Source organism: Microbacterium wangchenii (assembly GCF_004564355.1).
In the GTDB taxonomy this organism is placed as follows: Bacteria; Actinomycetota; Actinomycetes; order Actinomycetales; family Microbacteriaceae; genus Microbacterium; species Microbacterium wangchenii.
This window is the reverse complement of record NZ_CP038266.1, coordinates 3,259,961-3,714,611: the sequence shown is the minus strand read 5'-3', so window position 1 is coordinate 3,714,611 and position 454,651 is coordinate 3,259,961. Positions and strand designations below refer to the sequence as shown.

The window sequence follows — 454,651 nt, the reverse complement described above, 5'->3', positions numbered from 1 at the left end:
CATCCCGGCCTGCGTCGGTGAGCGCCCAGCCGTCGGCGGTCTCCTCGATCCAGCCGCGCTCGGCGAGCCGGCGCACTCGCCCGCCGCGGCGCGCGAGTCGCTGCGCGAGCCACGGCGCGGTGCGGTGACCGTCCACGGCGTTCAGCAGCATCCAGTCCCGTCGGGAGAGGTCGTCGCCGGCCAGGACCTCGGCGAACGCGTCGTCGAGCAGGGAATCGACCGTGCGAAGCCAGAATCCGAGGGGGCGGTCCGGGGGAGAGTCGGGGGAGGTGTCAGGGGTGTCCATGGGGTGTCCTTCGATGGCGACCGTGCGGCCGCATAACGCATGTCATATGACAAGCAAGTGCATGTACTCTGACATGCGATTCCAATCCATGTCAAGTGGCATGTAAATTGGCAGGATGACCACCTCCGATCCCGCCCACGACATCGCCGCCGCCCTCGCGCGTCTGCGGGCAGAACGCGGGCCGTGGACTCCGGGCGACCCGAGCCGTCCTGGCCCGCATCCCCGTCATGACCCGCGGGGCGGGAAGCATGCGGGCGGACGCGGCGGTCCGCCGTGGGCCGGTGGCCCGCCCTGGGCCGGGGGCCACGGGCGGATGGGCGCGCCGGCGCGCATGCGGCTGCTCGATGCCGTGGCCGCCGCATCACATCCCCTCAGCGTCAGTGAGGCGGCCGAGGCGATCGGCGTCGATCAGCCCAGGGCCTCACGGCTCATCCAGCAGGCCGTCGAGCTCGGACTCGCGCGCCGCGAGCCGGATCCCGCCGACGCCCGCCGGGCACGCGTAGCGCTGACGGACGCGGGCGAGGCGCTCGTCCGCAGCGTGCGCGGATCGCAGCGCGACGCCGTCCGAGCCGCCCTGGAAGGGTTCACTCCGCAGGAGCGGTCAGAGCTCGCGCGGCTGCTCGCCAAGCTCGCCGACGCCTGGCCCGCCCGCTGAGCCCCCTCGCCGAGAGTGCATCACCCCGGCGAGAGTGCACGGAATGCGGTGCACTCTGGCCGACCTGATGCACTCTCGCGTCGCGGCCGCCCCGCCGACAGCGGTCAGGTCAGGACGTTCTGCCGGGCGCGCACGGGCAGGAGGAGCAGGAGGCCCGCGGCCAGGACGACCATGATGCCGAGGATCCCGAAGTAGGGCTCGCCGAAGATCGAGATGAACACCGCGAACAGGGTCGGCGCGAGGAAGGACACCGCCCGCCCGGTCGTCGCGTACAGCCCGAAGACCTCCCCCTCCCGGCCGGGCGGGATGATGCGGGCGAGGAACGTGCGCGAGGCCGACTGCGCCGGTCCGACGAACAGGCACAGGGCCAGGCCCGCCGTCCAGAACACGATCTGCCCGCCGTCGTGCAGCAGGAACACCAGCATCCCCGACACGAGCAGACCGATGAGGGCCGTCACGATGACGGGCTTCGGGCCGAGGCGGTCATCCAGCGCCCCCACGGCGATCGTGGAGATGCCGGCCACGACGTTCGCGGCGATGGCGAAGAGGATCACCTCGCCCGCGGAGAATCCGAAGACGGATGCGGCGAGCACGCCGCCGAACGTGAACACCCCGGCCAGCCCGTCCCGGAAGACGGCGCTCGCGAGGAGGAACCACACCGTGTGGCGCGACTCGCGCCACAGTCGCGCGAGGTCGCGGCCGAGCCGCGCGTACGACGCGAAGAATCCGACCCTCTCGCGCCGGACCCCCGGGCCGCGGTACTCCGGAACGGCGAACAGCACCGGCAGCGCGAAGATCCCGAACCATGCCGCCGAGACGAGCATCGCCAGCCGCACCGGCCAGCCGTCCTCGTCCGGGATGCCGAACAGACCCTGGATGAAGCCGAAGTACACGATCAGCAGCAGCACGATGCCGCCGAGGTAGCCCATGCCCCATCCGAAGCCGCTGACGCGGCCGATCGATCGGGGCGTGGACACCTGGGAGAGCATCGCGTTGTAGTTGACGCCGGCGAACTCGAAGAGGACGTTGCCGGCGGCGACGAGCAGCAGCCCGAGCCACAGGAACGACGGATCCGGTGCGACGAAGACCATGGCGGCGGTCAGCGCGACGACGGCATACGTGTTCACCGCCAGCCACAGCTTGCGCCGCCCGGAGGTGTCCGAGCGCTGACCCATGACGGGAGCCAGGACCGCCACGAGGCCTCCCGCGGCCGCGAGCGCCCACCCGAGCTGCGCCTCCACCTGGCCCGACGGGCCGAAGCTCTCCCCGGTGAGGTACACCGTGAACACGAAGGTCGTCACCACGGCGTTGAACGCCGCCGAGCCCCAGTCCCACAGGCCCCACGCCACGACGGCGCGGCGCGTGCTGCGCGGGCCCGCCCCGGCTGATTCGGCGACCGGAGAGGAGGACGTGTCTGCCACGGTGGTGCCCTTCGGTGAACATCCGGCTGCCGACTCGGGGGGCGGCGCGCGGCTCCCGTGCCGCACCCCCAGGCTAGTAGTCCGACGGGTCGGCGGGAGGACGCACTGCCGACGAAAACTTGAGCCGGGACATATCAAGTTCACTTGACAGTCGCGGCGCCCCGGGTTAGCGTTGAGTCATCGCGGCTCAATGTGCAGCCGCACGCAGATTTCTGACAACCACGAGCCGCCGCATCCACGCGGCTCATACGAAGGAGAGAGACCAATATGCCCCGTGCAGTGGGAATCGACCTCGGTACGACCAACTCGGTCGTGAGCGTCCTCGAAGGCGGCGAGCCGAAGGTCATCGCCAACGCGGAAGGGTTCCGTACGACCCCGTCCGTCGTGGCCTACACGAAGGACGGCGAGGTGCTGGTCGGCGAGACCGCCAAGCGCCAGGCCGTCACGAACGTCGACCGCACCGTCTCCAGCGTCAAGCGCCACATGGGCACGACCTGGACCTTCGAGGTCGACGGCAAGAAGTGGACGCCGCAGGAGATCTCCGCGCGCATCCTCCAGAAGCTCAAGCGGGATGCCGAGGAGTACCTCGGTGACGCCGTCACCGACGCCGTCATCACCGTCCCGGCGTACTTCAACGACGCCGAGCGTCAGGCCACCAAGGAGGCCGGCGAGATCGCGGGCCTGAACGTGCTCCGCATCATCAACGAGCCCACCGCCGCGGCCCTGGCCTACGGACTGGACAAGGGCAAGGAGGACGAGCTCATCCTCGTCTTCGACCTCGGTGGCGGAACGTTCGACGTCTCCCTGCTCGAGGTGGGCAAGGACGACGACTTCTCCACCATCCAGGTGCGCTCCACCGCCGGTGACAACCGCCTCGGCGGTGACGACTGGGACCAGCGCCTCGTCGAGTACCTCATCAAGCAGTTCAAGGACACCACGGGCGTGGACGTCTCCGGTGACAAGATCGCGCTGCAGCGCCTCAAGGAGGCCGCCGAGCAGGCGAAGAAGGAGCTGTCCAGCTCCACCTCGACCAGCGTCAACCTGCCGTACCTGTCGCTGACGGATTCGGGCCCGGTGTCGCTGAGCGAGACCATCACGCGCGCCAAGTTCGAGGACCTCACGAAGGACCTGCTGGACCGCACCAAGAAGCCGTTCGAGGATGTCATCCGCGAAGCCGGCGTCAAGGTCGCGGACATCGCGCACGTCGTGCTCGTGGGTGGCTCCACCCGCATGCCCGCCGTCGCCGAGCTCGTCAAGCGCGAGGCCGGCAAGGAGGCCAACAAGGGCGTGAACCCGGATGAGGTCGTCGCCGTGGGCGCGGCCCTCCAGGCCGGTGTGCTGAAGGGCGAGCGCAAGGACGTCCTCCTCATCGACGTCACCCCGCTGAGCCTCGGCATCGAGACCAAGGGCGGCATCATGACCAAGCTCATCGAGCGCAACACCGCCATCCCGACCAAGCGCAGCGAGACCTTCACCACGGCCGACGACAACCAGCCGTCGGTGGCGATCCAGGTCTTCCAGGGCGAGCGCGAGTTCACGCGCGACAACAAGCCGCTGGGCACGTTCGAGCTGACCGGCATCGCGCCCGCTCCGCGCGGCATCCCGCAGGTCGAGGTCACCTTCGACATCGACGCCAACGGCATCGTCCACGTCTCGGCGAAGGACAAGGGCACCGGCAAGGAGCAGTCGATGACCATCACGGGCGGCTCTTCGCTGCCCAAGGAGGACATCGAGCGGATGGTGCGCGAGGCCGAGGAGCACGCCGCCGAGGACAAGAAGCGCCGCGAGTCGGCCGAGACCCGCAACCAGGCGGAGACCCTCGCGTACTCGGTGGAGAAGCTCATCAAGGACAACGACGACAAGCTGCCCACCGAGGTCAAGACCTCGGTCCAGGGCGACGTCGACGCGCTGAAGTCTGCGCTCGCCGGCGAGGACGACGACGCGGTGAAGACCGCGTTCGACAAGCTCAGCCAGAGCCAGAGCCAGATCGGCGAGGCCATCTACCAGTCCTCTCAGGCCGCGGGCGGCAACCCCGACCCGGCCGCCAACGAGCCCGGGGCGGGCACTGTGCCCAACCCGGAGGAGGACGTCATCGACGCCGAAGTGGTCGATGACGAGGACGACAAGAAGTAAGCAGGGATCATGACGAACAAGGACGACGCAACGTTCCCCGAGCCGGACGACGCACGGGGCCAGGGCGCCGCTCCTGACGAGACGACGGGGTCGGATGCCGATGCATCCGGCCCCGCGCCGTCGGGCGAGGCGGGCGCGCAGGACGACCTCACGATCGACGACATCCTGGGGACCGAGCAGACCGCCGATGCCGCTGCGGAAGACCTGGGCTCCCCCTCGGAGCGTGCCGACGAGCACGAGTCGGCGCTCGTGATCGACCTCAAGCGCCTGCAGGCGGAGTACGCCAACTACCGGCGGCGCACCGAGGAGCAGCGCGAACGCGAGATCGAGCGCGCGCAGGGCGAGGCTGCCAAGGGCCTCCTGCCGGTGCTGGACGACCTCGACCGTGCCGCACAGCACGGCGACCTGCAGCCGGGGACGCCGTTCGCCGCGATCGGCGACAAGGTGCGCGCCGTGGCGGAGCGCCTGGGCGTGGTGGCGTATGGGAAGGCCGGCGAGCTGTTCGACCCGCAGCAGCACGAGGCCATCTTCCAGGCGCCGACTCCGGGCGCGACCGAGCCCACGATCCTCGAGGTCGTGGAGGTCGGGTATCGCCTGGGCTCGGTGGAGCTTCGACCGGCCAAGGTCGTCGTCGCCGTGGCGGCTGATCCTTCGACCAGCTCAGGGGACTAATCCGCATGGCCAGTCAGGACTGGTTCGACAAGGACTTCTACAAGGTGCTCGGCGTCGATAAGGACGTCAGCGAAGCCGACCTCAAGAAGACCTACCGCAAGCTCGCCCGCAAGTACCACCCCGACTCCAACCCCGGCGACGCCAAGGCCGAGGCGATGTTCAAGGAGGTCAGCGAGGCGTACGCCGTGCTGAGCGATCCCGAGCAGCGCGCGGAGTACGACCAGATCCGCGCCATGGGCTCCGGCGCCCGCTTCACGGCGGGCGGCTCGGACGCCGGCGGCTTCGAAGACGTCTTCAGCATGTTCGGACAGGGCCGCGGGGGACGTTCCCGCGGCACCGACGCCGGCTTCGACGACTTCTTCACGATGTTCGATCAGGGCGGCGCGAGCTTCGGCTCCGGCCGCTTCGGCCAGCCGAGCGGGGGCTTCCGGGGCTTCGGAGGTCCGCAGCGGGGCACGGACGTCACAGCCCGCACGACGATCGACTTCGTCACCGCGACCAAGGGCGAGACGATCTCGCTCCAGGGCGAGGACGGCAAGCCGTTCAAGGTGAAGATCCCCGCGGGGGTCTCCGACGGCCAGAAGATCCGCCTGCGCGGACGTGGCCGGCCGTCTCCGGATGGCGGCGAGCCGGGCGACATCGTCGTGCAGGTGTCGGTGCGGCCGCATCCGGTCTTCACGAGAGAGGGCCTGAACCTGCGGGTGACCGTACCGGTGACCTTCACGGAGGCGGCCCTCGGGGCGACCATCGAGGTGCCCACCCTGGGTGGCGACCCGGTGAAGCTCCGAGTGGCACCCGGGACGCCGTCGGGACGCGTGTTGCGCGTGAAGGGCCGCGGGGTGCAGACGGCCAAGGGCACGGGGGATCTCCTCGCCGAGGTGCAGGTCGTCGTGCCCTCGCACCTGGACGGCGCGGCCCGCGAGGCGCTGGAGAAGTTCTCGGAGCTCGAACCGAAAGAGAATCCGCGCGCCGACCTCATGTCGAAGGCGCGCAGCTGACATGACCGAGATCAGGAGATCCGCCGAATTCAGGACGCATCCCGCATGGCGCGTCCTGAATTCGGCGATTCTCCTGATTTCGTACGGGGGTGAGCACAATGGCTGAGCACGAGATCGACGAGGATGCGCCGATCTTCGCGATCGCCGTGGCCGCCGAGCTGTCCAACATGCACCCGCAGACGCTCCGGCAGTACGACCGCATCGGCCTGGTCGTCCCTGCCCGCACGCAGGGCGGCTCGCGCCGCTACTCCGTCCGGCACGTCGAGCAGCTGCGCGAGGTCGCGCGCCTGTCCGGCGAGGGCATGAGCCTGCCGGCCATCGCGCGGCTCCTCGCGCTCGAGGGGCAGGTGCACTCCCTGTCCCGGCGCGTGTCGGAGCTCGAACGACAGCTCATGAACGAACGCGAGTCGCGCCCCGGCGCGCGCGTGTTCGCCGCCGGTGCGACGGGCAGCGTCGTGCCGCTGCGTCACGGCGTACGCCTGCGGCGCGCGACCGATGTCGTGCTGTGGCGCCCGCGGCACCATCTCCCGCAACCCCCGCAGGACGACGAGGACTGACCGGGCCCGTCCCGGCGCGGAAGCGAAGCAATGTGGCGGGCGGTCAGTTGGCCAGCCCGCCGGCCGCGTAACCCTCGATGAATTTCCGCTGCATGAGCAGGAAGAGGATGACCACCGGCAGCGCCATGATGATGCCGGCCGCACTCACCAGTGACCAGTCGGTCGTGAAGCCCTGCTGGAAGGAATACAGCGAGAGGGCAACCGGCTGATAGGCGCGGTCCTGGATGAAGGTCACCGCGAGCATGAACTCGTTGTACGCCTGTAGGGCAGCGACCAGACCCGCGGTGAGCACGCCGGGCCACACCATCGGCAGCACCACCCGGAAGAACAGGCGGAACTCGCCGGCACCGTCCAAGCGTGCGGCCTCCTCGAACTCCCGGGGCACGCCGACCAGGAACGATCTGATCAGGAGAGTGGCGAAGGGGCTGTAGACCGCCCAGTAGATGATGACCAGACCGATGCGCTCGTTGTAGAGCTGGAGCTGGGACCACCATGAGACCAGGGGGACGAGGAACAGCTGGATCGGCAGCGATGACGACACCAGGAGCCAGACGATCCAGCCGCCCTTGCCGGGAAGGTCCAGACGCGTCATCGCGTACGCCGCCATCGACGCGATGATGGCCACGCCGACACCGGTCGCGATGGCGATCATGCCGCTGTTGAGCAGTGCTCCGCCCATCCGGGCCTGCTCCCAGGCGGTCGCGAAGTTGTCCCAGTTCCAGGCCTGCGGAAGCCCGAGCGGGTTCGATCCGATCTCCCGCGCGGACTTCAGCGAATTGAACGCGAAGACGAGCAGGGGTGCGAGCGCATACACGGTCAGGATCGCGAGGATGATCCAGGTGATGACCTGCGGGCGGCGCCGGGAACGGCGGGCGACGGGCGGAGTGGCTGTGCTCATCACACGTCCCATTTCAGTTTGCGGCGCAGCAGGAGGTATCCGAGGACCGTGGCCGCGCTGATGGCGGTGAGCAGCATCGCGATCGAAGACGCGTAACCGTGACGTTGGTTCTGGAACGCCTCCCGGTACATCACGGTGCTGAGGACGTCTGTGGAGCCGGCGGGGCCGCCCTGGGTGAGCACGTAGATGTAGTCGAAGACAAGGAACGACCACACGACCGTCATGAGACCGAGGAAGACGAACGTCGGCCGGATGGAGGGGAGGGTGATGTTCCAGAACTCCCGCGCCGGACCGGCTCCGTCCAGGCGAGCGGCCTCATACAGCGCGGGGTCCACGGCCTGCATGGAGGCGAGGAAGATCACAAGCAGGAAGCCCCACCACTGCCACGTGTTGATGAAGGCAACCGAGCCCAGCGCGAGGGAGGGGTTGCCGAGGAAGTTGACATCGGCGAGGAACGGGATGCCCAGGCCGGCCAAGGCGGCGCCGATGCCGGCCTCAGGGTCGAGGATCTGGCGCCAGATCGCGGCGGAAAGGACCGTCGCCAGGACGTAGGGGATGAAGAACAGGACGCGGAAGAGGATCTGGCCGCGGCGGATGCGGGACAGAAGGAACGCCCCGACCAGGCCCATCGCCATCGGCACGATCAGGAAGAAGATCGTCCAGAGGATGTTGTGGACGAACGCGTTGAGGACGGCTCCTGACGAGAGCATCTCGGCGTAATTGGCCAGGCCGACGAACGCCGGAGTGCTCAGGCCGTCCCAGTCCGTGAAGGAGAAGACGATCGATGCGGCCCCTGGCCCGGTGATGACCAGGAGATTCACGATCAGCAGCGGCGCGACGAACACCCAGGCGACGGTGCGCGTGCTCGAGAGCGGTCGCCGCCGACGCGGACGGGGTGCGCGCGCACCCCGCCGCGTCTGCGGTGAGCTCGTGACAGAGGCCAAGGATCAGCCCCGGCTGGCGGGGGTGAACGGTGCGAGCGTCTCGCCGGCGGCGAACTCCTCGTCGAACAGTGCCTGCAGGCCCGCCAGGTATTCGGCGGAGGTCATGTCGCCGGTCACGACCTTGTCGAACTCGGTGATGAGGTACGTGTTCGTCTGCGGCGGGAAGAAGGTCCACGAGGCGTATCCCACGTTCGGGGTCTCCGGAATGGCGCTGTACAGGCGAACGGTGCGCTCGTCCACGTCGCTCGGGAACTGGTCCGCCCCGATGGCCAGGGGCGGCGGGTTCTCCCCCGTCCGGGCGGTGTACGACAGGGTCCGGTCGACGTCGCCGATGAGGTAGTCGATGAAGGCGGCCGCCGCGTCCGGGTCTTCCGCGTCGGCGTTGACCGAAAGCGCGGTGCCGATGGCCAGCGGGAAGACGCCGGGCTCGACGGCGTCGCTGAGCGAGGGAAGCGGGGCCCACTCCCACGCGTCCGGATCCTCGAACACCTGCGACATGGAGTTGAACGACCACGTGCCGCTGAGGTACATCGCGGTCGTGCCGTTGGCGAGCCCGGTGACGTTGGCCGTGTCATCGGTGGTGAAGTAGGACTCCCGTCCGCCGGCGAGCCAACCGGCGTCCAGCCACGACTGGATGAGGTCGATCGCGGCCACGAACTCGGCGTCGGTGAAGGATGCTTCGCCGGTGAGCACGTCGTAGAGCTTGTCCGGACCCACCGCGGCGTTGAGCACGGCCGTGAGGAGCCACTCGCTCATGCCCTGGTATCCCGCGTTGCCGCCGCCCAGTGGCAGGAGTCCGGCGTCCGCGGCCTCCTGAGCGACCGTCTCGAACTCGGCGAGCGTCGTGGGCGCTGTCCACCCGTTCTCGGCGAAGACCTCGGCGTTGTAGTAGAGGACCATCGAGCCGTAGCCGGTGGGCACGGAGGAGATCTTCCCGTCGACCTTGCTCAGTTCGTACGCCCACGGCAGGAGCTTGTCCTCCCAGCCGAACTCGGCCGCGTACTCGTCCAACGGCAGGGTGCGGTCGGCGCGGGCGAAGTCGGATGCTGACGACGGGCCGTCGGTGTAGATCACGTCAGGGGCCTGGCCGGCGGAGACGGCGGTATCGGTGAGCTGACCGATCGTGGTCAGCTCCTTGACCTCCATCGAGACGGCGACATCGCTGTCCTCGTTGAAGCCGTCCACGAAGATCTCCTGGAAGGCCTCTTCGGTGGTGGGCGCGTAGAACGCACCCCAATAGCTGACGCCCTCGGACGTGCTGCTGCCGGTGCAGCCGGCCAGGGCTACCGCGGCGGCGGCGATGAGACCGGTCGCCGCGAGCCCGCGCTTGATTGTGCTCATGTTGCTCTTTCTGATGGTGGTTGAAGGGGATGCTGGGGAACTCAGCTGGATTCGCGGATGATCAGCCGGTGTGACAGGGCCACGGTTCGCGTCACGTTCTCCACTGCCCCGTCCAGGCGCTCCAGCAGCAGGCGCGCGCACGCGCGACCGATTTCACGCGCGGGGTTCTCCACGGTCGTCAGCGACGGAGTGATGAGCGACGCGGCTTCGATGTCGTCGTATCCCGTGACGGCCAGATCGTCGGGCACGCGCAACCCCTGCTCCCGGGCCACGTCGATGGCGCCGATGGCCATCAGGTCGTTGGCCGCGACGATCGCATCCGGTGCGGGGTCGCGGGCCAGCAGCTCGCGAGTGCCCTGCCGTCCGCCCTCGCGGGTGAAGTCGGTGAAGGCGACGGCGGCCGCAGCCGGATCGCCGCCCGCAGCCGCCAGTGCGCTGCGCACGCCCTCCAGTCGCTGCCGGGTGGGCGTGGCGCTCTCGTCGCCGCCGAGGAACGCGATGCGGCGGTAGCCGCGCGACAGGAGATGGGCGGTCACCTCCCGTGCGCCTTCGACGTCATCGGTGTGGACGAGGTCGCCCCCGGGAACCGGCGCTGCGCCCAGCGTGACGAACGGCACTCCCGCGTCGCGCAACTCCGCCAGCGTCTCGGTGGAGAAACCGAAGGGTGCCGCCACGATGCCGTCCACGCGCCTGGAGACCAGTCGGCGGATGGCGCTGTCCGAACGACGGGGTCCGGAGGAGTCGGTGATGGTCAGAAGCAGGTCGCGGGGCACGAGGATGTCCTGCATCCCGGCAGCGACGAGGGGATAGAACGGGTTCTCCAGCGTCGGGACGACCAGGGCGATGGTGCCGCTGCGTCCGCCGCGCAATTGCGCGGCGCCGGGGTGCGGGCGGTAGTCGAGACGGGCGATCGCATCCTCCACGCGAGCGCGCGTGGTCGCGGCGACGGGGCGCTTCCCTGTGACGACCTGGGACACTGTGGATGCGCTCACCCCGGCGGCCTCGGCGACGTCGCGAATGCCGACCATCGTGCTCCTCACATCGCAAAAGGTTTTGCACCAGCATGCGAGAATCGGACCGCAGACGCAAACGTGACCGTGTAAATTCCTGGTTACGTCGCAGGCAGAAGACGACATAAGACGCAAAACGTTCTGAGAATGTGAGTCACATGGACACGGACCGCGCCCGGGGCGCCCTCCTGGGGTTGGCCATCGGGGATGCCATGGGCGCCCCGACCGAGGGGATGACCCTGCCGGCGATCCGGGAGCGGTGGGGTCGGGTGACCGACTTCGTCGAGGAGGATGCCGCGGGCACCGACGACACCGAGTACGCGGTGCTGTGCGCTCGCGGGGTGCTCGCTGCCGGCGACGCCCTCACCTCGGACGTCGTCGCCCGGACATGGCAGGAGGCGCTGCGGCGCCAGCGCGGTGGGTTCCACGGAGCGGGGTTCAGCGAGATGATCGCGATCGCGAATCTGCAGGCCGGCCTTCGGCCACCGGCCAGCGGTCGTCGCAACGCCGAGATGTGGAGCGACGGCGCCGCGATGCGCGTCGCCCCGATCGGCGTCTACGCCGCCGGGGATGTGAACCTCGCCCGTCGTATGGCGGTGGCCGATGCCCGGGTGAGCCATTCGCGCGACGGCGTCTTCTGCGCCGAGGCTGTGGCGGCCGGCGTCGCCGTCGCGATGGTGTCGGAGACGTTCGAGCCGGTCCTGGATGCGATGCTCTCCGCCCTGCCTGCCGACTCGTGGTCGCTGCGTCTGGTCCGCCGCGCGCTGGACCTGGTCGAGGGCTGCGCGTCGCCGGCAGAAGCGGAGGAGACGCTGTTCGAGGCCATCCCGCTGCGCCACTACATGTGGGCCGATGTCGCTCCCGAGGCCCTCGCGCTGTGCGTGGGGCTGCTCCGCGCCGTCGATGGCCGCCTGGACGTCATCGAGTCGGGCGTGAACATCGGCCGCGACTCCGACACGATCGCCGCCATGGGCGGAGCCGTCGCAGGCGCCTTGCACGGTGCCGCGGCACTTCCGCCGGATCGGGTGGCACGGGTACGTGCGGTCACCGGCCGCTGCATCGAGGCGACTGCCGGCACCGATCTCATCGATCTCGCCGATGCACTCGTCGCCCGGGCCGAAGCCGACCGGGAGCGACGCGCATGACGACTTCGAACCGCCGCCACCGCGCGACCGCTCTCGTGCGCGGGCTCGCACTGGGTGACGCGCTGGGGGCGCCGGCCAGCGAGCACCGGACGGTACGAGACCCGTGGGTGCGGGGGATGCTCCGCGAGGGGGCGGCCCAATTGGACAGCAGCCGCGTCATCCGTCCGGTCCTTCCGTTCGTCCTCTCCGCGGTCGGCGCAGCGCCGCTGGTCGCCACCGACGACGCCGAAGGCTTCGCCATCGCCGCGCGCACGCTCCTGGACACGCACGAGTGGACGGCCGATTCGCTCTTCGAGACCTGGATCGGGCTCGTCTCGGGGGAGGACGCCTGGGCTGGACCGGCGCAGCGCTCCGCGCTGCTGAACGCGGCAGCTGGCCTCCGGCCGCCGCAGACCGGTGCGGACAACCCGGCGTTCTACGACGACACCGCCCTGCCCGGATCCCTGGCGGTCGGTATCGCCGTGGCTGAGCCTCGGGTGGCGGCAGAGGTCGCGCGCGATCTCGCCACGCTGACGCATGACGACGTCGGCGTGCACGCGGCAGCCGTCGTCGCCCGGCTGGTCTCCTCGCTCCTCGGGGAAACGGCGCTCGCCACGGCGCTCGAAGACGCCACCGACCTCGCCGCCGCTGACGACTGGCTCGTCGACGGCATCCGCGAAGCGTTCGCCCTTGTGGATGCGGCGCCCTCGCCGTTCGCTGCAGTGCCGGCGCTCGTGGCCCGGTTCGCCCCGCGCACCTACAGCCACGGCGGCACTGTCACCGAGACGCTGCCGCTGGCGCTGGCCATCCTGCGCGGCACCGACGGTGATCACGAGCGGGCGCTCCCCCTCGCGCTATCGATCACGCGTCACCAGGACAGCCTTCCTGCCCTCGTCGGTGCGTTGTGCGGCGCAGCCGGCAGTCCGATCGCCGATCATGGCCTAAGTCGTCTGACCGGGGTGTTGAACCCGGTGACCGCCGGGTGGTCTTTGTCGGAACTAGTCGCGGACCTCTCTGCACTCGCAGAGCGCGGCGTGTGACCGCCACCCCAGCCCGGCGGCGGGCGGGGGCGAGGTGGACTGCCGGTGATCGCCGCGCGCGCCGTCACGCGGGACGCCGTCGCGGCCACGTCATCGCGCGGGGAGCTTGACGCCGCCCCGGGCTGGTGCGTACGGCGGCGTCGACTCGATGGCGGACGCGGTGCTGAAATCGATTGCACTCAGGTCTGGAGATTAGCGCGGGCTTGCACATCTCGCCTGAGGGCCGCGAGGACAGCGGTCGCCCCGCTCCCGGAAGCACACCCACGCGGCCCGAGAAGTGACGATGATCGTCGCCGTTGCAGATGAAATCGATTTCGTCTAGTGTGGCCCCGACGAGCTCATGACGTCGGCTCCGGGCCGCCGCCCGCTCGGCACCAAGACCGACCACGGAGGTCGGATACAGCGAAGGACTCATCGACGAGTCGGCTCCTGAGGAGGAAGTCATGAAGCGGACGACATCGCGCAGCCGTCGTGGCGCGGTCATTGCGATCAGTGCTCTCGGCATCGGCGCACTGCTGGCGGGGTGCGGAGCCAGCGGCGGCGGGAGCGGCGAGGACGGTGTCGCTACGGTTCAGTTCTGGCACCGCACGTTCACGCCTGCCGAGAACGAGTGGTACGCCGACATCGTCAAGCAGTTCAACGAGTCCCAGGACGAGGTCAAGGTCGTCGCCACGGAGGTGCCGGCCGACGCGTGGGACCAGAAGATGAAGTCGGCTCAGGCCGCAGGCAAGGCGCCCGACGTCTACACCCACCCGGGTGCGATCCAGGACGCCGTCAACGCCGGGCAGCTCCACGAGCTCAACGGGATCGTCTCCGACGAGGCGCTCGGGGAGATCATCGACGCCGCGAAGCCGGTGTCCGCCGTCGGAGACACCTTCTACGCCTACCCGCTCCTGCTCGAGCCGCAGACCGTGCTCTTCTGGAACAAGGACATGCTCTCCGCCGCGGGCCTCGACCCCGAGACGGGACCGGCCACCTGGAGCGAGCTGCTCGACATGTGCGCGGCCATCCAGCCCACTCTGGGCGAGGGTCAGTACTGCATCTCCCCGGCCAGCGATGCGCCGACCTTCGCGTGGTCGACCGTCGGCCAGCAGTACAACTTCGCCGGTCACACCGCGCTGTCATCGGACTGGAGCGAGCCTGACATCGACGATGACGGATACCGCGAGCTGATGAACAGCTACAAGTCGTTGTGGGACGAGGGCTACATGCCCAAGCAGGCGCTGGCCGCCTACGTCGAAGGCCAGGACTTCGGCGAGGAGAAGGTGGCCTTCAAGGTCTCCGGCTCGTGGATGATGTCGGAGATCGGCTCGGACTTCCCCGACCTGCTCGGTGCGACCGGCATCGGCGCGTTCCCGAACGCCGACTCCGCAGCCGGCGACACCGCCACGACGCTCGGCAACTTCAAGTGGGTGGTCGACGCCAAGACGAAGAACGCCGAAGCCGCCGGCGCCTTCCTCGAGTGGGCCATCGGTGGCGACGCCGAGAACCTCGTCCCGTTCTTCGTCAACACGCAGTTCACGAAGGTGCCCGTGCGCGACGCCGTGCAGGAGGCTGTGGCCGCCGACCCGGCGGCGGCGGATGCACCCTGGTCGGGCATCATCGTGAACGACATCGCACCCACGGCCATCCCCGAGCCCACCTACCCGTGGGATGTCTCGCTGGCCGTCGGCACCGCGATGGAGTCGGCCATGAAGGGCGCTGCCTCGGTGGATGACGCGATCAAGACCGCGAGCGACGCGATCACTACGGTGATCCAGCGCGACGACCTGCCCAGCAAGGCGCCGAAGGACTGACCTCACCCGACCCGGGGGCCGATCGCTTCGGCCCCCGGGTCGCCGGTGTGAGCACGAGGAGGTGCGACGTGACCGCGACGCAGACGATGATGACCGAGACCGAGCCGATGATCCTGCCCGGTCGCCGACCCCGCGGCGGCGTCAGCCGCACGAGGTTCCGCGACGGCCGGAGCGCCTACCTGTTCATCCTGCCGGCGGTGGTGCTGCTGGGCATCTTCGTCGCGTGGCCGGCGGTCTATGCGACCTTCCTGTCGTTCCAGGACTGGAGCTTCTACAAAGACCCGGAGTTCGTCGGCTGGCGGAACTTCACCAACGTGCTGAGCGACCCGCTGTTCTGGGCCGCGATCGGCCGCGGGTTCGCGTTCGTGGCCATGACCGTGCCGCCGATGCTCATCCTGGCATTCTTCTTCGCCAGCCTCGTCGTGAGCGTCTCGCGCCGCTTCGCCGGACTGCTCAAGGTGAGCATCTACATCCCGACGATCATCTCGGCCGTCATCACCTCGATCATCTTCGCGCTGATCTACAACTACTCCGGGGGCTTGCTCAACGCCACGCTGTCGCTGTTCGGCATCGACCCGATCGCGTGGATCGGCGACCCGGCGTGGGCGCTGCTGGCCATCGCGATCCCGGCGATCTGGCTGGGGATGGGCCTGACCTCGCTCATCATGGTCGCGGCGATGGTGGACGTGCCGACGGAGTACTACGAGGCGGCGGCGATGGAGGGCGCCGACTGGTGGCAGAAGACGCGGTACATCACGATCCCCCAGATGAAGAACGTGCTGCTGTATCTCCTCATCACCGGATTCGTCGCGGCCATCCAGCAGTTCGAACTGCCCCTCGTGATGACCGGCGGCGGGCCGTTGGACTCCACCACGCTGCCGAACCTGTTCATCTTCAACCACTTCCGCAACGACATCAACGTCGGCTACTCCATCGCGGCGGCGCTACTGCTGTTCGTGGTGCTGGGGTCGGTCTCGGCGCTGGTCTTCCGATTCGTCAACTCCGAGAGGCTGGTCGACTGATGGCCGTCGCATCCCCCGCCGTCCTCCCGACGCGTCGCGTCACGCGCGACGCGCGGTGGTGGCTGTTCGCGGTCGGCAAGGCGATCATCGGAGTGGTCTTCGTCCTGGCCGCGCTGTTCCCGCTCGCGTGGATGGTGATCGCCGGCTTCAAGTCGCGCACCGAGGTCGTGCAGACGCCGTTCCAGTTCTTCCCCGAGGTGTGGCTGTGGGAGAACTACGCGCAGATCCTGGCCGATCCGACCTTCACCCGGACGATGCTGTGGACCTTCCTGGGAGCGGTGCTGTTCACCGTGCTCGCCCTGTCGGTCAATTCGCTCGCGGCGTACGCCTTCGCGCGCCTGGATTTCCGTTTCAAGCGCACGCTGTGGGTCATCGTCATCACGACGATGTTCATCCCCGGCATGACCATCCTGCTGACGAGCTTCATCGTCGTGACGAACCTGCAGATGCTCGACACGCTCGCCGTCCTGGTCATCCCGGGCGCGGCCAGCGCGGGGACCATCTTCTTCATCCGGCAGTTCTACCTCAGCATCCCCTCGAGCCTCGAGGAGGCGGCGATGCTCGATGGCTGCGGACGCTTCCGCATCTTCGTCAACGTCTTCCTGCCCCTGTCGAAGCCGCCGTTCGTGGTGATGGGGATCACGGCGTTCCTCGCCTACTGGAACTCCTACGTGTGGCCGATCCTCACGATCACCTCGCCCGACCAGTTCGTCGTGCAGCAGTACCTCGCCACGTTCCGCTCGGAGCGGGCGACCGAGCTGGGGCTGCTCATGGCCGGGTCCACCCTCGCGGCGGCACCGGTCATCATCATCTTCCTGATCTTCCAGCGCCAGATCATCGGCAACATCAAGATGGCCGGCCTCAAATAGCCGCGACGCCGAAAGCGACGCAGGCGAGACGACCCGAGGAGGACCGTGCTGCTCCTCGTCACCGGCGCCAGCGCGGCCGGGAAGTCCACCACGCTTGCTGCACTGGCCGATGCGGCCCGGGGCCTGCCGCTGGAGTGCGCGGAGTTCGACAGCGTGGGGGTGCCGCCCGACGCCGACACCGCGTGGCGGCACGCCGCAGTCGAGCAGTGGGTGCAGAGGGCGGTATCGCTTCAGACGAGCGGCGTGCACCTCGTGCTGTTCGGTCAGGTGCCGATGGGAGAGCTCTTGGCCGCACCCTCGGCGGATCGTCTCGACGCGATCGAGGTGTGTCTGCTGCACTGCTCGGCGGCCGTTCGCGCCGAGCGCCTTCGACGGCGCGGATATGCGGAAGCGGACATCGTGCACCACATCCGGTTCGGCGAGTGGTTCCTGCGGCACACCCTCGATCCCGCTGACGGCGCCGAGGTGATCCGCCTCGACAACGCCACCGGGATGCGGTGGGGCCGGTGGGCGGACTGGTCGAAGGGCGATCCTCGCTGGGCGGCCGAGGTCATCGGCACCGATGCCCTGCAGCCGCGGGAGGTCGCCACCCGGGTGGAGGCCTGGGTGCGCGAGGCGGTCACCCGTGCGCGCCCGTCGCCGCTTCGATGAGTTCGTGATGAGGCCGGGGCGGCCGGCCCGGGGCAGCGCGCCCGCGGACCGGCCGCCCGCATCACCGCCGGATCAGGGCGATGTCGTCGGCCTGCAGCCAGATGTCCCCGCTGTTCGTCCAGACCCCGGCGAAGACCTGCACGTCCTCATGGGCGCCGCTGTTGAAGTCCACGGTGAACTTCGTCCAGGGACCGACCGAAATGAAGTGGGCCTCGCCGATCACCTGGCCGTCCAGCGAGCGTGCGCCGAAAAACCCGGCATCGCTGTTGATCGAGGTGCGCACGAACCCACTGAGCCGGTAGTCGGTTCCCGGTTGCACGTCGACGTTCTGCCAGATGTTCCGCCAACCGGAGTCGAAGCGCACGAACGCGTTGCGATCACCGGAGAACGACTCCGGAGGAGCCGTGTCGATCCCGCAGTTCGGGGTGCACCCCCACGTGCCGTTCGTGCCGTCGCCCATCGTCGTGCCGCGCTCGAAGCTCGGGTCGGCCACGAGGTTGGGATTGACGATGACGCCGTCGCGGTCGATCTGCATGCGCATGAGGTAGGTGTTGTACGGACTCCACTGCGACATCGCGAAATACATGACGCCGTCGGCGCTCCACGGATGGAAGTACCCGCCGTACAGGCCCGGGTAGTCCGACGAACTGGCGACGACCTGCGGGTCGGTCCACGGGCCCTCCGGGTTCTTCGCCGTGCGCAGGACGATGTCCTCGCCCGACAGGGTCATCAGCAGGAACCGCTTGCTGAAGCTGTCGTAGTGCACGGAGAGCTCGCTGGCCGGTGCGGGGACCACGGGCGCCGCATCCGCCTCCGACTTCGACCAGCGCCGGCCGTCCCAGTAGCGGTAGGAGCCCTTGTCGAGCATCTTCCGGGGCGAGACCTTGGCCACGTGCACGGCGCCCTGGCGTCCGTTGGGGGTGCCGAAGACGTAGACGTCGCCGCCCTTCTTGACGTAAGCCTGCATCTGGAACGGATTCGTCCCGTCGGCGTCGTTCTCCCACTTCGTGGATGAGACCGTCCAGTTCTCCCCGTCGTCGTCGGAATAGGCGATCCCGGCGTAGTTGGTGTCCCAGTAGCCCGGCTCGCCCCACTGGCGCACCGACATGAACCCCATGTACTGACGATCGCCCACCGAGATCCCCGCCGTGGGAATCGTGGTCATCTCGTCGCCGCTGACCTTCTTGGACGGGATCAGCTCCTTGGCGATGCCCTGGGGCGACTGCGGGGCGCTCTCGAAGAGCATGCCGTCGGAGAGGTCGCGGTCACTGGAGCGCACCAGCACGTTGCTGCGCCAGTTGCCGTTGGGTCCCGACCCTCCGCCCGGCCCCACCCAGCCGTTGCCGAAGGTGTCGCCGAACGCCGTGAGGATGCGTCCGTCACCGTCGTCCCACATCACGCCCAGGTCGGTCGCCTTGATGTCCCACCGCCCCCACGTGTTGTTCGGGGCGTCGGGGCCGGTCAGCTTCTCCACCACCGTCACCGGGGTCTTCGCATCCGTGGCCAGCGCCGGACTGATGCCGCCGACGGCGAGCACCCCCGCCATGGCCAGGCCCGCGATGGCCGTTCCTGCCACCGCTGTTCTTCGAGGCCTCATCGCACTCTCCTTCTCTCCTCGCCTGGTCCGCTCCGTCAGCGGACGCGTCTGCGTCGTCGATGCCCGGATGCTGCCGCCTTCACCCGTCCAGATCCAGGTCGAGGGGTCGCAGGCCGAACCAATACGACGACATGCCCGCCGGGGCGCAGGGGCACACGTTGGACTGCACCCACACGCGGCGGTTGTCCTCGGACAGGAACTTCGAGGGGATCGATGTGCCGTAGCCGCCGAAGCGGTCCTGAGTCCACGGGTACGGCCCGAAGTCCTCGGAGAGGAACAGCTTCCACGGCCCCCACGGTGCGGGAGCTTCGTAGAACTCGAAGGTGAGCTCGGTCCACGAGGTGTAGACGTATCGCTCGAGCGCCGGCAGGAACGTCACCCCGCCCTGCGAGAGGACGCTGAGGTTCCGAGCCCCGACGGTCTGTCCCGGCTGCACCGCCGCGTCCGTCGGGTATCTCCGCCGCTCGTCGATCAGCACCGGCCGCTTGCGCGCGATGTCCGGGCTCCACGTCGGCTCGGAGGCGCCGGGCTCGCCGGCGTAGAACTCCCACGTGGCCGCGTCCTGCACCGACGCCAGCGGAACCCGCGCCAGGAAGAGCTCGGTGGGATCGGGCGCCGAGTCGTCGAAGGAGTCGCGCCAATTGCCGTCGAGGCCGTACGCGTACGCATACTCCGGGTCAGGTGCGTGCCGGCCCGCCTTCCCGTAGTCGGCGAACCAGATCGTCGTGAAGACGCCGTCACCGAACATCGGGGTGGCCGTATCCCACGTCCAGGTCTCGCCGTGGTCGTCACTGCGGGCGATCGTCGCTGCCGGGGCCTCGTTGAAGTCGAGCCGCAGATCCTGCACGGCGAGGTAGATCGCCTCGTCGGTGCACAGCATCCCGGTGGGCTTGCGGGTGAACTGCGCGCCCGACCACACCTGGCCGAGCGCGTCTCCGCCGGCGAGGAACTCGCCCTCCACTCCCGCCTCGTCCTCGGGTGAACCGGTGAGGCGATTGACCGCGATGTCGAAGAACTCGAAGCCGAACCCGCCGCCATCGCCGTTCGCGGCGTACAGCGCGTCGTCCTCCGCCCAGCAGCTGGGCCACAGGTCTCCGTCGGAGACGCCCACCACCGTCACGCCGTCCGCGACCTCGCCGCGCAGGGGGGCGTCGGGCGAGGGCCGCTCAGGCGTCGCCGAGCAGGCCGACAGTGCCAGGGCCACGACGAGGACTCCCGTCCCGGCGGCCCGCGGCGCCTTCACGGTCCTCAGTCCTGCGGCGCGCGGGGAGGGGTGGCGCCGATGTCGGGCACGGGGGCGGTCCCTAGGTGGACCTCCATGTCGTCGGCGGTCGGTGACTTCGGCCGGCGCGCGGTGGGCCGGTCGAGGTAGAACATCGCCGTCGATGCGATGTCGTCGCGCAGCGGCAGGTAGCGCCATCCGCTGCGCCACCCGAGCGCCTGGATGTCGACCTTCGGCACTCCGGAGGAGAAGAAGATCGGGTCCAGCAGGTGCCAGCGGTACATGCCGAAGCGCTGCTGGCTGACGTAGAGCCCGTCGGGGCGGATGACCTGCGGCATCCCCAGGTACGGGGTGGAGAACTCGGTGTATCCCTGACCGGGGATGTCGAAGTTCCACGCACCGCCGAAGTAGTCCTCGGTGCCGGTGCCGCAGATCGTCGGATAGTCGGTGTCGTCGTCGAGATAGAACTTGATCTCGCCTTCGCCCCACCAGCCGTTGGAGTTCACACCCCACGCGATATACGTGCCGACGTACTGCCCCTGCCCCTCGATGCCCTCCAGGATCGTGTGCGGGACGAGCTCGCCGAGCGGGTTGGAGCGCCGCCACTGCGCGTGGAAGTAGCCGTCTCCGGTGTAGTCCCCGCCGATTTCGTAGGTGATCTGGAAGTAGACGCGCACATCGACGACGGAGGTGTTCTCCAGCGTCAGGCGCGCCCCGTCTCGGAACGGCATGGGCCAGTACGAGTTGAACCCGCCGTGCGGATTCGCCGCGATCGGCTGCGAGTTCACCTGGGCGAACACGCCCCACCCGTTGCAGAAGAAGTCGCCGTACGGCACTTCGACGGCGGGCTCGTCGGCGCCGTCCCAGTACGCCCGCAGGACGAGGGTGCGCCAGTTGTCGGTGTGCGTGGTGATCCAGATGTGCGTGATCTTCCCGGCGCCCTCGATCGCGGCCAGATCGAACGTCTCACCGGCTTTGATGTCGACGCTCGGGGAGATCTTCCACCCGGGCCCGAGATCGCGCGCACTGGCGGCCCCCGTGCCTTCCGTGGCCCGGCCGCCTCCACCCACCGCGCCGTCGAAGTTCTCCGGGGAGATGGACCGGGTCTGCAGCGGCCACAGACCGGAGATGGACGAAAGATCAGGGGCGGGTACGCGCGGTGCATTCATCGGGCAGGACATCCTCGTCTCGGTACGCGGGGGCGTCGAAGAAGCGGCGAGCGCTTGGAATCGATTTCAACACGGTACTGTTGGCTCGCGGGGAAAGTCAACGCGGGCCGCGGCGCGGGATGGGGTGAGATGGCCACGATCTACGAGGTCGCGAAGCTCGCCGGCGTCTCACCGGCCACGGTGTCGCGCGTGTTCAACGGCATCGGGGTGTCGGACTCCAAGACCCTCGCCGTGCGCGAGGCCGCGCGCCAGCTGAACTTCACGCCCAACCGCACCGCGCGGACCCTCCGCCGCCAGGCCTCGGAAGTGATCGCGCTCGTCATCCCCGATATCGAGAACCCCTACTTCACCGAGATGGCGCGTGGAGTGGAGGACGTCGCCTCGCAGGCGGGGTACTCCGTCGTCCTGTGCAACACCGACTCCGAGATCGAGAAGGAAGCGACCTACCTCCAGATCGCGATCGCCGAGCACATGGCGGGCGTGATCCTGGCCGCGGCATCCGATCACTCCAACCTTGACGACCTCCTGGCCACCGGGCGGCCGGTCGTCGCGGTCGACCGCGGCACCGGCTACGACATCGACGGTGTCGTCATGGCCAATCGCACCGCCGGCCAGGCGGCGACCGAGAACCTCGTTCAGGCCGGGTACCGCCGGATCGCCTGCATCACCGGTCCGCAGCACATCGAGACGGCGTACGAGCGCGCGGAGGGGTGGCGTGGCGTCGTCGCGCGGCACTTCCCGGAGGCCTCTTCCGAGGAACTGCTGCGGTACTCCACGTTCCGCGTCGACGGCGGCCGTGAGGCGATGGAGGAGCTCCTCGCTCTCCCCGAGCCGCCCGACGCCGTCGTCGCGGCGAACAACCTCCTCGGCGTCGGCGCGATCCAGGTCCTCACCGAGCACGCGCTCACCCCACCCGAGATCGGCGTGGCCGTCGTGGGCTCGCTCCCGTTCACGACGCTGACGCCCAACGCCGTCACCGTGGTGCGGCTCCCCGCGCGCCACATGGGCGTCACGGCGGCCAAGATGCTGCTCGAGCGCATCAACGGCGATGATCAGCCCGCGCGCACGGTGGTGCTGCGCAACGAGGTGCGCCCGGCACGCGGCGCGAACACCGCCTGACGCGCGGTCACTCCGCCGCGCTCAGGGCCGTAGCCGCGTCGAAACTCCCGGCGTGTGCCCTCGGTTGATCGTGAAATCGATTTCGTCTAAAGTGAACGCGGTACGGCGGACGCGGCTCGTCCGCCGTCGATCCAGGAGGATCCGATGTCCGTCCGCTGCCCGCTCGGCGCCGATGACGCACCCCCCGTGCGCCGGCCGTCGAGCCGTCCGGGCGTGGCGCGCACGCCTGCGGATCCCGCGGCGGTGGCCGCGTGACGCGGCGGGCCCGTGCCATCCCGCACACGGCGGAGCGGGCGGCGTTCCCGCTGGGGGGACTGGGCACGGGGAACGTGTCGCTCGGCGCCCGCGGAGAACTCCGTGACTGGGAACTGGAGAACCTCCCCGACAAAGGGCGGTTCAACCCGTACTCCTTCTTCGCGATCCACGCCGCGCCGCTGAGCGGGCCCGCGGTGACCCGCGTCCTGGAAGCGCGCCTGACGGGCCGCCACGACGGCGACGCGGGCTACCCCTTCGACCGGCTCGCCGGCCTGCCGCGTCTGCAGTCGGCGACGATGCACGGGGAGTATCCGGTCGTCGACATCGACTTCGCCGACGACGTCCTCCCCGTCCAGGTGTCGCTTCGCGCCTTCACGCCCCTCGTCCCCCTCGACGCCGACGCCTCCGGCATCCCCGGTGCGGTGCTGCGCTACACCGTCACCAATCCCGGCGACCGCTCCGTCGCCGTGACGATCGTCGGCAGTGTGAGCCATACCGCCGGGCGCGGCGAGGGCCCCTTCGGCATGCGCGCCGCGCAGACGGTACGGTGGCGCGACGAAGGCGCCGTGCGGGGCCTGGACTTCGGCATCCGCCTCCCCGAGGACGACCCCGGCTACGGCACCCTCAGTCTCACCACGACGGATGCGGCGACCACCGTGAAGCCCCAGTGGGTGACCGGGTTCTGGCCCGACGGACCCCGCCTGTTCTGGAACGACCTCTCCGACGACGGCCGCCTCGACCCGGAACCGAAGCTCACCCTCGAGGACCGTCCGCGCGGTCTGTTCGCGGACTCGGTACCGGCCGACGCATCCGCGCCCATGACGGAGGAGGAGCTGTTCGAGCGGCTCCCCCGCCTGCGCACGGGATCGCTCGGCATCGTCCACGACATCGCCCCCGGCGAGAGCCGCGCATTCGAGTTCGTGCTGGCATGGAGCTTCCCGAACCGGCGACGTGCCTGGCGGGGCCACATCGTGTTCGACGATCCGCATGCCGACGAGATCGTGCGCAACCACTACGCGATGCTGTGGCCGGATGCGTGGGCGGCGGCGAGCCACCTGCACGGCGCGCTGCCCGAGCTGGAGGCCGCCACACTCGCCTTCGTCGACGCGCTCTACGGCGGCACACTGGATCCGGTCGTGGCGGATGCGGTCGGGGCGAACCTCGCCGCAGCCCGATCCACCACCGCTTTCGTCGTCGAGACGCCGAATCCGGAGCTGGGGGAGGGGCCGGTCTTCGCGGCGTGGGAGGGATCCTTCGACCACTCCGGATCCTGCGAGGGGACGTGCACCCACGTGTGGTCGTACGCCCAGACCATGGCGTGGCTGTTCCCGTCACTGGAGCGCAGCGCGCGACGCGTGGAGTACCTGCTGGAGACGGATGCCGCGGGGGCGCAGAAGTTCCGGTCCAATCGCGTGTTCGGCAGTCCGTCCTGGTTCATGGGGCCCGCCGTCGACGGCCAGCTCGGGACGTTCCTGCGCCTGTACCGGGAGTGGCGGTTCTGCGGCGATGACGACTTCCTCCGCGAACTGTGGCCGGCCGCCGTCCGCTCCCTCGAGCACGCAGTCGATGCCTGGGATCGGGATGGGGACGGACTGCTCGACGGTGAGCTGCACAACACCTACGACATCGAATTCCACGGCGTCGATCCGCTCGCGAACGGCTTCTTCGCCGCAGCGCTGAGAGCGGGAGCCCGCATGGCCGACCACCTCGGCGACTCCGCGCGCGCGGCGGGATGGCGTGACCGGGCCGAGCGCGCCTCCGGCGGCATGGATGACGTGCTGTGGAACGGGGAGTACTACCGGCAGGTGATCGACGACGTCGACGCGCACCGGTACCAGTACGGCGACGGGGTGCTCTCCGACCAGCTGCTGGGCCAGTTCCATGCGTGGATCAACGGGCTCGGCGACCTCCTCCCGCGCCACCGGCTGCGCAGCGCGCTGGGCGCCGTCGTCACGCACAACTTCCGCGACGACCTCAGCACGCACGAGAGCACGCAGCGCGTCTACGCCCTCAACGACGAAGGCGGACTCCTGCTGGCCTCGTGGCCGCGCGGCGGGCGGCCCGCCATCCCCTTCGTGTACTCCGACGAGGTGTGGACCGGCGTCGAGCACCAGGTGGCCGCATCCCTCGTCTACGCCGGCCTTCCGGATCAGGCGCTGCGGATCGAGCGCGCCGTGCGCGCCCGGTACGCCGGCGACGCGCGCAATCCGTGGAACGAGATCGAGTGCGGCAACCACTATGCGCGCTCGCTCGCGTCATGGGGACTGCTGCTGGCCTTCAGCGGCGTCCAGTGGGACGCGCCCACCCGCACGCTCGCCTTCGACCCCGTCGGCGACCGGCCCTTCCGCTCGTTGTTCACCACGGGCACGGGGTGGGGGCGCGTCGAGATCGACGGTGAGACGGTCGCGCTGCACGTGCACGGCGGGACGCTCGAGCTCGATCGCCTTCTGCTGGCCGGGCGCGAGCTGCCGATCTCCGCCACCCCCTCCGAGACCCCCGCTCGCCTCCGTCTCGGAGTCGGAGCGAGCCACACCGCCACCGCATCCCACGCCCGTCAGCTAGTCGAGGACAACGCATGAGCACTTACACCCTGCCCGCCCCCGTGACCCGCCCCCAGAGCGAGCCGAAGACCGCCTACCTCATCGCGAGCGGAGACCTCCGCGAGTCGGCCAACGTCGCCGGCTGGGCCACGCAGGCCGCCATGGAGGCGGCGGTGACGCGCGCGTTCGAGTCGCTCGGCTGGAGCGTCATCCGCGCCAACGACGTCGACCCCGCCACTGGGCACGGCTTCATCTCCAGCCAGCGAATGGGTCTCGAGGTCTTCACGCGCATTCCCGTGGACGCCCCGCTGATCGTCGCCGAAGCGGTGTGGCAGTACTCCCACCACGTCCTGCCCGGGCTCCGCACCCACGAGGGGCCCATCCTCACCGTCGCGAACTTCGCGGGGGACTGGCCGGGCCTCGTCGGCCTGCTCGGACTGAACGCGGGCCTGACGAAGATGGGCAAGGAGTACTCCAGCATCTGGTCGGTCGACTTCTCCGACGAGTGGTTCGCGGAGGGCATCCGCCAGTGGTGCGAGACCGGCCGCATCATCCACGACGCCTCCCACGTGCGTGCGCTCCCCACCCTCCCCGACACCGCCGAGGTGCAGCTCGGACGTGCCCTGGGCGACCGGCTGCTGGCCGAGAAGGCGCTCATCGGCGTCTTCGACGAGGGCTGCATGGGCATGTACAACGCGATCTTCGACGACGAGCTGCTCAACCCGATCGGGATCTACAAGGAGCGGCTCTCGCAGTCGGCGCTGTACGCCGAGATGCTGCGCGTGCCCGACGAGGAGGCCGACGCCGCGTACGAGTGGCTCGTCTCCCACGGCATGACCTTCCGCCTCGGCGAGGATGAGGCCACCGAGCTCACGCGCGGCCAGGTGCAGTGGCAGATGAAGATGTACATCGCCGCCCTGCGTATGGCCGACGACTTCGGCGTGGACGCCATCGGCATCCAGTATCAGCAGGGCCTGAAGGATCTCGTGCCGGCCTCCGACCTCGCCGAAGGGATGCTGAACTCCACCGAGCGCCCGCCCGTGCGCTCCCGCGACGGTGAGCGTGAGCTGTTCGCCGGCCGTCCGCTGCCGCACTTCAACGAGGCCGACGAAGGCGTCGCCGTGGACGCGCTGGTCACCGACCGCGTGTGGAGCGCCATGGGCCTCGTGTCCGACAACACCCTGCACGACGTGCGATGGGGCGAGGACTACGACGGCCGGTTCGTCTGGGTGTACGAGATCTCGGGGTCGGTCCCGGCCTCCCACCTGGGCGGATGGGACCACGCGGAGGGCTGGCGTCAGGACCCGGTGTTCTTCCCCGCCGGCGGCTCCACCGTCAACGGCGTGTCCCGCCCGGGCGAACTGGTCGTCTCTCGTGTGTTCATCGCCGACGGCATCCTCCAGGTCGACATCTTCCGTGGGACGGCGGTCGAACTGCCCGCCGAGGAGACCGAGCGGCGAAAGGCCGCGACGAACCCGGAGTGGCCGATCGCGCACGTCGTGCTGCACGACGTCTCGCGCGATCAGTTCATGGCGCGGCACAAGGCCAACCACGCGCAGGTCGTCTACGCCCCCGACGCCGAGACGGCCGACAAGGCGCTCATCGCCAAGGCGGCGATGTTCCACCGGATCGGCGTGAAGGTCAATCTGGTGGGCCGCGTCGCCGGGATCTGAGCGGGTCGGCGCCGCGCCCCGTGCGGCCGGTCCTAGAGTGCGGGCATGGCCGAGGGTGACAAGCGCGCGACCGCACACCGCAGGCACAGACACGGCCGCGGCGAGACGGCCCGTACGCGACGCTGGGAAGCGGCCACGTACTGGCCGCTCACGGTCATCGCGTTCCTGTTCCTGGTGGCCTACACCTTCCAGGTGATCGGGGATCTGCAGGGCGCATGGCGCGTGGCGACGCTGACGGTCATCCGGCTCGCGTGGGTGGTCTTCGCCGTCGACTATCTCGTACGGCTCATCCTGTCCTCCCCGCGGCCGCGATGGTTCCGCACCCACCTGTTCGATCTCGCCGTCGTCCTCATCCCCGCCCTCCGCCCCGTGCGGCTGCTGGGTGCCCTGACGCGCATCACGTCGTTCACACGGACGGCGGGGAGTTCCCTGCGGGCGAAGCTGCTGATCTACGGCACGGGGGCGGCGCTGCTGCTGATCTGGCAGACCGCGCTCGTCGTGCTCGAGGCCGAGCGCAGGGCCCCGGGCGCCAGCATCCGCTCGTTCGGGGACGCCCTGTGGTGGGCGTTCTGCACGGTCACGACGGTCGGATACGGCGACTACGTCCCCGTGACGGCGGCGGGCCGGACGTTCGCCGTGCTGCTCATGGTGGGCGGGGTGGTGCTGGTCGGGCTCATCGTCGCGAGCTTCTCCTCGTGGGTCGTCGAGCGGGCGACACGGGGTCACGCGGAGCAGCAGCCGGCCACGCGCGCCGACGTCGACCGGATCATCGCGGCCCTGAACGCGCGACCGGGCGACACTCCGCCGCATCCGCGCTGAGCCGTCGGTGGGGAGCCCGCCGGGCGGCCGCCGCCGGGGACCGCCGAGCGGCGCTCAGGCGGGGGGAAGGCGCAGGATGGTGCCGGACTCGTCGACGGCGAGATCGTCCACGACGCGGAGCGTGCGGGCGATCGCGTCGACGGCGCCGAGCACGGTGCCCACCCGCTCGCGGTCCGAGCACACCGCCGTCAGGGTCACGAAGGCCGATCCGGTGTCCCACGTGTAGCTGGCGAAGGGCGGTGTGCGTGGGTCGGCGGGCAGGTCCATCACGAGCTTCTCCCCGACGCCCAAGTGCGGGTTGGGGAAGTCCTCGGTGTCGTCGTACTCCATCGGCATCATCGCGCGGGCCGTGCGCAGCTGCGGGGTCGCCTCCTGCAGCTGCGCCATGGCGACGAGCAGTTCCGGGTCGTCCTTCCACACCCACACCAGCACGCGGCCGTCCGCGCGGCGGAGCAGGAGCGGAGCGGCCTGGCTCATCGCCCACGCGAGGAACCCGCTCCCCGGCCGCTCGACCGCGCCCACCGCGCGATTGGCCTGGCTCAGCAGCATCCGGATGGCCGCCTTCCGGTGCCGCCGGCCCCGGAACCCCAAGGATCCGGTCACGGGCACCCACACGGCGGGATCGGCGTCGGCCTGCAGTCGCGGCATGCCTCCCAGGCTATGTCGATTCCGCCGCCACGCGCTCGCCGTGGCGCTTCCCAGGCGCGGCGAGGTGCCTCCGGTACGATGACAGGGCGCATGCACCGCACCGTGCGACCCCTACCGCCGCACAGATAGGCAGCCACCCGCCGTGACCACCCCTGCGACGCCTGACAGTCCCGACGCCGCCCCTCGCCTCACCGTCCTGGTGGGCTGCGACACCTTCGCTCCCGACATCAACGGCGCCGCCCGTTTCGCCGAGCGCCTCTCGGCCGGACTCGTCGAGCGCGGCCATGACGTGCACGTCATGGCGCCCAACACCGCGTATCGCCGCTCGCATCCGCGCACGGAGGTCATCGAGGGGCAGCCGATGATGCTGCATCGCCTGCCCTCCGTCCGCTGGCCCCCGCATGACTGGCTGCGGTTCGTCTGGCCGTGGCGCTCCAAGCACTATGCGCGCAAGGTGCTGGATGCGGTCAAGCCCGACGTCGTGCACATCCAGTCGCACATCGTGATCGGCCGGGGACTGGCTCGGGAGGCGCGCAAGCGCGGCATCCCCATCGTCGCCACCAACCACGTTATGGCCGAGAACATCCTCGACTTCACCACGCTGCCCGACGCACTCAACCAGGTCGTCGTCAAGCTCGCGTGGGCCGACGCCAAGCGCACCTTCAACCTCACCCGGGCGGTGACGACCCCCACGCGCAAGGCCGCGGACTTCCTCGAGTCGACCATCGACATCCACGGCGTGATTCCCGTCAGCTGCGGCATCGACCGGCGCAACTACTCCCCGCACCTCGCACCGCGCGAGTCCAACCGCATCCTCTTCGTCGGACGACTGACCTCGGAGAAGGGCATCGACGTGCTGCTGCGGGCCGTGGAGCAGCTCGACCCTGCGCTGGATGTCACCCTCGACATCGTCGGCGGCGGAGACCAGCGCAAGAACCTGGAGACCCTCGCCGAGCAGCTGGGGATCTCCGGCCGCGTGACCTTCCACGGGCACGCCAGCGAAGAGGACCTGCGCTCGCTGTACTCGCGTGCGAGCGTCTTCGCGATCGCCTCGATCGCCGAGCTGCAGTCCATCGCGACGATGGAGGCGATGGCCTCGGGCCTGCCCGTGGTCGCCGCCGACGCCGTCGCGCTGCCGCACCTCGTGCACGACGGCGAGAACGGGTACCTGTTCGAGCCGGGCAACGCGGCAGAGATGTCCGCGCGCCTCACCGACGTGCTCACGGCCGATCCGGAGGAGTTCCTGCGCATGCAGCAGGCGTCGCTGGACGGCGTGGTGGTGCACGACATCGAGCGCACGCTCGACACGTTCGAGGCCCTGTACCGCGGCACGCCCCTGCCGGAGTAGCCCGTGCACGTCGTGATGTTCGGCGACCAGCACGTCGAGTCATCCGGCGGCGCGCAGGTGTCGATGCGCCTGCAGCGGCGCTTCCTCGAACGCGCCGGCCAAACCGTCACGATCGTCGCCCCGCGCATGCACGCCCGCGCCACGCCCGACGCGGCGTACGTCGACCTCCCCTCGATCCCCGTCACGCTCGACCGGGAGTACTCGATGAGCCTTCCCGGCGCCCGCACCGACCGGTTCGTGGATGCGGCGATGTCCCGCCGCCCGCCGGTGGACGTCGTCCACGTGCAGGCGGACTTCTGGGGCGCGCTCATCGGGCACCGCTTCGCCCGGCGTCACGGCCTGCCCGTCGTGCACACGATGCACAACCGGGTCGACGTGGGAATCGCCGCGGTCGCCCCCTTCCCCGGCCTGGTTCTGCGCGTGCTCAACGCGGGGGCGCGACGCGTCCTCGGCGTGAGCTCCCGCGCGGCGGGGTCCGGATCCGACGGGTGGTCGTATCTGCGTCTGCTGGCCGGCGGGGTCGACGCGGTGACGGCGCCCTCGGGCCACTTCGCGCGCCGCCTCGAGGCGCACGGGGTCCACCCCGCCGTCGACGTCGTCTGGAACGGGATCGACGACGACGTCCTGGACTCCGCCTCTGCAGCGCCGGCGGACGGGCGCGCTCCCGGCCCTCCGCGGCTGGTGTGGGTGGGCCGGATGAGCGCGGAGAAGCGTCTCCTGCCCTTCCTCGAGGGCCTCGCCGAATCCGGCGTCGCCGCCGACGTGGAGGTCATCGGGGGAGGCGGCCAGGCACGTGCCGCCCGCCGGCTCGTGCGTCGGCGCCGACCCGCGGCATCCGTCGTCTTCACCGGCCGCCTGCCCTACCCCGAGACCCTGCGCCGCATCGCCGCGGCCGACGCGGTCGTGCAGACCTCGATCGGCTTCGAGACGCAGGGCATGACGGTGTTCGAGGCCGCTGCGTTGGGGACCCCTGCTGTGGTCAGCGACCCCGACATCGCCGCTGAGCTCGGCTCGGGCGCCTGGACGGTGGCGGATGCCTCGACGACGGCCCTGGCCGCGACGCTCCGGCAGGCTGCCGACGACATTACAGCCGGCACGGCGCCCGTCCCCGAGTCGCGCATACGGGAGCTGTTCCGCCAGTCCTCCCGCACGGCGGCGATGGTGGACGTGTATCAGCGGGCGATCGCGGGGCGCAGCGTCAGCTCAGGCTGAGCACTGCGGGGTACAGCAGCCCCCACACGATCGTGGAGATCAGCATCGCGACGCCGATCCCTGTCCCGATGCCCGCGAGGGCCTGAGGGCGCCCGCGCCGGGTGAGTCCGATGATGCCGAGGACGATCGCGGTGACGGCCAGGAGCCCCTCGATGAGGTTGGACGCCACACCGATGATGCCGAGCATGCTGACATCGCCGCGGCCGATCGCGCCCACCTGCACGATCATCTGCAGGAACAGGGAGAGCAGGAGCACCGCGCCCACCACGGCCGACGCCAGCCCGAAGGGATTCCCGCGTACGGCGGAGGCGGCCGGGGCGTAGGCCGCGGGGGACGGATATCCGGCGGGGGTGCCGTAGGCCTGGGGGGCAGAAGGGGCGGGCGACTGCGGTGGAGTGGTCACGGTTCCTCGTCTCTGGGGATCCCGAGTCTACGGAGGACGTTCCCGCGATCCGCTCACATCTGCGCAGAGACGCGCACCCGGCGGGCTGCCGCGAAGACGTGCGGAGGCCGGATTGCCGAGTGGGCGGCCGCCGACAGGGGCATCGGCCGCTCGTGCAGGGGCGCCGAATGCTCGCGCACGAGCGCCGATCGCTCCGGCAGGGGGGCCACTCGATCCGGCAGGGACGCCGAGCGCTCCGGCACGCGGCAGGGGATGGAGGGAACGGCCCGGTATCCGTCGCGGGCCAGGCCGCCGACGGTGGCGACGATCGCGGCCGTGGCGAGGGCGGCGGTGGCAAGCAGAAGAAGGATCATGGCAGGAAACCTACGCTTGCGCTCAACCTGCCAACAGTGGCAGAGTAGCCACGACCCGAACGATTACTGCCAGCCCGAGGAGCCTCCATGAAGACCGTCGCAGTGATCGTGCAGGACGGATTCGCCCCGTTCGAATTCGGCGTCGCATGCGAGGCGTTCGGACTGGACCGGACGGCCGACGGGATTCCCAACTTCGACTTCCGCATCGTCACGCCCGATCCCGGCGCCGTGGCATCCAAGATGCCGTTCTCGATCAATATCGAGAACGACCTGTCCTTCGCCTATGAAGCCGACCTGGTCGTGGTGTCGCCGACGACGCCGGAGTACTGGGCACACGTGGACGAACGCGTGCTCGAGGTCATACGGCACGCGGTCGCGCGCGAAGCATGGGTCCTCAGTCTGTGCAGCGGGTCGTTTCTCCTGGCCGCCGCGGGTGTGCTCGACGGCCGCCGCGCCACCACCCACTGGATGTACGCGCAGCGGATGGCCGAGATGTACCCGAGCGCGGACGTCGACCCCGACGTGCTGTACGTCCAAGACGGGCGCATCATCACGAGCGCCGGCACGGCGGCGGGCTTGGATGCGTGCCTGCACCTGCTGCGACAGGAGCTGGGTGCGGAGATGACCAACACGATCGCGCGGCGCATGGTGGTCCCGCCGCAGCGCGACGGCGGCCAGGCGCAGTTCATCGACAAGCCTCTTCCGGTGGCGGCATCCATGTCGCTCGCGCCGGTCAGCGACTGGATGCTGCAGAACCTTCGGGCCGATCTCTCGGTCGACCAGCTCGCCGCCCGCGCGCACATGTCTCCGCGGACCTTCGCGCGCCGGTTCAAGGCCGACTTCGGTGCCACGCCCGCCGCATGGCTCTCTCGGCAGCGCATCCTGCACGCGCAGCGGCTGCTGGAGAAGACCGACCTGGGCCTCGACCGGATCGCATACGAGAGCGGCTTCGGCTCCGCGGCGGTCCTGCGGCAGAACTTCGCGCGCACCCTCGGCCTCACGCCGACCGCCTACCGGTCGCGCTTCCGCCACGTGACCGAGGACCAGGCCGCCTGAGCGGGCCGCGCCCTCCGCACCGCCGCGCCCGAACTCCTCAAGACCGGTGCCCACGGTCTCGTGGGGGCGGTTCTCGCCGCATCCACGCGCGGATTTGAGGAGTTCGGTCAGGCGGCGACGCGCGAGCGGAGGGTCGGGGTCCGCTCCCCGCACTTCCTCGTGCCAGCCCGGCTCAAGCCCGAACTCCTCAAGACCGGCGCCCCCGGCGGCGTGCTGGGTGGTTCTCGCCGCGTCCGGGCGCGGATTTGAGGAGTTCGGTCAGGCGGCAGGTGTGGGGCCCCGGCACCGCGTGCGGGCCCCGGCACCGCGTGGGGTGCCGGGGCCCGGGCGACTACTGCGCCGCGCGGTCGCGCAGCGCGTCGAGGTCGACGGGCGCGCCGGCCGCCTTCTCGCGCAGCGCGTCGGCGCCCTCCACCATCGACGTGTCGAACGCGAACGTGATGACGGCGGCGGCCAGGGCGTCGGAGTTGACGTCCAGCGCGATGCGGTTGACGTTGCCCTTCAACTGATGCCGGTAGGCCCTCTCGAGCTGCTTGTAGAGCGCGCGGTCAGCGCCCTCACCGGTGAGGTTGTCGCACGGCTGGTGGTAGCACGGGTCGTACGCGACGCCGGCGAGGCCGCCGTACCGCGCCGCCTCCTCCTCGGTCTTGATCTCCTCGGCGCCGGTGAACAGCCCGCCCGCGGGGATGCCGACCGCGATGAACGGGCCGTAGTCGGAGCGGCCGGAGAAATCGGTGTCCTGATAGGGGAGGTCCTTCGAGGTGTAGAACTGCTCGAAGACGTCCTCGATCTCGGCGGAGCCGGGCGGGATGAAGCCCGGTTCGGCGGTGCCGCCGGAGTTGTCACCGTCGTACACGCCGGTGAAGTAGTTCGGCGAGCCGATCATGTCGAAGTTCAGGTACAGCGCGATCTGACCGAGCTGCTCCTCGGCGAGATTCGCGACGTAGTACTCCGAACCGAGCAGGCCCTCCTCCTCGGCGCCCCACCACGCGAACCGCACGGTGTTGGTGGGCTTGACCCGCTTCATCTGGATCGCCGTCTCCAGCAGGCCCGCGCTGCCGGTGCCGTTGTCGTTGATGCCCGCGCCATCCTGCACGCTGTCCAAATGCGCGCCGGCCATCACGACGTTCGAGTCATCGCCCGTGCCCGTCTCGGCGAGCACGTTGTACGTCGTGCGCTCCTCGGCGAAGTAGTCCACCGTGACGGTCACGATCGCGCCGGGCGTGGACGCCAGATCCTCGCCCACGGGGGAGGACGCGAACACCGCGGGGATGGTGAGGCCGGTCGCGTCGCCGATCATGCCGACCAAGCCCGGACGGCCGTCGTTGGCGACGATGACGCCCGCCGCTCCGGCGTTCTCGGCGTTGAGCGCCTTGAGCGAGAAGTCACACGTTCCGCGTTGCACGAGGGCGATGCCCCCGGCGGGGAAGCCGGTGAAGTCCTCCGGTTCGCAACCGCTCGTGCTCGAGCCGTCGGCCGGGAAGGGGGTCACGAGGTCGACGGGGACGAGGGCGCCGGTGGCCGACCCCTCCGGGCTGCCGCTGTCGAACGTGTTGCGCAGGAAGTCGGTGCCCTCCGCCCACGTCGTCGCCGGATCCTGGCGGCTGAGGGCGCTGTTCTCCTCCGTATAGGTGAAGGGGAACTCCTGCACCTCGGGGGCGTAGCCTGCCCGCTCGAGCTGCTTCACGACATAGTCGACGGATGCCTCGTAGCCGGGGCGGCCGGCGGCGCGGTCGCCGTAGGAGTCGGCGATCCGCTGGAAATGCTTCAGGTGCCTGAGGACGTTGTTGACCTTGACGGCTTTGGTCAGGGTTTCGACGGTGTCGGCGTCGCGGGCCGCGAACGCCGGAGTGGCGATCCCGCCCCCACCCACCATCGCCGCCGCCGCGATCACGGCGGCCAGTCTGCGCTTCGTGAACGACATGCATGTTCCTTCCGTGGCTCGGCACCCCCGTTGGCGCCGACGCGCAGAACGCTAACCCCGCGCGCCGCGCGCCGGTAGGGGCCTTTGTGCCCGGGGGTGCATTGCCGCATCGCCCGATGTCCGATAAACTTGAGCCAGCGCGACTCAACTTTGCGCACCGAGTTTTCAGGAGAACACATGAACGCCACCCCGCAGCCCGGGCAGGAGGAGTCCCAGAGCGCCCTCGAGCAGTTCGGGATCAACCTCACCGACCGCGCCCGCCAGGGCAAGCTCGACCCCGTGATCGGTCGAGACAGCGAGATCCGGCGCGTGAGCCAGGTGCTCACCCGTCGCACGAAGAACAATCCCGTGCTCATCGGCGAGCCCGGCGTCGGCAAGACGGCCGTCGTCGAGGGGCTCGCGCAGCGGATCGTCGCCGGCGACGTCGCCGAGAGCCTCAAGGACAAGGAGCTTGTCGCGCTGGACATCTCGGCCCTCGTGGCCGGGGCGATGTACCGCGGCCAGTTCGAAGAACGCCTCAAGAGCGTGCTGAAGGAGATCACCGAATCCGACGGCCGCGTCATCACCTTCATCGACGAGCTGCACGTGCTGATGGGCGCGGGCGGCGGCGAGGGTTCGGTCGCCGCATCCAACATGCTCAAGCCGATGCTCGCGCGCGGCGAGCTGCGCATGATCGGCGCGACGACGCTCGACGAGTACCGCGAGTTCATCGAGAAGGATGCGGCGCTGGAACGCCGCTTCCAGCAGGTCTACGTGGGTGAGCCGAGCGTCGAAGACACCGTGGCGATCCTGCGCGGACTCAAGGAGCGCTACGAGGCGCACCACAAGGTCGCGATCGCCGACTCGGCGCTCGTGGCCGCAGCATCCCTCTCCAACCGGTACATCCCGTCGCGCCAGCTCCCGGACAAGGCGATCGACCTCATCGACGAGGCGGCCTCGCGTCTGCGCATGGAGATCGACTCCGCGCCGCTGGAGATCGACGAACTGCGCCGCCATGTCGACCGGCTCAAGCTCGAGGAGCTCGCGCTGAAGAAGGAGAAGGACGACGCATCCAAGGAGCGCCTCGCGGCGCTGCGCGAGACCCTCGCCGGCGAGCAGGCCCGTCTTAACGAGCTGCAGGCGCGATGGGAGCGCGAGCGCTCGTCGCTGAACCGCGTCGGTGACCTGAAGACCCGGCTGGATGCTGCGCGCGTCGAGGCCGAGCGGGCGCAGCGCGAGGGTGACCTCGAGCGCGCCTCGCGACTGCTGTACGCGGAGATCCCGGCGCTCGAGCGCGAGCTCATGACCGCCGAGCGCGAGGAGACCGAGGGTGAGCGGATGGTCGGCGACCAGGTCACCGAGGAGGACATCGCCGAGGTCATCGCGGCGTGGACCGGCATCCCCGTCGGCAAGCTCATGCAGGGCGAGACGGAGAAGCTCCTGCACCTCGAGTCCGAGCTCGGCAAGCGCCTGATCGGGCAGAAGGAGGCCGTCAAGGCCGTCTCGGACGCGATCCGCCGCTCGCGCGCGGGCATCAGCGACCCGCACCGTCCGGTCGGCTCGTTCATGTTCCTCGGCCCCACGGGTGTGGGCAAGACAGAGCTGGCCAAGGCCCTCGCGGAGTTCCTCTTCGACGACGAGCACGCCATGGTCCGGATCGACATGTCGGAGTACGGCGAGAAGCACTCGGTGTCGCGCCTGGTCGGCGCCCCTCCCGGGTACGTGGGTTACGAGCAGGGCGGTCAGCTGACCGAGGCCGTGCGCCGGCGCCCGTACAGCGTCGTCCTCCTCGACGAGATCGAGAAGGCCCACCCCGAGGTCTTCGACGTGCTCCTGCAGGTCATGGACGACGGCCGCCTGACCGACGGCCAAGGCCGCACGGTCGACTTCACGAACGTCATCCTGATCCTCACGTCCAACCTGGGCTCGCCGATCCTGATCGACCCGACGCTGTCGGCCGAGCAGAAGCGCGAGCAGGTGCAGGCGCTGGTGCGGCAGGCGTTCAAGCCGGAGTTCATCAACCGCCTCGACGACATCGTGATCTTCCACGTGCTCAGCGAGGACGACCTCGCCCAGATCGTCGAGCTCGCCGTCGACGCCCTGCAGCGGCGCCTGCGCGAGCGCCGGCTCACCCTCGCGGTGACCCCCGACGCGCGGGCCTGGCTGGCCGAACGCGGATACGACCCGGTGTTCGGCGCGCGTCCGCTGCGCCGCCTCATCCAGTCGGAGATCCAGGACCGCCTCGCCATGGCGATCCTCGCCGGGCGCGTGCGCGACGGTGACGTCGTGCGGGTGGATGTCGCCGCCGACGGGTCGAGCCTCGTGCTCACCTCCGACGGTGCGCCCACGCCGCCCGACATGTCCGACGACGGCGAGGTGATCGAAGCCGTCCTGGACGACTGACCCACTCGCGAGACACCACATTCCGGCTGAGGCACCGCGCATCGCGTGATGTTTCGGACGGGATGTGGTGTCTCGTCCGCACGGTAGCGTCGGGGGATGCGGCGGATGCGGGTGATTCGGGCCCTGTGGGGTTCCACGCATCCCGGTCCGACCCTCGTCGTCACGGCACTGTCGCTCGCGCTCGGCCTGGCTGCCGGGCTGGAGCCGTGGCGTCTCGTGCTGCTGGTGGTCGCCGTCTTCAGCGGGCAGGTCTCGGTCGGTCTGTCCAACGACGCGATCGATGCCGCACGCGATGAGGCGGTCGGGCGTCGCGACAAGCCCATCGCCGCCGGCGTCGTCTCCGCCGGCGGCGCGCTCGGGGTCGCGGTGGGCGCGGTCGTCGTCGCCCTCGTCCTGTCCGCACCGCTGGGGGCGGGGATGCTGGCCGCCCACGCGGTCGCGCTGGCCGCGGCGTGGGCGTACAACGCCGGACTCAAGGCCACGCCGTTCTCGATCGTCCCGTTCGTGCTGAGCTTCGGGCTCTTCCCGTCCTTCGCGACGCTGTCGCTGCCCGGCGGCGCTCCCGCGCCGGCGTGGGCGGGCATCGCGGGGGCGGCACTGGGCGCCGCCGTGCACCTGACCAACGTGCTCCCCGACCTGGACGATGACCGGGCCACCGGCATCCGCGGCCTGCCGCACCGCCTGGGTGCGCGCGTCAGCGCCGTCGTCGCGGCGGCGGGCGTCGTCGTCGGGGCGCTTTCCGTTCTCGTGGGCTCCTCCGCCGGGGAGCTGGGGGACGTGCCCGTCGTCGGCTGGATCTTCTTCGCCGCGGCCGCCGCGACGGCCGCCGCGACCGGCGTCCGGGTGCTCGTGCGTCCGCCCGACCGCACGGTGTTCCGTCTCGTGATGCTCGCCGCCCTCCTGCTGGCCGCTCAGCTCGTCGCCACCGGCGGCGCGCTCACGGCATAGCCTCCGTTCCGCCCACGCAGGGGGCCTCGACGGAGCTACGCGTCGCGGTCGAAGCCCATCGCATAGGCGTGGGCGAGCAGCGTCCCCGCCGGCGTCGCCAGCGCCGCGCGCATCGCTGTGCGTCGCCCGGCGTCCATGCGCGCGGACGCCGGGCGGCCGAGGAACGTGTTCATGGTGGCGATGACCCCCGACACGCGCGCGGACGCCCGCCGCCGCCGCTCCCACCGCGCCAGGTCGGCATCGGGCGCCTCGCCCGAGCGCACCCAGCGCGCGACGAGCGGAGCCAGGGTCACCGCATCCAGCAGTCCCAGGTTCATGCCCTGTCCGCCCATGGGGCTCACCTCGTGCGCGGCGTCGCCGATGGCCAGGAGCGCGCCGCGGCGCATGCGCGGGGCGACGGTGCGGCGGATGGCGAAACCGTCGGCGGCGGCGATCTCCTCCGCCGCCGCGTGCTCGCCCCGCGCGTGCAGCGCCGCCCGCAGGACGGCCGCGCGTGCCGTGGGATCGTCCAGACCGGATGGCGCGGGGGCGACGTACCGGCGCTGCCCGCCCGGCAGCGGGAACGACTCCAGCACACCCTCGCGGTCCAGGTGCACGACGGCGTACTCCGGCCCGCCCGTGCCGACATCGGCCATGACGTACCGGTCGGGGTAGGGCTGGACGCGCACCGCCTCGGGCCGGTACAGCAGCGAACGGGAGCGCGGCCCGGCGGCCAGCACGACCACCCGTGCGGAGAGCTCTCGCTCGACGCCGTCGGCGCGGAACACCACGGCCGGATGCGTCCCGCCCCGCAACGCCGTGACCTCGCCGACGATCGGGGCCGGAGCATCCGCTGCCAGTGCCCGGTGCGTCGCGGGCTGCGGCAGGGTCGCGACGAACGGGAAGCGCCGCGAGAGCCGGTCGAAACGCACGACGCCCAGCACGCGGCCGCCCGAGCGGGCCTGACCGCTCGTGACCCGCTGCGCCTGAGCGAGCAGGCGTTCGGTGGCGCCGGATTCCTCCAGTGCGGCGAGCACCGGCGCGTGCACGCCGATCGCGCGCGACCCTTCGGAGGGGTCCGTCCGTCGCTCCACGACGGCGACGTCGACGCCGCGCCGGGCGAGTTCGGCCGAGAGCAGCGTGCCCACAGGGCCGGCGCCGACCACGATGACGTCAGGCATGGCCGCGCGCCTCCGCGAGCACGCGGAAGGGAGCCGCCGGCGAGACGCGCCATCCGTCTCCGAGTTCTCGCTCCAGTTCTTCCGGGCGGTAGCTGCGGCGGATAGAGCGCAGCCCGTCGGTGCGCAGCAGCGTGCCGGGCGCGAGCGGCGTGATCCCGACGGCGTACAGGCCGTAGGCCACGGGGCTGCGGGCGATGTCGCTGTGCAGCACGACGCCGCGCGACAGCGCGCGCGAATCGTCCGTGAAGGTCGCGAACGACTCCGAGTCGAGGTGATGCAGCACATGATTGGACACCACGACGTCGTACCGCTCGCCGGCCTCCACGAGCGCGCGCGAGTCGGTGCACACGAACTGCACGCCCGACCCCTCACGTGTGATCGCCGCGGCGTGGGCGCGCGGATCGGGGTCGGCGCCGGTGACGGAGACCGCCAGTGCGTCGCGCCGCGCGAGGGCGACCAGCCGCTCGGCGAGGTCGCCGCCGCCCGATCCGAGATCCAGGACGCGCGCGGGCCGGCCCAGCCCGCTGAGATACGGCCGCAGGGTGCTCCGCCACACCGTCCCCCATCCGGAGACGAGGCGGTTCACCACGCCGAACCGCCGGTAGGTCGCCGCCAGCAGCTCCGGGTCGCACGCCGGATCGTCCATCAGCTCCGTCAGCGCGGCGTCGCGTTCACGCAGGTTCATCGCGCCGCGAAGGCGGGCTGCCGAGCTTCCGCGGGGTGCTGCGGGGCCGCCGCATCCCGCACCGTCATGCGGGCCGATTCCACCGTGAGGCCGGGGCCGAACGCCATCGCCCCGATGCGCTGGCCGTCGGGCCGGGTGTCGTCCTCGAGGATCGCCCGCAGGATGAACAGCAGCGTCGCGCTGGACATGTTGCCGTAGTCGCGCAGCACCTGACGCGAAGCCGCCAGAGCGTCGGGGGCGAGGCCGAGGCCGCTCTCGACGCGGTCGAGGATGCTGCGGCCGCCGGGGTGCACGGCCCATGCGTCCACCGCATCCGGCCCCCCGAAGACGTCGTCGACGATGCCGCGGACCTGGCGTCCGATGATGCGGGGGACCTCCGCGGTGAGGGTCATCTCGAATCCGGCGTCGCCGACGATCCACATCATGTCCCGCTCGCCCTCATCGCTCAGGCGCGTCGCGAATGCGCCCAGCTCGAGGCGCCGGCTTCGGCCGCGCGCCGGGTCGCCGGAGACGACGGCGGCTGCGGCGCCGTCGGCGAAGACGGAGGCGGCCACGATCTGCTCGGGGTCGTCGGAGCTGCGGATGTGCAGCGAGCACAGTTCGACGGCGGCGATGAGGACGACCGCATCCGGAGTGGCGGCGACGATGCGCGCGGCCATCCGCAGTGCCGGCATGGCGGCCGCGCACCCGATGAAGCCGAGGTGGTCGCGTTCGACGGACGGGTTCAGGCCGAGGTCGCGGACGAGCAGCGCGTCGGGACCGGGGGCGAACAGTCCGGTGCACGACACGGTGATGACGTGCGTCACCTCGGCCGGGTCGACGTCGGCGGAGGCGAGCGCCGCGAGCCCGGCGGCGGCCAGCAGCGGCGGCGCGGCGCGGCGGAATTCGTCGTTGCGGGCGCGCGTGGTGGGGGAGAGCAGGCGGCCCTCTGACTGCACGTGCAGCCCGGACGCCTCGCCGCCGAGCTCGGCCAGTACCGTGTGGCGCGTCTCGATGGCGGATGCGGCGAACGCGGCGGTGATGATCCGCCGGGCACGCCGGTCGATGTCGGGCTGTGCGGCCATGATCTCGCGCACCTCGTCCTGAGCGAGACGCGTCGGAGGCAGAGCGGTTCCGAAGCCGAGGATGCTGGCGGTCATGGTTCACTCTAGGCACCTCCAGCCGTGAGGGGGCCGGGGCTGGTGAGGCGGAGTATGCCGTGCTAACCAGCGGGTGCGCGGCCGGCGACCTCTGGACAGCGGGTCCGCGGAGGCGGACGATCGGAGCGGGCGGCCGTCCGCGCCGCGAAGGAGGCAGCATGTTCGATGCCACGTCCGCATACAGCGGCTTCTCGGTGGATGACATCGACGCGGCGCGCGCGTTCTACCGCGACACGCTCGGGCTCGAGGTCGTCGAGGACGAGATGGGATTCCTCGAGCTCCTCCTCGAATCCGGCGGCCACGTGCTGGTGTACGCCAAGCCGAACCACCAGCCGGCGACCTTCACGATCCTGAACTTCCCGGTCGCAGACATCGAGTCGGCCGTCGACGATCTCAACTCGCGGGGCGTCGTCACGAAGATCTACGACGACGCCGAGTTCCCCACCGACTCCCGCGGCATCATGCGCGAGGGCGGGCCGCTGATCGCGTGGTTCCGCGACCCGGCGGGCAACGTCCTGTCGGTGCTGCAGGCCGAGGAGCAGTAGGGCCCTCGGCTACGAGCGGCCGAGCGCGCCGTCCGGATGCCGCGGCCACGAGTCGGGGCGCTCGCTGCCGGCCCGGTACTCGTCCAGCGGCACCTCGTCCGCGCGCCACGCGTCCCGCACCGGCTGCACGATCCGCCAGCACTCCTCGGCGACATCCCCGCGGACAGCCAGCGTGGCGTCACCGTCGAGGATCCCCGACAGCACCTCGGCGTAGGCCTTCAGCGCTCCCGCGCCGAGCTCCGCGCGCAGCGACGCGCGCTCCAGCTCGAAGGGATCGTCGCCGCCGTTGAGGTTCAGCTCCAGCGCCACGCGGTCGGGCCCGAGCGAGAAGCGCAGCACCGACGGCTCGGTGCTGCCGGTCAGACCGTCCGGCAGATGCCGCACCGGGCGGAAGCGGACGATGACCTCGCGATCGGCGTCGTCCAGGGCCTTCCCTGAGCGCAGCGTGATGGGCACGCCGCGCCAGCGCTCCGTCCGCACCTCGCAGACCATCTCGGCGAGCGTCTCGGTCTGGTTGGCCGCATCCACCCCGGGCTCGTCCACGTATGCAGGGAGCTCGCGGTCGCCGATCGACCCCGCCGTATAGCGGGCGCGGCGTGAGGAGGCCGTCGGATCGTCGTTCCACACGTGCGTGGCGCGCAGCACCGCCGCCGTGGCATCCCGGAAGTCCCTCTCATCCAAGGTCGCGGGCGGTTCCATCGCGAGGATCGCGAGCACCTGCAGCAGGTGACTCTGGATCATGTCCACGAGAGCGCCGGCCCGGTCGTAGTAGCCTGCCCGGCCTTCGAGTCCGAGCGTCTCGTCGTAGCGGATGAGGACGGACTCGATGTGCTCGGCCGACCACACCGGCTCGATGAGGCGGTTGGCCAGTCGGATCCCGACGAGGTTGAGCGTCGTGGACCGCCCCAGGAAGTGGTCGATGCGGAACACCTGCGACTCAGGGACGATCCGCCGCAGCGTCTCGTTCAGCCGCCGCGCGCTCGCTTCGTCGCTGCCGAACGGCTTCTCCAGCGCCAGGATGAGCCCCTCCGGCACGTCCACGCCCGTGAGGGCCTCGCATGCGCGTTCGGCGACGGCCGGCGGGACGGCGAAGTACAGGGCCACGCGGCCCTCGTTACCGGCCAGCAGAGCGGTCAGGTCGTCGGGGGAGGTGATGTCGGCGCGGGTGTAGGTGGTGTCGGCAACGGCGTCGAAAGCGCCGGCGGAGTCGGTGGTGGCGAAGGAGGCGCGGACGATCTCGCGCCACGCCTCGTCGTCCAGCTCGTCGATGCCGGCACCGCGCAGGTGGATGCGGCGGCCCGGTTCGCGCGCGAGGAGCTGCCCGAGGGCCGGGAGCAGCAGGCGGGAGGTGAGATCGCCGGATGCTCCGAGGATGAGAAGGGTCGTGGTCTCCGCCGCCATGGGCACACCATAGCGAGGCGGAGGGGAGGCGCACCGACCCCTTGCGCCTCCCCTCCCGATGCGTTCGCGTCAGCCGCGCAGCGCCTCGGCGAGCTTCACGCGCGCACCCATCCGCAGCAGCGAGTTCTGGTAGATCCGGGCCCCGACCCAGATGGCCGCCACGCACGTGGCCGCGAGGATTACCAGAGACACGATCGGCTCCCACCACTCGGCGGTTCCGAGGTACTGCCGCAGCGGCATCCCGACCGGCGCCGAGAACGGCACGTACGACATGATGCCCAGCACCAGCGGGTTGTCGTTGAAGAAGATCACCAGGAAGTACGGCGCCATGATCAGCATCGTCAGCGGCGTCGTGGTGGCGCCGATGTCCTCCTGGCGCGACACCATCGCGCCGGCCGCGGCGAACAGTGCCGCCAGCAGGACGAATCCGAAGAAGAAGAACACCGCGAACCACAGCAGCGGCGCGCCCAGGCCGGCGAGCACCTCGGTCTGCCCCGTGATCGACAAGCCGACCACGGCGATCGCTGCGAGCGCGATGATCTGGGCCATCGCCAGGATCGTGTTGCCGATGACCTTGCCGGCCAGGAGCGAGCGCACGGGGATGGCGGAGATGAGGATCTCCACGACCCGCGTCTGCTTCTCCTCCACGACGCTCGTCGCGATCGTGGAACCGAAGATGGACGCCGCCATGAGGAAGACGATGCCGAAGCCGAGCGCGACGAAGTAGCGCAGGATGCCGTCCATGCCGCCGCTCGGGTCGAGCAGCTCGACCGTCGGTGATTGGCTGAGCATCGCCATGAGCCCACTGGGCACGCCGTCGTCGGCGACGATCTTGAAGTCGAACCCGGTGCCGGAGTCGTCGGGTAGGAGGGCCGCGTCGACGGTGCCGTCCGCGACGAGTTCGGTCGCGGCATCCGCGTCGTCCGCGACGGTGACGTCGAGCCCTTCCAGACCCTCGACATCGCGCTCCGTCTGGCTCGTGACGGCCACAGGGATGCCCTCGTCGGCGCTGTTGGCGGCGGCGAAACCGCCCCACAGCACGGAGGCGAGAGCGGCGATCAGCAGGATCGCGGAAGAGATGACGAAGGCCTTGCTGCGCAGCTTCGAGCCGATCTCACGCTCGGCCACGAGCCACGCGCTCTGCCATTCGCTGGGGGATGAGGGTGTGGTGCTCATCGGATGACCTCCTTGAAGATCTCGGCGAGGGTGGGGCGCTGCGGGGCGAAGCTGGCGACGTCGCCGCGCTCGACGGCGTGGCGGAGCACGCGCTGTGCGGCCCCGTCGTCGTCGGCTTCGAACAGGGCGTAGCCGCCGGCGAAGTCGAGCACCGTGATGCCGGGCTGCTCGCGCACCCAGCCCGCGTCTCCCGCCGACACCAGTTCGAAGCGGTGCCCCGAGTGCTCGGCACGCAGCGTGTCGCGGGAGCCGGCGGCACGGATGCGGCCACCGGCGATGATCACGAGGTCGTCGCACAGCCGCTCGACGACGTCGAGCTGGTGCGAAGAGAACAGCACGGCCGCACCGGCGGCGGCGCGCTCCTGCAGGACGGCGGCGACGACGTCGACGGCCAGTGGATCCAGGCCCGAGAACGGCTCGTCCAGGATGAGCACCTCCGGGTCGTGCACGAGCGCCGCGGCGATCTGGGCGCGCTGCTGGTTTCCCAGCGACAGCGTCTCGACGAGGTCGTTCAGCCGCTCGGAGAGCCCGAGCCGGTGCAGCAGTGCCTCGGCCTTTGCCGTCGCGTCGGACTTGCTGAAGCCGTGCAGACGCGCGAGGTAGGCGATGTGCTCGCCGACTTTCATCTTCGGGTACAGGCCCCGCTCCTCGGGCATGTACCCGAAGCGGCGGCGGTCGGCCGTTGTGACCTCACGCCCCTCCAGCAGGACCGTGCCGGCGTCTTTCGCGAGCACCCCGAGGGCGATCCGCATCGTGGTGGTCTTGCCGGCGCCGTTGCCGCCGACGAAGCCGGTCAGGCGCCCTGGGACGATCTCGAAGCTCACGTCATCGAGCACGCGGCGCCCGCCGTAGCTCTTGGTGATGCTCTCCAACTGGAGCACGTGTCCTCCTCCTCCGGCACCCGTCGGGCACCTCACCATTCACGGTACGGAGGGCCCCGCCCGGCCGCATCCGCCGCCGGGCGGGTTCTCGTCCTCCCCCGTGAGGGGGAGAGCGGGCACGGGATCAGGAGCGTCCGGGCATGTTCAGATCCTCCGGGTCCACGTCCACGTCGCCGACGTCGTCCGGCCCGCCGGTCCCGGGGACCGCCCGGACATCGTCGGGATCGATGTCGTCGTCGATGGTGTCGGGGAGGGGATCGTCCTGCTTGCGCTGCGTGTCGGTATCGCTGGCCGGACTGTAGGACATGTCCTTGCGGACGGCGTCGCTCTCGGGGAGGGCCTCCCCGGTCACCGCTCGCGCGTCGGTCGCATCCGGCTTGGTGCTCTCGTCATGGGTGTTCATGCGATCGAGGCTAGGCGCGCGCCGCGTCGCGTCGCGGGCCTTGACAACGGGGTGCGGCGCCGACGCTCACACCAGGCGCGACCGGTGCGCGATGACCACGGCCTGCACGCGGTCGCGTGCGCCGAGCTTCTGCAGCACGTTGGACACGTGCGTCTTGACCGTCGCCTCCCCGATGAACAGACGCTCGGCGATCTCGGCGTTGCTCAGTGCGTCGGCCATGAGGCGGAGCACTTCCGCTTCGCGTTCGGTGAGGGGTTCGGCCAGGGCCACCGGCGGTCGCGCGGCTTCCGGGGCGGCCTCAGCAGCGGCCTCGGCGGGCTGGGAGAACCGCGCGATCACGCGCCGGGTCACCTCCGGCGCGAGCAGCGCGTCGCCGCCGGCCACCACGCGCACGGCGGAGACCAGCTGCTCGGGGCCGGCGTTCTTGAGCAGGAAGCCGCTGGCTCCCGCATCCAGCGCGGCGAACAGGTACTCGTCGCGGTCGAAGGTCGTGACGATGAGCACCGCCGCCGCCACCGCCGGGTCGGCCACGATCGCGCGCGTGGCCTCGAGGCCGTCCATGTCCGGCATCTGCACGTCCATGCAGATCACGTCGGGGGAGAGCGCGGATGCGGCGGCCACCGCTTCGGCGCCGGTGGCGGCCTCGCCGACCACGACGATGTCGTCCTCGAGCGAGAGGATCGTGCGGAAGCCCGCCCGCATCATGGCGTGGTCATCGACCAGCAGTACCCGGATCTCAGACATCCGCCGCCACCCGTCCGGTCAGCGGCACGTTCACACGCACCAGATACCCGCCACGCGCGCGCGGACCCATCTCGATCGTGCCCCCCGATGCGGCCGCGCGCTCGCGCATACCGACCTGTCCGAGACCCGTTTGCGCAGGGCGGGCGCGACCGGTGTTGACGATCTCCAGTTCGACCGACCCGGCGCCGTAGCGCAGGCGCACGTCGGCCGTGGCATCCGGGCCGGCATGACGCCGCGCGTTCGTGAGGGCCTCCTGTGCGATGCGGTACAGATTCAGCTGCACGAGATCGGGCACCTCCGCCGGCTGGCCGACCACCGTGAGCGTGGCGGGCAGCCCCGCCGCGGTGGACTCCTCCACGAGCGCCGCCAGCCCCGTGAGCCCGCGGGTCGTGGGCCCGGTCTCGGGCTCGGGATCGGCCCCAGGCGTGCGGAGGGTGGCCAGCAGCTGACGCAGCTCTCCGAGCGACTCGCGAGCCGACGCCTCGACGGCCTCGAGGATGCGGCGCGCCTCCTCGGGGTCGCGGGCCATCACGGCGCGCGCGGCGCCGGCCTGCACCCCCATGAGCGAGACGTGGTGGGCCACGACATCGTGCAGCTCGCGCGCGATCCGCACACGATCGAGGGCGACCGCCTGCGCGGCGGTGACCTCGCGTTCCCGCTCGAGTTCGCGCGTGCGCTCCTCGAGTTCGCGGCGTTCGCGCATCTGGGCGTACGCGCGATCGCCGAAGTAGTACGCGCCGCCGAAGAAGAGGACGTTGATCAGCACCGTCAGCAGTGTGAACGCGACGAACGGCGACAGGCTCCCCGCCTCCGCGAGTGCCTCCTCGGTCGCCGGTGAGGTGACGTCCTGGAAGGTGACGACGGCGAGCCACACGAACATGCCGGCGATGATCGCGATGCGCACGATCGTCGCTCGCCGGCGGTCGACCGACCAGGCGCCCACAGTGAACAGGGCGAGGAACACCGCGATGTTCCCGGCGTACAGCTCGGGGATGCGCAGGGTCACGGCGGCGAAGTAGGCGACCGAGACGATCACAGCGACGGTGGCCGGCCAGCGCCGCCGGACGGCGAGGGGCACGGCCAGTGCGAAGGCGTAGGCGACGGCGAGGGCCATCTCCCCTTGCTCGTCGCCGTACAGGCCGGAGATCGACGACAGCACGGCGCTGAGGAGGGCGCCGAGGAACACGACGACGGCGAGGATCACGTCGGTGCGCTGCTGCGCGGGGGTCATCGGGGCCACCCCTCCACCGTAGGGGTGACGTCGGGGCGCGACATCCGTCTGAGGGGGGAGACGGATGCGCGGGAATAGACTCGCGGGAGAATTACTTGCACATGCATAGAACGCGGGGAATCCCGCAAGACCTCAACGGAAGGATCGTCGTGACCTCGTACACGATCGGCTACATCGTCGGCAGCATCTCCAGCACGTCCATCAATCGCCGCCTGGCGCAGGCACTGGAGTCCCTCGCCCCCGACAACGTGACCCTCGTGGAGATCCCGATCAAGGACCTCCCCTTCTATTCCACCGACTTCGACGCGGACTTCCCGCAGGTGGCCACCGACTTCAAGCAGGCCATTAAGGACGTGGACGGCGTGCTCATCGTCACGCCCGAGTACAGCCGCTCGATCCCCGGCGTACTCAAGAACGCGCTGGACTGGGCCGCCCGTCCCTACGGAGACGGCGCCTTCGACCACAAGCCCGTCGCCGTCATCGGCACGTCGGGCAGCCCGATCGGCACCGCCGCTGCCCAGCAGCACCTCAAGGCGATCCTCCTCCACCTCAACGCGCCCACCCTGGGCCAGCCGGAGGGCTTCATCCAGTCGCACCCGGGTCTGCTGACCGACGGTGGCGAGATCGCCGACGACACCACCGCCGGCTTCCTGCGCGGCTACCTCGAAGCCTTCACCGCGCTGGTGTCCCGTTACTCCGCGGGCGCGGAGCGCAGCGAGGCCCGCGCGGCCTGAGCCCCCGAGCCGCGAAGCCCGGAGGACCCGTGTCGGTCCTCCGGGCTTCGTGCTGCCACAGGTGCGGTTGACAGGAGGGCGGCGGCCCGAAGACGATCGGAGCGGACCGTCGGATGCGCCGGCGGCGCGATCGCACAGGAGCGAGCACAGCATGGCCGGGACCATCCACATCGATCTGTTCAGCACCCTCGACGGGGTCATGCAGGCGCCCGGCGCGCGCGACGAGGATCCGGAGGGCGGATTCGCCTACGGCGGCTGGCAGGCGCCCATCGACGACGACGCCGTCGGCGAGGACGTGATGGCGGGCATCGGCCGCATGGACGCGCTGCTCCTCGGGCGCCGCACGTACGACATCTTCGCGGCGTACTGGCCGATGTACGAGGGGCCGGGGTCGCAGATCGCCCGCAAGTTCAACGCGATCCCCAAGTACGTCGCATCCCGTGGCACGCCCGATCTGTCGTGGCAGGGATCGCAGCTGCTCGGCCGCGACATCCCGGCGGCGGTGGCGGAGCTGCGGGAGCGCCACGACGAGGTGCACGTGGTCGGCAGCGTCGACTTCGCCCGCACGCTCGTGGCCGAGGGACTTTTCGACGTGCTCAACCTGTGGGTGTACCCGGTCGTCCTGGGGCCGGGCAAGCGTCTGTTCCCCGAGAACGGGCCGGCGCGGGGCCTGCGCCTGCTCGAGCCGCCTGCGGCGGGACCGCAGGGCGCGCTTCTGCTCCGCTACGGGCCCGGGTCGGCCGAGGTGGCCACCGGGCAGTTCGACTGACGGGTCAGCCGAAGATCATTGGGCGGTCTTCGTCCGCCTCCGGGCCCGTGAGGTCGAGGTCCACGACGACGGGCACGTGGTCGCTGGGCACTTCGCCCTTGCGCTCGTTGCGGTGGATCTGGGCGCCGGTGACGGCCTGTGCGAACGCGTGCGATCCGAGGATGAAGTCGATGCGGAGGCCTTCGTTGCGGGGGAAGCGCAGCTGCTTGTAGTCCCAGTACGTGTAGCCGGTCGGGATGAGCGGCCGGACGACGTCGGCGACGCCGGCGGCCTCGAGCGCGGCGAAAGCCTCCCGCTCCGGGGGTGAGATGTGGGTCGAGAAGCCCTGCACCATCTGGGGCACGCCGTTGTCGGCGTCGGTGGGGGCGATGTTGAAGTCGCCCGTCAGCGCGAAGGCGAGGTCGGGAGTGCGCGAGAGCGTCTCCGAGGTGTACTCCTGCAGCGCGCTCAGCCACTCCAGCTTGTAGTAGTAGTGCGGATCGCCCAGCGCGCGGCCGTTCGGCACGTACAGGCTCCACACCTTGACCCCGCCGACGGTCGCCCCGATCGCGCGTGCCTCCTGCGGGGCATCCGGACCGTCGTGCCCCTTGGCGAACCCGGGCATGCCGGGGAATCCGATCTCGACGTCCTCCAGGGGTTCGCGGCTGGCGATCGCGACGCCGTTCCACTGGTTCAGCCCGTGCGCGGCGACGTGGTAGCCGGCCTCCTCGAACGCCTCGTACGGGAACTGGTCGGTCTTGCACTTGATCTCCTGCATCGCCAGCACGTCGATGTGCTCGCGCACGGCGAAGTCGACGATGCGGGGCAGGCGGGCGCGGATCGAGTTGACGTTCCAGGTGGCCAGGCGCATGCCTCCAGCCTAGGGTCGGCCGCCGACGCGCGAGCGCGGGCGCGGGTGGGGGCTGAATAGACTCGGGGGCATGACCGCCGCCTCCACGCCCGAGCTCGAAGCCGACCGCCAGGACCTGATCCGGCTCATCTCGGACGAGGCGGTCTTCCACGGCGATTTCACGCTCTCCAGCGGCAAGAAGGCGACGTACTACGTCGACATGCGCAAGCTCACGCTCGACCACCGCGCCGCGCCCGCGATCGGACGCATCATGCTCGACCTCATCCGCGACCTCGACGGCGTCGCCGCGGTGGGCGGGCTGACGCTCGGTGCCGACCCCATCGCCAACGCCGTCCTGCACGAGTCGGTGCGCGCCGGGCGGCCCCTGGACGCGTTCGTCGTGCGCAAGGAGCCCAAGGACCACGGCCGTGGGCGCCAGATCGAGGGCGCGGATGTCGCGGGCAAGCGGGTCGTCGTCGTCGAAGACACTTCAACGACGGGCCAGTCGGCGCTCAAGGCCGTCGAAGCGCTGCGGCGCGAAGGCGCCGACGTGGTCGCGGTGGCCGTGATCGTCGACCGGAAGACCGGCGCCCAGGCCGCCGTCGAGGCGGAGGGCCTGCAGTGGCTCGCCGCGATAGACCTCGACGACCTCGGCCTCCAGCCCCAGTAGCCGCCCGCCCTCGCCCCGGTCCGCCGAGAGTGCATCACCTCGGCGAATCCGTACCGGATCCGGTGCACTCTCGCCGGGTCGGTGCACTTTCGGCGAACGCGCGGCGCGGCGGGTCAGTCGCGGTCGCGGCGGCGGAAGCGGACGAACTGCAGGATCACGACCACGAGGGATCCCGACACCGTCACCAGCGCCACGAGCAGGAGGAGCGTGCGGTCATCCATCAGGGCCTTCGTCCTTCTGCGGCGTCCGCCACCAGTTTCGCGATGCGTGCGGCGCGCGTCTCCGGTCGGCGCGCCGTGTCGACGTTCGTGATGCCGAGCTTCCGGGTCGAGGGCGGGAACGCGTCCCACGCCGCGCGCGCGTCGGGTGCCGCATCCAGTGCCGCCGCAAGGTCGTCGGGCTCGCGCAGGGCCTCGGCGTTGTCCAGGACGCTCCACGAGCCGTTCGCCTGAGCGACCGCGATCGCACGGATACCGGCCTCGGCGAGCAGTCCGGCCTCCTCCAGCCGGGCGACCCGCGCCTTGTTGGTCGCCGCCCATCCGCTCGAGGGCCGCCGTGGCGCGAACCACAGCCCCCCGCGCATCTCGTCGAACGTGCGCACCGGGCCGTCGATCCACCCGAAGCACAGCGCGTGCAGGATCGCGTCCTCATAGGCGACGAGCTCCAGACCCGACCCGGGTCGGGGGCGGATCAGCCAGGCACCCTTGGAGGTCGCGTGGTTCTCCGCCAGCCACGCGCGCCACGCGTCGGCATCGCGCGCCTCGACCCGCTCGCCCTCCTCCAGCGCGCCCATCAGAGCCCCCGCGAGGGATCCGAATCCGGCAGCTCCGACTCGACCGGCTCCGACCGCACGAGGTCGGCGACGGAGTCGAGCACCTCGTCGGGGCGGAACGGGTAGCGCTCGATCACGGCCTGGTCGCTGATGCCGGTGAGCACGAGCACGGTGTGCAGGCCCGCCTCGATCCCCGCGACGACGTCGGTGTCCATCCGGTCGCCGATCATGCCCGTGTTCTCCGAGTGCGCGCCGATGCGGTTGAGCGCCGAGCGGAACATCATCGGGTTCGGCTTGCCCACCACGTACGGCTCCATGCCGGTGGCCTTGGTGATGAGCGCCGAGATGGCGCCGGTGGCCGGCAGCACGCCCTCCACCGACGGCCCGGTGGCATCGGGGTTGGTCGCGATGAAGCGGGAGCCGGTGCGGATGAAGCGGATCGCCTTCGTGATCGCCTCGAACGAGTAGTTGCGGGTCTCCCCGACCACGACGTAGTCGGGTGAGCTCTCGGTCATGATGAAGCCGGCTTCGTGCAGCGCGGTGGTCAGGCCCGCCTCGCCGACCACGAAGGCGGTGCCGCCGGGCATCTGGGATGCGAGGAAGTCCGCGGTCGCGAGCGCCGAGGTCCAGATGGCCTCCTCGGGCACCATGAGACCGGATGCGCGCAGGCGCGCGCTGAGGTCGCGCGGGGTGAAGATCGAATTGTTCGTGAGCACCAGGAACGGGGTGCCGTCATCGCGCCACTGCTCCAGCAGCTCGGCGGCACCGGGGATGGGCGTGCTCTCGTGGACCAGGACGCCGTCCATGTCGGTCAGCCAGCACTCGATGTCCGCACGCGTGCGCATGGCCCCACCCTATGCCCGGCATCGGCGGCGGGATGCTGTCTCAGGACGCGGGCGTCCACTCGGCGATGTTCGGCTTGAGCAGGCCGCGGAGGGCGAAATCGTAGGTCTCGCCCACCTCGATCCCGTCGCCCTCATCGGAGTAGTAGTCGCCGCAGGACGTCACGTACAGCGTGATCTGGTTCCCGCGACGCCCGTCCTCCTCGATGATGTCGGTGACCGTGCAATCCGAGACGCCGGGCAGCGGAACATACGCCTGGCCGAGGAAGACGGCGAACCCGACGAGGACCACCGCGGACAGCACCGACGTGATGATCCGGCCTCTGCGCGAAGGCCGCGGATCGGGGGGAGGTGTGCTCACCGGTCCTTCCTACCAGTCTTATGCCGGAATCGGCATAAGACATGTCGGAGGCACGCCTGCCGGGGGTAGCGTAGGGGGATGACGCGCGCGGTGTGGGACCTGCGGAACCTTCCCGACCTCTCCGGCCGCACCTACCTCGTCACCGGCACGACGGCCGGGCTCGGCTTCTTCTCCGCGGAGCACCTTCTGCGCGCGGGAGCCCACGTCATCGCCACCGGCCGCAACCCGAACAAGCTCGCCCTCGCCAGGGCGACGCTCCTCGGGCGGGTTCCGCACGCTTCGATGGAGACGCTGCTGATGGACACCAGCAAGCTCGGCTCGGTGCGGGCCGCAGCGGCCACCGTGCGGGCCCGCGGACGCCTGGACGGCCTCCTCCTGAACGCCGGGGTCGTGCATCCGCCGCGCACGCGCGAGACGGTGGACGGCAACGAGCTCGTCTTCGCCACCAACGTCCTCGGCCACTTCGCCCTCGCCGGTGAGCTGCTGCAGCCGCTGGCGAGCGCGCAGGGACGCATGGTGTGGGTGGGGAGCGTCGCCACCTCGCTGTGGCGGTACGACCCCCTCGATCCGCAGCTGGTGTCCGGCTACACGCCCTGGCGCGCGTACGTGCAGTCCAAGGTCGCCACCACGGCGCTGGGGCTCGAGGCCGACCGCCGCCTGCGCGAGGCCGGCGTGCCCGTCACGAGCGTCGTGGCGCACCCCGGCTACTCCACGAGCGGCCGCACCCCCGGCATCCGCGGCATCAACGAGCCTTCGCGCAGCACCCGGTTCGTCGACAACCTGCAGGCGCCGATCAGTCAGTCCAAGGACGACGGGGCGGCGTCGCTCGTCCGCGCGCTCGTGGACCCGCAGGTCGAGGGCGGAGAGCTGTGGGGGCCGCGCTTCATCGTGCGAGGGGAGCCGCGCAAGGCCGTCGCCGCGGCACTCACGCGCGATCCGGAGGTCGTCGCACGCCTGTGGCGCACGTGCGAGGACGCGATGGGGGTGCGGTGGCCGTTCGAGAAGGCCGCGCGTGCGGCTACGCCGTCAGCCAGACGGCGGATGCCGCGCCGGCCGGGAGCGTGACGGGGGTCCCGTCCACGCGTGCGGTGCCCGGCGGGCCCACTTCGAGCGTGTGACCGACGTCGACTCCGGCGTCCAGGAGCGCGCGCAGCAGCTGCGGATCGCGGTCGTTCACCCGCAGCACGCGCCCGGTGTGCCCTGGGGCCGCGTGGGCCAGCAGGACGAACGGCTCGCGGTGCACCGTGCCCGTCGCATCCGGGATCGCGTCGCCGTGCGGATCGAACCGCGGGTGCCCCAGCCGTGCGTCGATGCCGGCCAGGAGCCGGTCGCTGAGCGCGTGCTCGAGCACCTCCGCCTCGTCGTGCACCTCGTCCCAGCCGTAGCCGAACTCGTGCACGAGCCATGTCTCGATGAGGCGATGACGCCGGATGACGGCCGCGGCTCGGCGCTCGCCCGCGGGCGTGAGCGACACCGGGCCGTACGGCCGGTGGGTCACCAGCCCCTGCGCGGCGAGCTTCTGGACCATCTCGGTGACGCTCGACGGCGCCAGCCCCAGGACGCTCGCCAGTTGCGACGGCGTGATCCGCTGATCCTGCCACTCGGTGTGGTGGTAGATCGTCTTGAGATAGTCGTCGACGGCGGGAGAGGCCACGATCCAGGCTAACCGGCACCGCCCGTCCGCCGGTATCCGCCCCGTCCGGCGGGATAGCGTGGAGGTGTGACCGAGGACTCCGACGCCGGTGGCGCTGCCGAGGATGCCCTGCCGTACGGAGTGGGCCCGTGGCCGGGCGGACCCGGCGCGTGGCCGGAGGACGAGCGCTACGACCCCGAGCTCCTCGCGCACGGTGACCGGCGCAATGTCGTGGACGAGTACCGCTACTGGCGGATGGACGCCATCGTGGCCGACCTGGATGCGCGGCGGCATCCGTTCCACGTCGCGATCGAGAACTGGCAGCACGACCTGAACATCGGCTCGATCGTGCGCAGCGCCAACGCCTTCCTCGCCGCCGAGGTGCACATCATCGGCCGGCGCCGGTGGAACCGCCGCGGCGCGATGGTCACCGACCGCTACCAGCACGTGCGCCATCACGAGGACGTCGCGGCGTTCCGGGCATGGGCGGATGCCGCGGGGCTGCCGATCGTCGCGGTCGACAACGTCGAGGGGGCGGTGCCCGTGGACCGCGCCGACCTCCCGCGCGCGTGCGTGCTGCTGTTCGGCCAGGAGGGTCCTGGTCTGTCGCCGGAGGCGGTGGCCGCCGCATCCGGCGTGGTCGAGATCACCCAGTACGGGTCGACCCGGTCGCTCAACGCCTCGGCCGCCGCGGCCGTGGTGATGTACGAGTGGTGCCGGCGGTGGGCTCAGCTGCCGGGCTCGGTGAACGGGCGGATCGCGTAGGCGAAGACCGCATCCGCCGTCGCAGACACCTCCCACTCCGTCGCGGGCGCGTCGACGACCACCGCCGTCGCGGCCACCGGCGCGCCTCCCGCCGGCGTGCACGGCACCTCCACGGCCTCGCCGCCGGCCTGCACGCTCACGGGTGACCCGTCGGCGCTCTGGCACGCGATCACGGCCTCGGTCCGGCCGGTGACATCGCCCAGGTCGATGCCGGCTCCGTCGGGGCCGATCCGCCCCGAGCCCTGAGCGCTCCACCCGGCGCCGCCGGGGCGGTCTTCCGGGAGGGCGATCGCCGCCCACGCGGCGATCTCCTTCGCGTCGGCGGGCAGGCCGGTGGGGGATGCCGGGGCCGACACCGTGAGCGAGGGCGTGGGTGAGCCGGCATCCGGTGCGACCGGCGGCCCGGCGCACGCCGTCAGCACCGCCGCCGCGGGGAGAAGGGCCCAGATCGCCCGGGAGCGCCTCGTCATGCTCCGACGGTAGGCGCCGCGCCTGGGAGCGCCGTGAGCCCGCGCGGTGAACCCGGGCCGGGAACCCTGGTGAGGTGCGCGTCCGAGGGGCAAGGTAGGGGCATGACGGTGCGCGGGGTGGGGTGGCGGTATCCGGCGATCGCGCTCACGGTGCTCGTCCTGGTCGCCGTGCTCGTGCTGCACGCGGTGGATGCGGCGGGCGTGGGGCGGTGGGTCGCCACGGCGTACGTCGCGGTGTTCGTCGTGTGGACGCTGGTCGGGATGGTGCGCGATGTGCTCCGCGGCCACGTCGGCTTGGACGTGCTCGCAGTGGTCGCGATGGTCGCCACGCTCGCGGTGGGGGAGTACATCGCCTCGCTCATCATCGTGCTCATGCTCTCCGGCGGCGAGGCCCTCGAGGACTTCGCCGGGCGGCGGGCGCAGCGCGACCTCACCGCGCTGCTGGACCGTTCGCCGCGCGTCGCGCACGTCGTGGCGCACCCGCACGCGCCCGATGTCGACGAACTGCAGGACGTCGCAGTGGACGACGTCGTTCCCGGCGACGTGCTGCTCGTGCGCCCCGCCGAGGTCGTGCCGGTGGACGGCGTGCTCCTCAGCGACGTCGCCTCCTTCGACGAGTCCTCGCTCACGGGGGAGAGCATGCCCGTGACGCGAACGGCGGGCGGCGAGGTGCTCTCTGGTGCTGTCAACGGCACGCGCGCCGTGCGGATGCGGGCGATCCGGCGCAGCGCCGACAGCCAGTACCAGCAGATCGTGGCGCTCGTGCGGGAGGCGCAGGGCTCCCGCGCTCCCGTCGTGCGACTGGCGGATCGGTTCGCGGTGCCCTTCACCGCCGTCTCCCTCGTCCTCGCCGGCACGGCGTGGGCGCTGTCGGGGGATCCGACGCGATTCGCGGAGGTGCTCGTGCTGGCCACTCCGTGCCCGCTGCTGATCGCCGCGCCCGTCGCGTTCCTGGGCGGGCTGTCGCGGGCGGCGAAGGCCGGCGTCATCATGAAGGGCGGCGTCGTGCTGGAGTCGCTCGCGCGCGTGCGGTCGGCGTGCTTCGACAAGACCGGGACGCTCACGCAGGGGCGCCCCGATCTGGTGGAGGTGCGCCCGGCGGCGGGGTTCGACGCCGACGAGCTGCTGCGGCTGGCCGCATCCGCCGAGCAGTATTCGGCGCACGTGCTCGCCGACGGGATCCGCCGCGCCGCCCGCGCCCGGGGGCTGGAGATGCTCCCCGCCGAGGAGGCGAGCGAGGTCGCCACCAACGGCGTGACGGCACGGATCGCCGGGCGCACCGTCGTCGTCGGAAAACCCGCCTACATCGCCGCACTGGCGCCCGGGCTGTCGCCGGCGGCAGTGGAACCGGGCCAGGCGGCGGCGTACGTCGCCGTGGACGGCCGGTTCGCCGGCGCGCTCATCCTGGCCGACGCCGCGCGCCCCGAGGCGGCCGGGGTCATCGGGTGGCTGCGGGAGCACGGCGTGGCGCGCATCGTGATGCTCACCGGCGACGCACGCCCGACGGCGGAGGCGATCGCCGCCCAGGTCGGGATCGCCGACGTGCACGCCGAGCTGCTGCCGCCGGAGAAGGTGCACCTCGCGGCGCAGCTGCGGCCCCGCCCCACCCTCATGGTGGGCGACGGCGTCAACGATGCCCCGGTGCTGGCGGCCTCCGACATCGGCATCGCGATGGGCGCACAGGGAGCCACGGCAGCCGGTGACGCCGCCGATGCCGTCATCGTGGTGGACTCCCTCGCCCCGGTCGCCGACGCCGTCGCCATCGGCCGGCACACCCTGACCGTCGCCCTGACGGCGATCTGGATCGGGATCGGGCTGAGCGTGGGGCTCATGGTCGTCGCCATGACCGGCGTGATCCCCGCCGTGGCCGGCGCGCTCGTGCAGGAGCTGGTCGACCTCACCACGATCCTCTACGCGCTGCGCGCGCTGAGCGGGCCCGCCGCCCGACTCATGCCCGATCGGCCCGCCGCGGAACCCGTGCCCGCCGCGGTGCGCTGAGACCCCTCACGCCCCCGCGGTCATCCACGCGCGGCCGCGCACGCGCCATCCCAGCGTCACCAGGCGCGCGAGCATGTACGCGCCGGAGAACGCCGCCGCCAGCCACGCGATCCCGGCCGCCCCCGACACCCCCAGCGCGGCGACGACGGCGAGCGCCGGGATGAACACGACGAGGTTGAGCGCACCGGCCAGGGCCAGATACCGTGCATCCCCGGCGCCGATGAGCACCCCGTCGAGCACGAAGACGACCGCCGACAGCGGCTGTGCCACCGCGAGGACGAGCAGCGCGGGCTGGACGAGGGCGGCGACCTGGGGGTCGCCGGTGAAGACGAGCCCGATGACGCCGGACAGCGCCGCCACGATCGCGCCGACGACGACACCGAACCACACGCCCCACGCCGTCGTGCGGCGGAGCACCCGCTGCACCTCCCGCTCGTCCCCGGCCCCGAGCCCCTTGCCCACGAGCGCCTGGGCGGCGATGGCGAGGGCGTCCAGAGCGAACGCGCTCGCCGAGAAGATCGTGAACACCACCTGCCATCCGGCCAGTTCGGCCGCTCCCTGACCGGTGGCGACCGCGACGGTGGCCAGGAGGGCGGCGCGCAGGCTCACGGTGCGCAGGAACATCCACCCGCCCGAGCGGGCCGAGCCGCGCACGCCCTCGCGCTGCGGACGAACGGATGCCGCGTGCGTGCGCGCCAGGCGTCCCACCACCGCGACATAGGCGGCGACCATGCCCCACTGCGCGACGACGGTGCCGAAGGCGGACCCCGCGATGCCCCAGCCGAGGCCGTAGATGAACACGACGTTCAGCACCGCGTTGGCACCGAAGCCGATGCCGGCGATCCACAGCGGCGTGACGGTGTCCTGCATGCCGCGCAGGAGCCCGGTGGCGGCGAAAACGATCAGCATCGCGGGCAGTCCCCACACCGAGATGCCCAGGTACGTCTCGGCGTTGCGGGTCACCTCCGCCTCCGCGCCGAAGGCGCCGACCAGCAGCGGGGTGGCGAGGGAGCCGGCCAGCGCGAGCACCGCGCCCAGGGCGAGAGCCAGCCACATCCCGTCGATCCCCACCGACACCGCGCGCGTGGGGTCGCCCGCACCGAACCGGCGCGCCACGGCGGGCGTCGTGGAGTACGCGAGGAAGACCATCAGCCCGACGATCGTCTGCAGCACGGCCCCGGCGATGCCCAGGCCCGCCAGCGGTGCGACACCCAGGTGCCCGATGAGCGCGGAATCCACCAGCAGGAACAGCGGCTCGGCCACGAGCGCCCCGAACGCCGGCACCGCCAGACGCAGGATGTCGCGGTTCAGCGACGCGCCACGGGTGCTCACGCGTCGAGCCTAGGACGCAGGGACCCCCGCCGGCTCTCGTCCGCCGCTCAGGGCGCGCGGTTACCCTGGAACGATGACCGACACCCCTCGCTCCGGTATCGCGCTCGACGAACTCAGCGACGCGATCCGCCCGCAGGACGACCTCTTCCGCCACGTCAACGGGAAGTGGCTCGAGCGCACCGAGATCCCCGACGACAAGGCGCGCTGGGGGTCGTTCCACCTCATCGCCGAGCAGGCGGAGAAGCACGTGCGGACCATCGTCGAGGAGTCGCACGACGCCGAGCCCGGCACCGAGACCCGCAAGATCGGCGACCTCTTCACGAGCTTCATGGACACGGCCCGCATCGAGGAGCTGGGGGCGGCCCCCCTGGCCGAGCAGCTGGCGCGCGTGGACGCGGTCGACAGCATCCCGAGCCTCCTGCGAACGATCGGGGAATTCGAGCGCGACGGCGTGAGCGGGCTCATCGCGCTGTTCGTCGAACCCGACCCCGGCAACCCGCAGCGCTACCTGCCCGTGCTCTACCAGGGCGGGCTCTCGCTGCCGGATGAGAGCTACTACCGGCTGGAGAACTTCGAGGAGACCCGCGTCGCGTACCGCGCGCACATCCAGCGCATCCTGACGCTGGCCGGCGTCGCGGATGCCGCTGCCGACGCCGACGGCGCGGTCGCGCTGGAGACCGACCTCGCCACCCACCACTGGAGCCGTGAAGACAGTCGCGACGCGGTGAAGACCTACAACCTGCGCTCCTGGGATGAGACGGTCGCCGCCGCGGGCGTCGACCTGGCGCCGTGGCGAGAGGCGATCGCGCCCGGACACCCCAACGCCTTCGCCGAGGTCGTCGTCTACCAGCCGAGCTTCCTGGAATCCTTCGCCGTGCTGCTCACCGACGAGCGCCTGGAGGAGTGGAAGTCGTGGCTGCGGTTCAAGGTCGTGCACGCCGCCGCGGCGTTCCTCTCCGACCCGTTCGTGGATGAGAACTTCGCCTTCTACGGCACGCAGCTCACCGGCGTCCCGGTCAACCGCGAGCGCTGGAAGCGCGGTGTCGGCCTGGTCGAGGCCGCGCTCGGGGAGGCCGTCGGCAAGGTCTACGTCGAGCGTCACTTCCCGCCCGCGGCCAAGGAGGCGATGGACGAGCTCGTCGCCAACCTCGTGGCCGCCTACCGCGAGAGCATCTCCGACCTGGAGTGGATGAGCCCCGACACGCGCGAGCGGGCACTCGCCAAGCTCGACGCGTTCACGCCCAAGATCGGCTACCCGGTGAAGTGGAAGGACTACTCCGACCTCGAGATCGATGCGGCCGACCTGGTCGGCAACGTCCGCCGCGCACACGTGTGGGAGCACGACCGGCAGCTCGCGAAGGTGGGCCAGCCCATCGACCGGGACGAGTGGTACATGACGCCGCAGACGGTCAACGCCTACTACAACCCGCTGATGAACGAGATCGTCTTCCCGGCAGCGATCCTGCAGTACCCCTTCTTCGACGCCGACCGGGATGCGGCCGCCAACTACGGTGGCATCGGCGCGGTCATCGGGCACGAGATCGGCCACGGCTTCGACGACCAGGGCAGCCGCTTCGACGGCGACGGATCGCTGCGGGACTGGTGGACCGAGGCCGACCGTGCCGCGTTCGAGCAGCGCACCTCCAAGCTCGTCGAGCAGTACAACGCGCTCGTGCCCCAGGGGCTGTCGCCGGAGCACCACGTCAACGGCGCCCTCACGATCGGTGAGAACATCGGCGACCTGGGGGGCCTCGGGATCGCGATCAAGGCCTATCGCCTGCACACCGCCGAAGCGGGCGCCCCGGAGATCGACGGGTTGACCGGCATCCAGCGGCTCCTGCTGAGCTGGGCCCAGATCTGGCAGCAGAAGGGCCGTGAGGCCGAGACGATCCGGCTGCTCACGATCGACCCGCACTCGCCGAACGAGTTCCGCTGCAACCAGATCGTGCGTAACATCGACGCGTTCTATGACGCCTTCGGTGTGGAGTCCTCCGACGCCCTGTGGCTCGATGAGAGCGAGCGCGTCACGATCTGGTAGCGGCATCCGGTCACCCCCACCGACCGCCTGAGACCCGAGGAGCATCGTCGTGGCCCCCACCCCGGACTCGTCGCGCGACACCGCGCCCCTGCGTGCCTCGGGCCGCACGGGCGGGCGTCGCCCGCCGCGGCGGACGGGGGCGGGACGACGATCGTTCACGTCCGTGCTCGCCGCCCTGGACGAGCTCGCGGCCTCGGGTGCTCGGGTGGCCGTGCGGGTGGCGGATCTGGACCGCGGCACCACGGTGCTCGCCGGCGACGACAACGACACGCTGCCCGTCGGCGGACTCGGGATCGTCCCGCTGCTGGTCGAGGTGGCGGCGGCCTTCGAGGACGGCCGCCTCAATCCCCTCGAGATCGTGGACCGCGCCGCCCTGGAGCCGGTGTCGGTGTCGGGCGTGTGGCAGCACCTGAAGGCGCCCGCGCTGCCGCTGGCGGATCTCGCGGTGCTCGCCGCATCCACCGGTGACGCACTGGCGGCCAACGCGCTGCTGCACCGGGTCGGGCTCCCCGCGGTGCGCGCGCGCCTGGAAGGGCTGGGGCTGGAGCGAACCGCGCTGCTCGACCAGTTCCGCGACCGCCGCGGCCCCGACGACGCGCCGCAGGTGGCGCTGGGGTCGGCACGCGAGCTCGCGGCACTGTTCGCCGCCCTCGTGAACTCGCGGGCGGTCACCGCGCGGGTCAGTGCGCAGGTCGCGGAATGGCTGAGCCTCAACGCCGACCTCAGCCTGGTCGCCTCGGCGACGGGACTGGATCCCTTCGCGCACGACAACGACGACCACGGGTTGCTGTTCGTCAACAAGACCGGCCGTGGCGACGGCGTGCGTGCGGAGGCCGGCGTGCTCGCCGGACCGCGGGCCGGGGTCTCGTACGCGCTGATCGTGTGCTTCGACGACCTGTCCATCGCGCATCGGCTGCGCGCGCACGACGCCTTCCGCATCCTGGGCCTCGACCTCATGGAGTACGTGTTCTGACTCCGCGCGCGCCCGGCCGGCGCGGCTGGGGCCGACGTGCGCCCGGCAATCATTGACGTTTCCAATCATCAAGTTTTATGATGTTCTGACAGGAGGCCCGCCCGGGGCCACGAGTTCACAACGATGTGGAGAATCTCATGCGAGCAAAGATGGCTCTTGTCCCGCTGGTGGCCGTCCTGGCCCTCGCCGGCTGCGCCTCATCCGGTGATCCGGCGTCGGAGGGGGAGCCCGCCGTCGACGCCCCCGTGGGCGAGGACGCGCCGCTGTACGACCTGCTGCCCGACGAGATCAAGGAAGCCGGCGTCATCACGATGGCCGGCGACACGCATCCGCCCTACCGCACGATCGAAGAGGACGGCTCGTTCACCGGCATCGACCCCGACATGCAGGCCGCACTCGCCGAGCAGCTGGGCGTCGAGTTCGAGATCGTGACGTCGTCGGGATTGGACGCGATGCTCACCGGCATGCTGTCGGGGCGCTACGACGCCTTCAACGGCCCCGTCCGCGCGACCCCCGAACGCGAGGCCGACTTCGACGCCGTCGTGTGGATGACCACGCGCACGAGCTACGTCTTCCCGGCCGACCGTGCCGACGACTTCCCGGACAGCGAAGCGGTGTGCGGTCAGCGCGTCGCCGGTGTCGTCGGATCCGTCACGGAGACCCAGCTGCAGCGCCTCGATGAGTGGTGCATCGGCGAGGGCCTCGAGCCGACCGAGTTCATCGGGCTGGAGGACACCAACTCCACGATCCTCGCGCTGAATTCCGGCCGCGCCGACCTCGTCGGCACGACGCAGGCGTCCGCGATCGACCTCCTCGCCACGCAGCAGGACACCTACGACTACGTCATGCAGACCGACGAACAGGGTGCCGGAGTGGACCTCTTGGCGATGTTCATGCCGAAGGACTCGGGACTCGCCGAACCGATGCTGGCGGCGTTCGAGGCCATCTTCGACAACGGCCGGTACGCCGAGATCATGGCCGACTACGACATCGAGGACGCCCAGATCGACGCCCCCGTCCTCAACCCGAACACCACCGGCAAGTAGCCCGGGCCCGAGCGCGAGGAGTGCACCCGTGACCACCCCGATCATCACGCCACCGCGCGCGGGAGCCGCGGATGTCGCCGACGCCCGCCCCCGGTTCCGGCCGTGGCGGGTGGTGGTGGGTGTCCTCCTCGCGCTCGTGGTCGTCCAGCTCCTGGTCTTCCTCATCACCAACGAGCGGTTCGAATGGCCGGTCGTGGCGCAGTACCTGTTCGCACCGTCGGTGCTCCTGGGGCTGCTCATGTCGCTGCTGCTGACCGCACTGGGGATGGTGTTCGGATCGATTCTGGGCACGGCGCTCGCCGCCGGTCAGCTGTCGGACTTCGGACCCGTGCGGTGGGCGTGCATCGCGTTCGTGGGCGTGTTCCGCGGGGTGCCCCCGCTGGTGCAGCTGATCTTCTGGTACAACCTCGCCTACCTCGTTCCCAAGCTCGCCGTCGGCGTCCCGTTCGGCCCCGAGCTGTTCTCGTGGAACACGAACGACATCATCACTCCCCTGACGGCGGCCATCATCGGCCTGTCCCTGCACGAGGCCGCCTACATGGCGGAGATCATCCGCGCCGGCATCCTCTCGGTCGACCAGGGACAGCGGGATGCAGCCAAGGCCATGGGCTTCTCGCCGTGGCGCACCTTCAGCCGCGTCATCCTGCCGCAGGCCATGCGCGTCATCATCCCGCCCACCGGCTCGCAGGTGATCGCGCTGCTGAAGGGCACGTCGCTCGTCAGCGTCATCGCGATGGGCGACCTGCTGCATTCGGTGCAGGTCATCTACAACCGCACGTACGAGGTGGTGCCGATGCTGCTGGTCGCCGTCATCTGGTACCTCGTCGTGGTGACGCTGCTGACCCTCGTGCAGCGTCGCGTGGAAGCGCGGTTCAGCCGCGGGCTGTCGCGGTCCACCCGGGTCCGTCGCACGGTTCAACGTCTGGAGGCCGCAGCATGAGCGTCGAACGCACCACGATCCCCGTCCTCGAGGTCATGGGGCTGAGGAAATCGTTCGGCGGCGGCGGCGACCGCCCGGCCCTGGACGGCGTCGACCTGCGCGTGGAGGACTCCGAGGTCGTCGCCGTGCTGGGCCCGTCCGGCTCGGGCAAGTCGACCCTCGTGCGCTGCATCGACCAGCTGGAGTCGATCGACGGGGGCGCGATGTACCTCGACGGCGAGCTGCTCGGCTACGAGGTGCACGGCAGCCACATCCGGCCGCTCCGCGACGTCGACGTGCAGCGGCAGCGGCGGCGGATGGGCATGGTCTTCCAGCAGTTCAACCTGTTCCCGCACTGGACCGTCCTGCGCAACATCACCGAGGCTCCCATCACGGTCCACGGGGTGCCCCCCGCAGAGGCGAAGCAGCGCGCGATGGACCTGCTGGAGCGGGTCGGTCTCGCTGACAAGGCCAACGCGCACCCGCGCCAGCTCTCCGGCGGTCAGCAGCAGCGCGTCGCGATCGCGCGCGCCGTCGCAGCCAACCCGCGCGTGCTGCTGTTCGACGAACCCACCAGCTCGCTCGACCCCGAGCTCGTCGACGAGGTGCTGCAGGTCATCAAAGACCTCGCGGTGTCGGGGATGACGATGGTCGTCGTCACGCACGAGATGGCGTTCGCCCGCAGCGTCGCCGATCGCTGCGTGTTCATGGCCGAGGGGAAGGTGATCGAGGACCGGCCCGCTCAGGAGTTCTTCGAGTCCCCGCGCTCGACCCGGTTGCAGACCTTCCTCACGCGCACCGCGCAGACGGAGACGCCGCCGCGATGACCACCGTGCTCGCCACCGGCGATCTCGTTCTCGAGACGCCGGATGCCACCGCTCTGCTCGCCGCCGCCGTCCCGGTCCTGGCCGGCGGGGACGTCGTGATCGGTCACCTCGAGGTGCCGCACGTGCACAGCGCCCGCGTCCTCACGACCGACGTGCCCGCCCTCCCTGCACCACCCAGCGCGCTGGACGCCGTCGCCGCCGCGGGATTCGACGTGCTCACCCTCGCCGGCAACCACGTGTTCGACTTCGGGCCGGAAGGGATCGCCGAGACCCGCCGGCACTGCGCGGACCGCGGGATGCTGACCGCCGGAGCCGGCGACGACTTCGCCGAAGCCCTCGCCCCCGCGATCGTCGCCGACGGTGAGCGCAGGGTCGCCGTCCTCAGCGTCAACTGCGTCGGACCGCGGGAGACGTGGGCGACCTCGCTGAAGCCGGGTGCCGCCTACATCGAGGTGATCACCCACTACGAGACGCGCGGGGCCAACCCCGGCGGGCCGCCGCGCATCCACACCTTCGCCGATCAGCGCTCGCTGCAGCGCGTGGCAGACGCCGTCCGCGAGACCGCCGCCACGGGCGCCGTGGTCGTGGTCGCGCTGCACAAGGGACTCGTGCACGTGCCGGCCGAGATCGCCGACTACGAGCGCGAGATCTCCCACGCGATGGTGGATGCGGGCGCCCACGTCGTCCTCGGCCACCACGCCCACATCTTCAAGGGCGTGGAGATCTACCGCGACCGGCCGATCTTCCATGGCCTCGGCAATTTCGCCACCGTCACCCAGGCCCTCACCGCCAAACCTGGCGACGCCGCCGAACGGGCCGCGTGGGCACGCCAGCGCGTGCGCCTGTTCGGGTTCGTCCCCGACCCGGCGATGCCCGACTACCCGTTCCACCCCGAGAGTCGCAACACCGCCATCGCGCGCGCGGACGTCTCCGCCGACGGGACGGTGTCGGCCTCGCTGGTGCCGTGCTGGATCGACGACGACGCCCGACCCGTGCCCACCGGGGCATCCGGGCGAGGCGAGTCGGTCGGGGAGTACATCCGGGCCATCACGGCCGAGGCCGGGTTCGACACGAGTTTCACATGGCACGACGACCGGCTTCTGGTCGCGCAGGGAGGATCAGCACGATGAGTACCAAGAGGGGCCCCCTGGAAGGGAAGACGGTCCTGGATCTGACGACGGCGCTGGCCGGTCCGTACGCGACGCTCCTGCTGGCAGGGCTGGGCGCACGCGTCATCAAGATCGAGAACCCCACGCGCGGCGGCGACTCGTCGCGCAACAACTCGCCCTACGTCACCGAGGAGGGCCTGAGCCTGCGGCGCACGTCGGCGCAGGACATGTCGGTGTCGATGATGGTGCGGGGGCGCAACAAGGAGAGCATCACCCTCAATCTGAAGCATCCGCGCAGCCGGGAGGTGTTCCTCGACCTGGCCCGTGAGGCCGACATCGTCGTGGAGAACTACAGTGCCGGGGTGACCGAGCGACTCGGCATCCACTACGCCGCCGTGCGGGAGGTGAACCCCCGGCTCGTCTACACCTCCATCAGCGGCTTCGGCGCGCAGGGCGGCGACGGCAAGGCGATGGACACGATCATCCAGGCCCTCAGCGGCGTCATGATGACGGCGGGGGAGCCCGGCGATCCGCCGGTGCGGTTCGGGCTGCCCGTCGGTGACCTCGTCGCTCCGCTGTTCGCCGTGATCGGGACGCTGTCCGCGGTGCTGCACGCCGAGAAGACCGGGGAGGGCCAGCATGTGGACGTGTCCATGCTGGGAAGCCTCACCTCCCTCGTCGCGTGCGAGCCGTTCGACGCCCTCGAATCGGTCGGCATCCCGCTGCGCACCGGTGCCGTCGTCCCGCGCCTGGCCCCGTTCGGCACCTTCCGGGCGGTGGACGGCTGGTTCGCGATCTGCGCTCCCACCGACGCCTTCGCGGCGGGGCTGCTGCGGGCCATCGGCCGTCCCGACCTCGTCGACGACCCCGACTACGCCACGCGCGATGCCCGCGTGCGCAACGCCGGTGACCTGCACGGCCGCATCCAGGAGTGGTCGGCTCGCCGTCCGGTCAGCGAGGTGCTCGCAGCGCTCGAGGCCCACGCCGTGCCGGCGGCCCCCGTGCGCGACACCGCGGAGGCCGTCCGCGATGAGCTCGTCCTGTCCCGCAAGGAGGTCGTGCCGCTGATCCACCCGCAGTTCGGATTCGTGGAGGGCCTCTACGGCAGCGGGCTGCCCGTGACCTTCTCCCGCAGCGCCACCGACCTGTCCCGCCCGGCACCCGGGCTGGGGGAGCAGACCGAAGTGGTCCTGGGCGCGATGCTCGGGTACGACGACGCCACCATCGACCAGCTGCGGTCCGAAGGCGTGCTGTGACCCCCACGATCGGGATCGTCGGCAACGACGTCCCCCGCCAGATCGTGCGAGCCGCCGGCGCCGCCCCGCAGCGTCTCACCGGAAGCTGGGCCGGCGCCGTCGACCGTGTCGCGGCCGATCACCTCGGCGCCGTCGACCGGTCTGCCGCCGTGATCCTCACCGGTCTCATGGGCGCAGCGACCGACGCGCTGGACGCCCTCGTGGTGTGCAACGACTCGCAGGCGAACCTGAGGCTGTTCTACGTGCTGCGGATGCTGCGCGGCGAGGGCATCCCGCCCGTGCACCTGCTGGACCTGCCGCGGCAGGACACTCCCGCCACCCGCCGTTTCGCTCGGGTGCAGCTCGCGGCCCTCACGGCGTTCTGCGAACGGGTCTCCGGCCGCACCGCGGATGCCGCCGCGTGGCGTGACGCCGCGGCCGAGGAGCGCGCCGTGGGCGCCGCGGTCTCGCGCCTGCAGGCGCGGCGCCGCGCCCAGCCGCCCGAGGTCGGCGGGACCACGGCACTGACGGCCCTGCTGGCCGCCGCATCCGCGCCCCCCGCCGCCGCGGTGGAACTGCTGGATGCCGCCGCCGAGCCTCGCGCAGGCGGCCTCCGCGTGCACGTGACCGGCAGCAACCATCCCGACCCCTCGGTGTACGCCGCCCTCGAGGCATCCGGGGCGACGATCGTCTCCGACGACCACGACACCGGGGACCTCTCGTGGCTCGGAGCCGGTGTCGACGCCGCGGACGCCGACGCCGTCTACGCGGGCCTGATCGATGCGCACTTCGCGCGCACGAGCGGCTCGGCCGTCGCCACGATCGCCGAGCGTGCGGCCACGACGCGCGCGATCGCCGTCGCGGCGCAGGCCGACGTCGTGCTCGCCCTCATCCGGCGGGGAGATGAGGCGCCCCTGTGGGATCTCGCCGCGGCGGCCGATGCCCTCGCGGACACCGGGATTGCGCTGGAGCGCAGCGTGGGGATCACCGCTGAAGGACTCGACGCCGCGGTCGGCGGCGTGCTGGCAGGTCTGAGCGGCGGGGAGGAGCACCATGCCTGAGGGCAGACTCGACAGCGCGGTGGCCGCGACGGCGTACCAGCGCGAGTGGTTCCAGTCGCTGCGGCGATCCAGCGGAGCGGACGCGCCGATCGCGTTCGTGAACGCCGACGCGCCGCACGAGGTCTTCCGGGCGATGGGCATCCCCTACGTCGTCAACCAGTGGTGGGCCTCGGTCATCGCCGCCAAACGCCGCGGCCCCGACAGTCTCCGCCGGCTCACCGCGCTGGGGCTGCCCGACGACAGCCGCCAGTACGACGCGCTGGCGCTGGGAGCCCAGGATCTGCCGGCGGAGGACGCGCCGTGGGGCGGCCTGCCCACCCCCGCCTTCGCCGTCGCCGAGCGCGGCGGCGACGTCACCCACAAGATCTTCGAACTGTGGGGGCAGCGCCCGGGCACCGAGACGTTCCTGCTGTCGCGCACCGCGGCCGATCCCGCACCCGAGGGCTGGTGGGAGCGCGTCGCCGACGGGTGGGAGGAGGTCTTCGGACGTGAGCGGATCGACCTGCTCGCCGCCGAGATCCACGACCTGATCGCGTGGCTCGAGGAGCGCACCGGCCGGAGCTTCGACCATTCGCGCCTGGCCGAGATCATGGCGCTGGGCAACGAGCAGGCGCAGTGGAACCGCCGCACGCGCGACCTGCTCGCCGCAGCCCGGCCCGCGCCCGTCGCGGTGACCGACTCCATCCCGAGCGTCATGGTGCCGCAGTGGCACCGGGGCAGCGAATGGGCCGTGACCGCCGCCAAGCGGCTGCACGACGAGGTCGCCGCGCGGATGGAACGGGGCGACGCGGTCTGCCGTGAGGAGCGGCGCCGGCTGATGTGGATCGGGCGCGGCCTGTGGTCGGATCTGGAGATGTACCGCGCGTTCCAGGAGGAGTTCGGGGCGGTGTTCGTGTGGTCGATGTACCTCGCCATCGCCGCCGACGGGTACGCGCGCTACGGCCCCGACCCCGTCCGGGCCCTCGCGGCACGGTTCGTCGGGATCACCGACCTGCTGTACGTGCCGCCGATGTCCTCCAGCTGGTACGTGAAGGAGGCCTTGGCGCACGGCGTCGACGGTGTCGTGCACCTCGTCGCCGACGACACCCCCGGCGCATCCTTCATCAGCGCGGCGCTCGAGGAACGCGGCGTCCCGGTGCTGGAGATCCGTGCGAACAACGCGGACTCGCGCTCCACCCAGGACGCGCGGGTGGGGGAGCGCATCGCGGAGTTCCTGCGCACGCGCGTGCCCGCCCGCTGACCGTGGGCGGTCTCGACGCGCTGCGGCCGTTCGGCAACCGCCGCTTCTCGCTGTACTTCGCCGGGCAGGTCGTCTCCAACACCGGCACGTGGTTCCAGAACCTGGCGTTATCGCTCGTGATCCTCGATCTCACCGGCAGCGCCCAGGCACTCAGCGCGGTCACGATCGCGCAGTTCACGCCGCTGCTTCTGCTGGCGATCCCGGCAGGGCGCGTGGCCGACCGGTTCCGACCGCGCACGATCCTGCTCGTCACCTCCGCCGGATCGGTTCTGGTCGCCACGGGGCTCGCGGCGACGGTGGTCGCCGGCACGACCGATCTGCGGCTCGTCTACGGGCTGGTCTTCGTCCTCGGCTGCGTCAACACGTTCGAGCGCGTGGCCGCCCAGGCGATCATCTTCGAGATCGCCGGACCCGAGACCCTGACGCGCGCCGTCTCGCTCTCCACGATCGCCCTCTCCGCCGCGCGCTCGATCGGGCCGGGCCTCGCCGGGATCGCGTTCGCCGGCCTGGGGGCAGCGTGGTGCATGATCATCAACGCCGCCTCGTTCGCCGTCGTGCTCGTGGCCATCGCGTGCATCCGCCCGTCGCGTCTGCACGCGCGTCCGCGACTGGACCGGGCCCGCCGGCGCGCCCAGGGGACCCCGCTGCGCAACCGCGACTTCGTGACGATCCTCGTCGTCAACAGCGCCATCGCCCTGCTGGCGATGAACATGATGGTCGTCATCACCTCCAGCGTGACGCTGGGATTCGACGGCGACGCCACGATGGTGGGGGCCGCCCACGCGCTCAACGCCGTCGGGGCGATCGTGGGCGGCATGCTGGCGGCGACCCCCGTGTCGGTGTCGGTGCGTTCGCTCGCGTGGGCGTGCGCGGTGTTCGGTCTCGCCCTGCTCGCCAACGCCGCCGCGCCCACGCTCGGGGTCTTCCTCTTCCTCGCGCCCGTCCTGGGCATCGGGATCGGGTACTACCTGGGTGTCCTGCAGGCCGCCGCGCAGGTGAGCGTGCCGCCCGCTCAGCTCGGTCGCGCGATGTCGCTGGTGACGCTGGGCAGTTACGGCATGGCGCCCCTGGGGGCGTTCCTCATGGGGACGGTCATCGACGCCACGTCGTGGCAGGTCGCGATGGCCATCGGGGGTGTCGCCGCTCTCGCCTGCACGGCGTTCGTGCGCGTGCGCACGCGCCCGGCGTGATTGCCCGCGTACACGGCCTCACGGCCCACGGTCAGGGCAGCCCCCGTCACGACGTGCGTGGCCGGCCCCGCGTCGGGCGGGCCGGGCGCCGACGCTTCGCGACCGCCTCGGCCTCGGCATCCTTGTCACCGAAATAACCGCCCGCGAGCACCCCCGCGGCGCGGGTCAGCACGTCGGCGAGCGAGTCGCCGAGGGGCGTGCCCAATTCGGTGGAGAGGCGCTGCTCGCGCTCCTGCAGCTCGGCCGTGCACTCCTGGAGCTCCGTCCAGCCCTTCTCCGTCAGCCGGACCAGCCGCACGCGGCGATTGGTGGGATGGGCGACCTTCTCGATGTAGCCCGCCGCCAGAAGCTCCTCCGAGACGACGTGGGCGGCCTGAGAGCTGACGAACGTGCGGCGGGCGACCTGCGCGTTGGACAGTGGCACACCCTCGCCGAGCACCTGCAGGATCAGCAGCTGGGGCTGGGTGATCCCCCGCGCCAGCGCCGTGTTCTCCGCGGCGCGGTTGAGTGCGCGCGACAGGCGGTACGCGGTGTAGTTGAGGCGGTCGATCGCGGGAGTCCCGCGGGGATCTGGCACGACGTCGTCCACGACTTCACTGTAGTTCCGGCTCACGCCATCGGGGTCTGGCGCGCGCTCGCCGACGCACATCTCCCGATGGCGTGCGAGGATCAGTGGTGAACGAGAGGGACGACCGTCATGGTGGATGTCAGCGGTACCGAGGTGACCGGACCCCCTCCTGCCGACGCATCCGGCGTGGTGCCTGGACTGTACTGGGGGGTGCGCGACAGCTTCCTCCGCTATGTCCTGGGCAACCCCGACGGGCAGCTGTACGGCGACGACGGCGTGGAGACCGACGGGGACGGCATGTTCCGCTTCCCGCTGCGCACGCTCGAGCGCAGCGGTCCGTCCTGGCGGATCGGCTTCGGTGGCGAGGTGCGCTTCGCGGCTCACTTCGGCATGCTCGATGTCGCACTCCGTCACCCCGTCGTCGAGCTGGACGAATCCGGTGGCCTGCTCAGCGTCGACGGCCCGAACGGCGCGTCGCTGCCGATCGTGCGGCTCGAGTGGGCCGCCCCCGTCCTCATCGAAGGGCGCTGGGTCGTGTTCCCGCCGCTGTCCACGACGCTCACCGAGGAAGGGGTCGCCGTCTTCGGCGACGTCTACGCAGCCGGCACGGCCTTCGACGACATCCGTGTGGCGCTGCCCGCGGACGCTGTGCCCGAGGATCAGTGACATGGACGACGACACCGACTTCACGCTGCCGCACACGCGGACGCGGCGCCTTCCCCGTCCCCATTCCGGCGGCGGGCCGCAGCATCTGCTGATCACGCTGCTCGGGGACTACTGGTTCGCCCGCGACGAACTGCTGCCCTCCGCCGCCCTGGTGGATCTGCTCGCGGAATTCGGCGCGAACGAGAACGCATCGCGGCAGGCGATGCGCCGACTCACCCAGCGCGGACTGCTGGCACAGGGCAAACAGGGACGGGCGACCTACTACGGCATCCCGGGCGACATCGTCGCGAACCAGCGGCTGCGCCTGGCGCGGGCCGTGACGTTCGGCGCGGATTTCTCCGATTGGGACGGGCACTGGACGCTCGTGTCCTTCTCGATCCCCGAGGCTGAGCGCGATGTGCGGCGCCTGCTGCGCAACGGGCTGAAGAACATGGCCTTCGGAGATCTGCAGGACGGGGTGTGGATCAGCCCCCACGACCGCCGCGCCGACGCCGTCGCCCTGCTGGACGAGCTCGGCGTCGCGGCCGGGCATGTCATGCACGCCACATGGGGCATGCGCGAGGGTGATCGCGAGGCCGTTGCCGACGCGTTCGAACTGGATGGCCTCGCGGGGGAGTACCGCGCCTTCCTCGACGAGTACGCGCCACGGCGGAAGTGGGCAGAGGGCGACGTCGATCCCCGTGAGGCGCTGCTGCTGCGGACCAAGCTGACGAACGACTGGCTCGCGTTCCGCCTCTCCGACCCCGAGCTTCCCGCCGAGCTGCTTCCGCAGGACTGGCCGCGCCCCGCGGCGCGCGCGCTGTTCCTCGAGCTGTACGACCGCCTGGGGCCGAAGGCGGCAGCGCACGTGAGACACCTCATCGCCCGATACGACGCATCCTTGTCGCGAATCGTGACCCATCACGCCGTACCGACGGTCGACGCCCGCATGAGCGAGGAGATGGCGCGAATGCTGCAGGAAGGCGGCGGCGCCGCGTCCCCGTAGCGCCCGCCGGCTTCGCTGAACCCGGCGGATGTACGTTTCGTGTCACAATTCAATTGACGTTGAGAGTGACGCCCGGATACATTGACGTAAGCAATCATCCTTTCGACAATGGAGTCACTCATGAGGCGTTCTCTTTCGGCGATCGCACTCGTCGCCGCCGCGACCCTGGCACTGGCCGGATGCGCCGGCGGCGATGAGACACCCGCAGCCACCGGCGGCGGCGGCACCGGTGGTGACGAGCTCGAGGAACTCGTCTCGGCGGCCCAGGACGAGGGGTCGCTCGTCTTCTACCTGACGCCGCCTGAGGCGACCGCCCAGCAGCTCGCGGATGCCTTCTACGACGAGTACGGCATCGAGGCGGAGTTCGTGCGCATGACCGGCGGCGAGCTGGCCGCGCGCTACAGCGCGGAGGTGGAGGCCGGCGCTCCGGCCGCCGACCTCGTGATGCCCAGCTACGACGAGTTCATCGACAAGGGTCTCGACGAGGGCTGGCTCCTGGGCTTGGATGAGGCGGACATCCCCGGGTACGACGAGTTCCCCGAGGAGGGCAAGCTTGCCGACGGCGCGGTCGCCGTCGTGCAGTTCGCACCGAGCGGCCTGTCATGGAACACCGAGGCGCTCGGTGATCTGCCGGCGCCGGAGACCTTCGAGGATCTCGCCGACCCGCAGTACGAGGGCAAGCTCCTCCTGACCGACCCGTCGTCCTCGCAGGCCTACATCCAGTTCTGGACCATGGTTGCCGAGGCCTACGGAATGGAGACGGTGGAAGCGATCGCCGACAACGCCGTGCGCCTGTACAACTCCGTCGTGCCGATGACCGAGGCGCTCGGCGCCGGCGAGGGCGCGGTCACCGGGCCCAACGTCGGGCAGGTGGTCGCGGGGGCGGCCAAGAGCGGCGCGCCGGTGGAGTTCACCGTTCCGGACTTGACCAACGGGCCGGAGATCGTCCTCTCGCTCTCCGCCGATGCGCAGAGCCCGAACGCCGCCCGGCTGTTCGCGCACTTCGTGCTCTCCGAGGCCGGACAGGACATCCTCAACGCCGCCGCCGGCAACATCTCCGCGTACAACTTCGACGAGATGCCCGCCGAGTACGTGCGCATCGACCGCGACACCGCGCTCGAGAACGAACAGGCGATCCTGGACGCGTTCGGCCTCTGACCTCGCCCCCCCGCGAGACTGCACGCAGCCGTCGAGACCGCGACATAATGTCGCGGTCTCGACGGTGCGTTGCTGTTTCGCGGAACAGGGGACGGGACGGGGCGGGACGGGGGCGGGAGCGGGTCAGGCGCGGACGAAGTCCAGGGGGACGGAGCGGGTGCCCCACTCGGCCCAGATCGCCATCTCCGGCTCGCCGGTGAGGCGCCACGACGCGGTGCGCGCCAGGGCCTCCTCCAGCGTGATGCACATCATCATGCGCGCGAGCGGGGCACCGGGGCAGCTGTGGGTGCCCCGCCCGAACGCGATGTGCCGCTGGATGTTGTCGCGGTTCAGGATGAAGCGCTCGCCGTCGGGGAACACCTTCTCGTCGCGGTTGGCCGACGTGTACACGAGCGCGATCGGGTCGTCCTGGCGGATGAGCTGGCCGGACAGCACGACGTCCTCGCGCGCCGTGCGCGCCATGCCGCGGTAGGGCGAGTACAGCCGCAGCATCTCCTCGACGGCGGCGGGGATCAGCGACGGGTCGGCGCGCAGGGCGTCCTGCAGGGCGGGGTGGCGGCTCAGGTGCACGAACATGTTGCCCGTGAAGACGCTGGGCGCCACCATCCCGGTCACGATGAGCTGCCGCACGCATCCGAGGATCATCGCCGCCGGCAGCGGCTCGCCCTCGTGCCGTGCGGCCAGCAGCCCCGCGGTGAGGTCCTCCTCGGGGTCGAAGTCCCCCGCCACCCGCTCGTCGATGATCCCCTGCGCGATCTCGTAGAGCCGGCCGCTGAGCGACTTCACGGTGTCGTGATCGAGCACCTGGATGGCGTCGACGTACGTGCCGCTGACGTTCTTGATGAGCTCGGAGGTGGCCACGTCCAGGTTGAAGAACTTCGCGAACACGTATGCGGGGAAGCGGTGCGCGTACTGCTTGCACACGTCGACCCAGCGCTCGGACAGCAGCGGGTCCAGCAGCGACACCGCCGCCTCCCGCACGTGCGGCTCGAGCGCCCGCATGCGCGGCGGCGTGAAGAAGCGGTTGATCACCCGACGGTAGGCGGTGTGCTCGGGGGGATCCAGGTGCAGCGGCGGCCGCACGCCCGTGAAGGCGAACTTCGGGACGGCGTTCTGCTTGCGCGTGGTGAAGTGCTGGATGTCGGTGATGACCTGCAGCACCTCGTCGTAGCCGACCGCGGCCCAGAACCCGTCGTACTCCTGGCTGCGCACGAGCCCGCCATGCCGGCCGCGGAGCTCCTGGAACTCTTCGTGCGCACTCGTGAACGTCTCCTCGGGGCGCACAGGATCGAAGTCGTGCGCGTCGCGGCGCCGTTCGTCGTCGCGGATGCCGGGGACATCGGAGATCGTCATGCGCTCACCCCCGTCGAGCCCTCGGCCAGAACCCGCAGCCGCGCGGCCGGCACGAACAGCGTGATGTCGTCGCCGTCGCGGTGCGCCGGCTCACCGAGTGTCGTCACCCGCACCCGCTGGTCCGTTCCGCCCAGCCGCACGATCGTCTCGGTCGTGGCGCCGAGGAAGAGCACGCGTTCGACGATGCCCGCCCACACGTTGCCGTCGTCCCGCCGCTCGCCGACGATGCCGTACTCGGGGCGGAAGCACGCCACGACGCGGTCGCCGACGGTCAGGCCGTCGGAGGCGCGGATGCCGCGGGCCTCCCCTGCGGGCGTGTCGAGGGTCACCGTCTCGCCCTCCAGCGCCTGGACGGTGGCGGGGATCTCGTTGGTCGTACCGATGAAGTTCGCCACGTACCGGCTCGTGGGCGCCGAGTAGACCTCGGTGGGGGGCCCGAGCTGGCGCACCTTGCCGGCGCCCATCACGGCGACGCGGTGGGCGAGCTCCATGGCTTCGTGCTGATCGTGCGTGACGTAGACGGCGGCGAAGCCGAGGGTGCGCTGCATCTCCAGCAGTTCGCGCCGCAGCGTCTCGCGGACCTTCGCGTCGACGTTGGAGAGCGGCTCGTCGAAGAGGACGAGATCGCCGCCGTCCACGAGAGCGCGGGCGAGCGCGACGCGCTGCTGCTGACCGCCCGACATCTGACCGGGGAACTGCCGGCCCAGTTCGCCGACCCCGACGAGCTCGAGCACGCGGTTCACCTTCTCTGCGATCTCCGCCTTGGAGTACCGCTGCTTGCGGCTGCGCAGCGGATACGCGACGTTGTCGAACACGGTGAGGTGCGGCCACAGTGCGTAGGACTGGAAGATCATGCTGAGGTTGCGTTTCTCCGGCGGCAGCTCGATCCGCCGCTCGTGGGAGAACACCGTCGCCCCGTGGATGTCGATCTCGCCCTCGTCGGCGCGTTCGAGGCCGGCGATCGTGCGCAGCAGTGTGGTCTTGCCGCATCCGGAGGGCCCGAGGAGAACGACGAACTCGCCGGGCATGACATCCAGCGTCACGCCGTCGATTGCGTTCGCGACGGTGCCGTCGGCCCGGCGGAAGCGCTTGGCGACCTCACGCAAGCGCACGACGGGAGCGGTGCCCTCAGGCACGCCGGCGCCGGCCATGCGGGTCTTGAGCGTCTGCATCATGTCACTTGCCTCCGAGGCTCTGGTGGTTCCAGCGTGCGAGGCGTCGGGACACCACGAGCACGCCGATGACGATCACGGCGCTGAGCACCGTCAGGAAGGTGGACACGGCCGCCAGTTCGGCGTAGGAGCCGTTCTGGTAGATCTCCAGGATCCGGAAGCCGATGACGTTGTTGCGCGTGCCGGCGAGGATCGACGACGCGGTGAGGTCGCCGATCATGCGCACGAACAGCATCGACCACCCCAGGATCAGGGCGGGTGCCATCAGCGGCAGGAAGATGCGGCGGATGGTGCGCGCCTCGCCCGCTCCCGACACGCGCGAGGCTTCGGGCAGCTCCTTGCCCACCTGGGCGACGGCGGTGTCGGCGCTGACGGACGCCTGCGGGATGTACAGGGCCAGGTATGCGCCGATCATGATGATCGCCGTGCCGCCGAGTTGGAACGGCGGACCGGCGAACGCCAGCACGAAGCCGACCGCGATGATCAGGTGCGACAGCATCGCGGGGAACTTGATCGTGCCGTCGAGGAACCGGGCCACGCGGCTGCGCGAGCGGACGATCCACAGCGACGCCAGCGCGACCGCCGCGATGCCGATGATCGAGCCGATGACGCCGAAAGTGAGGCTGTTGGTCAGGGCCCGTCGCGTCGAGCGGTCTTGGAAGAGGGCGTCGAAGAACGCGTCGAGGCTGAGCGCGCCCCAGTCGATGTTGAGAGTCCAGAAGCCGTTGAGGGAGACCACCAGGAGCGCGAGCACCGGGGCGATGGTGGTGAAGAGGATGTACAGCACGACCCCCGCCCGCACCCACGGACGCGCCCTGCCGAGCCGGATGCGGGTCGCGCGCTGGCCCTTGCCGCCGATCGTGGCGAATCGCCCGCGCTTCAGCGTCGCCGTCTGCACCCACCAGAACACCGCCACGAACGCCACGAGGATGAGGCTCAGGCCGATGGCGGCACCGGTCTGGGCGGGGAAGGTGAAGTTCAGCAGGTGCACGATGCGCGTGGACAGGATCGGGATGTCGGCACCGCGGCCGATCACGCTCGGGATGGAGAACAGCCCGAAGCTGCTCATCAGGATCAGCATCGTGGCGCCCAGGAGACTGGGGAGCATCGCCGGGAGGGTCACCTTGCGCAGCGTGCGGATCATCGACGAACCGCTCACACGGCTCTGCTCCTCGAGGGAGGGATCCATGTTGCGCAGCCCCGTCGTACACATCATGAAGCTGTAGGGCACCGCGTAGATCGTGTACACGAGGATGAGGCCGTACCACGTGTAGATGTCGAACGGTCCCTGCTCGGCCTGGATGCCGAACAGTCCCAGGAACCACCGGATGATCCCGTTGAAGAAGCCGGCCTGGGGTGAGAGCAGGAGCACCCATCCGATGGAGCCCGCGATCGGCGGGAGCATGAACGGGATGAGCGGCATGGCCTCGGTGATGAGGCCCATGCCGGCATCCGTGCGCTCGTTGATCCAGGCGAGCACGGCGCCGATGACGAGGGCGAAGACGGTGCTCACCGCGACGACGATGAGCGTGTTGCGCACGAGCCCGAACACGTCCTCCTTCGCCAGCGCATCGAGCACCTCCTGGCCCTGTGTGAGGGCGCTGACGGCGACCGCGACGAGCGGGATGACGCCGAGGGCGCCCATCGCGGCCGCCACGACGATGCACACGACGGTGAACGGCGAGGGCCGGCGGCGCGCGCGGGCGACCTCGACGGCGCCGAAGGGCACCGTCGGCGGGCCGGCGGGAGGCGGGACGGTCGGGGGAGACAGCGTCGTCATCGGTGTCCGTCTTCGTCGAATCGGATATGTTACAGAAAAGCTAACGACCGGCAATCCCCAAGTCAAGGATGCGAGGTGGCTGCGGCGGTCGCCCGCTCGACCCGCACGGGCACGGACGTGAGCCCGACCTCCGGCATGCGGGCGTACTCGAACGGCCCGACGGCGCGAATGCTCGAGGTCGCCGCGAGCATCTCCTCGAGGGCGATCGCGATCATCATGCGCGCGAGCGGCATCCCGGCGCAGCGATGGCGTCCCCGCCCGAACCCGAGGTGCTGGTGGATGTTGGGTCGGTCCAGCCGGAATTCGTCAGGATCGGCGAACATCTCGGGGTCGCGGTTCGCGGCGGCGTAGACGAGGGTCACCGGGACGCCCGGCTCGATCGCGCGGTCGTGCAGCGTCACCGGCTGCGACACCGTGCGGGCGAAACCGCGGTAGGGCGTGTAGAGGCGGATGAACTCCTCCACGGCCGCGGGAAGGAGCGACGCGTCCGAGCGCAGTCGATCCTGCAGGCCGGGATCTTCCGACAGGTGCCGCACGATCGAGCCGAGGAGGATCGGAGGCGCCACCATGCCGACGACGAGGCTTTGGCGCAGCGCCCCGATGATGTGCTCCTCGGCGAGGGGCTCGCCGTCCACGCGCTCGGCCAGGAGCGAGCTGGCGGGATCCTCGTCCTCGGGCAGCGGGTCCGCGCGGCGCCGCCGCACGAGGTCGCGCGCGATGTCGTACATCTTCTCGCTCATCGCCGTGACCGTCGGCGCGTCCTGCCGCCGCCACGCGTTGACCCACGCGAACGACGTGCGCGCGAGATGCGGTGCGACCTCCGGCTCCAGGTTCAGCCACGTCGTGGTCACCCACGCGGGGAAGTGCACGCCGAAGTCGGTTGCGATGTCGCCCTCGCCGGCGTCCAGCAGGGGGCGCAGCGCCTCCCGAGCCCGCGAGCGCAGCTCCGGCTCCAGCCGCACGAGCCTGCTGCGCTGGAGCGTGCGGTCCAGCGCGCGTCGGTACGGGGTGTGGGCGGGGGCATCGAAGTTCAGGGGAGGCCGGCGCAGTCCCCGCGGGTCGCTGGGCACCACGGCCCGCACGGAGGAGATGAACGTGCGCGGGTCGGCCGCGGCATCCCGCACGTCTGCGTAACGGGTGAGCGCGTAGAACCCGCCGTACGCCGAGGAGTAGGCCACGGGGCACGCCTCTCGGAGGCTCGCGTACATCGTGTGCGTGCCGGCCGGGTCGTCGGTGGCCGTGGGGTCGAAGTCGTCGACGCGCATGCTGCCTCACCATCGAGAGAGTAAAGTCACAGAAACTGTTCCGATCGTTCCTCATCGTGTCATACACGGAGCGGCGTGTGCTCGCCGATGCGGCGCGCGCGTGACGTCGCGTGACGCCGCGATTCGGTCCGGCGGCCGGCCTCGTTACGCTCGCAGGGTGTCCACTCCTCCTTTCCGCGCCGACATCGTCGGCAGCTTCCTGCGCCCCGCTTCCCTCGCCGATGTCCGGCACCGTCACGCCGAAGGGACGGCGAGCGATGCGGAGCTGCGCTCCGCCGAGGATGCGGCGATCGAGACGCTCGTGCGACGGCAGGCCGAGAACGGGCTGCAGGTCGCCACGGATGGGGAGTTCCGCCGCTCGTGGTGGCACTTCGACTTCTTCGGCCTGCTCGACGGCGTCGACATCGTCGAGCTGGACCACGGCATCCAGTTCCAGGGCGTGCAGACCAAGCCGCGCGGCATCCAGATCTCCGGGCCGATCGGCTTCCCCGCCGACCACCCGTTCCTCGCGCACTTCCGCGCGCTGCAGGAGGATGCCGCCGCCACCGGCGCGACGCCGAAGTTCACCATCCCGGCACCGACGGTGCTGGATTTCCGCGTCGAACCGGGGCACATCGATCCCGCCGTCTACGACGGGCACGCCGCCATCACGGACGACCTCGTGCGCACGTATCGCGACGCCCTCGCGGCCTTCTACGACGCCGGGGCCCGCTACCTGCAGTTCGACGACACCGCGTGGGCCTACCTCTGTTCCGACGTCGAGCTGGCCAAGGCGCGCGAGCGCGGCATCGACACCGACGGCATCGCCGAGCGGTACGCGACCCTGCTGAACCGCATCCTCGACGGCAAGCCCGACGACCTGACCGTGACCACGCACGTGTGCCGCGGCAACTTCCGCTCCACGTGGATCTCCTCCGGCGGTTACGAGCCGGTCGCCGAGCAGCTCCTGGGCAACACCGCGTACGACGGGTATTTCCTCGAGTACGACAGCGACCGCGCGGGGGGCTTCGAGCCGCTCCGCTTCCTGCCCGAGGGCGACAAGACCGTCGTACTCGGCCTGGTCACGACCAAGACCGGCGCCCTGGAGGACGCGGACGACGTGCGCCGCCGCATCCACGAGGCCGCCCAGTACGCGCCGCTGGACCAGCTCGCGCTGAGCCCGCAGTGCGGCTTCGCATCCACCGAGGAGGGCAACACCCTCACCGAGGACGAGCAGTGGGCGAAGGTGCGGCTCGTCGTCGACGTGGCCGGCAGCGTCTGGGGCTGAGGCCCCCCGCGGCTCAGAGCTCGCCGGCGAGCGCCTTGCGGTCCAGCTCCTCCTGGCCTTCCACGTACGGGGTGCCGTGCGTGTGGAAGGTCGGGATCGTCTTCATGCCCCACGCCTGACCCTTCGCGCGCTCGGCCTGCGTCCACTCCACGACGGGCCAGTCGGGATCCAGGATCAGGCGCGCACCCGCGTTGGCCAGTTCGATGCGGTTGCCGCCGGGCTCCCACACGTACAGGAAGAACGTCTGGTTGATGGCGTGCTTGTACGGGCCGTACTCGATGTGCACGCCGTTCTCGAGGAAGATGTCGGCGGCCTTGAGGATGTCCTCGCGCGTGTCGGGGGCGAGGGCGAAGTGGTGGAAGCGTCCGCGCTGCTTGGTCCAGTCGTCGGAGTAGACCACGTCGTAGGACTTCTGGTTGAAGCGGAACCACCACGCGCCGAAGCGGCCGTCGTCCAGTCGCACGCGCTCGGATTCGCGCGCGCACATGACGTCGCGCCAGAACTCCCCGGCCGCGTTCACGTCGGCGGCGAGGTAGTTGATGTGGTCCATGCGCCGCACGTTCACGCCGCGACCCGGGAACGCCGAGGCCTGGTTCTTCAGCGCCGGGCGGTCCTCGTCGTCGGCGACGTACAGCTCGGTGTCGTAGTAGATGCCCATGAGGTGCCCATCCGGGTCCTCGAACTCGTACGAGCGCCCGACGCCCACTTCCGGGTCGCGCCAGCCGTGGCCGAGTCCGGACTTCTCGATCGCCGCGACACGGCGCTCCAGCGCCTCCAGACCCGACGCGCGGTACAGCGTGCGTCCCACCCCGTTGGTGTCGGAGGCGGTGAGCTTGAGCGTGTACAGCTGGTACTCGTCCCAGCAGCGCAAATAGGCGGAGTCGCCGATGCGGGCGACCTCGCGCATCGCGAGCAGGTCGCGGAAGAAGTGCAGGCTCTCCTCGAACTTCGGGGTGAACAGTTCGACTCCGCCGAGGTGGGCGATGTCGAAATTCTCGCTGGTGGCCATGAAGGTGTCCTCTCTGACAGACGTTTCAGGGGCGCGGCCGGGGAAAGACCGTGCCATCGAAGATCTTGCGGGCGGTGCGCGTGGAGACCGACGACGCGCGCCAGCGGCCCTCGTCATCCTGCGACACCGTGACGGTGGCGGGGAAGGTCCCCGTGGGGTGTTCGATATCGGTGACCTCGCCGGTGAGCTCGGCGAAGTCGGCACCCACGGCGCCGGGCAGGCGGATGCCGGCGGCCACCGACGCGGCCATCAGCACGCCGATCGAGGTGTGCACGCGGGCGGGGATGAAGGCGCGCGTCGCGACGGCGCCGCCGTGCGAGGGCGGGGAGAGCAGGATCATCTTCGGCACCGTCTGGGCCGTCACATCGCCCAGCCCCATGCGCCGGCCGGCTTCGACACGGAGGCCTTCGAGGGCGGCGTGGAGGTCGGCGCGCGCTTCCAGTTCTTCCGGCGTCTCATCGCCGGTGACGCCGAACTCCTCGGCCCGCAGCAGCACGACGGGCATCCCGTTGTCGATGAGGGTCGCCGGGTGACCGTCGATCTCCTCGCTCACGTGGCCCGTGGGCAGGAGCGCCTTGTCGCCCCCGATCACCTCGAGCGAGATGCCGCCCGCCGTGCCGGGGACGCCGTCGATCGCGACGTCGCCGTCGTAGTCGGGCTCGCCGTGGGGCGTCGCGAAGGAGGCTGTCGCGACATCGCCGGTGTTGAGGAGGCGGATGCGGACCGTCGTGTGGGGGCCGGAGGCGGCGACGAGCCCGCGCTCGAGGGCGAACGGGCCCACCGCGGCGAGCAGGTTGCCGCAGGTCTGGGCGTCGGCGACGACCGGCTCGTCCACCGCGACCTGCAGGAACAGGTAGTCGACGTCGATGTCCGGATGCGTCGACCGCGAGACGATCGCGACCTTGGAGGTGAGGGGGTGGGCGCCGCCCAGTCCGTCGATCTGGGTGGCGTCGGGGCTGCCCATGACGCGCAGCATCAGGTCGTCGCGCTCGGCGGGATCGGCCGGCACGTCCTCGGCCAGGAAGAACGCGCCCTTGGAGGTTCCGCCGCGCATGAGCATGCAGCGCACGCCGGCGCGGAACGCGTCAGCGGCCGCCATCGTCGTACTCCGCCTGACTGAGGTAGGTCACGCCCAGCTCCGCCAACAGGGGACGCAGTCCCTTGCGGTCCAGGCTCAGCTCCCGACCGCTGCCGTACGCCTCCCGGTCGGCCGACTCCTTGGCCACGCGTGCGTCGGCGGCGGCGAGGGCGGCCTCCGCGGAGGCGCGCGGCACCACGACGACCCCGTCGTCATCGGCGATCACGACGTCGCCGGCGTGGACGACGGCTCCCTCGACGACGATGGGGACGTTGACCGATCCGGGCGTGGCCTTGACCGTGCCCTGCGCGTGGACCGCGCGGGACCAGACCGGAAAGCCCATGTCGCGGAGGTCGGCGATGTCGCGCACGCCGCCGGTGGTGACCAGGCCCCGCACGCCCCGGGCCGTCAGCGCCGTCGCGAAGAGGTCGCCGAACGCGCCGTCGGTGGAAGGGGAGGTCGTGGCCACGACGAGGATGTCGCCTGCCCGGCACTGCTCGATGGCCGCGTGGATCATGAGGTTGTCGCCGGGAGCCTGAAGGACCGTCACGGCCGTGCCCGCCGTACGGGCGCCGTCCTGGATGGGGCGGATCCCCGGCCCCACGAGGCCGGTCCGGCCCATCGCCTCGTGCACCGTCGCGACGCCGTGCGCCGCGAGGGCATCCACGGTCGCCGCGTCGGCGCGGGCGATGTCGGTGACGATGACGGGCCGGTTCACGCAAGCGTCCCGGTGACCTGGGGGAAGTAGCGCATGTACGCCTCGCCCATCGTCTCGTGTGCGAGACCGAGGTTGGGGCCGGCGTTGCGCTTGAGCTGCACGCCGCGGCGCACCGCGAGGTCGGTGTAATAGGTCCACATGTGCTTCTGCGCCGGCAGGCACTCCATGGCCGCGCGCTTGAGGGCGAAGGCGTCGGTGATGTCCAGCAGCACGTCGGGACGGAAGTCGCACTGCTCGGGTTGGTGGGGCTCGAAGAAGAACACCGGCGGCGCCCCGATGATCTCGTCCTTCGTGGGGAAGGAGCCGTCCGAGTTGGCCACGCCGATGGCCTGCGCGAGCACGCGCGCCTCCAGCGCCATGCGGGCGGCGGCGGGGTGGTCGCCGTTGTACGGATCGGTGAGGGTGTGCGTGAGCACGACGGTGGGCTGCACGCGGCGGTAGACGTCGACGAGCCGCGCGACGGCCTCGGCGCTCTCCCGCAGGGGGTAGTCGCCCAGATCGAGGAATTCGATGTCGGCGCCCAGGGCGGATGCCGCGGCCTCGGCCTCTGCGCGGCGGATCTGCTTGATCTCCTCGAGCAACTTGCCCTGCAGCCACTGGCTGGCCGACTCGCCGCGCTCGCCGTAGCTCAGGCACACGACCGTGGCCCGCTCGCCCCGCTGCGTGGCGGCGGCGATCGCGCCGGCCGCACGCCAGACGAAGTCGCCCGCGTGGGCGCTGATCACCAGAAGCGCGTCCTCTGCCATGTCCACTCCCGTCGCGGATCGCCACCGGCGCACGCCGCGATGCATGCCCGGTCGATCCGGAGACAGCGAACCACACTCCCGTCCCCGGAGCAAGATTCTGTTGACAATCTTGGTTACCAAAACCACTATGGGCAGAGGGAACCGGTGCGCCGGACCCCATACGACGGACGACGAGGTCGAGGGAGCCGACATGGCGGACAACCTGCAGCAGCTGATGGACGAGCGAGGGAGCATCGTCCAGATGCTCCGTGACTCCAAACTCGGCACCTACATCTACCCGGTGGTGCCGGCGGAGTTCACGAACTGGCGCCGGGAGCAGAAGGCATGGCGGCACACCGCCGTGCTCTACGACCAGACCCACCACATGGTCAACTTCTTCATCTCCGGCCCCGACGCCCTGAAGCTGCTGAGCGACACCGGCATCAACAGCTTCGCGAACTTCCCCGTCGGCACCGCGAAGCAGTTCGTGCCCACCGCATCCAACGGCGGCGTCATCGGCGACGGCATCCTCTTCCACGAGACGCAGGGCGAGTACGTCTACGTCGGCCGCGCGCCGGCGGCGAACTGGCTGCAGTTCCACGCCGAGACCGGCGGCTACGACGTGCAGGTCCGCTACGACGACCGCTCGCCGTCCCGCCCGTACGGCAAGGCCGTGCACCGCGAGTACTACCGCTTCCAGATCCAGGGTCCGAACGCGTGGGCCATCATCGAGAAGCTCAACGGCGGAACCCTGGAGAAGGTCAAGTTCTTCCACATGGGTCACCTCACCATCGCGGGCGAGCAGGTCAGCACACTCCGTCACGGCATGGCCGGCGCCCCCGGTCTGGAGCTGTGGGGCCCGTACGAGCAGCACGAGAAGATCCGCGACGCGATCCTCTCGGCCGGTGCCGAGTTCGGGATCGAGCCGTGCGGTTCGCGCGCCTACTCCTCGAACACGCTGGAGTCGGGCTGGATCCCCTCGCCGCTTCCCGCCGTCTACAGCGGGGGTGACATCGAGCGCCGGTACCGCGAGTGGCTGCCCGGCAACAGCTACGAGGCGATCAACGCGCTGGCGGGATCGTTCGTGTCGGCCGACATCGATGACTACTACCTGAACCCCTGGGAGCTGGGCTACGGCTCGTTCGTGAAGTTCGATCACGACTTCATCGGCCGCGAGGCCCTCGAGAAGATCGACCCGTCGGCGCAGCGCCGCAAGGTCACCCTCGCCTGGAACGACGAAGACCTCACCAAGGTGCTCGCGAGCGTCCTGGACCGCGAGGGGCCGGGCTACCAGTTCTTCGACCTGCCCAACGCCAACTACGGCTCGTCCAACTACGACGCCGTCATCGACGCCGACGGCAACACGGTCGGCCTGTCGCTGTTCACCGGCGTCACGGCGAACGAGAAGCGCGGCCTGTCGCTGGCGACCGTGGATGCGGACGTTCCGGTGGGCGCTGAAGTGCGCGTGGTCTGGGGCGAGCCCGACGGCGGCTCCGGCAAGACCACGGTGGAGCCCCACGATCAGATCGCCATCCGCGCGATCGTGAGCCCCGTGCCGTACGCCGAGACGGCCCGCACCGAGTACCAGGGCGGCTGGCGCACCGCCAACGCCAAGTAGGACGACGCGCGCCGGCGGACGAGGACGAACTCCCGCCGGCGCGTGTCATCGGTGCTCGTCGCGCATGGCGTGACGGGCCCGGCGCAGGTAATCGGCGAACAGTTCGCGCTCGTCCTCATCCAGGCCGTTCAGCAGCGTCTGCTCCAGTTCGACGACGCGCGGTTCCAGCCGGTCGATCGCGCGCACGCCGGCGTCGGTGAGGAACAGCCGGATGCGGCGGCGATGCCCCGGGTCGGGTTCCCGGCGGATCAGTCCCTCCTCGATCAGCGGCTCGAGCGTTCCGGCCATGGTCTGCGCCCGCACGAAGGAGCGGCGCGCCAGATCCGAGCTCGTGGTCCCCGGACGCCGGCGCAGCACCGTGAGGGCGGTGAACTGCGCGGCGGTCATCCCCGCCTCCGCGCACGCCGCTTCCAGGCGAGGGCGGAGCGCGAGCTCGAGCTGCTTGATCACGTAGACGAATCCGCCTGCCTCGGTCATGCGGATCCTTTCCGTTCCTTCCCGACGCACGCGAGACTAGCGCAGGCGCTCAAGTTTCAGCTAGCCTGATACTGATGCGCAGATGCATCGGGCGAGGGAGCCAGGATGAGTGCGAACGCGGTGCGGGTGCCGATCGAAGAGTTGCCGACCCTGACGGGGGCGACGTTCGGGCCGAGCGAGTGGATGACGGTGCCGCAGGAGAGCGTCGACCAGTACGCCGCGGTGACGGGCGATCGCAACCCGATCCACCTGGACGCCGACTTCGCGGCGGCCACGCCGTTCGGCACGCGCATCGCCCACGGCCTGCTCACGCTCGGGCTGGTCGTGCCGATGATGGCCGAGGTCTTCGAGGTCACCGGCGCGAGCATGGGCGTCAACTACGGCATGAACAAGGTGCGCTTTCCCGCGCCGGTGCCTGTGGGCTCGCGCATCCGGGTGCGCGGCGAGGTGGCGACCGTCGCCGAGGTGGCGGGCGGATGGCAGATCGAGACGCCGGTCACCTTCGAGATCGAAGGCGGGACGAAACCGGCGTGCGTGGCCGAGCTGGTCCTGAGGTACTACGCATGAGCGGCGCGATCCGATTGGACGACCGGGTCGCGGTCGTGACCGGCGCCGGGCGCAGCCTCGGCCGCGCGTACGCACGGGCGCTCGCCGCCGCCGGCGCGGCCGTGGTCGTCAACGACCTCGACGCCGACGCCGCCGAGAGCACCGTGTCCGCGATCGCCGACGCGGGTGGACGGGCGATCGCCGTGCCGGGCGCGGTCGGGCCCGCCGCCACCGCCGATGCCCTCGTGGACGCGGCGGTGCAGTCGTTCGGACGCCTGGACGTCATGGTCGCCAACGCCGGCGTGCTGCGCGACCGCGTGCTGTGGAAGATGTCCGACGACGACTTCGACCTCGTGATCGACACGCATCTGCGCGGCTCGTTCACGTGCGGGCGCGCGGCGGCCGTGTGGATGCGGGAGCAGGGCGAGGGCGGACGGATCGTGCTCATCGGCTCGCCGGCCGGCCAGTTCGGCAGCTTCGGCCAGACCAACTACGCCGCGGCCAAGGCGGGGCTGGTAGCGATGGCGCGGACGTGGTCGCTCGAGCTGGCACGTGCGGGCATCGCCGTCAACGCGGTCATCCCCACCGCCCTCTCACCCATGACAGCCACGATGCCCGCCTACACCCAGGTGTACGACGACTTCCTGGCGACCGGCCGCATCCCCGCCGAGTACCGGCGCGAGCACGCGCTGGGAACGCCCGAGGACGTGGCATCCCTCATCGTCTGGCTGGCATCCGAGGCGTCGGCCTCGGTCACCGGGCAGGCGATCGGGATCGGCGGCGACCGGCTGACGCTGTACGCCCACCCCGCCGTGCTGCGGACAGCGGACCGCGACGGCGGGTGGAGCGCCGAGGAGATCGACGCGGCGTGGCGGGGAGAGCTCTCGAGCCTCGCCCAGAGCTCCGGGCCGCAGGCCAGCTGATGCGCGCACCGTACTCCGACCTGTGGCAGGGCGTGGCCCGCGCCGTTCCCGAGCGCATCGCCATGGTCACCGCCGCCGGGGAGGAGTGGACCTACGCGCGCGTGACGGCGGAGGCGGCAGCATTCGCCGCGACGCTGCGAAGGCATGGGGTGGGTCCGGGGGAGCGCGTGGCGATCCTGCTGTACAACCGTCCCGAGTTCCTGGTCGTGTTCTTCGCGTGCCTGGCGATCGGCGCGACACCGACGCCGATGAACTTCCGCTTCCGCGCCGGCGAACTGCGCGAACTGCTGGATGATTCCGATGCGGCCGCGCTCGTCTTTCCCGCGAGCGCCGCCGACACCGTCGCCGCCGCCCTGGCGGGGGCTGCCCGCCCGCCGCTGGCCGTGCACATCGCGGATGCCGATGACGCGGACGCGGTGCCGGGCATCCCGTGGCAGGAGGCCGTGGTCGCGCCGGGGGAGCTGCCACCCTCTGCGCCCGACGACGGGGAGCTGTGGATCTACACCGGCGGCACGACGGGGCGCCCGAAGGCCGTCCGCTGGAACGTCGGCGATATGTTCGCCGCGCAGCTGACCCCCACCTACGCCATGGCCGGTCTGCCGTTCCCGACCACGCTGGAAGAGGCGGTCGCGATCGCCGTCGACGCGGCCACCCCGCGCGTGGCGACCCTGCCGCTCGTGCCGCTCATGCACGGCACCGCGCTGACGACGTCGATGAACACCTTCTCACTCGGCGGCACGGTGCTGATCACGTCTTCGGCCGCATTCGACCCCGACGCGGCGCTCGATCTGGCCGCCACGCATGGTGCCAACCGGCTGATCGTCGCCGGCGACGCCATCGTGCTGCCCCTCGTCGCGGCGGCCCAGCGCCGTGGCATCCGTCTTCCCGCCCTCCAGGTCGTGCAGAGTTCGGGCATGCGCTTCAGCGCGGAGGCCAAACGGGGGCTCCACGCGATCGCCCCGGTCACGATCTTCGACATGCTCGCATCGACGGAGGGCGGATTGTTCGCGGTCACCACGACGACCGGTGCGCACGACCTGCCGGGCCGGCCCCGCCTCGTGCCGACCGCGACGGTGCGGGATGCGGAAGGACGGGACGTCCAGGACAGCCCGGGTGCGGTCGGGGTCCTCGCCCAGCGGGGCGCACTGCCGCTGGGATACCACGGCGACGAGGAGAAGACCCGGGCGGCCTTCCCGCTCATCGACGGGGTGCGCCACGTCATCCCCGGCGATTGGGTGCGGGTGCTCGACGACCGCCACATCGAACTGCTCGGCCGGGGCAGCGGGGTCATCAACACCGGTGGCGAGAAGGTGTATCCGCAGGAGGTGGAGGAAGCAATCATGGCGCACCCCGGGGTCGGGGACGCCGCCGTCGTCGGCGTGCCGGACGACAGGTTCGGCGAGATCGTCACCGCCGTCGTGGTCCGCCGCGACCCGCTGGTGACGGCGGAGGATCTCGTCGACCATGTGGGCGCGATGCTGGCCGGATACAAGAAGCCGCGGCACATCCTGTTCCTGGGCGCCCTCGATCGCACCCCCACGGGCAAGGTCGGCCTGGAGCGGCTCCGCGAGCAGGTCATCGCCGACCGCGCCCGCGCGGACGCCGACGCACCGGCACCCGGCGCGCTGCGCGGCTGAACCCGGTGCGCAGCTCAGGTGAGGTCGGTCAGCTGCTGCGCTCGGCGAGGATCCGCTGATACCACGCGAGAGTCGCGCGCGTGAGGTCGGAATGACGGCCGCCGGACTCCAGGGCGGCCAGGGCGTCGCGCACCTCCTGCTCGCGCCGCTCGATATGGCGGTGGGTGCCGCTCACCAGGTGATCGACTTTCGCCGCGCCGCCGGCTCCGAACTCCCGCGCCATCTGCTCGCGCAGCCACGCCTCGGCACCCGTGCCGCGTGCGGCCTCGAGGCTCTCGATCACGAGCGCAGCCAGCCCCTTCATGAACACGCTGCGCAGGAGCTTGCGCTCCGCCGCATCCCCCGCCGGGCCGGCGAGCAGCTCCACCGGAACCCCGAGCGGCGTGAGGGCGGCGGCGAACCGCGCGGCACCGTCGCCGCTGGCCAGCAGAGCCGTCCGCTCGGCGGCGCGGGGGACGGGAGCGAGAACGGCCACGTCGGCCACCGCGATGCGGTGAGTGGTGCCGAGGCCGGCGACGCGCTCCTTCACCTCGCGCGCCGCGGTGTTCAAATCGGCGTAGACCGCGCCCGGCTGCAGCAGCGGCAGGACCTGCTCGGCGGCGGCCAGTGCCGTGCGCGCCCACACCAGGCTCAGCACGACATCCGCGCCGTCGACGGCGTCGGCGGGGTCGTCGCACTGCTCGATATCGGCGGTCGCCTGCACGAACGGGTCGTAACCCCGCACCCGCGCACCGGCGGACTGCAGGCCCCGCGCGTACAGGGAGCCCGCCTCGCCGAGGCCGATGACCGCGATCCTCGTCATGGTGCCTCACCTTAGCCACGAGCGCGGATTCACGCCACTATCGTCGACAATCCGGCGGATCCGCGCTGCTCGGCGTGTTCGATAACGATCGCGCCTGACGGGCACCAAAATCGTTGACAATCCGAAAGCAAGTCCGTACGGTCCCATAAGGCCCTCTGGGCTACTGTCGCGAGCATTGACGCAACGACCCGAAAGGCGGCCGATGGCGGCGCAACTGACCCTGCACGACCTCAATCTGCGGTTCGGTGGAATCACCGTACTGGAGGACGTGTCCTTCGAGGTCGAGCCCGGGCAGATCCTCGGGCTGGTCGGACCCAACGGTGCGGGCAAGACCTCCCTCTTCAACTGCATCAGCGGTCACTACCGGCCCACCTCCGGCACCATCGCGATCGACGGCAACGCCGTCGAGGGCAACGCGCCGGCGACCCTCGCCGCGCATGGACTGGCCCGGACGTTCCAGCACCCCGCGCTGCAGTTGGAGGCCACCGTGCTGGAGAACGTCCTGCTCGGCGCGCACACGCGCCTGCCCGGCGGACCCCTCCAGTGGGGCATGCGCCTGCCGCGCACCGTAGGCGCCGAGCGCGCCCGCCGCGCTGAAGCGGTTGAGCTGCTGGAGCGCCACGGGCTGGGCTGGGCGACCAAGATGCGCGCGGACGAGCTCTCCCACGGTCTGCACAAGGGCGTCGAGCTGTGTCGCGCCCTGCTGTCGCGGCCCTCGCTGCTGCTGCTGGATGAGCCGGCCGCCGGCCTGCCGCACTCCGAGGTGGAGCACCTCATCACGACGGTGCGCCGCATCCGTGACGAGGACGACATCACCGTCATCGTCGTCGAGCACAACATGGGACTCATCTCCGCGCTGACCGACCGTGTCGTGGTGCTCGACCACGGGCGCAAGTTGATGGAGGGCACGGCCGCGCAGGCGCAGTCCGACCCGCGCGTGATCGAGGCGTACCTCGGAAAGGACGCGACCGATGACGCTGCTTGAGCTGGACGAGGTCACCGCTTTCTATGGACCCGTGCAGGTTCTCGAAGGCGTGTCGCTGAGCGTGCCCGAGGGGGGAGCCGTCGGCATCCTGGGGGCCAACGGGGCGGGCAAGACCACCACGCTGCGGGCCATCAGCGGCGCCGTGCGCGCAGGGGGTCGCATCGTCTTCGACGGCAAGGACATCCGCGGCAAGCGCCCCGAGCAGGTCGCCGGGATCGGCATCGCGCACGTGCCCGAAGGGCGCGGGACGCTGGGTGGTCTGACCGTCCGCGAGAACCTCCGCGTCGGCGCCTACCAGCGCAAGGACCGCAAGGGCGTGCAGTCCGACATGGACTACATGCTCGAGCTGTTCCCCAACCTCAAGGAGCGGTACACCTCGCACGCCTCCGCGCTCTCCGGTGGAGAGCAGCAGATGCTCGCCGTCGCGCGCGCGTTCATGGCCCGTCCGCGCCTGCTCCTGCTGGATGAGGCATCCCTCGGGCTGGCACCCAGCACGGCGCAGAACGTGTACGCCGCTATCGCGCGCCTCCGGGTCGAATCGGGGATCGCGATGCTCATCGTGGAGCAGAACGCCAACCTCGCCTTCACACTCGTGGACACCGCGACGGTGCTGGAGACCGGCCGCAGCGTGCTCACCGGCACCTCGGCCGAGCTTCGCGGCATGGACGAGATCCGACGCGCTTACCTGGGAGGCTGACCGTGGGGACCTTCATCCAGCTCGTCGTGGACGGGCTCTCGACCGGATCGATCTACGCGGCGCTCGCACTGGCGATCGTGCTCGTGAACCAGGCCACAGGCCTGATCAACTTCGCCCAGGGCGGCATGGCGGTGCTCGCGGCCTACATCGCGTGGTGGTTCACGGGCCTCGGGGTTCCGCTGATCCTCGCGATCCTCTTCTCCGTCCTGATCTCCTTCGTCCTGGGCGCCCTCATCGAGCGGTACGTCATGCGCCGCTTCGAAGGCGGTGACCCCGACACGGCGGTGGTCGCCACGATCGGACTGCTGACCCTCATCACTGGGATCTGCGGCTGGCTGTTCACCTACAACAACCAGCAGTTCGCATCGCTGTTCCCGCTGGACACGGTGCAGGTCTTCGGCGCGTCCATCAGCATCCGCTCGATCGGCACGACCGTCGTGATCATCGCGATCATGCTCCTCCTGCAGGGCCTGTTCCTCGGGACCAAGCTCGGGCTCGCCCTGCGCGCGGTCGCGATCAATCCGCAGTCCGCCTCGTACTCCGGGCTGCCGGTGGGTCGGCTGCTGATGACCGGTTGGGGACTGGCGGCGGCGCTGGGCGCCGTGGCGGGAGCGCTGGTGGCGCCGCAGCTGACCCTTACCCCCGGCATGATGGACACCGCGCTGGTCTACGCGCTGGCCGCGGTCATCCTGGGCGGGCTCACCAGCCCCATCGGCGTCGTCCTCGCCGCGTGGCTGATCGGCGTTCTGGAGAACCTCGCCGCCGTGTACGTGCCGTTCATCGGTTACGACCTGAAGGTCGCCGTTCCGTTCGCGCTCATCTTCCTCGTGCTGATCGTTCGACCTCAGGGCCTGTTCGGCCGGAAAGCGGTGGTGCGCGTCTGATGTCCGCAGCAGCAGAACTCTTCTCCCGTACCTGGGTGCGGTGGCTCCTGGTCGCGATCGCGGTCGTCGCGCTGGCCGTGCTGCCGCTGATCCTGCCCGAATTCGCCAACCAGACCCTCGCGCGCATCGGCGTCTTCGCGGTGGCCGTGCTCGGGCTGAACGTCGTCATGGGATACGCCGGTCAGGTCTCACTCGGTCAGATCTTCTTCGTCGGCATCGGCGCCTACGTCACCGCGTACGGCGTGCAGCAGGACTGGAACATCGTGCTGGTGTTCGTCCTCAGCATCCTCATCCCCGGGATCATGGGGCTTCTGATCGCGCTGGCGGCGGCGCGGCTTGGGGGCCTCGCGATCGCGATGGTCACGATCGCGCTGCCGATCATCGGAGTGCCGCTGGCCAAGCGCATGGCGGAGGTGACCGGCGGATCCCAGGGGCTCTCGTCCCGGTTCTCCGACTCGCCGTGGCCGGCGCTGTACAACGACCAGTGGCAGCTGTACCTGGTGATCATCATCGGCGGGATCGTCTTCCTCCTCACGCGCAATCTCGTCCACGGCAAGTACGGCCGGGCGTTCGCGATCGTCAAGTCGAACGAGGCGGTCGCCTCCTCGATGGGGATCTCGCCCTATCGCTACAAGGTGCTCGCCTTCACGGTCGCGGCTCTCATCGGCGGCGTCGCCGGCTTCCTGTACATGGTGGTCGTGCAGTACACGTCGCCGGAGACGATGAGCTTCGGCCACTCCATCACGCTCCTGGCCTCGATGGTCATCGGCGGCGCCGCCAGCATCGTGGGATCGCTCCTGGGCGGTGCCTACTACGTGCTCGTGCCGCAGCTGACCAACCTCATCGACCCGAACCTGACCGCACTGCTGCAGGGCGCACTGCTCCTGCTGGTGCTGTTCGTCCTCCCCGGCGGCCTCGTGTCGTTGCCGCGCGTGATCGCGCGTGCCCGGCGCGGGGGACGCCGTGACCCCGGCCCAGCCGGGACACCCCCGACCTCCCCGACGCGCTCCGCTTCGGAGCAGACCGTCGCAGAGGGCACCAACACAGAGAGGCAAGATCAGGCATGAACATGCGAAAGAGCACGAGGACGGCGGTGGGCATCGTCGCCCTGACCTCCGCTGTCGCACTCACCCTCGCCGGCTGCGCGCGCGGCGGCGGGGAGGGATCCGACGGCGGCGGCGCCGCCAGCCCGGGAATCACCGACGAGACGATCACGCTGGGCATCACGACCCCGCTCAGCGGCGGGACCGCCGGCCCCGGCACCTGCACCGTCGCCGGCATCACGGCGTACTTCGGCGCGGTCAACGAGGCGGGCGGGGTGGAGTTCGGCGACGGCAAGACCCGGACCGTCGAGATCGAGGCGCTGGACGACGGATACGACCCGCAGAAGGCCAAGTCCAACTACGACCAGCTCAAGGACAGCGTCTTCGCGATGACGGCGGGCCTGGGCACCCCCACAAACCGCGCCTATCGCGACGCGGCGATGGCGGATGAGGTCCCCCAGGTGCTGGTCATGACCGGCGACCCCATCTTCAGCGAAGAGGACGAGAGCCCGTGGCAGCTGGGCTTCGTGCCGATCTACCAGAACGAGGGCCAGGCGTTCGGCGAGCTGCTGGCGGCGTCGGGCGAAGACCACAAGGTCGCCATCCTCGCGCAGAACGACGACTACGGCGAGGGCTACGTCGAAGGCTTCATGGCCGGCATCGAGGGCGCCGACAACGTCGAGGTCGTCAAGGAGCTGACCTATGAGGCCACGGACACCTCCGTCGACGCCCAGCTGACGGAGCTCGCCTCCACCGACGCCGACGTCTTCTTCAACGCGATGTCGATCACGCCGCTGGCCATCTCCGCGCTGCAGAAGGCGCAGCAGCTCAGCTGGCTGCCCAGCTGGTTCCTGCCCTCCAACACCTCCAGCCCGGCGGCGATCGTCGAGCCCGGTGGCGGCGCGGCGTTCCCCGGCGTCTACACCGTCGCCTTCGCGCAGGCTGCGGCCAGCCCCACGTTCGCGGAGGAGGAGGGCGGCCAGGAGTTCCTGGACGACCTCAAGGAGTACGCCGACTACCAGGACGTCCCGGCGTTCCCGCACTGCGTGTGGAGCTACCAGGTGGGCGCCACGCTGCAGCAGGTCTTCGAGAGCATGACCGAGCCGACGCGGGAGAACTTCATGGAGGAACTCCGCTCCATCGAGGACTTCCAGGCGCCGTTCATGCTCGAGGGCACCGCGGTCAACACCACCGAGAGCGGCATGCCCGCCGTCTCCACGGTGGTCGTGCAGAAGTTCAACGGCAAGGGGTACGCCACGGTCGAGGACTTCGGCTGACGCATCCCTGCAAGCGATGACGGACGGCCCGGGCTGCGACAGCCCGGGCCGTTCGTCGTGCGGGGGTCATTCCAGAGTCTGCAGCACCTCAACGATGCCCTGCAGGTGCGCGCGGGTGGCTGCCTCGGCCGCATCCGCGTCGCGGGCGAGCACCGCGTCGATGATCGCGATGTGCTCCGGCGCCGACTGCATCGCGCGACCGGGCTGGAAGGCGAGGCGGAACTGGTGGCGGGCGGATTGGGCGCGCAGGCGTTCCAGCAGGAGCGTCGCCGTGGCATGGCCGCTGAGCTCGCGCACGAGGCGGTCCATGTCCTGATTCAGTCGCGAATACTCGAACAGGTCCCCGGCGGCCACGGCGGCCTGGATCTCGTCGCGCAGCGTCCGCAGCTGCGCCTCGCCGGCGTCGGTGAGGTTCTCCGCCGCCTTGCGCACGCACAGCGACTCCAAGCCGATGCGCACCTCCACGATCTCCACCGCCTCCTGCACGGAGATCGCCCGAACCCGCGCGCCGCGGTTGGGGAGGCGTTCGACGAGTCCTTCGCCGGCCAGGTTCAGCAGCGCCGTGCGCACCGACGCGCGCGTCGCGCCGAAGCGCTCGGACAGGTCGGCCTCCACGAGCCGCTGGTGGGGGACGAACTCGCCCCGCAGGATCGCCTCCCTGATCTGGACGGTCAGGTCGGGCGAATCGGCCGACGACGGATCGTCGGTGGGCAGCGTGGTCATGCGTGGTCCTTCCGCCAGGCGGCGCGAGGCTTCCCGCGTCAGGAATATTGTCGCCGACATCCGCACCAATCCGGCTAGCATTATTCGTGGACATGGAATGCCGCAGCGCTGCGGCACTGCGCTGGCATCCCGAGGTCCGCGCCGCACCGCTCGGTGCGGGCAGCGTCGAAGGCGAGGAGCGCAGAGATGACGATGACCGAGACGTCTGCCGGAGTGCGGACCGGACTCTACATCGGGGGAGCCGAGCGCTTCACCGACGACGTGCTGTCGGTGGCCGACCCCGCCAAGCCCGGCGCGGTGGTCGGGCAGGCCGCCGCGGCGTCGGCAGCGGATGTGGCGGATGCCGTCGCTGCCGCGAATTCGGCGTTCCCGGGCTGGGCGGCGCTGGGTGCCGCCGAACGGGCACGGATGATGGCCGAGGCCATCGCCGGCATCGCCGATGACCGCGACGAGGACGCCGCCATCCTGTCGCAGGAGAACGGCAAGGTCCGGATGGAGGCCTGGGTCGACGCGCTCGTGTTCGAGATCCGCTGGAACCTCGCGCTCATGCTCGCCGACGAGGTCGAGAAGGGGCACACCCTGCCGGTGGTGCCCGGAGCGATCCCCGTCTCGACGGAGGTCGCCTACCAGCCGCTCGGCGCGGTGACGGTGATCGTCCCCTTCAACTGGCCGATCGCGATCCTGGGAGCGGCGCTGCCGCACGCGCTGCTGGCGGGGAACACGGCGATCGTGAAGCCGCCGCCCTCGGCGCCCCTGGCCACCACCCGCGTGGTGCAGCGGGTGGCCGAGAAGCTGCCGCCCGGGGTCCTGAACGTCGTGACCGGCCGCGATGCGGACATGGCGGGCCTCATCCAGAACACCGACGTGGCGAAGGTGTGCTTCACCGGGTCGGTCAACGGCGGCAAGCGCATGATGGAGATGGCGTCCAAGACCCTCACCAGGGTGACGCTGGAGCTGGGCGGCAACGACGCTGCCGTCTTCCTCGAGGACGCGATCCTCGACGACACGCACCTCGACCGCCTCTTCGCGGCGATCTACGACACCACCGGCCAGATCTGCATGAATGCGAAGCGCGTCTTCGTGCACCGCTCGCGCATGGACGAGCTGGTCGCCGGACTGGAGGCGCGGCTGAACACGGTGGTCCTCGGCTACGGCCTGGATGAGGGCACGACGATGGGCCCGCTGCACCAGCCGGCTCAGAAGGCGTTCGTCGAGGAGATCATCCAGGAGGCCAAGGACGCCGGCGCCGACGTGCGCGAGTTCGGCGAGCTGCCCACGGGCGATCTCGCCGGCGGCAACTTCCTGCGCCCGGCGATCGTGGTCGACCCCGACCTGCAGCTGCGCGTGGTCACGCAGGAGCAGTTCGGTCCGGTCATCCCGATCATCCCGTTCGACGATGAGGACGAGGCGGTGCGGATGGCCAACGACACGTGGGGCGGCTTGTGCGGTTCGGTGTGGACCGCCGACCCCACCGCCGCGCAGCGCGTGGGATCGCAACTGGTGTGCGGGTACGTGTGGGTCAATGACCACGGCGCGACGCGCCTGGACCTGCGCGCCCCGTTCGGCGGCATGAAGCAGTCCGGAATGGGACGCGAGCAGGGGATCGAAGGCGTGCGGGCGTTCCAGGACACCCGCTCGATCGCCACGATCGACCCCGAGGCGCTCGCCGGCATGGCGCACTGAGCAGGACTGGGGCGGCCACCGACGGCCGCCCCGTCTCCCCTTGCGCCGGGGCCCGAACTCCTCAAAACCGTTGCCGGGAACCGGTTGCAGGGGCGCGTCCTCCGCCTTCCGGCCGCATACTGCCGGAGTTCGGGCTGCGAGGGGGACGGATTGCGCCGGGTCAGGAGTACCGCGTCATCGCGTCCCGCACTCCCGCGAAGGATGATTCGACGTCACCGAGCATGTTGGGGTGGGTGAACGCGTAACGATCGCCGTTGCGCACGGCGCGCAGGACGATCGCCCCGGCCTCCTCCGGCTCGATCCACATGTCGGTGTCGGTGATCTTCTGGGCGATGTCGAAATCGACGAGCCCGCCGGTCGAGCCCGCCGGTCGATTCCGCAGGCTGTCCTTGATGTTCGAGCGGACGGCGCCCGGGTGCAGCACCGTGACGCCGACGGTGTCGCCGGCGGCTTCCAACTCGGCGGCGATGGTCAGGCTCAGCCCCTCGACGGCCGCCTTGCTGGCGACGTAGGGCGCGTACCCGGGAGGCGTGAAGAAGCGCGACATCGACGCCGTGTTCACCATCCACGCGCCGTGCGGATTCGCGAGAAGCGCGGGTAGGAACGCCTGAACGCCGTGCACGACCCCCATCAGGTTCACGTCGAGCACCCAGCGCCAGTCCTCGAGGGTGAGGTCCTTCGCCGCAGCCTTCGGCCCGACTCCGGCGTTGTTCACCATGAGATCCACGCGCCCGAAGCGAGCGAGCACCTCGTCGGCGAGCCCGGAGACCTCCTCCGCTTCCGTCACATCCGTGTTGAACGCGGGGTAGCCTTCCGCGCGTGCGCGCTCCAGAGCGGCCGCGTCCCGGTCTGCGACGACCACCGTGGCTCCCGCCTCCCGGAATGCGCCGGCGATGCCCTTGCCGATGCCGCTGCCACCACCGGTGACGACCGCCACGCGGCCGTTCCAATCCTTGATGCCCTCCATCGGACCTTCCTTTCGTGCCTCCGAGAATTCTGTCGCCCTCGGGCGGGTACGGAGGTCTCAGTTTGCGCCGCGGCGGGCTGGTCGTCTCAAGGTGATAGCTCCCGGACCATTGCCGCCCTCTTAGCGTGGAGGCCGTCCGACGCACTCGCGCGTCCAGGCGTCCCACCGCGCAAAGGAGCATCCATGCACATCGGTCTGAACTTCGGCTTCGGAAAACTCGACCCGGAGGTGTCCGACCACGACGTCTACCGCAGCGAGACAGAGCTCGCGGTGCTCGCCGAGGGGCTCGGGTACGACAGTGTCTGGGCGGTGGAGCACCACTTCAGCGACTACGCGTTCTGCCCCGACAACCTTCTGTGGCTCGCGCACGTCGCGGCGCGGACCTCGTCCATCAAGCTCGGCACCGGCGCAGTCATCCTGCCGTGGAACACCCAGCCGATCCGTGTCGCCGAGAAGCTGCTCATGCTGGACCACCTCTCCGAGGGGCGCGTCCTGTTCGGGATGGGCCGCGGGCTCTCCCGCAAGGAGTTCGAGCCGTTCGGAATTCCGCTGGAGGAGACGCGAGGCCGCTTCGACGAGTCCTCCAAGATGATCATCGAGGCCATCGAGTCGGGATACATGCAGGGTGACGGGCCGTTCTTCCCCGTGCCCCGCACGCCCATCAAGCCCGGTCCCTTCGCGCCGTGGGGCGACCGCATCTTCACGGTTGCGGGCTCGCACGACTCGATGGTGTCCGGCGTGAACAACAAGTGCCGCTTGATGTCGTTCATCCTCCGCCCGGTCGACAAGATGATGCCCACCTTCCAGGCATACCTCGACTACTACCGCGAGGTCTGGGACGAGCAGGCGCCCCCCGTCTCGCTGAATGTCGCGATGTACTGCCACGAGGACGAACAGGTCGCTCTCGACGGCATGTACGAGTACGTCGGCAACTTCTTCGAGGCGAATGTGGCCCACTACGAGATGGACGGGGTGCACTTCGCCGACACGAAGGGGTACGAACGCTATGCCGACACGGCCGCGCTCATCCGTGAGAAGGGCGTGAGCAAGGCCGGCCGGGACTACGCCGACGCCGCTCTGTACGGAACGCCCCAGCAGATCCTCGACAAGCTGGTCTGGATCCAGGAGCAGATGGGTCAGTTCGACCTCGTGCTGCAGCCCTCGTTCGGCGGGATGTCGCATGACACAGCACGCAAGAGCGTGGAACTGTTCGCCCGCGAGGTCATGCCCAAGGCCCGCCAGCACTACGACGCGACCGCCGCCGCATCTGTCTGAGGCCGTCGGCCGGGCGTCTTCGAGCGCCCGGCCGACGGGGTCAGACCCGGGGGCGTCGGGCGATCAGCGGAAGTCGATGACGACACCGGACCGGAGTCGTCCGGACTGGACGCGCGCGTGGGCTTCCTCCGCCCGGTGCGGCGTGAAGATCTCGAGGGGCCGGGTCAGGTAGCGTGCGTCGGCGAGCTTCTGGAGCTGACGGCCGGCGTGCCACTCGCGCGGGACCATGACCGGCACGACCCGAGCGCCGCTGTCCCCCGAGCCCGCCCAGCCGCGCAGAGTGACCACGACACCGCCGGGGCGGACGGCCGGCAGGATCGCGTCGTCGATCACGGCGAGATCGACGGCGGCGTCGACCGGCCCACCTGCGTGGACGACGAGTCGCTCGGCGAGATCGTCACCTCGCGCCACGGTCGACGCCGCGCCTCGTTCGAGGACGATCGGACGGTCATCGTCGGAGCAGACCCCGATGACCCGCAGCCCTTCGGCGGCAGCGAGGGGAAGGATGATCGCCCCCAGCGCGCCCGCCGCACCCGTGACGACGACGGTCGACCCCGGTGGCAGATCGAGCACGCGCATCGCTTGGATCGCCGTATGGCCGTTCATCGGCAGCGTGGCGGCCTGGTCGAGCTCGATGTGATCGGGTACCGCGCCCAGGGTGTCGTCCGGTGCGACGAGCCGCTCGCGATAGGCGCCTCCGTAGGGACTCGAGGGGAGGGCCATCCCCATGACGCGGTCACCGGTCCGCCATAGGCTGTCGGGCCCGACCGCCTCGACGACTCCGGCGTAGGCCATGCCCGGTACGTGCGGAGGGGGTCCGGCGATGGGCATCACTCCCGCCCGGACGGCGATGTCGGACGGATGTACGGCGGCGGCTTCGACACGGACGCGCGCCTCGCCGGGCCCGGGCTCAGCCACCGGTACGCGGGTCACGTGGAGCACGTCGGGGCCGCCGGGCTGCGTGAAGGCGACGGTGAGGCCGGTCGTCAGGGAAGCGGTTTCTGGGTGCATCCGAGTGATGGTAGACGGGTCGGTGCCGGTCTCCCGTCACGCAGCCCCGGCGTCTCACGATGAGACGTCGGGGCGCGCACGAGCCTCAGTAGCTTGAACAGAAATCGGGGTGCGCGGGTGCCCCTGATCACGATCGCGAAGGAGCATCGGCGATGCACATCGGAGTGAACTTCGGTTTCGGCCGCTACGACAAAACCGTCCCGGAGTACCAGGTGGTGAAGGGCGAGACCGATCTCGCCATCCTGTCGGAGCCCCTCGGGTACGACAGCGTGTGGGCCGTCGAACACCACTTCACCGACTACTCCTTCATGCCCGACAACATCCAGTGGCTCTCCTACGTCGCGGCGAAGACCGAGCGCATCCGCCTCGGAACCGGCGCGGTCATCCTGCCGTGGAACGATCCCCTGCGCGTGGCGTCGAAGCTGCTGCTGCTGGACAACCTCTCCGGTGGCCGCGCGATCTTCGGAATGGGCCGAGGGGTTGCCCGTGTCGAATTCGAGGGCCTGCGCATCCCGGTCGGCGAATCGCGCGAGCGCATGGACGAAGCCGTGCCCATGATCATCGAAGCGCTCGAGACAGGTTTCATCGAGGGCAAGGGCCCCCACTACGAGCAGCCGCGGCGCCAGCTCAAGCCGGGGCCGATCCGGAGCTTCAAGGGCCGCATGTACACGGTGGCCGGCTCGGAGGACTCGATCATCGCCGCGGTGAAGAACCGCGTCAGCGTGATGTCCTTCATCCTGCGTCCGGTCGACAAGCTGGTGGAGACGTTCGAGCTGTACAACAACCTGTGGCGTGAGACGTGGGACGATGAACCTGCCCCGATCTGCATCAACGCCAACATGTACTGCCACGAAGACCCCGACGTCGCGAAGGACCGGATGTACGAGTACATCGTCAACTTCTGGCACCAGAACGTCGAGCACTACGAGTTCCTCGGCAACCACTTCGCGACGCAGAAGGGGTACGAGCGCTACGCCGAGAAGGCCGGGGCGCTGCGGGAGAAGGGCGTCGATCAGGCCGGCCGCGACTACGCCGATGCCGCACTGTATGGGACGCCGCAGCAGCTGATCGAGAAGCTGGACTGGATGCAGGACGTGATGGGGCAGTTCGAGCTCGTCGTGGCGCCCTCGTTCGGCGGTATGCCGCAGTCGATGGCCGAGGTCAGCCTGCGGACGTTCGCGGAGAAGGTCATGCCGACCGCGCGCCGCAACTACGACGCCCGCATCGCCGGCGGCTCCAAGGCCCGCTGAGCCCCGATCATGGTTGACAGCACGGGTGAGGTCGGCATGCCCAGCCGGCGACTGGTGGACAGCGGCGTGCCGATGACGACGCGCGACGGCGTCACACTGCGTTCGGTCGTGCACCGGATGGCGGACCGGGAGACGCAGCCGATCGTGCTGGTGCGGAACCCCTACGGCGAGCCGCTGACGCGGAACCTGCCCATCTGGTCCCTTCTGGATCGCGGATTCGCGATCGTGATCCAGGACTGCCGCGGAACGGGTGACTCGGACGGAGAGTTCGTCCCGTTCGAGGGCGAGGGGCCGGACACGGTCGACGCGATCGAGTGGTGCGGATCGCTGCCCTTCTCGAACGGCCGCGTCGTGATGTACGGGGCGTCCTACTCCGGCATGGTCCAGTTCGCGGGCGCTGTGGACCAGCCCCGCGCGCTGGCCGGGATGATTCCGGTCGTGACGCCGGACGACTACCAGACACGGTTGGCATACCGCTCCGGTGTGTTCCAGATGGGGCAGCTCACCGGCTGGTACACCATGAAGACGCTGCAGTCCTTGACCTACCGCGCCCAGCACGGTGAGGACGTGCGCGAGGTGATGGGCCGCTTCTTCCGGCATGCGGCCGATCCGTATGCCTCGGTCGGGTCCGGTGCGCTCATCGACGCGCCAGTGCTCAGCGAGGTTCTCCCCACGTGGCGCCGGTGGGCTGCTGCCGACACGACCGGGGAGTACTGGCCCTCGATCAGCTACCGCGACCGTCGGTCCGACGTCGAGGTGCCCGCGCTGCACGTCGGAGGATGGTTCGACCTCTTCCTCGGCGGGACGATCGCGAACTTCACGTGTCTGCGCGCGGAGGCGGCCACCGAGCGCGCCCGCGCCGGCCAGCGCCTCATCATCGGTCCGTGGCAGCACATCGACCAGAGCGGCACCGTCGGCGATATGAGCTTCGGCGCGCCGGCTTCGGCGGCCGGTTTCGGACTGGAGGCCGCGGTCGCAGACTTCGCGCGAGCGGCCGCCGACGGGAGCGAGGTGCCCGGGGCCCCGGTTCGCCTCTACGTCATGCAGGCTGGACGCTGGCGGGAGGAGCAGGAGTGGCCCCTTCCGGGAACGCGATGGACGCCATGGTTCCTCGGCGAGGGGGGATCGCTCTCCCCGCGGGCGCCGCAGGGGGACACCGGCGAGACCCGCTACATCCACGACCCGAACGACCCTGTTCCCATGCGGGGAGGGCAGTCCGGTGTCTTCGCGGGAGGCCTCGAGGGCGGCAACGAATGGACCGCCGGACCGCGTGACCAGCGACCGCTCGATGGACGCAGCGACATCGTCCGTTTCGCCGGCGACGAACTGGCCGAGGATCTCGAGGTCACCGGGCCGGTGACGGTGCGGCTGTTCGCGGCCACGGACGCCGAGGACACCGACTTCGTCGCTCGCCTCATCGACGTGCACCCCGACGGGCGCGCCATCGGTGTCGTGGACGGGATCGTCCGAGCCAAATTCCGCAACGGGCAGGATGAGGCGACGCCCGTTGGGCCGAACGAGGTCGTGGAGTACGAGATCGACCTGTGGGCGACGAGCTGGCTGTTCCGGGCGGGCCACCGCCTCCGCGTCGACATCGCCAGCTCGTCCTACCCGAACTGGGATGTCAACGCCGGCGTGCTCGGCAACAACGCGATCGTGCCGCCGGAGCAGCGCCGTACGGCCCGGCAGCGGATCCTGCACAACGGCGCTCATCCGTCCCACATCGTGTTGCCCGTGCAACCCGTTTCTCCCTAGCACCACCCGAAAATCACAGCAAGGAGGACTCAATGAAGAGAACACATGTCACCGGTGCCATCGCACTGCTCGCCGCCGCGGGCCTGGCTCTGAGCGGATGCGCCGGAACCCCGACCGGTGGTTCGGACGCCGGCCCAGCCGGCGACGGCGAAATCGTGGGCGGTCCGGGTGTCGACCTGGACACGAAGACGATCAAGGTGGGAGCGCTCGTCCCCGTCTCCGGCGTCTTCGCCGGCGCCATCACGAACATCGAAGGCATGGATGCCGCATTCCACCGCGCCACCCAGCCCGGAGGTGCCATGGAGGGCTGGACGCTCGAAGTGGTGAACCAGGACACGAAGTACGACGCCGCGACCGCGATCCCGCTCTACGAGGGATTCAAGGACGACGTGGCGATGGTCTCGCTCGTGCTCGGCTCGACGATCATCGACGCCATGCTGCCCTCCATCGAGACCGACAAGATGACCCTCATCCCGGGTGGAACGACTCCCAACCTCCAGTTCGCCGACCACCTGGTGCCGAGCCTGCCGATGACCAGCAGCCACGCTGCGAGCCTCATCCCCTACGCGGTCGAAACCTACGACGTGGAGGACGCGACGTTCTGCAGCATGACCGTCGAAGACACGCTGGGCAAGTACATCCAGGAGAACTTCGACTTCACCCTGGAGGAACTGGGTCTCACGAAGGGCATCGACACGACCTTCGCCCCGAACGCCGACCAGCTGACCGCGCAGATCACCTCGATGAAGAACGCCGACTGTGACGTCGTCATGACCGGCGGAACCGGCGGCTTCCTGCAGACGCTGGCGGTGCAGTCGGTGCAGCAGGACTTCACGCCGCTGGTGCTGGCCGGCAACAGCGCCTACAACATCACCCTGGCGACCGGACCCGGCGCCGACTGGCTGGCGGAGAACGCGATCATCTCGGTTCCCGGTGACGAGTGGCTGGGAGAGAACGCTCCGGGCCAGGCCATGCTCATCGAAGACCTCGAGGCGATCAACCCGGACTACACCCCGAGCGCCAACGCCCACTTGACGGGCTACGTCAACGGTCTGCTGACCGCCGACATCCTCGCCCAGGCGCTGGAGAACGGCGACCTCAGCCGTGAAGGCATCGCCACGGCGGCCACGGAGATCGGCACGTGGGAGGACGAGCTCGGCCTCACCGGCGGCGATGTCGTGATCGGGGCGACGGCCGCCGAGAACGTGCCCCCGCACAAGCTGTCGATGTTCCGCATCGACGGATCGGTTCCCACCGGCCTGAAGCTCGAGGCGTACAACTACGACTCGGATGTCGCGGTGAAGTACCTGGAATCCGTCGCTCCGTGAGTCTCAGCGGGCGGCGACGGCATTCGTCGCCGCCCGCTCCGTACCCGTCTCCGGCAGCTGCCGGATTCACAGAGAGGTGCCCCATGGCATCCGATGCCGCAGCAGGTGCGCGACAGCTGCCCCTGCTCGAACTGACCGAGGTGTCCGTCAGCTACTCCGGTGGCGCCGTGCGAGCGCTCCAGAACGTCGACCTGCGGGTGTACCGCGGTCAGATCGTCGTTCTGATCGGCGTGAACGGCGCCGGTAAGACGACGGCCCTGTCCACGATCTCCGGACTCCTGCCCTTCACCGGAGGCTCGCTCGACACCGGCGCGGTCCTGTTCGAAGGTCAGGACCTGAAGTCCAAGACGGCGTCCGCGCGCGTACAGCGGGGGATCTCGATGGTCATGGAGGGGCGACGTACCTTCCCGGACCTGACCGTCGAGGAGAACCTCAGCGCCGGCGGCTTCACCAGGACGTTGGCGGAGGCGAAAGAGAGCCGTGAGCGCGTCTACGGGATGTTCCCGATCCTGGCCGAACGGCGCAAGCAGCTCGCCGGCCTGATGTCCGGCGGTGAGCAGCAGATGCTCGCCATCGGGCGGGCGCTCATGCAGCGTCCCACGCTGCTCATGCTCGACGAACCGTCGCTGGGGCTCGCGCCGCTCATCGTGGAACAGATCAAGGACTACATCGTCGAGATCAACGCCCAGGGGACCAGCGTCCTCCTGATCGAGCAGAACGCCGCGATGGCGCTGTCGATCGCCGATTACGCCTACGTCCTCGATGGGAAATCCGTCGCGCGGCAGGGAACCGGCGCCGATCTGCTGGCGGATCCGGTGGTGCAGGAGCTGTATCTGGGTGTCGCCGGCGAAGGTCGGCGTTCCTTCCGTGTGGCCTACGAGGAGCGCAAGAGAGGTCGGATCCGATGAGTGGAGCATTGCTGAGCGCCCAGGATGTGACCGTCAGATTCGGTGGCGTCACGGCGGTCGACCAGGTCAGCTTCGACGTCGAGAGGGGGGAGCTGTTCGCGATCATCGGGCCCAACGGCGCAGGAAAGACGACTCTGTTCAACTGCCTCAGCGGGCTCGTGAGCTACTCGGGCGAGATCCGCTTCGACGGCACACCCCTGACGGGCCAGCGGGCGGATCAGATCGCGCAGCACGGTATCGCCCGGACCTTCCAGAACCTGGGCCTGTTCTCCAGCATGACGGTGCTCGAGAACGTGCTCGTCGGTCGAGCCAGCAAGATCGGCGCAGGAATCCCGGCCGGTCTGGCATGGTTCGGCAAGGCCCGCCGCGATGAGATCGACGCGCGCCAGCACGCCTACGAGGTGCTGGATGTCATGGGGATGGCCGACCTCGCCCACACGCCCATCAAGAGCCTGCCCTACGGCACGCGCAAACGGATCGAATTGGCGAAGGCGGCTGTCGTCGCACCGCAGCTGCTGCTGCTCGACGAACCGGTTGCCGGGCTGAACCACGCCGAGACGGACGAGTTGATCGGAGCGGTGCTCGAGCTGAAGGAAGCGATGGGCTTGACCATCGTGCTCATCGAGCACGACACCTTCCTGGTGATGGATGTGGCGGACCGGGTGCTCGCCCTCAATTTCGGTCAGGCGATCGGACTGGGCACCCCCGCGGAGACGCAGGCCAACCCGCGCGTCGTGGAGGCATATCTGGGCGCCGCCGCCGCCGGCGACGCGTCGGCCGTGAAAACGACGAAGGGAGGCGAAGGCTGATGGACACCTTCGTCCAGATCCTCATTTCGGGCATCGCGCTCGGGTTCCTCTATGCGCTGGTGTCGCTCAGCTTCGTCGTGCTGCTGAAGGCCACCGGGCACTTCAACCTGCTGCCGGGGTCGTTCGTGCTCCTCGGCGCCTACACGCTGTTCCAGTTCCATCAGAACTTCGGCATCAACTTCTGGCTCTCGCTGCTGATCGCGATCGTCCTGGTCACGGCGCTGGGGCTCGCCATCCACTATGTGATCTTCCAGCGGATCGACCGCACCGCCGACCAGCATGCCGCCGGCCTGGCGATCCTTCTCGTCACGATCGGCCTGCTGAGCCTCAGCCAGGCGACGGCGGTGTCGTCCTGGGGGGCGGAAGTGCTCCTCCTGGGCGACCCGTGGGGCCTGAACACCCTCCGGCTCGGCGCCATCAACGTGCCGATGCGCGACATCTGGGTGATCGTCCTGAGCATCGCCGTCCTCATCATCTTCTGGCTGGTCATCCAGCACACTCGCGTGGGAGTGGGGATGCGCGCCATTGCGAGCGACAGTCAGGCGGCATTCGTTCAGGGCATCAGCCCGCGGAAGGTGGCGCCGTACGCATGGCTCATGAGCGCCGGCGCCGCGGTCATCGCGGGAGTCCTCATGGCGACGGAGGCCGGCGGGGGGCTGCGCCCGACGCTGGATGTCGTCGCCTTCACCGCGCTGCCGGCTCTCATCCTGGGCGGCATCCGATCCCTCCCCGGTTGCGTCGCCGGTGGGCTCGTGCTCGGGGTGCTGCAGCAACTGGCCAACGGGTACGCCCCGGCGGCCTTCGGTCAGCACTTCGCGACCGTGCTGCCCTGGATCATCATGATCATCGTTCTTCTCGTCCGTCCCAGTGGCCTGTTCGCCACACGTGAGTTCCGGAGGGCTTGATATGGCCACCTTGGCAAGCACCGGCACCCTTCGGACGCAGGGTGTGTTCGACGATCGCATCCGGCGTGAAGTGCGGATATTCCAGTCACCCGTCACCAGGTACGGAGCGGTGCTCCTGACCCTGCTCGCCGTGGTCCTGCCCCTGAGTACCGCCGATTCCTTCCTGCTGTCACTCGGCATCACCGTCGGCTTCTTCTCCATCGCCGCGATCGGTCTGAACGTGCTGAACGGCTATGCGGGTCAGATCAACATGGGGCAGCCGTTCTTCCTCGCGATCGGCGCCTTCACGGCGGTGGGGTTCGGGTCGATCATGGACCTGCCCCTGCCTCTCTGGCTGCTCGCGGTCGTGGTGGTGGGAGCCGTGTCGGGAGCGCTGGTCGCGCCCCTGGCGCTGCGGCTGAAGGGCGTCTATCAGATCGTCCTGAGCCTCGGCCTGATCTTCATCGGCCAGTACATCTTCGTGAACTGGAGCGACCTCACCGGGGGCGTGGCCGGGCGCAGGGCCGCAGTGAACCTCTCGGTCGGGCCGCTGGATTTCGCAGCGCTGCAGGTCGGCGGTATGACCTACAACTACCAGCAGGGCCTGTTCATGCTCGTGTGGCTGTTCGTCGCGCTGTGCATGTTCCTCGTCCATCTGCTGATGAAGTCCCCCGGTGGCCGCCACATCGTGGCCCTGCGGGATGCGGACCTCCCCGCGCGCGTCGCGGGTATCAACCCGGTGCGCTCGATGGTCGGCGCGTACGCCATCTCCAGCGCGATGGGCGCCCTCGGCGGTGCGTTCTACGTCGCTCAGCTGCGCTTCGTCAGTCCGGAGCAGTTCAACCTCGCCATGGGGCTGAACTTCATCATCATCGTCACGGTGGGCGGACTGGCCACCGCGTGGGGGCCGGTCGTGGGGAGCCTGATCATCTGCTCGATCCCCGTCCTGGCCAGCCGATACGCCGAGTTCATCCCCTTCCTCAAGGCCAACTCGTCGACACCCGATGGGACGTGGGGCATTCCGGTGGGACAGTTCCCCGTCGTGCTGTACGGCGTGCTCCTGGTCCTCATCCTGATGTTCGAGCCGCGAGGACTCACACACCTCCTCAAGGTCTTCGGCCTGTGGCTCACGCGGCCGCTGCGGCGCCGTCGGACCGCATCCTCCGGAGAGGGAACCGCATGAGCCGGTTCGCCGGTCGCGTCGCCTTCATCACGGGTGCGGCGTCGGGCGCGGGTTTCGGCCAGGCGCTCGTGTTCGGCCGTGCCGGTGCGCGCATCGCCGTGGCGGATGTGCGGGAGACTGCCGTCGACGACGCCGTCACCCGATTGCGCGCAGAGGGGATCGAGGCCTGGGGGGCTCCCCTGGACGTCACCGACCGGGCGGCCTATGCCGCGACCGCGGACGCCGTGGAGTCGCACTTCGGCGACCCGGTCACGCTGCTCTTCAACACGGCGGGCGTGAACGGCTTCGGATCGGCCGAAACCCTCACGTTCGCCGACTACGACTGGCTCCTCGGGGTGAACCTCGGCGGGGTGGTGAACGGCATGGTCACCTTCGTCCCGCGGATGATCGAGGCCGGGCAGGGCGGGCACGTCGCGTCGGTGGCCTCTGTCGGAGGGTTCGAGGGCGGTCTCATGACCGCTCCGTACTCCGCGGCCAAAGCGGGGGTCATCAGCCTCATGGAGAGCTACGCGCAGGTGCTGCCCCGGCATGGCATCGGTGTGACCGTGTTGTGTCCGGCGAACATCCGGTCCAACATCGCGACGTCCCACGAGCTTCGCCCCGACGCCGGAGTGGACACGGGCATCCGCACCGACCAGCGAATCGTCTCGGCGCTGACGGAGGTGTACCGGCACGGCATGGATCCCGAAGCCCTGGCCTTGCACCTCAAGCGCGCGATGGAAGCCGGCGAGCTCTACGCCATCCCCTATCCCGAGGTGCGCGAGGACCTGGAGCGGAAGTTCGGCAGCGTGCTGGACGCGGTCCCCGTCGTCGACGACCTCACTCCCGGCGGTGCGGCAGCGCGGACCGAAGCGCTGCAGCAGTTCCGCCGAGCGGCCGCCGAGGGCGGGGGTTCGTCCTCGAAGTAGGATCATCACAGGCGCGCCCCGGCGCGCACCGTGTCGACAAAGGAGCTGACATGGCGTTCGCTGACGCACCTTCCCGACTGAGCGATGCCGCGCGATTCGACAGTGCCCTGCGGGCGCGCGTGCGGCAGGCGCGAAAGGAATTCCTCTCCGGAGCGACCCGGCCCGACCTGCGCGGGGTGAGCTCGGAGATCTACACCTCCTGGGTCCGCTCGCGCGAACTGGGTGTGGACGCCGCCAGCACCGCCGTCCCCCTCAATCCGCTCTCCGTGACGCGCGCGCGCCGCCTGGTCGACGCGGCGACGCCGGTGATGAAGAACCTCGCCGACCAGTGCCGGGACTCCGACGCATGGGGGATGCTGCTGGATCGCGAGTGCGTCCAGGTCTTCCCCCTCGTCGGCGACGCGCGGGTCGTGCGGGAGGGAGAGCAGCGCGGCGGCGGTCTCGGCGCGACGTTCCAGGAAGCCGTCGTGGGGACCAACGGTGCGGGGATCTCGGTGGAACGGCTGGAGAGTTTCCTCGTCGTCGGCGAGGAGCACTTCCGTGAGGCCGAGCACAACCTCGCCTCGGTGGGCGTTCCCCTGCGGGATCCGTACGGCCGGATGGCGGGTGTGCTGCTCATGTGCCAGCGGTTGTCGTCGGCCAACCACATGATCGTGCCGTACACGCAGACGCTCGCCGTCGCCATCGAAAAGCAGCTCGCCCTGGCCACCAGCGGGGACGAACGCGCCCTGTTCGAGGCGTTCGCCCGCCACTCCCGGCGACCGTCGCTGGCCGTGGTCGGCATCAGCGAAGACGTGTACATCGCGAACAACGCCGCTCAGCAGCTCCTCCGCGACGGCGCGGAGACCGACGCGTTGCGTGAGGCCGTCCTCGCCGTGGCGGACGCCGGCCGGTCGCGGCTGATGACGCTCACCTTCGAGGAGGAGCGGTACCGGGTGCACTGCCGGATCGTGCAGCTCTCGGCGGGCAGGAACGGCGTGGTGGCCTCGCTCAGCCGGGTCGCCGCGCCCCCGGTCCTGGCACCCGGGAGGCGGTTCGAGCCCCCGGCGCCGGCGGCCGATCCGGTCGCGCGGGCGAAGGAGCTGGGGTTCCCCGTCCTCGTCACCGGCGAGCCCGGATCGGGGAGGGCGCACCGCGTGCGCTCCGTCGCATCCGTGGTCGAGCTGGATGCCGCGGCCGCCGCGACCGGCGGCGCCGCCTGGATGGCTCAGTGCCGCGAGCTGCTCAGCCGCGGGGACGTGCTGATCCGGCACCTCGACGCCCTGCCGCCGACGCTGCGCCCCGGCGTCCTGGAACTCATCAGGGCTGGTGCGCACTGGGTGGCGGCGACGGTGGAATCGGTCTCCCCCGACTTCGAGGCGACCTTCCCGGTGACGGTCGCGGTCCTCCCGCTGCGGGAACGGACGGCGGATCTGCCCGCCCTCGTGGAGGCTCTCCTCGCCGATCTCGGCGCGGCGCGCACCCGCCGTACCCCGGAGGTCATGAGCATCCTGGCGCGGTATCCCTGGCCGGGGAATGTGGCGCAGCTGCGGCGCCTTCTGGCCGGCATCCTGGTGCGGCTCGAGGGCGACACCATCTCCATCGACGACCTGCCGCGCGAGATCGCCAGCAGTGGACGGCGGAACACGGGGGAGGGGCTGCTCGCCCGGACCGAACGGGAGCTGGTCTTCGACGCCCTCCGCGAGGCGAACTGGAACCGCGACGCCGCGGCGAAGACGCTCGGCATCTCGCGCGCGACGATGTACCGGCGAATCCGCCAGTTCGGGTTTCAGATCCCCAGCAGTCGCTGAGCGGCCCGGTCAGACGGCCCCGCCGTGCGCGGCGATGACCGCCTTGGCCCCTTCCTTGACGAACTCCACCTGCTCGCAGGCGATGCGCTGCGCGGCGGAGACGTCACGCTGCTCGAGTGCTGCGGTCAGGCGCGGGACGAAGGTGGGGCCGAGCTGGCGCTCCCAATCGCCCGCCTCGTACGTCTCCCGCCACACCGTCGTCACATTGAGGGCACGGAAGCTCGCGGTCAGCTTGCGGGAACCCGCGAGATCGACGATTGCGGCGTGATAGTCCAGATTGAGCTCGAGGAACTGTTCCAGTGTCTCGGCGGACGTGGGGACGGCAGCGAGCACCTGGTCGCTGAGCCGGCGGATGCGGTCGAGCTGCTCGTCCGACGCGCCGGTGAGGTACCGCTCGATGACTCCCGTCGCGATGGTGAGGCGATCACCGTAGAGCTTGTCCACGAGCATGGGGGTCATCGCGATGGGTACGTAATGACCGCCCTCGCGTTTCTCGACGAGGGATTCCGTGGCCAGCCGGAGGAGGGCATGGTCCACGAGCTTCGGCTCGAGGCGGAGGGAGGACGCGACCGCCGAGACGTCGATCGTCTCCCCCAGGGGTGTGCGCCGGTGCAGCACCCACTCCCGGGTCCCTTCGTACGCGGCGGTCTCCAGGGCGCTCTCGAGGTTGCCGAAGGTCCCGCGGTAGTAAGCGAGGGGCTCGCCGTCCTGTGCCTCGGCCGCGACGACCCGGCCGAGGAAGATGGTGTGCGTTCCTCCGACGGCCGTCTCATCCACCACGCACTCGATGGAGGCGAGCGCGCCGGCCAGCAGCGGGAGGCCGCGCGGGCTGATCGTGTGCCCGACGCCGGCGAACTTGTCATCGCCCTTCCGTGCGAAGGTGCGGGCGAGATCGCCCTGGGCGGCGGAGAGGATATTGATCGCGTATCGACCGGACCGCGCCACGGCGTCATGGGTCACACTCGAACGATTGAGGCAGATGAGCATCATCGGCGGGTCCGAGGAGAGGGACGACACCGCCGAGACGGTGGTGCCGAACAGGTCGTCACCATCAGCGGTCGTGATGACCGTCACGCCCGAGGCGAAGTGGCCGACGACGTTGCGGAAGACGTTCTCCTCCACGACGGGAAGCCCCAGATCGATCCCGTAGCGGACGTTTCCCGCATGCTCGTTCCCCATGGGATTCCTTCCTCCGTGAAGCACCTGTCACGACCGTAATCCGCTCGCCTCCGCCACCCGGGTCTCACGGTGAGACAGCCCGATGACCGGCGCCGCTGGCAGAATCGCGCCGAAGGGGAGGGGAGGAACCGATGGTGGAATTCGCGGAATCGCGGCCGCAGACCGGTGCGGACTACCTCGACAGCCTGCGCGACGAGCGCGTCGTCTGGCTGCGCGGCGATCGCGTGGCCGATGTCACCGCTCACCCGGCGTTCGCGCAGACCGCACGCACGGTGGCCGGTCTGTACGACGCGCTGCACGACGGGTCGACCCCGCTGCTGCCTACCGACACGGGACGCGGAGGGCAGACACACCCGTTCTTCCTCGCGGCGCGCTCGCCGGAGCACCTGGTCGCCTCTCGCAACGCCATCCGCGCCTGGGCGAGACGCACATACGGCTGGATGGGGCGCACCCCTGACTACAAGGCGGCATTCCTGGGGTCGCTGGGCGCGACCCAGGACTGGTACGGGGAATACGCCCCCAACGCGCAGAGGTGGTATCGCCACGCGCAGGAGCACGTCTCGTTCTTCGGGCACGCCATCGTCGATCCGCCCGTGGACCGGCACCTCCCCCCGGACGAGATCGGCGACATCGCGGTGCACGCGGTGCGGGAGACGGATGCCGGCGTCGTCGTGTCCGGCGCGAAGGTGGTCGCGACGGGGGCGGTGGGCGCGCAGTTCGCCCTCATCGCGCCGACGGGGGCAGCGTTACGAGACCCGGCATTCGCCATAGTGGCCGTGGTCCCGATCTCCGCACCCGGGGTCACGCTGCTGGCCCGCACGTCGTACGCGGAAGCCGCGTCGGCGACCGGGAGCCCGTTCGACTACCCGCTCACCAGTCGGTTCGACGAGAACGACGCGATCCTGGTGCTCGATCGGGTCCTCATCCCTTGGGAGGACCTGCTGGTCTACCGCGACCTCGATCGCGCCCGCTCGTTCACGGGGGTCGCCGGTTTCCCCTCCCGGCTGGCGCTGCACGGCGCGACGCGACTGGGGGTGAAGTTCGACTTCCTCGCCGGCCTCCTGCTGAAGGCGCTGGAAGCGACCGGCACGGGGGATTTCCGGGGGGTGCGCACGAGGGTCGGTGAGGTGCTCGCGTGGCGGAGCATGGTCAATGCCCTCACCGACGCGATGGTGCTCGACCCGCGTCGCGGGGAGGACGGAACCTGGTCGCCGCAGGCGGATGCCGTGGACGCCTATCGGTGGCTCAGTACCATCGCGTACCCGCGCGTGCGGGAGATCGTGCTGCAGGACCTGGGATCGGCTCTGATCTATCTGCCTTCCCACGCCAGCGACTTCGATGTCCCCGAGCTGGCGCCTTCGTTGAGACGGTACCTTCGCGGATCGGAGGGGGTGACCGCCGAAGCGCGCGTCAAGACGATGAAGATGCTCTGGGATGCCGTCGGAACGGAGTTCGCGGGCCGCCACGACCTCTACGAGCGGACGTTCCAGGGCAATCACGAAGGGCTGCGCCTCGTGGTGTACGGCGATCACGAGAGCTCGGGGCGAAGCGACCGACTGCGCGCGTTCGCCGAGGAGGCGCTGGGAGATTACGACCGCGGCGGCTGGCTGCCAGGCGGCGCCGGCCAGATGCCGTAACGACCGGGGCTGATCACCCCTGCAGGATCGATCGCATCTTTGATGCGGGTCACGAACCGCCGATAGGCGTGATCGTTCCACGACATGAACCCGGCGACGTCCTCCATGAAGTCCAGATGGGCGCGGTATTCGCTGTACCCCCTGGCGGCCAGCTCCGCCACCAGCTCGCGCGCCGTGGCATAGGCGGCGCGGGCCTGCTCCGGATCGCGCGGGTCGAAATTGATCGAGGACACGAGGGCGCAGGACCGCTCGTTCACGACGAGGATCCCGGCTTTGTAGTTCAATCCGGTGCGCTGCTCGATGATGTCGCGCACGAGATCGACGACCTCCATCACGCGCTCGCCCACCATCGGGACGATCGGAGCGATCCCGATGTGGCCGAAACCTTCGCCCTTGTGTTTGATGACATCCAGATTCGGCACGCCCGCGGTGATGCGATCGGAGATCGACGCGATCCGGGCGTACTCGTCGGGGGCGTAGATCCCCTGGACGGTCAGGGTGGCGCCAGGGATCCGTTGCCATGCCTCCCGGACCTGACGAACCTGCAGGTCCACCTCCTCCCGCGACCCCCACAGGGCACTGCGGAGATACCAGCGGCCCAACCCGGTCTCCTCGGCGATCCGCTGGACGTCGTCCTCGGGAAGAAACCCCTTCTCGGCGCGCGCGATGACGTCGGTCACCCCGGTCATTGTTGCCGCCATGAGCGTGTTGTAGAGACTCGGGACCCCGCGCAGCCGGTTGGCGAGGCGCAGTTCTCGGACCGTGTCGATCGCACGCGGAAGATCCCCGTCGGCGGCGACGGTGAGCAGCAGCGGCGTGTAGGCCTCCGGCGAGGGCATGAGCCACACCCCCATCCGGACCACGATGCCGAAGTTCGACTGGATGAAGAATGGATCGAGGGTGGGGCCGACGCCGCGCTTGTACGTGTGCCACGCGGGGTTGTCGGGCATCGCGCCCATTCCGGTCCGCAGGAGCGACGCATCTGGCAGGACCACCTCCATCCCGCACGGGGCCTGGAAGTCCGCGCCGTAGGGAAGGTAGGTCACCCCGTTGTCGAGGGAGTTGCCGACAACACTGCCCCAACCCAGGTCAGGCACCGACACCTGGAGCCGGGATCCGCGCGCGCGAAGCTCGTCGTACAGGTCGAACCACCGCACACCGGGCTCGACGACCGCATAGGCCAGCTCCTCATTGATCTCCAGAACCCGGTTCATCCGCCGCAGGCTGAGGGAGATGGAGCCGCCGACGCGAGGCGAAGACCCGCCGTAGCCGTTGTTGCGACCCTGGGAATGGGTGGCCAGAGGCACGCCCGTCTCGAGGGCCAGCCGCACGATGTCCTGCACCTGCTCGGTCGTCTCGGGGTGGACGGCGACGCCGGCGGTGTAGGTTTCGTCGCCCGGGATCCAGTACGGGTCGCGCAACGGCCACTCGCGGTCGGACATCAGATCGTCCTGCGCCGTCACCGCGTCGGCTCCGACGATCGCAATCAGTCGCCGGACGATATCCGGGGTGACTCCCGGCCCAGATCGCTCCGTCGGTGTTGTGGTCATCGGTGTCCTCCGGATCGGCCGTCAGGTGCGCGGCGGGCGCGCTCGATTGACAGGATCCGAGACCGCCCGGCGGATGCGGGCACCGTCTGCGCAGATGATCACCTCGCCTGCGCGACTGTGATAGCAACGAGGAAGGCGGACGACCGCCGACGGAGGCGGATATGGCGACGGAGCTGGACCTTGTGACGCGGAGCTTCCCGGAGTGGGCGACGCACTTCCCGGTGATCCGCCGCGGCGCCGGGTGGGTCGGTGACGGCCTGGCGGACGGATTCGAGGGCGTGGTGACCCGGCGGGTGGTCGACGACACATCCATCGCGATTCTGCGGGTGCGTGCGCACCCGCACGCCATCGTGCGTTCGGCCGACCAGGTGCGCGCGGGTGAGGGGAACGTCGTGCTGGCCGTCGTCCAGCTGTCGGGGAGCAGCCGATTGACCACGGAGAACGGCACTCGGACGCTCCGCCCCGGTGATCATCTGGTCTCGTCCTGGGGTGTGCCGTCCTCGTGGGAGTTCGACGCCGAGTTCGCTCTCTTCGTCGCACGGCTGCCGGGGGAGGATCTCCGGGCTGCGCTGGTGCGGCCGAACGTGCCCTTCGGCGAGCCCTTGGCGTCCCGGGAGGGCGTCGGTCCGGTTCTGCTGGCCTTCGTTCGCGCGCTCGCCCAGGACATGAACCTGCTCCGCGGGCCGACGGCGCCGCTCGTGGTGCGGTGCCTCGTCGGCATGTTCGAGGCGAGCCTGCTCGCCGCAGCGCCGCCGGTAGGCCCCGGCGGGTTGACCGACGTGTACAGCCGCGCCGTGCGCAGGATCGAAGACCGGATCGCGGACCCCCACCTGGGTGTCGACGCGCTGGCGGGCGCTCTGTCGGTGTCGCGGCGGCAGGTGCAGGCGGCTTTCACCGCGCACGGGACGAGCGTCACGCAGTCGGTTCGGACCCGACGCCTCGAGCGCGCTCGCGCGGCGCTCGCCCGGACATCGGCGTCGGAGCGGGGGGTTGCTCAGATCGCCGCCGATTGCGGCTTCCGCCACCCCGCACACTTCTCCCGACAGTTCCGGGCCGCCTTCGGCATGTCGCCCACCGAATGGCGGGCGCAGGCGCTCGGTCTCTGACGGCCAGGCGCGTCTCACAGTGAGACGCGCCCGGCGTGCCATTCCGGGTGAGGCTGGTCAGGGTCGCGCAGAGCAGCGCTGCCGGGAAGGAGCGCACGGTGCAGGACTTCGCAGGTCGGGTGGCGGTGATCACCGGCGGGGCGTCCGGGGTCGGGTTCGGCCAGGCGCAGGTGTTCGGTGATCTCGGCTGCAAAGTGGCGATCGTCGACGTGCGCCAGGAAGCATTGGAGACCGCGGCGGAAACGCTCCGGTCGCGCGGCATCACGGTGCACCCGGTACGGCTGGACATCCGTGACCGTGAGGCCTGGGAGCGCGCGGCGGACGACATCGAGGACGGATTGGGCGCTCCTGCGTCGCTCCTGTTCAACACGGCGGGGGTGAACGGCTTCGGTCCGCTGGAGAAGGCCACCTACGCCGACTTCGACTGGATCCTCGGCGTCAATTTCGGCGGGATGGTCAACGGCATCCAGACGCTGCTCCCTCGCATGCTCGCGCATGGCGCCGGAGGACACATCGTCTCGGTCGCATCCATGGCCGGCTTCCAGGGGAGCCCCAGCGCCGCAATCTACGCCGCCTCGAAGGCCGCCGTCATCAACCTCATGGAGAGCTACGCTCTGACCCTCCCGGCCCAGGGAATCGGGGTAAGCCTCCTGTGCCCGGCGAGCGTCCGTTCCGACATCGCACACACGCTGGATCGCCGGCCCGCGGAACTGGCCTCGGGGTCGAGCTTCATCGCCGACGAGCGCTTCGTGGAGTTGCAGCGCCGACTGTACGCGGGCGGGATGGATCCGGTGGAGCTCGCCCAGCACGTGCGCGATGCGATCGTGGCCGACCGGTTCTGGGTGCTGCCGTTCCCGGAGACCCGTGAGGGCCTGCGTGCGCACTTCGACAGCATCCTGGCCGCGTACGACGACTGCGTCACCGACCCGGATGCGGCCGCCGAGCGCGCCCGAGCCTTCGACGAGTACCGCGCCCAGTCCGCGCGCCTGCGCGAGTCCTGATCCACACCCCAAGGAGAACGCCCATGCCTGTCGTCCCCCTCACCGAAATCGTCGGCCGCTCGTTCGCAGAGCGCTACGGCGTCCCGGCGGTCAACATCTTCAACGACCTGACGCTCGAGGCGGTTCTCGCCGGAGCGGTGCAGGCGCAGTCGCCGGTCATCGTCCAGACCTCCGTCAAGACGGTGCGGAGCCTGGGCGCGAGCTTCATCAAGGCGATGTGGGACGACCTCACCCGCGACATCCCGGTGCCGGTCTCGCTGCACCTGGATCACTGCCCTGACCGTGATGTCATCACGACGTGCCTTCAGCACGGCTGGAACTCGGTGCTCTTCGACGCCTCCGAACTGCCCGTCGAGGAGAACCAGCGACAGACCATCGAGGTCGTCGCCGAAGCGCGCCGCTTCGGGGCCCACGTGGAGGGTGAGATCGAGTCCATCCAGGGCGTGGAGGACGATCACGGCTCCGACGAGGAGAGCCGGCGACAGAGCCTCGAGGTGCAGCTCGCGTTCCTCGAGGCGACGGGGGTCGACGTGTTCGCGCCGGCGATCGGCAACGCGCACGGCGCCTACAAGAGCACACCGGTGCTCGACGGTGAGCGCATCACGCAGATCGTCGAGAGCCACCCCGTCCCCATCGCGCTGCACGGGGGAAGCGGTCTGAGCGACGATCAGTTCCGCGACCTGATCGCGCGGGGGTGCGCCAAGGTCAACATCTCCACGGCGCTGAAGGAGCGATTCATGCGAGCAGAGCTGGACTTCCTCACGCGCGCGCAGGCCGCCGGCACGTGGGATCCGCCGTCGCTGTTCCGGCACACGCGCCAGGAGGTCGTCGATCTCGTGGTCGGTCTGTGCGACACCTTCGGCAGTGCGGGGAAGGCCTGACATGCCTGCGCTGATCTTCGACTGCGACGGCGTGCTCGCCGACACGGAGATGCACGGACATCTGCCGGCGTTCAACCAGACGTTCCGCGAATTCGGGGTCCCCATCGAGTGGTCGACGGCGGTCTATGGCGAGAAGGTCCGCATCGGGGGCGGTAAGGAGCGCATGCGGAGCGAGTTCACGCCCGAACTGGCTGCACGCTGGGCGGAGTTTCCGGCGGATGCGGCGGCGCAGGACGAGCTCATCGCCGCCATGCATCGTCGCAAGACCGACCTGTACACGGCGCTCATCGCTGAGGGGCGTATCGATCCGCGTCCCGGTGTGGAGCGTCTCGCCCGCGAGGCTCACGCGGAGGGGTGGGCGCTCGCGGTCGCGTCGACCTCAGCGGAGCCGTCGGTCCGGGCTGTGCTGGCACGTGCCGTCGGAGAAGACCTGGCGGCAGAGTTCCGCGTGTTCGCCGGCGACGTCGTTCCCCGCAAGAAGCCGGCGCCGGACATCTACCTGCATGCCCTCGCCGAACTGGGCATCGGAGCGTCGGACGCCGTCGTGATCGAGGACAGTGCCATCGGTCTGCGTGCCGCCGGTGGGGCGGGGATCGCGACGATCGTGACCAAGAGCGCCTACACCGGTGGCGAGGACTTCGCGGGGGCGTCCCTCGTCCTGGAAGACCTGGCCGCGACGACCCTGACAGACATCGAACACGTGCGGGCCCGCGGGATCGCACACACGACGGAGGAATCATGAGCGCCGCAGACGTCAATGTGACGCGGTTCGTGCTGGAGACGGTCGCCGCCGAGATCGTCGAGAAGGAGACCTACTTCGGCGATCTGGACGCCGTGGTGGGAGACGGGGACTTCGGCTTCTCCCTCGCGCGCGGGTTCGAGAAGGTTCTGGAGGACTTGCCGGACTACCCCACGCAGAGCGTCGCGGCGATGATCCAAGCAGCCGCCATGACCATCTCCAGCCGGGTCGGCGGCACCTCCGGTCCGATCTGGGGAACGGGATTCCTCCGCGCGGCGATGACCGCCAAGACGGCTGAGAGCCTGGATGGCGCGACGGTCGTGTCGATGCTCCGCGCCGCCGCCGAGGGCATCCAGGCCCGCGGGAAGGCGGAGCTGGGGGACAAGACCCTCCTGGACGCTCTGGTCCCCGCCACGGATGCACTCGAAGAGGCCGTCGCCGCCGGTGCCGACTCCTCCGCTGCCGTGCAGCGCTTCGCCCAGGAGATGAGGGCGGCCGCGGAGCGGACGACGCAGCTGCAGGCGCGGCGCGGCCGCGCGAGCTACTCGGGCGAGCGCAGCATCGGGTCGCCCGATGCCGGCGCAGTGGCCCTGGCCGTCCTCGCCGAGCGCGTCGCCGACAGGTGGCCCGAGCGTCAGGGCGGCGACGCGTCCCCACGAAAGGAATGACATGAAGAAGTTCGTCAACGACCCGAAAGACTTCGTCGCCGAGATGCTGCAGGGGCTGGCCCTGGCCAATCCCGACACGCTCGTCTACGTCCCCGAGTACAACCTGATCCACCGCAGCGATGCCCCCAGCGACGAGCGCGTGACGATCATCCAGGGGTCCGGCTCCGGCCATGAGCCCGCGCACGTGATGACCGTGGGCCCCGGCATGCTGACCGCCGCGTGCCCGGGAGACGTTTTCGCGGCCCCGCCCGTGGACTACGTCTACGAGACCATCAAGCGGCTCGCCTCGAGCAAGGGCGTCCTCCTCATCGTGAACAACTACACGGGGGACCGGATGGCGTTCGAGATGGCGCAGGAGATGGCGTCGGCCGAGGGGATCGACGTGCGCACCCTCTTCGTCGACGACGATGTCGCGGTGCAGGATTCGCTCTACACCGTGGGCCGCCGCGGGGTTGCCGGCAACTTCTTCGTCATGAAGGCCGTCGGAGCCGCCGCAGAAGCGGGCGCCGACCTGGACGAGCTCGTCCGCATCGGCGAGAAGGTGAATGCCGCCACGCGCACCATGGGGCTCGCGCTGACCGCATGCACTCCGCCGTCCAAGGGCGCGCCGCTGTTCGACCTCGAGCAGGACAAGGTGGAGTTCGGCGTGGGTATCCACGGGGAGCCGGGGCGCATGCGCGTCGAGCTCGCGTCCGCGAACCGGATGGTGACCGACCTCGTGGACGCGGTCGCGACCGACCTGCAGGTGTCCGGCGATGACCGGCTGGCGCTGATGATCAACGGGCTGGGCGGAACTCCGATCAGCGAGCTCTATCTCGCCTACGGCATCGCCCACCGCGCGATCACCGCCGGCGGGGCGCAGGTCACCCGATCGTATGTGGGCGAGTACTGCACATCGCTCGACATGGCCGGGTTGTCCGTGACCGCCGTCCGGGTGGACGAGGAGATCGAGAAGCTCCTGGCCGCCCCCGCGGAGATCGCCGTCCGCGTCTTCTGACCGACCTCGTCCGTCCCCCGGTTCGACTCGAGCCGGGGGACGAACGCGTCCTCCCGCCGATCGTCCTCAGGCCTGCGCCGTTGCGGCGAGCCGCCACAGGTCGCCAGGAAGCGTGCCGGCGGTCGCGACCGTGACCGCGCGCGCGGATGCGGCGGCCGGCTCCAGGTGCGCGACGCAGCCGTGGGCCGCCTCGATCCGCACCGCGACGCCGTGCGGGCTCAGGACCGCCATCATGGCGTCGACGATCTGCTGGCCGAGGCGTTCCTGCAGCTGCGGGCGCCGGGAGGCCGCGTCGACGAGGCGGGCGACGCGGCTCAGCCCGGCGATGTGACGGGAGGGTGCGTAGAACACGTCGACGGTGCCCTCGAAGGGCAGGAGGTGGTGCTCGCACACCGACCGGAACGGGATGCCGGTGACACCGACGAGTTCGCCGGGCTGTTCGTTCTCGGTGAGGGCGACGGGGGCACCGAGGGCCGACGCGGGGTCGCGCCCGATGCCGGAGAACAGCTCGAGGTAGAGGTCGGCCACGCGCTCGGGCGTGCGCATGAGGCCGAGCCGCTCGACGTCTTCGCCGACGGCCGAGAGCAGCTCGCGGACCGCGGCGACGGCGCGCTCGCGATCCACGGCGGGAGCGGCGTCCGCCGTCCGAGGTGCCGTGGTCATCCGGCCGTTCCTTCCAGGCGGTCCACGAGTGCGAGCCCGCGGCGCGCCCACGCGATCTCGCCGCGCGCGCGCTCCACGAGGCCTTCGTAGGCGAAGCGCTTGTAGGCGATCGTACGTTCGCGGTCCTCGTCGGCAGTGACGGCCAGGCGGCGCAGCAGCATGGGGTTGTCGACTGCGTCGATGCGGCGCAGCTCGCCCTCCCACTGCTCCAGTTCGCCGCTCCACTGCGCGATGTGGGCCTGCAGGAACGCGCGGGCCTGGTCGGGTGTGGCGGCTTCCAGATACGCGGCGCGCAGGTGGGCGGGGTCGCGGACGCGCTGATACTCGAGGGGCGAGGCCATCCAGTCCAGGAACGCCTGATGCCCGGCGGGGGTCACGTGGTACATGCGGCGCGTGCCGCGTTCCCCGCGGGTCTGCTCTTCGCCGCGGATGAGGCCCTCGGCCTCCATCTTCCGCAGTTCGGGGTAGATCTGGGAGTCGGGGGCGTGCCACACGTGACCCACCGACACGGCGAACTGCTTCTGCAGGTCGTAGCCGGATTGCGGGCCCACCCGCACGAGCGCGAGCAGTGCGTAACGCAGGCTCATCGGTCCTCCTCCTCAGACGTGCGGTCGATCGACGCGGGCCCGTGCCGAGGCGACGGGCGGATGCGGCGGCCAGGGAAAGCGAGGGGCCCGGGCGCACGCGCCCGGGCCCCTCGTGTCATGCGGGGTTCAGGCCTGGTAGCCCGTGCGCCATCCGCCCTGGTACGTCTGCCGCGCCACGGTGGAGTAGGGCACGGGGCTGACCACGACGCGGACCTCGGTCTGCTCGTGCGGCTCGACGGACGCCTTCGAGGAGCCGCCGTTCGGCTCGCCCCAGACGACCTTGAGCTCGGTGCCCTCGGGCACGTTGGGGTCCACGACGCCCAGCGACAGACCGCGGCGCTCGTTGGCGCTGTAGCCGGTGAACATCGAGAATCCGACGACGGTGCCGTCCGCGTCCACGACCGAGTCGTAGTTGGCCGAGCCGTAGTTGGCCAGCGGCAGGTCGAAGAACTTGTAGCTCGGGCCGTCGACGTTCAGCAGCGAGGTCCACACCTTGCCGAGGTCCTCGGCGTTCCACGCGAGGGTCACCTTCTTGCGCTGGTCGTCCTTGTTCATCTTCTCGAGCGCGTCGCGACCGATGAAGTCGTGGTCGAACTTCACGAAGGAGCCGTAGCCGAGCTCCCACGGCGTCATGTAGTAGTCCTCGATGTTGTCCGACACGAAGGAGCCGGCCAGGGTGCCGGTCGCCTCGTAGCTGTCGACGCCGAGCCACTCGCGGTACGCGCGCTCCGCCTCACCGGTGTAGATGGCCGGGAGCGGGGAGGGGATCCAGCCCGACTCCAGCGTGTTCGACGGGTAGGCGCGCGACCCGACCGGCACGAGACCGAACTCGGCGCCCGCCTCGACGATGGCGTCACGGATCTCGTCGTGCTCGGCGTACGGGCCCCAGATCTCCAGACCCGGTGCGCCGGCCATACCGTGACGGAGGGTGCGGACCTCCTTGCCGGCGATGCGCATCGTCGACATGTTGAAGAAGCCGATCTTCTCCAGCGGTCCGCCGTTGAGCTTCTCGATGACGGCCCACGCGTTCGGACCCTGGATCTGGAAGCGGTAGTACTGACGGCTCACCGCGTGCCCGTACGGGCGCGAGGGGGAGCGGCGGTCGACGGTGAGGTCGAGGTTCGAGTAGCCGCCGGTCTCGCCGTGGAACATCAGCCAGTTCGACGCGGGCGCCCGGCCGACGTACACGTACTCGTCCTCGGCCTCGCGGAACAGGATTCCGTCACCGATGACGTGGCCCGAGGCCGTGGTCGGCACGTACTGCTTGGCCTTGTTGACCGCGAAGTTCGCGACGGAGTTGATGGCGGTGTCGCTGATGAGCTTGATCGCGTCAGAGCCCTTGAGGAACACGTTGTCCATGTGGTGGGACTGGTCGTACAGCACGGCGGTGTTGCGCCACGCCTGCTGCTCCTTGATCCAGTTCTGGAAGTCCGCCGGGACGACGGGGTAGATGTAGGAGCCGATCTGCGAGTTGCGCAGCATCTCGACGGGGTTCTGCCCGTCGATCAGCTCTTGCAGGTTGTTGGCCATGGATGAACTCCTCTGTTCTCTCGGTGGACGCCTCGGTCGAGGCGCCCGGTGTCAGGCGAAGACGATGGTCTGGTTGCCGTGCCGGATGACCCGGTCCTCGGCGTGCCACTGGACGGCGCGGGACAACACGGCGCGCTCGACGTACGCGCCCCGGGCCTGCAGGTCCGTCGCGCTCATGGCGTGGGTGACGCGGGCGACGTCCTGCTCGATGATCGGACCCTCGTCGAGGTCCTTCGTCACGTAGTGCGATGTCGCGCCGATGAGCTTGACGCCGCGTTCCTTGGCCTTCTTGTAGGGGCCGGCGCCGATGAAGGCGGGCAGGAACGAGTGGTGGATGTTGATGACGGGCACCCCCACCTGGGTGAGGAAGTCGTCGGAGAGGATCTGCATGTACCGGGCCAGGACGACGAAGTCGACGTTTCCGGTCAGGAGCTTGACGATCTCCGCCTCGGCGGCCGACTTGTCCGGTCCCTGGGAGGGGATGTGGAAGAAGGGGATGCCGAACGACCGCACCGATTCTGCGGTGTTGGTGTGGTTGGAGATGACCATCGGGATGGTCACGTTCAGCTCGCCCCGGCGGTGCCGCCACAGCAGCTCGAGCAGGCAGTGGTCGCTCGTGGAGGCGAGGATCGCCATGCGCTTGGGCATCGACTGATCCGTGAGCTGCCACGTCATGCCCTGCGCGCCGAGGGTCTTGTCGAGGTCGGCCTCGATCTCGGGCATCGCGGCGGCCAGGTCGGGGCGGTGGAAGACCACGCGCTGGAAGAACGCTCCGCCCTCGGGGTTGTCGGAGTACTGGTCGAGCGTGACGATGTTCCCCTTGTTGCGGGTGATCAGCGACGTGACGGCCGCCACCAGCCCGGGCTGGTCGGGGCCGTGCACGATGAGGCACGCGTGATCGTGCAGGGAATGCGGGCGCAGAGGCATGGGTGCTGTCTCCTCAGGAGCGGGCGGCGGCGTAGTCCCGCGCCCACTTGGAGGTCGCGAGCAGTCCACCGAACGTGTAGAAGTGCAGTCTGACATTTCCGGAGGCCGGGTTCTGCGCGAGCAGCGCCGCGAGGTCGGTCACGAAGCGGTCAGGTCCCGCGGTGCCCATGAGGTTCGTCAGCGAGAAGCCGTACTTCTTCACGATCATCGCGTTGGCGCCCACGCCGAAGCGGCGGGCGAAGTTGATCAGCCGCTTCACGCCGGCAGGGCCGGGCGTGCCGATGCGGATCTCCGTGTCGATGCCGCGGTCGCGCACCGCCTGGATCCAGGCGGTCACCGGGTCGGTATCGAACGCGAACTGCGTCAGGATGACCGCATCCAGGCCCTGCTCCTTGAGCGCGGCGGACTTGTCCTCCAGATGGCGCCACAGCACGTCGGAGGGGATGTCGGGGTGTCCTTCGGGGTATCCCGCGATCGACACCTCCTTGACGCCGTACTGCTGCAGGACGCCGGAGCGGATGACGGAGAGCGAGTCGGGGTACGGGCCCTCGGGCTCGGCCGGGTCGCCGCCGACGGCGAAGACGTGATCGGTGGCGCCCACTTCCTGCAGGCGGCCTAGGAACTCCTCGAGCTGCCCCTGAGAGGACAGGCGCCGGGCGGAGATGTGCGGGACGGGGACGAAGCCCATGTCGGCGACGGCCTTGGCGGCCGAGACGCGCATGTCGAGGTCTTCGTTGCCGAGGAAGGTCACGTTGATCTTCGTGCCGGCCGGGATGGTGTCCCGTGCCTCTTCCAGGCCGGGGATGTCCTTGCCGGTCATCTCCAACGAGAATCCGTCGATGAGGCGCAGGGAGGCGGCGTTGTCCGCCGTGGGGGAAGCATGTGCCACTGTTCGAGGTCCTTTCCGCTCACAGGGGGAGCGCCGCAGTGCGTCTCCTTCCCTGAGGTTACCTATGGCGATAGGTAATGGCAAGAGGGATTTCAGACGACTCCGGCCGCCACGGGGCGAGCGGTAACTTCATGAGGTGGGTATCGACGAGGATGCGTCGGCACCGCGACACCCCGTGGGTGCTGTCGACCAGACGCTTCAGCTTCTGCTCCTCCTGCGGACGCACTCCGAACTGCGAGTGACCGACGTCGCCCGCGAGCTGGGCGTGTCGCCCTCCACCGCTCATCGCCATCTCTCCACGTTGGAGTACCGCGGATTCGTCACCCAGGACCGCATCACCCGCGCCTACCGTACGGGCCCTGCCCTCATCGAACTGGGCTTCGCCAGCACCCGCTCCATCGACCTGAGAAGCGTGAGCGAACCCCATCTGCGCGACCTCAGCATCGCGCTGGGTGAGACGGTGAACCTGATGGTGCTCCAGGAGTCCTCGGTGCGGTTCATCGCCGGCTTCGAAGCGGACCAGCGGACCCGCACCCACGTGCTGACGGGGACCCTGCTCCCGGCCTACGCCACATCCGGCGGCAAGGTGCTCCTGGCCGAACTCTCCAGGGAAGCACTGCGCGCCCTCTATCCCCGGGGGCTGCGACGCTTCACACCGCACACGAGGACGTTCACCCAGCTCCTCGATGAGCTGGCACTCGTGTCCATGCGCGGATATGCCGTCAACGACCAGGAGAGCGTCGAGGGGCTCCGGGCCATCGCCGTGCCGCTGCGCGATCGCGGGGGGACCACCATCGCAGCCGTGGCGATGTCGGCCCCCAGCGCTCGGCTGACGTCCCGCCGCACGCGCGAAGTGGTCGTGCACCTGCGGGGGTGCGCCGCGGGCATCCGCGCGCATCTCGCCCGGTGAGGGGCCAGGCGATTCCGCCATGCGGAATCCTTCGAGGCGCCGGCTTTACCGCAGCGCCCGCGGGTTGATTGGCTCGGGATCACTCGCGCCGCGACGAAGCGCGCCGAGTCGAAGGGACCAGATTCGATGAAGATCGATGCTTTCTGCCATCTCCTGCCGACCGCCTATGCGGAGCGACTGTTCGCGATCACCGACAGCGCCGTGGCACGCAACATCCAGAAGCGCGTGAGCGGCGTGCCCGCCCTCGTCGATCTGGACGAGCGCTTCCGCGTGATGGACGAGTTCGGACCGGACTACCGGCAGATCATCAACACCGCCGCGCCGCCGCTGGATGACCTGGGGCCCCGCGCGCGCACCGCCGAGCTGGCGCGCATCGCCAACGACGGGATGGCCGACCTCGTGGCCCGCCACCCGGACCGCTTCGAGGGGTTCTGTGCCGCCGTCGCTCTCGACGACGTCGACAACGCGATCGCCGAAGTGGATCGCGCGTTCGACGACCTGGGCGCGGTCGGGGTGCAGATCTACACGCACGTCAACGGCGGACCGATGGATCAGGAGCGGTTCTTCCCGTTCTACGAAGCCGTGGCACGCCGTGGCGACAAGATGATCCAGGTCCACCCCTGCCGCGACGCCAGCTGGGCGGACTACAAGACCGAGGAGCGGTCGAAGTTCGAGATCTGGTGGACGCTGGGGTGGGAGTACGACCTGTCGGCGTTCATGTCGCGGCTGGTCTTCTCCGGCGTCTTCGAGCGACTCCCCGACATCAAGATCCTCATCCACCACGGTGGCGCGATGATCCCGCACTTCGCCGGCAGGGTCGGTCCGGGCTGGGACCAGCTGGGGTCTCGGACCCCCGCCGATCAGGCGGAGGACATCACCGGCTATCCGCTCACCCAGCGGCCGATCGACTACTTCAAGAAGTTCTACGTCGACACGGCATACTTCGGCGCCGGCGACTCGATGCGCACGGCGATCAAGTTCTTCGGGGTGGACCACACCCTGTTCGGCTCCGACACCCCGTTCGACCCCGAGAAGGGCCCGGGCTACATCCGCGACACGATCGCGAACCTGAACGACATGGACATCCTTTCCGACGCCGACCGTGACCGCATCTACAGCGGCAACGTCACGGCGCTGCTCGGACTGGGACACGGCGCGGCGCCGAAGGCGCCCGTTGAATCGGAGGTTTCACTGTGAAGACATCCCTCACGCGCCGCCTCGGCGCCATCGCGGTCGCCGGAATCGTCGCGGCCTCGCTCGCGGCCTGCTCCGGCGGGGACGGCGGAGCAGACGCCGGGACCGGAGACGACGGAGGGGCCCCGGAGAAGGCATCCCTCACCGTCGCGATCAATCCGTCCACGCAGTTCGCCCCCCTGTACTACGGGCTGCAGGAGGGCATCTTCGAGGAGCACGGTCTGGAACTGGAGATCACCCCGCAGACCGACATCGCCGCCATCGTGTCGGGTCTCGCCAGCGGCACGTACGACGTCGGTTTCGCCACGGTGGTCCACGCCGTGACGGCCAATGCCAACGGGATCCCCATCCGCGCGATCACCTCCATCGAAGGACAGATCCAGGAAGACGACGAAGGCACGCTCACCATCGCGTCCGCGGAATCGGGTATCACCGACTTCGCCGGCCTGGAGGGCAAGCGCGTGGCCACCGTGGGTCTGTCCTCGCACAACACGCTCACGATGTGGGAGCTCGTCGACCGCGCGGGCGCGGACGCCGCGTCGATCGAACTGGTCCAGCTGCCCTTCGGCCAGATGGCCGCCGCGCTGGAGAGCGGGGACGTCGACGCCGCGATCATGCAGTGGCCCTTCGCTGCGGAGGCCCTGGCCGCCGGAGGCGTGGAGCTGGGCTACAACAACCGCGAACTGTTCGAGGGCACTGCCACGACGCTGTTCAACACGTCGCAGTCGTTCGTGGATCAGAACCCCAACACCGTCCGCGCCTTCGCCGACGCCATGGCCGAGTCCATCGAAGGGGCCAGTGCCGACCCGGAGACGGCGAAGGCCGCCCTCGTCGACGGCCTCGGGATCACCGAGGAGCAGGCCGCGGGAGCGCGATGGAACGTCGGCGGCGACCCGGCGCTCAACGTGGATGCGTTCGAGGTGGCCCGCGATCTGCTGGTGAAGTTCAGCACCGACGAATCCGCCAAGGCGGCCCTCGAGAAGCTCGACGTCTCCACGATCGTGTGGTCGGGCGCGCTGTAGGAACCGGCGAGCGGGCGAAGGGAGAAGATGGGATGCGCAGCGCCTCGCGATCCTGGCTGACGTGGACGCTGCCGATCGTCACCGTGGCGGTGCTCCTGCTGGCGTGGCAGGCCGTGACCGCCGGTGGTCTGGTGAGCCCCTCGCAGTTCCCGACGATGACCGACACCATGGCGGCGCTCGGGCGGGAAGTGGGCACCGGCCGGGTATGGCCGGCGATCGGCGCCACGCTTGCAGGGTGGGTCATCGGGATGGTGATCACGATCCTGCTGGGGCTGCTCATCGGTACGGCACTGGCTTTCAACGCCTTCGCGCAGCGCAGTGCGGCACCGGTCATCGAGATCTTCAAGGCGATCCCGGCGATCGCGATCCTTCCCCTCGTGATCCTGATCGCCGGCTCCACGCTCCCCATGAAGGTGTTCCTGGTGTGCTTCGCCGCGTTCTGGCCGTTCCTCATCCAGGTGATCTACGGCGTGCGCTCGATGGACCCGATCGTCCTGGACACCGCGCGGGCCCTGGGCGTGCGTGGTGCCCGCAGGTTCCTGATGGTGAGCGTGCCCAGCGCATCGCCGTATCTGGTGACCGGAATGCGCATCGCCTCCGCGCAGGCACTGATCCTGTGCGTCGTCGCGGAGATCGTCGGCGGGGCGGCGGGCATCGGTCGCAACATCCTGCTGGCGCAGAACACCGGAGTGGTGGCGTACCCGACCATGTACGCCTACATCCTGGTCGCGGGGATCCTCGGCATCGCCCTCACGGGGGCGTTCTTCCTCCTGGAGAAGCGGGTCATGCACTGGCACGAATCGCAGCGGAACATCCGCGAATCGAACAAGGTGGGCGCGGCATGAGCAGGATGACCACGAGCCTGGTGCCGACGGTACGGGTCCGCCGGGGGAGCAGCCCCCTGCGGCGAGTCGGCCAAGCGCTCACGCCGGTGTGGCTGCCACTGCTGCTCATCGCCGTGTGGTGGTTCGTGTCCGCCGAGTCGGTGTCGCCGTTCTTCCCGCCGCTCAGCGACATCCTCGTCGACACGTGGGATCAGTGGGTGGTGTTCGGAGCCTGGACCAATGCGGTCGTGAGCCTGCGCAACCTGTTCATCGGCTATCTGCTGGGGACGCTGATCGGTGTCGTCGGCGGTTCGCTGATGTGGCGACTGAAGTACCTGCGCATGGCGGCCAACCCGATCATCTACTTCCTGTACGTCCTCCCTGCCCCGGCGCTGCTTCCCGCGATGATCGCGATCTTCGGCATCGGCGACCTCCGTCAGATCGCCTTGATCGCGCTCGGATCCATCTGGCCGACGCTTCTGAACACCCTCGACGGCATGCGGGGTATCGACACGGTGAAGTTCGATACGGCCAGGGCGCTGCGGCTGGGGGGATGGCGCACGTACACCCGACTCGTCCTCCCCGGTGCGGCGCCGCAGATCGCGGCGGGGCTGCGAGCCAGTCTCACGGTGGGCATCGTCCTGATGGTGGTGAGCGAGATGGTCGCCGCCAACTCCGGGATCGGGGTCTTCATCCTGCAAGCACAGGCGGAGTTCGCGATCAAGAAGATGTGGACCGGCATCCTTGTCCTCGCCTTCATCGGGACCGCCCTCAACTACCTGTTCGTCTTCGTCGAGCGCCGCGCCCTCCGCTGGTACTACCGGTCACGCGCGCTCGGATCGTCGTAAGGAACCCACATGTCTGCATCCGCCGTTTCCACTCCCACCGCCACCGAGACCGTTCTCGCCGTCGATGGGGTCCGCAAGATCTACAACGAGGGCACCGCGCAGGCCAACATGGCCATCGACTCGGTCTCCTTCCATGTCGACAAGGGCGAGTTCGTCTGCATCGTCGGACCCAGCGGTGCCGGTAAGACGACGCTGCTGCGCTGCATCTCGGGGCTGGCTTCCCCCAGCGCGGGATCGGTCACGTTCGAAGGACGCCCGCTCACGCAGGTTCCGGAGCAGCTGGGCCTGGTGTTCCAGGACTACAGCCGTTCGCTGTACCCGTGGATGACGAACGGGGAGAACGTCGCGCTGCCCCTCTCGGCGCGCGGGCTGTCGCGGGCCGAGCGCGCCAGCCGCGTCACGGAGACCCTGCGCAGCGTGGGCCTGGGCCATGTGGAACGGAAGTACCCCTGGGAGCTGTCCGGTGGGATGCAGCAGCGCGTCGCGATCGCGCGCGCCCTCTCGTACCGGCCGGAGCTCCTCCTCATGGACGAACCGTTCGCCTCCGTGGACGCCCAGACGCGGTTCGATCTGGAGGATCTCATCCTCAAGGTGCGTGAGGACCTGGGCATCACCGTCGTCCTCGTCACGCACGACATCGACGAGGCGATCTACCTCAGCGACCGCATCATCGTCCTCTCCAAGAACCCGAGTGTCGTCCGCGAGGTGGTCGACGTCGGCCTGGGCACCGTGCGGAGCCAGGTGGAGACGCGGGCGAGCGAGCAGTTCCTGGCGCTGCGGCGGCACCTGTTGTCGCTGGTGATGCCCAAGGACGCGTCGTGAGAGCGCCGGCAGGCGAACAGCGGAAGGACGAGCGATGACCATGATCGATGAGAAGGCAGCGGGACCGGTGTTCGGTCACCTGATCGCCGGTGCGGAGCGGCAGGGGGACCGCACCTTCGAGGTGCACAATCCCAGCCGCACCTCGGAGGTGGTCGGGGTCGTCGCGGACGGGACCGCCGCGGATGCGCTGGCCGCGGTGGACAGCGCCGCCTCGACGGCCCAGGAGTGGGCGGCCACGCCGGTGGTGGAACGGGCGCAGAGGCTCCTGCGGATCGCCGACGCGATCGACGCGCACGCCGCCAGGCTCATCGACCTGGCCACCCGCGAGAACGGGAGTGTCGTCTCGACCATCCGCCGCGAGGTGGCCGCCGCTGCCGAGTCGTTCCGGCTGGTCGCGGCGTACCTGCCGACGGTCCTGGAACCGTCTGCGGTCGAGGGCGCAGCGCCCGGCGAGTTCGTGCGGGTCGAGCGGCGCCCCTACGGCGTCGTGGCCTGCATCGTGCCGTGGAACGCGCCCGTCCTCCTGACCGCGAACAAGCTGGCGCCCGCGATCGCCGCAGGCAACGCCGTGGTGCTCAAGCCCTCTCCGTTCGCGCCGCTCGCGGTGTCGCTCCTGGCCGGGCTGGCCGCCGCCGAGCTGCCGCCGGGTGTGGTCAACGTCGTCAACGGCGACGCCGAGGTCGTGCGCGCGCTCCTGGCGGATCGCCGCGTGCGGAAGGTCTCGTTCACCGGCGGCGGCGCCACTGCTCGCCACATCATGCGCCAGGCCTCCGAGTCGCTCCTCCCGGTGCATCTCGAGCTGGGCGGGAACGATCCCGCCGTCGTGCTGGAGGACGCCGACCTCGCCCATACGGCGGAGCGCATCGCGCTGTCGGCGTACCGGCGGGCCGGTCAGGTGTGCTTCGCCACGAAACGCGTGTACGTGCCGCGCAGCATCGCCGGGGAGTTCCGGGATCTGCTCGTCCAGGTCGTGGACCGCATGGTGGTCGGCGACGCCACGGACGAGCGGGCCGATATGGGGCCGGTGAACAACCCCGGCCAGTTCGAGCGCGTGCAGGCCCTCCTCGATCGCACGCGCGCGCAAGGTCGGGACGTCCGGGTGCTGGGATCCCCGCTCGATCCGGGCACATGGGCGGACGGGTACTTCCTCCTCCCCGCCCTCGTCCTCGACGCCCGGCACGACGACGAGGTGGTCCGCGAGGAGCAGTTCGGGCCGATCCTCCCCGTCATCGAATGCGACGACGAGGAGCAGGCCATCGCCCTGGCGAACGACACCGACTACGGGCTGTGCTCGTCGGTGTGGTCGCGCTCACCCGAGCGGGCGCTCGCTGTGGCGGACCGGCTCGAAGCCGGAGTGACGTTCGTCAACAGTGCGATGTTCTCCGCGACGGGCACGAGGGAGATCCCCATGGGTGGCTGGAAGCAGAGCGGCATCGGCTGGGAGGGATCACCCCACGGCATCGAGGAGTACCTGCAGTTCCACAGCGTCGACGTGCAGGCGCTGCCTGCCCGTGGTGCGGCGTGAGCGGTGCGGAGCGTTCGGCCGGGCAGCTGATCGTCGACGCGCTGCGCGAGGCGGGCGTCACGCATCTCTTCGCCAACTTCGGCAGCGACCACCCCGCGATCATCGAGGCTCTCGCGGCCGACCGTGAGTCGGGGATCGACTCCCCTGTGGTCATCCTGTGCCCGCACGAGTACACCGCGCTGAGTGCCGCCCACGGCTATGCGGCGGTGACGGGCAAGCCCCAGGCGGTTTTCGTGCACACCGATGTGGGGACCGCCAACCTCGGCGGCGCGGTCCACAACGCCGCGCGCTCGCGCGTGCCCGTGTTCGTCTTCGCGGGGCTCACGCCCTACACCCTCGAGGGCGAGCTGCCGGGGAGCCGGAATTCCTTCGTCAACCACCTCCAGGACGTCCCCGACCAGCACGGCATCGTGCGGCCCTACGTCAAGTGGAGCTACGACATCCGCACCGCCGTCAACGCCGCGCAGATCGTGCACCGCTCGCTGCAGATCGCCCGCAGCGCACCAGCCGGCCCGGTCTACGTGACCGCGGCACGGGAGGTGCTCGCCGAGCGCGTCTCGGAGCCGCGCCGGGAAGTGGCGGCGCAGTGGCGGCCCGTCGAACCGTCTCCGGCGCCGCCGGATGCGGTGGACGATCTGTTCGCGGCCCTTTCGGGGGCGGAGCGGCCCGTCATCATCACCACGTACCTGGGGCGCTCGCACGCCGCCGTGGGAGCCCTCGTCCGGGTGGCCGAGCGACTCGGGGTCGCCGTCGTCGAGCACAACGCCGAGGTCGTGAACTTCCCCCGCGACCATCCGCTGCATGCCGGTGACGACCCTCACCGCCTGATCGCCGACGCCGACGTCATCCTCGCGATCGACACGGACGTGCCATGGGTGGATGCCATCCGGGCGCCGGGCAAGGAGGCCTCGGTCTTCGTGGTGAACGAAGACCCCCTGCAAGAATCGCTTCCCCTCTGGTACGTGCGCGCCGGTCGCTTCATCCGCGCGGACGGTGCACTCGTCCTCGAGCAGCTCGAGGAGCGGTGCGCTCCCACGCGCGATGCCCGCGCCGCACACCGCGCCCAGGCGGCCGCCGAGGACGGTGTCGCCGTGCGACGAGCGTGGGCGGGCGAGGTGGAGGCGGACGTCCGAGCCGGTCGCCTCACGCCCGCCAGCGTGTCGGCCACGCTCTCCGGACTGCTCGACGACGACACGATCGTCGTCAACGAAGCGATCTCGGCTGCGCCCACCGTCTGGAAGCACCTTCCCCGCCGGCGGCCGGGGACCCTCTACGGCAATCGCGGCACGTCGCTGGGGTGGTCCGGCGGTGGAGCGCTGGGAGTCAAGCTCGCCGCACCGGAGCGCACGGTGGTGAGCATCGTCGGCGACGGGACCTTCTTCTTCAGCGTCCCCTCCTCCACCTACTGGATCGCCCACCGTTACGGGCTGCCCGTGCTCACCGTCGTCCTCGACAACGGCGGCTGGAACGCGACGAAACGCAACGTCGAGCGGATCCATCCCGACGGGGTCGCCGTCCGTTCCGATCGCTACTGGGTCAATCTCCAGCAGAGCGCGGATTTCGGCGGCATCGCCGCCGCCGCGGGGGAGGCATGGAGCGCGATCGTCTCCGACCTCGGCGCGCTGGAGGGCGCGCTCCGCGCCGGACTGGAGCAAGTGCGGGCAGGGACCTCGGCTGTCGTGACCGTACGGATGGACCCGATCTCCCGCCAACCCGACGAGCCCGTTCCCACCGAAGACCGCGCCCGGCGCATCCACTCGAACCCGGAAGGACACCGATGAGCATCCCCGACGAACCACGTCCCTACCTCCGCATCGCGACGGAGGAAGCCTGGGCGCCGCCAGAGATGTTCGACCTGTATCGCCGGCACCTGGCCGACGGGACCATCCGCGACATCGGCTTCCACAGCCTTGTGGGGTACTTCCTCGGCTCCTCGCACCCCCAGCCGCGAGCCGTCGTCGAGCGCCTGCAGGACGCGGCCGAGCGCCGGATCGCCGACATGGATGCGAGCGGGATCGACCACCAGGTGCTAGCGCTCACCGCGCCCGGCACGCAGGTTCTGGACGCCGAGGAGGGCATCGGAGTCGCACGGCTGGCGAACGACCGGCTCTCGGCGATCTGCCGGGCGAACCCGACTCGATTCTCCGCGCTGGCCGCGGTGTCGTACGAAGACGTCGACGCTGCCGTGACCGAGGTGCGCAGGGCCGTGACGGAGCTGGGCCTGAAGGGACTGATCCTGAACGATCACATCCGCGGCTCGCACATCGACGACCCGCGGTTCGCTCCCCTCCTCGCCGAGCTCGAGGCACTCGATGTGCCGCTGTACCTGCACCCGAACACGCCGCCGGACAGCATGATCCAGCCCTATCGCGAGGCGGGGCTGGATGGCGCGGTCTACGGCTTCGGCGCGAGCGCGGGCCTGCACCTGCTGAGGATCATCACGTCGGGCGTCCTCGACCGTCACCCGAATCTGCGACTGGTGGTGGGGCATCTCGGTGAGGGGCTGCCCTTCTGGCTCCACCGCATCGACCACATGCACGCGAAGCAGGTCGCGTCCGGGCGCTACGAGCAGATTCAGCCGCTGCGCCAGCGGCCGTCGGAGTACTTCTCCAGCAACATCTGGCTCACGACCTCGGGCATGCCCTGGGCTCCGGCGATCATGTTCACGCGAGATGTGGTGGGGGCCGACCGTGTCATGTACGCGATGGACTATCCCTACCAGTTCGACGCCGCGGAGGTCGCGGCGCAGGACGCCCTTCCGATCAGCGACGAGGAGAAGGCGGCCTTCTTCGAACTGATCGCGAGGCGCGTGTTCGCGCTGGATTTCTGAGTCCGCGCCCCCGCGCGGAAGGAGCCGATCCGGAGGGATCTTATTCAATTGTTTCGTGACGCCCGTCACGAAACCCTTGACAATGGCCAGGCGGGGCAACAGGATCACAGGTGTCGACACGCGGTCGTGCCGATCCCGGACAGGGGAACGGGGCTCGGGCCCGCGTCGACGCCTACCCGTCCATGAGCTCGCGCTCACTGTTGTGAAGAGGTCTGTCAATGAAGAAGGCTCTTGCTGCCGCCGCACTGAGTGCGGCCGCCGTTCTCGTCCTGAGCGGATGCACCGACTCCGCCGCGCCCGCAGGTTCCGCCGACCCGAGCGAGGGCTCTTCGGGAGAACTGACCCCGGTGCGCGTCGCAGCCCTGCCCATCGCGGAGACCGGCGCCCTGTGGGCGGCGATCGACGAGGGGATCTTCGAGGAGCACGGCCTCGACATCGAGGTCGTCCCCGCGCAGGGTGGCGCCAACGCGATCCCTGCCCTCCTCAGCGGTGACATCCAGTTCGCGATCGGTCAGCCGTTCGGTCCGATCCGCGCCGACCTGCAGGATCTCGGCGTCGTCGTCGTCGGCGACTACGCCAACAGCCTGGACGACGGCACCGACGTCAACGCCGTCGTCGCCTCCGCCGACGCCGGCATCACGCGCCCGGCCGACCTCGCCGGCAAGAAGGTCTCGGTCAACACCATCGGCGCCGCCGGTGACCTGACCATCCGGAAGGCCGTGGAGGACGACGGCGGCGACCCCTCGACGATCGAGTTCGTCGAGGTCGCCTTCCCCGACGTCCCCGCGCAGCTGGAGGCGGGCACGATGGATGCCGCGTGGGTCCCCGACCCGTTCCGCGGCATGATCCTCGGCGAGGGCGGGGTGTCGGTCGTCCAGCCCTACCAGGTGACGATCCCGGGCCTGACCGTGCTCACCAACATCACCACGCAGGACATGCTCGACAACGATGCCGAGCTCGTGGAGTCCTACTCCGCCGCCATGGAAGAGGCGCTGGCCTGGGCCAACGACAACGAGGAGGCGGTGCGGGAGGCCATCGCGACCAACCTCGAGATCCCGGCGGAGGCAGCGGCCGGCATCACGCTGCCCGTGTTCACGTGGGAGCTGACGCTCGAGGACATCCAGACGCTCGGCGAGATGGCCGTGACCTTCGGATACATCGACGCGGAGCCCGACTACGACCGGCTGATCCAGCAGCAGTAAGCAGCGAGGGCGGGATGCCGCGCCATCCCGCCCCGCCCCTCCTCTGTCTGTCCGTCTCCATCGAAGGGTCTCCATGGATCTGGTCGACTCCCCGACCGCCGACGGTCTGCCGGCCGCGGTGACGCACCCCGCGCCGCGCCGCGCACCCGAGCGCAAGCGACGACGCGGAATGCGCAAGCTCGTGCTCGGCGTCGCCGGCATCGTCGGCTTCCTGCTGACGTGGCAGCTGCTGCCCACGATCGGCATCGTCAACCCCGCCTACTTCCCCACCGCGAGCGACACGATCGCTCAGCTTTTCGTCCTCCTCCAGGACCTGGAGTTCTGGCGCAACGTCGGGCGCACCCTCACCGCGTGGGGGCTGGGCCTCTTGATCGCCACCGTGCTCGCGGTCGTCCTCGGCACCGTCATCGGCCTCGTGCCGTTCCTGCGCCGGGCCACGCACACGACCGTGGAGTTCCTGCGCCCCATCCCGTCGGTCGCGCTCATCCCGCTTGCGATCCTGGTGTTCGGCTATCAGCTCCAGTCGGCCCTGCTCATCATCGTGTTCGCCAGTTTCTGGCAGGTCTTCATCCAGGTGCTCTACGGCGTCGCCGATGTCGACACGGTCGCCCGCGACACCGCCCGCAGCTTCGGGCTCACGCGTGGCTCGCGCATCGTCAACCTCGTCTTCCCCACCGCCCTGCCGTACCTCATGACGGGCCTGCGCCTGGCGGCGACGGTCGCGCTGATCCTGGCCATCACGGCCGAGATGTTCATCTCCAACCCGGGGATCGGCCGGGCGCTCATGATGGCGCGCGAGGCCAACCAGTGGACGACGGTCTACGCGCTGGTGATCGTCACGGGACTCCTCGGGCTCGTCATCAATCTCATCTTCCGGGTCATCGAGCGGCGTTCGCTGTCGTGGCATCAGTCCGTCCGAGGGGAGGAGGTCCTGTGAGCGCCCTCTACACGAGCACCGTCGTCACCCCGCGGCGCCGGTCGCGCACGTGGGCCAGGCTCGGGCAGAACACCGCCTTCGCCCTCGGCCTTCCGCTCCTCCTGCTGGTGATCTGGGGACTGTGGTCGACCGTGTCGTCGGCACGGTTCTTCCCGGGTCCGCTCGTGATCCTGGACGCCTTCATCAGCACGTGGATCGGGCCCGCCTTCTTCGTCGACGTCCTGCCCAGCCTCGGCCGGCTCGCGATCGGCATCGTGCTGGCGGTGGCCATCGGGATCGCCGCCGGCACCGTGATCGGGCTCGTCCCGTGGCTGCGCGAACTCCTCGAGCCGGTCTTCGAGTTCTTCCGCGCGGTCCCTCCGCCCGTCCTCATCCCGATCGTCGCCGTGCTCGTGGGCGCCAACGACCTCATGAAAGTCGTGGTCATCGTGACCGGGGCGCTGTGGCCGGTGCTGCTGAACACGATCGAAGGCGTGCGGTCGACCGATTCGGTCATGACCGAGACGGCACGCTCGTTCGCCCTCACGAGGGGGGAGCGGCTGCGTTACCTCGTGCTGCCGGCCGCGAGCCCGCGCATCATGGCCGGCGTGCGGCAGTGCCTGTCGATCGCCCTGATCCTCATGGTGATCTCGGAGATGTTCTTCTCGTCATCCGGTCTGGGATTCCAGATCGTCTACTTCCAGCGCAACTACCTCATCGCCGAGATGTGGGGCGGCATCGTGCTGCTCGGGCTCATCGGCGTGCTGCTCGCGGTGATCTTCGGGTTGGCCGAGCGCCGGGTGCTGCGCTGGTACCACGGAATCAAGGAGGTCGAGCATGCCTGAGACGCTGCTCAAGGTCGAGCACCTGAACAAGGTCTACGAAGCGTCCACGGGCGATGTCGAGGCGATCGGCGACATCAGCTTCACGATGAACGCCGGCGAGCTCGTGTGCATCGTGGGGCCCTCCGGATGCGGCAAGACGACGCTGCTCAAGTGCGTCGCCGGGCTCCTGCGGCCCACCGCGGGACTGGTCGAGCTGGACGGCAAGAAGGTCACCGGTCCGCCGCCGAACATGGCGCTGGTGTTCCAGGAGTACGGCCGCAGCCTCTACCCGTGGCTGACCGTACGCGGCAACGTCGAGCTCCCGCTCAAGCACAAGAAGCTGAGCCGCGCCGAACGCGACGGCCTGATCGACGACGCGCTGCAGGCGGTCGGGCTGGACCACGCCGCCAAGAGCTACCCGTGGCAGCTGTCGGGGGGCATGCAGCAGCGCGTCGCGATCGCCCGCGCCGTGGCGTACCAGCCCGAGGTGCTCATCATGGACGAGCCGTTCGCCGCCGTCGATGCGCAGACCCGCGCCGACCTGGAGGATCTCGTGCGCGCCCTGCACCGCGACCGCGGAATGTCGATCCTGTTCGTCACGCACGACATCGACGAGTCGGTGTACCTGGGCGAGCGGGTCATCGTCCTGTCGAAATCGCCCACGTGGGTGCAGGAGGACCTCGCGATCGACCTCGCCCCCGAGCGCGACCAGATCACCACGCGTGCGCTGCCTCGCTTCACCGAGCTCCGCACGCACGTGTACGAGCAGATCCAGCGCGCCAAGCGCGGTGAGGCCATCCGCCCGGGGATGCCGGCGTGACCACCACGGCGGCCGCGACCGCATCCGCGGCCGCGGCTGCCGGAGGGGCCGTCATGGTCCGCAAGCCGCGGCAGCTGCTGCTGGCCTTCTTCGGCGAGTACGTGTGCGATCGGTATTTCCAGCCGCTGCGCACGAGCGTGCTGCTCACGGTTCTCGAGGGCGCCGGAGTGGCCGCGTCGGCGGTGCGGACCAACCTCGACCGGATGGTGCACAGCGGACTGCTGGAGCGGCGTCGGCTCGGCCGCGAGATCGCGTTCGAGCTGACGCCGCACGGCATCGAGGTGCTGCGGGAGGCCTCGCGCCGCGTCAACGGCCCCGCCCCGTTCGAGCCGAAGGGCGCCGGATGGACGCTCGTGACCTTCAGCGTCCCCGAGCACATGCGCACGCTCCGCCACCGCCTGCGCGCGGCTCTGACCTGGTCGGGCTTCGCCCTCGTGCGGGATGGACTCTGGATCGCCCCGGGCGAGGTGGATCTCGCCGCCGCGCTGGACGCGATCATCCCCGACCTCCCGCCGGGCTCGGTGAATGCGTTCGCCGCCAGCGAGCTGGCCGGGTTCCCGATGGACGAGGCCGTGCGCGCCGCGTGGGACGTCGAAGGGATCCGCCGGGCGCACGAGGAGTTCGCCGCCCGCTGGGAGAGCCACGGCGAGGCGGAGGAGCCGTATCCCCTCTCCGCGCGGGTGCTCCTGGTGGCCGACTGGCTCGCGCTGCTGCGCGCCGACCCGCGCCTCCCGCGTCAGTACATGGATTCCGACTGGCCCTCCGACCGGTCGTTCGAGCTCTTCCAGCGGCGTCACCGCGAGTTCGCCTTCCCCGCCGTGCGCGAGTTCGCGAACCTCGTCGGCTGACGCGCGCTTCCGCGACGCCTCGTCGCCGTTGACGCGCCGTGCATGGGACGATACGGTCGCGGAAAGAATCTCAATCAGGCTGAGATTCCGTCGCGATGGTGCGACCCGCGACGACGTCGTCGAAGGAGCGGTGATGACCATTCCCCCCAGGTCCAGACGTGCCGGTGCGACCCTCCTGGCTGCCGCGCTGGCGGTGCCCGCGGCGATCGCGGGCGCGACACCGCCGCCGCCGCCGAAGCACCCAGGGTGATCGCCGGCGTGCTGGCGGATTCCACCCCCTACCGATTCCTCGTCCCCGCCGACTGGAACGGAACCGTCTTCGTCGACCTCGACTTCGCCTCTCAAGCCAGACCCGGCGCCGACGTCGAGCATCTCCTCGACGACGGCGCGGCGTACGGCGGCACGACGCGCTCGGTGACGGGGTGGAACATCCCCGGGGCCATCGACAACCAGGTCGAGGCGCTCGACGCCTTCGCCGACGCGGTCGGCGAGCCCTCGCGCAGGATCGCGATGGGATCCTCCATGGGTGGCGCCGTCGCGGCGGGAGTCGCCCAGTGGCATCCGGACGAGATCGACGGGGTGGTGTCCCTGTGCGGGGGGCTGTCGGGGTCGGTGTCGCAGTGGAACCAGAAGCTCGACACCGTCTTCGTGCTGTCCGAGCTGCTCGATCCGGCCGGGACCCTCCCGGTCATCGGGATCCCCGCCGACGTCGCCGGGGCCGTGGCGGCGTGGCAGACCCGCCTCGCCGCCGCGCAGTCCACACCGGACGGGCGCGCGCGCATCGCCCTGGCCGCCGCGATCGGGCAGCTGCCGGCCTACTCGCAGTCGGCTCCGCGCCCCGCGCCCGGCGACCGCGACGGCGTCCAGGCCGGATGGTACGGCGCGCTCACGGGCGACGGTCTGCCGTACATCGGGCAGGCCATGAGCAGCCGCCGGACGCTCGAGACGCTCATCGGCGGGAACCCCTCGTGGAACACCGGCGTCGACTACGCCGTGCAGTTCCAGGCGCTCTCCCCGCAGGTCAAGCGCGTCGTCGAGCGGCTGTATCGCGAGGCGGGTCTGTCCCTCCGGGCCGACCTGTCCACGGTCGACGGCGCCGAGCGGATCGCGGCGGATCCGGCCGCGGTGCAGCGGTTCGAGCGCGGCACCGAGTTCGACGGCCGCATCTCCGTCCCCGTCGTCACGATGAGCAACATCGGCGACCAGATATCCACCGTCGCGCAGATGTCGGAGTACGAGGCGGAGGCCCGCCGCGCCGGCGACGCCGACCTGCTGCGGCAGACCTACGTCGACTCCGCCGGCCACTGCGCCTTCACGGCGGCGGAGCGGGTCGCCGCCGCCGAGCTGCTGCTGCACCGCCTCGACACCGGGAAGTGGGGCAACCGCGACAAGCCGGGCCGCATGAACGCGCACGCGTCCCGCCTGGGGCTGGGGGAGAGCCGGTTCCTCCCGTTCCAGCCCGAGCCGTTCAACCGGCCGTACACCCTGCAGGCGTCTCCCGGCTAGCCCGGCCCGGCCCCTGACGGCGGAGAGCCGCCGTCAGGGGCGCGGAGCGTCGGCTGCGCGCGGGGCGTACCGGGCGCGCAGATCGCCCTTGCGCACCTTGCCGGATGCGGTGCGGGGAAGCTCGTCGACGACGATCGTGTTCTTGGGGATCTTGTACCGGGCGATCTTGCCGTCCAGGTGCGCACGGACCGTCTCGGTGTCGACGGATGCGCCGTCCCGGACCGTCACCACCGCCCACGGCACCTCGCCCCACCGCTCGTCCGGAACCCCGATGACGGCGACGCCGGTGACATGCTCGATGTCGCTGACGAGGTTCTCCACCTCGGCGGGATAGATGTTCTCGCCGCCGGAGATGATCATGTCCTTGAGGCGATCGGCGATGAAGAGGTAGCCCTCGCCGTCGAGATACCCCAGGTCGCCGGAGCGGAACCAGCCGTCCGCCGTGAAGGCGTCCGCGCTGGCCTCGGGCAGCCCGTGGTAGCCGAGGAACACGTTCGGCCCCGAGATCTCGATCTCGCCCACGGTGCCCCTGGGCACCATCGCACCGTGTTCATCCGCGATCCGCACGTCGGTGAAGAAGTGCGGCACGCCCACACTTCCCTGCTTCGCACGCGTCATGTGCGGCGCCAGCGACGTGGCACCCGGTGAGGTCTCGGTCATGCCGTAGCCCTGCGAGAACGACAGGCCGCGTTCCTCGTACGCGTTGAGGATGCGGGTGGGAACGGCCGAACCGCCGCACGTGAGCTTCGCGAGGGTCGAGAGGTCGGTGGCCGCCCACTCCGGATGGTCGGCCATCAGCTGATAGGTGGTGGGGACGCCGCTGAGCATCGTGACGCCATGACGCTGGATCTGCGCGAGGGCCCGGCCCGGCTCGAACCCCTTCTCCAGAACGATCGTCGCGCCCTTGAGGATCACCGGCAGTGCCCCCATCCCCAGCGACGCCACGTGGAACAGCGGAGAGATCAGCAGGGCGACGTCGGCGGAGACCACGTCGTAGTCCACGATGCAGTTCATCGACACCCACGTGAGGTTGCCGTGACTGAGGATGGCGCCCTTGGGGCGTCCGGTGGTCCCCGAGGTGTAGATGATGGCGGCCGGATCGTCCAGCTCGACGTCGGCGTCGGCATGTCCGCCCGGCGCCGAACGCAGCGCGGGTGCCAGGCCGGCGGCATCCGCGGACCCCTCCCCGGTGACCAGCACGTGGGCGATGCGCCCGGCCGCCACCCCGGGCGCGACGCGCTCGGTGAACTCGGGGTCGTGGATCAGCGCCACGGCGCCCGAGTCGGTCAGCACATGCGTCACCTCGGGGGGCGCGAGCCGCGTGTTGACGGGCACGAACACGGCGCCCAGCTGCACGGTGCCGAAGAGCACCTGGAGGAACTCGGGGCTGTTCTCGCCGAGGTAGGCCACCCGGTCGCCCTTGCCGACGCCGCGCTGGCGCAGCACCGCCGACACGCGGTCGGCGGCGTCGGCCAGCTGGCTGTACGTCGTCTCGCGCCCGTCGAAGACGAGCGCCGTCTTCTCCGGCGACTTCAGTCGCCGCTTGGCCATCCAGGAGCCGAGGCCGTGGTTGTGCATGGAACTCTCCGTCGAGTTGCGCCCCGAGGGGCGGCGTGGATCAGGCGTAGAAGCGGTACAGGCCCCGCGCGACGATGGCGGGCTTGGAGCCGCCCTCGATCTCGATGGTCTGATCGACGGCGAACTGGTAGCCGCCGGCCACTTCGGTCACCTCGGCGATGACGGCGTTCATGCGCACGCGCGCTCCGACCTTCACGGGGGAGACGAAGCGCACCTTGTCCAGGCCGTAGTTGACCTTCGTGGTGACGCCCTCCAGGTCGAACAGCTCCGACCAGAACTTCACCGTGAGCGAGAGCGACAGGAATCCGTGCGCGATGGGAGCGCCGAAGGGCCCGGATGCGGCGCGGTCGGGGTCGACGTGGATCCACTGGTGGTCGTCGGTGGCGTCGGCGAAGAGGTTGACGCGGTCCTGCGTGACCTCGAGCCACTCCGACCAGCCGAGGTCGGTGCCTGCGAGGGCAGGGGCGTCGGCGTATGCGGCGATGGTGGTCATGGTGGTGCCTTTCGATCAGAGGAATGCGGACACGCCGGTGAGGGCGCGGCCGACGATGAGGGAGTTGATCTCGTGCGTGCCTTCGTAGGAGTAGACGGCTTCGGCGTCGGCGAAGAAGCGCGCCACGTCGTGCTCGAGGAGGATGCCGTTGCCGCCGACGACTTCGCGGGCCAGGGCGACGGTCTCCCGGGCCAGTCGCGCGGTCTGCATCTTGGCGAGCGCGGAGTTCTCGTCCACGTACTCGCCGGCGTCCTGGCGGGCGGAGAGCTGGACGACGATGCCCAGCGACGACGTCAGGTTCGCCAGCATCCGCGCGAGCTTCTCCTGCACGAGCTGGAACCCGCCGACGGGGCGGCCGAACTGCTCGCGCTCGCGCACGTAGCGGACGGCTGCGTCCAGCGCGCCCGCCTGCAGGCCCGCCGCGATCCACGCCACGTCCGACCGCATGACGCGCAGGATGCGGGCCACGTCGGGCCATCCGTTCACCTGCAGCAAGCGGGCCGACGCCGGCGCCCGGACGCCGTCGAGGGTGACGACGGCGTTCTGCATGGGCCGAAGGGACACCTTGCCCGTCATGGTGCGCAGGTGCACCCCGTCGGCGGTGCGCGGGACGAGGAAGGCCTTGATCCGTGCGTCCGCGGTGTCGCGGGCGAACACCGTGATCACGTCGGCCTTGTCCGCGCCGCCGATCCAGCGCTTCTGGCCGTCGAGAATCCAGTCGTCGCCGTCGGCGCGCGCCGTGGTGGCGAGCCCGCCGGCGATATCGGAGCCGTGCCCCGGCTCGGTCAGGGCGAAGACGCCGGCGAGGTCGAACGAGCGGATGCGGGGGTCGAGCTCGGCCGCCTGGTCGGCGGACCCGCCGTGCCGGATGGCGGCGCGGAACAGTCCCGACTGGGCGTTGTAGAGCGTCGCGACGGACACGTCGGTGCGGGCCAGGACGTAGTTGCGGAACCCCGAGAACATGCTCGATTCCGCCTCGGCGGCGTCCACGCCCCGCGGCTGCATGAGGTCGAGGGGGACGAGGGCCTCGAGGATCGCCGGCGGCATGGTCGCCGACTCCCACGCGTCGGTCAGGAGCGGCCGGACGGTGTCGTCGAGCACGCGCTGCAGGCCGCGCAGTGCGTCCTGCGCCGGCGCGCTCAGATGCGTCGGCGCGAACCCGAGCGGGTCGATGCCGAACGTCGCGTCGCTGACCAGCACGGGAACGTCAGCCCCCCAGTCCGAACAGCCGTGCGGCGTTGTCCTTGAGGATCCCCGGCATGACTTCGGGCTTGAGGCTGGTCTGCTCGACGTCGCGCAGCCACCGGTCGGGGGTGAGCAGCGGGAAGTCGGAGCCGAACAGCACGCGGCGCTTGAGGTAGGAGTTGGCCGCGCGCACGAGCTGCTCGGGGAAGTACTTCGGGCTCCAGCCCGACAGGTCGATCCACGTGTTGTGCTTGTGCGTGGCCACCGAGAGCGCCTCGTCCTGCCACGGCACGGAGGGGTGGGCCATGATGATCTGCAGGTCGCCGAACTCCGCGGCCACCGCATCCAGCAGGATGGGGTTCGACAGCGCCAGGCGGAAGCCCCTGCCTCCGGGCATGCCGGCGCCGATCCCCGTCTGGCCGGTGTGGAACAGGGCCACGACACCGGCGTCCTGCAGCGTCTCGTACAGCGGGAACCACTGCGGATCGCTCGGGTCGAACCCCTGCACGGTGGGGTGGAACTTGAAGCCCCGCACGCCGTGGTCCTCGATGAGGCGGCGGGCCTGCTCCACCGCCGCCGGTCCCTTGCGCGGGTCCACCGAGCCGAAGGGGATCAGCACGTCGTTGTTGCGCGCGGCGCCGTCGGCGATCTCGGCGCTGGACAGCGGCGCGTGGCCGAGGTTGCTCTCGGAATCGACCGTGAACACCACGGCCGCCATCTTCCGCTCGCGGTAGTAGGCGGCCACGCCATCGAGGTCGGGGGCGCCGCCGTCGGTGCTGAAGTACTTCGCGGCGGCTTCGGCGAGGTCGGGCGGCAGCGAGGCGTGCCCGTGCCCATCGACTTCGATGTGGACGTGGACGTCGATCGCGGTGATCGCGTCGAGGTCGATCGCGGATTCGTAGCGGGTCATCGTCGGCCCTGGGCGCGCGGGGTCAGGCGCCCGGCGCCGGACGCTGCAGGTCGTCGGGCAGCGGCGGGAACTTCTCGCCGACCGACTGCAGGGGTCCCACCGCGTCGGCGAAGCCGTCCTGCAGCGCCTGGTACGACCAGCCGCCGTCGTGGTAGGCCGTGGCCACCGGCTCGGGGTGCGACCACAGCTGGAGGCGGTCGCCGCCCACGCCGATGGCCTGGCCGGTGACGCCGGCGGCCTCATCGGACGCGAGGTAGGCGATGAGGCCGGCGACGTCGTCGCTCGTGCCGAAACCGAGGTCGTGGCGGAAGAACGCCGGCATCGGCTCGCCCTTCTCGTCCGCCTCGACGGCGGCGGCGAAGTACGGCACGGTGGCCGTCATGGCCGTGGCGGCGACGGGGATGACGGCGTTGACGGTGATGCCCGCCTTCTTCAGCTCGAGGCTCCACGTGCGCACCATGCCGACGATGCCGGCCTTGGCTGCGGCGTAGTTGGTCTGCCCGAAGTTGCCGCGCTGCCCGGTGGGGGAGCCGATCGTGATGATGCGCCCCGGGATCTCGTTGGCGCGCATGTAGGACGCCGCCTCGCGCACGGTCGTGAACGTCCCGCGCAGGTGCACGTTGATGACGGTGTCGAAGTCGTCGTCGCTCATCTTCCACAGCACGGTGTCGCGCAGGACCCCGGCGTTGGTGACGAGGATGTCCAGCCGGCCGTACGTGTCCACGGCGGTCTGCACGAGCTGCTTCGCCGTCTCGGTCGGCCCGACGGGCGCGACGACGGCGACGGCCTTGCCCCCGGCGGATTCGATCGATGCGACGGCGTCGGCCGCGGTGGCGGCGTCGACGTCGTTGATGACCACGGCGGCACCCTGGCGTGCCAGTTCCTGCGCGTATGCGAGCCCCAGTCCCCGGCCCGAACCGGTGACGATGGCGACCTTGCCTTCGAGCGACATGAATGACTCCTTCGTTCAGACTCATCCAACTGCACACCGTTGAAGATGTCAATCATTCGCGTTGTCCATCAAGTCGGCTAACATCGATGCCATGTCGAAGCCCGCGGACACGGCCGCTTCGAGGGCCGGTCTGGGCGACTCGGTGCTCACCGACGATCTGAGCTTCCTGCTCGCGCGGGCCAACGCGCTCTCGCTCGCCGCCGGCAACGCCGCTCTGGCCGAGCACGGCCTGCGGGCGCGCTCGTACTCCGTGCTCGCGCTGTCGGCCACCGACGCGCGGCCGTCGCAGCGTGAGCTGGCGGAGTTCCTCCGGCTCGACCCCAGCCAGGTCGTCGCGCTCGTGGACGATCTGCAGTCGCGCGGGCTCGTCGAGCGTCAGCCCGACCCCACCGACCGGCGCGCGAACGTCGTGGTGGCCACGGATGAGGGACGCGCGCTGTTCGCCGTGGCCGCCGAGGCCGCGCGGCGCTCGGAGGCCGGCGTGCACGCCGACCTCAGCGCAGACGAGCGGGACCAGCTCATCCTGCTGCTGCGCCGCCTGGCCTTCCCCGCCGACTGAACGCGCTCACGGGCGCGGCTCGAGGACGAAGCGGTCGCGACCGGCGAACACCCCCACGACGCACTGGGCGAGCATCGCGGCGAGCACCAGCGACAGTGAGGTGAACCATCCGCCGAACGCCGCGTGCAGGGCGCCGAAGGCGACCGGTCCGGCGGCGGCGACGAGGTAGCCCACCGACTGCGCCATGCCCGACAGGACGGTCGCGGTGTCGTGGTCGCGTGCGCGGTGGGCCACGAGGGTCAGCGCCATCCCGAGTGAGGCCCCGCCGAACAGGCCCAGCAGCACGCACCACACGAGGATGGCGCCCGGGGCGAGCATGAGCCCGGCGGTGCCCGTGACCCCCAGGACGGGGATCAGCGCAGGGACGAACCGCTCCGCCGCGCCCCGCAGCACGAGGGGGATGACGAGGGAGCCGGCGATGGAGCACAGCTGGTAGATCATGACGTCGAACCCGGCGACGACCGGACTGCGCCCCGTCGACACGGAGATCGTCGCGAGCCACGTCACGAGCATGTAGAAGGTGGACGACTGCAGCCCCATGTAGCCGGCCACGAGCCATGCCGTGCCGTCGGACCAGATGCCCGTCCGCCGCCGGCGCGCCGCTCCGCGCGGGGGGCGCGGCGGGTGCGTGCCGCGTGTGGCCCACGCCCAGGCCGCGATCGCGAAGGGCAGGAGCCCGCCGCCGGTGATCACGAGCGCGACGCGCCAGCCCGCGTCGTCGCCGACGGCTTGCGCGATCGGCACCGCGACGCCGGAGGCGACAGCGCCGACGGCTCCGAGCAGCGCGGTGTAGACCGCCATCATGAGGGCGGTGCGCCCGGGGAAGTCGCGTTTGACGGCGGCCGGCATGAGCACGTTGGTCAGGGCGAGGGCGGCACCGATGATCGCCGTCCCCAGCCACAGCGCGGCGGGCATGCCGGGAAGGGAGCGCACGATCGTGCCGACGGTCAGCAGCACGAGCGCCCACGTCACGACCCGCGACAGCCCGAATCGGCGGCTCAGGTCGTGAGCGAGCGGGGACACGACCGCCCACGCGATGAGCGGGATGGAGGTGATGAGCCCGAGGGTCGCGATCGACATGCCGGTGTCGTCGCCGATGCGGTCCAGGAGCGGACCCACCGCCGTCACGGTCGGCCGCATGTTCGCCGCGACCAGGCACACGGCGACGATGAGGGCGATGCCGGATGCGGCGGGAGGCAGCCGCGTCGCGTTCGTGTCCTCGCCCATCCTCAGGGACTCTAGTCCAGTGCCGGGAGTCCCCCGTCCCTGCTTGATTCCCACTCGGTGAGAATGAAGGCCGGAGCGCGCGGCGACGGATGCGACCCTGGACACGACAGGTGAGTCAAAGGAGTCCACATGACCTCAGCGCAGCCCGACGCGCCGGAGCGGGGAGCGTTCTCGTCGCCCGCGGAGCCGACCGCCGCAGCACCCGAATCGCTGCTGGCCTCGCCCGATATGCCGTCGCAGAACCAGATCACGCAGGAAATCGTCGATTACCACGCCGCCGCGCAGCGCCGTGTCGACGCCGGCGAGAAGCTCCCGATCAGCCTGCACGACTTCCCGCCGTACCGCTCCAGCCTTCTGCGCCACCCGACGAAGAACCTCAAGCTCGTCGACCCGGAGACGATCGAGCTGTGGTCGCCCGCCTACGGCCAGCGCGATGTCGCCGCGATCGAGGCCGACCTGACCCTGCAGCACACCGGCGAGCCGCAGGGCGAGCGCATCACGGTGCGCGGGCGCCTGCTGGACTCGTGGGGCCGCCCCGTGCGCAACCAGCTCATCGAGATCTGGCAGGCCAATGCGGCAGGCCGCTACATCCACCAGCGCGACCAGCATCCCGCGCCCCTGGACCCCAACTTCACCGGCGCCGGTCGCACGATCACCGACGACAACGGCGAGTACCTCTTCACGACGATCAAGCCGGGGCCGTACCCCTGGAAGAACCACGTCAACGCGTGGCGCCCCGCGCACATCCACTTCTCCATCTTCGGCTCGGGCTTCACTCAGCGCCTCGTCACCCAGATGTACTTCCCGGGCGACCCGCTGTTCCCCCTCGACCCGATCTACAACACGATCTGGCGTCAGGAGGACCGCGACCGCCTGATCGGGATCTACGATCACGACCTGTCGGTGCCCGAGTTCTCGATGGGGTACCGCTTCGACATCGTCGTGGACGGCCCCGACGCGACCTGGTTCGAGCCCGAGGGAGAGCACTGATGGCCATCCGCCGCCCCCAGGAGCCCAAGACGCACGAAGCCACCGGCGGCCAGACCGTCGGCCCGTTCTTCGCGTTCGGGCTCGACTACGCCAAGAAGCACGAAGTCGTCTTCCCGCACAGCCCCGGCGCGATCGTGCTCGGCGGCACCGTGTACGACGGCGCCGGTGCGCCGATCCCCGACGCGGTCGTGGAGATCTGGAGCGCCGACGCGAACGGTCAGGTCCCGCGCAATCAGGGCGCTCTCCGCCGTGACGACCACACCTTCACCGGCTTCGGACGTTCGGCGACCACGGATGTCGGGCATTACGAGTTCTGGACGTGCAACCCCGGACCGGTCGACGGCGGGGCGCCGTTCTTCTCGGTCGTCGTGTTCGCGCGGGGTCTCCCCGACAAGCTCGTGACGCGCATCTACCTGCCCGAGTACGAGGAACTGCGCGAGAAGGATGCCCTGCTGTCCTCTCTCGAGCCCGAGGAGCGCGCTACGCTCATCGCAACACGCACGTCCGACGGCCATCTGCACCACGACATCTGGCTGCAGGGCGAGAAGGAGACCGTCTTCCTTGCCTTCTGATGCATCCGCCGGCCCCGCACGCGCTGTGGACGCCGGACTGCTGTCTCCGGTGACCGTCGGTCACGACGAGGCGGTGACGGATGCGGCGGTCCTCGGCGCGCTCGTCGAGGTCGAGGCGGCGCTGACGCGGGCCTACGTCCGGCTGGGCATCGCCCCGGCGGAAGCGGCGGAGGCCGTGGCGTCGGCGGGGGAGCGCGTCGGCTCCGACGTGCCGCGGCTGGCCGCCGCATCCGTCGCGGGCGGGAACCCCGTCATCCCGCTGGTGGGGATGCTGCGGGAGCACGTGCCCGGCGAGCTGCGGGTGTGGGTGCACCGCGGTGCCACCAGCCAGGACATCCTCGACTCGGCCCTCATGCTCGTCGCGCGCCGTGCGGTCGGCGACATCCAGGTGTCGCTGCGCGCGGTGGATGCGGCGCTGGCGGCGTTCGCCGCCGCCCACCGCGGCGACGTGGCTGCGGCCCGGACGCTCACGCAGCATGCCGTGCCCACGACCCTCGGGCACCGCGCCGGCATGTGGCTGCGCGGTGTGCGCCGGGCCGCCGACCGGCTCGCCGAGGCGGGCGACCGCCTGCCCGCGCAGCTCGGGGGCGCCGCCGGCACCCTGGCCTCCTTCGTGGAGATCGCCGGAGCAGGCGACGCCACCGCGCTGCCCGCAGCATTCGCCGACGAACTCGGGCTCGCCGCCCCCGACGCGCCCTGGCACACCGTCCGCTGGCCCGTCACCGAGCTCGGCGACGCCCTCGTCCAGGCGATCGACGCCGTCGGCGTCCTCGCCGCCGACGTCGCCACCGCCAGCCGGACCGAGATCGGCGAACTGGCCGAGGGCACCGGCGGCGGATCCTCCGCGATGCCGCAGAAGCAGAACCCCGCCGCATCCGTGCTGGTGCGCTCGGCCGCCCTGCGCGCCCCGCAGCTGGGTGCGACGCTGCACCTGGCCGCAGCGTTCGCCGTCGACGAGCGCCCCGACGGCGCGTGGCACGCCGAGTGGCCGACGCTGCGCGAGCTGCTCCGCCTCGCACTGGGCGCCACGGCGACGGCGGCGGCCCTGGCCGCAGGACTGCGCGTGGACGCCGAGGCCCTTGCCTGCAACGTCGCCGCGACCGGCGGGCTCCTCGTCGCAGAGCGGCTCTCCCTCGTCCTGGGACCCGTTCTGGGCGCCGCCCGCGTGTCGGAGCTCGTGCGCGCCGCCGCACAGGGGGACGACCTCGCCGCGCTGCTGTCGGCAGAACCCGCCGTCCGCACTCTCGCGGAGGAGCGTGGCGCATCCTCTTCCGGCGCGTTCGTGACCGCGCTGCTCGATCCGGCCGGCTACACCGGTCTCGCCGAGAAGTTCGTCGACGACGTCGTCGCCCCGAAGCACCCCGCCGCAGGACAGGAGAACGCATGAGCACCCCGCCGATCTCGCTGAGCGCACCCATCGGGCCCGCTGACGCCCCGCTGCTGGTGCTCGGTCCGTCACTGGGGACATCCACCGTCCTGTGGGAGACCACGGCGCCCGCCCTCGCCCAACGGTACCGGCTGCTCACGTGGGACCTCCCCGGGCACGGAGAGGCGCCGCCGGCGACGGAGCCCTTCACCGTCGCCGACCTCGCCGATGCGGTGGCCGACGCCGTCCCCGGGCCCTTCCTGTACGCCGGCGTGTCCCTCGGCGGATGCGTCGGACTCGAGCTGCTCCTGCGGCACCCCGACCGCGTGCGCGCCGCCGCACTCCTGTGCACCGGCGCGGCGATCGGCACGAACGACGGGTGGCAGGAGCGGGCCGCGCAGGTCCGTGCGCAGAGCACGTCGACGCTCATCATCGGCTCGGCCCAGCGGTGGTTCGCGCCCGGGTCGATCGAGAAGAACCCCGACATCACCGGGCGCCTGCTGCGGGTGCTGCAGGAGACCGACGACGAGAGCTACGCGCTGTGCTGCGAGGCGCTCGCCGGATTCGACGTGCGCGACCGGCTCGGCCGGATCACCGCCCCCGTGCTGGCGGTGTGGGGCGCCCATGACGGCGTGACGCCGGAGGAATCCGCGCGCGAGATCGCCGAGGGCGTCCGCAACGGGCGCGCCGCCGGCATCGCGGATGCGGCGCACCTCGCGCCGGCGGACGACGCGGCGGCCACCGCATCCCTCCTGCGCGACTTCTTCGACGACGTCTCGGGGGCCCGCGCATGACGCGCCCGGCCGGCGAGGGGCTGAGCGACCAGGAGCGCTACGACCAGGGCATGGTCGTGCGGCGCGAGGTGCTCTCCGACGCGCACGTGGATCGCGCCGTCGCGGGCACCACCGAGCTCACCGCCGACTTCCAGGACTTCATCACCCGGGTCGCGTGGGGCGACATCTGGTCACGCCCTGGCCTGGACCGCCGCTCGCGCTCGGTCGCCGTGCTGACGGCCCTGATCGCCCTCGGGCACCACGAGGAGCTCGCGATGCACCTGCGTGCGGCCCTGCGCAACGGCCTGACGGTGGCGGAGATCCGAGAGGTCATCCTGCAGGCCGGCCTGTACTGCGGCGTGCCGGCGGCCAACACCGCCTTCCGCATCGCCGCCGAGGTCTTCGCGCAGGACTGACACACGTCGGGAGCGCGTCAGCGCACGCCCTTCATGAGGCGCAGCACGGGCCGCGCGGCCAGGAGCAGCGCGATGCCGAGCACGATCGCGATGGCACCCAGCACGGTGAAGTACGGCACCTCATTGCTCGGGTCGTAGAACTGGGCGAGCCATCCGGCGATCGAGGTCCCCAGGGCGACGGAGAGGAAGTACAGCGCCACCATCTGCGTGTGGAAGCGCTGCGGGCCGAGTTTCGTCGACGCCGACAGGCCGACGGGGGAGATGAACAGCTCCGCGAGCGTGAACACCAGGAGGATGGCGACGATCGCCAGCAGTGGCGTGGAGTTGGGGGCGCCGTTGGCCCACGGCAGGAACAGCAGGAACGCCGCCCCCATGATCATCGAGCCGAGCGCGAACTTCGTCGGCGTCGACGGCTGCTTCGGGCCGAGCTTGGTCCACACGGCGGCGAAGACGCCGGAGAGGATGATGACGAAGATCGGGTTGATGGAGTTCACCCACGACACCGGCATCACCCACCCCAGGATGTCGCGGTTCAGCCGCTCGTCGGAGTAGATCGTGACGACGGTGAACTGCTGCTGATACAGCGACCAGAACCCGACGTTCACGACGAACAGCGGGATGAACGCGAACACGCGGGAGCGCTCGGTCGCGCTGATGGCAGAGGAGGTCAGGATGACCGCGAAGTACGCCACCGCGGCCGCGACCGTGACGAGGATCACGATGACGGCGAGGTTCTCGGCGCGGATCACCCCGAGCAGCACGAGCACCACGAGCGCGAGGATGCCGGCCGCGGCGATTCCCACGACCAGCAGCCGGCGGTCGGCCGGCAGTGGATTCGGCACCGTGCGCGAGGAGGCGGGCAGCTGCGTGCGCCCGAAGGAGTACTGCAGCAGGCCCAGGCCCATGCCGACGGCGGCGGCGCCGAAGCCCCAGTGGAATCCGACGGTGGACTGCAGTGCTCCGGTGATGATCGGGCCGAAGAACGCGCCCAGGTTGATGCCGAGGTAGAACAGCGAGAACCCGGCGTCTCGGCGGGTGTCCTCGGCCCGGTACAGGGAACCGACCACCGAAGTGGCGTTGGCCTTCAGGCCGCCGGATCCGACCGCGACGAGGATGAGGCCGACGCCCAGCCCCCACAGCCCAGGCAGCAGAGCGAGGGAGATGTGGCCGGCCATGATCACGATCGCGCTGTAGAACAGCACGCGCTCCGAGCCGAGCAGGCGGTCGGCCACCCATGCGCCCAGGATCGTGGAGAGGTACACCGTCCCGCCGTAGGCGCCGACGATCCCCGCCGCGATCGATCGGTCGATCCCTAACCCGCCCTCGGCGACGGTGAAGTACATGTAGATGAGCAGGATGCCCTGCATGCCGTAGAAGCTGAATCGCTCCCACATCTCCACGCCGAACACATGGGCGAGGGCCCACGGCTGGCCGAAGAACCGCGTGTCGGCGTCGCCGGTGTCGCCTCTCGTGGCGGTGGCGCCGGTGTCGTCACCTCTGTGGGATGAATCCGACATGGCGTCAGGCTAATCCCGGGTCGCCGGATGCACACGGGTCCTGCGACCCGAGGGGGACCCCCGGGCGGGATACGCTGGACGCGGCCGATCCGCGCCGTCTCCTACCACCCCGGAATGCCGTGACCTCCGCTGCGCCCGCTCTGGCCCCGGGATGGCGCGTGTGGCTCGTGTGGGCGGTGGGCGTGGGCGCGTACATGCTGTCGGTGACCAACCGCAGCTCGCTCTCGGCGGTCGGCGTGGACGCGGCGGTGCGCTTCGACGCCGACGCATCCGCCCTGTCGATGTTCGCCGTCGTGCAGCTGGCCGTGTACGGCGGCCTGCAGATCCCCGTCGGACTGCTGCTGGACCGCTTCGGCGCCCGCCCGATCGTGACAGTGGGGATGGTGCTCATGGCGGTGGGGCAGGCCGTCATGGCGCTCGCCTCCGACGTCGGCATCGGCCTGCTCGCACGCGTGCTCATCGGGGCGGGGGATGCGGCGATCTTCCCGAGCGTCCTGCGCGTGATCGCCCTGTGGTTCCCCGCCCAGCGGGCGCCCGTGCTCGTGCAGCTGACCTCCACCATCGGTCAGTTCGGGCAGATCCTGTCGGTGATCCCGCTGGCGCTGCTGCTCCACGCGACCTCCTGGTCGATCGCGTTCGGCGCGCTGGCGGGCATGGGCGTGCTGTTCGCGGTGCTCGCCTTCGCCGTCATCCGCAGCCGCCCGCCCGGACGCACGTCGGACGTCGCCGTCGACACCGACACCGGCGCCATCCAGGTGGTCCGCTCCGCCGCCGACCTGCGGGAGGGGTTCCGGGAGTCGTGGGCGCATCCGGCCACCCGCCTGGCGTTCTGGTCGCACTTCGCCACGCCGTTCGCGGGGACCACGTTCGGCCTGCTGTGGGGGTTTCCGTTCCTCACCGCCGGCGAGGGGCTCTCACCCGCCGCCGCGTCCCTGGTGGTGACCTCGTTCATCGTGTTCCTGATCGCGCTCGGACCGGTCATCGGGGCGCTGTCGATGCGGCATCCGATGCGGCGATCCCGTCTGCTGGTGCTGCCGGCGGTCGCCTTCCAGGCCGCCGCGTGGCTCGCGGTGATCGCGTGGCCGGGCCCCGCGCCGCTGTGGCTGCTGTTCGTCCTCGCCTTCGCGCTGGGCACCGGCGGACCGACCTCGATGATCGCGTTCGACCATGCCCGCACCTACAACCCCAGCCATCGGCTCAGCACCGCCACCGGCATCGTCAACGGCGGAGGGTTCCTCGCGGGCCTCCTGGCGATCCTGTTCATCGGCATCGCGATGGATGCGCAGGGCGCCGGCACGCCCGAGACCTACACCCTCGACGCGTTCCGGATCGCGTTCCTCACGCAGGTGCCGCTGTGGCTCCTGGGTGCGGGCATGATCGTGTTCGAGCGCCGGCGCACGCGCGTCCACCTCGGGCTGGGTGCGCCGCGCCGCCCGCGACGCTGACGCGCGTCGCCCGGCCCCCCGGAATCAGGAGAATCGCCGGAATCAGGACGTATTCCTGCCCCGGCGTCCTGATCTGGGCGATTCTCCTGATCTGGGCGCGCGGGGCGGCGCGGATCACCCTGCGGGGGTGTCGCCCGCGGAGGCGGGATGCCCGACGAGGTCGCCGTGCCGCGTGCGCTGCAGGTATCGCGTGAGGGCGTCTCGGCTGCGCGTGAGGCACGAGATGCGTCCCTCGATGGCGGCGAGCTCGCCGGCCAGCTCCTCCGCGAGGCCGCGGGTGCACTCCGCGGGCGCGGGGGTGTCGTCCCAGCGCTCGATGTCGAGGACCAGTCGCGTCATGCGCGTGGTCAGCCCGGCCGCGATGAGCCCGCGGACCCGTTCGGCCTCGGCGACGGCGGTCTCGGCGTAGGCGCGGTATCCGTTCGCGGTGCGGTGAGAGGTGAGCAGACCCTGCTCCTCGTAGTAGCGCAGCATCCGCGGAGGGATCCCGGTGCGACGCGAGAGTTCGCCGATCCTCATGTGCGGCCCCCTTGACCTTGACACTGATGTCACACTTTAGCGTCGGAGCATGGCTGAATCCCGACCCGTTCCGGTCGCCGTGCGATCCTTTCCTGCCGCCGCGCTCCTGCTGCTGTCCCTGGGTGTCTTCCTGACCGTCACGGCCGAGGCTCTGCCGGCCGGAATGCTCCCGGAAATGGCCGCCGACCTGCGCGTCTCGCCGGAGCAGGTCGGCCTGCTCATCTCGGTGTGGGCCGTGACGGTCATCGTCACCAGCATCCCGCTCGCGCGCGTGATGGCCTTCGTCGACCGGCGCCTGGTCGTCGGCGGGTCGCTGGCGGTGTTCGCCCTGGCGAACGTGGCCACGGCGTGGGCACCCGATTACGGCATCGCCCTGGCCACGCGCGTGGCCGCCGCCGTCGCGCACGGCGTGTTCTGGGCCGTGGTCATGGTCTACGCCACGGCGCTGCTCTCGCCCTCGCACCTGGGGCGCGGGCTGGCGATCGTGACGGCCGGGGGCACGGCCGCCACCGTCGCGGGGCTTCCCGCCGGGACCGTGCTGGCTCAGCTGGTCGGGTGGCGGATCGCCTTCGCGGCCCTGGGCATCGCCGCGCTCGTGATGGCGGTGCTCGTGGTGACGCGGATGCCGCGGCTGCGCCCGCCACGCCCCGACAAAGAGGGGAGTGCGGGCGGGTTCTGGCGCGACCCGTCGCTGCCGGCGATCGCCGCCTTCGGGATCGCCGCCGTGCTCATCGCGCTCGGGCAGTTCGCGACGTTCACGTACGTGCGTCCGCTGCTGTCGTTCGCCGGCTTCGACGAGGGGTGGGCCGCGGCGCTGCTGTTCGTCTACGGCACGGCGGGACTGATCGGCGTCGTGGTGGCCGGGTGGCTGGCGGATCGCTTCCCGCGGGGCGCGTTGGCGGCGACGCTCGTGGTCTTCGCCGTCGCCCTGGCGACGCTGGCCGCGGCGATGTCCACGCCGGCGGCGGTGGTCGTGGCGCTCGTCCTGTGGGGCTCGGCGATCGGTGCGATCTTCCCGCTGCTGCAGGCCACGCTCATGCGCGCGGCCACCGACCGCACCCGCACGCTGGCCAGCGCCGGAATCGTGGTGCTGTTCAACGTGGGGATCGCCATCGGACCGTGGCTCGGCGGTGCGGTGGGCGGAGCATCCGCCCCCCAGGTCACGACCGCCCTCTCCGCCGCAGTCCTGGCCGCAGCAGCCGTCGCCGGAGGGGCCGGGGTGCTCCTCGCCGGCCGCCCGGCACCCGTGCGCGACCGCTCCTGACCCGGGGTCCGGTCGTGCCCGAAATCAGGAGAAATGCCGGAATCAGGAGGGATTGTGCCTCAGGCGTCCTGATCCGGGCGATTCGCCTGATCTCGGCGCGTGACGAGGGGCGCGGGCACGGCGGATGGCGGAGGGCGGGGTCAGCGGCGGGGCGGCTCGGGCAGCGAGGGGTGCCGCTCGATCGAGCTCGGCCGCGCCGGGATGAGCAAGGCCAGCACGAGAGCCACCACGGCGGCGCCGATGCCGAGGACGAACGCCGTCTGGAAGGCGTCGGCACTGGGCACCTGCATCCCCTCGTGCGTCGTCGACATGCTGGCCAGAACCACCCCGACCACCGCGGCGGCCGTGCTCGTCCCCAGTGAGCGCGACAGGGCGTTCAGGCCATTGGATGCTCCGGTCTCACTCGGCGGCACCGAGCGCATGATGAGCATCGGCATGCTGGCGTAGCCGAAGCCGATCCCGAAGCCGATGAGGATGTTCGCCACCAGCAGGTGCCACACCTCGGTCGCCCACGCGAGAGAGAACCCGTAGGCGAGCACGAGCGAGGCGGCCCCGGCGATCAGCAGGACGCGCGGGCCCACCAGGCGGGCGAGCCGGCCGGAGAGCGGGGAGAGGGCCATCATGATGAGCCCGGACGGCATGATCACCAGGCTCGCCGCGAGCAGCGACAACCCGAACCCGACGCCGGTGGCGGCGGGGAGCTCGAGCATCTGGGGGTAGGAGACCTGCGAGCTGAAGAGCGCGAATCCCATCGCCACCGACGCGAGGTTGGTCAGCAGCACCGGCCGGCGGGCGGCGACGCGGAGGTCGAGCAGCGGTTCGGGCACGCGGAGCTCGAACCATCCCCACGCCAGGAGCACGACGACCCCTCCGGCCGCCAGGCCCAGCGTGAGCGGTGAGGTCCAGCCCCACTCATTGCCCCGCGAGACCGCGAGCAGCACGCACAGCAGCCCGACGGCCAGGCCCGCCGCGCCGACGAAGTCGAACCGGCCGGCGGTGCGCAAGACGCTCTCCGGGACGATCCACACCACGAGCACGAGCACGAGAACCCCGAGGGCCGCGGAGATCCAGAACAGGAAATGCCAGTCGGCTTCGTCGGCGATCACGGCGCTGATCGGCAGCCCCAGCGATCCGCCGACGCCCAGGGTCGCGCTGATGAGGGCGATGGCGGAGTCGATCCGGTCTTCATGGAGCACGTCGCGCAGGATCGAGATTCCCAGCGGAACCACTCCGGTCACCGCACCCTGGAACGCCCGTCCCACGATCACCCCGACGATGTCGGTGGACAGCGCCGCGATCACCGAGCCGATCACCATCGCCGCCAGCAGCACCAGCACGATGCGGCGCTTGCCGTACATGTCGCCCAGCCGGCCGGCGATCGGGGTGATCACGGCGGCGGACAGCAGCGTCGCCGTCACCACCCACGCGGTGTCTTCCCGCGGGGCGTCGAGGAGATCGGGGAGCCTCGTCTGGATGGGCACGACGAGCGTGAACATGAACGACGAGCACAGACCGGCCACGGCGAGCACCGCGACGATGAGGGCCTGAGGGGGGAGCCGGGTCAGTCTGCGTCTGTCCCCGTCGCCCGTCACCGATCCAGGCTATCGGGGCGCGACGGGCGAGAAGGTCGCATACGGGCGGTCCAGCGCACTCGGTGCCAGACTGTGCGTGTGAGCGAGCCCTCCGGCATCGAGATCCGCGAACTGGTCGACGTCGCGCAGGTGTACGCCGCCGCCGCCGTGCTCGCCGAGGTGTGGCCGTCCGACCGCCAGGCGCTGCCCGCCCAGGCCCTGCGTGCACTGCAGCACTCGGGCAACTACGTCGTCGGGGTGTACGACGGCGAGCGCATGGTGGGGGCATCCGCCGGATGGTTCGGACCGCCCGCCGAACGCACGATGCACTCCCACGTCACCGGCGTGCTGCCGGAGTACCAGGGACGCGGAGTCGGGCGCGTGCTCAAGCAGCACCAGCGCGACTGGGCGTTCGAGCGCGGGGTGGGCCGCATCACGTGGACCTTCGATCCGCTGATCGCCCGCAACGCCCACTTCACTCTGCGCGTGCTCGGCGCCCGCGTCACCGACTACCTCGTCGATCAGTACGGGGCGATGCCGGATGCGGCCAACCGCGGTGTCCCCTCCGATCGGCTGCTGGTGTCGTGGGCGCTGGCCGAGCCGCCCGCGGCCACCCCCGACGGCGCCGTGGCGGCGGAGGTGCGGATCCCCGGCGACATCGACGCGATGCGGCGGGAGATGCCCGCGGCGGCCGCGGCGTGGCGCAACTCCGTGCGGCGCGGGTTGCAGAGGCACCTCGAGGCGGGGCTCCGCATCGGCGGCTTCGACGACGAACGCGGCTACCTCCTCGTCGACGCCGACTGACGCCGGGCGTCGAGGACTGACGCCCGGCGAGCGCTCGAGGTCGGCGGCTCGGGGGCATGCGGCATCCGCGCCGCTTGCCATCCGGGCGGTTCCCGGGGATGCTGGGACCGGCGGGGGCCGCGGGTGGGACCGCGGCACGAGCCTCGCCGCCTGGGGGAGAGTGCACATGACGGATGCGGCTGACCGCGTCGGCATCGTCGGTGGAGGGATCGTGGGCGTGGCGCTCGCGCGCGAACTGAGCGCGCGCGGCGACCAGGTCACCGTCTTCGAGAAGGAGACCCGGCTCGCGCGGCATCAGACGGGGCGGAACTCCGGCGTCGTGCATGCTGGCCTCTATTACGCGCCCGGGTCGCTGAAGGCGCAGCTGTGCGCGGCCGGACGGGTCTTCATCCGGGAGTTCTGCGAGGAGAAGGCGCTGCCCTACCGTGAGGTGGGCAAGCTCGTGGTCGCCGTGGACGACAGCGAGCGGGAAGCCCTGGCCGAGATCGAGCGTCGCTCGATCGCCAACGGCGTTCCGGGCCTCGCACGCATCGACGACCCGGCTCGGATGCGGGAGATCGAGCCCCACGTCGCCGGCGTCGCAGCGGTGCACTCACCGCACACCGCGATCGTGGACTACGCCGCGATCACCGAGGCGATGGCGGAGGATGTGCGCACCGCCGGCGGCAGCATCCGCCTGGGCCAGGAGGTGACCGCGATCCGCTCGGAGGCGGGGGCTGTCCGCCTGATCACGGCGGCGTCGGACGACGTGTTCGACCGCGTCGTGGTGTGCGCGGGACTGCACTCCGACGTCGTCGCGCGGTACGTCGGCGCAGACCCGGCGCCGAAGATCCTTCCCTTCCGCGGCGAGTACTGGGAGCTCGCGCCCGACCGCACCGATCTCGTGGCGGGGATGATCTATCCCGTCCCCGACCCGCGCTTCCCCTTCCTCGGCGTGCATTTCACGCGGGGCGTGTACGACACCGTCCACGTCGGGCCCAACGCGGTTCCGGCGCTGGCGCGGGAGGGCTATTCGTGGCTGAGCGTGTCGGCGCGGGACACGTGGGAGTCGCTGCGGTGGCCGGGCGCGTGGCCGCTGGCCAAGAAGCACTGGCGCATGGGGGTCGACGAGATCAGCGGATCGCTGCTCAAGCCGCTGTACTACCGGAAGGCCCGGCGCTTCATCCCCGAACTGCGCCTGGCCGACCTGACGCACAAGACCGCCGCGGGTGTGCGCGCGCAGGCGTGGGGGCGCGGAGGAGAGCTGCTGGACGACTTCCAGGTCGACCAGGTCGGCGCCGTCACGCTGCTGCGCAACGCCCCGTCGCCGGCGGCGACCAGTTCCATCGCGATCGCCCGCTACGTCATCCAGAACCACCTCGCCGCCACCGCCCCATCCTGAGCACGCGTCCGGAACCGTGCGGACGATGGCGCCTTCCGGATCGCCGGGTGCGGCCGGGCCTGCCTAGGCTCACGCCATGAGCGAGTATCGCGCGCACGTGGACTTCGATATCCGTTTCGCCAACGGCGGAGGGCTGACCGGCACCGGGTTCCGCCTGGACGTGCCCGCCGCCGATCTCGACGACGACGCCCTGGCCCGGCTCCTCGTGCGTCATCTCGGGCTCGCGCTGGTGGCCGAGGTGACGCTGCGGGATGTGCGGTTCGTCGAAGAGCAGCATCGCGGCAGCCGCGGCGTGGATGCGGCGCCCGCACGGTCGCGGCGGGTCATCGACCTGAGCCATCCCATCCGCGCCGGCCTCGTCACCTACCCGGGGCTGCCGGCCCCGCGGATCGAGCCCCACCTCACGCGGGAGGACTGCCGCGCCCGGTACGCACCCGGGACGGAGTTCGCGATGGATGTCATCACTTTGGTCGGCAACACGGGGACCTATCTCGACTCGCCCTATCACCGGTATGCGGGCGGGACGGATCTGGCCGGGCTCGACCTCGCGACCCTCGTGCGCCTGCGCGCCGAGGTGTTCCACCTCGAGGACGCGTGGGATGCTGCGGCTCGCGGCATCCGTGCGGAAACGCTCGCCGATCGCGACGTGCGCGGGGCCGCCGTGCTGCTGCACACCGGCTGGGACCGGTGGTTCGGCCGGGAGGAGTACGGGCACGGCGCGCCGTTCCTCACCGGCGAGGCCGCCCGGTTCCTCGTCCAGGAAGGCGCCGCGCTCGTCGGCATCGACTCGCTCAACATCGACGACATCGAATCCGGCGGGGAACGCCCGGCGCATTCGATGCTCCTGGCGGCCGGGGTTCATATCGTCGAGCACCTCACGCGGCTCGGCGAGGTGCCCGCTCGAGGCGCCCGCTTCACCGCGGCGCCGCCCGCGGTGGAGGGATTCGGCACGTTCCCGGTGCGGGCGTTCGCCGAGGTCGGGGCCTAGCCGGGCACCGCGGGTGGGATCGCGCAGAACTCAGGAGAAATCGCGCCCCGCAGGTCTGGAACGACCGCGCAGGGCCCGGATCTCCTGAGTTCTGCGCGGTCAGTCCTCTTCGGCGGCGGGGTCGCCCTGACCGGGCCCGGGTCGCACGGCCGCATCCTCGCGGATGTCCACGCGCGTCACACCCTCGCGGTGGGTCACGTCGATGCGGGGTGCGGCGTCCTCCTCGGTCGCGTTCGGCGCCGTCGTCAGCTGATCGGTGCGCTTGTCCTCGTCGCTCTGGGGGTCGCTCTGCGGGTCGCTCATGGATTCTCCTGCGGTCGTCGAAGTGGATCAGCCGGCGTTGCGCCAGTCGTCGCTCGTGAGGTCGGAGCCGGCCTGCGGCCCCATCTGCAGCATCCCACCGTCGACCACCCAGCTCGCGCCGGTGACGTAGGAGGCGGCGGGGGAGGCCAGGAATGCCACGACCGCGGCGATCTCCTCGGGCCGCCCCGGGCGACCGAGGGGGATGCCCGGGCGGTGCGTCTTCTGCGCGTCCTCGGAGTCCATGTCGTTCAGAGGCGTCGCGATCTCGCCGGGGGCGACGGCGTTGACCGTGATGCCCTGGGCGCCGAGCTCCTGCGCCAGGGTCTTCACGAGGCCGCCGAGGCCGTGCTTGGCCGCGACGTAGGCGGCGCTGCCCACGCGGGGCTGATGCTCGTGGACGCTCGTGATCGCGATGATGCGGCCGCCCGTTCCGGCCGCGGCCATCCGCCGCGCCGCGGCCTGGATGGCGACGAAGGCGCCGTCCAGGTTCAGGCCGAGGTCCTGTCGCCAGCCGTCGAGATCGAGGTCGAGGGCGCCGCCGCCCGAGCCGCCGCCGGCGTTGTTGACGAAGACGTCGACGCCGCCGAGCTCCTCGGCGAGGCCGTCGATGACACCGCCCGCGGAGGCGAGGTCGGTGGCGTCGAACCGGGCGATCACGGCGCGACCGCCGCGCGCGCGCACGGCCTCGGCGGTGCGCTCTGCGCCCTCTTCGTCGGAGTGCCACGTGATGCCGACGTCCATGCCCGCTTCGGCGAGGGCGACGGCGCACGCCGCGCCGATTCCCGAGTCCGAGGCGGTGACGATGGCACGGCGGGGGGAGAAGTCGGAGGTGTCCATGGCTCGACGCTACGAGCACGCTTTCCCCTCGCCGACACCCTTTACATCCGTCGCTCCCGGCGTTAGCGTTCCCGCCCCCTCCACGTCGGATGTGCACCACCTCGGCGAGAGTGCACGCAATCCGGTGCGGATTCGCCGGGGTGATGCACTCTCGGCGCGGCGGGGGAGCGCGAGTACCCTGACCGCATGAAGGAGGTCAGGGGCGCGATGCTCGCGCTCGCGGCGGCGGCGCTGCTCGTCGGATGCGGCGGCGCCGGTGCGCAGCCGGAGGGGCTCCCGCCCGGGGTCGAGGTGAGCCTCGTGCAGCAGCGCTCGGACGTGGCGGCGCGGCAGGCGCAGGTGCGCGTGCACAACGACGGCGACGCGCCGGTGACGCTCGGCGCCGTCGAGGTCGCCGATCCGCGGTTCGACGGCGTCGCCGCGCGCGTCGTGGACCGTGCCACGACGCTGGCACCGGGCCGCGGAGTGGACGTCCGCGTGCAGCTGCCGCCGATGGACTGCGCGGCGCCGGATGCTGCCACCACGACCATCGCGATGGAGGTGGAGGTCGGCGACACCGCGTACCGTGCGGAATCCGACATCGTCGACACGCTCGGGTTCCTCCCCGAGCTGTACGCGCGCGAGTGCCTCGCGGATGCGCTCGCCGAGGTCGCGACCGTGTCGATCTCCGGGTTCACGCCGGCCCCCGCCGGCCGCGCGGGCGCGCTGGTCCTGTCGATCGAGCCCACCGGTGCGGGCACCGCCCGGCTGGAAGCGGTCGACTCGACGACGCTGCTCATGTACGCCGCCGGTGCCCCGCCCGCTCCCCACCCGCTCGGCATCGAGATCGGCCCCACCGCATCCGCCCGCACCGTCGAGATCCCGCTGGTGCCGCAGCGCTGCGACCCCCACGTGGTGCAGGAGGACAAGCGCGGCACGATCTTCACCGTCGACGCGGTCGTCGGCGACGTGCGGGGTGAGGTCGACATCCCCGCACCGCCGGAGATGAAGGCGCGCATGCTGTCGTGGGTCGCGGAGTGGTGCGGCTTCGGCGGCGCATGACAACGCGCCAGCTCCGCGAGTGCCGTGCCGCACGGGAGCCCCACAGCAGCGCGGCGAGGGGGCCGGGCGCCGCTCGGTAGAATCGAGGGGCCGAGATTCCGCGGCATCCCACCTCTTGCGACCATTGGAGCCACCGTGGCCGAACAGTCCCGCCTCGACAAGGTCATCGCCCTCGCCCGCCACCGCGGGTTCGTCTTCCAGGCGGGCGAGATCTACGGCGGATCCCGCTCCGCGTGGGACTACGGGCCCCTGGGCACGGAGCTGAAGGAGAACATCCGCCGCCAGTGGTGGCAGACCTTCGTCCGCGGGCGCGGCGACATGGTGGGGCTGGACTCCTCGATCATCCTGCCCAAGCGCGTGTGGGAGGCATCCGGACACGTCGCGACCTTCACCGACCCGCTCGTGGAGTGCCTGCACTGCCACAAGCGCTTCCGCGCCGACAACCTGATCGACGACTTCGAGGCGCGCAAGGGCCGGCCGGCCGAGAACGGGCTCGCGGATGTCCCGTGCCCGAACTGCGGCACGAAGGGGCAGTACACCGAGCCGAAGGCGTTCTCGGGCCTGGTGAAGACGTACCTGGGCGTCGTCGACGACGAGAGCGGCCTGTACTACCTGCGTCCGGAGACGGCGCAGGGCATCTTCGTCAACTTCAGCAACGTGCTCACCGCGTCGCGGCGCAAGCCGCCGTTCGGCGTCGGTCAGGTCGGCAAGGCGTTCCGCAACGAGATCACCCCCGGCAACTTCATCTTCCGCACGCGCGAGTTCGAGCAGATGGAGATCGAGTACTTCACGCCGCCCGCCGAGGCGAACGAGTGGTTCGAGCACTGGGTGGAGGCGTGCTGGAACTGGTTCATCGACCTCGGCATCGACGCCGACAACATGCGCCGCTACGACGTCCCGGCCGAAGACCGCGCGCACTACTCCGACGGCACGATCGACGTCGAGTACCGCTTCGGCTTCCCCGGCAAGGAGTGGGGCGAGCTCATGGGTGTCGCCAACCGCACCGATTACGACCTGAAGAGCCACTCCGAGGCATCCGGTCAGAGCCTGACCTTCTTCGACCAGGCGTCGGGGGAGAAGTACACGCCGTTCGTGATCGAGCCCTCGTTCGGCCTGACTCGCGCCATGATGGCGTTCCTCGTCGACTCGTACGTCGAGGAGGAGGTTCCCAACGCCAAGGGCGGCGTCGATACGCGCACCGTCCTCAAGCTCGACCCGCGCCTGGCTCCCGTGAAGGTCGCGGTGCTGCCGCTCTCGCGCAACGAGCGGCTCTCCCCGCTCGCGCGCGAGGTCGCCGACGGGCTGCGCGGCATGTGGAACGTCGACTTCGACGACGCCGGAGCGATCGGGCGGCGCTACCGCCGTCAGGACGAGATCGGCACGCCCTACTGCGTCACGGTCGACTTCGACTCGCTCGACGACCGCGCCGTCACGGTGCGCGACCGCGACACGATGGCGCAGGAGCGCGTGCCCCTCGACGTCCTCCACGCCTACCTGACCGAGCGCCTCCGCGGCGCCTGACCGGCGCGGGCGCTACTGCTGCTTCGCGGCGGCCTTCATGGCGCGCTTGTGCTCACGCACCTTCGTGAGCGATTCGGGGCTGATGATGTCGGCGACGGAGCGGAACGAGCCCTCCTCGCCGTAGGGGGCGGATGCGTCGCGCCAGCCGGGTCCGTCGAAGCCGCACTGCTTGCCCAGCAGCGCGAGGAAGATCTTCGCCTTCTGCTCGCCGAAGCCCGGCAGCCGCTTCAGCCGCGCGAGCACCTCGGCGCCGGAGGGGGAGCCCTGCGTCCAGATCGCGGCGGCGTCACCTCCCCAGTCCTGCTCGACGGCCGCGCACAGCGCCTGCACGCGACCGGCCATCGACCCGGGGAAGCGGTGGACGGCGGGCGGCGTCTTGAACGCCTCGGCGAACGCGTCGGGGTCGTAGCCGGCGATGGTGGCGGCATCCATCGCCCCGATGCGATCGCGGATCTTCAGCGGCCCGGTGAAGGCTGTCTCCATCGCGATCTGCTGATCCAGCAGCATCCCGACCAGGAGGGCGAGCGGATTGTCGCTGAGCAGCTGGTCGGCGTCGGCGTCGGCGGTGATGTGCAGGCTCATGCTGCCATCCTTCCACCGGCGCCGGAGCCCCGCCGGCGGATGCGGCGCACCGCCCGGCCGGCGCGGCGCACAGCACGGGCCACCGTGTCGCGCGCCTGCCCGCGCGGCCACTCGCGCTTCAGGGCCAGCGTCCCGTCGTCGTTGCCGGTCAGCGTGCACCGGCGGCCGGCGAGCAGGGGCGAGCGTCCGACGGCGTCGACGGTGGCCTGATCGGCCCGCAGCGGCACCGTGACGCTCCAGCCGGCGTGCTGCACGCGCACGCGGAGCGGGCCGCCGCGCGAGGTGCTGCGACGGCTGAAGGTGTGCAGCGGATCGATGGTCAGCGTCGCGGCGTCCAGCCTCCTCGCCACCGGGCCGGGGACGCGGCGGGCGGGGCCGCGCCGGTCGCGCAGGAAGAGCTCGACCTGGTCGTCCCGCAGGTCACGCGTCGCATCGAACGTCTCCTCCGGCAGGACGTCGAGGCCCAGGTGCGCGGGGGGCCGCCACACGAGCGCCCTCGTGGCACCCGAGCCGGCATCCGCGGCACCGTGCTCGGCCGCGACCGGCCGCTCCTCGAACACGAGTGGCTGGTCCCCCACGCGCAGGGCGCCGACGCGGACGGTGAGGACGAGCTTGCCCCGGCGCATCCACCGGGCTGCGGTCAGGTCGGCGCTGCACGTGAGCGCGGCCTCGAACTCGGCCAGGCGGACGAGCTCGTCGCGATGATCGCCGAGCAGCAGCGCCGACCGCACGCGCAGCGGGAAGGCGAGGCCCTGCTGGACGCCGGGCCCGAATCTGCGGCGCGAGAGCGGGATGACGACGTCGAGGAACCGGGCGCGGTAGTCGTCGGGGTAGCGGACCATCCGCCGTCCGCCCAGCCGCTTGAGGATCTTGCCGCGGTACCAGTGCCGCAGGAGTGTGTCGCGCAGCGGGCCCGGGGTGGTGTGCTCCTCCACGATGTCGAGCACGGCCTCCAGGTGGGGGAAGTAGGTCTCCGGATCGATCCGGGACGAGCTGGCACTGCCGGGGTTCTTCAGCCACGCGTAGCAGCGTTCGCTGGAGAGGATGGAGATGGTCGTGGCGGCGAAGTACGCCTGCATCACGAACAGGTGGTCCTCGAGGCGCACCTTGCCGTCGGGGAAGCGGATGCCGTGCTCGCGCAGGAACGAGGTGCGGAAGAGCTTGTGCGGCGTGAGGAGTTCCAGGAGCGGGTCTTTGCCGAGCTGCGCGTGCGGGATGTCGCGCCGGAACATCTGCGGGATGCGCCGGCCGACCCCCACGACCTTGCCGATGACGACGTCGGAGGAGTGACGGTCGGCGTAATCGCACAGGTGCTCCAGCGCTCCCTCGAACAGGCGGTCGTCCTGGTCGGAGAAGAAGACGTACTGCCCGCGGGCGGCGTCGATGCCGGCGTTGCGTGGAGCGCCGGGCCACCCGGTGTGCGGGAGGGTGAGGACGCGCACGTTCGGCCGGCTCTCGGCCACGCGCGCGAGGCGGTCCCGGGTCTCCGGGCCCGAGCCGTCGTCGCACAGGAGCACCTCGAACCGACCGGCGTCGAGTGTCTGCCTGTCCAGCGACGCGATGAGGTCGTCGAAGCCGGCACCGGGCTCGAACACGGGAATGATGACGCTCACCCGTACTGTCGTCGGTTCCGTCACTCGTTCACTCCTCTCATCGGCGTCGGCCGGGAGGCCCGGATCCCGTGCACGACCATCCAACCCGCCGGCTGCGCGAGCGGGTAGGGACTGGATCGGATCAGGCGGCGCCGGTATCGGATGCGGCGGCGTCGGGCTCCTCGTCGGCCACCTCCATGCCGAAGAGCGTCGACAGGGCGGCGAAGTACTCCTCGCCGCGCCCCAGTTCGGCGAGCTCGTGCGCGCGCGCCGTGGGGGCGTGCAGCAGCACGCCGACGAGGTGGCGGAGCGCCTGCTCGGTGCGACCGTCGTCGTCTCCGCGCGCCCGGGCGCGCGCGATCTCACCCTCGAGCACTCCGAACGCGTGCGTGCGCAGCGCGACGATCCCGGGGGTGACGTTGCGGCGCTCGCCGACCACGGCGAAGCGTCGCGCGGCGTCGCGCACGACCTCGCGGGCGGCGTCGGTGGCCTGCAGCTCCTCCACCGGAGCGTGCAGCCGGATGGTCTCCAGATCGAGCAGGTCGACGCCGGGGACTCCGGCCACGTCGGGATCGACGTTGCGCGGCAGGCCGAGGTCGATCACGAGCCGGCGCGCGAGGGGGCCGGCAGGGGGCACCTCGGCTGCGGGGCCGACCGTTTCGGACCCGGTCCGGCCGGCTGCCAGGGTGTCGGCGCTGAGGACGGGATGCTCCGCAGAGGTGCACGTGATGACGAGGTCGGCGTGCGCGGCGACGGACGGATAACGCTCGGCGGCGAGGTTGTGCAGGCCGTACTTCGCCGCGAACTTCGCGCCCCGGCCCGACGGCGAGTACACCGAGATGTCCTGCGCGCCCTGGTCCCGCAGTGCCGCGACGGTGGCGGCGGCGTAGGCGCCGGTGCCCACCAGCAGCACGCGCAGCGCCGACCAGTCGGCGATCCGGCTGTCGGCAAGTTCGAGGGCGAGACGCACGAGCGAGCGTCCGGCGCGGCTGAGGGCCGTGGCGTTCTTCACGCCGCGCTGGGCTTCCGAGGCCCGCTGGAACAGCCGTTCGAGCTCGCCCGAGGTCGTGCCCAGACGACGCGATTCCTTCAGCGACCGGCGCACCTGTCCGGCGATCTCGCCTTCACCGATGACGACCGATTCCAGTCCGGATGCCACGGCGAACAGATGCTCGGCGACCTCGTCGCCGCCGAGGACCCGGTACGAGCCCTCCAGTTCGGCGGCGGAGACGCCGGTGGCCGATTCGATCGCGGCGAGCGTGGCCTCCACGCCGACGACGCGGGAGGCGGTGACCGGTTCATCCATGTCGACGTAGGCCTCGAAGCGGTTGCACGTGGCGACCACGACGGCGCCCTGCACGCATTCGGAGTGCGCCGCGATGAGGGGGGCGACGGGCGTGGAGGGGACGCTGAGGCGCTCGAGGAGCTCGAAGGACGCGGTCTTGTGACTCGCGGAGACGCACAGCAGCACGAGAGGAGATTCTACCCGCGTGCCGCAACCGGGCGGCCCGATGCCTCGACGCCGAGCGATCCGCGCGTGCGCGTGCGTGCGGATCTCCGTGCGGTGCACGGATGCCGCGGTCGCGCACGGGGAGGAGGGTGGGCCGTGTTCGAGCGACAAGGAAGGAACGGACATGACCGATACGCAGACATCCGTCGTCGATGAGGCCGATCGCGCGCTCAAGGCGAAGCATCGTGCGATGTGGGCGTCGGGGGACTATCCGGCGCTCGCGAGCGATCTGATCTGGTCGCTCGGCCCGCGCCTGGTCGATGCCGTCGGCGTCCAGGCCGGCGACCGCGTTCTCGATGTCGCCGCCGGCAGCGGCAATGCCGCGATCCCCGCGGCGCTGCGCGGAGCCACGGTGGTCGCCTCCGACCTCACACCGGAGTTGTTCGACGCCGGTCGCCGGCGTGCACGGGAGGCGGGGGCCGAACTGGAATGGCGCGAGGCGGACGCCGAGGCGCTCCCCTTCCCCGACGATGCGTTCGATGCGGTCGTCTCCAGCGTCGGCGTGATGTTCGCGCCGCACCACGAGCGCTCTGCAACCGAGATCCTGCGCGTCGCGCGCCCCGGCGGACGGATCGGCGTGCTCAGCTGGACGCCGCAGGGATTCGTGGGCCGCATGTTCGCCACGATGAAGCCGTTCAACGCGCCGCCCCCGCCGGGAGCGCAGCCGGCACCGCTGTGGGGCGACGACGCGCACGTGCGCGAGCTGTTCGGCGCATCCGTCACCGACTTCTCCGCCGTGCGCGAGACGGTCACGATCGACCGCTTCGATACGGGCGGCCGGTTCCGCGAGTACTTCGCCTCGCACTACGGGCCCACCATCGCGGTCTATCGGCGCATCGCCGACGACCCCGCGCAGGTGGCGGCGCTGGATGCGGCGCTGGACGCGCTGGCCGATGCGGCGATCGTCGACGGCCGGATGCAGTGGGAGTACCTCCTGGTGACCGCCACCGTGCGGTGACCAGGGCGGCATGCCGGGGGATGGCGGCAATCCGCTGCACGTGGCCGGGCGGGTCATTGCCCGTCCGGCCACGGTCTCCTACCGTGGCGGTCGCCGCCATGCGCTCGCCGCACCGAAGGAGCAACCGTGCCCGTCGTCCTGACCCACTTCGCCGGTCGAGCCGGTGACCACAGCGATCGCGCCATGGCTGCCTCCCCTGTCCTGACGGCGGTGCTGGCGGAGCGACTCGCGGTCGAGCCCATCGTGATCGGTGAGCGCCGGCCCGTGGAGCCGTCCCCGTGGGATGAGGCGCTGGTCGTCGCGGCGCCGGCCTTCGCGGAGCTGGCCGGGCACTTCGACCGCCTCTTCCGCGCCGGTGCATCGCCCGTCACCGCCCTCAGCCGGTGCGCCGTCGCCCTGGCGACGCTGCCGGTCGTCGTGAGGCACCGGCCGGATGCGGTGGTGGTGTGGTTCGACGCGCACGCCGATCTCAACACCCCTCAGACCACGACGACGGGCTTCCTCGGCGGCCTCGCGCTGTCCGGTCCGGTGGGGTTGTGGGACTCCGGATGGGGAGCGGGGCTCGCCCTGACGGACGTGATCCTCGTGGGAGCCCGCGACCTCGACCCCGCCGAACAGCGCCTCGTCGACGGTGGCTCCGTGACCCTCGTGCCCGTGGGCAGCGATATGGACGACGACCTCGGCCGCGCGATCGCGGGCCGGCCCGTGTACGTGCACATCGACTGCGACGTGCTCGAGCCGGGAACGGTGCCGACGGACTATCGCGTCCCCGGCGGGATGACGCTCGCGCAGCTGAGCGCGTGCGCGCGGGCGATCGCGCGGAGCGAAGTGGTCGGCGTACAGATCGCGGAGCTCGAGGCCGACGCCGCCGACCCCGGCTCTTCCAGGCCCGCCGGAGCGATCACCGACGCACTGGAGCCGGTGCTGCAGGCGCTGTCCTGACGCGCTCTTCCGCCCGCGCGGGGCCTGAGTAGAGTGGCGCCCGTGAGCGGGTCCGCCCTCACACCGCGCGAGCGCGCGGTGCTCGCCGCGGTGGAGCGGCGCCAGACCAACCCCGAGATCGCCGCGGAGTTGTTCATCTCCGTGCGCACCGTCGAAAGTCACATCGCGAGTCTGCGGCGCAAGCTCGCGGCCGAGAGCCGCGCGGCCCTCGTCGCAGCCGCCCGCGCACGGCACGAGGGATCGGTGCCGGTGCCGACCGACACGCTGCACGGCCGTGACGACGACCTCTCCGCCGTGCGCGCGCTCCTCGAACGCCACGGGTGGGTCACGATCGTGGGACCGGGAGGGGTCGGCAAGACCCGCCTCGGGCTCGAAACCGCCCACGGCGACGGCGAGCGCACGCCGCTCGTGGTGGAGCTCGAGCACGCGGCCCCCGACGACGTGGCGACCCGGATCGCCCGCGCGCTGGGCCTGGAGGCCACACCCGGCGACCTGCAGGGCGCCGTCTCGGTCGCGCTGGCCGCGCGCCCGCACCTGCTGCTCCTGGACAACGCCGACCGGGTCGGACCGGCCACCGTCGCGGTGGTCGGCGCCCTGCGCATGCGCGTCCCGTCCGTGCGCGTCCTGGTGACCTCCCGTACCCCGCTGGGCGCGCCGGGGGAGGCGGTGCACACCCTCCGCCCGCTCGGGGCGGAGGGTGCGGACTCGCCGGCGTGCGCCCTGCTGTCCGATCGCCTGCGCGCGGCCGGAGCGGACGCCGGCGACCCGGTGCTGGTGGCGAGGATCGCGCAGCGGCTGGACGGACTTCCGCTCGCCCTGGAGCTGGCCGCATCCGTGGCCCGGCACCTTCCCCTCGCCGAACTGGACGCGCGCCTGGCGCGTGACCTGGCGACGTTGGACCGTGCCAGTCCGGCCGGGCGCCACCGCAGCCTCGACACCGCCTTCGGGTGGACGTGGGATCTGCTGTCGACGCAGGAGCAGGATGTGCTGCGGCGCCTGGCCGCCCTTCCCCGCACGTTCGACATGGACCTCGCCGCCGCTGTGACGGGACCCGGCACGACGGGCGTCGTCCTGCGGCTGCTGGATCACTCCCTGATCGTGCCGACGCGCACGCACCCCGGCCGCTTCCGGCTGCTGGCCGTTATGCGCGAGTTCGTGCACGCCCGCACCGAGGCGTCGACCATCCGCGAGGTGCTGGAGCTGCACGCCGTCGCCGTCACCGAGACCGCCCGGGCGTTCATCCGGACCGCGCGCACCGACGCGAGCGCGTCGGCGTCGCACCGATCGGCGGTGCTGTGCCCGGAGGTCAACGCCGCCCTGCGCTGGATGATCGCGGCCGGTCACCCCGATGCGATGGCACTCGCGGCCGACCTCGCCGTCGGCGTCGAGCAGTACGGGGCCGACATCGACAGCATCGACGCGCTCACCGACGCCGCCCGGGATGAGGGAGTGCTCGCCTCGGCCACGCCGCAGCAGCTGCTCGCGGTGGGCATGGCGCTGGCGTTCGTCGACATCGATCTCGTCCGCTCCCTCGCCGATCGGGCGGCTGCCGGAGCCGCGGACGACGACGGCACACGCGCCGCGGAGCAGCTGGCGGCCTGGGCGGCCGCCTACCGGGGCGATGTCGAGACCGCGCTGATGCACTGCGCGGCCGCGGAGCGGCTCGTCGGCGAGCACGGCGGGGACTGGGACCGGGGAGCCATCCTCCAGGCGCGGGGGATCGCTCTGCGGGCAGGCGCCACGCCGGACCGGGCCGCGGCGCTGGCGGCGTTCACGGCGTCGATGCGCGCGTACGCGCGCGCGGGCGATCTCGTGCACGTCAACAATGTGCGGTACATGATGGCCTCCGTCGCCGCCGAGCACCCGGACGACCGTGAGCGGGCGATCGGGTGGGCCGCGCAGGCGCGCGCGGCGGCCGAGGCGATGCAGAACCCGCACGAGACCGCGCATGCGCAGCTGGTGCAGGCCGGCCTCGGGCTGGCGGGGGCCGGTGACCTCGGTGACCTCGTCGACGCGTTCCGCCGCCTCGGCGACCTCCGCTGCCTGCACCGTGCCCTCATGCTCAGAGCCGCCGCCGCCGCCCAGCCCCGTGAACGCATCGGGCACCTGAGCGAGGCCCTCGAGATCGCCACCAACGCGCGCGATCCGGCACGCCAGATCGCGGCGGCCGACGCGCTCGTGCGCGCGCTGGCCGCCGCATCCGACCGCATCGGAACGCTCGCCGCCCTGGATCGGCTCGGCGCGCTCGCCGGAGCGGAGCACGCCCGCGCCGCCTGTCCGGCCGAGCTGCTGGCCGACTTCGCGGGGCGCGGCGCCCCGGCCTGACGCCCAGCCGGCGCCCGGACGGCGGGTGCGAGGATGGGAGACGTGGCCTCACCCGATGCACCCCTCCTCCGCGCCCTCCGCGGCGACCGCCCCGACCGCACCCCGGTGTGGTTCATGCGCCAGGCCGGCCGCTCCCTGCCGGAGTACCGCGAGCTGCGCGTGGGCACGCGCATGCTGGACGCGTGCCTGACGCCGGACCTCGCGGCCGAGATCACGCTGCAGCCGGTGCGCCGCCACGGAGTGGACGCGGGCATCTTCTTCAGCGACATCGTCATCCCGCTGCGCCTCGCCGGCATCGACGTGGAGATCGAGCCCGGACGCGGCCCGGTCTTCGCCGACCCGGTGCGCACCGCATCCGACGTCGCGCGCGTCACGGCGATCGATCCGGCCGCCGTCGCCCTGGCTGCCGGCCCCGTGCGCGAGGCCGTCCGGATCGTCACCGACGAGCTCGGCGACACGCCCCTCATCGGATTCGCCGGCGCCCCCTTCACGCTCGCTGCGTACCTCGTGGAGGGTGCCCCGTCGAAGGAGCACCTGCGTGCGCGCGCCATGATGCACTCCGATCCCGCCTCCTGGCACCGCCTGGCCGGATGGCTCGCCGCCGTGTCGTCGGCGTTCCTGCAGGCCCAGGTGGCGGCCGGCGCCTCGGCCGTGCAGCTGTTCGACTCGTGGGCCGGCTCCCTCTCCACCGCCGATTACCGGGCCTTTGCCGCGCCGCACTCGCGCGCGGCGTTCGAGGGGGTGACGGTGCCCCGCATCCACTTCGGCGTGGGCACGGGACCGTTCCTGGCCGACATGCGCCTGGACGGGATCGCCGACGCGGTGGGCGTCGACTGGCGCCAGCCGTTGGATGAGGCGGCCGCGGTGCTCGGGGAGGACACGACGGTGCAGGGCAACATCGACCCCGCGCTGCTGTCCGCTCCCGAGGAGGTCCTGCTCGCGCATGTCTCGGACGTCCTGGCGCGCGGTCGACGTGCGCGCGCGCACATCCTCAACCTCGGCCACGGCGTGCCGCCCGACACCGATCCGGCAGTCCTGAGCCGGATCGTCGCCTTCGCCCACGAGGAGGCCGCATGAGCGAGGGCCCGCTGGACCGCCTCGCCGCGCAGGCCCGCCAGAAGCACGTCGTCGTGGTCGGCGGTGGTGTCGCGGGCCTCGTCGCCGCGTGGGAATGCGCGAAGGTCGGTGTGCGCGTGACGGTGCTCGAACAGGACCCGCGGGTGGGTGGCGTCGTGCGATCGGCCGAGATCGACGGCCTGGTCCTGGACGTGGGTGCCGAGAGCTACGCCACCCGCGGCGGCACTGTCCGCTCCCTGGTCGACGAACTCGGGCTGAGCGATGCGGTCACCACCCCCCGCCCCGCCGGCGCGTGGGTCGCCGGACTGCCTGGCGGGGCGGCGGCACCGCTGCCGCGCGGCGGCGTGCTGGGCATCCCCGACAACCCGTGGGCCCCGGAGGTGCGGCGCATCATCGGATGGCGCGGCGCATGGCGGGCCTACCTCGACCGGCTGCGCCCGCCGCTCACGATCGGGCATCAGCAGAGCCTGGGGGCGCTCGTGCGCAGCCGCATGGGCGCGCGCGTGCTCGACCGGCTCGTTGCTCCTGTCACCAGCGGGGTCTACTCCGCCCGGCCCGACGACATCGACGTCGACCTGGCGGCACCCGGGCTGAACGCCGCGCTGACCCGGACGGGGTCGCTCAGCGGCGCCGTCGCCGAGCTGCGCGGCGGCCGCACGGCGGCACCGGGGAGCGCGGTCGAGGGCCTGCGCGGGGGCATGTCGACGCTCGTGGACGCTCTGGCCGAGCGTGTGCGCGAACTGGGCGGGGAGATCCGCACGGGTGCACGCGTCACCGGCCTGCAGGCCACGGGGGAGGCGTGGGACGTGCACGTGGCCGACGGCGAGGCCGCGGGGGAGCAGCCGGATGCGGCAGCCGGGGGCGCCTCCCCGATGCGCGCCGACGCCGTCATCGTCGCGGTGCCCGAGCGCGCGGCGCGGGAACTGCTCTCCCCGGTGGCGCCGCTGCTGGATCGCGAGGCCGCGCCCGCGCCCGTCGTGGAGGTCGTCACCCTCGTCGTCGATTCCGCCGCCCTCGACGCCGCGCCCCGCGGATCCGGCGTGCTCACCGTGCCGGGCACGGGACCGGCCAAGGCGCTCACGCACTCCACCGCCAAGTGGGAGTGGGTCGCGGCCGCAGCCGGCGGGGATCGTCACGTGCTGCGGGTCTCGTTCGGCGCGCAGGGCGAGGAACCGGCCACCGCCGCCCTCGACGACGACGCCGCCGCATCCCTCGCCCTGGCGGAGGCGGCCAGGATGCTGGGCGTGGAACTGGGCGCGGCGAGCCTGCGCGGCGCGCAGCGCGAACGGTACGCGCAGGCGCAGCCTGCGGCCACGATCGGCCGCGCCGCCACGACGGCCGCGGCCCGCGGCGCCGTCCGGGCCGTCGCAGGCCTCGGGGCGACGGGCGCGTGGCTGTCCGGCACGGGCCTCGCCCAGGTCGTTCCCGACGCGCGCGCCGAAGCCGAGCGCGTCCGCTCGGCGCTGCTGTGGCGGGAGACGGCCTCGGGCGCGTGACCCTGCCCTCCCGGTCGGAGGATGTCAAGGGCGAATGCCGCGAGAGGAATACGGGGCTACTGTGGGAGCGCACCGCACCTCCCATCATCGATCGTGAGGAGAGCCCCATGAAGGGCAAAGTAGGACTCGTCATCGGCCTCGCAGCCGGATACGTGCTCGGCAGTCGCGCGGGCCGCGAACGCTACGAGCAGATCAAGGAACAGGCTCTGAAGGCCTGGCACACCGACCCGGTGCAGAAGCAGGTCGACAAGGCCAAGGCGTTCGGCACCTCGGCGGCCAAGGTCGTCCCCGGCGTCCTGTGGGACGGCGCGAAGCGCGTCACCACGGCAGCCGGCGGCTCGGGCAGCGTGTCGGAGAAGGCGCAGCGCGCCGCCGCGGCTGCGAAGTCGGCCGCCCGCGACGTCGCAGAAGCCGTGGAGGACTCGCTGGAAGACGCCGAAGAGGCCGCCGGCGGCTCCACGTCCGGTGACACGGACTCCGCCGGGACGAAGAACTCCGACGACGCGAAGACCTCGGGTCAGCCGCAGGCCGGCGAAACCAAGAACGCCACCAGCGCCGGGAGCTGACTGAGATGACCACGCCGCGCGGGTTCCGCGACCGCGCCGACGAGAGTCTGTTCACCCTGCTCGGGGACATCCCCGAGCTCGTGCGCAATCTCGTCGTCGCCGAGATCAATGCCGCCAAGAAGTGGCTGGGTGAAACGGCGAAGCAGGCCGGGATCGGGGCCGGCTGGTTCGTCGGCGCCCTGTTCGTGCTGTTCTGGTCGCTGCCGGTCTTCTTCGCCTTCGTGATCGCCGGCCTGTCGTCGTGGTGGCCGGTGTGGCTGTCGGCCCTCGTGGTGTTCGGCGTGATGCTGGTTCTCGTCGCGATCCTCGCGCTCCTGGGCATCATGCGATTCCGTCGACTCGGCTCCGGGGAGAATCCCGGCCAGGCCGTCGCAGAAGACATCCGGATCGTGAAAGAGGCACGCGAATGAGCGTTGATCGACCCGTTCCCGTCCCCCGCACCGCCGTCGCGCTGGGTATCTCCGATCCCGTCGAGAAGGCGCGCGCCGAGTTGAAGGCGACGCTGGCAGCCATCGAGGTCAAGGCGAACGTACCCAAGCGCGTGGGGCATGGCGTGGACCGCGGTGTCGCGCAAGCGCGGGAGTTCGCACGCGTCAACCCCACGGGCGCGGCAGCCGCCGTCGTCGGAGTCGCCGTGGCGGCCGGCCTGGCGGTCTGGGGATTGGTGCGGCTCTACACCAGGTGAGCGCGTTTGGTGGCTCGGGCGCCGCGGAGCAGACTGGAGGCATGTCCGAGGACTCTCCCGAATCCGTGTTCACCCTCTGGGCCGTGCTCCGTCGCGACCCGGAGAACCCTGTCGCCGAGCCCGACGACACCGAACTGAGCGACATCGTCGCCCTCATCGAGAGCGGCGGTGTCACGGTGCGCGGGTTCTACGACGTGAGCGGTCTCCGCGCCGACGCCGACCTGATGATCTGGCTGTACGGCCCCGACCCCGAGGCGCTGCAGCGCGATCTGCGCCGGCTGCGCCGCACCGAGCTGCTGCGGCCGCTCCTGCCGGTGTGGAACGCGATGGGCGTGCACCGCGACGCCGAGTTCAACCGCGCCCACGTGCCCGGTTTCCTCCGCGGCGTTCCGGCCAAGCAGTGGCTCACGGTGTACCCGTTCGTGCGCAGCTACGAGTGGTACCTCCTTCCCGAGGCCGAGCGCCGTGCGATGCTCGCCGACCACGGCCGTAAGGGGGCCGCCTTCACCGGCGTGACCGCCAACACCGTCGCATCCTTCGCCCTGGGCGATTACGAGTGGCTGCTGCCCATGGAAGCCGACGTGCTCACCGATCTGGTCGACATGATGCGCGAGCTGCGCTACACCGAGGCGCGCCGCCACGTCCGCGAGGAGGTTCCGTTCTTCACGGGACGGCTCATCGAGGTGCATGAGGTGCCCGAGGTGCTGCAGTGAGGCGCCGATGACCCTTCGTCTGGGCACACGGCGCAGCGCGCTGGCCCTTGCCCAATCCCAGCAGGTCGCCGACGCGCTCGCGGCCGCGTCGGGCCGGTCCGTCGAGCTCGTCCCCATCGTCAGCGAAGGCGATGTCTCGAGGGCGTCGCTGTCCCAGCTGGGTGGCCGCGGGGTGTTCGCCACGACGCTGCGCGAGGCACTGCTGGCGGGGCGCTGCGACCTGCTCGTGCACTCGCTGAAGGATCTGCCCACCGCGCAGCCTCCCGGTCTGGTGATCGCCGCCACCCCGCTGCGGGAGGACGCACGCGATGTCGTGATCACCCGCGACGGGACGCCGCTGGGCGATCTGGCCGACGGCGCGGTCGTGGGGACGGGCTCCCCGCGGCGCATCGCCCAGGTGCGGCGCCGGAACCCGCGCGTGAGCGTGCAGGACCTGCGCGGCAACGTCGACTCCCGCCTGGCCCGCGTGCGCGACGGGGAGCTGGATGCGGTCATCCTGGCCGCCGCAGGGCTTTCCCGGCTCGGCGGCGATCTGGGCGGGCTGCACGCCGAGCCGCTGGGGTTGGCCGACTGGCCCACGGCCCCCGGCCAGGGCGCGCTCGCCGTCGAGACGACGACCGATGCCGACCCCGATCTGCTCGCGGCAATCTCCCTCCTCGACGACACCGCGACGCGCACCGCCGTCACCGCCGAGCGCGCGGTTCTGGCCGGACTGGATGCGGGATGCTCCGCGCCGGTCGGAACGCATGCGGAGGTGACGGACGGGGATCTGCGCGTGCGCGCCATCGTGTACGCCCTCGACGGCGCGCACCGGGTGGGTCTGGACCGCACCGTGCGGCTGGAAGTCCCTCCCCCGCACGAGCGGGGGTATGGTGGGTACCCAGGTAGCGGCGATGGTGCGGATGCTGCCGACGGCGCGGACCCGATCGCGCGTGCTACGCGCACCGGGTTCGACATTGCACGTCGGCTGCTCGAACGCGGGGCGGCCGACCTGGTACCACGAGAGTCGACCCCATGAATCACAGCTCCCGGTCTACGCCGGCACCCGGCAAGCCCCTCGCGGGCTGGCGCGTGCTCGTGCCGCGCGGGGGCCCGTGGGGCGACGGCGTGGCGGCGACCCTCCGGCAGCAGGGCGCCGTGCCGGTGATCGCCCCGCTGATCAACTTCGCCCCGACCAACGATCAGGCGACCCTCGACCAGGCGCTCGCCGACCTCGCCGCCGGGGCCTTCGACTGGCTCACCGTCACCAGTGCCACGACGGTGGACGTGCTCTACGCCTACCGCGCGCAGATCCCCGCCAAGACGAAGATCGCCGCCGTGGGGGAGACCACCGCGGCAGCCCTCCAGGCCGTCGGTTACCGCGTGGACCTCGTCCCCGAGCGCGACAACTCCGCCGCCGGGCTGGCCGAGGAGATGATCGCGCGCGAGAGCGAGCCGCGCGATGTGCTCACCCTGCGCAGCGAGATCGCCAAGCCCGTCCTCACGCGGCTGCTGAGCGAGGCCGGGCATCGGGTGCGCAGCGTCGTCGCGTACCGGACGGTGGGGGTTCCGGTGGCCGAGAAGGTCGCGACCGACGTGGCATCCGGCCGGATCAACGCCATTCTCGTCACGAGCGGGTCGGTCGCCGAGCAGGTGCACGCGCAGTTCCCCGACATCCCGCCGGCGACCGTGATCGCCGCCATCGGCCCCCGCACCGCGAAGGACGCCCGGCGCACCGGCCTGAGCGTGGACGTCATCGCCGATCAGCAGACCGTGGACGCCCTCATCGACGCCGTCTCCCGCTTCCCCCTCCCGCACGCCTCCGACGAATTGCAGCCGTGAGCTTCCCGCAGCATCGCCCGCGTCGCCTCCGCCAGAGCCCGGCCGTCCGCCGTCTCGCGCGTGAGACGCACCTCGTCCCCTCGCAGCTGGTCCTTCCGCTGTTCGTGCGCGAGGGCATCACCGAGCCCGCACCGATCTCCTCGATGCCGGGCGTGCACCAGCACACGCTCGACTCCCTCCGGGCCGCCGCCGTGGATGCCGCCGACGCGGGTCTGGGGGGCGTCATGCTGTTCGGCGTCCCCGCCGTGCGCGACGCCGTCGGTTCCGGCGCCGACGATCCCCGTGGCATCCTCAACGTCGCCACCGAGGCGCTCGTGGCCGAGGTGGGCGACGCGCTGGTGGTGCAGACCGACCTGTGCCTGGACGAGTTCACCGACCACGGCCACTGCGGCGTCCTGGACGCCCGCGGCGCGGTCGACAACGACGCGACCCTCGAGCGCTACGCCGCGATGGCCCTCGCCCAGGCCCGTGCCGGCTCGGCGATGCTGGGGCTGTCGGGGATGATGGACGGCCAGGTCGCGCACGTGCGCGCGGCGCTGGATGCCGAGGGGTTCACCGACACGATGCTGCTGGCCTACTCGGCCAAGTACGCCGGGGCGTTCTACGGACCGTTCCGCGAAGCCGTCGATTCGCAGCTGACCGGCGACCGCCGCACCTACCAGCTCGACCCGGGCAACGGCCGCGAGGGCGTGCGCGAGGCGCTGCTGGATGTGGACGAGGGCGCCGACGTCGTCATGGTCAAGCCCGCCCTGCCGTACCTGGACGTGCTCGCCGACGTGTGTGCCGCCGTGGACGCGCCCGTGTGGGCGTACCAGGTGTCGGGCGAGTACGCGATGGTCGAGGCCGCCGCCGCGAACGGCTGGATCGACCGTCGCCGCGCGATCGAGGAGAGCCTCCTGTCGATCCGCCGCGCCGGCGCCGACGCCATCCTGACGTATTGGGCGGCCGAGGCCGCCCGCTGGCTCCGCGCCGATCTGTGAACGTCGGAGGATCGCGCCGACGTCGGAGGATGTCCCCCGCATCCTCCGACCTTCGCGACATTCGCCGACGTGGGTGGAAGGGAAACCGCACATGACCGACCGCAACGACGAGTGGTTCGACAGGGCGCGCAGCGTCATCCCCGGCGGGGTGAACTCGCCCGTGCGCGCGTACGGGTCCGTCGGCGGCACGCCCCGCTTCCTGGCGTCGGCGCGCGGCGCGACGGTGACGGATGAGGCCGGCCGCACGTACGTCGACCTCGTCGCGTCGTGGGGTCCCGCCCTGCTCGGCCACGCCCATCCCGAGGTCGTCGCCGCGGTGCAGGATGCCGCATCCCGCGGGCTCTCCTTCGGCGCCCCGACCTCGGCCGAGGTGGAGCTGGCGGATGTCATCGCGTCCCGCGTCTCCGCCGGCGCGCGCCACCCGGTCGAGAAGGTGCGGCTGGTCTCCACCGGCACCGAGGCGACCATGACCGCCATCCGCCTCGCCCGCGGAGTTACAGGACGCGACCTGCTGGTGAAGTTCGCCGGGCACTACCACGGCCACTCCGACGGGCTCCTGGCCGCCGCCGGCTCCGGCATCGCGACGCTCGCCCTGCCCGGATCGGCGGGCGTGCCCGCGCCCATCGCCGCGCAGACCCTCGTGCTGCCCTACAACGACCTCGACGCCGTGCGCGAGGCCTTCGCGCTGCACGGCGACCGCATCGCCGCGGTGATCGTCGAAGCGGCCGCGGCGAACATGGGCGTCGTGCCACCGCTGCCCGGCTACAACGCCGCGCTCGCCGACATCGCGCACGCCCACGGCGCGCTGTTCATCCTCGACGAGGTGCTCACCGGGTTCCGCGTGCATCCGGCCGGGTTCTGGGGATTGCAGCAGGACGCCGGCGAGGAGTACACGCCCGACCTGTTCACGTTCGGCAAGGTCGTCGGCGGCGGGATGCCGCTGGCCGCCCTGGGCGGACGAGCCGACGTCATGGACGCCCTCGCCCCGGCCGGACCGGTGTACCAGGCGGGCACGCTGTCGGGCAATCCGCTCTCCGTCGCGGCGGGCCTGGCGACGCTGCGCGGGGCGACGCCGGAGGTCTACGCGCGCGTGGATGCTGCGGCATCCGCCATCGCCGACGCGCTGTCGGCGGCGCTCACGGCCGAGGGCGTCGTGCACGCGGTGCCGCGGGCGGGGTCGCTGTTCGGCGTCGCGTTCCTCCCCGATGCCCCGCGCGATTACGCCACCGCGCTCACGCAGGAGTCGTGGCGCTATGCGCCGCTGTTCCACGCGATGCTCGACGCGGGCGTCTCGCTGCCGCCGAGCGTCTACGAGGCGTGGTTCCTCACCGCCGCGCACGACGACGACGCCGTGGGACGGGTGATCGAGGCCCTCCCCGCCGCCGCGCGGGCCGCCGCATCCGCCGTCGCACCGTGACCGATCCCGGGCCCGCCGCCGCGAGCGTGCACCATCCCGGCGAAAGTGCACCGGATCCTGTGCACTCTCGCCAGGATGATGCACTTTCGGCGGGGGAGGGCGGCCCGCGCGTCGTCGTGCTGGCCGGCGGGGTCGGCGGCGCGAAGTTCACGCTCGGCGTGCGCGCGGCCCTCGCCCGCCGCGGGGCGCCGGAGGCGACCGTCGTGGTCAACACGGGAGACGACGTGTGGCTCTCGGGCGTCCGGCTGCAGCCCGACGTCGACTCGATCACCTACGCCCTCGCGGGTGTCAACGACACCTCCCGCGGCTGGGGTCGGGCCGGCGACACCGAACGCGTTCACGCCGAACTCCAGGAGTGGGGGGCGGGCTGGCCGTGGTTCACGCTCGGCGACCTCGACCTCGGCACGCACCTGGCCCGCACCGGATGGCTGCGCGAGGGCCTCACCCCGACGCAGGTGCTCGAGCGGATGGCGCGCCGCTGGGATCTGGGCGCGCGACTGCTGCCCATGACCGATGCCGAGGCCGACACGATCGTCACGGTGCGCGACGCCGACGGCGCCGAGCGCGACCTGCACTTCCAGGAGTGGTGGACGCGTCATCGCGCCGCGCTCACGCCGGTGCGCTTCGGCAACCCCGGTATCGCCGCCGCCTCTCCGGCGCCCGGCGTGGTCGAGGCCATCGCCGCGGCCGACGTCGTGCTCGTGGCGCCGTCGAACCCGGTCGTCTCGATCGGGCCGATCCTCGCGGTGCCGGGGATGCGGGAGGCTCTGGCCGCCGCATCCGCCGTCGTCGGCGTCTCGCCCATCATCGGCGGCCGGGTCGTGCGCGGCATGGCCGACGTGTGCCTGACCGCGATCGGCGTGGAGACCTCCGCGGCGGCCGTCGCCGCGCACTACGCTGCGCGACGCGCGGGCGGCCTGCTCGACGCGTGGCTGATCGCCGAGGAGGACGCCGCCACGGCGCCGGCGGTGGATGCCGCGGGCATCCGTCCGGTGGTGACGCCGCTGTGGATGACCGACGTGGCCGCCTCGGCCGCGATCGTCGACACCGCACTCGCCGCCGCGTCCTGACGCCCCTCGTTCTGGCGTCCGCGCGCCGCCTATGCGACGGGTGCGGTGCTCAGCAGCGCGGCGGTGCGGGGCCCGAGGCCCAGGGACTCCGCCTCCGCCAGCTGTGCGGGCGTGTCCACGTCGCGGCGCAGCGTCGAGTCCTCCGGGACGTCGAGGTCGGTGCACCCGAGCAGACGGTGCCGCGCGGCGGAGTCTTCCCCGAACGCCGAGGTCCACACCGCGCCGGGGCGCGCGGTCACGAGCGTGGAGCCCGTGCCTTCCGCGTCGGGCACGAGCCCGCGCTCCACCGACCCGGCCGCCGCCAGCGCCGCATCGAGGTCGGCGGGACGCAGTGCGGGGAGGTCGCCCAGGAGTGCGGCCCGGGGTGCGCCCTGACCGGCGGCCGCAGCACCCAGGGCGATCGCCGCATCCAGGCCCGCCGCCTCGGTCTCCGGCACGGTCGTGATCCGCGGCAGGCCGGACGCGGCCCGGATCAGCTCCTGATCGTCGGTGACCACGACCACGCGCGCGACGCGGGTCGCGCCGGCGGCGGCGGCGATGGTGTCCAGGGCGATCGCCCGGGCCAGTGCCGCGCGGTCGACGGCGGCCTCGGCGAGGCGCGACTTCCCGACCGTCGCCGGCTTCACCGGCACGATCACCACCCATCCCTCCGAGCCGTGCTCCGGCTCGTTCGCCAGCGGGTCCAGGGGCGATTTCGGGGTCATGCGGTCGTCCGTCCTGCGTGTGTCGAGTCTGCGCCGCGCGGGCGCCGAAGGGGGAAAGGGGGTCAGCTGTAGCGCGCGCGCAGGCGCGGGAGGATCTCCGACCCGTACATGCGGAGGAACTCCGCCTGGTCCTCACCCGGGTCGTGGAAGACGAGGTGACGGAAGCCGAGGTCGATGTACCGGGCGATCCGGTCGACGTGCTCCTCGGGGTCGGTGGAGACGATGAAGCGGGATGCGGCGCGCTCGATGGGCAGCGCGTCGGCCAGGCGCTGCATCTCGATGGGGTCGTGCACGCCCATCTTCTCCTCGGACGAGAGCGCGAGCGGCGCCCAGAAGCGGCACTTGTTCAGCGCCGTGTCGGCGTCGGGGTGGTACGAGACCTTCACCTCGATCATCGTGTCGATCGCGTTCTCGGCGCGGCCGGCCTTGCGCAAGCCCTCGTGCAGGGCCGGCAGCAGTGTGTCGGTGTACAGCTCGGGCGCCTTGCCGCTCGTGGTGATGTACCCGTCGGCGATGCGGCCGGCCAGCCTCGTGGCGGCGGGTCCGGACGCACCGATGTAGATCGGCACCTTCTCGTCGGCGGCGGGACGGTCGTAGATCGTGGCATCCTTCACCGAGTAGTAGGTGCCCTCGAAGGTGACGCGTTCGCCGTCCCACAGCTTCTCGATGAGCGTGATCGCCTCCTTCAGGCGCTGGAACCGCTCCGGCGGCTCCGGCCAGTCGAGGCCCAGGGTCACCTCGTTGAGCGCTTCACCGGTCCCCACGCCCAGGATGACGCGGCCGGGGTACATGACGCCGAGCGTCGCGAACGCCTGCGCGATGACGCCGGGGTGGTAGCGGAAGGTCGGCGTGAGCACCGAGGTGCCCATGACGATCCGCGACGTGCGGGAACCGAGCGCCCCGAGCCACGGCAGCGCCGCCGGAGCGTGCCCGCCGTCGTGCATCCACGGCTGGAAGTGGTCGGAGAGGAAGACCGAGTCGAACCCCATCTCCTCCGCCAGCACCCCGAACTCCAGCAGTTCGGTCGGGCCGAACTGCTCGCTCGAGGCCTTGTAGCCGAATCGCAGCGGTACCGTCATGATTCCTCTCCCCTCGCCCCGCGGACGGGGGCGTGCTCCATCTGGAACTCCGACCCGTCTGCGGCGGCGAGGCGCTCGCGGAAGGCCTGCACGGTTCCCGGCCACAGCAGGGTGAGACGCCCCGAGCGGGCGTCGACGTACCAGTTGCGGCATCCGCCGGTGACCCACGGCGTGGATGCGGCGGCCTCGACGATCTCGCGGGTGTAGGCCTCCTCGGCCTCGCGCCGGGTGCGGAGGACGGAGCCGGGGCGGCGATCGCGCAGGGCGAGGGCGCGCACGGCGTACGCCGCCTGCTCCTCGACCATGAGCACCGAGGAGTTGTGGCCGAGGCTCGCGTTGGGGCCGTTCAGCACGAACATGTTCGGGAACCCCGACACCACCGTCGAGGCGAACGACGTCATACCGCTCGACCAGTGCTCGGCGAGCGTCCGGTCGCCTTCCCCGCGGACGAGATCGGCGTACGGCTGCTGCGACGCGGCGAATCCGGTGGCGAGGATCAGCACGTCCGCCTCCACGCGCGTCCCGTTCGTGGAGACGAGCGTCGAACCCTCCACCGCCGCCAGCGCGGACGGCTCCAGGGTGACCGCATCCGAGGCAACGGCGGGGTAGAAGTCGTCCGAGAGCAGCACGCGCTTGCACCCGAACGCGTAGTCGGGCGTGAGCGCTGCCCGCAGCGCCGGGTCGGCGACCTGGGACTCGAGGTGCGCCAGCGCGATCTCCCGCGCCGCGGCGGCGGCACCGGCGTCGCCCGAGCGCGAGGCGAAGCGCGCCTCGCCCTCTGCGTACAGCTCGGCGCGGAGGCGGGCCAGCTCGCCGGGGTGCTCGGCGAAGCGGCGCTGCTCGTCCGCCGTGTACGTGGATTCGCCGCGCGGGACGATCCACGCCGGGGTCCGCTGGAACAGCGTCACCGGACCGGCGACCCGCGCCAGCTGGGGAACGAGCTGCACGGCGCTGGCGCCGGTGCCCACCACCGCGACCCTGCGGCCGGCGACCTGCACGTCGTGGTCCCATCGTGCGGAGTGGAAGATCGGGCCAGGGAAGGTCTCCAGCCCCGCGATCGCGGGGACGTCGGGTTCGGTGAGGCGTCCGCACGCGAGTACGAGGGTGTCGGCGACGACCGGCTCGCCGCCCGTGCGGATGCGCCACACCGCCGCATCGGCGTCCCACTCGGCGCCGAGCATCGGGGTGCGCAGCCGCACGCGGTCGCCGAGCCCCTCGGTCTCGGCGACGCGGGAGAGGTAGCGGTGGATCTCCGCGCCCGGCGCGAATGTCGCCGACCAGTGCGGGTTGGGGTGGGCGGCGAAGCCGTACAGGTGCGAGGGCACGTCGCACGCGACGCCGGGGTAGGTGTTGTCGCGCCACGTGCCGCCGACGGATGCTCCGCGCTCGAGCACGACGAAGTCGTCCCGCCCTGCGCGGCGCAGCGCCATCGCCATCCCGAGCCCGGCGAATCCCGCGCCGATGATCGCCACCGATGTGCGGGTCATCGCGGAGCCTGCCGGAGCGTGCGGTAGTCGGTGGTGCGCTGGCGGAACGGGCGGAAGAGGCGCGCGGCGATGCGCTCCGCATCCGCGACCGGCAACTCGAGCCCCTGCTCGATGCCCGTGTCGGGCAGGACGCGGCCGTCCAGGAGCGTGCCGCCGAGGTCGTCGCCGCCGGCGCGCAGCAGCTCGGACGCGACGCCGCGGCCGACGCGCGTCCAGGGGATCTGGATGTGCGGGATGCTGCCGGAGAGCAGAAGCCGTGACACCGCGACCATCGCCCGGTGCTCGTCGGAGCGAGGGCGACCGGGAACCAGGGGCGTGCCGTATCCCGGCAGCGGGATGGGGACGAACTCGGTGAAGCCGCCCGTGGAGTCCTGGATGCCGCGGAGGGCGCGGAGGTGCGCGATGCGCTCGCGCGCCGTCTCGACGTGCCCGTAGAACAGCACCGACGTCGAGCGGAAACCGGCGCGATGGGCCGCGGTGATGCCCTCGGTCCAGCGATCGATCTCGAGGTCGCCCGGCGCGACGAGGGCGCGCACGCGTTCGCTGAGCACCTTCACGCCGGTGCCCGGCACGGTGTCGACGCCGGCGGCTCGCAGGGCGCCGAGCGCGCCTTCGAGCCCCAGACCCGCGCGCTCGGCGAGGTCCCACACGTCCTGCGGACGGTAGGCGTGCACGTGCAGGTCGCCGGCGGCGCCCTTGGCGGCACGCACGATCTCCAGGTAGGCCTGCGGATCTTCCTCGTCGGGCAACCGGCCCTGGATGCACAGTTCGGTCGCGCCGAGGCTCGCGGCGTCGGCGGCGATGGCCGCGGCATCGGCGAGCCCGAAGGTGCCCGCCCCGTCCCGCCCCGCCGCGCGGTAGCCCGTGGAGGTGAGGTTGCGGTTGATGACGAGGCTCACGGTCTCCCCGACGGTGTACCGGCGTACGTCGTCGGCGGTGGCGGTGAGGGCGCCGAGGTCGGAGCCGGTGGCGCGCAGCAGCGTCTCCCACTCGGCGTCGTCGAGGGCGAGCGGGTCGCCGGCCGCGCGCTCGACCAGCCGCCGCACTTCGCTCAGCTGCGCAGAATTCAGGAGATCCGGGGCATCCGGGGCCGTTGCGGCGCCTCCGCTCGGCGTGTCTCCTGAGTTTTGAACGGGGGGAAGCGGCGACGGGCGCACATCGACCGCAAGACCGTCGGCGTCGGCCAGGGCCGACACGGCCGGGTGCAGCGCAGGGTCGATCCACTCCGCGGCGTCTCGCACGAACTCCGGATGCGCCGTCAGCCGCTCGCGCAGCGCGTAGCCGGCGTGGGCGGTGAGCCGGGCGAGCTCGTCGATCTGCGGCCACGGGCGCTCGGGGTTCACGTGATCGGCGGTCAGCGGCGACACCCCGCCCCAGTCGTCGGCGCCGGCGCGGATGAGGAGATCGAACTCCGCCGGATCGGAGAGGTTCGGCGGAACCTGGATGCGCATGCGCGGCCCGAACACGAGCCGGGCCGCGGCCACGGCGGCGACGTATTCGCGCAGGTCGGCGTCGGCCACCCCCTGCATCGCGGTGTGCGGCTTCGCCCGGAAGTTCTGGACGATCACCTCCTGCACGTGGCCGTACCGCTCGTGGAGGTCTCGGAGGGCGATGAGCGACTCGGCACGGTCGCGCAGCGTCTCCCCGATGCCGACGAGGATGCCGGTGGTGAACGGGATCCGCAGCCGCCCGGCGTTCTCGATCACCGCGAGACGGAGCGCGGGGTCCTTGTCGGGCGAGCCGAAGTGCACTTGGCCGGGCTCGAGGAACAGCCGCGTCGACGTCGTCTCGAGCATCATGCCCATCGAGGGTGCGGTGGGGCGCAGCACCCGCAGTTCCTCGGCGCTCATGACGCCGGGGTTCAGATGCGCGAGCATCCCGGTCTCGGCGGTGATGAGTCGCGCGATGGCCCCGACGTACTCGAGCGTCGAGGCATAGCCGTGCTCGTCGAGCCATGCGCGGGCCTCGGGCCAGCGGTCCTCCGGCCGGTCGCCGAGGGTCAGCAGCGCCTCCTTGCACCCGAGCGCCTGCCCCTGGCGGACGACGGCGAGCACCTGCTCGGGCGACATGTACGCCGGCTTGTTCTTCTTGAGCAGTTGACCGGGGGTGTCGACGAAGACGCAGTAGTGGCAGCGGTCGCGGCAGAGGGTCGTCAACGGGACGAACACCTTGCGCGAGTACGTGAGCACCGCGGGCCGGCCGGCGTGGACCAGCCCCGCGTCGCGCACGGCGGCCGCAGCATCCAGCAGCGCCTCGAGGTCGTGATCGGTCGCCGCCAGCAGCACCTCGGTGTCGTCCGCATCCAGCGGTGCTCCCGCCGCCGCCCGCGCGAGCACATCGCGGACGGCGGTCTGAGGCAGGCCCCGGGGTGTCACCTGCGGCTCGACGCTGCCGGTGGTCATGCCTTCAGGCTATCCCGATCGGTCGGGGCGGGCTCCGTGGAAGCGGGGGGTTGACGCTCGCGTCCGCGTCGGATCGTTGCCGACCTGTGAGCATCCGCGCACATGGTGGTCCGGCGCCGCTGGCAGACTGTCTGCATGGTGACGCTGCTGCTGGACTCGACGCAGCTCGAGGTCGTGCTCTCGACCGTCGAGCGTGCGCTGTCGTTCCGCCGGCGCAACATCGTCGTGCCGCGTGAGCAGATGGTGAAGGCGCAGCTGACCGACGATGCGTGGACGTGGCTGCGCGGCGTGCCCAGCCCCGGCACCTACCTGCCGTCGGCGGTCGCGATGGGGTCGTGGAAGTCGGCCTTCGGGGTGGATTTCGCCCTCATCCGCCGTCGCCGCCCCGGCGTGGTGATCGACCTGTCCGGCCACGAGGAGTTCGAACGGCTCATCCTGACGACCCGGCACGGTGTGGCGCTGATGCGTGCGCTGCGGCTGGAGGTCGCCGACGAGCCCGAAGACGTCGCCGTGCTGGCCCAGCGCGTGAAGGGCAAGCCGAAGGTGCGTCCGCGCCGCCCGATCGTGGCCCCCGGCGTCAGTTGACGTCGCGCCGCCAGCTGGTGAACTGTCCCAGGACGACGAACACCAGCGCGTAGGCGAGCAGCACCAGGCCGCCGCCCCACCACGACAGCGGATCAGTCGCCGTGGGCATGCCGAGCGAGAACGCACTGGCTCCCACGAGGGCGTCGCCGGCGGCCCCCGGGAGCGCGTTGATCACCGGCTGGAGGCCTTCGACGAATCCGCCGGCCAGGCGCACGAGCGGTTCGATGAACTGCGTGAAGGCCAGCACGATCACGATGGCCACGACCTGGTTGCGCACGACCGACCCCACGCCGATGCCGACGAGGGTCCACAGCACGAAGGCCAGGAGCATCCGCCCGGCCAGCGCCCACGTGTCCGACGACGCCAGGCCGGTCTCCAGGCCGGACGCGGCGAGGATCACGGCGCCCGGGCCGACGGTGGCGACGAGCCCGAGCACGCCGAACACGAGCCCCATCACCACGCCGATGACGACCTTCGCGGCGAGCGCGACACCGCGACGGGGGACGGCGAGGAACGTGGGGGTGAGGGTCTTGTGCCGGAACTCGGTGGTCACCATGAGCGTGCCCACCAGCAGTGGGAAGACGTACCCGAACGAGGTGGCGGTGCTGTAGATCACCGAGGGCAGGGAGTCCGAGGGGACCAGCGGCGTCTCCGTGCCGCCCAGCGCGCCGGTGGCGAGGGAGGTGAGCAACAGGGCGAATCCCGCGGCGGTCAGGCCGACGTAGATCACCAGGACGAGCCCGAGGATCCACCAGATCGCGGTCGTGAACTGCTTCGTGAGCTCGGATCGGCTCGCCGTGACGAGGCTCATCGCTGTCCCCCCTCGGAGTGGTAGCGCTCACGATCGGCGACGTGGTCGTCGTCGCGGGCGGGGAGCACGATGTCGATGACGCCCGTGGCTGCCACGGCGAAGGATGCGGCGGCCGCGGGAGGTTCGTCGCCGCCGCCGTGGGGCGGCTCCGCGTCCGGTTCTGCTTCCGGCGCCGGTTCGGCCTCGGGCTGTGGCTCCGGCTCGATCTCGGCCTGCGCCTCGGGCCTCAACTCGGCGGCCTCGGCTGCCACAGGCGGCGGCACCGCTCCACCGGCGCTCACGTGCACGCGCTCGCCGCTGACGAGTTCGAGGAACACGTCCTCGAGGGTCGCGCCGCGGCGCTGCAGGCTCGACAGTGCGATCCCGGCCGCCTGCGCCACCGCGCCCACCTCGACGGGTTCGGCCGTGCGCACGGTCAGGCCGTTGCGCAGCACCTCGAACGAGTGCCCGGCTGCCGTCAGCGCCGCCTCCAGGGCGGCCCGGTCGGCGGCGTCGACCACGGTGGCCTGATCGGATGCCTCGGCGAGGTCTTCGATGCCGCCCTGGAAGACCAGGCGTCCCTTCGCGATGATCAGCAGCGCGTCCACGGTCTGCTGCACCTCGCCGAGCATGTGGGAGGAGACCAGGACCGTGCGTCCCTCCGCGGCGAGGGCGCGCAGCAGTCCGCGCATCCACCGGATGCCCTCGGGGTCCAGGCCGTTGGACGGCTCGTCCAGGACGAGCACGCCCGGGTCGCCGAGGAGCGCGTACGCGAGCCCCAGCCGCTGGCGCATGCCGAGGGAGAATCCGCCGACCTTGCGGCCCGCGGCATCCGAGAGGCCCACGAGGCCCAGCACCTCGTCGACGCGGGCGCGGGGGATGCCCGCCGCCCGGGCGTACACGAGGAGGTGATTGGCGGCCGTGCGACCGGGATGGAAGCTCGAGGCCTCCAGCACCGCGCCGACGGACTGCAGGGGGGTGGCGAGCTTGGCGTAGGGCACGCCGCCGATCGTCGCGGTGCCCTCGCTCGCACGCACGAGGCCCAGCAGGATGCGCAGGGTCGTGGTCTTCCCGGCGCCGTTGGGGCCGAGGAAGCCGGTGACGAGCCCCGGCTCGACGCGTGCGGACAGATCCGTGACGGCGGTGACGGGGCCGAAGCGCTTGGTGACGCCGGAGAACTCCAGCACCTGTCCTTCGGGCATGCCGAACCTCTCGTCGTTGTGCGATTCCCCCTATCTTCCCGGATATCGCGGGATTCCGCGGGAGCTCACGCCGCCCGGACGTGTCGGCCGGTAACGTGGCGGCGTGGGGAACATGACGGATGAGGGGGACGCTGACGTCCTCGTACGAGTCGGCGGCCGTCTCGGACGGCTGACGCTGAACCGCCCGAAAGCGCTCAACGCGCTCAGCCACGCCATGATCCAGCACCTCGCCACCGCGCTGGCCGGATGGCAGGACACCCCCGACGTCGACGCGGTCCTGCTGGACGGGGCCGGCGATCGCGGTTTCTGCGCGGGCGGGGATATCCGGCAGCTGTATGAGCAGATCGTCGCCGGGAACACGGCCGACACGTCCCGGTTCTTCCGGGACGAGTACCGCCTGAACTCCGCGATCGCCACCTCGGTCGTTCCCGTGGTCAGCATCGCCGACGGCATCACGATGGGCGGGGGCATCGGCCTCACCGGTCACGCGGCGCTGCGCGTGGTCACCGAGCGCTCCCGATTGGCGATGCCGGAGACCCGCATCGGGTTCACCCCCGACGTCGGCGGATCCTGGCTCCTCGCCCGCGCCCCCGGCCGTCTCGGGGAGTACCTCGCCCTCACCGGGGCGTCGATGGATGCGGCCGACGCGATCTACGCCGGCTTCGCCGACCACCTCGTGCCCACCACGCGCCTGGGGGCGCTGCGCGACGCGCTCGGGGCGGACGCGGACGGCACCGACCCCGCCGAGCTCGTCCTGCTCTTCGATGACACACCGCGCCCGTCCGGTCTCGCCCAGGCGCGCGAGTGGATCGACGACGCGTTCGCCGGCAGCACGGTGGCCGAGATCGTCGGCCGCCTCCGGGCCAGGTCTGAGCCCGAGGCCGCCGCGGCGGCCGATACGCTCGCCGCGCTGTCGCCCACCTCGCTCGCCGTGACCCTGCAGGCCGTCCGCCGCGCGCGGGAGCTGCCCGATCTCCGGGCGGCGCTGGCGCAGGAGTACGCCCTGGTGATGTGGTTCGTCACGACGCAGCCCGATCTGGTCGAGGGCATCCGCGCGCAGGTGGTCGACAAGGACCGCTCACCCCGCTGGCAGAGCGAGGCGTCGCCGGATTCGGTGGCGGAGGCGTTCGCCCACGCGCCCGCCCTGCCCCTGTGGGAGTCGTGAGCCGGCGCACGCAGTGGGCGCGCCCAGAGCGAACGGACAGCCGACCCACATCCGCTGCGGATTAGCCTGACAGACGTGTTCGACAGTCCCGTATCCGCGTCGGCGTACGAGGTGCTCGGCGTGGGAGCCGAGGCCGACGACGAGGCGCTCCGCCGCGCGTACCGTCTCCGCCTCCGGCAGAGCCACCCCGACGCGGGGGGCGACGCGGCCGTGTTCATCCAGGTGCAGCGGGCGTGGGAGCTGATCGGCACCCCCGAGGCCCGCGCGGCGTACGACCGCGGCCGGGGATCCTCGAGCGCGGAGTGGGCCGGGCCGCAGGCGCCCGCGTCCCCGCGGCCCGACACCCGCCCGCGGGCCCGCTCCTACGGCCAGCCCGGCGGCTGGCGCCGCGAGCGGTACCTGACGCTGATCCGCGAGTGGGTCGGACGCGGCGTGGACCTCGCTGACCCGTACGATCCGCAGCTCGTCCGCTCCGCCCCGCACGACCTGCGGCGCCTCCTCGCCGATGCGCTCGCCGAAGAGGCCACGGCCCGCGTCGTGGCCGACCTGGGGATGGGGTACACCGTGTGGCATGACGTCGCCGCATCCCGCGACGGCGTTCCCGACGACAAGATCGACCACGTCGTGCTCGGGCCCAGCGGCCTGTACGCCGTGCTCTCGGAGGACTTCGGAGGCCCCGTGGGCTTCCGCCGCGGCGAGATCGTCGGGCCCCACGTCGTCGGAGCCCCGGTCACCGACCTGGTCAGCAGGCTGCGCGTTATCGCACGGTCGGCCGGCGTGCGCTTCAGCGGCGCCATCGTCGTCCTGCCCGACGGCGACACCCTCGACGCGATCACCCAGCTCGGGAAGGTCCGCGGCACCCCGGTGGCCGTCGCCGCCCGCAGTGCGCTGTCCACGGTGCTGCGGCAGGGGGTCGCCGGCGCCCGCGAGATCGGCGGGACGGAGCTGTTCGACATCCGCACCCGGCTGCAGCAGCGCGTACGGCACGTCTGAATTCCGCCCGTGCGGGTTAGCGTGGGGGCGTGGATCCCCTTCTCGCGACGCTCCTGATCCTCGCCGCGGCGATCCTGGCCTTTTTGTCGGGACGCATCCCGCTGGAGGTCATCGCCATCGGCGTCGCGCTGGCACTGTGGGCCACCGGGGTGCTCACCCTCCCGGAGGTGCTCGCAGGCTTCGGGGACCCCACGGTGCTGTTCATCGCGAGCCTGTTCGTGGTGGCGGGGGCACTGGATGCCACGGGCGTGACGCGCTGGGCGGGGGGCTTCATCGTGGCGCGGGCCGGCAGCCGGCGGGGGCCGGTGACGATCTGGATCATCGGGGTCGCCGCCCTGCTGACCTCGCTGATCAGCATCAACGGGGCGGTGGCCGCGCTCGTGCCGGTGGCCGCCGTCGTCGCGCGGCGGTCGGGCATCCCGGTGTCGCAGCTGATGATCCCGCTGGCCTTCGCAGGATCGGCCGGATCGCTGCTCACCCTCACCGGCACACCCGTGAACGTCGTGGCCTCCGAACTCGCCGAGGAGGCGGTCGGGCGTCCGATCGGCTTCGTCGAGTTCGCCCTCGTGGGCGGGCCGCTCCTGATCGTCAGCGCACTGGTCATGCTCGTGTGGGCTCCCCGCGCCCTCCCCGCCCACGGCCCGGGACCGCACGTCCCGCTCACCGAGCGTGAGGAGGAGAACCTCGCGCTGGTCCCGGAGACCGTGCGCACGGGTGCCACCCGCGTGCCCCGCGCCGCCGGCGGCCTCGGACGCGGCGCACGGCGCACGCTGATCATCGCGGGTGTCATGGTCGTGCTGCTGGCCACGGGGCTCGTTCCGCCGGCGGTGGCCGGCCTGCTCGCCGCCGCGGCCATCTTGCTCACGCGCGTGCTGCCCGCCGATGAGGCCTACCACAGCATCTCGTGGACGACGATCATCCTCATCGCGGGCATGATCCCGTTGTCCAACGCCGTCCTGGACAGCGGCGCCGCCGACGCGCTCGCCGACCTCGTGCTGGGGCTGGTGGGGACCGCCTCGCCCCACCTGGCGCTGCTGGTGGTGTGCCTGGTCACGGTCGTCCTGGGACAGTTCATCTCCAACGTGGCGACCGTGCTGGTGGTCGCGCCGGTGGCCGTCTCCATCGCCGCGACGCTGGAGGTCAGCGCCCTGCCGTTCATCGTGGGCCTGGCGGTGGCCGGGGCCGCCGCGTTCCTGACCCCCGTCGCCACGCCCGCGAACCTCATGGTGCTGGAGCCGGGCGGCTACCGATTCGGCGACTACTGGCGGCTCGGGCTGCCCCTGGCTGTGGTGTTCGTGGCCTTCGCGGTGCTCTACGTGCCCCTCATCTGGCCCTTCTGAGGCCGCGTCAGCCGTTCAGGCCCAGCAGGTCCAGCGGATGGGTCAGCCGCCACCAGGCGGTCGGTCCCTCCAGATCCGAGGCCAGCTGCAGCTCGACCGTCGTGCTGTCCAGCGGCCCCGCCACCGACAGCGTGCCCACGGCGTCGCCCTCGCTCTCCCGGTCGCCGAGGTCGAACTCGGACGCGGCCGTGGCGGCGATGCCGTTCCACAGGATCACCGAGGCATCCGATGCGGTGACCACATCCGAGGATTCGCCCCAGCGGGTCATCACCCGGCCGGCGACCGTGCCGGCCGTCACCGACGGACGCAGTCGCAGCTCGTCCTCCACCTGCGTGAACAGCGCACGCGTCGCGTCGTCGCGCGCCGTGGTGTCGGGCTGCCCCAGCACGGCGGCGTACAGGCGCACTGTCGTCTCGCCCAGGACGACGTCCTTGGCCGAGAGGAGGTTGTAGGAATCCAGCGTGCCGGTCTTGATGCCGACCATCCCGGGGTCCAGGAGAAGCGGGTTGGAGTTGGTCACGCTTCCCGCCCCCGGCAGTTCGACGGACTGCTTCCGCACGATGTCGGAGATCACGGGGTGGCGCATCGCCCGGGCGGCCAGGGTCAGCAGCGCCTCCGGGCTGGCGGTGTTCCCCGCCTCGATGCCGGTGGGGTCGACGATCGTGATGCCGGGGATGCCCTGCGTGGCCAGCCACGAGCGGGCGGCCGCGCCGAACACCTCGTCCGAGGGCCAGAGATCGGCCGCGAGGCGGTCGGCGTAGTTGTTGGCCGAGCCGATGAGCATCCCCTCGAGCATCTGGTACTGCGTGAGGCTGCCGCCCACGGGCACATCCAGCGCCGACTCGCCGTTCGCGCGGTACTGCCAGTACCGCGCACGGTCGGCCGCGGAGAACCGGTACTCGGGGCCGCTCTCACCCACCGCCAGCGGCATCCGATCCAGCACCAGCAGCGCCGTGACGACCTTCGTGATGCTGGCGATGGATACCGCGTCCCCGCTGGAGGCCTGCGCCCCGTCGATACCGGCCACCGAGATCGCCGCGCTGCCCTGCCCGGGCCAGGCGGGGGCTGCGGCGGGGGCGGGGGCCGTCTGCACCGCGACGGCTTCGATGCGGGGCGGGATCGCGTGCAGCGGCCACAGCAGCGTGATCGCGGCGTACGCCATCGTGACCAGGACCAGGAATGCGGTGGGGACGAGAACGCCCGGGCGCCAGGGTGAGCGCCGGCGGACGCCGGCGAGCAGGTCCGGTGCGGAATCCGGTGCGCTCTCCGCCGGCCCGGTCACCGGGGCCGGCAGGGTGATGCGCTCCTCGTCCACCCAGCCCAGCGCCACCGGCCCGGAGGTCTCCGCCGCGACCGGCGGGTCGGCCGGCTGCTGCAGCACGAGCACGCCCGGATCCGCGTCCTCCTCCGGGGCCACGTCTGCGTCGGCGGCCGCGTCCGGGGCCGCGCCGTCGGCGTCCGGGGCGGCGCCGTCGGCGTCCCCGTCGCCACGCCGCAGCGCCCGCCGGGTCGGGGGAGGCGCGTCCGTGGTCACCCGGCTAATTTAGCCTCCCTCGGCGCTATACTCGGGCGCGACAACCACGGGAGTCCGGTGAGCCGGGCTGAGAGGAAGCGATCCACGCTTCGACCGTCGAACCTGATCTGGGTCATGCCAGCGCAGGGAGGAGCGAAATGAACATTTCCACGTCCACATCCGCGCCCACCGGAACCGCCACCGGGACGCACCGCTTCCGCTGGCGCGTCATCGACATCGTCGTGGCGAGCGTCCTCGGCGTCGCGTCGGGCCTCATCTTCCTGCTCTGGAACATCGGGTACCTCGGCCCCAAAGCGCTGCTCGAACCGCTCCTGCCCGGCGTGCAGGGCCTTCTCGACGGGCCCTGGCTGCTCGCCGGTGTGCTCGGGGCACTCATCATCCGCAAACCCGGCGCGGCGATCTACACCGAGACCCTCGCCGCGGTCGTGTCCGCGCTGATGGGCAACCAGTGGGGCGGCTTCCTCACGATCGAGGCGGGCCTGGTCCAGGGACTCGGCGCCGAACTGGTGTTCCTGCTGTTCTTCTACCGCCGCTGGAACCTCGGCGTCGCGGTGCTCGCCGGCGTCGGCGCAGCCCTCGCGGGCGGGATCAACAACCTCGTGTTGTGGTACGCCGGCGCCGACACCGCGTTCACCGTCGTCTACCTCGTCAGTACGGCCGTTTCCGGTGCCGTGCTCGCCGGCGGCCTCGCGTGGCTGCTGGCCCGGGGGCTGGCCGCCACCGGCGCGCTGGACCGCTTCGCCGCGGGCCGATCCGCCCGCGTGCGCGTCTGAGCCCGGTGGAGCGGCCGGCAGAGGTCGTCGCCCGCGGTTGGGGCTGGCGGCACGCCTCGCGTCGGGCGTGGGCGCTGCGCGAGGTCTCGCTGCGCATCGCGCCGGGGGAGCGTGTGCTGCTCCTCGGCATCTCCGGCTCGGGCAAGTCCACGCTGCTCGCGGGGCTGGCCGGCGTGCTCGGCGGCGAGGAGGAGGGCGAATCCCGTGGCGAGCTGCTGCTGGACGGCGTTCCGGCGGTGCGTCTGCGCGGACGCGCGGGACTGGTGCTGCAGGATCCGGATTCGCAGGTGATCCTCGCCCGCGTCGGCGACGACGTCGCGTTCGGATGCGAGAACCTCGGAGTCCCGCGCGACGAGATCTGGCCGCGCGTGACGGCGGCGCTGGATGCGGTGGGCCTGGACGTTCCGCTGCAGCGCCCGACCAAGGCGCTCTCCGGCGGGCAGAAGCAGCGGCTGGCGCTGGCCGGAGCCATCGCGATGCGGCCAGGCCTGCTCCTGCTGGACGAGCCGACCGCGAACCTCGACCCCGCCGGTGTGGCCGAAGTGCGCGCCGCCGTCGACCGGAGCCTCGCGGCCCACCCGGCGACGCTCGTCGTCGTGGAGCATCGCGTGGACGTGTGGCTGCCGATCGTGGACCGCGTGATCGTCCTCGGCGACGGCGGCGTGATCGCCGACGGATCGCCCGAGCGCGTGCTCGCCGACGAGGGCGAGTCGCTGGCCCAAGCGGGCGTGTGGGTCCCCGGCATCCCGCCGGCCCACCCCGCGCCGCCGAAGGCTGCGCCCGGGCCCGCCCTGCTGACCGCGCGCGATCTGAGTGTCGAACGGGTGCGCAGGCAACCGGTCGCGAGCGGGATCGATCTGGCGGTGGAGGCGGGAGCGGCGCTGGCCATCACCGGGCCCAACGGCGCCGGCAAGTCCACTCTCGGGCTCACCCTGGCAGGGCTCCTGCCGTCCGCGTCGGGCGAGCTGGCCGCATCCGCCGCCCTCGCCGACGGTGCCGGCGCGTCGCCCATCCGCTGGACGTCGCGGCAGCTCCTGACGCGGATCGGCACGGTGTTCCAAGACCCCGAGCACCAGCTGCTCACCCGCACCGTCCGGGACGAACTGGAGGTCGGACCCGCCGCGCTCGGCACCGTCGACGCACGCCGCATCGACGAGCTCCTCGAGCGGCTGCGCCTGTCCGCCCTCGCGGCGGCGAACCCGTACACGCTGTCGGGCGGCGAGAAGCGGCGGCTCACCGTCGCTGCGGCGCTCGCCACTCGCCCGAGCGTCCTCGTGCTGGATGAACCCACCTTCGGGCAGGACGCCCGCACATGGGCAGAGCTCGTCGCCCTCCTGGCCGAGGTGCGCGACGACGGCGTGGCACTGGTCACCGTCACCCACGACGAAGACGTCGTGACGGCACTGCATGCCCGTCGGTTCGCCCTGGCCGGAGCGCTGCGGTGACCCTCCTGGACGCCACCGCGCGCACGGGCGCGGTCGCGCGGCTCAATCCGCTGTCCAAGCTCGCCGCCAGCGCGCTCATCGCCCTGCCGTTGATCTTGACGCTGGATGCCGTGTCAGCGGGTGTCGCGCTGGCGCTGGAATGCCTGCTCCTGCCGTTCGCGGGGCTGCGATGGCGCGAATTCTGGCTGCGCACGTGGCCGGTGTGGGTGGCCGCGCCCCTCACGGCCGTCACGATCGCACTGTACGGCGAGTCGTCGGGCCGGGTCCACGTCGAATGGCTCCTGCTGCGCGTGAGCGACGGCTCCCTCGAACTCGCGCTCGCGACACTGCTGCGCGTGCTGGCGATCGCGCTGCCCTCCGTCGTGCTGTTCGTCACGGTCGACCCCACCGATCTGGCGGACGGGCTCGCGCAGATCCTGCGGCTGCCGGCCCGATTCGTGCTCGGCGCGCTCGCGGCCCTGCGCATGGTCGGGCTGTTCCTGGATGACTGGCGAGCCCTCGAGCTCGCGCGGCGGGCCCGCGGGGTCGCCGACCGCGGCCGCATCCGGCGGTTCGCGGGCATGGCCTTCGCACTCCTGGTCCTCTCCATCCGGCGCGGCTCGAAGCTCGCCACGGCGATGGAGGCGCGCGGCTTCGGGGCACCGGGCCGGCGCACGTGGGCGCGGGAATCGCATTTCGGCGCCGGCGACATCGCGCTCCTCGCCGTCGGAGCCGCGATCTCAGCCGTCGCGGTGCTCGCGGCTGTGCTCACCGGCGCGTGGAACTTCATCCTCGGCCCGTCCTGACCCGGCCAGGGCTCGGCCTCAGGTGGCGTTCCACAGCGCCTGGTAGTACGCGAGGCGCTCGCGATCCGGGCTGATGCCATACGCCTCCACCAGCGCGTCCTGCCATCCCGGACCGTAGTTCCACTCCGTGCTCATGGCGGCCACCGCGATGTCGGCCCACCGGTCGGCGACCCCCAGGGCGCCCAGGTCGACGTGCCCGCTCCACGCGCCGTCGTCGCCGACGAGGGTGTTGGGTGCGCACGCATCGCCGTGGCACACCACGAGCCGCTCGATCGGCGGAGGTTCGCGCAGCGCCGGCGGGAGGACGATCCCGCGGCCGGCCGCGTTCGCCACGCGGGCGGGCACGGTCCAGTCGAACGGGCACTCGTCGACGGGAAGAGCCTCGTGCAGGGCTCGAAGCCCGCGTCCGATCGCCCGCACCGCCGTCGCCGGCTCCGCCGTCCACCGCGGGTCGACGGCCGACAGGCCGGGAAGGCCCGAGGTGACGAGCCACTCGTGCTCGTCGTCGGCACCCACGGCGAGCACCCTCGGCACCGGCGTGTAGGCCGACGCCCACCCCATCCGTTCGGCCTCCACCGCCATCGATGTCTCGGCGTTGAGGGGGCCGTACTTGATGTACCGGACGCCCTCGACCCCCCTCGCGCGAAACGTCAATCCGCCGATCTCGTTCTCCCACACCGGTTCCAGCGCCGCGCCCTCGGCGAGGTCGCGCACGCGTGCGGGCACCGGCGTGGTGGTGGGCGGGGCGAAGGCCTGCTGCCATGTCTCCCGTGCGTCCGGGTTCATCGCTCCATCATGCCCGTGTCGCCGTACCCCTGGTCTCGACCGCAGCAAGGCCATAGTGTCCGCACATGGGCGTGGGGACCCGCGACAACCTCCGCGACGCCGCGGAAGCTTTTTCGAGCAATTGGCGCAATCGGAATCTGCGACGCGCGCAGTTGGGGTTCCTCGGCGCGTGGACAGCGGAATGGGCCTTCACCGTGGGCCTCGGCATCGTGGCGTACGTGGACGGGGGCGCGCTGGCCGTCGGACTCGTCGGCCTCCTGCGGATGCTGCCGTCAGCAGTGCTCGCGCCCCTCCTGTCGCCGTTCGCCGACCGCGGCAGGCGTGAGCGGGTGCTCGTGATCGTCTCGCTGCTGCGCGGCGCGGCGACGGGGGGCGCGGCGGCCGTGGTCGCCCTCTCCGGACCGGTGGTCGTCGTCTATGTCCTCGCCGTCATCTCGACCATGGCCGCCACGCTGTTCCGGCCCGCGCATTCGGCCCTGCTTCCCACCCTGAGTCGCACCGGCCATGAGCTGGCCAGCGCCAACGTGGTCCGCGGCCTGCTCGACTCCGTGGCGACGCTGATCGGACCCCTCCTCGCCGCCCTCCTCCTCGCCCTCGCAGACGTGTCGGCCGTCTTCGCCGTGGCCGCCGCGGCCTCGTTGTGGGCGGCGCTTCTGCTCTCCCGCGTGCGGTACGAGACCGCTCCGCGACCCGCCGCTCCCCGGCGGAACCTGCTCACCGAGGCGGCCGAGGGACTGCGTGCGGTGCTGCGCAACGGCGGTCTGCGTCTCATCCTGGGTCTCGCCGCGGCGCAGTCGCTCACGCGGGGAGCCCTGACGGTGTTCTCGGTCGTCGTGGCGATCGAGCTGCTCGGCATCGGAGAGTCCGGCGCCGGGACGCTCATGGCCGCGGTCGGAGTCGGCGCGGTCGCGGGGTCCCTCGCCGCATCCCTGCTGGTGGGCACCGCTCGGCTGGGTGGCTGGTTCGCGGTGGGTGTGGCTCTGTGGGGACTGCCGCTCGCCCTCATCGGCCTGTTCCCCGGGGAGGCCGCCGCGCTTGTGCTGCTCGCCCTCGTCGGCGTCGGCAACGCGCTGATCGACCTCGCCGGATTCACCCTGATCGGGCGCCTCACTCCCAACGATGTGATGGCCCGGGTCTTCGGAGTCCTGGAAAGCCTCGTCGCCGTGTCGATCGGGGTGGGCTCCATGCTCGCCTCCGCGCTGATCGCGTGGCTGGGTCTGCAAGGGGCGCTCCTGACGACCGGTGCCCTCTGCCCCGTGCTCGCCGTCCTCGCGTGGCGGCGGCTGCGTTCCCTCGACCGCTCGGTGGGCGACCTCGACGAGGACGTGGAGCTGCTCCAGCACGTGCCGATGCTCCGCCCGCTTCCGCTGCCCGCGATCGAGCAGATCGCCCGCGCGATGGAGCCGGTCGACCTGCCCGAGGGTGCGACGGTGTTCCGGCAGGGCGACACCGGCGACCGGTACTACGTGATCCGCGCGGGCTCCGTGGACGTCGTGGGAGACGGGCGGGTGGTGGCGACACTGCGTCGAGGGGACGGCTTCGGTGAGATCGCGCTTCTGCGCCGAACCCGACGCACGGCCACCGTCGTCGCCCGCGAGCCGGTGCGTCTGTCGTCCCTGACATCGGAACGCTTCGGCGGGATCGTGCTCGGTTACGGTCCCAGCGCGGCAGCGGCCACCGAGGACGTCGACGGACGATTGGCCCGGTTCGCCCCTGTCACACCGCCCGAGGCCCCCGTCGTCGAAGAGCCGTCACCACCCGAATCCGAGGAGCGTAACTCGTGACCACTGCACGCACGGCGTTGCTGATCGCCGACATCGGCGGATACACCGACTACATGGGCGCGCATCGGATGACCCTGGCGCACGCCGAGGTCAATACCGCGCGCATGCTCGAGAGCATGATCCGTGCGGCGCCCGACTTCGATCTCATCGAGATCGAGGGCGACGCCGCGTTCTTGGCTCGTCGCACGAGTCCCGCAGAACCGGACGGCACTCTCTCGAATCTGCTGGCGGTGGCGGTGGCGATGCATCGGGCCTTCCATGACGAACGCGCCTATGTCGTGGCCAACCTGTGCCCGTGCGGGGGATGCCGGCAGGCGCGCGACCTCACGCTGAAGTTCGTCGCCCACGTGGGCGATGTCGCCACGCAGAGCATCAGGGGCCGGACCAAGCTCGTCGGCATCGACGTCATCCTCGTCCACCGCTTGCTGAAGAACGATGTGACGATCCCCGAGTACGTGCTCCTCACGGACGAGCTCTTCCGCACGGATGAGACGGCGCTCGGGGAGACTCGGCAGGAGATCGCCGCCGAGCTGGAGGGCATCGGCAGCATCGGCGCGCATTTCGTCGACGTCGGCTCTCTGGATGCGGCGCCCCCGCCACCGCGTGCGCTCGGGCTGGGTGCGCGCCTTGCCAGCACTTTCTCGGCCGTGGGGAGGGGGCTGCCCTACATGACGGGCAGGAAGCGGCCACGGCGGGATCGCTGAGGGCGCACCCGAATTCAGGAGATACGCCGGAATCAGGCGCTTTCGGCGGCGAATCGGCCTGATTTGGGCATATCTCCTGACGTCGGATGCTGCGGGCGACTCAGAGCACGCGCTCGAAGCACAGCGACTCCGACATCGTGGCGACGTACGGCTCGTACACGGGGATCGGGGTGAAGCCGGCGGCGGCGTACAGCCGCACCGACTCCGGCTGCGGCGCGCCGGTCTGCAGGATGACCCGGCGTGCGCCGCCGGCCCGCGCCCGCTGCAGCACGGCATCGGTGAGGGCGCGTCCGATGCCGCGGCGGCGTCCCTCCGGCGGCACGATGAGCCGCTTGAGCTCCCACTCCTCGCGGAGACGCCGGAGCATCACGTGGCCGAGAGCCTCGCCGCCGTCGCCGCCGTCGCTGTCATCGAGGGCGAGGAGGGTCGCCACGACATCGCCGGGATGCACGGCCAGGGCCGCATCGCGGGCCGCCGTGATCTCGGCCGGCTCGCCGGCGACGAGGGGACCGTAGCGGCTCTGCAGCTCTGCGTCCAGAAGCGACCGCAGGCTCACCGCCCGGGGATCGTCCACGGGAACCTCTTCGATGCGCAGCGTCACCTTCCCATCCTGCCCCGGGCACGGCAGGGTGGGTGAGAGGCCCCGAGCCCGCCGCAGGGTCGATCCTCAGTCCCGGCTAGGGTGGGACCCGGTTCCTGATCGACGACGAAACGGAAGGCACGAATGGACATCGCGGGATCGAGCGCACTCGTCACCGGCGGCGCGAGCGGCCTGGGGCGTGCGACTGCACGACGGCTGGCCGCATCCGGAGCGATCGTCACGATCGTCGATCTGCCCTCCTCACCGGGCGAGGAGGTGGCCGCCGACCTGGGCGGGCGTTTCGCTCCGGCCGACGTCACCGATCCCGACCAGATGGCGGCGGCGGTCGCCGTCGCCGCCGAGACCGGACCGCTGCGCGTCGTGGTCAACTGCGCCGGGATCGCGCCGCCGGGAAAGGTGCTCGACCGCGACGGCGTGCCGACGCCCCTGGAGACGTTCGAGCGGATCGTGCGCGTCAACCTCGTCGGCACGTACAACGTCATCGCCCAGGCCTCCGCCGTCATGTCGCGCACCGAGCCGGTGCACGAGGGCGGTGACCGCGGCGTCATCGTCAACACCGCGAGCGTCGCCGCCTTCGACGGGCAGATCGGCCAGCCCGCGTACTCGGCGAGCAAGGGCGGCGTGCACGCCATGACCCTCCCGATCGCCCGGGAGCTCGCCCGCTATGGGATCCGCGTCGTCACGATCGCGCCCGGGATCATGGAGACGCCGATGCTGCGCAACCTGCCTCAGGCGGCGCAGGACTCCCTCGGGCAGCAGGTGCCGCACCCCGCGCGCCTGGGCGAAGCCGACGAGTATGCGCGCCTCGTGCTCGCGATCGTCGACAACGGCTACCTCAACGGCGAGACGATCCGCCTCGACGGCGCGATCCGCATGGCGCCGCGATGACCGCCCCCACCGAAGGAACGACGATGAGCGACAGCATCCTGGTCTCGATCGAGGGCGGGCTGGCCCGCGTGACGCTGAACCGTCCGGGGTCTCTCAACGCGATGGACTTCGAGATGGCCGAGCGGTGGCGCGACGCCGCCCGCGCGGCTACGGCCCCGGGTGTGGGCGCGGTGATCCTGGATGCCGCGGGCCCGGCCTTCTGCGCGGGCGGCGATGTCGTGGCGATGGCGACCTCCGGTGCCGCCGGCGCCGACCTGACCGCGACGGCGCACGTCATCCATGAGGGCATCCGCACGTTCGTCGAAGCTCCCGTGCCGGTCGTGGCCGCCGTGCAGGGTGCCGTCGCCGGTGGCGGTCTCGGCCTCATGCTCACCGCCGACTACATCGTCGCCTCGGAGTCGGCCCGCTTCGTCAGCAAGTACGCCAACATCGGGCTCACCCCCGACCTGGGTGTCTCGACGCTGCTGCCGGCGGCGATCGGGCAGCGCCGGGCGCTGCAGCTGCTGCTGCAGGACCGCTCGCTGTCGGCCGCCGAGGCGCTGGAGTGGGGCCTGGTCGCCGAGGTCGTGCCCGTCGCGTCCGTCGCCGCGCGGTCGGAGGAGGTCGCCCGCTTCTGGCTCGACAACGCCACGGCCGCCTTCGGGCAGGCGGCGCGGCTGGTCCGCACCGGCGCGCAGCGCACGTTCGCCGAGAACCTCGACGACGAGGCCCGCACGATCGGCGCCGCCTTCGACACCGCCGACGCGAAGGCGCGCGTGGCCGCGTTCGCCGCCGCATCCTCGAAGCCCCGCGCCTGAAGATCGCCCGGCCGTCGGCGCACGCACACCCCCACGTCACACGCGAAGGAGATCGCATGAGCGAGAACACCCTGGCCGGGAAGACCATCCTGATGTCGGGCGGCAGCCGGGGCATCGGGCTGGCGATCGCCCTGCGGGCGGCCCGGGACGGCGCGAACATCGCACTGCTGGCCAAGACGGATGCGCCGCATCCGCGCCTGGAGGGCACCGTGCACACCTCCGCCGCTGCGATCGAGGAGGCCGGCGGTAAGGCGCTGCCCATCGTCGGCGACGTGCGCAACGAGGACGACATCACCGAGGCGGTGCTGAAGACGCAGGGGGAGTTCGGCGGCATCGACATCGTCGTGAACAACGCCAGCGTCATCGACCTGTCCGGCTCGCTGGAGCTGGCGACGAAGAAGTACGACCTGATGCAGGACGTCAACGTGCGCGGCACGTTCCTGCTCTCCCGGGCGGCGATCCCGATGCTCTCCGACGCTGCCAACCCGCACATCCTGTCGCTGTCGCCGCCGCTGAACACCACCCCGAAGTGGCTGGGGGCCCACACCGGCTACAGCCTCGCGAAGTTCGGGATGACGATGGTCACCCTCGGGATGGCGGAGGAGTTCGCCGACCGCGGCATCGCCGCGAACACCCTGTGGCCGCGCACGACGATCGCGACCGCCGCGGTGCAGAACATCCTCGGCGGCGAGCGGATCATGGCGGCCAGCCGCACGCCGGAGATCTACGCGGACGCCGCGTACGAGGTGCTCACGACGCTTTCGCGCGAGCGCACCGGGCAGTCGCTCATCGTCGAGGACGTGCTGACCGAGGCCGGTGTCACCGACTTCGCCCGCTACGCCGCCGTGCCCGGCACCCCCGACAGCGCCCTGTTCCCCGACATCTTCCTCGACTGAGCCCCCGCCGCATCCGCCGCCCCCGCCGCATCCCGAGAGTGCATCACCTCGGCGAATCCGCACCCAATCCCGTGCACTCTCGCCGGGTCGATGCACTTTCGGGGGCGGGAGGGCGGGAGTACTGTGGCGCGCATGGCGGTGCAGTCGCTGTTCCCGATCCTGCTGACGGGCGACCTGCCGCGGCTCGTGGCGTTCTACGAGGCGGCGATGGATGCCGTCGTCGGCTACCGCTTCACGGATGACAACGGCGCCGACGCGTACGTGTCGCTCACGATCGGGGCCGCGACCCTCGCGATCGGCCGGGACGCCGCGGCCACCGACGCCACCGGCGATCGTGCGGCGCTGTGGTTCTACGTGGACGACGTCGACGCGGCCTTCGCGCGGATGGTCGATGCCGGCGCGGTCACCGTCCAGGAGCCGACGGACATGCCGTGGGGCGAGCGGGTGGCGCAAATGCGCGACCCCGACGGCACCCTGGTGAACCTCGGCGCCCTAGCATCCGCCTGACCTCCTCCGCGAGAGTGCATCACCTCGGCGAATCCGCACCGGATCCGGTGCACTCTCGCCGGGTCGATGCACTTTCGGCGGGGCCGGCGCACCACCGGATGCAGCGGCGCCAGGCTACGCGCGCAAGCCTGCGGCGAAGATCGCGGCCAGGCGCGCGGTGAGGTGTGGGGCGCGGGCCTGGAGGGCGGCAGGCTGCGGCCGCGTGATCATGCCGATCGCCAGCACGAGTTCGACGGGGTCCAGTTCGGCCCGGACGATCCCCCTCGCGCGGGCGGCTGCCAGCAGGGCGGCGACCTCGCCGAGCGCATCGTCCTGCGCCTGGCGGACGGCGGCGGTCAGCTCCGCCGGTGCGCGCAGGGCGAGGGCGTCGGCGAGCGCGCCGAGTTCGAGCCCGACCAGGCGCGTGAGGAAGTCGTCCCACGCCGCCGTCGCTGCGTCATCGACCACGGCCAGGCCGGCGCCGGCGGCGGCGCGGATGTCGGCCAGGATGTCCAGGGCCACCGCGTCGGCGAGTTCGGCGCGCGTGGCGAAGTTGCGGTACAGCGTGGCGATCCCCACGCCGCTGGCTTCCGCGATCGCCTCCAGCGCGACCGACCCGCCGTGCTCGGCGAACAGTCGCCGGGCCTCGTGCAGGATCGTCGCGCGTCGCTTCGCGGCATCCGAGCGCATCTCCACCTCCGCATCCATCGTGTCGGGGAACCCTCCGCGGCGCGACTCCCAGCGAAATCGGAGGATGAGCCTCCGTATAATCGGAGGCTAAACCTCCACTTATCCCGTCTGGATCCCATGGCCGCCCTCACCCCCCTCGACGCCGCTCCCGCAACGGTGCGCCGCACCCCGTCCAAGCCCGTTCTCCTGGTCGGTCTCACCGCCGGGCTCGGCGTCATCCTCGTGGCGCTGCTGATGCTGTTCATCATGCCGTCGCTCAAGAGCGGCGCCCACAACCTCCCGATCGGTCTCGCCGGTCCGTCGTCCGCCGTCACGCAGGTGGAGGAGGGCCTGGATGCGGGGGCCCCCGGCGCTTATACGACGCGGGCATTCGCATCGGAGGCCGCCCTGCGCGACGCGGTGCTCGATCGCGACGTGGTCGGTGGCATCCTCGTGGACGAGGGCGGGGTCCACGCGCTGGTGGTCGGCGCGGGGTCCACGGCGATCTCGGCGACCATCTCCGGCACGGCTCAGAGCCTGGCGGAGAAGGCCGGGACGAGCGCGGAGATCGAGGACGTCGTGCCCCTTCCCGAGTCCGATCCGACGGGGGTCGGCATCGGCGGCCTCGCTTTCCCCCTCGTGTTCGGGGGGATCGTGCCGGCGGTGGCCTTCCGCAAGGTGTTCTCGCGCAGCCTCGGCTGGGCCGTCGGCGGCATCCTCGCCTTCGCGGCCGTGGGCGGCATCGTGGTGGCCGCCGTCCTCATGTTCCTCTTCGGCAGCATCACGACGGCGTTCTGGCCGGTCGCCGCGGCCATGGCCCTCGGGATCGCCGGCCTCGCGCTCCCGCTGGCCGGCCTGCAGGAAGTGTTCGGAGGCAAGGGCTTCACGATCGGCGCGATGATCATGATGTTCGTCGGCAATCCCCTCGCCGGCATCGCGACCGGCGCCGCGTGGCTGCCGGCGGGGCTCGGCGCGATCGGACAGATCCTCCCGCCCGGAGCCGCCGGTACGCTCGTCCGCTCCGCCGCGTACTTCGGCGGCGCGGGCGGCCTGGCGGCGGGACTGACCCTCGCCGCCTGGGTCGCGGCCGGCGCCCTCCTGCTCGCCGTCGGCGCCCGTCGCACGCACCTCCTCTCGCCTTCCCGCTGAGCGCACCCCACCCACATCCGGAGAGTGCATCACCTCGGCGAATCCGCACCGGATCCGGTGCACTCTCGCCGAGACGATGCACTTTCGGCGGGCTGGGGCAAGAACAGCTTGCGTGCAGGCGGCCCCGGTAGCCTGGAATCCATGACCGATCAGCCCCCCGTGCGCACCACCAAGCCCCGCCAGGTGCGCCCCACCACAGAAGGCTGGTCGCAGAAGAAGGATGCCGAGGGCCGGCCGCTCCTGCAGTTCGCCAGCCCCAAGCGCGGCAAGCCGCCCGTGCACCTGGCCGACCTCACGCCGTCGGAGCGGGTGGCCAAGGTCCAGGAGCTCGGGCTCCCGGGCTTCCGCGCGAAGCAGCTCGAGAAGCACTACTTCACGCACTACACCTCCGACCCGGCGCACATGACCGACCTGCCCGCATCCGGTCGCGACGAACTCGTCGCCGGCATGCTGCCACCGCTGCTCACCGAGGTGCGGCGCCTGGAGACCGACAGCGGCGACACGATCAAGTTCCTGTGGAAGCTGCACGACGGCGCGCTCGTGGAGTCGGTGCTCATGCGCTACCCCGGCCGCATCACGCTGTGCGTGTCGAGCCAGGCCGGATGCGGCATGAACTGCCCGTTCTGCGCCACCGGGCAGGCGGGCCTCACGCGCAACATGTCGGCGGCCGAGATCATCGAGCAGATCGTGCGCGCCAACCGCCTGATCGCCGAGGGCGGGCTCGGTGGGAAGAGCCGTCGCCCCGCCGATGGACCGGGGCAGGCGCCCGAGCGCGTGTCGAACATCGTCTTCATGGGCATGGGGGAACCCCTGGCCAACTACGCCCGCGTCATGCAGGCCGTGCGCGTCATGGTGGACAAGGACCACGGCCTCGGGATGAGCGCGCGCGGCATCACGGTCTCCACCGTGGGTCTCGTGCCGGCCATCACGAAGCTCGCCAACGAGAACATCCCCGTCACGTTCGCGCTGTCGCTGCACGCGCCCGACGACGGACTGCGCGACGAACTGATCCCGGTCAACTCGCGCTGGAAGGTCGACGAGGCCCTCGACGCCGCTCGCGCGTACTTCGACAAGACCGGGCGGCGCGTGTCGATCGAATACGCGCTCATCAAGGACATGAACGATCACGGCTGGCGCGCCGACCTCCTCGCCGAGAAGCTCAACGCCCGCGGCCGCGGATGGGTGCACGTCAACCCCATCCCCCTCAACCCGACGCCCGGCTCGATCTGGACCGCATCCGACGTGCCGGTGCAGAACGAGTTCGTCCGCCGGCTCAACGCGGCCGGGATCCCCACGACGCTGCGCGACACGCGCGGCAAGGAGATCGACGGCGCATGCGGCCAGCTCGTGGCCACAGAAGAGGACCAGGTCGTCGCCGCCGCGACGCCCGTGGGCTGACCGGCGGGGCCGACATGACGGATGCGGTCATCCAGGTCTCGGATCTGAGGAAGACGTATCGCGGCGGCTTCGAGGCGCTGCGCGGAGTGACCTTCGACATCCGCCGCGGCGAGACGTTCGCCCTCCTCGGTCCCAACGGTGCCGGCAAGAGCACCGTCATCGAGATCCTCGAGGGTTATCGCGACCGCTCGTCCGGTGACGTGTCGGTGCTGGGTGTCGACCCCCAGCACGGCGGGCTGGCGTGGAAGGCGCGCCTGGGGATCGTGCTGCAGAACACCGGCGAGGCACCCACCGCGACCGTGCGGGAACTCCTCGCGCATTTCGCCGGCTTCTACCCGAACCCGCGGGGCGTCGACGCCGTCATCGAGGCGGTCGGCCTCACCGCGAAGGCCAAGACGAGCCTGCGCAAGCTCTCCGGCGGCCAGCGCCGCCGCGTGGACGTCGCGCTCGGGATCCTCGGTCAGCCCGAACTGCTCTTCCTCGACGAGCCCACCACGGGCTTCGACCCCGAGGCCCGGCGGCAGTTCTGGGGCCTCATCCGGTCCCTGCAGGACGAGGGCACCACGATCGTGCTGACGACCCACTACCTGGACGAGGCCGCGGTGCTCTCCGAGCGCGCGGCGATCCTGGTGGGTGGGCGGATCGCGTCGCTCGGCCCGATCGACGCGCTCGGCGGCGAGGAGGCGCGCGTGCCGATCGTGCGGTGGGCCGACGAGCACGGCCTGCACGAGGAGCGCACCCGACGCCCCGGCGAGCGCGTGGCTCAGCTGGTCGCCGAGGGTGGCGAGCCGGAGCGGCTGGAGGTCGTGCACCCCAGTCTCGAGGACATCTACCTGTCGTTCCTCGGCGAGGACGCCGCGGCGGCGTCGGAGGTGACGGCGTGACCGCCGTCGCCGCGCGCAGCGCGTCCTTCGGCATCGGCCGCACGCTGCGACTGGGTCTGTCGCGCATCGGCTTCGAGGTGCGCTCGTACTTCCGGCAGGGCGACACGCTCTTCTTCACGTTCCTGTTCCCGCTCGTGCTCCTGCTGATCTTCTCCGTCGTCGCATCCGACGGGTTCGGCCCGCCCGGCGAGGAGATCTCCTCCGCGGCCTACTACCTGCCGGGCATGGTCGCGGCGGGCGTGCTGCTGTCGGGTCTGCAGAACATGTCCATCGACATCGCGATGGAACGCAGCGACGGAACGCTCAAGCGGCTGGCGGGCACGCCGCTGAGCCCGGTGTCGTACTTCATCGGCAAGCTCGGGCAGGTCCTGATCACCGGCATCCTGCAGTCCGCGCTGCTGATCGCCGTGGCCGCGACCCTCTTCGACGTCGAGCTGCCCACCGACCCCGAGCGCTGGCTCACCTTCACGTGGGTGTTCCTGCTCGGTGTGACCACGTGCGCGATCCTCGGCATCGGCTTGAGCGCCGTGCCGCGGTCGGGCCGGAGCGCGGCGGCCGTCGTCATCCCGATCGTGCTGATCCTGCAGTTCATCTCCGGTGTGTACATCGCGTTCTCGTCGCTGCCGGACTGGCTGCAGAACGTCGCGAGCGTCTTCCCGCTGAAGTGGCTCGCGCAGGGGATGCGCTCGGTCTTCCTGCCGGAGTCGTTCGCGTCGGTGGAGCCGTCGGGCACGTGGCAGCACGGGCTCACCCTGATCGTGACGCTGCTGTGGCTCGTGGTGGGCCTCATCGCCGTGCGGCTGACGTTCCGCTGGATCCGCAAAGACGCCTGAATCCGCCGTCAGCGGACGCGGTGACAGGACCGATGCGGATGTCGGCGGGCCGTGGCAGGCTTGCCTGATCCACCCGCGCGCGTCCGATCGCGCCGCCCTGCCCGGGAGTCCTCGTGCTGGTCTCATTGCTCATCCGTTACCTCAAGCCGTCCCGCTGGCTGCTCGTGGGCGTGCTCGTGTTCCAGGCCGCGTCGGCGCTGGCGTCCCTGTACCTGCCGAGCCTGAACGCGCAGATCATCGACGAGGGGATCGCCCGGGGCGACACCGAGTTCATCTGGCGCACGGGCGTGTTCATGCTCGCGATCTCGCTCTCCCAGATCCTGGCGTCGATCGTGGCGACCTACTTCGCCGCGCGCGCCGCGATGCGCGCGGGCCGCGACATCCGCGACGACGTCTTCGAACGGGTGTCCGCCTTCTCCGAGCGCGAGGTGACCGCCTTCGGCGCCGGCTCGCTCATCACCCGCAACACCAACGACGTGCAGCAGGTGCAGATGCTCGCCATGATGGCGGCGACGTTCCTGGTGACCGCGCCGCTGCTGGCGGTCGGGGGCATCGTGCTCGCTCTGTCGCAGAGCCTCAGCCTGTCGTGGATCATCGCCGTCGCGGTGCCGGTGCTGCTGCTGATCGCCTTCCTCGTGATCAGTCGCATGGTGCCGCTGTTCCGCAGTTTCCAGCGGAAGCTGGATGCGGTCAACCGCGTGATGCGCGAGCAGCTCACCGGCATCCGCGTCATCCGCGCGTTCGTGCGCGAGCCGATCGAGGAGCGGCGCTTCCGCGAGGCCAACACCGACATCATGGTCGTCGGCCGCAAGGTCGGCTCCCTGTTCGTGCTGCTGTTCCCCGCGGTCATGCTGATCCTGAACTTGACGGTCATCGCCGTGCTGTGGTTCGGGGGGATGAAGGTCGACGCCGGCGAGGTGCAGATCGGCACGCTGTTCGCCTTCATGCAGTACGTCATGATCATCCTCTCGGGCGTCATGATGGCGAGTTTCATGACGATGATGATCCCGCGCGCGGCGGTCTCGGCCGAGCGCATCGGCGAGGTGCTCGACACGACCGCGTCCTTCAGCCGGCCTGCCGACGCCCAGCGGGACTTCCCCGCCCGTGGCCGGGTCGAATTCCGTGACGCCGCGCTCACGTACCCCGGGGCGGAGGAGCCGGTCATCGCCGGCGTCTCCTTCGCCGCCGAGCCGGGGGAGACGGTCGCGATCGTCGGGTCGACGGGTGCCGGCAAGACGACGCTGGTGTCGCTCATCCCGCGCCTGTTCGACGCCACCGGCGGCGCCGTCCTCGTCGGCGGCGTCGATGTGCGCCGCGCCGACCTCGACGCCCTGTGGCGCATGATCGGCCTCGTGCCCCAGCGTCCGTTCCTGTTCACCGGCACCGTCTCCTCGAACCTCCGGTTCGGGCGGGAGGAGGCCAGCGACGCCGAGCTGTGGGAGGCGCTGGAGATCGCACAGGCGAGCGACTTCGTCGCGCAGATGCCGGGCGGGCTCGACGCGCCCATCGCACAGGGCGGCACCAACGTCTCCGGGGGGCAGCGGCAGCGCCTCGCGATCGCCCGGGCGATCGTGCACCGGCCCGACATCCTCGTCTTCGACGACTCCTTCTCTGCGCTGGACCTGTCCACCGATGCGCGACTGCGCCAGGCGCTGTGGCGAGAACTGCCCCACGTCACGAAGATCGTCGTCGCTCAGCGCATCTCCACGATCACCGACGCCGACCGCATCGTCGTGCTCGACGACGGTCGCATGGTGGGCCTGGGCACCCACGACGAGCTGGTGGAGAACAACCCGACCTACCGGGAGATCGTCGAATCGCAGCTGGCCGCGGAGGTGACCGGATGACCGGCGAGAACGAACTGACCGACGAGGAGAAGCGCGACCTGGAGCAGGCCGAGCAGGCGCGCATCGGCGCCGACGACTGGAGCGGCGCGGTCGCGCCCGGCAAGCCCGCGCGCTTCGGCCCGTCGTTCCGCCGGCTCCTGGGGCTGCTGCGCCCGAACGCCGTCGCGTTCGTCATCGTCTCGATCCTGGGCGCCATCGGCGTCGTGCTCGCGGTCCTCGCGCCCAAGGTCCTGGCGGAGGCGACGAACATCCTCTTCGAGGGTGTCGTGTCGCGGATGGCACCGGCCGGAGCGACGCAGCAGCAGGTCGTGGACGGCCTGGCCGCGTCCGGGGAGCAGGACCTCGCCAACGTCGTGGCGAACCTGCAGAACTTCCGGCCGGGAGAGGGGGTCGACTTCACCAGGCTCGGGCAGGTCCTCGCCGCCGTCATGGCGCTCTACATCGCCGCCTCGCTGCTGTCGTGGGTGCAGGGCTATGTCATCAACGTCATCATGGTGCGCACGATGTGGCGCCTGCGCGAGCGGGTCGAGGACAAGATCCACAGCCTGCCGCTGAGCTACTTCGACCGCACGCAGCGCGGCGAGCTGATCTCGCGCGTCACGAACGACATCGACAACATCACCCAGATGATGCAGCAGTCGCTCTCCAGCGCGCTGACCTCGGTGCTCACCGTGCTGGGCGTGCTGATCATGATGCTGTCGATCTCGTGGCAGCTCACGCTCGTCGTGTTGATCAGCTTCCCGCTCATGGCCGTGCTGTTCGGGGTGATCGGGCCGCGCTCCCAGAAGGCGTTCGGCACGCAGTGGCGCAAGGTCGGACGGCTCAACGCCCGCGTGGAGGAGTCGTTCTCCGGTCACGCGCTGGTGAAGGTGTTCGGCCGCGAGCAGAGCTCGCGCGAGGCCTTCCGCGTCGAGAACGAGGAGCTGTACCAGGCGTCGTTCAAGGCGCAGTTCCTCTCCAACATCATGATGCCGGCGATGACGTTCATCGGAAACCTGACGTATGTGGGCATCGCGGTCTTCGGGGCGCTCATGGTCGCCAGCGGGCAGCTGAGGCTCGGCGATGTGCAGGCCTTCATCCAGTACTCCCAGCAGTTCACCCAGCCGTTGTCGCAGCTGGGCGGGATGGCCGCGGTCGTGCAGTCGGGCACCGCCTCGGCCGAGCGGGTGTTCCAGCTGCTGGACGAGCCCGATCAGGAGCCGGATGCGGCGGATGCGCCGGCACCGGTGGACGGCGACGGCACGATCGAGTTCGACTCCGTGTCGTTCTCGTACTCGCCCGACCGCCCGCTCATCTCCGACCTGTCCTTCCGTGTGGAGCCGGGGCAGACGGTCGCGATCGTCGGCCCCACCGGCGCCGGTAAGACGACGCTGGTGAACCTCATCATGCGGTTCTACGAGCTCGACGGCGGGCGCATCCTGCTCAACGGCCAGAACACCGCCGAGCTGACGCGCCACGACGTGCGCGCCAAGACCGGCATGGTGCTGCAGGACCCGTGGCTGTTCGCGGGCACGATCCGCGAGAACATCCGCTACGGGCGCGCCGACGCCACCGACGAGGAGATCCTCGAGGCGGCGCGGGCCACCTACGTCGACCGCTTCGTGCACTCGCTCCCCGACGGCTACGACACCGAACTCGACGAGGATGCGTCGAACATCTCGGCGGGGGAGAAGCAGCTCATCACGATCGCGCGGGCGTTCGTGGCCCGCCCGAGCGTCCTGATCCTCGACGAGGCGACGAGTTCCGTCGACACGCGTACGGAGCTGCTCCTGCAGAGCGCGATGGCGGCGCTGCGCCAGGGGCGGACGTCGTTCGTGATCGCGCACCGCCTGTCCACGATCCGGGACGCCGACCTCATCCTCGTGATGGAGGACGGGGCGATCGTCGAGCAGGGCACCCACGAGCAGCTCATCGCCGCCCGTGGGGCCTACTTCCGCCTGTACAACGCCCAGTTCCAGCACGCGGCCACCGATCCCGATGCGGATGCCGCCGACGAGGACGAGCGGCGGGAGACCGAGGGCGCCGGCGTGCTCTGAAATCCGGCGTGCCGGCCGCGGGTTTAGGGCGGGTCCGGGCGCGCGGGCCGCAGCCCGAACTCCGCAATTCTCGCTACGGGAATCGGTTGGAGCCGGCTTTCGCGGGCATGTCGGTGCCGGTTTTGAGGAGTTCGGTTTCAGGCGGACAGCTGATCGGCGGTGGACGTCCCGCGGGGCCCGCCGTGACGACGAGGCCGATCCCCGCCCGGCCTGACGGGCCCGCTCATCCACCGGTCGGTGGAGACGGGAAACCCACCGGACGGTCGTCGCGGCGGGATGCCCCCGGGCGAGAGCCTGGGGCCATGACAGATCCAGTGGTGCAGGTGGAGAACCTGCACAAGACCTACCGCGGCGGCTTCCACGCCCTCCGCGGCGTGAGTTTCGACATCCGGCAGGGCGAGACCTTCGCGCTGCTCGGGCCCAACGGGGCCGGCAAAAGCACGGCCATCGAGATTCTCGAGGGATACCGCGACCGCAGCCGCGGTCGCGTATCGGTGCTGGGCACCGACCCCCATCGCGCGACGCTGGAGTGGCGGGCCCGGCTGGGTATCGTGCTGCAGAACACCGGCGAGGCCCCCAGTGCGTCCGTGCGTGAGCTCCTCACGCACTTCGCCGGCTTCTACCCGCGTGCACGCGACGTCGACGAAGTGATCGGCGCGGTCGGTCTCGCCGACAAGGCGAAGACGCCCGTGCGTCGCCTGTCCGGAGGGCAGCGGCGGCGGGTCGACGTCGCCCTCGGCATCATCGGACGTCCGGAGCTGCTCTTCCTGGACGAGCCGACGACCGGGTTCGATCCGGAGGCGCGGCGGCAGTTCTGGGACCTCATCCGCGGTCTGCAGGGGGAGGGCACCACGATCCTCCTCACGACGCACTACCTCGACGAGGCCGCGGAGCTGTCCCAGCGCGCGGCCATCCTGGTCGGGGGCGAGCTGGCCTCGCTCGGACCGATCGACAGCCTCGGCGGCCCCCAGTCACGCGTTCCGGTCGTGCGCTGGCACGACGGCGGGCGGCTGCGCGAAGAGCGCACCGAGCAGCCCGCAGAACTGGTCGCGCGGCTGTTCGCCGCCGAGGCCGGCGAACCCGCCTCCCTCGAAGTCGTCCGGCCGAGCCTGGAAGACATCTACCTGTCCTTCCTCAAGCCCTCCGCATCCATCCAGACCGAAGGAGTGAGCGCATGACCGCCACGCTTCCCACCGCCGCCCCGGCCGTGAGCCGCCCCGCCACCCCGCGTGGTGGCCGGCGCCTGCTGCGACGGGGCCTGTCTCGCATCGGGTTCGAAGTGCGCTCGTACTTCCGTCAGGGCGACTCGGTGTTCTTCACCTTCCTGTTCCCGGTGCTGTTCCTGCTCATCTTCGCCGTGGCGTTCAGCTCCGACACCTTCGGCCCTCCGGGAGACGAGGTGTCGTCGGCGGCGTACTACCTGCCGGGCATGCTCGCCGCGGGACTGCTGTTGTCGGGCACCCAGAACCTCGCCATCGACATCGCGATGGAACGCAGCGACGGAACCCTCAAGCGCCTGGGCGGGACGCCACTGTCGCCCATCTCCTACTTCATCGGCAAGCTCGGCCAGGTGCTGGTGACCGGTGCGCTGCAGGCGGCGCTCCTGATCGCGGTCGCCGTGCTGGCCTTCGGGGTCGACCTGCCCACCGAGCCCGAGCGCTGGGCGACGTTCGCGTGGGTGTTCCTGCTCGGTGTGACCACGTGCGCGATCCTCGGCATCGGCCTGAGTGCGATCCCGCGCAGCGGGCGGAGCGCGACGGCCGTGGTCATCCCGATCGTGCTGGTGCTGCAGTTCATCTCCGGGGTGTTCATCCAGTTCTCGGTGCTCCCCGAATGGCTGCAGAACATCGCGAGCGTCTTCCCGCTGAAGTGGCTCGCCCAGGGTATGCGATCGGTGTTCCTCCCCGAGGCCTTCGCCACCGCGGAGGCGACGGGGTCGTGGGAGCACGGCCTCACGCTCCTGGTGACGCTCGCGTGGCTGGTCGGGGGGCTCATCGTCGTACGGGCGACATTCCGCTGGATCCGCAAGGATGGCTGAATGAACCAGGTCAGCGACCGGCGCGCGGTCCCCTCCCGGTGGTGGGCCGTCGCGCTGGTCGCCGTCGCGCTGGCGTGCTGCGTGGTCACCGCGATCGAGTTCGCGTCGGGAGCCGGGTCGGCGCTGGACGTCGCGCTCGTGGTGGCCGGGGTCATCGCGTACGTCCTCTTCTTCGCCCTCGTCACACGGCCGGCGGCGGAGGGATCAGCGCGGGCATGGGCGTCGGTCGTCGTCACGGTGACGGCGGCGGGCGCCCTCACGGCGGTGGAGGCCGGCAACGCGCTCTTCCAGTTCTGGATGTATCCGCTGATCTGGGTCCTCACCGCCACGATCCCCGCGGCCGTCATCACCTCCGCCGTCGCCGCGGTCGTCGTGTTCGCCGGCTTCGCCGTGAGCATGGGGTCCGACCCGGAATGGGCGGCGGACGCCGCACTGACGCAGGCGATCTCGTTCGGCGTCAGCGTCGTGCTGGGGCTGTGGATCACGAACATCTACCAGTACGCCGAAGAGCGCGAACGTCTGCTGGCGGAGCTGACGGCCGCCCAGGACGAGGTGGCGGCGCTGCACCGTCACGCGGGCGTCACCTCCGAACGCGAGCGTCTCTCGCGCGAACTTCACGACACGATCGCGCAGTCACTGGCGGGCACGGTGCTGCTCGCGCAGCGCGCTCGCCGCGAGGCGGCCGGCGGCGGGGCGGTCGACGACACGCTGGCGCTGCTGGAGGAGTCCGCGCGCAGCGCGCTCGCCGAGACGCGGGCCCTCGTGGCCGGCAACGCCCCGATCGAGTTGCGCGGCGGGGGCGTGATCGACGCGCTGCAGGCCCTGGCCGACCGGTTCGCGCGGGAGACGGGCACGCACGTCGATGTGGACGCGGCCGTCGCGATCCCGTTGGACCGCGAGAGCGAGGTCGCGCTGCTGAGGTGCGCGCAGGAGGCCCTCGCGAACGTGCGCGCCCACGCGGGTGCGCGCAGCGTGCGGTTGAGCCTGCGGGCTGGGGAGGGATGGGCCGAGCTCCGCGTGCGCGATGACGGGCGCGGTTTCGACCCTGACGCGCCGTCGGCGGGGTTCGGGCTCAGCGGCCTCCGTGCCAGGGTCGGCCTCCTCGGGGGCGACCTCGTGGTGGACGGCACCCCGGGTGCGACCACCCTCCTCGCCCGCGTCCCGGCGGGAGCATCCGCATGATCCGGGTCCTCATCGTCGACGACCACCCCATCGTGCGCACGGGGCTGGGGGGTCTCGTCGATGCCGCCCCCGACCTCCAGGTCGTGGGCACGGCGGCCACGGGGGAGGATGCGGTCGCGGCGGTCGAAGCGGCGCCACCCGATGTCGTGCTGATGGACCTGCGCATGCCGGGGATGGACGGCGACGAGGCCACCGGCCGCATCCTCGCCGTCGCTCCCGAGGTCCGTGTGGTCATCCTCACCACCTACGAGACCGACGACGCCATTCTGCGGGCCATCGGCGCCGGTGCCAGCGGCTACCTCCTCAAGGCCGCGCCGGAGGACGAACTGCTCGCGGGGATCCGTGCCGTCGCGGCGGGGGAGGTGGCCCTCGCCCCCAGCGTCGCGCGCGTGCTGGTTCGTCAGGCCTCGCATCCGCGGCCGCCCGCTCCTGTGCTGACCCCGCGGGAGCGGGAGGTCCTGAGCCTGGTGGCCGCCGGCTTGAGCAACCGCGCCATCGGTTCCCGGCTGCACGTCGGTGAGGCCACGGTCAAGACGCATCTTCTGCACGTGTTCGCGAAGCTGGAGGTGGATGACCGCACCCGAGCGGTCACGAGGGCGATGGAGCTCGGCCTGCTGGGTCGCTGAGCACGGGCCGGGCACGGGCGCGACGCGGATACCGTAGGGGGATGGTGAACTATCGGTACCTCGGAAACAGCGGTCTGAAGATCTCGGAGATCACGTACGGGAACTGGGTGACGCACGCGTCGCAGGTCGAGGATGACGCGGCTGTGAAGACCGTGCACGCCGCGCTGGATGCCGGCATCACGACGTTCGACACCGCCGACACGTACGCCAACACCGCCGCCGAGGTCATCCTCGGGAAGGCCCTGCAGGGGCAGCGACGCGAGTCGCTCGAGATCTTCACGAAGGTGTACTTCCCCACCGGCCCCAAGGGACCCAACGACACCGGGCTCAGCCGCAAGCACATCTTCGAGTCGATCCACGGATCGCTCACGCGCCTCGGCACCGACTACGTCGACCTCTACCAGGCCCACCGTTTCGACTACGAGACGCCGCTGGAGGAGACCTTCCAGGCCTTCGCCGACCTCGTCCGCCAGGGCAAGGCGCTCTACATCGGGGTCTCCGAGTGGACCGCCGAGCAGCTGCGCGCAGGTCACGCGCTCGCGGAGGACCTCGGCATCCAGCTCATCTCCAACCAGCCGCAGTACTCCATGCTGTGGCGCGTCATCGAGGGCAAGGTCGTCCCGGCCAGCGAAGAGCTCGGCATCTCGCAGATCGTCTGGTCGCCGATGGCGCAGGGCGTGCTCAGCGGCAAGTACCTGCCCGGCCAGCCGGTGCCCGAGGGCTCCCGCGCCACGGACGAGAAGAGCGGCGCGACCTTCATCAAGAGCTTCCTGCGCGACGAGGTGCTCACCGCCGTCCAGCGCCTGAAGCCCATCGCCCAGCAGGCGGGGCTCACGATGCCGCAGATGGCGATCGCGTGGGTGCTGCAGAACCCCAACGTCGCCGCGGCACTGGTCGGGGCATCCCGGCCCGAGCAGCTCGCCGACACCGTCAAGGCCTCGGGCGTCACGCTCGACGCCGACACGCTCGCCGCGATCGACGAGGCCCTCGGCGACACCGTCAACCGCGACGCGGACGACACCTACACCGTCTCGCCGAAGCGCCGGCTGACCTGACATGGCGGCCAGGAGCGCCGGCATCCTGCTCTACCGCCTGAGCGGCGAGGGCGTGGTGCGGGTGCTCCTGGCGCACATGGGCGGGCCGTACTGGGCGTCCAAGGACGCCGGAGCGTGGTCGATCCCCAAGGGCGAGTACGACATCGACGCCGAGGGCGCACTGGATGCGGCACGCCGCGAGTTCCGCGAGGAGCTCGGGGTCGATCCGCCCGACGCCGAGTACGCGGCGCTCGGCACCTTCGCGTATTCGTCGGGTAAGAAGATCGTGGTGTTCGTCGCCGACGGTGACGGATTCGACCCGGCCGCCGACGAGCTCGACTTCGGCGAGTTCGACCTGGAGTGGCCGCCCCGCTCGGGGAGGACGGCGCGCTTTCCCGAGGTCGACCGCATCGAATGGTGCACGCCCGACGAGGCACGCGAGCGCCTCGTGAAGGGTCAGCGCCCCGCGCTCGACGCCCTCCTCGCACACCTCGCGGAGATCTGACCCCGCCGCGCGACGGGCGGGGGCCTCACTCGGCGGGTGCCAGTTGCCGCCCGCGCATGAGGGCGAGGGCCAGGGCGGTGCCGGCGACGGCCGCCGTGACGAGCCACCACAGCCCGCGCGGGTCGACGTCGCTGCCGGCCACGACCGGGGTGATGGCGATCGGCGACAGGTTCACGACGGCGTCGGGAAAGCCCAGGAGCGGCCCGAACAGGCCGACGACGGTCGCGAGCGCGATGAGCGTCCAGCCCACGGCGATGCTCAGCCGCGGGGCGACGACGAAGACGACTGCGGCTGCCGCCCCGAAGACCGCCGCCGCGGCCACCTGACCGAGGCCGGCGGTCAGGGCCACCTCCGCCAAGGACCAATCCGGGTCCTCCAGCGACGCCAGGCCGAGGATCGCTCCTCCGATCGCGCTGCCGACGGTGGCCAGGATGGCCGCTCCCGCGATGACGAGATACCCCGCAAGCCAGCGCACGGGACCGACGGCGGCGGCACGCACCGGCTCCGCCGTGCCGCGCACTTCCTCCTGGCGGGCGCGGACGACGGTCTGCACACCGGCGCACGCGGCCAGGACGCCCGTCAGCGTGAAGAAGATCGTCACCGTGTCCTGCGCGAGCGTTCCGTTCGTCCCGAGCGCGGCGAGGAGGGCTTCCACCGACGGGATGGTGTCGCCGATCCGTGAAATGAGGTCGGACAGCCGGGTCGACAGCAGCCCGACGAGCAGCCCGGCGACCGCCCACCCCAGCATCGCGCCCCGCGACAGCCGCCAGCTCAGTCCCCACGGGCCCGCGAGAGCGCGCGTCGCCGTGGAACGAGCGAGGCGCTCGGGCAGCAGACTGCCGCCGAGATCGCGGCGGGCCTGCACGAGACCGGCTGCAGCCGCGCACACGGAGGCCAGCAGGGCGCTCAGGACGAGCGGGCGCGGATCGTCCGCATCGAACGGGCGCGTGTTCTCCGCCCAGCCGAACGGCGAGAACCACGCCAGTGGCGCACTCTCCATCTCCTGCAGGTCGGCGCGGGGGGTTCCGAGGGCGTTGCCGATCCCACACGCCAGATAGCTGAGGAGGATCGCCCAGACCGCGACCGCGTTCGCCGCGCGCGCGGTGCGCACGAGTTGGGCCGCCAGCAGTGCGAAGCCCAGGAAGACGATGCCGGTGACGCCGCTGGCCGCGCCGGCGAGGATGCTCCCGCCCCTGCCCAGGCCCAGCATGAGAAGGGCCGCCGAAACGAGGAGGGCGAGCACCGCATTGGCCAGTACGCCGTGCGTCAGGGTGGCGACCAGGGGGACGACGCGTCCGGCGGGAGTGGCCGCGACGAGCTCGGCTCGGTCGAGCTCCTCGTCGGCACGCGTGTGGCGCACCGCGAGGAAGCTGCTCATGAACGCGGCCAGGAGGGCGAGGAACGGCAGGATCAGGAACGCGATGAACGCGCCCTCCTCCGACCCGGACGGCAGTCCGCGGAAGAGGAGGATGACGGGATTGGCGATCGCCGCAGCCAGCAACGCGGTGCGATCCTGCTCCGTGCCGAACGTTTCGCGGACACCGGTGTAGGCGGCGGCCGCGAGCGCGACCGTGCCGAGGATCCACAGCGCCAGCTGAAGGACGTCGCGCCGCGCGCGGTGACGCAGGAGCAGGAGGAATCGCGTCACGACGGCGCCTGCTCGCCGGCCACGTCGTCGCCGTAATGGCGGAGGAAAAGCTCCTCGAGTGAGGCGGGTTCGATGCGCAACCCCGCGACGTCGGCGTCGACGAGGGCGGGAAGCACCGCGACCACGCGATCGCTGTCGACGGTGAACCGCATGCGCCCCTGGCTCACCTCCAGGTCGTGGGCGTCGGGCAGGGGTGGCAGTACTCGACGGTCCGGCGCGGCGAAGGAGACCTGCGTGCGGGTCAGGTGGCGCAGCTGGCTGAGCGAGCCGCTTTCGACCACCCGGCCCGCGCGGATGATGCTCACCCGGTCGCACAGCTGCTCGACCTCGGACAGGATGTGGCTGGACAGCAGCACCGAACTCCCCGCCTCCCGCACGCGCATCAGCTCCCGCTGGAACACCATCTCCATCAGCGGGTCGAGCCCGCTCGTGGGTTCATCGAGGATGTAGAGGTCGGCGGGAACGGCGAACGCGGCGATGAGGGCGACCTTCTGTCTGTTGCCCTTGGAGTACGCACGGCCCTTTTTGCGGGGATCGAACTGGAAAGCCTCCTGGAGGCGCGCCCGTTCGTCGCGGTAGGCGGCGGAGCGCCCGCCCCCGCGAAGCCGGCACAGGAGGTCGATGGCTTCGCCGCCGGAGAGGTTCGGCCACACGCTGACGTCGCCGGGGACGGAGGCGATCCGTCGATGCAGCCTGACCGCATCGCGCCACGGATGACCTCCGAGGACGGACGCCTCGCCGCCGCCGGCGCGTGCGAGGCCGAGGAGGATCCGGATCGTCGTCGACTTCCCCGCTCCGTTCGGGCCGAGGAACCCGTGGATCTCGCCGGGTGACACGTCGAGGTCGAGCCCATCGAGCGCCAGAACGCGTCCGTAGCGCTTCTGCAGCCCGCGCGTGCGGATGACAGCTTCCATGGGCGGGACGCTACGCCGGTGCGGGGTTGGTGGCATCCCCCCGGACCGGCATTTGCGGAATGCGATGCCGGCCCGGCACACTGGGGCCGGCGAAGGAGCACGATGTCCGATGACGCGCTGATCACCCACACCCGGATCGCCTCGCTGCAGGTGGTCCGCGGGCACCTGAACGCGGCGCACGTCGAGCGCGCCGCGATCGACGGGGTCGCCGGCGAGGGGCTGGCCGATCGCACGTGGCACGCGGCGCGCGGCGTGGCCGAGTCCGCGCGGCGGGAGGTGAACCGGGCCCTCCGCGAGCGGTTCGGTCCGCGCGATCCCCATCGCGGATGGCTGGGGTGGCTGTTGTTCTTCACGCTCCTGGCGGCGGCCTTCGCGCTCGTCACCGCCCTCGGCGTGCAACGCATTCCCACCGACACGGGCGTCTCCGGCTGGCTGGGCCTGGCGGTGGCCGCGATGGACCTTCTGCTTCTCGCCGTCGCACGCACGCGCACCCTGAGCCGTGCCTTCCCGCGCGCCCTGGCACCGACCCCCGTGCTCCTCGCGGTGACGACCGTCGCGCTGGCGAACGGGGACCTGCCCGGAGTGGAGGGCGCCCTGGCGGGTGCCGTCGTGTCCTTCGCGACGCTGGTGTGGGTGGTGGCCACGCGCCATCGGGATGCCGAGGCCCGTCACGAGATGGACATGGCCATTCCGATGGCGTATCTCAACGCGGCTCCGCTCCTGCGGGAAGGGGTAGCGAAGATCCAGAACGACGTGCTGGCCGAACTCGGGAGCGACCGCGCCGCCCAGGTGGTCCGGGTGCGGGACGCCGTGCTCGCCGAGTTGGCGACGGATCATCCGAAGCTGCGGGACGCCCCGACCGGGGTGCCCGCGGGCGCCCTCATCATCGGACACCTCACCGAGAACTGGTCGCCCGTCTACATCCCGGAGGGCAGCAACGGCTGACGGGATGCGGCACCGGGCGCCCGTGCTGCTGAAACTGATGTATACCTAAAAGCGTGAATTTCGGGCGATCTCGAGATCGGATCTCTTCGGTGTATACACTGGAGTTCAGATGATCGCCGAAGGAGCAGCCATGCGGGCCAGTGACCGCGCCTACGCGACGCTCCTTGACGAGATCCAGTCCGGTGCGCTGCCCCCCGGTGCGGTTCTCGCAGAGGTCGAGCAGGCGACGCGACTCGGCGTGAGCCGCACGCCGTTGCGAGAGGCCCTCGGGCGTCTCGCCGCCGACGGTCTCGTGGAGCAGGCCTCGCCGCGCGTCACCGTCGTCGCCGGCATCGACGCCGATGACATCCGGGCACTGTTCACCGTGCGCCGTGCCCTTGAGGAGATGGCTGCGCGGCTCGCCGCTTCGACTCCCGACCGATCCGCGTTCACCGCCCTCGCGGCGGAGTTCGCCGCCGCCGAACCCTCGGACCGGGCCGACGCCTACTACGCCCTCATCGCCCGCTTCGACGCGGCGATCGACGCGGCCGTCGTCAACGACTACCTGACCTCCGCCCTGCGCACGGTGCGCACGCACCTCGTGCGGGTGCGGCGGATGGCGCGGGACAACCCCGTACGCCTGCGCGAATCGGCGCGCGAGCATGAACTCATCGCGAGCGCCATCGCCGCCGGCGACGCCGACCTCGCCGCGCACGCGACCCACGTGCACCTGCACAACGCTCTGACCACCATCCTCGAGTCCCTCCCGGAGGAACAGCCATGACCATCACCCACCACGTTCGCGTGCACCGCAGCGACGAGGACCTTCCCCGCGAGGGGCAGCTGGCGTGGGCGATCGCGCGCGTGGCGACCGACGAGGTCGCCGTCGACGAAGACGTCGCCGACATGATCATCAACCGCGTCATCGACAACGCCGCCGTGGCCGCGGCATCCCTCAGCCGCCGCCCGGTCAGCGCCGCCCGTCAGCAGGCCCTGGACCACCCCGTCTCGATCGGCGGCGTCGGCGCCACCGTCTTCGGATGCGCACTCGAGCGGCGCACGAGCCCCGAGTGGGCGGCATGGGCCAACGGCGTCGCCGTGCGCGAGCTGGACTACCACGACACCTTCCTGGCCGCGGAGTACTCCCACCCCGGCGACAACATCCCGCCGATCCTCGCCGTCGCCCAGCACACCGGCCGTGACGGCGCCGCGCTGCTGCGGGGCCTGGCCACCGGCTACGAGATCCAGATCGACCTCGTCCGCGCGATCTCGCTGCACAAGCACAAGATCGACCACGTCGCCCACCTCGGCCCCTCGGCGGCGGCCGGCATCGGGACGCTGCTGGGCCTGGACATCGAGACGATCTACCAGGCCGTCGGCCAGGCGCTGCACACCACCACCGCGACGCGGCAGTCGCGCAAGGGCGAGATCTCCACGTGGAAGGCGCACGCGCCGGCGTTCGCCGGGAAGATGGCGGTCGAGGCCGTGGACCGCGCGATGCGCGGCGAGACCAGTCCCTCGCCCATCTACGAGGGTGAAGACGGCGTCATCGCGTGGCTGCTGGACGGCAAGGACGCGGCGTACGACGTGCCCCTCCCCGGTGAGGGCGAGTCCAAGCGCGGCATCCTCGACTCGTACACGAAGGAGCACTCCGCGGAGTACCAGGCGCAGGCGTGGATCGACCTCGCGCGCCGCCTCGGGGCGGAGCATCCCGAGCTCCGCGATCCCGCGAACGTGGCCTCGATCGTGCTGCACACCAGCCACCACACGCACTACGTGATCGGCTCCGGTGCCGGCGACCCGCAGAAGTACGACCCGACGGCCTCGCGCGAGACCCTCGACCACTCCATCCCGTACATCTTCACCGTCGCCCTGCAGGACGGGGCGTGGCACCACGTCCACTCGTACGCCCCCGAGCGCGCGGGGCGCCTGGACACCGTCGAGCTGTGGCACAAGGTCACCACCGCCGAGGACGCGGAGTGGACGCGCCGCTACCACTCGGAGGATCCGAACCAGAAGGCCTTCGGCGGCCGCGTCGTGATCACGCTGGCCGATGGGACGACGATCGAGGACGAGATCGCCGTCGCCGACGCCCACCCCCTCGGCGCCCGCCCGTTCGCGCGGGAGGACTACGTCCGCAAGTTCCGGCTGCTGGCCGAGCCGGTGCTGCTGCCGGAGGAGATCGAGCGCTTCCTCGACCTCGCCCAGCGCCTTCCCGAGCTCACCGCGGCCGAGGTGCTGCAGCTGAACATCACCGCCAAGCCCGGCGTGCTCGCGATGGCGCCCGCACCAAAGGGGCTGTTCTGATGCCCCGCCCCGTTCAGAATTCAGGAGAAACCGGCCGCCGGATGCCCCGGAGCGGCGTCGTCGCGGCGTGTCTCCTGAATTCTGAACCTGACGAAGGAGAACGCTGATGCTGTACGCGCAGACACCGGCGGCCGAGAAGCGCCGCCTCTTCCGCGAGCGGCTCGCCACGGGTGAGCTGCTGCGGTTCCCGGGGGCGTTCAACCCGCTCTCGGCCCGCCTCATCGAGCGGAAGGGCTTCGAGGGCGTCTACATCTCCGGCGCCGTGCTCTCCGCCGACCTCGGGCTGCCCGACATCGGCCTCACCACGCTCACCGAGGTCGCCGGCCGCGGGCAGCAGATCGCCCGCATGACGGAGCTCCCCGCCATCATCGACGCCGACACCGGGTTCGGCGAGCCGATGAACCTCGCGCGCACGATCCAGACGCTCGAGGACGCGGGCCTTGCCGGCACGCACATCGAGGACCAGGTGAACCCCAAGCGGTGCGGCCACCTCGACGGCAAGGCGGTGGTGGATGCCGACACCGCCGTCAAGCGGATCCGCGCCGCCGTCGACGCGCGGCGCGACCCGAACTTCCTCATCATGGCACGCACCGACATCCGCGCCGTGGACGGACTGGATGCGGCGATCGACCGCGCCAAGGCGCTCGTGGACGCCGGCGCGGACGCGATCTTCCCGGAGGCGATGCGGTCCCTGGAGGAGTTCGCCGCGGTGCGCGCGGCGGTGGACGTGCCGATCCTGGCCAACATGACCGAGTTCGGCAAGAGCGACCTGTTCTCGGTCGACCAGCTGCGTGATGTCGGCGTGAACATCGTCATCTGGCCGGTGTCGCTGCTGCGCATGGCGATGGGGGCGGCCGAACGCGCGCTGGACACGCTCGTCGACGAGGGCCATCTCACGTCGAAACTCGACGAGATGCAGCATCGCGCAGATCTCTACGACCTGATGGACTACGAGGGCTACAACCACTTCGACACGAGCGTGTTCAACTTCACCGTCGCCCGCTGACGCGGCATCCTCTAAGGAACGGCAATGACCGACACCGACATCAAGAAGGGCCTCGCCGGCGTCGTCGTGGACTACACGGCGGTCAGCAAGGTCAACCCGGAGACCAACAGCCTGCTCTACCGCGGCTACCCCGTGCACGAGCTCGCGGCGACGCAGCCCTTCGAGGCGGTGGCGTACCTGCTGTGGCACGGTGAGCTGCCCACCGACGAGCAGCTCGCGGAACTGCGCGCCACGGAGCGGCAGCATCGGGCGCTGCATCCCGACGTCAAGGCCGCGATCGACCTGCTGCCGACCAGCGCGCACCCGATGGACGAGGTGCGCACCGCCGTCAGCGTCATCGGGGCGCAGGGCACCGCCGGCATCGCCAACGTGATGGACGCGGTGGGCACTCCCGAGGAGAACCTGGATCGCAGCATCCGCCTGTTCGCCCAGCTGCCCGCGATCGTCGCCTATGGCCAGCGCCGGCGCCGGGGACTGGAGCTCGTCGAGCCCCGCGACGACCTCGACTACGCCGCGAACTTCCTGTGGCAGACCTTCGGCGAGGAGTCCGACACAGTGGTCGTCGATGCGTTCAACCGCTCGATGATCCTCTACGCCGAGCACTCCTTCAACGCCTCCACCTTCACCGCGCGCGTCATCACCTCGACCCTCAGCGACCTGTACTCCGCCGTCGTGGGCGCCATCGGTGCGCTGAAAGGTCCTCTGCACGGCGGGGCCAACGAGGCCGTGCTGCACATCTTCGAGGAGATCGGCACGGCTGAGAACGTCGTGCCGTGGCTGGATGCCGCGCTCGCCGAGAAGCGCAAGATCATGGGCTTCGGGCACCGCGTGTACAAGCGCGGCGACTCGCGGGTGCCCACGATGAAGGCGGCGCTGGAGACCCTCGTCGCCCACTACGACCGCCCCGACGTTGCCGAGCTGTACGACGCCCTGGAGCGGGAGTTCGTCGAGCGCAAGGGGATCTACCCGAACCTCGACTACCCGTCGGGCCCCGCGTACGACCTCATCGGTTTCGACATCCTCACCTTCACGCCGTTGTTCGTCGCGGCCCGCATCACCGGCTGGACCGCGCACATCATGGAGCAGCAGGCCGCCAACGCCCTCATCCGCCCGCTGTCGGAGTACAACGGGCCCGACGAGCGGCACATCCAGGGGTACGTCCCCGACACCGCGGTGATCGAGGTCGCCGAGCGCGCGGAGGAAGCGGCGGGCTGATGACCGAGAAAGTCGTGATCCTCGCCGGCGCCCGCACGCCCGTCGGCAGCTTCGCCGGGTCGCTGTCGAGCGTGCCGGCGCACGAGCTGGGCGCGACGGCGGTCACGGCGGCGCTCGCGCGGGCAGGCGTCTCCGGCGAGGATGTCGGCGAAGTCGTGATGGGATGCATCGCCCAGAACGGTCCCGACGCGTACAACGCGCGGCGCGTCGCGCTCGCCGCGGGCCTGCACCCGCGTATCCCCGCGTTCACGGTCAACCGCCTGTGCGGATCGGGCCTGCAGGCCATCTGGTCGGGCGCGCAGGAGCTCTTGTGGGGCGGCGTCGACGTCGTCGTCGCCGGCGGCGACGAGAGCATGTCGCGCACGCCGTTCCTCGACTTCCAGGCGCGGTCCAACGCGCGGCTGGGCGACCGGAAGCTCCTCGACGGTACGCTCGCCATCCTCACCGACCCCTTCAGCGGCCGGCACATGGGCACCACCGCCGAGACGGTGGCGACGCGCTACGGGGTGAGCCGGCAGGCGCAGGACGAGTTCGCAGTGGAGAGCCAGCGACGGGCGGCATCGGATGCGGCGCGTGCGGCGTTCGCGGAGGAGATCGTGCCGGTCACCACGGGCGGTCGCCGCCCCGTCGAGGTCTCCGTCGACGAGCATCCCCGCCCGGGCACGACGGTCGAGGTGCTCGCCGGGCTGCGTGCGGCATTCGAGGAGGGTGGCAGCGTCACGGCGGGCAACTCCTCCGGCATCAACGACGGTGCCGCCGCGACGGTGCTCCTGCGCGAGTCGGACGCCCGCGAGCGCGGCCTGAGCGGCCTCGCCACGATCGAGGCGGTCGTGACGGCAGGCATCGAGCCGGAGATCATGGGCTATGCGCCCGTGATCGCGCTGGATCGGCTGTGGCAGCAGACCGGTCTCTCGCCGAGCGATGTGGACGTCATCGAGCTCAACGAGGCCTTCGCATCGCAGGCCATCGCCGTCATCCGCGATGCGGGACTGGACCCGGCGAAGACGAACCCGTACGGCGGCGCAATCGCCCTCGGTCACCCGGTCGGCGCGACGGCCGCGATCCTCACCCTGCGCGCGGCGATGGATCTGCACCGCCGCGACCTCGAATACGCCGTCGTCACGATGTGCATCGGGGGAGGCCAGGCCCTCGCGGCTCTGCTCCGCCGGTGGGACGGCTGAGCCGCCACCGCGAGACCAGGGGTCGACATGCCGCCGCGTGCGCGCCACGGTATGTATACATAAACGCGGTGTGAGTGCCCGGGTGAACCGCGCAGGCGCCGGATTGGGTACATTGCGTTCCGCGCCGTAGACTCGAAGCATCGTGAGGAGATGACATGAGGATCGTCGTCCTGGTCAAGGAAGTCCCGGATACCTACGGGGACCGCAAGCTCTCTCTGGAGACGGGTCTGGCCGATCGAGCAGCGAGCGAGAGCGTGCTGGACGAGATCGGCGAGCGCGCACTGGAGGTGGCGCTGTCGTTCGCGGACAAGAACGCCGGCACCGAGGTGGTCGTCCTGTCGATGGCGCCCGAAAGCGCGCAGGCGACGGTCCGGAAGGGCCTGGCCATGGGTGCCGGATCCGCCGTGCAGGTCGTGGATGAGGGTCTGCGGGGCGCAGATATGGGCCTGACCGCCGAGGTTCTCGCGGCCGCGGTGAAGCGGACCGGGTTCGATCTCGTGGTCGCGGGGAACCAGTCCACCGACGGCACGGGCGGTGTCGTGCCGGCGATGCTCGCCGAACTGCTGCAGGTGCCGCATCTGACGGCGCTGAGCTCGGTGGAGATCGGCGAGGACGTCGTGCGCGGCGCGCGCGCCTCCGACGCGGGCACCATGACGGTGTCGGCACCGTTGCCGGCGGTGATCTCGATCACCGAAGCCCTTCCCGACGCGCGCTTCCCCAACTTCAAGGGCATCATGGCCGCCAAGAAGAAGCCCTTCGAGACGCTGTCGCTGGCCGACCTCGAGGTCGACCCGATGGACCCGGGTGCAGCGCGATCCATCATGATCGCCGTCTCGGAGAAGCCCCCGCGCGAGGCGGGCGTGAAGATCACCGACGAGGGCGACGCCGGCGAGAAGCTGGCCGACTTCCTGGCGTCGAACCGCCTGGTGTGAGAGGCATCGAGATGACTGATTTCGCAGCGGATTCCATCCTCGTCATGGTCGACGTCATGCCCTCGGGCGAGCTCGCCAAGAGTGCCGCAGGACTTCTGGGCGCGGCCTCGGGTGTCGGCACCCCCGTGGCCGTCGTCGTGACCACGCCCGAGCTGCTCTCCGCGGCCGCCGAGCAGGCCGCCTCCCTCGGCGCACACACGGTGCTCACGGCGACCGGCGACACGAGCGTCCTCTCGGCGCCGGCGGTCGACGCGCTCGTCGCGGCGGCCGGGCTCGTCCGTCCGGACGCGATCCTCGTGTCCAATTCCATCGAGGGGCGCGACATCGCCGGACGGTTCGCCGCACGCACACGCTCCGGGATCGCCGCCGACGCCGTCGGCGTCTCACGCGACGACGAGGGCATCGTGGCGCACCACTCCGTCTACGGCGGCGCGTACAACGTCGATTCCGCCGTCACCTTCGGCGCGCCGGTCATCACGGTGCGCCAGGGCGCGATCGACGCGCGAGCTGAGGCGCAGCCGCTGAACGCGGTGCCGCTCGAGGTGGCACCGGCCGGCGCCCCCTCCGCCACGGTCGAATCCTTCGACCAGGTGCAGGCGACCTCCACCCGGCCGGAGCTCCGCGGCGCCGCCAAGGTCGTCGCGGGCGGCCGCGGACTCGGCTCGAAGGAGAAGTTCGAGCTGGTCGATCAGCTGGCCGACGCCCTCGGAGCCGCCGTGGGCGCCTCGCGCGCGGCGGTGGATGCCGGCTACGTGCCGCACTCCTACCAGGTCGGGCAGACCGGCGTCTCGGTGTCGCCGCAGCTCTACATCGCCCTCGGCATCTCCGGCGCCATCCAGCACAAGGCGGGGATGCAGACGGCGAAGACGATCGTGGCGATCAACAAGGACGGGGATGCGCCGATCTTCGAGATCGCCGACTTCGGCGTCGTCGGCGACGTCTTCACCGTCGTGCCGCAGCTGATCGCGGCGCTCGAGGCGAAGAAGAAGTAGGCGCGCACATGGCGACGTACGCGAGATCGGTGCGCCGCGGCCTGCCGCGCGTGGCCGGGGGCGACCCGTGGCCGCCCGCCGACGTCGTGGCGGTCACGGCTGACGGACCCGACGCGCCCCCGACTTCCACAGCCGCGTCCGCGCCGGCCGCGGTCGAGGTGCCGGCGCCCGCCGTCGAGCGGGCCGCTCCCGCAGTGAACGACGCCGCCACGGCGCCGGCCCGGACGACCGCGTCACGGCCTCAGGTGCGCCGGGGGCTCCCGCGCGTGCCCGGCGGCGAGCCGTGGCCTCCGGCCGACGCCGCCGTCCCTGCAGCGCAGGCCACCGTCGCCTCCCCGCACGCTTCCGCCGAGCCGGCGCCGCAGTCCTCCGCCGCGGCGGAGAGCCCCGCCGCACACGCATCGGCGCGTCCGTCCGCTCCTCCCGTCGCCGCTGCAGCGGCCGGTGACGGCGTCGCACTGCGCCGAGGGCTGCCGCGCGTAGCCGGCGGCGAGCCCTGGCCGCCCGCCGGGTTCGCCCCGACCTCCGCCCCCGCCGCCGAGGCGGACCCGGATGCGGTGGCGGCGGTCGTCTCCGAGCAGCCCCCTGCCGCCTCGGCCGAGGCCGCCGTGCCGGTGCCCTCCGGGCCGCGCGCACCGCTGCCCTTCACACCGGCGGTGTGGCCGGGAGCCGCCGCATCCGCTCCTCGGGCCGCGGAGCGTGCGGAGCCCCGGCGCTACGGGCCTTTCACGCGCTTGCAGTGGGCCGGCGCCGTCGTCGTGCTCGGTGCCGGTCTGCTCATCGCCGCGGGAATGGCCGTCGCTCTCGTGCGGTGGCTGCTGTCGACGCAGTGGGGCGAGGGCTTCCTGGCGCAGTACCCGGGCGAATACCACCTTCCCGAGGGCGCCCCCGTCGGGTTCCCGGCGTGGCTGGGATGGCAGCACTTCTTCAACGCGTTCCTGATCATCCTCATCATCCGATCGGGACTGCAGGTGCGCCGGGAGAAGCGGCCGAGCGTGTTCTGGTCGCCGCGCGGCAACTCCAAGCGCAAGATCAGCCTCGCACTGTGGTTCCACCAGTCGCTGGACATCCTGTGGCTCGTGAACGGCGTGGTGTTCGTCATCCTGCTGTTCGTCTCCGGGCAGTGGATGCGCATCATCCCCACCTCGTGGGAGGTCTTCCCCAACGCCGTCTCGGCGGCGCTGCAGTACGTGTCGCTGGACTGGCCCACCGAGAACGGATGGGTCAACTACAACGCCCTGCAGCAGATCGCCTACTTCACGACGGTCTTCGTGGCCGCGCCCCTGGCGGCCCTGACCGGCGTGCGGATGAGCGGCATCTGGCCGAAGGACGCGACCACGCTGAACCGCCTGTATCCGCTCGAGTGGGCTCGGCGCATCCACTTCCCCGTCATGATCTACTTCGTGGTGTTCATCGTCGCGCACGTCGCGCTGGTGTTCGCCACGGGGGCGCTGCGCAACCTGAACCACATGTACGCGGCGCAGGGATCGGTGGACCCGAACGCGTACGCGGACAACTGGACCGGATTCTGGATCTTCATCGGCTCGGTGGTCGTCATGGCCGCCGCCTGGATCGCGGCGCGGCCGCTCGTGCTGGCGCCCATCGCGCGGCTGTTCGGCAAGGTCAGCGGCCGATGAGCCCGACCGCTCCCCCCGGCTGCGTGCCGGGGGGAGCGGGTGACACCCGCTGCGCGACGGTTCCCGAGCGTCCCCGCGCTCGCCGACGATGAACGGTCCTGAGGCTTGCGTGCGTCGGCGGAGAAACACTTCGGAGCCCTAGCGACTCGTAGGGCGTCCAGCTAAAGTGAGGGCGTCGCGCACCACCCCGCGCCGACGCCCGCAGGTTCTCCCACAAGGACGTGAATCCGATGACCACCACCGCCCTGCCCACCGAACCCATGGATCCCGAGGAGCGTGCCGCCATTGTCGCGGCGGTCCGGGATTTCGCGGAGGCCGAGCTCGCGCCGCACGCGCTGGAGTGGGACGAACGCAAGCACTTCCCCCGCGACGCCCTCCGCCGTGCCGGCGAGCTCGGGCTGGGCGGCATCTACGTCCGCGAGGACGTCGGCGGGAGTGCCCTGAGCCGCGCCGACACGGCCCTCATCTTCGAGGAGCTGGCCAAGGGCGATCCCGCCGTGGCCGCCTACATCTCGATCCACAACATGGTCGCGTGGATGATCGATGCCTACGGCACCGACGCGCAACGCCAGGAATGGCTGCCGCAGCTGACGGGCATGACGGGATTCGGCAGCTACTGCCTCACTGAGCCGGGCGCGGGGTCGGATGCGGCGGCCATCACCACGACCGCAGTCCGCGACGGCGACGGCTTCGTGATCACCGGCGTGAAGCAGTTCATCTCGGGAGCAGGCGAGGCGGCCGTCTACGTCGTGATGGCCCGCACGGGCGGACCGGGGGCACGCGGCATCAGCGCGTTCCTCGTGCGCGCCGACGCTCCGGGTCTCTCCTTCGGGGCGAACGAGAAGAAGATGGGGTGGAACGCCCAACCCACGCGGCAGGTCGTCTTCGACGGTGTGCGCGTCCGCGCAGAGGACCTCCTCGGCGGGGAGGGGCAGGGGTTCGCCATCGCGATGTCGGGGCTGGACGGCGGGCGGCTCAACATCGCCGCCTGCTCCCTCGGCGGCGCGCAGTGGGCGCTGGAGCGGGCGACGCGCTATGTTCACGAGCGCTCGGCCTTCGGTGAGCCGCTGGATGAGCGGCAGTCGGTCGTGTTCACCCTCGCCGACATGGCCACCGATCTGTACGCCGCGCGAACGATGGTGCTCGACGCCGCGGCATCCGTCGACGCCAAGGCTCCGGATGCATCTGTGCGGTGCGCGATGGCCAAGCGCTTCGCCACCGACACCGGGTTCCGCGTCGCCAACGCCGCGCTCCAGCTGCACGGCGGATACGGCTATCTGCACGACTACGGGATCGAGAAGGTGGTCCGCGACCTGCGGGTGCACCAGATCCTCGAGGGCACGAACGAGATCATGCGCGTGATCATCGGCCGGCACCTCGTCGCCACGTGACCGATCGCACGAAGGAGACCGCACGATGAGGATCGCATTCCTGGGCTTGGGACACATGGGGCTGCCGATGGCCCGCAACCTCGCATCCGCGGGACATGAGGTCGTGGTGTTCGACGTGGTCCCCGCCGCGCTGGACGCCGGCCGGGAGGCGGGGCTGCCGGCAGCGGCGTCGGGCGCCGAGGCCGCCGCATCCGCCGACGTGGTGATCACGATGTTCCCCGAGGGACGCCACGTGCTCGCCGCCTATCGCGGGTCGGAGGATTCCGCCGGACTCCTGCAGTCCGCCCGGCCGGGCACGCTGTTCGTGGACTGCTCCACGATCGCCGTCGACGACGCGCGTGCCGCGCACGCGCTCGCCGAGGCCGCCGGGCATCGCAGCCTCGACGCCCCGGTGTCGGGCGGGGTCGTCGGCGCCGAGAACGCGACTCTGGCGTTCATGGTCGGCGGCGACGAGGCCGACCTCGAGGAAGCCCGCCCGCTGCTGGAACGGATGGGGCGGCGCATCGTGCACTGCGGCGGACCTGGCCTCGGCCAGGCGGCGAAGGTGTGCAACAACATGATCCTGGGCGTGAGCCAGATCGTGGTGGCCGAGGCCTTCGTGCTCGGGGAGCGGCTGGGCCTGTCGCACGAGGCGCTCTTCGAGGTCGCCGCGAACGCGTCGGGGCAGTGCTGGGCGCTCACGACGAACTGTCCCGTGCCCGGCCCCGTGCCCACGAGCCCCGCGAACAACGACTACCGCCCCGGCTTCGCCGGCGCCCTCATGGCGAAAGACCTGGGGCTCGCCGCCCACGCCATCGCCCGCACCGGAGTGGACGCGCAGATGGGGCTGCTGGCCCAGGCGCTCTACGCGCAGTTCGCGGAGGGGCCCGGAGCAGGGCAGGATTTCTCCGGGATCATCCACACCATCCGGTCCGGTGAGGCCGCGTAAGGAGCGACATGACCAGCTATGACACCATCCTCGTCGAACAGCGTGGACGGGTCGGGTGGATCACGCTCAACCGCCCGGACGCGCTCAACGCCCTGAACACGCGCGCGATGCACGAAATCGTCGTGGCCGCCGAGGGATTCGACCGCGACCCCGGGGTCGGTGCGATCGTCGTCACCGGATCCGAGCGCGCGTTCGCCGCCGGCGCCGACATCAAGGAGATGGCCGACAAGAGCTCGGTCGACATGGTGCTGGATGACCACTTCGGGGCGTGGAACCGGTTCGCCGCCGTGCGCACCCCGGTCATCGCCGCCGTCTCCGGCTACGCGCTGGGCGGCGGGTGCGAACTCGCGCTCATGTGCGACATCATCCTCGCCGCCGACACCGCGGCGTTCGGGCAGCCCGAGATCGCGCTCGGGGTCATCCCCGGGATGGGAGGCACGCAGCGCCTGGTGCGCGCGCTCGGGTACTACAAGGCTGCCGACCTCGTGCTCACCGGGCGCCGGATCGGTGCGGACGAGGCCGAGCGCGCCGGGCTGGTCTCCCGCGTCGTGCCCGCGGGGGAGCTCCTCGCCGTCGCGGGAGAGGTCGCCGACGGGATCGCCGCGAAGTCGCTGCCGTCACTGTACGCAGCGAAGGCGGCGCTGGACGCGGCGCTGGAGACCCCCCTGAGCGCGGGCCTGCGGTACGAGAGCGCCGCCTTCACGTCGCTGTTCGCCACGGAGGATCAGAAGGAGGGCATGGCTGCCTTCCGGGAGAAGCGCTCGCCGGAGTTCACGGGGCGCTGATCAGGCGGGCCTACAGCGGGTCGGGCTGGGGGCGCGGGTCGTCGAAGTCGCCGGCCCCCTTGCGCATGCGGGCGAGAATCGCGACCAGCTCGTCGGTGTCTTCCGCACTGAGCCCCGGCTGCGCGAACACCTCCTCGTTCAGTCGCGCGGTGGCCTGCTCGGACAGCTCGCGTCCGCTGTCGGTCAGCACGATCAGGGTGACGCGACCGTCCTCGGGGTGTGGCTCGCGCCGGACGTACCCGCCGGCCTGGAGGCGGTCGACCGTGTTGGTGACACTGGTGGGATGCACCTGGAGGCGTGCGGATGCGGAGGCCATCGGCATCCGCCCGCTCCGGGACAGGCGCAGCAGGGTGAGGAGCTCGTAGCGCGCGAACGTGAGGCCGAAGGGACGCAGCGCCGCGTCCACGCGGGCGAGCACGAGCTGCTGTGCGCGCATGATCGAGGTCACCGCCGCCATGCCGGGGGCGGCGTCGGTCCATCCGTGGGCGACCCACTGCCGCTTGGCTTCAGCGATCGGGTCGATCCGGAGTCGTCGGGGACCGGGCACGGCGCACCGCCTTTCGCGGTCTACGGTACCGGTGCCGCTCGTCCGGCCCTCAGTGGAGGCCGCCGCCGGTTCCGATCTCCTCGAATCCGTGCCGGGATGCGCCGAAACCGGGCCGATGGGGCCTCCGCGGCGTCGGTTTTGAGGAGTTCGGGACGGGACAGGCCCGGGCGGAGGGGAGGCGGCCCCGCGCGGCGCGCGCGGCTGCTCTCCGTCTTGGCGTGCCCGCGCCCGAGGTCCGGGAGGCGGTTCCGGTTCCGAACTCCTCGAATCCGCGCCGCGATCCGCCGAAAAGGGGCCGATCGGGCGGACGGCGCGTCGGTCTTGAGGAGTTCGGGACGGGGCGGGGCGAGGAAGGAGAGGGAGCCGGAGCGAGGCGCCTCAGTCGGGGAGGCGGGATGCGGCGCCGTCGGCGAGACCGGCGGCGTAGGCCTCGTCCGCGCCGAGGCGGAACATGTCGCGCTCGGCGGGGCGGACGATCGCGCGCGCGCCGGGCAGGTCGAGCGCGCCGACGAGGTCGGCGCGGCCCCGCACCACGGCGACCGGAAGACGGGCCGCCTTGCCCTTGACGAGGTCGGCGGCGGAGGCGAGCTCGTCGGCCACGCACGGCATCGTGACCACGAGCGGGCGGCCCTCCGCGTCGGCGCCGCCCCGCAGGTCTTCGAACACCTGCACCCCGCCCGCCCCGATCGCGGCGTCGGTCTGGCCCTCCCGCCACGCCCGTCCCAGGGTGTCGGAGATGAGTACCCCCACGAGGGCGCCGGTCCGTTCCCGCAGGCCCGCCGCGAGCGCCCGCGCCGACGCATCCGGATCCTCGGGCAGGAGGAGGACGGTGCCCTGCGGGGTGTTGCTGGCGTCGACGCCGGCGGCGGCGGAGACCATGCCGAGCCGGTTCTCGACGATGCGCGTGACATGACCGGTGGGAGACGTACGGGATGCCACGACGCGCACGGTCTCGGCGGTGATGGCCGCTTCGCGGTCGTCGGCCACGACGAAGCGGTCCTCGGCCTTCGACACGATCTTGGAGGTGACCACGACGATGTCGCCGTCCTGCAGCTCCCCGCGGGCGGCCTCGGCGATCAGCTCGACGAGGTCGGTGCCCGGCGCGACCTCCCCGATGCCCTCGAGGGCCCACACCTGCAGCACGTCAGCGGACGAAGCGGACTTCGGTGAGGGTCTCGCCGAGGAACGGCTCGGTGTGGGATGCCCCGTCCAGAGCGAAGCCGTTGCGCGTGTAGAACCGGTGCGCGCGGGGGTTGTCTTCGGCCACCCACAGGTACAGCGGCTCGTCCTTGGTCACGACGGCGTCGAAGAGCATCTGGCCGATGCCGGTGCCGTGCCACGCGTCGAGCAGATAGATGAAGTAGAGCTCGCGGTTGCGGGGAGCATCGCGGTCGCGGGCCGGGCCCGAGCCGGCGAACCCGACGATGTCGCCCTTGACCAGCGCGGCGCGCATGGTGAACTCCGGGCCCTGGACGGCCCAGTGGGTCCACAGCTCGGCCATCCGCTTGGGGGAGACCCGCTCGAGGGCGGCCTTGCTGATCAGGTGGTCGTAGGTCTCGTGCCAGCACGTCGCGTGCACGCGCCCCAGGGCTTCGGCATCCACGTCCCGCACCGGACGGACGACGATGTCAGTCTGCAGTTCGGCTTCCATGGGGCAGACTCTACGCGCGGCCCCCCGGCGGCGGAAATCGAGCGTCGCGCCGTTGCGCGAACCGGCTCGGGCGGACGTGATCCGGCCCTCCGCCACCATCCCGGGTTCGCGCCACTTCCGTGCAACTGCGCCGATTAAGGATGGCGCGGATGCACGGATGTGTGGCGAACGTGCGGTTCGGCCGGACCCGGGCGCGGCGAGGCGGCGCCCGGCGGCAGACCGGCCGCTACTGTGAGACCGTGCGCGCGGTGGTCGGCTCGGTCGGACGGCTGCTCGTCGCGCACTGGCCGGCACTGCTGGCATGGTTCCTCGCGGGGATGCTGGGGCGTTACCTCGCCATCGAACTGGCGGGTTTCGTCGGGGCCTTCACCGCGATCGGCGGTCTGCTCCTGCTGCCGCTGGCGATCCTCTCGCGCCTGGTCGGTTTCGTGGCGATGTTCCTCGTACTGCGCGAGGGCATGGTCCGCCTCGGCGCGATCGCGCCTCTTCCCGCCGACGCACGCGCCCGCCGGCGCTCCTTCCGTGATGCGCTGCTGGCGGCGATCCTGCCGTTCTTCGCCGTCTACGCCGCGTGGGGGTTCCTTCGCGAAGACGTCGTGGCGTACCTGTCCCGCGCCCTGGAGGTGCAGACGGAACGGCGTTTCGCCGAGGGCGTGTCGGCCGTCGACACCGCCGGTACGGTCGACCGGCTCGGATTCGAGCCGTGGACCATCGCCGTCATCGTGCTCGCCCTCGCCGGCCGGTGGGCGTGGAAGAAGTGGGCCGCACGGGTGCCGCGCTGTTTCGCGGTGGGAGCGGTGTACCTCGAGGCCGTGTGGGTCTTCCTCACGGTGCTGCTCATCTCCGACGTGCTCGGACAGGTGAACGCGTGGGTGCAGGCTCGTCAGGCCATGGCGTGGCTGGCGGATCTGCGCACGTGGCTCGCCGAGATGGTGTCGCCGGTGGCCTGGACATGGGATGCGGTGGAGTGGCTGGTCGGCGAGATCGGCGGCGTCGTCCTGCTGCCCCTGGCCTGGCTGACGATCGCCGGGGTGATCTACGGGCAGGCGGTGGCGCCCGAGGGCGTCACGGTGCGTGCGCGCATCCTGGAGCGCGTGCGCGGGCGGTACAGCGCCCTGCCGCAGCTGCTCCGGCGCCGCCTGACCGACATCGGATCGGGCCTGGGGGAACGGTTCCGCCCGATCTGGCGCGCTCTCGTGCTGATGTGGCGGGGTGGGCCGATCCTCATCGGCGGATACGTCCTGCTCTACGCGCTCCTCGTCCTGGGCGGTCGGATGCTGGAGTGGGGCGTGACGCGGCTGATCGGGCCGCAGGACTTCTGGACGTTCTGGCTCGTGGCCGACTCCCTCCTGGCGCTGGCGGTGCTGGCGATCACCGATCCGCTCCGCACCGTGCTGGTCGCCAGCGCGTACGACGCCACCGTGGGGGCGCTGATCGGCGCACCGGTGGTGGCATCAGGGCACGTCGACGACGAGTCGGAGGAAGCGCGGCAGCTCGTGCACGATCGTGAGGTCGAGGCCGAGCGGGCCCGAGACGTCGTCGGGGACGAGGAACGGGACGACGACGGTGTAGGCGCCGGTGCGATCGGGCGCGCATGACGCCGGACGCTCGTCGTAGGGGATGCCGGAGAGCCCGCCCGCCGCATCCCACTGCCGGCCGGCCCCGCTCAGCTCCCTGAGCATGGGGGAGCCGCAGGTCGCCGGCCCTTCGCCCGTGCGCACGGGCACCTCGACGGTCACGACCTTCGTCCCGTCGGGGAGATCGCGCGTGTCACCGGCAGGAACGACGGATGCTGTCGCCGGGCCGTAGCTCGCGCCGCCGAAGTCGACCGGCGCGTCCTGATCGACGGTGACGGCGAAGACGCGGTCGCGGCCGAACATCGACCACCACTCGTTCCCGCCGATGACCACCGCCGTGGCGGGGACGAGCACGGCGACCGCCACGAGTGCGAAGGCGTTGCGGCGAAACCATCGGCTGCTCACGGTCGCGCCCACCCGGTCTCCGTCAGCTCCACGCTGTCGACGGGGTCGAGGTCGGCCAGATCGAGGGGCAGCTCGATGAGCGAGTCCAGCCGGGTCTCCCAATCCCCGGACAGGCGGAGGACCGCCTGCTCGTGCACGGCATCCGGCGGCAGTTCGAACGCGAGGCTCCCTTCGCGGGGGATGCCGACCAGCAGCGGCTGCTGGAAGAACGAGGGCGGCCGTTCACTGGCGCGGTAGGTGCGCTCGCCGATCGCGAGGCTGGCCCCACCCAGGGCCGTGCGGTCCTCCTCCCTCGCGGCGGCCGCGTCGAGGTCGACCACGAGCCATACGCCTTCGCCGGCCCACGCGCCGGCGCTCACATGTTCTGCCAGGCGCACATCCGTCACCGTGACCGTGATGGAGCGCCCCCGCGCTTCCTCGCCCAGGGCGGCGGGCACCACGAAGGGAGCCTCGTCGGCGTCCGCGGTGGGTGTCGCCAGCGTCACCAGCCACGCCCCGAAGAGCAAGGCGGCGCCCATCGGCCATGCCAGCCAGCGTCTCATCGCGGTTCCTCCGTGGACGCGCCTGCGCCGACGTCGGTGATGCTCACCGAGACACGCGCGGCCAGGACCGGATCGACCCACGCCTCGCCGGCGGTCACGAGCCGTCCGACGGACAGCCGGGTGTCGTGCAGCTCGACGGAGAGGGTGTCGCCCGCCTCGAAGGCGCCGGCATCCACGGTCCACGCCATCACGACCTCCGCGGGCACGCGCGGCTGCAGCCACGGAGAGTGCGTCGCGTCGTCGTAGCGTGCCACGGCGTCGGGGCGGGTGTCGCCGACGCCGGAGATGCGCACGGCCTGGGTCACGCTCGTATCCCCGGTGGTGGGGAGGGGGTGCGTCCAGCGGTTCTCGACCGTGGCGATCAGCGCGAGCACCCGCTCCCCGGCCCCGGCCTCCACGCCGACTTCGGGGAGGTCGTCGACGAGCACCGCGCGTTGCACCGAAAGGGCGAGCTGGTCGTTGATGTGCTCCTGGCCGGCGGACAGCTCCCGGACCGGCTCGGCCGCCACCGTCGACAGGCCGCCGAAAGCCGCGGTGCCGGCGAGGAAGAGCGCCGTGGCGAGACCGGCGAACCACGTGGTGGGGACGCGGTCGGTCGCTGCGCGTATCCAGCGCAGCCCCCGCCCGCGGGCAGGAGCGGACGGCTGATCGCCCCCACCGTTCGGCGCCCCCGCGTTCACGGCGCCAGCCTAGAGGACGCGGGGGATGCCGGCCCGTCCGGCGCGGTCGTGCCGTCGCCCTATCCTGAGCACATGCGAACGGCCCGCGCGACGGTCAAAGACGTCGCGGCACTTGCCCGCGTGTCGCCCAAGACCGTGTCGAACGTGCTCACGGGGGCCGTCCACGTCCGTCCCGACACCCGGGCGCGCGTCGAGCAGGCCATGACCGCCCTGGATTTCGTGCCCAACCTGAGCGCGCGAGGTCTGCGCAGCGGGCGCTCCGGGGTCATCGCGGTCGCGCTCCCCGACCTGGCGACGGCGTACTCGGCCGACCTCCTGCACTTCCTCGTCGAGGCGGCGCACGGGCGCGGCTTCGCGGTGCAGATCGAGGAGACCGCCGACCGTCCGCAGCGCGAGCGCGATCTGCTCACCCGCGCACGCGCGCACCTCGTGGACGGCCTCATCCTGAATCCGATCCGGCTCGAGGACAGTGTGATCGACCGCGCCGACGACCTGCCGCCGGTCGTCCTGATCGGCGAGGTGGAGCAGCACCGGACGGATCGCGTGCTCATCGACAGCCGCCGGGCGGCGAAGGATGCGGCGCTGCACCTGATCGCCCGCGGTGCCCGGCGCATCGCCGCGATCGGTGGCGACGACCGGCCCGAGCACGCCACGGCGACCAGTCGTCTGCGGCTGGCCGGGTTCCGCGACGCGCTGATCGAATCGGGGCTGGACCCGGACCCCGCCCGCGAGGTGAACCTTCTGCCGTGGAGCATGGCGACGGGTGCCGCGGCGGTCCGTGAACTGCGCACGCGCGGCGTGCAGATCGATGCGATCCTCGCGTTCACCGACTCCCTGGCCGTCGGCGCCATCCGCGAACTCGCCGAAGCCGGGCTGCGGGTGCCCGACGACGTGCTGGTGGCCGGTTTCGACGACATCGAAGTCGCGCGGTTCACGACTCCGTCCCTGACGACGGTGGGCTTCGATCGGCGCCTCTTCGCGCACGAGTCGCTGCGCCTCCTCGTCGAGCGGATCGACCGGCCCGGGCAGGCGCCGCAGGCGGTCACCATCCCGCACCACGTCGTGGAGAGGGAGAGCACCGCGACCCGCATCCCGCCGGCCGGCTGAGTGCCGGTGTTCCGCGAAAGCACTTGCCCCGCCGTTACATCGATGTAAGGATGCTGTCCATCCTCCCCTGGACGGGTCACGAAGGAGTGGCGATGACGGCACCTTCCGCCTTCAGCAGAAGGCAGTTCCTCGGACTGGCGACGGCGCTGGCGGGAACGGCAGCGCTGGCGGCATGCACCCCCGGTGCGGTCACGCCCGGCGCGCGCCCACTGGAGTTCTGGCATCTGCTCAGCGGTGCCGACGGCGTCACGATGTCGGGGCTGATCGACACCGCCAACGCGGGGCAGAGCTCCTACCTCGTGCGCCCGACGGTGCTGTCGTGGGGTGAGCCGTATTACACCAAGCTCGCGATGGCGGCCGCCGGCGGGCGGGCGCCGGACCTGTCGGTCATGCACGCGTCGCGCGTGGTGGGGTACGCCCCCGGTGGCCTCCTGGACCCGTGGGATGTGGGCCGGCTCGCCGAACTGGGGGTCGAGAAGAACACGTTCCCCGCGGCGATCTGGGAGAAGGGCTTCGTCGGCGACGACCTCTACAGCCTGGCGCTGGACGCGCACCCGTTCATCCTGATGTACAACACCGAGATCTGCGAGCGCGCCGGCGTCTTGGACGGCGACGGGCGCCTGCGTCCGGTGTCATCGCCGGAGGAGTTCCTCGAACTCGCCCGCGCTGTGGCGGTGGAATCGGAGGGCCACGGCCTGTCGTACGGGTACCTCGGCGACGGCGCCCAGATGTGGCGCCTCTTCTACACCTTCTACACCCAGCACGGGATGGAGATCGGGCTGCCCGAAGGGGGCAGCGCCGACATGGACGACGACGTGGCGGTCGCGTCCCTGACGTTCATGCAGCAGCTCCTGGACGGCGAGATCGCCGCGCGGGAGAACGACTACCAGTCCGCGATCGCCGAATTCGCGACCGGTCGGAGCGGACTGTTCCTCACCGGCGTGTGGGAGCTGCGCTCGATGCAGGAGCAGGATCTGCCGCTGGATGCCACGATCATCCCCAGCCTCTTCGGCACCCCGAGCGTCTATGCCGATTCGCACGCGTTCACCCTGCCCCACCAGAACGCCCCCGACCCGCAGACCCGCGACCTCGTCTACCGGTTCGTCGCCGACATCCTCAAAGGCTCGTTCGACTGGGCCGGGGCCGGGCACATCCCGGCGTACCTGCCCGTCACCGAGGCGCCCGACTACGCCGACCTGCTTCCGCAGGCCCACTACGCCGAGGCCGCCGAGTACGTGCGCTACGACCCGCCGGCGTGGTTCACCGGTTCGGGGTCGCGCTTCCAGGCCGAGTTCGGCTCGGCGGTGCAGAACGTGCTGCTCGGCGGGGACGACCCCTCCGCGGCGATCGCGCGGTTCCGCTCCCGGCTGGACTCGCAGCTGAGAACGCCCAATCCGGCCAACCCGGAAGGGGGCACGGCATGACCGCCACCGCATCCGCCCCCACGACCACGACCGTGGTGACCGGGCGCGCCGCCGCCGGCACCCGGCGCCATGCGGGGGAGCGACGGAAGGCGGCCGCGGCGTGGGGCTTCCTCGCGCCCTTTCTCCTCGCTTTCCTCCTGTTCCTGGTGTGGCCGCTTCTGCACGGGCTGTATCTGAGCTTCACCAACCAGTCCCTCACCGGCGCCGGGGGAGCGTTCGTGGGATTCGCGAACTACGCCGAGGCGCTCACCGATCCGGTCATGTGGCGCTCTTTGGGTAACACCGCGTGGTTCACGATCCTCTCCACCGTGCCGCTCGTGCTGGTCGCGCTGGTCATGGCGCTCCTCGTGCACCGCGGCCTTCCCGGTCAGTGGCTGTGGCGGCTGTCGTTCTTCCTGCCGTATCTGCTGGCCTCGACCGTGATCTCGCAGATCTGGGTGTGGATCTTCAACCCGCAGATCGGCGCCGCCAACCGGATTCTGGAGTCCTTCGGGCTCGAGCCGCTCGCCTGGCTGCAGAGTCCCGACACCAACATGTACGCGATCGTGATCGCCACGGTGTGGTGGACGGTGGGCTTCAACTTCCTGCTCTACCTCGCAGCGCTGCAGAACATCCCCGAGCAGCAGTACGAGGCGGCGTCCCTCGACGGCGCAGGGCCGTGGCGGCAGTTGTGGTCGATCACCCTTCCGCAGCTCGGTCAGGTGACGGTGCTCATCGTCATCCTGCAGATCCTGGCCTCGCTGAAGCTCTTCGACCAGGCGTACCAGATGCTCGGCGGCATCGCGAGCGACACGACCCGCTCGATCGTCCAGTACATCTACGAGGCGGGCTTCGTCGGCTACCGCTTCGGGTACTCCGCCGCCATCTCGTACGTCTTCTTCGCGATCATCGTCATCATCGGCGTCATACAGGCGTTCGCACTGCGTCGCCGGGGGGAGCAGTCATGAGCACCACCGCGCAGGCCCGCGCCCCTCTCGCCACCCCCGAGGGCGCGGCGGACACCCCCGATCGCGTCCGGAAGCCGGGCGCCCGTCGGTTCAGCCTTCTCAACGTCCTCGCCTTCATCGCCCTCGCCCTCATGGCGATCGGCTGGCTGCTGCCGTTCCTGTGGGCCGTGGCGACGTCGTTCATGACCGAGACGGATGCCGCGTCCGGGGGGAGCTGGATCGGAGCAACCGGTCCGACCATCGATGCGTATTCCACGATCCTGGCGCAGGGGAACGTCTACATCTGGGCGTTCAACAGCCTGTGGACCTCCGCCGCGGTCACGCTCATCACCATCGCCATCTCCGCTCTCGCGGCCTACGCGTTCTCGCGGCTGGAGTTCCCGGGCAAGAGCCTCCTCTACGGCGTCGTGATCGCCTCGATCGTCGTGCCGCCGCAGGTGCTCATCATTCCGCTGTTCTACGAGATGCTCGCCTTCAACCTCGTCGACACCCCCCTCGGGCTGATCCTGCCGCAGGTGGTCGCGCCGGCGATGGTGTTCATCCTGAAGAAGTTCTTCGATCAGGTGCCCATCGAGCTCGAGGACGCGGCGCGGGTGGACGGGGCGGGGCGCGTGCGCGTGTTCTGGTCGGTCGTGCTGCCGCTCTCGCGCGGCATCCTCGCGGCCGTGGCGATCTTCGTCTTCATCACGACCTGGAACAACTTCCTCTGGCCCTTCCTCATCATCAACGACACCAACCTGATGACGCTGCCGGTGGGCCTGCAGACCGTCATCAGCGCATACGGCGTGCAGTACGCGCAGATCATGGCGCAGGCCGTGCTCGCCTCCGTGCCGCTGATCGTGCTGTTCCTGATCTTCCAGAAGCAGATCGTGCGCGGTGTCGCCACGACCGGCTTCGGCGGCACCTGAGCCGTCTGCGCAGCATCCCCACCCCTCGTCGAACAGGAGAACCATGCCCCGCGCCCGCATCGTCATCGACCGCGACTTCACCGTGGGCGAGGTGCCCCGACGGCTCTTCGGCTCGTTCGTCGAGCACATGGGCCGCTGCGTCTACACCGGCATCTTCGAGCCGGGGCACCCCGAGGCCGACGCGCGCGGGTTCCGCCGCGACGTCCTCGCACTGGTGAAGGAGATGGGGCCCACGGTCGTGCGCTATCCCGGCGGCAACTTCGTCTCGGGGTATCTGTGGGAGGACGGCGTCGGGCCGGTGGCCGAGCGGCCGCGGCGGCTCGACGGGGCGTGGCACACCGTCGAGACGAACGCCTTCGGCCTGCACGAATTCGTCGAGTGGGCCCGCGAGGCGAACGTGGAGGTGATGGAGGCGGTGAACCTCGGAACGCGCGGTGTCGACGAGGCCCGCGCGCTCGTCGAGTACGCCAACCACCCCGGCGGGACGTACTGGTCGGACCTGCGCCGGCGCAACGGATCGCCCGAGCCCTTCGACATCCGGCTGTGGTGCCTGGGCAACGAGCTGGACGGTCCGTGGCAGATCGGGCACAAGACCGCTCACGAGTACGGCCGGCTGGCGCAGGAGACGGCGAAGGCGATGCGCTTCGTCGACCCCGACCTCGAGCTGGTCGCGGTGGGGTCGTCGAACCGGCAGATGCCGACCTTCGGCTCGTGGGAGCACACCGTCCTGACCCACGCGTACGAGGAGGTGGACTACATCTCCATGCACGCGTACTACCAGGAGCGCGACGAGGATGCCGCGTCCTTCCTCGCCGAAGCCGTCGACATGGATGCCTTCATCGAGGGCGTGGTGGCCACGATCGACGCCGTCAAGGCCGCCGGCAAGCACACCAAGCAGGTCGACATCTCCTTCGACGAGTGGAACGTCTGGTACCAGGAGGGGCTGCAGACCGACGACCAGCCGCACTTGGTCGCGCGGCAGTGGCGGGAGCATCCGCGGCTCATCGAAGACACGTACTCCGTCACCGACGCGGTCGTCGTCGGCACGTTCCTGCACAGCCTGCTGCGTCACGGCGACCGCGTGCGGATCGCCAATCAGGCCCAGCTCGTCAACGTCATCGCGCCGATCCGCTCGGAGGAGAACGGCCCGGCGTGGCGGCAGACGATCTTCTGGCCCTTCGCCCGAATTGCGCAGCTGGCGCGCGGCCGCATCCTGCGCCTGGCGGTGGAGTCGTCGCAGCTGGCGACGACGAAGTTCGGCGACGTGGATGCGGTGGATGCGGCGGCCACGTGGGACGAGGAGTCGGGCCGCGCCGCGCTGTTCCTGGCGAACCGCTCGCTGGACGAGGAGGCTTCCGTGACCCTGGAGGTGCGCGGGCTCGGGGTCACGGGCGTGCGGGACGCGGAGGTGCTGACGCTTCCGGAGGGCGGCGACCGGCACGCCGCCAACACGCAGGACGCCCCCGACACGGTAGGGCTGGTGCCGCTGCGCTCCGTCGGACTCGAGGACGGCACGCTGCGCGCGACGCTGCCCCCGCTGTCGTGGGCCGTGGTGCAGCTGGACGTCGCCCGCACCTGACCCCCGTCCCTCGGCCCGATCCCACGTCCGCGCCTGTTCGATGCGTCCGCGCCGTTAAGAAATGGCGCGGATGCACGGATGTGGCGCGAACGTGGGGCTGAGCCTGGGGCGGGACGGGGCCGGGCCGGGAGGCGGCAGGACTGTCGCCATCCCACAACGGAGTGTGCGTGGGTGGCCGGGGAAGCTACGATCGCGGATCGTGAATCTCCTCTGGCGCACCCTCCTGGTCATCGCCCGTGCTCGGCGCTCGGTGCGCCGCTCGGGGAAGCGGCTCCCGCCCAGCGCGGTCGGCCGCATCCGGCTGACCACGCTCCCCACCGACATCGACATCCTCAAGCACATGAACAACGGCCGCTACCTGTCGGTGTTCGACCTGGGGCGGTGGGATCTGCTCGTGCGGACGGGCCTGCTGGAGGAGATGAACACTCACGGGTGGTACCCCGTCGTCTCCAGCGAGACGGTCACGTTCCGAAAGTCGCTCAACCTGTGGCAGCGCTTCGAGCTGGAGACCCGCCTCATCGGCCACGACGACCGGGCGCTGTACCTCGAGCACCGGGCGGTCGTGCGCGGCGAGATCTACGCGCGGGCGATCATCCGCGCCCGCATGCTCAAGCGCTCGGGCGGCACCGTCGACCACGACGAGCTGTTCACCGCGCTCGGCTACCCCGAGGGGCTGCCCGACGTCGAGTCGTGGGTGCACGAGTGGGCAGCGGCATCCGCGCTGCCCTCGCAGCGCCGGCCCGCCCCCAGCGTGTGGGACTGATCAGCCGGCCGCGTACTGCCCCACCATCGAAGGGATCGTCCATCGCGTCGAACTGAGCTCGTGGCTCCACTGCGTGAGCGCGACCTCGTCGGAGATGCCGAACAGCTCGTTGGGTGTCGGCGCATCGTTCCAGGTCGGATCCACCACCTGCCACTTGCCGTCCATGAACGTCTTGTTCCAGGCGTGCCCGGTCGCGTTGGCGTTGCCCAGCACGTACACGGTGTCGATCCCGGCCTCGTCGGAGAGGGCCTTGTAGGCGAGGGCGTACCCGGCGCACACCCCCGACCCGCCGAGCAGGATCCCGTCGGCCCGCCACGCCGGCGCGTACTCCGGCGCGTACCAGCGGCTGCGGTCGGCCTGGACGGCGTCGAAGGCGACGTAGTCGTACTCGGCGTGGGCGGTGATCCAGTCGTTCAGGGCGAGCGCGATGTCGCGCTCGCCCATGCCGTCGCGGACGACCTCCGCGACGACCGCCTGCGCCTTGGCGCGGGTCTCCTCCTGCACGCGGCGCATCTCCTCGACGGGGAGCGGATAGTCCACCTCGAGCACGAGGCGCTCGTCGACCTGCCGGAAGCTGTAGGTGCGCACCATCGCGTACGGGGTCTGACTGATCACGGCCTCCACGAGCTCGCCGGGGGCGAAGGGGTTGGCCACCGCATCCATGTCGATGCGCTCGTTGCCCGCGATGAGGTTCGCCGCGACGTACTCGCCGATCTCCCCGAACTCGTCGGGCAGCGGGAAGTCCACGTCGGGCGCTTCCCGCGACACGGGCGCGTCGGACGCCGGCGTGGCCAGCTCCTGGTACGACGATTCGAAGATGCCGGTGGGGCGGGGGAGCGCTGCCTCCAGTCGTGCGCGCACCCCCTCGACGAACGCGTCCCACGTGCCGTCGACGTGATCCCAGCCGAGCGAGACCGCCGCGACGGTGCCCGGCACGCGCGCGTGGATGTAACCGATCGCGCCCTCGCGTTCGGCGCGGTCGAAGACGAGCGGCACGTCGCCCTGGGTGGCTCCCACAGTGAGGGTGCGCGCGGTCGTGGGAAAGCTGTCCAGCGTGCCGGTGTACACCGTCGTGGTGCCGGCGGGGCGTTCGATCGACACCTCGCCGGGCAGCATCGCGTTGAGCATGCGGCCGTCGAAGCGGTCGATGAACGAGCGGGCGCCATCCGCGCCGATCGCCATCAGGCCGTAGCCGATGGCTTCGCCGTTCTCGAGGGCGAGGTACGCCCCTCTCAGGGCGCAGTTCTGCACGCTGTCGCCGATACCGCTGAACCAGCAGTCCGCGGTCTCGACATCCCGCGTCGACCAGGCCGTCGCGGAGCCGTCCACCGTGCCCAGCGCCTCGTAATCGGTGTACCCGAGGTCGGGATTCGTCGTGGCCAGCAGCGGCACGTACTCCACGGCGCCCTCGACCGGTGCCCACGTGAGTTCGAGGAATCCGTCGGCGGCGGCGGTGTACTGCACCTGCGGGGTGGCCGGCACCTCGGTGGTCGGACGCACGTGCGCCATCGTCACGATCGGCTTGTCGAACTCCTTGCCGTCGGGGTCGAGGTACTGCACGACGTACAGCGTGTCCATCGGCGCCCACGACCGCCGCTGGTCCTCCTCGAAGAGCGGATCGGCGTCGGCGTTTCGGAACTTCGGCGGGGAGGGTGAGAGCGTGACGGAGTGGTCGATGGACGACGAGCCGAGGTAGTAATCGGCCAGCTGGCTGAAGTCGGAGTCGTAGTAGGCGGCCACCATCGCGGTGTTGCGCTCGTTGTTCTCGTACGCCGCGTCGTCGTAGGGCTCCGGGTCGACACGGAACCGGAAGGTGAGTTCCTCATCGTCGGCGATCGTGATCGCGGCGGTGTAACGGAACTCGTCGGACTCCGAGACGATGTCCGTCGGCAGCCTGCCGGCGGCGGCGGTGCTGGTCAGAAGCGGACCGGCGGATGCCACGCCGAGGGGGATCGCGGCCACGGCGAGCAGGGCGCCGACGGTGAGCATGGCGATGCCGGCCGCCCGCTTCTTCGGAGCGGATACGGCGGGGGCGGCGGTCACGCCGACCGCCGTGGCCGTGGCGGCGCCGGTGGCGTCGACCCCGTGGACGTACCACTGCTGCGACGAGGCATCCCACACCTGCACCTGCGTCCACTGGCCCTGGATGAACTGCCAGCCGTCGCGGTAGTGCGGGTTGGCCGGGTCGTAGTGGGCGTAGTGGGGGCTGGGTGCGGCCGCTGTCGGCCCCGCCGGTTCCGTCGGCGCAGGGGCCGGACGGCGCCGCAGGCGACGGGCGCCGAACACCACCAGCAGGACGCCCGCGACCAGCAGCAGAACGGCTGCGGCGATACCCACCCACCAGAGCACGGAAGCGAGCACGTGTTCCCCCTCGGAACGCGCCGTTCCGGACCCCCGCCGGACGCACGTGGTGCCAGGTTATCGAGCAGTTCACCTTTACGGACACTCTTGACGGCACGTCCGGCGGATCGATACGGAAGTCGGTCGGTCGTGAGGCGGCACGGAGAGTTGCCGTGGCGCGCGGCACGGCGCATCCGGGCGCCGGGGGCACCTGCCTAGGCTGTCGAGCATGAGCACGACTGCGCCCGCGCTGCCGCCCGACCTCGCGGACCGTGCCGTCGAACTCGCCGCCCGGTGGGTGTCCGAGTCCTCCGCCGAGCCGGCGGATCGGTCCGCGCAACGCCTGGCGGGCGTGCTCCGCGATCCGCAGGGGCTGCCGTTCACGATCGGCTTCGTCGACGGGGTCATGCGCCCCGAGAGCCTCTCGGCCGCTGCATCCCAGCTGCACCGCATCGCCCCGCTCGTGCCCGATTTCCTGCCGTGGTACCTGCGCGGCGCCGTCCACGTCGGCGGTGCCGTGGCGCCCGCGCTCCCCGCCCCCATCGTGCCGATCGCGCGCCGCGCACTGCGCGAGATGGTCGGGCACCTTGTGGTCGACGCCCGCCCCGCCAAGCTCGGCCCGGCACTCGCGAAGCTCCGGGAGAACGGCGCGCGGCTCAACCTCAACCTGCTGGGCGAGGCCGTGCTGGGAGAAGCAGAGGCCGAGCGTCGGCTCGACGGCATCCACGAGCTCATCCGCCGACCCGACGTCGACTACGTCTCGGTCAAAGTGTCGGCGATCGCGTCGCACCTGTCGCTGTGGGCCTTCGACGACATGGTCGAGCGCGTGGCCGAGCGCCTCATGCCGCTGTACCTCAGCGCCGCCGCCGACGGCACGTTCATCAACCTCGACATGGAGGAGTACCGCGACCTCGACCTCACGATCGCGGTGTTCACGCGCGTCCTGGAGGATCCGCGCCTCGCGGGGCTCGAGGCCGGGATCGTGCTGCAGGCGTACCTGCCGGACGCGCTGCCGGCCCTGCGGGAACTGACCGCGTGGGCGCGTCAGCGGGTGGCGGGAGGTGCTGCGCGCATCAAGATCCGCCTCGTAAAGGGCGCCAACCTCGCGATGGAACGCGTGGACGCGGTGCTCCACGGCTGGACGACGGCCACCTATGACAGCAAGCTCGACACCGACGCGAACTACCTGCGGTGCCTCTCCGAAGCCCTCCGGCCCGAATCGACCGCCGCGGTGCGGGTGGGGGTGGCCGGCCACAACCTCTTCGACATCGCCCACGCGTGGCTCCTCGCCACCGAGCGCGGGGTCACCGCCGACGTCGAGGTCGAGATGCTCCTGGGCATGGCCCAGGGGCAGGCCGCTGCCGTGGCCCGTGAGGTCGGGGCCGTGCTGCTGTACGTGCCGGTCGTGCGGCCCGACGAGTTCGACGTGGCGATCAGCTACCTCGTGCGCCGCCTGGAGGAGAACGCGGCGGGGGAGAACTTCCTCTCCACGGCGTTCGATCTCGCGGATGATCCCGAGCTCTTCGCCCGCGAGCGCGAGCGGTACCTGGCCTCCGTCCAGCGCGCCGCCGATCCGCGACTGCCCGTCGGCGCCCGGCGCAGCCAGGAGCGCGAGGGCGAGCCGGCGCCGGACGCGCCGCGCATCCTCCGCGACCCCCCGGCCGCGGAGGAGGGGCTCACCCAGGCGGTGCTCGGCATCGCGCGGTCGGCCACGCCGGACGACGACGATCCCGGCCGGGTCGTCTTCGGCGGGGAGGCGTTCGTGGAGACGGCGGTGTACTCCCCGCGGGAGGACGACGAGGCCGCCGTCGGCGCGCCCGGGTTCCGCAACGCCCCCGACTCGGATCCCGCACTCCCGGCCAACCGGGAGTGGGCCGCCGCGGTCCTCGCCCGTGTGCCCGCCTCGGTCGGCGGCGACGCCGTGCTGGCGGATGCGCGCGTGGCGGATGCCGCGATGCTGGATGCCGTCGTGGGCGGCGTGCGGGACGCATCCGCCGCCTGGGCGGCGCGCCCCGCGGCGGAGCGCGCGGAGATCCTCACGCGCGCGGCCCGCGTCCTGGCCGCACGGCGAGGGCTGCTCATCGAGGTCGCCGCCTCCGAGACCGGCAAGGTGTTCGCCGAGGCCGACACCGAGGTCAGCGAGGCGGTCGACTTCGCCGACTACTACGCCGCGACGGCGCGCGAGCTCGACCGCGTCCCCGGCGCCGTCTTCACGCCGGCACGGGTGACCGTCGTCGCCCCGCCGTGGAACTTCCCCCTCGCCATCCCCGCCGGCGGCGTGCTGGCCGCGCTCGCCGCCGGCAGCGGCGTGATCTTCAAGCCCGCACCGCAGGCCCGCCGCTGCGCCGCCGTGGTCGCCGAGGCCCTGTGGGACGCCGGCATCCCCCGTGAGGTGCTCGCGCTCGTCGACCTCGACGAGGAGACCCTCGGTCGATCGCTGATCGAGCATCCCGCCGTCGAGCGGGTCGTCCTCACCGGGTCGTGGGAGACCGCGCAGCTGTTCCGCTCCTGGCGCCCCGACCTGCCGCTGCTGGCCGAGACGAGCGGCAAGAACGCGATCGTCGTGATGCCCTCCGCCGACCTCGACCTGGCGGCATCCGATCTGGTCCGAAGCGCGTTCGGGCACGCCGGGCAGAAGTGCTCCGCCGCGTCGCTGGCGATCCTCGTCGGCCCCGTCGCGCGGTCGCGGCGCTTCGCTCAGCAGCTCGTCGACGCCACGACGTCGCTGCGGGTGGGCCCCGCCTCCGATCCGCTGAGCGAGGTCGGCCCCCTCATCGAGGCGCCGCAGGGCAAGCTCGCGTGGGCGCTGACGACGCTGGACGAGGGGGAGCGGTGGCTCGTCGAACCGCGGGAGCTGGACTTCGGCCCGGAGGAGGCCGGACGGTACTGGACCCCCGGCATCCGCACCGGCGTGTCGCCCGGGTCGCGCTTCCACCGCGAGGAGTTCTTCGGACCCGTCCTCGGCATCATGCACGCGTCCTCCCTCGCGCCGGCCGTCGAGCTGCAGAACGCCGTGGAGTACGGCCTCACCGCGGGGCTGTACACGCAGAACCCCGGCGATCTCGCGCTGTGGCTGGACCGCGTGCAGGCGGGGAACCTCTACGTCAACCGCGGCATCACCGGCGCGATCGTGCAGCGCCAGCCGTTCGGCGGGTGGAAGCGCTCGTCCGTGGGCCCCGGCGCCAAGGCCGGCGGCCCGAACTACCTCGTCGGGCTGGGGTCGTGGCGGGGCACCAGCGGCGGGCCCGCATCCTCGACCCTGCACCTGCGCGGGCTCGATTCGCGCATCACGGGCCTCATCGAGGCCGCGCAGTCGACGCTGCACTACGAGGCGTTCGAGTGGCTCCGCCGTGGCGCCCTCTCGGACGCGATCGCGTGGGATCGGGAGTTCGGCCGCGTGAAGGACGTCTCCCGTCTCGGCGTCGAGCGCAACCTGCTGCGCTACCGGCCGGTGGACGGCGTGGCGGTGCGGGCGACGGCGGATGCTCCGTGGCAGGCGGTGCTGCGCGTCGTGCTCGCGGGCGTGCGGGCGGGCGGGGGCTTCACGCTGAGCACCCCGGTGGGGCTCCCCGCCGAGGTGCGGCGCGCGCTGGGCGACCTCCGCGTGCCCGTCGCCGTCGAGACCGACGAGCAGTGGATGCAGCGGATGGTCGCGCCGAGCACCCCGGACGGCGACGAGGCCGCAGCATCCGCCCCTCGCCCTCCGCGCGCGCGGCTGGTGGGCGCGCGCGAGAGCGTCACGGCGCTGCACCGGGCGCTGGCCACGGCGGTCGAGGGCGATCCGGACCTCGCCGTCTACGCCGACGAGGTCACCACCGCCGGGCGTCTCGAGCTGCCGCCGTTCCTGCGCGAGCAGTCGATCTCGATCACGGCGCACCGCTACGGCACGCCCGACCCCTGGAGCGCCGCCGTCATCTGACCCGCCCCGCCCGCCGCCGGCCCCGCCCGCCGCCGGGTGAGACACCACATCCCGTCCGAAACACCCGGCGACGCGCGGTGTTTCGGACGGGATGTGGTGTTTCGAAGGTGGCGCGGGCCGCTCGCCCCCGGGCGTGGGCGCGTGGCACAATGGTCGCGGCGTGCCCGGATCGCCGGCTTCACAGAGCTCCGCCGGGCCCGGGGACAGCGTCCGCCGCACTCATCCGAGGAGCTGTATGTCCACGCACGAATCCGTCGCCCCCGCTACCGGCACCGAGCGCATCCAGCAGCACCGCCGCTACCTCATGTGCCGTCCCGAGCACTTCACGGTCAGCTACAGCATCAACCCGTGGATGGAACCCTCCCGCCCCACCGACACGGCCCGCGCTCTGCAGCAGTGGCAGACGCTGTACGACACCTACCTCGCGCTGGGTCACGACGTCGACCTCATCGACCCCATCGACGGCCTGCCCGACATGGTCTACACCGCCAACGGCGGGTTCCTCATCGACGGAGTCGCGTACGGCGCGAAGTTCCGCTTCGCCGAGCGGGTGCCCGAAGGTCCGGCGTTCATGGAGTGGTTCGCGGCGAACGGCTTCGACGTCGTCGAGCCGGCCGAAGTGAACGAGGGCGAGGGGGACTTCCTCCTCGTCGGCCAGACGATCCTCGCCGGCACCGGGTTCCGCTCCACCGGAGACAGCCACCGCGAGGTCGGCGAGGTGTTCGGCCGCGAGGTCGTCTCCCTGACCCTGACCGACCCCCGGTTCTACCACCTCGACACCGCGATCGCCGTCCTCGACCCGGTCGAGGGGCCCGGGGGAGCCGAGCGGGCCAACATCGCCTACCTGCCCAACGCGTTCGACGGGCGCAGCCAGGCGATCCTGCGCGAGCGCTACCCCGACGCGATCCAGGTGTCGGATGCCGACGGCGCGGTGTTCGGCCTGAACTCCGCCAGCGACGGCCGGAACGTCATCATCTCCCCGCGCGCGGCCGGCTTCGAGGCACAGCTGCGCGAGCGCGGCTACACCCCCGTCATGCTCGACCTCTCGGAGCTGCTGCTGGGCGGCGGCGGCATCAAGTGCTGCACGCTCGAACTGCGGGGAGCGGTCCGATGACCCTGCGGCTGGACACCGGGACGGTGCACATCATCGACGACGAGCGCGAGCACGTCGCATCCAACTACGCGCCCCTGCCGGTGGTCATCTCCCGCGGCGAGGGATCGTGGGTGACCGACGTCGAGGGCAAGCGGTACCTCGACCTGCTGTCGGCCTACTCCGCGCTGAACTTCGGTCACGGGCATCCGGCGATCCTCGCCGCCGCCCGCGAGCAGCTCGAGCGGCTCACCCTGACCAGCCGCGCGTACCACAACGACCGGCTGGGGCCCTTCGCCGCGGCGCTGGCCGAGCTGTGCGGCAAAGAGCTCGTGCTGCCCATGAACACCGGCGCCGAGGCCGTCGAGACCGGCATCAAGGTGGCCCGCGCGTGGGGGTATCGGGTCAAGGGGATCCCGGCGGATGCGGCCACCGTCGTCGTGGCCGACGGCAACTTCCACGGCCGCACCACCACGATCGTGGGGTTCAGCGACGACGCGGCCGCCCGCGACGACTTCGGACCCTTCGCCGCCGGGTTCGTCCGCGTGCCGTTCGGCGATGCCGCCGCGATCGAGGCGGCCATCGACGAGAACACCGCCGCGGTGCTGATCGAGCCCATCCAAGGCGAAGCGGGCATCATCGTGCCGCCGGAGGGCTACCTCCGCGCCGTCCGCGAGATCTGCACCGCGAAGAATGTCCTGTTCATCGCCGACGAGATCCAGTCCGGCCTCGGCCGCGTCGGCACGACCTTCGCGTGCGACCGTGAGGGCGTCGTGCCCGACGTCTACCTGCTGGGCAAGGCGCTGGGGGGCGGCATCCTGCCGCTGTCGGCCGTCGTCGCCGACCGTGACGTGCTCGGGGTCATCCGCCCCGGGGAGCACGGCTCCACCTTCGGCGGCAACCCGCTGGCGGCGGCCGTCGGGCTCCGCGTGGTCGAGATGCTCGCGTCGGGGGAGTTCCAGACCCGCGCGACAGCGCTCGGCGACCACCTCCAGGGGCGGCTGGCCGAACTCGTCGGCTCGGGCGTCACCGCCGTCCGGGCGGCCGGGCTGTGGGCCGGCATCGACATCGATCCGGCCGTCGGCACCGGGCGGGAGGTCGCCGAGCGGCTGCTGGCCCGCGGCGTCCTGGTCAAGGACACGCACGGGCAGACGATCCGCATCGCCCCGCCGCTGGTCATCCGCGCGACGGAGCTGGACTGGGCCGTCGAGCAGCTCAAGTACGTCCTCGACGCGTAGCCCACCCCCGCCCGAGATCAGGAGAATCGCCCGATTCAGGATGCTCCGGGCCCAATCCGTCCTGATTCCGGCGATTCGCCTGATCCGGGCAACGGGCGCGGGCGCATCCGGTCGATAATGACAGGGTGACGACGGCGCGCGAGAGTACGACAGCGGACGGGGCGCGTTCGCTCATCGACCGGGCGTTCGCCATCCTCGGCACGTTCCAGGGCGGACGCGTGCGGCAGTCGCTCTCCGACATCTCGCGGCGCACGGGGCTGCCCATCGCCACGTGCCACCGCATCGTGGGCCGGCTCACCGAATGGGGGGCGCTGGAGCGGGACGGCGACGGGCGGTACAACATCGGGCTGCGGCTGTGGGAGGTCGCGTCGCTGGCACCCCGCTCGGTGGGGCTGCTGCGCCTGGCCCGCCCCTACCTCCTGGACCTGTACGAGACGACGGGGTACGCATCCCACCTCGCGATCCGGGAGGGCCTGGAGCTCGTCTCGATCGAACGGGTGCAGAGCCCGCGCAGGCAGGTGCGTCGGCCGCTGGCCGGAGCCCGCTACCCGCTGCATGCCACCGCGATCGGCCTCGTCCTGCTCTCGCACGCGCCCGACGACGTGCGCGCGCAGGTCCTGGCCGGCCCGCTGCCGGCCTTCACGCCTCGCACGTACACCGATCCGGTGCTGCTGGATCGGCTCCTCGGCGACATCCGGCGGAGCGGCTACGCCGTCAGCGACCGGCAGATCGACGACGTCCACATCGGCGTCGCAGCGCCCATCCACGGCGTGGACGGATCGGTCGTGGCCGCCGTCTCGCTGGCCCTGACCGAACAGGACGTGGACGGCAAGAACATGATCCACCTCGTGCGCCTGACGGCGACCTCCATCGGCCGCGCGCTCGTCGCCGCCGGATACGGCCGGCCCGACAGCTGACGGCGGGTCAGCGCGTGAATGCGCTGAGGCCGGTGATGGCCCGCCCGACGATCAGCGCGTTCATCTCGTGCGTGCCCTCGAAGGTGTACAGCGCCTCGGCGTCGGCGAAGAAGCGGGCGACGTCGGTGTCGACGCGGATCCCCTCCGCGCCGCAGATCTCGCGGGCGAGGGCCACCGTCTCGCGAGCCCGGTCGGCGACCCAGCCCTTGGTGAGGGCGGCATGGACCTCCTCGGCTCGGCCGGCATCGCGCAGCTCGGTCATCCGCACCGCCATCGCGAGAGTGGCGGTGGCGTTCCCCAGCATCCGCGCCAGCTTCTCCTGCACGAGCTGGAATCCCGCGATCGGCCGGCCGAACTGGGTCCGCCGCATCGCGTAGCCCAGGGCCGCCTCGTACGCGCCGGCCTGCAGGCCCGCCGCATTCCAGGCGACGACGTAACGCAGCTGGGCGAGGATCGCCGCGATGTCGGCGAACGAGTCGATGCGGGCGAGCCGGTCGGTCTCGGGCACCCGCACGTCCTGGAGCCGGATGTCGCCGTTGCGCACCATCCGCAGCGCGAGCTTGCCGGTGATGTCGCTCACGGTCACCCCGGGCGCTTCCCGCGGGACGAGGAAGGCCTTGGCTCGTCCGTCGGCGGCGTCGCGGGCGACGACCACCATGACCTCCGACAGTGCGGCGTTGCCGATCCAGCGCTTGTGGCCGCTGATGCGCCAGCCCTCGCCGTCGCGTGTGGCGATCGTCTCCATGCCCCCGGCGACGTCCGAGCCGTGACCGGGTTCGGTGAGCGCGAAGCATCCGGTCAGCTCGAACGAGGGGATGCGGGGGTCCCACCGTGCGATCTGCTCCGCCGACCCGCCACTGCGCACGAGCGTGCGGAACATGCCGACCTGGCCCCCGTACAGGGTGCCGATGGACATGTCGAAGCGCGCCAGCTCGAAGTGGCGGAACCCGACGTACACCGCACGCGGCAGGCCGTCCTCGCCCAGCAGCGCGGGGTCGTCCTCCAGGCGGAGCGCGGCCAGTTCGGCGCGGAGGTGTGCCGGGCTGTGTGCGTCCTCCCACCACTGCGCCAGGTGCGGCCGGGCGCGGGCGTCGAGCAGTTCGCGCAGCTGCCGCAGCTTGTCGTGCTCTCCCGGGGTGAGCCGTTCGGCGAAGCCGAACAGGTCCACGGGCGCGGCTGCGTTCACGACGACAGGCCCAGCAGGCGGGCGGCGTTGTCCTTCAGGATCATCGCGCGCGCCTCCTCCGGAAACTCCAGGCCGTCGAAATCCCGCAGCCAGCGGTCGGGGGTGAGGGCGGGCAGATCCGTGCCGAAGAGCATCTTGTGCGTGAGGTAGGTGCGTGCGGCCCGCACGAGGGCGGGGGAGAAGTACTTGGGCGACCAGCCGGAGAGGTCGATCCAGGTGTTGAGCTTGTGCGTGGCGATGGAGATCGCCTCGTCCTGCCACGGGACGCTGGGGTGGGCCATGATGATCTGGAGATCGGGATGCCGCGCGGCGACGTCGTCCAGCAGCATGGGGTTCGACAGCGCGAGCCGGAATCCCCAGCCACCCGGGGTTCCGGCCCCCGCCCCGGTCTGTCCGGTGTGGACGAGGACCGGCACCTGCAGCTGTTCGATCGCCGACCACAGCGGGACGAACTCCTCCGCGGAGGGATCGAAACCCTGCACCGACGGGTGGAACTTGAAGCCGCTCACGCCGAGCTCGCCGACCTGCCGCTGCGCCTCCTCCACGGCCGCTTCGCCCTGCAGGGGGTCGACGCTGCCGAACGGGATGAGCACATCGCCGTTGCGGTGGGCCCCGGCGACGAGGTCGTCGATGCTGTTGGGCGCGTGGTCGAGGTTCGTGGTGGCGTCGATCGTGAACACCACGGCGGCCATCCCGCGTTCGCGGTAGTACTGCGCCGTCTGCTCGACGGTGCGGGGCGGCTCGCTGCTGCCGAAGTAGGCCGCCATCGCGGCCGACAGCTGCGGCGGCGACGCGGTGCGTCCGCTGCCGTCGACGTGCACGTGGGCGTGCATGTCGATGGCGCTGATCGTGCTCAGGTCGATGGTCATCGTGCCCCCTGTCTGGATGCGTCCCGCTCCCGGGACGCGTCTGCCTTGACCCGTGCGAGCTCCACCTTCCCGGTGGGGCTGCGCTCCAGTGATGCCCGGATGAAGAAGTGGCGCGGCTTCTTATATCCCGCCAGATGCTCGTCCAGATGCGACACCAGCGCGTCCAGATCGATCTCGGTGTCCTCCACCGGCACGATCATGGCGCTGACCACCTCGCCGAAGCGCTCGTGCGGCAGGCCGAAGACGACCGCGTCGGCGACACTCGGATGTGCCAGCAGCTGCTCCTCGACCTCGGCGGGGAACACCTTCTCGCCACCCGTGTTGACCACGGCGCTCAGGCGCCCGAGCAGCTCGATCGATCCGTCGCCGCGGGCGCGGGCCCAGTCGCCCGGCACCACGTACCGATGCTCCCCGATCGTCGGGAATGCGCGGGCGGTCTTCTCCGGGTCGCCGTGGTAACCGCGCGGGAGCACGCCGCGGAAGGCCAGGATCCCCAGTGCCCCCGGCTCGAGGGGGATCTCGGTGTTGTCCTCGCTCAGCAGCACCGTGCCCGGGGTGAGCATGAAGCGCGCGGGCAGGTCGTCGGCCGAACGCGTGGTGCCGAACGCGAACGGGCCGCCCTCGCTGGAGGCCAGCAGGTCGACGATCATGATGTCGCCTTGCGCGTGGAGCCGCCGCTTGACCGCATCGCTGAATCGCATCCCGGAGCTGAAGATCGAGTCCACGTGGGGCAGGCCCCGCCCCTCCGCCTCGACCGCCTCGACGAACGGCAGCGCGACCGCGTCTCCGGCGACCACGAGCCGCGTGACCCGGTGCTCGTGCACCAAGTGCAGCGCTGCCGCGAGGTCCAGGTGGGCCTCGTCGTGCAGCACGATCGTGCCGCCGAGGGCGAGCGTTCCCATCGACATCGACTGCGCGGTGCCGTGCAGCATGGGCGGCAGTGGCAGGGTCGCCACGCGCGGCGTGGTGGGGTCGATAGCAACGCGCACCGCGCCGGCCAGATCCGCCGGCGGTTCGATGCCGATGACGCCCCACGTCGAATGGCGACGGGCCTCCAGCAGGGTGTCCATCTCCCACACGACCGCCTTCGGCATGCCCGTGGTGCCACCCGTGTACAGGCGCAGGTGCGCGCCCCGCGGTGCCGCGGGCGGCAGCGTGCCGCCGCCGGCGACGATGTCGGCATAGGCGACGGCGCCGGCAAGGGCCGGTCCGCCGTCGTCGACCGAGATGAGTGCAACCGGCGGGTCGATGCCCGCCGCGGCGTCCTGCGCGAGGCCTCCGAGAGCGGTCGGCGCGATGAGCACCTTGGCATGGCTGTCCTCCAGGAGCGCCCGCACTTCGCCGGCCCGATAGCGGTAGTTGATCGCGACCGGGGCGGCGCCGATGGCCAGGCACGCCCAGAAGAAGGTCAGATACTCCGTCCGGTTGTACAGCAGCAGGGCCGCGGCATCGCCCACGCCGACGCCGTGCGCGCGCAGGTGGCGGGCCAGCGCCCCGGCCTCCGCCGCGAAGCGGGCGTACGTCATGGTGCCGCGCCGGGTGATGATCGCCGGCCGGTCCGGATCGGCGGCCGCGATGCCCTGCCACAGATCGCTGTAGTGGATGCCGCTCATGCCGGCTGCTCCCGGCGCGACGGCGGTCCCGACAGCTGGGCTCTCGCGGCGAACCGCTCGGACCAGGCGCGGTCGATGGCCTCGGCGCTCCATCCTCCCGGCGCGTCGTCCGTGGCGAGGACATCCGGGTGCGCGTACAGCGTGAGCCGGTCGCCGCCGATCCCGATCGCCTGCCCGGTCACGTGCGCGGCGCGGTCCGAGGCCAGCCAGACCACGAGCGGCGCGACGTCATCGACCGACCCCAGCGCCCGCTCGCGGCGCAGGTGCTCGGGGATCGGCAGACCGGCGACGTGGTCCTGGTAGGCCTGCGCGTACTCGGGGATGGTCGCGGTCATGGGGGAGAGGGCGGTGGGCACGATGGTGTTGACCGTCACGCCGGCGCGCGCCAGCTCCAGCGACCACGTGCGTGCCATGGCGACGATCCCCGCCTTGACCGCGGAGTAGTTGGTCTGCCCGAAGCTGCCGAACTGCCCCGCCGGAGAGCCGACCAGGATGATCCGGCCGCCCTCGCCGCGGTCCCGGAAGTGCTGCGCGGCCGCCCGGCCGCACGTGAACGAGCCGCGCAGGTGCGTGTCGACGACGGCGTCGAAGTCGTCGTCGGTCATCTTCCACAGCACGCGGTCCCGCAGCACGCCGGCATTGGCCACCAGCACGTCCAGGCGGCCGAACTCGGTCACCGCCCGCTCGACCAGCGCCTGCGCGGTCGAGGCGGGGCCCACCGGTCCCGCCTGGGCGACGGCCCTGCCGCCGGTCTCGGTGATCTCGGCCACCACGGTGTCGGCGGCGGCCGCATCCACGTCGTTGACCACGACTGCCGCGCCCGCCTCGGCCAGGGCGCGCGCGTAGGCGCGGCCGAGGCTCCGGCCGGCCCCTGTGACGATCGCGACGCGATCGTCCAGTCGCACCCCGCTCACCGGAAGTGCCTCAGCACGAGCTCGGCCACGACGGCGGGCTTGGCGCCACCACCGTCGACCTCGAACGCGAGCGCGAGCGTCACCTGCACCGCATCCTGCCTCTCCTCGACCTCGGCGATGCGTCCGCTCACCCGGATGCGCGAGCCGGAGGGCACAGGGGCGGGAAAGCGGATGCGGTCGAAACCGTAGACGATACCGGTGGTGGCGCCGCTGACGCGGTAGATCTCCCTGAGCGGACGGACCACCATGCTCAGGGTCAGCATGCCGTGCGCGATGCGCCCGCCGAACGGGCTCGCGGCCGCGGCGGCCTCGTCCACGTGGATCGGGTTGTCATCGCCGGTCAGATCGGCGTACACGTCGATGTCGTGCTGGGTGATGGTGTGCCACGCGGAGGGGCCCAGCTCCCGCCCCTTCTGCCCGCTCAGCTCTGAAAGCGCGATCGCCTCGGTCGTCATGTCGTCTCCCTTTCCGCCTCCCGGCGGGTCGTGATGATGGCCCGGCCGGTGATCTCCCCGCGAGCCAGCGCCGCATAAGCGGCGTCCGCGTCCTCCAGCCGGTACCGTCGGGTCACCAGCCGCTCGGTGTCGTAGGCGCCCTGCGCGGCGAGGGAGGCGACGATCGGCAGATCGTGCCGCGTCCGACCGCCGAAGGAACCGACGATCTGCTGTCCCCGGCGCACCAGGGGAGTGATCTCCACCTCGGCCGTCGTCCCGGCCGGAGCGATGCCGATGGCCACGAGGCGGCCGCCCTCTGCGAGCATCGCGAGGGCCTGCCCGAACGTCTCCGCGCGGCCGAGCGCCTCGAAGGCGACGTCCACGCCTCCTGTGGCCGCCCGCACTGCTGCGACCGGGTCTTCTGTACGGGCGTTCACCAGCACGGTGGCGCCCAGTTCGCGCGCCGCCTCCAGCTTGTCGGCGGCGATGTCCACCGCGACGATCGTGGTGGATCCCGCCGCGCGCGCCATGGGGATGAGGCTCGAGCCCACCCCGCCGACGCCGATGATCGCGACGGTGGTCCCCGTCTCCACCTCCGCGGCGCGGAACACCGCGCCGTAGGAGGTGAGGCCGGCGCATCCCAGCAGGCAGGAGGTCTCCGGATCGAGGGTGTCGGGGAGTGCCGCCAGCGCCGAGATGGGGACGACGCAGTATTCGGCCAGCCCGCCCATCGAGTACATGGCCAGGAACGAGCCGTCCGGCATGCGGAGGCGGCTGTGGCCATCGAACAGCGTCCCCTCCAGCCGGTTCTGCCGGAAGAACTCGATGCACAGGTCATCCCGGCCGCGCCGGCACTGCCGGCAGGACCGGCACGGCATGATGAACCCGGCCACGACCGTGTCGCCGATCGCGAAGCCGTGCGCATCCTCCGTCCCCTCGCCGATCGCGACGATCCGGCCGCTCACCTCGTGCCCGAGCACCGCCGGCCGGGGGAAGGCGACCTCACCCTTCATCACATGCAGGTCGGTGTGGCACACCCCGCACGCGATCACTTCGAGCAGGACCTCGTCCGGACCGGGAGTGGGGGTCGGGATCTCGCGCACCGTCAGATTCGGGGCGCCGCCGGCGAGGATGGCGGCCCGCATCGTCGCGGGTATGGGTGGCTGCACCGACGCTCCCTCTGTCGTGTCTGCTCAGCATCCTGTCGGGGAGGCACCCGCACGAGCACCCACCTTTCCATCGAGTGAAAACTGCCCTGCCGGGGTCGCACCGGTCCGTGGCATTCTGACCGGCGCCTGGACACAGACGTACCGAGGGGACATCGACATGGCATGGCAAGAAGCACTCCTGGACCCCACCGGCATGGCGGAGGGCGCCGCAGACGGCACCCTCGCCCCGCGACCGGTCAGCCTGAAGGGTCTTCGCATCGGGCTGCTGGACAACACCAAGCCGAACTCCACGATGCTGCTCGAGGAGATCGCCGCTCGGCTGCAGCGCGACCACGGGGCCGGCGAGGCGACGCTGTACACGAAGGACTACTTCGGCACCCCCGTCGCCGCCGAACTGCTCGAGCGGATCGCGTCCGAGAACGACCTCGTCGTGACAGCGGTCGGCGACTGCGGATCGTGCTCGGCGGCCACGGTGGCCGACGGGATCCTGTTCGAGCGCGCCGGCGTCCCCGCCGTCGCGATCACGTCCGATTCGTTCCTCATGTCGGGGCGGGCCATGGCGCAGGTGCAGGGGTTCCCCGCGTTCGACTTCACCGCGGTGGGCCACCCGATGGCGAGCCTGTCGGCACAGGAGGTGCGCGAGCGCGCGGAGACGGTGATGCCGGAGGTCCTGCGGATCCTCGGCGTGGAGGAAGGATGACGATGACGACGATCACACAGGCAGAGGCGACGGCCGACTCCGAGCGCGTGCAGGAGCTCGTCGAGTTCTACTACGACAACGAGTGGACCGACGGTCTCCCCGTCGTCCCGGTCACGCAGACGCTGCTCGACACCTTCCTGGCCACGGTGTCCCGCGACCCCGAAGAGGTGCTGTTCGAGATCGGGCACCTCAACCGCCGTCTGACCGTGCGGCTGGCCGCGATCAACGCGGCGATGGCGGGCTGTCGTCCCGAGTACTTCCCCGTCGTGGTGTCCGCGTGGCTGGCCATCGCCGCCGAGCCGCACCCCGCCCGCGGCATCTGGCAGTCCACGACCGGGACCGCACCGCTCCTGGTGGTGAACGGTCCCATCCGCGAGCGGATCGGACTCAACAGCCGCGGGAACGTCTTCGGCTCCGGGTTCCGGGCCAACGCCACCATCGGCCGGGCGATCCGGCTGGGCTGCATCAACGTGTTCGGCCTGCATCCGCACAAGCTCGACCAGGCCACGCAGGGCACGCCGGCGAAGTACTCATCCTGCCTGGCCGAGAACGAGGAGCAGAGCCCGTGGGAGCCGCTGCACGTCGAACACGGCTATGCCGCAGATGACGACGTCGTCACGGCGTTCGTCATCCGCTCGGTCATCCACATCGAGGCCCGGCACACGCAGGAGCCGGAACAGCTCGCGCGGGACTTCGTCGACACCATCGCGCGCACGGGGGCGCTCATCCACGAGTACACCAGCGCGCTGCTGGTCCTCACCCCTGAGCACGCCGACGTCTTCGCGCGCGCAGGGTGGAGCAAACAGGATCTGCGCGACTTCGTCTACGCCCACGCGATGCGGCGGCGAGAGGACCTGACCGCCGTCGGCAAGGACGCGCTCTCGCACAAGACGCGGTGGCGCCTGCCCGGCTCCCACCCCGACTCCATGCCCGACAGTGCCAGCGCGACCGAGACGCCGGACCGCGTCCCCGCGCTGAGCAACCCCACGTCGCTGCAGATCATGGTCGCCGGCGCCGACAACGCCGGAGTCTCGGCGGTCGTGGAGATCTTCACCCTCAACCCCCCGCGGGAGATCCCCCTCTCGCTCAGCAGAATCGGAGGCTCATCATGAGCGGATCGCAGGATGCCACGACGGTGGATGCCGCGCTGGCGCAGTTCACCGAGATGATGGCCGCCGACGGGTACGTCCTGAGCTGGCAGCCGGCCGAGGCCGACCGCATCGTCGTCCGCATCGACGCGACGGAAGGGGCCTGTGCGGATTGCCTGGTCCCGCAGCCGGTGATGGAGGCGATCATGGCGCAGGCGCTGGAGCCGACGCCGTACTCGCTCGACCACGTGGTCCTGCCGTCCGCGCACTGAGGAGCCTCCCGTGCGCTTGAGCGAGCAGGAGAAGCGGATGCGCGACGGTGAGGAGGGCGACGCCGTCGCAGCCGCGATGGACCTCCTCATCCGCTACGGCGACGCGCTCGGCGCCGAGCGGCTGGTCGAGACGCGCAACGTCGCCGGAACCATGACGCAGCCCTCCCCCGCCAAGGCGGCCCTCGTGGCCGAGGGCGGGTGGGAGCGTGCGTTCGCGGTGATCAACCTCGACTCCGATCGCACCCTCGACATCCCTCCGATGCGGGTGCCGACGTGTCAGCTCCAGCACGGGTTCGGCGCGGATGCGCAGGGGCTCACCCCGTACCCGGTGGAGAACATCCGGATGCAGGAGGATGCGGAGTCGTACTTCACTGATCGCGGCGTGACGGTCCTGGCCACCTGCACCCCCTACCAGGTGGGCAACGTGCCGGCGCGCGACGAGCACTGTGCGTGGATGGAGTCCTCGGCGGTGGTCTATGCGAACTCCGTCCTGGGCGCCCGGACCAATTGCGAAGGGGCCGCGTCCACGGGTGCGGCCTCCCTCACGGGCAAGATCCCCTACTGGGGCAACCATGTCCCCGAGAACCGCTACGCGACCCATCACGTCTCGGCCGACATCGATGTCGACGGCTTCCGCGAATGGGGCATGTTCGGCTATTTCGTCGGCGAGGCGGTTCAGGAAGCGCGGCCGGCGGTCACGGGACGACTGCATGCGCCCCGCGATTCCGATCTCAAGCACTTCGGCGCGGCCACCGCGACCTCCGGTGGCGTCGAGATCTACCACCTCCCCGGCGTCACGCCGGAAGCCCCCACGCTCGAGGCGGCGTTCGGGGGACGTCCGTCCCCGGAACCGATCCGCTACGGCGCACGCGAGCGCACAGCGGTGTACGAGACGCTGAACGCGCAGGGCACCAGCACCGACGTCGATTTCGTGCTGCTCGGGTGCCCGCACGCATCCCTGGAGCAGGTTGCCGAGATCGCCGGGATGCTGGAGGGCCGCCGCCTCAGCACCAGCGCGCAGCTATGGGTCATGCTTCCGCGCGCGCTGGCCGCGGAGTCGCTGCGCGCCGGATGGACGCGCAGCATCATGCGCGCAGGCGGCCACGTGCTGACCGACTCCTGCCCCGCCATGTCGCGGGCAGCTCCCCCGGGAACCCGTGTCATGGCGACGGATTCGGCCAAGCAGGCGCACTACCTCCCGGCGATCCTCGGCATCGAGGCGTGGTTCGGCACGACCGCCGAGTGCGTGGAGGCAGCGCTCACGGGCCGGTGGCGCGGAGAGCTGGCGTGATCGAGCTGACCGGGCGGGGGATCGTGGGCGGCGTGGTGCGTGCCGCCGCGCTCGTCACCGCGGAGCCCATCTCGGGCTTCGGGGGGATCGATGTCGCCACCGGCACCGTGATCGAACCGCGACACGAACTGTTCGGCGTCTGCTTCACCGGTCGCATCCTCGTCTTCCCCGGCGCGAAGGGGTCGTCGGGGTGGTCCAGCTTCTTCCAGAGCACGCGCCTGATGGGGACGGCACCGGCGGGGATGGTCTTCGACGTGGTGACGACCAAGGCCGTCCTGGGCGCCATCCTCACGCGCGTACCGACCGTGGTGGGGGCCCAGCCCGTCCCGCACCGCACGATTCGCACCGGCGACACCGTGGAGGTCGACGGCACTGCAGGGCGCATCCGCGTGTGGCCTGCGGCCGACGGTTCCATTGAGTGAAAAAGTGGTTGGCACCCCGCCTCGTCCTTCGCAGACTCGACCTGACGCTCGCAACGGCGTGAGCGGGTCCCGACACAGGAGTCAGACATGATCACAGCAGTCCGCCGAAAGGCCATCCGACGTCACTCTCTGCTTCTCGTCGCCTCCGTGGCCGCCGGCGCGCTCGCCCTCTCGGGCTGCGCGGGCGGCGGCGCGGCACCGGACGCCACCGACGCCGGCGCCGGCGAGGGAGAAGTGGTGGACCTGGGGAGCATGACCGTCGTCACCTTCCTGCCGCTGGAATCCTTCAGCTTCACCCCCGAGATGTTCGCGTACTCGGGCGGGTACTTCGAGAAGCACGGCCTGGACGTGCAGCTGCAGCCGGTGCAGGGCACCTCCGCGGCGATCCAGTCGCTGCTGGGCGGTGCGACCACCCTCACTCGCGCGAGCACCGTCGATGTCTTCCCGCCGATGGAGGATGGTCAGCCCATCCGCGCCGTCGGTACGATGGCGTACAAGTCGAACCTGCGCATGATCTCCGTCGAGGACGATCCCATCGAGTCCCCGGCCGACATGGAGGGCAAGACGATCGGGATGGGCTCGGTGGGAGGCACCAGCGAGAAGCTGCTGGATCTCACCCTGGACGACGCGGGCATCGCCGCGGACTCGGTGACCCGTCAAGCGGTGCCGGTGACGGCGGCGACCCTCGAGGTCGTGCGCCAGGGGCAGCTGGACGGCTACATCGTGAGCCTCGACACGTCGCTCGCGATCGGGCAGCAGAACGACGACGCCGTCGTCGACCACGCGGGCCTGGGCGACGCGCCCGACATCCAGACGTGGATCACCACCGAAGCCAACCTCCAGGACGAGAAGAAGGTCGCCCAGATCGAGGCGTTCCTCGCCGCGATCCAGGAAGCGGTGCAGGACGTCATCGACGACGCGCCGAACGATTTCGCCAATGTCCTGAAGACCCTCCGCGACAGCGGAGACTGGAGCTTCCCCGCCCTGGCGGACGACGAGGTCGCTGCCGACGCGCTGGAGATCTACACGACGCAGACCTGGGTGGACGCGGACGGCGGGGTCTCCCTGCTGGAGAACAACCACGAGGCGTGGACCACGACGTATGACACGTACGTGGCAGCGGGCCTGCTCGAGGGCGGGCAGGACCCCGCGGAGTGGATCATCGACGACCACGTCCCGGCCGAGTGACACGATCCGAGGAGATCACATGAGCAACCAGGCGACCGTCGCGGGTGCGGAGCAGGCCGGCGAGGAGCAGGTTCTCCCGCGGCTCCGCATCCGCGGCGTCGGGCGGGACTTCCACACCAAGGCCGGCGTCACCCACGCCGTGTCCGGCATCGATCTCGACATCGAGCGAGGCGAGTTCGTCGCACTCATCGGCCGATCCGGATGCGGCAAGACCACCCTTCTGCGCATGATCGGGGGACTGCTCTCGCCCACGTCGGGGACCATCGAGGTGGATGGGCGTCATCTCTGGCGCAACGGGCACGTCGAGAGCTCCGCCGTGACCCGGCTGGGCTTCGTCTTCCAGGAGAGCAACCTCTTCCCCTGGTTCACGGTCCTGGACAACATCGCGCTGCCGCTCAAGCTGCGCGGAGTGGACAAGGCCGCACGCCGGCAGCGGGCGACCGAGCTCGCCGCTCTCGTGGGGCTGAGCGGGTTCGAGAAGTCGTACCCCCGGGAACTGTCCGGCGGCATGCGTCAGCGGGCTGCCATCGCACGCGCGCTGAGCACGAAACCGGACCTGCTGCTGATGGACGAACCCTTCGGGGCCCTGGATGCGCTGACGCGCGAGCGCATGAACCTCGAACTGCAGCGCATCGTCCTGGAGACCGGATCGACGGTCGTGTTCGTCACGCACGACATCCCCGAAGCGGTGTTCCTCGCCGATCGGGTCGTGCACATGACGCCGCGTCCCGGCCGCATCCGGCAGATCCTCTCGGTCCCGGATGCCAAGCCGCGCGGCATCGAACTGCAGACCACCCCCGGGTTCAACGACATCGTCCGGAACCTGCGCCACGACCTCGATGAGGAGGACTGACCCATGGCCACAGTGCAGGCGGCCCCGCCGGAAGAACCCACGACGACCACGATCGTCACCGAGCAGCGCCGCCAGTCGGAGGGGCGCATCCTGAAGATCCTGCCGTGGATCGTCACGCCCTCGCTGGTCGTGCTGATCATCGTCGTGTGGCAGGTGCTGGTCACGGCGCTGCAGGTCAACCCGTTCGTCTTCCCGCCGCCTGCGGCCGTGGGCGAGGCGTTCGTGACGCTCGTGCTGGACGGCAGCACGTGGGGCGAGACCTGGATCACCCTGAGTGAGATCCTCCTCGGCTTCGCCATCGCCGTGCTGATGGGCGTCATCGTCGGCGTCGCGTTCGGCAAGCTGCCGTGGCTCGAAGTGAGCATCCGCCCGCTCATCGTCGTCGCACAGGTCGCGCCGAAGGTCGCCTTCATCCCGCTGTTCGTCATCTGGTTCGGCTTCGGCATCACCTCCAAGGTGCTGCTCGCGGCACTGCTGGCGTTCTTCCCGGTCATGCTCAACGTGCTCCTGGGGGTGCGCTCGGTCGAGCGCGGCCAGCGTGAGGTGATGCGGAGTCTGAACGCCTCGCGCGCGCAGATGTTCACCCAGCTGGAGATGCGGAGCCTGCAGCCGTACCTGTTCGCCGGCATGGAGGTCGGGATCGTCCTGGCCACCACTGGAGCGATCGTCGGGGAGTACCTCGGCGGCAGCGTGGGGCTCGGTGCGATGGTGGTGCGCGCGATGAACTCGCTGGATGCCGCGCGCACGTTCGCCCTCATCCTGCTGCTCTCCCTGATCGGGCTCGCGCTGTACCTCATCGTCAATGAGGCCAAGCGGTTCTTCATCCCGTGGCACGAGTCGGTGTACGGGCTGCGCGAGGGGATGTAGGCCGGCCCTCCCCGTAGGCTGGTGCCGCTCTCTCGCAGAGCGCGCACAGAAGGGGCGGCATGTCGGAGGAGCGGTCGCGCGACAGGATCCAGAGCATCGAGCGGGCCGTCGAGGTGCTCCGGGCCTTCAACCGCCAGGAGGGGTCGCTGAGCGTTGCGGAGATCTCGGCGCGGGTGGGGCTCGCCCGCCCGGTGGTCCGTCGCATCCTGTTGACCTTCGCCCACCTCGGCTACGTCGAGTCCACGAACGGGGCCTGGAGCCTGACGCCCCGGATCCTCGAGCTCGGCTCGGGGTACTTCACCGCCTCTTCGCTGCCGGAGATCTCCTACACCTACATGGCGGAGGTCGTCGAGCGCACCGGCGAGACGTGCAGCATCGGCGTGCTGGACGGCCTCGAGGTCATCCATGTCGCCCGCGTCGAGGACCGCCGCCCCCTGCCGGACTCGGTGCGGGTGGGCAACCGCCTGCCGGCCCACGCCACGGCGATCGGCAAGGTGCTGCTGGCGCAGCTGAGCGAGCCGGAGCTGACCGGGCTGCTCGCCTCCACGACCCTCGAGGCCTACACGCCGCACACCGTCTCGGACCCGGCCGCGTTGCGGGAGCGGTTGGCACGGGTGCGGGAACGCGGGTTCGACGTGTCGCTGGAGGAGTTGAACCCCGGCCAGGTCGCCGTCGCCGTGCCGATCGTCGCGGGCGGACAGGCCGTGGGCGCCATCGCGGCCTCCTCGACCACGGTGCGCGAGACGGAGCAGAGCCTCACCGAGACGGTCATGCCGGTGCTGCGCACCGCGGCCGACGAGATCGCGCGGGCCTACCGCAACGCCAACCCGCAGGTGTTCCGCGCCGACCGGTGAGCGTCACGCCACCGGCGCGGCCACATCATCCGGCAGGCGCGTCCCGAGGAACGCGCCGTCGGCCTCCAGGCGCTCCTGCAGCCGCGCCACATCCACGCCGGACCCGGTGCCGTCCCCGGCCAGCGCGAGGTCGGCGGCGGTGCCGGCCGCCTGCCCCATGACGAAGCACGGCCCGGTGACGCGTCCCGAGGACTGGCCGCGCTGAGTCATCGACGCGCACCGGCCGGCGACGAGGAGGTTCCCGACGACCTGCGGCACCAGCATCCGATAGGGCAGCTGGTTGTACCCGCGGGAATCCGCCGGAGGGAAGCGGAATTCGACGTCACCGGGCACGTGCGCCTCGACCGGCCACCCGTTGACCCCGATCGTGTCGTCGAAGTCGGCGCAGCCGAGCACGTCCTGCTCGGTGAGCTGGTATTCCCCCACGATGCGGCGCGTCTCGCGGATGCCGATCTGCGGGGCGATGTCGACCACGTACGCGTCCTCGAACCCGGGGGTGTTCTCCCGGATGAACGCGAAGGTGTCCTTGACCTGCCGGCGGCCCTGGATCTCGCCACGCGTGAGCTGACGGACATCCGTGCCGTCGATGGCCGAGCCGTCCTCGTTGCTGAGCTGGGTGAGGTTCGAGCGCCACTCGAGGGGATTGCGCTGCGGGCGGACGATCGGCTTCTTCCGGGGGAAGTGGTGGGTTCCGGCAGCCTCGGCCTCCTCCATCCGCCGCCGGATCGTCTTCCACGCCTCGCCGGCGCGCTGGGGGTCGACGCCGTTGATGCGGAACATCAAGGACGGGTAGAGCAGGTGCTCGGCCCGCTCATAGGGCGCACCCGCCCACGCGGCGATGTCGGCATCGCCGGACCCGTCGATGAAGAACCTCCCCCGTACGGCTGCCCGACCTGACTTCGATTCGATCACGACCGCGTCGATCGTGTCGTCGCCTGACATCACGACATCGACCGCGACGGCGTGGAAGAGCACTTCCGCCCCGCCGGCCAGGAGCAGTTCGTCGGCGGCGATCTTGTACGCCGAGATGTCGAAGGCGACGGCCTGGATGCGGTCGTCGACGGACAGGTGCGGTTCGTTCAGGCCGTCGAGGGCGTCCAGCCGGTCGTACAGTTCGTCGGCGAACCCGTGCACCACCAGGCGGTCCTGCCCGTACACGCGGGCGTGCAGGCCGCAGAAGGTGCTGAGCCCGCCCATCGTCCCGGCTCCGCCGAGGAAGCCGTATCGCTCGATGAGCAGCGTCGAACGCCCCGCGCGCGAGGCTGCGGTGGCCGCGAGGAGGCCGGCGGGTCCACCGCCGACGACGACGACGTCGTACTCCCCGATCACGGGGACGCGGGCGGCGGGCAGGGCGATGGTCGGATCGGTCATGCGTGCTCCGTGTGCTCGGGGATGGATGCGGCGAACTCCGCCGCAGGCTGGCAGGGGCCGTTCGGGCGGGCGCACAGCACCGCGCCGCAGCCGAGGGGCTGCACGAGCTGCTCGTACTGGTCGAGCATCCCGCCGCCGCTGTCGCGGTCGGGGAGGGGGACGTAGGACGGTCGCGCAGCCAGTTCGGCGGGGTCCACCAGCAGATCGATGCGGCCATCGGCCAGGTCGATGTCGATGACGTCGTCGTCCTGCACGAGTCCCAGCGGGGCGCCGGGGGTGGCCGCCTCGGGGGAGACCTCCCCGACGGTCATGCCCTGGTTCACGAGGCCGCTGAACTGTCCGTCGGTCACCAGCGCGACCGAGTGGGCGAGCCCGCGTGCGTGCAGGGCGAAGATGAACGCGCTCGTCAGTCCCATCCCCGGTGCGCCGCTGACGCCGATGCCGCGGATCACCGCGACGTCGCCCGGACGCAGTCGCCCGTCCGAGATGCCGGCGATGGCGTCCTCGCGGCTCGTGAAGATCCGTGCCGGGCCGGTGAACCGCCGCGGTCCCGGGTCGGGGACGGGGCGTTTGGCCACTGCTCCGCTCGGGGCGAGCGAACCGCGCAGTACCGCGATGGCCGGATCCGTGCCGAAGGGGTCCTCGATCGTGCGGATGATCTCGCCGTCGCCGGGGCGGGCCTCCTGGAGACACCGTTCCAGGGTCCTGCCCTCCACGGTGAGCGCCGAGCCGTCCAGCAGCGGCAGCAGCTCGCGCAGCAGAGTGGCGCCGCCCCCGGCGTCTTCGAACTGCTCCGTGAGCCAGGGGCCGTTCGGGCGCACCGACGCCAGGAGCGGAGTGCTGCGCCCCAGGGTGCGGAACTCCTCCCACACATCGATGTCCAAGCCGGTCTCCACGGCGATGGCCTGCAGGTGCTTGATGGTGTTGATGGATCCGCCCACGGCGAGCATCGCCCGCACGGCGTTGCGCACCGACGCGTCGGTGATGATCTCGCGGGGGCGCAGGTCGTGTTCGATCGCGTCGACGAGAACCTCGGCACTGCGTCGCACGGAGTGCCACATGCGCTCGCTGTTGGCGCGCACGGGAGCGGCCCCCGTCACGGCCATCCCCAGCGCCTCCGCGACGACGTGCATGGAGTTGGCGGTGGCCATCCCCGCGCATACGCCCGGACCCAGGATGGCGTCGTCCGCGAGCTCCTCCAGATCGTCCGTGGGCTCGCCGGTGACCGCCGCCATCGCCGCGAGGAGGAACACCTCCTCCACGTCCGCTTCGCGTCCCTCCGCCAGTCCGCTGTGCTGATACCCGCAGGGCACGACGACCGTGGGGATGTTCAGCCGTCCGGCCGCCATGAGGTGCGCGGGCGTGGTCTTGTCGCAGGATGAGAGGCAGATCATCGCGTCGAGCTTGGCGCCCTCCACCGCCGCCTCGATGTCGTCGACGATGAGGTCGCGGCTGGGCAGGATGTAGCGCCCCGCCCGCCCGGCACTCGTGACGAAGTCGCTCGGGGCGGTGGTCCGGATCTCGAACGGCAGGACCCCGAGTTCGCGCAGGTGACCTTTGAGCGCGTCGGCGATCTCATCCAGGTGGGCGTAGCAGGCGGCCAGTTCGGACGAGGTGTTCACGATCGCGACCTTGGGCTTGGTCAGGTCGGCCGCAGCGATCCCGAGCGAGCGCCACTGCGCGCGCCGCGCGATGCCGAGGGCGGAAGTGGGGGGCAGATTGCTGCGCAGGGTGGGCATCGTCGTCCTTGTCTCGCGTCGTGATCCCCGGAGGGCGTACGCATTGCGTTCAACATGTCGCAATGCGTACGCTGAGCATACGACGCCAGGGGAAGCGGGTAAAGGTGAGCGCAGCGCGGCGGGCGGCTCCGACGACGCACTCGCAGCCCGTGCTGGGAGCAGGGCTCCTCACCGTGCTCGGCCTGCTCATGACGGTCAATCCGATCGCGTCCAACATCTACCTGCCGGGCCTGGGGCAGATGGCGGCCGACCTGGGCGTGACGGTGGCCGGCGCCCAGTTCGCTCTCACCGGCTTCCTGCTCGGAGTGGCGGTAGGGCAGCTGGTCGTCGGTGCGATGACCGACAGCCTCGGTCGCCGTCGCGTGCTGCTGCTGGGCCTCGGGCTGCTCACCGCGGCCAGCGCGCTCGTCCTGCTCGCTCCCACCCTCGGGGTCCTCATCCTCGGTCGCGTGCTGCAGGGATTCGGCTCGTCCGCTGCGGTGGTCGTCACCCGTGCCGTGGTGTCGGACACCGCGCGCGGTGCCCAGGCCGCGCGTGCGTACAGCGTGCTCATGGGCATGCTGGCCGCCGGCCCGCTCTTCGGTCCGCTGCTCGGGACGCTCCTCCTCCCGCTCGGGGGGTGGCGCGCCACCTTCGCCGCGCTGCTGGTGATGAGCGTGCTGTACCTCGTGGTTGCGGCCCTCTCCGTCCCCGAGACCCTCGCCGTCGCCGACCGGACGCCGGTTCGGATCGGGCGGCTGATGAGCAACTACCACCGCCTCGCCGGTGACGGGGGCTACGTCGGCAACGCGCTGGCCATGGCCTTCGGATTCGCCGCGCTGGTCACCCACGTCAGTGCGTCCTCGTTCGTCGCGCAGGACGTCCTGCGCACCGACGAGTGGGGCTTCACCTTCCTCTACATGGCCTACGCGCTGGCGGTGATGGCAGGCAGCGCCGTGAACGCCCCGCTGTCGGGGCGCTTCGGTGCCCGCCGGATGCTCCTGATCAGCCAGGGCATCGCCATCGCCGCGACGGCGGCGATGGCGGTCTTCGCCCTCACCGGCACGTTCACCGTCGTCACCTTCCTCGTCACGGTCATCCCCGCGTGCGCGGCCGGGTCGGCGCTCCTGGCCAATGCGACGACGCTGACGCTGGCCCGCGCCGCCTTCGCCGCGGGCTCCGGCGCGGCGCTGATGGGCTTCACGCAGTTCACCCTGGGTTCGGTCATCTCGCCGCTGAGCGGTGTGCTCGGGCCCACCACCGCCGCCCCGATGGCGCTGACGATGCTGGCGGCGTTCGTGCTCAGCGCGGCGGCAGGGGTCTTCGGCCGCCGCGCGGAGCGGCGCGTCGTCCTCGCGGCGCATCCCCGAGATCAGGAGGATCGCCCGATTCAGGATGTTTCGGCATCCGTTCGTCCTGATCCGGGCGATCTTCCTGATTAGGGCGGCGGGTGCAATCCCCGTGCGCCGAAATGTGGCGGCAACACGGCCGCCACTAGGCTCGGGACATGGGTGACCTGTTCGACGGATACGGCTCCACGCTGGCGCCGCGCAAGACCTCGACCGGTGTCCCGGCGTACGACGAGATGTTCGGCGACCCGCCGCATCCCGGTGAGCATGCCGAATCGCGCATGGCCTACCGGGAGCTGTACCAGGCGCTGGCGCAGATGACCCAGGACGAGCTCCGCGGACGCACCGAGTCGCTCGCCAGCTCGTACCTCGCGCAGGGCGTGACGTTCGACTTCGCCGGCGAGGAGCGCCCGTTCCCCCTGGATGCGGTGCCCCGCATCATCGACTACGACGAGTGGTCGCGCGTGGAATCCGGGGTCAAGCAGCGCGTGCGCGCTCTTGAGGCGTTCCTGGACGACGCGTACGGCAGCCAGCACTGCGTGCGCGACGGTGTGCTCCCCGCCCAGCTGATCGCCTCCTCGCAGTACTTCTACCGTCAGGCCGCCGGGATCCACAGCGCCAACGGCGTCCGCATCCAGGTCGCCGGGATCGACCTCATCCGCGACGAGCACGGCGAGATGCGCGTGCTCGAGGACAACGTGCGCGTCCCCAGCGGCGTGAGCTACGTCATCTCCAACCGGCGCGTGATGGCGCAGACGCTGCCCGAGCTGTTCCTCTCGATGCGCGTACGCCCCGTGGGCGATTACCCGAACAAGCTCCTCGCGGCGCTGCGGGCCTCGGCCCCAGGCGGGATCGAAGACCCCAACGTCGTCGTGCTGACGCCGGGCGTGTACAACTCCGCGTACTTCGAGCACACGCTGCTGGCCCGCCTCATGGGCGTCGAGCTCGTCGAGGGGCGGGACCTCCTCTGCGTGGGCGGCAAGGTGTTCATGCGCACCACGCGCGGTCCGCAGCGCGTCGACGTGATCTACCGGCGCGTGGACGACGACTTCCTCGACCCGCTGCAGTTCCGCGCCGACTCGATGCTGGGGGCACCGGGCATCATGCTCGCCGCGCGCTTGGGGAACGTCACGATCGCCAACGCGGTGGGCAACGGTGTCGCCGACGACAAGCTGCTGTACACATACGTGCCCGACCTCATCCGCTACTACCTCGCCGAAGAGCCGATCCTGCGCAACGTCGACACATGGCGGCTGGAAGACCCGGGTGCGCTCGAGGAAGTGCTCGACCGTCTCGACGAACTCGTCGTCAAGCCCGTCGACGGATCCGGCGGCAAGGGCCTCGTCGTGGGGCCGGACGCGTCGCCGTCCGAGCTGGAGGCCCTCCGTCGACGGCTCCTTGCCGATCCCCGCGGCTGGATCGCCCAGCCCGTGGTCATGCTCTCCACGATCCCCACCCTCGTCGAAGACGGCATGCGGCCGCGCCACGCCGACCTCCGCCCCTTCGCCGTCAACGACGGGGACGACGTCTGGGTGCTCCCGGGCGGACTGACGCGTGTGGCGCTGCCCGAGGGGCAGCTCGTGGTCAACTCCAGCCAGGGCGGCGGCTCCAAGGACACGTGGATCGTCGGCGGCTCGGCGCCCGCCCACGTCGAGTACGGGCAGGGCAACGGCCTGGCCGGTCTCGTCGCCGATCAGGCCGCCACCATCACCGCGGCGATCCCGATCATCTACGACGGTCAGCCCGAGGTCACCCACTCCCCGCAGGATCCCACGGCCGGCGGCACGGAGCAGCAGCAACAGCAGCAGCAGGCCGAGCCCGCCGAGCACGAGCACGGCCCGCAGCAGGAGCAGCAGCAGCAGGCCCGTGACCTCACGCGGGGGGTGGACGGATGCTGAGCCGCATCGCCGAATCGCTGTTCTGGATCGGGCGCTACATCGAGCGCAGCGACGGGACCGCCCGCATCCTCGACGTGCACCTGCAGCTGCTGCTGGAGGATCCGTGGATCGATGAGGACACCGCGTGCCGGTCGCTTCTGAGCGTCATGGGGTCCTCCCCGCTCGAGGGCGTCGACAAGGTGCGCCGCGACGACGTGCTGCAGCGCCTCGCCGTGGACCGTATGAACCCCGCGAGCATCGCGTACTCCCTCACCGCCTCCCGCGAGAACGCGCGCCGCGCCCGGGAGATCGTCTCCAGCGAGCTGTGGGAGACCCTCAACACCACGAACTCGCGGATGCCGCGGCGACTGCAGACCGACAAGGTGCACGAGTTCTTCGCCTGGGTGCGTGAGCGCGCGGCTCTCGCGGTGGGGATCGTGGACTCCTCCACGAGTCGCGACGAGGCGTGGCAGTTCTTCACGCTGGGGCGCAGCATCGAACGCGCCGACATGACCGCGCGCCTGCTCGCCACCCGGTCGCTGACGGAGGTGTCGGGGCCGTCGTGGACGACGATCCTGCGCTCGTGCGGCGCGTACGAGGCCTACCTGCGCACCTACCGCGGCATGCCCAGCGCCCGCAACGCCGCCGAGTTCCTCCTGCTGGACCGCCTGTTCCCGCGATCGATCATCTACTCGATCCAACGCGCGGAGGAGTGCATGAGCGCGATCGACCCCCGGGCCGACCGGGTCGGCCATTCCAACACGGTCCTGCGCGCGCTCGGGCAGATCCGCAACGACCTGGAGTACCGGCCCATCAGCGACATCCTCGGCGAACTGCCGCTGCACATGCAGCGCGTGCAGAAGGTCACCCGCGAAGCATCCGAGGCCATCCGCTCGCGGTTCTTCCCGACGCAGGCCGAGCCGAGCTGGATCGGGGAGACCTCGTGAAACGCCTCCGCATCGAGCACTCGACCGGCTTCGCCTACCAGGGCGACGTCTCTGCGTCGTACAACGAAGCGCGGATGCTGCCGACCTCCACCGACAGCCAGTTCGTGCTGAGCTCGGGCCTGGAGGTGGAGCCCTCCACGACGGTGAACTCCTACCTCGACTACTTCGGCACCCGCGTGAGCGCCTTCGACGTGCTCTCACCGCATTCGGTTCTGACGATCACGGCACGCTCGCTCGTCGAGGTGCGCCCCCGTCCGCTGCAGCACGTCGACATCACGTGGGACGCGCTCGCCGCGGAGGCGGCCCGCTCGATCGGCACGGTGGAGCAGCTCGTGCAGACCGCCCGGACCCGGCCGCATCCGGAGGTCGCCGAGATCGCCCGCTCGATCGCCGCGCAGCACGATCACCCCGGGACGGCCGCGCATGCGATCGCCGAGGCGATCGGCGACGCCGTGGAGTACATGCACGGCGTCACGGGCGTGCACTCCACCGCGTCGGAGGCGTGGGAGGCGCGCAAGGGCGTGTGCCAGGACCTCGCGCACATCACCCTCGGGGCGCTGCGGGAGGTGGGCATCCCGGCCCGCTACGTCTCGGGCTACCTGCATCCGCGTCCCAGCGCCGAAGTGGGCGTCGCGGTGACGGGGGAGTCGCACGCGTGGGTGGAGTGGTTCGCCGGCGACTGGCAGGGGTTCGACCCCACCAACAACATCGAGATCGGCGACCGGCACGTGCTCGTCGGGCGCGGCCGCGACTACAACGACGTGCCGCCGCTGCGCGGCGTGTACGCCGGGCCGTTCAAGTCGCAGCTGCGCGTGAAGGTCACGATCACACGCGAGGCCTAGCCACCGCATCCGCGCGGGGACGCGCGACGGAGGCGTCGAGGTGAGCTCACCTGCTCAATGCGGCCGCAACCGCAGGCCGGCGGCGCCCCCATCGACTTCGATGATCGATCCGGTCGTCGATCCCGCAGACGGACCCACCAGGTAGGCAACCGCTGCGGCCACCTCCTCGGGTGATACCAGTCGCCCGTGCGGCTGGCGCGCCTCGAGAGCCGCACGTTCGGTCGCGGGATCGGCACTTGAATGCAGGAGGCGTTCAACCCACGGAGTATCTGCTGTGCCTGGACTTACGGCATTGACTCGGATCCCCTCGCGCAGGTGGTCTGCGGCCATCGCCCGGGTGAGGGCAAGCACGGCGCCCTTGGATGCGGAGTAGAGTGCCCGCTCACGCAATCCTGCCGTCGCGGCGATCGAGGCGATGTTGCAGACCGCGGCGGCGCCCGAGGCTCGCAGCCACGGCAGGGCGGCGGCGGTAGCGCGGGCGATGCCAGTCACGTTGATGGAGAGGACGCGAGCCCACTCGTCGTCATCGTTCGCGGCGACGTCGCCCACTGCACCCACCCCTGCGTTGTTCACGAGGATGTCGATCCCGGCGAGTCGATCCGCGGCGGCGGCCATTGCGGCCTCGGCGCTCTTTCGGTCGGAGACATCGGCCGCGAAGCTGGCGAATCGGGGGTCGGCGTAGGCGGGGGAGACATCCAGCACGGCGACGGCGGCTCCTGCGCGATCCAGCCGGTCGGCGATGGCCGCTCCGATTCCCGAGGCTCCCCCGGTGACGACGACGGCCAGGCCGGCCAGCTCCCCAGCGGTCATCGGTCGACCTCCGCGGCCCGCATGGTCTGCCGCTGGCGCCCGAGGGCTTCAATCTCGAGCTCCACCACGTCGCCCGCCGCCAGATAGGGGAAGCGGCCGGACAGGGCCACGCCCTCCGGGGTTCCGGTCAGGATCAGGTGCCCAGGGTCCAGGGTCATGTACTGCGACAGGTGCCAGATGAGGTGCTCGACGGAAAGACCATGTCGGTGGTCCTCGAGTCCTGACGACTCTCACCGTTCACAAAGCTCCGCAGCCGGAGGTCGCCGTGCGCGACCTCGTCCGGCGTGACCAACCATGGGCCCGTCGGGTTGAACCCGGGCGCGCACTTGCCCTTGGACCATTGGCCGCCAGAATGCTCGAGCTGAAACGATCGCTCGGACACATCGTTCACTGCGACGAAACCTGCGATGCAGGATCCCGCGTCCTCTACGGAGCGCAGGTACGCGGCGGGCCGGCCGATGACCACCCCCAGTTCGACCTCCCAGTCCGTCTTGACGCTGCCCGGCGGGATGGTGACGTCGTCATTCGGGCCGACGACGGTGTTGGGGGCCTTCAAGAACATGATGGGGGCCTCGGGCGGTGTCGATCCCGACTCGGCGGCGTGGGCGGCGTAGTTCATCCCGATGCAGACCACGGCGCCGGGGCGGGCTATCGGGGAGCCCAGCCGCAGACTCGCCGGGTCGTCGAGTTGGGGCAGGACCCCGGCGAGGAGCGCCGTCCGTGCACGCCCGCCCGGTTCATCCGAGAGGAAGGCCCCGTCGATATCTGCGGTGAGTGGGCGCAGGTCGAAGTACCGATCACCGTCGACGACGACGGGGATCTCCGTCCCCTGCGGTCCCACGCGCGCGAACCTCACGATGCTCCTTCCCCCGCGGCGTGTGGAATGCGAGCGATCGCCTCGATCTCGACCCGGAAGCCACCCGCCAGTGCAATGCCGAAAGTGCTCCGGGCGGGCCGGTGGTCACCGAAGAACAAGGCGTACTCCTCGTTGAAGACGCCGAAGTCCCGGATGTCCGTGAGGAGGCACATGGTGCGGATGACGTCGGTGAGTTCCGCACCCGATGCGCTCAGCACCTCGCGGAGGTTCGTGAGGCACTGCCGGACCTCCTCCCGAAAGTCGGCGGGTGTCAGCCCCGTCCCGGGATCGACCCCGACCTGCCCCGAGGTGAACACGCGGTCGCCGTCACGGACGGCCTGCGAGTAGTGCCCCCCGGGGGATGGGGCGGATGCGGTGTGGATGAGCTGCATGAGGTGATCTCCTATCGGTGGTCGGTCGCGGCTCACGAGCAGAAATCCGCGGCGATGCGGGCATACATGCGCGCGGCGTCTCGCACGCTTTGCACGCTCACGTACTCGTTGGGTCCGTGGGCGCCTGTGAGCACGCCCGGACCGAACGAGGGAAGCGTCGGGATCCCCAGACCGGAGTACCACGGCGCGTCGGTGCCGCCGGGGAACACTCCGAGCGGAGGTGCCGCACCGAGCACGTCCGCCGCGGCCGCCTGCGTCGCGGCGACCAGAGGATGTGCGGCGTCGAGTTCGCTCCACGGCACCCAGTCCAGGCCCGGCTCGAAGCTGTACTCGACATCGAGGTCCGGATCGGCCGCGCGACAGGCGGCGAGCCATCGCTCGATCGCCCGCGCCACATCGTCGCGCGTCTGGCCGGGCACGGTCCGCAGATCGCAGGCGAACTCCGCCTGTCCGGGTACCACCCCGAAGAACGTGCCGCCACTGATCATCACCCCGGGGTTCAGGGTGGGGCCGACATCGCCGAGCGGATGCGGGGTGAACGGCACGTCGAGCTCCCGTGCGATTCGAAGAAGAAGCTCGGCAGCCTTGAGCGACGCATTCACCGAGGGCATCCGGTCGGACAGGCTCGAATGCATCTGGGTTCCCTTGACGGAAACGCGGAACCCGCACACCCCCCGCGACACCAGATGTATGGCCTGCCAGTCGTGATCCCATCCGCTCGGTTCTCCGATGAGGATCGCGTCGACGTCGCGAAGCAAGGGAGCGACGAACTTCGCTCCCAGCTGAGCGCCGGCCTCCTCATCGGCGATGGCGCCGATGAGGAGGTCGCCGCGCAGCGGCACGCCGCACTCCTTGAGCGCACGGGCAGCGAAGATCATCGCCGCGAGCGCAGCCTTCATGTCGACGGCGCCGAGGCCGTAGATCCGCCCATCCCGAACGGTGGGAGTGAGGGGATCCGAGACCCACTGCTCGCGAGCCTCCCCGACCGGTTTGGTGTCGGTATGACCGTTCAGCATCAGGTTGCGACCACCGCCCGAGCCGCGCATTCGTACGATCAGGCTGGGGCGCTGCTCCGTCGGTCCGATCACCGTCTGCTCGCCGAGCCCGAACCGCTCCGTCACCTCCAGCAGGCGCGCGACGATCGCGCGCTCGTCGGCGTGAGGCGGGATCTGACTGTCGACCGAGATCAGATCGTCGACGAGCTGGAAGAGCTCGGCGTCAGACTGCAGGAGAAAGTCGTCGATGCGGGTGTGATGGGTCATCGCGCTACCGCCCCGACAGGCAGTTCCTTCAGGACCCCCGCCACCGCTTCGGCCAGACGCTCCACATCCCGTCGGTTGTTGGCCACGTGGAATGAGGCGCGCACTCGGCCGTCGCCGCCCCATACGAGCGCCCCGCGCTCGACGAGTCGCCGTGCGAACTGCTCAGCGTGCGGATGGAGGAAAGCCACGTTGCCCGCGCGGCGCGCTGGGTCGCGTGGGGTGATGATCTCCACGCCGAGCTGGTCGAGTGATTCGATCGCCGCGCCGCTGAGAGCGAGCGCGTGCGCCTCGACCCGATCGATTCCCAACTCGAGGATCGTGTCGACTCCGGCTCCGAGCCCGGCGATGTCGGCGAGGGCCGGCGCGCCCATCTGAAAACGCGTCGCGTCGCCATTCCACTTCAGATCGTCGAACCGCTCGTCGGAGAAGATGTTGCTGACCGATCGCCATCCGACCGCCCCGGGCTCGAAGCCGGGCAGCCTCTCCTGGTTCCACACCACGACTCCGACGCCGTAGGGGCCGAGGGCCCATTTGTAGGACGCGCTCACCGTGATGGCCGCGTATTCCAGGTCTGTGGACACCACGCCCATCGAGTGGGAAACGTCGACGAGAAGCGGCACGCCCACCCGGTCGGCGATCCGCCCCAACTCACCGAGATCGTGGCGCAGCCCCGAGACGTAGCCGACATGGCTCACCGCGATCGCAACGGTCCGATCGTCGCAGGCCGCCTCCATCTTCGAAGGAGGGATGTCCCAGTCCGCATCCCGCCGCACGACGCGAACGTCCAGCCCGAAGCGACGCAGCCGAAGGAACGCTGCGAAGACAGCGGGGTGCTCGTATTCGTTGATGACGATGTTGTCACCCGGTCGCCAGTTCCACCCGTTGGCGATGGCGCTCCACGCCGTCGAGGCATCGCCAAGGAGACCAACTTCGCCCGCACTGCGCCCGGTGAGCCTGGCGATGCTCGCGCGGGCGCGTGCCTCGGCGTCGAACATGACCTCCCTGCCTCTCTCCCCGAGGCTCTTGGCTCGGTACGAGCGGACGACGGCCTCCTCGACGCGCCGAAGTGCCGGGGAATGCGCCCCCCAGTACAGGTACGCCTCCGTGCCGAGGTCGACGAAATCGCTCGGGTCGAGGAGGGCGGAATCGCCCGTGGATGTCATGTGAACTCCGTTCGTGGTCATGAGGGTGGTCATCGGGCCACGTGCCCGCGGGGTTCGGATGATCGTTGCGTGAGCAGGAGATGCAGGTTCGCGGTGGTGACGAGTTCCAAGCCGTCGCTCGTCAGGGCGGTCGCCAGCCACCCGGGCACGTCGAAGAGCTCGGTCGTTCCGACGACCTCGAGTCCCGGCGAATAATCCGAGCCCCAGACCAGCCGCGATGCGCCGAACAACGACAGCGCGATTTCGAGCGCCGACGCTGCCCCGATGTGGGGAGGGTGAGGGTCGATGGCGTAAAGTCCCGACAGCTTCATGAGCACACCCGGATGATGCGCCAGGGCCTCGATGGCCTTTGCCCAGTCCTCGAGGCCGCCCCACTCGGGGTGCGCCGGTAGCCCGAGGTGGCTGAGGAGGACCGTCGCGTTCGGGACGCAGGCGAGCACGGAGGCGAGCGAACGAAGCGCGGAGGGGGTCGCGTTGACGCTGAGCAGGGCACGGCGCTCGTCCAGCGCCTGCAAGACCGCCGGCCTCAGGGCCGAGATGTCCTGCCCGGAGAGGTAGAGCGAGAAACCCGCGGCTCCGCGACGCCACGCGTCCTCGACGTCCATGGTCGTGGCTCGAGGGTGGAGGTAGACCAGCGGCACCACCCAGGCGCGGTCGCGGGCGAGGCGCAGGATGTAGGAGTTATTGCCGGAGAAGCGCGTTTCGCCCTCGTACCCCACCACCAGGGCGCGGTCGAGGCCGTGCAGGTCCCGCAGGCGCTCGTACTCCGCGAGTTCGGCCCCTACCCGTGCAGATCCGCGATAGCCGGTCTCGAAGAGGTGGATGTGCGCGTCGTGCCGCGGCCTCATCGATCACTCACCTCGGTAGCGGCTTCGATGATGCGCTCCGCGAGATCGATGCCGTGCAGGGCGTCGGAGAGGGTGACTTCGGTCGGTGCGCGATCGAACCGCACCGCGTCCACGAAGGCGCGTATCTCTTCCGCCAGCGCGCCGTGGGCGGCGTCAGGGGTCAGCGCGTCGTCAACTGACGCATCATCGTCTCCGAGGGTCTGGACACGCGGAGCGAGCTCGAGTGCCAGCAGGCCCTCCTCTCCGACGATCTCCAAGGCGTCGGGGAGAGCCCCGGACTTGAGAGACCATGAGACGTCGAAGGAGATGAGAACTCCGCCCTCCGTCTCCACCTCGGCGCGCACGGCAAGAGGCTGTGCCCGCCCGGCCAGGGGGATCTGCCGCGCCCTGACCGACCGGAAGGGCCCCGAGCCCAGCCACAGGGCGAGGTCGATGTCGTGGATCATCGTCATCAGCACCGGATGTGTGATGGGGAACAGCGCATCGTGATCCGCGGTTCGATGCCGCCGGAACGAGATGGCCCGGGGCCGCCCCACGGCACCGGACTTCAATCGGTGGCGCAGTTCGACATACGGGGCGGCGAAGCGCAGGACATGCGCAGGCATGACGAACCCGGGTGCCGCGGCAGCGGCGGCCTCCAGCTGCCGCCCCTCGGCAACGGTCAGAACGACGGGTTTTTCGACCAGCACGCTGGCTCCCGCGTGGAGCGCCGTCATTGCCGTTGGCAGGTGGAGCGCGTTCGCGTTCACGACCGAGACCGCGTGAGCGTCAGTGCGCGCCAGGAGCTCGTCGAGAGTGGTCGCCGCATGTGGAGCGCCGACGACGGCGGCGAGGGATGACGCGGCGTCGGCGTCGGCGGAGGCGACTCCGACCACCACGCAGTCGGGGTTGGCGGCGAACGCCTGGGCGTGCCGTTGCGCGAAGGGCCCCGTGCCCACGATCACCACCCGCACGGGGCCCTGGAGTGCGTGTCGTTGTCGCCGTGCGATGTCGAGGTCCAAGACCGCCTCCCTTCGTACCCGCTCGCTTTTCACTCCGCCGCCGGGTACTGCTGCACCACGACGAGGCGGGCCCCGTTCTCGCCGGCTTCGTAGACGTGCGCCTGGTCGGCAGGGAACATGAGCATGTCCCCCTGATGGAGCCGTGAGGTGGCCCCGACCGGCCCGACATCCACAGGACCGTTGACGCAGACGACACGCTCGATCACGCCCGCTGCATTGCCTTTGGAGTGGCGCAGGGCGTGCGGGGCGAGGGTCACGACGGCGAGCTCCACTTCCCCACTGCTGCGCCAGCCGGCCATGAGCTGGGCGACATACGTCGTGCTTTCGTGCGCGATCACGGGTGCGTCCGCGAGACGCTTGAGTTCACTGCCGTCGCCTTCGGTGTGCCCGACGAACAATGCGCCGAGCGACACGTGCAGTGTCTTGGCGAGCGCCCAGATCGTGTCGAGTGAGGGGTTCCCGTGCCCCCGCTCGAGCTCGGAGACGGTCGACTTCGACACGCCTGCCTCGCGAGCGAGGGCCGACACGCTCAGCCCGCGTCGTTCACGCCACTGACGGAGGTTCATCGCGAGGGGGGAGAGGGGCTGGTCACCCTCGATCGCGCCCGCAATCGATCGAGGACTCATCTCCCGGCCAGCCCGGCCATCGCGATTCCTCTGACGAGGTGCTTTTGAAGGATGATCACGAGGATCACCGTGGGGATCATCGAAATCAGTGTCGCGGCCATTTGCAGGTTCCATTGGGTTCCGCTCTGTGACGTGAAGGAGGCGAGGCCGATGGGAATGGTCCCCATGTCGGCATAGTCGCTGACGATGATCAGCGGCCAGAGGTAGCTGTTCCAGAAACTCATGAAGGTGAAGACGGCGAGCACCGCGATGGCGGGCTTGGCCAGTGGGATCAGGATGCCCACGAGCGTACGCAGGGGACCAGCACCGTCCACGCGGGCTGCCTCCTCCAGTTCGAAGGGGATTCCGCGGAAGAACTGGCGCATGAGGAAGGTTCCGAACGCGGTGAAAGCGAACGGGAAGATCAGCGACTCATACGTGTTCACCCAGCCGAACCATTGCATCAGGATGAACATCGGGACGACGATCACCTCCTGCGGGACCATGAGTGTGCCCAGGAAGACGACGAATGCGAGATCCCTCCCCTTCCAGCGCAGACGCCCGAAGGCGTAGCCCGCAAGCACCGAGACCGTGACCGCAACGGCCGTGCCCGCAATCGCCACAAGGAAGGAGTTGACGATGTACTGCCAAAAGGGTACCGACTGGAAGACGGCGGCGAAATTGCCCCACTGCGGCTCACTCGGCAGCAGGTCGCTGCCAAGCACCTCCCCCTGGGTCTTCAGCGACACGGTGATGGCGTAGAACAACGGGAAGGCGAACAGGATCGCCGCCACCCATACGGACGCGTTCAGTGCGATCCGTTTCGGGAGGTTCGGCCGGGCGAGCAACAGGCTGTCAGTGCTCATAGTGCACCCACCTTCTCTGAGCGCGGAACTGTACGGCCGTCAGGCCGATGATCACAGCGAACAAGAGCCAGCCGGCAGCCGCGGCCCCGCCGAGGTCGTGAAACTGGAAACCCTTGTTGTAGATGAACATCACGAGTGGAAGGGTGGCGTTGCCCGGTCCGCCGCCGGTCAGCAGCTGCGGTTGGGCGAACACCTGGAAAGATCCGATCGTGGTCATCACCAGGCAGAAGAAGATCGAAGGGGACAACAGCGGGAGCACTATCCGCCCGATCAGCCGTAGGCCGCTCGCCCCATCGAGACGCGCTGCCTCGATGGTGGTCTGGGGGAGCTGCTCGATCGCGGCGATGAGGATGAGCATGTTGTAGCCCACGCCTGCCCACACCGACACGACGACCACGAGCACCATCGCCCAGAAAGGGTCCGCCAGCAGATTCGGGATCTCCAGGCCGAACAGGTCGAGGGCGCCGGAGCGCACGATGCCTTCAGGCTGCAGCAGCATCCTCCAGACGAACACGTTCGCAACCATCGGGGTGACGACCGGGATGAAGAACAACACCCGGAAGGCGGTTCGCCCACGGATCCGCTCGGCCAACAGCAGCGCGAGCCCCAGTGCCAGCAGCAGATTGAGCGGCACGGTCAGGACCACGAAGACGACCGTGTTGCGGAACGCGACCAGAAAGTCGGGATCCTCGGTCAACAGGTCGACGTAGTTGCCGATCCCGATGAAAGCGCGGTCGCCGAACGCGGGCCAGTCGAACAGGCTCATCACGACCGCGAGCGCCACGGGAAAGATGGTGAAAACGGTGAGCCCGAGGAGCGCGGGTGACACGAAGGCCAGGGCGTACCGCCTCTCGGCACGCCCCAGCTTCGAGACCCGCTGATGCGAGTGCGGCACTACTACTCCCCGAACCGGTCCTGCATCTGCTCCAGCAGCGAAGTCATCGTTTTCTGGCCGTTGAAGACAGAGATGAGCTCCGGCTGCAGCGCACTGACCATCTGCTGCCAGTCAGGCGCCGTGCGCCAGTTCTGCGCGCCGGCGAAGGACGCTTCGAACGCCGCACGGATCTCCGTGCGCGCGGGCTCGGGAATGGACTCGTAGTAGATCTCCTGCGACGAAAGACGGGCAGGGAGGCTGCGACCGGACTCCGCGATGGAGTCCTGTGCCGCTTCGCCGACCAAGGAGCCCAGCACCTTCAGGGCCGCTTCGCGGTTCTCGCACGTGCTGGAGATGCCGTAGCCGCTTCCGAGAAGGATGGCGAGGGATCCCTCCGGTCCGGCGGGGACGGGAAGGAAGACGGTCTCGAATCCGGCGTCGTTGTTCAGAAAGTTCAGCGCGTTCCAGGTGCCCTCCACCACCATCGCCGCTCGCTGGCTGGTGAACTGGTCCGATCCCCAGACCGACTCGGCAGCCGAGGGCACCGGCGCTGCGGCGCCGGTGTCGACCAGCGACGCGTACCACTCCGCGCTCGCAAGGTAGTCGGGGTTCGTCAGATCGAGGGTGTAGTCCTCGGTCACGGGCTGGGTGCCCGCGCGCGCGATGGGAAGGGTCTGCCACTGCAGGTCACCTGTGTCGACGGCGAAGGGATAGATGTCTCCGCCCGTCATAGATGTCGCGAGCGCGTCGAAGTCATCGAAGGTCCAATCGAGTGCGGGAACGGTCTGGCCCGCCTGAGCAAGGGCATCCTCGTTGACGTAGACGAGCATCGCGGCGACGTCCCAGGGGATTCCGTACAACTCGCCGTCCACCCGCATGAGGTCGAACGAATTCGCCGTGAACTCGCTTTCGTCGATGCCGGCGACCGCGAGATCCTCCTTCGACAGCGGCGAGAACGCCTCGTGGTAGTCCGCCATGTTCTGCCCGTTCATCGTCAAGATGCACGAGAGCTGTTGCGACGACATTCCGGCGGTCAACTTCGTGAAATACCCGTCGTAGGGCGACATCGACAGGTCGACCTTGAGGTCGGGATTCTCTTCCTGGGCAATCCGCAGCTGATCCTCGCTGTTCTTGATGTCGCTCTCCTGCCCACCCCACATCTCCCACACGATCGGGGAATCCGGGTCACTGGCGGAGTTCGAGCATCCGGCGGCGACCACGGCCAAGGACGCGATGGTGGCGACAGCGCCGCCCATCCGGAGGTACCTCGAGCGCGTTCTCTTCATTTCTGCAACCCTCCATGCTTACGGTGCACGTTGTCGGGCACCTGTGCTTCGATCTGTTCGATCTACGAGACAGTTCGTTTGATATATAGAACGCGAGTAAGTGAAGCACGTTTCATATTCCGGGGTCAATGGCCACTTTATCAGCGTTCGCAGGGGCGCCCTTGACGTTCGATATGGCGAACGATACGTTTGCCCCACATAACAGCGGCGGCAGCGAAGGTGATCGATTTGCACGCACCCTCTCATCTCAGCCACGCAGCGGTGGGCGGTCCCCTTGCGCCCACCCGCATCTGGCGAAGCTCCTGGTCGGATTTCCACCTCTTCGGGGAGGAGGAGGCCGATGAATCTCTTCGTGCGGTCGAGGCCTACACCGAATCGGAAATGAGCCGGATAGCTGCGGCGGGGTTCACCGCCATTTGGGTTCACGTCCGCCTCGACCGTGTCGTCGGCACCGAGGCGTTCCCTGAGTTCGGCGGCGCCGCCGCCCGGCACCTCGATGCCATCGATCTGCTCATCCAGAGGGCGGCCCGATTCGACCTGGAGGTGTTCGGCTACGCGCAGCCGCCGCGGGGTGTGCTCGCCGACGACCCGTTCTGGGATGACAACGGCGATGTGATGGGCGCGCCCGCGATCTTCGGCGCCCCGCCCTACGACGATCGCCTCTTCCGATCCCTGTGCACGTCGACGCCGCGCGTGCAGCGATTCCTCCACGATGCGTCCCGCAACCTGTTCGAGAGAGTCCCCGATCTCGCCGGCCTGATCCTCATCACCGCGTCGGAGGCGCCGTCGCACTGCTACGCGCGCTATCACTTCCGGACGGACGCTGCCCAGGCCTCAGACGATCCGTGGGCATTCGGCCCGGGAAGGTCCCTTCCCTGCCCCCGCTGCGGGGTTCGGAGTCCGGCCGAAGTGATCGGTGAGATCGTGACCCTCGTCACCGCCGGAGCCCAGGAGGCCCGCGCCGACGCGCGCATCATCGTCTGGAACTGGTCGTGGTCGTTTCTCGAGCCTGACCCGAGCGCGGGGATCGTGGCTGCGCTCCCCGACGGCGTGGAGGTGATGGCAGATTTCGAGCGCGGCGGAACGCGGATGCTGCGCGGCGTGGTTCGCGAGGTCGATGAGTATTCTCTGAGCTACCCCGGCCCCTCGTCCCGCTTCTCCTCGACTGTCGAACTCGCTCGCGATCGGGGCCTGCCGACGTTGGCCAAATTGCAGCTGTCCACGACGCACGAGCTGGCGACGGTGCCCAGCCTCCCCGTGCTCGGGAACATCTACGCCAAGGCCGAGGCATTCGCGCGGTCCGGCAGCGTCGGGTTCATGGGCTGCTGGAACATGGGCAACGCCTTGTCGCTCAACGCGGTGGCCTTCAACTTCTTTCTCAATGAAGGCCCCTTCGACTCGGCCGACGCCGCGCTGAAGCGACTGGCGATGATCTACCTTCCCGGTGCTGATCCTGCGCGCGTCGTCGAGGCGTGGTCAACGCTCGGGGAGGCGCTCAACGAGTACCCGTTCTCGATGAGCTTCCTGTACTTCTCGCCGGCGAACTACGCGCTCGTTCTTCCCCTGCGTCCGACGCCCGTCTCGCCTGCTCCGGTCGGCGCGTCGTGGATCGATCAGCCCCGCGGGGATGATCTATCCGCCTCCCTTGCCGAACTCCCCCTCGAGGTCGTCATCCGTCAGCTCACGGCGCTGAGCGCGCAATGGCGGATCGGCGCGGAGCAGTTGGAGCGCGCGCTCGCGGATGTGGAGCCCGCCGCGACGACTCGTGCGGAGGAGGAGGTCGCCAGTGCCTGGGTGGCGTGGGCGAGCTTTTCGAGCACCAGGAACCACTATCGGCTCTTCGCCCTCAAGCGCCGTTGGCACGACGGCCCTCTTGATCGTGACGCCTACGCACGCATCGTGCGCGATGAACTACGTGCGCTCGAGGTGGCGCTGCCGTGGCTTGGCGGGAAGGAGATGGGCTGGCACGCCGAAGCGCAGTCGAGGATGTTCGATCGGCGTCGCGTGGAGGAGAAGATCGCAGACCTGCGCGGGCAGCTCGAGGCGATGCCGCCGCCGGGGCGTGACATCGAAAGCGCGCCGCCTCCGGTGAGCGAATGGTGACGCACATGCGTGCGGCACTGTCTCCTGTCCCCGTGCGAGTGCGGGTGCACGATGCCGAACCCTTCCCCCTCACGACCCAGACGACGATCTCCGGCGAGGCGGCCGCGGCGGGCACGCTCAGGTCGCTCCTCCAGGCGCGCACCGGGCGGCAGCCGGCGCTGGTGGCGAGCGGTGCGATCCGGCTGCATATCGAGGGCGGGGGTACGCCGGAGTCCTACCGGCTGGTCGTGGGCTCAGCGGGAATTTCTGTCATAGGCCATGATGCGGCCGGCCTCTTCTACGGTGTACAGACGCTCGGTCAGCTGGTCGAGTCCGCCCCGGGCGGCTGGCGGGTCCCGGCGGTGGAGATCGACGACTTCCCGCGTTTCGCGTATCGCGGGGTGATGCTCGATGTCGCCCGCCACTTCTTCGACGTGCAGACCGTGACAGCGGTCATCGACCGCGCGGCGAGCCTCAAACTCAATCACCTGCATCTGCACCTCACTGACGACCAGGGCTGGCGTCTCGCCGTCGAATCCTGGCCGAAGCTCACCGAACAGGGCTCCGCGAGCGCCGTCCGTGGTGACCGCGGTGGTTACTACTCCAAGGAGGACTACCGGCGCATCGTCGAGTACGCAGCTGAGCGTCACATGACGGTCGTTCCGGAGATCGACATGCCGGGACACACCCATGCGATCGGCCTGGCCTACCCGGAGCTGGTGCAGGACCCAGCCCTGTCGCCGGGGATGGCGGCGGAGATCGCACAGGGGCGGCAGCCGTCGCCGCGTAAAGGGGTGGGGTACCAGGGCACGGCGGTCGGCTTCTCCTCGCTCAGGATCCACGACCCGCGGACCTACGAGTTCCTCCACGCGGTCCTCGCCGAGGTGGCCGAGGGGACTCCGGGTCCGTTCCTCCACATCGGCGGGGACGAGGCGCTCAGCACCGACGCCGGGGACTTCGCCGCATTCATGCAGCGGGCCAGTGCCATCGCCTCGAGCCACGGGAAAGTCGTGGTGGCGTGGCACGAGGCCGGCGCCGTCCCCGGGCTCGTGGCCGGTGCGGTGGGCCAGTACTGGGGGTCGGTGAACCCCGCGGATGGTGCGGACCGAAAGGCACTGGCCTTCGTCGAGCGCGGCGGCCGTGTCATCCTCTCACCGTCGGACGCCATTTATCTCGACATGAAGTACGACGCTGATACCCCGATCGGCCTCGATTGGGCAAACGGCCCGACGAGCGTGCGCCGCTCATACGAGTGGGAGCCGTCGGACGTGATCCGCGGTCTCCCCGAGGAAGCGATCCTCGGAGTTGAGGCGCCGTTGTGGACGGAGACCGTGAGCTCATTGGCAGATATCGACCACATGATGTTTCCTCGTGTCGCGTCGGCAGCCGAAGCTGCGTGGTCGCCCGCGACGATCGAGAACGAGTGGCGCACATGGGGGTCGTTCCGTCAGCGCATAGCCGGTCTCGGCCCGCTCTGGAAATCAATGGGAATCGGATTCTTCCGGTCCCCCGAGGTCCCATGGGCGGACAGCGATCGCGCGTCAGCGCCTCCTGCGGGACTGTAGGCGCGGGTCTCCCTCGCGCCGCGAGCGGGGCGGGCGGTCCGCCGCGCGGCGACGCGCGAGGGAGGCGCCGAGGTTGCCGTGCACAACTGCGGAGATCGTCGGGGACACGCCGGGGATGGGCCATGTAGCGCGGCGTGTCACCGTGCGGATCCGCCGTTGTGCAGGGTGAAAGGGTGGGCGGGGTCGGCAGCGCCAGTGGCCGCACTGGGCTGGCGGTCCGGGCGTCAGCGGATGTAGCCGCCGCGGTCGACCAGGTGAGTCGGCAGCAGGAAATGCGACGGATGGGAGTCGTCGCCGTCGATGCGGGCGAACAGCATCTCGGCCGCCACGGTTCCGAGGTGCGCGGTGTCGTAGTCCACGATGCGGATGCGGCGGGGGAGCACCTGCGCGAGCTCGAAGTCGTCGAAGCCGGTGACCGCGACGTCGGCATCGCGGGGGAGGATCGCCTCCAGCGCCCCGATGGTCGACCGGTTGTTGGCGCAGAACACCGCGGTGGGCGGATGCTCCGCCTCGAGCAGGCGTTCCATGGCGTCCCGGGCTGTGGCCGGGGTGTGCAGGTCCGACACGAGCAACGCCGGGTCGGGCGTGCGGCCCGCCTCGGCGAAGGCGTCGAGGAACCCCTGCCGGCGCTCGGTCATCGTGAAGATGGAGGGGGAGTCGAACAGCAGCGCGATGCGTTCGTGCCCGTCGCGGAGCAGCTCGGCCGCGGCCGCGTGTGCGCCGCCGCGGTTGTCGATCAGCACGGCGTCGCCGTCCAGCCCGCCGCCGGGGCGGTCGAGGAACACCACTGGCGTGCCGGCGGCCACCTCTCCGCCGAGGTAGGACTGGTCATCGCCGGCAGGGACGAGGATGAGACCGCCCACGCGTCGCTGACACAGATCCAGCGCCAGCGTGCGCTCGGAGCGCGCATCCTCCTCGCTGGAGGCCATGATCACCTGCATCCCGCGGCCGATCGCCACCGTCGACACGGCGGCCGCGACGGTCAGATAGAAGGTGTTCGACAGGTCGGCGGCGAGGAACCCGATGGTGTCGCGGCTGCCCGAGCGCAGGCTGGCGGCGAGGGCGTTGCGGTGGAAGCCGAGCCGGGCGATCGACGCGTTCACCCGCTCGATGAGGGCCGCGTCGACGTTGGGCTGGCCGTTGATGACACGGGAGACGGTCTTCAGGCTGACGCCGGCGTCGGCGGCGACATCCACCATGGTGGGGCGGCCGCTCTTGCGCATCCGGTGCCTTCCTGCGTCGTGGTCGCGTCGATCCTACGGATGCTGCGCGCCGCTGCCGCGGATCACCGCTCCAGAGGAACCAGGGTGGCCTGCTCGTGCGACGCGATCGCCGCGGAGAAGATGCGGTGAGTGAGCGCGGCCTCCTCGGGCCGGACCGTCCCAAAACGCTCGCCCAGCTCGCCGGCGAACTCCGCGAGGAAGGCGGCCCACATCTGCAGGATCGAGTCGGAGAAACCGGTTTCGAAGTTCGCTCCCGTGACGGTGGGCCACACGGCCTGGCTGCCCGCGTCGATGCGTTGCCAGCTCTGCTCCCGGCCGACGCCCGGAACATCGACGACGGCGAACACCTCGACCGACTTCGGGTTCTTCGTGCTGAAGCGCACCCCGCCGTCCATGCCGATGGCCTCGAACTCCCACGTGTTCTTCTCACCCGGCGCGATGCGCTTCGTTTCGGTGGTCAGCACGAAGGGCGCACCGTCGTGGGTGGTCCAGCTGTGGATGACGGCGTTGTCCCACGTGTCGCATGGCACGGGCGTCCCGTCGGGGCCGGGGCGCTCGGTGACGATGTCCTGCAGGACGCCCACGAGCCGCTCGGGCACCCAGCCCAGGCGCAGCGGGACGTGCCACGTGTGCATCCCGAGGTCGTTCATGACGCCCGCCTCGCCGCAGAACTGCTTCTGCCGCTTCCAGTTCAGCGGCTTCGCGGTGTCGAGGTCGCTGGCGTGCAGGAACGTGCACTTCGCCTCGATGACGCGGCCCAGGGCTCCGCTGCGGACGTAGTCCACGGCCCACTGCGCGCCCGGGAAGAACGGCATCTCGCTGGAGACCCGCACGAACGAGGCAGGGGCTTCGTCGATCGCGCGGAGCACCGCATCCGCTGCCGCCCCGTCGATGCCGAACGGCTTCTCGGCCAGCAGCGCCTTGCCCGCGCGGATGGTGTCGACGTACAGCTGCTCGTGCAGATCGTGCCGCACCGCGATGTAGACGACGTCGACGTCGGGGTCGGCGAGGAGCTCGTGGTAGTCGGTGGTCTTCAGCCGCACGGTGTCGATCCGGTCGAACCATTCCATGGCGGCGGGGTTGATGTCGCACACCGCGACCAGCTGAGGATCGACGGGGTGGTCGATGAGCGCGGGCCAGCGACGCAGGGCGGCCGCGATCTCGCGCCCCATGAGGCCGGCGCCCACGATGCCGACGTTCACGCGCCGCGGCGCGGTCATCGCTCGCCACCGATCAGCGCGAGGGCGTCGTCGACGGTGGCGTCGTCGTGGACGACGGCCATGAGGGCCGCCGTGATGCCGGCGGGGTCCGGATGCTGGATGACGTTGCGCCCGTAGACGATGCCGCGTGCGCCCTGGGCGAGGACCGCCTGGGTGCGCTCGAGGAGCGTGCGGTCGTCGACGCGTCCGCCTCCGCGCACGAGCACGGGGGTGCCGGCGGCGGCCTGCACGACGAGGTGGTAGCCGTCGATGTCGTCGGTCGGATCGGCCTTGATGAGGTCGGCGCCCAGTTCGCGGGCCTGACGCACCAGCGTGACGATCTTGCGGGTGTCACCGTCGACCATGTAGCCGCCCTTGTCGGAGTTGGTCTGCATCACGAGGGGCTCGATCATGAGCGGCATCCCGTAGCGCTCGGCGTCGGTGCGCAGCGCCAGGATCGAGCGGATGCACTGCTCGCGGACCTCGGGGTGACCGGGCAGGTCGAGCAGGTTCACACAGACGGCGACCGCGTCTAGCCGCACCGCGACCTCGATCGCATCGGGCACGTGGACGCTGTGCAGCGGCGACTCGAGCGGACTGTTGTAGACGTTCGCGATGTCGGTGCGCAGCACGAGTCCGGGCTTCTGCTTCCCCGGCACGGACTGCAGCAGCGGGGCCTGGCCCAGGGTCAGCTGGATCGCGTCGGGGCCGGCGTCGACGAGCGTCGCGACCGTGGCGGGCATGTCTTCGATCCCGGCGAGGAATCCGTGCTCGTGGAACGCGCCGTGATCCACCGCGACATCCAGCGCGCGGCCCGATCGCGGGTTGAAGAGTCGGTTGAGGCGGTACTTCGTCATGGGAGTGCACTCTCCGATGGCTGGCGGCGGGGCCGCACCGATGCGGCGGCTCTCACAGTATGAGCAGGCCGAGACAACGTTGTCAATACGATGCGCTCGGGCCTGTTCCGGCTTCCGGCCGCGCCCGGACTCCTCAAATCCGCGAGCCGTACGGTTGCCGGCCCGCGTGATTCCGGGGTGGCGGCCGCACCCGCGTGCCCGTTCTTGCGGAGTTCGGGCGCGGCGGGCGCGGGCGGCCTGCGGGAGCGGCGGAGGGGCGGATGGCGTCAGCCTGCGGGGGCGGCGGGGTGGCCGAGCCGGGATCCGGTCGCCCACGTGCCCGAACTCCTCAAGATCGCACCTCGGACAGTCGCGGCTTCACGGGATTCCGGGGATCCGTCGGACCCCGCGCGCCATTCTTGAGGAGTTCGGGTGAACCGCCCGGCGCGCCCGCCCCCGGGCGGCACGGCTCAGGGCAGCGACGCGTGGCGGCGGGGCTGCTACCGTGGCGCTTCGACGGAGGGGAAGACATGGCGACGGAGCTGTTCGGGAGGCCCATCGAGCACGCGCGCGAACGCCGCGGCTCGCTCGCGCAGACGGCGGCGGTCGAGTCCTCGATCATGACGGACGGCCCGTCGGCGGGGATGCGGCGCATCCGGATGACCGCGGGCGACGTCGACCTGGAGCTCCTGCCCGACCGCGGCCTCGACCTCGGCCAGGTGCGCGTGGGCGGGGTGCCGCTGGCGTGGCTCTCGCCGACCGGATTCCCCCGCGCCGGCGTCCACGACGCCGACGGAAGCGGGTTCACGCGCGCGTTCGGCGGTGGGCTCCTCACCACATGCGGCCTGCAGAACGTGGGCCCCGCCGCCGAAGACGGCGGGGAGCAGCATCCCATGCACGGCCGGTACACGTCGCTGCCGGCGACGGTCGTGCGCGCCGAGGCCACCGACGACCAGGTCGTGGTCGAGGCCGTGGTGCGCGAGTCGGCCGTCTTCGGTGTCCACCTCGAGCTGCGCCGGCGCGTGACGCTCGTCCCGGGGGAGCGCATCATCCGGGTGGAGGACGTCCTGACCAACCGGGGCGCGGATGCTGTCGAGCCCATGGTCCTCTACCACCTCAACTTCGGCTGGCCGCTCGTGGACGAGGGCACGCGGCTGCGCACTCCGGCCACGGCGGTGCGCCCCCGGGATGAGCAGGCCGCCGTCGGCGCCGACACGTGGGACACCTTCCCCGCCCCGTCCCACCCCTATCCCGAGCAGGTGTTCGCGCACGAACTGCCGGCGGACGAACGGGTTGCCGTCGAGGTGGTGAACCCGCGGGGGCTCAGCGTCGCGGTGCGCTTCGACACGGCGCAGCTCCCCGGACTGTTCCAGTGGCGCGTGGCGCAGCAGGGGCTGTTCGTGCTCGGGGTGGAGCCGGCTCTCGTGCCGACGATCCTCGGGCGCGCCGCGGCCCGGGAGCAGGGCCTCCTGCGGCCACTCGCGCCCGGCGCCGCCCTGACGCTCGGTGTGGAGATCGAAGCGAGCGGTTCGCTGTCCTAGCGCGCGTCACGTGAGCGCGATCGCCGCCCCCCGCGGCCCGCGCTCGGAGAGCAGAGCGCGCGCGGCGAGGTAGGCCTCGCGCAGCCGCGGATCATCCACGCCGAGGGTCGGCACGTGCGTGAGGAACGCGCCCGGGTCGGCCTCATCCGCCACCGCGGCCGCCTCGAGCAGGGGCAACCGGATGTCGTGCGTGATGAGCCGCTGCCGCTCATCCTCGGCGCCACGGGCGAGGCACGCCTGCCACGCGGCCAGGACGAGGGCGCATCGTGCGAGGGAGCCGCCGGTGGCGAGCCGGTCTTCGATCACGGGCACGAGGAACTTCGGGATCCGGTCGGATCCGTCCACGACCTGGCGGGCGAGGGTGTCCTGGATGGCGCGGTTGGAGAACCGCGCGAGCAGCTGGGCACGGTAGGCGGCCAGGTCGATGCCGGGCACGGGATCGAGGGTGGGCTCGGCCTCCTCCCGCATGTACGCGCCGAGGAAGGCGGCGAAGTCGGGGTCGTCCACGACGTCGTGGACGTACGTGAAGCCGGCGAGCAGTCCCAGGTACGACATCGCCTGATGGGAGGCGTTCAGCAGGCGCAGCTTCATCTTCTCGTATGGGGCGACGTCGGCGACGAACTGCGCGCCGACCGTCTCGAGCGCGGGGCGCCCGGCCGGGAAGCGGTCTTCGATCACCCACTGCGCGAACTCCTCGGCGCACACCGGCCACGCATCGCGCAGCCCCGTGATCTCCTCGACGGCGTCGATGTCTGCAGACGTGGTGGCCGGTGTGATGCGGTCGACCATCGAGTTGGGGAACGCCACCTCGGTCGCGATCCAGTCGGCCAGGCCGGGGGCGGCCACGCGGGCGAACCCGACGAGGGCCTCCCGCGCGACCGCGCCGTTGCCCTGGATGTTGTCGCAGGAGAGCACGGTGAACGGCGGGATGCCGCGTTCCCGCCGCCGCGCGAGACCGGCGACGAGGAACCCCCACACGGTGGTCGGGACGGCGCCGGCGACCGCGTCGGATCGCGCGCCGGCGCGGTCGAGGTCGAATCTGCCGGTGACGTCGTCCACGCCGTAGCCGGCCTCGGTGACCGTCAGCGACACGATCCGCACCTCCGGCGAAGCCAGCTTCTCGATGACGGCTTCGGGACTGTCCGGGGCGTAGAGGTACTCGGCGACCGAGCCGATCACGCGCGCGTCGGTCGCACCGTCGGGGCTGCGGGTGACGAGGGTGTACAGGCGATCCTGCGCCGCGAGCACGTCGCGCATGCGGGCGTCGCCGGGCATCAGCCCCACACCGCACACGCCCCATCCGCGCTCGCCGCCGGCGCTGAGGGCACGATCGAGGTACATCGCGAGGTGTGCGCGGCTGAAGCCGCCTAGACCGAAGTGCACGACTCCGGATAGAGTCTCGTCCCGATCGTACGGTGGGATGACAACGTTGTCGTTTGCGTTGCTCAACGTCGAGCTGTTCAGGTCGGTCACGGCCAGAGTCTAACGAAAGGACACATACGCAATGGGAGACTTCGAAGGTCGTACCGTTCTGGTCACGGGGGCGGCGGGCGGCATCGGCGGCGCCACCGTGCGGCACCTCGTCGCGCGCGGAGCGGACGTCATCGCTGCGGGCCGCACCGAGGAATCGCTCGAGGCGATCGCACAGGAGACGGGCGCCCGCCCCCTCGCGTTCGACCTCGAGTCGGAGGATTCCGTCCGTGCCGCCATCGAGGGCCTGGACCTGTGGGGCGTGGTCAACTGCGCGGGTTTCGGGGGCGAGATCGCAACCCCGCAGGACACCGACATCGCCGTCTTCGACAAGGTCATCGCGGTGAACACGCGCGGGGCGCTGCTGGTGATCAAGTACGCCGCGCGCGAGATGATCCGGCTGGATCGCGGCGGCGCGATCGTGAACGTGTCCAGCCAGGCGGGCCTGGTCGCCCTCACCGGACACATCTCGTACGGCTCCTCCAAGGCGGCGCTGGACAACATCACCCGGGTCTCGGCACTCGAACTCGGGCGCTACGGCATCCGGGTCAACAGCGTGAACCCGACCGTCGTGATGACGCCGATGTCGGAGTGGTACTGGGGCCGCGAGGACGTGGGCGGACCCTTCCTGGAGCAGATGCCGCTCGGACGCTGGGCCACCGAGGACGACATCGCCGGCCCCATCGTGTTCCTGCTCAGCGACGAGGCGAGCATGATCAGCGCCGTGTCCCTGCCCATCGACGGCGGCTACACCGCCCGCTGACCCGCACGGCCGGCGCAAGCCGCCGCCACCGAGAGTGCATCACCTCGGCGAGAGTGCATCGGATCCGGTGCACTCTCGCCGGGTTGATGCACTTTCGGCGGCTGGGGCCGGTGTGAGCGCCGGCGACGCGAGGCGGAAGGAGCGGATCAGGGGCGGATGCGGAGGCGGAACGCGGAGCCGTCGGCGACGAACTCGAGCTGGTCGAGGCGGTCGACGACCACGTCGGCGTCGGCGAGCTCGTCTGCCTCATGCGTGCCGGTGATCGCCACCACGGCGCATCCCGCCGCCCGGGCCGCCGCGATGCCGGCGGGGGCGTCCTCGAACACGACGCAGTCGCCGGGCTCCACGCCCAGCCGGGCCGCGGCGAGGACGAACGGCTCGGGATCGGGCTTGCCCCGCGTGACGTCGTCGAAGGTCACCACGACGTCGGGGCGCGGCAGGCCGGCCGCCTGCAGGCGGTTGCCCGCGATCAGCCTCGTGCCGCTCGTGACGATCGCGCGGCGCGGTGCTGACGCGAAGAAGTCGGCCGAGCCGGGGATGGGCGCCACGTCCGAGACCTCTGCGGCCTCGATCTCGGAGATGCGCGCGAGCGCGACCTCCGCGCGGTCGGCGGGGAACATGCGGGCGATGAGCTGTGCCGCGGGCTGCCCGTGACCGGAGGCGAGCACATCCAGACCGATGCCGTATTCGCTGGCGAGCAGCATCCACGAGCGCAGCACCGCCGGGGTGGAGTCGATGAGAGTGCCGTCCAGGTCGAACAGCGCGGCGTCGAAGCGCCGCGACCACAGCGGGGACTCCGCCGGGATCTCGCGGTGGCGCCCGAGCGCGCGCAGCACGCGCGTCACCTGCTGCGAGGTGGACAGTGCGGCGTCGATGCGCACGTGCGGAACGGTCGGCGCCTCGGCGGGCGGATCCACCGCGTGCGCGTCGCGGTCGGCGTCGCGCTGCGCGCGCCGCGCCGCGAGCGTCTCGGGCGTGCCGGTCAGCCACACCACGACCGGCTCCTGCCCGCAGGCCTCCGCGAGCCGGTTCCATTCCTCGCCGCCGGCGAGCTCTGCGGTGAAGGGGGCGACCGCGACGGCCCCCACGCCGGCCCGGCGCTGGTCGGCGAGGGCCTCCCGCAGGACGCGGTAGCGGGCAGGGCGCACCGTTGCCCGCAGGGCTCCGTCGTTCCAGTGCGTGCCACCCCGCAGGGGAGTGACGAGGTCTTCGAGAAGGGGGTTGGTGAGCGTGTCGAGGTCGAGCAGCGGCAGGCGCAGGTGTGCGGCCAGCGCGCGGCCGAGGGTGGACTTGCCGGCACCGGGTGCACCGGTGACTGCCAGAAAGATCATCAGGCCCCACTTTCCGCCAAGACTTGACAACGTTGTCGGAAGAGGCCCACTATAGCGACCAGCGACCCGGGCTTCCCGGGGTTTCGAAATGACAACGATGTCGGAGTGAAATGGCGCACGACGAGGATGCGGAAGCGGGGGCGACAGCCCTCCCGCGCGGCGCGCACCCGCGTGCACGCATCACCGATGTCGCCGAGCGGGCTCGGGTCAGCATCAAGACGGTTTCCCGCGTCGTGAACGACGAGCCGGGCGTCCGCGAGGAGACCCGCACGCGCGTACGCGCCGCGATCGACGACCTCGGCTTCGTGCCCAACACGACCGCCCGCTCGCTCAAGACCGGGGGACAGGACGCCATCGGCGTCGTCATCGACGCGATCTCCGACCCGTTCTTCGCCGACCTCGTCAGCGTGCTGGAAGAGCTCGCCGCCGAGCACGGCATGAGCCTGCTGTTCGCCAGCACCGGGTTCGACGCCGACCGGGAGCGCGGAGACCTCCAGCGCCTCGCCGGACATCAGTTGCGCGGGCTCATCATCGCCCCCGTGGGCGTGAGTGCGGAGGAGCTGCAGGTGCTGCGGCGACGATTCCCCATCGTCAGCGTCGACCGTGTGCGCGAGGGCATCGACTCCGTCATCGTCGACGATTTCGGCGCCGCCCGCGACGCCGCGCGCCACCTCGTCGAGCAGGGCCACCGCCGCATCGGGTTCATCGGCGACGACCCGGCCTATCCCACCAACAGCGCCCGGCTGGCCGGCTTCCGTGCCGCCCTCGACGAGGCCGGCATCCCCGTCGACGAGTCGCTCATCGTCGGTCACCCGCGTACCCGTTCCGCGATGGCGGATGTTTCGGCGGCGCTGCTGGCCCGTCCGGATGCGCCCACCGCGGTCCTGTGCGCGACCTCCCGTGCCGCCATCGCCACGATGGACGCCATCCGCGCCGCCGGCACGCAAGGGCTCGCGCTCATCTCCTTCGGCGACTTCGAGCTCGCCGACCTGTTCACGCCCGCCATCACGGTCGTGGACCACGTCCCCCGTCCGATCGCGACGGCCGCCTTCCAGCGGCTGCTCGAACTGTTCGACGACCCCGCCTCGGAACCGCAGCGGATCGTCCTGCCCACCTCCCTCATCCAGCGCGGATCGGGCGAACTGCCCCCGCGTGCCATGGGGGCCTCGACCCTCCTCGGAGCCGAATCATGAAGCCTCTCCTCCTCCCGCCGAACCCCGTGCAGCACTTCTACCTCGGCGGCGACCGCATCGCGGCGCTGCGGGGCATCGTGCCCGAGACGGACCGTCAGCCCGAGGAGTGGCTCGGGGCGACCGTCGCGCGCTTCGGCGACGCCGAGACCGGGCTCGCCGTGACCGAGGGCGGCGCCTTCCTGCGCGACGTCGTCGCGGGCGACCGCCCCGCGTGGATCGGCTCGACCGAGGGCCGCGACGCCGCGGACGTGGGGATCCTCGTGAAGCTGCTCGACGCGCGCCAGCGCCTCCCCGTCCACGTGCACCCCGAGCGGAGCTTCGCCGCGGCCCACCTGGACTGCCCCTACGGCAAGACCGAGGCGTGGTACGTGCTGGACACCGAGCCCGGCTGCGCCGTGTACGTCGGGTGGAAGGAAGCCGTCGACCGCGACGAACTCGACCGCCGCCGCGACGCCCAGGACAGCGAATGGATGCTGGACCACCTCAACCGTGTCGAGGTGCGCGAAGGCATGGGAGTCCTCGTGCCCGCCGGCACCGCCCACGCCATCGACGGCGGCATCTTCGTGGCGGAGGTGCAGGAGCCCACCGACTTCTCCATCCTGCTGGAGTGGTCGGTGACGACCTCCACGCGGGAGGAGTCGCACCTGGATCTCGGGTTCGACGCGGTCATGCCCGCGGTGTCCACCGCAGCGCTCGCACCCGACGCGCTCGCCGCGCTCATCTGCACCGAGGGCGAGCGGCAGGGCCGCGGCATCCGCAGCGTGCTGCCTGCCGCCGCCGACCCGTACTTCCGCCTCGCGGTCGCGTCGGGGCCGGATGCGGTGGAGGCGGGCTTCGCGGTGATCCTCGTCACCGACGGCGCCGGAGCGGTCGTCTCCGACGAGGGCGCCGTCCCCGTCGAGTCGGGACAGGCGTTCGCGGTGCCGCACTCCTTCGGGGCCTGGCGCATCGACGGCGACGCGTCCCTTCTGGTGGCACGCCCGGGGGCGGGGTGGCCGGCGACGCTGGCCACCGGGGAGCTGCGGTGAACGAATACGTCGTCGGCGTCGACCTCGGGTCCACGAGCATCAAGCTGCTCGTGGCCACCCCGCACGGGCGCGAGGTGCTCGTGGTCAGCCGCCGGTCGCCGTGGATCAACCTCGATCACGGCCGGGCCGAGATGCCGGCCGAGCGTGCGCTGAGCGTCGTCCGCGAACTGGCGCACGAGGCCGACGCCGCCCTCTCCCGCGACGGCGCCTACCGCGTCGCGGCGCTGGGGGTCTCCGGCATGGCGGAGGCGGGAGTGCTGCTGGATGGCGCCGACCGCCCGGCCGCGCCGATCATGGCGTGGTTCGATCCGCGTGGCGGCGCGCAGATCCTGCAGACGCCGGCGGAGTTCCGTGCCGAATTCCCCGGCCGCACGGGCCTGCCGGTGGGGCCGCTCGCCACGATCTCCAAGCTCCTGTACCTGCGCGACCAGGGCATCGACCTGCGCGCGCGCACTTTCCTCAACGTCCCCGAGTACATCGTCCGCTCCCTCGGCGGCCCGCGCGTGGCCGAGTACTCCCTCGTCTCGCGCACGGGCATGATCGACCAGGACGGCAGCGTCCCGTGGGACGCCGCGCTGGACGTGCTCGGGGTGGGCCCGGGGGTTCTCGCCGAACGCGTGGGCGCGGGCATGCCGGTCGGCCTGCTCGCCGACGACGGGATGCCGCGGGCGTTCCAGGCCGCCGCGCTCACGATCGCCGGCCACGACCATCTCGTCTCGGCCGTCGCTGCCGGGGCGACCGCCAGCGACGAGCTGTACGACTCGATGGGCACGGCCGAGGCGCTCGTCCGCGTCATCGACGCCGCGCTGCCCTTCGACGCCCGCGAGCGCCTGGCCCACGCCGGCATCAACACCGTGCGGCACGTGCTGCCGGGCAAGTACGTGCTGCTGGCGGGGACGAAGTCGGGCCTGCTCATGCGACGCGTGCTGCAGCTCATCGGGGTCGCGGACGAACGCGGCCGCCTCGACCTGGATGCGCGCGTGATGCAGCTGCCCGTCCGCGGAGCGCTCGCCGACGGCGGCCTCGAGGTCACCGGCGCGCGCAACGACGACGGCGTGCTGAAGCTCGTCGCCAACAGCGACGGGCTCTCCCCCGAGGAGCTGTTCATCGCCGCGCTGCTGCACGGCAACGACATGTGCGCCGAGCTCATGGAGGTCATGGACCGCGAGGTCCCCGCCCCCACCTCGACCCTGCTCACCGGCGGCTGGTCGAAGATGCCTAGCGTCGTGCGCGCCCGCAGCCTCGTTCTCCCCGACGTCTCGCTCACGGCGCACGACGAGGGCACGGCCTACGGCGCCGCCCTGTTCGCCGCGTTCGCCGCCGATGGCGGATCGGGCGACTTCCCCGACTTCGCCGCCTCCTTCCTCGCCGCGCACTCCGCCTCCGCCACCGAACCGGCCGGGCGACTCGAATGAACGGAGCCACTGTGAACCACCTGCACATCCGCATCCGCATGGAAAGGAGCTGACATGCCCACCCCTGTACTCGAAGCCCGTGGACTGTCCCGCCAGTTCGGCCACGTCCGCGCGCTCAACGAAGCCGATTTCGAGGTGTACCCCGGTGAGGTGACGGCTCTCATCGGCGACAACGGCGCCGGCAAGTCCACTCTCGTCAAGGCGCTGTCGGGCAACCTCGCCGTCGACAGCGGCACGATCAAGTTCGACGGCGAACCCATCGAGCTCACCACGCCGTCGCAGGCCAGCGCCCTGGGCATCGAGACGGTGTACCAGGACCTCGCCCTCGCCCCGCATCTGGATCCCGTGCAGAACATGTATCTGGGTCGCGAGCTGCCACGGGCGGGTCTCGGCGGCGCGCTGGGGTTCATGAAGACGAAGGAGATGCGCGAGGAGTCGCGCGCGGCCTTCGCCGACCTCGGTGCCACCGTCCGCTCGCTCACCTCCCCCGTCGGCGAGATGTCGGGCGGTCAGCGTCAGGCGATCGCCATCGCGCGCGCCGTGCACTGGGCGAACCGCCTCGTGTTCCTCGACGAGCCCACTGCCGCCCTCGGCGTCCGCCAGACCCAGAACGTGCTCGATACGATCCGGCGCGTGCGCGACAAGGGGATCGCCGTCGTCCTGATCAGCCACTCGATGCCGCACGTCATGGAGGTCGCCGACCGCATCCAGGTGCTGCGACTGGGGACCCGCGCCGCGGTTCTCGACGCGAAGGACACGTCGATGGAGGAACTGGTCGGTCTGATGACCGGCGCCATCACGAAGGAGGGGAACCAATGAGCACGTCGAGCCCGCCCACCGAGACCATGGCGATCGGAACCGCCGAACCGAAGGAGGGCTTCCTCAAGCACCTCCTGAAGGCCCAGGCCTTCCAGATCCTCCTGGTGCTGCTGGTGATCGTCGCGATCTTCAGCGCACTCGCCCCCGACACGTTCGCGCAGTGGTCGAACTTCCGGCTCATCATCCAGAACGCCTCCATCCTCGCCGTCCTCGGCATCGGGATGACGTTCGTCATCATCACCGCCGGCATCGACCTGTCGATCGGCTCGGTGCTGGTCTTCTCCGGCGTCGTGTCGGCCATGGTCATGCGCGCCATGGGCGGTCAGGGCTGGGGCGTGGCGATCGTGGGCATCCTCGTCGCGATCGCCTCGGGCGTCGCGTGGGGGCTGTTCAACGGATTCCTCATCGCCAAGGGGAAGATCCCGCCGCTGATCGTCACGCTGGGCTCGCTGGGCATGGCCCTCGGTTTCGCGCAGATCCTCACCGGCGGCGTCGACATCCGGCAGGTGCCCACGGTCCTGACCACCACGATCGGCTACGGCAACGTGTTCGGCACCATCCCGACGATCTCGGTGATCGCGCTGGTCCTCATCATCATCGGCGCGATCGTGCTGCACTACACGCGCTTCGGCCTGCACACCTTCGCCGTGGGATCCAGCGAGGTCGCGGCGCGGCGCGTGGGCGTGAAGGTCGACCGCCAGCTGATCAGCATCTACACCATCTCCGGGGGCCTGGCCGGATTCGCCGGCATCCTCTCGCTGTCGCAGTTCAGCACGACGGCGATCGCCGGCCAGTCGCAGACGAACCTCAACGTCATCGCGGCGGTCGTGATCGGCGGGACGTCGCTGTTCGGCGGCATCGGCACCATCTTCGGCACGGTCGTGGGTCTGTTCATCCCCGCCGTGCTGCAGAACGGGTTCGTCATCACCGGCGTCCAGCCGTTCTGGCAGCAGGTCGCCGTCGGCGCGGTGCTCATCGCCGCCGTGTACGTCGACCAGGCCCGCCGCTCCGCCGCGATGCGGGGCAACACCCAAAGCCTCTGGCGCAGGTTCGTCAGCGGAAGTCGACGCGGGTGACCGCGGCGACTGCACCAACCCACCACACAAGAGAAACGGTTGATCACAATGAAGTGGAGTAAGAAAGGTCTCGGCATCGCCGTGCTCGGCGCATCCGCCGCGCTCGTGCTCGCCGGCTGCTCCTCCGACGGCGGCAACGCCGGCGGATCCGGCGGCGGCTCGGGCGACGACGGTTACAAGATCGCCTTCGTCCAGGGCGTCGCCGGCGACGAGTTCTACATCTCGATGGAGTGCGGCATCAAGGAGGCGGCCGAGGCTGCCGGGGCCACCGTCTCGGTGCAGGGCCCGGAGAAGTTCGACCCCACGCTGCAGAAGCCGCTCGTGGATTCCGTCGTGGCCTCCAAGCCCGACGCCCTCCTCGTGGCCCCGACCGACGTGACCGCGATGGCAGCGCCGATCCAGGCCGCCGCCGACGCCGGCATCAAGGTCGTCCTCGTCGACACGACGCTGGAAGACCCCTCGATGGCGGTCTCGCAGATCTCCAGCGACAACGAGGGCGGCGGCGCCGCGGCGTTCGACGCGATCAAGGAAGCCCACCCCGACGGAGGCAAGGTCCTGGTCGTCTCCATCGACCCGGGCATCTCGACCTCCGACGCGCGCGCGGCCGGGTTCGAGGCGGCTGCCGCGGAGGACGAGAACTTCGAGTTCCTCGGCATCCAGTACAGCCACAACGAGCCGGCCACCGCGGCCGAGATCGTCACGGCCGCGCTGCAGAAGGACCCCGACATCGTCGGCATCTTCGCCGCCAACCTGTTCGCCGCCGAGGGCACGGCCACCGGTGTGCAGCAGGCCGGCAAGACCGGTGACGTCACGATCGTCGGCTTCGACGCGGGTCCGGCCCAGGTCGAGCAGCTGCGGGGCGGCATCGTCCAGGCGCTCGTCGCCCAGGAGCCGGCCACCATCGGCAAGGACGGCGTCGAGCAGGCCATCGCGGCGCTCGAGGGCGAGACGGTCGAGGAGAAGATCCAGACCGGCTTCACCATCATCACGCAGGACAACATCGACGGCGAGGGCGCGGACGCCGCCTACCGTTCCTCCTGCTGATCCCCTCCGCGGTGGCCGGAGCCTCGTGCTCCGGCCACCGCGGTCATCCTCCCCGGACGGAGCATCATGAACTTCCCCGACCTGGCCGGCCGCACGGCCGTCATCACCGGCGGTGCGCGCGGCATCGGCTATTCGCTGGCCTCGGCGCTGGCCCGCCAGAGCGTGAACGTGGCCCTGCTCGACCTGCTGCCGGAGGTCGCCGACTCCGCCGCGCGTCTGGCCGACGAGCACGGCGTGCAGACCGCATCCGCCCTCGTCGACGTCACCGACCCGGTCTCTGTGGATGCGGCGTTCGCCGACGTCCGCGGGGAGCTCGGGGTCGCCGACATCCTCATCACCGCCGCCGGCATCACGATCTGGGGCGACTCGGCCGAGGTGGAGCCGGACACGTGGCGCAAGGTGATCGACGTGAACCTGAACGGCACGTTCTTCAGCACGCAGGCCTTCGCGCGCCCGCTGCTGGCCGAGGGCCGGGAAGGCTCGGCCATCCTCATCTCCTCGATGTCGGGTCGCGTCGTGAACGTGCCTCAGCATCAGGCGTCGTACAACGCCTCCAAGGCGGCCGTCGACCAGCTGACCAGCTCGCTCGCGGTCGAGTGGGCGCCCGCCCTGCGCGTGAACGCCATCGCGCCGGGCTACATCCTCTCGGACATGACACGCCAGTTCATCGACGCCAACCCCGACCTGGCCGCGCAGTGGATCTCCGCGATCCCCGCCGGACGCATGGGGGAGCCCGCCGACCTCGACGGCCTCGTGCTGCTGCTGGCCTCCTCGGCCTCGTCGTACCTGACCGGGCAGACGCTCGTGATCGACGGCGGCTACACGGCCATCTGACATGCCTGAGCCATCGCCGGCCGCGTTCGTCGCGGTCGACCTCGGTTCCGCCAGCGGCCGGGTCATGCTCGGAATCTTGGACGACGGCGCCCACCGCCTGTCGGTGCGGGAGGTCGCACGCTTCGCGAACCGCCCTGTGCCCCGCCCCGAGGGTCTCGCGTGGGACATCGACGCCCTGTGGGCCGATGTGCGGGACGGCCTGGCCCGGGCGTGCGCCGCGGCGGCGTCGGCGGGCGCCGCGGTACGCGGCATCGGCGTGGACTCGTGGGGCGTGGACTACGTGCGCCTCCGGCGCGACGGCCGGATGCGCCGCTTCGCGCGTCACCACCGCGACGTCGACGCGACCTTCGCCGCCGTCACGTCCGCGTCGCGGGATGCCGCGGCCGACTACGCCGTCACGGGCGTGCTGGACCAGACCATCAACACCGCCCATCAACTGCGGCAGGACGGGCGCGACGGCATCGGCGCGCCCGATGACACGATCGTGCTGATCGCCGACGCCTTCGTCCACCTGCTCACCGGCGCCGTCGCCGCCGAGCGTTCGCTCGCCTCCACGACGGCGCTCGTGGACCGCGCACGGGACGCCTGGTCGCCCTCCTTGGCGGCCGGTCTCCCCGCCCGGCTGCCCCCGCTCGTGACGGCAGGGCACCCGGCCGGGTCGACCACGGCCGACGTCACCGCGCGCCTGGGCCTGACCGAGCCGGTGCCGGTGTGGTTCGTGACCTCCCACGACACGGCCGCGGCGTTCTCCGCGGTCGTGGGGACGGCGGAGGGCGACGCGATCGAGGGCGTCGTCGCGTGCGGAAGCTGGGCGGTGGCCGGCGCCGCGATCGCCGAACCCGTGCTCACCGAAACCGCCCGCGCATGCGGTTTCACGCAGGAGACCGGCGCGGAGGGCGCGACGCTGCTGGTGAAGAATCTCAGCGGCATGTGGCTCCTTCAGCAGGTCACGCGCGAGTGGGCGACGCAGGACGGACTCGCCGAATGGCCGCTCGACCGCCTCGCGCAGCTCCTGGAGGATGCGGCGGCGTCGCGCTACGCCGGATGCTTCGACCCGGCCGATCCCGCGCTGGGCGCCCCCGGCGACCTCATCGACCGCCTCGCCGCCCGGTGCGCCGCCGACGTCGGCATCCCGCCGCAGACGCGCGGAGACCTCGCCCGCGCCATCCTCGCCAGCCTCGCGCGCGCCTATGCCCGCACCATGACCGAGATCCACCAGCTGACCGGCCGGCCCGTCGCGCGCATCCGCCTCGTCGGCGGCGGCTCGCGCGGAGACCTGCTGGCGGGCCTGACCGCAGCGGCCGCCGGCGTGCCGGTCACGGCGGGCCCGGCCGAGGCCTCGGTCCGCGGCATCCTCCTCCAGCTCGCCGTCGCCGCCGGGGCGCTCCCCGACCTCGCCGCCGCCCGCTCCCTCGACGTGGACGACGGCGAGCCGGCGCCGCGCGTCCATCCCGTCCCCGCGGCACCGCTTCCCGCTTCCCGCCCCGTCCCCGAAGGAGCCCCATGACCGACCCCGCCCGAGACGCCCTCGTGGATCTGTCGCGCCGACTGGGCGATCCGGCGTTCGACGCCGCGTTGCTGGGGGAGGGCAACACGTCGATGCGCGTGGCCGACGGGATGCTCGTGAAGGCCAGCGGAGCCGCCCTCGGCGCGGCACGGCACGACGACTTCGTCCCGCTGGCCTTCCGCGACGCGCTCGCCCTGATCGACGACGAGCACGCCGGTGACGACGAGGTCGACGCGCTGTTCTCCGCCATCGCCGCACGGGAGGGGCGACGACCCTCCGTCGAGGCGCTGCTGCACGCCGTCGTGTACGAGGCCACCGATGCGTGCGTCGTCGCGCACAGTCATCCGACGGCGGTGAACGCGCTGCTGTGCTCGGAGGCCGCCGAGCTGCTCGTGGAGGGTGCACTCTTCCCCGACCAGATCGTCGTCCTCGGGGCGACGCCCCTGCTCGTGCCGTACATCGATCCGGGGGTGCGGCTCGCCCGGGAGGTGCGCACGCGTCTCACGCGGCACATCCGCGCGCACGGCGAGGCGCCGAAGGCCATCTACTTGCGCAACCATGGGATGTTCGCACTCGGTGCGAGCGCCGAGCAGGTTCTGGGCATCACGGCGATGGCCCAGAAGTGCGCGCGGGTGCTCATCGGCGCGGCCGCGGCCGGCGGCGTGCGTTTCATGCCCGCCGACGAAGTGGTCCGCATCGACACCCGTCCGGATGAGAAGTACCGGCGGGCGCTGCTGGCCGGAGAGGAGACCCGATGACCACGCTGACCGACAAGGTGGCGATCCTCACCGGCGCGAGCTCGGGGATCGGCCTGGCCACGGCCCACGCCCTGGTCGCGGAGGGGGTGCGCGTCGTGGCGGTGGCCCGCTCCGAAGAGCGGCTCGCCGAGCTCGCGACGAGCCTCGGCGACCGCGTCACCCCGTTCGCGGCGGATGTCGCCGACCCCGCCAGTGCGGAGCGCATCGTGGCGCACGCCCTGGACCGGCACGGGCGGGTGGACATCGTCCTGCCCAATGCGGGGATCTACGTCGGCGGCGACCTCGTGGCCACCGACCCCGCCGACATCGCCGCTCTCGTGGCCACCAACGTCACGGGCGTCATGACGCTGGTGCGCGCTGCGCTTCCCTGCCTGCTCGCGCAGGGATCCGGCGACATCCTCGTCACGAGCTCCGTGTCGGGGCACCAGGACATCGAGTGGGAGCCGGTGTACTCCGCCAGCAAGCACGCGGTGCAGTCCTTCGTGCACACCGTCCGGCGCCAGACCGCCGAAACCGGCGTGCGCGTCGGAGCGATCGCGCCGGGCGTCGTGCTCAATCCGCTGTGGGGCTTCGCGCACGGCTCGCCGGAAGAGGCCGCCCGCATCGAGGAGCGCACCGGCATCCGCTCCGCCGACGTCGCCGACGCCATCGTGTTCATGCTCACCCGCCCCGCCCACGTCGTCGTACGCGACCTCGTCCTCCTGCCCACCGGGCAGCCGATCTGATGGCCTGGCCCACCGGCCGCATGGCTGCCCTCGTCTTCACCGCTCCCGGCGTCGCGCAGTGGCGTGAGGTCGCCATCCCCGGAGCCCGGGAGGGTCACGTGCTCGTCCGGGTCGAGCGCGTCGGCATCTGCGGCACCGACCTGGCACTGCTGGACGGATCGATGGGATACCTCGAATCCGGCCTCACGCGCTACCCCCTCCGCCCCGGCCACGAATGGTGCGGCACCGTCGCCGCCGTGGACGGCGACGTCGCGGGCATCGCCGTCGGCGACCGCGTCGTGGGCGAGCCGTTCCTCAGCTGCGGACGATGCGCGCTGTGCCGCGCCGGCCGCCGCGACCAGTGCCCGCACCGTGACGAGATCGGGGTCCGCGGAGACGCGCCGGGGGCCGCCGCGCAGTACGTCGCGGTGCCCGCCGAGAACGTCGCGGTCGTGCCGGCGGGGCTCGATCCCTCGGCGGCCGTGCTCGCCGAACCGCTCGTCACCGTGCTCCACGCCCTCTCGGCCGTGCGGCTGGAAGCCGGCGAATCGCTCGGTGTCATCGGCGCCGGCACCCTCGGGATGCTGGCCGCCCAGGTCGCGCGCGCCGCCGGCGCGGCCGTGACCGTGTACTCCCGCGGCGACCGAGCCGAGCGCGCGCAGGCGTGCGGCGCCGCGTTCGTCCGCAGCGCCGACGCCCCCGCCGACCGCCACGACGCCGTCATCGAGGCCTCCGGTGGCGAGGGCGCCGTCGGGCTCGCGGTGCGCCTGGCCCGTCCCGCCGGGCGCGTCGCGCTCGTCGGGGTCCCGGGGTCGCCCGAACCGCTGGATGCCATGCCGATCGTCGTCAAGGGGCTGCAGGTGACCGGCGTCCTGGGCGGCATCCCGTTCCTCCACCGGGCCGTGCGGCTGCTCGCCGACGGCGTCGTGAACCCCGATGCCGTCATCGACCGCGTCTTCCCGGCCGCGCGAGCCGTCGAGGCGCTGGACCTGCTCGCCGGCGGGAGCACGCGGCGCCCCAAGATCATGCTCGACTTCCTGCTCGATCCCGCGGACGTGGCATCCGTCGCGGTCGCCGGCGGCGATGAGGGAACAGGAGACGCGGCATGACCGTGCCCACCGTGCATGTGGACGAGCTCGTGGAGCGCGCGCGGCAGCTCGCCGCCGGTGGCCAGCGCGCTCTGCTCGGTATCGCGGGAGCCCCAGGGGCCGGCAAGAGCGTCCTCTCGGACGCGCTGCTGGCCGCCCTGGGGCCCGACGCGGTGCTCGTGGGGATGGATGCCTTCCACCTCGCCGATGCCGAACTGGCGCGCCTGGGCCGGGGGGATCGGAAGGGCGCCCCCGACACCTTCGACGTCGACGGGTACGTCGCAACGCTCGAGCGCATCCGGGCCCGCGACCGGGCTGTCTACGCGCCCGTGTTCGACCGTTCGCTGGAAGCGGCCGTCGCCGGATCCGTCCGCGTGGACCCGGAGGTGCCTCTCGTGCTGACGGAGGGGAACTACCTCCTGCTGGATTCCGGCGGGTGGGAGCGGGTGCGCCCGTGCCTGGACGAGGTCTGGTTCGTCCAGCCGGATGAGGTCTCGCGCCGGCAGTGGCTCATCGCGCGCCACGAGAGCTACGGCCGCGACCCGGCAGCGGCGCGCGCGTGGGCGCTGGGCACCGATCAGCGCAACGCCGAACTCGTCCAGACCACCGCGCACCGCGCCGACCGTGTCTTCGCGGTCGACTACCGAAGGGACGTCCGCGCATGACGCTGGCGAACATGTCCACCCTCCTCGCCGAGCACCGTGCCGTCGGCGCGTTCAACTTCGTGCAGCTCGAGCTCGCTCAGGCGATCGTCGCCGGTGCCGAGGAGGCCGGCACGGGTGTCGTGCTGCAGCTGTCGCAGAACGCCGTCCGCTTCCACGGTGCCCTCGGCCCCGCCGCATCCGCGGCGCTGGAACTCGCCCACGGCGCCCGGGTTCCCGTCGTCGTGCACCTGGACCATGCCACCGACGAAGACCTCGTGGATGCCGCCCTGGCCGCCGGCGTGCGCTCGGTGATGTTCGACGGCGCGCACCTCCCCGACGACGAGAACGTCGCACGCACGCGCGCCGTCGCCGACCGCGCGCACGCGGCCGGCGCGTGGGTGGAGGCGGAGCTCGGCGAAGTCGGCGGGAAGGGCGGTGCCCACACGCCCGGAGTCCGCACCGACGTCGAGGACGCCGCGGCCTTCGTCGCCGCCACCGGCGTCGACGCGCTCGCGGTCGCGGTGGGCAGTTCGCACGCTATGACCGAGCGCGCCGCGTCGCTGGACGAGGACCTCATCTCCCGCCTCGCCGCACGGGTGCCGGTGCCGCTCGTGCTGCACGGCTCCAGCGGCGTGCCCGACGCGGGCATCGACGGCGCGATCGGCGCCGGCATGCGCAAGATCAACATCGGCACCCACCTGAACGTCGTCTTCACCGGCGCGGTGCGCGAGGCGCTCGCCGCCGACCCGGCGGTGGTCGATCCGCGCACCTACGTGCGCCCCGCCCGCGACGCCGTCGCGCGGGAAGTCGCGCGGATGCTGCGGCTGATCGTGGGCGGCACGGGCGAGGGCCGCGCATGACCGCGCGCGCACGCGGCGGCGGTGTCGTGACGCTGACGCCCGCCGGCGCCATCGATGCGACCTACCTGGTCGACGGCTTCGCCCGGGGCGACCTCATCCGCGCCTCCGAGTACGCCCGCGAGGTCAGCGGCAAGGGCGTCAACCTCTCCGCCGCCCTCGACCTCGCCGGGGTCCCCACCGCGGCCGTCGTGGTCCTCGGGCACGACGACCTCGCGTTCGCCGGGCATTCCCCCCACGCCGGGATGCTGCGGATCGTCCCGGTGCCCGGTGCCACGCGCGTGAACACCGCGATCGTCGACGCCGCCGGCGCGACCACGAAGGTCAACGCCCCCACGCCGCCGCTGACGGCGGACGCGTGGGCGCAGGCGACCGACACGGCCCTCACGCAGGCCACCGCCTCCGGGGCCGAGTGGCTCGTGCTGTGCGGTTCGCTGCCGGTGCTGGCCGGCACGGGGCGACCCGTGGATGCGACGGAGCTGTTCACGCGCGCGCGGGAGCGCGGCATCCGCGTCGCGGTGGACACCAGCGGCACCGGCCTCGCCCGCGCCCTCGGCGCCACGCCCGACCTCGACCTCATCAAGCCGAACACCGCCGAGCTGGCGGAACTGACCGGCCGTGCGCTCGTCACGGTGGGCGACGTCGTCGCCGCCGCGCGCACGCTCATCGATCGGGGGCTCGGGCTGGCGTACGTCAGCATGGGCGCCGACGGCGCGCTCGCCGTCTCGGCCGACGAGGTCGTGCACGCCCACGCCCGTCCGCGGCGTCTGGGCAACACCGCCGGCGCCGGCGACGCGTCGCTGGCCGGGTTCCTCGTAGGGCTCGCGGACGGCGGCTCGGCGCCGCTGGAATCCGCCGTCGCCCATGCCGCCGCGTGGGGCGCGCACGCCGTGGCGCAGACCACCACGGTGCTCCCCGGGCTGGGCGGGCTGCCCGAGGCCGTCGTCACCGTCGCGCCCGACCCGGCCACCGCGCTGTCGGAGCCGGCGGGGGGCGCCTGACCGCTCCCGCGGGGTGGGCGCGGCGCCCTGGCGGCGCCGTGCGGGCCTGGCTGCGCCGCCGCGGGGTGCATTGACAGACCAGCGTGCAGGGGGCACCATGGAAGCGAGCAAGTCACCGGTGTCATGGCTGAATTCCCGGGGTTTTCTTGCAGCAGCGAACGGAAGAGGACACCGCATGAACGCACTGACCACCGCCGAGCGACGCGGCATGCAGGGCATCTCCACGGCGGCCGGGAACATGCTCATCGTCGCAGCCGACCAGCGCAACGGCATGAAGGCGGCGATCCTCGATGCACCGGACGGGTCCGCAGCGATCACGAAGGCCGAGCTGGCGGAGGTCAAGGCAGACCTCGTGCGGCACCTCGCCAACCACGCCCCCGCCATCCTGCTCGACCCCGAGGTCGCCCTGCCGGCCATCGTCGACGACGGTGTCCTCGCCCGGGACACGGCGCTCGTGGTCGGGCTCGACGCATCCGGGTTCGAGGAGGTCGACGGGCTCCGCTACACGAAGTACGTCGACGGGGTCACCCCCGCAACCGTCCGCGCACTCGGCGGCGACGTCGCCAAGATGCTCTGGTACACCCGGCCCGACCGGCAGGACACCGCCTCCCGCGTCGCGCACGAGATCCGCGAGCTGGTCGCGGCGTGCGAGGCGGAGGGCGTGCTGCTCATCGTGGAGCTGCTGACCTACCAGCTGCCGGGGGAGAGCGACGAGGAGTACGCGGCATCCTTCGCCTCGCTCGTCGCCGACGGGGCAGCCCTCGCCGTGGCGTGCGGCGCGAAGGTGCTCAAGCTGCAGTATCCCGGCAGCGCCGAGGCGTGCGCCGCGGTCACGGCCGCGGCGCAGGGGGTGCCGTGGGCGGTGCTGTCCGCGGGAGTGGACCACGAGAGTTTCATCAACCAGGTGCGCACGGCGATGTCGGCCGGGGCAGCGGGTGCCATGGCAGGCCGGTCGCTTTGGAAAGACAGCCTGTCGATCTCGGCCGATACCCGTGCGCACCTGCTCACCGAGCGGGCCCTCGTCCGCCTCCACGAGCTGGCCGCCGCCGTCGACGGCCGCTGAAATCCGACGATCCGGCCCGGTCGGATGGAAGGATGACGGCGTGACGACGATGCGAGACGTGGCCGCACGGGCCGGGGTCAGTGCGAAGACGGTCTCCCGGGTCTTCAACGACGATCCGCATGTGCTCCCGCACACGCGCGAGCGCGTGCAGCGCGTCATGCGCGAGCTCAACTACGTTCCGAACGTGCTCGCCACGACCTTCCGCGCCGGGCGCTCGTCGGTGATCGGGGTCGCGGTGCCCGACATCGTGGACCCGTTCTTCGCCGCGATCGCGCGGGCGGTGGACGATGTCGCACGGCATGCCGGGATGTCCACGCTCGTGACGAGCCTGGGCGACGACCCCGCCGATGAGCGCGCCACCATCGAGTCGCTCCTCGGGCGCAAGCTGTCCGGCCTCATCGTGGCGCCCGTCGGCGACGATCAGGCATACCTCGGGCGGTGGCAGGAGTCCACCCCGATCGTGTGTGTCGACCGCGCCCCCACCGGGATCCGGGCCGACACCTTCACCGCCGACGATGAGGCGGGGGCGTATGCGGCCACGACGCATCTGCTCGGGCACGGACACCGGCGCATCGCCTACCTCGGCGACGTGCTCGGGCGCTCCACCGAGCACGCGCGGCTGGAAGGCTGGCGCCGCGCCCTCCGCGAAGCCGGATCGCCGATCGACGACGCCCTGATCGCCGCCGACGTGGCCGATCCGGCGGCGGCGCAGCGCGAGGTCGCGCGCGTGCTCGGGCTGGATGATCCGGCCACGGCGATCTTCTCCTCGAATGCGCGGACGACGATGGCGCTGGTGCGCGGCATGCGCGACGATCACGTGCCGCTGGTCGGCTTCGGCGACTTCCCCCTGGCCGATCTCCTGCGCCCGGCGATCACCGTCATCGACCAGAACGCCGACCGGCTCGGGCGGTTGGCCGCCGAGCGCGTGCTGTCGCGGCTGTCCGCGCCCGCCGCCGATCCGGAGCGCGCCGTCGTGGACGTCACCCTCGTCGAGCGCGACTCCTGCCGCTAGCACCGGCCCCCGCCCGTCCCGCGCCGTCCCGCGCCGTCCCGCGCCGTCCCCTGTTCGCGCCACTTCGGTGCATCCGCGCCACATCTTTACGGCGCGGATGCACGGAACAGGCGCGGGAAGCGGGGCGCGGACGCGGGAGGCACCTCGGCGCAGGGGTGCGCCGTCGGCTCAGCGGGGGGTGTGCCGGCGCGGACGGAAGGCGGCGGCGACGGCGGCGCGCAGCGTCTCCAGCGGAGCATCCGTGCCGAACCACCCGTGGGCGCGGGCCTGGACGAGCACATTGCCCAGCGCGGTGGCCTCCACCGGCCCGGCGAGGACCGGCAGCCCGGAGCGGTCGGCGGTGGCCTGGCACAGCAGCTCGTTGAGGGCGCCGCCGCCGACGATGTGGATGCTGTCGACCTCGCGGTCGGCCAGGTACCCCGCCGTCCGCACGGCGTCGGCGAAGGCGGCCGCGATGCTCTCCACGATCACCCGGGCGAACGCGGCCCTGCCCTCGGGCACCGCGCCTCCGGCCGCGCGCAGCACGGCCGCGATCCGGCCCGGCATGTCGCCCGGGGCCGACAGCGACGGATCGTTCGCGTCGAAGACCACGGCGGGCGCATCCGTCCGCGCCGCCGCGGCGAGGAGATCCGGCAGGTTCACCGGCGCCCCGTCCTCCTGCTCCCACGCGCGGACCGTTTCGCTGATCAGCCACAGCCCCGTCACGTTGTGCAGGAACCGCACGCGTCCGTCCACGCCGAGCTCGTTCGTGAAGTTCGCCTCGCGGGCGGCGTCCGTCACGATGGGGGCGTCCAGCTCGAGGCCGACGAGTCCCCACGTGCCGCACGAGATGTACGCCGCGTTCGGCGACGACAGGGGCACCGCGACCACCGCCGAGGCGGTGTCGTGCGAGCCGACGGTCACGACCTCCAGGGGAGCGCCGATGCGGCGCGCCACAGCCGGGGTGAGAGCCCCGACGCGCGTGCCCGGGTCGACCAGCGGCGGAAGGATGTGCGCGGGGATGCCGAGGCGTTCGGCGAGCGGGAGGTCCCACTCGCCGGTGCGCACGTCGAGCAGGCCCGTCGTGGACGCGTTCGTGCGCTCGGCGATCCGCTCACCGGTGAGGAGGTGCGCGACGAGGTCGGGGATGAGCAGCGCCGTCTCCGCCTCGTCCAGGCGTGCCTCGGCGGCGAACTGGTACAGCGTGTTGAACGGCAGGTGCTGCAGGCCGTTGCGCTGGTAGAGGTCGGCGAAGGGCACCCGGGCGTGGACGGATGCGACGCCCTCGGCCGTGCGCTCATCCCGGTAGTGGAACGGCTCGGCCAGGAGCGCGCCGTCCCGCAGCAGGCCGTAGTCCACCGCCCACGAGTCGATCCCGATGCCGGCCACGCCGGGCTCGGCCGCCACGGCATCCGCCAGGCCCGTCACGACGTGACCGAACAGCGCATCGAAGTCCCAGTGCCAGCCGTCGCCGCGCTCGACGGGCCCGTTGGCGAACCGGGCGACCGGCTCGAGGGCGAGCAGCCCCGGCCCGACCCGCCCGATCATGACGCGGCCGCTCGTGGCCCCGAGGTCGACCGCGGCGACCGCGCCCGACGCGGCCGACCCGGGGGTGGTCATCGCAGGAACGCGGCCGCGACGCCGGAGTCCACCGGCACGTGCAGGCCTGTCGTGCGGGACAGCTCCGGCCCGGTGAGGACGTACACCGCGTCGGCGACGTTCTCGGGGACGACCTCGCGCTTGAGGATCGTGCGGTTGGCGTAGAACTGGCCGAGGTCCTCTTCCTTCACGCCGTACGTCGCGGCGCGGTTGGCGCCCCAGCCCGAGGCGAAGATGCCCGAGCCGCGGACGACGCCGTCGGGGTTGATGCCGTTCACACGCACGCCGTGCTCGCCGAGTTCGACCGCGAGCAGGCGCACCTGGTGGGCCTGGTCGGCCTTGGTGGCCGAGTATGCGATGTTGTTCGGCCCGGCGAAGACGGAGTTCTTCGAGGAGATGTAGACGATGTCCCCGCCCATGCGCTGCTCGATGAGCGCCTGAGCGGCCGCCTTCGACACGAAGAACGAGCCCTTGGCCATCACGTCGTGCTGCAGGTCCCAGTCCTTCTCGGTGGTCTCCAGCAGCGGCTTCGACAGCGAGAGCCCCGCGTTGTTCACGACGAGGTCGATGCCGCCGAACGCCAGCAGCGTCGCGTCGATCGCGGCCTGCACCGCGTCGGCGTCGGCGACGTTGGCCGCGATGCCGATCGCGACGTCCGTGTTCCCGAGCTCGGCCGCCGCCGCCTGCGCCTTCTCCAGGTCGAGATCGGCGACGACGACGCACGCGCCCTCGGCCGCCAGGCGCGTCGCGATCGCCTTGCCGATGCCGGATGCGGCGCCGGTGACGAAGGCGATGCGGCCCTGGTGCGACTTCGGCTTCGGCATCCGCTGGAGCTTGGCCTCCTCCAGCGCCCAGTACTCGATGCGGAACTTCTCCGCATCGGAGATCGGGGTGTAGGTGGACAGGGCTTCCGCGCCGCGCATCACGTGGATCGCGTTGACGTAGAACTCCCCGGCCACGCGCGCGGTCTGCTTGTTCGCGCCGTAGGAGAACATGCCCACGCCCGGGATCAGCACGATGAGCGGGTCGGCGCCGCGCATGGCCGGCGAGTCCGCATCCGCGTGCGCGTCGTAGTACGCCTGGTAGTCGGCGCGGTACTGCGCGTGCAGCTCCTTGAGCCGCGCGATGGCGTCCTCCACCGACGCGTCGGCGGGCAGGTCGAGCAGCATCGGCTTGACCTTGGTGCGCAGGAAGTGGTCGGGGCAGCTCGTGCCCAGCTCCGCGAGGTGAGGGGCCTTCTCCCGGGCGAGGAACTCCAGCACGTCGTCGGAGTCGGTGAAGTGCCCGACCATCGGCTTGTCGGTGGAGGCCAGGCCCCGGATGGTGGGGGCCAGCGCCGCCGCCTTCGCGCGCCGCTCGGCCTCCGGGAGCGCCTCGAAACCGGCGCGCACGCCGCCGAAGGGCTCGGCCGCGCCGTGCTCGTCGATGTAGGCCTGCGCCGTCTGGATGATCCACAGCGAGTTCGCCTCGGCCTCATCCGACGTGTCGCCCCACGCGGTGATGCCGTGCCCGCCGAGGATGCAGCCGACCGCCTCCGGGTTCTGCTCCTTGATCGCGGCGATGTCGAGCCCCAGCTGGAAGCCGGGCCGCCGCCACGGCACCCACACGACCTTCTCTCCGAAGATCTTGGCGGTCAGCTCTTCGCCGTCGGCGGCCGTCGCGATGGCGATGCCGGCATCGGGATGCAGGTGGTCCACGTGCGCCGCATCCACCAGGCCGTGCATCGCGGTGTCGATCGAGGGAGCCGCGCCGCCCTTGCCGTGCAGGCAGTAGTCGAACGCCGCGACCATCTCGTCCTCGCGCTCGATCCCGGGGTAGACGTCCACGAGCGCGCGCATGCGGTCCAGACGGAGGACGGCGAGCCCCTTCTCCGTGAGCGTGCCGAGGTCGCCGCCGGAGCCCTTCACCCACAGCAGCTCGACGGGCTCGCCGGTGACCGGGTCGGTGTCGGTGCCCTTGGCGGAGGTGTTCCCGCCGGCGTAGTTGGTGTTCTTAGGGTCGGCGCCCAGGCGATTGCTGCGGGCGATGAGGGATGCGGCGGTGGGGTTGGTCATATCGATGTTCCTTCGGGGAGGATGCGGGATTCAGAGATTGCCGGGCACCTCGGCGGAGAGCGGGACGCGCTCACCGTAGCGTTCGCGTTCGATCTCCTCGAGCGACTTGCCCTCGGTGGACGGAGCCCAGATGGTGCCGATCAGCAGGGCGGCGACCAGGAGACCGAGGATGATCACGCCCAGGCCCGGCAGGCCGAGCTGGGTGAGGAGCAACGGGAAGACCAGGCTCAGCACGCCGACCATGACACGCGCCAGCATGAACAGCATGCCCTGTGCGCTGGCACGGTATCGGGTGGCGAAGAGTTCGGCCGTCCACAGTCCGTAGAACGCCTGCGCTCCGACACCGGCCGAGATACCCCACGCCACGGCGAAGAACAGCAGCGAGAACAGTCCGGGCGGGGCGTAGATGAGTACGGCCCACGCGACCACCCCGAGAGCGGCGCCGCCGAAGTACAGCCAGCGGCGGCTGACCCGGTCGCCGTACCGCATGAACCCGGCCCACGTGGCCAGGGCGGTCAGCGACCACACCAGCACCTGCAGGAGGTTCTGCTGCGTGGCGTCCTCGAGGCCGGCGGCCGCGTAGACCCGCGGCTGGAAGATGCCCGCCTGTCCGGCGACGGTGTTCCACAGCCCGTAGACGCCGAGCAGGAACAGCAGCGCGCCGTAGTTGCGGCGGTCGCGCAGCAGGCCCGCGATGCCGGAGAAGAACGAGATCTTCTCGCCGCCCGCGCGCTCGTACTCGCGCTGCTCCTTCCAGCGGCGCGACTCCGGGAGGCCCCGGCGCACCCACCACGTGATCGCGGCGATGACGAACAGGTGCAGGAAGATGATGCGTGAGCCCCACAGGCCCAGCGGGCCGACGATCACGGCGAGCAGGAACCCGATCGCCGGGCCGATCGACCACGCCAGCTGCGCGGTGCCCACGTGGGCTGCGCGGTGCTCGTCCGGCGCCTCCTCCGCGATGTAGGTCCAGGATGCGGGCACTCCGGCACCCACGGCGATGCCCATCAGGATGACGCCGATCAAGAGCATCACGACGTTGCCGGAGAAGGCGACGACCAGTGCGCCGATCATGAAGACGATGAGGTCGTAGGTGTAGATGAACTTCCGGCCCAGGCGGTCGCACAGGGGACCGCCGATGGCGGCGCCGATCGCCGCACCGAAGGCGTTCGCCGAGAGGGCGGCGACGATACCGACGACGCCGTCGTCGAATCCGAACGCCTCCTGCCACAGCGACAGGCTCGTCGCCAGCGCGATGATCGCCCCGGCCTCGATGTAGTTGGACATGGCGACGGCGATGGTCGCCTTCCATGCGGTCAATGGACGTCGGTTGCCCATGTTCATGCTCCCCACCCCGCCTGGGCGCCGCCCACGCGTTCTTCGGCGATCTTCTGCTGGTATCCGGACGCTGCGTAGGCGGCCATCGGGTCGGCCGGGAGTCCGCGCGACTCCCGCCACTGCGCAAGGGCCGGGCGGACGTCGGTCGAGAAGGCGTCCATGAACACCGCGTGCGCTCCGAGCACGTCGTTGGCCTGCTGCGCGGCATCCAGGGCCTCGCGGTCGAGGATGAGCGCCCGGGCGGTCATCTCCTGCACGTTCAGGACGGAGCGGATCTGCCCCGGGATCTTGTCCTCGATGTTGTGGCACTGGTCGAGCATGAAGGCCACGTCGGGGTTGTTCAGTCCGCCGCCGCGCACGACCTCCACGAGGATGCGGAACAGCTGGAACGGGTCGGCGGCGCCCACGATGAGGTCGTCGTCGGCGTAGAAGCGCGAATTGAAGTCGAACGAGCCGAGCTTGCCCAGGCGCAGCAACTGCATGACGATGAACTCGATGTTGGTGCCGGGGGCGTGGTGGCCGGTGTCCAGGCACACCATCGCCTTGTCGCCGAGGGCGGCCACCTGGGCGTACGAGGTCCCCCAGTCGGGCACGTCGGTGTGGTAGAACGACGGCTCGAAGAACTTGTACTCCAGGACGAGCCGCTGGTCTTCACCCAGGCGCGCGTAGATCTGCTGGAGGGAGTCCTGCAGGCGGTCCTGACGCGCGCGCATGTCGTTCTGGCCGGGGTAGTTCGACCCCTCGGCCAGCCAGATCTTCAGGTCGCGGGAGCCGGTCTCGTGCATGATGTCGATGCACTCGAGGTGATGGTCGATGGCCTTGCGGCGGATGCGCTCATCGTGGTGGGTCAGGGCGCCGAACTTGTAGTCCTCGTCCTGGAAGGTGTTGGAGTTGACGGTGCCCAGCCGCACGCCGAGGTCTTCGGCGTAGGAGCGGAGGGCGCCGTAGTCCTCGACCTTGTCCCACGGGATGTGCAGCGCGACGCTCGGGGCCAGCGCGGTGAAGGCGTGGACCTGCGCGGCGTCGGCGATCTTCTCGCGGGGGTCGCGCGGTGTGCCCGGGGTGGGGAACACGCGGAACCGCGTGCCGGAGTTGCCGAAGGCCCACGAGGGCAGCTCGATGGCCTGCCCTTCCAGGGTCCCCAGGATCTCGGGGGAGAGAGTCGTCATGCGTCGTCGCTTTCGGTGTCGGTGTCGGTGTGGGGGGTCAGGCGGATGGCGCGGGTGAGCTGGTTTTCCAGGTGGAAGACCTCGGGGAGGGCGGTCGCGGCCTGGTCGGGGCGTCCGTCGAGGTCGATGAAGAACGGAGCCATGTCGGCCTCCCACCGCGCGGCGACCTCGGACGCGGCGAGGTAGGCCTGCGCGGCCGCGTCGTCATCGGTCTCGTAGTACCCGATGAGACGGCCGCCGTCGCCGAGGAACAGCGAGTAGTTTCGCCGGCCGGCGGCGGCGATCTCGGCGAGCATCTCCGGCCAGACGGCGGCGTGACGGGCCAGGTATTCGTCGAGTCTGTCGGGACGCACCTGGAGGGTGAAGCACACGCGGGAGGGGCCGGCGGGGTGGGGCATGGGTGGTGTCTCTTCGTTGAGGCCGGGCGCGCCGGATGCGGGCAGTGAATCGTTTCACAGCACAATAGAGCAGCGACCGGGCGACGTCAATCCGGCGGTGGCAGTGCGATACAGTCGAGCGAATTCGCAGAGGGGACGCGCGCGCATGGCTGTCACGATCCGCGAGGTAGCCGCGCGCGCGGGCGTCTCGGTCGGAACGGTCTCGAATGTCCTGAACGATCGCGCCAACGTGACGCCCGACGTCGTCGCGCGCGTCCGTGCCGCGATCGCGGAGCTCGGCTATGTCCGCAACGACGCCGCGCGACAGCTGCGGGCGGGGCGAAGCCGTGGCATCGGACTGGTCGTGCTCGACATCGGCAACCCGTTCTTCGCCGCCGTCGCGCGAGGCGCCGAGCAGCGCGCCGCCGAGGAAGGGCTCGTCGTGCTCCTGGGCAGCAGCGAGCAGGATCGTGCCCGTGAGGACGCGTACCTCGATCTCTTCCGGGAACAGCGGGTCAACGGCGTTCTCGTCTCGCCCGCCTCCGATGACCTCGCCGCCCTCGAGCGGCTCGCCGCATCCGGCATCCCGGTCGCCCTCGTCGATCGTGAGGCGGCCGGCTCGGGGTTCGCCTCGGTCGCCGTGGACGACGAGGAGGGCGGGTATCTCGCCACTACGCACCTGCTCGGGCTGGGCCGTCGCCGCATCGCGTTCGTCGGCGGACCGCTGACCACGCGGCAGGTGGCGGATCGTCTCGCCGGCGCGCGCCGGGCGGTCGGGAACGCCCCCGGCGCGACGCTCGAGGTGCACGAGACGGCCGGTACGACCGTGCTGCACGGACGGGCGGCAGGGGAGGAGCTGCGGGGCCGGCCGGAACGCCCGGATGCGGTCTTCGCGGCGAACGACCTCGTGGCGGTGGGGGTGCTGCAGGCGCTCACGCTCCTCGGCGGGGTGCGGGTGCCCGACGACATCGCCCTGGTCGGCTACGACGACATCGACTTCGCCACTGCGGCGGTCGTGCCGCTGAGCTCCGTCCGCCAGCCCGCCGAACTCATCGGCCGCACCGCGGTCGACCTGCTCCTCCGGCAGGGGAACGGCGCCCTTCCGGCGGCGGATGCGGCGATCCGCTTCCGCCCCGAGCTCGTCGTGCGCGCCTCCACGAGCGGCTAAGACCCCGCGTCCGTGGAGGTCAGGCAGGAGGCGGTGCCGCGGCCGCGCCGTCCGCGACCTCCGCCGGCCGGCCCGCGCGGGGCGTGGATGCGGCGGAGCCGAGTGACAGCGTCGACAGCAGGCCGAGCGCCAGGAAACCGGCGGCGGTGAAGGCGGCGGCGCGCGTGCCCTCGGAGAAGGCCGCCTTCGCGTCATCGGCGATGTCCTGCGTCTGCGGGGAGGCCTCGAGTCCGGCGATGGCGCCGCCGGCGCTGTCCACGACCGCCGACACCGTCTGCTCCCGCTGGTCGCCGGGCACGCCGCGGTCGGCGAGCTTCGTGTCCAGGATCCCGGCGGTGCTGCTGAACAGCACGGTGCCCAGCACCGCCACTCCGAGGGCTGCGCCGAGCTGACGCGACGTGGACTGCGTCCCCGAGGCCTGCCCGCTCTCGGCGACGGGGACGTCGGCCAGGACGACGCCGGTGAGCTGTGCGGTGGCCAGCCCCACGCCGAGACCGTAGACGAACAGGAAGGGCAGGAGCGCCAGCGGGGAGGAGTCCGGCCCGATCATGAACGCCACGCCGGCCACGCCCACGACCTCGGCGAGAAGGCCGACGCGCACGATCCACACCGGTGCGACCCGGTTGGCGAGGGCACCGGCGATCCCGCTCGCCACGAACGATCCGCCGGCCAGGGCGAGGAGGACGAGGCCGGTCTGCAGCGCATCCAGGCCGAGTACGAACTGGAGCCACAGGGGGAGCGCGAGGATGATGCCGAACTCGCCGAGCGAGACGACCATCGCGGCGATGTTGCCGTTGCGGAACGAGGCGATCGTGAAGAGGCGGAAGGCCAGCAGCGTCGACTTGCCCGCGCGCTCGCGCCGCAGGCCCCACAGGATGAACGCGACGAGCCCGACGAGGGCGACGAGGAACGCGACCGGCACGGGGGAGAGGTCCCACGGCCACTCCCACCCGCCGATCTGCGCCCGGGTCTCGGTCAGCCACCAGCCGTAGGTGCGCCCCTCGATGAGGCCGAAGACGAGCGAGGCCATCGTCACGACCGAGAGTACGGCGCCGACGACGTCGATGCGCTGCGTGCGCTCGCCGCGCGACTCCGCGACGGTCAGCCACACCCCGATCAGGATGATCAGTCCCAGGGGGATGTTGATGCCGAACGCCCAGCGCCACGAGAACGCCGTCGTCAGCCACCCGCCCAGCAGCGGCCCCAGCGCCGCCATGCCGCCGATCGTCGAGCCCCACACCGCGAAGGCGATGCCGCGCTCGCGGCCGCGGAAGGTCGCATTGATGAGCGAGAGCGTCGTGGGCAGGATCATCGCTCCGCCGACGCCCTGGATCAGCCGCGAGAGGATGAGCAGGCCGCCGTCGGGGGCGAGCGCGGCGGCCACGGAGGCGGCGGCGAAGATCACGACGCCGGTCAGCATGATCGCGCGTCTGCCCAGGCGATCGGCAAGGCTGCCGAACACGAGCAGAAGCGACGCGAAGACGAGCGTGTACGACTCCTGGACCCACTGCACCTCCGTGGAGGTGATCCCCAGTTCGTCGACGATGGAGGGGACCGCGACGTTGACGATCGTCGAGTCGACGATGATCAGCGACACGGCGATGCTGATGAAGACGAGCCCCACCCAGCGGCGAGATGACGGTGTCATCTCGCTAGCTTATCTAGCTAGTTCTTCCTGTCCAGGGATTCCTCGAGATCAGGACGGTCGGCGCGCGGGTTCTTCGCGCGTGCCGCGTTCGTCGCGTGCGGCAGCGGGATGGGGGTCGTTCCGGCGACCTCGTCGCTGAACTCCTCCGGCACCGGTGCGATGACCGTGATGGGGAGGGTCTCATCCAGCGTCAGGCGGAAGCGCTTGCTCTCGTGGCGCCGCACACGGCCGGAGGCGAGGGTCCAGGTGAGGCCGATGCCGCAGGCGACCAGCGCCATGATCGCCGCGACGAAGATGGCCACACGCGTGCCGAAGGCGTCGACCATCCACCCCACGATCGGGGCGCCCACGGGAGTCCCGCCCAGGAGGATCGCCATGTACAGCGCCAGCACGCGCCCGCGCAGCGCCGGGTCGGTCGTCGTCTGGACGTAGCCGTTGGCCGTGGTGAGGGTCGTGACCGCTGCGAAGCCGACGAACACGAGCGTCACGGCGTAGAGCACGTAGCTTGGTGCGAGGGACGACGCGATCATGGCCAGGCCGAACCCGCCGACGGCGAAGATCACCACGCGCATGCGCGCCCGGTCGCGGCGCGCCGCCAGGAGCGCGCCGGCCAGCGAGCCGATCGCGAGGATCGAGCTGAGCAGGCCGAACCCGTCGGCGCCATGGCCGAACTCGAGCGCCATCGTGGAGGCGAAGATCGGGAAGTTCATGCCGAAGGCGCCGAGGAGGAACACCATCGAGAAGATCACCAGCAGGTCGGGTCGCCCGCCCACGTAGCGGAAGCCGTCGGCCAGCCGGGATCGGCCCGATCCCACGGCGCGGGGGATGAACTCGTGCGGTCGCATGAGGGCGAGGGCCACCAGCATGGCGATGAACGTCGTGGCGTTGACGAGGAACACCCAGCCGCTGCCGATGAGCACGATCATGACGCCGGCCACGGCGGGGCCGATGAGGCGGGCGGTGTTGAACGACGCGGCGTTCAGCGCGACGGCGTTGGAGGCGTTCTCCCGCGTCACCAGGTCGGAGACGAACGCCTGCCGGGCCGGGTTGTCGAAGGCCGTGATGATGCCCAGCGCGAAGGCGAACACGTACATGAGCGGAAGGGTCATGACGCCGGTGAGCACGAGCACGCCCAGCGCGACGGCGAGCAGGAGCATGAGGCTCTGGGTCACCATGATGAGCTTGCGCCGGTCGAAGCGGTCGGCGACCCATCCCGTGACGCTCACCAGGAGCAGCGGCGGGGCGAACTGCAGCGCCATCGTGATGCCCATGGCGCCCGCGTCGTTGGCGGTGAGCTCGGTGAGGACGACCCAGTTCTGCGCCGTGGCCTGCATCCACGCGCCGATGTTCGACACGACCGCGCCGATGAACCACACGCGGTAGTTGAAGATCGCGAACGAGCGGAACATGGCGGTCATCGGTCGGCCAGCTTCCGCAGGATCGCCGAGGCGTCGGCCAGGGCGGTGCGCTCGGCGTCGGTGAGCTCGCCCAGTGCCGCCTCCAGCCACGCGTCGCGGCGTCGCACCGTCTCCTCGACGACGTCGCGGCCGGCCGGGGTGAGGTCCACGAGCACCTTGCGGCGATCATCGTCCATGGGGGTGCGCGTGATGAAGCCCGACTCCTGCAGGCAGTTGACGGTGCGGTTCATCGACGGCGCCGTGACGCGCTCGCGCTCGGCGAGCTCGCCGAGGGTGTGCGGACCGTACACCTTGAGGGCCGCGAGCACCGCGAACTGTCCGTCGCTCATGGAGTCGACGGCACGTTCGGCGCGAAGTCTGCGGGCCAACCGGAAGGTGGCCATGCGGACATCGGATGCGGCGGCGCTGAGGTCGGTGGGAGAAGTGTTCGACTCTGTCATGCCGTTGTTTAGCTTAGCTCATTAGCCTTGCTAAGAAAAGGCCGACGGGCCACCCTAGACTCGGCGCATGCCCGAGTTCGCCGATGCACACGGGGTCGCGATCGTCTACGACGTCGCCGAGGCCGCCCACCCCCGCGCCGTCGTCCAGCTGCTCCACGGCGTCGGCGAGCACGCCGGCCGGTACGGCGCCCTCGTCGCGGCGCTCACCGACGCCGGATACACCGTCTATGCCGATGACCACCGCGGGCACGGGCGCACGGGGATGCGCCAGCACGGCGGCGATGCGCGCAAGCTCGGCCGGCTGGGCCGGGGCGGCCACCGCGCGGCGGTGGAGGCGGTGTGGATGCTGACGCAGCGCATCCGCGCGCAGCATCCGGATCTGCCGCTCATCCTCCTCGGGCACTCGTGGGGGTCGCTCCTCGCGCAGATCCTGCTGAACGACCACCCCGACGCCTACGACGCCGTCGTGCTGAGCGGGTCGGGGCTGCGGATGCCGTGGTCGTTGAACGCGGGAGACCTGAACAAGCCGTGGCGCAGCGCCAAGGGGCACGGGATGCAGTGGCTGTCGTCGGACGACGCCGTCGGCGCCGCGTTCCTGGAGGACCCGCTGACCACCTCCGCGTCGATCGCCCGCCTGTTCGGCGTGGCCGAGGGTGTCCGGCTGTACGGGCTTCCGCGACGCGATCTGGGGCGCGACATCCCGGTGCTCCTGATGGTCGGACGTGACGACACCGTGGGCGGTCCGCGCAGCGTGCACCGCCTCGCCGACGCCTACCGCAGCCGCTCGAAGCTCACCGACGTGACGACGCTCGTCTACCCCGGCGCGCGCCACGAGATCTTCAACGAGGTGGCCCAGGCCGACGTGCGCGCCGACCTCCTCGCGTGGCTGGACCCCCGCTTCCCCGCGCGCGACTGACGCGCGGGGAAGCGCCCCCGGTCTATTTCCGGCTGAACGCCGCGTCGAAGGCCGCGCCGGAGGGCTCGTACGACGACATCCGCCGCACGAAGCCGAGCGCCTCCGGGGCCCCGACGAGCCGATCCATCCCGGCGTCCTCCCACTCGACCGACAGCGGCCCCTGGTAGCCGATCGCGTTCAGCATGCGGAAGGCGTCCTCCCACGGCACGTCGCCGTGACCGGTGGAGATGAAATCCCACCCGCGGCGGGGGTCGGCCCACGCCAGGTGCGACGACAGCCTCCCGTTGCGCCCGTTGGTCAGGCGCTTCTTCGTGTCCTTGCAGTGCACGTGGTAGATGCGGTCCTGGAAGTCCCACAGGAAGGCGACCGGGTCGATGTCCTGCCACACCATGTGCGACGGGTCCCAGTTCAGCCCGAAGGCCTCCCGGTGGCCGATGGCCTCCAGCGTCCGCACCGTCGTCCAGTAGTCGTAGGCGATCTCGGAGGGGTGCACCTCGTGCGCGAAGCGCACGCCCACCTCGTCGAAGACGTCGAGGATGGGGTTCCACCGGTCGGCGAAGTCCTGGTAGCCGGCGTCCACCAGCTCGGCCGAGGCCGGCGGGAACATCGCGACGTACTTCCAGATCGACGAGCCGGTGAAGCCGGTGACGGTCTTCACGCCGAGCTTGGCCGCGAGGCGGGCGGTGTTCTTGAGCTCCTCCGCCGCGCGCGTGCGGACGCCCTCGGGGTCGCCGTCGCCCCACACCACGTCGGGCAGGATGTCGCGGTGCCGCTGGTCGATGGGATCGTCGCAGACGGCCTGGCCCTTCAGGTGGTTGGAGATCGTCCACACCTTCAGGCCGTTGCGCTCGAGCACGTCGAGCTTGCCCTGCACGTAGGCGTCGTCGTCCCAGCGCCACGGGTCGAGGTGGTCGCCCCAGCAGGCGATCTCCAATCCGTCATAGCCCCACTCCCCGGCGAGGCGGGCGACCTCCTCGAAGGGCAGATCGGCCCACTGGCCGGTGAAAAGGGTGATCGGTCGCGCCATTGCGGGTGTCCTTTCGCTGCGGGAACGGGAGTGGATCAGCCGACGTCGAGCCACGCGCTGCCCTGCGCGGCGCTCTGCTCGACCGCGTCGAGCACGCGCTGCACGTGCAGGCCTTCGGCGAACGAGGGGTGCGGCTGCGAGCCGTCGGCGATCGCGGTGACGAAGTCGACGACCTGGTGGCTGAACCCGTGCTCGTAGCCGAGCATGTGCCCGGTGGGCCACCACGCCGACAGATAGGGGTGGTCGTGCTCGGTGACGAGGATGCGGCGGAACCCGAGCTCGGTCTCCGGCGCTGTGGCGTCGTAGAACTCCAGCTCGTTCATGCGCTCGAGATCGAAGGCGAGGGCACCGGCGGATCCGGAGATCTCGATGCGGAGTGCGTTCTTGCGTCCGGTGCGGAACCGGGATGCTTCGAACGACGCCAGCGCGCCCTTCTCCAGTCGCCCGGTGAACAGCGCCAGATCGTCGACGGTGACGGCGCCGCGCTCGGCGGAGGCGGTGCCCGACAGCCCGATGCCCTCGCCCAACAGTGGGCGCTCGGCGACGAGAGTCTCGAGCACGCCGGAGATGCGGGTGACGTGCTCCCCCGTGATGAACTCGGTGAGGTCGATCGCGTGCGCCCCGATGTCGCCCAGGGCGCCGGACCCTGCCCGCTCCTTCTGCAGGCGCCACGTGAGGGGGGCGTCGGCGTCGGAGAGCCAGTCCTGCAGGTACTCCGCCCGCACCTGACGGACCTCGCCGATGCGGCCGGCCGCGACGAGGTCGCGCGCGAAGGTCGCCGCCGGCACGCGGCGATACGTGAAGCCCACCATGGAGCGGACTCCCCGGGCGGCGGCGCGTTCGGCGGCGGCGGTCATCGCCTCCGCCTCCGCGACGGTGTTGGCGAGCGGCTTCTCGCACATCACGTGCGTGCCGGCCTCGAGGGCGGCGATGGCGATCTCGGCGTGCGAGTCGCCGGGGGTGACGATGTCGACGATGTCGATGTCGTCGCGGGCGATCACCTCGCGCCAGTCGGTGGCCGCCTCCGCCCAGCCCCACTTCTGCGCCGCGGCACGCGTGCTCTCCTCGCTGCGTCCGACCACGACCGCCATCTCGACGGTCGCCGGCAGATCGAAGAAGCGCGGCGCGACGCGCCATCCCTGCGAATGGGCGGCTCCCATGAAGCCGTGACCGATCATCGCGACGCGGAGAGGTGTGCTCACAGAGGTGTCCTGTCTGGGTGGCAGCGGAACTGACTGAGGTGGGGCGTCCGAGGTTACCGGACGCCCCACGGGGTCAGGATTCGAAGGCCAGGTCGATGAACTCCGACACGTTGTCCTTCGTCACGACCGGCGCATCCAGCACGACCCGGTTCGGCACGCTCGGGGTGATGAGGTCGCCCGCCGTCTTGCCCTGCGCGATCAGCCGCGCGAGGGCGATGCCGTCCGCCGCCTGCGTCGAGGGGTAGATGACCGTCGCCTTCAGCACGGTGTCGTCCGCCTCGATGGCTTCCATCGCGTTGCGGGACCCGGCGCCGCCGATCATGAAGAACTCGTCCCGGCCGGCCGAATCGATCGCCGCCAGCACGCCGATCCCCTGGTCGTCGTCGTGGTTCCAGACGGCGTCGATCTGCGGGTTGGCCGACAGCAGCTGGGATGCCGCGCTCTCGCCGCCCTGCACCGTGAAGTCGGCGGCGACGCGGGGGCCGACCTCCAGGCCGCAGTCCTCCAGCGCGTCCGCGAACCCCTGCGAGCGGTCCTGCGTCAACGGCAGCGAGTCGATGCCGGCGATCTCGGCGACGACGGCGTCGGTGTTCCCGTCGAGCTGTTCGCAGATGTAGGTGCCGGCGCTGACCCCCATGCCGTAGTTGTCCCCGAGCACCGTCGTCCGCGCGGCGAACGGGCTGGAGAACTCCCGGTCGACGTTGACGACCGGGATCCCCGCTTCCATGGCCTTGATGGCCACTTCGGTGAGCGCCGCTCCGTCGCTGGGCAGGAGCACGATCGCGTCCACGCCGTCGTTGATGAACGTCTCCACCGCGGCGATCTGCGCCGTGACGTCGTTGGTCCCCTCGGCCACCTGAAGATCCACGTCGGGGAAACTCTCCGCCGCCGCCAGCGCACCGGAGTTGATGGCGCCCAGCCATCCGTGGTCGGCGGCAGGTCCGGAGAAACCGATCGTGACGGTGTCGCCCTCTTCGGCGTTCTCCTCACTCGTGGTGCCCTGGTCGACGACATCGGCCTCCTCGGCACCCTGGGTGCAGCCGGCCAGGAGCGCGACGGCCGCGAGGGCGGCGCCGCCGAACAATAGTGCGCGCGAGCGCGCAGTGCGCAGTGAATGCATGACTTCCTCCTTGAATGCGATGCAGTCAGGACCGCGAGCCGATGCTGTGGTGCTTCCCCTGGTAGGCCGCGCTGACAGCGTCACGGTAGCAGAGGCGCCCGACGGCGAACAGCTTTTGCCGGGAACCCGTCATAAGTCAGCCGTCGCAGGTCGGCCGTGCCGCAACGCGACCTGGCGGGGATCTCTGCGGGTGGGGAGGATCGGCCACGCCCTGGACCCGGGATGCGGAGGCATCGTGTTCTCCTCTGTGCACGTGTATTGTCTGCGACGTGATCAAAGATGACCACCCATCGGCATTACTCGAGGTCCGGGGGGCGACGAAGTCGTTCGCCGGCGTCGCCGCGCTGAAAGGGGTCGACCTGGACGTCCGTGCCGGGGAGGTGCACTGCATCCTCGGCCAGAACGGCGCCGGCAAATCCACCCTCATCAAACTGCTCGCCGGCGTCTACCGGCCCGACGACGGCACGATCGTGTGGCAGGGCGAAGACGTCGAGATCCCCGACCCCGAAGCCGCCCTGCGCCTGGGCATCGCGACGATGTACCAGGAACTCGACATCGTCGACGGCCTGACGGTCGCCGAGAACGTCTTCCTCGGCCATGAGATCGGGCGCGCGGGGTTCACGCGCCGTGCCGACGCAGCCGCCCGCACGCGGGAGCTGCTGGCCCGGCTCGGTCACGCGAACATGTCGCCGCACACCGAGGCCGGCGAGCTCAGCGCCGCCGGCAAGCAGATCGTCAGCATGGCGCGCGCGCTGTCGCACGACATCCGGCTCATCGTGATGGACGAGCCCTCGGCGGTGCTCGACACCGAAGAGGTCAAGAACCTCTTCCACGTCGTGCGGGAGCTGACCTCCGCGGGCATCGCGGTGATCTACATCACGCACCGGCTGGAGGAGATCCGGCAGATCGGCGACCGCATCACAGTGCTCAAGGACGGCCGGTCCACCGCGTCCGGACTCCCCGTGGCCGATACGCCGACGAGCGAACTCATCCGCCTCATGACCGGACGCGCCGTGGAGAACGTCTTCCCCCCGCACGTCCCGGTACCGCCGGATGCGCCCACGGTGCTGCAGGTGAGCGAGTTGGGCCTGGCGGGCGTCTTCGAGGACGTGTCGTTCTCGGTGCGCGCGGGGGAGGTGGTGGGGCTCGCGGGCCTCGTCGGCTCCGGCCGCTCGGAGATCCTGGAGACCGTCTACGGGGCGAGGCGGGCCACCGCCGGCAGCGTGCAGGTCGCGGGCCGGACGCTGCGTCCGGGGTCGGTGACCGCCGCCGTGAAGGCGGGCGTCGGGCTGGCGCCGGAAGAGCGCAAGAGCCAGGGGCTGCTCCTGGACCAGCCGCTCTTCGTCAACGTGACCCTCTCCTCCCTCAGCCGCTACGCACGGGCCGGATTCCTGGACGAGCGCGCCGAGCGCCGGGTCGCGCGCGAGCAGATCGAGGCGCTCGAACTGCGCCCCGCCGACCCCGACCGCCCGGCGGCCACCCTCTCCGGCGGCAACCAGCAGAAGATCCTCCTCGCCCGCTGGCTCGTGCACGGCACACGCGTGCTGCTGCTGGACGAGCCGACGCGCGGCGTCGACGTCGGTGCGCGCGCCGAGATCTACGCGCTCATCCGGGCGCTCGCCGCGGCCGGCAACGCGATCGTCGTGGTCTCCAGTGAGATCGAAGAAGTGCTCGGACTCGCCGACACCGTGCTCGTCGTCGCCGAGGGGCGCGTGCTCCAGACCGTCCCGGCGTCCCGCATCGACGAGCACGGCGTGCTCGACCTCGTCATGAAAGGAGCTGCCGCGTGAGCGAGCAGACCGCATCCCGCCCGGCAGCGACATCGCCGCCGCCCTCCGGCCCGCCCGCCTCCCGCGAGCCGTTCCTGCGCCGCATCATGCGCGGCTCGCTGGGCCGCAACCTCGGACTCATCGTGGCCCTCGTCGTGCTCTTCGTGGTGGGGACCATCACCGCCGGCGACACCTTCACGAGCATCAACAACGTCCTCGTCATCCTCCGGCAGGCCTCGATCATCGGGGTCGTGAGCATCGGCATGACGTTCGTCATCATCTCCGGCGGCATCGACCTGTCGGTGGGGTCGGTCCTCGGGCTCGCCTCGATCGTGGCAACCCTCAGTGCCGTCCAGGGTCTCGTCGACAGCACGCACTGGATCGTCATGGTGCTCGTGGCACTGGCCGTCGGGGTGGCCGCGGGACTGATCAACGGCGTCGTGATCGCCTACGGGAAGGTCGTGGCGTTCATGGCGACCCTCGCGATGCTCGTCGCCGCCCGCGGTCTCGCGGAGATCCTCGCCGAGCGCCGCACCCTCATCGTCGACTCCCGGGCGTTCGTCTCCGCCCTCAACGCCGACTTCCTCGGCGTGGACATGCTCATCTGGATCTTCGTCCTCGTCGCCCTCGGCGGCTGGATCCTGCTCAACCGCACGACGTTCGGTCGTCGCACGGTCGCCATCGGCGGTAACCGTGAGGCCGCGCGCCTCGCGGGCATCGACGTCAAGCGGCACATCACGTGGCTCTACGCCCTGTCGGGGCTGACCGCCGGCATCGGCGCGATCATGATCCTCGGACGCACCACCTCGGGGACCTCCACGCACGGCACGCTGCTGGAACTGGACGCCATCGCCGCCGTCGTCGTCGGCGGCACGCTCCTCGCCGGCGGCCGGGGGACCATCACGGGCACCGTGCTGGGCGTCCTGATCTTTGCGACGCTGCAGAACGTGTTCGTGCAGAACAACCTCTCCTCCTCGGTGCAGAACGTGGCGAAGGGGCTCATCATCGTGGTCGCCGTGCTGCTGCAGCAGCGGTTCGCCCGCACGAACACCCGCGGGACGTGACCGCCGGCCGTGGTGCCGCACGCGCGCGCAGACTGCTGCGGCCGCTGTGATTCACTGACTTCGTGGCACTCATGAGCGAACAATCATCGGTGGGCTCAGGCGGTGTCCCCGAGCTGTTCCAGCTGCTGCGCGACGGCGTCCCCCGCACGCGCGCGCAGCTGGCCAAGGCGACGGGGCTGGCCCGCTCCACGGTGGCGGCGCGGGTGGACGAGCTCATGCGGCTGGGCCTCGTCTCCCCGGTGGCGGATGCCGCGTCCACGGGCGGACGCCCCTCCTCGCAGTTCGCCCTGAACCCGGGTGGGCGCGTCATGGGCGCCGTCGACCTCGGCGCCTCCCACGCGACCGTGGCGCTCATCGACCTCACCGGGGCCGTGCTGGTCAAGAGCACCGAGCCGTTGGATGTCGCATCCGGGCCGGAGCCGGTGCTGACGACCGTGGTGGCGGCCCTGACGTCGCTGCTGGAGCGCACCGGCCGCTCTGAGAGCGACCTCGCCGCTATCGGGATGGGGGTGCCCGGCCCCGTGCGGCACTCCACCGGGCAGCCGGTGAACCCCCCGATCATGCCGGGGTGGGACCGCTTCGACGTGCCGGGGTGGATGCGGCAGCACCTGTCGGCGCCGACTCTGGTCGACAACGACGTCAACCTCATGGCCCTCGGGGAGCGCGCCGTCGCGTGGAACGGCGCCGAGCACCTCATGTTCGTCAAGGTCGCCACCGGGGTCGGGGCGGGCGTGATCTCCGGCGGGCAGCTCCTGCGCGGCGCGCAGGGAGTGGCCGGCGACCTCGGGCACGTGCGCGTGGCGCGCGGAGCGGACGTGCCGTGCCACTGCGGCAGCCGGGGATGCCTGGAGGCGCTCGCGTCCGGACCGGCGATCGCCCGCGTGCTGCGCGCGCAGGGCATCCCCGCCGATTCCGGCGACGACGTGATCGACCTGGTCAAGCACAACAACCTCGAGGCGATCCAGGCCGTGCGCCAGGCCGGCCGCGACATCGGCGAGGTGCTGACGACGAGCGTGAGCCTGCTCAACCCGTCGGTGATCGCGATCGGCGGCTCGATGGCGCGGGTGGGCGAGCACCTCATCGCCGGCGTGCGCGAGGTGGTCTACACGCGGTCGATGCCGCTGGCCACAGAGCGCCTCGCGATCGTGCATTCCGCGGCCGCGGAGGACGCCGCGGTCATCGGGGCGGGGATCCTCGCCCTCCAGCACGCCCTCGCACCCGAGTCGCTGCACCGCATCGTCACCGCGTGAGGCGGCAGCCGGACGTAGGCTGAGGGCCATGCACGGCGAATACAAGGTGCCCGGCGGCAAGCTGGTCGTGGTCGACCTCGAAGACCACGACGGACGCATCGGCGGGTTCCACCTCGCCGGCGACTTCTTCCTCGAACCGGACTCGGCGCTCGACGACATCGACGCGGCCGTGAACGGACTGCCGGTGGAATCCGACGTGGCCACCATCGCGGCAGCCATCCGGGCGGCACTGCCCGAGGGCGCTCAGCTGCTGGGGTTCACGCCGGAAGCGGTCGGCACCGCGGTGCGCCGGGCGCTCATCACCGCCCCCGGGTGGAGCGACTTCTCGTGGGAGGTCGTGCACGACGAGCCGGTGTCGCCCCTCATGAACCTGGCCCTGGACGAAGTGCTCACCACGCGCGTGGGCGACGGCCGGCGCAATCCGACGCTGCGGCTGTGGGAGTGGAACGAGAACGCGGTCGTGATCGGGTCGTTCCAGTCTGTGCGCAACGAGGTCGACCCCGCCGGGGCCGCACGTCACGGATTCGACGTCGTCCGCCGCATCTCCGGCGGCGGCGCGATGCTCATGGCGGCCAACTCGATCGTGACGTACTCCCTGTACGTCCCCGCATCCCTCGTGGCGGGGATGACCTTCGCCGACTCGTACGCCTTCCTCGACGACTGGGTGCTGCAGGCGCTGCGCTCCCTCGGGATCGAGGCGACCTACCAGCCGCTGAACGACATCGCCTCCCCGCACGGCAAGATCGGCGGCGCGGCGCAGAAGCGCCTCGCCAACGGCGGCGTGCTGCACCACGCGACGCTCAGCTACGACATGGACGGCCAGATGCTCACGGACGTGCTGCGCATCGGGCGCGAGAAGCTCAGCGACAAGGGCACGCAGTCCGCGGCCAAGCGGGTGGATCCGCTGCGCAGCCAGACCGGCCTGCCGCGGGAGGCCATCATCGAGCGGTTCATCGAGACCTTCACGAAGCTGTACGGCGCCGTGCCGGGTCACATCACGGAAGAGGAATACGCCGAGGCCGAGGCTCTGGTGACCTCGAAGTTCGCCACCGACGCGTGGCTGCAGCGCGTCCCGTGAGCCCCCGCGGCGGCGCGGCCGAGGGGCCCGCCGGGTCTGTCCGCATCCACGCCGGCGACAACCTCGGGGTGGCGAGGTCGCTGCCGGACGCCGCCTTCACCCTCGTCTACCTGGATCCGCCGTTCAACACCGGCCGCTCGCGGGCCCGCGCGGTGGAGACCATGCTCCCCCTCGACCGTGTCGACGCCGGGCCCGGGGATGCCGCGGGACCGGGTGCGGCGGCGGGCGAGGACGGGCTCATGCCGATGGGTCCGCGGTTCGGGTTCCGGGGACGGGAGTACGACAAGCTGCGGGGCGACCTGCGCATCTACGACGACCGGTTCGACGACTACTGGGGGTTCCTGGAGCCGCGCCTGCGGGAGGCGTGGCGCCTGCTCGCACCCGACGGCACGCTGTACGTGCACCTGGACTACCGCGAGGCCCACTACGCCAAGGTGCTCCTGGACGCGCTGTTCGGTCGCGAGCGGTTCCTCAACGAGATCGTGTGGGCCTACGACTACGGCGCCAAGTCGCGGCGCCGCTGGCCCACGAAGCACGACACGATCCTGGTGTACGTGAAGGATCCCCAGCGGTACTGGTTCGACTCGGATGCGGTGGACCGCGAGCCGTACATGGCGCCCGGGCTCGTCACACCCGAGAAGGCCGCGCGCGGCAAACTGCCCACCGACGTGTGGTGGCACACGATCGTGCCGACGTCGGGCCGCGAGAAGACCGGGTATCCGACGCAGAAGCCCGAGGGCATCCTGCGGCGCATCGTGCAGGCCTCCAGCCGCCCGGGCGACTCCGTGCTCGACCTCTTCGCCGGCAGCGGCACGACCGGCGCGGTGGCCAGCGCCCTCGGTCGCCACGCCGTGCTCGTCGATGACAACCCCGAGGCGATCGCGGTCATGCGCGCGCGGATCCCGCACGCCGAGGTCGTCGATACCGGGGCCGCCGCCGCAGCCGCGGTCGCCCCCGCCGCCGAGGTTTCCCCTGTTCGCGCCAGTTCGGTGCAATCGCGCCAGTAAGAAATGGCGCAGTTGCGCGAAACTGGCGCGGACGTGGGATGGGGCGGATGCCGGCGCGGCGCGGAGAGCGCGTGGCGCCGGGGAGGGCGGGACGCTCTCTAGGCTGAGGGCATGCGATTCGGACTCTTCATCCCCCAGGGCTGGCGCTTCGACCTCGTCGGCATCGACCCGGCACAGCACTGGAGCACGATGCGCGGGCTCGCGCAGGCCGCCGACGCGGGGCCCTGGGAGTCGCTGTGGGTCTACGACCACTTCCACACCACGCCGGTCGCCAGTGCGGAGGCCACGCACGAAGCGTGGACGCTCATGTCGGCGTTCGCCGCCTCCACCGACCGCATCCGCCTCGGGCAGATGTGCACGTGCATGAGCTACCGCAACCCCGCCTACCTGGCCAAGGTCGCCGCGACGGTCGACATCGTCTCGGGCGGGCGCACCGAGATGGGCATCGGCGGCGGATGGTACGAGCACGAGTGGCGCGCGTACGGATACGGGTTCCCGCCGATCGCCGAGCGGCTCGGGCGGCTGCGCGAGGGCGTGGAGATCATGCACCAGGCGTGGACGACGGGGTCGGCCACGCTCGAGGGGAAGTACTACGCGGTGGACGGAGCCATCGTTCAGCCACTGCCGCTGCAGGAGCGGGGCATCCCGCTCTGGATCGCCGGCGGCGGGGAGAAGGTCACGCTGAAGATCGCGGCGCAGTATGCGTCGTACACCAACTTCGGCGGGTCGCCGGAGGAGTTCGATCACAAGTCGCAGGTGCTGCGCGGGCACTGCGACGCGCTCGGGCGCGACTTCCACACGATCACGCGGTCTTCGAACTTCAACACGATCGTCGCGGCGACCGAGGCGGAGGTGGAGGACCGCCTCGCCGCGGTCATCGCGCGCCTCACGCCGTTCGTCGGTGCCGAGCGCGCCGCCGTGATCGAGCGCGACTATCGCGGATCGGCGGCCGTCGGAACGCCGGACCAGGTGGCCGGACGCCTCGCCGATCGTGCCGCCCGAGGGCTGGGCTACGCCATCCACTACTTCCCGGAAGCGGCCTACGACCGCTCGGGCGTCGAACTGTTCGAGCGCGAGGTCATCCCCCAGCTGGCGTGAGGGGTCAGGCGTCGCGCCACGAGTGGCGAGGCGCGTAGCCGAGGAGGCGCCGGGCCTTGTCGATCGACAGCAGCGTGTCGTGCTCGCCGAGGTCGCCGTGCACCGGCACGTCGGGGAAGACCTCCGCGACCAGCTCGGCGTTCGGCCGGCTCATGACGGTGTCGGCGGCGGCGATGATGAACCGGTCGAATCCGGCCGGGGCCACCTCCAGCGCACGCTCGATCGCGTGGGCGCCGTCGCGCGCGTCGATGTAGCCCCACAGGTTCCACTTGCGCGTCTGCGGGTCGGCGTCGAAGGAGGGGAACTCGGCGTAGTCGGCGGGGACCATGACGTTCGAGAAGCGCAGGGCGGTGATCGAGAGGTCGGGATGCCACCGCACGAGCTCGATCGCGAGCTGCTCCTCGAGGTGCTTGACGAGGGAGTACACCGACTCCGGACGCGCGGGATACTCCTCGTCCACCGGGATGTAGGGCGGAGGGACGTCGAAGGGAAGGCCGAGCACCGTCTCGCTGGAGGCGTACACGATGCGCCGCACGCCGGTGCGCACCGCCGCCCAGAAGACGTTGAAGGTCGCCGTCATGTTGTTGTGGAACGTCGCCACATCCGGGCGCAGGCCGGGGGCGGGGATCGCGGCGAGGTGCACGACGGCATCGACGGGAGCGCGGTCGTCGCCGGCTCCGCCGAGCGCGTCGATCACCTGGCCGTAGTCGGCCAGGTCGAGCTGGACGAATCCCGGTCGGCGCGGCCCGACGGCGTCGAGGGCGACGACGTCGTGCCCGGCGGCGCGGAGTTCCCGCTCGACGACGGTGCCGAGCTTGCCGGATGAGCCGGTCAGTGCGATGCGCATGTCTCAGCGTCGCACGTCATCACACCCGCGCGGGCCGGTGCGCGGCATCCCACCACTCCAGGACGCGCAGGGCGTGGAAGGTGAGCCACCGAGACGGTTGGCCGGGCGGGACGTCGACTTCGAACCATGTGCGCCCTTCATGACGCAGCTGCTGGTGCCACGTGCCGTCGGCATCGCGGGCGTCGCGGATGAGGGCGATCGCCTCGGCCATGCGCTCGTCGGGCCGGACGCCGTCGTGCAGCGACGCTGCGCGGAAGTAGTCGGCAGCGCGCAGGACGCTGTAGAACCAGCGGTACGGATACGCGAAGTGCGTGGCCCACGGCGCGTGGGTCTCGCCCGTGGAGCGCCGCCGCAGGAGCCCCCGCTCGAGGAGATACTCCTGTGCGCCCTGGCGTGCCGCCGTCAGCTCCGGGGTCCCCCCGGTGCGCTCCTCGAAATCGAGGATCCCCACCAGCGCGTTGAGCGTGGAGTGGAAGGAGGACCGGGTGGCCCCCTCGACCCACTCGCAGTTCCAGCCGCCGTCGGCCAGGCGGTGTCCGACGAGCCACGCCGCGATCGGGCTGACGTCGGCTCCCAGCCATCCGCCGTTGGCGAGGGTGTACCCGTTGATGCACGCGTCGACCTCGCCGCCCCAGTAGGGAAGGTCGTCGTACTCCCATCGCGCGTTGCGATCGAGCAGACCAGCGGTGTCCGGGCGCAGCGCGTCCGGCGGGACGCCCCACTCCCGCAGGGCGTTGAGCGACCAGGTCGTGGCCGTCCATGGCTGCCCCGGCTCGTCCGGTGACACGTGGGCGGGGAAGTACGCGCCCCCCGCCCATTGCCCGTCTTCGTCCTGCCGTGCCAGGAGGGCGGCGCCATGGCCCTCGGTCGCGACGCGGGACCGGGTCTCGTGCCACACCGATTCCGGCGCGGAATCGAGGTCGCGCTCCACCTGCCAGCGCAGGGTCGGGTCACTGTCCCTCAGCCAGGCGGCGATCTCGTCCTCGGTCATGCCGGGACCATAGCGCCGCCCTCCGACGCGGCGCTACAGGTCACACGGCGGTGTAGCCGCCGTCGATCAGGTACTGCGAGCCGTTGATGAAGGAGGCCCGGTCGCTGAGCAGGAAGACGACGAGGTGCGCCACCTCCTCGGCGGTGCCCAGGCGACCGATCGGATGCTTCTGCACGAGCGCCTCGTACGCCTCCTTCGGGAGCGCCTCCAGCAGCGGGGTGTCGATGTAGCCCGGGTGCACCGAGTTGATCCGCACGCCCTGCGCGGCGTAGGCGGCGCCCGCTGACTTCGTCATGCCTGCGACCCCGTGCTTGGCGGCGCTGTAGGGCGCGGCGGTCGGCTCGCCCACGATGCCGAGGATGGACGACGTGTTCACGATCGCCCCGCCGCCGGCGGCGATGATGGCGGGGATCTCGTACCGCATGCCGTAGTACACGGAGTTGAGGTTGATGTCGATGAGGCGCTGGTAGGCGGCGAAGTCGTCGCTGTCGTCGTAGTCGCCGAGCAGGCCCTGCGGCCCGCCGATGCCGGCGTTGTTGAATGCCAGGTGCAGCCCGCCGAAGGCCTCGACCGCCGCGTCCACGCCGGCCTTGACCTGGCGGGCGTCCGCGACGTCGGCCGGCGCGGCGATGGCCGAGCCCCCGGCGGCGGCGATCTCGTCGACGATGCTCTGGGTGGGGCCGTCCTTGAGGTCGACGGCGACCACCTTCGCGCCGTTGCCGGCGAGTTCGAGCGCCACGGCCCGGCCGATTCCGGATGCCGCGCCCGTGACCAGGGCGACCTTCCCGTCGAATCCGTCCATCATGCGAGGGCTCCTCTCTCTGGGATCACTCGCGGGGGATTCCGCGAGCACTCCGATCCTCTCCATGACCGCCGTCATCGCGGGGGGCCTTGACGTGCCGGCCCCTCGGGCTGCAGCACGACGCGGTCGCGCTCATGAGGCCAGGTTGACGATGAGGTTGAGGCTCGTCGCGAGCACGACGACACCCCAGACGAACGACAGCAGCGCGTGCCGCAGGGCCTGGCGGCGCATCGGCGTGCTCGTCAGCGCCGTATCGGACACCTGGTAGGTCATCCCCAGCGTGAAGGCGAGATACGAGAAGTCGTGGTAGCGGGGCGGGTCTGTCTGATTGAAGTCGATGCCGGTGCCCCCGGCGGCATAGTAGGTCTCCGCGTACCGCAGGGTGAACAGGATCTGGATGAGGAACCACGACGCGGCGACGGTGACCAGGGCCGCCGCACCCAGCGCCACAGCCCCGGCCCCCCGCACCCGTCCCGACTCGAGCACGAGGAGACCGATGGCCCCGAAGCTCGCGATGCTCGCGAGGATCAGGAGCGTGTGGGCGACGGCGCGCGTGGGGTCTTCCCTCGTGGCGTGCTCGGCCGTCGCGGCGGCGTCCATCGGCAGCACGGCGATCGCCACCCACAGGCAGTAGGTGGCCGACGCGACGGTCCAGCCGAGCGCCGGGGCGACCAGCCACGATCCGCCCAGTCCGGTCGCGGCGGTGACGACGACCAAGAGGAGGAAGGTCACGCCCACGCGGGTCCCCGAATGCCACCCGGTGTGGAACCTGCCTGCGCCCTGCGGCATCACGCACCCCCTGCCACCGGATCCCGGTCGTCGCCGCAACCGTAGCGCGCGGCGCCCTCAGCGCGTCAGGACCCTGGGCGCGTCAGAGCCCTGGGCGGTCAGTGCAGGGCCATGACGGAGGCGTACCCGTCGTGGAGGACGTCGGGTTCGGACGGCGGGCCGCCGAACACGCGCGTCGTGCCGGGGCGCTGTGACCACGCCTCCCAGCCCGGCGCGCCGTCCCGCACGAACGCCACGGCGCTCGAGTGCAGGGCATCGGCCAGCCCTCGGGGCGGGGCGTCGCCCGCGATGGCCGCCACGCCGGGCGCATCCAGGCAGTCGAACCAGAAGGGCACGTCCAGGCAATGGCAGGCCCAGCCGATCACGGGGGAGACCCATCCGAACCGGTACACCCACGTGGGGGAGGTGCCGCGTGCCGCGGCGACCCGCGGGATGTCGGCGCGGAAGACCAGGTCGGTGGCGTATCGGCCCAGCACGGCCGCGTTGCCCTTGCGCCGCTGGGCGCGGTTGGCCCGGAGGTAGGCGCGCTGCCGGGCACCGCGGAGGCCCAGGGTGGCCAGTACGATCTCGACCGGCAGGAAGCCCAGCACGCCACGGGCGCGGTCGGTGGCCATCGTGAACTCGTCGTCGGTCGTGCCGAGAACGAGGGGGACGTCGCTCCCCTCGCCGCGCGCGAGCGCCTGGAGCACCGGCTCGGGGATGATGTCGCCGTCGATCACGGGCCCCCACGGAAGGCCCTCGTTCAGCAGCGAGGTGAGGATGCCGAGCCGGCCGCCCGTCTCAGGCTGCCCGGCCTTCTCCTGCAGAGCGAACAGCCGTTCCTCGGGAACGGTGGCGAATCCCTCGCGGGTGGCGGGAACACCGGCGGCGGCGGCCAGGCGCCGCGTGATCGCCGCGGCGCGCTCGGAGCCGATGTCGGTGAGGGCGGGGGAGATGGCCAGCGCCGCCCGGAACAGTCCGCGCGCGGCGGGCATCGAGAGCAGTGTGAGGACGGCGCCGCCGCCGGCGCTCTGTCCGGCGAGGGTCACCTTTGCGGGGTCGCCGCCGAACGCGTGGATCTCATCCTGCACCCACCTCAGGGCGGCCAGCCAGTCGCGCACCGCACGGTTCCCGGGGGCGTCTTCGATCACCCCGAACCCGTCGAATCCCAGGCGGTAGGAGAGGGTGACCGTCACCACGCCGTCGCGCGCGAACGCGGCGCCGTCGTACCACGGGCTCGCCGGCGACCCCGAGACGTACCCGCCGCCGTGCAGGTATACGAGCACCGGCAGCCCGGCGTCGGGGTCCGCGGCAGGGGTGAAGACGTTGACGTTCAGCGTCGCCTCGCCCGGGACGCTCGGCTCGGGGATGAGGGTGGTGCCGGCGTCGCCGCGCTGGGGGGTGGGGCCGTGGGTGGTGGCGTCGCGCACGCCCTCCCACGGCTCGGGCGGCACAGGGGCGGCGAAGCGGAGCGCGCCCACGGGCGCCTGGGCGTACGGGATGCCCAGGAACGCCGTGGAACCTTCGCGGGCGATCCCGCGTAGGGCGCCCTTGCGGGTGCGGACGACGGGTTCGCCGGATGTGGTCATGTGCGCATTCTCCTCGCTGTCAGGCGGCCGACCAGCCTCCGTCGCTGGCGAGCACGACGCCGTTGACGTTGACGCCGTCATCGCTGAGCAGGAACGTGATGGACGCGGCGACGGCTTCGGCTTCGGCCGCATCCGGCATCGAGGCCATCGCGGTCTGCACGCGCTCGGCGCCCAGGGGGGAGGCGAACGTCGCCTGGATGTTGGTGATCGTCGCGCCCGGAGCCACCGCGTTCACGCGCACGCCGGAGGGTCCGTACATGAACGCGGAACTCTTGGTCAGACCCACCACGGCGTGCTTGGACGCCGTGTACGCCGCACCGGCGGCGGAACCGCGCAGCGCCGCCTCGGAGGCGGTGTTCACGATCGACCCGCCGCCCTGGGCGAGCATGATCGGGATGACCGCGCGCATGAGCTTCATCGTGCCGTCGACGTTCACGCGGAACACCCGCTGCCACACCGCGTCGCTCATCTCGGCGACGGGGGTCATGTCGTCCATGATCCCGGCGATGTTCGCCAATCCGTCGATGGTGTCTCCGGCAGCGGCGACGATGCGTGCGACGGCCTCGTCGTCGGTGATGTCGGCCACGACGGCCTCCATGCCGGTTCCGGCGTGCTCGGCGACGACCTCGTCGAGGCGCTCCTTCGACATGTCCACGGCGATGACCCGACCGCCCTCGCGGGCGATCCGGGATGCGGCGGCCCGGCCGATGCCGGATCCTGCGCCGGTGACGATGACGGTGCGGCCGGAGAAGCGGCCGGAGTCGATGCGTTCGGTCCACTCGCGCAGCGCGACGGCCTCACCCGAGACCGGAGCGTTCGCCGCGGATGCGCCCTCGGGGGCCGCCGGAGCGTCGGCCGCCGGAGCGTCGGTGCCGGCCGGGACGTCGCCGGCGGCGGCACGGCGGATGAGATCGTCGAGCATCTCCTGCGTGAACGCTCCGCGGCTCATCTTCACGAGCCGCTTGATCGCGAGGCGGCGCACGGGCTTGAAGACCTCCGGCGTCTGACCGCCCTGGGCGAGCAGATCGCGCAGGATCGCGCCGCCCACCGGGTCGTCGAGCCACGTGGCGATGGATGAGTCGCCGCTGAGCGGGGCTCCGGTGTATCCCATGGTTCTTCTCCTCCTACCGACCTACCGGACAATCCTGTCCGGTATTAAGATTACGCCGATGTCGCGCAGTCCGGAAGTCCCGCCGAAGCGCAATCGCGGGCCTGTCGCGGGCCCGGGGAATCGGCGTGCCCTGCTCGCCGCCGCCCGCGAGGTGTACGCCGAGAGCGGCCCCGGCGCGCCCTTCTCCGCCGTCGCCCGCCGGGCCGGCGTCGGGCAGGGGAGTCTGTACCGCCACTTCCCCGACCGCATCGCCCTGGCCGCCGCCGTGTTCGAGGAGAACGTGGCCGAACTGGAGGCGCTCGCCGCGCCGGAGGATGCGCACCTGGCCGACCTGTTCGACGCCATCGTGGCGCAGGCGCTGCCCTCCTCCGCCTTCATCGAACTGACCACCTCCCATCGCCAGGACCCGACGGTGCGGCATCTAGGGGAGCGGTTCCGCGCCCTCGTGGACCGCGTCGTCGCACGCGAGCGCGCTGCCGGGCGGATCGGGGCGCACGTGGACACCGAGGACGTCGTCCTGGTCGCCGGGATGCTGGCCACCGAGCTCGCCCGAGCCGAGCCGGCCGCGCGCACCGAGGTCGCCCGCCGCGTGCGGGCGCTCGTGCACAGGGCCTTCGCCCCCTGACCCCCGCCTCAGTGCGACGGCTCGGTCTCGCGCCGGTACTGATACGGGTTGGACAGGATCTCCTTCTCCGGGATGTCCGGATTCATGCCCGAGCGCCAGTCCTCGTCGCCGAGTTCGCGGCGCAGGTACTCGATGGTGTCCTCCAGCTGCGTGCGCACGCCGGCGAGGTCGCCGGCCACGAGCTTGCCGTCGAACTTCACCGGCTTGCCTCCCACCAGCACCGTGTGCACGTCGCCGCGTCCGGCCTGGTAGACGAGGTGGCCGTAGGGGTTGAGGATCGGCACCATCGTGGGGGAGTCGGGGTTGTGGACGAGGACGACGTCGGCGAGCTTGCCCGCCTCCAGGCTCCCGATCTCATCCCACTTGCCCAGCGCCTTGGCCCCTCCGCGGGTGGCCCAGTCCACGACCTCCTCGACGCGGATCGTGGCGTGGGTGACGGTGTCGCCCTTCTCATGGGCGATGTAGTGCTCCAGCGCGCGGTCGGCGCCGATCGTGGTGCGCATCGCGGAGAACATGTCGGCGCTGAACCACACGCTGGTGTCCACCGACAGGGACGCGCCGATGCCGTGCCGCCGCAGCGCGTGGGCCGGGGGATAGCCCTGGCCGCACGTCTGCTCGCTCTCGGTCGCCAGCGAGACCGTCCCGCCGGTGGCGGCGATCATCTGGTACGACTCGTCGCTGAGGGTGGCCGCGTGGACGTAGACCGTCCCGGGCGTCATGGCGCCGTTGTCGTACATGAGCCGGATGCCGTTGTCGCCGGTGGCCCCCCACACCCCCGCGTGCGTCGTGACCGAGACGCCCAGATCGCGGGCCGCCTGGAACGCCGCACGCTCGGGGAAGCCCTCATCGCCGGGCACGTCGAAGGCCAGCTGCGCGCCGAACATGCGCGAGTCATCACGCGCCCGCTCGATGACCCGGCGGACGGCCGGGTCCTGCGTCCATTCCCACGGCGCGCCGGCGAGGTTGCCGTAGGCCAGCACGAACCGCCCGGGTGATCCGGCCAGCGCCTCCAGGGCCGCCTCGCCGTGGTCGGGGGTGCGCAGGCCGTGCGACCAGTCCAGGCTCGTGGTGATGCCGGACTCGATGGCATCCAGCGCCGAGATGCGGTTCCCCGCTCCGACGTCCTGGGGGCGGAACTTCATGCCGTGCTCGAGATAGTACCAGACGAAGTACTGCGTGAGGGTCCAATCGGCGCCGTACGCGCGCATGGCGGACTGCCACATGTGGCGGTGGGTGTCCACCATGCCGGGCATCACGATGCCGCCCTTCGCGGCGATCTCGAAGGCGACCTCGGGTGCGGCGAGGTCGACGCCGACCTCGGCGATCCGCCCGTCGACGACGAGCACGTCGCCTTCGGGGATCACGGTGTGCGCGTCATCCATCGTCAGCACGATGGCGTCGCGGATCACGATGGGCTGGCCGGGCTGTGGAGCGGGAGTACCGGGCATGAGACGTTCATCCTCCTTGATTGCCGTCGGGTGGCCCGCCCCGCGGTGCGCGACCTCGCGCACCGCTGCTCGACTGCCGTCGTGCGGGTCGACCTGGGGTTCACAGTAAGCACCACTGGACAGCTCTGTCCAGTGTCACTTTCGAGGGCGCCCCCAGCCGCGTCAGAGGAGGTCGCGGCGGGAGACCTCGGCGATCGCGCTCCAGTCCGCGTCCTGCAGATCCGCGTCCGCCAGCGCCGCCTCGAAGACCCGGATGAGGCCGGGGAGAGTCGCGGGGCTCACCCCGACGGAGGCGGCGACCTCCTCCGCGAGCCCGAGGTCCTTGCGGCCGAGCCCCATGTGGAACCCCGGCGGGTGATACGACTCCTCGGCGATGATCCTGCCGTACCCGCCGTAGACGACGCCACCGAACAGCGTCTGCGCCAGCAGCTCGGTGAACTCCTCGGCCGGAACGCCCAGCCGCTCGGTCATCGCGACCGACTCGCCGATCGCCTGCATCGCGTGGATGATGTTGTAGTTGACGGCCACCTTGACGGCGTTCGCCGCCGACGCGGTCTCGCCCAGTCGCCACACGCGCTTGCCCATCGCCTCCAGGTAGGGCAGGACGGCCTGGACTCTGTCCGCAGGGCCGGCGGCGAGGATGTGGAGCTGCCCGGCGGCGGCGACCTCCGGTCGTCCCAGCACGGGGGCGGCGACGTAGCCGGCGCCCGCCTCGGCGAAGTGGTGCTCCAGGCGATCGGCCAGTGCGGGGGAGATGGAGGCCATCACGACGTGGATGCGGCCGGATGCCGACGCCAGGGCGGCGGGGGTCAGCACCTCCTGCACCGCCTCGTCGTTGGCGAGCATCGAGAACGAGACGTCGGCGGCGAGGGCCTCCGGGACGCTCGCCGCCGTTGCGCCGCGGTCGACGAGGTCATCCACCGGACCGGTCGACCGATTCCACACGCGCACGTCGTGGCCGGCGTCGACCAGGCGCGCGGCCATGCCGCGCCCCATCTTCCCGAGGCCGAGGAATCCGACGGTGCTCACGCTTCTCCGCGCCCCCATGTCGTGTTCCGGTGCGACTGCGCGTCGCGTTGGAGGTTCAGTGGTCCGTCGACGGCGTAGTACCGCCGACCGGCGACGAGGAGCTCCTCGGCGGGGAACTTGGTGATGACCTCGCACCCGTCGGCGGTGACGACGAGCTCCTCCTCGATGCGCGCGGCGCCCCACCCGTCGGCGGAGGGCCAGTACGTCTCCAGCGCGAACACGTTGCCCTCCTGCAGCACCTCGGGGTGGTCCAGGGACGTCAGACGCGAGAAGATCGGCTTTTCCCAGATCGACAGCCCCACGCCGTGACCGTACTGCAGGGCGAACGCGGCCTCCTCGTCGGCGAAGCCGAACTCCTGCGCCGTGGGCCACACCTTGACGATGTCGGCGGTGGTCGCGCCGGGTTTGACCAGCGCGATCGCACGGTCCATGTACTCCCGGGCGCGCGTGTACGCGTCGCGCTGCGCGGAGCTGGCCGAACCCACCGCGAAGGTGCGGTAGTAGCACGTGCGATAGCCGTTCCAGCTGTGCAGGATGTCGAAGAAGGCCGGGTCGCCGGGGCGGATGAGGCGATCGGAGAAGACATGCGGATGCGGCGAGCAGCGCTCTCCGGAGATGGCGTTGACCCCCTCGACGTACTCGGAGCCCAGGTCGTACAGCGTCTTGGCGACCAGCCCCACCGCCTCGTTCTCGCGGACGCCCGGGCGCAGGAACCGGTACAGCTCCTCGTACGCCGCATCCACCATCGACGCGGCCTGGGTGAGCAGGCGGATCTCGTCGGGGGTCTTCACGCGGCGAGCCTCCATGAACACCTGCTGGCCGTCGACGACCTGGATGCCCTCCTTCTGGAGGGCGAACAGGATCGGCAGCTCGATGACGTCGACGCCCAGGGGCTGGTCGGCAACCCCGAACTTCTCCAGCTCGCGCTTGATCTTCTTCGCCACGCCCTCGGCGATCCCGGCGTCGGGCGGGAAGGCGCCGCGCAGTGTGGAGATGCCCGCGCGCGCACCGGATTCCAGGCGCGGGCGCTTGGCGCCCTCGTGCGGGGCGCTGGGGTCGGCATCCAACTCGGCCGTGGTGGTGTCCAGCCACGGATTGTAGAGCTGGTGGTGCTTGGCGGCCGAGCCGAAGTCCCACACGATCGGGTCGGTACTGCGGGTGAGCAGGGCGAAGCGGATCAGCTTGTCCATCGCCCACGTGCCGATGTGCGTGGCGCTCATGTAGCGGATGTTGGAGAAGTCGAACGCGAGCACGGCGCCGAGATCGGAGGTGTCCAGCTGCGCCTTCAGGCGGGCCAACCGCGCGTCCCGCAGACGCCCGAAATCGACCCGCTCCTCCCAGTCGACGCCGTTGGTGCCGGTCGTGCCGGTGCTCTTCATCGAGTCCTCCTCGGTCGCTGGTGGTGGCGGTCAGGCTGCACGCGCGTGAAGCTGAGCTTAACACCGGCGCCACGGATCGCCGCGGGAAGGTGGCGTCCGCGCGGAAAAGGGTCGCCGGTGGGGAAGCGGAGTCGACCGTCACTGCACAGGTCGGGAAGGCGGCCGATCTAGAATGACCGCAGGGCTCGCCGCCTCCCGGCGAACCGACACGGAAGGCGGCAGCATGCCGGAACACCTGGGTGAACGCATCCGCGCGGCCCGGACCGAGCGCGGACTGAGCCTGCGCAGCGTCGCCCAGGCAGTCGGGGTCTCGGCCAGCCTCATCTCCCAGGTCGAGATCGGCAAGACCCAGCCCTCGGTCGCGACGCTGTACGCCCTCGCGAGCCACCTCGGCGTCTCGCTCGACGATCTCCTCGGCATCCCGTCGGCCCGGCCGGCGGCCGCGCCGATGTTCGGCCACTCCGGCCCTCCCCTTCCCGACGTGCAGCGCGCCGCGGAGAACCCGGTGATCGAGATGGAGAACGGCGTGCGCTGGGAGCGCCTGGCCGCCGGCGCCGGCGGACCGGCCGATGCGCTCCTTGTCACCTATGAGCCCGGCGCCAGCAGCTCGGTGGAGGGCAAGCTCATGCGTCACGCCGGGGTCGAGTACGCCTACCTCCTCGAGGGCGAGCTCACCGTCCACCTCGACTTCGAGACGCACGTCCTGCACGCCGGCGACTCGCTGCAGTTCGACTCGGTGCGCCCACATTTGTACTCCAACCGCTCCGACGCGGTCGCCCGCGGCGTGTGGTTCGTCGTGGGCCGTCGCCAGCAGAACCGCTCGCTGCCCGATGCTCCGGGCGGGGGTGGGGAAGCCGTCGACGCGGTGGGACCGGCCTCCGCGGTGGACGTCCTGCGGGCGATGGACGACCTGGGCTGAGTCAGCGGCGGCCGTGACGGGCCGGGCGCACGGAGGTCGCCCACGGGTCGACGAGGGATTTGATGCGCGTCGAGCGGCCCTCCAGCAGCGGCGTCAGCGCGAGGTCGGCGACATCGGCGAGGGGGATGACGTCGCCGGCGATGCCGGACCAGTCCTCGCGCGTGCCCAGCAGCCGCACGGCCTCGGGGAAGTCGGAGGCGAACACGTGGGCGACGGTGCCGATGATCGTGTACTCCCGCAGCGTCCACGACCCCAGCGCCAGTGCGGGCTCGCCACGCTGGATCCCGACGGGGACGATCGTGGATCCGGGCCGGGCGGCGTCCAGGAGGGCGGTCAGGCCCGATGCCGATCCGCTCACCTCGAAGAAGACGTCGGCATCCATGCCGAGTTCCGCCAGCGTGTCGGACAGGCTCGCACCGCCCGTGCGCAGCCCTGCGCTCGCGCCCAGTTCCTGTGCGAGGTCGAGGCGGTCCTGATTGGGGTCGACGACCAGCACCCGGGCGCCGGTGGCGGCGGCGGCGATCGTGATGAACGTGCCGATGCCGCCGGCACCGATCACCACCGCATCCTGCCCCGCCCGCAATCCGCTGCGGCGGACGGCATGCACCCCGATCGCCATCGGCTGGGTCAGCGCGAGCGTGTCGGTGGTCAGGCCCGCGTCGGTGACGTCGAGGAGGATCCCGGCGGGGGCCACGACGTATCCGGCCAGGCCGCCGTCGTGGTGGAAGCCGATCGTCGTGTACGACCGGCACAGGTTGGTGCGACCCTCGCGGCACGGCTTGCACCTCCCGCATGCGATCCCCGCGCCGCACACGACGACCGCGCCGGCGGACAGTCCGTCCACTCCTTCGCCCACGCTGTGCACCGTGCCGACGAACTCGTGACCGAGCGTGACGGGCGGGTCGGCGAGGACGAGATTCCGCCCGAACTCCGTCGCGTCGCTGCCGCAGACTCCGCACGCGTCGATCCGCACGAGCACCTCGCCGGGGCCGGGGTCGGGGACCGGCCTCGTCTCGACGCGCAGATCGCCCACGCCGTGGAGCACGGCGGCGAGCATGCCGGTCATCGCAAGGAGCCCTCCGCGATCGGCAGCTGGACGGCGGCGCGCTCGGCGAGCATCCGGCCGATGAAGTTCTCGTATGCCGCGAGGTGCTCGGGGGAATCCAGGTAGGCGTCGAGCCCGGCCTGGTCGTCCACGACCGCCGCCACGCCGTAGTCGAAGCCGGCCGGGCGCAGATGGAGGTTGGGGGCAGCGACGTAGGAGCGGAGCTCCGGGATGCCGGCGGCCATCGTCAGGAGCGCCTCGGTGAGGGCGGTGACGTCGGCCTCGGTGACGTCGTCCTTCCACCGGAAGGCGGCGATGTGCAGGATCATGGGCCCTTCTCTTCTCTTCTCTTGTCGAGCGGTGTCGAGCGGTGTCGAGCTGTTCAGCGGAGGTTTACATCCGGGGCGCGTGGATGCGCCGTGCTCAGGGTATCCCGGAACCGCGGTGCCGTGATGTAAAGTGCGGCTGTCCAGCGTGGGAAGAGGTCGTCATGGTTCGTCCACGGATCGCGGTGCTCGGCGCCGGTGCCAACGGAGCCTCGGTGGGGGCCGACCTCCTCACCGCCGACCATGACGTCACCCTGATCGAGCAGTGGCCCGCGCACGTGGAGGCCATGCGCGCGGACGGCCTGCACGTGATCTCGCCCGACGGCGACCTGCATGTGCGGCCGCACGTGATCAACCTGTGCGAGGTGGCCGAGCTCACCGGGCCGTTCGACGTCGTCCTGGTGCTCATGAAGGCCTACGACACCGCGTGGGCGGCGCGGATGCTGAGGCCCTACCTCGCCGCCGACGGTCTGATGGCGGGCGTGCAGAACGGGATGACCACGCGCACGGTGCAGGACGCCGTCGGCCCGCGGCGCACGATGGGCGCCGTGATCGAGTGCTCGGCCACGATGGATGAGCCCGGCATCGTGCACCGCCACACGCCGGTGTCGCGTTCCTGGTTCGCGGTGGGAGCGCTGCCGGGCGGCCCGGCCGACCGCGTGGAGGACATCGCCGCGCTCCTGCGCTGCGCCGGCACGGTGGCGAGCGTGGACGACATCGAGGCGGCCAAGTGGATGAAGCTCGTGAGCAACGCCACGCTGCTGGCGACCTCGGCGATCCTGGGCCTGCCGATGCTCGACGCGCTGCACACTCCGGGATTCCGCGCCGTCATGATCGCCGCCGGCAACGAGGCGCTCGAGGTCGGTGCAGCCGTGGGGCACCCCGTCCTGCCGATCTTCGGACTCACCCCCGACGAGGTCGCCGATCGCTCGCGCGTCGTGGAGACCATGACCGACAAGCTCTTCGCGGGTTTCGTGGTCCCCGGGGCGACCACCACGGTGCTGCAGGACTGGACGAAGGGGCGGCACGCCGAGGTGGACGACCTCAACGGCCTCGTCGCCGCGGAGGGCCGGCGACAGGGCGTCGCCACCCCCGTGAACGACGCTGTGGTGCACCTGGCCCGCCAGATCGAGCGCGCGGGCGTGCGGCCCGACGCGGCGCTGCTGAGCGAACTCACCGCCGCCGCCGCGTGAGGGCGGAGGCCCGGTCGATCAGGCGCGCAGGAAGGCCAGCAGCACCTCGTTGATCTCGTCGCCGTGGGTCCACAGCATCCCGTGCGGGGCGCCCTCGATCTCGACGTACTGGGCGGCGGGGACGAGGTCGCGGAAGCGTCGACCGGTCGCGTCGATGGGCAGGATGTTGTCGGCGGTGCCATGCACGATGAGCGCGGGCACGTCGATGGCGGCGATGTCGCCGCGGAAGTCGGTCGGCCACGTCAGGGGAGCGGCAGCGATGGCGGCGTTGCCGGCGGTGTTGGCCACCTCGATGCTCGCGTCCAGCGCCTCCTGCGAGATGCGGGTGCCGAGGGTGTCGTCGAGGTTGTAGAAGTCCCGGAAGAAGCCGCTGACGAACGCGTAGCGGTCGGCGCGCACCGACGCGGCGATTCCGTCGAAGAAGTCCTGTCCGCCGGCGCCGTCGGGGTTGTCGTCCGTCTTCAGCAGGAACGGCTCCAGTGATCCGAGGAAGGCGACGCGGGCGACGCGCTCGCTGCCGTAGGCGGACAGGTACCGGGCGATCTCGCCGGTGCCCATCGAGAAGCCCACGAGGACGACGTCCTCCAGGCCGAGGTGGGTCAGCAGCACGTCGAGGTCTGCCGCGAAGGTGTCGTAGTCGTACCCGCTGCCGGCCTTGGTCGACATCCCGAAGCCGCGCCGGTCGTACGCGATGACGCGGTATCCGGCGTCCAGGAGCGCGGCCTGCTGCTTGCCCCACGACTCGCCGTTGAGCGGGAACCCGTGGATCAGCACGACCGGCTGCCCCGAGCCCTGGTCGGTGTAGTACAGGCGGATCTCGACGGAGTTCTCCGCCCCGACGGTCACGTACGCCACGGAACACCTCTTCCGGCCGGGGGTCGTTGCCGGCCGGTTCCGACGCTAACGACCGAGGCCCCCGGATCCCAGGGGTTGCACCGTGCGCGGGCCCCTCGTACCTTCCTCCTCCTCCTCCTCCGGAGTCCTCACGCGTCGCGGCGGGCGCCGGCGGAGGGCGTGACGGTGAACGTCCGCGGGGCGCGGAAGCCGGCGGCCTCGAACGCGGCGGCGACGGCGGATGCAGCGGAGTCGACGCGCTCGGCATCCAGCAGCGCGATCGCGGCGCCGCCGAAGCCGCCGCCCGTCATGCGCGCGCCCAGCGCTCCGGCTTTCAGAGCCGTCTCGACGGCGAGGTCGAGCTCGGGCACCGAGATCTCGAAGTCGTCGCGCATCGAGGCGTGGGACGCGGTCAGGAGGTCGCCGATCGCGCGCGGGCCGTCCGCATCCAGTGTCGCGACGGTGTCGAGCACGCGCTGGTTCTCCGTCACGATGTGACGCACGCGCCGGAAGGTCACCTCGTCCAGCTGCTGCTGGGCACGGGGGAGATCATCGACCGTGAGGTCGCGCAGCGCCGGCACGCCCATCGCGCGGGCGCCGGCCTCGCACGACGCGCGGCGCTCGCCGTAGCCGCCGGAGGCGTGCGCGTGGGTGACGAGCGTGTCGATGACGAGGATCTGCAGCCCCTCGCGGGTGAAGCCCAGGTCGACGGGCCGGGCCTCGAGCGAGCGGCAGTCGAGGAACGTCGCGGCGTCGGCCTCCCCGAGCATCGTGGCCATCTGGTCCATGATGCCGGTGGGGGCGCCGACGGCGTCGTTCTCGGCGGTGCGGCCCACCCGGGCCAGTGCGACGCGGTCGAGGCCCGCGGCCCACACGTCGCTGAGCGCGGCGGCCACGGCGCCTTCGATCGCGGCGGAGGACGACAGCCCTGCGCCCACCGGCACATCCGACGCGATGGCGATGTCCACCCCACGCGGGGAGGCGCCGGGCGCTGCCGCACGGAGGGCCCACGCCACCCCGAGCGGGTACGCCGCCCAGTCCAGCCCGCCGGCGGCGATGGCGTGGTCCAGGTCCGCGAGGGCGACCTCGACCGGCGCGTCGGCGAATGTCGTCGCCACCCGGATGATGTCGTCCTCGCGCAGGGCGACGGCCGCCGACGTGCGGTGCTCGATGGCGAAGGGCAGCACGAAGCCGTCGTTGTAGTCGGTGTGCTCGCCGATGAGGTTGACCCGTCCCGGCGCCGACCACTCCCCGGCGGCCGGCCGGTCGGTGAAGGTGGCCAGGAGATCGGTGGCGGCGCTCATGCCGGGTCCGCCACGGTCGCGAGGGCCTCGCGCAGGCGCTCGGCCTGCGTCTCCGGCGGGATGTCGGCGATCCAGGCGCCCATCGCGGATTCGGATCCGGCGAGGAACTTCAGCCTGTCGGCGGCTCGCCGCGGCGAGGTCAGCTGCAGGTGCAGGCGCACCGCCTCGCGGCCGTCGTGCACGGGTGCCTGATGCCACGCCGCGATGTACGGCGTGGGCGAGTCGTACAGGGCGTCGATCCCGCGCAGCAGCCGCAGGTACAGCGGAGCGAGCTCGGCGCGTTCGTCGTCGCTGGTGGCGGCCAGGTCGGGCACGTGCCGGTGGGGGAGGAGGTGCACCTCGATCGGCCAGCGTGCGGCGAAGGGGACGAACGCGCTCCAGTGCTCGCCCTGCAGCACCATGCGCTCCGAGCCCTGTTCGAAGTCGAGGATGCGCGCGAACAGGTCGTCGGACGTGCGCGCCGCGGCATCCAGCATCCGCTGCGTGCGTGGAGTGATGTAGGGGTAGGCGTAGATCTGCCCGTGCGGATGCGGCAGCGTCACCCCGATCGCCTCGCCGCGGTTCTCGAACGGGAAGACCTGCTCGACGCCGGGGAGGGCCGAGAGGGCGGCGGTGCGATCGGCCCACGCCTCGATCACGGTGCGGGCGCGCGTCGGGGTCTGCGTGCCGAAGGATCCGGTGTGCTCGGGGCTGAAGCACACGACCTCGCAGCGGCCCACCGACGTGCGCGTGCGCCCGAGGCCCGGGTCGGCGAGGTCGTCGAGCCCGTGCGGCGCGTCCTCGGCGGCGGGGGCGTCGCCGGTGGCGGCGGCCAGGGCCGGGCCGAAGGAGGGTGAGCGGTTCTCGAAGACCGCGACGTCGTACCGGTCGGGGATCTCGGACGGGTTCGCCGCCGTCTGCGGGGCGAGGGGGTCGAGGTGCGCGGGCGGGAGGAAGGCGCGGTTCTGCCGCGCCGCCGCGATGGAGATCCAGTCGCCGGTGAGCACGTCCTGGCGCATCGTCGCGGTCGCCGGCCGCGGATCGAGCACGCGCGCGTCGACCGCGCGTTCCGCCGGGAGGGTCGTCCCGGCGTCGTCGTAGTAGATGAGCTCGCGCCCGTCGGCCAGGCGCGTGGGGCGCTTCACGACGCCGGCGCCGAGCGTCACGGCCTCGGCATCCGCCGGCGTCCAAAACTCAGGCGTGTTCACGTCAACACGGTATCCCGGGGCCGTGGTAACGTCAACATTCCTGAATTCTGAACGGAGGGCGGATGGCGCAGCCGCGGCGCGTGTCGATGTCGGACGTCGCCGCCCGCGCCGGCGTGTCGGGGCAGACGGTGTCGCGCGTGGTCAACGGCAGCCCGCGCGTGGATCCGGCCACCCGCGCCCGCGTCGAGCAGGCCCTGCGCGACCTCGGGTACCGCCCCCACGCGGCGGCCCGCGCCCTGCGCACCGGCCGGTCGCAGACCGTCGGGGTCGTCGTCTCGACGCTGGCCTCGGTCGGCAACTCCCGGATGCTGCAGGCCATCTCCGTCGCGGCCGCCCTGCGCGACTACGCCCTCGCGGTGGTCACCCTCACGCCGCAGCATCCCATCGCCGATGCCCTCGCGCGCCTCCGGCACCAGGGCGTGGACGGTGCGATCGTGCTCAACGAGGCCACGACGCTCCTGCGCGACGTGGCACCGCCCGCCGGCATGAGCCTCGTGGTCGTCGACTCGCCGACGGACGAGCGGTTCACGATCGTCCAGACCGATCACGCCGAGGCGGCGGCGGCAGCCGTCGGGCACCTCCTCGCGCGCGGTCACGTCACGGTGCACCACCTGGCGGGGCCGGGCGGCTCGTACGCCGCGGTCGAACGCGAGCGCGGGTGGCTCCTCGCCCTGCGGAGAGCAGGCGCGCCGGTCCCGCCGGTGGCGCGCGGGGACTGGACCTCCCGCTCAGGGCACGCCGCCGCATCCGCGCTCCCCGGCGCGACCGCCGTCTTCGCAGCAAACGACCAGATGGCACTCGGGGCGATCCGCGCCCTCTCCGACGCGGGGCGCCGCATCCCCGACGACGTCGCGATCGTGGGGTTCGACGACGTCGTCGACGCCGCGGAGTACCGGCCGCCGCTGACGACGATGCGACAGGACTTCGACGCGCTCGGGGCGCAGGCGCTCACGGCGCTGCTCGCGATGGTCGAGGAGGATGCTCCGCCGGCCGCCATCACCGTCGCCGCCGAGCTCGTCGTGCGCGAGAGCTCCGGACCGCCCCCGCACCCCCGATAGCATCGACCGCGTGAGTCGCGTCGTCCTGGCCCCCGACAGCTTCAAGGGCACGCTGCCCGCCGCCGCGGCGGCTCGGGCGCTGGCGGAGGGATGGCGCGCAGTGCGCCCGCACGACGACCTCGTCCTGCGCCCCATGGCCGACGGCGGAGAAGGCACCCTCGATGCGGTGGCGACGTCCGTGCGCGGCGCGGAGCGCATCCCCGTCACCGTGACGGGGCCGGACGGGGAGCGGATCGTCGCGTCCTGGCTCCTGCTTCCGCCGACGCCCGACGCGCCGGTGGGCAGCGCCGTCAGCGAGCTGGCGAACACCTCGGGAATCGAGCTGCTCGGTGACCGGCGGCTGCCGGAGTCGGCGTCGACGACCGGATTCGGGCAGGCTCTCGCCGCAGCGCTGGACGCCGGTGTCACCCGCCTGATCCTCGGGATCGGATCGAGCGCCTCCACCGACGGCGGCGTCGGGATGCTCACGGCGCTGGGCGCGCGGTTCACGGATGCGGCGGGCGATCCGGTGGCCCCCGGTGCGGCGGGCCTGGACACCGTGGCCGCCGCCGATCTCACCGGGCTGCGCCCCCTGCCACCGGCCGGGGCCGTGGTGCTGACGGACGTGACGAATCCGCTGCTCGGCCCGCAGGGCGCCGCCGCGGTGTTCGGCCCGCAGAAGGGCCTCGACGACGCGGGAGTCGCCCGTGCCGATGCCGGCCTGGCGCGCCTGTCGGCGCTCGTGCCGTCGGTCGTCGCCGCCGCGGCGGGGATGGGCGCCGCCGGCGGAACGGGCTGGGGCCTCGCGGTGTGGGGTGCGCAGCTCGTCCCCGGTGCGCGGCACGTCGCCGCCCTCACCGGGCTGCCGGCGGCCGCGGCGACGGCCGACGTCGTGGTGACCGGCGAGGGGGCCTACGACGCGCAGTCGGCGGCCGGCAAGGTGCCCGCCTTCGTCGCGTCGCTCGCCCCTGGCCGCACGGCACTGGTGGCCGGACGAGTCGCCGCGGATGCCGACACGTCGGCCTTCGCGGCATCCCTTTCGCTCACCGACCTGGCTGGGTCATCCGCCGCCGCGCTCGCCGAGCCGGCCCGGTGGCTGCACGAAGCGGGTGCGCGCCTCGCGCGCACCCTGGCCCTCTGACCCGAGCGCCGCCCGCCCTCGATCAGGGTCAGGCGTCGCCGAGGGCGGCCGTGACGACGGCGCGGGCTTCGGCCTGCACCTCGCGCAGGTGCTCCTCGCCGCGCAGGCTCTCGGCGTAGAGCTTGTACACGTCCTCGGTGCCGGAGGGCCGGGCGGCGAACCACGCGTCGGCGGTCTGCACCTTGACGCCGCCGATCGCGGCCCCGTTGCCGGGGGCGTGCGAGAGCTTCGCCGTGATGGGCTCACCGGCGAGCTCGGTCGCCGTCACCGCGTCGGGCGACAGCTTGGCCAGCTGCGCCTTCTGCGCGGGCGTCGCGGGCGCGTCCACGCGCTGATATGCCGCCGCACCGAACTCGGCCTCGAGCTCCGCGTACCGCTGCGACGGGGTCTTGCCGGTGACGGCGAGGATCTCCGCGGCGAGCAGGCACAGCAGGATGCCGTCCTTGTCGGTCGTCCACACGCTCCCGTCGGTGCGGAGGAACGAGGCGCCGGCCGACTCCTCGCCGCCGAAGGCGACCGTGCCGTCCAGCAGGCCCGGCACGAACCACTTGAACCCGACGGGAACCTCGTACAGCGACCGGCCGAGCGAGGCGACGACCTTGTCGATGATCATCGACGACACGAGCGTCTTGCCGACCGCCGCATCCGCGGGCCACCCCGGGCGGTGCGAGAACAGGTAGTCGATCGCGACGGCGAGGTAGTGGTTGGGATTCATCAGCCCCGCGTCGGGCGTGACGATGCCGTGCCGATCGGCGTCGGCGTCGTTGCCGGTGAGGATGTCGTACTGGTCGCGACGGGCGACGAGGGCGGCCATCGCCGAGGGCGAGGACGGATCCATCCGGATCTTCTCATCCCAGTCCAGCGTCATGAACCGCCACGTCGGGTCGACATCGGGGTTCACGACCGTGAGGTCGAGGCCGTACACCTCGGCGATGAGGGCCCAGTACTCCACGGATGCCCCGCCCAGCGGGTCGGCGCCGATGCGCACGCCGGCGGAGCGGATGGCGTCGATGTCGATGATGCTCGCGAGGTCGCGCACGTAGGCGTCGCGGAAGTCGTACTCGCCGAGCGAATCCAGGTCGATGTCGGCATGGCGGGTGCGACGCACGCCCGACAGGCCACCGGCGATGAGCTCGTTCGCGCGGTCGGCGATCCAGCTGGTGGCATCCGTGTCGGCGGGTCCGCCGTGCGGGGGGTTGTACTTGAAACCGCCGTCGCGCGGCGGGTTGTGACTGGGGGTCACGACGATGCCGTCCGCGCGGCCAGGGTCATCGGCGGCGAGCCCGCGGTTGTGGGTGAGGATCGCGTGGCTGAGCGCAGGGGTCGGCACCCACGAGTCGCGCGAGTCGATGCGCACGTCGACGCCGTTGGCCACAAGCACCTCGATCGCGGTGTGCTCGGCCGGCAGCGACAGGCCGTGCGTGTCGCGGCCGAGGAACAGCGGCCCGGTGATGCCCTGGCCGGCGCGGTAGTCGACGATCGCCTGCGTCGTGGCGAGGATGTGGTCTTCGTTGAAGCTCGTGGACAGCGACGACCCGCGATGGCCGCTCGTGCCGAACGCGACGCGCTGCCCTGGGACAGACGCATCCGGTTTGCGGTCGTAGTAGGCGTTGATCAGTTCGTCGACGTCGATGAGATCGGATGCTTCGGCGGGAAGTCCTGCGCGACTGCTCATCCCCCCAGTCTGCCTCGCGCGCGCGCCGAGCGGCACCGATTTGACACGATCGATCCCGTTCTGGCCATCGCGGGGGCCGGCGCGCAGCGAGCCCGGCGCCGGGGCGGGTCTAGGCTGATCGCCGTGACGCCCGAGCACGAGAACCCGCCCGTCCGCCGTACCTACAGCTACCTGGGCCCGGCGGGAACCTTCACGGAAGCCGCGCTCGCGCAGGTACCCGAGGCCCGCGATCAGATCTGGCGACCCGTGCGCAACGTCGGCGAAGCGCTCGCCGACGTCGTGGAAGGCCGCTCGGACGCGGCCATGATCGCGATCGAGAACTCCGTGGACGGCGGGGTGTCCACGGCTCAGGACGCCCTGGCGACCATGCCGGGCCTGCGGATCATCGGCGAATACCTCGTGCCGGTGAACTTCGTCCTCGTGGCCCGCCCCGGCACGCGGATGGAGGAGGTCTCCCTCGTGGCGGCGCATCCGGTCGCCTACGCGCAGTGCCTGCAGTGGCTCACCACGACCCTCCCCGCCCACGCCCACATCCCCGCCGCCAGCAACGTGGCCAGCGCCCTGGGGATCCTGGACGGAACCTCGGATGCGGATGCCGCCGTGGCCGCCCCCGGCATCGTGGCCCACCACGATCTGGCCGTGCTGGCCGAGGGGATCGGGGACAACCCCAACGCCGTCACGCGCTTCGTCCTCGTCAGCCGCACCGTCGCTCCCGCCCCGCCCACGGGGGCGGACAAGACCTCGCTCATCGTCGAGCTGCCCGAAGACCACCCCGGCGCCCTGCTGGAGCTGCTGGAGCAGTTCGCCACGCGCGGCATCAACCTCAGCCTGCTGGCGTCGCGTCCGATCGGAGACGCGCTCGGGCGGTACCGCTTCGTCATCGACGCGGACGGCCACGTCCACGACGAGCGCATGGCCGATGCCCTCCTGGGGCTGCGCCGCTTCAGCCCCAAGGTGATCTTCCTCGGCTCGTACGCGCGGGCCGACCGCGCGATCGTCCGTTACCCGCCGCGATACTCCGACGACGTGTTCGCCGAGGCCCGCGACTGGCTGCGGGGACTCCTGAGCGGAGAGCCGGAGAGCTGATGCCCGCGGTGCTGCGGTACGCCGCGTTCGCCGATCCGGATCGCCCCGGCGGCGGCAATCCCGCGGGCGTGGTGCTGGATGCCGACGGCCTCACCGATGCCGACATGCAGCGCATCGCCGCCGACGTGGGCTTCTCCGAAACGGCGTTCCTGCGCGCCGACGGCGGCATCCGATACTTCTCCCCGCTGGCCGAGGTGCCCTTCTGCGGTCACGCCACGATCGCGACCGCCGTCGCGGTGGCCGCGCGCGACGGGGCGGGCTCCCTCACGTTCGCGACCCCGGTGGGCCCGGTCGAGCTGGAGACCTCGCGCGGGGCGGACGGTGTCCTGCGCGCGTCGTTCACGAGCGTCGAGCCGCGGATCGAGGAGTTCGCCCCGGCCGTGCTCTCCCGCCTTCTGCACCTCCTGCGCATCCGCGAGGAAGACCTCGACCCCGATCTGCCGCCGCGCATCGCGTACGCGGGCAACCGGCATCCCGTGCTCGTCCTCCACGACGCCGGCGTGTTCGACGGGTTCACGTTCGACCCGGCGGCGGTGCGGGCGCTGATGGATGCCGAGGGGTGGGCGGGCACAGTGACGGTGATGCTGCGCGCGGCCGACACGGTGTGGGAGGCCCGCAACCTCTTCCCGGTCGGGGTGATCACGGAGGATCCGGCGACGGGTTCGGCCGCGGCATCCTTCGGCGGGTACCTGCGCGAACTCGCGGCGGTGGACGCCCCCGCGCGCATCGGGATCCGCCAGGGCCGGCACGTGGGGCGGCCGAGTCTGCTCGTGGTCGACATCCCCGCCGCCGGCGGCATCACTGTCTCGGGTACCGCCCGCCTCCTCTGACCCCGCTCGGGGGTCCTCTACGCTGTGGACATGCCTGAGCCGATGCGGCTGTCCACCGGACCCCTGAGCTCCGCGATCTTCCGGGTGGCCCGAGCGCACAAGGCCCTCGCGGCCAAGCTCCTGCGATCGACCGGGCTGCGGCCGGGGCAGGAACTAGTCCTGATGACCCTGTGGGAGCACGGCCCGCAGCGCATGACCGACCTGGTGCAGACGCTGGATACGGATGCCCCGTCGATGACGCGCAGCATCGGACGGCTGGAGAGGGCCGGCCTCGTCCGTCGCGGACCCTCCCCCGTCGACCGGCGGGTGAGCGTCGTCGAGGCGACGGAGGCCAGCGTCCGCCTACGGGCCGACGTCGAGGCGGCGTGGGCGGAACTGGAGGCGGTGACGGCGGGGTCGCTGGGGAAGGACGAGCGTCGGCAGCTGCTGGCCCTCCTGACCGGACTGGAGACCCCGCTGCGCGAGGCAGGCGACCGGCTCTAGCCGCGGGATCCGCTCCTGCTCCGCCGCCCCTTGACGCGTGGAAGAAAGTTGCTCGAGCAAGGAATACGCCGGGCGGTTTTCGTTGTTCGAGCAAGTAGTGGCATTCCGCCACCTCGAACAGGAGCATCCGCATGAGCGATCACTCAGCACCCACCCCCGTGACGGCATTCGAGCCGATCACGATCGGCAGCCTCCGGCTCCGGAACCGCATCGTCATGGCCCCCATGACGCGCAGCCGCGCGTTCGGCACCCGTGCCAACGCCGACATGGCCACCTACTACGCCCAGCGCGCCGGTGCCGGGCTCATCATCACGGAGGGAACGCAGCCGAGCCCGGTGGGGCAGGGCTATCCCGACACCCCAGGCCTGCACACGAACGAGCAGGTGGAGGCGTGGGCGGCCGTGACCGGTGCTGTGCATGAAGCAGGCGGCGTGATCGTCGCCCAGCTCATGCACACCGGTCGCATCGGGCATCCCGCCACAACCGCCGCCGTCGGTTCCGGCGCGCTCACCCCGGTCGCCCCGTCGGCGGTCCGTGCGGCCGGATCCGTCTTCACCCCCGAGGGGCCGAGGGATCACGTGCAGCCCGCCGAGCTGAACGAGGACGAGATCCGCGCGACCATCGCCGACTTCGCCGCCGCCGCACGCAACGCCGTCGCGGCCGGATTCGACGGGGTGGAGGTGCACGGCGCCAACGGGTACCTGCTGCACCAGTTCCTCGCCACCAACGCCAATCAGCGCACGGACGACTGGGGCGGAAGCGCCCGCAATCGCATCCGCTTCACCGTCGAGGTCGTCGAGGCCGTCGCCGCGGCCATCGGCGCCGACCGGACCGGGCTGCGCATCTCGCCCGCCAATGGCCTCGGCGACACCACCGAGGACGATGCCGCGACGCTGTACCCGCTTCTCGTCGAGCGGCTCAACGGCCTGCAGCTGGCGTATCTGCACCTGGTCGAGGCCGGTGACGCGGGATTGACCCCGGTGATCCGGGCGGCGTGGAAGGGCGCGCTCATCCTCAATGCGGTCACCCCCGACTCACGCGATGACAGCGCGCGGCTGGACCGCGTCGCACGGGGCGAGGCCGACCTCGTCTCCTTCGCCCGCGCGTACATCGCCAACCCCGACCTGGTCGACCGGCTCGCCGAGGGCGCTCCGCTGGCCGAGCCCGACCTGACCAAGGCGTACGGCGGTGGTCGCGAGGGATACACCGACTACCCCGTGCTCGCCCGCGACGGCGCATCCGCCTGAGCCGAGCTCGGCGGCGCGTGCGGTGAGGGTCAGGGACGCGGGGCGTCCTGCAGGGTGACCCACGCGCTGCCCTGTTCGCGGTCCAGCGGCGTCTCGGCCCGGTTGCGCATGAAGAAGATGTAGACCGTGAGGCTCACCGCGATCACCGCGGTGACGTAGACGATGAACCACGTCACCCCGCCGCCGGTGAGGGAGGCCTGGTACACCGCGGGCGCCGTGCCGCCGAACACCGAGTTGGCGAGGGCGTAGCCGAGGCCCACGCCCAGCGCCCGCACGCGCGCAGGGAACACTTCGGCCTTCACGATCGCGTTCACCGAGGTGTAGCCGGTGAGGATGACGTACCCCACCGCCGTGAGGGCGAACGCGACCAGCGGCGACTGCGTCTGCGGGAGGAAGGTGATGAGCACCCACGTGTAGAGGACACCGCCGATTCCGAAGAAGACCAGCAGCGGCTTGCGCCCGACGCGGTCGCTCAGCAGTCCGCCCAGGGGCTGGAGCAGCATGAGGAAGATGAGCCCGAGGAGGTTGGTCCACGTCGCCGCGACCGCTCCCTCCTCGCCGAAGGCCGTCTTGACGATGGTGGGGGCGTTGACGCTGTAGGTGTAGAAGGCGATCGTGCCTCCCGCCGTGACGAGGAACACCCACACCAACTGCCGCCAGTACGAGGTGAAGAGGGTCTTGAGCGACCCCGAATCGCGGTCGGCGCCCGAGCGCACCGCCTCCAGGTGCTCCTCGCTGAGGGACTCGTCCATCGTCCGGCGCAGCCACATCACCACGAGGGCGGCGATGCCGCCGACGAAGAAGCCGATGCGCCATCCCCAGTCCTCGACCGCTTCCACCGGCATGACCGCGAGCACGATGAGCAGCGTCAACTGCGCGAGCACGTGGCCGCCGATGAGGGTGACGTATTGGAAGGAGGAGAAGAACCCGCGGCGGCGGGCGGTGGCCGCCTCCGACATATAGGTGGCCGACGTGCCGTACTCGCCGCCGGTGGCGAAGCCCTGCACGAGCCGCGCGCCGATGAGGATCACCGCCGCCCACATGCCGATCGCCTCCCGCGTCGGCATGACCGACACGAGGAACGAGCACGCGGACATGAGTGTGATGCTGACGGTGAGGGCGGCGCGGCGGCCGCGGCGGTCGGCGAACCGTCCGAAGAACCACGATCCGATCGGCCGCATGATGAAGGTCACGGCGAAGATCGCATAGATGTAGAACGTAGAGTTACGGTCGTCCTGATCGAAGAACTGCGCCTCGAAGTACGTCGCGAAGACGGTGTAGACGTAGACGTCGTACCACTCGACGAGGTTGCCCGCCGAGCCCTTCACGGTATTGAGGATGGCGCGGCCGGTGCTCACCGGCGCGCGCGTCGGTCCAGCCGATGCGGTGGCTTCGCTCACGGGGTCGAGGGTACGCCCGCGTGCGCCGGGGCGGGTCAGGCCACGCGGGCCGGCGCGGCGAGCAGCTCGAGCGTGCGGATGCGGCCGGGGGCGGTGTCCAGGGGCTCACCGTCGTACGAGCCGGCGACGGGGGAGATCATGACCTCGTCCACGCCGAACCGCGCGGCGAAGGCCGACAATTCCGCCGACACGTGGTCGCCGGTGCCGACGAACCACTTCGAGCGGGCGGCGGTCATGAGGCTGTTCGCCATCCCGTCCCACGGGTCGGCCTGAGCCTGCTCAACGGTCTCCAGCGGCACGAGCGGGCGGTTGGTGCGGAGCCTCGCCATCATCCGCAGCTGCGGCAGGGCGCGCTCCTCCGCCTCCTCGGCCGTGGGGGCGGCGATGACGTTGACGGTCAGGAACGTGCGGGGCTCGGGATGCTGCGGGCTCGGCTGGTACTGCGTGCGGTACAGGTCGAGCGCCCGCTCGAGTCCTTCGCCGGAGAAGTGGTTGGCGAACACGTACGGGAGCCCGAAGCGTGCGGCCAGCTGCGCGGAGTAGTCGCTGGAGCCGAGGAGCCACACCTCGGGAGCGCCGGTGGCGGCCGGGGTGGCGTGCACGGTGTATTCGCCGCCGGAGGTGAACCGGACGGTGGCGCCCTCGGGGGAGGACAGCGCGATGATGTCGGTGATGTGATCGGGGAAGCGTTCCACGTCGCTGGTCGCGCCCGAGCGGTGCAGCAGCTGCGTGATGACCGCGTCGGAGCCGGGCGCCCGTCCGAGGCCGAGGTCGATCCGCCCGGGGGCGATGGCTTCCAGCGCCGCGAACTGCTCCGCCACCACGAGCGGGGAGTGGTTGGGCAGCATGACACCGCCCGAGCCGACGCGGATGCGCTCGGTGCGGGATGCGGCTGCGGCGATCAGCACCGGCGGGGTCGTCGAGGCGACCGCCGGCATGTTGTGGTGCTCGGCGAACCAGTACCGGCGGTAGCCGAGCCGGTCGGCGTGCACGGCGGAGTCGAGGGAGGAGGCGACCGCTTGCGCGCTCGTCTGCCCGTCGCGGACGGGCACCAGGTCGAGGACGGAGAGGGCGGGAGCGTTCATCCCTCGTGGCAACCGCCGTCGCCGGTCAGTCATTCCCGCTCAGCGGCCGCGAACGTATTCGACCGGGAGGCCGTGCTTGTCCTTCATGGCGCCGGCGATGATGAGGATGAGGTCGATCAGCCACCACACGCCCAAGCCGCCCACCGTGATGAGTTTGAGGATGCCGGTGCCGATCTTGCCGAGGTAGAAGCGGTCGATCCCGAACTCGCCGAGGAAGATCGACAGCAGCAGGGTCGCCAGCCACGACTTCTCGCTGATGCCGGCGTACGGTTGCGGGGCGGGGTAGGGCGGCTGAGACAAGCGATCTCCTGACATGAGCGGTGGTCCGAGCGTAGGCGGTGGAGGGGCTCAGCGGGCGTGTGTGACCGCATCGTACGCGTCGAGCGCCTGACGGCGGGTGCCGGCCAGATCGACGATCGGGGCAGGCGGATCGGCGGCGAGGTGCTCGGGCGCCCAGCGGCGGATGTACTCGGCATTCGGGTCGAACCGGTCGCGCTGGCGTTCGGGGTTGAAGATCCGGAAGTACGGGGCGGCGTCGGCGCCGGATCCGGCGACCCACTGCCAGTTGAACGCGTTGCTGGCGGCATCCGCGTCGACGAGCGTGTCCCAGAACCACTCCTCGCCGTGCCGCCAGTCGATCAGCAGGTTCTTCACGAGGAAGGACGCCGTGACCATCCGCACCCGGTTGTGCATGAAGCCGGTGCGCCAGAGCTCGCGCATCCCCGCGTCCACGAGGGCGACACCGGTGCGACCCCGCTGCCACGCCGCCAGGTGGTCGCGGTTCAGGCGCGGCCACGGGAAGGCGTCGAACTCGGCGCGCCAGTTCTTCGTCGCCAGGTCGGGGAAGTGGAACAGCGTGTGCCACGCGAACTCGCGCCATCCGAGTTCGGACAGGAACCGGGATGCGTCCGCTTCCCGGTGCTGCACGGCGGCATGCCACACCTGGTGCGGACTCAGCTCGCCCCACCGCAGCCGCGGCGACAGGCGCGCGGTGGACTCAGCGGCCGGCTCGTCGCGCGCGCGGTCGTAGTCCGCCAGATCGTCGGCGAGGAACTGCGCCAGGCGCGCGGTGGCCGCCGGTTCGCCGGGCTCCCACAGCTCGGCCAGGCCCTCCGCCCAATCCGGATGCGCGGGGCGCAGCTCCCACGCCGCGAGGTCGTCGGAGCGCGGGATCGCCGAGGGCCCCGGGATCGTGTCGGGTGCCGGCTGCGGCGCACGCGGAGCGGGAAGGCTCCGGCATGCGCGCCAGAAGGGCGTGAACACCGCGTACGGGGTGCCCGAGCCGGTCTGCACCGTCCACGGCTCGAACAGCAGCGAGGCCGAGAACGAGGCGACCTCGGTTCCGTGCGCGCGCAGCGCGGCCTTGATGCCGGCGTCGATGCCGCGCTCGATGCCGCCGTACCGCCGGTTCCAGAACACCGCGCCGGCACCGAGCTCATCGACAACGGCGGGCACGACGGTCGCGGGATCGCCGCGACGGAGCACGAGGGTCGACCCGCGTGCGCGCAGTTCGTCGGCGAGAGAGGCGAGGGATCCGTGCAGCCACCAGCGCGCGGCCCCGCCGAGGGGCCGGATGCCGCCCGACTCCTCGAGCACGTACAGACCCATGATCGGCCCGCCGCGCTCCAGCGCCACGTGGAGTGCGGGGTTGTCGGCGACGCGCAGGTCGTCGCGGAACCACACCAGGGACGGGCTCGTCATGCCGTCACGCTACGCAGCCCCTGCCCCGCCATCGCGGGGTTGACAGGGGTCAGAGCGAGGAGGTGTCGTGACCGCGGGGGACGACGATCTGCAGCCCGCCCGGGACGATACGGCAGTAGATGCGGGTGGCCTCGCCGAACTCGTCGCCGTCGAGCTCGACCGGCTGCGCCGGGCTCGTCGCCGTCTCGATCTCATGCCCGCGGCGGAAGTGCACGGACGCGTCCCGCCCCCGCCGCTCGAGCACCCGGCGCCCGGCGCGGAAGCGGCGCAGGAAGGAGTTGTCCCACCAGATCTTGCGCCACACGCCCAGCCAGCCGAACGGCCCGGCCGGCTGGATGACGGCGACATCGAGCTTGCCGTCGGCGATCGAGGCCTCGGGGATGAGGGCGATGCCCGCCGGCAGCGAGCCGCAGTTGGCGAACAGGATGCTCTGCACCCGCGCCGAGTGCAGGCGCTGGTCGTCGAGCTGGTAGACGATGCGGAACGGCTTGGCCGTCACCAGCGAGCGGGCGGCGCCGTCGACGTACGCGACCCATCCCACGGTCTTCTTCAGTTCCGGCCGCGTGTTGGCGATCATCGCGGCATCCAGCCCCATGCCCGCCATCACGACGAACCCGTGCTCCTCGGTCGAGCCGTCGGTGCGGCGCAGGCGCGCCACGCCGGCGTCGACCGCGAGCACGTCGCCGTCGAAGGTGGCCCGCACCATCGTCTCGGGGTCGGCCAGGGGGAGATTGAGGTTGCGGGCGAGCAGGTTCCCCGTTCCGCTGGGAACGATCGTGAGCGGCACCCCGGTGTCGGTGAGCGCCTCGCTCACGGCCCGCACGGTGCCGTCGCCGCCGGCCACGAGGATCGCGTCGGCGCCTTCGTCCAGCGCCGCGCGCGCCGCGTCGTCGCCCAGATCATCGACCGTCGTCTCGAAGAACAGCGGCTCGGCCCACTCGGCCTCCCGCGCCAGGCGTGCCACGAGGTCGCGCAGCTGGGCGGGGTCGACCTTCGTGGGGTTGTACACCAGGGCCGCTCGCTTGAGGTCGGTGGGCGGAGCATCCATCGTGGTCTGCTCGCCGTCGGCGGTGACCTGAACGGCCTCGCCGACCTCCCCGTCGGTCGTATCGGGCGCGACGTCGTCGGGCTCGCGGATGACGTCGTCGGGCGCGGCCGCCTCGGCCGGGTCGGGGGCGTCGGTGTTCGCGCCGCGCGGGCCGGGAGCATCCGTCGCCGGACGCGGTTCGTCATCACGCAGCGGATCGGCCTCGAACGCCGCCGCTTCGTCTTTCCGCGGAATCGTCTCGTCCGTTTCCGGGGTGTCCGCATCAGGCGCCATGGGTACACACTAGGGCCGCCACCGGGCCCATAGCCCGTTTCCGTGGCACCCGGCGCGACGGTTCACGCCGGGCCGGAACGGAAAACCGCTGGCCTAGGATTGAGCCGTGATCGACCTGACCCTGCTGCGCGAAGATCCCGAGCGGGTGAAGCGCTCGCAGACGGCCCGGGGCGTCTCGCCGGAGACCGTGGATGCTGCGCTCGCCGCCGACCGTGACCGTCGCGCCGCCATCACGGCGTTCGAAGAACTCCGCGCCGCCCAGAACGCCCACGGCAAGCGCGTGGCGCAGGCGCCTAAGGACGACAAGGCGGCGCTGGTCGCCGAGGCGAAGGACCTCAGCGAGCGCGTCAAGGCCGCCCAGCACGCGGTGACCGCCGCCGAGGAGGCAGCCGACGCCGCCCTCGCAAAGATCGAGAACATCGTTCTCGACGGCGTTCCCGCCGGTGGCGAGGAGAACTTCGTCACCCTCCGCACGCACGGCGACGTGCCGCAGTTCGACTTCGAGCCACTGGATCACCTGGCCCTGGGGGAGAAGCTCGGCGCGATCGACATGGAGCGCGGCACGAAGGTCTCCGGCAGCCGCTTCTACTTCCTCACCGGGATCGGCGCCCGCCTCGAGCTCGCGCTCATGACGCTGGGCCTGGACCGCGCGCTCGCCGCCGGGTTCACGCCCATGATCCCGCCCACCCTCGTCCGCCCCGAAGTGATGCGCGGCACCGGTTTCCTCGGCGAGCACGCCGACGAGGTCTACCACCTCGACGGTGAAGATCTCTACCTCGTCGGCACGAGCGAGGTGCCCCTCGCCGGCTACCACATGGGCGAGATCCTCGACTTCGAGCGGGGCCCGAAACGCTACGCCGGGTGGTCGACGTGCTACCGGCGCGAGGCGGGGTCGTACGGCAAGGACACCCGCGGCATCATCCGGGTGCACCAGTTCAACAAGCTCGAGATGTTCGTCTACGCCGACCCCGACACCGCCGAGGCGGAGCACCTGCGCCTCGTCGACATGCAGGAGGGGATGCTGCAGGACCTCGGCCTGGCGTACCGGGTCATCGACGTCGCCGCCGGCGACCTCGGTTCCAGCGCCGCGCGCAAGTACGACGTCGAGGCCTGGGTTCCCACCCAGCAGGCGTACCGCGAGCTCACGAGCACCTCCAACTGCACGACCTACCAGGCGCGTCGCCTGGACATCCGCCACCGCCCCGACGGCGGGAAGACCCAGCCGGTGGCGACCCTCAACGGTACGCTGGCGACGACCCGGTGGATCGTGGCGCTGCTGGAGACCCACCAGCAGGCCGACGGATCCGTGCGTGTGCCCGAGGTCCTGCAGCCCTACCTCGGCGGCCTCACGGTGCTGGAGCCGATCGCATGACGCCCGGCGACGCGGAGCTGGCCGACACCGGGAGCGTGCGGGTCGTCGACCAGGACGACGCCGCGGAAGCGGTCGACGCCGTCGACGACGCATCCACTGGGCGCCTGCTCATCGCGCTCGACATCGACGGCACCGTGATCCTCGAGGACGAGAGCCCGAGCCCGGGCGTCGTCGAAGCCGTCGCGCACGCGCACCAGCGCGGTCACGAGGTGATGCTCGCGACCGGACGCAGCTGGGAGAGCACGCACCGCATCATGGAGCTGCTGGACATCCGTCCCGAATACGCGGTGTGTTCCAACGGCGCCATCGTGATGGGGCGCCGCGACCTTCGGCAGGCTCAGGGATCGGCGCATGCCGGTGCTCGGGGTGTTCCGGCCGTAGAAGGCTCGCTGGCCGCGGAGTACGAGCGCGTGCATGTGGAGACCTTCGACCCCGCCGAGGTCCTGACCCTGCTGCAGGAGCACCTCTCCGACGCCCGCTACCTCGTGGAGCTGCCCGACGGCACGCGCCTGTACACCGAGTACCTGGAGGACTGGAACCTCCGCGGCGCCGACCGCGTCGAGTTCGAGGCCCTCTCACACCAGCCGGTCTGCCGTGTCGTGGTCGTCTCGCCCGGCCAGACCGATACCGATTTCCTCGAGCTCGTCTCCCGCATCGGCCTGACCCAGGTGTCGTACGCGATCGGCTGGACGGCGTGGCTCGACATCGCCCCGCAGGGCGTCAACAAGGCGACGGGCCTCGAACTCGTGCGCGGATGGCTCGGCATCGACCCCGCCAACGTGCTCGTGATGGGCGACGGGCGCAACGACCTCGAGATGTTCGAGTGGGCGCTGCGCAACGGCGGTCGCGCAGTCGCGATGGGGCAAGGTCCCGAAGAGGTGCGCACGGCCGCCGGTGAGATCGGGCTCTCGGTCACCGAGGGCGGGGTCGCCGCCATCCTCCGCGCCCTGTGACTCCGCGTCGCCCCGCGCCGCTCGACTAGACTCGGCCGTCGACGGATGCCGCAAGGCGTCGTCGGGAGGGTTGTCCGAGCGGCCGATGGACCTGGTCTTGAAAACCAGTGGGCAGCAATGTCCCGTGGGTTCGAATCCCACACCCTCCGCACAACCCCCGCGCCCGCAGCCGCGGCATCGCATGGAGTGACTCCCATGAGCTCTGACGACATCGCGCGCGTCGCGCGCGACTATTTCGGCCTCGACAGGCTCCGACCCGAGCAGCGGGAGGCCATCGAAGCCGCCGTCGCCGGCCGCGACGTGCTGGTGGTGTGGGCCACTGGCTCCGGCAAGTCGGCGGTGTACCAGATCGCCGCGGCGCTGCGGCCCGGCCTCGCCGCGATCGTCTCGCCCCTCATCGCGCTGCAGGAGGATCAGCTCGCGCGCCTGGAGGAGGCGCCGGATGCCCCGGTCGGCGTCGCGATGAACTCGGCCCGCGGCGCGGCGGCGCAGCGCAAGGCGTGGGAGCGGGTCGCGGCGGGCGAGGTGGAATACGTCCTGCTGGCGCCTGAGCAGCTCGCCAAGCCCGACGTCGTCGACCGGCTCGCGGAGCAGCAGGTGTCGCTCCTGGTCGTGGATGAAGCGCACTGCATCGCGTCGTGGGGGCACGACTTTCGCCCCGATTACCTGCTCCTGGATGCGGTGGCCGAGCGTCTCGGGCGCCCGCCCGTGCTCGCCCTCACGGCCACCGCATCCACCCCCGTCCGTGAGGAGATCGTGGAGCGCCTGGGCATGCGCGATCCGCTCGTGCTCGCCGGCGACGTCGACCGCCCGAACATCGCCCTCGCCGTCCGTCGGCACGCCACCGACGCCGACAAGCGTGCGGCGGTGCTCGACGAGATCGCCGCGCTCCCCACGCCCGGACTGCTGTATGCGGCCACGCGGCGCGGCGCGGAGGAGTACGCCGCCGAGCTGTCCGACCGTGGCCTGCGCGCCGTCGCGTACCACGCCGGCCTTCCCGCACGGGAGCGGGCGGACGTGCACACCCGCTTCCACGCGGACGACCTCGACGTGGTCGTGGCGACCTCCGCGTTCGGCATGGGCATCGACAAGCCCAATGTGCGCTTCGTCCTGCACGCCGACGCGCCGGAGTCCGTCGACGCGTATGCGCAGGAGATGGGTCGCGCCGGACGCGACGGCGAACCGGCCCACGCGACGCTGCACTACCGGCCGGAAGACCTCGCCCTGCGACGCTACTTTGCCACGAAGCATCCGGATGCAGGGGAGTTGAGGGCGCTCGTCCGGGCCCTCCAGGGTGGGGTTGCCAAGCGCAGCGACCTCGCCGAGGCGGCCGGGATGAGTCCGCGCCGGGTGACGGCGCTGCTGACCCTCATGGCCGACACCGCGTCGGTGCGGCTCACCCGCGACGGCGCCGCCCTGCGCCCCGGCCTGGACGTGGAGCAGATCGTGGCGGCCGCGATGGAGCGCACCGAGGATCGCGAACGCATCGACCGCTCGCGCATCGAGATGATGCGCGGGTACGCCGAGACGCGCCGCTGCCGGCGGCACGTGCTGCTCGGCTACTTCGGGCAGAGCCTGGACGAGCCGTGCGGGAATTGCGACACGTGCGCCGACGGTTCGGCGTACGAGGAGCCGGGGGCACAGGCGGATGCGGCCGCGGGGGAGTACGCGGTCGACGAGCGCGTCGTCCATGAGCAGTGGGGCGAGGGCACCGTCATGGCGGTGGAGGATGACCGCATCACCGTCTTCTTCGAAAGCCATGGGTACCGTCAGCTCTCCCTCGCACTGATCGCCGAGAACGAGCTTGTTCAGCCCGTCCTCACGGGGTTCTCAGGTGCGCGCCCATAAGATGGGCGCCGCGAGACCGCCCGGAAGGACACCGTGAGCTCGATCAAGCCCGTGAAGCGCGGCCGCCGTACGGTGGCCCGTCACGGTCGGCTGACCACGCCCCACCCGTTCGCGCAGGTCATGCGGATCATCGCGGTGGCCCTCGCCGTCGTGCTCGTGGCCGGCGCCGGCGTCGCCGCGTACGTCGCCTACGACCTCTCCTCCAGCTTCACCGCCGACGCCGTCGAGCTCGAGGGCCAGGGGCCGGTGCCCCCCGACATCGGGGCCATCGAGGGCGGGGTCAACCTGTTCCTCGCCGGCACCGACGAGTGCGAGCCGGAGTTCGCGGCCTACTTCGGCGATCGCTGCAAGGGCCCGGACTCCGAGGGCACCCTCAACGACGTCAACATGCTCGTGCACATCTCCGACAACCCGCGCCGGGTCACGGTGGTGTCGTTCCCCCGAGACCTGATGCTCCCGATCCCCTCGTGCACGGATCAGGACGGCCGCACGACGTCGGCGATGAGCAAGCAGCAGATCAACAGCGCGTTCTCCTACGGAGGGCTGTCGTGCGTCGTGAAGACGGTGTCTGAGCTGAGCGGGCAGAACATCCCCTTCGCCGCGAAGGTGAGCTTCGGCGGCGTCATCAACATCACCGACGCGATCGGCGGGGTGGATGTCTGCATCGCCAACGGCATCCGCGACCGCCACACCGGCATCGATTGGCCCGCCGGCAACCGCAACATCCAGGGCATCGAGGCCCTGCAGTTCCTCCGCACGCGCCACGGCGTGGGCGACGGTGGTGACCTCGGCCGCATCAGCAATCAGCAGCAGTACATGTCCAAGCTCGCGCGCAAGCTCGTGAGCGAGGACGTGCTCTCCGATCCGGGCACCCTCTACAAGCTGGCATCCACCGCGCTCGAGAACGTCGATCCCTCGACCAGCCTGACCAACCCGCTGCTTCTGGTGCAGATCGCCCTCGCGGTGAAGAACGTGCCGTTCGAGGAGATCGTCTTCGTCCAGTACCCCACCCTCACCGACCCCTACGACGCCAATCGCGTCGTGCCCGACTACGACGCCGCCGAGCAGCTGTGGGCCGCCCTGGAGGCGAACCAGCCGCTGCAGCTGACGGGCGAGATCAGCGGCGGCGAGGGCGTCATCGAGGCGGGCGGGCCGGAGGGTGAGACTCCGGCCGAGCCGACGGATCCCGTCGAGCCGGTCGAGCCCACCGAGGGTGCGGCCGAGACGCCGGACCCGCAGGAGAGCGCCGTCGCGCTGCCCTCGACGATCGCCGGGCAGACGGCTGCGCAGAACACCTGTTCCAACGGAAATCTCCGGTAGACGCATCCTGCGTTCAGCGACGCGTGCCGCGCCGGTTAGTATGGACGGGTGTGTCCGCCGTTTCAGCGTCGGATGCCTGGAGACGTCGCATAGTCAGGCCTAGTGCACCACCCTGCTAAGGTGGAGTCCCCTTACGGGGACCGAGGGTTCAAATCCCTCCGTCTCCGCGCAGCTTCTTGGCCCGAGATCCCTTGTAAACACTGGGATCGCGGGCCATAGCTGGTTCATAGAACAGCGGCGTGAGAAAGATTCGAGAAAAGTCGTCCGACTTTCGTGATCGCGGCGCGCGCACAGGCGGGTGAGGGCGGGCCGCCGCTCGGCGTCAGCTCGCGGTCCTCGCCCGCCCGTCAATGTCAGTCGGATGCCGCTCCTGGGGGCCATTTCGTCGGTGCGACACGATGCGCGGCGTGGTCGAGCGCGGACGCAACATTGTCAAGATCGTCGTCGAAGAGGTCCGAGTACACATCAAGGGTCATCGCAGCAGACGTGTGCCCTAGCATCCGCTGAATCGTCTTGACGTTCGCGCCGGACTGCACCGCGAGGGAAGCTGCGGTGTGACGAAGATCATGCATCGTCATCTGCGGGAGCTCGGCAGTTCGGAGAGCCGTCTTGAACCAGGACTTCGACTCGCTGCTCGTGCGGATCCGTCGCATGTACGAGCCGTCCGGTCCGGGGAAGACAAGCGCGTCACGACGGCGCCCAGCGACGGCTCGGGTCAGCTCGTCGATGATGAATTGGGGGACAGGGACGGCGCGGGAGCTATGAGACTTCGGCGTTCCGACGTGTATCTGCCCGTGCACCTCCACGGCGTTGCGGGATATGTGAAGGCGGCGCCTGGCAAAGTCGATGTCTTCCACACGCAGCGCCGCCACCTCGCCCCATCGGATCCCCGTGTAGGCGAGGACCAGGATCAGGAGGCGGTGATCGCCTGACGCCTCCGCGAGGCGGAAGACCTGCTCGTGCGTGAGGTAGCCGTGCCGCCGCTTCGTCTTCCGCGGCAGTGCGATGCGTCCCTTTCTCGCTGGGTTGATGCTGATCCGCCCGTCATGGACGGCGTCGTCGAGGATGCTCGCGAGGACTCCGTACGTCCGGATCGTGACCGTTGCGCCCCCTTCCTGGCTCAGGGTCGAGACCCACGCGCGCACGTCGCTGTGGCGGATATCCGACACCGACCATCCGCCCCAGGCGGGTTGCACGCGCAACCGCCACGCGGTTTCCACGGGCGCGAACGACGACGGTTTCATCGAGTGCCGCTTCGCCTCCAGCCAGACGGCGCCGAGTTCTTCGACCTTGATGCGAGCCGCCTGGGGGTCGATAAACGCTCCCCGCGCACGCGATGCCTCAGTCTCCACGAGCCAGGCTTCTGCTTCCCGCTTGCGAACGAAGCCACGTTTCGCGCCATGCGTTCCGTCCGGCTTCTTGTATCGGACGAGGTAACGCTTGCCGGACTTTGTGCTGTACGCGTGAACGCTACCCACCCGCCGGTCGACCGGCGTTGTAGTTCATGCCCTCAAGGCGTCCCGCCTTGCGCGCGTCGATGATCCACTGCGACGCCGTGCGGTGGGGGATCCCGAGTTCCTGCTGTAGCAACTTCGCCGGCGGAAGCCCTGCAAGCGCCGCGCTGCCGTAGAGCAGTTCGACCGCTTCCATCCGGGCGTCGCCGCCGCCACGCTTCACAACCTCCGCCGCGACTAAGGGAGGCAGGATGCGCCCGGCTGCCGTCGTGAGTTGGTCTACGCTCAGCCATTTGGCTTTCGGATCGTTCTCGTCGTCCAGCGTCACGAAGATGCACCGCGGAGCTGCAGCCTGCACGATCGCCTGCATCCCGACCTTCGCGACGGTGGGGTAGTTGAGCTCCACGTCGTCGCGGGTTGCAGTGTTCGTCACGCTCTTGATGACGTAGCGGCCTTCCGCCTGCTCGTAGTGCGTGGTGACGGACGTCTGCACGCCAAGCGCGTCGTCCGTCGTCGTCGCGACGAATCCGGGCGCAATGCGCAGTGCGGACCCGACTGGCTGGGTGGCAACACGCCACGTCACTTTGCCGCCTTCGAGTGTCTTCACGTCGACCTTCACCTCCCCAGTTTGTCTAACCGCACGGCGCTTTCGCATCTGACTCTTGTGCAGGGTATCAGAAAGTGCTTCACTCGCGTTAAACCAACCAGGACATACGCAAGTGGAGGTGGATGGTGTTCAAAGTCCTTCAGCTCGAGTGCGACGACCCCGAGCACACGTTCCTCACCGAGCGGGAGCTCGCTGAGAATCTCCGGTTCCCGCTCAGCCGACTCGTCGGATGGCGCAAACACGGCGGCGGCCCGAGATTCACCAAGTTCGGCCGGACCGTCGCGTACAAGGTCGCCGAGGTGAACGTGTGGATCGACGAGCACACCCACGAGCGGATCGGTGATCGCCCCGCCCGCACGATGCGGAGCCCACGGTGACCGGGATCGTCGTCTACACAACGGGAGATGGTTGCATGCAGTGTCGCCTGACCAAGCGGTTGATGGATGACCTCGGGCTGGCGTATCGCGACATCGACCTCACGGATCCGGTCAACGACTCGGCGCGGGAGTACGTCACGGACGACCTCGGATATTCGTCCGCGCCGGTGGTGGTCGTCGATGACCGAGACCACTGGGCAGGCTTCCGCCCCGATCGCATCCAGAACCTGCTATCACGCCTGGTGACTGCACAGGGGTGCTGAGGCATGTCCGACGACACTGCAGGCTCTGACCGGGCGCGGCGCCTCACTGACGACGAGCGCCGCGAGCGCGGACGGGAACGCCGGCGACGCTACCGCGAGACGCATGCCGACCAGGTGCGCGAGAGCACGCGGCGCTGGAAGGCGGATCATCCCGAGAAGGTGAAGGAGTACAGCGAGCGGTCCCGGGCTGCGCACCGTGAACAGATCCGCAGTGAGAACCGTGAGCGTGAGCGCGGCCGCGCGGCGAAGGCTCGGAAGGCCGCTGCGGCGGCCGAGCGACGACGCGCGAAGAGTCGCGAGCAATACGCGGCCGATCCCGAGAGCAACCGCGACTATCAGCGTGAACGTCGCCGCGCGCAGCGCGCAGCGAACCCCGAGGGCTACCGGGAAGCGAAGAGACAGCGCAACAAGCGCTGGCGCGACAGCCACCGCGAGGAACAGAACGCGAAGCTGCGCGCGAAGCACCATGACCATCCGGAGATCAAGCGGGCTGGTGCTCAGCGCTACTACGACCAGCACGGCGACGAGGTGCGCGAGCGCCGACGTACGTACTACTGGGCCAATCGCGAGATGCAACTCCATAAGCAGCACCAGTGGCGGGCCCGCCAACAGCGTCGTCGCGGGCTGGGGTTGCCAGCGCGTCGTCTTCATCGCGTCACGGCCACCGAGCGGACGGCGAACACCGCTGCCGCCCACGAGTTCTTCACCCGTGCGCGCACGCCCGAAGAATTGGAGCGGATTCGCCGGGAACCGAAACCCTCCGCCCAAGAGATCGCCGAGTGGGAGCGATCCAGTGTACGCGCTCGCCTCGCCGCCGCCGTCGCCGCCGACATGGACCGGGCTCGTCCACTGGCCATGAGCCGACTCCGCGAATCGGAACGCGAAGCCGCCGCGCGACGCAAGCGAGCAGCAGAGGACGGCGAAGCCAAGCGGATGGATGACATCGCACGCGAGATCAACACCCGACTCCGACATGGACCGCGGCGTGCGCACGCCGTCCGAGACGCAGAGGGGCGAAGGGCTAGCCCGCCCTCGGCACCTGGAGGACTATCACTATGAACACCCAGCCGAAGGGAGCTGCAGTGCTCGATCGATCGGATGTTGAGGCCGCGCTGGCCCGAGTCGCCGTCGCCGCGTTCACCTACTACCCGGAGAAGGGGAGTGAGGAGCCAGGGTACGCCGTGGAAGAAGACGTCCAGTGGGCGATGGAGCCGCTGCTTCAGCTGAATACCGAAGACCGCGCCGACTGGTGGCAGCGTTTCACCGCAGTCATCGCCGACCCCGCGGCGAATCGTCGAGCCTTCATCACGGAACTCATGAGGCTCGCAGAGCAGTGACAGAGCAACCCTCCGAAGCCGGAGAGAGTAGCAGTCGACGCCGGCTCCGCACCGGGCTTTCGCGACGTATGCTCACTCGCTGCGCTCGCTCCGCTACTTCACGGTCCCGGTACTCCGCCGGCCCCGACCGCTTATGCGCCATTTGTCGGAGGGATGGTGGCGTATGGGTTTAAGGCTCCGTCGCCATCCTTCGTTCGCGGAGTGGCCCCCCGTCGCGGCGATGTCGGACGCGGGCGTCAGACTGACCCCGAAGACGGAGTTTGACCGCAGCTGGAGACCCCATGAACGAACAGCTCATGATCACGTCGGCGCTGGGGGTGATCTGCGCCGCGAGCGCCGCATTCGCACTGATGCTCCCGGCGCTCGCGTTTTCGTTCTGGCGTCTTCGGCCGACGACGGTTGCCCGCGCCTCTGCCGCGATGGCTGCACTGGCTGCAATCGCGCTCGCTTTGGCTGCGATGCTCGGCGCGACACCGGCGGCCCACTTGCTTCTGACATGAACGTCCCGGGTGGATCTCCTGCGGTGGTTCGCTCTGCGTCGTCAGATGGAGATGCCGCGGTCGAGGTCCGGGGTCGATACGGACGGACCGGGTCGACGATCCGGGCGATTTACGACTTGCGTCGCCTGCCGGAGAGCGGTCAGCCGTCTCTCGAGCGCGGCGTCGGCGTTCGGGCGGGCCTGCGAAGCCTGAGGAAGCTGCAGCCGCGGCAGGACCTCATGGCGACCGATTTCATGGAGTTCGATCAGAACCTCAGCGAGCGGAGCAGGAACCTGCCGGAGCGAGAGCGCGTAGTCCGTAGCCGCGCGAAGCTCCGAAAGCCATCGCATCGCCGACGCTGCCGACGGTGCCGTCGCGTGCGCGCGATCGAACTCGGCCAACGCGCCAGCGAAGCCACTTGGGTCGGCCCTCGAGGTGTCGAACAGCACAACTCCGTCGCGACCGATGATGGTGAGATGGTCGACACTCGGCGTCGTCTCAAGCGTGTCCACCAGCGCGCGCGTGTTGCGAAGCCCTTCGTCGTGAGCTGCGAGAGTCGTGAATTGAGCCGCCCGGCCCGCGCGAGCGTCAAGCAGGTACTTGGACGCCGAGGCCAGCAGGCTCTCAGGCTGCGGCACAGCGACGGCGGCGACCGCGGTTTCGAAGCCGCTCGTGCCAAACAGACTCGTTGTGGCGAGTGCGACATCGTGCGAGCTGAGCGTGCCATCTAGCAGGATCGAGCGTTTGGTGTTCCTCGCGTGCTGAAGAGCATTCCGCAGCCACCCCGAAGCGGAGTCCTGCAGGATGCGGGCGGCCTCCGGAGAGAAAGTGCGCGACAGCTCGAGAAAGCGCGGGTGAAATGCGCGCAAATCCGTCGCACTCAGGACGGCCGCCGCGGGGCCGGAAAGTTGGCGAGCAACGCGAATGGCGGCAGCTCCCGGCTGGCCAACGACGAGCGTCATCCTCGGTGTGTCGCCGTCCGGCTGGTCGGGAAAGAAAACCGGGACGATCTGATCCTCAAAGACCTGCTGCGCGGCGTCTTCGGAGAGAGTTCGGTCGCTCACTGCCGCGGCCCCTCGAGCTCGGCCGCTCTGGCTTCGACCTTCGCGAGAAGCTGGTTGATTCGCGCGCGGTCAAAGCCGGCCTCGAGTAAGTCGCTCCGGAAGCGCCTGCTCTCGTCTGTGGCGGCCTTTGTATCTAGCGCACCGCTGCGGGCGAGACCGAGCAGCAGCGCGACGAGATGCCCCACTGCATCGCGGGCGAGATCGAATACCTCAGAGTCGTTCGTTCGCCACGCCGACGGTTCGATCGTCATCGAGCCTCCTGCGGGGAGTCTACCGAGCCGCCGGGGGCGATCGAGGCGCTTGGCAACGGGGCGACCGCTTAGGCCCTCCCGAGGTGGCGGCTACGGCTGAAGTCGCCCTATATGGCGAACGCAAGCCGGGCAGCAGTTCGTCAGTCAGATGCGGGTTTCGCCGATGGACGTCTATCACTAGCCACACCGCGGTGCATAAATCGTCGGCCCGCGCTCGGTTGCTCCTGTAGGCGCAACTCCGGCTTACGGATCGCTCAGTGTGTCAGGTGATTGCGTGCACGCTGAAGGTCAGAGGGATAGCCGAACCTCGGCGAGCCTGTTCCCTCCGCATTGCTCCGTGCCGTCGATTCGCACCCAGTTGGCCTCTGTGACGCCCTGTGCGACTACGGACCCATTTTCATCCGTCAGCTGATAGCCGAGCAGCGGTTGCCCACTGCTTAGCGAAGCGGACCAGCCGTTCGAACTTTCACCGGTGAGTTCGAACACTCCGGTGGGTATGGGCGATTGGGTCGAGCCCACCTCGGTCGGCAGCTCCACGGGACCGGGGGTGCAATCCTCTCCTTCACACAACGACAGTTCGAGACCAGGGCGGGGCTCCAGAAGTTCGATGTTGACCACACTGCTGTAGCCGATCGTCGTGCACGCGACGAACGGGGATACGCACCCGGTGAGCAGCACGAGCGAAAGCAGAAGTAGGGGCAACGTCTTCATCAGCCGCATCGACCCAGGCTACGAGGTGGCGACCGACAGCCGTCGATTTGTGCTGGGCTGCAACACGCGGAGAGCGACTTGCAGGTCTCCGCGACGCACTAGTACGGATCCATAAACGGGCGGCGCGCGTTGACGGGCCGTAGGAGTGCATTCTCGAAACCGATTTAACACTGCGCGGACCGCCGCCTTGGACACCGACCCGTAAGGTGGCGGTGTGAGCGACGAACACAGTCCGTTGATCCCCGCCAGCTACGACATCGTCTGGTCGATCGTCACCGTGCTCATCATCGCGCTCACCATCGTTGCGCTCGTGACGCTCGCTCGTTCAGCCCGTCGGCTCACGGCAACGCAAGCACTGATCTGGACGGTCGTCGTCCTTTTCATACCATTCCTTGGTCCTGCCGCGTGGTTGACGATCGGCCGTGGCGGCGTTCCCGTGGAGAGGACCTGATACTGGCTTAGGGCAGCGCCGCCATTGCACCCGTATACGGGCGGTGCTCGTTGAGCGGACCGCTTCGTACAAGCGCGATCGGTTGCCACCTACTCATTCAGCGGTCTCAACGGTCGTGACGATGCTGAGCTGGCCCCGCCCAAGACCCCCAGCCGGGAACGTTGACACTCCCGACAGACAGAGAGACCCGAAGCCACAAGGCTGCGGGTCTCTCCTCTTGAGTGTGAATCTGTACAGCTCAGTGGGCGATCACACCCACGCGAATCGGGAGGGTTCACGCCCTCGATGACCAGCACGAACCGCGCTGAGTCGTTCGGGGTGTTCTCGCAGTGCCAGCCGTTCGGAACAGGCAGCACCGAGTGCTGAATTGCTGTCAGCGCTCGGTGCGTCATTGGTCGGCTGCGTTCTCGCTCGCAGCAGCCGCGGCGACCTTCTCCAGTGCTGCCGTGACCGCGCCCCGTCGCAGCCGGTACACACGCGGTGCAATGTCGCCGCGATGAGCGTTCACCAGCACGGGGGCGATGCGGATGCGCTTGACCTGTTCACGTCCTGTGCCGAACCGCTGACGACGCCAGTGCCCGCGGCGGATGTGCGGTGCGACGGCAGTTCCTAGTCCATCGCCGTGCCCGCCGTCGTCGCGCTGGGTGGAACTCCGTGCGCGGTGGGTGCTCCCGACGTCGACGACACGGATGCCGGGGCCGGCGCGCTTGGCATTGCGCTGGAAGTCCTGGCCCAAGAGCAGGTCTTCGACCTCAGCGGGGGTCATGCCCACAGGAAGCGCGGTGCTCTGGTCCGGCTCGTGCCACTGCGCCCACGCGACGACCGCCGTGAGGTTATCAACGACGTCCCGGTACTGGGTTTTGGACCGCAGCGCGGGAATGACGAACCGTCCGAGGGTCGACCCGTACGCGCCAGGGATCGTTAGGCACCACGCGAACAGATCAGCGGGGCGGCCGAGCTGATCGCCGAAGAGCAGCATGCCTTCGACGTGCGCTCCGTGTTGGCGGATCAGGTCGTCGATCGACTCAAGTTGCCAGGAATCGTCGCGGAAGCTTCGCGACAGGGCCTCGCACACAGCGCCAGCGGTCTCATCCTGGCCGTAGGCGTCGTGCGCGATCTGGGACAACGACCGCCACGACTCTAAGGCGCCCCCGCGATCGGCGGCGCCATGGCCGGCAGCGCCACGAGGCTGCCCTGGATCCTGAGACACGGAGAACGTCTCGGGGTCCAGTACGAGCGGCTCCGCGAAAGCGAGGAACACCTGCGGGAACGGCAGCGTCATCTCCGCGCGGTCAGTCTCGGTCATCGGCTCCGAGTCTGCGAACGCCGCCGACTGGCCGGCAGGAAGCCAGTACGTCGCTGCGGCCGTGAGGCCGATCGCGGATTCAGCCTGGGCGCTTGGGCCCGGGTCTGCGAGATCCGGCGTGCTCGTCTCGTGGAGCCATCCCGAGAACGCAGCCCGCGCGTACATCGCCTGTACCGCGAGGCCCTGCGCTGGATGAGGATGGTGCGCGAGCGGTGCAAACGGGTGCACCGGAAGCCCCAGGCGCTGGGACACAGCGCGCCTCGTCGCGAGCACGTCACGCCAGGCTCGAAGCATGTCTTCGGCTGGCCGCTGCGCGAGCGCAGCGCGCTCCGAGGCAGGCAGGCTGGCGATCGGCGGAGGCGCGGCGTGACCGAAGCTGCGCTCTGCGGACGAACGATCGCCCGGCTTCAGCTTGACTGCGTCGTATGTGCGGACGTAGCCGAATGCGCGGCGCACTTCACCTTTGTCGCCGGTTGTCGACACCAGATTCCCCTGGCCCCAGACATGGACGCTGTCCGCGTCGAGGTCGTCGGCGCGTGAACGCCAGATGCGCTCGGACCGCTCGATGGCTTCGTCACGGATCGCGTTCTGCTGGGCTGTGAGCTCGGCTGCATCCCGAAGGACGTGGGTGCCGTTGGCCTTGAGGGCGACCACACCGTGGTCGATCAGGCGCTTACGGTACGCCGGCCGCACAATGCCAGGAGCCAGCACGGACAGATCCAGCACAAGGGTGACCCTGCCCTCCCTGCCCTGCTGGTGGGTCGTGTCCGAGACCGTGCGGCGCTCCCCACGAGCCCGCTGGAGACGCGTGACTCGATCGACGCCGCGTACTTTGCTGTCGACGATGTCGCCGGATCTCAGATATCCCGACAGGCCCATCACCGCCATGAACGCCTCGGTGCTCTCGAGCCTCGTCGCGCGGGGGGTCGCGTCCATGCACGCAGCCGAGTAGTGGTCCCACGCCTCCTTCACGCGTGTGTGGTGTCCGCTCGCCTTTGCGTGAAGCCGTCGGAGGTAGTCGCGCTCACTTCGAAGTGCGTCGGCGAGCGGCGTGACTTCCTCGGCGATGCTCGAGTTCTCCGCCTCCAGCGCCGCACGCAGCCGCGCGACGTTCTCCAGCGCGGACTCAGCGTCCAAGAGCGCCGTCTGCTCCATCGCCAGCTCCGCGCGCAGAGACTGGATCGTCGACTCGAGCTGTCCGTGTCGACGAGCAGAGGCGCTCGACTTGTGCTTGCCCCTGGCCATCAGACGAGATCCTCCAGGGTGGGGAGCACGATGCGCACGTCGGACGCACTGGCCAGAAGATCCGCGGTGTCCTGACCGGCGATCACGCCGCGACGCCAACTCGCTTCAGCGTTGAGCTCGCTGATCAGGCGCGGACGCTGCGGGAGCCCCGGATACGCCGCATCCGCCAGCGGAAACAGCATCCGCGTGCGATCGATCTGGCGTACCTCGTGGACGATGCTGTCGCGAAGCTCCTGGATCTCCGCGCGCAGCGCGTCCGTCTCGTTCGTCGCACCCGTCGAACGATCGCGCGAGGCGCGCTCCAGCGCCGTCTCGAGCACCGGCTGCGTGGCGAGGACCTTCTGCGCCGCCATGCGCTTACGCCGCGTCTCGGTGATGTCCCTCTGCAGCTCCGCGACCACGGTCTCCGGATCTTCCGTCCCGGTGCTGGCTGTACTGGCTGTGTTATCCGTGCTGCCTGTACTCTCGGTCGCGGCCATGTCGGCTACCTCCCCCTGGATGCGTCCCGGCGACGTTCTGAGGCTATCGGGCACCGATGACATACGCGCGGGCGTCGGTGTGGACAGTTCCGCCCGCACGGCGGGCAAACGCCGGCATCTCGATAACGCCCCTGCGCGATCGTTCTCGTAGGCCCGGCAGCGTCACTATCCTGTTGCGGGCGGTGCGCGCAAGCAGGGCAATCGGGCGCAAGTCAACTCGACCAGTCAGTGAGTGAGCGAACGGGTGATGGTCGCAGGGTAGCTGGAGCCTCAGCCGGCTTGTAGGCGTTGCAGGTCACTGCGCCGGCCCGTCGGGCCGCCAGAGGATTCTCTCTGCGCCGCAGGACGACGTTCATTCAGGCGTCGTCGGCGCCGCCCTCAGCCGTGTCCTCATCTTTGTCCCCTCCAATAGGGAGCAGCGCAGAGGTGATTGGCCCTTCTGGAGCGCTGGCGTGCACATCGAGCGCGGCAACGTACCGCGGAGTGTAATCGCCATCCGAGTCGCTGTCATCCCACTCAAATAGCCGCACGCGCAGGGTGTTCGAGAGTCTGCCCATCAGCACGGATAGCGGAAAAGGGCATCTCAGCAGAAGGTCGACCGCCGCGTTTCCATGCTGAGCGGAAAGCTGGCGTACGCGTGCCATTGCCTCTGCGGCGATGCTGCCTGCATCGGCCGGGTCGATGAGGCCTCCATCTCCATATGCGATTGTGGCGCTCGCGACGTACTCGCCCTCATGGTCGGAGAGGAATCGTAGCGGCGCGGCATCGCTTGGGGTAGGGAGGAGGTCGACGTAAGCGACGACTCGCGGACGGCCAATGACCGTGGACTCAGCATCCACCGCGTCGAAAGTGAGCTGAGGCACTGCGGGCGCGGCGGCCTCGGTCGTGCTGGCCCATTCGGCGTCGCGCTGGTCGACGACCGTGATGCCGCCTACGCGTGATGACGGCAGAGCGGCTCCGAGCGCGAACCCGACCGAGAAGTGCCCGCCGCCGGAGATGCGAACATTCCGCGCCCCGGTCGTGACGACTGCGTCCGGTAGAAGCGTGAGGGCTCGCCGCAGGTCGTCGAGGCCCTCTGCGCTGGGGAGCCGCTCGTGGGATGAGCGCCGGACCCGCACGTCGAGCTGCGCGCCCGTGCGGTCGTAGACCTGCCCGATGTTCCGCGTCTGGACCGTGAGCTCGAAAAACCCGTTCGCCTCCACGATTGCGCGGTGCTGTGCCATGCGGTGCGCGACGGCCGCTCGGACAATCTTGAAGAGTCCGTCATCGGTTACAGGGTTCTGGCTGACCCCCTCCAGTTCGCGACGCACGCGCTCGAGGAGCTTGTCTGGTGCGCCGTAGTCGACCTTGCCCGGTGAGCGCTCAATGGCGTTTGCGACCAGCAGCTGGAATCGGTCGTCGCCGCGATAAAGCCTGATGAGTGCGGGCGCCTCGATAGACTTCACAATGGGGCTGTTCGCGATGTCGGGCGTGATGATCAGTACGCCGCCGGACAACCCGTCGGCCAGCGCTTGCTCTAGACGGTCCGCCGTATCGCCGGGCGGGAGGTCGTCGACGTCGCGCCACACGGGGATTCCCGCCGCGCGTAGCAACCATCCGAGCGCGGAGACGGTGTTCGTTCCGTCTGACTGTCTGTACGAAAGGAACAGGGGGCCTCGGACGTCGATGTCATCCTGGCTGACAGGTGTGTTCATGATGCCTCGCCTTGAGAGATTGTGTCGGTCTGATGTGCAAGCGGAGGAAGGCCACCGGTCGGAATGATGCGACAGCGCTCGATGCGGGTGCCGCGCGCCATCGACAGGTCCAGCGCATACGCCTTGCCCCGACGCCGAGCAACGAGCAACAGGACTTGGCGGCGTAACACCAGAGCGGTCTTGTGAGTGGTGAGGAGGTCGGTGCGGCTCGCCGGAACGTCGGCGGGATGGGAGTGCCAGTCGCCGAGATAGCCGAGTCGCGCATCGAGTCGACGAGCGTCGCGAACCGCGCGCTGAGTGACGCCGCGGGGGAGGATGAACCTGGCCGGGCCCCGTCCTGGCGAATCGAACTCTCTCACATCGGTCACCCATGGGTAGTCGCCTGCTGTCACGCCAATCAGGATGCCGCCGGTTTCGAGGGGGTGTGACCGGGCCGCGCTGACCCGCAGCCGCTCCAGAACCGATTCAGACATATACACGACGGACTCATCGGTCATGACGCTGCCGCCGGGAACCGGTGTTCGCCGACGACATCGAAAGGTGCCTCGTCGAGGGCGCGAAGGATTGTCACCGTATCCGCAGCGCGTCCATCCCTGCCGAGCAGGAGGTCAATAGCGGCGAGCGTCGTTTCAGATGCAGCACGCAAGACGCTTGCCGGAGGCGCGTTGTGCACGGGTGCCGTGCAGCCGAGCTCGAGGAACCCGAAGGATTCGGCTTCGTCGCCCGGCGGAATGGGGGGGAACTCAGATGCAGCCCGCTGCATGAGCGGAACATCGACATCCGTTTGGCGTTGAATGCGGAAGGCGTCGCCGCCGCGAGCGAGAGCCACGCTGATAAGCGGCACACTGGCGTCTGCACATGCTGCGGCGACAGCCAGCGTGGCCGCGAAGACCCCGGTGCAGTCGACGACGAGGTCGATGGTGCGCAACAAAGGAAGAATGTCGTCGGGCCGCAGCGGAACGTCCTCGTGCACCGTCGGCTTGCACCAGGGCGCGATGTCCTCGATGTAGAGCTTCGTAAAACCCGCCTTCGTGTACCCGACGGAGTGCGAAAGCAGGATGTGGCGCACCAAGTTGGTTGAACGCATGCTGTCGTTGTCATGGAGACGGAGACGTCCAACGCCACTGGCGGCCAACGTGCGCGCGACCTGGCTGCCAACCGCTCCGACACCGGCGACGAGGATCCGCTTGCCGCGCAACTGAGGGGCATCGGGGCCCGCACGACGGAGGCGGCTCTCGGTGTCCGACGGCGAGGTAACATTCGCGAACGCAGCCAACGTCCCCTCCGCACCGGCAAAGGTGAGCACCAGCGCCTCGTACTGGTCGTACTTGGGCCACGCCAGGACCGCGAAGTCGTAACCGCCGCTCGGGTGGTTCTCTTTCGCGTCACGTCGCCCCTGGAGACCGTTGTCGAGGTTGTTGCGCTGCCGGGGTGTCAATGCGGCTCGGAAGTCGTCGAGCGAGCGCGGGGTCTCGAGCGCGGCGTCTCGGAAAAAGACCGGCCCCGAGAGCAGGTAGTTCTCGGCAGGTCGCCTGCTGAGTCTCAGCACCCCGTCGGCACGCCCATGCACGACATGGGTCTTCCCGTTGCGTGGTGTGTCGAACAATGCCGGGATGTCCAGTTCCGCAGTGAGGGCAGCGCGCCCAGGGAACATCACCCACGCATCGAGAGCGCGGTCCTCCGGTCGAAAGCCGTCGCCGGCGCTGTCTGCCCAGGCTTCCAGTCGCTCCAAGTACGCGGCCCAGGTCTGCGCAACGACCTGTGCCGGGTCATCGTCGGCCCACAGACAGATGTATCCCGTATCCGGCATGACGTGATCGGATACGAGTCCTGGCACATAGCCCCGCACCGCCAACGCTGGCCACCCGTCGGGGAAGGACAGCCGCATCTCAGTGATGTCAGTGAGCGGTCGCAGCGCCTCCGGCAACGGGCCAACCCACCCCGCCTGTTGCGTCTCAGGTACCGGGCTGAATCCGGCCACAACCAGTTCCGCGCAGAAGGCCTCAAACGCGGGCTGGTTGTAGACGTACGGCGGTCTCATCGCCGCGCGAAACCGCGAGCGCGGGTCGGCCCGGTGGCGCTCACGGCCGCCGCGGCCGGCAAGGGCACGCCTGCCCCGCTGCAGCCGTCAGGAAGCGGGAACACTTGCCCGCGGTCGTTCGTGCCGAGGATTGTGCGCCAGGTCTTCGCCGCCGCGCACGGCGTCGCTCGAAGCGCCTCCTGCGCGTCCGCCGCGAGCGCACCGAACGTTCGGCTGGCATGCAGCCAGTCAGAAGTCTCGAGCGCAGGCTTGAGCGGCGTGCGGAGAATCGGATCGAGGAGCCCGTCGCTCGCCGCCGTCCGAAAGATGCGGGACACCTCGTATAGCGAGGAAGCAAACAGCTCGGCCCACGAATCGCCGGTCACACGTCCGTTCTGCCAGGCCTCGTACGCAGCGACCTCGACGTACAGGCCGCCTGGCTTGGCTTCCCCAAGGTGCACGTGGCGAACCTGTCGCAACAGGCGCACGACCGGCTTGTAGGCGTTGCGCCCGTTGACGACCGGGCTCTTTTCGCTCGTGGAAAGCGCCTGCGAGGCATCGCCGAAAGCAACAGGGTTCGTCTTCACCCAGCGGTCGGATTCGTTCTGCCACGTTGAGCGGTCCCGATTGGGGATAGCCCAGTCCTTGCCCCACGGAACAGCCGGCACCGCGTCCACACTGAACGCTAGGTCGGCCTGCGCGCTGGGAGCGGCGAAATCGACCTTCAGGCTGCGAGGCTGCGGGGTCACCCGACCGCCCTCGTCGACGAGTCCGTACGCGTCGATGAGAACCCTCGACACCGCGTCGTAGAGCACTGCAGGGTCGGAGGTGACACCGAGGTTGAGAAACCGAAGGAAGATATCGACGTCCTTGCCTGGGTATCGAGCGGTCTGGCGACCATAGGACCCGATGAGAAGCGGGGTGATGCCCCAGCTCTTCAGCGTCGCGTCGGCTTCGAGTAGCTCGCGGACCTCGGTATGAGCAGCGATGGCGCGCTGTTCCTTGTCGTCACTGATGGTGACGTTGCTAACGGCAGTGCTGAACTGCGCCGGAAGTGTTTCCATGCGGCTGGTCTCCTCGGGTCGGAGTAAAGCTATGAAGGCTCAATGTACGACCTGTGCCGGACATCAGTGCGTGCGGGCGCGCTGCACCAGAGTCGCCAGTCGGTGTCGTCCGTCCGCCTGCCGGCGAGGAGCGGCCCACGATGTGATCAGCGCGAGGTCCGGCGGGTGCATCGTCGCGATCGAGCCGATCTTCTCCACATACTCCGCTGCTCGAGTCGAGTACGCGGCTCCCACGCCCGATGTCATGAGGGAAGCCGAGAAAATGCCACGTCGGCTTACTGAAGCGTCGCCGCAAGCCCGGTCGCTCAGCGTACGGCTCGGAGCGCGGAACGGATCACGGTGTGCGGGCGGTCGACCGAGGGATGGGCTGACCTCTCCTTTGGCCAGAAGTCAGCGTTGTCGTCGGCCCAACACGGTACGACGTGGAAGTGCAGGTGCGGGACAGTCCCGCCGGAGTCCGGACCGCTCGCCTGTATTAGGAACGTTCCCGTGCTGCGGAGCTCGGTTCGCATGGCCGCCGCGACCCGTCGAACCAGGTGCATGACGGCGGCGAGTTCGGACTCGCTTGGACCGAACAGCCCTTCACGATGATTCCGGGGGATGACGAGGGTGTGACCTGGTGCAAGGAGGTCCTCCCGAAGGGGTTCGAATGCGACGGCGTGCTCCTCGATCGCAACCCAGTTCGCGGAGTCTTCTCGGATGAGGTGGCAGAAGATGCAGTCCGACTCCATGACCCGAACCTAGTCTCCCGATAGGTGACCTATGCAGAAGCACCGACGTTCGGCCTCAAGCCGGTCCCTTGCCGCACTCAGAGCGGTGCGAAGACGTGCTCAAGGTTCGCCATGCGCTGTCACTCAACCGCAGGGCTGCCCGACCGGTCTCAGGCGGCCGACGCCGATAGTCTGCTTGCACATCCACCGGGGGAGGCGACATGCAGATCATCTTCCAGAAGTCCACAGGCAAGCCGCTGAGGCGAGCGACAGAGAACGACGCGCGCGCGGTTGCGGCCACGTTAAGGAAGCAGTACGGCGAGCTGGAGTTCACGGACGTTCGGGACACGGCGCTTGGCGAGATGGAGTACGAGAAGCGGTATCGACTCGAGGATGTCATCGACCTCGATCGGACTTACTGCTCCGAATGCGGCCGGGGTTCGGTGGAGCGGCCGGCATCGGAGATGATCGCGATTCGCCATCGATCCGCGCAGACGACCGCCGGCGCTTGGAACTTCTACTGCCCTGAGCACTCTTCACCCAACCAGTGGGGATCATCGGGCGCGCGCTCGAGGGCGCCTCACCGCGAAGCCCTCTGCAGTAGTTGCTTCACATTGGCGCCGGTCGGCACGGAGTGTGCCGTCTGTGGGGAGTTGGTCAACGAATAGCTCAGCGGCCCACATGCCGGTCCAGCAACGCTCGGAGTTCGACCCGGTTCGCAGATAATGGGGCCGATGTTCCTTGAAGCGAGGCGGGCGGTCGCGGGCGCTGTGCTCGTCGGCGCGCTGATGGCGTGCGCGGGATGCGCTCCCTCACCAATCGATTCCTCGCTATGGTTGCAGCTCGATCGCCAGGAGAACGTGGTCTACGAAGTCATCGGCGATCCGGTTCTCGCTCCCTCCGGTCCGAAGAGCTTCATGGACTCGCTCGGCAGTGTCGCGGTCTACTGGGACGGCGCATCGAGCCCCGACTTCATCGACCCTGCCGTCGGCGCGACGGTGTTCTACAACGTGTCGGAACGTCCCGATGAGTTCAGCGACCCGGTCTTGGAGTTTGACGTGTTGGTGACGTCCGGGCACCGCCCGGACGGCAGCTCCGGCTCGAGCGGATGGTTTTCGCCGTCGCCGTCGTCCGTCTACACCTGCTACCGACTATCGGTAACTTTCGTGGCTGACACCGTGTGGAATCACTCTCGCTCCCGTGACTCTGGAGAGGACAGACTCGTTTGCCCGCAGGAGCTGGTGGACGCTCTGGGCAGCGGCGCCCAGTACCGAGAGCCATGGGAGTTCGACGGATGACACTCGAGCTCTCGCCGCCGGGCAGCCGATCATTCAAGGGTCCTTGATCGGTACTAAAGCCGGCGCGCGATGATCGCAGCGTGCGGCTTCGGCGACGACGCAAGCGATCCAGTTCGCGTGTGGGTCTCGAGGATCTCGAAGCCCGCGTCGACGAGGCGGCCGCGTAGGGCTTCGGAGGGCCAGCGGAATGCCCTGACGACGGCATGATCGAACTCTTCGATCGTCCCACCGAGGAAGAATCCGACCAGCAAGCTGCCGCCGGGGCGAAGGGCTCGCGCGAACTCCGCCAACGGCCGGGCGATGTTGTCGGGATCGTGGTGGATGAGTGAATACCAGGCGAGCACTCCTCCAAACTCGGCGTTCGGGTACGGCATCGCGTCGATGTCGCCGACCTCGAACGGCGTCCCGGGATGAACCCTGCGGGCGTGATCGATGAAGGATGGGACCTGGTCGATGCCGCGAGCGTCGACCCCTGCCGCTGCGAGATGCCCTGTCCAGTGTCCGGGCCCGCAGCCGGCGTCGAGCACGATCCCGTCGCATTGCCTCGCCCAGGAGGTGATCAGATGCACGTCCGCGTGGTGCATCGCCGCCATCGAACCGAGTAGCTCGCTGTACTCGGCTGCTCTACGCGAGTAGGCGCTCACCACGTCAGACACGGCTCGACACTATCCGGACGGCCTTGCGAACTCGTCCCTAAGCCCGTCGCTATTCGAGAGGTTCAGCAGGCGAGGCAACCCTGACTTCCATCGCCGCCGATACATCGGGATCCTCATCGCTGTTCAGCAGCGACACGACGTCACTTGGAAGTTCACGCTCCGCGGCGAGGTACCACCGTTGCAGCGGCGACCCCGTCCGAGCTATCCGACGCGCCAGCTCCGGATCCGGCGCCAAGCCTTCCGAAGGAGCATCGCTCCGCTCGATCGCCAGCTGCATAACCGCCGACACCATGACGTCGCCGCGACGACGAGCCGTCGTGGCGTTGAGCGAGACGACTACGCTGCCCCCTGACCACATAGTCCAGTCCGGGTCCACCGCGGAACGTTCAAGGGTGCCCGCGGCTCCAGCATCGAGCTCATCGCGCACCCGCTCTGCAGTGCCCACCACCGCCTCGTCTGAACCGTTCACGAAAATCGACACGTTTGGTGCGTGGCCAGAGGAGACAACAACCCACTCGGGATGAGCTTTGAGTCGCCACAAACCAGCCTCCGTCGAGCGAACCCAGCCCGCGGTCTCTAAACCCGCAGCCAGCGAGTCGACATTCGACAGCAGATCACGAGCGATAGCTTCACGAACGACCTCGATCACTCCGTCTGGCGCATCAGCCGCACCGGCAACATCGAGCATCTGCACTCCCAACGACGCTTCCACCGTACGTCGTTGCCTCAGTGATCGGCAGGCGTCCGTCGCGCGCTAATCCTTACTGTTACCGTTTGAGGGTCCTCGCGCGTGCAGTCCCCCTGGCGGGGAGATCGCCCTCAACGCCGCACGGCCAGCGCACGTATGACCCGCGCGCACGAATGCCCGATGAACGAGCGCCAACTACGACCCACGACGTCGGCTCACGCCCACGCCCAGGCAATCCCAACAGCCTGCCAGCTGAGCAAACCAACAACGATGCACGCAGGCACTTTCTGTGTAAGCACTCGTAAGTTAGACAGACGCGGCGTACGCTGAGCCTATGCGTGGAGGCCTCGAACGCTGGAAGCGGGGGGTCGAATCGGCCGGGGTTCGACAGGCGATGGCGTACGCCTTCAAGGGAAACTGCGACTCGCACCTTCGGAGCGTGACCGGAGTCGAGGCGCTGGCGAAGTACGCAGACGGCGACACGGCGCAAGTCACGCGCTACACCGTTGAGTGCGGTCTGATCGCGACAGATGGGCTGGGCGCGGAAGAACTCCGGCGGTGGGTGGACGGTCACGACCCGCACACGGATGCTCCGCGCGGTCGTGAACTGAGGTCCCCGCGGGCGGACCTCATCCTCGACGGAACGATTAATGCCCCGAAGACCTACAGCATCGCTGCGCTGATCAACGATGATCTCGCGGCGGAGTTCGAGGCTCTTCAGGACCGCCTTCGCAACCGAATCATCACGACGTGGCAACGCGAGCTCAACGCAAGACGTGGCGCCGGCGGCAGCATCCGCGAGGGCTTGCATCGCATCGAGGTCGTCGAGCTGCAGCACCGCAGGTCGCGGGCACTCGATCCGCACATCCATAGACACCTATGGCTGAACGTCAAGGTGCTCGGCGAGGACGGCAAATGGTCGAACGTCGACTCCCGGGTCGCGATGAGACTTCACACGTTGATCAACGCGGAGGGCGAACTGGCTGCGCGATCGGACCCGTCTTGGGTTCAGGCCCTCGCGCGCAACGGGTACACGCTCGACAGCGACGGGGAGATCGGGGAGCTCGCATCGGCGGTGCGGCCAATGTCGCGGCGCTCGAATCAGATCGAAGCGAACCGCGCGAAGCTGCTGCTCGTTTGGCGATCGGGGCATCCAGGTCAGGAGCCAGACCATGACGTGCTTCAGCACATCGACCGGCTGGCGTGGGCGAAGAATCGCCCGAACAAGCCTGGTGTCGTCGATGAAAAGGAGTGGGAAGAGCTCATTCGCGATGAACTGCGCGAGATCGACCCCAGTCTGCTGGCCAGACGGCCGCTGGCACGAGTGAGGGCGACGGCGATCGGGAGCGTTGATCGTGACATCCTCGCGGCTCGGGCCATCGTCGATGCCGACTCTCGCTCCACCGGTTGCGGCGGGAGATTCAGCAGCTTCGACCTGCGAGCTGGCGTGACTCGGGCTGTGGCGGGAACTGGAATCGTGGCCGATCGCGAAAATCTGCAGGAACTTATTGAGGACGTCGTTGCGCGAAGCCTCGCTCACACTGTCGACTTGCTCGATCAGGAAGGCGATCGTCCTGGTCACATCAAGGGCTACATGGCTTCCGCCACGGCGGGACTGAAGCTCGAGCTCGCCCAACGGTTCGACCTGCTCACGTATGCCGGTGAGGCGATCGGTCACGAGGTCATCGTTGAGGTCTCACGAGAGACCCTGCCTAGGGACGTCGTTCTCGACCCAGGACAGGCGAATGCTGCGGCCTCGATCGCCGGCACAGACAGACTTGTGTCGGTGATCGGGCCGGCGGGCGCCGGGAAGACGACGATGCTGCGCGTCGTGCGCAGCGCTCTGGAGAACCAGGGGCGCCAGCTCGTCGTCGTCGCGCCGACGAAGAAGGCGGCGTCGGTCGCGGCGCGTGAGATCGGCGCGACCGCGCTGAGTCTGCACGCCCTGCTCGCGGACCACGGCTGGCGGTGGGGGCGCGACGAAGCGGGCGGCGAGGTGTGGACACGACTGCGGGTCGGCGAGCGAGACCGCCGCACCGGCGTCGTGTTCGAAGGTCCGCGCCGATTCGTGTTGCGCCCCGGTGATCGAGTCGTGGTCGACGAAGCCGGCATGGTGGACCTGCACACGGCCAGGGCGCTCGCTGCGGTCGCGGCTGAGACGGGAGCGGGGATCGCAATGGTGGGCGACCCTCTGCAGGCCATGCCGGTTGGGCATGCGGGTGCCATGGCGTGTCTGACGCGCAGGGCGACCGCCGTCGTCGAGTTGACTGCCGTGCATCGGTTCCGCGACGCGGGCTACGCCGAGCTGACGCTGCGTATGCGCGAGCCGAGCACCCACGACGAGGCACTCGGGGTCGCCGCACAACTCGACGAACGAGGGTCGATCCACCGAGTGACGGATGCTGAGCAAGCGCGTGAGGTGATGGTCGAGGCCTACTTTCGCTGGGCGGCTCGCGGACGAATCGCTCTCGTCACCGGCACGAACGAGGAAGCGGACGCGATCAACGAGGCCATCCAGGAGCGTCGAGTGGAGATGCGCCAGCTCAACGCGGAACGCCTGGCAATCGGCCAGGGGGAACAGCGACTGCTCGAAGGTGACGTGGTGCAGACCCGACGCAACGACCGGGACGCGAACGTCGAGAACCGCGCTTTGTGGATCATCCGGCGGATCACGCCATCGGACATCGAGCTAAGCGCTCTGGGAGACAGCGGAGACCATCGGCGGGTGTCGCTCGAGTACGCGGCCGCCCATATGCACCTCGCCTACGCGTCGACGGTCCACGGAATCCAAGGAGAGACGACGGATGCGTCGGTCGTCGGGCCGGGGGTGGATGCGTCTGGCTTGTACGTCGGAATGACGCGAGGTCGCACCCACAACAAGGCGATCGCGATCGCGAGAACGCCCGCCGTGGCGCGGGATCAGGTCGCGGCGAGCATGATGCGGGGAACTCCGGAGGTGAGCATCGACGACTCAGCGCGCGCGGCCAGAGCCGAATCGGCCCGAGCTGCCCGTGAGGTTGTTCCTCCCGCATCTCCGCTTGAGCCGCAGCGTCAGTGGCTCGAGAACGCAGAGCGAGCGCTGGCGGATATCGACCAGCGGTTGGCTGACTCGAGCGCCAACGCGCACGCGCGTGCGATCGCAGTGGACTCCCCGAGTGAACTCGGCGACGTGAGGGCGCGTCTCCTGATTCGCTACGACTTAGTCACGCGTGAATACGAAGCGGCCATCGGGAGCACAGGGGAAGCAGCAAGGGGCACGCGACTGGGCCGCCGCAGTGGGGTTCGTGACGTGCGGGTCGTCAGCCGCGCGGATTCCGAGAGCGCACTCGGGCGCTGATCGTCGGACAGCGCGAAAAGAGCGGCGTGGGAGTACCATCACTCCCACGCCGCTCTCCTGTTGCGATGGGTCAGTGAGCGATCCCGACGCCGGTGGACGAGACCGGCTCGGCTGCCGGCCCCGACGGCGCTCTGCGCGCGGCGGGGCCGTTAGCTTTTGGGGTGCGCTCGACGGCGACAGAGGCGTACCGAAGAGACGCGCCGACATTGTCCGCAACGATGTCACGGGTCTCGCGGCTCTGCCCAGTGTCCTTGTCGGTATAGGTGCCGAAGCGGAGGTCGCCGGCGACGATGACCGTGTCGCCCTTGCGGAGCGACGACGCCACGTTGCGGGCCTGCTGGTTGAACACGACCACGCGGTGGAACACCGTGCCGGCGTCCTCCCAGCGTCCTGTCGTGTCGTTGAGGCGGCGGTCGTTGACGGCGACACTGAATCGGGCGTACTCGTTGCCCGACTCGCTCGCGCCGTACTCGGGGTCGCCGGTGAGGTTGCCCTCGATGGTGACCGGGATTCTGGTTGTCATTCTCTCTTCCTTCCATTGATGAGGCACCGGGTGCCTCAGTCAGCGTGGGTCTGGTCGATCCACGCGTCCCATTCCGCCTCGTCGGTCTCGCCGGCCCACGATCGCGGCTTCAGTTCGTAGTGACCGCTGGTGCACCCAGAGCCGGCATGTTGAAGGCGAGACTGTGCGTGCGTGAGGCGTTCGTGCCATTCCAGCGGCCCATAGCCGGAGTCGTTCTTGTCGAACGACGCCTGATGGAAGACGTGCAGCGCGGAGAGCTCCTCGACGAGCGCGCCGTGCTTCCACCAACACGACGGCACGACGCTCACGGGCACGCCGTAGCGCACCGTGAACCACTCGACCCATCTCCGGAGCGCGGTCCACGCGGCGCGCGCCTCGTCCGCCGAGAGGCTCCGCCAATCGACGGGCGGCACCCCTGTCGGCTCGGTCGGACGAGTGAGGATTGGTGGCCCAGACAGTTGTGCCGCCATCAGGGCGCCGATTTCTTCCGGGGTTCGTTCTCGCTCGTTCATGTCGTGTCCCGAGGTTCTGCGAAACATTTCCGAAGAATGCTCAGTGCAATTGCCGACGCGATCCTGCGACCGCGATGGTGGGAGAGCACTCGGTCGCGGTCGATGAGCTGGTGGAGCATACCGTGGCAATACGGATGGAGCGGCACGAGGTCGTCGTGGCGTTCGAAGGCGCGCCATGAGCCGTGGACGAACCGCACCCCGCTGTAGTCGAGGTGGTGCAGCTCGAGCTGTTCGCGCGCGGCCGGCCACCCGCATCCGGCGCACGCGAGTGAGCGGCTCAGCCGTTCCTGCTTGCGGAACCACCTCGCGCGTCGGGCGAACCACGCGGGCGACGACAGGAACTCCGATCGGTAGGTGTTCAGCGCTCCTGGCTTGCGGCGGTTGCTCATTCCTCCTTCACCGCCTCGGACTCTGACTCCGACCGCGGCGGGGCGACGGGAGCTTGGGTCGGTCGACGGGCCTCGGTGAACACGATTTGCTGGTCCCGTTCTGTCGCGCGTTTGCCGGCCTGAATCTCGTGCGCGTCGCGTCGCGCATCCCAACCAGCAAGGTCGAGCAGAACGCCGCGACGATTCCGGTAAGCGAGCAGGCCGAGGTTCTGCGGCATGCGGCGGATCTCGTCCACTGACATCAGAGGCAACCGCTCGTGCTGCTCGCTCGTCGAGTGACCGGATTCGCGCGTGGACCACGAACGCTGGGTCCGCTTGGTCTGACGCGATCCGAGCAGAGCCTCGACGTCGCGCAGGTGATTCACGTGCGACGCGCCGCCCAGGAGAACCTTCGCAGTCGCGGCTGCCCAGATGGTGTCGGCCTCGGCGCGCGACCACGAGGTCTCGGCCTGGGACAGCGCCTGGAGCACCACGAACGTGCAGATGCCCCGCCCGCCGCCGTCGGCCATGATTCGGGGCATGTTCGCCCACCGGAACATGTTCGCGATCTCGTCGAGGATCAGCCCTAGCGGATGCTGGAGTCTCGAGCCCGGGGAGGCGAGAGCCTGCATACGAGCAACCTCCACGATGTCGTCGAGGAGTGCGCCGAGGAAACCGCCCATGGCTGACGCCCCCGACGCCGACCCCACGAGGTAGAGCGTGTTTGCATCCGCGAGGAACTCCAGCGGGTCGAAGGCCGGCGCTCCTGGCCGCGGCGTCAGCGCTTCGCGGATCTTCGGCACAGCGAGCGGAGCGACCGCCCCCTGGACGCCGAACCAGATCGACGACACCAGCTTGTCATCGCCCGCGAGCGTGGCCTCGAGGTTGTCGCCCCAGCCCGGTGCGCCATCGGCTCGCAGGATCGACACCGCGGACTTCCGTGCGAGCACGGGACTCGTTCCCCAGTTGTAGAGGTCGTCAATCGGGCGACCGCCCACGGCAGCCGCGTGCAGGAGCCGACCGAGCACGACGCCAGAGGCTTGAGCCCACTCACCGTTCGTGGCCGACGATCCGAGGGCGGTGCCGGTGATGATCGCGTTACCACGTTGCATGGCAACCAGCGGGTCCTCGCAGCCCGCGATGGGGGAGACGCGGAGCGGATGCCGCACGCCGGAGAGCCCTTGCGGGTCGAAGACGTGCACCTTTCCGCGTCGTTCGCGCATCCGCAACGTCGCGGTGAGGTTGTCGTTGGTCGTCGATGTTGTGATCAACGGCCCAGACCAGTCGAGGATCGCGGAGATCAACACGCGGTATCCCTTGCCCGACCGTGGAGGTCCCTCGAGCGCCACCGAGTCCTCGATAGAGACGAAGACGTCGGTAGCTCGCGACCGGCCGACGCGCCACCCCACGTCGGTCGGCCTTGGGTGCGCGATGTCGGGCCGGAGTTGACGCGCACGCCGCAGGACAGCCCTGCCCGAGAGGTGCCGGCGGATCTCGGATGCTTCGGCGAACCCTGCGCGAGAGCGGAGATCGGCGACGAACGCCTTGTCCGAGTGCTTGTAACGCCGATAGGCGACGAGTCCGGTGAGCATGAGGGCGAGGACGAGGATCGCGGCAACCGCGTCGACGATCCGGATACCCGCCACCGGCAACGCGCATCCGTCCGGCGCTGAATAGGCGGCCGCGTCACCCGCGAGCGCCAGCCAAAGCCCGGAGAACATGCTGTCTGCCTGCGGCCGTGCACCGCAGGCGAGTATGGTGATCGACTCCGCCAGGAACCCGAACGCGAGACTCAGAACCACGGCGATAGCGACGACGATTGCAGTGATCCGGCCGAACGCCGCACCCATGGTCGACCTCTCACAGCCCCCGCGCCGCTGCTGCCGCGACACGGATCCAGGCGTCGCGCGTGGGGCCGCGCAGGTTGTCCAGGCGAAGCGGGCCTGACTTGAGTGCCGGGTCGAACGGGATGCGCTCCACGGCGCGCACGTGGCCTGAGAACCCGTCGGCGATGCGGGCCGCGTCCCGCGGGTTCGGTTCGGCCTCCGTGATCACGACGACCGCGTTTTCAGCGAGCCCTCGCGACCGCTCGTCTCGCTCGCGGAGAGCATCCAGCAGGAGCGCGGCCGACTCTGCCGATTCTGGGATCGCGAGAGTGGGCAGGACGAGCTGGTCCGCAGAGTCGACCATTCGAAGCCATCGCTCCGCCGACTCGTCGTTGCCGGAGTCGAAGATAACGACGCGGTAATACCGGGCGGCGACCCGCATCAATAGATCGAACTCGGCCGTCAGGATGCGTTGGTGCACGGCGAGGAGTTCGGGGTTCGAGCGCAGCACGTCGTATCGATCGACGGACTGGTGGTGCACGAATCGGGCGATGTCCGAGATGCCCGCGCTGGGTGCAAGGAGATCGGGCGCGGCAGACAGCAGGTCTTTGATCGTCGTGTCGTATCTGCCTGCCTCGGTGCGCCAGCCGAGTGTGCCGCGCGTGTCATTGTTGTCCCACGCGAGCACGTTCCCGCCGCCATAGCGGCCGAACACTGCGGCGAGCATGGCCGTGCTCATCGTCTTACCGACGCCGCCCTTGCCGTTCGCGACGGCGATCGCGCGACATCCTGGCCACTGTTGCGAGACCTCGCGTTCGTTCGCGCGTCGCTCGAGCGCGGTGGGGGAAGGTCCAAGTCCGAGCCGCGCGAAGAGTCCTCGCCATCCCATCGCTTTCGCTCCGGTCGCCGAGTCGGTGCCGATGAACGACGGGCGAGAGAGAGGCTCCGGAGCGCGGCGATTGCGAAGCGGCTCGTGCCCCGGAGCTTCGGTGCTCACCTCCCTTCCCTCTTGCGATGAGCCCGGGTCGGCCAGGTCTTCGGTAGACGCCGGCGCCGCAGCGGCCGCGATCGTGCCGTCCGCGGCGATCAGGAGGTGATGCTCTCCACGGTCACCGGTCGTGATGAGCTGGACGGGGACGCCAGCTCGCCGGGCTTCAGTCGCTGCGCGTTGCACGATCGTCTGCCGGATGTCGTCGTTCGGCGATGCCGCGAGCGGCTCGACCAGTCCGTCCGGCGTTGTGAACACAGCAGTGGCGCCGGCGACCGTGGCGTGCGCGCGCGGCGTGGTTTCGACACTCATAGCGGTGTCTCCTTCGATGTCGGTGACAACCAGCCGTCCAGACTGTCGTCGGTCGGGTAGCGGTCTGGCCACAACCGGTCGAGCTCTCCCGCGTCGACGAGTTGGAGTGTGCGGTCGTCTACAGCGGCTTGGAGAGCGCTGTCAGTTGCGAAGAGGTCGTACTCCCACGCGGTGGACGTCGCGAAGCAGTCCACGGCGTATGCGTACTGCCCGACGTAGGCCAGGAAGACGCCCATGCGCAGCCTGCGCGCGTCTTCGACGTGGCTCGCCGGGAGGTTCAGGCGCTCGCGGAGGGCCGCTGCCTCTTGGTGGTTGGTGCGGAAGATGAACTTGTTCTCGATGTCGCCCACGATCGAGTACGCGAGGTTGCGTTCCTTCGAGTCGGCGTCGCCCACGGCATCCAGGTCGCCCATCTTGTGCAGGATCACGATGTTGCTGATGCCGTAGTGCCGCGACAGTTTGAGCCACTGCTGGAACATCTGCAGCGCGGCGAGCGACGTCATGTCCCGCCATCCCTCTTCGCGGATCAGATAGCGCGTGCGCTTGGCTGACCGGTCGGAGACGACCGCCTGGATCCACGCGGTCGTGCACACCTGGGTGAGCTGGGCGACGAGCTCGCTGCGTGAGAAGAGCTCGCTCGTGTCTACGACGACGATCGACGCATCCGCGTCGAATGCGACCGTCGACTCCTCCTCGAAGAGCCCAGACAGGTCGCCCTCTACGAATCGGTGCAGGACGAAGCGCGGCTGCACTGCGCCGTCGGCCAGGCGGAAGTCGGTTCCGGCGTCCTCGATGATCGCGCCGAGCTGCTCGTAGACGCTGCGTAGCGTCGGACGGTCGGAAGTGAGGCGGATGCTGCGCTCAAGCGCTTCATGAATCGCGGCGTGCTCCACGGCGGTGAGCCGAGTGGCGCCGAGCGCCATCTCCACCAGCGACACGAGCGTCGTAATCCGGCGCTGGCGGACCATCTTCTCGTGCTGCTCGTCGTCCGCATCTCCGCGACGAGGTCCGCGGTCCAGAGGGTTCAGGCGCGCGGTGTTACCGCCGCCGATGCGGATGACGACGCCACCCGGAACCGCCTCAGCAACCGTCACCCACTCGCCTTTCGGATCGGAAGGAACGACGGCCTGGTGGCCGAAGGCCAGCGAGCGCGTGACGAGCGTCTTGACCGTGGCGGACTTGCCGGCACGGTATGAGCCGAGCACGAGCACGTTGGTTGAGAACGTGCCGCGGTCGGTCTGATCGGCGTACGCCTCCCACGGTGAGAAGTGCCAGAGTGCGTCGGCGTTGAGATCGACTCCCAGGATCGGACCGCGATGCCCGAGGCCGGCATCCGCGACGAAGGGGTAGATCCCTGCAATCTGTCTTGAGGTCGCCTGGTGGGCCGGGACGTTGGGGCGGGCAAGGTTCCAGTAGCCGTGCTCGGTGAGCCCGGGGCCGAACGGGCCGGGAACGGCGGCTTCAGGGAGCGCGCGGTCTCGCCGACGGGTCTTCCTCGGACGCTCGTCGCGTTCGGCCCGTGCGACCTCCTGGCGCAATTGTCGCTTCTCGCGCTTGGTGAGAGTACCGGCCTCGAAGATGGCGACACGGCGGACCATCACTTCATCCCCAGCCCGATGGGGAGGACATTGACCATGAGGGCCTCGGCCTGCTGGCAATAGAGGATCTGCGGCTCCATACCTGCCCGCGCGAGGGCGTTGCGCATGCCGGCGATCGCCTCGTCGAGCTTCTCCTCGTCGGGTGCACTGACGGTGAGGTACGCGCCGTAGCGGAACTCCCCGTGCCCGGCGACGATCTCCTCCTCCTGGCGTTCGAGTGCATCCCAATCGGCGGCATCTGCTGCCGAGCCGTCAACGCCCCGCTTCGCGCGTAGACGTTCGTTGCCACGCCACACCTTCTTGTCGTCCTCAATGCGGCGCATCGCCTTCTTCACGGAGACGGGGGTGAGGACTATCGACAGGATGTGGGTGATCGCCTCGCCCGTAGACGGCATCCGCGCGAACACGATCGGCTCGACGAAGCCGACCGCGGTGTCTGAGCGCGGCCACTCGTGGATCCACATGGTGGTGTGCACACCGGAGTCGGTGTAGACGATGCCGTTCTTGCCGCGGGGCTCTTCCATGTACATGGGGCCGATTGCGATGGGGTCGACGCCGATGCGGGTCGCGTCGCGGTTCTGCACGTTGGCGGCGGACTCGGGATCAAACCCCACGCGCGAAAGCGCCGCGACGTCGCGAGCTGTGAGCCACCGTCGCACGCTGATTCGCGCCGCGCTCAGCGCATCCGCGAGGTTGCGTGCCTCCAGGTAAGCGAGGGCCTTCACGGCATCCGCCCCACCGCCGAGCGCCTTCAGTTGCGGACCGAGCGCGATGAGGTCCAGCGTGAAGGTGAGGTAGTTGCGGTGCGACACGGCGAACGGTTCGGACTTGTCCATGACCTCGTCGTAGTTCCTTGCAAGCGGCGAATCGGTGTCCAGCCCGCGGCGACGGGCGACAGATTCGTAGTGGTCGCGGGCCGCCCGGATGGTGGTGGGGATGGTGCGTTCTTGAAGCACGGCTCGTTTGATGCCCGGGCGCTGCGTGAAGGATGCGAGAACGGGTGACCACTGCTGTGCGAGGTCGTAGCGCTCGGGGACGTCCTTCATCAGGAACCCCTGCACTTCCACCTCTGCCGTGAGAGATGCCGAACGATCGTGGGGGTTGTAGACGCACGCGACGTCCTCGACCTGCCAGATCTGGACCGATGCCCGGATTCCGGGGAGGTTGAGCGTTCCGGCGAGCTGCACATGTTCCGGTCGGAAGATCTGCTTGGTCGCTCCGCTGGCGTGGCGTACCTGCTTCATGAACCAAAGCGCGGCCTGGCGGGGTGCGGACTCACCGTGCACGGTGACGAAAGCGAACACGCCAACCGGGAGATAGATCGGCGCGCCGTAGAGAAGCCCCGGCGGACCGAAGCGGTTGACGCTGATGAGCACGACGATTCCTGCCGCGGTGAGGCACGTCAATTGCCACGCATCCATGCCCATCACAACGCCTTGCTGTGACCGGCGGGGTAGTCGCACGGGGCGGGCCAGGTCCGGAGTCGTCATCATGCTGTCCTCTCGGTGCGGGATCGGGGTGGGCCGCCGGCACTCGGTTGCGCGCCCCGCGCGTCGCGCGGGGACGTCGCCGGTGAGCTGGAGCTTGGCGGCTGTGACGAGGGCGGAGGCGACGACGAGGACCCGGCAGGAGCGGGAGCAGGCGAACTGGGCGCACGTGAGGGGGTCGCCGCAGAACGGGCGGGTCCTGCGGGGCGGCGTGATGCTCCGCCTTTCGCGCTGCTGGCGGTCGCGCTGGATGATCCCGGACGGGGTGCACGTGAGGCAGCGCCAGCCGGCGAAGCGGTGATCCGGCTGGGGATGCGCGACGCCGCTCGAGCTGCACCCGAGGCGGCACGCCCCGCATGGGACCCGACGCTCGAGCCGACCGCGTCCGCGGCGACAGCGCCCACAAAGCTGAAGAGCCCGAACACTGCGAACGGTGCGAAGGCGACGAGTGCCAGCCCGATCAGCAAGGGCCACGACTGCGGATCCCAGATCGTCTTTATGCCGGCGAGGCCGTTGATGATGAGGGTGACGAACCCGACCGTCAGGGGGCCGGTGAGCAACAACACAACGACCGCGGAAACATACCGAACGACCCACTGTGGGCCGACGGCGCGGGCGGGGTACAGCATCCATGCGATCGGGGCCACCGCGATCAGCGCCGCCAGGACGATGTTGCGGAAAGCGAACACCAGCATGAGCAGGAGCATGCCGAGCATCAACAAGCCGTGGATGACGAATGCGAAGAAGTAGTTCGCTTGTCCGCCAGCCCACATCACCGATTGCAGGGTCGCAAAGAGGCCGCCGGCGCCGTCGCGGTTCAAGACATACCAGGTGAGGTCATCGACGGCGTTGAGCAGGTGCCCCGTGGCCCACAGCGTGATCGCCGTGGCCGGCACCGCGATGAAGCTGCGCACCAGGGCGCCGACGAGCTCGGCGCGATCCCCCGAGACGATCGCGGCAGCGAGCGCCCACACCATGGCGCCGAAGAGGACAGCGAGGATCGCCCACTGCCAGAACGACCACTCGTCCGTCGCGGCGGTCCACAGAAGTGACGAGGTGTCGAAGCGCATGTTCTGTGCCACGGCGAACATCATCGAGGTTGCCGAGAGCGCCAAGCCGCGGCCCGCATTCTCGAACGTGACGCAGACGACGTCGCCAAGGGAACATCCGTACTCGACCAGGAGGGGCTTGCCGCCGCTCGTCTTGATGGCCGATATGTGCGACTCGTCGGTCGTGCACACGGTCGCCTTCGCTCCGCCGACAAGGACGTTAATGAAGCACTGCTGCGGCTTGACGTCGGCCGTGTTCTGCGGCGTGCACGTGACTTGCGAGTCGACGCGGGAGCAGTCGACGGGATACGCGGGGGAGGACCATGGCTCGCCACTGACAGATGCCGCGTTCGCTGCGGCGGGCGCGACATCGACGGACGACCCGGCGGCGCTCGCCGGGGTCAGCGCGGCGAGGACCAGGCCGAGCCCGACCGCCGCGCCCACCAGCAGCGACCGCAGGGTTCCCATCAGAACCCGAAGTCGAAGTTGACGAACCATTGGAACAGACCGCTCGCGGCGCCGAGCACGGCGGCGGCGATGAAGATCCAGAGGATGTTCTCGCCCGCCCAGGTACGCATGCGGTCCGAGGCGAGGCCGCGGAATGCCAGCGATGCCCCGGCGATGATCAGCATGATCAGAACCACGATCATCGCGCCCGCAAGGATGTATGAGGCGATGACTTGAAATCCAGCGAAGAAGGGCGCCGAGAAGTCCGGCTCGACGTTGGGGATGTCGACGTCGCTCGGCGCTATGAGTACGTATCGCATAGTTTTCTCCTTCGGTGCATCACCTGAGCGGAAGGCCGAACGCGGCCATGAACGGTTGAGGGTCGATAGGAACGCCGTCCCGTTGCACCTCGTAGTGCAGGTGGCACCCGAAGGAGCGGCCCGTGTTTCCTTCGGCGCCGAGCGCAGTCCCAGCAGCGACGGCGTCACCGACGGAGACGCGGAGCGATCCCCACTGCATGTGCCCGTAGAGCGTCACCAGTCCGCCACCGTGGTCGACGCGCACGGTGTTTCCCCAGCCGTAGAAAGAACCTGCGGTGATGATGCGACCGGGCCCCGCGGCGTGGATCGCGGCGCCGCAACCCTGCGCCATGTCGTAACCCTTGTGGTTGGTCGAGCAGTAGCTGCAGCCGACTACGGGGTTGTATCCGAAGCCACGGCCCTTCGAGTAGCCGCCGGCGAGTGGGTAACCCCAGTCCCCGTTAGCAACCGGATCGGCCGGGGCCTTGGTTTCGGTTGCAACCTGCTCGCCACTTATCGCGAACGGGATTGCGATCAGCGGCGTCAGCAGCATTCCGCCGACGAGCGTGAAGAAGAGAAGAACCCCGATCGCGATCCTGCGCCCGGCCCTCGTATTCGCGAGTGCTGCTGCCGCGGCGACCGGGGCTCCCATGTCAGGGCTCCAATGACCCCGAGAAGTAGCGGACGACCTTGCAGTCACCTTCCTGCTGTGCCGTGCCTGGTGCCGGGACGGAACCGGCGCCACACAGGACCTGGACACTCACCCGCACCGTTTCGTCATACGACGTCGCGTCGCCACCACTTCCATCGGAGCGGGTGTACGTCAGCACCACGTCGGCTGCGCCGATGCTCATGCCCCCGGAAGCGTCATTCGGCACGTCAGTGAATTCGACCTCGCCGGCGACCGCGGTGACGCGGCCGTCCTCGTTCGCCAGCGAGTCCCACTCCGCCTCGGGGAGCACCACACCCTGCCGCAGCTCGAGTTGCGACGTCTGCATATCGGAGGCGCGATCGTCCTCGGAGGTGTAGCGAGTGTCGGGCGTGAACCATGTGTCGAGATACGTGAGCCACTCGGCGCGCGTGCTCAGTTGCGTGTCGAAGGTGGATGCCGCCTCCAGCGCGGCGCGCACGTAGGTCTCGGCATCCGTCGTGATCGGCTCGGGAACCCAGCCCTTGTCGACGACGGATGTGTCAACGACGTCTCCCCTCACGGGGGTGGTGGGGTCGGCGGTGGGCGCCGAATTCGCGGCGGTCGTCTCGACAGGAGCTGGTGCTGTGCCGCGGGAGAAGAGGGCGGCAAGGACGATAGCCAGAATGGCGACGAGGAGCACTGCTCCGCCCACGATGGCCCATACAAGCCCTCGACTCCGCTGAGTGTGCCGCGCCGTGGTCATCAGCTTGCCCATCCTGGTCCGGCGGCACGGGTGAAGCTGCCCGCACGCGACGACGCGCCCGCGTGGGCCACATCGCATCGAGTCGCTTCGCTTGACATGAGGGAAGCATATAACCGTACACTGCGGTTGTGAAGCATTTTTTCAATCCCTCGCCTGGACCGGGATGGGGCGATCCGCCAGACTGGGCTCGTGCCTCGTTACGCCCGGCCCGCGAACAGTGATTACGCGGAGGATCCCATCAACGCGCTCGGGAACGTCATGCAGGCGACGATCATTGGTCTCCTGCGGAAGGAGCCTGGGCTCACTCGTTCTGAGATTGCCGAAGCCCTCGACCTTCCCAAGATGACCATCGCGAATGGGCTCGAGAAGCTGCTCGATGCTGGGCTGATCATTGCCGACCCGCCTCGCGACGTCGCTTTGCGGGGTCAACGCGTGCGCTACACCGTCGACGACGCACAGGTGACCGAGATGGTCATGCGGCTGGAGCAGGTGCTCGGGGAGTTCTAGTCGAGTGACCGCGGGGTGTCCGGTCACGCATGGTGGGGTGATCGCGGAGTTCGACATCTCGACCTCTTTTCGCCTCCGTGGCGTCGCGGGGATCACCGGTTTGAGCATGCTCAAACATGTCAGGCGTTCATGCTGACACTCGTAGGCACCTCGGCGCAATGGTTGATTTGAGCATGCCCAACGCGTAGCTTGAGCACCCTCGAGTGGGTCTCCGGGCAGGCCCGACGATGTGCGTTCCCAGCCCGAGGCGAAGGACGGTTAAGCGCGTGACAGAGGACGATAGCAAAGCCGCCGCGGACGATTTAGCTAAACGCATTCGCCTGTTGATGGATGTCGTGATCGCCCAGACCGGCGAGGAACCCACGTACTCCCAGATCGCCGCGTTCCTGCGAGCGCGCGGTGTCAATCTCTCCCGGTCCCGGTGGACGTACATGGTGAACGGTCATCGTTACGTGCAGGATCAGGCGCTGTATGAAGCGTTGGCAGAGTTCTTCGAGGTCGATGCCGCCTTCCTCGCGGGCAGCCCCGAAGCGTCGATGCCCGCCAAGATCGCCGCGCAACTCGATCTCGTGCGGTCCATGCGTGTCGCGAAGGTCAAGTCATATGCAGCGCGCACCCTAGGCGACATCTCTCCTGAGGCGCTCCGGGCAATCACGCGATTCCTCGAGAACGAATCTAGCGATGAGCCGGCGGCGCGCGGCCCGCGGAAGGTGGTCACGTCCGATGGCCACGAAGGGAAGTGACGGACTATGAAGGCCGCAACTCACCCGCCAGTGGCGCTAAAGGAGCTGGGGCTCGGAGATCATTTCTCCCTCGGTCAGCTCGTGGGCGCAGTGGAGCGTCGGCGCGGCCGACCGCTGCGGATTGTCGAGCTCGCCGAACTCAGCGACCGAGAAGGTATCTGCGCGATGTGGCTGATGACCGACGCTGAGGACATCGTGCTCCACGCGCGCACTGAGTCGACTCTGCATCGGCAGCAGTTCGTCTTGCACGAGCTAGCCCACATCATTCTCGACCACGGCGCCGACGACGAAGCTGATGCCCGCGACGCTTTGCTTCCAGACATCGCGCCGTCCACTCGACGGCGTCTGCTGGGACGGCAGGATCTCGTCACCGCGGATGAGATCGCCGCCGAGACTCTGGCTGATCACCTCGCTGCTGCCATCCGGGGGTCGGTGATGCACGAGTCGAAGTTCTTGGAGATCTTCGGATGACGCAGCTCATCGTCTCCGCGTTGCTGTGGGTGCTCGTCGCAAGCCTGCTCATCTTGCGACGTGGCCGCACCGACCGCAGCATCCTGTGGTCGGCGTTGACCATCGCCGTGGCGATGACGCTGAGCACCGACAGCGTGTACCGCCCCGTTGATCTTCTGCTCGGTGGCGGGAACCTCGTGACGTTGGCGGCGGACCTCGCGCTCATGGTCGGCATCTTCTTCTTGGGGCGGGCAATTGCCAAGGCCACGGAGTACCGCCCGCGCATCGTGCGTCTTGCACTAGGGCGAACGGTGCTCGTGGTTGCGCTCGTGTCAGCCGTTGTCGCGTTCGCCCTCATCGACCGAGGCGTGACGACAACGACGTTCATGCTGGACTATGGCGCCCAGCCGGCCGCGGCCGCGTATTCGGTGATCCAGTTTGCGTACGACGGAATCGTTCTGACGGCGATGGCCGCGGTCGCGACGCGGCAGGTCCGGCTCAGCGAAGGAGTCGATCGGTTGCCGGCGGTCTCCCTCTTGATCGGTAGTGCGCTGGGCCTCGGTCTGGTGGCAGTGGTCGTCGCGATGGATATCGCGCACCTCTCGGGCAACGTCTCGTTGATGCTCAGGCTGGGCGCTGCGTACAGTCCGCTTGTGCTGTCGACGTTCGTCTTTCTCTGCGTCGGTTTGGCCAGTCAGCCGGCGATTCGCTGGCTGCGTGCTCGTTCCCGGGCACGTGCGACGAGCGAGCTCGTCTCTCAGACAGCGCCGATCTGGCAGAGAGCGAACCGCGTCCGGCCTGGGATGAGCCAGCAGAACGCGGCGGGCTTCAGTGCCGCGGACGCTGAGACGCGGCTTCACCGGCAGCTCGTCGAGATCCGGGATGCCGCGGTTGATCCGCGCGTCTCGTTTGCGCTGAGCGAAGCGGAGCGATTGCTTGTTGAGGCAGCTGAGGCGCACCTGCTCGGAAGCGGCTCAGGCGTATACGCGCCGAGTCAGGGTGTGCCGGCGAGAGTCATACGTTGAGACTCCGCGCGGCTGCCGCGGCCGTGAGCGGGCTTGCCGCAGCCATCCTCGCCGGGACCGTGAGTCTCGGTTTCGTGATCGCCCGACGACTCACGGCGCCTGCGGCCGGGAGGGTCTACAACCTCTCAATATGGGGGATCGTTCGGCACGGTGACCACGATGCAGTCGTCCTCGACCGCACCTCCGCGACGGCGACGCCCGGCGTCTATAACCTCTGGCTCGAGGGCGGCGGATGGGTCCGGCTCGGCCCTGTCGTCGCCCGGGATTCTCGAACCGTGACGCGCCTGGTGGGTTCGGTCGATCCCATGGGCGCACTGGGTGTGGGGCGGCGCGCATCGTGGAGTGGCATCTACTATCGCGACCCGGCGGACGCGGGTCTCGACGTGGAGGGAGTGGTCATAGAGACGCCCGCCGGGCCTGCGCCGGCATGGCTCGTCCGCCCGCCGGAAACCCGGGGGAGCGACTGGGCGATCCACGTCCACGGACTCGCCAGCCCTCGAGCGGGCACACTCCGGGGTGTGCAGGTCGCTACCGAAGTCGGCTTCGTTTCGCTCGTCGTCACCTACCGCAACGACGGCGAGGGCCCGACCGTAGGAGCGGGTCGCTCGACTCTCGGAGATAGTGAGGCGGAGGACGTTCGCGCTGCGGTGAGGTACGCCGTCGCGCACGGTGCCGAACGGATCGTGCTCTTCGGATGGTCCATGGGTGCGGCGATCGCGCTGCAAATCGCCATGGACCATGAATTCACAGGCGTCCTGGACCGGCTCATCCTCGACTCACCGGTCCTGGACTGGTACACGACCATCGCCGCCAACTGCTCCCGAGTTGGCTTGCCTTCTGAGACTGGCGCGCTCGCGCGTCCATGGTTGGAATGCAAGCCGTTGGCGCGAGCCGTAGGGTTGCGCGCACCGATACGGCTAAGGCGCTTCGATTGGGTCTCTCGGTCCGCGTCGGGACCGGTTCCGCTTCCGACGCTGATCCTTCATGGAACCCATGACAGCTCGTCTCCGCCAGCCGCTGCCCGTCAGCTCGTCGGAAAGCAGCCCGAGACGGTCGAACTCGAGATGTTCTCCGCGGATCACACCCTGTGTTGGAACTCGGATCCGGAGCGATGGAAGCGCCGCGTTCGCGAGTGGCTCGCCGAGCCTGACGCACACTTAGAGGTCGATGCATCCAAGTCTCCTGCTGGCTGAGGCGATCGCCCCCTCGAGGCTCGCGGGGCCGCTTCGCTGACGACCTGCGTCGCAACGAGGCGTTCTGGGCGCTTCTCGCGAGCGAGAGCCACTGGAGCGACGGTCGCCCTTCGGCTACGCTCCGGACGCATGTCGATCGAGGAGGACGGTTTCGAGGTGGCCGCCCAGCCGCGGTGTCCAGAGTGCGGAACCGTGCTCAGACATGCTGGCCACGCCTACTGGTGCGCCACTTGTCAGGTCGTTCTCATCGGGATCTAGGGCGAAGGCCGTTGCGGAGCCTCGCGCACGGCAGAGGCCCACACCCACGTCTTGTACTCACGGCCGGCGACCGTGAAGCGGATCGCGGCGGCGTGTCTCGTCCAGCTGCACGCCTCGGCATCAACGAGTACGGGTGTGTCACCGAAGCGCACCCACGCGCGGACCGGTTTGGGTTGGGGATCACGCGTGAACGGCTCACGCTCCAGCTCGAGCTCCTCGGAAGAGAGGGTCTGCAGGGGGCCCGCCGTGTCGGCCACGCGTTGAATGATGCGCTCATCCATGAGGCGATCGAAGTGCGCGGCGTACCGTCGGTTGGTGCCCACGGCCGCCTCCCTCGTTAGTTGGTTTGACACTAGTTAGGTTCGAACACTTGTTCTATTATCAGGTGTCATGACCACAACGATGAACCAGCGCGAAACCACCCTTTGGATGGTCAACGAAGTACCGGCGCGCATGGTCTATGCCGGTCGTCGGTGGCTGGTCACAGACACGCCGACACGGCTGCGCGAGTCGGTGTGGGCGGCTCCGCTTGAGGAGCACCGCGGCCTCTACGGCTGGAGGTTCCAAGCAACCGACACCGAGGAGCGGTCCCTAGTGTTCGACGTGTACCGGGCAGAAGACGGTTGGCGCGTTCACCGCGCGTACGGGTGAGAATGCGAACAATGGGTCGCAGGGGTGGCCCCGGGACCTCGCCTGCTCACATGAACTGGGTGTGATCGGGCGATCGACAGACCAGGCCCGGTGGGTCGATGGTTCCGATCTCGACGAGGTGTAGCGCTCGATTCACTACTTCGGCAGCGCTCGCTAGGGTCGCTTTATGAGTCGACGTGGTCTCGTTTCAGGTGTCCTTCTGGGTCTCGCGGCACTTTTGTTGTCCGGGTGCGTCGGAGGCGAGCCTGTCCCGAGCGCGAGCGATCCATGTGCCGAGGCGTTCGACGTCGCGTCCGAGAACATGAATCAGCACTACGACACGCATCCGTTCTTTGGCTCCGCCTACGACGACCTCTATGCGGACGGTGAGATCACAGCTGAGGAGCAAGTCGAACTGGATGCTCTGATGGCTGACGAAGAGGCGCAGTATGCCGCAGCGATCGATCCGATCTTTGACACTTGCAGTGGGTGGGAAGACCTCTACGCGGGGGCCTTCGCGCATAAGGACGACGTCGACTGGGGTCTACAGGAGAACGAGTACGTCAGCCGTGACGAAGCGCGAGAGGGCTTCGTTGTCGGATTCTGCTTCGACAACACGGATCGGCCCGCCTGCTCGGACTTTGACGAAGAGGACTGGCGCTAGCTTGTCTGAGTAGACAGGCAGCAGCGCAGCCGCTTTCTGCGATCGGCTCAGCGCATGTCAGCCGGCGCACGCAATCTGAGCGGGCGGGGTGAACTCAATGCCAAGCTCCGCATCAAGGCCACAGACGGACTCTAGGAAACCCTCCGCGAAGCTCGCACTGAAGGGCGGGCGACTGCTTGCGGCCGAGGATGCCCAGACAATCAATTCTGAGACGGCTGCGCCCGCCCGGTCACGTCCGCAATGCTGGCCCAAGTTCTCGCCCGTCTGAGTGAACAAGTCATTCATCGGAGCTGAAGCCTCCTCGATCTCAGCCGATGACGAGGCTCTATCCATCCGATCCATCGCGGCGTTAAGAAGCTCAAGCGACTCTGCAGTCGAAGTGTCGCAAAGGTCCGGACCAACAGTTTCTTGCGGCGATGCCACCTCGAGGTCAGGTTCACTTGCCGGCGGGGTGTTGACGTCGCTGGGAGCAGAGGTGCTGCATCCCGTGCAGGTCAACACGATGATCGACCACGCAGCGAGTAACGACCTTTTCGTTCTTGTCGGCACTGTTTCCCCCGTAGTCACCCGATGAAGACGTGCTCAGTCGCTCCGATAGGGCACCGCCGGCGTCAGCCTATAGCTCGGACCGACTACCGGAGGAGCGATCGAGATCTGCGGGCAGTTCGGACGCAAATGACCCGCAAAGGCCTTCGCCGCTGCCCGAGCGGCAACGACTGCGTCTCGCGGGGCTGTTCTCGAAGGCGGGCGCCGGGACTCGACTACTTGCTCACCGAACACGATCGTTTCCGGCAGGCCGATCGGCTATGGGTCCGAGGCCTCGGACCGGGCCTATCCGTCGCTTTAGAGCTGGCCGAGCAGCTGCACGAACTCGTCGGCCATGGCGAGCTGTTCCGTGAGCTTCTGACGGCGCTGGTCGGCGCCGTCACGGATTTCGTCGATTCGGGCTCGCAATGCGATGTCGCTCGGGTGGATGGTGAGGGCATCGACGACGTCGAGGAGTTCCCGCATCTCGTCGAGGGTGTATCCCAACGGTTTCATTCTGCGGATGATGAGGATGCGTTCGACGTCTTTCTCGGTGTAGAGCCGGAACCCGCCCTCAGTGCGTGCGGACGGCTGCACGAGCCCCACGTCGTCCCAGTGTCGGAGCGATCGGAATGAGAGCGCCGTGCGCTCGGCCACCTCGCCGATCCGCATTGTCTCGACGGTTTCGTGTTCGTCTTCCACTGATTTCCCCACAACACTAACGTTACGTTAGAGTCTAGATCGGCGCGGCTCTCCGTCCGCTCCCCTTTATCCTCCCGTGTCGGGCTGACCGACGCCTGCGCACCGCTTGCGCTCCCATTCGTTTCCCGCGCTCTCACGAGAGAGCCCACACCCGGAGGGCACATGACTGCCGTCACCCCCACTCGTGACTCCGCGCGTTACCGCATCGAACCCACCGTCATGCAGGCGCTGCGCAGCCCGCGCCTGCTCACCCGTGAAGTCCTCGCGGGCCTCGTCGTCGCACTTGCCCTGATCCCGGAGGCGATCGCGTTCTCGATCATCGCGGGCGTTGACCCACGCGTCGGTCTGTTCTCGTCGTTCATCATGGCCGTCGCGATCGCGTTCCTCGGCGGCCGCCCCGCGATGATCACCGCGGCGACCGGCGCGATCGCGCTCGTCATCGCACCGGTGGCTCGCGAGTATGGCATGGATTACTTCATCGCCACCGTGCTCCTGGGCGGGCTCGTCCAGATCGTGCTGGCCCTGCTGGGTGTCGCGAAGCTCATGCGATTCATCCCGCGCTCGGTGATGGTCGGCTTCGTGAACGCCCTGGCGATCCTCATCTTCACCTCGCAGTTCCCGCAGCTCATCGATGTGCCCTGGTTGGTCTACCCACTCGTCGCGGTCGGCCTGCTCGTGATGTACCTCATGCCGCGGATCACGAAGGTCATCCCGGCACCGCTCGTCGCGATCGTGCTGCTCACCGCGGCAGTCGTCGTCTTCGCCTGGAACGTCCCGAACGTCGGCGACCAGGGAGAGCTCCCGCACAGTCTTCCCGAGCTGTTCATCCCCAACGTGCCTCTCACCTTCGAGACGCTGCAGATCATCGCCCCCTACGCTCTCGCGATGGCCGTCGTCGGCCTGCTCGAGTCGCTCATGACCGCGAAGCTCGTCGACGACATCACCGACACCCACTCACGCAAGACCCGCGAGGCGCTGGGCCAGGGAGCGGCGAACATCCTCTCCGGCGCGTTCGGCGGCATGGGCGGGTGCGCGATGATCGGCCAGACGATGATCAACGTCAAGGCCTCCGGCGCACGCACGCGGATCTCCACCTTCCTCGCCGGTGTCTTCCTGCTGGTCCTCGTTCTCGCGCTCGGCGACGTGGTGGCGATCATCCCGATGGCCGCGCTCGTCGCGGTCATGATCCTCGTCTCGATCGCGACCTTCGACTGGCACAGCATCCGCTGGGGCACGCTCAAGCGCATGCCGAAGAGCGAGACCGCCGTCATGCTCATCACCGTGATCGCGACCGTCTGGACGCACAATCTTGCGATCGGCGTCATCCTCGGGGTCATCGCCGCGATGATCATGTTCGCCCGACGGGTCGCGCACTTTGTCAGCGTCACCCGCACCGTCAACGCTTACACGGCTACAGCGCACTATGCCGTCAATGGAGAACTCTTCTTCGCCTCCAGCAACGACCTCACCACGCAGTTCGAGTACGCCGACGACCCCCACACGGTAGTGATCGACATGAGCCACTCCCACGTCTGGGACGCCTCCACAGTGGCGGCCCTCGACGCCATCGTCACCAAGTACGAGAATCATGGCAAGACCGTCACCATCGAAGGCCTGAATGACACCGCGGCAGCGTTCCATGGCCGCCTCACCGGCAACCTTGGCAGCGGCCACTGACCCACGATCACGCAGAGAGAAGGGGCGGCCTCAAGCCGCCCCTTCTTCGTCATCCACCGAAGCGCCCGCTCCTCGGACCTCCAGCTCGGCATCGCCCTCGGAGGCCCGCACGCTCAGGCGTGGGCCTCCGTCATGCGTGGGGTGCTGCCACGTCAGACGAGCTCGCTGACGAGCTGCTGGATGCGCTCTCGGATGTCGTCGCGGATCGGGCGGACTGCGTCGATGCCCTGCCCGGCGGGGTCGTCGAGTTTCCAGTCCTCGTAGCGCTTGCCGGGGAAGAACGGGCAGGCGTCTCCACACCCCATGGTGATGACGACATCGGATGCCTGCACGGCTTCGGTGGTGAGGATCTTCGGCTGCTCCGCGGTGATGTCGATACCGAGCTCTGCCATCGCCTCGACCGCGGTGGGATTGATCTGGTCCGCGGGCATGGACCCGGCGGAGCGGACCTCGATGCGGTCGCCGGCGATGTCGCGGAGGAAGCCGGCGGCCATTTGTGAGCGGCCGGCGTTGTGGACGCAGACGAAGAGGACGGAGGGCTTGGTGTCGGTCATGGTGGCTCCGGTCATTGTGCGGGGGTGAGGGTGGCAAGGAGAGCGTCGACGCGTCGGGCGATGTCGTCGCGGATCGCGGCGACGCCTTCGGCGGAGGCGAGGGCGGGGTCGCCGACGGTCCAGTCTTCGTAGCGGACGCCGGGGATAATGGGGCAGACGTCGCCGCAGCCCATGGTGATGACGACGTCAGCTGCGCGGACTGCGTCATCGGTCAGCGGTTTAGGGAACCGCGGTTCGTCACTGTCTGGGGTCAGCTCGTCGATGAGGGGCCGCACGTGGGGGTGGATCTCGGCGGCCGGGGTCGATCCGGCCGAGCGTGCCACGACGGCGCCGGCCGAGCGCTGATTCACCAGTGCCGCGGCGAGCTGCGATCTACCTGCGTTCGCGACGCAGACGAACAGCACCTGCGGCTGTCCTTGCGTGCGGTCACGGGTGATGTCAGCGAGTCGTTGGCGGGCGAACCGTTCGGTGAGCGCCAGGAGGTGGTTCTTCACCCGAGCGCTCTTGGCCAGGGACGTGTACGACTCGCGGACGATTGTCGCCACCAGGCTGCCGTCGAGCTGTGGGTAGTCCTGACTGAGCGCTTCGGCCAGGTGGGTGAGGGCGTTGTCGACGTTTGTGAGGCCAGCATGCTCGGCACGGATGGGAGCGATGGCGGCGGGGGCGAACGAGTCGAGCAGGGTTGCCACCGCCGGGCGGAGGGCCGGGGCGATCCGGTACCAGACCCAGGTGCCGCGCCGCTCGGAGGTGAGTACGCCGGTGTCGCGGAGCACCTTCAGGTGGTGCGACACGGTGGGCTGTGACACCTCGGCGAGTTCCGCGAGGTCGCACACGCACGATTCTCCGCGCGCGTCCGTCGCGATCGCGGACAGCATCCGCAGCCGGAGCGGGTCTGAGAGCGCCTTCAACGTGGTGGCGATCGCCGCGGCCGCGTCATCTCCGATTGCGTGCGTTGGAGACGGGGCGCAGATGTCGTCTGCGGTGGTGGTAGCGGCGCTCATCATCGAGTCCTTTCCAGGGCGGGTGCGGGAATCGCGTACGGGTCGGTGTGGAACCATGCTCGCGCAGCCCACAGAGAGACGTAGACCAGGCCGACCAGAACGGGAACTTCGATCAGTGGCCCGACGACACCGGCGAGGGCCTGCCCTGAGGTGGCGCCGAAGGTGCCGATCGCGACGGCGATGGCGAGTTCGAAGTTGTTGCCCGCCGCGGTGAATGCGAGCGTTGACGAGCGTGCGTAGCCCAGGCCGAGGGTCTTGCCGGTGATGAGGCCGGCGAACCACATGACGGCGAAGTAGACCAGCAGCGGTAGTGCAATCCGGACGACGTCCAACGGCCGTGAGGTGACCTGTTCTCCCTGGAGGGCGAACAGCAGCACGATCGTGAACAGCAGCCCGTAGAGTGCCCACGGTCCGATCTTGGGGAGGAATGACGTCTCGTACCAGGCGCGTCCCTTCCGGCGTTCCCCGATGAGACGGGAAGCGAGCCCGGCGACCAGGGGGACGCCGAGGAAGATGAGCACGTTGAGTGCGATCTGCCACACGGAGACGTCTAGGCCTTGGCTGTCGAGGCCTAGCCAGCCGGGGAGGACGGTGAGGTAGAACCAGCCGAGGATCGAGAACGCGATGACCTGGAACACCGAGTTGATCGCGACGAGCACGGCGGCCGCTTCCCGGTCGCCGCAGGCAAGGTCGTTCCAGATGACGACCATGGCGATGCAACGGGCGAGGCCGACGATGATCAGGCCCGTCCTATACTCGGGCAGGTCCGGCAGGAACACCCACGCGAGGGCGAACATCAGTGCCGGGCCGGCGATCCAGTTCAGGGCTAGCGAAGAGATGAGGAGCTTCTTGTCGCCGGTGACGGCGGCGACCTTGTCGTAGCGGACCTTTGCGAGCACCGGGTACATCATGATCAGCAAACCGAGCGCGATCGGAACAGAGATTCCGCCGACTTCGAGGTGGGCGAGCAGTTCGGACAGGCCCGGGATGAACCGGCCCAGGAGGATGCCGCCGGCCATCGCCAAGCCGATCCACAGCGGCAGCCACCGATCGAGGGTCGAGAGGCGGCGAGTTGCGGGCGCTGCGTTGCTCACGCGAAAGCCCCCGCCGCGGTGAGGGTGGGAAGATCGAGCGCGGCGAGGTAGTGCTGCGCGTCTTGTGCTGCCGCGCATCCGGTTCCAGCGGCCGTGATCGCCTGCCGATAGGTGTGGTCTACGAGGTCGCCGGCGGCGAACACCCCGGTGAGTGAGGTGCGCGTGGAGGGATGGTCGACCAGCACGTAACCATCGGCATCCGTGGTGATCTGTCCAGCGACCAGCTCAGAGCGGGGGTCGTGGCCGATCGCGACGAACACGCCCGTCACAGGGAGGTTGCGCTCGGCTCCGGTGACGGTGTCGCGGAGGCGAACTCCCTGCACCTTCTCTTCTCCCTGCAGGGCTGCGATCTCGCTGTTCCACGCGACGTCGATCTTCGGGTGCTCGAGCACTCGCTCGGCCATGATCTTCGACGCTCGGAACGAGTCCCGGCGGTGAACAACGGTCACCTTCCGCGCGAACCGCGTCAAGAACAGTGCTTCCTCCATGGCCGAGTCGCCGCCACCGACCACGACGATGTCCTGGTCTCGGAAGAAGAACCCATCGCACGTCGCACACCACGACACGCCATGACCCGAGAGGCGCTCCTCGTCGGGAAGCCCCAGCTTCCGGTATGCCGACCCCATGGTGAGGATGACCGCGCGGGCATGGAACGTCTGCCCGGCACCCGTCTCGATGACTTTCGTGTCCGATTCGAGGTCAACGCGAATCGCATCGTCGAGGAGGATGCGGGCGCCGAAACGTTCGGCCTGCCGGCGCATCGTGTCCATCAGCTCTGGTCCCTGGATGCCATCGACGAAACCGGGGAAATTCTCCACCTCCGTAGTCGTCATGAGCGCACCGCCCGCGGTGACAGAACCCGCGATGACAACGGAGGCGAGCCCCGCCCGCGCCGCGTACACCGCTGCCGTGTACCCCGAAGGGCCCGACCCGACGATGACCAGCTCAACCTCTTGAATCGACATATGTCTATATTGACAGAGGTCGATACAGCGCGCAATCCTGATCATCAGAAGCCGCACATACCGAGGAGAGCCGCATGAAACCGACCGATCTTTTCATCTGTCAGCACAACGCCGGCCGCTCCCAGCTCGGCGCCGCTCGTCTTGACCGTCCCGCAAACGATCGTCTGCGACCGGCTGCCACCCGAGGGTTCAGTCATCAGCTGCTTGCGCGTCTTGACGCCCCTTCGAGATTCTTGCTCTGTGAATCTCTTCGCGTCTGATTGGCAAGCCCTCGTAGCCGTCGCCGTCTCCCTGCTCGGCCTAATCGCGACCTTCTACACAGCGTTTGGTTCAACCGCGCGACGCCTCCGTAGCGATCTCACCACAGACGTCAAGCTTGTGGCCGAGCTCGATGGCGATGTAAAACATGACCTTCAAGAGAGCGTCACCGATCGTTCCTACCGCCTCGTCGCAGCTACCCGCTATCCGAGTCTGACGTGGTACGAGGCTGCGCTCGCTCTCTTGCTGACTCCGGTGTTTTGGCTGCTGCTCAGCGCGCCCGGTGAACTGCACGCACTGGCTGAGCAAGACGCAGTCGAACCCATATTGTTGGGTCCAGGGCAATTGATCACACTCATGATCGCCTTCGTGACGTACGCCGCTCTGGTGCGTTCGTGGTCCGGTCGGGCGGCTGCACGGGTCGTCTACGTCTACAAGCGACTTGGCGACGATGAGGCGCGTGCGCTTGTCCGAGTACTTGCGTTCCCGTCCAACCTTGTGCCGGTCGTCTTCTTCTTGGCGCTCGCGGCCGGCGTGCTTCTCAACGTCGAAGAAATTACTCAAGCGATCTCCTGGCCGGTGTGGGCTGCTGTGTTGATCACGACGGGCATCTCCTTCGTCTTGATCGGGTTCATCTATTGGATCGCTTCTCGCGAGGACTTGTCCGGGTACCTGCGCTTCTATACGGACCCGATGCACATCGGCGCTGACATACCCCGTCTTCGTCCGGTTGAGCTTGGACAGACAGAAGAAGACTTGGCGCGCTACGAAGAGGCGTTCGATCGCCGATTCCCCGGAAGGCGTCGGAAGAAGGAGTGACGCTGCGCGAATCGGTACCGGGCTTCCCAACGGTCGGCCCTGTCGAAAACGATCGATTTCGGCACGCGGGGTCGACCCTGCCGCAACCTCCGTGACACGCCGTCCCGAAAACGGGTGCCGTTAGTGCCTTGTATCGAATGGGCCATCGCGCGTTTTTAGTGGCCGCCGGTGATGCGGCGCGATCGTGGGCGGCGTCGCTGCGACCGTCGTCGCGGTCAACGTCTTCCCCCTGCGCATCTCGACCCGGCCGCAGTAGCCGTGCTAGAGAGCGGAGCGAGGGTGGCCATCAAGTGATTGACACGACCCTCGCGCCGGGAGAGTATCTGCGCATCCAGACCGAGACCGACACCCTTTCGAAGTGGGCCCGTTGCGATCTGCCGGCGTGGGAAAGAAATGCGAACAACTGAACATCCGCAGACACTACTCAACGCGCGCGAACGCGCCCGCAAACCGCGGCAGATCAAGGGGAGCGCCCATGAACGCCCCCGCACGCACGCGTGCAGGCCGGGTTCGAATCCCTCCGTCTCCGCCAAAAAGGCCGGATCAGTTGGCATTTTGTGCAGCCTCTGTGTCTCGTTCGTGCCGAGTGTAACGCGACAACTGCTGACCGTCGCTTCCGGGCTTCGGGCATGACGACAGTGACCGCGCGTCGGCGCCGGTGCGCGGATCGCTCGCGAAGAATAGGTCTGTCGCCGCGACCGAGTCCGGGCCTGGTGCGCGCCCGACCACCGCCCGGGCGATCGGCGAGGCGGGCCGCCGCCTCACCCCCACGGACGTCGTCGGTCGCGATGCCCTCGCGTTTCGCGCGCTGCTCGAGGGTCTCCAGCTGCTGGAAGAACGTCACATGCCAGCCGGCGGTTCCCTGAACTCGGGCGTTGAGGCTCTGGAATGGCGTCTGTACCGGCGGAGCGATGAGCTCGGCGCCGCTGCCACGCGCCGCCGCGACAGCCTGCTCGGTGTTCTCGACCTCCAGCGCGATCCGCAGCGCTCCCTGGGTGTGCGGTGCGCCCTTGACGTCGTCGATGTTCGTTGCGTGCGTCGGCGTGGCCAGCTCGATCGTCGCGATGCCGGCGTGCAAGATCGCCACTCGGACTGACCGCATGGGGGCGGTGATGGACGGTTCACGAGCGGACCCGCGCGCGACGGCGTTGCACGATGATGGCGGCGAGAACTGCCGCGCCCGCGACGAGGAGCGACGGAATCGTGTAGCGGTCCACGATCTGAAGCAGCACCGGACCGATCGTCGCTCCGCCGATGACCCAGAGCGTGGCCCAGATGACTGCGGCTACTGCGCAGATCGCGGCGAAACGCCGATAGCGGATGGTGGATGCTCCAGCGGCTGCAGCGACGAGGGTTCGTATGCCGGGCATGAGCCGAGCCACTATGACGACCCAGAACTGGCGGGCGACGAAGTCGCGCGCTGTCATCCACCTGTCCTGTCCGAGGCGATTGATCAGTCTCGTCTCGCCTAGGCGTGGGCCCAGTTTCCGGCCGACGGCGAAGCCGATGTGGTCGCCCAGGAAGGCTCCGGTTGCTGCGGCCACGACGGCCAGTGCGACATGCAAGGGGCTGTCTGCGAGGGCCATCGCCGCAAGTACGATCCCTGTCTCGCCGGGGAGGATGGCGCCTACGCCGAGCGCTGCGTCGATGGCGGCGAAGAGGAAGATGCAGACGAGCACAAGAGTCGCGTGTTCTCCCGCTCGGTCCAGCAACGTCCAGATGAGATCGATCATGACTGCGACGCTATGAGGGCCAGAAGGTGCGGCAGAACCGACGATCGGGCACGTCTGCACTGACGATGGTTAGCTTCGCAGGTGTGCGGCGCCTCCTAGATTGGTGGAATGTCCACCGAATCGCGGGATCGGCGTTCCCCGGGTGCCCGTACCCGTGTCGCGGTCGGCGCGGTCGTTGCCGTGGTGGCCGGGCTCTCATCGCGTTGGCTGCTTGTGGATGCACCGTTGCTCGCTCTGGCGATCATCATCGTGTGTTCTGTTGTGCTGGTTCTCGCGGCTCCGAAGGTTCCGCTGCTCACCATCGTCACCTGGGTGATGGTGTCAGCGATCGTCGTGCAGTTCCCGGGCTTGACCATCGAGAACCTCGCTCTCGGGACGGTCGCAGGTCTTCTCACTTCCCTGTGCCTGACCGGGCCAATGGCGGTCGCTGCGGTGCTGCGGCACCGGCGCGAGTATCTCCACCGCGGCTGGAGGCTGGCCGCGATGGAAGCCGAAAGACGGTCGAACGATATTCAGACCGCGCTTCAGCGCGAACGGATGTCTCTGGCCGCAGAGATGCACGACGGGCTCGGCCATAGCCTCACCCTGATCGCTGTGCGGCTGGGGCAGCTCTCGCTCACCTCGACACTGGCGCCGGCTGACCGCGCCGCGGTCACTGAGCTGCGGCAGGCTTCAGCGGAGGCAGCGGAGGAGCTGGGGAACGCCGTACGTCTGCTCCGCGATCCCGGCGCGATCGCCACGGGCACGGGGGTCCCCACGATCATGGACGCCGTGGAGAGCGCACGCTCAGCAGGTATCCCCGTGACAACCGATGTTCCGGAGGGATTGACGGAGATCCTGAGCGCAGAAGCGCAGACTGCGGTCGCACGACTGGTTCAGGAATCCCTCACGAACGCCGCGAAGCACGCGCCGGGCGAACAGGTCGGCATCGCCATCCATGTCACCGGTTCGACGATGGTGGCCGAGGTCTCCAATGCGATGCCTGCACAGGATGGCGCCGACCGGCCCCCGTCGAGCGGGTTCGGACTCGTCGGAATCCGGCACCGCGCAGGGATGCTGGGCGGGACTCTGGAGGTGGGGCGTTCGCCGGACGTCTTCGCTCTGAAGCTCACCCTCCCCACCGACGCCAAACCTTCCCCGTCCGATCGCGTCACGGCGGCGGAGGACATCGTTGCCGCGGAGAATGAAGCGGCGCAAAGTCGCACGATGGCGACCAGGGTCGCCATCGTGCTGCCGGCAGCGATCCTCGGCGCCGTGCTGGCGGTCACCTTCGCCTACCTGACGGCGGCGACCGTGCTGTCGGTGGTGAGTGCGCCCCAGTTCGCCGAGATACAGCCCGGCGATCCACGCGCGGAGGTCGAGCTCTCGCTGCCGATCTTCGAAGTCCTCGACGCGCCACGCGATCAGTTCCCCCCGAAAAGCGGCGAGCAATGTCGCTACTACGAATCCGACGTCAGCTTCTTCGAACGCAGCGACGTTCACGTGGTCTGCTTTGATGACGATGCCGTCACGCGTATGGGAGTCATACCCGCGTCATGACCGGTATCTCCGCGCCGTCCGTGCAGCCCGCCCGCGTGCTCATCGCGGACGACGACCGACTCGTCCGCGCCGGCATCGTCGGCATCTTGTCGACCGCTGATGACATCCAGGTCGTGGCCGAGGCGGGGGACGGGGTCGAGGCCACCGAAGCTGCCGCCGCGCACCGCGTGGACGTGGTCCTCCTCGATATTCAGATGCCGCGTCTCGACGGGATCCAAGCGCTGCGTGACATCAAGCGGCGTCAGCCTCTCCTTCCTGTCGCGATGCTCACCACGTTCTCCGACGATCTGCTCATCAGCGATGCGTTGAGCGCGGGGGCGCTCGGGTTCCTGCTCAAATCCGACGATCCGCAACAGTTGATCGGCGGCGTCCGAGCGCTTGCCCACGGCGGTGGCGTGTTCTCCCCTCGTGTCGCGCGCTGGCTCGCGACACGGGAACGCACCGCGATGCGTTCGGATCAGGAGAACCAGCGGATTCGCGACCTGCTCACTGAGCGACAACTGGAGTTGCTCGCCCTCGTCGGCCGAGGGCTGTCGAACGCTCAGATCGGCTCTCAGATGAGCCTTTCCGAAGGCACCGTCAAACAGTATCTCTCGGCCCTCTTCGCGCACCTCGGCATCGACAACCGTGTCCAGGCCGCCGTTCTGGCCTACCGGTCCGGACTGCTGGAATGAGAACCGCGGCTGCCGTTCGTCCGCTGAGCCGACGGGATTCGCGGTGCGGGGGTGCCATCCCGACCCCACACCCCGCGCGTTCGCGACTGTCGCGAGCAAAACTGGAACTCCGCATCGGGACGCGCACGGTGACTACTCAGTCTTTGTAGGCCTCCACAAACGTTATGGGGCAAGATCAAACGATGTCGGCACGCGAACGGTCAACGCACACCTGCGCCAGGTGCTACCTGCACCGAACTGACTTCTCAGCCTGTCGGGGTCGAGTGTGACGCGACGAGCAGAGCCCCGCTGGCGAAGTGTCTGTGGGATAGGAGGCTGGTGCCTATGGATTCTCACGGCGATGGCTACGGTGGCGCTCGTCTGGAGCCTGCTTGCTAGTGCTGTCGGCCTCGCACTCTCGGGCTCGGGCATGGGACCAGCAAGTGTCACTGCGTGGAAGACCGGAGCGGCCTCGGCTGCTGTTGCCTCCGCAGTCCTGCGGTTCTCGCCGTGCTCGGTCGCCGGTGGGTCCTGTTCTCTTTGGCTCTACTGCTGACGCTATTCGCTGCACTATTGAGCGTCGGCGAAGTCACCGCGTGAGCGGTGTCGGCGACGGTTGAGAACCCGGCCAAAACGACGGGCGAAAAATAGGCCACCGTTTCGTGTTGTTAGTCTGCCGGATCCTGAGTCCTGATGCTGGGGAGGCTGTCGATTCCGCGGCCGCGGAGGCGATAGCTGGCGCCTTTGAGGGTAAGAACGTCGGCGTGGTGGACGATGCGGTCGATCATCGCGGCGGCGACGGCTTGGTCTCCGAAGACGCCGCCCCAGCCGGAGAACGGCAGGTTGCTGGTGAGGACCAGTGAGGCGTGTTCGTAGCGGGATGAGACGAGTTGGAAGAACAGGTTCGCGGCGTCTTGCTCGAAGGGGAGGTAGCCGACTTCGTCGACGATGATCAGCCCGTAACGGCGGAGCCGGGCGAGCTCGCGGGGCAGGTTCCCTTGCCGATGGGCGTCGGTGAGCCGGGTGACCCAGTCGGTCGCTGTGGCGAACAGGACCCGGTGTCCGTGGCGGGCCGCGACGATCCCGAGCGCGGTGGCGAGGTGGGTCTTCCCGGTTCCGGGTGGGCCGAGCAGGACGACGTTCTGCGCTTCGAGGAGGAACCCGCCCGAGGCGAGCGCGGCGATCTGCTGACGGGCTGTCGGTTGGGCGTCCCAGTCGAAGTCCTCGAGCGTCTTCCGGGCGGGGAACCCGGCCGCTTTGATCCGCAGCTCCGCGCCGGACGCGTTGCGGGCGCTCACTTCCCGTTCCAGGACGGCGGCGAGATAGTCCTCGAACGACCAGCCCGCATCCCGCGCCTGATCGGCCATCCGGCCCGCGGCTTCGGTGATCCGGGGCGCTTTGAGCGCGCCGGCGAGATAGGTGATCTGCTTGACCGCGTCGGTCTGTTTGCCGCCCATCACGCGACTCCTTCGATCCCGAACGCGCGGTCGTAGTCCGCGAGATCCCTGCTCAGGTCGTCTCCGACCGTGGCGGGGCGGGGTTGTTGGAACTGCTGCCGCAACCGCCGCGCCGTCTCAACATGAGCCGGGTCGGTGACGATGCTCCCTCGCGCCCAGACCCGTTCGTGGTCAGCGACGATCCGCCCGTCCAGGCGGACTTTCACCCGGTCGAGGTCGGCGGTGACATCGACGATCCGTCCGATCGCTTGCGGGTCGACGGAGTAGTCGGACGCGTCGAGGCGGACGTAATAGTCCCGGCCGAGCCGGACCCGCTCCCGCCAGCCCAGCTGCAACGGGATCGGCGGCAAGGGCAGCATTCTCGATCGGTCGTGCCCGATCAGATCGACGGGACGTGCCTTGATCGTGCGAACGACCCTGCTGTTCGCTTTCTCGAGCCAGTCGGCGAGTTGGGTGTTGAAGTCTGCTGGAGACGTGAAGGTCCGGCCCGGCATGAACGAGGTCTCGAACCAGCCGTTGCGCCGCTCGACGATCCCCTTCGATTCCGGGTCGTAGGGCCGCAACTGCACCACCTTCGTCGCCAGGGTCCCGGCGAACGACGCGACGCCCTGCGCGAGGCGCCCCTTCTGCCCGATCCCGGGCTCGTTGTCCCAAATCAGGCGCCGCGGAACGCGCTCCAACCGTTGGATCAGCTCCCATGACCCGAGCAATAGATCCTCCGTCTTCCGGGTTGGGATCATCCTGGCCGTCACGAACCTAGAGTGCGCGGCGACGATCACCAGCACTGGCAACAGCACGGTCGTGCCGTTCTCGAGTGGGATCTTCCGCGGCGGGAACCACAGATCACACTGCGCCGCATCACCCGCCGCCCAGGTGAGCCGGTCCGCCGGGTCGACCGGGCGATGCTCCGGCCGCAGCCGTCTCACGTTCTCCCGAAACCACGTGATCGACCCCGACCACTCAACTCGCTCCGCGATCACCGTCGCCGGCATCGACGGATGCTCCGCCAGCAACGCGCGCACCCGCGCCTCGAATGGCGAGAACGACGTCGGCTGCGCCGGCCGCTGATACCTCGGCGGCCGGTCCGACCTCACCGCCGCAGCGACGGTATCCCGTGCGATACCGAGATCTCGAGCCACCTGCCGCTGCGGAACCCCATCCGCGACAAGCCGCCTGATCAACGCCCAATCTTCCAAGGAGATCACGCACCCAATCTGGTCTGGGTGGCCTACTTTTCAACCGTCGTTTTGGCCGGATTCTCGAGCGTCGTCGACAAGCGGTACGCAGCAACGAGCTATCCATCGCCGCCGGAACCATGCCCCAATGACCAGTGCTTGACTGATTCGCTGCGCTGATCAAACAGCGCACGGTCTTCCGTACCGCCCTTGCTGAGGCTCACGTCCACGCGTCGATTGACATCCGCCATTCGAGTAGCCCACTTCGGTAGGCGAGAACAGCCGCGTGCACCTCCTCTCAGGGCTCGCAGCTCACGGTGAGCCTGCGTCGCACACCCTCACTTCGTCATGGAGGTGACGGGCAACGGCGCCGATGGTCTGCTCCGCGAGAGGTTGTTCGATCGCTCAGGCACGTTCCACTCTCGTAATCCGTTTCCTGTCGGCGGTGTCGTGGAAGATCCCGCGACCGGTGCGGCGGCGGTACGCGCCACTCATTGATCAGCGCACCAGGCGAGGAGCTCGTCGTGAAGGAGGCGGGCTGCCTGACCCATGGCATGCTCGGCCGCGGGCTGGATGGTGGCGGGGATCCTGCTCCGGGTAAGTGCCACAACGATCAGCGTCTCACCGTCCACGTGCTCGACCACGCCTGCCTCGTGTCGGAGATGAAGGAACGACCCCGTCTTGGATGACCAGGATGCGGCGTCTGAGGCGAAGTCAGGCGACAGTCGGTGGCGCAACAGGTTTCCGGCCATCATGTGGCGAACGGCTGCGGCGACGTCGTCGCCGATGCTGCCGTCCCACAACTGCTGAATGAGGTCGGCGAGACCGTGGGCCGTACCTGAATTGGCCAGCTCCACGTCGAGCTGAGGGAGCGGTGAGGGATGCCCGAGCTGGTCGGCAGATATCACCAGAGAGTGGACCGCGGCCGCATCGCTTGAGCGGGCCTGAGCGGCCAGGGACACGTACAGGTCTTCGATCGGGTGGCGGATGACCACTCCGCGGATGCCCGCAGCACGCAGCCACGCGGTGACGCTCTGCGGGGGCACGAACCGGAACAACGCATCCGCAGCACTGCTGTCACTGTGCTCGATCGAGATCCTGGCGAGATCTTCGAGGGCAAGCGTCGCCGGGTGGGTGAATCGGGCGATTCCTGGGCCACCCCGAGAGCGCGAACGGTGGTCCAGGGTCACTTGCTGCGCCAGGTCAAGTTCACCCCGCCGCCCCGCATCGAGCGCCGCGGCGACTAACGGCAGCTTGGCCAAAGATGCCAGCGGGAACGGCCGGTCGGCATCGATGGCCAGTTGGTGCCCCGTGCCGAGGTGGCGCACGAGGAGTGAACCGGAGAGCCCTGCGGTTGCGAGCACACTGGCCGCGCGTGAGACCACCGGCGCGAAAGCGGGTTCCTGAGTCAGATCGGTCATCGGTCCTGCAGTGGTGCAGTTCCCAGAGCGGCTGCGACGTCGCGGCGAAGGTTCATGTCGAACAACTCTGTGCCCCTCTGGCTGATCGTGTCCAGCCGATAGGTGCGGGACAGTGGCAGTTCCTTGACAGGAAGCCACGTCAACCTCCAGGCATCAGCTTCTGCGCGAGAGCAGAGGATCCAATCGTCGCCCGCGAGGGAGCCAGCGAGTGCAGGAACAAGGTCGGGTGCGTGATGGATCTGTCGGGCGGCCAGACCGTACCGGGCCGTCGTGTCCCGGAGCGTCGAAAGCAGTGCGCCCTCGCTGTCTTCCGGGAGGACGACTATCCGTGCAGCGCGCTCCCGGTCGGCACGGGTCGGGCGGAGGGAGGCGAGCGTGAGCTGCCGCTGATCGGTGGATTGGGCAAGCCCCAGAGGAACCAGCCAGTCAGCTCGCGCCGATTCGACCGGGAGGATGGCGGCATCCACTTCGCCACCTCGCAGTCGTAGCAGCCGACTATCCCGACCGTCTTCCTCGATGTCCAGCTCCACACCGGTCGCGGACGCCCGCAGCCGCACAGCGGCCCACAGTGCGGCGTCGGGGTAGGGCGGCACAAGCAGCCGGACCGCCCCACGGCGATATGACGCCGCTGCATCCACGAGCGCGCGTTCCGCGGTGAGCAGGGTCTGCGCGTTACTGAGCAGCGCCCGCCCCAGGGGGGTGAGGCCAACCGGGCGGAAGTCGCGCTCGATCAGCGGACCACCCAGAACCTCCTCCAGCGCCGCGATCCGGCGACTGATGACCGGTTGGGTGGTGCGTTCGTCGTCGGCGGCGGCGGAGAAGCTGCCTCGGCGCGCCACGGCAGCGAACGCCCGGACGCCGTTGAGCAGATCCACAACCGCAACAGTATGCCCAACGCGCATAGAAAACGGCATTCGCATCTTTGTCGTTATACGCGCGGCCAGCCGACACTGGCGGCATGAAGCGGTTGCATCGCCCCGAAACCCAGGACCGCCGCACGGCCCGCAGCGTTCTGGGAGCTTTCGCCGGTCTCGCCGGCCTCAGCACAGTGGCGGGCGTGCTCGTGGCGGCATCCCTCACGCCCGCGCTGGCACTGTCAGGTGCAGCCACGTCGACGGCGATCACGATGTTCGATCGCCTCCCCAGCGTGCTCGACATCGGAAAGCCGATGCTGCCGACCACGTTTTGGGTGAAGAACCCCGACACCGGCGAAGAGCAGGTGCTGACCCAGTTTTACGACCAGAACCGGTCTCAGGTCGACTTCGACCAGATCGCGCCCGTTATGTACGACGCGATCCTCTCCAGTGAGGACCCTCGGTACTACCAGCACAGTGGCGTCGACCTCATCGGTACCGCCCGCGCCCTCCTGTCCAACGCCCAGGGTGGCGGCGAGACGCAGGGTGGCTCATCCATCAGCCAGCAGTACGTCAAGAACATTCTCATCCAGAAATGCGAGCGAGACGCCGAGGCCGGCGAAAAGCAGGACGAGAACGGCGAGATCGTCCAGATCACGCGTGAGCAGGCTCTGCTGGAGTGCTGGACGGAGGCGACGACCGCCGAAGGCGACGAGGGCATCATTCGGAAGCTGCAGGAGATGCGATACGCCATCGCCCTGGAGCGGAAGTACTCCAAGAGCGAAATCCTGCTCGGATACCTCAACATCGCGAACTTCGGCGGCACCACTTACGGCATCGACGCCGCCGCTCGATACTACTTCGGCGTGTCTGCTGCCGAACTGAGTCTCCCGCAGGCCGCGACGCTCGCAGGTATCGTGCAGAATCCCAACACGTACCGCATCGACAAGCCGACAGGTTCGATGTTCGGCGCCGAAGACGTGGCGTTCAACAAGGCACCGGATGGTGCGATTGATGATGTCAAGGATGGCCAGCTTGCCGCCCTGGACACCATGCTCGCCCGCGGTGAGATCACGCAGGAGCAGTACCTCCTGGCCGCCGACGGCTACTCGGCCACGAAGGGTCGTCAGCTCTACGTGCTCAGCCGCATGCTCGACGACGGCCGGATCACACAGGAGCAGTACCGCGCCGCAGTCTTGGAGCCAATCACTCCGAGCATCACTCCGCCCAGGACCGGCTGCGCTGCCGCAACCGGAGCGGAGTACTTCTGCCAGTACGCCCGTATGGTCGTCGAGCGAGATCCTGCGTTCGGCGAGACGACCGAAGAGCGCGTCAAAAACCTGCGCCAGGGCGGCCTCAACATCTACTTAACCCTCGATTGGCGCGTGCAGAACCCCGCCCGCGACACCGTCGCTGAGTGGGCGCCGAGCTCGCTGCCAGGCATGTCGTTCGGAACGTCCGCTACGAGCGTCGAGGTGCCAACTGGCCGCGTCCTTTCCATCGCGCAGAACACCAACTTCCGCGACGGCGACAGCGGCGGCGACCCCAACTTCTCCAGCATCGTCTACGCAGGCGACCTGCAGTTCGGAGGATCCAACGGGCTCCCCGCCGGGTCGACGTTCAAGCTCTTCACGCTCATCGACTGGCTGGAGCAGGGCAAGTCCCTGAATCAGCTCGTCGATGGAGTGCTGAGACCGCCGAAGCGAATGACCAACAGTTGCACCGGCGACTGGACGAATACGTCGAATTGGCGACCCAACAACTCCGGTGGCACCCGCGGCTATGTCGGTACTCCGATGCAATTCACTCGCGACTCGCTCAACTCTGGGTATGTTGCGATGGCCGCGGAGCTGGATTTGTGCGACATCGCCAACGTCGTGAAGAAGATGGGCGTCACCTACGGCGACGGGTCGGACATTCCGATGGCCGTCGCAAACGACGTCATCGGCTCAGCCAACGTCTCGCCACTCGCAATGGCCGGCGCGTTTGCCACGGTCGCGAACAACGGCGTCCACTGTCAGCCCACGGTTATCGACAAGGTCACCGATTACCAGGGAAACGAGTTGCCCAAACCTGCACGCATCTGTACGCAGGTGCTGGATCCGGCCGTCGCGGCTACTGCTGCGACAGCACTGCAAGGCGTCATGTATGGCGGAACCGGAGACTCGGCGCGCCCCCGCGACGGTGTCCCCGTCATGGGCAAGACGGGAACTCATGAGTACTGGCAGACCTGGATGGCGGAGGCGAGCACAAGAGTCGCCACAGTCGTCTGGGTCGGGAACTCCACCGGCGAGGTGCGTCTCGACCGCACCTACACCGACCGGGACGTTCTTCACGATCTGCGATACCCGATCGCCCGTCAGATCCAGGCCGCAGCCAACGCGGCCTACGGCGGAGACCGGTTCCCGGACCCCGATACGAACCTGATGCGTCAGGTGCTCGAAGATCTACCAGACGTGCTGGGAATGACCGTCGATGAGTCCAGAAGCATGCTCGAGGCGGCCGGCTTCGGCGTCGTCGTTGGCCAGCCGGTGGACTCCGACAGACCGGAGGGGACGGTGGCCGCGCAGACCCCGAATCCCGGCAAGGTCGCAGGCGGCACGGTCGTGACGATCAACCCGAGCAACGCGCAAGCGGTCACAGTGCCGGACGTCGCTGGCCGCTCTTTTGAGGAGGCGAGGCTCATGCTGCTCGAAGCTGGGTTTGCAACCATCATCACAGGGACCTGTACCGAGGAATCGACTGCCACGAAACCGCGCGCAATACGAACGAATCCGAGCGCTGGAAGTCTTACAAACCGCGCCCCCATCGTGGTCGATTACGCCGCGGCTCAGTGCGGCACTGATGCTGGCAACGCGCCGTGATCGAGGCGCAGGGATCGCTCTGGGCTCGCGCCGAACGCCGCATATCTCATCCGCACGGCACCCACAAAGCCGAAAAGAAGCGTGTCAGATGACTACGCAGGATAGGAGAACACCACGTCGGCGCACCGCCGTTGCCCTGGCCGTCGTACTCGCAGTGTTAGGGGGATACATCATCCGCCTGGTCGATATCCAGGTGGTCAATGCCAGGGATCACGTCGCCGACTCGATGGAGTGGGCGTTCACGGGGACTCAGGAGCTTTACGGCACCCGCGGTCCCATCGTCGACGAAGAAGGTCAGACACTGGCGAGCAGCATCCTCCTCTACGACTGCCAGCTCGACCCACTGCTGATCACGCAGACCGACACCCACATTATGGCCGGCGAATCCGAGGCACGACTGTGGCAGAACGTCTCGGTGGACATCACCTCGATCACAGGGCAGACCGTCGACGAGGTGCGCGACATAGTGTCTGTTGCGCTGGCGGAGAATCCCAAGACTCGCTTCGCAAGTCTCAAGAACGGCGTGGACACCGAGCAGTACCGAGCGCTGATCGATCTCGCCCCGTACGTTCAATGCCTGCCGCACCCCGCTCGCGCCTACCCGAACGGTGCTGTGGCCGGAAACCTCGTCGGCTTCGTCAGCTCCGACGGGGAGGCGCTTGAGGGCCTTGAGAAGCAATACGACGACTGCGTCGCCTCGACGAACGGCACGCGGCGTTATCAGCAGGGGAAGGACGGCGTCATCATCCCGGGCACCATGCATGATGAGGCGGCGGTCGACGGAGGTACACTGCGGCTGACGGTCAACCGGGACCTCCAGTGGTACCTGCAGCAGCTGATCGCCGAGCAAACACAGAACATGGGCGCGCAGGCGGGCGCAATCCTCGTCTACGAGGCCAACACCGGCAAAGTCCGGGCCGCGGCCGAGTATCCTACGGTTGACCCCAACAATGTAACCCCGACCGAATCGGACGACCGCAGCAGCCGGATCTTTCGCAACTGGTTCGAGCCGGGTTCGCCATTCAAAGCTCTGGCCGCGGCAACCCTGCTCGAGGCCGGCGAACTGAGCCCGACGTCGACCGTCGTTGCCTCGGGATTTGAGCAGTTCCGTGATGGCGCGCGCGTTCGCGACTCCTTTCAGCACCCCGCTTACGCATACACGCTCGCCGGGGTGCTGATCGACTCCTCGAATACCGGCATCTCGAAGTTCAGCGACGCCCTTCCCATCCAGACGCGATACGACTATCTCAAGCGCTTTGGCATCGGCGACGGCACCGGCTCCTACCCAGAGGAACAGCGGGGTCTTGTACACGCAGTTAGCGACTGGGATGCACAAACTGCTTACAACACCTCGTTCGGCCAAGGTCTGACATCAACTGTGCCCGAGCTTGCTCGCGCGTACGGCGCGATCGTGAACGGCGGCGTGAAGATGCCGTTCTCGCTCGTCGAATCGTGTACGACCGACGACGGCACCGTTATCCAACCCGAACTGCCCGAGCCAGAGCGGGTCATCAGCGAGAGTACCTCTGCACAGATGCGCACGATCCTCGAGAACGTCTTCCTGCAGGCGCCCTACGCCAGCCGGGTGACCATCCCGGGATACCGAGTGGGCGGCAAGTCGGGTACCGGTGAGAAAGCGGACCCTCTGAACGGCGGCTACATGACCGGTGTGTACTTCACGACGATGGTGGGCTTCGCTCCCGCCGATGCCCCGGAGTTCGTGGTAGTCGTGACTCTCGACGAACCGACGAAGGAAACTTCGTCTGCGGCTAATGCGGACGCGTTCCAGAAGGCCATGGCGCAAGTTCTGAAGACCTACCGCGTCATGCCGTCCACGTCGGTGCCGGAGAAGCTGCCCAAGTTCGGGTAGCTCGACGTATTCACCTACTGCCCATGTCGACAACTCCATCCTTTGACTGGCGACTTGTTCCGGACAGTTTTTCTAGAGTTGGTGGAGTCAGGCGTGATGGTTTCTTGCAGCGGTGACGACCGTGAGTGGGGTACTACAGAAGGTGGCGTGACCGTTGGATGGCGCACTTCGCCGCTCGTGTAGGCGACCATAATGAGGGACTGCTGGAGGTTTAGGTGACTCCTGATCTGTGGTTGTGTCACTTACCCGGCAGAGTCCCCGCCACCATCCAGCCCATACCTGGCCCAGGGTGGAGCGCCCCCTGCTCCGCGCCATCCACCATTCGGTTGATGGCGGAATCAACCCTCTCTCCACCCTGATGATCGACGCGGCGCGACCTGCTGCGTTTGTAGCGTCACCGTATGAGCGCACTGGAAGTACGAAACCTGCACAAGCGCTACGGTCAGCGCGTCGCCGTGGATGACGTCTCCTTCACTGTCGAGGAGGGGGAGATCTTCGGCATCATCGGCCCGAATGGTGCCGGGAAGACAACGACGGTGGAATGCATCGCCGGTCTGCGGACACCGGATCGTGGTGCGGTTCGCGTCTTGGGTTTCGACCCCGAGACGCAGCGCGCGCAGGTGCGGGAACGGCTGGGGGTGCAACTGCAAGAGAGCAGCTTTCCGGACGCGATCACCGTCGACGAGGCCCTCGAGCTCTACAGCTCGTTCTACCGGGATCCCGCCGACCGGCACGAGCTGGTGGATCTTCTGGGCCTGTCGGACAAGCGTCGCACGCGGTACAAGTCACTCTCGGGTGGGCAGAAACAACGTCTGTCGATCGCGTGCGCGCTGGTCGGGAATCCGAAGGTCGCGATCCTGGACGAACTGACGACCGGTCTGGATCCCCAGGCGCGACGCGAGACGTGGAGCCTGATCGAGCGCGTTCGGGAGCGGGGCGTCACGATCGTGCTGGTCACGCACTTCATGGACGAGGCGGAACGTCTCAGTGACCGGATCGCCGTCATCGTCGGCGGCCGCGTCGCTGCGGTGGATACCCCAGCTGGGCTGATCGCGCAGACGAGCACGGCTCAGCACGTCCGCTTCCGAGTCCGACAGCCCTTGGACAGGAACGTCCTCATGAGTCTCGCTGACGTGTCCGATGTCGAAGTCACAGAGGGGACCTGGCTCGTCACCGGCGGCGGACAGCTGCTCACCAGCGTCGCCGGCGCGCTCGCGCGCGCAGAGATCGTGGCCGAAGATCTGCGAGTCGACCAGGCCAGTCTCGACGACGCGTTCGTCACCCTCACCGGTCATGCACCGGGATCCGAGAACACCCACCCGAAGGAAGCCTGAGCCATGAGTGCTCTCACGACGATGCTCAAGGTCGAGACCAAGCTCCTGTTGCGCGACCCGACCACGGTGTTCTTCGGTGTGCTGTTCCCCACAGGGCTGCTGCTGGCGTTGAGCGTCATTCCGGCGCTGAGGGAAACGCCGCCGGAGCTCGGCGGGCTCCGCGCGATCGACGCCTGGGCTCCGACGGCGTTGGTGTTCGGAATCGTGATGATCGCCGTTCAGCACATCCCGAGCGTGATCGCCACGTACCGAGAGCGCGGCATCCTACGGCGGCTGTCCACGACGCCGGTGCATCCACGGCGGATTCTGCTCGCGCAGATGATCGTGTCTTTCGTCTCGGTGATCGTCGGCGCCGCGCTGATGATCGCTGTGGCGTGGGCGGTGCTCGGCATCGCCCCGCCGCAGCGGCCGCTCGCGTTCGCTGTCGCCTTCGTCGTCGGATATGCGGCGGTGCTCGGGATCAGCATGATCACCGCCGCGCTGGTGCGCACGAGCAGCGCAGCCTCGACGATCGGGACGCTGCTGTTCGTGGTGCTGATGTTCTTCGGCGGGGCATTCCTGCCGCGGTACACGATGCCCGAGACTCTGCAGAAAGTCGGGGATTTCGTGCCGCCGGGACTGCAGGCGTTCATCGAAGCGTGGTCTCCGGTCGCGGGGGAGCTCACCAGCGTCGGTCAGCCCTTCTGGGTGCAGATTGGGATAATGGCCGCTATCGCTGTGGTCGCGAGCGGGATCGCCGCGAAGCTGTTCCGGTGGGAGTAGCCCGACCGCCAACGACGGGGAATCGAGGCCGAGTGAGTCCGCACAAGACGGAGCAGCTGCGCTCGTGGGACCTGCTGCAGCTGTGCACGCCATGGCTGCTCCTGGCAACCTCGACGGCGGTCTACTTCGCGTGGGCGCTCCCGTCGACCGGCGCCGAGTTCTGGCCCGAGGGCGCAACCGTCCTCGGGCTGCTCGCCGCCTCGGCGGCATGGATCGCGGCAGGAAGCTCGGCGCCGATCGCACGGCACGCCGTCCGTCCGGTTCCTGCTGCGATCTACTTCCTGGGTTTGCTCGGGCTCTGTATCGCCCTCATGGCGTACTCAGAGGTCTTCGTGATCCTCACGATCGCGGGCTTCTTCCATGCGTACCTGCTCTCCCCGTGGCTGTTGGGGCTGGTCGCCGTCTTCGCGACGTCGACCGCGCTGAACGGGATGACGCTTTTCCGGCCAGACCCCACTCCCGAGACGTTCGTGATGCTCGTCCTGATCGTCGTTGTGCAGACGGCAGCGATCGGCGTTGGCATCCCCATCTCGCGCCGCAACGAGACTGAGGAGCGCAAGCGTGACGAGCTCATCGCACAACTCGAGCAGGCACTGCATGAGAATGCTGGACTGCATGCGCAGCTCGTCAACCAAGCGCGGGAGTCCGGAGTGCAGGATGAGCGTGAGCGACTCGCCCGAGAGATCCACGACACCCTCGCGCAAGGATTCGCGGGGATCATCACCCAGCTCCAGGCCACGCAGCGCCGCGCGAGCAGTCCGATTGAACGCGAGGAGCACGTGAGTCAGGCGCTCCGTCTCGCGCGCACCGGGCTCACCGAAGCGAGACGATCCGTGCAGGCACTCGCACCTCAGGAACTCGGTCGTGCTCAGCTGCCCGAAGCGATCCGCACCCTGACCGAGCAGTGGTCGAAGCAGGAGCGGATTCCGGCGCGTGTCGAGGTCACCGGCACCCACGCGCCGCTCAGCCCAGCGATCGAGGTCGCGCTGTTCCGTGTCGCCCAAGAGTCTCTGACCAACGTTGGGAAGCATGCCGACGCCACGCGCGTCGGCGTCACCCTGTCCTATGTCGGCACCGAGGTGCTGCTGGACGTGCGGGACGATGGCCTCGGATACGCGGAGGCCACCCGCACCGGCTTCGGATTGACCAGCATGCGCCAGCGCATCCGTGGCGTCGGGGGTCATGTCGAGGTGCAAAGCGCACCCGGGGAAGGCACATCGGTGAGCGCGCGCGTACCGGCCATTGCCGGCGCAGCCAGTGAGGAGGCTCGATGATCAGGCTCGTGATCGTCGACGACCATCCCATCGTCCGGGGCGGACTTCGCGACACATTCGCCGGCGTCGACGACATCAGGGTGGTCGGAGAAGCCGGTAACGGTCTCGAGGGCGTCGAGCGCGCGAAACAGCTCGCAGCGGACGTCATCCTGATGGACCTGCGCATGCCCGAGAGCGACGGCGTCACAGCGACCGCAGTCCTGCGCGAGGAACTGCCACACGCGCGGGTGCTGATCCTCACCACGTTCGACAATGAGAGCGACGTCCTCCCCGCGATCGAGGCCGGGGCCGCGGGCTACCTCCTGAAGGATGCGTTACCCGAGGAGCTGGAACAGGCCGTCCGTGCCGCGGCGCGTGGCGAGTCCGTCCTCGCACCGTCGGTGACACGGCATCTCATGCGCCAGGTCCAGCGAACAGAGTCCGGGACGCTGACAGACCGGGAGAAACAGGTGTTGCAGCTGGTCGCCAATGGCAGCTCGAACAAGGACGCTGCGTCGGCCCTGTTCATCGGCGAGGCGAGCATCAAGACCCATCTGCAGCACATTTACGACAAACTCGGCGTCCGCGATCGAGCGTCCGCAGTCGCGGAAGGCTACCGCAGGCGCCTCCTCAGTTGACGCCAGCGCTGTTCCGATAGACGTGACCGGTGTCGGTCACGCACGAAAGGAGTTGGGCATGTCCGAGGAGCTGATCGGCGGTATCGAGCCGCGAGAAATAGTCATCGTCCCCTATGACCAGGGCGACGTTTACTTAGGCTGTGCGCATGACCGACGTGACGCCCGAGCAGCGGTCCCGTACTCTCGTCCTCTTTCCGGAGTGGGGTGGCGAGGACCGGGTTCCCATGGCGATCGAGTTGCCCGTCGAACTTCGTCAGCGGATCCGGGCGTGGAACCTCACGTGGCAGACCGTCCTGGATCCGGTCTTCGAAGTTCGATGGCCCGACCCCGAGGTGGGGCGCCGCTGGATTGAGGAGGGGAACGCTTTGGTGCGTGCGCTTCAGGACGAGCTCGGTCCTTCTATCTCGGTCGTCGGCGACTTCATGGATTACGACCCGGCGGGGTGAGAGACGGCGTCCAAACCCCTCCGTCCCCGCTCCAACCCGGGTAGGCGGTACGTGACACGGAAAGCGGCGGAGGCCGTCAGCCCCGGAGCGCGAGGGTGAATGGAAGGACTGCCGTCGCCCCGGCTCGGCGCAGCTCACGCGCCGCGACCGTCACCGTCCACCTGCTGTCGACGAGGTCGTCGACGAGCAGCACCGGGCCGGTCGGAACGGCCAGAGCTGCTGCGCTGAACCGCTCCCAGACGCCCGCGAGCCGGAAGGCGCTGTTGCCGCCCGGCCCGCCGCTGGGCCCGCCCTCCGCCAGATCCAGTGCTCCCAGCATCGGCATCCGCCCAATGTCCGCGATTCCGCGCGCCAGGGAGTCCACGAGCTGCGGCCTCGACCGGGAGGGCATCGCCACCACGGCGACCGGGCGCTCCGCCCACCCCCAGTCGGCCAGCACTCGGACGCAGGCGGCGAGCACGTTCGGCGGGATCGGGCTATCCGCGGCGCCCGCCGCGAACATCTCGCGGAGAGTTCCACCCCATCCGAGGTCGGTCAGCCGGGCAAGCGCCCTGCCTTCGTCGGCCTGCTCCTCAGCGGGGATGCGGCCGCGCACGGGGACGCCGAGCCGGTCGGCGCCGGTCGGCCACTGTCGCCTCGGTTCGAGCGGCACGCCGACACGATCGAGGGCGGCGGATGCAGCATCCGTGGCGTCGTCGCCGATCGCGGTGGGAAACCACGCTCCGGCGCAGTTGTCACAGCGTCCGCACGGCGTCGCGGTGTCGTCGTCGAGGGAGCGCTGCAGAAACTCCATGCGGCACGAGGTGGTCTCCTCGTACTCGATCATGTGCTGCTGCTCGGCGATGCGCTCCGCGGCGATCCGTCGGTAGCGGTCCTCGTCGTACGTCCACGGTCGGCCGGTCGCGATCCATCCGCCCCGCACGCGGGCGACCGCCCCGTCGACATCCAGCACCTTCAGCAGCAGCTCCAGCGGTGTACGTCGGATGTCGACCATGGCCTCCAGCGACGGCGTCGACAGCGGGCTCCCCGCGGCCGAAAGGGCCGAGAGCACGCGCTCGGCCCGGTCTCGGTCGGGCATCGACGCGGTGGCGAAGTAGTGCCAGATGTCGCGATCTTCGACGCCGGGAAGGAGGAGCACATCCGCCGAGGCGGTGGCGCGCCCTGCGCGGCCGACCTGCTGGTAGTACGACACGGGCGATGAGGGCGCGCCGAGATGGATGACGAACCCGAGGTCGGGTTTGTCGAATCCCATGCCCAGAGCGCTCGTGGCGACGAGGGCTTTGACCCGGTTGTCCTTCAAGAGCGACTCGGACTCCTCGCGTTCGTCCGGATCGGTCTGACCGGTATACGCGCGCACCTCGTACCCGCGGTCGCGCAGGAGGCGGGCCGTGTCGTTGGCCGCCGCGACGGTGAGCGCGTAGATGATTCCGGAGCCGGGGAGTTCGCCCAGATGGCTGAGAAGCCACGCGAGCCGGGTCGGCGCGTTCGGCAGCCGCAGCACGCCGAGTCGCAGCGACGTGCGCGCGAGGGCACCGCGGATGATGAGGACCTCGGGTGAGCCGGTGCTCTCGTCGGGCACGCCGAGCTGCTCGGCGACATCCGCCACGACGCGGCTGTTGGCGGTCGCAGTCGTCGCCAGGACCGGGACCCCCGCGGGGATGCGCGCGATGAGGTCGCGAAGTCGCCGATAGTCGGGGCGGAAGTCGTGACCCCAATCGCTGATGCAGTGTGCCTCGTCGACGACGAGAAGCCCGATCCTCGCCACCAGCTGCGGCAACTGCTCGTCGCGGAACGATGGGTTGTTCAGTCGCTCGGGCGAGACCAGCAGCACGTCGACCTCGTCGCGGTCGAGCTGCGCCAGCACGTCAGCCCACTCGTGCGCGTTCGTCGAGTTGATCGCGACCGCCCGCACACCCGCCCGCTGCGCCGCGGCGATCTGGTCGCGCATGAGCGCCAGAAGGGGCGAGACCAGCACGGTGGGCCCTGCGCCGCGCCGGCGCAGGAGCAGGGTCGCGACGAAGTAGACCGCCGACTTCCCCCATCCGGTGCGCTGCACGACGAGTGCGCGGCGGTGACCGTCGACGAGGGCATCGATGGCCTCGAACTGGCCGTCGTGGAAGTCGGCGTCGTCACGCCCGACCAGGGCGCGCAGCACATCGAGTGCCTCTGTCCGCGTGGGCGTCGTCAAGGTCATGCCCTCAACCCTGCCTCATGTCACCGACGTGATGCCCGGCCGCCCTCAGTGCGAGCACGGTGCCGGCGGGCACCTCAGGCGAGCATTCCCTCCGCCATGATGCTGGAAACCGACGCGCTCACGAACGCCTCGACGTGCCTGTGGCGCGAACTTATACTTCGGGCAGATGTATAAGTCTGAGCCACAGGAGAGCGATGCCGCAGCCGAGCCCATACACGCCGGGAGTCGTCGCGAAGACGGTTCCCGGCCGTACAGCACAGCTGGCGTTCTATGAGGAGCGAGCGCAACTCATCGCGCAACTGGGTCAGTTCATCGGCAGTGTCCGAGTGGACTACGCCGCCAGAGGCGTGGGTAAAACGTCGCTGTTGCGAGAAGCGCAGCGAGTGTTCGAGCGGCACGGGATCGAGACGGTCTGGGTCACGGCCGTCGAGGGGGAGATCCTCGCGGCATCCATCCTCGAAGAGATGCGGAAGGTGCTCCCGAAGACCAAGCGTCTCGACGAGCTTGCGGGGCTCATCGACAGTGCGACAATCACCATTGGCGGTGGGCCGGTCAGGGCGGGGGTGACCATCAAACCTGCTCATCAGAAAGCCCCGGCAGCCGGCAAGGTTTTCATGTCGGTCGTCACAGATGTGGTCGGAGCCATCCGCGAAGCCGGGGGCGCGGGGCTGGTCATCCTCATCGATGAGATTCAGGCGGGCGATAAGCCGAGTCTTCGTGCGGTCTCAGTCGCATGGCAGGAACTCGCAAGCGCGAAGGAGCCACCCGCGGCAGGCCTCTTCAGCGTGGGACTCCCGGGCAGCCATGACCACATCACCTCGGCTGTCACATTCAGTGAGCGCTTCGACTTCACCGAGCTGTTCGGGATCGACGAAGGCGGTGCCGCCACCGCTCTGTACAAGCCTGCAGCCGATATCGGCGTGACGTGGGAGCAGGAGGCCGTCATCGCCGGGGTGAAGGCCGCTCAGGGATATCCGTACAAGGTGCAGCTCGTGGGGGAAGGCGCGTGGGTCGCCGCAGGTCGTCCGGACCCACGGGGTCGGATCACCCTCGGGCACGTCGAAGCGGGCATCACCTACGTCGACGAGAAGATGCGCTCGCTGTTCTCCGCCCGGTGGCGAAACGCCTCAACGAAGCAGCGGGAGCTACTGCGCGCCATCGCAGTGCTCGGGGGAGTGGACGTGAAGCGGGAAGACGTCGCCGCTCATCTCGGAACGACGACTCAGGCGATTTCGGTGCCGCGTGACCGGTTGCTCAGCAAGGGCATCATCGACGCCACACGCCACGGCCGGCTGTCCTTCACGGTCCCCGGCTTCACGGAGTACATCCTCGAGCACGGAGAGTAGGGTGCTGCCGCGCTCGCCTGCTGAGGGCCGCAACGCCGGGTCACCGCGCCAGCGGCCCGCGCCCCTCGAAGAACTGGGTAGGTTCGGATGCGTCGTGGTGGCGCTACCGCGCCGGACCGAAGGGGGAGACCTGACCTGTTCTGCCGGGCGCCCGGGAGCGACTCTCGTCGTCGAAGCGCGAGTGGGAGGCGACGCGCCATGAGGGCCGTCCTCGTCACGGGAGGCTCCGGCGGGATCGGCGCCGCCGTGGCACGACGGTTCGCTGAGGCCGGCGATCGTGTGGCAGTGCACTACGCCAGCAATGAGGCCGGAGCCGAGGAGACTCTCCGCTCCCTCCATGGCACCGGCCATGCGGCCGTGACCGGCGACGTGGGGGTCGCCGACGGCGGGCGCGCCATCGTCGCAGCCGCGATCGAGGCGGTCGGCCCGCTCGATGTCCTCGTGTGCAATGCGGCGGTCGCTCCGGGCGGCACCAATCGCCACGTGATCGGCGAAACCTCGTACGAGGACTGGAGTGCTGCCTTTCATCAGATGGTGACGGTCAACCTTCTGGGTGCCGCAAATCTGGCGTGGGCGTTCGCGAATCACCTCATCGATCGCCCCGCCCCTGGCGCCATCGTCAACGTCGGGTCGCGCGGCGCCTTCCGCGGTGAACCCGAATTCCCGGCGTACGCAGCCAGCAAAGCGGGCCTTCACGCGCTCGGCCAGTCGCTGGCGGTCGCTCTCGCTCCGCATGGGATCTCGGTGACATCCGTCGCGCCCGGATTCGTGGCGACGCCTCGCCAACTGGCGAAGCTCGACGGAGCCGAGGGCGACGCCCTCCGCGCGCAGAGCCCCTTCGGCAGGGTCGGGACCCCGGAGGAGATCGCCGCAGCGGTGTTCTGGCTCGCCTCCCCGGAGGCAGCGTGGTCATCGGGAGCCATCCTCGACGCCAACGGCGCGTCCTATCTCCGTCCGTAGGGGCGCGACGGGGGTGCGGCGCCCGTAGGAGTGCCGCCACCCTTATCTGCGTCGGCGGCACACCGCACCGTGAAACCATGTGCGATTCGATGACGCGGACGCGACCCTGCTACGGGCGCTGCGCCTGGGGAACGCGGGTGAGTGCACGCGCAAGGAATGTTTCGATCCCGTCGACCACTGCCTCGAAGCGTTCGGATGCGAGGAGGTCGAAGCCGTGCTGCGCACCGGGGAGTTCCACGAGAACGACGGGATTCTTCGACCGGGACTTCAACTGGTGGGCAAGCGCCCGCGCCCCCTCGACAGAGGTGTAGCTGTCCCGGTCGCCGTGCACGAGAAGCACGGGGGGCGCTGCGGTGGCATCGAACCCGAAGGGCGACGAGGGGAGATCCTCAGATTCTCCCCGGCCGTAGTATCTCCCGTAGTAGCCATAGAGCCCGATCGCGAGGGCAACTCGTGTGTCGACGTCCTCGAAGCCGGGTTGGAACCGACGTTCGCCGGGGCTCAGGGCGGCGATCAGCGCCAGATGAGCGCCGGCGGAGCTCCCGCAGACGACGAGCGAGGATGGGTCAAGGCCATACCTGTCCGAGTTCCGGTGCACCCACGCAATGGCGCGCTTCACATCGATGACATGCTCCGGGTAACCCACCCGAGGTCTCAGCTGATAGTTGGCGCTCACCACAACCCAGCCGCTTAGTGCCAGGCGATACATCAATGCGAGCGATTCCCAGCGCTTATCCCCTCCGAAGTAGCCGCCACCGTGAAGATATAGAACGACCGGCGATGGTCGCTGTGCGGGAGCACGCAATGCGTAGAGGTCGAGCCGTTGCCCACGCCCGCCTGCGCCGTAGGGCAGATCCTTGAACCGGCGTACGGCCCGAGGACGAGTGGGGATCGGCAGCAAGCGAGAACGCCACACCCGGCGCCGTGGCCGGAGTGGCTCTCCCAAGGCGTGGGAGACTGCTCGTCGCGCCCGCAGCACCCGCGCCTGCAATATCGCGCACCCCACCACGATGGCGCCCGCGGCTAGAAGCGCGACCGCCCCCTGCCATGTCGCCAGAAGATCGTCCCATGCAACCGCGAACGCGGTGACGATGAGGATGTACAGCATTGCCAGCAGCGGGATCTCGTTCACGACCATGCCAAGCAGGTAGCCCAACCGGGCGACAGGGCGCGGCCTCGTCGGCGGAGCCATGGCGAGGCACACCATGACACCTGCGCACGCGAGAGTGATCAGATAACCGTATGGCATCGGCCGCCCTTCAACTTGGTTCTACAGATGTAGAGGATTGCGGTACTCTACATCTGTAGAAGCCACTGTCAAGAGGACGAACCCGTTGCTGAACACGCCGCGCCGTCAACTGCTCGCGTCCGCTGCAGTTGCCACTCTCGCGCTCCAGGGCAGCCGGGGGCTGACCCACCGCGCGGTCGACCGCGCCGCCGGGGTCCCAGACGGCACCACGTCGTACTATTTCCGGTCGCGCGGCGACCTCCTTTCTGCCGCGGCTCACAGACTCGCGCAGGATGACGTCCTGAAGATTGCGCGGATCCCTGCCGGCTCTACAGGCCAGCTGATTGACTCGCTGGCCTTCGCCGTCAGCGCTGACGGCGGCGATCGATCGTCGCATGTTGCGCGACTCGAGCTGACGTTGGAAAGCAGGAGGCGCCCCGAGCTGCAAACGGCGCTGCGTGAATCCGGCCGAGCAGTGCACGAAGCCCTCACGGAGCGTCTGGTGTCCCTCGGCGTTTCGGATGCCGCCGAGAAGTCGACCGCTCTTCTCGCGATCATGGATGGTCTTCTCCTCGACGCGTTGTACGGCCCGGAGGCGAGAGTGAAGTCGAGGGAGCAGGCTCGAAGTGTTCTCCGTCTCGCTCTTTCCTGAGCGTTCACATCCGCGATCGGGGCTTGCGCGGTGCGTCAGCCGGTAGGCGCCAGGCCACCGATTCGCTGATCGAGCGGATGATCCGGTGGTACTCGGAGGCGGTCAGCCCCAGCTCGGCTCGGAAGTCTGCGGCCAGATGAGCATGGTCGGCGTATCCCAGTTCCGCAGCGACCTCGGCTAAGGAGCTGCCTCCGCCCTCCCGCACGCGCTGCGCTGCCTCCTGCAGACGGCGGCGGCGAATCATCGCAGCGGGGGACACTCCCACCGTTCGGCGAGTGAGTCTCTGAAAAGTCCGGGTCGACACGAGCATCCGCCGCGCCGCTTCCTCGACGCGACGGATGCGGGAATCGCTGAGCAACAAGTCCGACATCTCATTCGCGAGGCGCCCCCCAGCTGTCGTCGTGCCGACACGCGCGATGAGCCACCGCGATAGGGCGTCGGCCGCAGCCTGCTCGTCGGGCATGGCCGCAGCGACCGCCTCGTGCAGGTCAGGTGCGCAGACCTCGACGAAGCCGTCCACCAGCTCAGCGGGCGCGTCGCTGAGCTTCATCAGTGCGGCAGGGCGCAGCACCGCTCCCACCGCCCACCCGCTGCCGCGGAGCACGCGCTCCGATGCGCGCGTCGTCGCGCCCCACAGCCTCACTTCCGTCGGTTCAACGACGATGTTCGCCGCGGGATACGCGAGCAGACTCTGATGCGACTCCACGCCCGGAGGCAGGTTCCACTGCGGGACCCACAGCCACGCAATCAGTTCGGACGCCTCGGGAGGCGGCGCCAGCCGGGTGAACCGGGGCAGTTGGTGCGGAAAGAGCACACCGCGCGTCGGGTCGATCACGGACGCAGCGTACCGACCCGCGCGTCATGCGGCTCGGTCATGCCGGTAGATCTGGGATCTCGTAGTCCAGCCGCATGCGATGAGTCCCATCCGCTTCCACCCAAAGGGCACCGTCTCCGGATATGCCCCGGAGAGCACCAGTGCCGCTGCCCGGCACGATACGCAAGTAATCGCTGCGCGAGGGGCCGACCGCTCCCCCCTGCACGGTCGAGGAGTGAACCACGTTGAAGCTGCCCTGCCTGCCGTCCAGCGTTGCCTCGATGGACTCCAGAGCGACGAAGGTACCGGTGTTGGACTCCCCGTCGTATGCGTAGCTGAACTGCGCGGTTGCACGGCCTGACAGGGCCCCCGTGAAAGCCTTCCGAATATGCGCGTGACCAGTCGGCAAACCTGTGGTGATCTCGGGAGACCACTCCACCGACTCATAACCCTGGACCTGAAACGTCGATTCCGCGCTCGGCATGCGGCGATTGTAGGAGACGCAACCAGCCGACGTCATCCCAGCGTGAAACACCGAAGGAAGGCGGCCATCTCCGGCTCCGGGAGTTCTACCCTTGCGGCCATGGATCACGAAGCAGCCCGGGATTTCGCCAGCCGCTGGGTCGAGGCGTGGAATGCACACGACCTCGATGGGGTCTTGTCGCACTTCGCTGAGGACGCGATCTTCACTTCGCCTGTAGCTCGCCAGCTTCTTCCTCACACGGAGGGCGTACTGCGTGGGAAGGAAGCGATACGGGCATACTGGCAACTGGGCCTGGAGCGCATTCCCGATCTGTATTTCGATCTCGAAGGCATCTACCTCGGCGTACACATCGTCGTCATCAACTACCGGAATCACGCGGGGAAACTCGTCAGCGAGGTACTTGAGTTCGGCCCGGACGGCCTGGTCGTCTCAGGCGCAGGCACGTATTCGACGACGGACGCCACCACGGCGCGCCCCATGCCCAGTGACTGACACAGCCCTCAAGGTGCTTCCCAGGCGGCGCTCCAGACCAGGTTGTCGCGTATTTCCAAGCCGAGCGTCCGGGCGGGCCCGCACAATGACGCGGGTGACCATGCAAACAAATCCGGCGCGCACTCGGCGTGCGGCGACACTGCGCGGGCAGCTTCTCTTCTTCGCGCTGGCGTGTGCGGTCATCAGCGGAGGATTCTGGATGGCTCTCCCTCTCGTCGGTGGTGCCGTGACGACGTCGCCAGGGATCTGGCTGTACTCCCTCGGTGCGTGCGGTCCGTCCTTGGCCGCGCTCCTTGCGGTGCTCCTGCTCAGCCGAGGTGACGTGCCGCGCCGGCGCATCCGGCGTCCATGGGTGTGGGTGCCCGCCGCCTTGGTGCTCGGTGCGCTCCCCGCACTCGTCAGCGCGGCGATCGTCTCCGGCGGTCGACTTGATGCGCACGCCGGGGAGACGATCACCTCAATGGGCGGCTTGCTCCCGTTCATCGTGATCTTCCTGCTCACCGGGCCCATCGCGGAAGAGTTCGGTTGGCGCGGGTACGTTCAGCCGCGCCTGCGCATGCGGCTGGGAGTGCTGCCCACGGCCGCCGTGTTGGGGGCGACGTGGGCCGTCTGGCACTTACCGCTCTTCCTGTTGGCCGGCACCGGTCAGCATGCGATGGGGCTCTTCACGCCCCGCGCCGGCGTGTACCTCCTGACGATGATCCCGTTATCGGTGTTGTTTCTCTTCGTGTCCGAGCGGCTGTCAGGGGGAGTGTGGGCAGCGATCGTTCTCCACTTCGCCGGTAACGCGACGGGCGCACTGCTGCCGCAGCCGAATCTCGCCGGCGGGCTCGTTCAACTGGGCGTGGTGGTCGCTCTGGCCTGTGGGTGTGTGTGGGCGTGGCGAAGGATTCCGCCGCGATCGGCGCCTCAATCGCCGGACTCGCACTTCGTGCCAGTCGGCGGCTAGCCGTGATCCCGGCCGAGCGAAATGAGTCCCTGCACGTTCCTCGCGCTGACCGACGCGTGCGCATCGGAGCTCAGGTCAAGCCGCAACATGCCGAATACGACGACATTCGTCGCGCGCTGGCCGCCGCCGAGGAGACCGGGGTGGACGTGGTGTTCAACTGGGACCACTTCTTTCCGCTGTCCGGCGACCCCGATGGCGCCCACTTCGAGGCCTGGACGATGCTGGCAGCGTGGGCCGAGTCCACCGAACGCGCGGACCTCGGCGTGCTCGTCTCGTCCAACAGCTACCGAAATCCTCGGTTGTTGGCGGACATGGCCCGCACCGTCGACCACATCAGCGACCGCGGTGCTGGTGGGCGTCTCATCCTCGGCATCGGCGCAGGCTGGGCAGAGCGGGACCATGTCGAGTACGGCTACGCCTTCGGCACCCCGGGAGATCGGCTGCGCATGCTGGAGGCGGGCTTGGCCGCCATCCGGGACCGGTGGGGGAAACTCAACCTCGCGCCAACTCGGCAGATCCCGGTCCTGATCGGTGGGGGCGGCGAGAAGGTCACCCTGCGGATCGCTGCGCGGCACGCCGATGTTTGGCACGGATTCGGCGACGCAGGAACGATCGCTCACAAGCACGCGGTACTGGACGGTTGGTGTCATCAGATTGGCCGCGATCCGGCTGACATCGAGAGATCGGCGGGGGTGAGTCCGAAGCCCGGGCGGTTCGCCGAGGACGTCGACGACTATTGCGCAAACGCCGAAGCGCTCTTCACCGTTGGGACCCGCTTGATCACCGTCGGTCTCGAGGCGCCCCGTTGGGATCTTGGACCTCTCCGCGATCTCGTTGCGTGGCGCGATGACCGTAACCGATCTCGTGGATAGGTGGCGCGCACGGGCAACGATCCCCTCGTTGTCGATCAGTGGGAAAGGCGCGGGGCTCCTCGCGATGGCGATCACCCAGATCGTCGCGTGGGGTGTGCTGTACTACGCCGTTCTCGTAGCCGCGCCCGCGATCGCCGGCGACACCGATTGGACGGATCGGGAAGTGTTCCTGGCGATCACCGCGGGGCTCCTCTCATCCGCCGTCTGTGCGATCGCCGTGGGTCGCTGGCTGGATCGGCATCCGCGTCGCGTCATGGTTTCCGGTGCCGTGCTCGGCACACTTGCGATGCTCGGCGCGGCGGCCTCCCAGAACATCTGGACCTTCGCGACAGCGTGGATCGTATGCGGTGCGGCTCAAGCCGCGGTGCTGTACCAGGCCGCCTTCACGGTCATCACCCACCGTTACCGGTCGGACCGTCGCGGACCCCTCACGCTGGTAACCCTCGCGGGTGGACTCGCATCGACCATCTTTGCGCCGTTTACGGGATGGCTCGTCGTCGAGGTGGGTTGGCGGGTCGCGTTTGCGATCCTGGCTGTGATCCTCGCTGGCGTGCTGGTCCCGGTGTACTTCCTCACGGTGGAGCGCGCGTGGCCCCACCTGGAAGCATCGGCCGCGACGAACGGTGCTTCGCGACGGGCGCTGCAATCGACGAGGTTCTGGGTCCTCACGGTCGCGCTCGCCCTGCTCTCGTTCTCGCTGGGCGCGGCGACACTGTCCGCGGTCCCGGCTTCCGTGGAGAAGGGGCTCGATCTCCAATCCGCGTCCTGGGTGTTGGGGCTCATCGGTGCAGGGCAAATCCTCGGGCGAGTGCTCTACCTGGCGGTCCCGTACCGGTCCGCCCCTTGGATCGCACCGGTGGTCGTTGGGGCGCTGGGCGCTGCATCCCTCGCCGGCTATGCCGTCGCCCGCGAACCCGGATGGATTTTCGCCGCCGCCATCCTTGCCGGTGCCGTTCGCGGTGCATTCACTCTTGTTCAGGCGTCCGCTGTTTCGGACCGTTGGGGCACGACCTCTTACGGGCGATTGAACGGGATGCTGGCTGCGCCGATCTCTGCCCTCACGGCCCTCGCCCCCGGCGCCGCTGCGGTACTCGCCGGTCTCTGGGGCTCCTACCAAGCGGTGAGTCTTTCCATGGCCGCCATCTGCCTGGCAGGGGGGCTGCTCGTCGTTCGGCGATGACGTCTGATGCCCGCGGGTCGGGAACGACCGAAGCAGCTGCCGCGGAGCCCCACCCCAGAAAGCGGCCCGGTCCGCACCGACAGTGGATCGCTCATCGTGCGTTCAGTACACTGTCGGCCAGGCGCATCCCACGCCCAACCTCCTGACCGGTTCCCCGCGCGGATCGGCGATGCGGAGGCAAAGGGGACTTCGTGAGCCTCGGGATACAGCAGGTCTGGTTGTCGACACAGAACGGTTGCACGGTCTGAAGCGCGGGCGAGGATCGCGAGGGCAACCGGGGAACCTGGTCATGACCGGACAGAAGCAACTCAAGGCGCGTATCCGCGAACGGATGGCGAGGACCGGCGAGCGGTACGCCTCCGCTCGCGCGAGATTCGTCACCGACAGCACCGTCGAAGCCGACCACGGCTGGGCGCTTCGCGGGGGAACCGACCCCGACGCGTCGAACCTCGCGAAGGTGCTCGCACATCGTGGCGTGGTCGGCGTGAACGGCCCGCTCTCGGAGGCGCTGCTCTTCGGGATCGCGGGCGGCATCGGGGCCGGATACATCCTGTGGGAATTCCAGGAGCACAAGGAGATCCACCTGGTCCTCGGCTTCGGGCACTCGTGGAACCACCTGGACCGCCGAGCGGTCCCCGCGCTCTCCCGCCTGGGAGTGGATGCCGATTTCACCCGCACAGGGGGTGAAAAGACCGCATCGGCGTTGCTGTCGAGAGAACTCGCGGCAGGTAATCCGAGCATCGTCTGGCCTGATCGATACCGGATCGGCTACTGGAACCTGCCCGCCCACCTCGATGGGCACGGCGGGCATCCCGTCGTCGCGTACGCAGAAACGGACGGTCGGGTGCATCTCGATGACCGAAACCTTCACCCGCTCACGGTGCAGCGCGACATGCTCGACGACGCGAGGTCACGGGTCGGGTCATACAAGAACGCGATGCTGGCGGTTCGCTCGAGGAATGTCGTCCTCACCGCGGATCGTGTCGAGTCGGCGGTTCTCGATGGGCTGTCCGTCGTGATCGACCATCTGTCCTCCGCGTCGACGAGCTTCTCGCTGCCCGCGTGGCAGAAGTGGTCGAAGCTGATCGTGGACGACAAGGCGAAGAAGGGATGGCCGACGGTCTTCGCCGGTGGCACTGATCTGCTCACTGGGCTCGCAGGAACCTGGGATGCGATCGCTCCGGTGAACGCAGCGGGTGGTCATCTGCGCGGGCTGTTCGGTGACTTTCTCGAGGAGGCGGGACAGGTGCTGCGACGTCCGCAGATCGAAGCGGAGGCCAGCAGGTGGCGGGAGATCGGCGACATGTGGCAAGACCTGGCCGATACGGCGTTGCCGCAGGGCGACGCCCTCTTCGACGACGTGCGCGAGCTCACAGCCGGCGTGGCCGAGTCGTTGGCGCAGGGCGACGACGGGAGCGAGCAGAGAAGGGATGCGGCGCTGCGCCGATGGAAGCTCTTCGAAGCGAACCGCGACCTGCCGGACTACGACTCCGCGGCGACGTTCGAGGCCATGAGTGTGAGACTCGCAGAGATCTTCCGCGCGGAAGCGGCCGGCATCGCGCGGCTTCGAGAACTGCACCTCTCGTCCCACTGAGGGGGCGACCAGCCAGCGTGCGCATCGAGGAAGCGGAGGCACCGCTGCCGTGACCTCGGCGCGCGGTGGGTGCCCCCGCTCCATCGTTCACTCCGTCAGCGCGGACCTCACGCGGCCTTGATGTACCCGTTCGGGTTCAGCACGTACTTCTTCGCCGCTCCCGAGTCGAACTCGGCGTAGCCGCGGGGCGCGTCATCGAGCGAGATCGGCGTCGCGTTCACGGCCTGGGCGATCTGTACCTTGTCGTGCAGGATCGCCATCATGAGTTGACGGTTGTATCGCATGACCGGGCACTGGCCGGTCGTGAACGACAGCGACTTCGCCCAGCCGAGACCCAGTCGCAGCGACAGCGAACCGACCTTGGCGGCCTCGTCGACCCCACCCGGGTCTCCGGTCACGTACAGTCCCGGGATGCCGAGCGCGCCGCCGGCGGCGGTGAGATCCATCAGCGAGTTGAGGACCGTCGCAGGCGCCTCGTGCGACGCATCCGATCCGTGCCCGCGCGCTTCGAAGCCGACGGCGTCGACCGCGGAGTCGACCTCGGGGACACCGAGGATCTGCTCGATCTGCTCCTTCGGATCGCCCTGGGAGACATCGACCGTCTCGCAGCCGAAGGAGCGGGCCTGGGCGAGGCGATCCTCGTTGAGGTCGCCGACGATGACGACCGCGGCGCCCAGCAGCTGCGCGCCGACGGCCGCCGCCAGTCCGACCGGACCGGCGCCGGCGATGTACACCGTCGAACCGGGGCCGACCCCGGCGGTGAACGCGCCGTGGAAGCCCGTCGGGAAGATGTCGGAGAGCATCGTCAGATCGAGGATCTTCTCCAACGCCTGCTCGCGATCCGGGAACTTCAGCAGATTCCAGTCGGCATACGGCACGAGCACGTACTCGGCCTGCCCGCCCACCCATCCGCCCATGTCGACGTACCCGTACGCGCTGCCGGGCCGGTCGGGATTGACGTTCAGGCAGATGCCGGTCTTGCCCTCCTTGCAGTTGCGACAGCGGCCGCACGCGATATTGAACGGCACCGACACGATGTCGCCCACCTCGATGAACTCGACATCCGGGCCGGTCTCGACGACCTCGCCCGTGATCTCGTGCCCCAGCACGAGCCCCGAGGGTGCGGTGGTGCGCCCGCGCACCATGTGCTGATCCGACCCGCAGATGTTGGTCGCGACCGTGCGCAGGATGACTCCGTGCGGCACCTTCCGGCCGATGTTCGCCGGGTTCACGCCCGGCCCGTCCTTGAGCTCGAACTCGGGGTACGCGGTGTCGGTCACTTCGACCAGACCCGGTCCCTTGTAGGCGACAGCTCTGTTTGCAGACATTGCTCTTCTCCTTCTGCGCTCGATCGCCGGTCGCACGCGACCCAGGAGCTTCGCCAACCTT

The 454,651-nt window shown here is 70.2% G+C and carries 427 protein-coding genes, 2 tRNA genes, 1 pseudogene and 1 riboswitch (1 of these 431 only partly in view); of the genes and pseudogenes, 251 read left to right on the top strand and 179 right to left on the bottom strand.

The window, feature by feature from the left end; all coding sequences use genetic code 11:
* A protein-coding gene (locus E4K62_RS17990) for a MarR family winged helix-turn-helix transcriptional regulator (RefSeq protein WP_135070323.1) crosses the window boundary here: on the bottom strand, positions 1–286 show its beginning. 467 nt of this gene lie to the left of the window's left edge; the window shows 286 of its 753 coding nt (coding positions 1–286); it begins with the start codon at positions 284–286; its stop codon lies off the left edge, out of view.
* Between the two features lie 115 nt (positions 287–401).
* Between E4K62_RS17990 and E4K62_RS18925 the strand changes: the two genes are divergently transcribed.
* Positions 402–941, top strand: coding sequence for a MarR family winged helix-turn-helix transcriptional regulator (locus E4K62_RS18925; RefSeq protein ID WP_240742753.1), 540 nt, complete (start codon positions 402–404; stop codon positions 939–941).
* A gap of 104 nt (positions 942–1,045) precedes the next feature.
* Here E4K62_RS18925 and E4K62_RS17980 read toward each other — a convergent pair whose 3' ends face one another.
* Positions 1,046–2,362, bottom strand: a complete 1,317-nt coding sequence (locus E4K62_RS17980; RefSeq protein WP_135070320.1) for an MFS transporter — start codon at positions 2,360–2,362, stop codon at positions 1,046–1,048.
* A 267-nt stretch (positions 2,363–2,629) separates the two neighbouring features.
* On the opposite strand from E4K62_RS17980, the gene dnaK reads away from it, so the two are divergent.
* The 4 genes from dnaK (at position 2,630) to E4K62_RS17960 (ending at position 6,722) form a co-directional block, all read left to right on the top strand.
* A complete protein-coding gene (dnaK, locus tag E4K62_RS17975; protein ID WP_135070317.1) occupies positions 2,630–4,495 on the top strand; it encodes a molecular chaperone DnaK in 1,866 nt (621 codons plus the stop codon).
* Between the two features lie 9 nt (positions 4,496–4,504).
* The gene (locus E4K62_RS17970) at positions 4,505–5,167 is read left to right on the top strand and encodes a nucleotide exchange factor GrpE (protein WP_135070314.1); all 663 of its coding nucleotides are present in this window, start codon (positions 4,505–4,507) and stop codon (positions 5,165–5,167) included.
* Between the two features lie 5 nt (positions 5,168–5,172).
* The gene (locus E4K62_RS17965; protein WP_135070311.1) at positions 5,173–6,165 is read left to right on the top strand and encodes a DnaJ C-terminal domain-containing protein; all 993 of its coding nucleotides are present in this window, start codon (positions 5,173–5,175) and stop codon (positions 6,163–6,165) included.
* Between the two features lie 98 nt (positions 6,166–6,263).
* On the top strand, positions 6,264–6,722 hold the full coding sequence (locus E4K62_RS17960; RefSeq protein WP_135070308.1) for a heat shock protein transcriptional repressor HspR: 459 nt from the start codon (positions 6,264–6,266) through the stop codon (positions 6,720–6,722).
* Between the two features lie 43 nt (positions 6,723–6,765).
* Here E4K62_RS17960 and E4K62_RS17955 read toward each other — a convergent pair whose 3' ends face one another.
* The 4 genes from E4K62_RS17955 to E4K62_RS17940 form a co-directional block, all read right to left on the bottom strand.
* Positions 6,766–7,620, bottom strand: coding sequence for a carbohydrate ABC transporter permease (locus tag E4K62_RS17955; RefSeq protein ID WP_167747843.1), 855 nt, complete (start codon positions 7,618–7,620; stop codon positions 6,766–6,768).
* Entirely contained in the window at positions 7,620–8,465 is an 846-nt protein-coding gene (locus tag E4K62_RS17950) for a carbohydrate ABC transporter permease (RefSeq protein ID WP_135070302.1), read from the bottom strand. The genes E4K62_RS17955 and E4K62_RS17950 overlap by 1 nt, the downstream gene beginning before the upstream one ends.
* Positions 8,466–8,567: 102 nt before the next feature.
* Positions 8,568–9,905 carry an ABC transporter substrate-binding protein gene (locus E4K62_RS17945; protein ID WP_135070299.1) on the bottom strand — a complete coding sequence of 446 codons (1,338 nt, stop codon included), beginning with the start codon at positions 9,903–9,905 and terminating at the stop codon, positions 8,568–8,570.
* A gap of 41 nt (positions 9,906–9,946) precedes the next feature.
* Positions 9,947–10,933: a LacI family DNA-binding transcriptional regulator gene (locus tag E4K62_RS17940; protein ID WP_167747842.1), complete on the bottom strand. Its 987-nt coding sequence runs from the start codon at positions 10,931–10,933 to the stop codon at positions 9,947–9,949.
* A 140-nt stretch (positions 10,934–11,073) separates the two neighbouring features.
* Between E4K62_RS17940 and E4K62_RS17935 the strand changes: the two genes are divergently transcribed.
* From E4K62_RS17935 to E4K62_RS17910, 6 genes are all read left to right on the top strand, one after another.
* Positions 11,074–12,060, top strand: coding sequence for an ADP-ribosylglycohydrolase family protein (locus E4K62_RS17935; RefSeq protein WP_135070293.1), 987 nt, complete (start codon positions 11,074–11,076; stop codon positions 12,058–12,060).
* Positions 12,057–13,079: an ADP-ribosylglycohydrolase family protein gene (locus tag E4K62_RS17930; RefSeq protein ID WP_135070291.1), complete on the top strand. Its 1,023-nt coding sequence runs from the start codon at positions 12,057–12,059 to the stop codon at positions 13,077–13,079. The genes E4K62_RS17935 and E4K62_RS17930 overlap by 4 nt, the downstream gene beginning before the upstream one ends.
* Positions 13,080–13,522: 443 nt before the next feature.
* The gene (locus E4K62_RS17925; RefSeq protein WP_135070288.1) at positions 13,523–14,875 is read left to right on the top strand and encodes an ABC transporter substrate-binding protein; all 1,353 of its coding nucleotides are present in this window, start codon (positions 13,523–13,525) and stop codon (positions 14,873–14,875) included.
* Positions 14,876–14,943: 68 nt separating this feature from the next.
* The gene (locus tag E4K62_RS17920; RefSeq protein WP_240742752.1) at positions 14,944–15,897 is read left to right on the top strand and encodes a carbohydrate ABC transporter permease; all 954 of its coding nucleotides are present in this window, start codon (positions 14,944–14,946) and stop codon (positions 15,895–15,897) included.
* Positions 15,897–16,766: a carbohydrate ABC transporter permease gene (locus tag E4K62_RS17915; RefSeq protein ID WP_135070285.1), complete on the top strand. Its 870-nt coding sequence runs from the start codon at positions 15,897–15,899 to the stop codon at positions 16,764–16,766. Before E4K62_RS17920 ends, E4K62_RS17915 begins: the two co-directional genes overlap by 1 nt.
* 45 nt (positions 16,767–16,811) lie before the next feature.
* A complete protein-coding gene (locus E4K62_RS17910) occupies positions 16,812–17,417 on the top strand; it encodes a hypothetical protein (RefSeq protein WP_135070280.1) in 606 nt (201 codons plus the stop codon).
* A 61-nt stretch (positions 17,418–17,478) separates the two neighbouring features.
* Here E4K62_RS17910 and E4K62_RS17905 read toward each other — a convergent pair whose 3' ends face one another.
* From E4K62_RS17905 to E4K62_RS17895, 3 genes are all read right to left on the bottom strand, one after another.
* Positions 17,479–19,014, bottom strand: a complete 1,536-nt coding sequence (locus tag E4K62_RS17905) for a DUF4185 domain-containing protein (protein ID WP_135070277.1) — start codon at positions 19,012–19,014, stop codon at positions 17,479–17,481.
* Between the two features lie 79 nt (positions 19,015–19,093).
* Positions 19,094–20,257 carry a DUF4185 domain-containing protein gene (locus tag E4K62_RS17900; protein ID WP_167747841.1) on the bottom strand — a complete coding sequence of 388 codons (1,164 nt, stop codon included), beginning with the start codon at positions 20,255–20,257 and terminating at the stop codon, positions 19,094–19,096.
* Positions 20,258–20,262: 5 nt separating this feature from the next.
* The gene (locus E4K62_RS17895; protein WP_135070274.1) at positions 20,263–21,405 is read right to left on the bottom strand and encodes a glycoside hydrolase family 172 protein; all 1,143 of its coding nucleotides are present in this window, start codon (positions 21,403–21,405) and stop codon (positions 20,263–20,265) included.
* Between the two features lie 129 nt (positions 21,406–21,534).
* Between E4K62_RS17895 and E4K62_RS17890 the strand changes: the two genes are divergently transcribed.
* From E4K62_RS17890 to E4K62_RS17875, 4 genes are all read left to right on the top strand, one after another.
* Positions 21,535–22,524: a LacI family DNA-binding transcriptional regulator gene (locus E4K62_RS17890; RefSeq protein ID WP_135070271.1), complete on the top strand. Its 990-nt coding sequence runs from the start codon at positions 21,535–21,537 to the stop codon at positions 22,522–22,524.
* Between the two features lie 251 nt (positions 22,525–22,775).
* On the top strand, positions 22,776–25,358 hold the full coding sequence (locus E4K62_RS17885) for a GH116 family glycosyl hydrolase (protein WP_135070268.1): 2,583 nt from the start codon (positions 22,776–22,778) through the stop codon (positions 25,356–25,358).
* Entirely contained in the window at positions 25,355–26,992 is a 1,638-nt protein-coding gene (locus tag E4K62_RS17880) for a fucose isomerase (RefSeq protein ID WP_135070265.1), read from the top strand. Before E4K62_RS17885 ends, E4K62_RS17880 begins: the two co-directional genes overlap by 4 nt.
* Positions 26,993–27,037: 45 nt before the next feature.
* On the top strand, positions 27,038–27,811 hold the full coding sequence (locus E4K62_RS17875; RefSeq protein ID WP_135070262.1) for a potassium channel family protein: 774 nt from the start codon (positions 27,038–27,040) through the stop codon (positions 27,809–27,811).
* Positions 27,812–27,865: 54 nt separating this feature from the next.
* Here the strand turns inward: E4K62_RS17875 and E4K62_RS17870 are convergent, their stop codons facing one another.
* Positions 27,866–28,459: a hypothetical protein gene (locus E4K62_RS17870; RefSeq protein ID WP_135070259.1), complete on the bottom strand. Its 594-nt coding sequence runs from the start codon at positions 28,457–28,459 to the stop codon at positions 27,866–27,868.
* Between the two features lie 142 nt (positions 28,460–28,601).
* Here E4K62_RS17870 and E4K62_RS17865 point away from each other — a divergent pair, with 142 nt between their 5' ends.
* Together E4K62_RS17865 and E4K62_RS17860 are read left to right on the top strand one after the other, a co-directional pair.
* Entirely contained in the window at positions 28,602–29,807 is a 1,206-nt protein-coding gene (locus tag E4K62_RS17865) for a glycosyltransferase (protein ID WP_135070256.1), read from the top strand.
* A 3-nt stretch (positions 29,808–29,810) separates the two neighbouring features.
* Entirely contained in the window at positions 29,811–31,019 is a 1,209-nt protein-coding gene (locus tag E4K62_RS17860; RefSeq protein WP_135070253.1) for a glycosyltransferase, read from the top strand.
* Here the strand turns inward: E4K62_RS17860 and E4K62_RS17855 are convergent.
* Both E4K62_RS17855 and E4K62_RS17850 read right to left on the bottom strand, forming a co-directional pair.
* A complete protein-coding gene (locus E4K62_RS17855; RefSeq protein WP_135070250.1) occupies positions 31,006–31,422 on the bottom strand; it encodes a hypothetical protein in 417 nt (138 codons plus the stop codon). The genes E4K62_RS17860 and E4K62_RS17855 overlap by 14 nt on opposite strands.
* Before the next feature lie 53 nt (positions 31,423–31,475).
* Positions 31,476–31,775, bottom strand: coding sequence for a hypothetical protein (locus tag E4K62_RS17850; RefSeq protein ID WP_135070247.1), 300 nt, complete (start codon positions 31,773–31,775; stop codon positions 31,476–31,478).
* Between the two features lie 87 nt (positions 31,776–31,862).
* On the opposite strand from E4K62_RS17850, the gene E4K62_RS17845 reads away from it, so the two are divergent.
* Complete coding sequence (locus E4K62_RS17845; protein WP_135070244.1) at positions 31,863–32,831, top strand: GlxA family transcriptional regulator; 969 nt, start codon at positions 31,863–31,865, stop codon at positions 32,829–32,831.
* Between the two features lie 331 nt (positions 32,832–33,162).
* On the opposite strand, the gene E4K62_RS17840 is transcribed toward E4K62_RS17845, so the two are convergent.
* A complete protein-coding gene (locus tag E4K62_RS17840) occupies positions 33,163–34,755 on the bottom strand; it encodes a M28 family peptidase (RefSeq protein ID WP_135070242.1) in 1,593 nt (530 codons plus the stop codon).
* A 177-nt stretch (positions 34,756–34,932) separates the two neighbouring features.
* On the opposite strand from E4K62_RS17840, the gene E4K62_RS17835 reads away from it, so the two are divergent.
* The gene (locus tag E4K62_RS17835) at positions 34,933–37,137 is read left to right on the top strand and encodes an ATP-dependent Clp protease ATP-binding subunit (RefSeq protein ID WP_135070239.1); all 2,205 of its coding nucleotides are present in this window, start codon (positions 34,933–34,935) and stop codon (positions 37,135–37,137) included.
* Between the two features lie 105 nt (positions 37,138–37,242).
* Entirely contained in the window at positions 37,243–38,085 is an 843-nt protein-coding gene (locus E4K62_RS17830; protein WP_135070237.1) for a UbiA family prenyltransferase, read from the top strand.
* 35 nt (positions 38,086–38,120) lie between these two features.
* On the opposite strand, the gene E4K62_RS17825 is transcribed toward E4K62_RS17830, so the two are convergent.
* The 3 genes from E4K62_RS17825 to E4K62_RS17815 are packed head-to-tail and all read right to left on the bottom strand — an operon-like array spanning position 38,121 to position 41,069.
* Positions 38,121–39,245 (bottom strand): FAD-dependent oxidoreductase, encoded by a 1,125-nt coding sequence (locus E4K62_RS17825; protein ID WP_135070234.1) that lies wholly within the window; start codon positions 39,243–39,245, stop codon positions 38,121–38,123.
* On the bottom strand, positions 39,238–39,930 hold the full coding sequence (locus E4K62_RS17820; protein WP_135070231.1) for a methyltransferase domain-containing protein: 693 nt from the start codon (positions 39,928–39,930) through the stop codon (positions 39,238–39,240). Before E4K62_RS17820 ends, E4K62_RS17825 begins: the two co-directional genes overlap by 8 nt.
* The gene (locus E4K62_RS17815) at positions 39,927–41,069 is read right to left on the bottom strand and encodes a type III polyketide synthase (protein WP_135070228.1); all 1,143 of its coding nucleotides are present in this window, start codon (positions 41,067–41,069) and stop codon (positions 39,927–39,929) included. Before E4K62_RS17815 ends, E4K62_RS17820 begins: the two co-directional genes overlap by 4 nt.
* Before the next feature lie 158 nt (positions 41,070–41,227).
* On the opposite strand from E4K62_RS17815, the gene E4K62_RS17810 reads away from it, so the two are divergent.
* Complete coding sequence (locus E4K62_RS17810) at positions 41,228–41,614, top strand: VOC family protein (protein WP_135070225.1); 387 nt, start codon at positions 41,228–41,230, stop codon at positions 41,612–41,614.
* Between the two features lie 9 nt (positions 41,615–41,623).
* Here E4K62_RS17810 and E4K62_RS17805 read toward each other — a convergent pair whose 3' ends face one another.
* The 6 genes from E4K62_RS17805 to E4K62_RS17780 form a co-directional block, all read right to left on the bottom strand.
* Positions 41,624–43,015, bottom strand: coding sequence for a glucose-6-phosphate dehydrogenase (locus tag E4K62_RS17805; protein ID WP_135070222.1), 1,392 nt, complete (start codon positions 43,013–43,015; stop codon positions 41,624–41,626).
* Positions 43,016–43,084: 69 nt separating this feature from the next.
* Positions 43,085–44,191: an ABC transporter permease gene (locus E4K62_RS17800; RefSeq protein ID WP_135070219.1), complete on the bottom strand. Its 1,107-nt coding sequence runs from the start codon at positions 44,189–44,191 to the stop codon at positions 43,085–43,087.
* Positions 44,188–45,072: an ABC transporter ATP-binding protein gene (locus E4K62_RS17795; protein WP_135070215.1), complete on the bottom strand. Its 885-nt coding sequence runs from the start codon at positions 45,070–45,072 to the stop codon at positions 44,188–44,190. The genes E4K62_RS17800 and E4K62_RS17795 overlap by 4 nt, the downstream gene beginning before the upstream one ends.
* A 124-nt stretch (positions 45,073–45,196) precedes the next feature.
* Positions 45,197–45,475: a hypothetical protein gene (locus tag E4K62_RS17790; RefSeq protein WP_187270443.1), complete on the bottom strand. Its 279-nt coding sequence runs from the start codon at positions 45,473–45,475 to the stop codon at positions 45,197–45,199.
* Between the two features lie 66 nt (positions 45,476–45,541).
* Positions 45,542–46,219, bottom strand: a complete 678-nt coding sequence (locus E4K62_RS17785) for a response regulator (RefSeq protein ID WP_135070212.1) — start codon at positions 46,217–46,219, stop codon at positions 45,542–45,544.
* Positions 46,212–47,450, bottom strand: coding sequence for a sensor histidine kinase (locus E4K62_RS17780; protein ID WP_135071588.1), 1,239 nt, complete (start codon positions 47,448–47,450; stop codon positions 46,212–46,214). The genes E4K62_RS17785 and E4K62_RS17780 overlap by 8 nt, the downstream gene beginning before the upstream one ends.
* 149 nt (positions 47,451–47,599) lie before the next feature.
* Between E4K62_RS17780 and E4K62_RS17775 the strand changes: the two genes are divergently transcribed.
* Both E4K62_RS17775 and E4K62_RS17770 read left to right on the top strand, forming a co-directional pair.
* Positions 47,600–48,184, top strand: coding sequence for an NADPH-dependent FMN reductase (locus E4K62_RS17775; protein WP_135070209.1), 585 nt, complete (start codon positions 47,600–47,602; stop codon positions 48,182–48,184).
* Between the two features lie 151 nt (positions 48,185–48,335).
* A complete protein-coding gene (locus tag E4K62_RS17770) occupies positions 48,336–48,953 on the top strand; it encodes a dihydrofolate reductase family protein (RefSeq protein WP_135070206.1) in 618 nt (205 codons plus the stop codon).
* A 4-nt stretch (positions 48,954–48,957) separates the two neighbouring features.
* Here the strand turns inward: E4K62_RS17770 and E4K62_RS17765 are convergent, their stop codons facing one another.
* Positions 48,958–49,803, bottom strand: coding sequence for an exodeoxyribonuclease III (locus tag E4K62_RS17765; protein WP_135070203.1), 846 nt, complete (start codon positions 49,801–49,803; stop codon positions 48,958–48,960).
* Positions 49,804–49,873: 70 nt separating this feature from the next.
* On the opposite strand from E4K62_RS17765, the gene pyrE reads away from it, so the two are divergent.
* Positions 49,874–50,452, top strand: coding sequence for an orotate phosphoribosyltransferase (pyrE, locus tag E4K62_RS17760; protein WP_135070200.1), 579 nt, complete (start codon positions 49,874–49,876; stop codon positions 50,450–50,452).
* Positions 50,453–50,672: 220 nt separating this feature from the next.
* Here pyrE and E4K62_RS17755 read toward each other — a convergent pair whose 3' ends face one another.
* The 3 genes from E4K62_RS17755 to E4K62_RS17745 are packed head-to-tail and all read right to left on the bottom strand — an operon-like array spanning position 50,673 to position 52,427.
* On the bottom strand, positions 50,673–51,245 hold the full coding sequence (locus E4K62_RS17755; protein WP_135070197.1) for a YdeI/OmpD-associated family protein: 573 nt from the start codon (positions 51,243–51,245) through the stop codon (positions 50,673–50,675).
* Entirely contained in the window at positions 51,245–52,069 is an 825-nt protein-coding gene (locus tag E4K62_RS17750) for an HAD-IIA family hydrolase (RefSeq protein ID WP_135070194.1), read from the bottom strand. Before E4K62_RS17750 ends, E4K62_RS17755 begins: the two co-directional genes overlap by 1 nt.
* Positions 52,070–52,109: 40 nt before the next feature.
* Positions 52,110–52,427 (bottom strand): hypothetical protein, encoded by a 318-nt coding sequence (locus E4K62_RS17745; protein ID WP_135070191.1) that lies wholly within the window; start codon positions 52,425–52,427, stop codon positions 52,110–52,112.
* Positions 52,428–52,505: 78 nt separating this feature from the next.
* Here E4K62_RS17745 and E4K62_RS17740 point away from each other — a divergent pair, with 78 nt between their 5' ends.
* Positions 52,506–53,492 carry an SDR family NAD(P)-dependent oxidoreductase gene (locus E4K62_RS17740; RefSeq protein WP_135070188.1) on the top strand — a complete coding sequence of 329 codons (987 nt, stop codon included), beginning with the start codon at positions 52,506–52,508 and terminating at the stop codon, positions 53,490–53,492.
* On the opposite strand, the gene E4K62_RS17735 is transcribed toward E4K62_RS17740, so the two are convergent.
* Positions 53,446–54,081 (bottom strand): metal-dependent transcriptional regulator, encoded by a 636-nt coding sequence (locus tag E4K62_RS17735; RefSeq protein ID WP_135070185.1) that lies wholly within the window; start codon positions 54,079–54,081, stop codon positions 53,446–53,448. The genes E4K62_RS17740 and E4K62_RS17735 overlap by 47 nt on opposite strands.
* 66 nt (positions 54,082–54,147) lie before the next feature.
* Here E4K62_RS17735 and E4K62_RS17730 point away from each other — a divergent pair, with 66 nt between their 5' ends.
* A complete protein-coding gene (locus E4K62_RS17730) occupies positions 54,148–54,825 on the top strand; it encodes a TrmH family RNA methyltransferase (protein ID WP_135070182.1) in 678 nt (225 codons plus the stop codon).
* Here E4K62_RS17730 and E4K62_RS17725 read toward each other — a convergent pair.
* On the bottom strand, positions 54,789–55,295 hold the full coding sequence (locus E4K62_RS17725) for a hypothetical protein (protein WP_135070179.1): 507 nt from the start codon (positions 55,293–55,295) through the stop codon (positions 54,789–54,791). The two genes, E4K62_RS17730 and E4K62_RS17725, sit on opposite strands and share 37 nt — an antisense overlap.
* A gap of 102 nt (positions 55,296–55,397) precedes the next feature.
* Between E4K62_RS17725 and E4K62_RS17720 the strand changes: the two genes are divergently transcribed.
* Entirely contained in the window at positions 55,398–57,293 is a 1,896-nt protein-coding gene (locus tag E4K62_RS17720; protein ID WP_135070176.1) for a heavy metal translocating P-type ATPase, read from the top strand.
* 6 nt (positions 57,294–57,299) lie between these two features.
* On the opposite strand, the gene E4K62_RS17715 is transcribed toward E4K62_RS17720, so the two are convergent.
* Complete coding sequence (locus E4K62_RS17715) at positions 57,300–58,625, bottom strand: MATE family efflux transporter (protein ID WP_135070173.1); 1,326 nt, start codon at positions 58,623–58,625, stop codon at positions 57,300–57,302.
* Positions 58,626–58,698: 73 nt separating this feature from the next.
* On the opposite strand from E4K62_RS17715, the gene E4K62_RS17710 reads away from it, so the two are divergent.
* From E4K62_RS17710 to E4K62_RS17665, 10 genes are all read left to right on the top strand, one after another.
* Positions 58,699–60,663 carry a M13 family metallopeptidase gene (locus E4K62_RS17710; protein ID WP_135070170.1) on the top strand — a complete coding sequence of 655 codons (1,965 nt, stop codon included), beginning with the start codon at positions 58,699–58,701 and terminating at the stop codon, positions 60,661–60,663.
* A gap of 49 nt (positions 60,664–60,712) precedes the next feature.
* Entirely contained in the window at positions 60,713–61,636 is a 924-nt protein-coding gene (locus tag E4K62_RS17705) for a serine hydrolase (protein ID WP_187270444.1), read from the top strand.
* A gap of 149 nt (positions 61,637–61,785) precedes the next feature.
* Entirely contained in the window at positions 61,786–62,682 is an 897-nt protein-coding gene (locus E4K62_RS17700) for a transporter substrate-binding domain-containing protein (RefSeq protein ID WP_135070164.1), read from the top strand.
* Between the two features lie 28 nt (positions 62,683–62,710).
* Positions 62,711–63,622, top strand: a complete 912-nt coding sequence (locus E4K62_RS17695) for an amino acid ABC transporter permease (protein WP_135070161.1) — start codon at positions 62,711–62,713, stop codon at positions 63,620–63,622.
* Entirely contained in the window at positions 63,619–64,428 is an 810-nt protein-coding gene (locus E4K62_RS17690; RefSeq protein ID WP_135070158.1) for an amino acid ABC transporter ATP-binding protein, read from the top strand. The genes E4K62_RS17695 and E4K62_RS17690 overlap by 4 nt, the downstream gene beginning before the upstream one ends.
* Positions 64,425–65,558: a CapA family protein gene (locus tag E4K62_RS17685; protein ID WP_135070155.1), complete on the top strand. Its 1,134-nt coding sequence runs from the start codon at positions 64,425–64,427 to the stop codon at positions 65,556–65,558. Before E4K62_RS17690 ends, E4K62_RS17685 begins: the two co-directional genes overlap by 4 nt.
* On the top strand, positions 65,555–66,793 hold the full coding sequence (locus E4K62_RS17680) for a CaiB/BaiF CoA transferase family protein (RefSeq protein WP_135070152.1): 1,239 nt from the start codon (positions 65,555–65,557) through the stop codon (positions 66,791–66,793). Before E4K62_RS17685 ends, E4K62_RS17680 begins: the two co-directional genes overlap by 4 nt.
* A complete protein-coding gene (locus E4K62_RS17675; RefSeq protein WP_135070149.1) occupies positions 66,790–67,833 on the top strand; it encodes a 2-hydroxyacyl-CoA dehydratase family protein in 1,044 nt (347 codons plus the stop codon). The genes E4K62_RS17680 and E4K62_RS17675 overlap by 4 nt, the downstream gene beginning before the upstream one ends.
* A complete protein-coding gene (locus tag E4K62_RS17670; RefSeq protein ID WP_135070146.1) occupies positions 67,826–69,073 on the top strand; it encodes a 2-hydroxyacyl-CoA dehydratase family protein in 1,248 nt (415 codons plus the stop codon). The genes E4K62_RS17675 and E4K62_RS17670 overlap by 8 nt, the downstream gene beginning before the upstream one ends.
* Before the next feature lie 2 nt (positions 69,074–69,075).
* Complete coding sequence (locus tag E4K62_RS17665; protein ID WP_240742751.1) at positions 69,076–70,263, top strand: MFS transporter; 1,188 nt, start codon at positions 69,076–69,078, stop codon at positions 70,261–70,263.
* 46 nt (positions 70,264–70,309) lie between these two features.
* Here E4K62_RS17665 and E4K62_RS17660 read toward each other — a convergent pair whose 3' ends face one another.
* On the bottom strand, positions 70,310–70,852 hold the full coding sequence (locus E4K62_RS17660; RefSeq protein ID WP_167747840.1) for a MarR family winged helix-turn-helix transcriptional regulator: 543 nt from the start codon (positions 70,850–70,852) through the stop codon (positions 70,310–70,312).
* Positions 70,853–70,960: 108 nt separating this feature from the next.
* Here E4K62_RS17660 and E4K62_RS17655 point away from each other — a divergent pair, with 108 nt between their 5' ends.
* From E4K62_RS17655 to E4K62_RS17645, 3 genes are all read left to right on the top strand, one after another.
* Positions 70,961–71,497 (top strand): HtaA domain-containing protein, encoded by a 537-nt coding sequence (locus E4K62_RS17655; protein WP_135070140.1) that lies wholly within the window; start codon positions 70,961–70,963, stop codon positions 71,495–71,497.
* 1 nt (position 71,498) lies between these two features.
* Entirely contained in the window at positions 71,499–72,482 is a 984-nt protein-coding gene (locus tag E4K62_RS17650) for a PaaX family transcriptional regulator (RefSeq protein WP_135070137.1), read from the top strand.
* A gap of 120 nt (positions 72,483–72,602) precedes the next feature.
* Complete coding sequence (locus E4K62_RS17645; RefSeq protein WP_167747839.1) at positions 72,603–73,640, top strand: ABC transporter substrate-binding protein; 1,038 nt, start codon at positions 72,603–72,605, stop codon at positions 73,638–73,640.
* Between the two features lie 123 nt (positions 73,641–73,763).
* Here E4K62_RS17645 and E4K62_RS17640 read toward each other — a convergent pair whose 3' ends face one another.
* From E4K62_RS17640 to E4K62_RS17625, 4 genes are all read right to left on the bottom strand, one after another.
* Positions 73,764–74,993 carry a cytochrome P450 gene (locus E4K62_RS17640; RefSeq protein WP_135070131.1) on the bottom strand — a complete coding sequence of 410 codons (1,230 nt, stop codon included), beginning with the start codon at positions 74,991–74,993 and terminating at the stop codon, positions 73,764–73,766.
* On the bottom strand, positions 74,990–76,168 hold the full coding sequence (locus E4K62_RS17635; protein WP_135070128.1) for an ABC transporter ATP-binding protein: 1,179 nt from the start codon (positions 76,166–76,168) through the stop codon (positions 74,990–74,992). Before E4K62_RS17635 ends, E4K62_RS17640 begins: the two co-directional genes overlap by 4 nt.
* Before the next feature lies 1 nt (position 76,169).
* Positions 76,170–77,945 (bottom strand): ABC transporter permease, encoded by a 1,776-nt coding sequence (locus E4K62_RS17630; protein WP_135070125.1) that lies wholly within the window; start codon positions 77,943–77,945, stop codon positions 76,170–76,172.
* Positions 77,946–78,007: 62 nt separating this feature from the next.
* Positions 78,008–79,210 carry a cytochrome P450 gene (locus E4K62_RS17625; RefSeq protein WP_135070122.1) on the bottom strand — a complete coding sequence of 401 codons (1,203 nt, stop codon included), beginning with the start codon at positions 79,208–79,210 and terminating at the stop codon, positions 78,008–78,010.
* 157 nt (positions 79,211–79,367) lie between these two features.
* On the opposite strand from E4K62_RS17625, the gene E4K62_RS17620 reads away from it, so the two are divergent.
* Complete coding sequence (locus tag E4K62_RS17620; protein WP_135070119.1) at positions 79,368–80,477, top strand: 5-methyltetrahydropteroyltriglutamate--homocysteine S-methyltransferase; 1,110 nt, start codon at positions 79,368–79,370, stop codon at positions 80,475–80,477.
* A gap of 13 nt (positions 80,478–80,490) precedes the next feature.
* Here E4K62_RS17620 and E4K62_RS17615 read toward each other — a convergent pair whose 3' ends face one another.
* The 4 genes from E4K62_RS17615 to E4K62_RS18795 are packed head-to-tail and all read right to left on the bottom strand — an operon-like array spanning position 80,491 to position 84,028.
* Positions 80,491–81,486, bottom strand: a complete 996-nt coding sequence (locus E4K62_RS17615; protein ID WP_135070116.1) for a VOC family protein — start codon at positions 81,484–81,486, stop codon at positions 80,491–80,493.
* 25 nt (positions 81,487–81,511) lie between these two features.
* Complete coding sequence (locus E4K62_RS17610; protein ID WP_135070113.1) at positions 81,512–82,585, bottom strand: 4-oxalomesaconate tautomerase; 1,074 nt, start codon at positions 82,583–82,585, stop codon at positions 81,512–81,514.
* A complete protein-coding gene (locus tag E4K62_RS18800) occupies positions 82,572–83,282 on the bottom strand; it encodes a 4-carboxy-4-hydroxy-2-oxoadipate aldolase/oxaloacetate decarboxylase (RefSeq protein WP_205805830.1) in 711 nt (236 codons plus the stop codon). The genes E4K62_RS17610 and E4K62_RS18800 overlap by 14 nt, the downstream gene beginning before the upstream one ends.
* A complete protein-coding gene (locus E4K62_RS18795) occupies positions 83,279–84,028 on the bottom strand; it encodes a PIG-L deacetylase family protein (RefSeq protein ID WP_205805828.1) in 750 nt (249 codons plus the stop codon). The genes E4K62_RS18800 and E4K62_RS18795 overlap by 4 nt, the downstream gene beginning before the upstream one ends.
* 190 nt (positions 84,029–84,218) lie before the next feature.
* Between E4K62_RS18795 and ligM (E4K62_RS17600) the strand changes: the two genes are divergently transcribed.
* Positions 84,219–85,625 (top strand): vanillate/3-O-methylgallate O-demethylase, encoded by a 1,407-nt coding sequence (ligM, locus tag E4K62_RS17600; RefSeq protein ID WP_135070110.1) that lies wholly within the window; start codon positions 84,219–84,221, stop codon positions 85,623–85,625.
* Between the two features lie 45 nt (positions 85,626–85,670).
* Here ligM (E4K62_RS17600) and E4K62_RS17595 read toward each other — a convergent pair whose 3' ends face one another.
* Positions 85,671–86,102, bottom strand: a complete 432-nt coding sequence (locus E4K62_RS17595) for a MarR family winged helix-turn-helix transcriptional regulator (protein ID WP_135070107.1) — start codon at positions 86,100–86,102, stop codon at positions 85,671–85,673.
* Between the two features lie 105 nt (positions 86,103–86,207).
* Between E4K62_RS17595 and E4K62_RS17590 the strand changes: the two genes are divergently transcribed.
* Genes E4K62_RS17590 through E4K62_RS17580 form a run of 3 tightly spaced genes read left to right on the top strand, consistent with a single transcriptional unit; the run spans position 86,208 to position 89,208 of the window.
* Positions 86,208–86,669, top strand: coding sequence for a MaoC family dehydratase (locus E4K62_RS17590; protein ID WP_135070104.1), 462 nt, complete (start codon positions 86,208–86,210; stop codon positions 86,667–86,669).
* Entirely contained in the window at positions 86,666–87,571 is a 906-nt protein-coding gene (locus E4K62_RS17585; RefSeq protein WP_135070101.1) for an SDR family NAD(P)-dependent oxidoreductase, read from the top strand. The genes E4K62_RS17590 and E4K62_RS17585 overlap by 4 nt, the downstream gene beginning before the upstream one ends.
* Complete coding sequence (locus tag E4K62_RS17580; RefSeq protein WP_135070098.1) at positions 87,571–89,208, top strand: AMP-binding protein; 1,638 nt, start codon at positions 87,571–87,573, stop codon at positions 89,206–89,208. The genes E4K62_RS17585 and E4K62_RS17580 overlap by 1 nt, the downstream gene beginning before the upstream one ends.
* A gap of 28 nt (positions 89,209–89,236) precedes the next feature.
* Here E4K62_RS17580 and E4K62_RS17575 read toward each other — a convergent pair whose 3' ends face one another.
* Positions 89,237–90,010, bottom strand: a complete 774-nt coding sequence (locus tag E4K62_RS17575; RefSeq protein ID WP_135070095.1) for an NAD(P)-binding domain-containing protein — start codon at positions 90,008–90,010, stop codon at positions 89,237–89,239.
* A gap of 202 nt (positions 90,011–90,212) precedes the next feature.
* Between E4K62_RS17575 and E4K62_RS17570 the strand changes: the two genes are divergently transcribed.
* The 5 genes from E4K62_RS17570 to E4K62_RS17550 are packed head-to-tail and all read left to right on the top strand — an operon-like array spanning position 90,213 to position 94,896.
* Entirely contained in the window at positions 90,213–90,995 is a 783-nt protein-coding gene (locus E4K62_RS17570; protein ID WP_135070092.1) for an ABC transporter ATP-binding protein, read from the top strand.
* Positions 90,982–91,692, top strand: coding sequence for an ABC transporter ATP-binding protein (locus E4K62_RS17565; RefSeq protein WP_135070089.1), 711 nt, complete (start codon positions 90,982–90,984; stop codon positions 91,690–91,692). Before E4K62_RS17570 ends, E4K62_RS17565 begins: the two co-directional genes overlap by 14 nt.
* Before the next feature lie 2 nt (positions 91,693–91,694).
* A complete protein-coding gene (locus E4K62_RS17560) occupies positions 91,695–92,576 on the top strand; it encodes a branched-chain amino acid ABC transporter permease (protein WP_135070086.1) in 882 nt (293 codons plus the stop codon).
* Positions 92,576–93,643, top strand: coding sequence for a branched-chain amino acid ABC transporter permease (locus E4K62_RS17555; protein ID WP_135070083.1), 1,068 nt, complete (start codon positions 92,576–92,578; stop codon positions 93,641–93,643). Before E4K62_RS17560 ends, E4K62_RS17555 begins: the two co-directional genes overlap by 1 nt.
* Positions 93,640–94,896, top strand: a complete 1,257-nt coding sequence (locus tag E4K62_RS17550; protein ID WP_240742750.1) for an ABC transporter substrate-binding protein — start codon at positions 93,640–93,642, stop codon at positions 94,894–94,896. Before E4K62_RS17555 ends, E4K62_RS17550 begins: the two co-directional genes overlap by 4 nt.
* 66 nt (positions 94,897–94,962) lie before the next feature.
* Here the strand turns inward: E4K62_RS17550 and E4K62_RS17545 are convergent, their stop codons facing one another.
* The gene (locus E4K62_RS17545; protein WP_135070080.1) at positions 94,963–95,619 is read right to left on the bottom strand and encodes a GntR family transcriptional regulator; all 657 of its coding nucleotides are present in this window, start codon (positions 95,617–95,619) and stop codon (positions 94,963–94,965) included.
* 186 nt (positions 95,620–95,805) lie between these two features.
* Between E4K62_RS17545 and E4K62_RS17540 the strand changes: the two genes are divergently transcribed.
* A complete protein-coding gene (locus tag E4K62_RS17540) occupies positions 95,806–97,302 on the top strand; it encodes an aldehyde dehydrogenase family protein (protein ID WP_135070077.1) in 1,497 nt (498 codons plus the stop codon).
* A 160-nt stretch (positions 97,303–97,462) separates the two neighbouring features.
* Here E4K62_RS17540 and E4K62_RS17535 read toward each other — a convergent pair whose 3' ends face one another.
* On the bottom strand, positions 97,463–98,269 hold the full coding sequence (locus tag E4K62_RS17535) for an SDR family NAD(P)-dependent oxidoreductase (protein WP_135070074.1): 807 nt from the start codon (positions 98,267–98,269) through the stop codon (positions 97,463–97,465).
* A gap of 183 nt (positions 98,270–98,452) precedes the next feature.
* Between E4K62_RS17535 and E4K62_RS17530 the strand changes: the two genes are divergently transcribed.
* Entirely contained in the window at positions 98,453–99,544 is a 1,092-nt protein-coding gene (locus E4K62_RS17530; RefSeq protein ID WP_135070071.1) for an LLM class flavin-dependent oxidoreductase, read from the top strand.
* Between the two features lie 63 nt (positions 99,545–99,607).
* Here the strand turns inward: E4K62_RS17530 and E4K62_RS17525 are convergent, their stop codons facing one another.
* Complete coding sequence (locus E4K62_RS17525; RefSeq protein ID WP_135070068.1) at positions 99,608–100,555, bottom strand: NADP-dependent oxidoreductase; 948 nt, start codon at positions 100,553–100,555, stop codon at positions 99,608–99,610.
* A gap of 152 nt (positions 100,556–100,707) precedes the next feature.
* Here E4K62_RS17525 and E4K62_RS17520 point away from each other — a divergent pair, with 152 nt between their 5' ends.
* The 9 genes from E4K62_RS17520 (at position 100,708) to E4K62_RS17480 (ending at position 111,370) form a co-directional block, all read left to right on the top strand.
* Positions 100,708–101,805, top strand: a complete 1,098-nt coding sequence (locus E4K62_RS17520; protein WP_135070065.1) for an LLM class flavin-dependent oxidoreductase — start codon at positions 100,708–100,710, stop codon at positions 101,803–101,805.
* Between the two features lie 9 nt (positions 101,806–101,814).
* On the top strand, positions 101,815–103,560 hold the full coding sequence (locus E4K62_RS17515; protein WP_135070062.1) for a CocE/NonD family hydrolase: 1,746 nt from the start codon (positions 101,815–101,817) through the stop codon (positions 103,558–103,560).
* 32 nt (positions 103,561–103,592) lie between these two features.
* A complete protein-coding gene (locus tag E4K62_RS17510; RefSeq protein ID WP_135070059.1) occupies positions 103,593–104,888 on the top strand; it encodes an ABC transporter substrate-binding protein in 1,296 nt (431 codons plus the stop codon).
* 83 nt (positions 104,889–104,971) lie between these two features.
* Complete coding sequence (locus E4K62_RS17505) at positions 104,972–105,796, top strand: ABC transporter ATP-binding protein (RefSeq protein WP_135070056.1); 825 nt, start codon at positions 104,972–104,974, stop codon at positions 105,794–105,796.
* Positions 105,793–106,605 carry an ABC transporter ATP-binding protein gene (locus E4K62_RS17500; protein WP_135071576.1) on the top strand — a complete coding sequence of 271 codons (813 nt, stop codon included), beginning with the start codon at positions 105,793–105,795 and terminating at the stop codon, positions 106,603–106,605. Before E4K62_RS17505 ends, E4K62_RS17500 begins: the two co-directional genes overlap by 4 nt.
* Positions 106,605–107,510, top strand: a complete 906-nt coding sequence (locus tag E4K62_RS17495; RefSeq protein ID WP_135070053.1) for a branched-chain amino acid ABC transporter permease — start codon at positions 106,605–106,607, stop codon at positions 107,508–107,510. Before E4K62_RS17500 ends, E4K62_RS17495 begins: the two co-directional genes overlap by 1 nt.
* Before the next feature lies 1 nt (position 107,511).
* Positions 107,512–108,672 (top strand): branched-chain amino acid ABC transporter permease, encoded by a 1,161-nt coding sequence (locus tag E4K62_RS17490; RefSeq protein WP_135070050.1) that lies wholly within the window; start codon positions 107,512–107,514, stop codon positions 108,670–108,672.
* Positions 108,669–109,580 (top strand): SDR family NAD(P)-dependent oxidoreductase, encoded by a 912-nt coding sequence (locus tag E4K62_RS17485; protein ID WP_135070047.1) that lies wholly within the window; start codon positions 108,669–108,671, stop codon positions 109,578–109,580. Before E4K62_RS17490 ends, E4K62_RS17485 begins: the two co-directional genes overlap by 4 nt.
* A gap of 50 nt (positions 109,581–109,630) precedes the next feature.
* A complete protein-coding gene (locus E4K62_RS17480) occupies positions 109,631–111,370 on the top strand; it encodes a sigma-54-dependent Fis family transcriptional regulator (protein WP_135070044.1) in 1,740 nt (579 codons plus the stop codon).
* Between the two features lie 9 nt (positions 111,371–111,379).
* Here the strand turns inward: E4K62_RS17480 and E4K62_RS17475 are convergent, their stop codons facing one another.
* Entirely contained in the window at positions 111,380–112,549 is a 1,170-nt protein-coding gene (locus tag E4K62_RS17475) for a flavin reductase (RefSeq protein ID WP_135070041.1), read from the bottom strand.
* Positions 112,550–112,680: 131 nt separating this feature from the next.
* Between E4K62_RS17475 and E4K62_RS17470 the strand changes: the two genes are divergently transcribed.
* Entirely contained in the window at positions 112,681–114,186 is a 1,506-nt protein-coding gene (locus tag E4K62_RS17470; RefSeq protein ID WP_135070036.1) for a 4-hydroxyphenylacetate 3-hydroxylase N-terminal domain-containing protein, read from the top strand.
* Here the strand turns inward: E4K62_RS17470 and E4K62_RS17465 are convergent.
* Complete coding sequence (locus E4K62_RS17465) at positions 114,138–115,736, bottom strand: FAD-binding oxidoreductase (RefSeq protein WP_135070033.1); 1,599 nt, start codon at positions 115,734–115,736, stop codon at positions 114,138–114,140. The genes E4K62_RS17470 and E4K62_RS17465 overlap by 49 nt on opposite strands.
* A gap of 161 nt (positions 115,737–115,897) precedes the next feature.
* On the opposite strand from E4K62_RS17465, the gene E4K62_RS17460 reads away from it, so the two are divergent.
* The 6 genes from E4K62_RS17460 to dhaK all read left to right on the top strand — a co-directional run bounded on the left by E4K62_RS17460 (position 115,898) and on the right by dhaK (position 121,128).
* Positions 115,898–116,842: an AraC family transcriptional regulator gene (locus E4K62_RS17460; RefSeq protein WP_135070030.1), complete on the top strand. Its 945-nt coding sequence runs from the start codon at positions 115,898–115,900 to the stop codon at positions 116,840–116,842.
* A 98-nt stretch (positions 116,843–116,940) separates the two neighbouring features.
* Positions 116,941–117,843, top strand: a complete 903-nt coding sequence (locus tag E4K62_RS17455; RefSeq protein ID WP_167747837.1) for an SDR family NAD(P)-dependent oxidoreductase — start codon at positions 116,941–116,943, stop codon at positions 117,841–117,843.
* 23 nt (positions 117,844–117,866) lie between these two features.
* Positions 117,867–118,724 (top strand): class II fructose-bisphosphate aldolase, encoded by an 858-nt coding sequence (locus E4K62_RS17450; protein ID WP_135070024.1) that lies wholly within the window; start codon positions 117,867–117,869, stop codon positions 118,722–118,724.
* A 1-nt stretch (position 118,725) separates the two neighbouring features.
* A complete protein-coding gene (locus E4K62_RS17445) occupies positions 118,726–119,466 on the top strand; it encodes an HAD-IA family hydrolase (protein WP_135070021.1) in 741 nt (246 codons plus the stop codon).
* The gene (gene dhaL, locus E4K62_RS17440; RefSeq protein ID WP_135070018.1) at positions 119,463–120,131 is read left to right on the top strand and encodes a dihydroxyacetone kinase subunit DhaL; all 669 of its coding nucleotides are present in this window, start codon (positions 119,463–119,465) and stop codon (positions 120,129–120,131) included. The genes E4K62_RS17445 and dhaL overlap by 4 nt, the downstream gene beginning before the upstream one ends.
* A 1-nt stretch (position 120,132) precedes the next feature.
* Positions 120,133–121,128 (top strand): dihydroxyacetone kinase subunit DhaK, encoded by a 996-nt coding sequence (dhaK, locus tag E4K62_RS17435; protein ID WP_135070015.1) that lies wholly within the window; start codon positions 120,133–120,135, stop codon positions 121,126–121,128.
* 66 nt (positions 121,129–121,194) lie between these two features.
* On the opposite strand, the gene folE is transcribed toward dhaK, so the two are convergent.
* From folE to E4K62_RS17410, 5 genes are all read right to left on the bottom strand, one after another.
* Entirely contained in the window at positions 121,195–121,791 is a 597-nt protein-coding gene (gene folE, locus E4K62_RS17430) for a GTP cyclohydrolase I (RefSeq protein ID WP_135070012.1), read from the bottom strand.
* Complete coding sequence (locus E4K62_RS17425) at positions 121,788–122,378, bottom strand: PadR family transcriptional regulator (protein WP_135070009.1); 591 nt, start codon at positions 122,376–122,378, stop codon at positions 121,788–121,790. Before E4K62_RS17425 ends, folE begins: the two co-directional genes overlap by 4 nt.
* A gap of 126 nt (positions 122,379–122,504) precedes the next feature.
* Entirely contained in the window at positions 122,505–123,908 is a 1,404-nt protein-coding gene (gene ligM, locus E4K62_RS17420) for a vanillate/3-O-methylgallate O-demethylase (RefSeq protein ID WP_135070006.1), read from the bottom strand.
* A gap of 51 nt (positions 123,909–123,959) precedes the next feature.
* Positions 123,960–124,835 (bottom strand): formyltetrahydrofolate deformylase, encoded by an 876-nt coding sequence (gene purU, locus E4K62_RS17415; RefSeq protein ID WP_135070003.1) that lies wholly within the window; start codon positions 124,833–124,835, stop codon positions 123,960–123,962.
* Between the two features lie 13 nt (positions 124,836–124,848).
* Positions 124,849–125,655 carry a methylenetetrahydrofolate reductase gene (locus tag E4K62_RS17410; protein WP_135071573.1) on the bottom strand — a complete coding sequence of 269 codons (807 nt, stop codon included), beginning with the start codon at positions 125,653–125,655 and terminating at the stop codon, positions 124,849–124,851.
* A 205-nt stretch (positions 125,656–125,860) separates the two neighbouring features.
* On the opposite strand from E4K62_RS17410, the gene E4K62_RS17405 reads away from it, so the two are divergent.
* The 15 genes from E4K62_RS17405 to E4K62_RS17335 all read left to right on the top strand — a co-directional run bounded on the left by E4K62_RS17405 (position 125,861) and on the right by E4K62_RS17335 (position 141,815).
* Positions 125,861–126,634 carry an IclR family transcriptional regulator gene (locus E4K62_RS17405; protein ID WP_135070000.1) on the top strand — a complete coding sequence of 258 codons (774 nt, stop codon included), beginning with the start codon at positions 125,861–125,863 and terminating at the stop codon, positions 126,632–126,634.
* Positions 126,635–126,760: 126 nt separating this feature from the next.
* Complete coding sequence (locus E4K62_RS17400; RefSeq protein WP_135069997.1) at positions 126,761–127,831, top strand: amidohydrolase family protein; 1,071 nt, start codon at positions 126,761–126,763, stop codon at positions 127,829–127,831.
* The gene (locus E4K62_RS17395; protein WP_167747836.1) at positions 127,828–128,850 is read left to right on the top strand and encodes an ABC transporter substrate-binding protein; all 1,023 of its coding nucleotides are present in this window, start codon (positions 127,828–127,830) and stop codon (positions 128,848–128,850) included. The genes E4K62_RS17400 and E4K62_RS17395 overlap by 4 nt, the downstream gene beginning before the upstream one ends.
* Positions 128,851–128,882: 32 nt before the next feature.
* The gene (locus E4K62_RS17390) at positions 128,883–129,695 is read left to right on the top strand and encodes an ABC transporter permease (RefSeq protein WP_167747835.1); all 813 of its coding nucleotides are present in this window, start codon (positions 128,883–128,885) and stop codon (positions 129,693–129,695) included.
* The gene (locus tag E4K62_RS17385; protein WP_135069988.1) at positions 129,692–130,522 is read left to right on the top strand and encodes an ABC transporter permease; all 831 of its coding nucleotides are present in this window, start codon (positions 129,692–129,694) and stop codon (positions 130,520–130,522) included. Before E4K62_RS17390 ends, E4K62_RS17385 begins: the two co-directional genes overlap by 4 nt.
* 9 nt (positions 130,523–130,531) lie before the next feature.
* A complete protein-coding gene (locus E4K62_RS17380) occupies positions 130,532–131,344 on the top strand; it encodes an ABC transporter ATP-binding protein (protein WP_135069985.1) in 813 nt (270 codons plus the stop codon).
* A gap of 34 nt (positions 131,345–131,378) precedes the next feature.
* A complete protein-coding gene (locus E4K62_RS17375; protein WP_135069982.1) occupies positions 131,379–132,869 on the top strand; it encodes an aldehyde dehydrogenase family protein in 1,491 nt (496 codons plus the stop codon).
* Complete coding sequence (locus E4K62_RS17370) at positions 132,866–134,650, top strand: thiamine pyrophosphate-requiring protein (protein ID WP_167747834.1); 1,785 nt, start codon at positions 132,866–132,868, stop codon at positions 134,648–134,650. Before E4K62_RS17375 ends, E4K62_RS17370 begins: the two co-directional genes overlap by 4 nt.
* A complete protein-coding gene (locus E4K62_RS17365; protein WP_135069976.1) occupies positions 134,647–135,699 on the top strand; it encodes an amidohydrolase family protein in 1,053 nt (350 codons plus the stop codon). The genes E4K62_RS17370 and E4K62_RS17365 overlap by 4 nt, the downstream gene beginning before the upstream one ends.
* Before the next feature lie 218 nt (positions 135,700–135,917).
* Positions 135,918–136,901, top strand: a complete 984-nt coding sequence (locus E4K62_RS17360; RefSeq protein WP_135069973.1) for an ABC transporter substrate-binding protein — start codon at positions 135,918–135,920, stop codon at positions 136,899–136,901.
* Positions 136,902–136,974: 73 nt separating this feature from the next.
* On the top strand, positions 136,975–137,838 hold the full coding sequence (locus tag E4K62_RS17355) for an ABC transporter permease (protein ID WP_135069970.1): 864 nt from the start codon (positions 136,975–136,977) through the stop codon (positions 137,836–137,838).
* Positions 137,835–138,662, top strand: a complete 828-nt coding sequence (locus E4K62_RS17350) for an ABC transporter permease (protein WP_135069967.1) — start codon at positions 137,835–137,837, stop codon at positions 138,660–138,662. The genes E4K62_RS17355 and E4K62_RS17350 overlap by 4 nt, the downstream gene beginning before the upstream one ends.
* Positions 138,655–139,461, top strand: a complete 807-nt coding sequence (locus E4K62_RS17345) for an ABC transporter ATP-binding protein (RefSeq protein ID WP_135069964.1) — start codon at positions 138,655–138,657, stop codon at positions 139,459–139,461. The genes E4K62_RS17350 and E4K62_RS17345 overlap by 8 nt, the downstream gene beginning before the upstream one ends.
* Positions 139,458–140,309, top strand: a complete 852-nt coding sequence (locus E4K62_RS17340; protein WP_240742749.1) for a PaaX family transcriptional regulator — start codon at positions 139,458–139,460, stop codon at positions 140,307–140,309. Before E4K62_RS17345 ends, E4K62_RS17340 begins: the two co-directional genes overlap by 4 nt.
* Positions 140,310–140,555: 246 nt before the next feature.
* Positions 140,556–141,815, top strand: a complete 1,260-nt coding sequence (locus E4K62_RS17335; RefSeq protein ID WP_205805820.1) for an alpha/beta hydrolase — start codon at positions 140,556–140,558, stop codon at positions 141,813–141,815.
* A gap of 33 nt (positions 141,816–141,848) precedes the next feature.
* Here the strand turns inward: E4K62_RS17335 and E4K62_RS17330 are convergent, their stop codons facing one another.
* The 5 genes from E4K62_RS17330 to E4K62_RS17315 are packed head-to-tail and all read right to left on the bottom strand — an operon-like array spanning position 141,849 to position 146,933.
* Positions 141,849–143,393 (bottom strand): acyl-CoA synthetase, encoded by a 1,545-nt coding sequence (locus E4K62_RS17330; RefSeq protein ID WP_135069961.1) that lies wholly within the window; start codon positions 143,391–143,393, stop codon positions 141,849–141,851.
* 40 nt (positions 143,394–143,433) lie between these two features.
* On the bottom strand, positions 143,434–143,886 hold the full coding sequence (locus E4K62_RS17325) for a MaoC family dehydratase (protein ID WP_135069958.1): 453 nt from the start codon (positions 143,884–143,886) through the stop codon (positions 143,434–143,436).
* A gap of 15 nt (positions 143,887–143,901) precedes the next feature.
* Positions 143,902–145,086 carry an acyl-CoA dehydrogenase family protein gene (locus E4K62_RS17320; protein WP_240742748.1) on the bottom strand — a complete coding sequence of 395 codons (1,185 nt, stop codon included), beginning with the start codon at positions 145,084–145,086 and terminating at the stop codon, positions 143,902–143,904.
* Between the two features lie 7 nt (positions 145,087–145,093).
* Positions 145,094–145,981 carry an amidohydrolase family protein gene (locus tag E4K62_RS18920; protein ID WP_240742747.1) on the bottom strand — a complete coding sequence of 296 codons (888 nt, stop codon included), beginning with the start codon at positions 145,979–145,981 and terminating at the stop codon, positions 145,094–145,096.
* A gap of 22 nt (positions 145,982–146,003) precedes the next feature.
* Positions 146,004–146,933, bottom strand: a complete 930-nt coding sequence (locus E4K62_RS17315; protein WP_135069951.1) for an SDR family oxidoreductase — start codon at positions 146,931–146,933, stop codon at positions 146,004–146,006.
* A gap of 91 nt (positions 146,934–147,024) precedes the next feature.
* On the opposite strand from E4K62_RS17315, the gene E4K62_RS17310 reads away from it, so the two are divergent.
* Positions 147,025–147,492: a MarR family winged helix-turn-helix transcriptional regulator gene (locus E4K62_RS17310; protein WP_135069948.1), complete on the top strand. Its 468-nt coding sequence runs from the start codon at positions 147,025–147,027 to the stop codon at positions 147,490–147,492.
* Positions 147,493–147,498: 6 nt separating this feature from the next.
* Here the strand turns inward: E4K62_RS17310 and E4K62_RS17305 are convergent, their stop codons facing one another.
* Complete coding sequence (locus E4K62_RS17305) at positions 147,499–148,719, bottom strand: MFS transporter (RefSeq protein ID WP_135069945.1); 1,221 nt, start codon at positions 148,717–148,719, stop codon at positions 147,499–147,501.
* Positions 148,720–148,848: 129 nt separating this feature from the next.
* On the opposite strand from E4K62_RS17305, the gene pcaH reads away from it, so the two are divergent.
* The 5 genes from pcaH to pcaC are packed head-to-tail and all read left to right on the top strand — an operon-like array spanning position 148,849 to position 152,836.
* The gene (pcaH, locus tag E4K62_RS17300; RefSeq protein WP_135069942.1) at positions 148,849–149,709 is read left to right on the top strand and encodes a protocatechuate 3,4-dioxygenase subunit beta; all 861 of its coding nucleotides are present in this window, start codon (positions 148,849–148,851) and stop codon (positions 149,707–149,709) included.
* A complete protein-coding gene (gene pcaG / locus E4K62_RS17295) occupies positions 149,709–150,281 on the top strand; it encodes a protocatechuate 3,4-dioxygenase subunit alpha (protein WP_135069939.1) in 573 nt (190 codons plus the stop codon). Before pcaH ends, pcaG begins: the two co-directional genes overlap by 1 nt.
* Positions 150,271–151,668 carry a lyase family protein gene (locus E4K62_RS17290; RefSeq protein ID WP_240742746.1) on the top strand — a complete coding sequence of 466 codons (1,398 nt, stop codon included), beginning with the start codon at positions 150,271–150,273 and terminating at the stop codon, positions 151,666–151,668. The genes pcaG and E4K62_RS17290 overlap by 11 nt, the downstream gene beginning before the upstream one ends.
* On the top strand, positions 151,665–152,441 hold the full coding sequence (locus tag E4K62_RS17285) for an alpha/beta fold hydrolase (RefSeq protein ID WP_135069936.1): 777 nt from the start codon (positions 151,665–151,667) through the stop codon (positions 152,439–152,441). Before E4K62_RS17290 ends, E4K62_RS17285 begins: the two co-directional genes overlap by 4 nt.
* The gene (gene pcaC / locus E4K62_RS17280; RefSeq protein ID WP_135069933.1) at positions 152,438–152,836 is read left to right on the top strand and encodes a 4-carboxymuconolactone decarboxylase; all 399 of its coding nucleotides are present in this window, start codon (positions 152,438–152,440) and stop codon (positions 152,834–152,836) included. Before E4K62_RS17285 ends, pcaC begins: the two co-directional genes overlap by 4 nt.
* Before the next feature lie 17 nt (positions 152,837–152,853).
* Here the strand turns inward: pcaC and E4K62_RS17275 are convergent, their stop codons facing one another.
* On the bottom strand, positions 152,854–154,353 hold the full coding sequence (locus E4K62_RS17275; RefSeq protein WP_135069931.1) for a peptide MFS transporter: 1,500 nt from the start codon (positions 154,351–154,353) through the stop codon (positions 152,854–152,856).
* A gap of 119 nt (positions 154,354–154,472) precedes the next feature.
* Here E4K62_RS17275 and E4K62_RS17270 point away from each other — a divergent pair, with 119 nt between their 5' ends.
* Positions 154,473–155,798, top strand: coding sequence for an MFS transporter (locus tag E4K62_RS17270; protein ID WP_374108122.1), 1,326 nt, complete (start codon positions 154,473–154,475; stop codon positions 155,796–155,798).
* 114 nt (positions 155,799–155,912) lie between these two features.
* On the opposite strand, the gene E4K62_RS17265 is transcribed toward E4K62_RS17270, so the two are convergent.
* The gene (locus E4K62_RS17265) at positions 155,913–156,317 is read right to left on the bottom strand and encodes a MerR family DNA-binding transcriptional regulator (protein WP_135069925.1); all 405 of its coding nucleotides are present in this window, start codon (positions 156,315–156,317) and stop codon (positions 155,913–155,915) included.
* Positions 156,318–156,366: 49 nt separating this feature from the next.
* Between E4K62_RS17265 and E4K62_RS17260 the strand changes: the two genes are divergently transcribed.
* The gene (locus E4K62_RS17260; protein WP_135069921.1) at positions 156,367–157,581 is read left to right on the top strand and encodes an MFS transporter; all 1,215 of its coding nucleotides are present in this window, start codon (positions 156,367–156,369) and stop codon (positions 157,579–157,581) included.
* Positions 157,582–157,721: 140 nt separating this feature from the next.
* Here the strand turns inward: E4K62_RS17260 and E4K62_RS17255 are convergent, their stop codons facing one another.
* A complete protein-coding gene (locus tag E4K62_RS17255) occupies positions 157,722–159,173 on the bottom strand; it encodes an MFS transporter (protein WP_261799205.1) in 1,452 nt (483 codons plus the stop codon).
* A gap of 78 nt (positions 159,174–159,251) precedes the next feature.
* Here E4K62_RS17255 and E4K62_RS17250 point away from each other — a divergent pair, with 78 nt between their 5' ends.
* From E4K62_RS17250 to E4K62_RS17240, 3 genes are all read left to right on the top strand, one after another.
* Entirely contained in the window at positions 159,252–159,956 is a 705-nt protein-coding gene (locus E4K62_RS17250; protein WP_135069918.1) for a GNAT family N-acetyltransferase, read from the top strand.
* Positions 159,957–160,122: 166 nt separating this feature from the next.
* Complete coding sequence (gene lhgO, locus E4K62_RS17245; protein ID WP_135069916.1) at positions 160,123–161,337, top strand: L-2-hydroxyglutarate oxidase; 1,215 nt, start codon at positions 160,123–160,125, stop codon at positions 161,335–161,337.
* 76 nt (positions 161,338–161,413) lie between these two features.
* The gene (locus tag E4K62_RS17240) at positions 161,414–162,325 is read left to right on the top strand and encodes a cyclase family protein (protein ID WP_135069913.1); all 912 of its coding nucleotides are present in this window, start codon (positions 161,414–161,416) and stop codon (positions 162,323–162,325) included.
* A gap of 99 nt (positions 162,326–162,424) precedes the next feature.
* Here E4K62_RS17240 and E4K62_RS17235 read toward each other — a convergent pair whose 3' ends face one another.
* Together E4K62_RS17235 and E4K62_RS17230 are read right to left on the bottom strand one after the other, a co-directional pair.
* Positions 162,425–162,628: a multidrug transporter gene (locus E4K62_RS17235; protein ID WP_135069910.1), complete on the bottom strand. Its 204-nt coding sequence runs from the start codon at positions 162,626–162,628 to the stop codon at positions 162,425–162,427.
* 27 nt (positions 162,629–162,655) lie between these two features.
* Positions 162,656–163,465 carry an SDR family oxidoreductase gene (locus E4K62_RS17230; protein ID WP_135069907.1) on the bottom strand — a complete coding sequence of 270 codons (810 nt, stop codon included), beginning with the start codon at positions 163,463–163,465 and terminating at the stop codon, positions 162,656–162,658.
* Between the two features lie 186 nt (positions 163,466–163,651).
* Here E4K62_RS17230 and E4K62_RS17225 point away from each other — a divergent pair, with 186 nt between their 5' ends.
* On the top strand, positions 163,652–164,506 hold the full coding sequence (locus E4K62_RS17225; protein WP_135069904.1) for a hypothetical protein: 855 nt from the start codon (positions 163,652–163,654) through the stop codon (positions 164,504–164,506).
* A gap of 135 nt (positions 164,507–164,641) precedes the next feature.
* Positions 164,642–166,027 (top strand): glycine--tRNA ligase, encoded by a 1,386-nt coding sequence (locus E4K62_RS17220; RefSeq protein ID WP_135069901.1) that lies wholly within the window; start codon positions 164,642–164,644, stop codon positions 166,025–166,027.
* 12 nt (positions 166,028–166,039) lie between these two features.
* Here E4K62_RS17220 and E4K62_RS17215 read toward each other — a convergent pair whose 3' ends face one another.
* The 3 genes from E4K62_RS17215 to E4K62_RS17205 all read right to left on the bottom strand — a co-directional run bounded on the left by E4K62_RS17215 (position 166,040) and on the right by E4K62_RS17205 (position 169,672).
* Positions 166,040–166,609: an HhH-GPD-type base excision DNA repair protein gene (locus E4K62_RS17215; protein ID WP_135069898.1), complete on the bottom strand. Its 570-nt coding sequence runs from the start codon at positions 166,607–166,609 to the stop codon at positions 166,040–166,042.
* The gene (locus tag E4K62_RS17210) at positions 166,606–168,246 is read right to left on the bottom strand and encodes a glycosyltransferase family 2 protein (RefSeq protein ID WP_167747833.1); all 1,641 of its coding nucleotides are present in this window, start codon (positions 168,244–168,246) and stop codon (positions 166,606–166,608) included. Before E4K62_RS17210 ends, E4K62_RS17215 begins: the two co-directional genes overlap by 4 nt.
* 97 nt (positions 168,247–168,343) lie before the next feature.
* Positions 168,344–169,672: a glutamyl-tRNA reductase gene (locus E4K62_RS17205; protein ID WP_135069893.1), complete on the bottom strand. Its 1,329-nt coding sequence runs from the start codon at positions 169,670–169,672 to the stop codon at positions 168,344–168,346.
* Positions 169,673–169,835: 163 nt separating this feature from the next.
* Here E4K62_RS17205 and E4K62_RS17200 point away from each other — a divergent pair, with 163 nt between their 5' ends.
* From E4K62_RS17200 to cofD, 14 genes are all read left to right on the top strand, one after another.
* Positions 169,836–170,669: a class I SAM-dependent methyltransferase gene (locus tag E4K62_RS17200; protein ID WP_135069891.1), complete on the top strand. Its 834-nt coding sequence runs from the start codon at positions 169,836–169,838 to the stop codon at positions 170,667–170,669.
* A gap of 126 nt (positions 170,670–170,795) precedes the next feature.
* Complete coding sequence (locus tag E4K62_RS17195; protein ID WP_205805819.1) at positions 170,796–171,611, top strand: arginase family protein; 816 nt, start codon at positions 170,796–170,798, stop codon at positions 171,609–171,611.
* Positions 171,612–171,653: 42 nt separating this feature from the next.
* Positions 171,654–173,936 (top strand): ATP-binding protein, encoded by a 2,283-nt coding sequence (locus tag E4K62_RS18915; RefSeq protein WP_135069888.1) that lies wholly within the window; start codon positions 171,654–171,656, stop codon positions 173,934–173,936.
* A gap of 33 nt (positions 173,937–173,969) precedes the next feature.
* Positions 173,970–175,013, top strand: a complete 1,044-nt coding sequence (gene hemE, locus E4K62_RS17185) for a uroporphyrinogen decarboxylase (RefSeq protein WP_135069885.1) — start codon at positions 173,970–173,972, stop codon at positions 175,011–175,013.
* Positions 175,010–176,509, top strand: a complete 1,500-nt coding sequence (gene hemG, locus E4K62_RS17180) for a protoporphyrinogen oxidase (protein ID WP_135069882.1) — start codon at positions 175,010–175,012, stop codon at positions 176,507–176,509. The genes hemE and hemG overlap by 4 nt, the downstream gene beginning before the upstream one ends.
* 107 nt (positions 176,510–176,616) lie before the next feature.
* Positions 176,617–177,075: a hypothetical protein gene (locus E4K62_RS17175; RefSeq protein WP_187270445.1), complete on the top strand. Its 459-nt coding sequence runs from the start codon at positions 176,617–176,619 to the stop codon at positions 177,073–177,075.
* 5 nt (positions 177,076–177,080) lie between these two features.
* On the top strand, positions 177,081–177,485 hold the full coding sequence (locus tag E4K62_RS17170; protein WP_135069879.1) for a phage holin family protein: 405 nt from the start codon (positions 177,081–177,083) through the stop codon (positions 177,483–177,485).
* Positions 177,482–177,760, top strand: coding sequence for a hypothetical protein (locus tag E4K62_RS17165; protein WP_135069877.1), 279 nt, complete (start codon positions 177,482–177,484; stop codon positions 177,758–177,760). The genes E4K62_RS17170 and E4K62_RS17165 overlap by 4 nt, the downstream gene beginning before the upstream one ends.
* A gap of 41 nt (positions 177,761–177,801) precedes the next feature.
* Positions 177,802–178,473: a hydrogen peroxide-dependent heme synthase gene (gene hemQ / locus E4K62_RS17160; RefSeq protein ID WP_135069874.1), complete on the top strand. Its 672-nt coding sequence runs from the start codon at positions 177,802–177,804 to the stop codon at positions 178,471–178,473.
* Positions 178,474–178,480: 7 nt separating this feature from the next.
* Complete coding sequence (gene hemC, locus E4K62_RS17155) at positions 178,481–179,491, top strand: hydroxymethylbilane synthase (protein ID WP_135069871.1); 1,011 nt, start codon at positions 178,481–178,483, stop codon at positions 179,489–179,491.
* Positions 179,488–180,294 (top strand): uroporphyrinogen-III synthase, encoded by an 807-nt coding sequence (locus E4K62_RS17150; RefSeq protein WP_135069868.1) that lies wholly within the window; start codon positions 179,488–179,490, stop codon positions 180,292–180,294. Before hemC ends, E4K62_RS17150 begins: the two co-directional genes overlap by 4 nt.
* Positions 180,291–181,274 carry a porphobilinogen synthase gene (gene hemB, locus E4K62_RS17145; protein ID WP_135069865.1) on the top strand — a complete coding sequence of 328 codons (984 nt, stop codon included), beginning with the start codon at positions 180,291–180,293 and terminating at the stop codon, positions 181,272–181,274. Before E4K62_RS17150 ends, hemB begins: the two co-directional genes overlap by 4 nt.
* A gap of 91 nt (positions 181,275–181,365) precedes the next feature.
* Positions 181,366–182,691: a glutamate-1-semialdehyde 2,1-aminomutase gene (locus E4K62_RS17140; RefSeq protein ID WP_135069862.1), complete on the top strand. Its 1,326-nt coding sequence runs from the start codon at positions 181,366–181,368 to the stop codon at positions 182,689–182,691.
* A gap of 59 nt (positions 182,692–182,750) precedes the next feature.
* The gene (gene cofD, locus E4K62_RS17135; protein ID WP_135069859.1) at positions 182,751–183,761 is read left to right on the top strand and encodes a 2-phospho-L-lactate transferase; all 1,011 of its coding nucleotides are present in this window, start codon (positions 182,751–182,753) and stop codon (positions 183,759–183,761) included.
* A gap of 29 nt (positions 183,762–183,790) precedes the next feature.
* Here cofD and cofC read toward each other — a convergent pair whose 3' ends face one another.
* The 4 genes from cofC to cofG all read right to left on the bottom strand — a co-directional run bounded on the left by cofC (position 183,791) and on the right by cofG (position 189,433).
* A complete protein-coding gene (gene cofC / locus E4K62_RS17130; protein WP_135069856.1) occupies positions 183,791–184,465 on the bottom strand; it encodes a 2-phospho-L-lactate guanylyltransferase in 675 nt (224 codons plus the stop codon).
* 62 nt (positions 184,466–184,527) lie between these two features.
* Entirely contained in the window at positions 184,528–185,544 is a 1,017-nt protein-coding gene (gene fgd / locus E4K62_RS17125; protein WP_135069853.1) for a glucose-6-phosphate dehydrogenase (coenzyme-F420), read from the bottom strand.
* Entirely contained in the window at positions 185,541–187,031 is a 1,491-nt protein-coding gene (locus E4K62_RS17120; protein WP_135069850.1) for a flavin-containing monooxygenase, read from the bottom strand. The genes fgd and E4K62_RS17120 overlap by 4 nt, the downstream gene beginning before the upstream one ends.
* Positions 187,028–189,433, bottom strand: coding sequence for a 7,8-didemethyl-8-hydroxy-5-deazariboflavin synthase CofG (gene cofG, locus E4K62_RS17115; protein ID WP_135069847.1), 2,406 nt, complete (start codon positions 189,431–189,433; stop codon positions 187,028–187,030). Before cofG ends, E4K62_RS17120 begins: the two co-directional genes overlap by 4 nt.
* Before the next feature lie 135 nt (positions 189,434–189,568).
* Between cofG and E4K62_RS17110 the strand changes: the two genes are divergently transcribed.
* Positions 189,569–190,018 carry a hypothetical protein gene (locus E4K62_RS17110; RefSeq protein WP_240742744.1) on the top strand — a complete coding sequence of 150 codons (450 nt, stop codon included), beginning with the start codon at positions 189,569–189,571 and terminating at the stop codon, positions 190,016–190,018.
* Here E4K62_RS17110 and E4K62_RS17105 read toward each other — a convergent pair.
* A complete protein-coding gene (locus E4K62_RS17105) occupies positions 190,011–190,829 on the bottom strand; it encodes an ABC transporter permease (RefSeq protein ID WP_135069844.1) in 819 nt (272 codons plus the stop codon). The genes E4K62_RS17110 and E4K62_RS17105 overlap by 8 nt on opposite strands.
* A complete protein-coding gene (locus tag E4K62_RS17100; protein WP_135069838.1) occupies positions 190,826–192,010 on the bottom strand; it encodes an ABC transporter ATP-binding protein in 1,185 nt (394 codons plus the stop codon). The genes E4K62_RS17105 and E4K62_RS17100 overlap by 4 nt, the downstream gene beginning before the upstream one ends.
* A gap of 112 nt (positions 192,011–192,122) precedes the next feature.
* Here E4K62_RS17100 and E4K62_RS17095 point away from each other — a divergent pair, with 112 nt between their 5' ends.
* From E4K62_RS17095 to E4K62_RS17085, 3 genes are all read left to right on the top strand, one after another.
* Positions 192,123–193,175 carry an enoyl-CoA hydratase/isomerase family protein gene (locus E4K62_RS17095; protein WP_135071560.1) on the top strand — a complete coding sequence of 351 codons (1,053 nt, stop codon included), beginning with the start codon at positions 192,123–192,125 and terminating at the stop codon, positions 193,173–193,175.
* A gap of 75 nt (positions 193,176–193,250) precedes the next feature.
* A complete protein-coding gene (locus E4K62_RS17090) occupies positions 193,251–194,168 on the top strand; it encodes a J domain-containing protein (RefSeq protein ID WP_135069835.1) in 918 nt (305 codons plus the stop codon).
* A gap of 29 nt (positions 194,169–194,197) precedes the next feature.
* Complete coding sequence (locus E4K62_RS17085; protein WP_135069832.1) at positions 194,198–195,508, top strand: SLC13 family permease; 1,311 nt, start codon at positions 194,198–194,200, stop codon at positions 195,506–195,508.
* A gap of 7 nt (positions 195,509–195,515) precedes the next feature.
* Here E4K62_RS17085 and E4K62_RS17080 read toward each other — a convergent pair whose 3' ends face one another.
* Positions 195,516–197,042 (bottom strand): D-alanyl-D-alanine carboxypeptidase family protein, encoded by a 1,527-nt coding sequence (locus E4K62_RS17080; RefSeq protein ID WP_240742743.1) that lies wholly within the window; start codon positions 197,040–197,042, stop codon positions 195,516–195,518.
* A 36-nt stretch (positions 197,043–197,078) separates the two neighbouring features.
* Positions 197,079–197,188: riboswitch (TPP riboswitch) on the top strand.
* On the opposite strand from E4K62_RS17080, the gene E4K62_RS17075 reads away from it, so the two are divergent.
* From E4K62_RS17075 to E4K62_RS17065, 3 genes are all read left to right on the top strand, one after another.
* A complete protein-coding gene (locus tag E4K62_RS17075) occupies positions 197,180–197,815 on the top strand; it encodes an ECF transporter S component (protein ID WP_135069829.1) in 636 nt (211 codons plus the stop codon). (Overlaps the previous riboswitch by 9 nt.)
* Positions 197,816–197,820: 5 nt before the next feature.
* Complete coding sequence (locus E4K62_RS17070; RefSeq protein ID WP_374108120.1) at positions 197,821–199,260, top strand: ABC transporter ATP-binding protein; 1,440 nt, start codon at positions 197,821–197,823, stop codon at positions 199,258–199,260.
* Complete coding sequence (locus tag E4K62_RS17065; protein WP_135069826.1) at positions 199,257–200,045, top strand: energy-coupling factor transporter transmembrane component T family protein; 789 nt, start codon at positions 199,257–199,259, stop codon at positions 200,043–200,045. The genes E4K62_RS17070 and E4K62_RS17065 overlap by 4 nt, the downstream gene beginning before the upstream one ends.
* Before the next feature lie 18 nt (positions 200,046–200,063).
* Here the strand turns inward: E4K62_RS17065 and E4K62_RS17060 are convergent, their stop codons facing one another.
* Positions 200,064–200,831, bottom strand: a complete 768-nt coding sequence (locus tag E4K62_RS17060) for an aminoglycoside 3'-phosphotransferase (protein WP_135069822.1) — start codon at positions 200,829–200,831, stop codon at positions 200,064–200,066.
* A 65-nt stretch (positions 200,832–200,896) separates the two neighbouring features.
* Here E4K62_RS17060 and E4K62_RS17055 point away from each other — a divergent pair, with 65 nt between their 5' ends.
* Together E4K62_RS17055 and E4K62_RS17050 are read left to right on the top strand one after the other, a co-directional pair.
* The gene (locus tag E4K62_RS17055; protein ID WP_135069819.1) at positions 200,897–202,615 is read left to right on the top strand and encodes an MFS transporter; all 1,719 of its coding nucleotides are present in this window, start codon (positions 200,897–200,899) and stop codon (positions 202,613–202,615) included.
* Positions 202,612–203,319, top strand: a complete 708-nt coding sequence (locus tag E4K62_RS17050) for a DUF2652 domain-containing protein (RefSeq protein WP_135069815.1) — start codon at positions 202,612–202,614, stop codon at positions 203,317–203,319. Before E4K62_RS17055 ends, E4K62_RS17050 begins: the two co-directional genes overlap by 4 nt.
* 100 nt (positions 203,320–203,419) lie before the next feature.
* On the opposite strand, the gene E4K62_RS17045 is transcribed toward E4K62_RS17050, so the two are convergent.
* Positions 203,420–203,920, bottom strand: coding sequence for a GNAT family N-acetyltransferase (locus tag E4K62_RS17045; protein WP_135069811.1), 501 nt, complete (start codon positions 203,918–203,920; stop codon positions 203,420–203,422).
* 123 nt (positions 203,921–204,043) lie between these two features.
* Here E4K62_RS17045 and E4K62_RS17040 point away from each other — a divergent pair, with 123 nt between their 5' ends.
* From E4K62_RS17040 to E4K62_RS17025, 4 genes are all read left to right on the top strand, one after another.
* Positions 204,044–204,808 carry an SDR family NAD(P)-dependent oxidoreductase gene (locus tag E4K62_RS17040; protein ID WP_135069808.1) on the top strand — a complete coding sequence of 255 codons (765 nt, stop codon included), beginning with the start codon at positions 204,044–204,046 and terminating at the stop codon, positions 204,806–204,808.
* 23 nt (positions 204,809–204,831) lie between these two features.
* A complete protein-coding gene (locus E4K62_RS17035; RefSeq protein WP_135069805.1) occupies positions 204,832–205,605 on the top strand; it encodes an enoyl-CoA hydratase/isomerase family protein in 774 nt (257 codons plus the stop codon).
* A gap of 56 nt (positions 205,606–205,661) precedes the next feature.
* Positions 205,662–206,501 carry an SDR family oxidoreductase gene (locus E4K62_RS17030; RefSeq protein ID WP_135069802.1) on the top strand — a complete coding sequence of 280 codons (840 nt, stop codon included), beginning with the start codon at positions 205,662–205,664 and terminating at the stop codon, positions 206,499–206,501.
* A gap of 132 nt (positions 206,502–206,633) precedes the next feature.
* Positions 206,634–207,008: a VOC family protein gene (locus E4K62_RS17025; RefSeq protein ID WP_135069799.1), complete on the top strand. Its 375-nt coding sequence runs from the start codon at positions 206,634–206,636 to the stop codon at positions 207,006–207,008.
* Positions 207,009–207,122: 114 nt separating this feature from the next.
* On the opposite strand, the gene E4K62_RS17020 is transcribed toward E4K62_RS17025, so the two are convergent.
* Entirely contained in the window at positions 207,123–207,695 is a 573-nt protein-coding gene (locus tag E4K62_RS17020) for a TetR/AcrR family transcriptional regulator (RefSeq protein ID WP_205805818.1), read from the bottom strand.
* Between the two features lie 99 nt (positions 207,696–207,794).
* Here E4K62_RS17020 and E4K62_RS17015 point away from each other — a divergent pair, with 99 nt between their 5' ends.
* From E4K62_RS17015 to E4K62_RS16960, 12 genes are all read left to right on the top strand, one after another.
* Positions 207,795–208,805 (top strand): GumC domain-containing protein, encoded by a 1,011-nt coding sequence (locus E4K62_RS17015; RefSeq protein WP_135069796.1) that lies wholly within the window; start codon positions 207,795–207,797, stop codon positions 208,803–208,805.
* Positions 208,806–208,946: 141 nt separating this feature from the next.
* A complete protein-coding gene (rlmN, locus tag E4K62_RS17010; RefSeq protein WP_135069793.1) occupies positions 208,947–210,203 on the top strand; it encodes a dual-specificity RNA methyltransferase RlmN in 1,257 nt (418 codons plus the stop codon).
* A 14-nt stretch (positions 210,204–210,217) separates the two neighbouring features.
* Positions 210,218–211,087: an ABC transporter ATP-binding protein gene (locus E4K62_RS17005; protein ID WP_135069790.1), complete on the top strand. Its 870-nt coding sequence runs from the start codon at positions 210,218–210,220 to the stop codon at positions 211,085–211,087.
* Positions 211,084–211,920: an ABC transporter permease gene (locus tag E4K62_RS17000; protein WP_240742742.1), complete on the top strand. Its 837-nt coding sequence runs from the start codon at positions 211,084–211,086 to the stop codon at positions 211,918–211,920. The genes E4K62_RS17005 and E4K62_RS17000 overlap by 4 nt, the downstream gene beginning before the upstream one ends.
* Before the next feature lie 113 nt (positions 211,921–212,033).
* Positions 212,034–213,767 (top strand): ABC transporter ATP-binding protein, encoded by a 1,734-nt coding sequence (locus E4K62_RS16995; protein WP_135069788.1) that lies wholly within the window; start codon positions 212,034–212,036, stop codon positions 213,765–213,767.
* Positions 213,764–215,803, top strand: a complete 2,040-nt coding sequence (locus E4K62_RS16990) for an ABC transporter ATP-binding protein (RefSeq protein ID WP_135069786.1) — start codon at positions 213,764–213,766, stop codon at positions 215,801–215,803. The genes E4K62_RS16995 and E4K62_RS16990 overlap by 4 nt, the downstream gene beginning before the upstream one ends.
* A gap of 302 nt (positions 215,804–216,105) precedes the next feature.
* Positions 216,106–216,981 (top strand): ABC transporter ATP-binding protein, encoded by an 876-nt coding sequence (locus E4K62_RS16985; protein ID WP_135069783.1) that lies wholly within the window; start codon positions 216,106–216,108, stop codon positions 216,979–216,981.
* Positions 216,978–217,841, top strand: a complete 864-nt coding sequence (locus tag E4K62_RS16980; protein ID WP_135069780.1) for an ABC transporter permease — start codon at positions 216,978–216,980, stop codon at positions 217,839–217,841. Before E4K62_RS16985 ends, E4K62_RS16980 begins: the two co-directional genes overlap by 4 nt.
* A complete protein-coding gene (locus E4K62_RS16975; protein WP_135069777.1) occupies positions 217,842–219,023 on the top strand; it encodes a sensor histidine kinase in 1,182 nt (393 codons plus the stop codon).
* Entirely contained in the window at positions 219,020–219,649 is a 630-nt protein-coding gene (locus E4K62_RS16970) for a response regulator (RefSeq protein ID WP_135069774.1), read from the top strand. The genes E4K62_RS16975 and E4K62_RS16970 overlap by 4 nt, the downstream gene beginning before the upstream one ends.
* Before the next feature lie 41 nt (positions 219,650–219,690).
* On the top strand, positions 219,691–220,704 hold the full coding sequence (locus E4K62_RS16965; protein WP_135069771.1) for an aldo/keto reductase family protein: 1,014 nt from the start codon (positions 219,691–219,693) through the stop codon (positions 220,702–220,704).
* Position 220,705: 1 nt separating this feature from the next.
* A complete protein-coding gene (locus E4K62_RS16960) occupies positions 220,706–221,188 on the top strand; it encodes an NUDIX hydrolase (RefSeq protein WP_135069768.1) in 483 nt (160 codons plus the stop codon).
* 25 nt (positions 221,189–221,213) lie between these two features.
* Here E4K62_RS16960 and E4K62_RS16955 read toward each other — a convergent pair whose 3' ends face one another.
* Together E4K62_RS16955 and E4K62_RS16950 are read right to left on the bottom strand one after the other, a co-directional pair.
* Positions 221,214–222,836, bottom strand: a complete 1,623-nt coding sequence (locus E4K62_RS16955) for an ABC transporter permease (protein ID WP_135069765.1) — start codon at positions 222,834–222,836, stop codon at positions 221,214–221,216.
* Positions 222,833–223,750 carry an ABC transporter ATP-binding protein gene (locus E4K62_RS16950; RefSeq protein ID WP_135069762.1) on the bottom strand — a complete coding sequence of 306 codons (918 nt, stop codon included), beginning with the start codon at positions 223,748–223,750 and terminating at the stop codon, positions 222,833–222,835. Before E4K62_RS16950 ends, E4K62_RS16955 begins: the two co-directional genes overlap by 4 nt.
* A 102-nt stretch (positions 223,751–223,852) precedes the next feature.
* Between E4K62_RS16950 and E4K62_RS16945 the strand changes: the two genes are divergently transcribed.
* The 12 genes from E4K62_RS16945 to E4K62_RS16890 all read left to right on the top strand — a co-directional run bounded on the left by E4K62_RS16945 (position 223,853) and on the right by E4K62_RS16890 (position 237,048).
* Positions 223,853–224,695 carry a hypothetical protein gene (locus E4K62_RS16945; RefSeq protein WP_135069759.1) on the top strand — a complete coding sequence of 281 codons (843 nt, stop codon included), beginning with the start codon at positions 223,853–223,855 and terminating at the stop codon, positions 224,693–224,695.
* Between the two features lie 130 nt (positions 224,696–224,825).
* Positions 224,826–225,458, top strand: coding sequence for a GntR family transcriptional regulator (locus E4K62_RS16940; RefSeq protein ID WP_135069757.1), 633 nt, complete (start codon positions 224,826–224,828; stop codon positions 225,456–225,458).
* Positions 225,455–226,981 (top strand): MmgE/PrpD family protein, encoded by a 1,527-nt coding sequence (locus E4K62_RS16935; RefSeq protein ID WP_135069754.1) that lies wholly within the window; start codon positions 225,455–225,457, stop codon positions 226,979–226,981. Before E4K62_RS16940 ends, E4K62_RS16935 begins: the two co-directional genes overlap by 4 nt.
* Positions 226,982–227,087: 106 nt before the next feature.
* Entirely contained in the window at positions 227,088–227,987 is a 900-nt protein-coding gene (prpB, locus tag E4K62_RS16930; RefSeq protein ID WP_135069751.1) for a methylisocitrate lyase, read from the top strand.
* Positions 227,988–228,011: 24 nt separating this feature from the next.
* Positions 228,012–229,202 carry a bifunctional 2-methylcitrate synthase/citrate synthase gene (locus E4K62_RS16925; RefSeq protein WP_135069748.1) on the top strand — a complete coding sequence of 397 codons (1,191 nt, stop codon included), beginning with the start codon at positions 228,012–228,014 and terminating at the stop codon, positions 229,200–229,202.
* Positions 229,202–230,383 carry a thiolase family protein gene (locus E4K62_RS16920; protein ID WP_135069745.1) on the top strand — a complete coding sequence of 394 codons (1,182 nt, stop codon included), beginning with the start codon at positions 229,202–229,204 and terminating at the stop codon, positions 230,381–230,383. Before E4K62_RS16925 ends, E4K62_RS16920 begins: the two co-directional genes overlap by 1 nt.
* 155 nt (positions 230,384–230,538) lie before the next feature.
* On the top strand, positions 230,539–231,315 hold the full coding sequence (locus E4K62_RS16915; protein WP_135069742.1) for an electron transfer flavoprotein subunit beta/FixA family protein: 777 nt from the start codon (positions 230,539–230,541) through the stop codon (positions 231,313–231,315).
* 11 nt (positions 231,316–231,326) lie between these two features.
* Positions 231,327–232,307 (top strand): electron transfer flavoprotein subunit alpha/FixB family protein, encoded by a 981-nt coding sequence (locus E4K62_RS16910; RefSeq protein WP_135069739.1) that lies wholly within the window; start codon positions 231,327–231,329, stop codon positions 232,305–232,307.
* Positions 232,308–232,315: 8 nt separating this feature from the next.
* Positions 232,316–233,944, top strand: a complete 1,629-nt coding sequence (locus E4K62_RS16905) for a cytochrome b/b6 domain-containing protein (RefSeq protein ID WP_135069737.1) — start codon at positions 232,316–232,318, stop codon at positions 233,942–233,944.
* 230 nt (positions 233,945–234,174) lie between these two features.
* On the top strand, positions 234,175–235,335 hold the full coding sequence (locus tag E4K62_RS16900) for an acyl-CoA dehydrogenase family protein (protein ID WP_135069734.1): 1,161 nt from the start codon (positions 234,175–234,177) through the stop codon (positions 235,333–235,335).
* A gap of 25 nt (positions 235,336–235,360) precedes the next feature.
* Positions 235,361–236,263: a 3-hydroxyisobutyrate dehydrogenase gene (gene mmsB / locus E4K62_RS16895; protein ID WP_135069731.1), complete on the top strand. Its 903-nt coding sequence runs from the start codon at positions 235,361–235,363 to the stop codon at positions 236,261–236,263.
* Positions 236,264–236,271: 8 nt separating this feature from the next.
* Positions 236,272–237,048 carry an enoyl-CoA hydratase-related protein gene (locus E4K62_RS16890; RefSeq protein WP_135069728.1) on the top strand — a complete coding sequence of 259 codons (777 nt, stop codon included), beginning with the start codon at positions 236,272–236,274 and terminating at the stop codon, positions 237,046–237,048.
* Between the two features lie 10 nt (positions 237,049–237,058).
* Here the strand turns inward: E4K62_RS16890 and E4K62_RS16885 are convergent, their stop codons facing one another.
* From E4K62_RS16885 to E4K62_RS16875, 3 genes are all read right to left on the bottom strand, one after another.
* Positions 237,059–237,595, bottom strand: a complete 537-nt coding sequence (locus E4K62_RS16885; RefSeq protein ID WP_135069725.1) for a MarR family winged helix-turn-helix transcriptional regulator — start codon at positions 237,593–237,595, stop codon at positions 237,059–237,061.
* Between the two features lie 378 nt (positions 237,596–237,973).
* Entirely contained in the window at positions 237,974–238,738 is a 765-nt protein-coding gene (gene cofE, locus E4K62_RS16880; protein ID WP_135069722.1) for a coenzyme F420-0:L-glutamate ligase, read from the bottom strand.
* A 1-nt stretch (position 238,739) separates the two neighbouring features.
* Positions 238,740–239,246 carry a GNAT family N-acetyltransferase gene (locus E4K62_RS16875; protein WP_135069719.1) on the bottom strand — a complete coding sequence of 169 codons (507 nt, stop codon included), beginning with the start codon at positions 239,244–239,246 and terminating at the stop codon, positions 238,740–238,742.
* A gap of 239 nt (positions 239,247–239,485) precedes the next feature.
* On the opposite strand from E4K62_RS16875, the gene E4K62_RS16870 reads away from it, so the two are divergent.
* On the top strand, positions 239,486–240,844 hold the full coding sequence (locus E4K62_RS16870; RefSeq protein ID WP_240742741.1) for a hypothetical protein: 1,359 nt from the start codon (positions 239,486–239,488) through the stop codon (positions 240,842–240,844).
* A gap of 380 nt (positions 240,845–241,224) precedes the next feature.
* Here the strand turns inward: E4K62_RS16870 and E4K62_RS16865 are convergent, their stop codons facing one another.
* The gene (locus E4K62_RS16865) at positions 241,225–241,770 is read right to left on the bottom strand and encodes a hypothetical protein (RefSeq protein ID WP_135069714.1); all 546 of its coding nucleotides are present in this window, start codon (positions 241,768–241,770) and stop codon (positions 241,225–241,227) included.
* Positions 241,767–242,450 (bottom strand): hypothetical protein, encoded by a 684-nt coding sequence (locus E4K62_RS16860; protein WP_240742740.1) that lies wholly within the window; start codon positions 242,448–242,450, stop codon positions 241,767–241,769. The genes E4K62_RS16865 and E4K62_RS16860 overlap by 4 nt, the downstream gene beginning before the upstream one ends.
* Positions 242,451–242,522: 72 nt before the next feature.
* Between E4K62_RS16860 and E4K62_RS16855 the strand changes: the two genes are divergently transcribed.
* The 6 genes from E4K62_RS16855 to E4K62_RS16830 all read left to right on the top strand — a co-directional run bounded on the left by E4K62_RS16855 (position 242,523) and on the right by E4K62_RS16830 (position 249,178).
* Entirely contained in the window at positions 242,523–243,557 is a 1,035-nt protein-coding gene (locus E4K62_RS16855) for a LacI family DNA-binding transcriptional regulator (RefSeq protein WP_135069711.1), read from the top strand.
* Between the two features lie 92 nt (positions 243,558–243,649).
* Positions 243,650–244,981, top strand: coding sequence for an extracellular solute-binding protein (locus E4K62_RS16850; RefSeq protein WP_135069708.1), 1,332 nt, complete (start codon positions 243,650–243,652; stop codon positions 244,979–244,981).
* Positions 244,978–245,928, top strand: coding sequence for a carbohydrate ABC transporter permease (locus E4K62_RS16845; RefSeq protein ID WP_135069705.1), 951 nt, complete (start codon positions 244,978–244,980; stop codon positions 245,926–245,928). The genes E4K62_RS16850 and E4K62_RS16845 overlap by 4 nt, the downstream gene beginning before the upstream one ends.
* The gene (locus E4K62_RS16840) at positions 245,925–246,836 is read left to right on the top strand and encodes a carbohydrate ABC transporter permease (protein WP_135069702.1); all 912 of its coding nucleotides are present in this window, start codon (positions 245,925–245,927) and stop codon (positions 246,834–246,836) included. The genes E4K62_RS16845 and E4K62_RS16840 overlap by 4 nt, the downstream gene beginning before the upstream one ends.
* 43 nt (positions 246,837–246,879) lie before the next feature.
* Entirely contained in the window at positions 246,880–248,415 is a 1,536-nt protein-coding gene (gene arfA / locus E4K62_RS16835) for an arabinosylfuranosidase ArfA (RefSeq protein ID WP_135069699.1), read from the top strand.
* 199 nt (positions 248,416–248,614) lie between these two features.
* Positions 248,615–249,178 (top strand): thioesterase family protein, encoded by a 564-nt coding sequence (locus E4K62_RS16830; protein WP_135069696.1) that lies wholly within the window; start codon positions 248,615–248,617, stop codon positions 249,176–249,178.
* Here E4K62_RS16830 and E4K62_RS16825 read toward each other — a convergent pair whose 3' ends face one another.
* Positions 249,179–251,539 (bottom strand): transglutaminase domain-containing protein, encoded by a 2,361-nt coding sequence (locus E4K62_RS16825; RefSeq protein WP_135069693.1) that lies wholly within the window; start codon positions 251,537–251,539, stop codon positions 249,179–249,181.
* 208 nt (positions 251,540–251,747) lie between these two features.
* On the opposite strand from E4K62_RS16825, the gene E4K62_RS16820 reads away from it, so the two are divergent.
* The 4 genes from E4K62_RS16820 to E4K62_RS16805 all read left to right on the top strand — a co-directional run bounded on the left by E4K62_RS16820 (position 251,748) and on the right by E4K62_RS16805 (position 258,682).
* The gene (locus E4K62_RS16820; protein ID WP_135069690.1) at positions 251,748–255,437 is read left to right on the top strand and encodes a proline dehydrogenase family protein; all 3,690 of its coding nucleotides are present in this window, start codon (positions 251,748–251,750) and stop codon (positions 255,435–255,437) included.
* A gap of 235 nt (positions 255,438–255,672) precedes the next feature.
* Positions 255,673–256,551: a dimethylargininase gene (gene ddaH, locus E4K62_RS16815; RefSeq protein WP_135069687.1), complete on the top strand. Its 879-nt coding sequence runs from the start codon at positions 255,673–255,675 to the stop codon at positions 256,549–256,551.
* Entirely contained in the window at positions 256,548–257,765 is a 1,218-nt protein-coding gene (rocD, locus tag E4K62_RS16810; RefSeq protein ID WP_135069673.1) for an ornithine--oxo-acid transaminase, read from the top strand. Before ddaH ends, rocD begins: the two co-directional genes overlap by 4 nt.
* 125 nt (positions 257,766–257,890) lie before the next feature.
* Positions 257,891–258,682: an IclR family transcriptional regulator gene (locus E4K62_RS16805; protein ID WP_135069670.1), complete on the top strand. Its 792-nt coding sequence runs from the start codon at positions 257,891–257,893 to the stop codon at positions 258,680–258,682.
* Between the two features lie 7 nt (positions 258,683–258,689).
* Here the strand turns inward: E4K62_RS16805 and E4K62_RS16800 are convergent, their stop codons facing one another.
* Genes E4K62_RS16800 through E4K62_RS16775 form a run of 6 tightly spaced genes read right to left on the bottom strand, consistent with a single transcriptional unit; the run spans position 258,690 to position 264,867 of the window.
* On the bottom strand, positions 258,690–259,868 hold the full coding sequence (locus tag E4K62_RS16800) for an acyl-CoA dehydrogenase family protein (RefSeq protein WP_135069666.1): 1,179 nt from the start codon (positions 259,866–259,868) through the stop codon (positions 258,690–258,692).
* On the bottom strand, positions 259,865–260,737 hold the full coding sequence (locus tag E4K62_RS16795) for an amidohydrolase family protein (protein ID WP_135069663.1): 873 nt from the start codon (positions 260,735–260,737) through the stop codon (positions 259,865–259,867). The genes E4K62_RS16800 and E4K62_RS16795 overlap by 4 nt, the downstream gene beginning before the upstream one ends.
* A complete protein-coding gene (locus E4K62_RS16790; protein ID WP_167747832.1) occupies positions 260,734–262,350 on the bottom strand; it encodes an AMP-binding protein in 1,617 nt (538 codons plus the stop codon). Before E4K62_RS16790 ends, E4K62_RS16795 begins: the two co-directional genes overlap by 4 nt.
* Positions 262,347–263,264 (bottom strand): SDR family NAD(P)-dependent oxidoreductase, encoded by a 918-nt coding sequence (locus tag E4K62_RS16785; protein ID WP_240742739.1) that lies wholly within the window; start codon positions 263,262–263,264, stop codon positions 262,347–262,349. The genes E4K62_RS16790 and E4K62_RS16785 overlap by 4 nt, the downstream gene beginning before the upstream one ends.
* Positions 263,261–263,719, bottom strand: coding sequence for a MaoC family dehydratase (locus tag E4K62_RS16780; protein ID WP_135069658.1), 459 nt, complete (start codon positions 263,717–263,719; stop codon positions 263,261–263,263). Before E4K62_RS16780 ends, E4K62_RS16785 begins: the two co-directional genes overlap by 4 nt.
* Positions 263,716–264,867: a zinc-binding dehydrogenase gene (locus E4K62_RS16775; RefSeq protein ID WP_240742738.1), complete on the bottom strand. Its 1,152-nt coding sequence runs from the start codon at positions 264,865–264,867 to the stop codon at positions 263,716–263,718. Before E4K62_RS16775 ends, E4K62_RS16780 begins: the two co-directional genes overlap by 4 nt.
* A 157-nt stretch (positions 264,868–265,024) precedes the next feature.
* Between E4K62_RS16775 and E4K62_RS16770 the strand changes: the two genes are divergently transcribed.
* From E4K62_RS16770 to E4K62_RS16730, 9 genes are all read left to right on the top strand, one after another.
* Positions 265,025–265,567 (top strand): UGSC family (seleno)protein, encoded by a 543-nt coding sequence (locus E4K62_RS16770; RefSeq protein ID WP_135069652.1) that lies wholly within the window; start codon positions 265,025–265,027, stop codon positions 265,565–265,567.
* Between the two features lie 2 nt (positions 265,568–265,569).
* Positions 265,570–266,679, top strand: a complete 1,110-nt coding sequence (locus E4K62_RS16765; RefSeq protein WP_135069649.1) for a hypothetical protein — start codon at positions 265,570–265,572, stop codon at positions 266,677–266,679.
* Positions 266,676–266,927, top strand: a complete 252-nt coding sequence (locus tag E4K62_RS16760) for a hypothetical protein (RefSeq protein ID WP_205805812.1) — start codon at positions 266,676–266,678, stop codon at positions 266,925–266,927. Before E4K62_RS16765 ends, E4K62_RS16760 begins: the two co-directional genes overlap by 4 nt.
* Before the next feature lie 10 nt (positions 266,928–266,937).
* A complete protein-coding gene (locus E4K62_RS16755) occupies positions 266,938–268,218 on the top strand; it encodes an aconitase X (RefSeq protein WP_135069646.1) in 1,281 nt (426 codons plus the stop codon).
* Complete coding sequence (locus E4K62_RS16750) at positions 268,215–268,640, top strand: aconitase X swivel domain-containing protein (RefSeq protein ID WP_135069643.1); 426 nt, start codon at positions 268,215–268,217, stop codon at positions 268,638–268,640. The genes E4K62_RS16755 and E4K62_RS16750 overlap by 4 nt, the downstream gene beginning before the upstream one ends.
* 87 nt (positions 268,641–268,727) lie before the next feature.
* Positions 268,728–269,828, top strand: coding sequence for an ABC transporter substrate-binding protein (locus tag E4K62_RS16745; RefSeq protein ID WP_135069640.1), 1,101 nt, complete (start codon positions 268,728–268,730; stop codon positions 269,826–269,828).
* Positions 269,829–269,847: 19 nt separating this feature from the next.
* Positions 269,848–270,681, top strand: a complete 834-nt coding sequence (locus tag E4K62_RS16740) for an ABC transporter ATP-binding protein (RefSeq protein WP_135069637.1) — start codon at positions 269,848–269,850, stop codon at positions 270,679–270,681.
* A gap of 3 nt (positions 270,682–270,684) precedes the next feature.
* Positions 270,685–271,548: an ABC transporter permease gene (locus tag E4K62_RS16735; RefSeq protein WP_135069634.1), complete on the top strand. Its 864-nt coding sequence runs from the start codon at positions 270,685–270,687 to the stop codon at positions 271,546–271,548.
* A 59-nt stretch (positions 271,549–271,607) separates the two neighbouring features.
* Complete coding sequence (locus E4K62_RS16730; RefSeq protein WP_135069632.1) at positions 271,608–272,402, top strand: IclR family transcriptional regulator domain-containing protein; 795 nt, start codon at positions 271,608–271,610, stop codon at positions 272,400–272,402.
* A 3-nt stretch (positions 272,403–272,405) separates the two neighbouring features.
* On the opposite strand, the gene E4K62_RS16725 is transcribed toward E4K62_RS16730, so the two are convergent.
* Together E4K62_RS16725 and E4K62_RS16720 are read right to left on the bottom strand one after the other, a co-directional pair.
* The gene (locus tag E4K62_RS16725) at positions 272,406–273,773 is read right to left on the bottom strand and encodes an FAD-dependent oxidoreductase (RefSeq protein ID WP_135069629.1); all 1,368 of its coding nucleotides are present in this window, start codon (positions 273,771–273,773) and stop codon (positions 272,406–272,408) included.
* Complete coding sequence (locus tag E4K62_RS16720; protein ID WP_135069626.1) at positions 273,770–275,512, bottom strand: dihydroxy-acid dehydratase domain-containing protein; 1,743 nt, start codon at positions 275,510–275,512, stop codon at positions 273,770–273,772. Before E4K62_RS16720 ends, E4K62_RS16725 begins: the two co-directional genes overlap by 4 nt.
* Positions 275,513–275,616: 104 nt before the next feature.
* Here E4K62_RS16720 and E4K62_RS16715 point away from each other — a divergent pair, with 104 nt between their 5' ends.
* The 4 genes from E4K62_RS16715 (at position 275,617) to E4K62_RS16700 (ending at position 280,506) form a co-directional block, all read left to right on the top strand.
* Positions 275,617–276,933 carry a Bcr/CflA family efflux MFS transporter gene (locus E4K62_RS16715; protein WP_167747831.1) on the top strand — a complete coding sequence of 439 codons (1,317 nt, stop codon included), beginning with the start codon at positions 275,617–275,619 and terminating at the stop codon, positions 276,931–276,933.
* A 65-nt stretch (positions 276,934–276,998) separates the two neighbouring features.
* Positions 276,999–278,738: a circularly permuted type 2 ATP-grasp protein gene (locus E4K62_RS16710; RefSeq protein WP_135069620.1), complete on the top strand. Its 1,740-nt coding sequence runs from the start codon at positions 276,999–277,001 to the stop codon at positions 278,736–278,738.
* Positions 278,732–279,664, top strand: coding sequence for an alpha-E domain-containing protein (locus tag E4K62_RS16705; protein ID WP_135069617.1), 933 nt, complete (start codon positions 278,732–278,734; stop codon positions 279,662–279,664). The genes E4K62_RS16710 and E4K62_RS16705 overlap by 7 nt, the downstream gene beginning before the upstream one ends.
* Entirely contained in the window at positions 279,661–280,506 is an 846-nt protein-coding gene (locus E4K62_RS16700) for a transglutaminase family protein (RefSeq protein ID WP_135069614.1), read from the top strand. Before E4K62_RS16705 ends, E4K62_RS16700 begins: the two co-directional genes overlap by 4 nt.
* A 54-nt stretch (positions 280,507–280,560) precedes the next feature.
* On the opposite strand, the gene E4K62_RS16695 is transcribed toward E4K62_RS16700, so the two are convergent.
* The 11 genes and pseudogenes from E4K62_RS16695 to E4K62_RS16645 form a co-directional block, all read right to left on the bottom strand.
* The gene (locus tag E4K62_RS16695) at positions 280,561–281,316 is read right to left on the bottom strand and encodes an SDR family NAD(P)-dependent oxidoreductase (protein ID WP_135069610.1); all 756 of its coding nucleotides are present in this window, start codon (positions 281,314–281,316) and stop codon (positions 280,561–280,563) included.
* Positions 281,313–282,172 (bottom strand): annotated as a pseudogene (locus tag E4K62_RS16690) (fumarylacetoacetate hydrolase family protein). The gene E4K62_RS16695 and the pseudogene E4K62_RS16690 overlap by 4 nt, the downstream one beginning before the upstream one ends.
* Complete coding sequence (locus tag E4K62_RS16685) at positions 282,169–282,564, bottom strand: RidA family protein (protein WP_135069607.1); 396 nt, start codon at positions 282,562–282,564, stop codon at positions 282,169–282,171. The pseudogene E4K62_RS16690 and the gene E4K62_RS16685 overlap by 4 nt, the downstream one beginning before the upstream one ends.
* A 32-nt stretch (positions 282,565–282,596) precedes the next feature.
* Entirely contained in the window at positions 282,597–283,826 is a 1,230-nt protein-coding gene (locus E4K62_RS16680; protein ID WP_167747830.1) for a M20 family metallopeptidase, read from the bottom strand.
* Complete coding sequence (locus E4K62_RS16675) at positions 283,823–284,989, bottom strand: aminotransferase class V-fold PLP-dependent enzyme (RefSeq protein ID WP_261799207.1); 1,167 nt, start codon at positions 284,987–284,989, stop codon at positions 283,823–283,825. The genes E4K62_RS16680 and E4K62_RS16675 overlap by 4 nt, the downstream gene beginning before the upstream one ends.
* A gap of 29 nt (positions 284,990–285,018) precedes the next feature.
* A complete protein-coding gene (locus E4K62_RS16670; protein ID WP_135069598.1) occupies positions 285,019–285,837 on the bottom strand; it encodes an amidohydrolase family protein in 819 nt (272 codons plus the stop codon).
* Positions 285,834–286,838 carry a Gfo/Idh/MocA family protein gene (locus tag E4K62_RS16665; protein WP_167747828.1) on the bottom strand — a complete coding sequence of 335 codons (1,005 nt, stop codon included), beginning with the start codon at positions 286,836–286,838 and terminating at the stop codon, positions 285,834–285,836. Before E4K62_RS16665 ends, E4K62_RS16670 begins: the two co-directional genes overlap by 4 nt.
* A 29-nt stretch (positions 286,839–286,867) precedes the next feature.
* Positions 286,868–287,404 carry an XRE family transcriptional regulator gene (locus E4K62_RS16660; protein ID WP_167747827.1) on the bottom strand — a complete coding sequence of 179 codons (537 nt, stop codon included), beginning with the start codon at positions 287,402–287,404 and terminating at the stop codon, positions 286,868–286,870.
* 56 nt (positions 287,405–287,460) lie between these two features.
* Positions 287,461–288,309 (bottom strand): carbohydrate ABC transporter permease, encoded by an 849-nt coding sequence (locus E4K62_RS16655; protein ID WP_135069589.1) that lies wholly within the window; start codon positions 288,307–288,309, stop codon positions 287,461–287,463.
* Positions 288,299–289,093 (bottom strand): carbohydrate ABC transporter permease, encoded by a 795-nt coding sequence (locus tag E4K62_RS16650; RefSeq protein ID WP_240742737.1) that lies wholly within the window; start codon positions 289,091–289,093, stop codon positions 288,299–288,301. Before E4K62_RS16650 ends, E4K62_RS16655 begins: the two co-directional genes overlap by 11 nt.
* A gap of 113 nt (positions 289,094–289,206) precedes the next feature.
* Positions 289,207–290,469, bottom strand: coding sequence for an ABC transporter substrate-binding protein (locus tag E4K62_RS16645; RefSeq protein ID WP_135069586.1), 1,263 nt, complete (start codon positions 290,467–290,469; stop codon positions 289,207–289,209).
* A 573-nt stretch (positions 290,470–291,042) separates the two neighbouring features.
* Between E4K62_RS16645 and E4K62_RS16640 the strand changes: the two genes are divergently transcribed.
* Complete coding sequence (locus tag E4K62_RS16640; protein WP_135069583.1) at positions 291,043–292,572, top strand: hypothetical protein; 1,530 nt, start codon at positions 291,043–291,045, stop codon at positions 292,570–292,572.
* Entirely contained in the window at positions 292,566–294,116 is a 1,551-nt protein-coding gene (locus E4K62_RS16635) for a family 20 glycosylhydrolase (RefSeq protein ID WP_240742736.1), read from the top strand. The genes E4K62_RS16640 and E4K62_RS16635 overlap by 7 nt, the downstream gene beginning before the upstream one ends.
* Before the next feature lie 224 nt (positions 294,117–294,340).
* Here the strand turns inward: E4K62_RS16635 and E4K62_RS16630 are convergent, their stop codons facing one another.
* The 3 genes from E4K62_RS16630 to E4K62_RS16620 form a co-directional block, all read right to left on the bottom strand.
* Positions 294,341–295,339 carry a LacI family DNA-binding transcriptional regulator gene (locus E4K62_RS16630; protein WP_135069580.1) on the bottom strand — a complete coding sequence of 333 codons (999 nt, stop codon included), beginning with the start codon at positions 295,337–295,339 and terminating at the stop codon, positions 294,341–294,343.
* Positions 295,340–295,401: 62 nt separating this feature from the next.
* Positions 295,402–296,559 carry a Gfo/Idh/MocA family protein gene (locus tag E4K62_RS16625; RefSeq protein WP_135069577.1) on the bottom strand — a complete coding sequence of 386 codons (1,158 nt, stop codon included), beginning with the start codon at positions 296,557–296,559 and terminating at the stop codon, positions 295,402–295,404.
* On the bottom strand, positions 296,556–297,395 hold the full coding sequence (locus E4K62_RS16620; protein WP_135069574.1) for a class I fructose-bisphosphate aldolase: 840 nt from the start codon (positions 297,393–297,395) through the stop codon (positions 296,556–296,558). The genes E4K62_RS16625 and E4K62_RS16620 overlap by 4 nt, the downstream gene beginning before the upstream one ends.
* A 509-nt stretch (positions 297,396–297,904) precedes the next feature.
* Between E4K62_RS16620 and E4K62_RS16615 the strand changes: the two genes are divergently transcribed.
* Positions 297,905–298,915 carry an aldose 1-epimerase family protein gene (locus E4K62_RS16615; RefSeq protein ID WP_167747826.1) on the top strand — a complete coding sequence of 337 codons (1,011 nt, stop codon included), beginning with the start codon at positions 297,905–297,907 and terminating at the stop codon, positions 298,913–298,915.
* Positions 298,916–298,921: 6 nt separating this feature from the next.
* On the opposite strand, the gene E4K62_RS16610 is transcribed toward E4K62_RS16615, so the two are convergent.
* Positions 298,922–300,388, bottom strand: coding sequence for a mannitol dehydrogenase family protein (locus tag E4K62_RS16610; protein WP_135069568.1), 1,467 nt, complete (start codon positions 300,386–300,388; stop codon positions 298,922–298,924).
* Positions 300,389–300,419: 31 nt separating this feature from the next.
* Here E4K62_RS16610 and E4K62_RS16605 point away from each other — a divergent pair, with 31 nt between their 5' ends.
* Positions 300,420–301,148, top strand: coding sequence for an SDR family oxidoreductase (locus E4K62_RS16605; protein WP_135069565.1), 729 nt, complete (start codon positions 300,420–300,422; stop codon positions 301,146–301,148).
* A 146-nt stretch (positions 301,149–301,294) separates the two neighbouring features.
* Here the strand turns inward: E4K62_RS16605 and E4K62_RS16600 are convergent, their stop codons facing one another.
* A complete protein-coding gene (locus tag E4K62_RS16600) occupies positions 301,295–302,479 on the bottom strand; it encodes an HAD-IA family hydrolase (RefSeq protein WP_135069562.1) in 1,185 nt (394 codons plus the stop codon).
* A 110-nt stretch (positions 302,480–302,589) separates the two neighbouring features.
* On the opposite strand from E4K62_RS16600, the gene E4K62_RS16595 reads away from it, so the two are divergent.
* The 16 genes from E4K62_RS16595 (at position 302,590) to E4K62_RS16520 (ending at position 318,522) form a co-directional block, all read left to right on the top strand.
* Positions 302,590–303,672, top strand: coding sequence for a LacI family DNA-binding transcriptional regulator (locus E4K62_RS16595; RefSeq protein ID WP_135069559.1), 1,083 nt, complete (start codon positions 302,590–302,592; stop codon positions 303,670–303,672).
* A complete protein-coding gene (locus E4K62_RS16590) occupies positions 303,669–304,700 on the top strand; it encodes a class I mannose-6-phosphate isomerase (RefSeq protein WP_135069556.1) in 1,032 nt (343 codons plus the stop codon). The genes E4K62_RS16595 and E4K62_RS16590 overlap by 4 nt, the downstream gene beginning before the upstream one ends.
* Positions 304,697–306,115: an FGGY-family carbohydrate kinase gene (locus E4K62_RS16585; RefSeq protein WP_135069553.1), complete on the top strand. Its 1,419-nt coding sequence runs from the start codon at positions 304,697–304,699 to the stop codon at positions 306,113–306,115. Before E4K62_RS16590 ends, E4K62_RS16585 begins: the two co-directional genes overlap by 4 nt.
* A 54-nt stretch (positions 306,116–306,169) precedes the next feature.
* Entirely contained in the window at positions 306,170–306,934 is a 765-nt protein-coding gene (locus tag E4K62_RS16580; RefSeq protein ID WP_135069550.1) for an ATP-binding cassette domain-containing protein, read from the top strand.
* Positions 306,931–308,010 (top strand): ABC transporter permease, encoded by a 1,080-nt coding sequence (locus E4K62_RS16575; protein ID WP_135069547.1) that lies wholly within the window; start codon positions 306,931–306,933, stop codon positions 308,008–308,010. Before E4K62_RS16580 ends, E4K62_RS16575 begins: the two co-directional genes overlap by 4 nt.
* A 48-nt stretch (positions 308,011–308,058) precedes the next feature.
* A complete protein-coding gene (locus E4K62_RS16570; RefSeq protein ID WP_135069544.1) occupies positions 308,059–309,054 on the top strand; it encodes an ABC transporter substrate-binding protein in 996 nt (331 codons plus the stop codon).
* Between the two features lie 66 nt (positions 309,055–309,120).
* The gene (locus E4K62_RS16565) at positions 309,121–309,888 is read left to right on the top strand and encodes an SDR family oxidoreductase (protein ID WP_135069541.1); all 768 of its coding nucleotides are present in this window, start codon (positions 309,121–309,123) and stop codon (positions 309,886–309,888) included.
* A gap of 1 nt (position 309,889) precedes the next feature.
* Positions 309,890–311,395: a rhamnulokinase gene (locus E4K62_RS16560; RefSeq protein ID WP_135069538.1), complete on the top strand. Its 1,506-nt coding sequence runs from the start codon at positions 309,890–309,892 to the stop codon at positions 311,393–311,395.
* Positions 311,392–312,153: a class II aldolase/adducin family protein gene (locus E4K62_RS16555; protein ID WP_135069535.1), complete on the top strand. Its 762-nt coding sequence runs from the start codon at positions 311,392–311,394 to the stop codon at positions 312,151–312,153. The genes E4K62_RS16560 and E4K62_RS16555 overlap by 4 nt, the downstream gene beginning before the upstream one ends.
* Positions 312,150–312,878: an SDR family oxidoreductase gene (locus tag E4K62_RS16550; protein ID WP_135069532.1), complete on the top strand. Its 729-nt coding sequence runs from the start codon at positions 312,150–312,152 to the stop codon at positions 312,876–312,878. Before E4K62_RS16555 ends, E4K62_RS16550 begins: the two co-directional genes overlap by 4 nt.
* The gene (locus tag E4K62_RS16545; RefSeq protein ID WP_135069529.1) at positions 312,878–313,966 is read left to right on the top strand and encodes a zinc-dependent alcohol dehydrogenase; all 1,089 of its coding nucleotides are present in this window, start codon (positions 312,878–312,880) and stop codon (positions 313,964–313,966) included. The genes E4K62_RS16550 and E4K62_RS16545 overlap by 1 nt, the downstream gene beginning before the upstream one ends.
* Positions 313,963–314,610, top strand: coding sequence for a nucleoside/nucleotide kinase family protein (locus tag E4K62_RS16540; protein WP_135069526.1), 648 nt, complete (start codon positions 313,963–313,965; stop codon positions 314,608–314,610). The genes E4K62_RS16545 and E4K62_RS16540 overlap by 4 nt, the downstream gene beginning before the upstream one ends.
* A complete protein-coding gene (locus E4K62_RS16535; protein WP_135069524.1) occupies positions 314,607–315,449 on the top strand; it encodes a class II fructose-bisphosphate aldolase in 843 nt (280 codons plus the stop codon). Before E4K62_RS16540 ends, E4K62_RS16535 begins: the two co-directional genes overlap by 4 nt.
* On the top strand, positions 315,446–316,447 hold the full coding sequence (locus E4K62_RS16530) for a 1-phosphofructokinase family hexose kinase (RefSeq protein WP_135069521.1): 1,002 nt from the start codon (positions 315,446–315,448) through the stop codon (positions 316,445–316,447). Before E4K62_RS16535 ends, E4K62_RS16530 begins: the two co-directional genes overlap by 4 nt.
* 175 nt (positions 316,448–316,622) lie before the next feature.
* Positions 316,623–317,510: a tagatose-bisphosphate aldolase gene (locus tag E4K62_RS16525; RefSeq protein WP_135069518.1), complete on the top strand. Its 888-nt coding sequence runs from the start codon at positions 316,623–316,625 to the stop codon at positions 317,508–317,510.
* A 49-nt stretch (positions 317,511–317,559) separates the two neighbouring features.
* Positions 317,560–318,522, top strand: coding sequence for a LacI family DNA-binding transcriptional regulator (locus E4K62_RS16520; RefSeq protein WP_135071527.1), 963 nt, complete (start codon positions 317,560–317,562; stop codon positions 318,520–318,522).
* Positions 318,523–318,690: 168 nt separating this feature from the next.
* Here E4K62_RS16520 and E4K62_RS16515 read toward each other — a convergent pair whose 3' ends face one another.
* From E4K62_RS16515 to E4K62_RS16495, 5 genes are read right to left on the bottom strand one after another with little or no spacing between them, the layout of a single operon-like run.
* Complete coding sequence (locus E4K62_RS16515; RefSeq protein ID WP_135069515.1) at positions 318,691–320,121, bottom strand: rhamnulokinase; 1,431 nt, start codon at positions 320,119–320,121, stop codon at positions 318,691–318,693.
* Complete coding sequence (locus E4K62_RS16510; protein WP_135069512.1) at positions 320,118–322,154, bottom strand: bifunctional aldolase/short-chain dehydrogenase; 2,037 nt, start codon at positions 322,152–322,154, stop codon at positions 320,118–320,120. Before E4K62_RS16510 ends, E4K62_RS16515 begins: the two co-directional genes overlap by 4 nt.
* Positions 322,155–322,184: 30 nt before the next feature.
* Complete coding sequence (locus tag E4K62_RS16505) at positions 322,185–323,492, bottom strand: MFS transporter (RefSeq protein ID WP_205805810.1); 1,308 nt, start codon at positions 323,490–323,492, stop codon at positions 322,185–322,187.
* A gap of 2 nt (positions 323,493–323,494) precedes the next feature.
* Complete coding sequence (gene rhaI / locus E4K62_RS16500; protein ID WP_135069508.1) at positions 323,495–324,661, bottom strand: L-rhamnose isomerase; 1,167 nt, start codon at positions 324,659–324,661, stop codon at positions 323,495–323,497.
* The gene (locus E4K62_RS16495) at positions 324,658–325,059 is read right to left on the bottom strand and encodes an L-rhamnose mutarotase (RefSeq protein WP_135069505.1); all 402 of its coding nucleotides are present in this window, start codon (positions 325,057–325,059) and stop codon (positions 324,658–324,660) included. The genes rhaI and E4K62_RS16495 overlap by 4 nt, the downstream gene beginning before the upstream one ends.
* 145 nt (positions 325,060–325,204) lie before the next feature.
* On the opposite strand from E4K62_RS16495, the gene E4K62_RS16490 reads away from it, so the two are divergent.
* Positions 325,205–326,206, top strand: coding sequence for a LacI family DNA-binding transcriptional regulator (locus tag E4K62_RS16490; RefSeq protein ID WP_135069502.1), 1,002 nt, complete (start codon positions 325,205–325,207; stop codon positions 326,204–326,206).
* A gap of 19 nt (positions 326,207–326,225) precedes the next feature.
* Here the strand turns inward: E4K62_RS16490 and E4K62_RS16485 are convergent, their stop codons facing one another.
* From E4K62_RS16485 to E4K62_RS16475, 3 genes are read right to left on the bottom strand one after another with little or no spacing between them, the layout of a single operon-like run.
* Positions 326,226–327,854 carry a DHA2 family efflux MFS transporter permease subunit gene (locus E4K62_RS16485; RefSeq protein ID WP_135069499.1) on the bottom strand — a complete coding sequence of 543 codons (1,629 nt, stop codon included), beginning with the start codon at positions 327,852–327,854 and terminating at the stop codon, positions 326,226–326,228.
* A 17-nt stretch (positions 327,855–327,871) separates the two neighbouring features.
* Positions 327,872–329,263, bottom strand: coding sequence for an MFS transporter (locus E4K62_RS16480; RefSeq protein ID WP_167747857.1), 1,392 nt, complete (start codon positions 329,261–329,263; stop codon positions 327,872–327,874).
* Positions 329,264–329,268: 5 nt separating this feature from the next.
* Positions 329,269–329,712: a MarR family winged helix-turn-helix transcriptional regulator gene (locus tag E4K62_RS16475; RefSeq protein WP_240742734.1), complete on the bottom strand. Its 444-nt coding sequence runs from the start codon at positions 329,710–329,712 to the stop codon at positions 329,269–329,271.
* A gap of 67 nt (positions 329,713–329,779) precedes the next feature.
* Between E4K62_RS16475 and E4K62_RS16470 the strand changes: the two genes are divergently transcribed.
* A complete protein-coding gene (locus E4K62_RS16470; RefSeq protein WP_135069493.1) occupies positions 329,780–330,628 on the top strand; it encodes an alpha/beta fold hydrolase in 849 nt (282 codons plus the stop codon).
* A gap of 22 nt (positions 330,629–330,650) precedes the next feature.
* On the opposite strand, the gene E4K62_RS16465 is transcribed toward E4K62_RS16470, so the two are convergent.
* The 3 genes from E4K62_RS16465 to E4K62_RS16455 form a co-directional block, all read right to left on the bottom strand.
* Positions 330,651–331,655 (bottom strand): sugar phosphate isomerase/epimerase family protein, encoded by a 1,005-nt coding sequence (locus tag E4K62_RS16465; protein ID WP_135069490.1) that lies wholly within the window; start codon positions 331,653–331,655, stop codon positions 330,651–330,653.
* 35 nt (positions 331,656–331,690) lie between these two features.
* Positions 331,691–332,833 (bottom strand): Gfo/Idh/MocA family protein, encoded by a 1,143-nt coding sequence (locus E4K62_RS16460; RefSeq protein WP_135071518.1) that lies wholly within the window; start codon positions 332,831–332,833, stop codon positions 331,691–331,693.
* Between the two features lie 97 nt (positions 332,834–332,930).
* A complete protein-coding gene (locus E4K62_RS16455; protein WP_135069487.1) occupies positions 332,931–333,977 on the bottom strand; it encodes a substrate-binding domain-containing protein in 1,047 nt (348 codons plus the stop codon).
* A 269-nt stretch (positions 333,978–334,246) separates the two neighbouring features.
* Here E4K62_RS16455 and E4K62_RS16450 point away from each other — a divergent pair, with 269 nt between their 5' ends.
* The 6 genes from E4K62_RS16450 (at position 334,247) to E4K62_RS16425 (ending at position 341,243) form a co-directional block, all read left to right on the top strand.
* Positions 334,247–335,767 (top strand): sugar ABC transporter ATP-binding protein, encoded by a 1,521-nt coding sequence (locus tag E4K62_RS16450; RefSeq protein ID WP_240742733.1) that lies wholly within the window; start codon positions 334,247–334,249, stop codon positions 335,765–335,767.
* Positions 335,764–336,810, top strand: coding sequence for an ABC transporter permease (locus E4K62_RS16445; RefSeq protein ID WP_374108116.1), 1,047 nt, complete (start codon positions 335,764–335,766; stop codon positions 336,808–336,810). Before E4K62_RS16450 ends, E4K62_RS16445 begins: the two co-directional genes overlap by 4 nt.
* 71 nt (positions 336,811–336,881) lie before the next feature.
* Positions 336,882–338,060, top strand: a complete 1,179-nt coding sequence (locus E4K62_RS16440) for an ROK family transcriptional regulator (protein ID WP_135069484.1) — start codon at positions 336,882–336,884, stop codon at positions 338,058–338,060.
* Positions 338,061–338,088: 28 nt separating this feature from the next.
* The gene (locus tag E4K62_RS16435; RefSeq protein WP_135069481.1) at positions 338,089–339,138 is read left to right on the top strand and encodes a lipoate-protein ligase LplAB; all 1,050 of its coding nucleotides are present in this window, start codon (positions 338,089–338,091) and stop codon (positions 339,136–339,138) included.
* Complete coding sequence (locus E4K62_RS16430; protein WP_240742910.1) at positions 339,135–340,145, top strand: DNA-methyltransferase; 1,011 nt, start codon at positions 339,135–339,137, stop codon at positions 340,143–340,145. Before E4K62_RS16435 ends, E4K62_RS16430 begins: the two co-directional genes overlap by 4 nt.
* A gap of 111 nt (positions 340,146–340,256) precedes the next feature.
* On the top strand, positions 340,257–341,243 hold the full coding sequence (locus tag E4K62_RS16425) for an LLM class F420-dependent oxidoreductase (RefSeq protein WP_135069475.1): 987 nt from the start codon (positions 340,257–340,259) through the stop codon (positions 341,241–341,243).
* 4 nt (positions 341,244–341,247) lie between these two features.
* On the opposite strand, the gene E4K62_RS16420 is transcribed toward E4K62_RS16425, so the two are convergent.
* From E4K62_RS16420 to E4K62_RS16395, 6 genes are all read right to left on the bottom strand, one after another.
* Positions 341,248–342,090, bottom strand: coding sequence for an NAD-dependent epimerase/dehydratase family protein (locus E4K62_RS16420; RefSeq protein ID WP_135069472.1), 843 nt, complete (start codon positions 342,088–342,090; stop codon positions 341,248–341,250).
* A gap of 19 nt (positions 342,091–342,109) precedes the next feature.
* Positions 342,110–343,081 carry a squalene cyclase gene (locus tag E4K62_RS16415; protein ID WP_135069469.1) on the bottom strand — a complete coding sequence of 324 codons (972 nt, stop codon included), beginning with the start codon at positions 343,079–343,081 and terminating at the stop codon, positions 342,110–342,112.
* 40 nt (positions 343,082–343,121) lie between these two features.
* Positions 343,122–343,886 (bottom strand): SDR family NAD(P)-dependent oxidoreductase, encoded by a 765-nt coding sequence (locus tag E4K62_RS16410; protein WP_135069466.1) that lies wholly within the window; start codon positions 343,884–343,886, stop codon positions 343,122–343,124.
* Positions 343,887–344,015: 129 nt separating this feature from the next.
* A complete protein-coding gene (locus E4K62_RS16405; RefSeq protein ID WP_135069463.1) occupies positions 344,016–344,672 on the bottom strand; it encodes a DUF1345 domain-containing protein in 657 nt (218 codons plus the stop codon).
* A gap of 98 nt (positions 344,673–344,770) precedes the next feature.
* Positions 344,771–346,240 (bottom strand): carboxylesterase/lipase family protein, encoded by a 1,470-nt coding sequence (locus E4K62_RS16400; protein WP_135069460.1) that lies wholly within the window; start codon positions 346,238–346,240, stop codon positions 344,771–344,773.
* Positions 346,241–346,259: 19 nt separating this feature from the next.
* A complete protein-coding gene (locus tag E4K62_RS16395; RefSeq protein ID WP_135069457.1) occupies positions 346,260–347,351 on the bottom strand; it encodes an SDR family NAD(P)-dependent oxidoreductase in 1,092 nt (363 codons plus the stop codon).
* A 58-nt stretch (positions 347,352–347,409) separates the two neighbouring features.
* Here E4K62_RS16395 and E4K62_RS16390 point away from each other — a divergent pair, with 58 nt between their 5' ends.
* The gene (locus E4K62_RS16390; RefSeq protein WP_135069454.1) at positions 347,410–347,976 is read left to right on the top strand and encodes a TetR/AcrR family transcriptional regulator; all 567 of its coding nucleotides are present in this window, start codon (positions 347,410–347,412) and stop codon (positions 347,974–347,976) included.
* Between the two features lie 8 nt (positions 347,977–347,984).
* On the opposite strand, the gene E4K62_RS16385 is transcribed toward E4K62_RS16390, so the two are convergent.
* From E4K62_RS16385 to E4K62_RS16375, 3 genes are all read right to left on the bottom strand, one after another.
* On the bottom strand, positions 347,985–349,424 hold the full coding sequence (locus E4K62_RS16385) for an amidohydrolase family protein (RefSeq protein ID WP_135069451.1): 1,440 nt from the start codon (positions 349,422–349,424) through the stop codon (positions 347,985–347,987).
* Between the two features lie 162 nt (positions 349,425–349,586).
* Entirely contained in the window at positions 349,587–350,453 is an 867-nt protein-coding gene (locus tag E4K62_RS16380) for an NAD(P)-dependent oxidoreductase (RefSeq protein ID WP_135069448.1), read from the bottom strand.
* The gene (locus tag E4K62_RS16375) at positions 350,450–351,832 is read right to left on the bottom strand and encodes a M24 family metallopeptidase (RefSeq protein WP_135069445.1); all 1,383 of its coding nucleotides are present in this window, start codon (positions 351,830–351,832) and stop codon (positions 350,450–350,452) included. The genes E4K62_RS16380 and E4K62_RS16375 overlap by 4 nt, the downstream gene beginning before the upstream one ends.
* 223 nt (positions 351,833–352,055) lie before the next feature.
* Between E4K62_RS16375 and E4K62_RS16370 the strand changes: the two genes are divergently transcribed.
* Positions 352,056–352,751: a helix-turn-helix domain-containing protein gene (locus E4K62_RS16370; protein WP_135069442.1), complete on the top strand. Its 696-nt coding sequence runs from the start codon at positions 352,056–352,058 to the stop codon at positions 352,749–352,751.
* A 1-nt stretch (position 352,752) separates the two neighbouring features.
* On the opposite strand, the gene E4K62_RS16365 is transcribed toward E4K62_RS16370, so the two are convergent.
* Both E4K62_RS16365 and E4K62_RS16360 read right to left on the bottom strand, forming a co-directional pair.
* A complete protein-coding gene (locus E4K62_RS16365; protein ID WP_135069439.1) occupies positions 352,753–353,817 on the bottom strand; it encodes a zinc-dependent alcohol dehydrogenase in 1,065 nt (354 codons plus the stop codon).
* The gene (locus E4K62_RS16360) at positions 353,814–354,125 is read right to left on the bottom strand and encodes a Dabb family protein (RefSeq protein ID WP_135069436.1); all 312 of its coding nucleotides are present in this window, start codon (positions 354,123–354,125) and stop codon (positions 353,814–353,816) included. Before E4K62_RS16360 ends, E4K62_RS16365 begins: the two co-directional genes overlap by 4 nt.
* A 161-nt stretch (positions 354,126–354,286) precedes the next feature.
* Here E4K62_RS16360 and E4K62_RS16355 point away from each other — a divergent pair, with 161 nt between their 5' ends.
* Positions 354,287–355,315, top strand: coding sequence for a ketopantoate reductase family protein (locus E4K62_RS16355; protein ID WP_135069433.1), 1,029 nt, complete (start codon positions 354,287–354,289; stop codon positions 355,313–355,315).
* An 18-nt stretch (positions 355,316–355,333) separates the two neighbouring features.
* Here the strand turns inward: E4K62_RS16355 and E4K62_RS16350 are convergent, their stop codons facing one another.
* From E4K62_RS16350 to galT, 3 genes are all read right to left on the bottom strand, one after another.
* Positions 355,334–356,170: an alpha/beta fold hydrolase gene (locus tag E4K62_RS16350; RefSeq protein WP_135069430.1), complete on the bottom strand. Its 837-nt coding sequence runs from the start codon at positions 356,168–356,170 to the stop codon at positions 355,334–355,336.
* A gap of 128 nt (positions 356,171–356,298) precedes the next feature.
* A complete protein-coding gene (gene galK, locus E4K62_RS16345) occupies positions 356,299–357,453 on the bottom strand; it encodes a galactokinase (RefSeq protein WP_135069427.1) in 1,155 nt (384 codons plus the stop codon).
* Entirely contained in the window at positions 357,450–358,640 is a 1,191-nt protein-coding gene (galT, locus tag E4K62_RS16340; protein WP_135069424.1) for a galactose-1-phosphate uridylyltransferase, read from the bottom strand. The genes galK and galT overlap by 4 nt, the downstream gene beginning before the upstream one ends.
* Before the next feature lie 62 nt (positions 358,641–358,702).
* Here galT and E4K62_RS16335 point away from each other — a divergent pair, with 62 nt between their 5' ends.
* Together E4K62_RS16335 and E4K62_RS16330 are read left to right on the top strand one after the other, a co-directional pair.
* A complete protein-coding gene (locus E4K62_RS16335) occupies positions 358,703–359,698 on the top strand; it encodes a LacI family DNA-binding transcriptional regulator (protein ID WP_135069421.1) in 996 nt (331 codons plus the stop codon).
* Between the two features lie 10 nt (positions 359,699–359,708).
* A complete protein-coding gene (locus E4K62_RS16330) occupies positions 359,709–360,818 on the top strand; it encodes a glycerate kinase (RefSeq protein WP_135069418.1) in 1,110 nt (369 codons plus the stop codon).
* 28 nt (positions 360,819–360,846) lie between these two features.
* Here E4K62_RS16330 and pgm read toward each other — a convergent pair whose 3' ends face one another.
* Positions 360,847–362,493, bottom strand: coding sequence for a phosphoglucomutase (alpha-D-glucose-1,6-bisphosphate-dependent) (gene pgm, locus E4K62_RS16325; RefSeq protein WP_135069416.1), 1,647 nt, complete (start codon positions 362,491–362,493; stop codon positions 360,847–360,849).
* A 123-nt stretch (positions 362,494–362,616) separates the two neighbouring features.
* Here pgm and pheA point away from each other — a divergent pair, with 123 nt between their 5' ends.
* The 4 genes from pheA (at position 362,617) to E4K62_RS16305 (ending at position 366,139) form a co-directional block, all read left to right on the top strand.
* Positions 362,617–363,579 carry a prephenate dehydratase gene (gene pheA, locus E4K62_RS16320; protein WP_135069413.1) on the top strand — a complete coding sequence of 321 codons (963 nt, stop codon included), beginning with the start codon at positions 362,617–362,619 and terminating at the stop codon, positions 363,577–363,579.
* Complete coding sequence (locus E4K62_RS16315) at positions 363,579–364,409, top strand: PhzF family phenazine biosynthesis protein (RefSeq protein WP_135069410.1); 831 nt, start codon at positions 363,579–363,581, stop codon at positions 364,407–364,409. The genes pheA and E4K62_RS16315 overlap by 1 nt, the downstream gene beginning before the upstream one ends.
* 30 nt (positions 364,410–364,439) lie before the next feature.
* On the top strand, positions 364,440–364,892 hold the full coding sequence (locus tag E4K62_RS16310) for a MarR family winged helix-turn-helix transcriptional regulator (protein WP_205805808.1): 453 nt from the start codon (positions 364,440–364,442) through the stop codon (positions 364,890–364,892).
* Positions 364,893–365,023: 131 nt separating this feature from the next.
* Complete coding sequence (locus tag E4K62_RS16305) at positions 365,024–366,139, top strand: alkene reductase (RefSeq protein ID WP_135069407.1); 1,116 nt, start codon at positions 365,024–365,026, stop codon at positions 366,137–366,139.
* A 29-nt stretch (positions 366,140–366,168) separates the two neighbouring features.
* Here the strand turns inward: E4K62_RS16305 and E4K62_RS16300 are convergent, their stop codons facing one another.
* Genes E4K62_RS16300 through E4K62_RS16280 form a run of 5 tightly spaced genes read right to left on the bottom strand, consistent with a single transcriptional unit; the run spans position 366,169 to position 371,646 of the window.
* Positions 366,169–367,539 (bottom strand): MFS transporter, encoded by a 1,371-nt coding sequence (locus tag E4K62_RS16300; protein ID WP_205805806.1) that lies wholly within the window; start codon positions 367,537–367,539, stop codon positions 366,169–366,171.
* Positions 367,540–367,574: 35 nt separating this feature from the next.
* Positions 367,575–368,624 carry an LLM class flavin-dependent oxidoreductase gene (locus E4K62_RS16295; protein WP_135069404.1) on the bottom strand — a complete coding sequence of 350 codons (1,050 nt, stop codon included), beginning with the start codon at positions 368,622–368,624 and terminating at the stop codon, positions 367,575–367,577.
* Positions 368,625–368,663: 39 nt separating this feature from the next.
* Positions 368,664–368,924 (bottom strand): TM2 domain-containing protein, encoded by a 261-nt coding sequence (locus E4K62_RS16290; protein ID WP_240742732.1) that lies wholly within the window; start codon positions 368,922–368,924, stop codon positions 368,664–368,666.
* A gap of 48 nt (positions 368,925–368,972) precedes the next feature.
* Positions 368,973–370,325, bottom strand: a complete 1,353-nt coding sequence (locus E4K62_RS16285) for a cryptochrome/photolyase family protein (RefSeq protein WP_135069398.1) — start codon at positions 370,323–370,325, stop codon at positions 368,973–368,975.
* A 49-nt stretch (positions 370,326–370,374) separates the two neighbouring features.
* Positions 370,375–371,646 (bottom strand): diacylglycerol/lipid kinase family protein, encoded by a 1,272-nt coding sequence (locus E4K62_RS16280; RefSeq protein ID WP_135069395.1) that lies wholly within the window; start codon positions 371,644–371,646, stop codon positions 370,375–370,377.
* 106 nt (positions 371,647–371,752) lie between these two features.
* On the opposite strand from E4K62_RS16280, the gene serS reads away from it, so the two are divergent.
* The 6 genes from serS to E4K62_RS16250 all read left to right on the top strand — a co-directional run bounded on the left by serS (position 371,753) and on the right by E4K62_RS16250 (position 377,306).
* Complete coding sequence (gene serS, locus E4K62_RS16275; protein WP_135069392.1) at positions 371,753–373,018, top strand: serine--tRNA ligase; 1,266 nt, start codon at positions 371,753–371,755, stop codon at positions 373,016–373,018.
* Positions 373,015–373,971 (top strand): HAD family hydrolase, encoded by a 957-nt coding sequence (locus tag E4K62_RS16270; RefSeq protein ID WP_135069389.1) that lies wholly within the window; start codon positions 373,015–373,017, stop codon positions 373,969–373,971. The genes serS and E4K62_RS16270 overlap by 4 nt, the downstream gene beginning before the upstream one ends.
* Positions 373,972–374,035: 64 nt before the next feature.
* Positions 374,036–374,120, top strand: a tRNA-Ser gene (locus E4K62_RS16265).
* Between the two features lie 46 nt (positions 374,121–374,166).
* Positions 374,167–375,819 carry a RecQ family ATP-dependent DNA helicase gene (locus E4K62_RS16260; protein WP_167747824.1) on the top strand — a complete coding sequence of 551 codons (1,653 nt, stop codon included), beginning with the start codon at positions 374,167–374,169 and terminating at the stop codon, positions 375,817–375,819.
* Positions 375,820–375,852: 33 nt separating this feature from the next.
* Positions 375,853–377,139, top strand: coding sequence for an LCP family protein (locus tag E4K62_RS16255; protein WP_240742731.1), 1,287 nt, complete (start codon positions 375,853–375,855; stop codon positions 377,137–377,139).
* A gap of 78 nt (positions 377,140–377,217) precedes the next feature.
* Positions 377,218–377,306, top strand: a tRNA-Ser gene (locus tag E4K62_RS16250).
* 186 nt (positions 377,307–377,492) lie between these two features.
* Here the strand turns inward: E4K62_RS16250 and E4K62_RS16245 are convergent.
* Positions 377,493–378,617, bottom strand: a complete 1,125-nt coding sequence (locus E4K62_RS16245) for a site-specific integrase (RefSeq protein ID WP_135069383.1) — start codon at positions 378,615–378,617, stop codon at positions 377,493–377,495.
* Positions 378,610–379,212, bottom strand: coding sequence for a hypothetical protein (locus tag E4K62_RS16240; protein WP_240742730.1), 603 nt, complete (start codon positions 379,210–379,212; stop codon positions 378,610–378,612). Before E4K62_RS16240 ends, E4K62_RS16245 begins: the two co-directional genes overlap by 8 nt.
* A gap of 110 nt (positions 379,213–379,322) precedes the next feature.
* On the opposite strand from E4K62_RS16240, the gene E4K62_RS16235 reads away from it, so the two are divergent.
* The 5 genes from E4K62_RS16235 to E4K62_RS16215 all read left to right on the top strand — a co-directional run bounded on the left by E4K62_RS16235 (position 379,323) and on the right by E4K62_RS16215 (position 381,677).
* Positions 379,323–379,577, top strand: a complete 255-nt coding sequence (locus E4K62_RS16235) for a helix-turn-helix transcriptional regulator (protein WP_135069380.1) — start codon at positions 379,323–379,325, stop codon at positions 379,575–379,577.
* On the top strand, positions 379,574–379,840 hold the full coding sequence (locus E4K62_RS16230; RefSeq protein WP_135069377.1) for a glutaredoxin family protein: 267 nt from the start codon (positions 379,574–379,576) through the stop codon (positions 379,838–379,840). Before E4K62_RS16235 ends, E4K62_RS16230 begins: the two co-directional genes overlap by 4 nt.
* Before the next feature lie 3 nt (positions 379,841–379,843).
* Complete coding sequence (locus tag E4K62_RS16225) at positions 379,844–380,899, top strand: hypothetical protein (RefSeq protein WP_135069375.1); 1,056 nt, start codon at positions 379,844–379,846, stop codon at positions 380,897–380,899.
* A complete protein-coding gene (locus E4K62_RS16220; RefSeq protein ID WP_135069372.1) occupies positions 380,896–381,177 on the top strand; it encodes a hypothetical protein in 282 nt (93 codons plus the stop codon). The genes E4K62_RS16225 and E4K62_RS16220 overlap by 4 nt, the downstream gene beginning before the upstream one ends.
* 281 nt (positions 381,178–381,458) lie before the next feature.
* Positions 381,459–381,677: a hypothetical protein gene (locus tag E4K62_RS16215; protein WP_135069369.1), complete on the top strand. Its 219-nt coding sequence runs from the start codon at positions 381,459–381,461 to the stop codon at positions 381,675–381,677.
* Positions 381,678–381,718: 41 nt separating this feature from the next.
* On the opposite strand, the gene E4K62_RS16210 is transcribed toward E4K62_RS16215, so the two are convergent.
* From E4K62_RS16210 to E4K62_RS16200, 3 genes are all read right to left on the bottom strand, one after another.
* A complete protein-coding gene (locus tag E4K62_RS16210) occupies positions 381,719–382,720 on the bottom strand; it encodes a zeta toxin family protein (RefSeq protein WP_135069366.1) in 1,002 nt (333 codons plus the stop codon).
* The gene (locus E4K62_RS16205) at positions 382,717–382,971 is read right to left on the bottom strand and encodes a hypothetical protein (RefSeq protein ID WP_135069363.1); all 255 of its coding nucleotides are present in this window, start codon (positions 382,969–382,971) and stop codon (positions 382,717–382,719) included. The genes E4K62_RS16210 and E4K62_RS16205 overlap by 4 nt, the downstream gene beginning before the upstream one ends.
* Positions 382,972–383,259: 288 nt before the next feature.
* Positions 383,260–383,691, bottom strand: coding sequence for a hypothetical protein (locus tag E4K62_RS16200; protein WP_135069360.1), 432 nt, complete (start codon positions 383,689–383,691; stop codon positions 383,260–383,262).
* A gap of 205 nt (positions 383,692–383,896) precedes the next feature.
* Here E4K62_RS16200 and E4K62_RS16195 point away from each other — a divergent pair, with 205 nt between their 5' ends.
* Positions 383,897–384,133 carry a PLD nuclease N-terminal domain-containing protein gene (locus tag E4K62_RS16195; RefSeq protein WP_135069357.1) on the top strand — a complete coding sequence of 79 codons (237 nt, stop codon included), beginning with the start codon at positions 383,897–383,899 and terminating at the stop codon, positions 384,131–384,133.
* Between the two features lie 388 nt (positions 384,134–384,521).
* Here E4K62_RS16195 and E4K62_RS16190 read toward each other — a convergent pair whose 3' ends face one another.
* The 8 genes from E4K62_RS16190 to E4K62_RS19075 all read right to left on the bottom strand — a co-directional run bounded on the left by E4K62_RS16190 (position 384,522) and on the right by E4K62_RS19075 (position 392,672).
* Complete coding sequence (locus tag E4K62_RS16190; protein ID WP_135069354.1) at positions 384,522–386,684, bottom strand: AcrVA2 family anti-CRISPR protein; 2,163 nt, start codon at positions 386,682–386,684, stop codon at positions 384,522–384,524.
* Positions 386,684–387,163: a hypothetical protein gene (locus E4K62_RS16185; protein ID WP_135069351.1), complete on the bottom strand. Its 480-nt coding sequence runs from the start codon at positions 387,161–387,163 to the stop codon at positions 386,684–386,686. The genes E4K62_RS16190 and E4K62_RS16185 overlap by 1 nt, the downstream gene beginning before the upstream one ends.
* A 356-nt stretch (positions 387,164–387,519) precedes the next feature.
* Positions 387,520–388,857 (bottom strand): SAVED domain-containing protein, encoded by a 1,338-nt coding sequence (locus tag E4K62_RS16180; RefSeq protein ID WP_135069348.1) that lies wholly within the window; start codon positions 388,855–388,857, stop codon positions 387,520–387,522.
* Positions 388,854–389,354 carry a M67 family metallopeptidase gene (locus E4K62_RS16175; RefSeq protein ID WP_135069345.1) on the bottom strand — a complete coding sequence of 167 codons (501 nt, stop codon included), beginning with the start codon at positions 389,352–389,354 and terminating at the stop codon, positions 388,854–388,856. The genes E4K62_RS16180 and E4K62_RS16175 overlap by 4 nt, the downstream gene beginning before the upstream one ends.
* Positions 389,351–390,667 carry a ThiF family adenylyltransferase gene (locus E4K62_RS16170; RefSeq protein WP_167747823.1) on the bottom strand — a complete coding sequence of 439 codons (1,317 nt, stop codon included), beginning with the start codon at positions 390,665–390,667 and terminating at the stop codon, positions 389,351–389,353. The genes E4K62_RS16175 and E4K62_RS16170 overlap by 4 nt, the downstream gene beginning before the upstream one ends.
* Positions 390,668–390,894: 227 nt before the next feature.
* The gene (locus E4K62_RS16165) at positions 390,895–391,941 is read right to left on the bottom strand and encodes a nucleotidyltransferase domain-containing protein (RefSeq protein ID WP_135069339.1); all 1,047 of its coding nucleotides are present in this window, start codon (positions 391,939–391,941) and stop codon (positions 390,895–390,897) included.
* A 63-nt stretch (positions 391,942–392,004) separates the two neighbouring features.
* Entirely contained in the window at positions 392,005–392,187 is a 183-nt protein-coding gene (locus E4K62_RS16160) for a hypothetical protein (protein ID WP_135069336.1), read from the bottom strand.
* Between the two features lie 59 nt (positions 392,188–392,246).
* Positions 392,247–392,672: an HIT family protein gene (locus tag E4K62_RS19075; protein ID WP_135069333.1), complete on the bottom strand. Its 426-nt coding sequence runs from the start codon at positions 392,670–392,672 to the stop codon at positions 392,247–392,249.
* 200 nt (positions 392,673–392,872) lie between these two features.
* Between E4K62_RS19075 and E4K62_RS16150 the strand changes: the two genes are divergently transcribed.
* Positions 392,873–393,319 carry a hypothetical protein gene (locus E4K62_RS16150; protein WP_135069330.1) on the top strand — a complete coding sequence of 149 codons (447 nt, stop codon included), beginning with the start codon at positions 392,873–392,875 and terminating at the stop codon, positions 393,317–393,319.
* A gap of 66 nt (positions 393,320–393,385) precedes the next feature.
* Entirely contained in the window at positions 393,386–393,949 is a 564-nt protein-coding gene (locus E4K62_RS16145) for a hypothetical protein (protein WP_135069328.1), read from the top strand.
* Between the two features lie 53 nt (positions 393,950–394,002).
* Here E4K62_RS16145 and E4K62_RS16140 read toward each other — a convergent pair whose 3' ends face one another.
* Positions 394,003–394,605 (bottom strand): class I SAM-dependent methyltransferase, encoded by a 603-nt coding sequence (locus tag E4K62_RS16140; protein ID WP_240742729.1) that lies wholly within the window; start codon positions 394,603–394,605, stop codon positions 394,003–394,005.
* A gap of 49 nt (positions 394,606–394,654) precedes the next feature.
* A complete protein-coding gene (locus E4K62_RS16135) occupies positions 394,655–395,293 on the bottom strand; it encodes a hypothetical protein (protein WP_135069325.1) in 639 nt (212 codons plus the stop codon).
* Positions 395,294–395,732: 439 nt separating this feature from the next.
* Here E4K62_RS16135 and E4K62_RS16130 point away from each other — a divergent pair, with 439 nt between their 5' ends.
* Positions 395,733–398,630, top strand: a complete 2,898-nt coding sequence (locus E4K62_RS16130) for an AAA family ATPase (RefSeq protein WP_240742728.1) — start codon at positions 395,733–395,735, stop codon at positions 398,628–398,630.
* A gap of 70 nt (positions 398,631–398,700) precedes the next feature.
* On the opposite strand, the gene E4K62_RS16125 is transcribed toward E4K62_RS16130, so the two are convergent.
* From E4K62_RS16125 to E4K62_RS16075, 11 genes are all read right to left on the bottom strand, one after another.
* The gene (locus E4K62_RS16125; protein ID WP_135069319.1) at positions 398,701–399,153 is read right to left on the bottom strand and encodes a single-stranded DNA-binding protein; all 453 of its coding nucleotides are present in this window, start codon (positions 399,151–399,153) and stop codon (positions 398,701–398,703) included.
* A gap of 35 nt (positions 399,154–399,188) precedes the next feature.
* Positions 399,189–399,665, bottom strand: a complete 477-nt coding sequence (locus tag E4K62_RS16120; protein ID WP_135069316.1) for a hypothetical protein — start codon at positions 399,663–399,665, stop codon at positions 399,189–399,191.
* The gene (locus E4K62_RS16115; RefSeq protein WP_135069313.1) at positions 399,662–400,054 is read right to left on the bottom strand and encodes a hypothetical protein; all 393 of its coding nucleotides are present in this window, start codon (positions 400,052–400,054) and stop codon (positions 399,662–399,664) included. The genes E4K62_RS16120 and E4K62_RS16115 overlap by 4 nt, the downstream gene beginning before the upstream one ends.
* Positions 400,051–401,754, bottom strand: coding sequence for a type IV secretory system conjugative DNA transfer family protein (locus E4K62_RS16110; protein WP_240742727.1), 1,704 nt, complete (start codon positions 401,752–401,754; stop codon positions 400,051–400,053). The genes E4K62_RS16115 and E4K62_RS16110 overlap by 4 nt, the downstream gene beginning before the upstream one ends.
* 139 nt (positions 401,755–401,893) lie before the next feature.
* Positions 401,894–403,159: a MinD/ParA family ATP-binding protein gene (locus E4K62_RS16105; RefSeq protein WP_135069307.1), complete on the bottom strand. Its 1,266-nt coding sequence runs from the start codon at positions 403,157–403,159 to the stop codon at positions 401,894–401,896.
* Complete coding sequence (locus tag E4K62_RS16100; RefSeq protein ID WP_135069303.1) at positions 403,156–404,757, bottom strand: hypothetical protein; 1,602 nt, start codon at positions 404,755–404,757, stop codon at positions 403,156–403,158. Before E4K62_RS16100 ends, E4K62_RS16105 begins: the two co-directional genes overlap by 4 nt.
* A complete protein-coding gene (locus E4K62_RS16095; protein ID WP_338036958.1) occupies positions 404,757–406,247 on the bottom strand; it encodes an SCO6880 family protein in 1,491 nt (496 codons plus the stop codon). Before E4K62_RS16095 ends, E4K62_RS16100 begins: the two co-directional genes overlap by 1 nt.
* Positions 406,247–407,761 (bottom strand): TrbL/VirB6 family protein, encoded by a 1,515-nt coding sequence (locus E4K62_RS16090; RefSeq protein WP_135069297.1) that lies wholly within the window; start codon positions 407,759–407,761, stop codon positions 406,247–406,249. The genes E4K62_RS16095 and E4K62_RS16090 overlap by 1 nt, the downstream gene beginning before the upstream one ends.
* A complete protein-coding gene (locus E4K62_RS16085; protein ID WP_135069295.1) occupies positions 407,761–408,060 on the bottom strand; it encodes a hypothetical protein in 300 nt (99 codons plus the stop codon). The genes E4K62_RS16090 and E4K62_RS16085 overlap by 1 nt, the downstream gene beginning before the upstream one ends.
* Before the next feature lie 19 nt (positions 408,061–408,079).
* Positions 408,080–408,691 carry a M23 family metallopeptidase gene (locus tag E4K62_RS16080; RefSeq protein WP_135069292.1) on the bottom strand — a complete coding sequence of 204 codons (612 nt, stop codon included), beginning with the start codon at positions 408,689–408,691 and terminating at the stop codon, positions 408,080–408,082.
* Position 408,692: 1 nt separating this feature from the next.
* The gene (locus E4K62_RS16075; RefSeq protein WP_135069289.1) at positions 408,693–409,370 is read right to left on the bottom strand and encodes a hypothetical protein; all 678 of its coding nucleotides are present in this window, start codon (positions 409,368–409,370) and stop codon (positions 408,693–408,695) included.
* Positions 409,371–409,622: 252 nt separating this feature from the next.
* On the opposite strand from E4K62_RS16075, the gene E4K62_RS16070 reads away from it, so the two are divergent.
* The 5 genes from E4K62_RS16070 to E4K62_RS16050 all read left to right on the top strand — a co-directional run bounded on the left by E4K62_RS16070 (position 409,623) and on the right by E4K62_RS16050 (position 413,351).
* On the top strand, positions 409,623–409,940 hold the full coding sequence (locus tag E4K62_RS16070) for a winged helix-turn-helix transcriptional regulator (protein ID WP_135069286.1): 318 nt from the start codon (positions 409,623–409,625) through the stop codon (positions 409,938–409,940).
* Positions 409,941–410,206: 266 nt separating this feature from the next.
* Positions 410,207–410,683 carry a hypothetical protein gene (locus E4K62_RS16065; protein ID WP_240742726.1) on the top strand — a complete coding sequence of 159 codons (477 nt, stop codon included), beginning with the start codon at positions 410,207–410,209 and terminating at the stop codon, positions 410,681–410,683.
* A 6-nt stretch (positions 410,684–410,689) separates the two neighbouring features.
* Positions 410,690–411,154 (top strand): ImmA/IrrE family metallo-endopeptidase, encoded by a 465-nt coding sequence (locus E4K62_RS16060; RefSeq protein WP_135069283.1) that lies wholly within the window; start codon positions 410,690–410,692, stop codon positions 411,152–411,154.
* Entirely contained in the window at positions 411,151–412,158 is a 1,008-nt protein-coding gene (locus E4K62_RS16055) for a hypothetical protein (protein ID WP_135069280.1), read from the top strand. The genes E4K62_RS16060 and E4K62_RS16055 overlap by 4 nt, the downstream gene beginning before the upstream one ends.
* Positions 412,155–413,351, top strand: a complete 1,197-nt coding sequence (locus E4K62_RS16050) for an alpha/beta hydrolase family protein (RefSeq protein ID WP_240742725.1) — start codon at positions 412,155–412,157, stop codon at positions 413,349–413,351. The genes E4K62_RS16055 and E4K62_RS16050 overlap by 4 nt, the downstream gene beginning before the upstream one ends.
* A gap of 254 nt (positions 413,352–413,605) precedes the next feature.
* Here E4K62_RS16050 and E4K62_RS16045 read toward each other — a convergent pair whose 3' ends face one another.
* A complete protein-coding gene (locus tag E4K62_RS16045; RefSeq protein WP_135069277.1) occupies positions 413,606–413,932 on the bottom strand; it encodes a hypothetical protein in 327 nt (108 codons plus the stop codon).
* A gap of 67 nt (positions 413,933–413,999) precedes the next feature.
* Between E4K62_RS16045 and E4K62_RS16040 the strand changes: the two genes are divergently transcribed.
* Entirely contained in the window at positions 414,000–414,260 is a 261-nt protein-coding gene (locus tag E4K62_RS16040; RefSeq protein ID WP_135069274.1) for a hypothetical protein, read from the top strand.
* A gap of 301 nt (positions 414,261–414,561) precedes the next feature.
* A complete protein-coding gene (locus E4K62_RS16035) occupies positions 414,562–414,903 on the top strand; it encodes a hypothetical protein (protein WP_135069271.1) in 342 nt (113 codons plus the stop codon).
* Between the two features lie 843 nt (positions 414,904–415,746).
* On the opposite strand, the gene E4K62_RS16030 is transcribed toward E4K62_RS16035, so the two are convergent.
* Entirely contained in the window at positions 415,747–416,100 is a 354-nt protein-coding gene (locus tag E4K62_RS16030; protein ID WP_135069268.1) for a MerR family transcriptional regulator, read from the bottom strand.
* A 192-nt stretch (positions 416,101–416,292) separates the two neighbouring features.
* On the opposite strand from E4K62_RS16030, the gene E4K62_RS16025 reads away from it, so the two are divergent.
* Complete coding sequence (locus tag E4K62_RS16025; RefSeq protein WP_135069265.1) at positions 416,293–417,807, top strand: SulP family inorganic anion transporter; 1,515 nt, start codon at positions 416,293–416,295, stop codon at positions 417,805–417,807.
* A gap of 152 nt (positions 417,808–417,959) precedes the next feature.
* Here E4K62_RS16025 and E4K62_RS16020 read toward each other — a convergent pair whose 3' ends face one another.
* From E4K62_RS16020 to trxB, 4 genes are read right to left on the bottom strand one after another with little or no spacing between them, the layout of a single operon-like run.
* Positions 417,960–418,361 carry an arsenate reductase ArsC gene (locus E4K62_RS16020; protein WP_135071492.1) on the bottom strand — a complete coding sequence of 134 codons (402 nt, stop codon included), beginning with the start codon at positions 418,359–418,361 and terminating at the stop codon, positions 417,960–417,962.
* Between the two features lie 11 nt (positions 418,362–418,372).
* Positions 418,373–419,365: a metalloregulator ArsR/SmtB family transcription factor gene (locus tag E4K62_RS16015; RefSeq protein WP_374108114.1), complete on the bottom strand. Its 993-nt coding sequence runs from the start codon at positions 419,363–419,365 to the stop codon at positions 418,373–418,375.
* A complete protein-coding gene (gene arsB, locus E4K62_RS16010; protein WP_135069259.1) occupies positions 419,362–420,456 on the bottom strand; it encodes an ACR3 family arsenite efflux transporter in 1,095 nt (364 codons plus the stop codon). The genes E4K62_RS16015 and arsB overlap by 4 nt, the downstream gene beginning before the upstream one ends.
* Positions 420,453–421,421, bottom strand: a complete 969-nt coding sequence (trxB, locus tag E4K62_RS16005; protein ID WP_135071489.1) for a thioredoxin-disulfide reductase — start codon at positions 421,419–421,421, stop codon at positions 420,453–420,455. The genes arsB and trxB overlap by 4 nt, the downstream gene beginning before the upstream one ends.
* 240 nt (positions 421,422–421,661) lie before the next feature.
* Here trxB and E4K62_RS15995 point away from each other — a divergent pair, with 240 nt between their 5' ends.
* Together E4K62_RS15995 and E4K62_RS15990 are read left to right on the top strand one after the other, a co-directional pair.
* A complete protein-coding gene (locus E4K62_RS15995; protein ID WP_135069256.1) occupies positions 421,662–422,498 on the top strand; it encodes a hypothetical protein in 837 nt (278 codons plus the stop codon).
* Between the two features lie 658 nt (positions 422,499–423,156).
* Positions 423,157–423,594, top strand: coding sequence for a hypothetical protein (locus E4K62_RS15990; RefSeq protein WP_135069253.1), 438 nt, complete (start codon positions 423,157–423,159; stop codon positions 423,592–423,594).
* 25 nt (positions 423,595–423,619) lie between these two features.
* Here E4K62_RS15990 and E4K62_RS15985 read toward each other — a convergent pair whose 3' ends face one another.
* Positions 423,620–424,231 (bottom strand): DedA family protein, encoded by a 612-nt coding sequence (locus E4K62_RS15985; RefSeq protein ID WP_135069250.1) that lies wholly within the window; start codon positions 424,229–424,231, stop codon positions 423,620–423,622.
* A gap of 108 nt (positions 424,232–424,339) precedes the next feature.
* Between E4K62_RS15985 and E4K62_RS15980 the strand changes: the two genes are divergently transcribed.
* The gene (locus tag E4K62_RS15980; RefSeq protein ID WP_135069247.1) at positions 424,340–425,770 is read left to right on the top strand and encodes a sensor histidine kinase; all 1,431 of its coding nucleotides are present in this window, start codon (positions 424,340–424,342) and stop codon (positions 425,768–425,770) included.
* A complete protein-coding gene (locus E4K62_RS15975; protein ID WP_135069244.1) occupies positions 425,767–426,444 on the top strand; it encodes a response regulator transcription factor in 678 nt (225 codons plus the stop codon). Before E4K62_RS15980 ends, E4K62_RS15975 begins: the two co-directional genes overlap by 4 nt.
* Before the next feature lie 647 nt (positions 426,445–427,091).
* On the opposite strand, the gene istB is transcribed toward E4K62_RS15975, so the two are convergent.
* Both istB and istA read right to left on the bottom strand, forming a co-directional pair.
* Positions 427,092–427,880, bottom strand: coding sequence for an IS21-like element helper ATPase IstB (gene istB / locus E4K62_RS15970; protein WP_135067337.1), 789 nt, complete (start codon positions 427,878–427,880; stop codon positions 427,092–427,094).
* Entirely contained in the window at positions 427,880–429,085 is a 1,206-nt protein-coding gene (gene istA, locus E4K62_RS15965; RefSeq protein WP_135067339.1) for an IS21 family transposase, read from the bottom strand. The genes istB and istA overlap by 1 nt, the downstream gene beginning before the upstream one ends.
* Positions 429,086–429,403: 318 nt before the next feature.
* Here istA and E4K62_RS19070 point away from each other — a divergent pair, with 318 nt between their 5' ends.
* A complete protein-coding gene (locus E4K62_RS19070) occupies positions 429,404–429,553 on the top strand; it encodes a PhzF family phenazine biosynthesis protein (protein ID WP_205805804.1) in 150 nt (49 codons plus the stop codon).
* Here the strand turns inward: E4K62_RS19070 and E4K62_RS15955 are convergent.
* Complete coding sequence (locus tag E4K62_RS15955; protein ID WP_135069241.1) at positions 429,547–430,476, bottom strand: serine hydrolase; 930 nt, start codon at positions 430,474–430,476, stop codon at positions 429,547–429,549. The genes E4K62_RS19070 and E4K62_RS15955 overlap by 7 nt on opposite strands.
* Complete coding sequence (locus E4K62_RS15950; RefSeq protein ID WP_167747822.1) at positions 430,473–431,351, bottom strand: LysR family transcriptional regulator; 879 nt, start codon at positions 431,349–431,351, stop codon at positions 430,473–430,475. The genes E4K62_RS15955 and E4K62_RS15950 overlap by 4 nt, the downstream gene beginning before the upstream one ends.
* 83 nt (positions 431,352–431,434) lie before the next feature.
* Here E4K62_RS15950 and E4K62_RS15945 point away from each other — a divergent pair, with 83 nt between their 5' ends.
* The 7 genes from E4K62_RS15945 (at position 431,435) to E4K62_RS15915 (ending at position 440,497) form a co-directional block, all read left to right on the top strand.
* Positions 431,435–434,194 (top strand): transglycosylase domain-containing protein, encoded by a 2,760-nt coding sequence (locus E4K62_RS15945; RefSeq protein ID WP_135069235.1) that lies wholly within the window; start codon positions 431,435–431,437, stop codon positions 434,192–434,194.
* An 88-nt stretch (positions 434,195–434,282) separates the two neighbouring features.
* Positions 434,283–436,064: a peptidoglycan D,D-transpeptidase FtsI family protein gene (locus E4K62_RS15940; protein ID WP_135069232.1), complete on the top strand. Its 1,782-nt coding sequence runs from the start codon at positions 434,283–434,285 to the stop codon at positions 436,062–436,064.
* Positions 436,065–436,465: 401 nt separating this feature from the next.
* Positions 436,466–437,398 carry an ABC transporter ATP-binding protein gene (locus E4K62_RS15935; protein ID WP_135069229.1) on the top strand — a complete coding sequence of 311 codons (933 nt, stop codon included), beginning with the start codon at positions 436,466–436,468 and terminating at the stop codon, positions 437,396–437,398.
* A 3-nt stretch (positions 437,399–437,401) separates the two neighbouring features.
* Positions 437,402–438,160 (top strand): ABC transporter permease, encoded by a 759-nt coding sequence (locus E4K62_RS15930; protein WP_205805802.1) that lies wholly within the window; start codon positions 437,402–437,404, stop codon positions 438,158–438,160.
* Positions 438,161–438,192: 32 nt separating this feature from the next.
* On the top strand, positions 438,193–439,434 hold the full coding sequence (locus E4K62_RS15925) for a sensor histidine kinase (protein WP_135069225.1): 1,242 nt from the start codon (positions 438,193–438,195) through the stop codon (positions 439,432–439,434).
* Positions 439,431–440,051 carry a response regulator gene (locus E4K62_RS15920; RefSeq protein ID WP_135069222.1) on the top strand — a complete coding sequence of 207 codons (621 nt, stop codon included), beginning with the start codon at positions 439,431–439,433 and terminating at the stop codon, positions 440,049–440,051. Before E4K62_RS15925 ends, E4K62_RS15920 begins: the two co-directional genes overlap by 4 nt.
* 146 nt (positions 440,052–440,197) lie before the next feature.
* Positions 440,198–440,497 carry a hypothetical protein gene (locus E4K62_RS15915; RefSeq protein ID WP_135069218.1) on the top strand — a complete coding sequence of 100 codons (300 nt, stop codon included), beginning with the start codon at positions 440,198–440,200 and terminating at the stop codon, positions 440,495–440,497.
* A gap of 76 nt (positions 440,498–440,573) precedes the next feature.
* Here E4K62_RS15915 and E4K62_RS15910 read toward each other — a convergent pair whose 3' ends face one another.
* A complete protein-coding gene (locus E4K62_RS15910; protein ID WP_135069215.1) occupies positions 440,574–442,691 on the bottom strand; it encodes a RecQ family ATP-dependent DNA helicase in 2,118 nt (705 codons plus the stop codon).
* A gap of 194 nt (positions 442,692–442,885) precedes the next feature.
* On the opposite strand from E4K62_RS15910, the gene E4K62_RS15905 reads away from it, so the two are divergent.
* Together E4K62_RS15905 and E4K62_RS15900 are read left to right on the top strand one after the other, a co-directional pair.
* The gene (locus E4K62_RS15905) at positions 442,886–444,037 is read left to right on the top strand and encodes an ATP-binding protein (protein ID WP_135069212.1); all 1,152 of its coding nucleotides are present in this window, start codon (positions 442,886–442,888) and stop codon (positions 444,035–444,037) included.
* Positions 444,038–444,235: 198 nt separating this feature from the next.
* A complete protein-coding gene (locus E4K62_RS15900) occupies positions 444,236–444,997 on the top strand; it encodes an SDR family NAD(P)-dependent oxidoreductase (RefSeq protein ID WP_135069209.1) in 762 nt (253 codons plus the stop codon).
* Between the two features lie 109 nt (positions 444,998–445,106).
* On the opposite strand, the gene E4K62_RS15895 is transcribed toward E4K62_RS15900, so the two are convergent.
* Positions 445,107–446,135 (bottom strand): alpha/beta hydrolase, encoded by a 1,029-nt coding sequence (locus tag E4K62_RS15895; protein ID WP_205805800.1) that lies wholly within the window; start codon positions 446,133–446,135, stop codon positions 445,107–445,109.
* Positions 446,136–446,331: 196 nt separating this feature from the next.
* Here E4K62_RS15895 and E4K62_RS15890 point away from each other — a divergent pair, with 196 nt between their 5' ends.
* Positions 446,332–446,877 (top strand): TetR/AcrR family transcriptional regulator, encoded by a 546-nt coding sequence (locus E4K62_RS15890; protein WP_135069206.1) that lies wholly within the window; start codon positions 446,332–446,334, stop codon positions 446,875–446,877.
* A 4-nt stretch (positions 446,878–446,881) separates the two neighbouring features.
* On the opposite strand, the gene E4K62_RS15885 is transcribed toward E4K62_RS15890, so the two are convergent.
* Together E4K62_RS15885 and E4K62_RS15880 are read right to left on the bottom strand one after the other, a co-directional pair.
* Positions 446,882–447,712: a helix-turn-helix domain-containing protein gene (locus tag E4K62_RS15885; RefSeq protein ID WP_135069204.1), complete on the bottom strand. Its 831-nt coding sequence runs from the start codon at positions 447,710–447,712 to the stop codon at positions 446,882–446,884.
* Between the two features lie 37 nt (positions 447,713–447,749).
* Complete coding sequence (locus E4K62_RS15880; protein WP_135069201.1) at positions 447,750–448,175, bottom strand: DUF3224 domain-containing protein; 426 nt, start codon at positions 448,173–448,175, stop codon at positions 447,750–447,752.
* A gap of 99 nt (positions 448,176–448,274) precedes the next feature.
* Between E4K62_RS15880 and E4K62_RS15875 the strand changes: the two genes are divergently transcribed.
* The 5 genes from E4K62_RS15875 (at position 448,275) to E4K62_RS15855 (ending at position 453,262) form a co-directional block, all read left to right on the top strand.
* Positions 448,275–448,667: a nuclear transport factor 2 family protein gene (locus tag E4K62_RS15875; protein WP_135069198.1), complete on the top strand. Its 393-nt coding sequence runs from the start codon at positions 448,275–448,277 to the stop codon at positions 448,665–448,667.
* 199 nt (positions 448,668–448,866) lie between these two features.
* Entirely contained in the window at positions 448,867–449,616 is a 750-nt protein-coding gene (locus E4K62_RS15870; RefSeq protein ID WP_167747821.1) for a CPBP family intramembrane glutamic endopeptidase, read from the top strand.
* A gap of 2 nt (positions 449,617–449,618) precedes the next feature.
* Complete coding sequence (locus tag E4K62_RS15865) at positions 449,619–450,488, top strand: LLM class F420-dependent oxidoreductase (protein ID WP_240742724.1); 870 nt, start codon at positions 449,619–449,621, stop codon at positions 450,486–450,488.
* Complete coding sequence (locus E4K62_RS15860) at positions 450,463–451,668, top strand: MFS transporter (protein WP_135069192.1); 1,206 nt, start codon at positions 450,463–450,465, stop codon at positions 451,666–451,668. The genes E4K62_RS15865 and E4K62_RS15860 overlap by 26 nt, the downstream gene beginning before the upstream one ends.
* 289 nt (positions 451,669–451,957) lie before the next feature.
* On the top strand, positions 451,958–453,262 hold the full coding sequence (locus E4K62_RS15855) for a BtrH N-terminal domain-containing protein (RefSeq protein ID WP_167747820.1): 1,305 nt from the start codon (positions 451,958–451,960) through the stop codon (positions 453,260–453,262).
* 107 nt (positions 453,263–453,369) lie between these two features.
* Here the strand turns inward: E4K62_RS15855 and fdhA are convergent, their stop codons facing one another.
* Positions 453,370–454,590: a formaldehyde dehydrogenase, glutathione-independent gene (gene fdhA, locus E4K62_RS15850; protein WP_135069185.1), complete on the bottom strand. Its 1,221-nt coding sequence runs from the start codon at positions 454,588–454,590 to the stop codon at positions 453,370–453,372.
* Positions 454,591–454,651: the final 61 nt, after the last annotated feature.

Bases quoted from the DNA above. Each gene is read 5' to 3' on its own strand.
- E4K62_RS18925 (WP_240742753.1), top strand. From the start codon at position 402: ATGACCACCTCCGATCCCGCCCACGACATCGCCGCCGCCCTCGCGCGT.
- dnaK (WP_135070317.1), top strand. From the start codon at position 2,630: ATGCCCCGTGCAGTGGGAATCGACCTCGGTACGACCAACTCGGTCGTG.
- E4K62_RS17970 (WP_135070314.1), top strand. From the start codon at position 4,505: ATGACGAACAAGGACGACGCAACGTTCCCCGAGCCGGACGACGCACGG.
- E4K62_RS17965 (WP_135070311.1), top strand. From the start codon at position 5,173: ATGGCCAGTCAGGACTGGTTCGACAAGGACTTCTACAAGGTGCTCGGC.
- E4K62_RS17960 (WP_135070308.1), top strand. From the start codon at position 6,264: ATGGCTGAGCACGAGATCGACGAGGATGCGCCGATCTTCGCGATCGCC.
- E4K62_RS17955 (WP_167747843.1), bottom strand. From the start codon at position 7,620: ATGAGCACAGCCACTCCGCCCGTCGCCCGCCGTTCCCGGCGCCGCCCG.
- E4K62_RS17945 (WP_135070299.1), bottom strand. From the start codon at position 9,905: ATGAGCACAATCAAGCGCGGGCTCGCGGCGACCGGTCTCATCGCCGCC.
- E4K62_RS17940 (WP_167747842.1), bottom strand. From the start codon at position 10,933: ATGGTCGGCATTCGCGACGTCGCCGAGGCCGCCGGGGTGAGCGCATCC.
- E4K62_RS17935 (WP_135070293.1), top strand. From the start codon at position 11,074: ATGGACACGGACCGCGCCCGGGGCGCCCTCCTGGGGTTGGCCATCGGG.
- E4K62_RS17930 (WP_135070291.1), top strand. From the start codon at position 12,057: ATGACGACTTCGAACCGCCGCCACCGCGCGACCGCTCTCGTGCGCGGG.
- E4K62_RS17925 (WP_135070288.1), top strand. From the start codon at position 13,523: ATGAAGCGGACGACATCGCGCAGCCGTCGTGGCGCGGTCATTGCGATC.
- E4K62_RS17915 (WP_135070285.1), top strand. From the start codon at position 15,897: ATGGCCGTCGCATCCCCCGCCGTCCTCCCGACGCGTCGCGTCACGCGC.
- E4K62_RS17905 (WP_135070277.1), bottom strand. From the start codon at position 19,014: ATGAGGCCTCGAAGAACAGCGGTGGCAGGAACGGCCATCGCGGGCCTG.
- E4K62_RS17895 (WP_135070274.1), bottom strand. From the start codon at position 21,405: ATGAATGCACCGCGCGTACCCGCCCCTGATCTTTCGTCCATCTCCGGT.
- E4K62_RS17890 (WP_135070271.1), top strand. From the start codon at position 21,535: ATGGCCACGATCTACGAGGTCGCGAAGCTCGCCGGCGTCTCACCGGCC.
- E4K62_RS17880 (WP_135070265.1), top strand. From the start codon at position 25,355: ATGAGCACTTACACCCTGCCCGCCCCCGTGACCCGCCCCCAGAGCGAG.
- E4K62_RS17875 (WP_135070262.1), top strand. From the start codon at position 27,038: ATGGCCGAGGGTGACAAGCGCGCGACCGCACACCGCAGGCACAGACAC.
- E4K62_RS17870 (WP_135070259.1), bottom strand. From the start codon at position 28,459: ATGCCGCGACTGCAGGCCGACGCCGATCCCGCCGTGTGGGTGCCCGTG.
- E4K62_RS17850 (WP_135070247.1), bottom strand. From the start codon at position 31,775: ATGATCCTTCTTCTGCTTGCCACCGCCGCCCTCGCCACGGCCGCGATC.
- E4K62_RS17845 (WP_135070244.1), top strand. From the start codon at position 31,863: ATGAAGACCGTCGCAGTGATCGTGCAGGACGGATTCGCCCCGTTCGAA.
- E4K62_RS17840 (WP_135070242.1), bottom strand. From the start codon at position 34,755: ATGTCGTTCACGAAGCGCAGACTGGCCGCCGTGATCGCGGCGGCGGCG.
- E4K62_RS17835 (WP_135070239.1), top strand. From the start codon at position 34,933: ATGAACGCCACCCCGCAGCCCGGGCAGGAGGAGTCCCAGAGCGCCCTC.
- E4K62_RS17830 (WP_135070237.1), top strand. From the start codon at position 37,243: ATGCGGGTGATTCGGGCCCTGTGGGGTTCCACGCATCCCGGTCCGACC.
- E4K62_RS17825 (WP_135070234.1), bottom strand. From the start codon at position 39,245: ATGCCTGACGTCATCGTGGTCGGCGCCGGCCCTGTGGGCACGCTGCTC.
- E4K62_RS17820 (WP_135070231.1), bottom strand. From the start codon at position 39,930: ATGAACCTGCGTGAACGCGACGCCGCGCTGACGGAGCTGATGGACGAT.
- E4K62_RS17815 (WP_135070228.1), bottom strand. From the start codon at position 41,069: ATGACCGCCAGCATCCTCGGCTTCGGAACCGCTCTGCCTCCGACGCGT.
- E4K62_RS17810 (WP_135070225.1), top strand. From the start codon at position 41,228: ATGTTCGATGCCACGTCCGCATACAGCGGCTTCTCGGTGGATGACATC.
- E4K62_RS17805 (WP_135070222.1), bottom strand. From the start codon at position 43,015: ATGGCGGCGGAGACCACGACCCTTCTCATCCTCGGAGCATCCGGCGAT.
- E4K62_RS17800 (WP_135070219.1), bottom strand. From the start codon at position 44,191: ATGAGCACCACACCCTCATCCCCCAGCGAATGGCAGAGCGCGTGGCTC.
- E4K62_RS17790 (WP_187270443.1), bottom strand. From the start codon at position 45,475: ATGAACACCCATGACGAGAGCACCAAGCCGGATGCGACCGACGCGCGA.
- E4K62_RS17785 (WP_135070212.1), bottom strand. From the start codon at position 46,219: ATGTCTGAGATCCGGGTACTGCTGGTCGATGACCACGCCATGATGCGG.
- E4K62_RS17780 (WP_135071588.1), bottom strand. From the start codon at position 47,450: ATGACCCCCGCGCAGCAGCGCACCGACGTGATCCTCGCCGTCGTCGTG.
- E4K62_RS17770 (WP_135070206.1), top strand. From the start codon at position 48,336: ATGGCCGGGACCATCCACATCGATCTGTTCAGCACCCTCGACGGGGTC.
- E4K62_RS17765 (WP_135070203.1), bottom strand. From the start codon at position 49,803: ATGCGCCTGGCCACCTGGAACGTCAACTCGATCCGCGCCCGCCTGCCC.
- pyrE (WP_135070200.1), top strand. From the start codon at position 49,874: ATGACCGCCGCCTCCACGCCCGAGCTCGAAGCCGACCGCCAGGACCTG.
- E4K62_RS17755 (WP_135070197.1), bottom strand. From the start codon at position 51,245: ATGGGCGCGCTGGAGGAGGGCGAGCGGGTCGAGGCGCGCGATGCCGAC.
- E4K62_RS17750 (WP_135070194.1), bottom strand. From the start codon at position 52,069: ATGCGCACGCGTGCGGACATCGAGTGCTGGCTGACCGACATGGACGGC.
- E4K62_RS17740 (WP_135070188.1), top strand. From the start codon at position 52,506: ATGACGCGCGCGGTGTGGGACCTGCGGAACCTTCCCGACCTCTCCGGC.
- E4K62_RS17725 (WP_135070179.1), bottom strand. From the start codon at position 55,295: ATGACGAGGCGCTCCCGGGCGATCTGGGCCCTTCTCCCCGCGGCGGCG.
- E4K62_RS17720 (WP_135070176.1), top strand. From the start codon at position 55,398: ATGACGGTGCGCGGGGTGGGGTGGCGGTATCCGGCGATCGCGCTCACG.
- E4K62_RS17710 (WP_135070170.1), top strand. From the start codon at position 58,699: ATGACCGACACCCCTCGCTCCGGTATCGCGCTCGACGAACTCAGCGAC.
- E4K62_RS17700 (WP_135070164.1), top strand. From the start codon at position 61,786: ATGGCTCTTGTCCCGCTGGTGGCCGTCCTGGCCCTCGCCGGCTGCGCC.
- E4K62_RS17690 (WP_135070158.1), top strand. From the start codon at position 63,619: ATGAGCGTCGAACGCACCACGATCCCCGTCCTCGAGGTCATGGGGCTG.
- E4K62_RS17685 (WP_135070155.1), top strand. From the start codon at position 64,425: ATGACCACCGTGCTCGCCACCGGCGATCTCGTTCTCGAGACGCCGGAT.
- E4K62_RS17680 (WP_135070152.1), top strand. From the start codon at position 65,555: ATGAGTACCAAGAGGGGCCCCCTGGAAGGGAAGACGGTCCTGGATCTG.
- E4K62_RS17670 (WP_135070146.1), top strand. From the start codon at position 67,826: ATGCCTGAGGGCAGACTCGACAGCGCGGTGGCCGCGACGGCGTACCAG.
- E4K62_RS17655 (WP_135070140.1), top strand. From the start codon at position 70,961: ATGGTGGATGTCAGCGGTACCGAGGTGACCGGACCCCCTCCTGCCGAC.
- E4K62_RS17650 (WP_135070137.1), top strand. From the start codon at position 71,499: ATGGACGACGACACCGACTTCACGCTGCCGCACACGCGGACGCGGCGC.
- E4K62_RS17645 (WP_167747839.1), top strand. From the start codon at position 72,603: ATGAGGCGTTCTCTTTCGGCGATCGCACTCGTCGCCGCCGCGACCCTG.
- E4K62_RS17640 (WP_135070131.1), bottom strand. From the start codon at position 74,993: ATGACGATCTCCGATGTCCCCGGCATCCGCGACGACGAACGGCGCCGC.
- E4K62_RS17635 (WP_135070128.1), bottom strand. From the start codon at position 76,168: ATGATGCAGACGCTCAAGACCCGCATGGCCGGCGCCGGCGTGCCTGAG.
- E4K62_RS17630 (WP_135070125.1), bottom strand. From the start codon at position 77,945: ATGACGACGCTGTCTCCCCCGACCGTCCCGCCTCCCGCCGGCCCGCCG.
- E4K62_RS17625 (WP_135070122.1), bottom strand. From the start codon at position 79,210: ATGCGCGTCGACGACTTCGACCCCACGGCCACCGACGACCCGGCCGGC.
- E4K62_RS17615 (WP_135070116.1), bottom strand. From the start codon at position 81,486: ATGGCCACCAGCGAGAATTTCGACATCGCCCACCTCGGCGGAGTCGAA.
- E4K62_RS17610 (WP_135070113.1), bottom strand. From the start codon at position 82,585: ATGGCGGCCGCTGACGCGTTCCGCGCCGGCGTGCGCTGCATGCTCATG.
- E4K62_RS18795 (WP_205805828.1), bottom strand. From the start codon at position 84,028: ATGGCAGAGGACGCGCTTCTGGTGATCAGCGCCCACGCGGGCGACTTC.
- ligM (WP_135070110.1), top strand. From the start codon at position 84,219: ATGGCGGACAACCTGCAGCAGCTGATGGACGAGCGAGGGAGCATCGTC.
- E4K62_RS17595 (WP_135070107.1), bottom strand. From the start codon at position 86,102: ATGACCGAGGCAGGCGGATTCGTCTACGTGATCAAGCAGCTCGAGCTC.
- E4K62_RS17590 (WP_135070104.1), top strand. From the start codon at position 86,208: ATGAGTGCGAACGCGGTGCGGGTGCCGATCGAAGAGTTGCCGACCCTG.
- E4K62_RS17585 (WP_135070101.1), top strand. From the start codon at position 86,666: ATGAGCGGCGCGATCCGATTGGACGACCGGGTCGCGGTCGTGACCGGC.
- E4K62_RS17580 (WP_135070098.1), top strand. From the start codon at position 87,571: ATGCGCGCACCGTACTCCGACCTGTGGCAGGGCGTGGCCCGCGCCGTT.
- E4K62_RS17575 (WP_135070095.1), bottom strand. From the start codon at position 90,010: ATGACGAGGATCGCGGTCATCGGCCTCGGCGAGGCGGGCTCCCTGTAC.
- E4K62_RS17570 (WP_135070092.1), top strand. From the start codon at position 90,213: ATGGCGGCGCAACTGACCCTGCACGACCTCAATCTGCGGTTCGGTGGA.
- E4K62_RS17565 (WP_135070089.1), top strand. From the start codon at position 90,982: ATGACGCTGCTTGAGCTGGACGAGGTCACCGCTTTCTATGGACCCGTG.
- E4K62_RS17555 (WP_135070083.1), top strand. From the start codon at position 92,576: ATGTCCGCAGCAGCAGAACTCTTCTCCCGTACCTGGGTGCGGTGGCTC.
- E4K62_RS17550 (WP_240742750.1), top strand. From the start codon at position 93,640: ATGAACATGCGAAAGAGCACGAGGACGGCGGTGGGCATCGTCGCCCTG.
- E4K62_RS17545 (WP_135070080.1), bottom strand. From the start codon at position 95,619: ATGACCACGCTGCCCACCGACGATCCGTCGTCGGCCGATTCGCCCGAC.
- E4K62_RS17540 (WP_135070077.1), top strand. From the start codon at position 95,806: ATGACGATGACCGAGACGTCTGCCGGAGTGCGGACCGGACTCTACATC.
- E4K62_RS17535 (WP_135070074.1), bottom strand. From the start codon at position 98,269: ATGGAGGGCATCAAGGATTGGAACGGCCGCGTGGCGGTCGTCACCGGT.
- E4K62_RS17530 (WP_135070071.1), top strand. From the start codon at position 98,453: ATGCACATCGGTCTGAACTTCGGCTTCGGAAAACTCGACCCGGAGGTG.
- E4K62_RS17525 (WP_135070068.1), bottom strand. From the start codon at position 100,555: ATGCACCCAGAAACCGCTTCCCTGACGACCGGCCTCACCGTCGCCTTC.
- E4K62_RS17520 (WP_135070065.1), top strand. From the start codon at position 100,708: ATGCACATCGGAGTGAACTTCGGTTTCGGCCGCTACGACAAAACCGTC.
- E4K62_RS17515 (WP_135070062.1), top strand. From the start codon at position 101,815: ATGGTTGACAGCACGGGTGAGGTCGGCATGCCCAGCCGGCGACTGGTG.
- E4K62_RS17510 (WP_135070059.1), top strand. From the start codon at position 103,593: ATGAAGAGAACACATGTCACCGGTGCCATCGCACTGCTCGCCGCCGCG.
- E4K62_RS17505 (WP_135070056.1), top strand. From the start codon at position 104,972: ATGGCATCCGATGCCGCAGCAGGTGCGCGACAGCTGCCCCTGCTCGAA.
- E4K62_RS17500 (WP_135071576.1), top strand. From the start codon at position 105,793: ATGAGTGGAGCATTGCTGAGCGCCCAGGATGTGACCGTCAGATTCGGT.
- E4K62_RS17495 (WP_135070053.1), top strand. From the start codon at position 106,605: ATGGACACCTTCGTCCAGATCCTCATTTCGGGCATCGCGCTCGGGTTC.
- E4K62_RS17490 (WP_135070050.1), top strand. From the start codon at position 107,512: ATGGCCACCTTGGCAAGCACCGGCACCCTTCGGACGCAGGGTGTGTTC.
- E4K62_RS17485 (WP_135070047.1), top strand. From the start codon at position 108,669: ATGAGCCGGTTCGCCGGTCGCGTCGCCTTCATCACGGGTGCGGCGTCG.
- E4K62_RS17480 (WP_135070044.1), top strand. From the start codon at position 109,631: ATGGCGTTCGCTGACGCACCTTCCCGACTGAGCGATGCCGCGCGATTC.
- E4K62_RS17475 (WP_135070041.1), bottom strand. From the start codon at position 112,549: ATGGGGAACGAGCATGCGGGAAACGTCCGCTACGGGATCGATCTGGGG.
- E4K62_RS17470 (WP_135070036.1), top strand. From the start codon at position 112,681: ATGGTGGAATTCGCGGAATCGCGGCCGCAGACCGGTGCGGACTACCTC.
- E4K62_RS17465 (WP_135070033.1), bottom strand. From the start codon at position 115,736: ATGACCACAACACCGACGGAGCGATCTGGGCCGGGAGTCACCCCGGAT.
- E4K62_RS17460 (WP_135070030.1), top strand. From the start codon at position 115,898: ATGGCGACGGAGCTGGACCTTGTGACGCGGAGCTTCCCGGAGTGGGCG.
- E4K62_RS17450 (WP_135070024.1), top strand. From the start codon at position 117,867: ATGCCTGTCGTCCCCCTCACCGAAATCGTCGGCCGCTCGTTCGCAGAG.
- E4K62_RS17445 (WP_135070021.1), top strand. From the start codon at position 118,726: ATGCCTGCGCTGATCTTCGACTGCGACGGCGTGCTCGCCGACACGGAG.
- dhaL (WP_135070018.1), top strand. From the start codon at position 119,463: ATGAGCGCCGCAGACGTCAATGTGACGCGGTTCGTGCTGGAGACGGTC.
- dhaK (WP_135070015.1), top strand. From the start codon at position 120,133: ATGAAGAAGTTCGTCAACGACCCGAAAGACTTCGTCGCCGAGATGCTG.
- folE (WP_135070012.1), bottom strand. From the start codon at position 121,791: ATGACCACGGCACCTCGGACGGCGGACGCCGCTCCCGCCGTGGATCGC.
- E4K62_RS17425 (WP_135070009.1), bottom strand. From the start codon at position 122,378: ATGAGCCTGCGTTACGCACTGCTCGCGCTCGTGCGGGTGGGCCCGCAA.
- ligM (WP_135070006.1), bottom strand. From the start codon at position 123,908: ATGGCCAACAACCTGCAAGAGCTGATCGACGGGCAGAACCCCGTCGAG.
- purU (WP_135070003.1), bottom strand. From the start codon at position 124,835: ATGCCTCTGCGCCCGCATTCCCTGCACGATCACGCGTGCCTCATCGTG.
- E4K62_RS17410 (WP_135071573.1), bottom strand. From the start codon at position 125,655: ATGACCGGCAAGGACATCCCCGGCCTGGAAGAGGCACGGGACACCATC.
- E4K62_RS17400 (WP_135069997.1), top strand. From the start codon at position 126,761: ATGAAGATCGATGCTTTCTGCCATCTCCTGCCGACCGCCTATGCGGAG.
- E4K62_RS17390 (WP_167747835.1), top strand. From the start codon at position 128,883: ATGCGCAGCGCCTCGCGATCCTGGCTGACGTGGACGCTGCCGATCGTC.
- E4K62_RS17385 (WP_135069988.1), top strand. From the start codon at position 129,692: ATGAGCAGGATGACCACGAGCCTGGTGCCGACGGTACGGGTCCGCCGG.
- E4K62_RS17380 (WP_135069985.1), top strand. From the start codon at position 130,532: ATGTCTGCATCCGCCGTTTCCACTCCCACCGCCACCGAGACCGTTCTC.
- E4K62_RS17375 (WP_135069982.1), top strand. From the start codon at position 131,379: ATGACCATGATCGATGAGAAGGCAGCGGGACCGGTGTTCGGTCACCTG.
- E4K62_RS17365 (WP_135069976.1), top strand. From the start codon at position 134,647: ATGAGCATCCCCGACGAACCACGTCCCTACCTCCGCATCGCGACGGAG.
- E4K62_RS17360 (WP_135069973.1), top strand. From the start codon at position 135,918: ATGAAGAAGGCTCTTGCTGCCGCCGCACTGAGTGCGGCCGCCGTTCTC.
- E4K62_RS17355 (WP_135069970.1), top strand. From the start codon at position 136,975: ATGGATCTGGTCGACTCCCCGACCGCCGACGGTCTGCCGGCCGCGGTG.
- E4K62_RS17345 (WP_135069964.1), top strand. From the start codon at position 138,655: ATGCCTGAGACGCTGCTCAAGGTCGAGCACCTGAACAAGGTCTACGAA.
- E4K62_RS17330 (WP_135069961.1), bottom strand. From the start codon at position 143,393: ATGCACAACCACGGCCTCGGCTCCTGGATGGCCAAGCGGCGACTGAAG.
- E4K62_RS17325 (WP_135069958.1), bottom strand. From the start codon at position 143,886: ATGACCACCATCGCCGCATACGCCGACGCCCCTGCCCTCGCAGGCACC.
- E4K62_RS18920 (WP_240742747.1), bottom strand. From the start codon at position 145,981: ATGACCCGCTACGAATCCGCGATCGACCTCGACGCGATCACCGCGATC.
- E4K62_RS17315 (WP_135069951.1), bottom strand. From the start codon at position 146,933: ATGTCGCTCGAAGGCAAGGTCGCCATCGTCACCGGTTCGGGCCGGGGA.
- E4K62_RS17310 (WP_135069948.1), top strand. From the start codon at position 147,025: ATGTCGAAGCCCGCGGACACGGCCGCTTCGAGGGCCGGTCTGGGCGAC.
- E4K62_RS17305 (WP_135069945.1), bottom strand. From the start codon at position 148,719: ATGGGCGAGGACACGAACGCGACGCGGCTGCCTCCCGCCGCATCCGGC.
- pcaH (WP_135069942.1), top strand. From the start codon at position 148,849: ATGACCTCAGCGCAGCCCGACGCGCCGGAGCGGGGAGCGTTCTCGTCG.
- pcaG (WP_135069939.1), top strand. From the start codon at position 149,709: ATGGCCATCCGCCGCCCCCAGGAGCCCAAGACGCACGAAGCCACCGGC.
- E4K62_RS17285 (WP_135069936.1), top strand. From the start codon at position 151,665: ATGAGCACCCCGCCGATCTCGCTGAGCGCACCCATCGGGCCCGCTGAC.
- pcaC (WP_135069933.1), top strand. From the start codon at position 152,438: ATGACGCGCCCGGCCGGCGAGGGGCTGAGCGACCAGGAGCGCTACGAC.
- E4K62_RS17275 (WP_135069931.1), bottom strand. From the start codon at position 154,353: ATGTCGGATTCATCCCACAGAGGTGACGACACCGGCGCCACCGCCACG.
- E4K62_RS17265 (WP_135069925.1), bottom strand. From the start codon at position 156,317: ATGAGGATCGGCGAACTCTCGCGTCGCACCGGGATCCCTCCGCGGATG.
- E4K62_RS17260 (WP_135069921.1), top strand. From the start codon at position 156,367: ATGGCTGAATCCCGACCCGTTCCGGTCGCCGTGCGATCCTTTCCTGCC.
- lhgO (WP_135069916.1), top strand. From the start codon at position 160,123: ATGACGGATGCGGCTGACCGCGTCGGCATCGTCGGTGGAGGGATCGTG.
- E4K62_RS17240 (WP_135069913.1), top strand. From the start codon at position 161,414: ATGAGCGAGTATCGCGCGCACGTGGACTTCGATATCCGTTTCGCCAAC.
- E4K62_RS17235 (WP_135069910.1), bottom strand. From the start codon at position 162,628: ATGAGCGACCCGCAGAGCGACCCCCAGAGCGACGAGGACAAGCGCACC.
- E4K62_RS17230 (WP_135069907.1), bottom strand. From the start codon at position 163,465: ATGGACACCTCCGACTTCTCCCCCCGCCGTGCCATCGTCACCGCCTCG.
- E4K62_RS17225 (WP_135069904.1), top strand. From the start codon at position 163,652: ATGAAGGAGGTCAGGGGCGCGATGCTCGCGCTCGCGGCGGCGGCGCTG.
- E4K62_RS17215 (WP_135069898.1), bottom strand. From the start codon at position 166,609: ATGAGCCTGCACATCACCGCCGACGCCGACGCCGACCAGCTGCTCAGC.
- E4K62_RS17200 (WP_135069891.1), top strand. From the start codon at position 169,836: ATGACCGATACGCAGACATCCGTCGTCGATGAGGCCGATCGCGCGCTC.
- hemE (WP_135069885.1), top strand. From the start codon at position 173,970: ATGGGAGACGTGGCCTCACCCGATGCACCCCTCCTCCGCGCCCTCCGC.
- hemG (WP_135069882.1), top strand. From the start codon at position 175,010: ATGAGCGAGGGCCCGCTGGACCGCCTCGCCGCGCAGGCCCGCCAGAAG.
- E4K62_RS17175 (WP_187270445.1), top strand. From the start codon at position 176,617: ATGAAGGGCAAAGTAGGACTCGTCATCGGCCTCGCAGCCGGATACGTG.
- E4K62_RS17170 (WP_135069879.1), top strand. From the start codon at position 177,081: ATGACCACGCCGCGCGGGTTCCGCGACCGCGCCGACGAGAGTCTGTTC.
- E4K62_RS17165 (WP_135069877.1), top strand. From the start codon at position 177,482: ATGAGCGTTGATCGACCCGTTCCCGTCCCCCGCACCGCCGTCGCGCTG.
- hemQ (WP_135069874.1), top strand. From the start codon at position 177,802: ATGTCCGAGGACTCTCCCGAATCCGTGTTCACCCTCTGGGCCGTGCTC.
- hemC (WP_135069871.1), top strand. From the start codon at position 178,481: ATGACCCTTCGTCTGGGCACACGGCGCAGCGCGCTGGCCCTTGCCCAA.
- E4K62_RS17150 (WP_135069868.1), top strand. From the start codon at position 179,488: ATGAATCACAGCTCCCGGTCTACGCCGGCACCCGGCAAGCCCCTCGCG.
- E4K62_RS17140 (WP_135069862.1), top strand. From the start codon at position 181,366: ATGACCGACCGCAACGACGAGTGGTTCGACAGGGCGCGCAGCGTCATC.
- cofC (WP_135069856.1), bottom strand. From the start codon at position 184,465: ATGACCCCGAAATCGCCCCTGGACCCGCTGGCGAACGAGCCGGAGCAC.
- fgd (WP_135069853.1), bottom strand. From the start codon at position 185,544: ATGACGGTACCGCTGCGATTCGGCTACAAGGCCTCGAGCGAGCAGTTC.
- E4K62_RS17120 (WP_135069850.1), bottom strand. From the start codon at position 187,031: ATGACCCGCACATCGGTGGCGATCATCGGCGCGGGATTCGCCGGGCTC.
- cofG (WP_135069847.1), bottom strand. From the start codon at position 189,433: ATGACCACCGGCAGCGTCGAGCCGCAGGTGACACCCCGGGGCCTGCCT.
- E4K62_RS17110 (WP_240742744.1), top strand. From the start codon at position 189,569: ATGGTGACGCTGCTGCTGGACTCGACGCAGCTCGAGGTCGTGCTCTCG.
- E4K62_RS17105 (WP_135069844.1), bottom strand. From the start codon at position 190,829: ATGAGCCTCGTCACGGCGAGCCGATCCGAGCTCACGAAGCAGTTCACG.
- E4K62_RS17100 (WP_135069838.1), bottom strand. From the start codon at position 192,010: ATGCCCGAAGGACAGGTGCTGGAGTTCTCCGGCGTCACCAAGCGCTTC.
- E4K62_RS17095 (WP_135071560.1), top strand. From the start codon at position 192,123: ATGACGGATGAGGGGGACGCTGACGTCCTCGTACGAGTCGGCGGCCGT.
- E4K62_RS17075 (WP_135069829.1), top strand. From the start codon at position 197,180: ATGAACATTTCCACGTCCACATCCGCGCCCACCGGAACCGCCACCGGG.
- E4K62_RS17060 (WP_135069822.1), bottom strand. From the start codon at position 200,831: ATGAACCCGGACGCACGGGAGACATGGCAGCAGGCCTTCGCCCCGCCC.
- E4K62_RS17055 (WP_135069819.1), top strand. From the start codon at position 200,897: ATGGGCGTGGGGACCCGCGACAACCTCCGCGACGCCGCGGAAGCTTTT.
- E4K62_RS17040 (WP_135069808.1), top strand. From the start codon at position 204,044: ATGGACATCGCGGGATCGAGCGCACTCGTCACCGGCGGCGCGAGCGGC.
- E4K62_RS17035 (WP_135069805.1), top strand. From the start codon at position 204,832: ATGAGCGACAGCATCCTGGTCTCGATCGAGGGCGGGCTGGCCCGCGTG.
- E4K62_RS17030 (WP_135069802.1), top strand. From the start codon at position 205,662: ATGAGCGAGAACACCCTGGCCGGGAAGACCATCCTGATGTCGGGCGGC.
- E4K62_RS17025 (WP_135069799.1), top strand. From the start codon at position 206,634: ATGGCGGTGCAGTCGCTGTTCCCGATCCTGCTGACGGGCGACCTGCCG.
- E4K62_RS17020 (WP_205805818.1), bottom strand. From the start codon at position 207,695: ATGGATGCGGAGGTGGAGATGCGCTCGGATGCCGCGAAGCGACGCGCG.
- E4K62_RS17015 (WP_135069796.1), top strand. From the start codon at position 207,795: ATGGCCGCCCTCACCCCCCTCGACGCCGCTCCCGCAACGGTGCGCCGC.
- rlmN (WP_135069793.1), top strand. From the start codon at position 208,947: ATGACCGATCAGCCCCCCGTGCGCACCACCAAGCCCCGCCAGGTGCGC.
- E4K62_RS17005 (WP_135069790.1), top strand. From the start codon at position 210,218: ATGACGGATGCGGTCATCCAGGTCTCGGATCTGAGGAAGACGTATCGC.
- E4K62_RS16990 (WP_135069786.1), top strand. From the start codon at position 213,764: ATGACCGGCGAGAACGAACTGACCGACGAGGAGAAGCGCGACCTGGAG.
- E4K62_RS16985 (WP_135069783.1), top strand. From the start codon at position 216,106: ATGACAGATCCAGTGGTGCAGGTGGAGAACCTGCACAAGACCTACCGC.
- E4K62_RS16980 (WP_135069780.1), top strand. From the start codon at position 216,978: ATGACCGCCACGCTTCCCACCGCCGCCCCGGCCGTGAGCCGCCCCGCC.
- E4K62_RS16975 (WP_135069777.1), top strand. From the start codon at position 217,842: ATGAACCAGGTCAGCGACCGGCGCGCGGTCCCCTCCCGGTGGTGGGCC.
- E4K62_RS16970 (WP_135069774.1), top strand. From the start codon at position 219,020: ATGATCCGGGTCCTCATCGTCGACGACCACCCCATCGTGCGCACGGGG.
- E4K62_RS16965 (WP_135069771.1), top strand. From the start codon at position 219,691: ATGGTGAACTATCGGTACCTCGGAAACAGCGGTCTGAAGATCTCGGAG.
- E4K62_RS16960 (WP_135069768.1), top strand. From the start codon at position 220,706: ATGGCGGCCAGGAGCGCCGGCATCCTGCTCTACCGCCTGAGCGGCGAG.
- E4K62_RS16950 (WP_135069762.1), bottom strand. From the start codon at position 223,750: ATGGAAGCTGTCATCCGCACGCGCGGGCTGCAGAAGCGCTACGGACGC.
- E4K62_RS16945 (WP_135069759.1), top strand. From the start codon at position 223,853: ATGTCCGATGACGCGCTGATCACCCACACCCGGATCGCCTCGCTGCAG.
- E4K62_RS16940 (WP_135069757.1), top strand. From the start codon at position 224,826: ATGCGGGCCAGTGACCGCGCCTACGCGACGCTCCTTGACGAGATCCAG.
- E4K62_RS16935 (WP_135069754.1), top strand. From the start codon at position 225,455: ATGACCATCACCCACCACGTTCGCGTGCACCGCAGCGACGAGGACCTT.
- prpB (WP_135069751.1), top strand. From the start codon at position 227,088: ATGCTGTACGCGCAGACACCGGCGGCCGAGAAGCGCCGCCTCTTCCGC.
- E4K62_RS16925 (WP_135069748.1), top strand. From the start codon at position 228,012: ATGACCGACACCGACATCAAGAAGGGCCTCGCCGGCGTCGTCGTGGAC.
- E4K62_RS16920 (WP_135069745.1), top strand. From the start codon at position 229,202: ATGACCGAGAAAGTCGTGATCCTCGCCGGCGCCCGCACGCCCGTCGGC.
- E4K62_RS16915 (WP_135069742.1), top strand. From the start codon at position 230,539: ATGAGGATCGTCGTCCTGGTCAAGGAAGTCCCGGATACCTACGGGGAC.
- E4K62_RS16910 (WP_135069739.1), top strand. From the start codon at position 231,327: ATGACTGATTTCGCAGCGGATTCCATCCTCGTCATGGTCGACGTCATG.
- E4K62_RS16905 (WP_135069737.1), top strand. From the start codon at position 232,316: ATGGCGACGTACGCGAGATCGGTGCGCCGCGGCCTGCCGCGCGTGGCC.
- E4K62_RS16900 (WP_135069734.1), top strand. From the start codon at position 234,175: ATGACCACCACCGCCCTGCCCACCGAACCCATGGATCCCGAGGAGCGT.
- mmsB (WP_135069731.1), top strand. From the start codon at position 235,361: ATGAGGATCGCATTCCTGGGCTTGGGACACATGGGGCTGCCGATGGCC.
- E4K62_RS16890 (WP_135069728.1), top strand. From the start codon at position 236,272: ATGACCAGCTATGACACCATCCTCGTCGAACAGCGTGGACGGGTCGGG.
- E4K62_RS16875 (WP_135069719.1), bottom strand. From the start codon at position 239,246: ATGGAAGCCGAACTGCAGACTGACATCGTCGTCCGTCCGGTGCGGGAC.
- E4K62_RS16865 (WP_135069714.1), bottom strand. From the start codon at position 241,770: ATGAGACGCTGGCTGGCATGGCCGATGGGCGCCGCCTTGCTCTTCGGG.
- E4K62_RS16855 (WP_135069711.1), top strand. From the start codon at position 242,523: ATGCGAACGGCCCGCGCGACGGTCAAAGACGTCGCGGCACTTGCCCGC.
- E4K62_RS16850 (WP_135069708.1), top strand. From the start codon at position 243,650: ATGACGGCACCTTCCGCCTTCAGCAGAAGGCAGTTCCTCGGACTGGCG.
- E4K62_RS16845 (WP_135069705.1), top strand. From the start codon at position 244,978: ATGACCGCCACCGCATCCGCCCCCACGACCACGACCGTGGTGACCGGG.
- E4K62_RS16840 (WP_135069702.1), top strand. From the start codon at position 245,925: ATGAGCACCACCGCGCAGGCCCGCGCCCCTCTCGCCACCCCCGAGGGC.
- arfA (WP_135069699.1), top strand. From the start codon at position 246,880: ATGCCCCGCGCCCGCATCGTCATCGACCGCGACTTCACCGTGGGCGAG.
- E4K62_RS16820 (WP_135069690.1), top strand. From the start codon at position 251,748: ATGAGCACGACTGCGCCCGCGCTGCCGCCCGACCTCGCGGACCGTGCC.
- ddaH (WP_135069687.1), top strand. From the start codon at position 255,673: ATGTCCACGCACGAATCCGTCGCCCCCGCTACCGGCACCGAGCGCATC.
- rocD (WP_135069673.1), top strand. From the start codon at position 256,548: ATGACCCTGCGGCTGGACACCGGGACGGTGCACATCATCGACGACGAG.
- E4K62_RS16795 (WP_135069663.1), bottom strand. From the start codon at position 260,737: ATGACCATCGACCTGAGCACGATCAGCGCCATCGACATGCACGCCCAC.
- E4K62_RS16790 (WP_167747832.1), bottom strand. From the start codon at position 262,350: ATGAGCGGCATCCACTACAGCGATCTGTGGCAGGGCATCGCGGCCGCC.
- E4K62_RS16780 (WP_135069658.1), bottom strand. From the start codon at position 263,719: ATGACGACCGAGGCGATCGCGCTTTCAGAGCTGAGCGGGCAGAAGGGG.
- E4K62_RS16770 (WP_135069652.1), top strand. From the start codon at position 265,025: ATGGCATGGCAAGAAGCACTCCTGGACCCCACCGGCATGGCGGAGGGC.
- E4K62_RS16765 (WP_135069649.1), top strand. From the start codon at position 265,570: ATGACGACGATCACACAGGCAGAGGCGACGGCCGACTCCGAGCGCGTG.
- E4K62_RS16760 (WP_205805812.1), top strand. From the start codon at position 266,676: ATGAGCGGATCGCAGGATGCCACGACGGTGGATGCCGCGCTGGCGCAG.
- E4K62_RS16745 (WP_135069640.1), top strand. From the start codon at position 268,728: ATGATCACAGCAGTCCGCCGAAAGGCCATCCGACGTCACTCTCTGCTT.
- E4K62_RS16740 (WP_135069637.1), top strand. From the start codon at position 269,848: ATGAGCAACCAGGCGACCGTCGCGGGTGCGGAGCAGGCCGGCGAGGAG.
- E4K62_RS16735 (WP_135069634.1), top strand. From the start codon at position 270,685: ATGGCCACAGTGCAGGCGGCCCCGCCGGAAGAACCCACGACGACCACG.
- E4K62_RS16730 (WP_135069632.1), top strand. From the start codon at position 271,608: ATGTCGGAGGAGCGGTCGCGCGACAGGATCCAGAGCATCGAGCGGGCC.
- E4K62_RS16725 (WP_135069629.1), bottom strand. From the start codon at position 273,773: ATGACCGATCCGACCATCGCCCTGCCCGCCGCCCGCGTCCCCGTGATC.
- E4K62_RS16720 (WP_135069626.1), bottom strand. From the start codon at position 275,512: ATGCCCACCCTGCGCAGCAATCTGCCCCCCACTTCCGCCCTCGGCATC.
- E4K62_RS16710 (WP_135069620.1), top strand. From the start codon at position 276,999: ATGGGTGACCTGTTCGACGGATACGGCTCCACGCTGGCGCCGCGCAAG.
- E4K62_RS16705 (WP_135069617.1), top strand. From the start codon at position 278,732: ATGCTGAGCCGCATCGCCGAATCGCTGTTCTGGATCGGGCGCTACATC.
- E4K62_RS16695 (WP_135069610.1), bottom strand. From the start codon at position 281,316: ATGACCGCTGGGGAGCTGGCCGGCCTGGCCGTCGTCGTCACCGGGGGA.
- E4K62_RS16685 (WP_135069607.1), bottom strand. From the start codon at position 282,564: ATGCAGCTCATCCACACCGCATCCGCCCCATCCCCCGGGGGGCACTAC.
- E4K62_RS16680 (WP_167747830.1), bottom strand. From the start codon at position 283,826: ATGACCCATCACACCCGCATCGACGACTTTCTCCTGCAGTCTGACGCC.
- E4K62_RS16675 (WP_261799207.1), bottom strand. From the start codon at position 284,989: ATGACATCCACGGGCGATTCCGCCCTCCTCGACCCGAGCGATTTCGTC.
- E4K62_RS16670 (WP_135069598.1), bottom strand. From the start codon at position 285,837: ATGAGGCCGCGGCACGACGCGCACATCCACCTCTTCGAGACCGGCTAT.
- E4K62_RS16660 (WP_167747827.1), bottom strand. From the start codon at position 287,404: ATGAACCTCCGTCAGTGGCGTGAACGACGCGGGCTGAGCGTGTCGGCC.
- E4K62_RS16655 (WP_135069589.1), bottom strand. From the start codon at position 288,309: ATGAGCACTGACAGCCTGTTGCTCGCCCGGCCGAACCTCCCGAAACGG.
- E4K62_RS16645 (WP_135069586.1), bottom strand. From the start codon at position 290,469: ATGAAGAGAACGCGCTCGAGGTACCTCCGGATGGGCGGCGCTGTCGCC.
- E4K62_RS16635 (WP_240742736.1), top strand. From the start codon at position 292,566: ATGGTGACGCACATGCGTGCGGCACTGTCTCCTGTCCCCGTGCGAGTG.
- E4K62_RS16630 (WP_135069580.1), bottom strand. From the start codon at position 295,339: ATGCGCAAGAGCGGCCGCCCCACCATGGTGGATGTCGCCGCCGACGCC.
- E4K62_RS16625 (WP_135069577.1), bottom strand. From the start codon at position 296,559: ATGACCGCGCCGCGGCGCGTGAACGTCGGCATCGTGGGCGCCGGCCTC.
- E4K62_RS16620 (WP_135069574.1), bottom strand. From the start codon at position 297,395: ATGACGAAGTACCGCCTCAACCGACTCTTCAACCCGCGATCGGGCCGC.
- E4K62_RS16615 (WP_167747826.1), top strand. From the start codon at position 297,905: ATGGCGACGGAGCTGTTCGGGAGGCCCATCGAGCACGCGCGCGAACGC.
- E4K62_RS16605 (WP_135069565.1), top strand. From the start codon at position 300,420: ATGGGAGACTTCGAAGGTCGTACCGTTCTGGTCACGGGGGCGGCGGGC.
- E4K62_RS16600 (WP_135069562.1), bottom strand. From the start codon at position 302,479: ATGATCTTTCTGGCAGTCACCGGTGCACCCGGTGCCGGCAAGTCCACC.
- E4K62_RS16595 (WP_135069559.1), top strand. From the start codon at position 302,590: ATGGCGCACGACGAGGATGCGGAAGCGGGGGCGACAGCCCTCCCGCGC.
- E4K62_RS16590 (WP_135069556.1), top strand. From the start codon at position 303,669: ATGAAGCCTCTCCTCCTCCCGCCGAACCCCGTGCAGCACTTCTACCTC.
- E4K62_RS16580 (WP_135069550.1), top strand. From the start codon at position 306,170: ATGCCCACCCCTGTACTCGAAGCCCGTGGACTGTCCCGCCAGTTCGGC.
- E4K62_RS16575 (WP_135069547.1), top strand. From the start codon at position 306,931: ATGAGCACGTCGAGCCCGCCCACCGAGACCATGGCGATCGGAACCGCC.
- E4K62_RS16570 (WP_135069544.1), top strand. From the start codon at position 308,059: ATGAAGTGGAGTAAGAAAGGTCTCGGCATCGCCGTGCTCGGCGCATCC.
- E4K62_RS16565 (WP_135069541.1), top strand. From the start codon at position 309,121: ATGAACTTCCCCGACCTGGCCGGCCGCACGGCCGTCATCACCGGCGGT.
- E4K62_RS16560 (WP_135069538.1), top strand. From the start codon at position 309,890: ATGCCTGAGCCATCGCCGGCCGCGTTCGTCGCGGTCGACCTCGGTTCC.
- E4K62_RS16555 (WP_135069535.1), top strand. From the start codon at position 311,392: ATGACCGACCCCGCCCGAGACGCCCTCGTGGATCTGTCGCGCCGACTG.
- E4K62_RS16550 (WP_135069532.1), top strand. From the start codon at position 312,150: ATGACCACGCTGACCGACAAGGTGGCGATCCTCACCGGCGCGAGCTCG.
- E4K62_RS16545 (WP_135069529.1), top strand. From the start codon at position 312,878: ATGGCCTGGCCCACCGGCCGCATGGCTGCCCTCGTCTTCACCGCTCCC.
- E4K62_RS16540 (WP_135069526.1), top strand. From the start codon at position 313,963: ATGACCGTGCCCACCGTGCATGTGGACGAGCTCGTGGAGCGCGCGCGG.
- E4K62_RS16535 (WP_135069524.1), top strand. From the start codon at position 314,607: ATGACGCTGGCGAACATGTCCACCCTCCTCGCCGAGCACCGTGCCGTC.
- E4K62_RS16530 (WP_135069521.1), top strand. From the start codon at position 315,446: ATGACCGCGCGCGCACGCGGCGGCGGTGTCGTGACGCTGACGCCCGCC.
- E4K62_RS16525 (WP_135069518.1), top strand. From the start codon at position 316,623: ATGAACGCACTGACCACCGCCGAGCGACGCGGCATGCAGGGCATCTCC.
- E4K62_RS16520 (WP_135071527.1), top strand. From the start codon at position 317,560: ATGCGAGACGTGGCCGCACGGGCCGGGGTCAGTGCGAAGACGGTCTCC.
- E4K62_RS16515 (WP_135069515.1), bottom strand. From the start codon at position 320,121: ATGACCACCCCCGGGTCGGCCGCGTCGGGCGCGGTCGCCGCGGTCGAC.
- E4K62_RS16510 (WP_135069512.1), bottom strand. From the start codon at position 322,154: ATGACCAACCCCACCGCCGCATCCCTCATCGCCCGCAGCAATCGCCTG.
- E4K62_RS16505 (WP_205805810.1), bottom strand. From the start codon at position 323,492: ATGGGCAACCGACGTCCATTGACCGCATGGAAGGCGACCATCGCCGTC.
- rhaI (WP_135069508.1), bottom strand. From the start codon at position 324,661: ATGACGACTCTCTCCCCCGAGATCCTGGGGACCCTGGAAGGGCAGGCC.
- E4K62_RS16495 (WP_135069505.1), bottom strand. From the start codon at position 325,059: ATGCCCCACCCCGCCGGCCCCTCCCGCGTGTGCTTCACCCTCCAGGTG.
- E4K62_RS16490 (WP_135069502.1), top strand. From the start codon at position 325,205: ATGGCTGTCACGATCCGCGAGGTAGCCGCGCGCGCGGGCGTCTCGGTC.
- E4K62_RS16485 (WP_135069499.1), bottom strand. From the start codon at position 327,854: ATGACACCGTCATCTCGCCGCTGGGTGGGGCTCGTCTTCATCAGCATC.
- E4K62_RS16480 (WP_167747857.1), bottom strand. From the start codon at position 329,263: ATGTTCCGCTCGTTCGCGATCTTCAACTACCGCGTGTGGTTCATCGGC.
- E4K62_RS16475 (WP_240742734.1), bottom strand. From the start codon at position 329,712: ATGACAGAGTCGAACACTTCTCCCACCGACCTCAGCGCCGCCGCATCC.
- E4K62_RS16470 (WP_135069493.1), top strand. From the start codon at position 329,780: ATGCCCGAGTTCGCCGATGCACACGGGGTCGCGATCGTCTACGACGTC.
- E4K62_RS16465 (WP_135069490.1), bottom strand. From the start codon at position 331,655: ATGGCGCGACCGATCACCCTTTTCACCGGCCAGTGGGCCGATCTGCCC.
- E4K62_RS16460 (WP_135071518.1), bottom strand. From the start codon at position 332,833: ATGATCGGTCACGGCTTCATGGGAGCCGCCCATTCGCAGGGATGGCGC.
- E4K62_RS16455 (WP_135069487.1), bottom strand. From the start codon at position 333,977: ATGCATTCACTGCGCACTGCGCGCTCGCGCGCACTATTGTTCGGCGGC.
- E4K62_RS16440 (WP_135069484.1), top strand. From the start codon at position 336,882: ATGAGCGAACAATCATCGGTGGGCTCAGGCGGTGTCCCCGAGCTGTTC.
- E4K62_RS16435 (WP_135069481.1), top strand. From the start codon at position 338,089: ATGCACGGCGAATACAAGGTGCCCGGCGGCAAGCTGGTCGTGGTCGAC.
- E4K62_RS16425 (WP_135069475.1), top strand. From the start codon at position 340,257: ATGCGATTCGGACTCTTCATCCCCCAGGGCTGGCGCTTCGACCTCGTC.
- E4K62_RS16420 (WP_135069472.1), bottom strand. From the start codon at position 342,090: ATGCGCATCGCACTGACCGGCTCATCCGGCAAGCTCGGCACCGTCGTC.
- E4K62_RS16415 (WP_135069469.1), bottom strand. From the start codon at position 343,081: ATGACCGAGGACGAGATCGCCGCCTGGCTGAGGGACAGTGACCCGACC.
- E4K62_RS16410 (WP_135069466.1), bottom strand. From the start codon at position 343,886: ATGATGGACGGATTCGACGGGAAGGTCGCCCTGGTCACGGGCGCGGCA.
- E4K62_RS16405 (WP_135069463.1), bottom strand. From the start codon at position 344,672: ATGCCGCAGGGCGCAGGCAGGTTCCACACCGGGTGGCATTCGGGGACC.
- E4K62_RS16400 (WP_135069460.1), bottom strand. From the start codon at position 346,240: ATGACCACATCCGGCGAACCCGTCGTCCGCACCCGCAAGGGCGCCCTA.
- E4K62_RS16395 (WP_135069457.1), bottom strand. From the start codon at position 347,351: ATGGGATACACCGGAGCCCCGCTCAGCGGCGACTCATCCATCGCCACG.
- E4K62_RS16390 (WP_135069454.1), top strand. From the start codon at position 347,410: ATGTCGCGCAGTCCGGAAGTCCCGCCGAAGCGCAATCGCGGGCCTGTC.
- E4K62_RS16385 (WP_135069451.1), bottom strand. From the start codon at position 349,424: ATGCCCGGTACTCCCGCTCCACAGCCCGGCCAGCCCATCGTGATCCGC.
- E4K62_RS16375 (WP_135069445.1), bottom strand. From the start codon at position 351,832: ATGAAGAGCACCGGCACGACCGGCACCAACGGCGTCGACTGGGAGGAG.
- E4K62_RS16370 (WP_135069442.1), top strand. From the start codon at position 352,056: ATGCCGGAACACCTGGGTGAACGCATCCGCGCGGCCCGGACCGAGCGC.
- E4K62_RS16365 (WP_135069439.1), bottom strand. From the start codon at position 353,817: ATGACCGGCATGCTCGCCGCCGTGCTCCACGGCGTGGGCGATCTGCGC.
- E4K62_RS16360 (WP_135069436.1), bottom strand. From the start codon at position 354,125: ATGATCCTGCACATCGCCGCCTTCCGGTGGAAGGACGACGTCACCGAG.
- E4K62_RS16355 (WP_135069433.1), top strand. From the start codon at position 354,287: ATGGTTCGTCCACGGATCGCGGTGCTCGGCGCCGGTGCCAACGGAGCC.
- galK (WP_135069427.1), bottom strand. From the start codon at position 357,453: ATGAGCGCCGCCACCGATCTCCTGGCCACCTTCACCGACCGGCCGGCC.
- E4K62_RS16335 (WP_135069421.1), top strand. From the start codon at position 358,703: ATGGCGCAGCCGCGGCGCGTGTCGATGTCGGACGTCGCCGCCCGCGCC.
- pgm (WP_135069416.1), bottom strand. From the start codon at position 362,493: ATGAGCAGTCGCGCAGGACTTCCCGCCGAAGCATCCGATCTCATCGAC.
- E4K62_RS16315 (WP_135069410.1), top strand. From the start codon at position 363,579: ATGCCCGCGGTGCTGCGGTACGCCGCGTTCGCCGATCCGGATCGCCCC.
- E4K62_RS16310 (WP_205805808.1), top strand. From the start codon at position 364,440: ATGCCTGAGCCGATGCGGCTGTCCACCGGACCCCTGAGCTCCGCGATC.
- E4K62_RS16305 (WP_135069407.1), top strand. From the start codon at position 365,024: ATGAGCGATCACTCAGCACCCACCCCCGTGACGGCATTCGAGCCGATC.
- E4K62_RS16295 (WP_135069404.1), bottom strand. From the start codon at position 368,624: ATGAACGCTCCCGCCCTCTCCGTCCTCGACCTGGTGCCCGTCCGCGAC.
- E4K62_RS16285 (WP_135069398.1), bottom strand. From the start codon at position 370,325: ATGACGAGCCCGTCCCTGGTGTGGTTCCGCGACGACCTGCGCGTCGCC.
- E4K62_RS16280 (WP_135069395.1), bottom strand. From the start codon at position 371,646: ATGGCGCCTGATGCGGACACCCCGGAAACGGACGAGACGATTCCGCGG.
- E4K62_RS16270 (WP_135069389.1), top strand. From the start codon at position 373,015: ATGACGCCCGGCGACGCGGAGCTGGCCGACACCGGGAGCGTGCGGGTC.
- E4K62_RS16260 (WP_167747824.1), top strand. From the start codon at position 374,167: ATGAGCTCTGACGACATCGCGCGCGTCGCGCGCGACTATTTCGGCCTC.
- E4K62_RS16235 (WP_135069380.1), top strand. From the start codon at position 379,323: ATGGTGTTCAAAGTCCTTCAGCTCGAGTGCGACGACCCCGAGCACACG.
- E4K62_RS16225 (WP_135069375.1), top strand. From the start codon at position 379,844: ATGTCCGACGACACTGCAGGCTCTGACCGGGCGCGGCGCCTCACTGAC.
- E4K62_RS16220 (WP_135069372.1), top strand. From the start codon at position 380,896: ATGAACACCCAGCCGAAGGGAGCTGCAGTGCTCGATCGATCGGATGTT.
- E4K62_RS16215 (WP_135069369.1), top strand. From the start codon at position 381,459: ATGAACGAACAGCTCATGATCACGTCGGCGCTGGGGGTGATCTGCGCC.
- E4K62_RS16205 (WP_135069363.1), bottom strand. From the start codon at position 382,971: ATGACGATCGAACCGTCGGCGTGGCGAACGAACGACTCTGAGGTATTC.
- E4K62_RS16200 (WP_135069360.1), bottom strand. From the start codon at position 383,691: ATGCGGCTGATGAAGACGTTGCCCCTACTTCTGCTTTCGCTCGTGCTG.
- E4K62_RS16190 (WP_135069354.1), bottom strand. From the start codon at position 386,684: ATGGCCAGGGGCAAGCACAAGTCGAGCGCCTCTGCTCGTCGACACGGA.
- E4K62_RS16185 (WP_135069351.1), bottom strand. From the start codon at position 387,163: ATGGCCGCGACCGAGAGTACAGGCAGCACGGATAACACAGCCAGTACA.
- E4K62_RS16180 (WP_135069348.1), bottom strand. From the start codon at position 388,857: ATGAACACACCTGTCAGCCAGGATGACATCGACGTCCGAGGCCCCCTG.
- E4K62_RS16175 (WP_135069345.1), bottom strand. From the start codon at position 389,354: ATGACCGATGAGTCCGTCGTGTATATGTCTGAATCGGTTCTGGAGCGG.
- E4K62_RS16170 (WP_167747823.1), bottom strand. From the start codon at position 390,667: ATGCCGGATACGGGATACATCTGTCTGTGGGCCGACGATGACCCGGCA.
- E4K62_RS16165 (WP_135069339.1), bottom strand. From the start codon at position 391,941: ATGGAAACACTTCCGGCGCAGTTCAGCACTGCCGTTAGCAACGTCACC.
- E4K62_RS16160 (WP_135069336.1), bottom strand. From the start codon at position 392,187: ATGACATCGGGCGTGGGAGCCGCGTACTCGACTCGAGCAGCGGAGTAT.
- E4K62_RS19075 (WP_135069333.1), bottom strand. From the start codon at position 392,672: ATGGAGTCGGACTGCATCTTCTGCCACCTCATCCGAGAAGACTCCGCG.
- E4K62_RS16150 (WP_135069330.1), top strand. From the start codon at position 392,873: ATGCAGATCATCTTCCAGAAGTCCACAGGCAAGCCGCTGAGGCGAGCG.
- E4K62_RS16145 (WP_135069328.1), top strand. From the start codon at position 393,386: ATGTTCCTTGAAGCGAGGCGGGCGGTCGCGGGCGCTGTGCTCGTCGGC.
- E4K62_RS16135 (WP_135069325.1), bottom strand. From the start codon at position 395,293: ATGCTCGATGTTGCCGGTGCGGCTGATGCGCCAGACGGAGTGATCGAG.
- E4K62_RS16125 (WP_135069319.1), bottom strand. From the start codon at position 399,153: ATGACAACCAGAATCCCGGTCACCATCGAGGGCAACCTCACCGGCGAC.
- E4K62_RS16120 (WP_135069316.1), bottom strand. From the start codon at position 399,665: ATGAACGAGCGAGAACGAACCCCGGAAGAAATCGGCGCCCTGATGGCG.
- E4K62_RS16115 (WP_135069313.1), bottom strand. From the start codon at position 400,054: ATGAGCAACCGCCGCAAGCCAGGAGCGCTGAACACCTACCGATCGGAG.
- E4K62_RS16110 (WP_240742727.1), bottom strand. From the start codon at position 401,754: ATGTTCTCCGGGCTTTGGCTGGCGCTCGCGGGTGACGCGGCCGCCTAT.
- E4K62_RS16105 (WP_135069307.1), bottom strand. From the start codon at position 403,159: ATGAGTGTCGAAACCACGCCGCGCGCGCACGCCACGGTCGCCGGCGCC.
- E4K62_RS16100 (WP_135069303.1), bottom strand. From the start codon at position 404,757: ATGGTCCGCCGTGTCGCCATCTTCGAGGCCGGTACTCTCACCAAGCGC.
- E4K62_RS16095 (WP_338036958.1), bottom strand. From the start codon at position 406,247: ATGACGACTCCGGACCTGGCCCGCCCCGTGCGACTACCCCGCCGGTCA.
- E4K62_RS16090 (WP_135069297.1), bottom strand. From the start codon at position 407,761: ATGGGAACCCTGCGGTCGCTGCTGGTGGGCGCGGCGGTCGGGCTCGGC.
- E4K62_RS16085 (WP_135069295.1), bottom strand. From the start codon at position 408,060: ATGCGATACGTACTCATAGCGCCGAGCGACGTCGACATCCCCAACGTC.
- E4K62_RS16080 (WP_135069292.1), bottom strand. From the start codon at position 408,691: ATGGGAGCCCCGGTCGCCGCGGCAGCAGCACTCGCGAATACGAGGGCC.
- E4K62_RS16060 (WP_135069283.1), top strand. From the start codon at position 410,690: ATGAAGGCCGCAACTCACCCGCCAGTGGCGCTAAAGGAGCTGGGGCTC.
- E4K62_RS16055 (WP_135069280.1), top strand. From the start codon at position 411,151: ATGACGCAGCTCATCGTCTCCGCGTTGCTGTGGGTGCTCGTCGCAAGC.
- E4K62_RS16040 (WP_135069274.1), top strand. From the start codon at position 414,000: ATGACCACAACGATGAACCAGCGCGAAACCACCCTTTGGATGGTCAAC.
- E4K62_RS16035 (WP_135069271.1), top strand. From the start codon at position 414,562: ATGAATCAGCACTACGACACGCATCCGTTCTTTGGCTCCGCCTACGAC.
- E4K62_RS16030 (WP_135069268.1), bottom strand. From the start codon at position 416,100: ATGCGGATCGGCGAGGTGGCCGAGCGCACGGCGCTCTCATTCCGATCG.
- E4K62_RS16025 (WP_135069265.1), top strand. From the start codon at position 416,293: ATGACTGCCGTCACCCCCACTCGTGACTCCGCGCGTTACCGCATCGAA.
- E4K62_RS16020 (WP_135071492.1), bottom strand. From the start codon at position 418,361: ATGACCGACACCAAGCCCTCCGTCCTCTTCGTCTGCGTCCACAACGCC.
- E4K62_RS16015 (WP_374108114.1), bottom strand. From the start codon at position 419,365: ATGATGAGCGCCGCTACCACCACCGCAGACGACATCTGCGCCCCGTCT.
- trxB (WP_135071489.1), bottom strand. From the start codon at position 421,421: ATGTCGATTCAAGAGGTTGAGCTGGTCATCGTCGGGTCGGGCCCTTCG.
- E4K62_RS15985 (WP_135069250.1), bottom strand. From the start codon at position 424,231: ATGATCGATCTCATCTGGACGTTGCTGGACCGAGCGGGAGAACACGCG.
- E4K62_RS15980 (WP_135069247.1), top strand. From the start codon at position 424,340: ATGTCCACCGAATCGCGGGATCGGCGTTCCCCGGGTGCCCGTACCCGT.
- E4K62_RS15975 (WP_135069244.1), top strand. From the start codon at position 425,767: ATGACCGGTATCTCCGCGCCGTCCGTGCAGCCCGCCCGCGTGCTCATC.
- istB (WP_135067337.1), bottom strand. From the start codon at position 427,880: ATGGGCGGCAAACAGACCGACGCGGTCAAGCAGATCACCTATCTCGCC.
- E4K62_RS19070 (WP_205805804.1), top strand. From the start codon at position 429,404: ATGGAGGTGACGGGCAACGGCGCCGATGGTCTGCTCCGCGAGAGGTTG.
- E4K62_RS15955 (WP_135069241.1), bottom strand. From the start codon at position 430,476: ATGACCGATCTGACTCAGGAACCCGCTTTCGCGCCGGTGGTCTCACGC.
- E4K62_RS15945 (WP_135069235.1), top strand. From the start codon at position 431,435: ATGAAGCGGTTGCATCGCCCCGAAACCCAGGACCGCCGCACGGCCCGC.
- E4K62_RS15940 (WP_135069232.1), top strand. From the start codon at position 434,283: ATGACTACGCAGGATAGGAGAACACCACGTCGGCGCACCGCCGTTGCC.
- E4K62_RS15935 (WP_135069229.1), top strand. From the start codon at position 436,466: ATGAGCGCACTGGAAGTACGAAACCTGCACAAGCGCTACGGTCAGCGC.
- E4K62_RS15930 (WP_205805802.1), top strand. From the start codon at position 437,402: ATGAGTGCTCTCACGACGATGCTCAAGGTCGAGACCAAGCTCCTGTTG.
- E4K62_RS15920 (WP_135069222.1), top strand. From the start codon at position 439,431: ATGATCAGGCTCGTGATCGTCGACGACCATCCCATCGTCCGGGGCGGA.
- E4K62_RS15915 (WP_135069218.1), top strand. From the start codon at position 440,198: ATGACCGACGTGACGCCCGAGCAGCGGTCCCGTACTCTCGTCCTCTTT.
- E4K62_RS15910 (WP_135069215.1), bottom strand. From the start codon at position 442,691: ATGACCTTGACGACGCCCACGCGGACAGAGGCACTCGATGTGCTGCGC.
- E4K62_RS15905 (WP_135069212.1), top strand. From the start codon at position 442,886: ATGCCGCAGCCGAGCCCATACACGCCGGGAGTCGTCGCGAAGACGGTT.
- E4K62_RS15900 (WP_135069209.1), top strand. From the start codon at position 444,236: ATGAGGGCCGTCCTCGTCACGGGAGGCTCCGGCGGGATCGGCGCCGCC.
- E4K62_RS15895 (WP_205805800.1), bottom strand. From the start codon at position 446,135: ATGGTCGTGAACGAGATCCCGCTGCTGGCAATGCTGTACATCCTCATC.
- E4K62_RS15880 (WP_135069201.1), bottom strand. From the start codon at position 448,175: ATGCCGAGCGCGGAATCGACGTTTCAGGTCCAGGGTTATGAGTCGGTG.
- E4K62_RS15875 (WP_135069198.1), top strand. From the start codon at position 448,275: ATGGATCACGAAGCAGCCCGGGATTTCGCCAGCCGCTGGGTCGAGGCG.
- E4K62_RS15870 (WP_167747821.1), top strand. From the start codon at position 448,867: ATGGCTCTCCCTCTCGTCGGTGGTGCCGTGACGACGTCGCCAGGGATC.
- E4K62_RS15860 (WP_135069192.1), top strand. From the start codon at position 450,463: ATGACCGTAACCGATCTCGTGGATAGGTGGCGCGCACGGGCAACGATC.
- E4K62_RS15855 (WP_167747820.1), top strand. From the start codon at position 451,958: ATGACCGGACAGAAGCAACTCAAGGCGCGTATCCGCGAACGGATGGCG.
- fdhA (WP_135069185.1), bottom strand. From the start codon at position 454,590: ATGTCTGCAAACAGAGCTGTCGCCTACAAGGGACCGGGTCTGGTCGAA.